The 456,373-nt window shown below is 66.6% G+C and carries 407 protein-coding genes and 3 pseudogenes (2 of these 410 cut by a window edge); 193 read left to right on the forward strand and 217 right to left on the reverse strand.

All coding sequences use genetic code 11. From position 1 onward, the window contains the following. Positions 1-512, reverse strand: the beginning of a protein-coding gene (locus ACP26O_RS21250) for a purine-nucleoside phosphorylase (RefSeq protein ID WP_011659661.1). 568 nt of this gene lie to the left of the window's left edge; only the first 512 of its 1,080 coding nucleotides appear in the window; its start codon is at positions 510-512; the stop codon falls past the left edge of the window. A gap of 410 nt (positions 513-922) precedes the next feature. Then, on the reverse strand, positions 923-1,987 hold the full coding sequence (gene selD, locus ACP26O_RS21255; RefSeq protein WP_175666454.1) for a selenide, water dikinase SelD: 1,065 nt from the start codon (positions 1,985-1,987) through the stop codon (positions 923-925). Between the two features lie 108 nt (positions 1,988-2,095). Here selD and ACP26O_RS21260 point away from each other — a divergent pair, with 108 nt between their 5' ends. Next, positions 2,096-2,932 carry a DMT family transporter gene (locus tag ACP26O_RS21260; RefSeq protein WP_175666453.1) on the forward strand — a complete coding sequence of 279 codons (837 nt, stop codon included), beginning with the start codon at positions 2,096-2,098 and terminating at the stop codon, positions 2,930-2,932. Between the two features lie 88 nt (positions 2,933-3,020). On the opposite strand, the gene ACP26O_RS21265 is transcribed toward ACP26O_RS21260, so the two are convergent. Further along, entirely contained in the window at positions 3,021-4,529 is a 1,509-nt protein-coding gene (locus ACP26O_RS21265) for a PLP-dependent aminotransferase family protein (RefSeq protein WP_175666452.1), read from the reverse strand. A gap of 119 nt (positions 4,530-4,648) precedes the next feature. On the opposite strand from ACP26O_RS21265, the gene ACP26O_RS21270 reads away from it, so the two are divergent. The 3 genes from ACP26O_RS21270 (at position 4,649) to ACP26O_RS21280 (ending at position 8,787) form a co-directional block, all read left to right on the forward strand. Further along, the gene (locus ACP26O_RS21270) at positions 4,649-5,938 is read left to right on the forward strand and encodes a 4-aminobutyrate--2-oxoglutarate transaminase (protein ID WP_175666451.1); all 1,290 of its coding nucleotides are present in this window, start codon (positions 4,649-4,651) and stop codon (positions 5,936-5,938) included. Positions 5,939-6,027: 89 nt separating this feature from the next. After that, the gene (gene gabD, locus ACP26O_RS21275) at positions 6,028-7,497 is read left to right on the forward strand and encodes an NADP-dependent succinate-semialdehyde dehydrogenase (protein ID WP_011659667.1); all 1,470 of its coding nucleotides are present in this window, start codon (positions 6,028-6,030) and stop codon (positions 7,495-7,497) included. 357 nt (positions 7,498-7,854) lie between these two features. After that, positions 7,855-8,787: a hypothetical protein gene (locus ACP26O_RS21280; RefSeq protein WP_175666450.1), complete on the forward strand. Its 933-nt coding sequence runs from the start codon at positions 7,855-7,857 to the stop codon at positions 8,785-8,787. Between the two features lie 48 nt (positions 8,788-8,835). Here ACP26O_RS21280 and ACP26O_RS21285 read toward each other — a convergent pair whose 3' ends face one another. Both ACP26O_RS21285 and ACP26O_RS21290 read right to left on the reverse strand, forming a co-directional pair. After that, complete coding sequence (locus tag ACP26O_RS21285; RefSeq protein WP_175666449.1) at positions 8,836-10,380, reverse strand: methyl-accepting chemotaxis protein; 1,545 nt, start codon at positions 10,378-10,380, stop codon at positions 8,836-8,838. Positions 10,381-10,653: 273 nt separating this feature from the next. Then, entirely contained in the window at positions 10,654-12,198 is a 1,545-nt protein-coding gene (locus ACP26O_RS21290; protein ID WP_175666448.1) for a methyl-accepting chemotaxis protein, read from the reverse strand. Between the two features lie 417 nt (positions 12,199-12,615). Between ACP26O_RS21290 and ACP26O_RS21295 the strand changes: the two genes are divergently transcribed. After that, on the forward strand, positions 12,616-13,095 hold the full coding sequence (locus ACP26O_RS21295; RefSeq protein ID WP_425101600.1) for a DUF523 domain-containing protein: 480 nt from the start codon (positions 12,616-12,618) through the stop codon (positions 13,093-13,095). Positions 13,096-13,194: 99 nt separating this feature from the next. Here the strand turns inward: ACP26O_RS21295 and pcaF are convergent, their stop codons facing one another. After that, positions 13,195-14,397: a 3-oxoadipyl-CoA thiolase gene (gene pcaF / locus ACP26O_RS21300; RefSeq protein ID WP_175666446.1), complete on the reverse strand. Its 1,203-nt coding sequence runs from the start codon at positions 14,395-14,397 to the stop codon at positions 13,195-13,197. A gap of 227 nt (positions 14,398-14,624) precedes the next feature. On the opposite strand from pcaF, the gene ACP26O_RS21305 reads away from it, so the two are divergent. After that, positions 14,625-15,413 (forward strand): IclR family transcriptional regulator, encoded by a 789-nt coding sequence (locus tag ACP26O_RS21305; RefSeq protein WP_165753879.1) that lies wholly within the window; start codon positions 14,625-14,627, stop codon positions 15,411-15,413. A gap of 338 nt (positions 15,414-15,751) precedes the next feature. Here the strand turns inward: ACP26O_RS21305 and ACP26O_RS21310 are convergent, their stop codons facing one another. The 8 genes from ACP26O_RS21310 to ACP26O_RS21345 form a co-directional block, all read right to left on the reverse strand. Beyond that, positions 15,752-15,820 carry a hypothetical protein gene (locus ACP26O_RS21310; RefSeq protein WP_175666486.1) on the reverse strand — a complete coding sequence of 23 codons (69 nt, stop codon included), beginning with the start codon at positions 15,818-15,820 and terminating at the stop codon, positions 15,752-15,754. Positions 15,821-15,945: 125 nt separating this feature from the next. Next, positions 15,946-17,277 carry an MFS transporter gene (locus ACP26O_RS21315; protein WP_175666445.1) on the reverse strand — a complete coding sequence of 444 codons (1,332 nt, stop codon included), beginning with the start codon at positions 17,275-17,277 and terminating at the stop codon, positions 15,946-15,948. Positions 17,278-17,340: 63 nt separating this feature from the next. Next, positions 17,341-18,531, reverse strand: a complete 1,191-nt coding sequence (locus ACP26O_RS21320) for a M20 aminoacylase family protein (RefSeq protein ID WP_175666444.1) — start codon at positions 18,529-18,531, stop codon at positions 17,341-17,343. A 593-nt stretch (positions 18,532-19,124) separates the two neighbouring features. Then, positions 19,125-21,461 carry a WD40/YVTN/BNR-like repeat-containing protein gene (locus ACP26O_RS21325; RefSeq protein WP_175666443.1) on the reverse strand — a complete coding sequence of 779 codons (2,337 nt, stop codon included), beginning with the start codon at positions 21,459-21,461 and terminating at the stop codon, positions 19,125-19,127. 58 nt (positions 21,462-21,519) lie between these two features. Next, positions 21,520-23,793, reverse strand: coding sequence for a LamG-like jellyroll fold domain-containing protein (locus ACP26O_RS21330; RefSeq protein WP_175666442.1), 2,274 nt, complete (start codon positions 23,791-23,793; stop codon positions 21,520-21,522). A 543-nt stretch (positions 23,794-24,336) separates the two neighbouring features. Beyond that, positions 24,337-25,407, reverse strand: coding sequence for an alkene reductase (locus ACP26O_RS21335; protein ID WP_175666441.1), 1,071 nt, complete (start codon positions 25,405-25,407; stop codon positions 24,337-24,339). 55 nt (positions 25,408-25,462) lie between these two features. Beyond that, positions 25,463-26,038: an isochorismatase family protein gene (locus ACP26O_RS21340; RefSeq protein WP_175666440.1), complete on the reverse strand. Its 576-nt coding sequence runs from the start codon at positions 26,036-26,038 to the stop codon at positions 25,463-25,465. A 30-nt stretch (positions 26,039-26,068) separates the two neighbouring features. Then, positions 26,069-26,902 (reverse strand): pirin family protein, encoded by an 834-nt coding sequence (locus tag ACP26O_RS21345; RefSeq protein WP_175666485.1) that lies wholly within the window; start codon positions 26,900-26,902, stop codon positions 26,069-26,071. Positions 26,903-27,143: 241 nt separating this feature from the next. On the opposite strand from ACP26O_RS21345, the gene ACP26O_RS21350 reads away from it, so the two are divergent. The 5 genes from ACP26O_RS21350 to ACP26O_RS21370 all read left to right on the forward strand — a co-directional run bounded on the left by ACP26O_RS21350 (position 27,144) and on the right by ACP26O_RS21370 (position 34,315). Further along, the gene (locus ACP26O_RS21350; protein ID WP_126226130.1) at positions 27,144-28,025 is read left to right on the forward strand and encodes a LysR family transcriptional regulator; all 882 of its coding nucleotides are present in this window, start codon (positions 27,144-27,146) and stop codon (positions 28,023-28,025) included. A gap of 705 nt (positions 28,026-28,730) precedes the next feature. Continuing rightward, positions 28,731-30,347: a tryptophan halogenase family protein gene (locus tag ACP26O_RS21355; protein ID WP_175666439.1), complete on the forward strand. Its 1,617-nt coding sequence runs from the start codon at positions 28,731-28,733 to the stop codon at positions 30,345-30,347. Continuing rightward, the gene (locus tag ACP26O_RS21360) at positions 30,347-31,432 is read left to right on the forward strand and encodes a monodechloroaminopyrrolnitrin synthase PrnB family protein (protein WP_175666438.1); all 1,086 of its coding nucleotides are present in this window, start codon (positions 30,347-30,349) and stop codon (positions 31,430-31,432) included. Before ACP26O_RS21355 ends, ACP26O_RS21360 begins: the two co-directional genes overlap by 1 nt. A 44-nt stretch (positions 31,433-31,476) precedes the next feature. Beyond that, positions 31,477-33,177, forward strand: coding sequence for an NAD(P)/FAD-dependent oxidoreductase (locus ACP26O_RS21365; protein ID WP_175666437.1), 1,701 nt, complete (start codon positions 31,477-31,479; stop codon positions 33,175-33,177). Between the two features lie 25 nt (positions 33,178-33,202). Beyond that, positions 33,203-34,315 carry a Rieske 2Fe-2S domain-containing protein gene (locus tag ACP26O_RS21370; protein ID WP_175666436.1) on the forward strand — a complete coding sequence of 371 codons (1,113 nt, stop codon included), beginning with the start codon at positions 33,203-33,205 and terminating at the stop codon, positions 34,313-34,315. A 103-nt stretch (positions 34,316-34,418) separates the two neighbouring features. On the opposite strand, the gene ACP26O_RS21375 is transcribed toward ACP26O_RS21370, so the two are convergent. From ACP26O_RS21375 to ACP26O_RS21405, 7 genes are all read right to left on the reverse strand, one after another. Continuing rightward, the gene (locus tag ACP26O_RS21375) at positions 34,419-35,420 is read right to left on the reverse strand and encodes an NADP-dependent oxidoreductase (protein ID WP_175666435.1); all 1,002 of its coding nucleotides are present in this window, start codon (positions 35,418-35,420) and stop codon (positions 34,419-34,421) included. A 41-nt stretch (positions 35,421-35,461) separates the two neighbouring features. Then, entirely contained in the window at positions 35,462-36,325 is an 864-nt protein-coding gene (locus ACP26O_RS21380; protein ID WP_175666434.1) for an alpha/beta fold hydrolase, read from the reverse strand. A 247-nt stretch (positions 36,326-36,572) separates the two neighbouring features. Next, positions 36,573-37,823, reverse strand: a complete 1,251-nt coding sequence (locus tag ACP26O_RS21385) for an NADH:flavin oxidoreductase/NADH oxidase family protein (RefSeq protein WP_175666433.1) — start codon at positions 37,821-37,823, stop codon at positions 36,573-36,575. A gap of 6 nt (positions 37,824-37,829) precedes the next feature. Then, positions 37,830-38,228: a helicase gene (locus ACP26O_RS21390; RefSeq protein ID WP_175666432.1), complete on the reverse strand. Its 399-nt coding sequence runs from the start codon at positions 38,226-38,228 to the stop codon at positions 37,830-37,832. Positions 38,229-38,282: 54 nt separating this feature from the next. Beyond that, entirely contained in the window at positions 38,283-39,128 is an 846-nt protein-coding gene (locus tag ACP26O_RS21395; protein WP_175666431.1) for an alpha/beta fold hydrolase, read from the reverse strand. A 40-nt stretch (positions 39,129-39,168) separates the two neighbouring features. Then, complete coding sequence (locus tag ACP26O_RS21400; RefSeq protein ID WP_175666430.1) at positions 39,169-39,957, reverse strand: SDR family NAD(P)-dependent oxidoreductase; 789 nt, start codon at positions 39,955-39,957, stop codon at positions 39,169-39,171. Between the two features lie 57 nt (positions 39,958-40,014). Then, entirely contained in the window at positions 40,015-41,097 is a 1,083-nt protein-coding gene (locus ACP26O_RS21405) for an alkene reductase (RefSeq protein WP_175666429.1), read from the reverse strand. Between the two features lie 132 nt (positions 41,098-41,229). On the opposite strand from ACP26O_RS21405, the gene ACP26O_RS21410 reads away from it, so the two are divergent. Next, positions 41,230-41,859: a TetR/AcrR family transcriptional regulator gene (locus ACP26O_RS21410; RefSeq protein ID WP_175666428.1), complete on the forward strand. Its 630-nt coding sequence runs from the start codon at positions 41,230-41,232 to the stop codon at positions 41,857-41,859. A gap of 54 nt (positions 41,860-41,913) precedes the next feature. Here ACP26O_RS21410 and ACP26O_RS21415 read toward each other — a convergent pair whose 3' ends face one another. Continuing rightward, entirely contained in the window at positions 41,914-42,639 is a 726-nt protein-coding gene (locus ACP26O_RS21415) for a TetR/AcrR family transcriptional regulator (protein WP_175666427.1), read from the reverse strand. A 415-nt stretch (positions 42,640-43,054) separates the two neighbouring features. On the opposite strand from ACP26O_RS21415, the gene ACP26O_RS21420 reads away from it, so the two are divergent. Beyond that, entirely contained in the window at positions 43,055-44,188 is a 1,134-nt protein-coding gene (locus ACP26O_RS21420) for an efflux RND transporter periplasmic adaptor subunit (protein WP_175666484.1), read from the forward strand. Then, complete coding sequence (locus tag ACP26O_RS21425) at positions 44,185-47,346, forward strand: efflux RND transporter permease subunit (protein WP_175666426.1); 3,162 nt, start codon at positions 44,185-44,187, stop codon at positions 47,344-47,346. The genes ACP26O_RS21420 and ACP26O_RS21425 overlap by 4 nt, the downstream gene beginning before the upstream one ends. A 13-nt stretch (positions 47,347-47,359) precedes the next feature. Here the strand turns inward: ACP26O_RS21425 and ACP26O_RS21430 are convergent, their stop codons facing one another. Beyond that, the gene (locus tag ACP26O_RS21430) at positions 47,360-48,412 is read right to left on the reverse strand and encodes an RNA-guided endonuclease InsQ/TnpB family protein (protein ID WP_426283603.1); all 1,053 of its coding nucleotides are present in this window, start codon (positions 48,410-48,412) and stop codon (positions 47,360-47,362) included. Between the two features lie 92 nt (positions 48,413-48,504). Here ACP26O_RS21430 and ACP26O_RS21435 point away from each other — a divergent pair, with 92 nt between their 5' ends. From ACP26O_RS21435 to ACP26O_RS21455, 5 genes are all read left to right on the forward strand, one after another. Next, positions 48,505-49,971 carry an efflux transporter outer membrane subunit gene (locus ACP26O_RS21435; RefSeq protein WP_175664484.1) on the forward strand — a complete coding sequence of 489 codons (1,467 nt, stop codon included), beginning with the start codon at positions 48,505-48,507 and terminating at the stop codon, positions 49,969-49,971. Between the two features lie 136 nt (positions 49,972-50,107). Beyond that, a complete protein-coding gene (locus ACP26O_RS21440) occupies positions 50,108-51,490 on the forward strand; it encodes a paraquat-inducible protein A (RefSeq protein ID WP_175664196.1) in 1,383 nt (460 codons plus the stop codon). A 40-nt stretch (positions 51,491-51,530) separates the two neighbouring features. Then, positions 51,531-53,126: an intermembrane transport protein PqiB gene (locus ACP26O_RS21445; protein WP_175664197.1), complete on the forward strand. Its 1,596-nt coding sequence runs from the start codon at positions 51,531-51,533 to the stop codon at positions 53,124-53,126. Continuing rightward, positions 53,123-53,824 (forward strand): PqiC family protein, encoded by a 702-nt coding sequence (locus ACP26O_RS21450; RefSeq protein WP_175664198.1) that lies wholly within the window; start codon positions 53,123-53,125, stop codon positions 53,822-53,824. Before ACP26O_RS21445 ends, ACP26O_RS21450 begins: the two co-directional genes overlap by 4 nt. 204 nt (positions 53,825-54,028) lie before the next feature. After that, complete coding sequence (locus tag ACP26O_RS21455; RefSeq protein WP_175664199.1) at positions 54,029-54,556, forward strand: TetR/AcrR family transcriptional regulator; 528 nt, start codon at positions 54,029-54,031, stop codon at positions 54,554-54,556. A 128-nt stretch (positions 54,557-54,684) separates the two neighbouring features. Here the strand turns inward: ACP26O_RS21455 and ACP26O_RS21460 are convergent, their stop codons facing one another. Beyond that, the gene (locus ACP26O_RS21460; protein ID WP_175660080.1) at positions 54,685-55,458 is read right to left on the reverse strand and encodes a TetR/AcrR family transcriptional regulator; all 774 of its coding nucleotides are present in this window, start codon (positions 55,456-55,458) and stop codon (positions 54,685-54,687) included. Positions 55,459-55,597: 139 nt separating this feature from the next. Between ACP26O_RS21460 and ACP26O_RS21465 the strand changes: the two genes are divergently transcribed. The 7 genes from ACP26O_RS21465 to ACP26O_RS21495 all read left to right on the forward strand — a co-directional run bounded on the left by ACP26O_RS21465 (position 55,598) and on the right by ACP26O_RS21495 (position 64,751). Further along, positions 55,598-55,921, forward strand: coding sequence for a hypothetical protein (locus ACP26O_RS21465; protein ID WP_244098988.1), 324 nt, complete (start codon positions 55,598-55,600; stop codon positions 55,919-55,921). A gap of 12 nt (positions 55,922-55,933) precedes the next feature. Beyond that, the gene (locus ACP26O_RS21470) at positions 55,934-57,004 is read left to right on the forward strand and encodes a VOC family protein (protein ID WP_175664200.1); all 1,071 of its coding nucleotides are present in this window, start codon (positions 55,934-55,936) and stop codon (positions 57,002-57,004) included. A gap of 36 nt (positions 57,005-57,040) precedes the next feature. After that, positions 57,041-57,997, forward strand: a complete 957-nt coding sequence (locus ACP26O_RS21475; RefSeq protein WP_175664201.1) for a fumarylacetoacetate hydrolase family protein — start codon at positions 57,041-57,043, stop codon at positions 57,995-57,997. Beyond that, the gene (locus ACP26O_RS21480; protein ID WP_175664202.1) at positions 57,994-59,964 is read left to right on the forward strand and encodes an acyl-CoA synthetase; all 1,971 of its coding nucleotides are present in this window, start codon (positions 57,994-57,996) and stop codon (positions 59,962-59,964) included. Before ACP26O_RS21475 ends, ACP26O_RS21480 begins: the two co-directional genes overlap by 4 nt. Positions 59,965-60,103: 139 nt before the next feature. Further along, a complete protein-coding gene (locus ACP26O_RS21485) occupies positions 60,104-60,841 on the forward strand; it encodes an OmpW/AlkL family protein (protein ID WP_175664203.1) in 738 nt (245 codons plus the stop codon). A gap of 54 nt (positions 60,842-60,895) precedes the next feature. Beyond that, positions 60,896-63,874 (forward strand): molybdopterin-dependent oxidoreductase, encoded by a 2,979-nt coding sequence (locus tag ACP26O_RS21490; RefSeq protein ID WP_175664204.1) that lies wholly within the window; start codon positions 60,896-60,898, stop codon positions 63,872-63,874. A gap of 10 nt (positions 63,875-63,884) precedes the next feature. Next, the gene (locus ACP26O_RS21495) at positions 63,885-64,751 is read left to right on the forward strand and encodes a 4Fe-4S dicluster domain-containing protein (protein WP_175664205.1); all 867 of its coding nucleotides are present in this window, start codon (positions 63,885-63,887) and stop codon (positions 64,749-64,751) included. Between the two features lie 92 nt (positions 64,752-64,843). Here ACP26O_RS21495 and ACP26O_RS21500 read toward each other — a convergent pair whose 3' ends face one another. Further along, positions 64,844-65,764, reverse strand: a complete 921-nt coding sequence (locus tag ACP26O_RS21500; protein WP_175664486.1) for a LysR substrate-binding domain-containing protein — start codon at positions 65,762-65,764, stop codon at positions 64,844-64,846. Positions 65,765-65,874: 110 nt separating this feature from the next. Between ACP26O_RS21500 and ACP26O_RS21505 the strand changes: the two genes are divergently transcribed. Then, complete coding sequence (locus ACP26O_RS21505) at positions 65,875-66,612, forward strand: SDR family oxidoreductase (protein WP_166721295.1); 738 nt, start codon at positions 65,875-65,877, stop codon at positions 66,610-66,612. Positions 66,613-66,669: 57 nt separating this feature from the next. Next, positions 66,670-67,752 (forward strand): alkene reductase, encoded by a 1,083-nt coding sequence (locus tag ACP26O_RS21510; protein WP_175664206.1) that lies wholly within the window; start codon positions 66,670-66,672, stop codon positions 67,750-67,752. An 83-nt stretch (positions 67,753-67,835) separates the two neighbouring features. Here the strand turns inward: ACP26O_RS21510 and ACP26O_RS21515 are convergent, their stop codons facing one another. After that, a complete protein-coding gene (locus ACP26O_RS21515; RefSeq protein ID WP_175664207.1) occupies positions 67,836-68,021 on the reverse strand; it encodes a hypothetical protein in 186 nt (61 codons plus the stop codon). Between the two features lie 93 nt (positions 68,022-68,114). Between ACP26O_RS21515 and ACP26O_RS21520 the strand changes: the two genes are divergently transcribed. From ACP26O_RS21520 to ACP26O_RS21535, 4 genes are all read left to right on the forward strand, one after another. Then, the gene (locus ACP26O_RS21520; protein ID WP_175664208.1) at positions 68,115-68,951 is read left to right on the forward strand and encodes an alpha/beta fold hydrolase; all 837 of its coding nucleotides are present in this window, start codon (positions 68,115-68,117) and stop codon (positions 68,949-68,951) included. Positions 68,952-69,191: 240 nt separating this feature from the next. Further along, on the forward strand, positions 69,192-69,830 hold the full coding sequence (locus tag ACP26O_RS21525) for a TetR/AcrR family transcriptional regulator (protein ID WP_175656692.1): 639 nt from the start codon (positions 69,192-69,194) through the stop codon (positions 69,828-69,830). Between the two features lie 45 nt (positions 69,831-69,875). Continuing rightward, positions 69,876-70,859: an MDR family oxidoreductase gene (locus ACP26O_RS21530; RefSeq protein ID WP_175664209.1), complete on the forward strand. Its 984-nt coding sequence runs from the start codon at positions 69,876-69,878 to the stop codon at positions 70,857-70,859. A 79-nt stretch (positions 70,860-70,938) separates the two neighbouring features. After that, the gene (locus ACP26O_RS21535; protein WP_175664210.1) at positions 70,939-71,517 is read left to right on the forward strand and encodes a peroxidase-related enzyme; all 579 of its coding nucleotides are present in this window, start codon (positions 70,939-70,941) and stop codon (positions 71,515-71,517) included. Between the two features lie 120 nt (positions 71,518-71,637). Here ACP26O_RS21535 and ACP26O_RS21540 read toward each other — a convergent pair whose 3' ends face one another. Both ACP26O_RS21540 and ACP26O_RS21545 read right to left on the reverse strand, forming a co-directional pair. Continuing rightward, positions 71,638-72,519 carry an SDR family NAD(P)-dependent oxidoreductase gene (locus tag ACP26O_RS21540; protein ID WP_175664211.1) on the reverse strand — a complete coding sequence of 294 codons (882 nt, stop codon included), beginning with the start codon at positions 72,517-72,519 and terminating at the stop codon, positions 71,638-71,640. A 173-nt stretch (positions 72,520-72,692) separates the two neighbouring features. Then, positions 72,693-73,271 carry a TetR/AcrR family transcriptional regulator gene (locus ACP26O_RS21545; protein ID WP_175664212.1) on the reverse strand — a complete coding sequence of 193 codons (579 nt, stop codon included), beginning with the start codon at positions 73,269-73,271 and terminating at the stop codon, positions 72,693-72,695. 308 nt (positions 73,272-73,579) lie between these two features. On the opposite strand from ACP26O_RS21545, the pseudogene ACP26O_RS21550 reads away from it, so the two are divergent. Continuing rightward, a pseudogene (locus ACP26O_RS21550) lies at positions 73,580-74,457 on the forward strand (glucose-6-phosphate dehydrogenase); the annotation flags it as partial. 309 nt (positions 74,458-74,766) lie between these two features. After that, on the forward strand, positions 74,767-74,961 hold the full coding sequence (locus tag ACP26O_RS21555) for a hypothetical protein (RefSeq protein ID WP_426356406.1): 195 nt from the start codon (positions 74,767-74,769) through the stop codon (positions 74,959-74,961). 121 nt (positions 74,962-75,082) lie between these two features. Here ACP26O_RS21555 and ACP26O_RS21560 read toward each other — a convergent pair whose 3' ends face one another. Then, positions 75,083-76,027, reverse strand: a complete 945-nt coding sequence (locus ACP26O_RS21560) for a LysR family transcriptional regulator (protein ID WP_175664213.1) — start codon at positions 76,025-76,027, stop codon at positions 75,083-75,085. 110 nt (positions 76,028-76,137) lie between these two features. Between ACP26O_RS21560 and ACP26O_RS21565 the strand changes: the two genes are divergently transcribed. The 7 genes from ACP26O_RS21565 (at position 76,138) to ACP26O_RS21595 (ending at position 82,556) form a co-directional block, all read left to right on the forward strand. Beyond that, positions 76,138-77,340, forward strand: coding sequence for an MFS transporter (locus ACP26O_RS21565; RefSeq protein ID WP_175664214.1), 1,203 nt, complete (start codon positions 76,138-76,140; stop codon positions 77,338-77,340). Positions 77,341-77,369: 29 nt separating this feature from the next. Further along, positions 77,370-77,693, forward strand: coding sequence for a MoaF-related domain-containing protein (locus tag ACP26O_RS21570; RefSeq protein ID WP_126226155.1), 324 nt, complete (start codon positions 77,370-77,372; stop codon positions 77,691-77,693). A gap of 15 nt (positions 77,694-77,708) precedes the next feature. Further along, positions 77,709-78,665, forward strand: a complete 957-nt coding sequence (locus ACP26O_RS21575; protein ID WP_175664215.1) for an LLM class oxidoreductase — start codon at positions 77,709-77,711, stop codon at positions 78,663-78,665. A 151-nt stretch (positions 78,666-78,816) separates the two neighbouring features. Next, the gene (gene dkgB, locus ACP26O_RS21580; RefSeq protein ID WP_175664216.1) at positions 78,817-79,623 is read left to right on the forward strand and encodes a 2,5-didehydrogluconate reductase DkgB; all 807 of its coding nucleotides are present in this window, start codon (positions 78,817-78,819) and stop codon (positions 79,621-79,623) included. A 65-nt stretch (positions 79,624-79,688) separates the two neighbouring features. Beyond that, positions 79,689-80,804, forward strand: coding sequence for an alkene reductase (locus tag ACP26O_RS21585; protein WP_175664217.1), 1,116 nt, complete (start codon positions 79,689-79,691; stop codon positions 80,802-80,804). A gap of 31 nt (positions 80,805-80,835) precedes the next feature. Continuing rightward, positions 80,836-81,840: an aldo/keto reductase gene (locus tag ACP26O_RS21590; RefSeq protein WP_175664218.1), complete on the forward strand. Its 1,005-nt coding sequence runs from the start codon at positions 80,836-80,838 to the stop codon at positions 81,838-81,840. A 179-nt stretch (positions 81,841-82,019) separates the two neighbouring features. Then, on the forward strand, positions 82,020-82,556 hold the full coding sequence (locus ACP26O_RS21595) for a DUF3455 domain-containing protein (protein WP_175664219.1): 537 nt from the start codon (positions 82,020-82,022) through the stop codon (positions 82,554-82,556). 106 nt (positions 82,557-82,662) lie between these two features. Here the strand turns inward: ACP26O_RS21595 and ACP26O_RS21600 are convergent, their stop codons facing one another. Continuing rightward, a complete protein-coding gene (locus ACP26O_RS21600) occupies positions 82,663-83,328 on the reverse strand; it encodes an O-methyltransferase (RefSeq protein WP_175664220.1) in 666 nt (221 codons plus the stop codon). A gap of 93 nt (positions 83,329-83,421) precedes the next feature. Between ACP26O_RS21600 and ACP26O_RS21605 the strand changes: the two genes are divergently transcribed. From ACP26O_RS21605 to ACP26O_RS21615, 3 genes are all read left to right on the forward strand, one after another. Continuing rightward, positions 83,422-84,054 (forward strand): TetR family transcriptional regulator, encoded by a 633-nt coding sequence (locus ACP26O_RS21605; RefSeq protein ID WP_244098990.1) that lies wholly within the window; start codon positions 83,422-83,424, stop codon positions 84,052-84,054. Positions 84,055-84,544: 490 nt separating this feature from the next. Next, positions 84,545-85,933, forward strand: coding sequence for an NCS2 family permease (locus ACP26O_RS21610; RefSeq protein ID WP_175664222.1), 1,389 nt, complete (start codon positions 84,545-84,547; stop codon positions 85,931-85,933). 239 nt (positions 85,934-86,172) lie between these two features. Next, positions 86,173-86,766, forward strand: coding sequence for a hypothetical protein (locus tag ACP26O_RS21615; RefSeq protein ID WP_175664223.1), 594 nt, complete (start codon positions 86,173-86,175; stop codon positions 86,764-86,766). A 10-nt stretch (positions 86,767-86,776) separates the two neighbouring features. Here ACP26O_RS21615 and ACP26O_RS21620 read toward each other — a convergent pair whose 3' ends face one another. Both ACP26O_RS21620 and ACP26O_RS21625 read right to left on the reverse strand, forming a co-directional pair. After that, positions 86,777-87,178 (reverse strand): CopD family protein, encoded by a 402-nt coding sequence (locus tag ACP26O_RS21620; protein WP_175664224.1) that lies wholly within the window; start codon positions 87,176-87,178, stop codon positions 86,777-86,779. Then, the gene (locus tag ACP26O_RS21625; RefSeq protein WP_175664225.1) at positions 87,175-87,483 is read right to left on the reverse strand and encodes a DUF3817 domain-containing protein; all 309 of its coding nucleotides are present in this window, start codon (positions 87,481-87,483) and stop codon (positions 87,175-87,177) included. The genes ACP26O_RS21620 and ACP26O_RS21625 overlap by 4 nt, the downstream gene beginning before the upstream one ends. A 109-nt stretch (positions 87,484-87,592) precedes the next feature. Between ACP26O_RS21625 and ACP26O_RS21630 the strand changes: the two genes are divergently transcribed. The 4 genes from ACP26O_RS21630 (at position 87,593) to ACP26O_RS21645 (ending at position 91,901) form a co-directional block, all read left to right on the forward strand. Continuing rightward, positions 87,593-88,540, forward strand: coding sequence for a GlxA family transcriptional regulator (locus tag ACP26O_RS21630; protein WP_175664226.1), 948 nt, complete (start codon positions 87,593-87,595; stop codon positions 88,538-88,540). Positions 88,541-88,597: 57 nt separating this feature from the next. Then, positions 88,598-89,518, forward strand: a complete 921-nt coding sequence (locus ACP26O_RS21635; RefSeq protein WP_175664227.1) for a LysR family transcriptional regulator — start codon at positions 88,598-88,600, stop codon at positions 89,516-89,518. A 226-nt stretch (positions 89,519-89,744) separates the two neighbouring features. Further along, positions 89,745-90,527 carry an ABC transporter substrate-binding protein gene (locus ACP26O_RS21640; protein WP_138849625.1) on the forward strand — a complete coding sequence of 261 codons (783 nt, stop codon included), beginning with the start codon at positions 89,745-89,747 and terminating at the stop codon, positions 90,525-90,527. A 258-nt stretch (positions 90,528-90,785) separates the two neighbouring features. Continuing rightward, positions 90,786-91,901 (forward strand): succinylglutamate desuccinylase/aspartoacylase family protein, encoded by a 1,116-nt coding sequence (locus ACP26O_RS21645; protein ID WP_175664228.1) that lies wholly within the window; start codon positions 90,786-90,788, stop codon positions 91,899-91,901. 146 nt (positions 91,902-92,047) lie between these two features. On the opposite strand, the pseudogene ACP26O_RS21650 reads toward ACP26O_RS21645, so the two are convergent. Continuing rightward, positions 92,048-92,853: pseudogene (locus ACP26O_RS21650) on the reverse strand (MetQ/NlpA family ABC transporter substrate-binding protein). A gap of 307 nt (positions 92,854-93,160) precedes the next feature. Between ACP26O_RS21650 and ACP26O_RS21655 the strand changes: the two are divergent. From ACP26O_RS21655 to ACP26O_RS21695, 9 genes are all read left to right on the forward strand, one after another. Beyond that, complete coding sequence (locus ACP26O_RS21655; RefSeq protein ID WP_175664229.1) at positions 93,161-94,315, forward strand: porin; 1,155 nt, start codon at positions 93,161-93,163, stop codon at positions 94,313-94,315. A gap of 208 nt (positions 94,316-94,523) precedes the next feature. Continuing rightward, entirely contained in the window at positions 94,524-94,784 is a 261-nt protein-coding gene (locus tag ACP26O_RS21660; RefSeq protein WP_006754283.1) for a DUF2866 domain-containing protein, read from the forward strand. A gap of 123 nt (positions 94,785-94,907) precedes the next feature. Beyond that, entirely contained in the window at positions 94,908-95,291 is a 384-nt protein-coding gene (locus ACP26O_RS21665; RefSeq protein WP_166721320.1) for a DUF6232 family protein, read from the forward strand. A gap of 71 nt (positions 95,292-95,362) precedes the next feature. Next, on the forward strand, positions 95,363-95,590 hold the full coding sequence (locus ACP26O_RS21670) for a hypothetical protein (RefSeq protein ID WP_006754285.1): 228 nt from the start codon (positions 95,363-95,365) through the stop codon (positions 95,588-95,590). Positions 95,591-95,823: 233 nt separating this feature from the next. Next, positions 95,824-98,106: a TonB-dependent hemoglobin/transferrin/lactoferrin family receptor gene (locus ACP26O_RS21675; protein ID WP_175664230.1), complete on the forward strand. Its 2,283-nt coding sequence runs from the start codon at positions 95,824-95,826 to the stop codon at positions 98,104-98,106. Between the two features lie 49 nt (positions 98,107-98,155). Then, positions 98,156-99,247, forward strand: coding sequence for a hemin-degrading factor (locus tag ACP26O_RS21680; protein WP_175664231.1), 1,092 nt, complete (start codon positions 98,156-98,158; stop codon positions 99,245-99,247). Continuing rightward, on the forward strand, positions 99,244-100,152 hold the full coding sequence (locus tag ACP26O_RS21685; RefSeq protein ID WP_175664232.1) for a heme/hemin ABC transporter substrate-binding protein: 909 nt from the start codon (positions 99,244-99,246) through the stop codon (positions 100,150-100,152). The genes ACP26O_RS21680 and ACP26O_RS21685 overlap by 4 nt, the downstream gene beginning before the upstream one ends. Positions 100,153-100,167: 15 nt before the next feature. Then, positions 100,168-101,265: a FecCD family ABC transporter permease gene (locus ACP26O_RS21690; RefSeq protein ID WP_175664233.1), complete on the forward strand. Its 1,098-nt coding sequence runs from the start codon at positions 100,168-100,170 to the stop codon at positions 101,263-101,265. 19 nt (positions 101,266-101,284) lie between these two features. Continuing rightward, complete coding sequence (locus ACP26O_RS21695) at positions 101,285-102,115, forward strand: heme ABC transporter ATP-binding protein (protein WP_175664234.1); 831 nt, start codon at positions 101,285-101,287, stop codon at positions 102,113-102,115. Between the two features lie 39 nt (positions 102,116-102,154). Here ACP26O_RS21695 and ACP26O_RS21700 read toward each other — a convergent pair whose 3' ends face one another. Together ACP26O_RS21700 and ACP26O_RS21705 are read right to left on the reverse strand one after the other, a co-directional pair. After that, entirely contained in the window at positions 102,155-102,766 is a 612-nt protein-coding gene (locus tag ACP26O_RS21700) for a trimeric intracellular cation channel family protein (RefSeq protein WP_175664235.1), read from the reverse strand. 8 nt (positions 102,767-102,774) lie between these two features. Then, positions 102,775-104,901: pseudogene (locus tag ACP26O_RS21705) on the reverse strand (penicillin-binding protein 1A). A gap of 215 nt (positions 104,902-105,116) precedes the next feature. Between ACP26O_RS21705 and ACP26O_RS21710 the strand changes: the two are divergent. Next, positions 105,117-105,911, forward strand: a complete 795-nt coding sequence (locus ACP26O_RS21710) for an aminoglycoside phosphotransferase family protein (protein ID WP_175664237.1) — start codon at positions 105,117-105,119, stop codon at positions 105,909-105,911. Between the two features lie 206 nt (positions 105,912-106,117). Here ACP26O_RS21710 and ACP26O_RS21715 read toward each other — a convergent pair whose 3' ends face one another. Continuing rightward, the gene (locus tag ACP26O_RS21715) at positions 106,118-106,873 is read right to left on the reverse strand and encodes a hypothetical protein (protein WP_175664238.1); all 756 of its coding nucleotides are present in this window, start codon (positions 106,871-106,873) and stop codon (positions 106,118-106,120) included. An 11-nt stretch (positions 106,874-106,884) separates the two neighbouring features. Next, positions 106,885-107,406 carry a GNAT family N-acetyltransferase gene (locus tag ACP26O_RS21720; protein ID WP_175664239.1) on the reverse strand — a complete coding sequence of 174 codons (522 nt, stop codon included), beginning with the start codon at positions 107,404-107,406 and terminating at the stop codon, positions 106,885-106,887. Positions 107,407-107,656: 250 nt separating this feature from the next. Between ACP26O_RS21720 and ACP26O_RS21725 the strand changes: the two genes are divergently transcribed. Beyond that, positions 107,657-108,235 (forward strand): transglutaminase-like domain-containing protein, encoded by a 579-nt coding sequence (locus ACP26O_RS21725; protein WP_175664240.1) that lies wholly within the window; start codon positions 107,657-107,659, stop codon positions 108,233-108,235. Between the two features lie 143 nt (positions 108,236-108,378). On the opposite strand, the gene ACP26O_RS21730 is transcribed toward ACP26O_RS21725, so the two are convergent. The 5 genes from ACP26O_RS21730 to ACP26O_RS21750 form a co-directional block, all read right to left on the reverse strand. After that, positions 108,379-109,215 (reverse strand): bifunctional allantoicase/(S)-ureidoglycine aminohydrolase, encoded by an 837-nt coding sequence (locus tag ACP26O_RS21730; protein ID WP_175664241.1) that lies wholly within the window; start codon positions 109,213-109,215, stop codon positions 108,379-108,381. Positions 109,216-109,880: 665 nt separating this feature from the next. Then, positions 109,881-110,318, reverse strand: a complete 438-nt coding sequence (locus ACP26O_RS21735; protein ID WP_011659738.1) for a hypothetical protein — start codon at positions 110,316-110,318, stop codon at positions 109,881-109,883. A 368-nt stretch (positions 110,319-110,686) separates the two neighbouring features. Further along, positions 110,687-111,346 carry a methyltransferase family protein gene (locus ACP26O_RS21740; RefSeq protein WP_175664242.1) on the reverse strand — a complete coding sequence of 220 codons (660 nt, stop codon included), beginning with the start codon at positions 111,344-111,346 and terminating at the stop codon, positions 110,687-110,689. A 172-nt stretch (positions 111,347-111,518) separates the two neighbouring features. Further along, positions 111,519-111,683, reverse strand: a complete 165-nt coding sequence (locus ACP26O_RS21745; protein WP_164714766.1) for a hypothetical protein — start codon at positions 111,681-111,683, stop codon at positions 111,519-111,521. Positions 111,684-111,916: 233 nt separating this feature from the next. Next, entirely contained in the window at positions 111,917-112,336 is a 420-nt protein-coding gene (locus tag ACP26O_RS21750) for an HIT family protein (RefSeq protein WP_006760790.1), read from the reverse strand. A gap of 255 nt (positions 112,337-112,591) precedes the next feature. On the opposite strand from ACP26O_RS21750, the gene ACP26O_RS21755 reads away from it, so the two are divergent. Then, positions 112,592-113,998: a serine hydrolase domain-containing protein gene (locus ACP26O_RS21755; protein ID WP_175664243.1), complete on the forward strand. Its 1,407-nt coding sequence runs from the start codon at positions 112,592-112,594 to the stop codon at positions 113,996-113,998. Positions 113,999-114,077: 79 nt separating this feature from the next. On the opposite strand, the gene ACP26O_RS21760 is transcribed toward ACP26O_RS21755, so the two are convergent. From ACP26O_RS21760 to ACP26O_RS21775, 4 genes are all read right to left on the reverse strand, one after another. Further along, positions 114,078-114,701 carry a glutathione S-transferase family protein gene (locus ACP26O_RS21760; RefSeq protein WP_175664244.1) on the reverse strand — a complete coding sequence of 208 codons (624 nt, stop codon included), beginning with the start codon at positions 114,699-114,701 and terminating at the stop codon, positions 114,078-114,080. 139 nt (positions 114,702-114,840) lie between these two features. After that, complete coding sequence (locus tag ACP26O_RS21765; RefSeq protein ID WP_006750625.1) at positions 114,841-115,311, reverse strand: DUF2269 family protein; 471 nt, start codon at positions 115,309-115,311, stop codon at positions 114,841-114,843. Further along, entirely contained in the window at positions 115,308-116,561 is a 1,254-nt protein-coding gene (locus ACP26O_RS21770; protein WP_175664245.1) for an SDR family oxidoreductase, read from the reverse strand. The genes ACP26O_RS21765 and ACP26O_RS21770 overlap by 4 nt, the downstream gene beginning before the upstream one ends. A gap of 141 nt (positions 116,562-116,702) precedes the next feature. Further along, the gene (locus ACP26O_RS21775) at positions 116,703-117,236 is read right to left on the reverse strand and encodes a GbsR/MarR family transcriptional regulator (RefSeq protein ID WP_006760784.1); all 534 of its coding nucleotides are present in this window, start codon (positions 117,234-117,236) and stop codon (positions 116,703-116,705) included. A 205-nt stretch (positions 117,237-117,441) separates the two neighbouring features. On the opposite strand from ACP26O_RS21775, the gene fabV reads away from it, so the two are divergent. Next, positions 117,442-118,644, forward strand: a complete 1,203-nt coding sequence (gene fabV / locus ACP26O_RS21780; protein ID WP_011659744.1) for an enoyl-ACP reductase FabV — start codon at positions 117,442-117,444, stop codon at positions 118,642-118,644. Positions 118,645-118,699: 55 nt separating this feature from the next. Here fabV and ACP26O_RS21785 read toward each other — a convergent pair whose 3' ends face one another. Continuing rightward, positions 118,700-119,404 (reverse strand): SDR family oxidoreductase, encoded by a 705-nt coding sequence (locus ACP26O_RS21785; RefSeq protein WP_175656731.1) that lies wholly within the window; start codon positions 119,402-119,404, stop codon positions 118,700-118,702. A gap of 296 nt (positions 119,405-119,700) precedes the next feature. Here ACP26O_RS21785 and ACP26O_RS21790 point away from each other — a divergent pair, with 296 nt between their 5' ends. Beyond that, positions 119,701-120,288, forward strand: a complete 588-nt coding sequence (locus ACP26O_RS21790) for a TetR/AcrR family transcriptional regulator (protein ID WP_175664246.1) — start codon at positions 119,701-119,703, stop codon at positions 120,286-120,288. A gap of 39 nt (positions 120,289-120,327) precedes the next feature. Here ACP26O_RS21790 and ACP26O_RS21795 read toward each other — a convergent pair whose 3' ends face one another. Then, positions 120,328-120,906 (reverse strand): hypothetical protein, encoded by a 579-nt coding sequence (locus tag ACP26O_RS21795; protein ID WP_175664247.1) that lies wholly within the window; start codon positions 120,904-120,906, stop codon positions 120,328-120,330. A 164-nt stretch (positions 120,907-121,070) separates the two neighbouring features. Next, positions 121,071-121,601, reverse strand: a complete 531-nt coding sequence (locus tag ACP26O_RS21800; RefSeq protein WP_175664248.1) for a GNAT family N-acetyltransferase — start codon at positions 121,599-121,601, stop codon at positions 121,071-121,073. Positions 121,602-121,802: 201 nt separating this feature from the next. Here ACP26O_RS21800 and ACP26O_RS21805 point away from each other — a divergent pair, with 201 nt between their 5' ends. Then, positions 121,803-122,288, forward strand: coding sequence for an SRPBCC family protein (locus ACP26O_RS21805; RefSeq protein WP_175664249.1), 486 nt, complete (start codon positions 121,803-121,805; stop codon positions 122,286-122,288). A 121-nt stretch (positions 122,289-122,409) separates the two neighbouring features. After that, positions 122,410-122,886, forward strand: a complete 477-nt coding sequence (locus ACP26O_RS21810; protein ID WP_011659750.1) for an SRPBCC family protein — start codon at positions 122,410-122,412, stop codon at positions 122,884-122,886. A 24-nt stretch (positions 122,887-122,910) separates the two neighbouring features. On the opposite strand, the gene ACP26O_RS21815 is transcribed toward ACP26O_RS21810, so the two are convergent. The 4 genes from ACP26O_RS21815 to ACP26O_RS21830 all read right to left on the reverse strand — a co-directional run bounded on the left by ACP26O_RS21815 (position 122,911) and on the right by ACP26O_RS21830 (position 127,721). Continuing rightward, on the reverse strand, positions 122,911-124,035 hold the full coding sequence (locus ACP26O_RS21815) for an amidohydrolase family protein (protein ID WP_175664250.1): 1,125 nt from the start codon (positions 124,033-124,035) through the stop codon (positions 122,911-122,913). Position 124,036: 1 nt separating this feature from the next. Next, on the reverse strand, positions 124,037-125,344 hold the full coding sequence (locus ACP26O_RS21820) for an MFS transporter (RefSeq protein ID WP_175664251.1): 1,308 nt from the start codon (positions 125,342-125,344) through the stop codon (positions 124,037-124,039). Between the two features lie 89 nt (positions 125,345-125,433). After that, entirely contained in the window at positions 125,434-126,738 is a 1,305-nt protein-coding gene (locus tag ACP26O_RS21825; protein ID WP_175664252.1) for a CaiB/BaiF CoA transferase family protein, read from the reverse strand. Next, complete coding sequence (locus tag ACP26O_RS21830; RefSeq protein WP_175664253.1) at positions 126,735-127,721, reverse strand: hydroxymethylglutaryl-CoA lyase; 987 nt, start codon at positions 127,719-127,721, stop codon at positions 126,735-126,737. Before ACP26O_RS21830 ends, ACP26O_RS21825 begins: the two co-directional genes overlap by 4 nt. 174 nt (positions 127,722-127,895) lie before the next feature. On the opposite strand from ACP26O_RS21830, the gene ACP26O_RS21835 reads away from it, so the two are divergent. Beyond that, on the forward strand, positions 127,896-128,717 hold the full coding sequence (locus ACP26O_RS21835) for an IclR family transcriptional regulator (RefSeq protein ID WP_175656739.1): 822 nt from the start codon (positions 127,896-127,898) through the stop codon (positions 128,715-128,717). Between the two features lie 146 nt (positions 128,718-128,863). Next, a complete protein-coding gene (locus tag ACP26O_RS21840; protein WP_165753954.1) occupies positions 128,864-129,502 on the forward strand; it encodes a 2-hydroxychromene-2-carboxylate isomerase in 639 nt (212 codons plus the stop codon). An 18-nt stretch (positions 129,503-129,520) separates the two neighbouring features. Here ACP26O_RS21840 and ACP26O_RS21845 read toward each other — a convergent pair whose 3' ends face one another. Beyond that, a complete protein-coding gene (locus tag ACP26O_RS21845) occupies positions 129,521-130,504 on the reverse strand; it encodes a LysR family transcriptional regulator (RefSeq protein WP_175664254.1) in 984 nt (327 codons plus the stop codon). 100 nt (positions 130,505-130,604) lie between these two features. On the opposite strand from ACP26O_RS21845, the gene ACP26O_RS21850 reads away from it, so the two are divergent. Both ACP26O_RS21850 and ACP26O_RS21855 read left to right on the forward strand, forming a co-directional pair. Continuing rightward, positions 130,605-131,837, forward strand: coding sequence for an MFS transporter (locus ACP26O_RS21850; RefSeq protein WP_175664255.1), 1,233 nt, complete (start codon positions 130,605-130,607; stop codon positions 131,835-131,837). 426 nt (positions 131,838-132,263) lie between these two features. Continuing rightward, positions 132,264-132,959, forward strand: a complete 696-nt coding sequence (locus ACP26O_RS21855; protein WP_105788157.1) for a phosphatase PAP2 family protein — start codon at positions 132,264-132,266, stop codon at positions 132,957-132,959. 136 nt (positions 132,960-133,095) lie between these two features. On the opposite strand, the gene ACP26O_RS21860 is transcribed toward ACP26O_RS21855, so the two are convergent. Together ACP26O_RS21860 and ACP26O_RS21865 are read right to left on the reverse strand one after the other, a co-directional pair. Then, positions 133,096-133,755, reverse strand: a complete 660-nt coding sequence (locus tag ACP26O_RS21860) for a glutathione S-transferase family protein (protein WP_175664256.1) — start codon at positions 133,753-133,755, stop codon at positions 133,096-133,098. Positions 133,756-133,881: 126 nt separating this feature from the next. Further along, positions 133,882-134,952 carry a rhodanese-like domain-containing protein gene (locus ACP26O_RS21865; RefSeq protein WP_175664257.1) on the reverse strand — a complete coding sequence of 357 codons (1,071 nt, stop codon included), beginning with the start codon at positions 134,950-134,952 and terminating at the stop codon, positions 133,882-133,884. Positions 134,953-135,205: 253 nt separating this feature from the next. Between ACP26O_RS21865 and ACP26O_RS21870 the strand changes: the two genes are divergently transcribed. Both ACP26O_RS21870 and ACP26O_RS21875 read left to right on the forward strand, forming a co-directional pair. Further along, positions 135,206-136,111: an HTH-type transcriptional regulator ArgP gene (locus ACP26O_RS21870; protein WP_126226202.1), complete on the forward strand. Its 906-nt coding sequence runs from the start codon at positions 135,206-135,208 to the stop codon at positions 136,109-136,111. Between the two features lie 159 nt (positions 136,112-136,270). Then, complete coding sequence (locus ACP26O_RS21875; protein ID WP_006750651.1) at positions 136,271-136,483, forward strand: DUF1059 domain-containing protein; 213 nt, start codon at positions 136,271-136,273, stop codon at positions 136,481-136,483. Positions 136,484-136,585: 102 nt separating this feature from the next. On the opposite strand, the gene ltaE is transcribed toward ACP26O_RS21875, so the two are convergent. Next, the gene (gene ltaE / locus ACP26O_RS21880) at positions 136,586-137,599 is read right to left on the reverse strand and encodes a low-specificity L-threonine aldolase (RefSeq protein ID WP_175664258.1); all 1,014 of its coding nucleotides are present in this window, start codon (positions 137,597-137,599) and stop codon (positions 136,586-136,588) included. Between the two features lie 385 nt (positions 137,600-137,984). Here ltaE and ACP26O_RS21885 point away from each other — a divergent pair, with 385 nt between their 5' ends. From ACP26O_RS21885 to ACP26O_RS21895, 3 genes are read left to right on the forward strand one after another with little or no spacing between them, the layout of a single operon-like run. Then, on the forward strand, positions 137,985-139,406 hold the full coding sequence (locus ACP26O_RS21885; RefSeq protein ID WP_175664259.1) for a cytochrome ubiquinol oxidase subunit I: 1,422 nt from the start codon (positions 137,985-137,987) through the stop codon (positions 139,404-139,406). A 29-nt stretch (positions 139,407-139,435) separates the two neighbouring features. After that, entirely contained in the window at positions 139,436-140,443 is a 1,008-nt protein-coding gene (gene cydB / locus ACP26O_RS21890) for a cytochrome d ubiquinol oxidase subunit II (protein WP_105830580.1), read from the forward strand. Next, positions 140,415-140,606, forward strand: a complete 192-nt coding sequence (locus ACP26O_RS21895) for a hypothetical protein (RefSeq protein WP_138849658.1) — start codon at positions 140,415-140,417, stop codon at positions 140,604-140,606. The genes cydB and ACP26O_RS21895 overlap by 29 nt, the downstream gene beginning before the upstream one ends. A gap of 123 nt (positions 140,607-140,729) precedes the next feature. Here ACP26O_RS21895 and ACP26O_RS21900 read toward each other — a convergent pair whose 3' ends face one another. Then, positions 140,730-140,915, reverse strand: a complete 186-nt coding sequence (locus ACP26O_RS21900) for a YqaE/Pmp3 family membrane protein (RefSeq protein ID WP_175664260.1) — start codon at positions 140,913-140,915, stop codon at positions 140,730-140,732. A gap of 163 nt (positions 140,916-141,078) precedes the next feature. After that, on the reverse strand, positions 141,079-142,755 hold the full coding sequence (locus ACP26O_RS21905; RefSeq protein WP_175664261.1) for an alkaline phosphatase family protein: 1,677 nt from the start codon (positions 142,753-142,755) through the stop codon (positions 141,079-141,081). Between the two features lie 262 nt (positions 142,756-143,017). Between ACP26O_RS21905 and ACP26O_RS21910 the strand changes: the two genes are divergently transcribed. Beyond that, on the forward strand, positions 143,018-143,239 hold the full coding sequence (locus tag ACP26O_RS21910) for a hypothetical protein (RefSeq protein ID WP_011659770.1): 222 nt from the start codon (positions 143,018-143,020) through the stop codon (positions 143,237-143,239). A gap of 68 nt (positions 143,240-143,307) precedes the next feature. Here ACP26O_RS21910 and ACP26O_RS21915 read toward each other — a convergent pair whose 3' ends face one another. Both ACP26O_RS21915 and ACP26O_RS21920 read right to left on the reverse strand, forming a co-directional pair. Then, positions 143,308-147,117: a DUF748 domain-containing protein gene (locus ACP26O_RS21915; protein WP_175664262.1), complete on the reverse strand. Its 3,810-nt coding sequence runs from the start codon at positions 147,115-147,117 to the stop codon at positions 143,308-143,310. Between the two features lie 151 nt (positions 147,118-147,268). Next, on the reverse strand, positions 147,269-148,708 hold the full coding sequence (locus ACP26O_RS21920) for a DUF1254 domain-containing protein (RefSeq protein ID WP_175664263.1): 1,440 nt from the start codon (positions 148,706-148,708) through the stop codon (positions 147,269-147,271). 381 nt (positions 148,709-149,089) lie between these two features. On the opposite strand from ACP26O_RS21920, the gene ACP26O_RS21925 reads away from it, so the two are divergent. Next, entirely contained in the window at positions 149,090-152,002 is a 2,913-nt protein-coding gene (locus ACP26O_RS21925; protein WP_175701274.1) for a heavy metal translocating P-type ATPase, read from the forward strand. Between the two features lie 54 nt (positions 152,003-152,056). On the opposite strand, the gene ACP26O_RS21930 is transcribed toward ACP26O_RS21925, so the two are convergent. The 6 genes from ACP26O_RS21930 to ACP26O_RS21955 form a co-directional block, all read right to left on the reverse strand. Continuing rightward, positions 152,057-152,293 carry a hypothetical protein gene (locus ACP26O_RS21930; RefSeq protein ID WP_175664265.1) on the reverse strand — a complete coding sequence of 79 codons (237 nt, stop codon included), beginning with the start codon at positions 152,291-152,293 and terminating at the stop codon, positions 152,057-152,059. 1 nt (position 152,294) lies between these two features. Further along, complete coding sequence (locus tag ACP26O_RS21935; RefSeq protein WP_175660006.1) at positions 152,295-152,780, reverse strand: tlde1 domain-containing protein; 486 nt, start codon at positions 152,778-152,780, stop codon at positions 152,295-152,297. A gap of 230 nt (positions 152,781-153,010) precedes the next feature. Then, positions 153,011-153,490, reverse strand: a complete 480-nt coding sequence (locus ACP26O_RS21940) for a GNAT family N-acetyltransferase (protein WP_126226208.1) — start codon at positions 153,488-153,490, stop codon at positions 153,011-153,013. A gap of 162 nt (positions 153,491-153,652) precedes the next feature. After that, on the reverse strand, positions 153,653-153,808 hold the full coding sequence (locus ACP26O_RS21945) for a hypothetical protein (RefSeq protein ID WP_006761860.1): 156 nt from the start codon (positions 153,806-153,808) through the stop codon (positions 153,653-153,655). A 173-nt stretch (positions 153,809-153,981) separates the two neighbouring features. Continuing rightward, positions 153,982-155,400, reverse strand: coding sequence for a flagellar hook-length control protein FliK (locus ACP26O_RS21950; protein WP_175701273.1), 1,419 nt, complete (start codon positions 155,398-155,400; stop codon positions 153,982-153,984). A 103-nt stretch (positions 155,401-155,503) separates the two neighbouring features. After that, positions 155,504-156,202 (reverse strand): MgtC/SapB family protein, encoded by a 699-nt coding sequence (locus ACP26O_RS21955; protein WP_175701272.1) that lies wholly within the window; start codon positions 156,200-156,202, stop codon positions 155,504-155,506. A gap of 111 nt (positions 156,203-156,313) precedes the next feature. On the opposite strand from ACP26O_RS21955, the gene ACP26O_RS21960 reads away from it, so the two are divergent. After that, positions 156,314-157,423 carry an AGE family epimerase/isomerase gene (locus ACP26O_RS21960; RefSeq protein WP_175664268.1) on the forward strand — a complete coding sequence of 370 codons (1,110 nt, stop codon included), beginning with the start codon at positions 156,314-156,316 and terminating at the stop codon, positions 157,421-157,423. Here the strand turns inward: ACP26O_RS21960 and ACP26O_RS21965 are convergent. Continuing rightward, positions 157,396-159,030: a methyl-accepting chemotaxis protein gene (locus ACP26O_RS21965; RefSeq protein WP_175664269.1), complete on the reverse strand. Its 1,635-nt coding sequence runs from the start codon at positions 159,028-159,030 to the stop codon at positions 157,396-157,398. The genes ACP26O_RS21960 and ACP26O_RS21965 overlap by 28 nt on opposite strands. A gap of 260 nt (positions 159,031-159,290) precedes the next feature. Here ACP26O_RS21965 and ACP26O_RS21970 point away from each other — a divergent pair, with 260 nt between their 5' ends. Beyond that, positions 159,291-159,734 carry a PaaI family thioesterase gene (locus ACP26O_RS21970; RefSeq protein ID WP_006757720.1) on the forward strand — a complete coding sequence of 148 codons (444 nt, stop codon included), beginning with the start codon at positions 159,291-159,293 and terminating at the stop codon, positions 159,732-159,734. Between the two features lie 122 nt (positions 159,735-159,856). Here ACP26O_RS21970 and ACP26O_RS21975 read toward each other — a convergent pair whose 3' ends face one another. The 3 genes from ACP26O_RS21975 to ACP26O_RS21985 form a co-directional block, all read right to left on the reverse strand. Then, complete coding sequence (locus tag ACP26O_RS21975; RefSeq protein ID WP_012367044.1) at positions 159,857-160,138, reverse strand: type II toxin-antitoxin system RelE family toxin; 282 nt, start codon at positions 160,136-160,138, stop codon at positions 159,857-159,859. Next, entirely contained in the window at positions 160,128-160,376 is a 249-nt protein-coding gene (locus ACP26O_RS21980) for a type II toxin-antitoxin system Phd/YefM family antitoxin (protein WP_175664270.1), read from the reverse strand. Before ACP26O_RS21980 ends, ACP26O_RS21975 begins: the two co-directional genes overlap by 11 nt. A gap of 143 nt (positions 160,377-160,519) precedes the next feature. Beyond that, positions 160,520-161,572 carry a CaiB/BaiF CoA transferase family protein gene (locus ACP26O_RS21985; RefSeq protein ID WP_175664271.1) on the reverse strand — a complete coding sequence of 351 codons (1,053 nt, stop codon included), beginning with the start codon at positions 161,570-161,572 and terminating at the stop codon, positions 160,520-160,522. A 214-nt stretch (positions 161,573-161,786) separates the two neighbouring features. Here ACP26O_RS21985 and ACP26O_RS21990 point away from each other — a divergent pair, with 214 nt between their 5' ends. Beyond that, a complete protein-coding gene (locus tag ACP26O_RS21990; RefSeq protein ID WP_175701271.1) occupies positions 161,787-162,521 on the forward strand; it encodes a hypothetical protein in 735 nt (244 codons plus the stop codon). 31 nt (positions 162,522-162,552) lie between these two features. Here ACP26O_RS21990 and prpF read toward each other — a convergent pair whose 3' ends face one another. The 4 genes from prpF to prpB all read right to left on the reverse strand — a co-directional run bounded on the left by prpF (position 162,553) and on the right by prpB (position 168,672). Beyond that, positions 162,553-163,743 (reverse strand): 2-methylaconitate cis-trans isomerase PrpF, encoded by a 1,191-nt coding sequence (gene prpF, locus ACP26O_RS21995; RefSeq protein WP_175664273.1) that lies wholly within the window; start codon positions 163,741-163,743, stop codon positions 162,553-162,555. A gap of 26 nt (positions 163,744-163,769) precedes the next feature. Further along, positions 163,770-166,364: a Fe/S-dependent 2-methylisocitrate dehydratase AcnD gene (acnD, locus tag ACP26O_RS22000; protein ID WP_175664487.1), complete on the reverse strand. Its 2,595-nt coding sequence runs from the start codon at positions 166,362-166,364 to the stop codon at positions 163,770-163,772. Between the two features lie 79 nt (positions 166,365-166,443). Next, positions 166,444-167,616 (reverse strand): bifunctional 2-methylcitrate synthase/citrate synthase, encoded by a 1,173-nt coding sequence (prpC, locus tag ACP26O_RS22005; protein WP_011659785.1) that lies wholly within the window; start codon positions 167,614-167,616, stop codon positions 166,444-166,446. Between the two features lie 162 nt (positions 167,617-167,778). Beyond that, on the reverse strand, positions 167,779-168,672 hold the full coding sequence (gene prpB, locus ACP26O_RS22010; RefSeq protein ID WP_012367050.1) for a methylisocitrate lyase: 894 nt from the start codon (positions 168,670-168,672) through the stop codon (positions 167,779-167,781). Between the two features lie 170 nt (positions 168,673-168,842). Between prpB and prpR the strand changes: the two genes are divergently transcribed. After that, positions 168,843-170,825 (forward strand): propionate catabolism operon regulatory protein PrpR, encoded by a 1,983-nt coding sequence (prpR, locus tag ACP26O_RS22015; protein WP_175664274.1) that lies wholly within the window; start codon positions 168,843-168,845, stop codon positions 170,823-170,825. A gap of 59 nt (positions 170,826-170,884) precedes the next feature. Here prpR and ACP26O_RS22020 read toward each other — a convergent pair whose 3' ends face one another. Further along, positions 170,885-171,532: a CGNR zinc finger domain-containing protein gene (locus tag ACP26O_RS22020; protein WP_175664488.1), complete on the reverse strand. Its 648-nt coding sequence runs from the start codon at positions 171,530-171,532 to the stop codon at positions 170,885-170,887. Between the two features lie 100 nt (positions 171,533-171,632). Between ACP26O_RS22020 and ACP26O_RS22025 the strand changes: the two genes are divergently transcribed. Continuing rightward, a complete protein-coding gene (locus ACP26O_RS22025) occupies positions 171,633-172,016 on the forward strand; it encodes a VOC family protein (protein ID WP_175664275.1) in 384 nt (127 codons plus the stop codon). Between the two features lie 195 nt (positions 172,017-172,211). Here ACP26O_RS22025 and ACP26O_RS22030 read toward each other — a convergent pair whose 3' ends face one another. Next, positions 172,212-173,060, reverse strand: a complete 849-nt coding sequence (locus ACP26O_RS22030) for an ureidoglycolate lyase (protein ID WP_175664276.1) — start codon at positions 173,058-173,060, stop codon at positions 172,212-172,214. Between the two features lie 661 nt (positions 173,061-173,721). Here ACP26O_RS22030 and ACP26O_RS22035 point away from each other — a divergent pair. Both ACP26O_RS22035 and ACP26O_RS22040 read left to right on the forward strand, forming a co-directional pair. Continuing rightward, on the forward strand, positions 173,722-174,543 hold the full coding sequence (locus tag ACP26O_RS22035) for an IclR family transcriptional regulator (RefSeq protein WP_175664489.1): 822 nt from the start codon (positions 173,722-173,724) through the stop codon (positions 174,541-174,543). Between the two features lie 88 nt (positions 174,544-174,631). Further along, entirely contained in the window at positions 174,632-175,183 is a 552-nt protein-coding gene (locus tag ACP26O_RS22040) for a hypothetical protein (RefSeq protein ID WP_011659792.1), read from the forward strand. Positions 175,184-175,875: 692 nt separating this feature from the next. Here ACP26O_RS22040 and ACP26O_RS22045 read toward each other — a convergent pair. The 5 genes from ACP26O_RS22045 to ACP26O_RS22065 all read right to left on the reverse strand — a co-directional run bounded on the left by ACP26O_RS22045 (position 175,876) and on the right by ACP26O_RS22065 (position 181,632). Continuing rightward, a complete protein-coding gene (locus tag ACP26O_RS22045) occupies positions 175,876-178,233 on the reverse strand; it encodes a GNAT family N-acetyltransferase (protein ID WP_175701270.1) in 2,358 nt (785 codons plus the stop codon). A 571-nt stretch (positions 178,234-178,804) separates the two neighbouring features. Next, the gene (locus tag ACP26O_RS22050; protein ID WP_175664278.1) at positions 178,805-179,101 is read right to left on the reverse strand and encodes an H-NS family nucleoid-associated regulatory protein; all 297 of its coding nucleotides are present in this window, start codon (positions 179,099-179,101) and stop codon (positions 178,805-178,807) included. A 103-nt stretch (positions 179,102-179,204) separates the two neighbouring features. Beyond that, positions 179,205-179,489: a hypothetical protein gene (locus ACP26O_RS22055; RefSeq protein WP_012367057.1), complete on the reverse strand. Its 285-nt coding sequence runs from the start codon at positions 179,487-179,489 to the stop codon at positions 179,205-179,207. 61 nt (positions 179,490-179,550) lie between these two features. Continuing rightward, a complete protein-coding gene (locus ACP26O_RS22060) occupies positions 179,551-180,078 on the reverse strand; it encodes a BON domain-containing protein (protein WP_175656764.1) in 528 nt (175 codons plus the stop codon). A 21-nt stretch (positions 180,079-180,099) separates the two neighbouring features. After that, positions 180,100-181,632: a sigma-54 interaction domain-containing protein gene (locus ACP26O_RS22065; RefSeq protein ID WP_175664279.1), complete on the reverse strand. Its 1,533-nt coding sequence runs from the start codon at positions 181,630-181,632 to the stop codon at positions 180,100-180,102. A 325-nt stretch (positions 181,633-181,957) separates the two neighbouring features. On the opposite strand from ACP26O_RS22065, the gene ACP26O_RS22070 reads away from it, so the two are divergent. After that, the gene (locus tag ACP26O_RS22070; protein ID WP_011659798.1) at positions 181,958-183,361 is read left to right on the forward strand and encodes a GntP family permease; all 1,404 of its coding nucleotides are present in this window, start codon (positions 181,958-181,960) and stop codon (positions 183,359-183,361) included. 508 nt (positions 183,362-183,869) lie between these two features. Beyond that, positions 183,870-184,121 (forward strand): DUF4148 domain-containing protein, encoded by a 252-nt coding sequence (locus ACP26O_RS22075; protein ID WP_175664280.1) that lies wholly within the window; start codon positions 183,870-183,872, stop codon positions 184,119-184,121. Positions 184,122-184,169: 48 nt separating this feature from the next. Here the strand turns inward: ACP26O_RS22075 and ACP26O_RS22080 are convergent, their stop codons facing one another. Both ACP26O_RS22080 and ACP26O_RS22085 read right to left on the reverse strand, forming a co-directional pair. Continuing rightward, the gene (locus tag ACP26O_RS22080) at positions 184,170-185,771 is read right to left on the reverse strand and encodes a thioredoxin family protein (RefSeq protein WP_175664281.1); all 1,602 of its coding nucleotides are present in this window, start codon (positions 185,769-185,771) and stop codon (positions 184,170-184,172) included. A 325-nt stretch (positions 185,772-186,096) separates the two neighbouring features. Next, the gene (locus ACP26O_RS22085) at positions 186,097-186,597 is read right to left on the reverse strand and encodes a GNAT family N-acetyltransferase (RefSeq protein ID WP_175664282.1); all 501 of its coding nucleotides are present in this window, start codon (positions 186,595-186,597) and stop codon (positions 186,097-186,099) included. A 534-nt stretch (positions 186,598-187,131) separates the two neighbouring features. Here ACP26O_RS22085 and ACP26O_RS22090 point away from each other — a divergent pair. The 3 genes from ACP26O_RS22090 (at position 187,132) to ACP26O_RS22100 (ending at position 191,116) form a co-directional block, all read left to right on the forward strand. After that, positions 187,132-189,453: a phosphocholine-specific phospholipase C gene (locus tag ACP26O_RS22090; protein WP_175664283.1), complete on the forward strand. Its 2,322-nt coding sequence runs from the start codon at positions 187,132-187,134 to the stop codon at positions 189,451-189,453. A gap of 237 nt (positions 189,454-189,690) precedes the next feature. Beyond that, positions 189,691-189,960, forward strand: coding sequence for a hypothetical protein (locus ACP26O_RS22095; protein ID WP_006753639.1), 270 nt, complete (start codon positions 189,691-189,693; stop codon positions 189,958-189,960). Positions 189,961-190,123: 163 nt separating this feature from the next. After that, positions 190,124-191,116 (forward strand): DedA family protein/thiosulfate sulfurtransferase GlpE, encoded by a 993-nt coding sequence (locus ACP26O_RS22100; protein ID WP_175664284.1) that lies wholly within the window; start codon positions 190,124-190,126, stop codon positions 191,114-191,116. 67 nt (positions 191,117-191,183) lie between these two features. On the opposite strand, the gene ACP26O_RS22105 is transcribed toward ACP26O_RS22100, so the two are convergent. From ACP26O_RS22105 to ACP26O_RS22135, 7 genes are all read right to left on the reverse strand, one after another. Next, a complete protein-coding gene (locus tag ACP26O_RS22105; protein WP_175659984.1) occupies positions 191,184-192,656 on the reverse strand; it encodes an OprD family outer membrane porin in 1,473 nt (490 codons plus the stop codon). 160 nt (positions 192,657-192,816) lie between these two features. Next, complete coding sequence (locus ACP26O_RS22110; RefSeq protein ID WP_175659983.1) at positions 192,817-193,839, reverse strand: ABC transporter ATP-binding protein; 1,023 nt, start codon at positions 193,837-193,839, stop codon at positions 192,817-192,819. After that, positions 193,836-194,828, reverse strand: coding sequence for an ABC transporter ATP-binding protein (locus ACP26O_RS22115; protein ID WP_011659806.1), 993 nt, complete (start codon positions 194,826-194,828; stop codon positions 193,836-193,838). The genes ACP26O_RS22110 and ACP26O_RS22115 overlap by 4 nt, the downstream gene beginning before the upstream one ends. A 1-nt stretch (position 194,829) precedes the next feature. Further along, on the reverse strand, positions 194,830-195,732 hold the full coding sequence (locus tag ACP26O_RS22120) for an ABC transporter permease (protein WP_175664285.1): 903 nt from the start codon (positions 195,730-195,732) through the stop codon (positions 194,830-194,832). Between the two features lie 13 nt (positions 195,733-195,745). Beyond that, complete coding sequence (locus ACP26O_RS22125) at positions 195,746-196,684, reverse strand: ABC transporter permease subunit (RefSeq protein WP_011659808.1); 939 nt, start codon at positions 196,682-196,684, stop codon at positions 195,746-195,748. 11 nt (positions 196,685-196,695) lie between these two features. Beyond that, positions 196,696-198,309 carry a peptide ABC transporter substrate-binding protein gene (locus ACP26O_RS22130; protein ID WP_105832593.1) on the reverse strand — a complete coding sequence of 538 codons (1,614 nt, stop codon included), beginning with the start codon at positions 198,307-198,309 and terminating at the stop codon, positions 196,696-196,698. A 177-nt stretch (positions 198,310-198,486) separates the two neighbouring features. Beyond that, entirely contained in the window at positions 198,487-199,065 is a 579-nt protein-coding gene (locus tag ACP26O_RS22135; protein WP_006753630.1) for a cupin domain-containing protein, read from the reverse strand. 497 nt (positions 199,066-199,562) lie between these two features. Here ACP26O_RS22135 and ACP26O_RS22140 point away from each other — a divergent pair, with 497 nt between their 5' ends. Together ACP26O_RS22140 and ACP26O_RS22145 are read left to right on the forward strand one after the other, a co-directional pair. Then, positions 199,563-201,086, forward strand: a complete 1,524-nt coding sequence (locus ACP26O_RS22140) for a peptide MFS transporter (RefSeq protein ID WP_011659810.1) — start codon at positions 199,563-199,565, stop codon at positions 201,084-201,086. 120 nt (positions 201,087-201,206) lie between these two features. Next, on the forward strand, positions 201,207-201,413 hold the full coding sequence (locus tag ACP26O_RS22145) for a hypothetical protein (protein ID WP_105832592.1): 207 nt from the start codon (positions 201,207-201,209) through the stop codon (positions 201,411-201,413). A 56-nt stretch (positions 201,414-201,469) separates the two neighbouring features. Here the strand turns inward: ACP26O_RS22145 and ACP26O_RS22150 are convergent, their stop codons facing one another. From ACP26O_RS22150 to ACP26O_RS22160, 3 genes are all read right to left on the reverse strand, one after another. Beyond that, positions 201,470-202,594, reverse strand: a complete 1,125-nt coding sequence (locus ACP26O_RS22150; protein WP_175659980.1) for an OpgC domain-containing protein — start codon at positions 202,592-202,594, stop codon at positions 201,470-201,472. A gap of 407 nt (positions 202,595-203,001) precedes the next feature. Further along, positions 203,002-203,901: an EamA family transporter RarD gene (rarD, locus tag ACP26O_RS22155; protein WP_012367073.1), complete on the reverse strand. Its 900-nt coding sequence runs from the start codon at positions 203,899-203,901 to the stop codon at positions 203,002-203,004. 12 nt (positions 203,902-203,913) lie between these two features. After that, positions 203,914-204,210 (reverse strand): acylphosphatase, encoded by a 297-nt coding sequence (locus ACP26O_RS22160; RefSeq protein ID WP_041491699.1) that lies wholly within the window; start codon positions 204,208-204,210, stop codon positions 203,914-203,916. 210 nt (positions 204,211-204,420) lie between these two features. Here ACP26O_RS22160 and hpnA point away from each other — a divergent pair, with 210 nt between their 5' ends. The 6 genes from hpnA (at position 204,421) to ACP26O_RS22190 (ending at position 213,509) form a co-directional block, all read left to right on the forward strand. Next, entirely contained in the window at positions 204,421-205,428 is a 1,008-nt protein-coding gene (gene hpnA / locus ACP26O_RS22165) for a hopanoid-associated sugar epimerase (protein WP_426356402.1), read from the forward strand. Positions 205,429-205,536: 108 nt separating this feature from the next. Further along, positions 205,537-206,934 carry a phage tail protein gene (locus tag ACP26O_RS22170; RefSeq protein WP_175664286.1) on the forward strand — a complete coding sequence of 466 codons (1,398 nt, stop codon included), beginning with the start codon at positions 205,537-205,539 and terminating at the stop codon, positions 206,932-206,934. A gap of 397 nt (positions 206,935-207,331) precedes the next feature. Continuing rightward, complete coding sequence (locus ACP26O_RS22175; RefSeq protein ID WP_175664287.1) at positions 207,332-209,992, forward strand: type VI secretion system Vgr family protein; 2,661 nt, start codon at positions 207,332-207,334, stop codon at positions 209,990-209,992. A gap of 22 nt (positions 209,993-210,014) precedes the next feature. Continuing rightward, the gene (locus ACP26O_RS22180; protein WP_175659976.1) at positions 210,015-211,943 is read left to right on the forward strand and encodes an esterase/lipase family protein; all 1,929 of its coding nucleotides are present in this window, start codon (positions 210,015-210,017) and stop codon (positions 211,941-211,943) included. After that, positions 211,940-213,229 carry a T6SS immunity protein Tli4 family protein gene (locus ACP26O_RS22185; RefSeq protein WP_175664288.1) on the forward strand — a complete coding sequence of 430 codons (1,290 nt, stop codon included), beginning with the start codon at positions 211,940-211,942 and terminating at the stop codon, positions 213,227-213,229. Before ACP26O_RS22180 ends, ACP26O_RS22185 begins: the two co-directional genes overlap by 4 nt. Positions 213,230-213,245: 16 nt before the next feature. Then, positions 213,246-213,509, forward strand: a complete 264-nt coding sequence (locus ACP26O_RS22190; protein ID WP_175659974.1) for a PAAR domain-containing protein — start codon at positions 213,246-213,248, stop codon at positions 213,507-213,509. A gap of 120 nt (positions 213,510-213,629) precedes the next feature. Here ACP26O_RS22190 and ACP26O_RS22195 read toward each other — a convergent pair whose 3' ends face one another. Continuing rightward, positions 213,630-214,817 (reverse strand): glycosyltransferase, encoded by a 1,188-nt coding sequence (locus ACP26O_RS22195; protein ID WP_175664289.1) that lies wholly within the window; start codon positions 214,815-214,817, stop codon positions 213,630-213,632. A 432-nt stretch (positions 214,818-215,249) separates the two neighbouring features. On the opposite strand from ACP26O_RS22195, the gene ispH reads away from it, so the two are divergent. Together ispH and hpnH are read left to right on the forward strand one after the other, a co-directional pair. Next, positions 215,250-216,191, forward strand: a complete 942-nt coding sequence (ispH, locus tag ACP26O_RS22200) for a 4-hydroxy-3-methylbut-2-enyl diphosphate reductase (protein WP_175664290.1) — start codon at positions 215,250-215,252, stop codon at positions 216,189-216,191. Positions 216,192-216,203: 12 nt separating this feature from the next. After that, positions 216,204-217,364, forward strand: a complete 1,161-nt coding sequence (gene hpnH, locus ACP26O_RS22205; RefSeq protein WP_011659819.1) for an adenosyl-hopene transferase HpnH — start codon at positions 216,204-216,206, stop codon at positions 217,362-217,364. A 157-nt stretch (positions 217,365-217,521) separates the two neighbouring features. Here hpnH and ACP26O_RS22210 read toward each other — a convergent pair whose 3' ends face one another. The 4 genes from ACP26O_RS22210 to ACP26O_RS22225 all read right to left on the reverse strand — a co-directional run bounded on the left by ACP26O_RS22210 (position 217,522) and on the right by ACP26O_RS22225 (position 219,041). Beyond that, the gene (locus tag ACP26O_RS22210) at positions 217,522-217,782 is read right to left on the reverse strand and encodes a hypothetical protein (RefSeq protein ID WP_006750234.1); all 261 of its coding nucleotides are present in this window, start codon (positions 217,780-217,782) and stop codon (positions 217,522-217,524) included. A 181-nt stretch (positions 217,783-217,963) separates the two neighbouring features. Beyond that, positions 217,964-218,443, reverse strand: a complete 480-nt coding sequence (locus ACP26O_RS22215; RefSeq protein WP_011659820.1) for a hypothetical protein — start codon at positions 218,441-218,443, stop codon at positions 217,964-217,966. Next, positions 218,440-218,652 carry a hypothetical protein gene (locus ACP26O_RS22220; protein ID WP_175664291.1) on the reverse strand — a complete coding sequence of 71 codons (213 nt, stop codon included), beginning with the start codon at positions 218,650-218,652 and terminating at the stop codon, positions 218,440-218,442. The genes ACP26O_RS22215 and ACP26O_RS22220 overlap by 4 nt, the downstream gene beginning before the upstream one ends. 14 nt (positions 218,653-218,666) lie before the next feature. Further along, positions 218,667-219,041 carry a hypothetical protein gene (locus ACP26O_RS22225; protein WP_175664292.1) on the reverse strand — a complete coding sequence of 125 codons (375 nt, stop codon included), beginning with the start codon at positions 219,039-219,041 and terminating at the stop codon, positions 218,667-218,669. A 492-nt stretch (positions 219,042-219,533) separates the two neighbouring features. Between ACP26O_RS22225 and ACP26O_RS22230 the strand changes: the two genes are divergently transcribed. Together ACP26O_RS22230 and ACP26O_RS22235 are read left to right on the forward strand one after the other, a co-directional pair. Next, positions 219,534-219,887, forward strand: coding sequence for a DOPA 4,5-dioxygenase family protein (locus ACP26O_RS22230; protein WP_175664293.1), 354 nt, complete (start codon positions 219,534-219,536; stop codon positions 219,885-219,887). 109 nt (positions 219,888-219,996) lie between these two features. After that, the gene (locus tag ACP26O_RS22235; RefSeq protein WP_175664294.1) at positions 219,997-220,428 is read left to right on the forward strand and encodes a nuclear transport factor 2 family protein; all 432 of its coding nucleotides are present in this window, start codon (positions 219,997-219,999) and stop codon (positions 220,426-220,428) included. A 27-nt stretch (positions 220,429-220,455) separates the two neighbouring features. On the opposite strand, the gene trhA is transcribed toward ACP26O_RS22235, so the two are convergent. The 5 genes from trhA to ACP26O_RS22260 form a co-directional block, all read right to left on the reverse strand. After that, positions 220,456-221,076: a PAQR family membrane homeostasis protein TrhA gene (gene trhA, locus ACP26O_RS22240; protein WP_006761278.1), complete on the reverse strand. Its 621-nt coding sequence runs from the start codon at positions 221,074-221,076 to the stop codon at positions 220,456-220,458. A gap of 215 nt (positions 221,077-221,291) precedes the next feature. Further along, a complete protein-coding gene (locus tag ACP26O_RS22245; RefSeq protein WP_006761279.1) occupies positions 221,292-221,498 on the reverse strand; it encodes a YbdD/YjiX family protein in 207 nt (68 codons plus the stop codon). Between the two features lie 12 nt (positions 221,499-221,510). Then, positions 221,511-223,589 carry a carbon starvation CstA family protein gene (locus ACP26O_RS22250; protein ID WP_175664295.1) on the reverse strand — a complete coding sequence of 693 codons (2,079 nt, stop codon included), beginning with the start codon at positions 223,587-223,589 and terminating at the stop codon, positions 221,511-221,513. Between the two features lie 298 nt (positions 223,590-223,887). Continuing rightward, positions 223,888-224,316: a PRC-barrel domain-containing protein gene (locus tag ACP26O_RS22255; protein WP_006750226.1), complete on the reverse strand. Its 429-nt coding sequence runs from the start codon at positions 224,314-224,316 to the stop codon at positions 223,888-223,890. Positions 224,317-224,747: 431 nt separating this feature from the next. Beyond that, positions 224,748-225,878 (reverse strand): 3-deoxy-7-phosphoheptulonate synthase, encoded by a 1,131-nt coding sequence (locus ACP26O_RS22260; RefSeq protein ID WP_012367089.1) that lies wholly within the window; start codon positions 225,876-225,878, stop codon positions 224,748-224,750. 262 nt (positions 225,879-226,140) lie between these two features. Here ACP26O_RS22260 and ACP26O_RS22265 point away from each other — a divergent pair, with 262 nt between their 5' ends. From ACP26O_RS22265 to ACP26O_RS22275, 3 genes are read left to right on the forward strand one after another with little or no spacing between them, the layout of a single operon-like run. Then, positions 226,141-226,695 (forward strand): hypothetical protein, encoded by a 555-nt coding sequence (locus tag ACP26O_RS22265; protein ID WP_175664296.1) that lies wholly within the window; start codon positions 226,141-226,143, stop codon positions 226,693-226,695. Further along, positions 226,695-227,147 (forward strand): hypothetical protein, encoded by a 453-nt coding sequence (locus ACP26O_RS22270; protein WP_241244795.1) that lies wholly within the window; start codon positions 226,695-226,697, stop codon positions 227,145-227,147. Before ACP26O_RS22265 ends, ACP26O_RS22270 begins: the two co-directional genes overlap by 1 nt. Beyond that, entirely contained in the window at positions 227,147-228,412 is a 1,266-nt protein-coding gene (locus tag ACP26O_RS22275) for a hypothetical protein (protein ID WP_175664297.1), read from the forward strand. Before ACP26O_RS22270 ends, ACP26O_RS22275 begins: the two co-directional genes overlap by 1 nt. Positions 228,413-228,455: 43 nt before the next feature. Here ACP26O_RS22275 and ACP26O_RS22280 read toward each other — a convergent pair whose 3' ends face one another. Continuing rightward, complete coding sequence (locus ACP26O_RS22280) at positions 228,456-229,166, reverse strand: YceH family protein (protein WP_175664298.1); 711 nt, start codon at positions 229,164-229,166, stop codon at positions 228,456-228,458. A 423-nt stretch (positions 229,167-229,589) separates the two neighbouring features. Here ACP26O_RS22280 and ACP26O_RS22285 point away from each other — a divergent pair, with 423 nt between their 5' ends. After that, a complete protein-coding gene (locus tag ACP26O_RS22285; protein WP_175664299.1) occupies positions 229,590-230,354 on the forward strand; it encodes an SDR family oxidoreductase in 765 nt (254 codons plus the stop codon). A gap of 17 nt (positions 230,355-230,371) precedes the next feature. On the opposite strand, the gene ACP26O_RS22290 is transcribed toward ACP26O_RS22285, so the two are convergent. The 3 genes from ACP26O_RS22290 to ACP26O_RS22300 are packed head-to-tail and all read right to left on the reverse strand — an operon-like array spanning position 230,372 to position 232,802. Continuing rightward, on the reverse strand, positions 230,372-231,076 hold the full coding sequence (locus ACP26O_RS22290) for an MOSC domain-containing protein (protein ID WP_175664300.1): 705 nt from the start codon (positions 231,074-231,076) through the stop codon (positions 230,372-230,374). Next, the gene (locus ACP26O_RS22295; protein WP_105832574.1) at positions 231,073-231,969 is read right to left on the reverse strand and encodes a dihydrodipicolinate synthase family protein; all 897 of its coding nucleotides are present in this window, start codon (positions 231,967-231,969) and stop codon (positions 231,073-231,075) included. The genes ACP26O_RS22290 and ACP26O_RS22295 overlap by 4 nt, the downstream gene beginning before the upstream one ends. A gap of 50 nt (positions 231,970-232,019) precedes the next feature. Beyond that, entirely contained in the window at positions 232,020-232,802 is a 783-nt protein-coding gene (locus ACP26O_RS22300; RefSeq protein ID WP_105832573.1) for an aldolase, read from the reverse strand. A 134-nt stretch (positions 232,803-232,936) separates the two neighbouring features. Here ACP26O_RS22300 and ACP26O_RS22305 point away from each other — a divergent pair, with 134 nt between their 5' ends. Both ACP26O_RS22305 and hutC read left to right on the forward strand, forming a co-directional pair. Next, positions 232,937-233,479, forward strand: a complete 543-nt coding sequence (locus ACP26O_RS22305; RefSeq protein ID WP_175656789.1) for a helix-turn-helix domain-containing protein — start codon at positions 232,937-232,939, stop codon at positions 233,477-233,479. Positions 233,480-233,510: 31 nt separating this feature from the next. Further along, positions 233,511-234,248, forward strand: a complete 738-nt coding sequence (gene hutC, locus ACP26O_RS22310) for a histidine utilization repressor (RefSeq protein WP_011659835.1) — start codon at positions 233,511-233,513, stop codon at positions 234,246-234,248. Positions 234,249-234,339: 91 nt separating this feature from the next. Here the strand turns inward: hutC and ACP26O_RS22315 are convergent, their stop codons facing one another. Then, positions 234,340-235,188: a phytanoyl-CoA dioxygenase family protein gene (locus ACP26O_RS22315; protein ID WP_175664301.1), complete on the reverse strand. Its 849-nt coding sequence runs from the start codon at positions 235,186-235,188 to the stop codon at positions 234,340-234,342. A gap of 48 nt (positions 235,189-235,236) precedes the next feature. Beyond that, the gene (locus tag ACP26O_RS22320) at positions 235,237-236,040 is read right to left on the reverse strand and encodes an ABC transporter substrate-binding protein (protein ID WP_105832570.1); all 804 of its coding nucleotides are present in this window, start codon (positions 236,038-236,040) and stop codon (positions 235,237-235,239) included. Positions 236,041-236,496: 456 nt separating this feature from the next. Between ACP26O_RS22320 and ACP26O_RS22325 the strand changes: the two genes are divergently transcribed. The 3 genes from ACP26O_RS22325 to ACP26O_RS22335 all read left to right on the forward strand — a co-directional run bounded on the left by ACP26O_RS22325 (position 236,497) and on the right by ACP26O_RS22335 (position 238,646). After that, a complete protein-coding gene (locus tag ACP26O_RS22325; protein ID WP_165754018.1) occupies positions 236,497-236,976 on the forward strand; it encodes a helix-turn-helix domain-containing protein in 480 nt (159 codons plus the stop codon). Continuing rightward, the gene (locus ACP26O_RS22330; protein WP_244098991.1) at positions 236,973-237,662 is read left to right on the forward strand and encodes a nucleotidyl transferase AbiEii/AbiGii toxin family protein; all 690 of its coding nucleotides are present in this window, start codon (positions 236,973-236,975) and stop codon (positions 237,660-237,662) included. The genes ACP26O_RS22325 and ACP26O_RS22330 overlap by 4 nt, the downstream gene beginning before the upstream one ends. Positions 237,663-237,779: 117 nt before the next feature. Beyond that, a complete protein-coding gene (locus ACP26O_RS22335; protein WP_175664303.1) occupies positions 237,780-238,646 on the forward strand; it encodes a LysR family transcriptional regulator in 867 nt (288 codons plus the stop codon). A 63-nt stretch (positions 238,647-238,709) separates the two neighbouring features. Here the strand turns inward: ACP26O_RS22335 and ACP26O_RS22340 are convergent, their stop codons facing one another. Both ACP26O_RS22340 and ACP26O_RS22345 read right to left on the reverse strand, forming a co-directional pair. Then, on the reverse strand, positions 238,710-239,198 hold the full coding sequence (locus ACP26O_RS22340; protein ID WP_006750209.1) for a nuclear transport factor 2 family protein: 489 nt from the start codon (positions 239,196-239,198) through the stop codon (positions 238,710-238,712). A gap of 64 nt (positions 239,199-239,262) precedes the next feature. Further along, positions 239,263-240,453 (reverse strand): amidohydrolase family protein, encoded by a 1,191-nt coding sequence (locus tag ACP26O_RS22345; protein WP_175664304.1) that lies wholly within the window; start codon positions 240,451-240,453, stop codon positions 239,263-239,265. Between the two features lie 277 nt (positions 240,454-240,730). On the opposite strand from ACP26O_RS22345, the gene ACP26O_RS22350 reads away from it, so the two are divergent. The 3 genes from ACP26O_RS22350 to ACP26O_RS22360 all read left to right on the forward strand — a co-directional run bounded on the left by ACP26O_RS22350 (position 240,731) and on the right by ACP26O_RS22360 (position 242,509). Then, positions 240,731-240,877, forward strand: a complete 147-nt coding sequence (locus ACP26O_RS22350; RefSeq protein ID WP_175664305.1) for a hypothetical protein — start codon at positions 240,731-240,733, stop codon at positions 240,875-240,877. 205 nt (positions 240,878-241,082) lie between these two features. Next, entirely contained in the window at positions 241,083-241,709 is a 627-nt protein-coding gene (locus ACP26O_RS22355; RefSeq protein WP_006750207.1) for a glycine zipper 2TM domain-containing protein, read from the forward strand. Between the two features lie 293 nt (positions 241,710-242,002). After that, positions 242,003-242,509 carry a GNAT family N-acetyltransferase gene (locus ACP26O_RS22360; RefSeq protein ID WP_175664306.1) on the forward strand — a complete coding sequence of 169 codons (507 nt, stop codon included), beginning with the start codon at positions 242,003-242,005 and terminating at the stop codon, positions 242,507-242,509. A 52-nt stretch (positions 242,510-242,561) separates the two neighbouring features. Here the strand turns inward: ACP26O_RS22360 and ACP26O_RS22365 are convergent, their stop codons facing one another. Next, complete coding sequence (locus ACP26O_RS22365) at positions 242,562-244,559, reverse strand: glycoside hydrolase family 28 protein (protein WP_175664307.1); 1,998 nt, start codon at positions 244,557-244,559, stop codon at positions 242,562-242,564. 324 nt (positions 244,560-244,883) lie between these two features. Between ACP26O_RS22365 and ACP26O_RS22370 the strand changes: the two genes are divergently transcribed. Continuing rightward, positions 244,884-246,242 (forward strand): aspartate aminotransferase family protein, encoded by a 1,359-nt coding sequence (locus ACP26O_RS22370; protein WP_175664308.1) that lies wholly within the window; start codon positions 244,884-244,886, stop codon positions 246,240-246,242. Positions 246,243-246,349: 107 nt separating this feature from the next. Here the strand turns inward: ACP26O_RS22370 and hydA are convergent, their stop codons facing one another. The 3 genes from hydA to ACP26O_RS22385 all read right to left on the reverse strand — a co-directional run bounded on the left by hydA (position 246,350) and on the right by ACP26O_RS22385 (position 249,866). After that, a complete protein-coding gene (gene hydA, locus ACP26O_RS22375; protein ID WP_175664309.1) occupies positions 246,350-247,765 on the reverse strand; it encodes a dihydropyrimidinase in 1,416 nt (471 codons plus the stop codon). Positions 247,766-247,775: 10 nt separating this feature from the next. Next, positions 247,776-248,504, reverse strand: coding sequence for a maleate cis-trans isomerase family protein (locus ACP26O_RS22380; protein ID WP_175664310.1), 729 nt, complete (start codon positions 248,502-248,504; stop codon positions 247,776-247,778). A gap of 63 nt (positions 248,505-248,567) precedes the next feature. Beyond that, a complete protein-coding gene (locus tag ACP26O_RS22385; RefSeq protein ID WP_126226261.1) occupies positions 248,568-249,866 on the reverse strand; it encodes an MFS transporter in 1,299 nt (432 codons plus the stop codon). A 172-nt stretch (positions 249,867-250,038) separates the two neighbouring features. On the opposite strand from ACP26O_RS22385, the gene ACP26O_RS22390 reads away from it, so the two are divergent. Further along, the gene (locus tag ACP26O_RS22390) at positions 250,039-250,752 is read left to right on the forward strand and encodes a GntR family transcriptional regulator (RefSeq protein ID WP_175664311.1); all 714 of its coding nucleotides are present in this window, start codon (positions 250,039-250,041) and stop codon (positions 250,750-250,752) included. 66 nt (positions 250,753-250,818) lie between these two features. Here the strand turns inward: ACP26O_RS22390 and ACP26O_RS22395 are convergent, their stop codons facing one another. After that, a complete protein-coding gene (locus ACP26O_RS22395) occupies positions 250,819-252,003 on the reverse strand; it encodes a M20 aminoacylase family protein (RefSeq protein ID WP_175664490.1) in 1,185 nt (394 codons plus the stop codon). Between the two features lie 38 nt (positions 252,004-252,041). Beyond that, complete coding sequence (locus tag ACP26O_RS22400; protein WP_175664312.1) at positions 252,042-253,286, reverse strand: diaminopropionate ammonia-lyase; 1,245 nt, start codon at positions 253,284-253,286, stop codon at positions 252,042-252,044. 181 nt (positions 253,287-253,467) lie between these two features. Between ACP26O_RS22400 and ACP26O_RS22405 the strand changes: the two genes are divergently transcribed. Next, positions 253,468-253,944 carry an Lrp/AsnC family transcriptional regulator gene (locus tag ACP26O_RS22405; protein WP_175664313.1) on the forward strand — a complete coding sequence of 159 codons (477 nt, stop codon included), beginning with the start codon at positions 253,468-253,470 and terminating at the stop codon, positions 253,942-253,944. Positions 253,945-253,946: 2 nt separating this feature from the next. Here the strand turns inward: ACP26O_RS22405 and ACP26O_RS22410 are convergent, their stop codons facing one another. The 16 genes from ACP26O_RS22410 to ACP26O_RS22485 all read right to left on the reverse strand — a co-directional run bounded on the left by ACP26O_RS22410 (position 253,947) and on the right by ACP26O_RS22485 (position 274,149). Next, positions 253,947-254,564: a 3'-5' exonuclease gene (locus tag ACP26O_RS22410; protein ID WP_011659850.1), complete on the reverse strand. Its 618-nt coding sequence runs from the start codon at positions 254,562-254,564 to the stop codon at positions 253,947-253,949. Between the two features lie 230 nt (positions 254,565-254,794). Beyond that, the gene (locus ACP26O_RS22415; RefSeq protein WP_175664314.1) at positions 254,795-256,516 is read right to left on the reverse strand and encodes a tannase/feruloyl esterase family alpha/beta hydrolase; all 1,722 of its coding nucleotides are present in this window, start codon (positions 256,514-256,516) and stop codon (positions 254,795-254,797) included. 28 nt (positions 256,517-256,544) lie between these two features. After that, the gene (locus tag ACP26O_RS22420; protein ID WP_011659852.1) at positions 256,545-257,693 is read right to left on the reverse strand and encodes a porin; all 1,149 of its coding nucleotides are present in this window, start codon (positions 257,691-257,693) and stop codon (positions 256,545-256,547) included. A gap of 63 nt (positions 257,694-257,756) precedes the next feature. After that, positions 257,757-258,962, reverse strand: a complete 1,206-nt coding sequence (mhpT, locus tag ACP26O_RS22425; RefSeq protein WP_011659853.1) for a 3-(3-hydroxy-phenyl)propionate transporter MhpT — start codon at positions 258,960-258,962, stop codon at positions 257,757-257,759. Positions 258,963-259,182: 220 nt separating this feature from the next. Then, on the reverse strand, positions 259,183-261,432 hold the full coding sequence (locus tag ACP26O_RS22430) for an aldehyde dehydrogenase family protein (protein ID WP_426356403.1): 2,250 nt from the start codon (positions 261,430-261,432) through the stop codon (positions 259,183-259,185). After that, the gene (locus tag ACP26O_RS22435) at positions 261,429-262,535 is read right to left on the reverse strand and encodes an aldehyde dehydrogenase family protein (protein WP_426356404.1); all 1,107 of its coding nucleotides are present in this window, start codon (positions 262,533-262,535) and stop codon (positions 261,429-261,431) included. Before ACP26O_RS22435 ends, ACP26O_RS22430 begins: the two co-directional genes overlap by 4 nt. Positions 262,536-262,582: 47 nt before the next feature. Continuing rightward, complete coding sequence (locus ACP26O_RS22440; protein WP_175664317.1) at positions 262,583-263,413, reverse strand: p-hydroxycinnamoyl CoA hydratase/lyase; 831 nt, start codon at positions 263,411-263,413, stop codon at positions 262,583-262,585. Positions 263,414-263,646: 233 nt separating this feature from the next. After that, entirely contained in the window at positions 263,647-264,150 is a 504-nt protein-coding gene (locus tag ACP26O_RS22445; RefSeq protein WP_175664318.1) for a MarR family winged helix-turn-helix transcriptional regulator, read from the reverse strand. A gap of 184 nt (positions 264,151-264,334) precedes the next feature. After that, entirely contained in the window at positions 264,335-265,234 is a 900-nt protein-coding gene (locus tag ACP26O_RS22450; RefSeq protein WP_175664319.1) for an SMP-30/gluconolactonase/LRE family protein, read from the reverse strand. 45 nt (positions 265,235-265,279) lie between these two features. After that, on the reverse strand, positions 265,280-266,299 hold the full coding sequence (gene araH, locus ACP26O_RS22455; RefSeq protein WP_043173039.1) for an L-arabinose ABC transporter permease AraH: 1,020 nt from the start codon (positions 266,297-266,299) through the stop codon (positions 265,280-265,282). Between the two features lie 35 nt (positions 266,300-266,334). Further along, entirely contained in the window at positions 266,335-267,894 is a 1,560-nt protein-coding gene (gene araG, locus ACP26O_RS22460; protein ID WP_175664320.1) for an L-arabinose ABC transporter ATP-binding protein AraG, read from the reverse strand. A gap of 20 nt (positions 267,895-267,914) precedes the next feature. Then, positions 267,915-268,919, reverse strand: a complete 1,005-nt coding sequence (locus ACP26O_RS22465; protein ID WP_011659861.1) for an arabinose ABC transporter substrate-binding protein — start codon at positions 268,917-268,919, stop codon at positions 267,915-267,917. An 81-nt stretch (positions 268,920-269,000) separates the two neighbouring features. Then, entirely contained in the window at positions 269,001-269,930 is a 930-nt protein-coding gene (locus ACP26O_RS22470; protein WP_175664321.1) for a Gfo/Idh/MocA family protein, read from the reverse strand. Positions 269,931-269,954: 24 nt separating this feature from the next. Next, positions 269,955-270,884, reverse strand: coding sequence for a dihydrodipicolinate synthase family protein (locus tag ACP26O_RS22475; RefSeq protein ID WP_175664322.1), 930 nt, complete (start codon positions 270,882-270,884; stop codon positions 269,955-269,957). Between the two features lie 52 nt (positions 270,885-270,936). Further along, positions 270,937-272,295: an MFS transporter gene (locus ACP26O_RS22480; RefSeq protein WP_426356405.1), complete on the reverse strand. Its 1,359-nt coding sequence runs from the start codon at positions 272,293-272,295 to the stop codon at positions 270,937-270,939. Positions 272,296-272,397: 102 nt separating this feature from the next. Further along, on the reverse strand, positions 272,398-274,149 hold the full coding sequence (locus tag ACP26O_RS22485) for an IlvD/Edd family dehydratase (RefSeq protein ID WP_011659865.1): 1,752 nt from the start codon (positions 274,147-274,149) through the stop codon (positions 272,398-272,400). A gap of 114 nt (positions 274,150-274,263) precedes the next feature. Here ACP26O_RS22485 and ACP26O_RS22490 point away from each other — a divergent pair, with 114 nt between their 5' ends. Further along, complete coding sequence (locus ACP26O_RS22490) at positions 274,264-275,214, forward strand: LysR substrate-binding domain-containing protein (RefSeq protein WP_126226271.1); 951 nt, start codon at positions 274,264-274,266, stop codon at positions 275,212-275,214. Position 275,215: 1 nt separating this feature from the next. On the opposite strand, the gene ACP26O_RS22495 is transcribed toward ACP26O_RS22490, so the two are convergent. Then, on the reverse strand, positions 275,216-275,692 hold the full coding sequence (locus ACP26O_RS22495) for an OsmC family protein (protein ID WP_175664324.1): 477 nt from the start codon (positions 275,690-275,692) through the stop codon (positions 275,216-275,218). Between the two features lie 92 nt (positions 275,693-275,784). On the opposite strand from ACP26O_RS22495, the gene ACP26O_RS22500 reads away from it, so the two are divergent. Both ACP26O_RS22500 and ACP26O_RS22505 read left to right on the forward strand, forming a co-directional pair. Further along, positions 275,785-276,426, forward strand: a complete 642-nt coding sequence (locus ACP26O_RS22500) for a GntR family transcriptional regulator (RefSeq protein WP_175664325.1) — start codon at positions 275,785-275,787, stop codon at positions 276,424-276,426. A gap of 251 nt (positions 276,427-276,677) precedes the next feature. Then, positions 276,678-278,783: a TonB-dependent siderophore receptor gene (locus tag ACP26O_RS22505; protein WP_175664326.1), complete on the forward strand. Its 2,106-nt coding sequence runs from the start codon at positions 276,678-276,680 to the stop codon at positions 278,781-278,783. A gap of 108 nt (positions 278,784-278,891) precedes the next feature. Here ACP26O_RS22505 and ACP26O_RS22510 read toward each other — a convergent pair whose 3' ends face one another. After that, positions 278,892-279,932 (reverse strand): LacI family DNA-binding transcriptional regulator, encoded by a 1,041-nt coding sequence (locus tag ACP26O_RS22510; RefSeq protein WP_175664327.1) that lies wholly within the window; start codon positions 279,930-279,932, stop codon positions 278,892-278,894. A gap of 190 nt (positions 279,933-280,122) precedes the next feature. Here ACP26O_RS22510 and ACP26O_RS22515 point away from each other — a divergent pair, with 190 nt between their 5' ends. From ACP26O_RS22515 to ACP26O_RS22535, 5 genes are all read left to right on the forward strand, one after another. After that, on the forward strand, positions 280,123-281,271 hold the full coding sequence (locus ACP26O_RS22515) for an ABC transporter ATP-binding protein (protein ID WP_175664328.1): 1,149 nt from the start codon (positions 280,123-280,125) through the stop codon (positions 281,269-281,271). Positions 281,272-281,279: 8 nt separating this feature from the next. After that, positions 281,280-283,271: a beta-galactosidase gene (locus ACP26O_RS22520; protein WP_175664329.1), complete on the forward strand. Its 1,992-nt coding sequence runs from the start codon at positions 281,280-281,282 to the stop codon at positions 283,269-283,271. A gap of 67 nt (positions 283,272-283,338) precedes the next feature. Then, positions 283,339-284,598, forward strand: a complete 1,260-nt coding sequence (locus ACP26O_RS22525; RefSeq protein ID WP_175664330.1) for an ABC transporter substrate-binding protein — start codon at positions 283,339-283,341, stop codon at positions 284,596-284,598. 60 nt (positions 284,599-284,658) lie between these two features. Then, complete coding sequence (locus ACP26O_RS22530; protein ID WP_175664331.1) at positions 284,659-285,603, forward strand: carbohydrate ABC transporter permease; 945 nt, start codon at positions 284,659-284,661, stop codon at positions 285,601-285,603. A 21-nt stretch (positions 285,604-285,624) separates the two neighbouring features. Beyond that, positions 285,625-286,476, forward strand: a complete 852-nt coding sequence (locus ACP26O_RS22535) for a carbohydrate ABC transporter permease (RefSeq protein WP_006753189.1) — start codon at positions 285,625-285,627, stop codon at positions 286,474-286,476. Between the two features lie 159 nt (positions 286,477-286,635). On the opposite strand, the gene glcC is transcribed toward ACP26O_RS22535, so the two are convergent. Beyond that, entirely contained in the window at positions 286,636-287,406 is a 771-nt protein-coding gene (gene glcC, locus ACP26O_RS22540) for a transcriptional regulator GlcC (RefSeq protein ID WP_012367137.1), read from the reverse strand. A 223-nt stretch (positions 287,407-287,629) separates the two neighbouring features. Between glcC and glcD the strand changes: the two genes are divergently transcribed. The 9 genes from glcD to ACP26O_RS22585 all read left to right on the forward strand — a co-directional run bounded on the left by glcD (position 287,630) and on the right by ACP26O_RS22585 (position 298,606). Beyond that, positions 287,630-289,129 carry a glycolate oxidase subunit GlcD gene (gene glcD, locus ACP26O_RS22545; RefSeq protein WP_175664332.1) on the forward strand — a complete coding sequence of 500 codons (1,500 nt, stop codon included), beginning with the start codon at positions 287,630-287,632 and terminating at the stop codon, positions 289,127-289,129. Beyond that, positions 289,129-290,211: a glycolate oxidase subunit GlcE gene (glcE, locus tag ACP26O_RS22550; RefSeq protein ID WP_175664333.1), complete on the forward strand. Its 1,083-nt coding sequence runs from the start codon at positions 289,129-289,131 to the stop codon at positions 290,209-290,211. The genes glcD and glcE overlap by 1 nt, the downstream gene beginning before the upstream one ends. Positions 290,212-290,235: 24 nt before the next feature. Next, complete coding sequence (gene glcF, locus ACP26O_RS22555; RefSeq protein ID WP_175664334.1) at positions 290,236-291,456, forward strand: glycolate oxidase subunit GlcF; 1,221 nt, start codon at positions 290,236-290,238, stop codon at positions 291,454-291,456. Between the two features lie 22 nt (positions 291,457-291,478). Beyond that, positions 291,479-291,883 carry a GlcG/HbpS family heme-binding protein gene (locus ACP26O_RS22560; protein WP_011659881.1) on the forward strand — a complete coding sequence of 135 codons (405 nt, stop codon included), beginning with the start codon at positions 291,479-291,481 and terminating at the stop codon, positions 291,881-291,883. A 36-nt stretch (positions 291,884-291,919) separates the two neighbouring features. Beyond that, a complete protein-coding gene (locus tag ACP26O_RS22565) occupies positions 291,920-294,094 on the forward strand; it encodes a malate synthase G (protein ID WP_175664335.1) in 2,175 nt (724 codons plus the stop codon). A 485-nt stretch (positions 294,095-294,579) separates the two neighbouring features. Continuing rightward, the gene (locus ACP26O_RS22570; RefSeq protein ID WP_175664336.1) at positions 294,580-296,142 is read left to right on the forward strand and encodes a sensor domain-containing diguanylate cyclase; all 1,563 of its coding nucleotides are present in this window, start codon (positions 294,580-294,582) and stop codon (positions 296,140-296,142) included. 143 nt (positions 296,143-296,285) lie between these two features. Then, positions 296,286-297,665 (forward strand): cache domain-containing protein, encoded by a 1,380-nt coding sequence (locus ACP26O_RS22575; protein ID WP_105832533.1) that lies wholly within the window; start codon positions 296,286-296,288, stop codon positions 297,663-297,665. Positions 297,666-297,696: 31 nt separating this feature from the next. After that, the gene (locus ACP26O_RS22580; protein ID WP_011659886.1) at positions 297,697-298,341 is read left to right on the forward strand and encodes a response regulator; all 645 of its coding nucleotides are present in this window, start codon (positions 297,697-297,699) and stop codon (positions 298,339-298,341) included. 10 nt (positions 298,342-298,351) lie between these two features. Beyond that, on the forward strand, positions 298,352-298,606 hold the full coding sequence (locus ACP26O_RS22585; RefSeq protein WP_175664337.1) for a hypothetical protein: 255 nt from the start codon (positions 298,352-298,354) through the stop codon (positions 298,604-298,606). 120 nt (positions 298,607-298,726) lie between these two features. Here the strand turns inward: ACP26O_RS22585 and ACP26O_RS22590 are convergent, their stop codons facing one another. After that, positions 298,727-299,323, reverse strand: coding sequence for an MlaC/ttg2D family ABC transporter substrate-binding protein (locus tag ACP26O_RS22590; protein ID WP_175664338.1), 597 nt, complete (start codon positions 299,321-299,323; stop codon positions 298,727-298,729). Positions 299,324-299,653: 330 nt separating this feature from the next. Between ACP26O_RS22590 and ACP26O_RS22595 the strand changes: the two genes are divergently transcribed. Both ACP26O_RS22595 and ACP26O_RS22600 read left to right on the forward strand, forming a co-directional pair. Continuing rightward, on the forward strand, positions 299,654-302,287 hold the full coding sequence (locus tag ACP26O_RS22595) for an MMPL family transporter (RefSeq protein ID WP_126226287.1): 2,634 nt from the start codon (positions 299,654-299,656) through the stop codon (positions 302,285-302,287). Continuing rightward, complete coding sequence (locus tag ACP26O_RS22600) at positions 302,280-303,284, forward strand: MlaA family lipoprotein (RefSeq protein ID WP_175664339.1); 1,005 nt, start codon at positions 302,280-302,282, stop codon at positions 303,282-303,284. Before ACP26O_RS22595 ends, ACP26O_RS22600 begins: the two co-directional genes overlap by 8 nt. Positions 303,285-303,396: 112 nt before the next feature. Here ACP26O_RS22600 and ACP26O_RS22605 read toward each other — a convergent pair whose 3' ends face one another. The 5 genes from ACP26O_RS22605 to ACP26O_RS22625 all read right to left on the reverse strand — a co-directional run bounded on the left by ACP26O_RS22605 (position 303,397) and on the right by ACP26O_RS22625 (position 308,796). Further along, entirely contained in the window at positions 303,397-304,104 is a 708-nt protein-coding gene (locus tag ACP26O_RS22605) for a phosphorylase (RefSeq protein WP_175664340.1), read from the reverse strand. A 3-nt stretch (positions 304,105-304,107) separates the two neighbouring features. Then, positions 304,108-306,081, reverse strand: coding sequence for a squalene--hopene cyclase (shc, locus tag ACP26O_RS22610; RefSeq protein WP_175664341.1), 1,974 nt, complete (start codon positions 306,079-306,081; stop codon positions 304,108-304,110). 15 nt (positions 306,082-306,096) lie between these two features. Beyond that, a complete protein-coding gene (gene hpnE / locus ACP26O_RS22615; protein WP_175664342.1) occupies positions 306,097-307,350 on the reverse strand; it encodes a hydroxysqualene dehydroxylase HpnE in 1,254 nt (417 codons plus the stop codon). 4 nt (positions 307,351-307,354) lie between these two features. Then, positions 307,355-308,203 (reverse strand): presqualene diphosphate synthase HpnD, encoded by an 849-nt coding sequence (hpnD, locus tag ACP26O_RS22620; RefSeq protein WP_175664343.1) that lies wholly within the window; start codon positions 308,201-308,203, stop codon positions 307,355-307,357. Between the two features lie 260 nt (positions 308,204-308,463). Then, a complete protein-coding gene (locus ACP26O_RS22625; protein ID WP_006751672.1) occupies positions 308,464-308,796 on the reverse strand; it encodes a hypothetical protein in 333 nt (110 codons plus the stop codon). Positions 308,797-309,014: 218 nt separating this feature from the next. Between ACP26O_RS22625 and ACP26O_RS22630 the strand changes: the two genes are divergently transcribed. Then, entirely contained in the window at positions 309,015-309,899 is an 885-nt protein-coding gene (locus ACP26O_RS22630; RefSeq protein ID WP_175664344.1) for an alpha/beta fold hydrolase, read from the forward strand. Between the two features lie 44 nt (positions 309,900-309,943). Here the strand turns inward: ACP26O_RS22630 and ACP26O_RS22635 are convergent, their stop codons facing one another. The 3 genes from ACP26O_RS22635 to ACP26O_RS22645 are packed head-to-tail and all read right to left on the reverse strand — an operon-like array spanning position 309,944 to position 311,902. Beyond that, complete coding sequence (locus ACP26O_RS22635; RefSeq protein ID WP_175664345.1) at positions 309,944-310,918, reverse strand: GGDEF domain-containing protein; 975 nt, start codon at positions 310,916-310,918, stop codon at positions 309,944-309,946. Further along, positions 310,915-311,541, reverse strand: a complete 627-nt coding sequence (locus ACP26O_RS22640) for a chemotaxis protein CheC (protein WP_006751669.1) — start codon at positions 311,539-311,541, stop codon at positions 310,915-310,917. The genes ACP26O_RS22635 and ACP26O_RS22640 overlap by 4 nt, the downstream gene beginning before the upstream one ends. After that, on the reverse strand, positions 311,534-311,902 hold the full coding sequence (locus ACP26O_RS22645; RefSeq protein ID WP_040138947.1) for a response regulator: 369 nt from the start codon (positions 311,900-311,902) through the stop codon (positions 311,534-311,536). The genes ACP26O_RS22640 and ACP26O_RS22645 overlap by 8 nt, the downstream gene beginning before the upstream one ends. A 467-nt stretch (positions 311,903-312,369) precedes the next feature. On the opposite strand from ACP26O_RS22645, the gene ACP26O_RS22650 reads away from it, so the two are divergent. After that, entirely contained in the window at positions 312,370-314,610 is a 2,241-nt protein-coding gene (locus tag ACP26O_RS22650; protein WP_175664346.1) for a hybrid sensor histidine kinase/response regulator, read from the forward strand. Positions 314,611-314,655: 45 nt separating this feature from the next. Here ACP26O_RS22650 and ACP26O_RS22655 read toward each other — a convergent pair whose 3' ends face one another. After that, positions 314,656-315,210 carry an NADPH-dependent FMN reductase gene (locus ACP26O_RS22655; RefSeq protein ID WP_011659898.1) on the reverse strand — a complete coding sequence of 185 codons (555 nt, stop codon included), beginning with the start codon at positions 315,208-315,210 and terminating at the stop codon, positions 314,656-314,658. A 365-nt stretch (positions 315,211-315,575) separates the two neighbouring features. Here ACP26O_RS22655 and ACP26O_RS22660 point away from each other — a divergent pair, with 365 nt between their 5' ends. Next, positions 315,576-316,172: an RNA polymerase factor sigma-70 gene (locus ACP26O_RS22660; RefSeq protein ID WP_175664347.1), complete on the forward strand. Its 597-nt coding sequence runs from the start codon at positions 315,576-315,578 to the stop codon at positions 316,170-316,172. Beyond that, positions 316,153-316,383, forward strand: coding sequence for a zf-HC2 domain-containing protein (locus tag ACP26O_RS22665; RefSeq protein WP_175664348.1), 231 nt, complete (start codon positions 316,153-316,155; stop codon positions 316,381-316,383). Before ACP26O_RS22660 ends, ACP26O_RS22665 begins: the two co-directional genes overlap by 20 nt. A 357-nt stretch (positions 316,384-316,740) precedes the next feature. Here ACP26O_RS22665 and arsC read toward each other — a convergent pair whose 3' ends face one another. Then, complete coding sequence (arsC, locus tag ACP26O_RS22670; RefSeq protein WP_175664491.1) at positions 316,741-317,097, reverse strand: arsenate reductase (glutaredoxin); 357 nt, start codon at positions 317,095-317,097, stop codon at positions 316,741-316,743. Positions 317,098-318,189: 1,092 nt separating this feature from the next. On the opposite strand from arsC, the gene parA reads away from it, so the two are divergent. Together parA and ACP26O_RS22680 are read left to right on the forward strand one after the other, a co-directional pair. After that, a complete protein-coding gene (parA, locus tag ACP26O_RS22675; protein WP_006751663.1) occupies positions 318,190-318,852 on the forward strand; it encodes a ParA family partition ATPase in 663 nt (220 codons plus the stop codon). 23 nt (positions 318,853-318,875) lie between these two features. After that, positions 318,876-319,937, forward strand: coding sequence for a ParB/RepB/Spo0J family partition protein (locus ACP26O_RS22680; protein WP_012365030.1), 1,062 nt, complete (start codon positions 318,876-318,878; stop codon positions 319,935-319,937). Between the two features lie 90 nt (positions 319,938-320,027). Here ACP26O_RS22680 and ACP26O_RS22685 read toward each other — a convergent pair whose 3' ends face one another. Then, positions 320,028-321,392 (reverse strand): replication initiation protein, encoded by a 1,365-nt coding sequence (locus ACP26O_RS22685; protein WP_012365031.1) that lies wholly within the window; start codon positions 321,390-321,392, stop codon positions 320,028-320,030. Between the two features lie 1,821 nt (positions 321,393-323,213). Here ACP26O_RS22685 and ACP26O_RS22690 point away from each other — a divergent pair. Continuing rightward, complete coding sequence (locus tag ACP26O_RS22690; protein WP_175664349.1) at positions 323,214-324,395, forward strand: DNA-binding protein; 1,182 nt, start codon at positions 323,214-323,216, stop codon at positions 324,393-324,395. Positions 324,396-324,535: 140 nt separating this feature from the next. On the opposite strand, the gene ACP26O_RS22695 is transcribed toward ACP26O_RS22690, so the two are convergent. From ACP26O_RS22695 to ACP26O_RS22705, 3 genes are all read right to left on the reverse strand, one after another. Further along, positions 324,536-325,549 (reverse strand): tyrosine-type recombinase/integrase, encoded by a 1,014-nt coding sequence (locus tag ACP26O_RS22695; RefSeq protein WP_011659905.1) that lies wholly within the window; start codon positions 325,547-325,549, stop codon positions 324,536-324,538. A gap of 102 nt (positions 325,550-325,651) precedes the next feature. After that, the gene (locus ACP26O_RS22700; RefSeq protein ID WP_012365035.1) at positions 325,652-326,029 is read right to left on the reverse strand and encodes a DUF2471 family protein; all 378 of its coding nucleotides are present in this window, start codon (positions 326,027-326,029) and stop codon (positions 325,652-325,654) included. Between the two features lie 127 nt (positions 326,030-326,156). Then, complete coding sequence (locus tag ACP26O_RS22705; protein ID WP_105832665.1) at positions 326,157-326,768, reverse strand: helix-turn-helix domain-containing protein; 612 nt, start codon at positions 326,766-326,768, stop codon at positions 326,157-326,159. A gap of 161 nt (positions 326,769-326,929) precedes the next feature. Between ACP26O_RS22705 and ACP26O_RS22710 the strand changes: the two genes are divergently transcribed. The 4 genes from ACP26O_RS22710 to ACP26O_RS22725 all read left to right on the forward strand — a co-directional run bounded on the left by ACP26O_RS22710 (position 326,930) and on the right by ACP26O_RS22725 (position 331,053). Continuing rightward, complete coding sequence (locus ACP26O_RS22710; protein ID WP_126226302.1) at positions 326,930-328,129, forward strand: glycine C-acetyltransferase; 1,200 nt, start codon at positions 326,930-326,932, stop codon at positions 328,127-328,129. Positions 328,130-328,142: 13 nt separating this feature from the next. Beyond that, positions 328,143-329,171 carry an L-threonine 3-dehydrogenase gene (tdh, locus tag ACP26O_RS22715; protein ID WP_006751655.1) on the forward strand — a complete coding sequence of 343 codons (1,029 nt, stop codon included), beginning with the start codon at positions 328,143-328,145 and terminating at the stop codon, positions 329,169-329,171. A gap of 732 nt (positions 329,172-329,903) precedes the next feature. After that, on the forward strand, positions 329,904-330,518 hold the full coding sequence (locus ACP26O_RS22720) for a TetR/AcrR family transcriptional regulator (protein ID WP_175664350.1): 615 nt from the start codon (positions 329,904-329,906) through the stop codon (positions 330,516-330,518). A gap of 55 nt (positions 330,519-330,573) precedes the next feature. After that, the gene (locus tag ACP26O_RS22725; RefSeq protein WP_126226303.1) at positions 330,574-331,053 is read left to right on the forward strand and encodes a DUF1348 family protein; all 480 of its coding nucleotides are present in this window, start codon (positions 330,574-330,576) and stop codon (positions 331,051-331,053) included. 498 nt (positions 331,054-331,551) lie between these two features. On the opposite strand, the gene ACP26O_RS22730 is transcribed toward ACP26O_RS22725, so the two are convergent. After that, positions 331,552-332,637: a tartrate dehydrogenase gene (locus tag ACP26O_RS22730; RefSeq protein ID WP_175664351.1), complete on the reverse strand. Its 1,086-nt coding sequence runs from the start codon at positions 332,635-332,637 to the stop codon at positions 331,552-331,554. Between the two features lie 117 nt (positions 332,638-332,754). Here ACP26O_RS22730 and ACP26O_RS22735 point away from each other — a divergent pair, with 117 nt between their 5' ends. Continuing rightward, positions 332,755-333,678 carry a LysR substrate-binding domain-containing protein gene (locus ACP26O_RS22735; protein ID WP_175664352.1) on the forward strand — a complete coding sequence of 308 codons (924 nt, stop codon included), beginning with the start codon at positions 332,755-332,757 and terminating at the stop codon, positions 333,676-333,678. A gap of 154 nt (positions 333,679-333,832) precedes the next feature. Here the strand turns inward: ACP26O_RS22735 and argC are convergent, their stop codons facing one another. Continuing rightward, positions 333,833-334,780 (reverse strand): N-acetyl-gamma-glutamyl-phosphate reductase, encoded by a 948-nt coding sequence (gene argC / locus ACP26O_RS22740; RefSeq protein ID WP_175664353.1) that lies wholly within the window; start codon positions 334,778-334,780, stop codon positions 333,833-333,835. 119 nt (positions 334,781-334,899) lie between these two features. Here argC and ACP26O_RS22745 point away from each other — a divergent pair, with 119 nt between their 5' ends. Further along, a complete protein-coding gene (locus ACP26O_RS22745) occupies positions 334,900-335,784 on the forward strand; it encodes a LysR family transcriptional regulator (RefSeq protein WP_175664354.1) in 885 nt (294 codons plus the stop codon). 156 nt (positions 335,785-335,940) lie between these two features. On the opposite strand, the gene ACP26O_RS22750 is transcribed toward ACP26O_RS22745, so the two are convergent. The 4 genes from ACP26O_RS22750 to ACP26O_RS22765 all read right to left on the reverse strand — a co-directional run bounded on the left by ACP26O_RS22750 (position 335,941) and on the right by ACP26O_RS22765 (position 339,391). Then, entirely contained in the window at positions 335,941-336,405 is a 465-nt protein-coding gene (locus tag ACP26O_RS22750) for a hypothetical protein (protein WP_126226308.1), read from the reverse strand. A 60-nt stretch (positions 336,406-336,465) separates the two neighbouring features. Continuing rightward, on the reverse strand, positions 336,466-337,683 hold the full coding sequence (locus ACP26O_RS22755) for a patatin-like phospholipase family protein (RefSeq protein WP_175664355.1): 1,218 nt from the start codon (positions 337,681-337,683) through the stop codon (positions 336,466-336,468). Between the two features lie 130 nt (positions 337,684-337,813). Beyond that, positions 337,814-338,599: a 3-hydroxybutyrate dehydrogenase gene (locus ACP26O_RS22760; protein WP_006480179.1), complete on the reverse strand. Its 786-nt coding sequence runs from the start codon at positions 338,597-338,599 to the stop codon at positions 337,814-337,816. A 51-nt stretch (positions 338,600-338,650) separates the two neighbouring features. Beyond that, positions 338,651-339,391, reverse strand: a complete 741-nt coding sequence (locus ACP26O_RS22765; RefSeq protein ID WP_011659919.1) for an acetoacetate decarboxylase — start codon at positions 339,389-339,391, stop codon at positions 338,651-338,653. A 444-nt stretch (positions 339,392-339,835) separates the two neighbouring features. On the opposite strand from ACP26O_RS22765, the gene ACP26O_RS22770 reads away from it, so the two are divergent. Continuing rightward, positions 339,836-340,417 carry an undecaprenyl-diphosphatase gene (locus ACP26O_RS22770; protein ID WP_175664356.1) on the forward strand — a complete coding sequence of 194 codons (582 nt, stop codon included), beginning with the start codon at positions 339,836-339,838 and terminating at the stop codon, positions 340,415-340,417. Between the two features lie 39 nt (positions 340,418-340,456). Here the strand turns inward: ACP26O_RS22770 and ACP26O_RS22775 are convergent, their stop codons facing one another. From ACP26O_RS22775 to ACP26O_RS22790, 4 genes are all read right to left on the reverse strand, one after another. Beyond that, the gene (locus ACP26O_RS22775; protein WP_175664492.1) at positions 340,457-340,681 is read right to left on the reverse strand and encodes a hypothetical protein; all 225 of its coding nucleotides are present in this window, start codon (positions 340,679-340,681) and stop codon (positions 340,457-340,459) included. 117 nt (positions 340,682-340,798) lie between these two features. After that, positions 340,799-341,623, reverse strand: coding sequence for a siderophore-interacting protein (locus tag ACP26O_RS22780; RefSeq protein ID WP_175664357.1), 825 nt, complete (start codon positions 341,621-341,623; stop codon positions 340,799-340,801). Positions 341,624-341,658: 35 nt separating this feature from the next. After that, positions 341,659-342,372, reverse strand: coding sequence for a PadR family transcriptional regulator (locus ACP26O_RS22785; protein ID WP_175664358.1), 714 nt, complete (start codon positions 342,370-342,372; stop codon positions 341,659-341,661). 57 nt (positions 342,373-342,429) lie between these two features. Beyond that, the gene (locus ACP26O_RS22790) at positions 342,430-342,603 is read right to left on the reverse strand and encodes a helix-turn-helix domain-containing protein (RefSeq protein WP_244098140.1); all 174 of its coding nucleotides are present in this window, start codon (positions 342,601-342,603) and stop codon (positions 342,430-342,432) included. Between the two features lie 8 nt (positions 342,604-342,611). Here ACP26O_RS22790 and ACP26O_RS22795 point away from each other — a divergent pair, with 8 nt between their 5' ends. The 7 genes from ACP26O_RS22795 (at position 342,612) to ACP26O_RS22825 (ending at position 353,187) form a co-directional block, all read left to right on the forward strand. Continuing rightward, on the forward strand, positions 342,612-344,177 hold the full coding sequence (locus tag ACP26O_RS22795) for a type VI lipase adapter Tla3 domain-containing protein (RefSeq protein WP_244098992.1): 1,566 nt from the start codon (positions 342,612-342,614) through the stop codon (positions 344,175-344,177). Positions 344,178-344,196: 19 nt separating this feature from the next. After that, a complete protein-coding gene (locus ACP26O_RS22800; protein WP_244098105.1) occupies positions 344,197-344,349 on the forward strand; it encodes a PAAR domain-containing protein in 153 nt (50 codons plus the stop codon). A 704-nt stretch (positions 344,350-345,053) separates the two neighbouring features. Further along, positions 345,054-346,055, forward strand: a complete 1,002-nt coding sequence (locus ACP26O_RS22805) for an FHA domain-containing protein (protein ID WP_175664359.1) — start codon at positions 345,054-345,056, stop codon at positions 346,053-346,055. Beyond that, positions 346,052-350,101, forward strand: coding sequence for a TOMM system kinase/cyclase fusion protein (locus ACP26O_RS22810; protein ID WP_175664360.1), 4,050 nt, complete (start codon positions 346,052-346,054; stop codon positions 350,099-350,101). The genes ACP26O_RS22805 and ACP26O_RS22810 overlap by 4 nt, the downstream gene beginning before the upstream one ends. Before the next feature lie 33 nt (positions 350,102-350,134). Then, positions 350,135-350,479, forward strand: coding sequence for a BMA_0021/BMA_0022 family TOMM bacteriocin (locus tag ACP26O_RS22815; RefSeq protein WP_175664361.1), 345 nt, complete (start codon positions 350,135-350,137; stop codon positions 350,477-350,479). Between the two features lie 16 nt (positions 350,480-350,495). Next, positions 350,496-350,858, forward strand: coding sequence for a BMA_0021/BMA_0022 family TOMM bacteriocin (locus ACP26O_RS22820; protein WP_175664362.1), 363 nt, complete (start codon positions 350,496-350,498; stop codon positions 350,856-350,858). Between the two features lie 91 nt (positions 350,859-350,949). Next, a complete protein-coding gene (locus ACP26O_RS22825; RefSeq protein ID WP_175664363.1) occupies positions 350,950-353,187 on the forward strand; it encodes a TOMM precursor leader peptide-binding protein in 2,238 nt (745 codons plus the stop codon). A gap of 90 nt (positions 353,188-353,277) precedes the next feature. Here the strand turns inward: ACP26O_RS22825 and ACP26O_RS22830 are convergent, their stop codons facing one another. The 6 genes from ACP26O_RS22830 to ACP26O_RS22855 all read right to left on the reverse strand — a co-directional run bounded on the left by ACP26O_RS22830 (position 353,278) and on the right by ACP26O_RS22855 (position 361,178). Then, positions 353,278-353,850 (reverse strand): AidA/PixA family protein, encoded by a 573-nt coding sequence (locus ACP26O_RS22830; protein WP_006749247.1) that lies wholly within the window; start codon positions 353,848-353,850, stop codon positions 353,278-353,280. A gap of 219 nt (positions 353,851-354,069) precedes the next feature. Further along, positions 354,070-354,624, reverse strand: a complete 555-nt coding sequence (locus ACP26O_RS22835) for an AidA/PixA family protein (protein ID WP_175664364.1) — start codon at positions 354,622-354,624, stop codon at positions 354,070-354,072. Between the two features lie 240 nt (positions 354,625-354,864). Further along, positions 354,865-356,034, reverse strand: coding sequence for an NAD(P)/FAD-dependent oxidoreductase (locus tag ACP26O_RS22840; RefSeq protein WP_175664365.1), 1,170 nt, complete (start codon positions 356,032-356,034; stop codon positions 354,865-354,867). A 33-nt stretch (positions 356,035-356,067) separates the two neighbouring features. Next, a complete protein-coding gene (locus ACP26O_RS22845) occupies positions 356,068-358,188 on the reverse strand; it encodes a LodA/GoxA family CTQ-dependent oxidase (RefSeq protein ID WP_175664366.1) in 2,121 nt (706 codons plus the stop codon). 82 nt (positions 358,189-358,270) lie between these two features. Then, a complete protein-coding gene (locus ACP26O_RS22850; RefSeq protein WP_146125746.1) occupies positions 358,271-359,548 on the reverse strand; it encodes a hypothetical protein in 1,278 nt (425 codons plus the stop codon). 679 nt (positions 359,549-360,227) lie between these two features. Next, positions 360,228-361,178 (reverse strand): helix-turn-helix domain-containing protein, encoded by a 951-nt coding sequence (locus ACP26O_RS22855; protein WP_175664367.1) that lies wholly within the window; start codon positions 361,176-361,178, stop codon positions 360,228-360,230. Positions 361,179-361,563: 385 nt separating this feature from the next. On the opposite strand from ACP26O_RS22855, the gene ACP26O_RS22860 reads away from it, so the two are divergent. Next, complete coding sequence (locus ACP26O_RS22860) at positions 361,564-363,162, forward strand: GMC family oxidoreductase (RefSeq protein ID WP_175664368.1); 1,599 nt, start codon at positions 361,564-361,566, stop codon at positions 363,160-363,162. 41 nt (positions 363,163-363,203) lie between these two features. After that, a complete protein-coding gene (locus tag ACP26O_RS22865) occupies positions 363,204-364,691 on the forward strand; it encodes an NAD-dependent phenylacetaldehyde dehydrogenase (RefSeq protein ID WP_175664369.1) in 1,488 nt (495 codons plus the stop codon). A 67-nt stretch (positions 364,692-364,758) separates the two neighbouring features. Here the strand turns inward: ACP26O_RS22865 and ACP26O_RS22870 are convergent, their stop codons facing one another. The 5 genes from ACP26O_RS22870 to ACP26O_RS22890 all read right to left on the reverse strand — a co-directional run bounded on the left by ACP26O_RS22870 (position 364,759) and on the right by ACP26O_RS22890 (position 369,727). Further along, a complete protein-coding gene (locus ACP26O_RS22870) occupies positions 364,759-365,850 on the reverse strand; it encodes a porin (RefSeq protein WP_175664370.1) in 1,092 nt (363 codons plus the stop codon). Between the two features lie 200 nt (positions 365,851-366,050). Beyond that, the gene (locus ACP26O_RS22875; protein ID WP_175664371.1) at positions 366,051-366,773 is read right to left on the reverse strand and encodes an SDR family NAD(P)-dependent oxidoreductase; all 723 of its coding nucleotides are present in this window, start codon (positions 366,771-366,773) and stop codon (positions 366,051-366,053) included. Continuing rightward, positions 366,751-367,872, reverse strand: coding sequence for a 2,3-butanediol dehydrogenase (locus tag ACP26O_RS22880; protein WP_175664372.1), 1,122 nt, complete (start codon positions 367,870-367,872; stop codon positions 366,751-366,753). The genes ACP26O_RS22875 and ACP26O_RS22880 overlap by 23 nt, the downstream gene beginning before the upstream one ends. Position 367,873: 1 nt before the next feature. Beyond that, a complete protein-coding gene (locus tag ACP26O_RS22885; RefSeq protein WP_175701266.1) occupies positions 367,874-369,175 on the reverse strand; it encodes an MFS transporter in 1,302 nt (433 codons plus the stop codon). A gap of 18 nt (positions 369,176-369,193) precedes the next feature. Further along, entirely contained in the window at positions 369,194-369,727 is a 534-nt protein-coding gene (locus ACP26O_RS22890) for a 2,4'-dihydroxyacetophenone dioxygenase family protein (protein WP_126226333.1), read from the reverse strand. A 187-nt stretch (positions 369,728-369,914) separates the two neighbouring features. Here ACP26O_RS22890 and ACP26O_RS22895 point away from each other — a divergent pair, with 187 nt between their 5' ends. Continuing rightward, entirely contained in the window at positions 369,915-370,880 is a 966-nt protein-coding gene (locus ACP26O_RS22895) for a helix-turn-helix domain-containing protein (RefSeq protein WP_426356327.1), read from the forward strand. Between the two features lie 217 nt (positions 370,881-371,097). Here the strand turns inward: ACP26O_RS22895 and ACP26O_RS22900 are convergent, their stop codons facing one another. Together ACP26O_RS22900 and ACP26O_RS22905 are read right to left on the reverse strand one after the other, a co-directional pair. Continuing rightward, positions 371,098-372,045 (reverse strand): aldo/keto reductase, encoded by a 948-nt coding sequence (locus ACP26O_RS22900; RefSeq protein ID WP_138849790.1) that lies wholly within the window; start codon positions 372,043-372,045, stop codon positions 371,098-371,100. Positions 372,046-372,419: 374 nt separating this feature from the next. Continuing rightward, positions 372,420-373,040, reverse strand: coding sequence for a LysE/ArgO family amino acid transporter (locus ACP26O_RS22905; protein WP_011659942.1), 621 nt, complete (start codon positions 373,038-373,040; stop codon positions 372,420-372,422). A 105-nt stretch (positions 373,041-373,145) separates the two neighbouring features. On the opposite strand from ACP26O_RS22905, the gene ACP26O_RS22910 reads away from it, so the two are divergent. Further along, positions 373,146-374,039, forward strand: a complete 894-nt coding sequence (locus tag ACP26O_RS22910) for a LysR family transcriptional regulator ArgP (RefSeq protein WP_011659943.1) — start codon at positions 373,146-373,148, stop codon at positions 374,037-374,039. 68 nt (positions 374,040-374,107) lie between these two features. On the opposite strand, the gene fnr is transcribed toward ACP26O_RS22910, so the two are convergent. The 3 genes from fnr to ACP26O_RS22925 all read right to left on the reverse strand — a co-directional run bounded on the left by fnr (position 374,108) and on the right by ACP26O_RS22925 (position 376,507). After that, positions 374,108-374,857 carry a fumarate/nitrate reduction transcriptional regulator Fnr gene (gene fnr, locus ACP26O_RS22915; protein WP_126226341.1) on the reverse strand — a complete coding sequence of 250 codons (750 nt, stop codon included), beginning with the start codon at positions 374,855-374,857 and terminating at the stop codon, positions 374,108-374,110. Positions 374,858-375,017: 160 nt separating this feature from the next. After that, entirely contained in the window at positions 375,018-375,488 is a 471-nt protein-coding gene (locus ACP26O_RS22920) for a universal stress protein (RefSeq protein WP_105833564.1), read from the reverse strand. Positions 375,489-376,096: 608 nt separating this feature from the next. After that, positions 376,097-376,507 (reverse strand): DUF3005 domain-containing protein, encoded by a 411-nt coding sequence (locus ACP26O_RS22925; protein ID WP_175664375.1) that lies wholly within the window; start codon positions 376,505-376,507, stop codon positions 376,097-376,099. 278 nt (positions 376,508-376,785) lie between these two features. Here ACP26O_RS22925 and ACP26O_RS22930 point away from each other — a divergent pair, with 278 nt between their 5' ends. Beyond that, entirely contained in the window at positions 376,786-377,019 is a 234-nt protein-coding gene (locus ACP26O_RS22930; protein ID WP_011659947.1) for a hypothetical protein, read from the forward strand. A gap of 144 nt (positions 377,020-377,163) precedes the next feature. Next, on the forward strand, positions 377,164-378,084 hold the full coding sequence (gene epsC, locus ACP26O_RS22935; protein ID WP_105833567.1) for a serine O-acetyltransferase EpsC: 921 nt from the start codon (positions 377,164-377,166) through the stop codon (positions 378,082-378,084). Between the two features lie 32 nt (positions 378,085-378,116). Here epsC and ACP26O_RS22940 read toward each other — a convergent pair whose 3' ends face one another. The 3 genes from ACP26O_RS22940 to ACP26O_RS22950 form a co-directional block, all read right to left on the reverse strand. Beyond that, a complete protein-coding gene (locus tag ACP26O_RS22940; RefSeq protein WP_006749274.1) occupies positions 378,117-378,920 on the reverse strand; it encodes an SDR family oxidoreductase in 804 nt (267 codons plus the stop codon). Continuing rightward, on the reverse strand, positions 378,920-379,549 hold the full coding sequence (folE, locus tag ACP26O_RS22945) for a GTP cyclohydrolase I FolE (RefSeq protein ID WP_006756649.1): 630 nt from the start codon (positions 379,547-379,549) through the stop codon (positions 378,920-378,922). Before folE ends, ACP26O_RS22940 begins: the two co-directional genes overlap by 1 nt. Positions 379,550-379,649: 100 nt before the next feature. Beyond that, positions 379,650-380,576, reverse strand: a complete 927-nt coding sequence (locus ACP26O_RS22950; protein ID WP_126226838.1) for a LysR family transcriptional regulator — start codon at positions 380,574-380,576, stop codon at positions 379,650-379,652. A gap of 116 nt (positions 380,577-380,692) precedes the next feature. Here ACP26O_RS22950 and pobA point away from each other — a divergent pair, with 116 nt between their 5' ends. From pobA to ACP26O_RS22985, 7 genes are all read left to right on the forward strand, one after another. Beyond that, entirely contained in the window at positions 380,693-381,925 is a 1,233-nt protein-coding gene (gene pobA, locus ACP26O_RS22955) for a 4-hydroxybenzoate 3-monooxygenase (RefSeq protein WP_175664376.1), read from the forward strand. 144 nt (positions 381,926-382,069) lie between these two features. Further along, positions 382,070-382,786, forward strand: coding sequence for a 3-oxoacid CoA-transferase subunit A (locus ACP26O_RS22960; protein WP_006756646.1), 717 nt, complete (start codon positions 382,070-382,072; stop codon positions 382,784-382,786). Between the two features lie 19 nt (positions 382,787-382,805). After that, a complete protein-coding gene (locus ACP26O_RS22965; RefSeq protein WP_006749279.1) occupies positions 382,806-383,462 on the forward strand; it encodes a CoA transferase subunit B in 657 nt (218 codons plus the stop codon). A gap of 88 nt (positions 383,463-383,550) precedes the next feature. After that, entirely contained in the window at positions 383,551-384,918 is a 1,368-nt protein-coding gene (locus ACP26O_RS22970; RefSeq protein WP_175664377.1) for a 3-carboxy-cis,cis-muconate cycloisomerase, read from the forward strand. A gap of 14 nt (positions 384,919-384,932) precedes the next feature. Further along, on the forward strand, positions 384,933-385,718 hold the full coding sequence (pcaD, locus tag ACP26O_RS22975) for a 3-oxoadipate enol-lactonase (RefSeq protein ID WP_012365078.1): 786 nt from the start codon (positions 384,933-384,935) through the stop codon (positions 385,716-385,718). 10 nt (positions 385,719-385,728) lie between these two features. Next, positions 385,729-386,115 (forward strand): 4-carboxymuconolactone decarboxylase, encoded by a 387-nt coding sequence (gene pcaC / locus ACP26O_RS22980; protein WP_006749282.1) that lies wholly within the window; start codon positions 385,729-385,731, stop codon positions 386,113-386,115. A gap of 211 nt (positions 386,116-386,326) precedes the next feature. Beyond that, complete coding sequence (locus tag ACP26O_RS22985; RefSeq protein ID WP_175664378.1) at positions 386,327-387,685, forward strand: MFS transporter; 1,359 nt, start codon at positions 386,327-386,329, stop codon at positions 387,683-387,685. A 123-nt stretch (positions 387,686-387,808) separates the two neighbouring features. Here the strand turns inward: ACP26O_RS22985 and ACP26O_RS22990 are convergent, their stop codons facing one another. The 9 genes from ACP26O_RS22990 to ACP26O_RS23030 all read right to left on the reverse strand — a co-directional run bounded on the left by ACP26O_RS22990 (position 387,809) and on the right by ACP26O_RS23030 (position 396,850). Next, positions 387,809-388,057, reverse strand: a complete 249-nt coding sequence (locus ACP26O_RS22990; RefSeq protein ID WP_006749284.1) for a hypothetical protein — start codon at positions 388,055-388,057, stop codon at positions 387,809-387,811. A 107-nt stretch (positions 388,058-388,164) separates the two neighbouring features. Next, complete coding sequence (locus tag ACP26O_RS22995; RefSeq protein ID WP_175664379.1) at positions 388,165-388,782, reverse strand: LysE family translocator; 618 nt, start codon at positions 388,780-388,782, stop codon at positions 388,165-388,167. 151 nt (positions 388,783-388,933) lie between these two features. Next, on the reverse strand, positions 388,934-389,494 hold the full coding sequence (locus ACP26O_RS23000; RefSeq protein ID WP_175664380.1) for a RidA family protein: 561 nt from the start codon (positions 389,492-389,494) through the stop codon (positions 388,934-388,936). Then, positions 389,491-390,723 (reverse strand): acyl-CoA dehydrogenase family protein, encoded by a 1,233-nt coding sequence (locus ACP26O_RS23005; protein WP_426356407.1) that lies wholly within the window; start codon positions 390,721-390,723, stop codon positions 389,491-389,493. The genes ACP26O_RS23000 and ACP26O_RS23005 overlap by 4 nt, the downstream gene beginning before the upstream one ends. Continuing rightward, a complete protein-coding gene (locus ACP26O_RS23010) occupies positions 390,723-391,862 on the reverse strand; it encodes a class I SAM-dependent methyltransferase (RefSeq protein WP_244098993.1) in 1,140 nt (379 codons plus the stop codon). The genes ACP26O_RS23005 and ACP26O_RS23010 overlap by 1 nt, the downstream gene beginning before the upstream one ends. Then, positions 391,757-393,280, reverse strand: a complete 1,524-nt coding sequence (locus ACP26O_RS23015) for a class I adenylate-forming enzyme family protein (protein WP_208446708.1) — start codon at positions 393,278-393,280, stop codon at positions 391,757-391,759. The genes ACP26O_RS23010 and ACP26O_RS23015 overlap by 106 nt, the downstream gene beginning before the upstream one ends. Further along, the gene (locus tag ACP26O_RS23020; RefSeq protein WP_175664381.1) at positions 393,270-394,490 is read right to left on the reverse strand and encodes an MFS transporter; all 1,221 of its coding nucleotides are present in this window, start codon (positions 394,488-394,490) and stop codon (positions 393,270-393,272) included. The genes ACP26O_RS23015 and ACP26O_RS23020 overlap by 11 nt, the downstream gene beginning before the upstream one ends. 106 nt (positions 394,491-394,596) lie before the next feature. Beyond that, positions 394,597-394,983: an ectoine synthase gene (locus ACP26O_RS23025; protein WP_072438009.1), complete on the reverse strand. Its 387-nt coding sequence runs from the start codon at positions 394,981-394,983 to the stop codon at positions 394,597-394,599. A 958-nt stretch (positions 394,984-395,941) separates the two neighbouring features. Next, positions 395,942-396,850, reverse strand: a complete 909-nt coding sequence (locus tag ACP26O_RS23030) for a LysR family transcriptional regulator (RefSeq protein WP_175664382.1) — start codon at positions 396,848-396,850, stop codon at positions 395,942-395,944. 121 nt (positions 396,851-396,971) lie between these two features. Here ACP26O_RS23030 and ACP26O_RS23035 point away from each other — a divergent pair, with 121 nt between their 5' ends. From ACP26O_RS23035 to ACP26O_RS23070, 8 genes are all read left to right on the forward strand, one after another. Further along, positions 396,972-397,685: a type 1 glutamine amidotransferase domain-containing protein gene (locus tag ACP26O_RS23035; RefSeq protein WP_175664383.1), complete on the forward strand. Its 714-nt coding sequence runs from the start codon at positions 396,972-396,974 to the stop codon at positions 397,683-397,685. Positions 397,686-397,706: 21 nt separating this feature from the next. Continuing rightward, on the forward strand, positions 397,707-398,549 hold the full coding sequence (locus ACP26O_RS23040; RefSeq protein WP_175664384.1) for a type 1 glutamine amidotransferase domain-containing protein: 843 nt from the start codon (positions 397,707-397,709) through the stop codon (positions 398,547-398,549). Positions 398,550-398,606: 57 nt separating this feature from the next. Then, positions 398,607-399,401, forward strand: a complete 795-nt coding sequence (locus tag ACP26O_RS23045) for an SDR family NAD(P)-dependent oxidoreductase (protein ID WP_126226357.1) — start codon at positions 398,607-398,609, stop codon at positions 399,399-399,401. A 14-nt stretch (positions 399,402-399,415) separates the two neighbouring features. Further along, on the forward strand, positions 399,416-399,706 hold the full coding sequence (locus ACP26O_RS23050; RefSeq protein WP_175664385.1) for a putative quinol monooxygenase: 291 nt from the start codon (positions 399,416-399,418) through the stop codon (positions 399,704-399,706). Positions 399,707-399,734: 28 nt separating this feature from the next. Then, the gene (locus tag ACP26O_RS23055) at positions 399,735-400,937 is read left to right on the forward strand and encodes an L-dopachrome tautomerase-related protein (protein WP_175664386.1); all 1,203 of its coding nucleotides are present in this window, start codon (positions 399,735-399,737) and stop codon (positions 400,935-400,937) included. A 426-nt stretch (positions 400,938-401,363) separates the two neighbouring features. Continuing rightward, the gene (locus ACP26O_RS23060; protein ID WP_175664387.1) at positions 401,364-401,915 is read left to right on the forward strand and encodes a DUF4142 domain-containing protein; all 552 of its coding nucleotides are present in this window, start codon (positions 401,364-401,366) and stop codon (positions 401,913-401,915) included. A 37-nt stretch (positions 401,916-401,952) separates the two neighbouring features. Further along, a complete protein-coding gene (locus ACP26O_RS23065; protein WP_175664388.1) occupies positions 401,953-402,267 on the forward strand; it encodes a cupredoxin domain-containing protein in 315 nt (104 codons plus the stop codon). After that, positions 402,264-402,968 (forward strand): RNA polymerase sigma factor, encoded by a 705-nt coding sequence (locus ACP26O_RS23070; RefSeq protein ID WP_175664389.1) that lies wholly within the window; start codon positions 402,264-402,266, stop codon positions 402,966-402,968. The genes ACP26O_RS23065 and ACP26O_RS23070 overlap by 4 nt, the downstream gene beginning before the upstream one ends. A gap of 23 nt (positions 402,969-402,991) precedes the next feature. On the opposite strand, the gene ACP26O_RS23075 is transcribed toward ACP26O_RS23070, so the two are convergent. From ACP26O_RS23075 to ACP26O_RS23090, 4 genes are all read right to left on the reverse strand, one after another. Beyond that, entirely contained in the window at positions 402,992-403,771 is a 780-nt protein-coding gene (locus ACP26O_RS23075; protein WP_126226363.1) for an alpha/beta hydrolase family protein, read from the reverse strand. Then, complete coding sequence (locus ACP26O_RS23080) at positions 403,768-404,922, reverse strand: DUF3182 family protein (protein WP_175664390.1); 1,155 nt, start codon at positions 404,920-404,922, stop codon at positions 403,768-403,770. The genes ACP26O_RS23075 and ACP26O_RS23080 overlap by 4 nt, the downstream gene beginning before the upstream one ends. A 186-nt stretch (positions 404,923-405,108) precedes the next feature. Further along, positions 405,109-406,287 (reverse strand): chromate transporter, encoded by a 1,179-nt coding sequence (locus ACP26O_RS23085; protein WP_175664391.1) that lies wholly within the window; start codon positions 406,285-406,287, stop codon positions 405,109-405,111. Continuing rightward, positions 406,284-407,261 (reverse strand): chromate resistance protein ChrB domain-containing protein, encoded by a 978-nt coding sequence (locus ACP26O_RS23090; protein ID WP_175660149.1) that lies wholly within the window; start codon positions 407,259-407,261, stop codon positions 406,284-406,286. Before ACP26O_RS23090 ends, ACP26O_RS23085 begins: the two co-directional genes overlap by 4 nt. 174 nt (positions 407,262-407,435) lie before the next feature. Here ACP26O_RS23090 and ACP26O_RS23095 point away from each other — a divergent pair, with 174 nt between their 5' ends. Genes ACP26O_RS23095 through ACP26O_RS23105 form a run of 3 tightly spaced genes read left to right on the forward strand, consistent with a single transcriptional unit; the run spans position 407,436 to position 409,188 of the window. Next, the gene (locus ACP26O_RS23095; protein ID WP_011659988.1) at positions 407,436-407,708 is read left to right on the forward strand and encodes a metal/formaldehyde-sensitive transcriptional repressor; all 273 of its coding nucleotides are present in this window, start codon (positions 407,436-407,438) and stop codon (positions 407,706-407,708) included. A gap of 11 nt (positions 407,709-407,719) precedes the next feature. Continuing rightward, positions 407,720-409,000, forward strand: a complete 1,281-nt coding sequence (dmeF, locus tag ACP26O_RS23100; protein WP_175659879.1) for a CDF family Co(II)/Ni(II) efflux transporter DmeF — start codon at positions 407,720-407,722, stop codon at positions 408,998-409,000. Between the two features lie 2 nt (positions 409,001-409,002). After that, positions 409,003-409,188 carry a DUF1289 domain-containing protein gene (locus ACP26O_RS23105; RefSeq protein ID WP_059508013.1) on the forward strand — a complete coding sequence of 62 codons (186 nt, stop codon included), beginning with the start codon at positions 409,003-409,005 and terminating at the stop codon, positions 409,186-409,188. 122 nt (positions 409,189-409,310) lie between these two features. Here the strand turns inward: ACP26O_RS23105 and ACP26O_RS23110 are convergent, their stop codons facing one another. Continuing rightward, entirely contained in the window at positions 409,311-411,458 is a 2,148-nt protein-coding gene (locus ACP26O_RS23110; protein WP_208446587.1) for a TonB-dependent receptor, read from the reverse strand. Positions 411,459-411,768: 310 nt separating this feature from the next. Between ACP26O_RS23110 and ACP26O_RS23115 the strand changes: the two genes are divergently transcribed. From ACP26O_RS23115 to ACP26O_RS23130, 4 genes are all read left to right on the forward strand, one after another. Continuing rightward, positions 411,769-412,974: an MFS transporter gene (locus ACP26O_RS23115; RefSeq protein WP_175664392.1), complete on the forward strand. Its 1,206-nt coding sequence runs from the start codon at positions 411,769-411,771 to the stop codon at positions 412,972-412,974. Between the two features lie 334 nt (positions 412,975-413,308). After that, the gene (locus ACP26O_RS23120) at positions 413,309-414,616 is read left to right on the forward strand and encodes a dicarboxylate/amino acid:cation symporter (RefSeq protein WP_175664393.1); all 1,308 of its coding nucleotides are present in this window, start codon (positions 413,309-413,311) and stop codon (positions 414,614-414,616) included. A gap of 436 nt (positions 414,617-415,052) precedes the next feature. Beyond that, the gene (locus ACP26O_RS23125; protein WP_175664394.1) at positions 415,053-416,987 is read left to right on the forward strand and encodes an SMP-30/gluconolactonase/LRE family protein; all 1,935 of its coding nucleotides are present in this window, start codon (positions 415,053-415,055) and stop codon (positions 416,985-416,987) included. 268 nt (positions 416,988-417,255) lie between these two features. Continuing rightward, complete coding sequence (locus tag ACP26O_RS23130; protein ID WP_175701265.1) at positions 417,256-420,141, forward strand: bifunctional YncE family protein/alkaline phosphatase family protein; 2,886 nt, start codon at positions 417,256-417,258, stop codon at positions 420,139-420,141. Between the two features lie 94 nt (positions 420,142-420,235). Here the strand turns inward: ACP26O_RS23130 and ACP26O_RS23135 are convergent, their stop codons facing one another. The 9 genes from ACP26O_RS23135 to ACP26O_RS23175 all read right to left on the reverse strand — a co-directional run bounded on the left by ACP26O_RS23135 (position 420,236) and on the right by ACP26O_RS23175 (position 429,509). Beyond that, positions 420,236-420,685, reverse strand: a complete 450-nt coding sequence (locus ACP26O_RS23135) for a GNAT family N-acetyltransferase (protein ID WP_175664396.1) — start codon at positions 420,683-420,685, stop codon at positions 420,236-420,238. A 65-nt stretch (positions 420,686-420,750) separates the two neighbouring features. Further along, entirely contained in the window at positions 420,751-421,707 is a 957-nt protein-coding gene (locus ACP26O_RS23140) for a hypothetical protein (RefSeq protein WP_175664397.1), read from the reverse strand. A gap of 202 nt (positions 421,708-421,909) precedes the next feature. Continuing rightward, a complete protein-coding gene (locus tag ACP26O_RS23145; RefSeq protein ID WP_175664398.1) occupies positions 421,910-422,932 on the reverse strand; it encodes a MerR family transcriptional regulator in 1,023 nt (340 codons plus the stop codon). 72 nt (positions 422,933-423,004) lie between these two features. Continuing rightward, a complete protein-coding gene (locus ACP26O_RS23150; protein ID WP_175664399.1) occupies positions 423,005-423,946 on the reverse strand; it encodes an amidohydrolase family protein in 942 nt (313 codons plus the stop codon). Further along, a complete protein-coding gene (locus ACP26O_RS23155) occupies positions 423,924-424,871 on the reverse strand; it encodes a YncE family protein (RefSeq protein WP_175664400.1) in 948 nt (315 codons plus the stop codon). Before ACP26O_RS23155 ends, ACP26O_RS23150 begins: the two co-directional genes overlap by 23 nt. 54 nt (positions 424,872-424,925) lie before the next feature. Then, positions 424,926-426,218: an MFS transporter gene (locus tag ACP26O_RS23160; RefSeq protein ID WP_012365122.1), complete on the reverse strand. Its 1,293-nt coding sequence runs from the start codon at positions 426,216-426,218 to the stop codon at positions 424,926-424,928. Positions 426,219-426,313: 95 nt separating this feature from the next. Continuing rightward, positions 426,314-427,231 (reverse strand): dihydrodipicolinate synthase family protein, encoded by a 918-nt coding sequence (locus ACP26O_RS23165; protein WP_426356328.1) that lies wholly within the window; start codon positions 427,229-427,231, stop codon positions 426,314-426,316. Between the two features lie 8 nt (positions 427,232-427,239). Next, positions 427,240-428,412, reverse strand: a complete 1,173-nt coding sequence (locus tag ACP26O_RS23170; protein WP_175664402.1) for an L-rhamnonate dehydratase — start codon at positions 428,410-428,412, stop codon at positions 427,240-427,242. Positions 428,413-428,462: 50 nt separating this feature from the next. Beyond that, complete coding sequence (locus ACP26O_RS23175) at positions 428,463-429,509, reverse strand: 4-hydroxythreonine-4-phosphate dehydrogenase PdxA (protein ID WP_175664403.1); 1,047 nt, start codon at positions 429,507-429,509, stop codon at positions 428,463-428,465. Between the two features lie 155 nt (positions 429,510-429,664). Here ACP26O_RS23175 and ACP26O_RS23180 point away from each other — a divergent pair, with 155 nt between their 5' ends. Beyond that, entirely contained in the window at positions 429,665-430,615 is a 951-nt protein-coding gene (locus tag ACP26O_RS23180) for a LysR family transcriptional regulator (RefSeq protein WP_175664404.1), read from the forward strand. 265 nt (positions 430,616-430,880) lie between these two features. Here the strand turns inward: ACP26O_RS23180 and ACP26O_RS23185 are convergent, their stop codons facing one another. Further along, a complete protein-coding gene (locus ACP26O_RS23185) occupies positions 430,881-432,173 on the reverse strand; it encodes an MFS transporter (RefSeq protein WP_175664405.1) in 1,293 nt (430 codons plus the stop codon). 408 nt (positions 432,174-432,581) lie between these two features. Then, positions 432,582-432,737, reverse strand: a complete 156-nt coding sequence (locus ACP26O_RS23190; protein ID WP_012365129.1) for a DUF3309 family protein — start codon at positions 432,735-432,737, stop codon at positions 432,582-432,584. Between the two features lie 204 nt (positions 432,738-432,941). Here ACP26O_RS23190 and ACP26O_RS23195 point away from each other — a divergent pair, with 204 nt between their 5' ends. The 6 genes from ACP26O_RS23195 to ACP26O_RS23220 all read left to right on the forward strand — a co-directional run bounded on the left by ACP26O_RS23195 (position 432,942) and on the right by ACP26O_RS23220 (position 438,794). After that, positions 432,942-433,616, forward strand: coding sequence for a histidine phosphatase family protein (locus tag ACP26O_RS23195; protein WP_175664406.1), 675 nt, complete (start codon positions 432,942-432,944; stop codon positions 433,614-433,616). 19 nt (positions 433,617-433,635) lie between these two features. Further along, a complete protein-coding gene (locus ACP26O_RS23200) occupies positions 433,636-434,667 on the forward strand; it encodes a phosphotransferase (protein ID WP_175664407.1) in 1,032 nt (343 codons plus the stop codon). Positions 434,668-434,717: 50 nt separating this feature from the next. Then, a complete protein-coding gene (locus tag ACP26O_RS23205) occupies positions 434,718-435,482 on the forward strand; it encodes an SDR family oxidoreductase (protein ID WP_126226383.1) in 765 nt (254 codons plus the stop codon). A 7-nt stretch (positions 435,483-435,489) separates the two neighbouring features. After that, the gene (locus tag ACP26O_RS23210; RefSeq protein ID WP_175664408.1) at positions 435,490-436,248 is read left to right on the forward strand and encodes an SDR family NAD(P)-dependent oxidoreductase; all 759 of its coding nucleotides are present in this window, start codon (positions 435,490-435,492) and stop codon (positions 436,246-436,248) included. Positions 436,249-436,281: 33 nt separating this feature from the next. Then, the gene (locus ACP26O_RS23215; protein ID WP_175664409.1) at positions 436,282-437,526 is read left to right on the forward strand and encodes an acyl-CoA dehydrogenase family protein; all 1,245 of its coding nucleotides are present in this window, start codon (positions 436,282-436,284) and stop codon (positions 437,524-437,526) included. 362 nt (positions 437,527-437,888) lie between these two features. Then, entirely contained in the window at positions 437,889-438,794 is a 906-nt protein-coding gene (locus ACP26O_RS23220; RefSeq protein WP_175664410.1) for a LysR family transcriptional regulator, read from the forward strand. Between the two features lie 37 nt (positions 438,795-438,831). Here ACP26O_RS23220 and ACP26O_RS23225 read toward each other — a convergent pair whose 3' ends face one another. From ACP26O_RS23225 to ACP26O_RS23245, 5 genes are all read right to left on the reverse strand, one after another. After that, entirely contained in the window at positions 438,832-439,950 is a 1,119-nt protein-coding gene (locus ACP26O_RS23225; RefSeq protein ID WP_175664411.1) for a J domain-containing protein, read from the reverse strand. Between the two features lie 260 nt (positions 439,951-440,210). Next, positions 440,211-442,577, reverse strand: a complete 2,367-nt coding sequence (locus tag ACP26O_RS23230) for a DNA polymerase II (protein WP_175664412.1) — start codon at positions 442,575-442,577, stop codon at positions 440,211-440,213. A gap of 87 nt (positions 442,578-442,664) precedes the next feature. Continuing rightward, positions 442,665-444,257: a PAS domain-containing hybrid sensor histidine kinase/response regulator gene (locus ACP26O_RS23235; protein WP_175664496.1), complete on the reverse strand. Its 1,593-nt coding sequence runs from the start codon at positions 444,255-444,257 to the stop codon at positions 442,665-442,667. Positions 444,258-444,429: 172 nt separating this feature from the next. Then, entirely contained in the window at positions 444,430-446,070 is a 1,641-nt protein-coding gene (locus ACP26O_RS23240; protein WP_175701263.1) for an EAL domain-containing protein, read from the reverse strand. A gap of 455 nt (positions 446,071-446,525) precedes the next feature. Continuing rightward, on the reverse strand, positions 446,526-446,831 hold the full coding sequence (locus tag ACP26O_RS23245; RefSeq protein ID WP_175664414.1) for a hypothetical protein: 306 nt from the start codon (positions 446,829-446,831) through the stop codon (positions 446,526-446,528). 303 nt (positions 446,832-447,134) lie between these two features. On the opposite strand from ACP26O_RS23245, the gene ACP26O_RS23250 reads away from it, so the two are divergent. Then, on the forward strand, positions 447,135-447,419 hold the full coding sequence (locus ACP26O_RS23250; RefSeq protein WP_175664415.1) for a transcriptional regulator: 285 nt from the start codon (positions 447,135-447,137) through the stop codon (positions 447,417-447,419). 4 nt (positions 447,420-447,423) lie between these two features. Here ACP26O_RS23250 and ACP26O_RS23255 read toward each other — a convergent pair whose 3' ends face one another. From ACP26O_RS23255 to ACP26O_RS23265, 3 genes are all read right to left on the reverse strand, one after another. Next, the gene (locus ACP26O_RS23255) at positions 447,424-449,046 is read right to left on the reverse strand and encodes a histidine-type phosphatase (protein WP_175664416.1); all 1,623 of its coding nucleotides are present in this window, start codon (positions 449,044-449,046) and stop codon (positions 447,424-447,426) included. 185 nt (positions 449,047-449,231) lie between these two features. After that, on the reverse strand, positions 449,232-449,666 hold the full coding sequence (locus ACP26O_RS23260) for a hypothetical protein (protein WP_011660023.1): 435 nt from the start codon (positions 449,664-449,666) through the stop codon (positions 449,232-449,234). A gap of 316 nt (positions 449,667-449,982) precedes the next feature. Further along, the gene (locus ACP26O_RS23265) at positions 449,983-451,341 is read right to left on the reverse strand and encodes an NAD(P)/FAD-dependent oxidoreductase (RefSeq protein ID WP_175664417.1); all 1,359 of its coding nucleotides are present in this window, start codon (positions 451,339-451,341) and stop codon (positions 449,983-449,985) included. Positions 451,342-451,441: 100 nt separating this feature from the next. Here ACP26O_RS23265 and ACP26O_RS23270 point away from each other — a divergent pair, with 100 nt between their 5' ends. Then, positions 451,442-452,395: a LysR family transcriptional regulator gene (locus ACP26O_RS23270; RefSeq protein WP_006749336.1), complete on the forward strand. Its 954-nt coding sequence runs from the start codon at positions 451,442-451,444 to the stop codon at positions 452,393-452,395. A gap of 39 nt (positions 452,396-452,434) precedes the next feature. Here ACP26O_RS23270 and ACP26O_RS23275 read toward each other — a convergent pair whose 3' ends face one another. After that, positions 452,435-452,632, reverse strand: a complete 198-nt coding sequence (locus ACP26O_RS23275) for a hypothetical protein (RefSeq protein WP_175664418.1) — start codon at positions 452,630-452,632, stop codon at positions 452,435-452,437. Between the two features lie 192 nt (positions 452,633-452,824). On the opposite strand from ACP26O_RS23275, the gene ACP26O_RS23280 reads away from it, so the two are divergent. Both ACP26O_RS23280 and ACP26O_RS23285 read left to right on the forward strand, forming a co-directional pair. Further along, positions 452,825-453,730, forward strand: coding sequence for an AraC family transcriptional regulator (locus ACP26O_RS23280; RefSeq protein ID WP_165752341.1), 906 nt, complete (start codon positions 452,825-452,827; stop codon positions 453,728-453,730). Positions 453,731-454,015: 285 nt separating this feature from the next. After that, the gene (locus ACP26O_RS23285) at positions 454,016-454,903 is read left to right on the forward strand and encodes an NAD(P)H-binding protein (RefSeq protein WP_175664419.1); all 888 of its coding nucleotides are present in this window, start codon (positions 454,016-454,018) and stop codon (positions 454,901-454,903) included. A gap of 34 nt (positions 454,904-454,937) precedes the next feature. On the opposite strand, the gene ACP26O_RS23290 is transcribed toward ACP26O_RS23285, so the two are convergent. Beyond that, positions 454,938-456,140, reverse strand: coding sequence for a benzoate/H(+) symporter BenE family transporter (locus tag ACP26O_RS23290; RefSeq protein ID WP_175664420.1), 1,203 nt, complete (start codon positions 456,138-456,140; stop codon positions 454,938-454,940). A gap of 223 nt (positions 456,141-456,363) precedes the next feature. Further along, a protein-coding gene (locus tag ACP26O_RS23295; RefSeq protein ID WP_175664421.1) for a fatty acid desaturase crosses the window boundary here: on the reverse strand, positions 456,364-456,373 show its final stretch. 1,016 nt of this gene lie beyond the right edge of the window; the window shows 10 of its 1,026 coding nt (coding positions 1,017-1,026); the start codon falls outside the window, past its right edge; its stop codon occupies positions 456,364-456,366.

Here is a 456,373-nt window from a genome sequence, read left to right on the forward strand (position 1 = left end):
CCGAGAAAGCCCGTGTTCCAGCCGGCCGGAATCTCGCGCGCATCGAGCTCCCACTGCAGGCTGAAATCGACCAGGTATTTCGACCATGCGGCGGAGCCGACCGTGCCTTGCGCGGGGTCGACGCCCGCGATGCCCGAGATCAGGAAATACGTGCGGCGCAGGTCGAAGCGCTGCGAGAACGTGAGCGCCATGATCGTCGCCGACGCGTTCGCATAGCCCATGCCGGTCGTGACCACGCACACGTCCTGCTTGTTGCAGTGGACATTCGGGTAGTCGGGCGACAGGCCGGGCACGGCGATGTCGCGCCACGGGCCGATGCGGTCGAGCCACGCCTGGCCCTCCGGACCGAACATCGTGATGATCATGACCTTGACCGGGCGGCCCTGTGCACCGGTTTCGGCGAATGCGGCGTTGCCCGCGTTGTTGCCGGGGTTGTCCTGCGCGATCGACGGCGCGGTCGCACAGGCCGCGAGCGAGAAGGCGGCGGCGGAAAGGATGGAGCGAGTCAGCATCGGCGTTCCTTGTTTCGGGATGTTGGGTGAGAACGGCTGTCGGAGACTGCGCGACGAGTATAGAACGCGCCTGAGCGATGCGGAACCCGACTACGAAACGGCGGGCGGTGCTGCGGTGCCGGTGCGATGCGCGTGCAACGCGCGAGCAACGCATGACGGCATGCGTCGGAATTCGCGCGCAATTGCGCTGCAATCGACGTCCGCTGCACGAAACAAACTCAGGAATACTATGCGGTTTATCGACACGCCGGCGGCCGTGTTTGCACAACCGCCACCCCTAGCAGCGCAACGGGCCCGACCGACAGCGCGATCGTCAGCCCGAACAGGAAATCGTTCACCGGTCCTCGATGCCTTCGACGGAAGGCATCGATTCTAGCCACGCCAAAATGATCCGCGGTGTGAATGCGGCGTCAGGCAACGTCGACGCGCGAAGGCCCGTCCACCATCTCGCCGATCACGGCCGCGCGGTCGAAACCGTCGGCGCGGAAGCAGGCGAGCACGTCATCCACCGCTTCCGGCGCACACGCGACCAGCAGCCCGCCCGACGTCTGCGGATCGGTCAGCAGCGCCTGCGCGACGGGCGGCAGCCCGTCGGCGAGCCGGACATCGGTGCCGTACGCGGCCCAGTTGCGCCCCGACGCACCGGTGAACACGCCGTCGGCGACGAACGCCTCGACGCCCGCGAGCCACGGCAGCGACGCGTAATGCACGCGGGCGGTGAGGTTCGCGCCGCGGGCGAGCTCGAGCGTGTGGCCAAGCAGCCCGAAGCCCGTGACGTCGGTCAGCGCGTGCACGCCCGGCAGCGCGGCGAGCTCGGCGCCCGGCCGGTTCAGCTTGGTGGTGGTGGCGACCATCTGCGCGTAGCCCGCGGCATCGAGCTGGTTCTTCTTCAGCGCGGCCGACAGCACGCCGACGCCGAGCGGCTTGCCGAGCACGAGCACGTCGCCCGCGCGCGCGGCCGCGTTGCGCTTCACGCGCGACGGATGCACGACGCCGATCGCCGCGAGTCCGTAGATCGGCTCGACCGAATCGATCGAATGGCCGCCCGCGACCGGAATGCCGGCCTCCGCGCACACCGATTCACCGCCGCGCAGGATCGCCGCGATCGTCTCGTGCGGCAGCACGTTGATCGGCATCCCGACCAGCGCGAGCGCGAGAATCGGCTTGCCGCCCATCGCGTACACGTCCGACAGCGCGTTGGTCGCCGCGATGCGGCCGAAGTCGAACGGATCGTCGACGATCGGCATGAAGAAGTCGGTCGTCGCGACGATCGCCTGCTCGTCGTTCAGCCGGTAGACGGCCGCGTCGTCGGAGGTCTCGGTGCCGACCAGCAGATCCGGAAACAGCGCCGGCGGCGTCGCCCGCTTCAGCAGCTCGGACAGCACGCCCGGCGCGATCTTGCAGCCGCAGCCGCCCCCGTGCGACAGGCTCGTGAGGCGCGGAACGGCGGGCTGGGTAAGGGTGGCTTCGGTCATCGTCGGCATCCGGTGAATAACAACGTTCCATTATCGACAATTCCGCGCGAGCGCGCCCGATACCCACATAATTGACGGCGCCCGCCGCTCCCGCCCCCATCTTCGTTCATGGATCACCTCTTCATCGGCCTCGTGCTGTGCTCCGCGCTGCTGCATGCGATCTGGAATGCGTTCCTGCACGTCAGCGAGGACCGGCTCGTGCAACTCGGCACGATGTCGCTGCCGTATCTCGCATTCGGCGCGGCGGGCGCCGCGCTGCTGCCCGCGCCGGCGCCCGCCGCGTGGCCGTACATCGCCGCGTCGGCCGCGCTCGAGGTCGCCTACTGTTTCACGCTCGCGCGTGCATACCGCCACGGCGAGTTCGGCCAGATCTATCCGATCGCGCGCGGGATCTCGCCGCTGCTCGTGTCGGTGCTCGCGCTGGCGGCGCTGCGCGAGCAGCCGACCCCGTTCGGCTTCGCGGGTATCGCGCTGGTGTCGTTCGGCATCATGTCGCTCGCGCTGCGGCGCGGCTTCAGGTTCTCCGGGGAAGGCGTGCCGTATGCGCTGCTCACCGGCGTGTTCATTGCCGCGTATTCGATCTGCGACGGCGTCGGCTCGCGCGTGTCCGGCAGCGCGCTCGGCTACATCGCGTGGGTGTACCTGCTGTGGAGCGTGCCGCAGCTCGTGCTGGTCTGCGCGCTGCGCGGCGGCCCGCGCGCGGTGCTCGGTTCGCGCACCGCGCTCACGCAGGGCGCGATCGCCGGCACGATCTCGCTCGCTGCGTACGGCATCGTGATCCTCGCGTACCGGCACCTGCCGGTCGCGACGGTGTCGGCGCTGCGCGAGACGAGCTCGATCTTCGCGGTCGCGATCGGCTGGTTCGTGATGCGCGAGCGGCCCGGCGCGCAGCGGCTCGCCGCATGCGCGCTGGTGGTCGCGGGCGCGGCGCTGATCCGGCTTTGAGCGAGCGCAGGCGCGCCGCGCAACGCATGCGCCGGCCGCGTCTCGACATCCTGCACCACACCGCGACAGTGCCGTCGCACCGCCCCCGTCAAGCCGGTGCAACGACCTCGCCGAACGCCCGCTCGTCGATCGCCTCGGCGAGCGTCGCGAACGCCGTCGCGATTTCGTCTTCCGGCACGCACGCATAGCCGAGCAGCAACCCCGACGCCGCGCGTTCGCGATCCGCGTAATAGCCGGACAGCGGCCGCACGACGATATTGCGTTCGAGCGCGGCCTGCGCGACCGCGCGATCGTCGACGCCATCGGGCAATTGCGTGACGAGATGCAGCCCGGCGTCGCTGCCGAGTGCGTGCAGCGTATCGCCGTAGCGGCGCGCGACCGCATCGAGCAGCACCTCGCGGCGCTGCCCGTACAGCGTGCGCATCTTGCGGATATGCGACACGAAGTGCCCTTCCGCGATGAACTCGGCGAGCACGGCCTGCTGCAGCAGCTGACCCTCGCGGTACAGCTCGGCGCTCGCGGTCGCGAAGCTTTCCGCGAGCGGCTCCGGCGCGACCAGATAGCCGACCCGCAGCCCCGGGAACAGCGTCTTGCCGAAACTGCCGACGTAGATCACCTGCCCGGCCGTATCGAGCCCCTGCAGCGACGCGAGCGGCCGGCTGCCATAGCGGAATTCGCTGTCGTAGTCGTCCTCGATGATCCAGCAGCCGTGCTGGCGCGCGTATTCGAGCAGCATCCGCCGCCGCGCGAGGCTCATCACCATCCCGAGCGGATACTGGTGCGACGGCGTGACGAGCATCAGCTTCGGCGGCTCGGCCAGATCGGCGGCCGATGGCGCGATCCCCTCGTCGTCGACCGGAATCGGCCGCGTGGTCAGCCCCGACACGTTCAGCACGCTGCGCACGCCCCAGTAGCACGGATCCTCGGTCCAGATGGCGTCGCCCGGATCGGTCAGCAGCCGCACCGCGAGGTCGATCGACTGGTGGATGCCGGTCGTGATCACGATCTGCTCGGGCGTGCAGCGCACCGAGCGCGACGTGCGCAGGTAGTCGGCCAGCGCCTCGCGCAACAGCGCGAGCCCGCCGCCCGGCGCGTAGGTCAGCAGGTCCGGGCGCAGGCGCCGCCAGTACTTGTTGTGCAGCCGCGTCCACACGCGCGCCGGAAAGCGCGACACATCGGGCACGCCCGGCATGAACGCGCCGCCCTGGCGCTTCGACACGCCCGCGCCTTCGACGAGCCGCGTGCCGCGCACGGACAGCCGCCGCGCCGACGATGGCACCACCGCCGGGCCCGCGGCCGGATCGGGCGGTGCGCCGACGATCTCGTCCGGCGCGCTGTCGGCGACGAAGGTGCCGCGCCCCGTGGCCGAGTTCACATAGCCTTCGAGCGCAAGCTGTTCGTAAACCTGCGTGACCGTGTTGCGGGCGATCCCGAGCTCGGCCGCGAGCAGCCGCGACGACGGCACGCGCGTGCCGGCCGGCAGTTCGCGCGACAGGATCGCCTGCTGCAGCAGCCGATGCAGCTGTCGGTAGATCGGCTGTTCGCCGCCACGCACGAGGCGCTGCGCCAGCCAGTCCGACAACACGCTTGCGCGCATGATTGGCTCCTGATTATTTATTGAAATGGCTCTGATTGTCAGAGCCAAATGTGATTATAGTCGCCTCCATGGGCTGCCAACGCGGCCGATTTTTATCCCACCGGACAGACATCAAGGAGATGACCGTGAAGAATGCCGACCTGCAGGCCCGCAAGAACGCCGCCACCCCGCGCGGCGTCGGCGTGATGTGTGATTTCTACGCAGCCCGCGCCGAGAATGCGGAGCTGTGGGATGTCGAAGGCCGCCGCTTCATCGATTTCGCCGCCGGCATCGCGGTGCTGAACACGGGCCATCGCCACCCGAAGATCGTCAAGGCGATCACGGAGCAACTGAACAGCTTCACGCACACCGCTTACCAGATCGTCCCGTACGCGTCGTACGTCGAGCTGGCCGAGAAGATCAACGAACGCGCGCCGGGCGACTTCCCGAAAAAGACGGCCTTCTTCACGACCGGCGCCGAAGCCGTCGAAAACGCGATCAAGATCGCACGCGCCGCGACCGGCCGTCCGGGTGTCATCGCGTTCTCGGGCGGCTTCCACGGCCGCACGATGATGGGCATGGCGCTGACCGGCAAGGTCGCCCCGTACAAGCTGAACTTCGGCCCGTTCCCGGGCGACGTGTTCCACGCCCCGTACCCGAACGCGCTGCACGGCGTGAGCACGGCCGACTCGATCAAGGCGATCGAGATGCTGTTCAAGGCCGACATCGATCCGAAGCGCGTCGCCGCGATCATCTTCGAACCGGTCCAGGGCGAAGGCGGTTTCTACGCGGCGCCGGCCGAGTTCGTGCGCGCGCTGCGCAAGATCTGTAACGAACACGGCATCCTGCTGATCGCCGACGAAGTGCAAACGGGCTTCGCCCGCACCGGCAAGCTGTTCGCGATGCAGCACTACGACGTGCTGGCCGATCTGATCACGATGGCGAAGAGCCTCGCGGGCGGCATGCCGCTGTCGGGCGTCGTCGGCCGTGCCGACGTGATGGATGCGGCGGCTCCCGGCGGCCTCGGCGGCACCTACGCGGGCAACCCGCTGGCGGTCGCATCGGCGCACGCGGTGCTCGAGATCATCGACGAAGAGAAACTGTGCGAGCGCGCGACGCAACTCGGCGACGTGCTGAAGGCGAAGCTGAATGCGCTGCAGGCCGACGTGCCGCAGATCGCCGACGTGCGCGGCCCGGGCGCGATGGTCGCGGTCGAGTTCCTGAAGCCGGGTTCGGGCGAGCCGGACGCCGACTTCACGAAGCGCGTGCAGGCGCGTGCGCTCGAGCGCGGGCTGCTGCTGCTCGTATGCGGCGTGTACTCGAACGTCGTGCGCTTCCTGTTCCCGCTGACCATTCCGCAGGCCGTGTTCGACGAAGCGCTCGTGATCCTCGAGGAAGTGCTGAAGGAGACGGTCGGCGTGCCGGCCTGAGCTCCCGCCCTCTTCAATTGATTGCGCCGCCGCCGTCTTCATGACGGCGGCGGCCGTTTCATCCGTCTTTTTCAAAGCAGGCTATTCATATGAGCACGGTTCAGGAAACCCTGGCACTGAAAGACCCGTCGCTGTTCCGCCAGCAGGCGTACGTCAACGGCGAATGGCAAGGCGCGGCGAACGGCGAGTCGTTCGAAGTCCGCAACCCGGCGACCGGCGGCCTGCTCGGCACCGTGCCGGCGATGGGCACGGCCGAGACGCGTCACGCGATCGACGCCGCGAACGCCGCATGGCCGGCGTGGCGCAAGAAGACCGCGAAGGAGCGCGCGGCGATCCTGCGCAAGTGGCACGACCTGATGATGGAAAACGCCGACGACCTCGCGCTGATCCTGACCACCGAGCAGGGCAAGTCGCTGGCCGAGGCGAAGGGCGAGATCGGCTACGCGGCATCGTTCCTCGAGTGGTTCGCGGAAGAAGGCAAGCGCGTGTACGGCGACACGATCCCGACGCCGGCGAGCGACAAGCGCATCGTCGTGACGAAGGAAGCGATCGGCGTGTGCGCGGCGATCACGCCGTGGAACTTCCCGGCGGCGATGATCACCCGCAAGGTCGGCCCGGCGCTCGCGGCAGGCTGCCCGATCGTCGTGAAGCCGGCCGAGGCGACGCCGTTCTCCGCGCTCGCGATGGCCGTGCTGGCCGAGCGCGCGGGCGTGCCGGCCGGCGTGTTCAGCGTCGTCACGGGCGACCCGAAGGCGATCGGCGGCGAGCTGACGTCGAACCCGATCGTGCGCAAGCTGTCGTTCACCGGCTCGACGCCGGTCGGCCGCCTGCTGATGGCGCAATGCGCGGCGACGGTCAAGAAGGTGTCGCTGGAGCTCGGCGGCAACGCGCCGTTCATCGTGTTCGACGATGCCGATCTCGATGCGGCCGTGCAGGGCGCGATCGCGTCGAAGTACCGCAACAGCGGCCAGACGTGCGTGTGCACGAACCGCTTCTACGTGCACGAAGCCGTGTACGACCAGTTCGCGCAGAAGCTCGCGGCGGCGGTCGGCCAGTTGAAGGTTGGGCGCGGCACGGAGCCGGGCGTCACACAGGGTCCGCTGATCAACGAAGCGGCCGTGCTGAAGGTCGAGGCGCACATCGAGGACGCACTCGCGAAGGGCGCGACCGTCGTGACGGGCGGCAAGCGCCATGCGCTCGGCCACGGCTTCTTCGAGCCGACCGTGCTGACGGGCGTCACGCCGGCGATGAAGGTCGCGAAGGAAGAGACGTTCGGGCCGCTCGCGCCGCTGTTCAAGTTCAGCAGCGACGACGAGGTGATCCGCCTCGCGAACGACACCGAGTTCGGCCTGGCCGCCTACTTCTTCAGTCGCGACATCGGCCGCGTGTGGAAGGTCGCCGAAGCGCTCGAATACGGGATGGTCGGCGTGAACACGGGCCTGATCTCGAACGAAGTCGCGCCGTTCGGCGGCGTCAAGCAGTCGGGCCTCGGCCGCGAAGGCTCGCACTACGGCATCGACGACTACGTCGTGATCAAGTACCTCTGCCTGGCTGTTTGATGGTTCGTGGCCTGTCGCGTTCGTGACAGGCCCTGACCGCCCGGCCGGAACCGGGCGGTCACGACGCGGGCCGGTACCCCTCTCCGCCGTGTCCGCGTCGCCTCCTTCCCGCGTGCGTTGTCGCCATGCTTCATGTGTGCGATATCAATCCCGCGTCGGCCGAACGTCATACCGTTCGGCAATTTCGTCCAAGTCCGATTTCTCGTTGCGCCGCCACCCGCTAGATTGAGCGTTCCACCCCGCTCCGGTTTGCCCGCGCATGAACACTTCTCCCGTCCGCCCGACCCGCGTCCTCTCCGCTCTGCGTCCTACCGCCCGCCCGGGCGTCGTCGTGACTTGCACGCACGGAGCCCGCGCATGATCGCGAGAGCGTCCGGTCCCGCGAGAAAGCCCGGCGGCACGAGCAATCACCAGCCGTTCAACATCGTCTACGACGGGCCCGCGCTCGGCGAGCACCGGATGGACGTGCGCGACCTCGCGCCGGTGCTGCTCGCGATCGCCGACCTGTTCTCATGTGCGAACAAGGAACTCAATGGCGAACACTCCGAGGTGCGTCTCGAAGTCAGGGGCAGCTTCAAGGCCGGCTCGTTCCACGCCGAACTGATCTTCGTGCAGTCGCTCGCGAGCCAGATCCGCGATCTGTTCGCGGGGCCGAGCGCCAATGCGTTCAGCAACGCGCTGGCGATCCTCGCTGCACTGGGGATCGTCGGAGGCGGCGGCCTCATCGGCCTCATCCGCACGCTGCGCGGACGCAAACCGCACCGCACCGAGCCGGACGGAACGAACGTCAGGATCTGGATCTCGGAGCACGAATGCTTCGTCGTCGATGAACCCATCGTCCGGCTGTATCGGAACCGGGCCATTCGCGTGAACCTGCAGAAAGTGCTGTCGCCACTCGAACGCGACGGCATCGACCGCTTCGGCATCGTGCGCGACGACACCGTCGAATTGTCGATCGAGCGCGACGAACTCGATACGTTCGCGAGCAGCGACGATCCCGGCGAAGTAGTCACCGACACGATCGCGCTCAAGATGCTGAAGCTCGAATCCGTCGTGTTCAAGGACGGCAACAAATGGCGCGTGCACGACGGCACGTCGGCGTTCTTTGCCGCACTGGACGACGAGCAGTTCATCGCGAAGGTCGATGCCGGCGAGCGCTTCGGCAAGGGCGACGTGCTGATCGTCGATCTGCGTCAAACGCAGATCATCACCGACGAAGGGCTTCGCAATGAATACCGGATCGTCAAGGTTCGCGAGCACCGTGCGCCGCTGCAACCGGCGCTGATTTGATTCCTGCCGTGGGGTGAGGTATGCGCGGGGTGCGCCCGCGCCCCGCTTTCACCGAAACACGTTCACCGCATCCACCAGCCGCGTCGCCTGCTGCTTGAGGCTTTCCGACGCCGCCGTGCTTTGCTCGACCAGCGCGGCGTTCTGCTGCGTGATGTTGTCCAGATGCACGACCGCCTGGTCGACCTGCGCGACGCCGGTGCTCTGCTCGGCCGTCGACGAACTGATTTCCGCGATCAGGTCCGACACGCGTTTCACCTGCGTGACGATGTCCTCCATCGTCTTGCCGGCGCCATCAACGATGCGTGCGCCGGATTCGACCCGGTCGACGCTCGCGCCAATCAGCGTCTTGATTTCCTTCGCCGCGTTCGCGCTGCGCTGCGCGAGCGCCCGCACCTCGCCCGCGACCACCGCGAAACCGCGTCCCTGATCGCCCGCGCGCGCCGCTTCGACCGCCGCGTTCAGCGCGAGAATGTTGGTCTGGAACGCGATCCCGTCGATCACGCCGATGATGTCGGAAATCTTGCGCGAACTCGCCGTGATGTCGTTCATCGTCGCGACGACTTCGCTCACCGCCTGCCCGCCGCGCTCGGCCGCGTCGCTCGCGGACACCGACAACTGGTTCGCCTGCAGCGCCGTCTCCGCATTGCTCGACACCGTGGCCGTCATCTCGGCCATCGATGCGGCCGTCTGCTGCACGCTGGTCGACGCCTGTTCGGTACGCGCGCTCAGGTCGTTGTTGCCCTGGGCGATCTCGTTGCTCGCGCGCTGCACGTTGTGCACCTGCTCGCTGACGTCGTCGACGAGCCAGCGGAACATCAGCCCGAGCTGGTTGATCGTGCGCAGCGTCATCCCGATCTCGTCGACGCGGTTCATCGCGACGCCGGTGCGGCTCTCGCCGGTCGCGACGCGCAACGCCTGATCGCGCAACTGCATCAGCGGTCGCGCGATCTGTGCGTCGAGCCACAGCCCGGCGGCCACCGACACGCCGGCCGTCGCCGCCGCAAACACGGCCAGCCCGCCACCGGTCAGCCCGCAGGCCCAGCCTGCACCGACGACGGCCGGCGCGAGCACGCACAGCGTCGAATGCAGCCGCGCCCGTACCGATATCGTCTGGAACAGCGACGCGACGCGCATCAGCCCGGTCCGGACGATCAAGCCCTTGTGGAAACGACGGTTGCCAGCCTTGCCTTCGCGGAACGCGCGATACAGCGCGTCGGCCGCCGCGATCTCGTCGCGCGACGCCTTCGTGCGCACCGACATGTAGCCCGTCGGCTGCCCGTTGCGCATCACCGGCACCGTATTCGAGCGCACCCAGTAATGATCGCCGTTCTTGCGGCGGTTCTTCACGAGTGCGGTCCACGGTTCACCGTTCTTCAGCGTCGCCCACATGTCGGCGAACGCCTCCTTCGGCATGTCCGGGTGCCGCACGACGTTGTGCGGCTGACCTTCGATCTCCTCGGGGGAAAATCCGCTGACCTGAATGAACGCGGCGTTCGCGTACTTGATGTAACTGTCCGCGTCGGTGGTCGACATCAGCGTCGCGTCGTCGGGAAATTCGAATTCGCGTTGCGTGACAGGCTGGTTATTGCGCATGGTGTGGAGTTCCGGGTTGCGGATCTTGCGTCCGCTTGTGGATGGGATCGAGACCGTACGCAGCGCGGTCGGCCCGCATGCGTTCGGTCACACTCCTGCGCTTTCGGCAAATCTGACGAAAACATTATGCCGGGCACGGGTAAATATGCATTAGATTTGCATCATCTTGATTCAGCCGAACACTTTGTTTATACGTGAATCAAAAAATCCATTTTTATCCGATACCCATTCGAATCTCGTCAAATCGGAAACCCGGAGATTCGCCGCCGACGATTACCGAAACACGTTCACCGCATCCACCAGCCGCGTCGCCTGCTGCTTGAGGCTTTCCGACGCCGCCGCGCTTTGCTCGACCAGCGCCGCGTTCTGCTGCGTGATGTTGTCCAGATGCACGACCGCCTGGTCGACCTGCGCGACGCCGGTGCTCTGCTCGGCCGTCGACGAGCTGATTTCCGCGATCAGGTCCGACACGCGCTTCACCTGCGTGACGATGTCCTCCATCGTCCTGCCCGCATCGTCGACCCGCCGGGCACCCGACTCGACCCGGTCGACGCTCGCGCCGATCAGCGTCTTGATTTCCTTCGCTGCGTTCGCGCTGCGCTGCGCGAGCGCCCGCACCTCGCCGGCGACCACCGCGAAACCGCGCCCCTGTTCGCCCGCGCGTGCCGCTTCGACCGCCGCGTTCAGCGCGAGGATGTTGGTCTGGAACGCGATCCCGTCGATCACGCCGATGATGTCGGCGATCTTGCGCGAGCTCTCGGTGATATCACGCATCGTCGTGACGACCTCGCTCACCGCCTGCCCGCCGCGCTCGGCCGCATCGCTCGCGGACACCGCGAAGCGGTTCGCCTGCAGCGCGGTCTCCGCATTGCTGTCGACGGTGGCCGTCATCTCGGCCATCGACGCGGCGGTCTCCTGCACGCTCGACGCGGCCTGTTCGGTGCGTGCGCTCAGGTCGTTGTTGCCCTGCGCGATCTCGTTGCTCGCGCGCTGCACGTTGTGCACCTGCTCGCTGACGTCGTCGACGAGCCAGCGGAACATCAGCCCGAGCTGGTTGATCGTGCGCAGCGTCATGCCGATCTCGTCGACGCGATTCATCCGCACGCCGCGCCGGCTTTCGCCGGTCGCGACGTTCAGCGCCTGGTCGTGCAGCTGCTTCAGCGGACGCACGATCTGCGCGTCGAGCCACAGCCCGGCGGCAACCGACACGCCGGCCGCCGCGGCCGCAAACACGGCCAGCCCGCCGCCATTCAACCCGCAGGCCCAGCCTGCGCCGACGACGGCCGGCGCCAGCACGCACAGCGCCGCATGAACGCGCGCGCGCACCGACATCGTTTGCGGCAGCGACGCGATGCGCAGCAGCCCGGTCCTGACGATCAAGCCCTTGTGGAAGCGGCGCTGGCCCGCCTTGCCTTCGCTGAACGCGCGATACAGCGGGTCGACGGCCGCGACCTCGTCGCGCGGCGCACGGGTGCGCACCGACATATAGCCGTGCGGCGCGCCGTTGCGCATCACGGGCACCGCGTTCGCGCGCACCCAGTAATGGTCGCCGTTCTTGCGGCGATTCTTCACGAGCGCGGTCCACGGTTCGCCGTTCTTCAGCGTCGCCCACATGTCGGCGAACGCCTCCTTCGGCATGTCCGGGTGCCGCACGACGTTGTGCGGCTGGCCGACGAGTTCGTCGGTCGAGAAGCCGCTCACGTGCGCGAACGTCGTGTTAGCGTACGTGATGATGCTGTCGGCATCGGTGGTCGACATCAGCGTGACGTCGTCGGGGAATTCGAATTCTTGTTGGGTGACAGGCTGGTTGTTGCGCATGCAGGGCTCCGAAAGGCGGATCCGGGCACAGGATCCGCGCGGCGCGAAAATCACGCTCAGTAGCCGAAAAACGGTTTATCGCTTCACGACGGTCTCCTCTAACTGTCGGCAATTTCCGGAAAAACCTTAATCCGCACACGCGTAAAATATCGAATTTGGCCTTCAGGATGATTTCGATCAAATAATCCCGTGATAAACACCCCCGGCGCTTTGCGGGATGCAATCCGATTGCGTTATGGGATAGCGTCAAACGACGCACCAATTCAGGTAATCGTTGCGCGCATCGAAACGATTCAGCCTGATCGGCTTCATTCAACCGGCATTCTCGAACGCGTATTCCCATTCGCCCGATACACACGGAGAACGACCTTGCAGAACCCGCCGCGGCCGCAGGCCACGCCGAAGATCCTCGTCAGCATGTGCGTGCTCGGTCACCCCGTCCGATACAACGGCTCGGCGAAGACCGCCGCGCACGAAACGCTCGCACGGTGGCAACGCGAAGGGCGTCTGGTGCCCGTGTGTCCGGAGCTCGCAGGGGGAATGAGCGTGCCGCGTCCGCCCGCCGAAATCGCGAACGGCGAATCGGGGCAACGCGTTCTGGCGGGTGCCGCGCGCATCGTCGACGTGCACGGTACCGACGTGACGGCGCAGTTCGTCGACGGTGCGCAAACCGCGCTCGCGCTGGCACGCGCGCACGATTGCCGCTTCGCGATCCTGGCGGACGGAAGTCCATCGTGCGGAAGCCGTTTCATTTACGACGGGAGTTTTGCGGGCCGGCGGCTTGCCGCTGACGGCGTGACGGCGGCGCTGCTGCGCCAGCATGGCGTGGAGGTATTCGCGGACACCGAGATCGACGCGCTCGCCGCGCGCCTCGCGCAACCATCGCCCGCTGAATGACGATGTGGCCGGCACGAAGATCGCGCGCGGCCACATCGTTCGAAAAGGAAACACGGTGAAGCGGCGTGCATGCCGCGCGCGCTTCACCGCATCACGCGATCACACGCGTTCGATCGCGATCGCGATGCCCTGGCCGACGCCGATGCACATCGTGCACAGCGCGAAGCGGCCGTTGGTGCGATGCAGCTGGTACATCGCGGTCGTGACCAGACGCGCGCCCGACGCGCCGAGCGGATGACCGAGCGCGATCGCGCCGCCGTTCGGGTTCACGCGAGGGTCGTCGTCGGCGACGCCGAGCATGCGCAGCACCGCGAGACCCTGCGACGCGAACGCTTCGTTCAGCTCGATCACGTCGAACTGGTCGATCGTCATCCCGAGCCGCGCGAGCAGTTTCTGCGTGGCCGGCGCGGGGCCGATGCCCATCACGCGCGGCGCGACGCCGGCCGTCGCGATGCCGAGCACGCGGGCGCGCGGCGTCAGGCCGAAGCGCTTCGCGGTAGCCTCGTTCGCGAGCAGTAGCGCCGCGGCGCCGTCGTTCACGCCCGACGCGTTGCCGGCCGTCACCGAGCCGTCCGGACGCACGACGCCCTTCAGTTTCGCGAGCGCTTCGAGCGACGTTTCGCGCGGATGCTCGTCACGCGAAAAGACGACCGGATCGCCCTTCTTCTGCGGAATCGTGACCGATACGATTTCCTCGGCGAGCGTGCCGTCCTGTTGCGCACGCGCAGCCTTCTGCTGGCTGCGCAGCGCGAACAGATCCTGATCGGCGCGGCTGATGTTGTAGTCGACCGCGACATTCTCGCCCGTCTCCGGCATCGAATCCACGCCATGCAGCTGTTTCATCAGCGGATTGACGAAACGCCAGCCGATCGTCGTGTCGTAGATGTCAGCCTGGCGCGCGAACGCGCTGGCGGCCTTGCCCATCACGAACGGCGCGCGCGTCATGCTTTCGACGCCGCCGGCCACCATCAGCGCGGCCTCGCCCGACTTGATCGCGCGCGCGGCCACGCCGACCGCGTCCATCCCGGAACCGCACAGGCGGTTGATCGTCGAACCCGGCACGCCCTCCGGCAGGCCCGCGAGCAGCGCGGACATGCGCGCGACGTTGCGGTTGTCCTCGCCGGCCTGGTTCGCGCAGCCGTAGATCACGTCGTCGATCGCCGTCCAGTCGACGTCGCGGTTGCGCTCGACGAGCGCCTTGAGCGGCGCCGCGCCGAGGTCGTCGGCGCGCACGCCGGACAGCGCGCCGCCGTAACGGCCGATCGGGGTACGAATCGCATCACACAGAAAAGCTTCGGTCATCAGTGTCTCCGGTCTCATGCAAAGCAGGGAAGTGAATGAAACGCGCCCCTTGCATTGCCCGCCGGGATGCGCTTAAATGTTCTCTATACGAACATAAGATCGTGTATCGAACGTTCAACGCATCATAGGGAGTGCGGGGACGACCTGTCAAGCGCCCGGTCGGCGGGGCGGTTGGCGTGTCAGGCCCCATGCGCTATCTTCTCGGCTGCACGACAATCCGACCGTTCATGACAACCGAAGACATCCAGACGAAACCCGGCGACTCCTATGTGCAGTCGTTCGCGCGCGGCCTCGCGGTGATCCGCGCGTTCGACGCCCAGCGCCCGGAGCAGACGCTCACCGAGGTCGCCTCGGCCACCGGGCTGACCCGCGCGGGCGCGCGCCGGATCCTGCTGACGCTGCAGACGCTCGGCTACGTCGAGGCCGACGGCCGGCTGTTCCGGCTCACGCCGAAGATCCTCGAGCTCGGCTTCGCGTACCTCACGTCGATGCCGTTCTGGAATCTCGCCGATCCGGTGATGGAGCAATTGTCCGCGCAGATCCACGAAAGCTGCTCGGCCGCCGTGCTCGACCGCACCGAGATCGTCTACGTGCTGCGCGTGCCGACCCGCAAGATCATGACGATCAACCTGTCGATCGGCAGCCGCCTGCCCGCGTACTGCACGTCGATGGGCCGCGTGCTGCTGTCCGCGCTCGACGACGCGGCGCTCGACGAAACGCTCGCGCAGAGCAACATCCGCGCGCACACGCCCCGCACGATCACCGACATCGGCGAGTTGAAGGCGACGATCGCGCAGGCGCGCCAGCAAGGCTGGGCCGTGGTCGACCAGGAACTGGAAGTGGGCCTGATGTCGATTTCCGCGCCGATCCGCAACCGGCGCGGGCAGGTGATCGCCGCGATGAACATCAGCGGCAACGCGCAGCGGCATACCGCGAAGCAGATGGTGAAGGAGTTTCTCGGGCCGCTGCAGCAGGCCGCGCAGACGGTGTCGGAGCTGGTCGCACGGCGCGGGTGAGTGGGCCTGGTGCGTGTGGGACGCTTCCCCCGAAGCCGGGGCGCCGCGGTGGGCTGCCTCGATTGTCGTGTCGCGATACGACGATGCACGCGTAAAAAGACGGGCGGCATGCGCCGCCCGCTCAACTCTCTGACTCTATTGCAACGTCCTTCTCACGGAGGGCGGAGCGAACTCCGCACCCACCAATTTAGTGACGCGGCAAAGCCCGGTCAATTTGACTAGAACGAAATTGCACGGCCCCTTTCGGTCAGCGTGCCGGCCGGCCGCTCACGCGCTTAGCAACATCCCCTTGCGCACCGGCACCACCCCGGTCATGCGGCCGAGCGGCGCGCCGGCCGTCACGAAGCGGATCGCGCGCCGCATGTAGAACACGCCGTCGGTGCTGCTCGATACCGTCGTGATCGCATCGGTCAGCGGATCGACGATGTCGAACAGCGGGTCGCCCGCGCGAATCGTCGCGCCGATCGCCGACCAGCGAACGCGAAACCCTCGCCCTCCGGCTGGCCCCGCTCACCGCCCGCGGCGCGGCACCTCAGTCCATCGACTCGCGCGCGGTCTCGCGCAGCATCGCGACCGCGATCAGCGACAGCACCACGCAAGCGGCCACATAGCCGGCCGGCGCGAGCTTGCTGCCGGTCGTCTTCACGAGCCAGGTCGCGACCAGCTGCGCGGTGCCGCCGAAAATCGTCACCGCGAGCGCATATGCGATCGAGATCCCCGTCGCGCGCACATGGCGCGGCAGCGATTCGCACATCAGCGCCATTTCGGATGCCGACCCGAGCGAATAGAACAGCAGCATCAGCGCGGTCAGCGGCAGGATCACCGACAGCGTCGGATGATGGTTCATCAGCCAGAACGCCGGGAACAGCAGCAGGACGAGCACGCCGCGCCCGACGAAGATCGGCATGCGCCGGCTGCCGAGACGGTCCGACAGCCAGCCGAACAGCGGACACGTCACCAGCATCACGCAGCCCGACGCGACGCCGACGAACATCGACAGCTTCATCGGCAGCCCGAGCGTATGGATCGCGTAAGTCGGCATGTAGAAGGTCAGGATGTAGGTCGACACCGTGCCGCCCATCACCGTCAGCATCAACAGCAGCACCGTGCGCGTGTGCCGCGAGAACAGCTCGCGCAGCACGCCGCGTTCGATGCCGTGATGGCTGTCGCCGGGCGCATCGTCCGCGAGCCGGCGGCGCAGGTACATACCGACCGGGGCGATCAGCACGCCCACGAAGAACGGCAGGCGCCAGCCCCAGCCCTCGAGCGCATCCTTCGTCAGCGTGTTCGACAGCAGCGCCGCGAAGCCCGAACCCATCAGCGCGGCGCCGCCCTGCGTCGCGAGCTGCCAGCTCGCGCGGAACGCACGGTGCGACGTGCCGCCCTGCTCGATCAGCGTGGATGTCGCGGCGCCGAATTCTCCGCCCTGCGAGAAGCCCTGCATCAGCCGCGCGCAGACGACCAGCAGCGGCGCGGCCACGCCGGCCTGTGCGTAGGTCGGCGCGATCGCGATCAGGCCGGTGCCGAGCGCCATCAGCATGATCGTCAGGTTCAGCGCGGCCTTGCGGCCGCGGCGGTCCGCATAGACGCCGAGCACGACGCTGCCGAGCGGCCGCGTGAAGAAGCCGGCGGCAAACGTCGCGACCGACAGCAGCAGCGACGTGGTCGGATCGCTCGACGGAAAGAACAGCTTGCCGATCAGTACTGCGAAAAAGCCGTACACGGTGAAATCGAAGAACTCCAGCCAGTTGCCGATCACGGCCGCCGCGATCGCGCCGCGCTTCGTGACGGCCGGTGCGCCGCGCGTATCGGTTCCGGCGGCGCCCGTCGACGCGGGGTGCAGCGCGAGATGGTCTTTCTGCATCGTTCGTCTCTCCTCTCAATGCGGCCGGAAGCGCCGGCCGGTCGTCGCCCGCCGCCGCTGGGATTACTGCCCGAGGTAACGCTCCACGAGGCGCGTCCAGAACGCCGCGCCGATCGGCAGATTGCGATCGTTGAAGTCGTACTGCGGGTTGTGCACCATGCAGCCGTCTTCCCCTTCGCCGTTGCCGAGCCGCACGAACGAGCCCGGCCGCTGCTGCAGCATGAACGCGAAATCCTCGCTGCCCATCAGCAGGTCGGCCTGCTCGACGACGTGCGCGTCGCCGACCAGCTCGCGCGCGACCTGCGCGGCGAAATCCGTTTCGGCATCCGAGTTGACGACGACCGGATAGCCTTCGATGTACTCGACGTGTGCAGTCGCGCCGTAGCTCGCGGCCTGCGATTCGGCGAGCTCGACGATGCGGCGCTTCAGCAGCGCGCGCACTTCCGGGCTGAACGAACGCACGCTGAGCTCGAGGCGCGCGCCGTTCGGAATCACGTTGTTCGCGGTGCCGGCGTGCATCGAGCCGACCGTGACGACCGCCGGCTGCGACGGGTCGACGTTGCGCGCGACGATCGTCTGCAGCGCCATCACGATGCTCGCCGCGACGACCACCGGGTCGACCGTCAGGTGCGGCCGCGCCGCGTGGCCGCCGACGCCCTCGATCGAGATGATCGCCTTGTCGCCGGCCGACATGAACGGGCCGCGCCGCGTGAGGAACACGCCGGGCGCCGCGCCCGGATGGTTGTGCATGCCGAACACCGCGTCGCACGGAAAACGCTCGAACAGGCCGTCGTCGATCATCTTCTTCGCGCCGCTATCGACGCCGTGCTCTTCGGCCGGCTGGAAATAGAGGTGCACGGTGCCGGAGAAGTTGCGCGTCTTCGCGAGGTGCTGCGCGGCGCCGAGCAGCATCGTCGTGTGGCCGTCGTGACCGCATGCGTGCATCTTGCCGTGCGTGCCGCTTGCATAAGGCAGGCCGGTTGCCTCGAGGATCGGCAGCGCATCCATGTCCGCGCGGATGCCGATGCTGCGCGTGCCGTCGCCGACCCGCAGCGTGCCGACCACACCCGTCTGCCCGACCCCGCGCGTCACCTGCCAGCCCCATTGCTCGAGCTTGTCCGCGACGAGCGCGGCCGTCTCGTGCTCCTCGTATGCGAGTTCCGGGTGATGGTGAATGTGATGGCGGATCTCGCGCAGCCCGCCGGCGGCGGGCATCAGATCCTCGATTTCGGTGAATCGGACGTCGGTGGTCATCGAGCGGCTCCTGCTGATCGTCAGCGTGTCAGCCGCACGCGGAGGATTGCGTGCGGGAAAGCGAGCCACTATAGCGAGCCGATATCAGCTCAATAAGATGCGGAATTTTTCACCGCGATAAGATTTTTTAATCAGGGTTAATACGGATGCGGGGCGCTACTTGTAGCCTTCGATTAGATGTGGTTACGGGCGCTGGGAGAATCGCTGGGCTGCCCGCTTGCAGATAGCGCCAGATCCGGTCATGCGTTCGCCTGGCGAAATCCATGCGCGGCAGTTCGAATTATTCGAACCGCCCCGTGTCGAATGACGTCGCTCGTCGCGGCGACTCAGAAGGTACACGTCGCGAATTAAAGCGGGCACTGACCATAGCCTTGCGAAGACCAGTGTCAACTCCCGAGCAGCGCCGGCAGCCTCTATCGCGCGTTGTACGAAACAAGAGTTTGAGCAGGCGATCGTACCGTAGTGGTAAAAGATCAACTCAAAGTCTTTGTCGGCCATAGGTGCCCACCTTCCCAATCGGTGGACACCCATGCTCCTTGGTCAAAGCGCCGTGACGTAGACGTCGAGAATGGACCCCTTACGGTCGATCAACCTCAATTGCTATAGATCAGACCGCGAGCGGCGCCGTTGACGTAAATCCTGCCATACGTGTTCCAGTCGCCGGCCATCACGCCGGAGTCGCCGAATTGGTGCGTGTCATCGTTGAAGCGCGCCCACGTTGCACCACCGTCGTCGGAATGGTAAATGCCCCAGACGCCGTTCAATGTGCCTTCCACGTAGACCGCGGCCGAGTACGACGAACCGGTCGGTGCCCCGCCCAAGGCGATCACGGTGGCGCCCGGTGTGTCGTTGGTCGACGCAAAGACGCTGAGCTTCGTCCAGGTTGCCCCCGAGTCCACCGAGTGGTACACGGCCGTGCCGTCGGCCAGCCAGAGGTCACCCTCGGCGTTCGGATTGACCGCCATCGACGTATCCCGCCACGAATTCCAGGCCAGGTTCGCGTTCACGGAGCCCTGGCTCAGCGCGAACGTGTGGCCGCCGTCGTTCGAGACGTAGATCTTGCCGCGCTGCCAGCTCCACGGTGCGCCGCCGGAGTCGTAAGCATAGACCTTGTTCGGGTTCTTGCGGTCCGCGGCCAGGCGGTAGGCACGCTGGAAGCCGTTCCATGTGGCACTGAACGCCGGCAGGTTGGTCGCCGTCCAGCTGGCGCCATTGTTTGTCGTGTACGACGGCACCGAGTCCGGCGGTGCCCAGGTCACGTTGTTGCGGGACGGGACGACCAGGTTGCCCACGTTGCTCTGGCTTGCCGCTGCGCCGTTGGGCAGCGACGCGAACGTCGACCAGCTATTGCCGCTGTCGCCGGACCAGAAGCCCTTGGTGGCATGGCCGTTGGCGTTGTCGACGCCCGCGGCGGCGATGTACGTCGGATCGGACCACGACATATCGGCCGAATTGCCGCTGCTCCACGTGTTCAACGGGCCTTTCGTCGGCCTCGTCGAGAGGTCCGTATTGACCCACGTGCCGATGTCGCCGGCGCTGTTGATGAAGTTATACGACGCGCCGGGCGGCGCCGTGACGAGCGCCAGCGTCACGGTTTCCTCGAGGTTGTCGACCTTGGGGCTCCAGGTTGGCGTGGGCGACGAGGCGTTCATGGTTTCGCAGATGCCGCCGCCGTGGACGTGCATGACGTGATCGCGATTGGCGGGGTCGATGGTGACGCCCTCGACCCATCCGGCGCAGCCACCCGAGGCAGTGCCGGTGTGCGGCATGCCGGCCTCGATTTCGCGCCACGTACTGCCGCCGTCGTCGGATAGCTGGATGGTCTTGCTGGTGTCGCTCCAGCCGGTCATGCCCAGTGCGATGCGGGCGGACGAGCCCAGACCTGAAACGGACAGGCCGCCAAAGCCGTTGCTGTTGGAGCTGTTGAGCAGCGTCCAGTTGCTGTTGTTGCTTCCGCCGAACTTGTAGAGATAGCTCGGTCCGCCGATGCCCTGGCCGACGCCCGCGTTGAATACCACGTAGAAGTTGCCGTCGGACGTGCGCACGACGTGCGGGATGTAGTAGCCGGACACCGTCGGCGGGACGGGCACCAGCGTCCACGAGAAGCCGCCGTTGGTGGACTTGTACAGGGTCGACGTCAGGCCCGCCGCGTTGGCGTAATCCGGGGCGACGGTGGCCCACATGATCCAGGTCGGCTGGCCGCCGCCCGTGCCCGACGTGTCGAAGATGACCTGCTCGACGCCCAGCGGGGAGCCGCCGCCGCTGATCGTAGTGGAGGACAGGCCCGTGACCTGCGTCCAGGTGCGGCCGGAATCGGCACTCTTCCACAGGCCGGCCGTGCGCGATCCGTAGAACAGCGTCGAGGGATTGTTGGGGTCGACCTGCAGGCGCTCGCCCGTGGCCCGGCCGTTGTCGTTGCCGCCCACCGGGAACGGCAGGTCGTAGTGCGTCCAGGTGTTGCCACGGTCACTCGAGATGTAGATGCGGCCGTTGTGACCCTGCGTCACGGTAATGCCGGTCATCATGTAGACGAGCTGATCGTTGTTCGGGTCGAGCGCGAGGCTTTCGACGCCGTGGAAATCGCCCTCGCCTGCACCGAAACCGATGCCGTCGGTGATAGGCGTCCACGTCGAGTTAGTCGCGTTCCAGCGGTACGCGCCGCCAACGTCGGTGCGTGCGTACAACAGGCTCGCGTTGGCTGGATGGTAGATGAGGCCGGTGACATAGCCGCCCCCGCCCCACTTGACACTGGTCCAACTGGCCGCCGGCAGGTTGCTGCCGCTGCCATTTCCGCCGATCTGGCCGCGATTGGCGGCTACATTGGCACTCATGTTGGTCACGCCTGTCGCGCTATCGGATCCGCCGCCACAGCCCCATAACGCACACGCCATCGCCGCAGCGGCAAGCCATCGTTGAGAAAACGCGGTCATCGAAGAAATCCTTAAAGGAAGAGGTCCATCGCAGGGCCCGCCATCGGGCCCTGCGCAATCAATTCGCCATGAGCGCTGCGATCTGCGCAGCGCTGAGCGCACCGCGATAGATGCGGAAATCGTCGATCAGGCCGTGGAACGTGGCGTCGGCACTGTATTGCGATTTGCCCAGCCAGTTCTGCGTGGTACTGCCCAAGCGGAACGGCGCCTGGAACATCGCCGTGTTGGTACTGACGGGCGTGCCGTCCACGTATATCGTGCCGGTCGAACCCGATAGCGTGACGGCCACATGCACCCATCGCTTGCTCGGCAGCTCGGTGGGGGCATCGATGATCTGTTCCGGAGGGCCGTCACCGGGGCCGTTGGCCGTCATGGCGAAGCGCATGCCGGTCCAACCGTTGCGCAACTGTGCGCGCGGCGTGAACATCATGTAGCGGTGGAAGCCCGTGCCGAAGTCGAACAGGCGTGCCCACGTTTGCGAGCCGTTCCAGAACACCCAGCTGGCGATGGTGAAGTCCGACACATCGGCCAGCAGATCGTCGGGCAACGCCACATACGCGCCAGAACCGTTGAGCGAGACCGCGTTGCCGCTGTGCCCCACTGCCCACGTTGCGCCGTTGAGCGTGCCATTGCGCCCGTTGCCCGAGCTATCGGCGGCCGTGATGCCGCCGCCTTCATCGAAGGTGAGGTGCGCAAGCAGCTGCTGCGTCGTGATCACTTTCACTTCGTTGGAGGGCGCCGATTCGCCCGCAATCGTTTGCGCTGTCACGACATAAAAATACGTGCCGGCACCGGCTGGCATATCGGTATAGGTCAGCAGATCGGTGATACCGCTCCGGATGGTGCTGTACGGTCCGCCGGCAATGGTGGCGCGCTTGACGTTGTAGCTGACCGCGTTGCCGCTGCCCCACCACGACAGCACCACCTTGCCCGCGTTGGCGTAGCCGGTCAGGCCGGTCGGTGTTGCGGCAGGAGTGCCGGGGTCGAGCGTGCAGGTGAGCGTGCCGTAGCCAAGCTGGTCGAAGCCGCCACTGTTGGGGCCATAGTTGCCGCCGCCGCCTTCCGGTGCCACAAGCTCGGCAGCGCGCTGGGTGTAAGGCGCCGCCAGACCTTTGCGGTTGATGTAATGGTTGGCCACCAGCGCCCAGCAGGGCCGCCCCAGGGCGTCGCCTTGCCCGCCGGCGGCGAACTGCGTCTGGATGACGCCGGCGCTGTTCTGGTACGTGGCGAAAGGCACCGTGTAGAACGCGCCGCCTGCCTGCTTCAGGTTGGCCTTGGCCACGTATTCCGCGCCCGCCAGGAAGCGATTGTTGTCATAGCCGTACAGGTCGATGCCCTGATTCCACGCCATCTCGCAAATGGCGCCCGTCAATGCAATGCCGAGCGTGCTGTGGCCCTGGTCCCGGCCGGCTTCCTGCCATTGCCCGAGGTTGCCGGGGTGCATGTAGTACACGGCTTGCCGGATACAGCCGTTACTGCCACCGGTCTTGAAATGAGTGATGGCCTCGTTGACGAGTTCGGCATCGTCGCACAGCACGCCGATGGCCAGGACGCACGCGATGTTGGCCAGGCCCCAGTTGGCCCAGTAGTGCGTGTCCATCGCGGTGTCGATACGGGTCAGGAAAGCATGGCTGACTGGGTAGAAGACATTGCGCATCATCGCCTGGAATGCAGCGAGGCCGGCCGGACTCCAGCCGCTGTAGCCGCGCATGATTTCGGCTGCGTTGGCGAATTCGTAGCCGTAGATGCCGGCGGCGAGCGCCACGTCACTGCCGCCAAGCGTCGCCAGCGTCGAGGCCCATTGGTCCAGATACTCCACGGCTTTGTCGGCGTAGCGTTTGTCGTCCGACACCTTCCAGCGCAGCGCGTCGCCGTAGGCGGCGGCGATGTCGTTGTAGAGGGCGCCGTAGTTCTGACCATGCGTGGGATCATTGCCGCGATAGATGCCGACCTGCGGGTTCGGCTTGTTCGTCAGGCGCGTGTGACCGTTGGCGACCAGCACGTTCCAGCTATCGATCCACGGGGAAGCGTGCGCGCCGACTTTAGCGCGCATGCGTTCGAAATCCGCCTCGGTATGCAGCAAACCGGGATGCGTGAAGGCGCGGGTTTGGGCAGTGCCTGCCGACGTCGCCCCTGCGTCGATACCGTCCGAAGCTGGAGCAACTCCGGACGCCTGGCCGGTGCCGTTTGCCGATGTACGCTCACCGCCTGTAACCGCGTTGCTTCCGTCGCCGCCGCATCCGGCCAGAAGCGTTGCACCGAGCCCCATCACGAAATGGCGTCGTGCAATATTTTCGATGTCGCCGAGTGGGACGATTTCCTCGGATAGCATCGTCGATGCTCCGTTGTCTCGCATGTCTGGATCCCCAGTTTTTTAGCTATAGTCGAAGCGACAAAAATGTACGAACTGTTCCGTATTCATCAGGAACGCGTAGCATTCTATCCAGTGCGACAGGGATTCAATCAAGCGAAAAAAAACAAATTCACCAATGACACGCAATTGTCACATCGGTGATGCAGGGATTGAGGAATGCGCGAAGCGGCTGGGCAACGCCGTAGAACAAAGCAAAGTTGAGCTTGGGCAGGATCTGTTGTCCGTATCCCTTTGAAAGTCGAGCATATCCACGGTGAGGATATGCTTCCTTGAGAATTGCTTTCGCTTGATGTCTTGCATTGCTTTGAGGAAGCGGCGGCCGCGCGAGCCGTCGAAAGAATCGGGACGTTCGTGGCGAAGGTGTATCGCGACGCGGCCATGAGAGCTCTCGACCTGGCCAAGAGCCCTGAGCTGCCCCACCCTCGGAAGTATCCAGCTCTGCCAGCAGGACGCTGGTAGAACTGGATGGGCCAGCAATTCGGCAATCCGCCTGCGCGGCTATTACATCTGCGTGCCTTGCATCGACGGGTAGTCGATGTAGCCTTCGGCGCCGCCAGCGTAGAAGGTATTACGGTCACCCGTGTTCAGCGGCGCGTTCGTCTTGAGGCGCTCCAGGAAGTCCGGATTAGCCAGAATGGCCTGGCCATAGGCCTCGATGTCCGCCAGACCGGCCTTGACGTCCGAGCCGATCTGCTCGCGCGGCCGGCTGGGGCGGTTGACGATCAGCACCGTCCTCCACAGCGCCCGGATATCGGCCAGGAGCGGCTCGTTTCCCACGTGCAGAAGGTGGAGATAGGCCAACCCCAGTTTGTCCAGCTCGCGCACCAGATAGCGGTACAGGTCGGGACCTTCGGTGCCCTCGTCAATGCCGTTCATGGGAACGCCCGGCGACAGGCGGATGCCGGTGCGACCCGGTCCGATTTCCTCGGCGATGGCCTTGGCGACTTCGATGGCGAATCGGGCACGGTTCTCGATCGATCCACCGTAGGCATCCGTCCGGGTGTTCGCGCTCGGTGCGATGAACTGGTGGATGAGATAGCCATTGGCACCGTGGATCTCGACGCCATCGGCCCCAGCCTCGACCGCGCGGCGTGCGGCGATGCGGAAGTCGTTGACGGTCGCGGCGATCTCGTCAACGCTCAATGCACGTGGCTCCGGGATGTCGACCATGCCATTCAGCGTGAACATCTGGGAGCCTGGGGCAATTCGCGACGGCGCCACCGGCTGGCGATGGTGGGGGGTGTTGTCAGGGTGCGAAACACGCCCGACGTGCATCAACTGAATGAACAGACGGCTACCTTTGGCGTGCACAGCAGAAGCAACGCCGCGCCAGCCCGCTACATGTGCATCGGTGTAGATGCCGGGGGTGGCCAGATAACCCTGACCATCATCCGACGGCTGCGTACCTTCGCTGATCAACAGACCGACGCTGGCGCGCTGGGCATAGTACTCGGCCGCCAGGTCGCCCGGCGTGCCGTCCGGCTTGGCGCGACTGCGCGTCATGGGCGCCATCGCGAAGCGGTTGGATAGTTCGATTGCGCCCAGTTCAACAGGCTGCCAGATATGTGTCATTTTTCGTTCCTCTGTATGTTCCGAATCGAGCACTCCGGGTGCCGGAGCGAATGCGTTAGCCGATATTCAATGCCTGAACCAGTTGGCCACCTTCAGGCGTGCTCCAACTGCCGGCCAGTTCGGCGATGAGCTGGTTGGTGCTCGTCAAGGTGACGCCTGCACGCTCCATGCGGCGCAATGCAATGTCGTCGGCAATCTTGCTGGGCGAGCCACCTGCGTCGGCGACCACCTGCACCTCGTGGCCTTGTCCAACGAGGGTCAGCGCCGGATACACCGTGCAGACGTCGTTGGTGACGCCTGCCAGGATGAACTTCGTACGGCCGGTCGCCTTGACGGCAGCAGCGAACGCTTCGTCATCCATAGCATTGACGATGCCCGCGCGCTTGATGCGAGCAGCGAATTCGCTCGGAAGGATGGCTTCGAGCTCGCTCAGCAGCGGGCCTTGGGCCGCCTCTTCCATGCTGGAAGTCAGCACCGTCGGAATGTTGAGGATCTTGGCAGCCTTGGCGAGAATGATGGCATTCCTCTTCATTTCATCGAAGGATGTGGAAGTCACCCAGCCCATGGTGCCGACTTGGTGGTCGATGAGGAGCAACGCTGCGCTCGCACCGGTGAGTCGTTGGAAAGTCACGATGTTCTCCTGGAGAAATTGACGTGCGGATTAAAGGTGGTGTGCAGGCACGATGGGGGAATCCAACGTGCCGAATTCACCGCGCTGGTAGGCGGCTATCGCGGATGCCAGCGCTGCACTCGAAGCCATGGCCATCGGGCCTTGCCAATGCACCGGCTGGCGTAATGGCGGTCCGCTGAAGAGCACGGCTTTTGCGTTACCTCGTGTCGCCGAAAGGACGATTTCGTGTCCTGTCTTCTGCGCAGGAAACGCCGGCACGGCGAATTGCTCGCGCTCGAAAAGCTGCCCGTTGATCGCCAGGTCTCCGTGGATCGGCATCACGAATGCAGCATGTCCCGCGGGAACAGGCACGCAGAGTTCAGCGCCATCGTGCAGGGTGATATCGAGCAAGGTCAGCTCGGTCGGCGTTTCCAATGGCGACTTGGCACTACTGAAGGTTCCCAGAGGTACCCGCACCTTGGCGCCAGACGCATGGATCACCGGCACGTCGGAAGGCGCCAGGCTCAACGCGAACGGCGCGCCGTTCTGCCGCGCCTCGGGCAGGTTCACGAAGATCTGCAGGGTATGGACCGTCTTGCCTGTCTCGACGGGGAACTCTTCGTGCACCACGCCCCGGCCGGCGGCTGTCCAGTGCAGCCCCCCAGGCTGGATCACATTGTGATTGCCGAGTGAATCACGATTGTCGATGCCGGTTTCAGAATCGAGGAACAGATAGGACACCGCAGAAAATCCGGCATGCGGATGGGCGGGAAACTGAGGGGCGCTGATCCACGCGTGGTCCACGCCCAGAACCGGGTCGATCGGCTCGCCGTTGCCGCCCTCCGCGCGCAACGAATAGGCGCGGAAGTGGCTGCTCAGATTCATCGGTCGCAGGCGGGAAATCACCGGAGAGACGACAACAGGTTTCGCTCGCGCCGACGCCGTCACACCGCGCTCGTCGAGCAAGTCGCCTGGCCGGCCATCGGCCGGGGGTCGAATCGCATCGGGGGTAATTGATTGGCTCATGGTCAGGTCCGCTGAATCACAAGGCCCCATCATGAACCGGCTCGTTTACGGGATAAACCACCTCCAGTAGAATTCATTGCTCCAATATTGGAGCAATGGTATGACCCATCTGGATGACATGGCGCTGTTCGTGGAGGTCGTGAAGGCCAAAGGGTTTCGGGGCGCAGCCGATGCGTTGGGCATGCCCAATTCAACCTTGTCCCGCCGTATAGGTACCCTGGAAAAGGCGATTGGATTGCGGCTGCTGCATCGCACGACACGCAAGGTTGAACCGACGGAAGCCGGGCTGCTGTACTACGAACGCAGCAAGCGCATCGTCGAGGAGGCCAGGCTCGTTCATGAGCAACTGGGAGAAATGCTTGCCCAGCCCAGCGGGCTGTTGCGCGCGTCGTTCCCTGAAGGCTTCGCCAACATCTTCCTGGCGCCGTTGGTGGCCGAGTTTGCCCGGCGCTATCCCGGCATACGCTTCGAGTTTGATTTATCCCCGCGCTTGGCAGATCTGGTGAGCGACCCGGTTGATGTCGCCATTCGCATGGGCGAGCCCGCCAACTCCAACTTGATCGCGCGCCAGCTTGCGCGATTGCCGCGACATCTCTACGCCTCACCTCGCTATCTCGATATGTTGGGCGAACCTCGGCATCCCGACGAGCTTGTCCAGCATGAATGTTTGCGGCTGCGCGGATCAAAGTCCGATATCTGGACCGTGCAAAACAGAGATGAAACGGTGGACGTCGCTGTTGGAGGCCGGTTTCTGCTCAACAGCGTCGGCATGATCCAACGCCTGGCAGCCCTGGACATGGGGATTGCCATATTGGCGGAGAGCATCGTTACCGATGACGTAGCCCAGGGGCGGTTACGTCGTGTGTTGCCACAGTGGGAGGCCACCCCGGTACCCGTCTATGCATTGACCGAAACCCGTCTTTTGCCGGCGAAGACCCAGCGGTTCATCGACTTCCTGCGAGAGCATCTCTCAAGCATCTGACGCATCCACATTGATCAGCGTGACGGTCGGACGATGACTGAATCGCTCAGGTGCGCGCCCACGCGGCGGCATTTCCGGGCTCTCCGAATTTTTCTACCTTTAGAACCCGGACTATTTCTTGGGTCAGGGCCAATTGGCACCTTTGTTTCGCAAATAGCGACGCCATTATTCCTCCGTCAATCAAGTCGTTCATTTCGCATTTTTATACAATAAATTCGTTGGCGCACACACCTCCAACGAAAAAGTAAATTTCTCGTTTTTAAAAAATTAAATCGTTTGTTATCGGATACTCCGCCGATATTGAGTATTTCTCTGGATTAACCGAGATTGATATGAAATTTTGCGAGACGTGCCATCGCGAAGACTGCTAAGGTGCGTCGGTGCGGCTGCGCGCATGGTCCGGCGAGCCTCGACAAGCCCTTGCGCGGTGTGCCGCCGCTGCAATGGGCGCCTTGCATTATTCGATTGTGCTTCTCTATTTTCATTGATAGCGGAACAGCCTCAGACGAAAGTCTGGGACTGCGGCCAATGATGTCCGGATTTTGCGCGGAAGAGGCATCCCTTGCCGCGATTTCACCACGCCTTCCCGGTGTCATTTATCACGATGAATCAGACACGTTATGACGCGTTACCGGACGAGTTGCGCGTTCAACTCGACAAGGCGTCACTATCCATTGAGGTTTTAAATCCTATGGGAAAGGTGGCATGAGCAATCCGATCAAGAATATCGTTATCGTGGGCGGCGGCACCGCGGGGTGGATGACCGCCTCGTACCTCGTCCGGGCGCTGCAGCAGCAGGCGAACATTACGCTCATCGAGTCCGCGGCGATCCCGCGGATCGGCGTGGGCGAGGCGACCATCCCGAGTTTGCAGAAGGTGTTTTTCGACTTCCTCGGGATACCGGAGCGGGAGTGGATGCCCCAGGTGAACGGCGCGTTCAAGGCCGCCATCAAGTTCGTGAACTGGAGGAAGTCCCCCGACCCCTCGCGCGACGATCACTTCTACCATTTGTTCGGCAACGTGCCGAACTGCGACGGCGTGCCGCTTACCCACTACTGGCTGCGCAAGCGCGAACAGGGCTTCCAGCAGCCGATGGAGTACGCGTGCTACCCGCAGCCCGGCGCGCTCGACGGCAAGTTGGCACCGTGCCTGGCCGACGGCACGCGCCAGATGTCCCACGCGTGGCACTTCGACGCGCATCTGGTAGCCGACTTCCTGAAGCGCTGGGCCGTCGAACGCGGGGTGAAGCGCGTGGTCGACGAAGTCGTGGATGTTCACCTGAACGAGCGCGGCTACATCTCCAGCCTCTCCACCAAGGAGGGACGCACGCTGGAGGCGGACCTGTTCATCGACTGCTCCGGCATGCGGGGGCTCCTGATCAATCAGGCCCTGAAGGAGCCCTTCATCGACATGTCCGACCACCTGCTGTGCGACAGCGCGGTCGCCAGCGCCGTGCCCCACGACGACACGCGCGACGGGATCGAGCCGTACACCTCGGCAATCGCCATGAACTCGGGGTGGACCTGGAAGATTCCGATGCTCGGCCGGTTCGGCAGCGGCTACGTCTTCTCGAGCAAGTTCACGTCGCGCGACCAGGCCACCGCCGACTTCCTCAACCTCTGGGGCCTCTCGGACAATCAGCCGCTCAACCAGATCAAGTTCCGGGTCGGGCGCAACAGGCGGGCGTGGGTCAACAACTGCGTGTCGATCGGGTTGTCGTCGTGCTTTCTGGAGCCGCTGGAATCGACGGGCATCTACTTCATCTACGCGGCGCTTTACCAGCTCGTGAAGCACTTCCCCGACACGTCGTTCGACCCGCGGTTGAGCGACGCCTTCAACGCCGAGATCGTCTACATGTTCGACGACTGCCGGGATTTCGTGCAGGCGCACTACTTCACCACGTCGCGCGACGACACGCCGTTCTGGCTCGCGAACCGGCACGACCTGCGGCTTTCGGACGCGATCAAGGAGAAGGTTCAGCGCTACAAGGCGGGGCTACCGCTGACCACCACGTCGTTCGACGATTCGATGTACTACGAAACCTTCGACTACGAATTCAAGAACTTCTGGTTGAACGGCAACTACTACTGCATCTTTGCCGGCTTGGGGCTACTGCCCGACCGGTCGCTGCCCCTGTTGCAGCACCGACCGGAGTCGATCGAGAAGGCCGAGGCGATGTTCGCCAGCATCCGGCGCGAGGCCGAGCGTCTGCGCACGAGCCTGCCGACGAACTACGACTACCTGCGCTCGTTGCGCGACGGCGACGCGGGGCTGTCTCGCAGCCAGCGCGGGTCGACGCTCGCGACGCAGGAAATCCTGTAGTGGAGCGCACCCTGGACCGGGTAGGCGCATTCGCGGCCACGCACGCCGCGGTGGCGGCCTGCGATCCGTTGCAGGCGCGCGCGCTCGTTCTGCGGCTGCCGGGCCTGAACCGTAAAAAGGACGTGCCCGGCATCGTCGGCCTGCTGCGCGAGTTTCTCCCGACGCGCGGCGTGCCCGCCAGCTGGGGCTTCGTCGAAGCCGCCGCCGCGATGCGGGACATCGGGTTCTTCCTCGGGTCGCTCAAGCGGCACGGACACGAGCCCGCGGACGCGGTGCCCGGGCTCGAGCCGGTGCTGCTCGACCTGGCGCGCGCGACCGACCTGCCGCCGCGCGAGACGCTCCTGCATGTGACGGTCTGGAACCCCGCGGCGGCCGACGCGCAGCGCAGCTACACCGGCCTCCCCGACGAAGCGCACCTGCTCGAGAGCGTGCGCATCTCGATGGCGGCGCTCGAGGCGGCCATCGCGGTGACCGTCGAGCTGTCCGACGTGTCCCTGCGCTCGCCCGCGTTCGCGCAAGGCTGCGACGAGCTCGCAGCGTATCTGCAGAAAATGGTCGAATCGATCGTGTACGCGTACCGCTTCATCTCGCTGCAGGTCTTCTACGACGAGCTGCGGCCCTACTACGAACCGATTCGAATCGGAGGCCAGAGCTACCTCGGCCCCGGTGCCGTGGAAATGCCCCTCTTCGTGCTGGAGCACGTGCTGTGGGGCTCGCAATCGGACCACCAGGCCTATCGAGAATTCAAGGAGACGTACCTGCCCTACGTGCTTCCCGCGTTCCGTGCGGTCTACGCGCGGTTCGCCGGCGAGCCGGCGCTCCTCGACCGCGCGCTCGGCGAGGCGCATGCGATCGGCACGCGGAGCGAACCCGTTCGGGCCGGGCTGGCGGCCCTCGACCGGGTCTTCGAGGTCCTGCTGCGCTTCCGGGCGCCTCACGTCAAATTGGCCGAGCGGGCGTATGAAGTCGGGCGAAGCGGCCCAAGCATCGGCAGCGGCGGGTACGCGCCCAGCATGCTCGGCGATCTGCTCACGCTCACGCGCGCCGCGCGGTCCCGCATCCGCGCCGCGCTCGACGCATCCTGACGCACGCGGCCATGTGTTCCATCTCACAAGGAGAGTTTGCCCCCATGACTCAGATGAGCCCCGCGAACGGGCGCGATAGCAACCACTTCGACGTGATCATCCTTGGCTCGGGCATGTCCGGCACCCAGATGGGCGCCATCCTGGCCAAACAACAGTTTCGGGTGCTGATCATCGAGGAGTCGTCGCACCCGCGGTTCACGATCGGCGAATCGTCGATCCCCGAGACGTCTCTGATGAACCGCATCATCGCCGATCGCTACGGCATTCCGGAGCTCGACCACATCACGTCGTTCTACTCGACGCAGCGTTACGTCGCGTCGAGCACGGGCATCAAGCGCAACTTCGGCTTCGTGTTCCACAAGCCCGGCCAGGAGCACGACCCGAAGGAGTTCACGCAGTGCGTGATTCCCGAGCTGCCGTGGGGTCCGGAGAGCCATTATTACCGGCAAGACGTCGACGCCTACCTGTTGCAAGCCGCCATCAAATACGGCTGCACGGTCCGCCAGAGGACGAGCGTGACCGAATATCACGCGGACAAGGACGGCGTCGCGGTGACCACCGCCCAGGGCGACCGGTTCACCGGCCGGTACATGATCGACTGCGGCGGGCCGCGCGCGCCGCTCGCGACCAAATTCGGGCTCCGCGAAGAACCGTGTCGCTTCAAGACGCACTCGCGCAGCCTCTACACGCACATGCTCGGCGTCAAGCCGTTCGACGACATCTTCAAGGTCAAGGGGCAGCGCTGGCGCTGGCACGAAGGAACCCTGCACCACATGTTCGACGGCGGCTGGCTCTGGGTGATTCCGTTCAACAACCACCCGCGCTCGACCAACAACCTGGTGAGCGTCGGCCTGCAGCTCGACCCGCGCGTCTACCCGAAAACGGACATCTCCGCGCAGCAGGAATTCGACGAGTTCCTCGCGCGGTTCCCGAGCATCGGCGCGCAGTTCCGCGACGCCGTGCCGGTGCGCGACTGGGTCAGGACCGACCGTCTGCAATTCTCGTCGAGCGCCTGCGTCGGCGACCGCTACTGCCTGATGCTGCACGCGAACGGGTTCATCGACCCGCTCTTCTCCCGCGGGCTCGAGAACACCGCGGTGACGATCCACGCGCTCGCGGCGCGCCTCATCAAGGCGCTGCGCGACGACGACTTCTCCCCCGAGCGCTTCGAGTACATCGAGCGCCTGCAGCAGAAGCTGTTGGACCACAACGACGACTTCGTCAGCTGCTGCTACACGGCGTTCAAGGACTTCCGGCTGTGGGACGCGTTCCACCGGCTATGGGCGGTCGGCACGATCCTCGGGCAGTTCCGGCTCGTGCAAGCCCACGCGAGGTTCCGCGCGTCGCGCGACGAAGGCGACCTCGATCACCTCGACAACGACCCGCCGTACCTCGGGTATCTGTGCGCAGACATGGAGGAGTACTACCAGTTGTTCAACGACGCCAAAGCCGAGGTCGAGGCCGTGAGCGCCGGGCGCAAGCCGGCCGAGGAAGCCGCGGCGCGAATTCACGCCCTCATCGACGAACGGGAGTTCGCCAAACCGATGTTCGGCTTCGGGTACTGCATCACGGGGGACAAGCCGCAGCTCAACAACTCGAAGTACAGCCTGCTGCCGGCGATGAAGCTGATGTACTGGACGCAAACCAGCGCGCCAGCGGAGGTGAAAAAGTACTTCGACTACAACCCGATGTTCGCGCTGCTCAGGGCGTACATCACGACCCGCATCGGCCTGGCGCTGAAGTAATCCACCGACGACCTCACAAAACACGATGGACGACATTCAATTCGATCAACCGAGCGTCAAGGAGCCTCCCCAGGCAGCGTACGACGCGACCACGCGCGTGGCGGCGAGCTGGTACGTCGCGATGCGCTCGGACGCCCTCAAGGACAAGCCGACGGAGTTGACGCTGTTCGGCCGTCCGTGCGTGGCGTGGCGCGGCACGACGGGGCGGGCCGTGGTGATGGACCGCCACTGCGCGCACCTCGGCGCGAACCTGGCCGACGGGCAGATCAAGGACGGGTGCATCCAGTGCCCGTTTCACCACTGGCGCTACGACGAGCAGGGCCAGTGCGTTCACATCCCCGGCCACAGCGAGGCGGTGAGCCGGCTGGAGCCCGTCCCGCGCGGCGCGCGCCAGCCGACGTTGGTCACCGCCGAGCGATACGGCTACGTGTGGGTCTGGTACGGTTCGCCGCAGCCGCTGCACCCGTTGCCCGAAATCGCCGCGGCCGACGTCGACAACAGCGACTTCATGCACGTGCACTTCGCGTTCGAGACGACGACGGCGGTGTTGCGAATCGTAGAAAACTTCTACGACGCGCAGCACGCGACTCCCGTGCACGCGCTCCCGATTTCGGCCTTCGAGCTCAAGCTCTTCGACGATTGGCGCCCGTGGCCAGAGGTCGAGTCGCTGGCCCGGGCGGGCGCGTGGTTCGGCGCCGGGATCGACTTCACCGTGAACCGGTACTTCGGGCCCCTCGGCATGCTGTCGCGCGCGCTCGGCATGGACATGTCGCAGATGAACCTGCACTTCGATGGCTATCCCGGCGGGTGCGTCATGACGGTCGCGCTGGACGGCGACGTCAAATACAAGCTGCTGCAGTGCGTGACGCCGGTGAGCGACGGCAAGAACATCATGCACATGCTCATCTCGATCAAGAAGGTGGGCGGCATCCTGCGCCGCGCGACCGACTTCGTGCTGTTCGGGCTGCAGACCAAGCAGGCCGCGGGGTACGACGTCAAGATCTGGAACGGGATGAAGCCGGACGGCGGCGGCGCGTACAGCAAGTACGACAAGCTCGTGCTCAAGTACCGCGCGTTCTACCGGGGCTGGGTCGACCGTGTCGCGGAGCCAGCCACTCGACCGGGCCGCCGCGAGTGAGCGGCGATGCGTGAGTCAGTCGTTGGCGCTGGCCACGCTTCACCACCGATGAACGCCGAGACATGCGCCATTCGAGGCCTTGGACGGCGTTCCTCGCGTTCCTTCACTTGATCCTGACGACGACCTTGCCCTTGGCGCGTCCTTGGGCCAGGTATTCCAGTGCATCCTTTGCTTGTTCAAACGGAAATACCTTGTCGATCACGGGATGGATACGTTCGGATTCGAGCAGTTTGCCAATCTCGGCGAGTTGAGCACCGTCGGGGCGTACGAAGAGAAATGAGTAGGCGACGCCTCGCTTTCTCGCAAGACGCATGATCTTGCGGCTCATCAGGCTGAATACGAACTGCAGGACGAAGTTCAGCCCGCGAGCACGGGCGAACGCTGCGTCCAGCGGCCCGATAAGAGAGACGATCTTCCCGCCCGGCTTCAGGATTCCTACCGACTTTTCAACCGCGTCGCCCCTGATCGTGCCAAGCACCACATCGTAGTCGCGCAGTACTTTCTCGAACGCTTGCTTCTTGTAGTCGATTACTTCGTCCGCGCCCAGGCTTGTCACCAACGGGATATTGCCCGTGCTGGTATTGGTCCCCACCTTGGCGCCGAAATATTTGGTCAGCTGGATCGCAAACGTTCCAATACCGCCGGACCCCGCGGGAATGAACACCTTCTGACCCGCCTGAAGATTGGCACGCTCCTTCAGTGCTTGCCATGAAGTGAGCCCGACCATTGGGACCGAAGCGGCCTGCACGAAGTCCAGATTGACCGGTTTCGGCGCTGCAGCGCTCTCCGGTACCACGGCAAATTCGGCGATAGATCCTCTTCCAAGGTCGAACAGACTTGCAAAGACGGCGTCGCCTTTCTTGAAGCGAGTGACGCGGCTGCCGACATCGATCACGATACCGGCCAGATCGCTACCCATGATCGCGGGCAACTGGAACTTCACGACGGGTTTGAACATGCCCGTTGGAATCATGTTGTCGATCGGGTTCACCCCCGCGGCGTGAACCTCGACCAGCAGTTCGTCGGGCCCGAGCGTGGGGCGCGGCACTTCGGCGAACCCGATCTCGGGCGATTTGCCATAGCGTTTGAATGTGAGTGCTTTCATGTTGCGCTTGCTCCGATACTGCGTTGTATTCGCGAGAAACTTCATTGCGACAGAAATTCCAGTGCCGTGGGTACGAAGTTGGCGTAATGCTGGAAGATTCCGCCGTGGCCGGCGTCCTGATAAATGACGAGCTGCGCCTGCGGTATGCGCCGGGCCATATCGTGGCTGAGCGCGGTGGGCACCATGATGTCGTTATCCCCATTGGCGATCAGGACAGGCATGGGCAGACTGGCGAGATCCTGGGGCGCCTGCTGGCCCCACGCCTTGATCGCCTTGAGTTGACGAAGGAAGGCGCGAGGTGTCGGCCCCTTGTCGCGGCCAGCCTTACGTTCCTTCAACCGTTTCAAGAAGGCGCTTGCCGCCTGCTGGCCGTTGGTTGTGGACGTGAAGAACAGATACGCCTTCGGATCGCGCAGCGTGAGCAGGCCTTTGAGCATGAGTGGCGTGGACACGGCACCCACATGATCGATACCGTGACCGCCGGCGGGGCCCGTGCCAGTAAGAATGAGCTTGCGCACCAGGCCTGGCGCCTTGAGCGCCACGTCCTGCGCGACGAAGCCGCCCAGCGAGAAGCCGAGCAGATCCACTTGATCGAAACCCATCGCATGAATCAGCGCAATGGTGTCGCGCGCCATCTCGTCGACGGTCACGGGCGCGATGCCACCGGACAAGCCAATGCCTCGATAGTCGATCGCGATGACGCGATGTTTTTGCGCCAAGCCATCGACGATGCGCGGATCGAAGTTGTCCAGCACGGCGCCCCAATGGTTCAGCAAAATTAAAGGAATGCCGCCGTGCGGACCCAGTTCACGGTAAGCGAAGCGGGTTCCAGCCGCGTTGACGAACTTGTTCGGTGCCCGCGCATACGACGTCGTCGATTGGGTGTCCGCGTTGATGCTCTTCATCATTCACTCCTGGGTGCTGCTTTCATATGTCGAGCATCATGCTGACCGGGAAAAAGGTGGGACTTCAATCCCCGCCGCAAACCGATGCTCAAGTGTGGCCTCAAGCATCGATTCGGACAACGACTCTTCGTCGACTGCGCGCGCCAGCGTCGACGATGCGCTCGTGCGTGGCTTCCGTGGATCAGGTGGTGGATCGTTTCATCTGACGTTCATCAGCAATCAGTTTCTGATCGCAAGCGCGCGGCGCTCAAATGCGCGCCCGTAGACGCCGCGTGCGAAACGTTCCCCAGCCGCTGCTGAAAGCAGACTTCAGGAATGCCGCAAGCCCGCCCTCGTCGGGGCGCGGTTCTCTACCCCTCGCAATGCGCTTGAGCTGGCGCGTGTACCACAGTACCTCCATGATTCCGAGGCGATCGACAGCCTTGAGGCCGGTACTGATCGGTTGCACCTGCCGCAGGCTGTCGCGCCCTTGAAGCAAGGCGGCGGGTGCATCGGGATCGATCGCGAGCAGCCGCGCCAGGCCCACCACATCCAGCGCGCTGGAGTGCAGCGCCGCGTTCATGCCGGCGGCGGTGCGAAAACCACCGGTCACCATGAGCGGCACGTTGACTGCCGCGCGCACCTTGTGGGCAAAATCAAGGAAGTAGGCTTCCCGGGCCGCGGTGGATGCCTTCTTCGGTTCTTGCATCGCTCCGCTCATGGCAGGCGCCTCATAGGTACCGCCGGAAATCTCGATCAGGTCGATCCCCGCATCGCTCAACGCGCGGATTGTCTCGATCGATTCTTCTTCCGTAAAGCCACCGCGCTGGAAGTCGGCCGAATTGAGCTTGATTCCCACCGGGAAGTCCGGGCCGACTTGCCGGCGGATTTCCGCATAGACGGCCAATACGAAGCGGCGCCGCTTCTCGGGACTGCCGCCCCATTCGTCGCTGCGGCGGTTGTGGTGCGGAGAAAGAAATTGGCTGATCAGATAACCATGGGCTCCGTGGATCTCTACGCCACTGAACCCGGCCTTCTTGCAAATGGCCGCGCTGCGCCCGAAGCGTTCGATGATGTCTTGAATCTCGGACGGGGTCGCTTCGCGCGGTGTCTCGAAGAATGCCGCCATGTCCTCGCGGAAAGGAACCGCGGAGGGCGCCAGGTTGAAGGCGTTCAAACCCTTGGTCGATTGCTTGCCAGGATGGTTGAGCTGCACCCAGATCGACGCCCCTTGCGCGGTGGCAGCCTCCGCCCACTGGCGCAGCACGGGCAAGTCTGCGTCGTCTTCGATCACGACATTCCCGGGCTCGCCCAACGCGCGGCGGTCGATCATCACGTTCCCCGTCATGATCAGTCCGAGCCCCGACGCAGCCCAGCGTCGGTACAACTGCACCAGCTCGGGTGTCGGGCGATTATCGTAGGTGCCCAGGGTCTCGCTCATGGCGGCCTTGGCGAGCCGGTTGCGCAGCACGCTGCCATTGGGCAGGCGCAGCGGCTGGTTCAGCAGATCGGGTTTCATGGCAACTCAGAAGACGGTGCGGTCGTAAGGCGAGACGATTTTCGGAGGCTGCAGGAACGCCGTCAGGCCCTGGAACCACAACACTTCCCGGAAGTCGCCACTGATGATCAGGTCTTTACTGCCCACCCCCCTGAGGAAAGCCGCCTGGGCATCCTTGGCCGACAGAATCTCGAAGCCTTTGGCGGCACTCGTAAAGGTGAGCGTGAATCGAGGCGTCGCTGCCAGTCCCGCATACGATCGGACGGTGCCATCTTTGATCACAAAGTAGCGCCCGGCACCCGAAACCGTACGAATCTGGCATACCAGGTTCCTGGACGCGACGTAGCGCGCGGCGTTGGCGTCGCGCCTGATCTTGCGTGTCAGCAGCTGGGCGAATGCCCACAACAGGAACTTGAACTTCAGCATTTCGGCATCCTTTTGACCTGAGAAAAGTGCGTTCGAACCATGACGAGCGTCGCGTCACTCGCTCAGGAACTGAACTGCGTGACCCAGGAAGCGTTGCGGGTACTGAAACTGCGCGGCGTGGCCGGCATCCGGGTAAATGAACAACTGCGCATTTGGCAGGTTGCGCGCCATGTAGAAGGAGTTAACCGTCGGGACCATCACGTCGTTCACGCCATTCAAGATGAACGTAGGCTGCCGGATGCCGCGCAGATACGCGAAAGGATCGTCTTCCGAGAGCCTCGGCATATACAGCACGTTGGCCTCGATCTGTGCGATCGAGACCTCCGGCGAGGATGGCGGATCCTGGTCGGCTCGCATATGGCGCCGCTCCCAGAACGCCCTTGCCGCCTGCTCGGCTTCTGCTGATCGTCCGAAGAACAGGTAGAGAAAGTCTTCGAACACCGGGACCGGATTGATCGCGGTGGTCAACACGCGCTGCTCCATTTCCGGATTCCCCCCGCGCGGCCCGGTGCCCAGCAGCATCAGCTTGCGCACGAGCTCGCGATGGCGCCAGGTCAGGTCGAGCGCCTGAAACCCGCCCAGCGAAAAACCCAGAACGTCGATTTGCTGCAAGCCGAGTGCGCGAACGAAGGCCGCTGCGTCATCGGCCATGTCCTCGATGCGCGTTCGTGGTTGTCCGCCGGAGGAAGCGACGCCGCGACCGTTGTAGAGAATGACTTCGCGGCTTTGGGCAAGCCCATCCGTCATCAGCGGATCCCAGTTGTCCATCCCGCCGCGGAAGTGCTGCAGGAACAGTAACGGCGGCTGCGAAGAATCCGCGTTACCCCAGCGGCGGTAGGCGAATCGAGTACCGTTGACATCCACGAAGCGCGTGGGCGTAGTGATATGGGTGTCGGTCATCGTGGTATCCATCGTTCCGCCGTTTGGTGCAATTGAATGGTCAGGCGCGGAGCTGATAACGCTCGGCCGCGTGTGCTTGTCGAATGTCCGACAACAGTCCCTGGCGAGCGCCATCCAGCGCGTCCCACCGCCCGGCTACGTGCAGCGGCGGGATCGTGACCAGTTCGCGACGGTCGAACCCGATCAGTGCCGCGTCGACCAACTCCCCCACTTCCATCACCTCGGGCAGCGTGTTCACGTCGACCCCGGCGCGCTCCCAGATCTCCGTGCGCGTCGCCGCCGGCAGGACGGCTTGCACGTAGACGCCCTTGGGCGACAGCTCGAGATTCATGCCCTGCGACAGGAACAGCACGAATGCCTTGGTCGCGCCGTAGATCGACATGCCGAACTCGGGCGCGAAACCCACCACCGAGCCAATGTTGACGATCGAGCCGTTACCGGACTGCACGAAGCGTGGCGCGACCGCGGCTGCAAGCCTCGTCAGCGCCGTCGTGTTGAGCGTGATCAGGCGTGCGATGCTTTCAGGGGTTTGCTGCAGGAAGCCGCCCGACTGAGCCACGCCGGCATTGTTGATCAGAATTCCTATTCGATCGTCATCGCGCAGACGAGCCTCGAGCGCGGACAGATCGGCAGACTGGGTCAGGTCGGCCTGCAGCACTTCCACGGCCACACCGCTTTCCTCACGCAGGCGCGCTGCCAGGGCATCGAGTCGCGCCTTGTCACGGGCGACAAGGACGAGGTCATGGCCACGCCGCGCGAAGCGCTCGGCGTAGGTGGCACCGATGCCGCTGGAGGCGCCGGTGATGAGGACGGTCGGAAGCGAGGTCATGGGTACTTTCCTTTGCAAGGGTTCGTCTGGCGGAGACTCAATCAAGGGCGCGAAGCCTTAGCCGGAAATCGTCGGGTAATCGATGTAGCCCACCGCGCCGCCGCCATAGAGCGTCGCCGGGTTGAGTTGCGTCAGGGGCGCGCCATGCTTCAGGCGTTCGACCAGGTCCGGGTTGCTGATAAACGGACGGCCGAACGCGAACAAGTCGGCTCTGCCCTCATTGAGTTGAGTGGTGGCGAATTCCACGTCGTAGCCGTTGTTGGCCAGATAGGTCTGCTTGAAACGGCGGCGCAGCGCGTCGTAGTCGAACGCGGCGACATCGCGTGGGCCGCCGGTCGCACCTTCGACCACGTGCAGATAGACGATGCGCTGCGCGTTGAGCTGTTCGGCGATGTAGTCGTACTGCGCTTGCGGATCGCTGCAGGAAATGCCGTTTGCCGGCGAAACCGGCGAGATGCGCACGCCGGTGCGCTCTACGCCGATTTCCTTGACCACCGCGGCGACGACTTCCAGCAACAGCCGCGCACGGTTCTCGATCGAGCCGCCGTAGTCGTCGGTGCGCTGATTGGCTCCGTCCTTGATGAACTGCTCCAGCAGATATCCGTTCGCGCCGTGAATTTCCACGCCGTCGAAACCGGCGGCAATCGCATTGGCCGCAGCCTGTCGAAAGTCGTTCACGATGCCCGGCAGCTCGGCGAGTTCCAGCGCGCGCGGCTCGGACACGTCGATAAAGCCGTTGTTGACGAAGGTTTTCGTCTCGGCGCGGATCGCGGAAGGCGCGACCGGCGCTGTACCGCCAGGTTGCAAGTCAGTGTGCGAGACGCGGCCCACATGCCAGAGCTGCACGAAGATGCGTCCACCCTTCGCATGGACGGCGTCCGTGACCTTGCGCCAGCCAGCGATCTGCTCGGGCGTGTACAGGCCGGGCGTGTCCTGATAGCCCTGGGCCTGGGCCGAAACCTGAGTGGCCTCGGTGATGATCAGGCCGGCCGACGCGCGCTGGGCGTAGTAGGTCGCGGCAAGCTCGCTGGGCACCAGCCCGGCGCCGGCACGGTTGCGGGTCAGCGGTGCCATGACGATGCGATTGGTGAGCGTCAGGTCACCGAGGGCGTACGGCTCGAAAAGCGTTTTCTCTGACATGTCGTTCCAGCGTCGGGTGGTGGGAATGGCTTAATGATGACGACCATAATCTAACGTGTCAAGACTTTGATGACGACCAACATCAATGTATAGTCAGGCCATCAGACAGGAACGCGCCCACGGAGAGGAAAAGTGAAAGTCACCAAGGCACAGGCCCAGGCCAACCGGGCCCACGTTGTCGAAACAGCGTCGACGCTATTCAGGGAGCGCGGTTTTGATGGGGTCGGAGTTGCTGATCTGATGAGCGCAGCGGGGTTCACCCACGGCGGCTTCTACAAGCACTTCCGCTCGAAGGCCGATCTGATGGCGGAATCGGCGGCCTGCGGCATGGCGCAGACCGTTGCGCTGTCGGCCGGGGTGGACGCAGCGGAGTTCGTGCGACAGTATCTCGCGCGCGAGCACCGCGACGCGCGCGCAACCGGCTGCACGATGGCGGCGCTGGGTGGGGATGCCGCGCGTCAACCCGAAGCGGTCCGGGCCACCTTCGCGGACGGCATCGAAAGACTGCTGGCGGCGTTAGTCCAGGAACGTGATCCGTCAGACGGTGCAGACGCGGCGGAGGCCCGAGCCGACTGCCTCGACATCATGGCGCATGCGGTCGGCGCCGTTGTGTTGTCGCGCGCGTGCCCGGATGATTCGCCACTGGCCGACGAAATCCTGACGGTATGCCGTGACAAGATTCTCGCGACACTGGGCTCGTCGGCGACAGCGCGCGAACCGGGTCGCAATCAGGGGAACGACAGCTCCGCCCAGTCGAAGTGACGCCGGGCGGCGGTGGTCGCCTGGAAGGCGGTCGACGACGATCGCCGCCCCCTCTCAATCCCCAGCCGTTACAGTGAAATCGCCGAGCGGTAGCGGGCGATTCGCGATGGCGTGCGCCTCGGCGCGCGCAATGCCAAGCGTCTGCAGCACGACCGCGGCGGTCCGTTCCGGGAAATCGCCGGCGCCGGCCGCCCGTCTCCGCGCCCCGCCCTCGACCGTCCCGGCGATGTGAAGCTGCGCGGCGATTGCCGCGAGAATCGTCCCTGTCGACGCCAGCACGCTGACGAACGGATCGCCGACGACGAAGCGGCGCGCCGCGATGCCGCGCGCGCTGTCCCGCCGCAAGCGCTGCCCAAGCCCGCGGTCGAGCGCGCGTACCGAAAGACCTTCGAGCATCAGGAACCGGCCCCACATCCACTCCCGATGCGCTTGCATCAGCGTATGGCGCACGCAGACCGACACGACCTCCGCCGGATCTGACAAACCGCCGGTCACGCGCTCGAGCCGATCCGCGAAATCGTCGAACACCCACTCGATCAACGCGGCAAAGAGTCCGTCTTTCGATGCGAAGTGGTTGTAGAACGAGCCGAACCCGACGTCGGCCGCCTCGGTGATCTCGCTGATCGCCACGTTATCCATCCCCTTTTCCGCCATCAGCATGAACGCCGCCCGCAGCAGACGCATGCGGGTCGCCTGCTTGCGCCGCGCGCCCCGCGGCACCCGATGCTCGGTCGCGACGGCGGCCCCGATGGGCCGCGGCGGCTCGGACGTTTGATCCATCACAGCGTCTCCCCCCTTCGAAATTTCTTGCATTCCGCAATATTAGATTAATGACTCATACTTGACAATGTTATCAGTTATGAGTCTAATCTCGGAAATCGCTGCGCCGAGCGTGTCTGCCGGAGGGGTCCTCGACGGGCGGTAACGGCCAGCACGGGCATTCGATGCCCGTGCGGTAGCCCGCCCCACCGCTCCGTGCGGCGGGCGCAGGCTGCGTGATCTAGCGTGCCGGCATCGGACGCTGCCACGCAAACATCGGAGTACTGATTTAACACGTGAATGCGCCGTCGGCAGCGAAGCCGGCTCGCGCCCCGCCCCAGTCGGCCGGCCCGCCGAGGTCGCCGGATTTTTTAGTTGGCCCTTCATTCGTCTTGGAAACATCGTGAAATCACCAGGTCTTGATGCGCGCACTTCGATGCGCCGGCTCCTGACACGCATCGCGCCGCCGGTTCAGCGGGCGCCGATCGCGCTCGCATGCTGTGCAATTCTTCTGACGGCTTGTCATTCGCATGAGGCCCCCGCGCCCGAACCGCGGTCGGTGGTCGCGCTGCCGGCTCATGCAGACAGCGGCGCATCGCAGCGCGTGCTGCCGGCGCAGGTCCAGGCGCGCTATTCGACCGCGCTGTCGTTCCGGGTCGGCGGCAAGATCGTCGAGCGGCGCGTGCGCATCGGCGACACCGTCAAGGCCGGACAGACGCTCGCGGCCCTGGATCCCGCCGATCTGCACAACACGCTGCTCAATGCCCGCGCGCAGCTCGACGCCGCCGAGCATCGGGTCGTCTACGCGAAGCAGCAGCTGGAGCGCGACCGCGCGCAGGCACAGGCGGCGCTGATCGCCCCGGCGCAGCTCGAGACAACGCAGGATGCCTACACGTCGGCGGTCGCGCAGCGCGATGCCGCCCTCGCACAGATGGCGCTCGCCGGAGATCACCTGCGCTATGCGACGCTCGTCGCGGATCACGACGGCGTCGTGACGTCCGAGGATGCCGATACCGGGCAGAACGTCGAGGCCGGGCAGGCGGTGTTTCATCTGGACTGGAGCGGCGAGCTCGACATCGTGTGCGACGCGTCGGAGCGCGACCTGCGCGATCTCGCGATCGGCCGCGGCGCGCGCGTCAGCCTGACGGCGCTGCCGGGCAAAGTGTTCGAAGCGCGCGTGCGCGAGGTCGCGGCCGCCGCGGATCCGCAAAGCCGCACGTGGCGGGTAAAGCTGACGCTGATCGCGCCGAGCCCGGACGTGCGCTCGGGGATGACGGCCAACGTCGCGTTCGACGGCAGCACCGACGCCGCCGCGGACCATACGATCACGCTGCCGGCCACCGCGCTCTTTCACCGCGGCGAAGCGCCGGCGGTCTGGGTCGTCCGCAAGGGCAGCGACACGCTGGAACTGCGCACGGTGTCGATCGGACGCTACGACGAACGTACGGTGTCCATCACGTCGGGGCTCGCGAGCGACGAGCGCGTCGTGATGCAAGGTGTCCATACCGTCACCGCCGGCGAACGCGTGCGCGTCGTGCCGCCGCTGCATCCGGAGGACTTCCCGTCATGAACGCCCCCGAACAGCATCTGCCGGACGACGCGCGAACCGACGCCGGCCAGGCCGACGACCGTCGCTTCAATCTGTCCTCCTGGGCGCTCAAGCATCAGCAACTGGTGATCTTCCTGATCGGCCTTGCGACGATCTTCGGCGTGATCGGCTATACGCGCCTCGCGCAGTCCGAGGATCCGCCATTCACGTTCCGCACGATGGTGATCCAGACCTACTGGCCGGGCGCCACCGCCCGAGAAGTCCAGGAGCAGGTCACCGACCGGATCGGCCGCCAGCTTCAGGCCGCGCCGTACGTCGACAACATCAAGAGCTACTCTCGCCCCGGCGAGTCGATGATCTTCTTCGCGATGAAGGATTCGGCGCCCGTCAATCAGGTGCCGGAAACCTGGTATCAGGTGCGCAAGAAGGTCGGCGACATCCGCGCGACGCTGCCGAAGGGCACGGTCGGCCCGTTCTTCAACGACGAATTCGGCGACGTCTATACGAACATTTATGCGCTCGAAGGCGACGGCTACTCGCCGGCGCAATTGCACGATTACGCGGACAAGCTGCGCGCGGTGCTGCTGCGCGTGCCCGGCGTCGCAAAGGTCGACTACTTCGGCGACCCCGATCAGCACGTGTTCGTCGAGATCTCGAACGCGCAGCTGACCCGGCTCGCGATCACGCCGCAACAGCTCGCGCAGGCGATCGACGCGCAGAATGCCGTCGCGCCGGTCGGCACGATCACGACGGCGGACGATCGCGTGTTCGTGCGTCCCACCGGCGCGTTCAAGGACATGCAGGCGCTCGCGGACATGCCGATCACCGTGAACAATCGCACGTTCCGGCTCGGCGACGTCGCCAAGATCACCCGCGGCTACGACGATCCGCCCGTCACGCAGATGCGGTCGAACGGCCACGCCGTGCTCGGCATCGGCGTGACGATGCAAAAGGGCGGCGACGTGATCGATCTCGGCAAGGCGCTCGACGCCAGGACCGCCGAACTCCAGGCAGGCCTGCCGGCCGGCGTGAAGCTGAGCGCGGTGTCGAGCATGCCGCACGCGGTGAAACACTCGGTGGACGACTTCGTCGAGGCGGTGGGCGAAGCCGTCGCCATCGTGCTCGTGGTCAGCCTCGTGTCGCTGGGCTTGCGCACCGGGATGGTGGTCGTCATCACGATTCCGATCGTGCTGGCCGTGACCGCGCTGTGCATGCACGTGTTCGGCATCGGGCTCGACAAGGTGTCGCTGGGCACGCTGGTGCTTGCGCTCGGGCTGCTGGTGGACGACGCGATCATCGCCGTCGAAATGATGGCGGTGAAGCTCGAGCAAGGCTGGACGCGAACGCGTGCGGCGGCGTTCGCCTACACGAGCACGGCGTTCCCGATGCTCACGGGAACGCTCGTGACGGTATCGGGCTTCCTGCCGATCGCGCTCGCGAAGTCGAGCACCGGCGAATACACGCGCTCGATCTTCGAGGTGTCGGCCATTTCACTGATCGTGTCGTGGTTTGCCGCCGTCGTGCTGGTGCCGCTGCTCGGCTACCACATGCTGCCCGAGCTCAAGCATCACGACGGGCATGCGCACGGGCAGGACGTGTACGACACGGGCTTCTACCGGCGCCTGTCCGGCTGGATCTCGGCCTGCATCGAACGCCGCTGGGTCGTGCTCGGCGTGACCGCGGTGCTGTTCGCGATCGCGATGGCCGCCTTCACGCGCGTGCCGCAGCAGTTCTTCCCGAACTCGGAGCGCCCCGAACTGCTGGTCGACTTGCGCTTGCCGGAAGGCGCGTCGTTCGACGCGACGCTGCGCGAGGCCACGCGGCTCGAGAAGACGCTCGCTGGCCGCCCCGAAATCGATCACGTCGTCGACTTCGTCGGCACCGGCGCGCCGCGCTTCTATCTGCCGCTCGATCAACAGCTTCAGCAGCCGAACTTCGCACAGTTCGTCATCACGGCGAAGGACGTCGAAGCACGCGACCGGCTGTCGCACTGGCTCGAGTCGACGCTCGCAATCCGTTTCCCGACCGTGCGCACGCGTGTGGCGCGGCTTGAAAACGGGCCGCCGGTCGGCTTCCCGATCAAGTTCCGCGTGAGCGGCGACGACATCGCGACCGCGCGCGCCATCGCCGAGAAGGTGGCCGACAAGGTGCGCGCCGACCCGCGCACGCGCAACGTGCAGTTCGACTGGGACGAGCCGGCCGAGCGCTCGGTGTCGTTCGAAATCGATCAGCTCAAGGCGCGCCAGCTCGGCGTGACGTCGGAAGACGTGTCGGGCTTCCTCGCGATGACGCTGTCGGGCTACACGGTCACGCAATATCGCGAGCGCGACAAGCTGATCAACGTCGACCTGCGCGCGCCGAAGAGCGAGCGCGTCGACCCGTCGAAGCTCGCCGGCATCGCGATTCCGACGCCGCACGGCCCGGTGCCGCTCGGCGCGATCGGCCACGTGCGCGACACGCTCGAATACGGCGTGATCTGGGAACGCGACCGCCAGCCGACGATCACCGTGCAGGCCGACGTGCGCGGCGACGCAGCGAGCATCGGCGTCACGCGCGACATCGACGGTGCGCTGGCGACGCTGCGCGCGACGCTCCCCACCGGCTACCGGATCGACATCGGCGGCGCGGCGGAGGAAAGCATGAAGGGCCAGACGTCCATCAACGCCCAGATGCCGCTGATGATCATCGCGGTGCTGACGCTGCTGATGATTCAGCTCAAGCGCTTCTCGCGCACCTTCATCGTCGTGCTGACCGCGCCGCTCGGGCTGATCGGCGTGGTCGCCGCGCTGCTGCTGTTCGGCAAGCCGTTCGGCTTCGTCGCGCTGCTCGGCGTGATCGCGATGTTCGGGATCATCATGCGCAACTCCGTGATCCTGGTCGATCAGATCGACCAGGACATCGCAGCCGGACAGCCGCGCTTCACGGCGATCGTCAGCGCGACGGTGCGGCGCTTCCGGCCGATCATGCTGACCGCCGCCGCCGCCGTGCTCGCCCTGATCCCGCTGCTGCGCTCGGGCTTCTTCGGCCCGATGGCAACGGCGCTGATGGGCGGCATCACGGTCGCGACGGGACTGACCATCTTCTTCCTGCCCGCCCTTTATGCGACGTGCTTCAAGGTGCGAGGCGACGAACGCGAGTCGACCGCCACGGCCGTCGCGTCCCCGGAGACATGTCATTGACGTCCTCACCCGCCTAAAGGCAGGTGATTCCCACACCTGGCGATGCACGTCCGCATCGGAGAATGTTCAGCGCAGCGTTGATATCACGATCATGCTCGACACCACAGTCACTGCAGGCCCACTCTCTTACTCGCAGTCCCGCGATACCTTTCGGCCGCGTCGTGCTGTCTTTCGACCCGCACGCCGAACAGGACTGGGTGGAACCGCTTTCGTCCACTTCCTCGAACGTGGCTCCGTGCGCGATCGCTTTGTAGCGGAGCTTGTTTCGGAAGGAAGACCAGGATGCGTCGTAGACGCTTTTCGCCATCCTGGTTCTGGCGAGCTTCGCGGCCGACACGTTGCCGACCGCGATGTAATCGAAGCGCCGCACCACATCGAGCGCGAGCTTGTGCTGGAAATCGGCACGGGCGTTCGCGACCTTGGCATGCAGCTGCGCGATATGTCGCTTGTGCTTGCGCGCCCGCTGGGCCTTCGCCAGCTTATCCGCCGCACGGCGGCCGAATTGGTCGTTGGGCAGTTTCTCGCCGGTCGAAAGTGTGGCGAAGTCTTTCAGGCCGAGATCGATGCCGACGCCGGAACGGATCGGGCGAGCCTGAACATCGGGTGCCTCGATCACGATGTTGAGAAACCAGTTGCCGCGCGCATCCTGTGCGAAGTTGGTCCCATCCTTGATCTTGCCTTCGGGAAGCGCCCGGCTGTTGAACACGCGAAGCGTGTTGCCGGCGAAACGGAACGCGTCACCCTCACGCTTCAGGTCACGGCCCTTCAGCGGCACCCAGCCCAGCGATTTCCTGCCGCGATAGCGCAGGTAGGGCCGACGGTGCTGACTGCGCGACTTCGCATATTGCTCGCACGTCGCGTTGATCGTGCCGGAGTGGATGCCGAGCGCCTTGCTGCTCCCCGTCGTCAGCACGTTCAGATCGAATCCCGTCGGCCACTTCTTGCTCCACTTGAGCGCGTGCTTCTGCGTGTCATTGCAGAAGTTCCAGACGTAGTTCACCGCACGGCTCTGCTTGTTGAGCAGTCCGTTGAGCGACTTCACCCGGTAGCGGTAGACAAGAATCATGCCGGTGATCCTAACCCGTGGAAGAAGCTGCCTGTCAACAGCACTCCTTTCCTTCCCGCCATCAATGGCGGGGTTTCTCGGAGCAAATTCTGATGAAACTTACCCGTATGACCGCGGCGCTCGCCGCGAGCGCGGCGCTCGGCCTGTCCGGCTGCGCGATGGCCCCGAGCAGCACGCCGCCCGCGATGCCGTCGCCGGCTCACTACGGCGAGACGCCGCAGCCGCCGCGGACCGCCGAAGCGGCGGGCGTCGCGCAGCAATTCGACGTCGGCGCCGCACCGGTTCCGCAGTGGTGGCGGCTCTATCGCTCCGGCGCGCTCGACGCGCTGGTCGACGAGGGGCTGAGCGCGAATCCGACGCTTGCCGCGACCGAAAAGACGCTCGCCGCCGCGCAGCAGGAACTGCGCGCGCAGGTCGGCGCATCGACGCTGCCGTCGCTCGACGCGAATGCGCAGGTGGCCCGCACCCGCACGCCGGACATCTCCGGCACGGGCGCGCAGACCCTGCGCTACAACGTGTTCGTCGGTCAGTTGCAGGCGCATTACACGTTCGATCTGTTCGGCGCCACGCGCTATGCGAACGCGGCAAGCGCCGCGCGCGTCGACGTGCGCGCTTGCGAGCTCGAGGCGGCGCGGCGCGCGCTGGCAGCCAACATCGTCGGCACCGCCATCTCCGCTGCGGCGCTCGACCGACAGATCCTGCTGACCGAGCGGCTCGTCACCATCGCGGCATCGTCCGCGCACGACGATGCGCAGCGCTACGCGCTCGGCGCGATCTCGCATGCGCAGGCGCTGGCGTCGACGCAGAACGCGGCATCGCTCGCCGCGACGCTGCCCGCGCTACGCCAGCAGCGCGCGACAACCGTTCACGCGCTCGCGATCCTGCTCGGCCGCACGCCCGACGCCGTGCCGCCGATCCCCGCGTTCGACAGCCTGTCGCTGCCGGAGCACGTGCCGGTCGTCGTGCCGTCCGACCTGCTGAAGGCGCGCCCCGACATCCGCGCGGCCGAAGCCGCGGTAAAAGCCGCCGCGGCGGATGCGGGCGAAGCGACCGCGCAGCTGTTCCCGAGTTTGTCACTCACGGCGACGTTGGGACGCGGCGGCTTCAGCTGGCCGGCGCTGCTGTCGGGGGCGGGCGGGCTGTGGGCAGTCGGCGCAGGCCTGTCGCAGCCGCTCTTCCATGGCGGCGCGCTGCTGGCCCATCGGCGTGCGACGCTCGATTCGTACGACGCGGCGGTGCTGCAGTACAAGTCGGCGGTGCTGTCCGCGTTCGGTGACGTCGCGGATTCGCTCGCCGCACTCGACAACGATGCGCAGACGCTCGCCGCGAACGAAATCGCGGCACGGGCAGCGGGCGCGGCCTTCGACGAAACGGCGCAGCGCCGCACACTGGGCGCCGTTCCGGTGTCCGCGCAGCAGGCGAGCGAGCGGCAATATCTGACCGCGGAGCTCGACGCGGTCCGTGCCGCGAGCCGGCGAATGACCGATACGGCGGCACTGCTGCAGGCAATGGGCGAGTTGCCGCCCGACGCCCGCACGGCAGTCGCGGCCCGGCAATAACGGCTGCTTGCGTCGACGGGTCGGCTGCGCGTGCCGCCGGCCCGGACCTCGGCGCCCGACGCCCGGCGCCGGACGCCCGACGCACCGCGAGTACCGCGGCGCCGAGCACTCCTTTACTCCGCATGATCGATTCCCGATGAAACCCGAAAACCTGGTCGCCTGCCACGAATGCGACCTGCTGTTTTGGCGGCCGCCGCGCCTGCGCGCGCTGGCTGCGCACTGCCCGAGGTGCCGTGCCCGCGTGGGCGGCAGCGCGCACGGCCGTCCGGCGCTGGACCGGCGGTGCGCGATCGCGCTCGCCGCGCTGTTCACGTTGTTCATCGCGCAGGCCTTTCCCATCGTCGCGCTCGACGCAGCCGGCATCGCATCGCACGCGACGCTGGCCGACGCGGTGGCCGCGTTGCGCTTGCACGGGCAACCGGTCGTGGCGGCGATCGTGTTCTGCACGACGATGTTGTTCCCGCTGCTGGAAATCGCCGCGTGGCTGTACGTGCTCGTGCCGTTGCGCGCGGGCCGTGTACCGCCCTGCTTCGCGCCGGTCCTGCGCAACATGCAGCGGCTGCGCCCGTGGAGCATGGTCGAGGTGTTCCTGCTCGGCATTCTGGTCACGATCGTCAAGATGACGAGCGTCGCGCACGTGATACCGGGCCCCGCGCTGTTTGCGTTCGGCGCCCTCACCGTGATGCTCGGCGTGCTCGCGTCGTTCGACCCGGGCGGCCTGTGGGAAGCGCGCGACGAAATCATCGCGCTGCGCGACGGCGGTATACCTGCCGCGGCGTCGCGGCGGCGGCGCACGCCGCGACGCGCTGCACCGGTGGCGCCCGACACAGCGGACGCAATGGACGCTATGAACGCGACCAGCGCGACCGGGCACGGCCGGACGGCAAGCGTCACGGCCCGCGCCGCGGGGCTGCTCGCATGTCATACCTGCGGACGCGTGCAGCCGCCGCATACCGAGGCCGCCGACGCGCGCTGCACGCGCTGCGGTTCGACGCTGCACGAACGCCGCCCGCGCAGCGCCGCACGCACGGGCGCGCTCGTGATCGCGGCCGCGCTGCTCTACATTCCGGCGAACCTGCTGCCCATCATGCACGCGACCTCGTTCGGCCGCGCCGAGGACGACACCATTCTCGCCGGCGTCGCGTACTTCTGGACGTCCGGCGACTGGCCGCTCGCCGTCGTCGTGTTCGTCGCGAGCGTGCTCGTGCCGATGCTCAAGCTCGCGATTCTCGCGTTGCAGGCCATCGCCGCGCATCGCGGCACGCCATGGCGCCCGCTGGAACGCACGCGGCTCCATCGACTGGTGGAACGCGTGGGCCGCTGGTCGATGCTCGACGTGTTCGTCGTCGCGCTGACGATCGCGCTCGTGCATTTCGGGTCGTTCGCCGAGATCACGCCCGGCCCCGGCGCGCTGGCGTTCGGCGCCGTGGTCGTACTCACCATGTGCGCGTCAATACAGTTCGATCCGCGACTCATCTGGGACGGCGTGCAGCGCTCCGCCGCCCGCCCTCGATCCTGAACGAGCGCAAGCCCGTCGCAACTCTACGACCATTCACAAGATGCTTCCCCTCGATTTGCCTGAACCCGAGATCCGGCCGCGCAGCCGCTGGATCCCGTCCCTCGTCTGGATCGTTCCGCTCGTGTGCGCGCTGATCGGGCTGTCGCTCGTGTACCGCAGCGTTGCCGCGACCGGCCCGACGATCACCGTCACGTTCGCGAACGCAGAAGGCCTCGAAGCCGGAAAGACCAAGGTCCGTTACAAGGACGTCGATATTGGCTCGGTGCAGGCCATCACGCTCACGCCCGACTTCAAGCGCGTGGTCGTGCGCATCCAGCTCACCAAGGAAGCCGCGCGGTTCGCGAACCGCGATACGCGATTCTGGGTCGTTCGGCCGCGTGTCGGCGCCACCGGAATCTCCGGGCTCGGCACGCTGCTGTCCGGCGCGTACATCGGCGCGGACCTCGGCCGCTCGCCGCATGAGCAGATCGACTTCGCCGGCCTCGAGACGCCGCCCGCCGTCACCGCGGACCAGCAGGGCCGCCGCTACCTGCTGCACGGCGATTCGCTCGGCTCGATCGACATCGGCTCGCCGGTGTTCTACCGGCACCTGCAGGTCGGCCAGGTGGTCGGCTTCTCGCTCGACAAGGATGGCACGGGCGTCGACGTGCAGGCGTTCGTGAAGGCGCCGTACGACAAATACGTCGGCACCAACACGCGCTGGTGGCACGCAAGCGGCGTGGATTTGCGGCTCGATTCGAACGGCCTGAAGCTGAACACGCAGTCGCTCGCGACGGTGGTCGTCGGCGGTCTCGCGTTTCAGTCGCCGCCCGAGCAAGCCGATGCACCGCCGGCGGCCGACAACGCGTCGTTCCGGCTCGCGCCGGACCAAGCCGAGGCGATGCGCGACCCCGACGGCACGCCGCTGATGGTCGTCATGCGTTTCGACCAGTCGCTGCGCGGACTGTCCGTCGGCGCGCCGGTCGATTTGCGCGGCATCGCGCTCGGTCAGGTCACGAACATCGGGATCGAATACAACGAGCACTCGCGCACGTTCAGCATGAAGGTCACGATGGCGCTGTATCCATCGAGACTGAGCCGGCACAGCGACACCGCGCTGCCTGCCCCCGATACGGCCGGCGGCCACGACCTCCTCGAGCACCTGGTGCTGCAGGGGCTGCGCGGGCAGCTGCGCACCGGCAGCCTGCTCACGGGCCAGTTGTACGTGGCGCTCGACATGTTCCCGAAGGCGCCGCGCGCGAGCGTGGACGTCCACCGTACGCCGGTCGAGCTGCCGACCGTTCCGAACACCCTCGACGAACTGCAGGTTCAGCTCGCCGACATCGCACGGAAGCTCGACAAGGTTCCGTTCGACCAGATCGGCAACAGTCTGAACGGTGCGCTCGAGCATGCGAACCAGCTGTTCGGACACCTCGACGAGCAGGTCGTGCCGCAGGCGCGCGACACGCTGGCGGCGGCGCAGCGCACGTTCGACGCCGCGCAGGCGACGCTGCGGCAGGATTCGCCGATGCAATCGGACGTTCATGACGCGATGCAATCGCTCACGCATACGCTCCAGTCGCTCAATACGCTGGCCGACTATCTCGAGCGGCATCCGGAAGCGCTGCTCTTCGGCAAGAAAGGAGAACCGAAATGACGCCGCATTCGTTTCGCACGATCCGGATGCCGATCCGCATCGCAACGTGCGTCGTACTGGCCGTGCTCAGCGCCTGTGCGTCGCCGCCCGTACGGTTCCATACGCTTGGAATGGCGGATGGCGCGGGCGGCGACACCGGCGCGTCGCGTCCCGCATGGCTGATCGACATGCAGAGCGTGTACGTCGCGGCGCCGGCGGACGGCAACCGGCTCGCGGTGCAGCGCGGCCCCGAACGGGTCGACATTCTGGAACAGGAGCGCTGGGTTTCGCCGCTCGGCGACGAGATGCGCGGCGGACTGTCGACGCGCGTCACGTCCCGGCTGAACACGATCGACGTTCACCGCGTCGCGCATCCGGAGGGCACGCCGGTTTATCGGGTCGCCGTGGACGTCCAGCGTGTCGAATCGTGGCCGGCGTCGCACGTGCTGCTCGATGCGACATGGACCGTGGACGCCGGCTCCGGACAGCCGGCATTGACGTGCCGCAGCATCGTTCGGGCCGGTGCGTCGGCGGGCTACGACGCGCTCGTCGACGCGCATCGCCATGCGCTTGACACGCTCGCGCTCGGCATCGCCGCGGGCATTCGCGCGGCGGCCACGCACGCGCCGCCGCCGGCCGGATGCCGCGCGGGAACACTCGACCGACGGATCGCGCCACCCGTCGCCGAGCGCGGCGCGCCGGATCCGCTCGACGATTGAATCGGACCGCGAACACGCGCCCGGTCGGATCGGGTTGGGTGATCGGCCTCGCGCCGGTGCGCTGCACGATCTAGCGACATCGTCAGGCGAAATCATCCCGACGAACAACGAATCGGCGCTGCGCCGTTCCCGCGTCGATCCAGCGTTTCGCGCGGCGCGGTGTGGCGCCGCTTCGATCATTTCCACCTGCATGGACAATCCACGATGAAACCCGCCCGACTCACGCGCGAGCAACGCAGGCTCGACACCCGCGAACGGCTCATCGCTACCGCTCGCGCGCTATTCATCGCGAAAGGCTTTGCCGATACGAGCGTCGAACATATCGCCGAGGGCGCCGGGTACACGCGCGGCGCGTTCTATGCGCACTTCGAACACAAGCGCGAGCTGTTGATCGAGATCCTTCGCCGCGACCATGATCGAATGATCACGAAGGTTCGGCTGGCGGCGCCGGAGAGCGGCGGCGCCTGCAGCGCAGCCGACTACGCGGACATTGCCGCCGGCTGGGAATGTTTCCCGCTGTGGGTCGAGGTTCATCTGTACGCGCTGCGCGATGCCGCGTTTCGGCACATCGTCGACTGTCTGCACACCGAACCGGCTGCGCTACCGGAGACGGCCAGCGGCGCGGCGGGCGCCACGAATCGAATGCCATCCGCGACCGGCTGGGCGGCCGCGCTCGGCGTCGCGCTGCTGAGCGTCAGCGCGCGGGATGCCCGGCGCGATGATTCAACGTAGCGTAAGAAAAGCCACCCGGCCGGGATTCGCCAACGATCCGCCACATCCCGGCCCAAGCAGCTTCTGCCGTGTCGCCGCTCATCCGCAATTGACCCACCCGGGGCCTGGCAGCGGGCGACGGCGCTACATCACTGCGCCGTCTCGGCCGCTTCCACGACCGGCAGCGGCCGGCTTGCGATCTTCTCGGCTTCCGCGCGCTTGAGCCCCAGCGTATGCAGCAGCGTCGCTGCCGTGCGTTCCGGGAAATGCTCTCCGCTGAAGCCGAGCTCCTTCAGCACACCGGCCGCCGGCGCGCCCGGCGCGACGAAGTTGAGTTCGGCCGCAATGGCGGTCAGCACCGTACCGCCAACCGAAAGAAAGCCGATGAACGGGTCGGCGACCACGAAGCGTTTTTCGGCGATGCCGCGCTCGATGTCCCGTAGCAGGCGCTGGCCCAGGCCGAGCGTCAGGACCCGCGCCGAAAAACCCTCGCGTATCAGGAAGTGTCCCCACACCGGCTCGCGCCGTGCGCGTATCAGCGTATGCCGTACCGACACGGAAACGATTTCCGCCGGATCGGACAAGCCGCTGGCCACGCGATCGAGCGAATCCGCGAATTCCTCGAATACCGATTCCACGAGGGTCGCGTAAATCGCCTCCTTCGATTCGAAGTGGTTGTAGAACGAGCCGAAGCCGACGTCCGCGGCCTCGGTGATTTCGTTGATGGCGACGCCTTCCATGCCCTTTTGCGCCATCAGCCTGAGCGCGGCGTCCAGCAGGCGGGCACGGGTCTCGCGCTTGCGTCGCGCGCCGCGCGGCTCGCGTTCTTCGGCGACCGCGACCGCGGATTTGGCTGGTTCCGGCGCGTTGGCGGCTTCCGGAGCGGAGCGCTTCGGTGTCCGGCGATTCGGTGTATTCGGCATGACGTTTCCGATCCTTGTTCGTGCGCCCAAGTATAGATTCAAATGTCTACATTGACAAAGTTATCATTCATGACTTTAATGTCATAAAAGGCGGCTGGACGAGGCCGCGAGAACCGATCGACAAACGAATGGAGAAACGGTGGAGACACATCTGCACACGGGCGCCAGCGCGTCCAGCCACATCAATTCGCGCTCCTCGCCGGTAGGCGCGTTGCCGGCGACGCTCGAAGGACCGATCGAAGAATCCGGGCCAGTCGGCACCGCAACGTGCCATGTGCGGGCCAGTCATGGCACCCGCGACGACGACGCGCATCGCCCCCATCTGAAATCGACGATCGACGTCGCGACATTCACGGGCCGGCCAGACTTGTCGTGCAACGGTGCGATTGCCCGCCTGCCGTTGCGCGGACAGCCCCTCGATGCGACGGCGCCCGCCTTCGCGATTGCCGTTCGACCTGCCTGACTGCCATCCGCCATGAAACTGACCACCACCCAGCCGGCCCGACACCCCCACCCCACGACGAAGGCATCGGCGCTCGCCTATCTGATCTTCGATCGTCCGGACCTCGGCGAGGCCGAGCACTTTCTGAACGACTTCGGTCTTCGAACGGTGCGGCGGGACGACACGCAATTGCTGCTGCGCGGAACGGGCACCGCACACTTCTGTTATGTCGTTCGCCACGCACCGAAGGCGCGCTTCGTCGGCTTCGGATTGCGGGTCGACAGCCGCGCCGATCTGGACGCGCTCGCCAGCGTCCCCGGCGCGTCGAAGGTCGAGGCATCGGATTGGCCCGGCGGCGGCCAGCGGGTGCGCCTCACCGATCCGTCAGGTTTTCGGGTCGACGCGATTGCGGGCCAGACACGCGCCGACACGCTGCCGCATCGCGCTGCGCTCCCGTTCAACTCGGTCGACGCGCCCGTGCGAATCAACGACACGCAGCGGCCGCCGGCGAGCACCCCTGAAGTCATTCGGCTCGGGCACGTCGTGCTCGAGCTTGCCGACTTCCAGGAAACCTGCGCGTGGTACACGCAGCATTTCGGGTTCATCCCCAGCGATGTCCAGGTGCTGCCGGACGGCTCCCCGGCGGTCGCATTCATGCGGCTCGATCTGGGCGACAGGCCGGCCGATCACCATACGCTCGCGCTCGCCCAGGGGTTCCTGCCGACGTATAGCCATAGCGCGTACGAACTGGTCGATGCCGATGCCGTCGGCATGGGCCAGCGCATGCTCCGCGACAGCGGGTGGACGCATGCGTGGGGCATCGGCCGACACATTCTCGGCAGCCAGATCTTCGACTACTGGCAGGACCCTTGGGGCGACAAGCACGAACACTATTGCGACGGCGACTTGTTCACGGCTAACGAGCCGACGGGCGTGCACGCGGTCAGCCGCGAAGCGATGGCGCAGTGGGGCCCGACGATGCCGCGCAGCTTCACGAAACCCCGGTTCACGCCGTCGAGTCTCGCGGCGCTGCTTCGCAACCTGCGCCGCAGTCCCGATCTGACGCTGCGCAAGCTGCTGACCTTGGCGAAGCTGTTCGCCTGACCCCGACCGCCCATTCGACTCACGAGAGATCCATCCATGTCACTGCTTGTCCTGCACTTCCGGCACAACGGCCGCGCCCAATGGGGGGTGGCCGCCAACGGCGCCGTCACGCCGATTCCCGGCGACTTCGAAACCACCGCGAGCTTTCTCGCGGCGAATCCGGTCGAACGACTCACCGCGCTCGACGGAGCGACGATTCCCGAGACCGAGGTGGAGTGGCTGCCGCCGGTGACAGCCAACCAGCAATTCGTTTGCCAGGGCGCGAATTATCGTCAGCACATGATCGAATCGGGCATGGATCCGGACGCGAAAAAGTTCAACATGATCTTCACGAAGGCGACGAGTTGCATCGTCGCCGCCGACTCACCGGTGGTGAAACCGCGACACGTCCGGTTTCTCGACTACGAAATCGAGCTCGGCCTCATCCTCAAACGCGACATCACGTCCCACCGGCAGATCACGGACGAGAACCTGCACGACTACGTCGCCGGCACCGTGATCGTCAACGACTATTCCGCGCGCGATGTCCAGATCCCGCAGATGCAGTTCTACAAGGGCAAGAGTTTCCGGACGTTTGGCCCGGTCGGCCCCTATCTGTGCCTGCTCGAGCGGCGTGACTTCCCGAAGCTGAAGGCGCTCGACCTGACGTTGACCGTCAACGGCGCGGTGCGTCAGCGGGACTCGACCTCGAACCTCGTCTATGGTCCGGCGGAAACGTTGACCGAGTTGTCGGGCGTGCACGACCTTCGCGCCGGCGACCTGCTCGCGACCGGCACACCGGCCGGCTGCGCACTCAGCATCCCGTCGCCGCTCAAGCAGCGGGCCGTGGCGCTCTTTCCCGAATCCTTCAAGTGGAAGATGTTCATGAAGGTGCAGGCGGGACGCGCGCAGTACCTGAAGGCCGGAGATATCGTCGAAGCCCGGATCGCGAGCCGCGACGGAACGATCGATCTGGGCGTGCAGCGTAACAAGATCGTGGACGAAGCAGCATGAACGGCATCGCGACCCGGTACGACGTGCTGGCGATCGAAGCGCAGGGCCTTCCGCCGGATCTCCCTGCCAGCACCTACGAGATGATTTGCGCCGGCGCGGCCATCGATCCGTCCGCCCCCGCGCTGTCCTTTTTTCTGACCGCCGACGCGCATCGCGACGCCGAGCGCTGGACCTATCGCGAGCTGGTTCGTGACATCACGCGCACGGCCAACCTGTTCACGCGCCTCGGCGTGCGCTCGAGCTCGGTGATCGCCTATGTGCTGCCCAATCTTCCCGAAACGCATTTCGTGCTCTGGGGCGGGCAGGCGGCCGGCATCGTATGTGCGATCAATCCGTTGCTCGAAGGCGAAGCGATCGGCAATCTGCTCAAATCGGCCGGCGCCAGCGTACTCGTGACGCTCGCGCCATTTCCCGGCACCGATCTCTGGCAGAAAGTCGCGGCGATCCTTCACCAGGTCGAGTCGCTGCGGCATCTCGTGCTGGTCGATCCGGCCGATCGTGTGCGGGGCACCGCGCAAGCAGCGGCCCGCATGCTCCAGCGTGACGCGTGCCATACGCTGCACGGCGACGATGGTTTGCGCGACGCGGTGCCCGCGCCTATCCAGATCCACGACTTCGGGACGGAAATGGCGCGGGAATCCGGTACGGCGCTCGACAACGTGCGCCGCATTCAACCGGGCGACATGTCGTCGTTCTTCTGTACCGGGGGCACCACGGGGTTGCCGAAAATCGCGATGCGCAGCCACGGCAATGAAGTGGCGAATGCATGGAGCGCCGGCCGGTTCTTCGGCGACAGCATCGGCCCCGGCAAAACGACCTTCTGCGGATTGCCGCTCTTTCACGTCAATGCCGCGATGGTGACCGGCCTGCTGCCTTTTTCCCGCGGCGCCCATGTCGTGCTCGGCACACCGCAAGGCTACCGAGGTGACGGTGTCGTCAAACGCTTCTGGGAAATCGTCGAACATCATCACATCAATTTCTTCAGCGGCGTCCCGACACTTTACGCGTCGCTGCTCGACATTCCTGTCGACGGTCACGCTATCGACTCGCTCGAATACGGCCTGTGCGGTGCGGCGCCGATGCCGGTCGGCGTCTTCAGGGCCTTCCAGGAAAAAACCGGCATCCGGATTCTCGAAGGCTACGGTCTGACCGAGGGAACCTGCGTGAGCAGCGTCAACCCGCCGACCGGCGAGCGCCGGCTGGGATCGATCGGGCTTCGCATCCCCTTCCAGGCGATGAAAGCCGTCGTCGTGGACGACGCGGGACGGTATCTACGCGATTGCGCGGTGAACGAAGAGGGGCTGCTCGTCATCTCCGGGCCGAACGTTTTCAACGGCTACCTGCGTGCCGATCAGAACAGCGCGCTGTGGCTCGATCTCGGCGACGGCAAGCGCTGGCTCAACACCGGCGACCTCGGCCGCTGCGACGTCGACGGTTACTTTTGGCTGACCGGCCGCAAGAAGGAACTGATCATTCGCGGCGGGCACAACATCGACCCTGCGGCGATCGAGGAGCCGCTTCATCGACATCCGGCGGTCCAGCTCGCCGCGGCAATCGGGCGTCCCGATGCGCATGCCGGTGAGCTGCCGGTCGCGTATGTGCAGCTCAAGCCGGGGATGAGCGCGACCGAGCACGATCTGACGGCGTTCATGCAACAGGAGATCGCTGAGCGCGCCGCACTGCCCAAGCACGTCCGAATCGTAGACGCTATCCCGCTCACGGGCGTCGGCAAGATCTTCAAACCGGAACTCAAGCGCCGCGAGACGCGTGACGCGCTGCGCGCGGCATTGGCCCAGGGCGGCGCCCCCGGTGCATCGATCGACGTCACGACCGAGCAATCGGGCGGAATGTCTGTGTCGGTCGAGCTGAGCGACCCCGGGCTCGAGCCTGCGGCACGCGTGGTGCTGGGGCGTTTTCCGTTTGCGTTCTCGATCTCGATCGCCGCGCAGCCAACACGGTCATCCTGACCCACAGCGACAGATCCGCGGCGATGGAGGCGCGCGGCTAGCCTGGATCGCACCAACTTCGGAAGCAGATCGCCGCATTCAATCAGGTATCCAAATTATTTGTTATTCATGAGACGGATCGAGACAGAGGAGACACAAGATGAATTTCAGGCGAACGACGCGTTTCGCAGGCATGGCGGTTTGTATCGGCTCGGCTTTTCTTGGCGACGATGCGCAGGCCCAGTCGGCCGGAAGCATCACGACATCGGTAGGATGGCTACACATCGCCCCTCAGGGCAACGCAACGCCCCTGGTCGTGCAAAGTGTCGGCGGCGTCACGGTGAATCACGAACTGACCGGTAGCAGCGCCCATGCCAGTTCGACGGATACGCTCGGCATTACCAACGAGTACTACGTCACCGACAACTTCGGCGTCGCGATGCTTTTTGGCATGCCGCTGAAGGTCAATCTGATTGGCGACGGGACGTTGCAGAAGTACGGCACGCTCGGCACGACAAGGCCGATGCCGCCGGCGATCGAACTTCGATACCACCTGTTTTCTGCCACATCGAAATTCCGGCCGTTCCTGGGCATTGGCGCGAACTATACGTGGTTCACCCAGGTTCGAGCCACCAACAGCCGGTTCGTCTCCGACAGCTTCGGGCCGGGCGGCTCGGCGCGCGCGACGCTCAGCGCTTCGTGGAACCCCGTGTTCGAGATCGGGGCGAATTACGCGGTGACCAGACACTGGTCTGTCGGAACCTCCGTCGGCTACATGCCGGTGAAGACCCACCTCACGTTATACGGACAGACCGCGACCGGGACGCAGATCGTTTCCAAATCGACGCTCCGGCTCAATCCCGTCAGCGTTTTCCTGAACGTCGCCTATACGTTCTGACGAGCACGCCCGGATGCCAGCCCCCCGCATCAAAGCAACACATAGGATCGAACGATGAAACGACAGGTTCTCAAGACCATTCTGTTTGCATTGCCCAAGGTTCTGGACCTGACGGCGCGCCGCTTCCCCGCCTACCGGGAACGTCTCAAGGAGCGCAATCTCGTCGCGTGGATCGGGCTCATGGATCAAAGCATGGGTCGCGTCATCGAGTTCAGGAATGGCCGCATTCGGTCGCGCGCCGGCAAGCACCCGCAGCCCGACGTGCGCATGGCCTTCAAGGATGTCGCCACCGCCCTGAAGTTTCTTTCCCCCAGCCCGGACCAGGGCGAAATCATCCACGCCGCCAAGAACTTCAAGGTCGTCGCGGAGGGCGAGGACGAACTGCTGGTCTGGCTCATGCAAACCCTGAGCATGATGCGCACCGTCGGTCTGCCGATGGGCACGCCCATGCGCGACGGCACCCGACGCTACACCACCTGTACCAATGGCGGGCCGCTGTTCGTCTACGTCAAGGATGGCCGCATCGTCCGCGTGACCCCCATCGAGCTGGACGATACGGATGCGTCAAGCTGGGTGATCGACGCACGTGGACGCCGCTTCAGCCCGCCACGGCGTGGCTTGGTCGCGCCGCACGCGTTGACCCTCAAGTCGCTGGTCTACTCCGACAAGCGCATCCTTCACCCGATGAAACGGGTCGACTTCGACCCCGACGGCGAGCGCAATCCGCAGAACCGCGGCAAGTCCGGCTATGTGCGTATCAGCTGGGACGAGGCCCTGGACATCGTCGCCAAGGAGATCAACCGGCAGAAGCGCGTTCACGGCCCCGGTTCCATCACGTTCCCGATGTCGTCTCACCATCAGTGGGGCAACGTGGGCTACTACCTCAGCGCGCTGACGCGCTTCGCCAACCTGATCGGCTTCACGCGGGTCGCCGCGAATCCGGACAGCTGGGAAGGCTGGTACTGGGGCGCCATGCATCATTTCGGCAACTCGATGCGCGTCGGCGTGCCCTCCGGCTATGGCGGCCTCGAGGACGCTCTTAAGGAAGCCGAAATGATCGTCTTCTGGTCCTGCGACCCCGAAAGTACCAACGGCGCCTACGCGGGATTCGAGGGAACACCACGCCGTCTGTGGGCCAAGGAGCTCGGTATCGAGTTCGTTCATATCGACCCGCACTGCAATCCGACCGCGCAGCTGCTGGGCGGCCGCTGGATCCCGGTGCGGCCGCAAACCGATGCCGCGCTGGCTACCGCGATCATGTACGTATGGGCCGTGGAGGGCCTGTACGACAAGGATTACGTCGCGGCGCGCACGACCGGTTTCGACGATTGGAAAGCCTACCTTCTGGGCGAAACCGACGGTACGCCCAAGACGCCCGAGTGGCAGGAGAGCGAGACCGGCGTGCCGGCCAAGGACGTCCGCGCGCTGGCGCGCCTGTGGGGAAACAAAAAGGTTCATCTCGCCGTCGGGATGACTGGCGCGGGATTCGGTGGCGCGGGCCGCGGGGCGACCGGCGCGCAATGGGCGCGCTGCATGATCATGATGATGGCCATGCAGGGCTGGGGCAAGCCGGGGGTGAATTTCGGCTGCCTCGAAATCGGCGTCCCGCATGATCTCCAGTTCTACTTCCCCGGCTACGCGGACGGCGGCATTTCAGGCGACCTGGCGTGGACCGCCAACGCGGTGGACAACTACCAGCGCATGCCGCACATCCTCACCATGAATCCGGTCAAGCAGATGGTGCCGCGACAGCAACTGCCCGATGCGATTCTCAACGGTCATGCCACCGGTTATCTGTGGGACGGCATGTCCCAGGAAGCGCAGTTCGCGCCGTTCACCTACCCGATGCCCGGCTATTCGCCGATCCACATGATCTATCGCTATGGCGGATCGTCGTTCAGTACCGTGACGAATTCCGGACGCTGGACCGAGGCCTACCGGCACTCGAGTATCGAGTTCGTGGTCAATCAGTCGATCTGGATGGAAGGCGAGGCACAGTTCGCCGACATCATCCTGCCCGCGTGCACGTCGCTGGAGCGTTGGGACATCGGGGAATGGGCGAATTCGGGCGGCTACGCGCACCACGGCTACGGCACGGTCAACCATCGCATGCTGACGATGCAGCACAAGTGCATCGAGCCTTTGGGCGAGTCCCGCTCCGACTACGACATCTTCACCGCCATCCTGATCCGGTTGGGCCTGGGTGGCATCTTCACCGAAGGCTGCAGCGATCTCGATTGGGTCAAGCGCGTGTTCGACTCGTCGGATCTGCCCGGTCACATTTCGTGGCGCGAATTCTGCCGCAAGGGCTATTTCGTCGTGCCGCCCGAAAAGCCCGAGCTTCGCCATCCCGTGGACATGCGTTGGTATGCGGAAGACCGAAGGAAGGACCTGCCGGAACCCCATCCGCTGCCGTCGCAGTTCTCGGAAAAGTTCGGCAAGGGCCTGCAAACGCCAAGCGGCAAGCTGGAGTTCGTGCCCGAGTTGCTGAAGCGGCACACGGCGGACAATCCCGAGCGGCCGCCGCTCAACCGATATATCCCCTCCTGGGAGGGTCTGCGCTCGGACCTGGCCCGGCGCTATCCGCTGCAATTGATCGCCACCCACAGCCGCTACAGCTTTCATACCCATTGTGACGGCAAGAACTCCGCGGTGAACGGCATCGACGATCATCGCGCGCTGATCGCGGGGCACCGCTTCTGGCTGCTGAGGCTCAATCCGGCCGACGCCGCCGCTCGACGCATTGCCCATCGCGATCTCGTCAAGGTGCACAACGATCGCGGCGCCGTGATCTGTGCGGCCGATGTCTCGCCGCTCGTGAACGCCGGCGTGGTGAAGTCCTACGAGGCGAGCGCCGAATTTCAGTTGATCGAAATCGACGGCGAGCAAGTCGAGATTGGCGGTTGCATGAACATGCTCACCCCTGACCGGCCGCAGACCGCCGGCACCAGCAGCATGAGCCCGAATTCCTGCCTGGTGCAGGTCGAGAAATGGCGCGGTGCCGAAGCGTTCATGCTCGGTCGCGCAGCGTGAGGAGTTTCAAATGAGCAAGTGGAACCTGATTATCAAGGTCGGGCGTTGCGAGAACTGCCAGAACTGCGTGATCGCCGCGCGGGACGAACACGTCGGCAACGACTTTCCCGGCTACGCCGCGCCGGCCTCGGCCAACGCCGAGAGCCCGATCCGCATCCTGCGTCGCGTACAGGGCGCCGCGCATATGGTCCAGACCACTTATTTACCGGTCTTGTGCAATCACTGCGACGACGCGCCCTGCATGCGTGCCGGCGGCGGCGCCGTTCGCAAGCGTGCCGACGGCATCGTCATCATCGATCCGGACAAGGCACGAGGCCGCAAGGACATCGTCAAGGCCTGCCCTTACAAGGCAATCGTCTGGAACGAAGCGTTGCAACTGCCGCAGATCTGGATCTTCGATGCGCATTTGCTCGACCAGGGTTGGCCGCGCCCGCGTTGTCAGCAGTCGTGCCCCACTGATGTCTTCGAGACGGTCAAGCTCGATGATGCGGCGATGGCCGAGAAGGCCCGGCGGGAGGGACTCAAGGTATTGCGACCCGACCTGAGCACGAAGCCCCGCGTGTGGTACAGCGGCCTCGAGCGCTGGGAAACGTGCTTCGTCGGCGGAAGTATCAGTGTCCAGGCAGGAGACGCGGTCGAGTGCGTCACGGACGCGGTCGTCGCGTTGTACTACGCTAATCTGCAGGTCGCCGAAACGGTGTCGGACGGTTTCGGCGATTTCCGCTTCGATGGCCTCGCCAAGGGCAGCGGCTCCTACAAAGTCAAAATCCGGCATGCGCTCGGCACCGCGTGGCGCGAGTGCGAATTGGGCGAGAGCGTGTACCTCGGAGAAATCAGGCTCAGTCGGTCGAAAAGCGCCGTGGCGATCGAGTGCTGATGATCCGGGGAAGGCTGAACGCTGCGGGGCTCGCACTGATTTCCGGCACGCCGCCTTCCCGCGGCGAGCCCCCGAACATCATCGGACAAGCGTCACTTGTCGGCCGCATACGAAGCAAACACCTTCGTCAGGTGTGCGACGAATGCTTTGACATTCGGGCTGCTGCGCCGGCTCTCCGGCCACAGCGCCGTGATCGTGGAGCGCGGTTCGACGAACTCGGTGAGGACCTGCACCAGCTCCCCGCGCTTGACGTAGGACGCGGCCACATAGGCCGGTGTAATACCGACGCCTCCGCCCGCGACCATCACGGCGGCGACGGCATCGCTGGTATCGACAACGATGCCGGCGTCCGGTATCAGGTCGAGCGATCCGTCACCGGTGACAAAATTCCAGCGAAAGACCTGTCCTGAACTCTGGAAGCGGAAATTCACGCAATCGTGATCCACGAGGTCGTCGGGGTGTTTGGGGACACCGCGCCTCGCCAGATAGTCCGGGGACGCGTACGCGCCGATATGGTGAGGGGAAAGCTGGCGCGAGATCAGACGAGAACCGCTTAGATCTCCTACTCGAATGGCCACATCGACGCCTTCACCGACCAGATCGACGAAATGATCGCCCAGCCGCAGGTCGATGGACAGCTTAGGGAAACGCTTCCGAAACGCAGGTAGCGCAGGCGCGATCAGATGAATCCCGATCGGGAGCGGTGCGGTCACCTTCAGGATGCCGGCCGGCTCGGATCGCGCCGAGACCGCGGCCTGCTCGATGGCCTCCATTTCCGCAAGCAGGCGCAACGTGCGTTCATGCAGCTCGCGCCCCTCCTGGGTCAGCGTCAACGATCGGGTGGTCCGGTTGAACAGTTTCAGCTCGAAGTGCTGCTCGAGACGCTGGATGCTCTTGCTCACGGCCGACGGTGTGACGCCAAGCGCCCGAGCGGCGGCCGAATAACTCCCTAACGACGCCGCGCGGCTGAATGCAATGAGGCCCGTCAGGCGGTCCAGGCTGATTTGTTCCATGGCGGAATGATTGAAGAGAGTTTGGCGCTGATTATCAATATCAATTGGCAAGTATAGAGTGCTGTCCAAGACGCCGCACTGGGTTGCGTCAGCCGACAGGACCTACTTTCATGACTACCGATTTCGCTGCCCGTTCACTCGATAACAAGTCCGTCCTCATCATTGGCGGAACCTCCGGCATTGGCCTTTCCGCGGCCAAACAAGCGAAGGCCGCCGGGGCGAACGTCACCGTGATCGGCTTCAACGCGGAGGGCGCTGAACGCGTCGCCGCCGAGCATGGTTTTGCGGGTTGGCGCGCCGCCGACGTGACCAAGCCGGAGACCCTCACCGCGGCGCTGGCCGACATCGCACACGTCGACCATCTCGTCCTCCTCGCCGGGACCTTCGTGGCAGGCAAGGTGCTGGAAGCGGATGTCGACTATCTGCGTCGTGCGTTCGACGAACGTGTGTGGGCAGCCGTGCACACGTTGCGCACGCTGGGTGATCGCCTGGCCGCCGATGGCTCGATCACGTTCATTTCGGGTGTGCTGGCCGACCGGCCCAATGCCTACGGCACGGCCATTCTTGCGTCGGCGTCCGCCGCGATGGAAGCGCTGGCCCGGGGTTTGGTGCTTGAACTGGCGCCGCGCCGCGTCAACACCGTCTCGCCCGGCACCACCGACACGCCGCTGCTTGCCCGCACGCTCGGCGACGGTCGCGACGCGTACGTGAACGCATTGAAAGAAAAATTGCCGCTGCATCGTTTGGGAACCGCCGACGAAGTGGGCGCCGCGGTGGTGTTCCTGATGAGCAACGGTTTCATGAACGGCGAGACGATCCACATCGACGGCGGCGCCCGTCTCGTGTGATGTGGCCTGCAAGGCTTCCGGTATTTCCACGCTGACAAGGAACAAGAAGGAGGTTTGGTGCCTACGCTGTTTGATCCCATTCGACTGGGCGCGATCGAAGCGCCCAACCGTATCCTGATGGCGCCCATGACACGTGCCCGGGGAACACGCGAGCACGTACCCACCGCGATGATGGCCGACTATTACAGTCAACGCGCATCCGCAGGTCTCATCATCTCGGAGGCCATTGGCATTTCCCGGCAGGGGCTGGGCTGGCCCTACGCGACCGGCCTGTGGACGCCTGCCCAGGTTGCCGGCTGGCGAAAAGTGACCGACGCCGTGCACGAAGCGGGCGGCCGCATCATTGCCCAGCTGTGGCACATGGGCCGCGTGGTGCATCCGAGCTTTCTCGATGGCGCGCAGCCTGTGTCGTCGTCCATGACGACGGCACCGGGCCATGCCCATACTTATGAAGGAAAGCAGTCCTACGCGCCGGCGCGCGCACTGGCGACACACGAAATTCCCGCCGTGATCGAACAGTTCGCCGCCGCTGCACATAACGCACTGCAGGCCGGCTTCGACGGCGTGCAGTTGCATGCGTCGAACGGTTATCTGATCGATCAATTCCTGCGAGACAGCGCCAACTTCCGCGACGACGCGTATGGCGGCTCGATCTCCAATCGGCTCCGGCTTCTGATCGAGGTAACCGAGGCTGTCGCGGAGGTCGTGGGCGCCGATCGCACCAGCGTTCGCCTGTCTCCCAACGGCGAAACCCTCGGCGTGCGTGATAGCGATCCGGTGCCGCTGTTCATCGCGGCCGCCGAGGCGCTATCCACGGTCGGGATCGCGTTCCTGGAACTGCGTGAACCGCCACTGAACGGCAGTTTCGGCGTCGGCTATCTCGATCCGCTCGCGGCGCGGATCCGCCCGGCTTTCAAAGGACCGCTGGTGCTCAACTCGGATTTCGACGCGGCCCGAGCCCAGGCTGAACTCGACGCCGGCATTGGCGATGCCGTTGCTTTCGGGCGCCCTTTCATCTCGAATCCGGATTACCCGCGCCGTCTAGCCAATTCGATTCCGCTTGCGTCGGACGACCCGACAACGTGGTTCACGCAAGGCGCGGACGGTTACGTCGATTACCCGGGCGCGACGTCGGCTTGACGACACGCTGCGTGACGGGGCTCAAGAGCGAACGGCGCCATCGGAAACGACGCACTGGTCGATCCGGCCGCGTTCGTTGACGGTCACTCGCGGACGCGGAATCTCATGCTCACGGTGGTATCCGCGGCGATCGTGCCGCGCATGTCGACATTCACCTCGTCGGTATCACCGTGCGAAAGCCGTGGCCTTGGTCGCATTTTTTTGACGCCACCCATCGCGAAGCCGAGCTGCCGTGCGCGCCCATCACGCGAGCTTCTTTTCGTCTGCATCCCGCATTGCCGACACAACGACCGCTCTAGGTTGCGACGGCTCCATTCGCAGCAACCGTTACTTCCCTGCAACCGTACGAAAGGAAAACCATCATGTCATTCGTTACCACGCAAGACGGCGTCCAGATTTTTTACAAGGACTGGGGCCCGAAAGACGCGCAGCCGATCGTCTTCCATCACGGCTGGCCGCTTTCGTCGGATGACTGGGATGCCCAGATGTTGTTTTTCCTGTCGAACGGGTATCGCGTCATTGCCCACGACCGGCGCGGACATGGGCGCTCCGCGCAAGTCGCCGAAGGTCACGACATGAACCATTACGCGGCCGATGCGCTCGCCGTGGTCGAAGCGCTGGATCTTCGGGATGCAGTCCATATCGGTCACTCCACCGGCGGCGGCGAAGCCGCCCGCTATGTCGCGAGGCACGGCGAGCCGGCCGGGCGTGTCGCCAAAGTGATACTGGTCAGCGCGGTGACCCCGCTGATGCTGAAGACGCAGGCCAACCCGGACGGCGTGCCGATCGAGGTATTCGACGGGTTGCGGGCCGGCACGGCGGCCAATCGCGCTCAGTTCTTTCTCGATGTGCCGAGCGGCCCGTTTTACGGATTCAATCGAGCCGGCGCGAAGATCGATCAAGGCGTGATTCGGAACTGGTGGCGCCAGGCGATGATGGGCAGCGCCAACGCGCATTTCGAGGGCATCAAGGCGTTCTCCGAGACGGACCAGACCGACGATCTCAAGGCGATCAGCGTGCCGACGGTTGTGCTGCATGGCGAAGACGACCAGATCGTCCCGTATGAGAATGCTGCGCTGAAGGCAATCAAACTGCTCAAAAACGGCACGTTGAAGACCTATCCGGGCTACGGCCACGGCATGCTGACCGTCAATGCCGATGTGCTCAATGCGGATCTGCTGGCCTTCGTGAAGGCTTGAAGATTCTCGTATCGATTCGTTATCCGACGTTTCAGCGTGACGATCATGACGAGGCCGAGGAAGCGCATTCCCGATAACGGGTCGCTTCCCGGTTAACGATGACTGACAGCCATGCCTTCGTGAAAGCGGTCGGCTACCCGACCCGTGGCCTGGTGACATCCCGCCGACGATCCGGCACGTCGTCGGTCGTGCAATAGAGCGAGCCCTTGATTTTTGAGACGAACGGTCTATTATTCGCCCATGGACGTTCGAACTGATCCGCCTCGCCGCCGCGGCAGGCCACCGAAGCAGCACGAAGACCTCGTCGCGACGCGCGACATGCTGTTGCGCACCGGGCTGGAAGTGCTCACCGAGAAGGGCTTTTCGGCCACCGGGCTCGACGAGATCCTCGGGCGCGCCGGCGTGCCCAAGGGCTCGTTCTATCACTACTTCGACAGCAAGGAGGCGTTCGGCCTCGAACTGATCGATCGCTACGCGGACTTCTTCGCCCGCAAGCTGGACCGTCATTTCAGCCAGCCCGAGCCATCGCCGCTGGCACGCGTGCGCGCGTTCGTCGACGATGCACGCGACGGCATGGCGCGCCATGCATACAACCGCGGCTGCCTGATCGGCAACCTCGGCCAGGAAATGGGCGCACTGCCGGAGAGTTTCCGTGCGCGTCTGCGCGCGACGTTCGAGGACTGGCAACGCCGGCTGGCCGCGTGCCTCACCGCCGCCCAGCAAGCCGGCGAGCTCGCCGAGTCGGCAGACCCCGCCGAGCTGGCCGCGTGCTTCTGGATCGGCTGGGAAGGCGCCGTGCTGCGCGCGAAGCTCGAACGCAGCGACGCGCCGCTTGCGCTGTTCGCGCAGTTTTTCTTCAATGGATTGCCTCGCCGCTGAATTTTTTTGCCATTAACTAGACGATCGGTCTAAAAAGGAGGACGCATGTTCCAGGGCATCGTGATCGACAAGGACGACACCGGCCAGCACGCGCGGCTGCAAACGCTGGACGACGCGCAGTTGCCCGCGGGCAACGTGACGATCCGGGTCGGTTATTCGACGTTGAACTACAAGGACGGGCTGGCGATCACCGGCAAGAGCCCGGTGGTCCGCAAATTCCCGATGGTGCCGGGCATCGATCTGGTCGGCGAGGTCGAGCACAGCACGCATCCGGATTACCGCGCGGGCGATCGTGTCGTGCTCAACGGCTGGGGCGTCGGCGAAACGCACTGGGGCGGCCTGGCCCAGAAGGCACGCGTCGACGGCGACTGGCTGGTGCCGCTGCCGCCCGCGTTTTCGCCGCAACAGGCGATGGCCATCGGCACGGCGGGCTACACCGCGATGCTGTGCGTGATGGCGCTGGAACGGCATGGCGTGCGCCCGGACGATGGCGAGATCGTCGTGACCGGCGCGGCAGGTGGCGTCGGCAGCGTCGCCATCGCCCTGCTCGCGCGGCTCGGCTATCGCGTCGTCGCCGTGACCGGCCGCCCGGCCGATGCCGACTACCTGCGGCAGCTCGGCGCGGCGGAGATCCTCGACCGATCGCAATTCGGCGCACCGGGCAAGCCGCTCGGCAAGGAACGCTGGGCCGGCGCGGTCGACGTCGCGGGCAGTCACGTGCTCGCCAACGTGTGCGCGACCACGCGCTATCGTGGCGTGGTGACGGCCTGCGGCCTCGCCGCCGGCATGGACTTTCCCGCCACCGTCGCGCCGTTCATCCTGCGCGGCGTGACGCTCGTCGGCATCGACAGCGTGATGTGCCCGCGCGCCGAGCGGCTGGAGGCATGGCGCCGGCTCGCGTCCGATCTCGATGTCGAGAAGCTGGGCGCGATCGGTCATCAGGTCGGCCTGGGCAACGGCATACCGCTTGCCGAAGAACTGATCGCCGGCAAGATACGCGGCCGCATCGTCGTGGACGTCAACGCATGACGCCGGCAACCCGTCGTTTCATGTCCGGCCGGCGGCTCGCGCGTCGCGTTCGCCCGTGCCACTTCATCCAGGAGACCTCATGACCGCTGCCAACCCCGCGCCCGTCAGCCGCTTTCCGGTGCCGGCGCTCGACGACCTGCCCGACGATATTCGCGCACGGATCGCGGCCGTCCAGGAAAAGTCGGGCTTCATCCCGAACGTATTCCTCACGCTCGCGCATCGCCCGGACGAGTTTCGCGCGTTCATGGCGTACCACGACGCGCTGATGGACAAGCCGGGCAACCTCACCAAGGCCGAACGGGAAATGATCGTCGTGGCCACCAGCGCCGTGAACCAGTGCCAGTACTGCGTGATCGCGCACGGCGCGATCCTGCGCATTCGCGCGAAGGATCCGCTGATCGCCGACCAGGTCGCGACCAACTACCGCAAGGCCGACATCACCGTCCGGCAGAAGGCGATGCTCGACTTCGCGATGAAGGTGTCGCAGACCGCGCACTTAGTAGGAGAAGCGGACTTCGACACGCTGAAGTCGCATGGCTTCACCGAAGAGGACGTCTGGGACATCGCGGCGATCTCGGCGTTCTTCGGGATGTCGAATCGCATCGCGAACGTGACGAACATGCGGCCCAACGCGGAGTTCTACGCGCTGGGGCGCTGAGCACGCGCGCCGGCCTCGGTCGGCGCGATCCGCCGAGCCGGACGCTGGAACAGCGCGACACCGGAGACGGATGTCGCGGCTCCGACCTGCCGGCTCACGGCAAGCGCGAGCAGGGGCGGATTAGCCCTCGCTCCACTCCTTCAACGCCTTCAACCCGTCCGGCAGCGGCGCGTCCGGGAACACCGTCGACAACGTCGCGTCCCGCCACCGTGCCGCCTCCTCCGCGCGCTGCGTTTCCGCCTGCTCGCACACGAACAGCGCATCGCTGCCGAGCAGCAGCCGCATCGGCACGTCGTCGCGACGCGACAGCTCGACGATCAGCGCCGCGATCCGTGCGGGATCGCCGACCTCGTGGCCGCCATACGAACCGAGCAGTTCGAGAATCTTCCCGACCGACGGCTGGTAGTCGGGCAGCAGGCCGTCGACGGCGCGCTTCGCCTGCGCGGCCCATTCGGTGCGCATCCCGCCCGGCTCGAGCGTGCACACGCGCACGCCGAACGGCGCGACTTCCTTCGACAGCACGTCGCTGAACCCGCCGACCGCCCACTTCGCGGCCTGATATGCGGACAGGCCGGCCGTCGCCGTGCGCCCGCCGACCGACGACACCTGGAAGATGTGGCCCGCGCGTTGCGCCCGCATCGTCGGCAGCACCGCACGCGTCAGGTTGACCACGCCGAACAGGTTCGTTTCGATCTGGTCGCGGAAGTCGTCGGCGCCCATCTGCTCGAACGGCGCCGTATGACCGTAGCCCGCGTTGTTCACCAGCACGTCGATGCGTCCGAACGCGTCGCGGGCGGCGGCCACCGCATGCGCGGCCGCCGCTGCGTCGGTCACGTCGAGCTCGATTGGCAGCAGCCGGTCGCCGTACCGCGCTTCCAGATCGGCGAGCCGCGCCGGATCGCGCGCGCCGGCCACCAGCCGGTCGCCCGCCGCCAGCACCGCTTCCGAGATTGCACGTCCCAGGCCGCGTGCGGCCCCTGTCACCAGCCAGACTTTCGACATTTCCATTTCTCCGTAAAGTTGAAACCGCAAAAATGAATGATTACTCACTCATTAATATGGGCGCTGAAACGGTCGTTTTGACCGTGCATCGCCCTGCCTGAAAACCGCCTTCCATTCGTCGCGGCGACGCCCGAACCGAACGTGCCGCCCCTCATCTCTACAACTCGCCGCTATCACACCGCGTGCAACACGGCCCACAGCGCGCGAAACCCGGCTTCCCGGTACGCATCGGCCCGCGCGGGATCGCGTGCGATCGACTCCATCGCCGTTTCCGCGATCGACGTGAACAGCGCCGTGCAGAACGCATGCGCGTCGTCGGCGTCGAGCCCGCCCGCGGCGGCACTCTGCGCGCGCAGCAGCGCGGTGATCGCGCCGAAGCCTTCAGTGCCGGCCGCGCGATGCGCGTCGTCGATGCGGCCGCTCACGTCGAGCTGCCGCAGCGCGCGCTGCCCGTGCGGATCCGCGACGCCCCACGACACATAGCTGTTCCACACATGCCGCATGGCCTGCTCGGCCGGCGCGTGCTCCGGAAACCCGGTGATCATCGCGTCGCGCAGGTCGGCCTTCAGGCTCAGGTACAGCGCGTTCAGCAGCGCATCCTTGGTCTCGAAATAGGTGAACACCGTGCCTTCCGCGACGCCGGCGAGCCGCGCGATGCGCGCGGTGGTCGCACTCGCGCCGTCCTCCGCAAGCGCCCGGGCGGCCGCGGCGAGGATGGCGTCGTGCTTGTCGGGACTGCGCGGTCGGGCCACGTTCGATTCCTTAAATGAGTGAGCGCTCAATCATAATCGCGCCGACCACGGGACGGCAAGCCCTGTTACATAAGGGGGAACCCATCCGCAATCGGTCAAAAGCGTGCACTATTAGCGTTTCCACGTACTGGCGCGCCAACGCACCGGCGGCCGGCGCTTCGACGTTCGTTCCACGCTCACCCGTTTCAGACCGCGATCCACTCATGACGAATCAGCCCAACCAGACCGAAGCCGACCAGCCCGTCGACATGATCATCTTCGGCGGCGGCGGCGACCTGGCCGCCCGCAAGCTGTTGCCCGCGCTCTACATGGCGCACCTGCACTGCAACCTGCCGCCGCAGACGCGCATCATCGCGGTCGGCCGGCGCGACTGGGGCATCGACGGCTACCGCAAGTTCATGGACGAGCAGTCGCGCCCGTTCATCGACGAGAAGGCGTTCGACGCCGACGCGTGGGCCCGTTTCCTCGACCTGTTCAAGTACGTGCTGATCGACGTGAACGCGCCGGAAGACTATGCGCGCCTCGCCGAAGCGGCGCGCCCCGACGCGATCCACGTGTTCTACCTGTCGACGTCGCCGGAGCTGTTCACGACGATCTGCGACAACCTGTCGGCCGCGCACCTCGTCGATGCGCGCTCGCGCGTCGTGCTCGAAAAGCCGCTCGGCCACGATCTCGCGTCGGCGCAGGCGATCAACGATGCGGTCGGCCGGCATTTCGCGGAATCGCAGATCTACCGGATCGACCATTACCTCGGCAAGGAAACCGTGCAGAACCTGATGGTGCTGCGCTTCGGCAACCCGATCTTCGGGCCGCTGTGGCAGGCGCCGAGCATCCGCAGCGTGCAGATCACGGTGGCGGAGACGGTCGGCGTCGGCAGCCGCGCGGGCTTCTACGACCATACCGGCGCGCTGCGCGACATGGTGCAGAACCACCTGCTGCAACTGCTGTGCATCGTCGCGATGGAGCCGCCGGTGTCGCTCGATTCGGACGCGGTGCGCGACGAGAAGCTGAAGGTGCTGCGCTCGCTGCGGCCGATGGCGCTGTCGGACGTCGCGCGCGATACCGTGCGCGGCCAGTACACGGCCGGCGTGATCAAGGGCGCGCCGGTCCCGGCCTACGCGACCAAGACAACGTGCCGGCGGACAGCCACGCGGAAACCTTCGTCGCGCTGCGCGCGCACATCAACAACTGGCGCTGGGCGAACGTGCCGTTCTTCCTGCGCACCGGCAAGCGTCTCAGCGCCGATCGCGTCGGGAGATCGTCATCAAGTTCCGGCGGACATGCCGTTCTCGATCATCCCGACCGGCCCGCGCCACTACAGCAACCGCCTCGTGATCCAGCTGCAGCCGGAAGAATCGATCCAGCTGCAGATGCTCGCGAAGGAGCCGGGCAGCGGGATGAAGATGGTGCCCCGCGAGCGTGCACCTCGACCTGCAGCGTTCGACCAGTTCTCAAGGAACGGCGCGCGGAAGCCTACGAGCGGCTGCTGATCGACGTGATCCGCGGGCGTCTCACGCACTTCATGCGCCGCGACGAGCTCGAGGCCGCGTGGTCGTGGGTCGAGCCGATCCTCAACGGCTGGAAGCAGCTGGGCGACCGTCCGCGCCTCTACACGGCAGGCACGTTCGGGCCGGCGGCCTCGTCGGCGCTGCTGGCGCGCGACAACATGTCGTGGTCCGAGGAAGCCTGACCATGGCATGACGGCAGGCCCGCGGCGCAAGCGCCGCGCGGCACGCCGGATCACACGGGGCGCCCGATCGGGTGCCCGCAGCCAGCCCCCCATCGCCCGCCACCCTTCCAGCGCTGCGCCGTTACAGCGGCTCCAGCCACGCGGCCTTGCGCCGCGCCGGCGCCCCGCTGCTGCCGCTATCGCCGCCCAGCACCTCGATCATGTAATCGACGAACGACGCGATCCGCGACGAAATCGCGGTGTTCCGGTAATACACCGCGTTGATCGGCTGTTCGACGTCGAGCGTCTGCCGCGCGAGCACCTGCACGAGCCGCCCGGCCTCGCGATCCTGCGCGGTCATGAAATCCGACAGGCACACGACGCCCGCGCCCTCCAGCGCGAGCTGCCGCAGCGTCTCGCCGCTCGACGACCAGATGCCGGGCTCGATGCGGCACGGCTCGCCGTCCGCACCGAGGATCGGCCAGACGTTCAGCGATTCGGGCTGCGTGAAGCCGAGCAGTGTGTGCCGATCGAGATCCTCGACCTTGCGCGGCTGGCCGTGCGCTTCGAGGTATGCGGGGCTCGCGAGGATGCGCAGCCGGCTGTTGCCGATGCGCCGGCTGTGCAGCGTCGAATCCTTGAGCCGGCCGATGCGGATCGCGACGTCGGTGCGCCGCTCCAGCAGGTCGATGATCCCCTCGTTGCTGTTCAGCTCCAGCTCGACCTTCGGGAACCGTTCGCGGTAGCCGTGCACGAGCGGCACGATCACGTGCAGCATGAACGGCGTCGCGGCATCGACGCGCAAGCGCCCCGACGGCATCTCGCGCCGCGCGAGCATCTGCTCCTCGGCGTTCTCGACCGATTCGATGATTGCGCGCGCATCCTGCAGGAACGCGCGCCCTTCCTCGGTCAATTCGAGCCGGCGCGTGGTCCGGCGCAGCAGCGTGGTCTTCAGCTTCTCCTCGAGCCGAGCGAGCGTGCGGCTCGTGGCCGACACGGTGAGGTCGAGCTGCTGCGCGGCGGCGGTGATCGAACCGGAGTCGACCACGGCGGCAAAGGCCTGGAGTTCGTCGAGCGTGATCTTCATTGCTGGATTCTTGATTCAAAATCAAAACAATTTGGTTTATAGACCCATTTTTCCGCAAAAGTAAAGACGGCACACTGCGCTCCATCGTCACCGGACCCTGGAGCACCGTCATGCCACTCGCCCTACTTGCGCTGACCATCAGCGCATTCGCCATCGGCACCACCGAATTCGTGATCGTCGGGCTGATCCCGACGATCGGCGCCGACCTCGGCGTCAGCCTGCCGTCGGCCGGCCTGCTCGTCAGCCTCTATGCACTGAGCGTCGCGATCGGCGCGCCGCTCCTCACCGCGCTCACCGGCCGCGTGCCGCGCAAGACGCTGCTCGCCGCGCTGATGGCGCTGTTCACCGTCGGCAACCTCGTGGCCTGGCAGGCGCCGGGCTACGAATCGCTGATCGTCGCGCGCGTGCTCACCGGCCTCGCCCACGGCGTGTTCTTCTCGGTCGGCTCGATCATCGCCACCACGCTCGTGCCAAAGGACAAGGCCGCCAGCGCGATCGCGACGATGTTCAGCGGGATGACCGTCGCGTTCGTCGCCGGCATTCCGCTCGGCACCTTCATCGGCCAGCACTTCGGCTGGCGCGCGACGTTCCTGGTCGTCGCGCTGTTCGGTCTCGTCGCGTTCGTCGGCGCGGTCGCGTTCGTGCCGCGCGGCCTCCCGCGCACGCCGCCGGCGCCGCTCTCCCGCCAGTTCCGCGTGCTCGCCCAGCCGCGCCTGCTGCTCGTCTATGCGATGACGGCGGTCGGCTACGGCGGCTCGCTGATCGCGTTCACCTACATGGCGCCGCTGCTCGAACAGATCGCCGGCTTCACGCCGTCGCAGGTCAGTCTGGTGCTGGTCGGCTACGGCGTGTCGGTTGCGTTCGGCAACGTGTGGGGCGGCAAGCTCGCGGACGCCGTCGGCCCTGTCAAGGCGCTCAAGCGGATCTTCCTGTTGCTCGCGATCGTGCTGCTCGCGCTGACCTTCACGGTGCATGTGAAGTGGCTCGCGGTGCTGACGATGCTCGCATGGGGCGCCGTCGCATTCGGCAACGTGCCGGGCCTGCAGGTGTACGTCGTCAAGCAGGCGCGCCACTTCGCGCCGGACGCCACCGACGTCGCGTCGGGCTTCAACATCGCCGCGTTCAACCTCGGCGTCGCGGGCGGCTCGTCGCTCGGCGGCCTGATCGTCGCGAACGTCGGCCTCGGCCATACGCCGTGGATCGCCGCCGTCGTCACGCTCGGCGCCTTCGCGCTGACCGTATTGAGCGGCCGCCTCGACCGCGGCCAGGGCCTGCCCGAGCGCACGGCCGAACCCGTCGAACTTGCCCATTGAACGTCACTTTCCCGCAGGAGCGCATCAGCATGAACGCATCGACCCAACGTCCGCCGTTCGCCGGCAGGACTTTCGAAGTCCGTTACGACGGCCTCACAGCGCTGAACGCGTATGACGAGGACGGCCTCCACATGCGCTACGAGATCACCGAAGGCCCGTACGCCGGCGCGAAGGGCGAAGTCGCGTACACGTGGCGGCACGTCGCCGGCGAGACCTACGCGATCTCGTGGCAGGAAGCCGACCGCGCAACCGTCGTGCACCTCGACGATTTCGCCGCCGGCACGTCGCACGCGTTCTTCACCGCGGCTTCGCTCGATTTCTACCGGCTCGAAGGCAGCCTGCGCGCGCGCTGAACGGAGCACCCGACCATGTCCACTTCACTCGACAAGCTCGCCAGCGGCGGCTTCAGCATCGGCATCGAACTGCCGCTCGACAACGACTGGTCGCTGGCGGGCGCCGCGAAGCGCCAGCATGACGGCCGCCGCCCCGGCGTGCCCGACCTGACACTTCATGCGACGCTCGCGCGACTGGCCGACACGCTCGGCTTCCGCGCGCTCTGGGTGCGCGACGTGCCGGTGTACGACCCGTCGTTCGGCGATGCCGCGCAAGTGTTCGAGACCTTCTCGTATCTCGGCTACCTCGCCGGCATCACCCGCGACATCCTGCTCGGCACGGCAGCCGTCGTGCTGCCGCTGCGCGAACCGCTGCTGACGTTGAAATCGGCCGCGACGATCCAGGAGCTGAGCGACGGACGCCTGCTGCTCGGCGTCGCGAGCGGCGACCGGCCGGTCGAATATCCGCTGTTCGGCCGCGACTTCGCGTCACGCGGCGCGAATTTCCGCGACCAGATCGCGCTGCTGCGCGACGGCGCGCGCGGGCACCTGCCGCCGGGCCTGGACGTGTTGCCGGCCGCGCGTTCGCCGGTGCCGCTGCTCGTCGCGGGCCTCGCGCAGCAGACGCCCGCATGGATCGGCGAACACATGGACGGCTGCCTCGCCTATCCGGGCACGCCGGCCGATCACCTGCAACGCGCCGCGAACTGGCGCGCGGTGGCCGGCGACAAGCCGTACGTGAGCTTCATCCACCTCGACCTCGCGGAAGATCCGCACGAACCGCTTCAGCGACACCGCTTCGGCGCGCGCGCCGGGCGCGTCGCGCTTACCGAAGAGCTCGCGGCGATGCGCGACGCGGGCGTGCGGCACATCGGCCTGCATTTGCGCCGCAATCGCCGGCCGCTCGACGAGACGATGGCCGAGATTGCCGCGGACGTGCTGCCGGCGTTCCATCCGGCTAGGGCTAGCAACCCGCACACGTGCGTCGCATGAGGCCGGCCACGGCCCATCGCGCGTCCCGGCCAGCGCCCGATCCTTGAATTTGAATCAAATATTTTTGACCTCTGAAGGCGTTTATCTCATCAGTCCCGAACGCCAGAATGACTTCCATACCGAACTCGTTCCACTTTCCCAGGAGCCCACGATGAGCAACGTTCCCGCATTCGGCCTCGGCACCTTCCGCCTGCAAGGCCAGGTCGTCATCGACTCGGTCCGCAATGGCCTCGACGTCGGCTACCGCGCGATCGACACCGCGCAGATCTACGGCAACGAAGCCGAAATCGGCGAAGCGATCGCCGCCTCGGGCGTGCGCCGCGAGGACCTGTTCCTCACGACCAAGATCTGGGTCGACAACTACGCGCCGGAAAAACTGGCGGCCAGCCTCGAGGAAAGCCTGCGCAAGCTGCGCACCGACACCGTCGACCTGACGCTGATCCACTGGCCGGCGCCGGGCAACGGCGTGTCGATCCAGGCGTTCATGACCGCGCTCGCCGACGCGAAGGCGAAGGGCCTCACGCGCCAGATCGGCATCTCGAACTTCAACATCGAACTGACGAAGGAAGCGATCGCGGCCGTCGGCAAGGATGCGATCGCGACGAACCAGATCGAACTGAGCCCGTACCTGCAGAACCGCAAGCTGGTCGAGTTCCTGAACGGCGAAGGGATCCACGTGACGTCGTACATGACGCTCGCCTACGGCAAGGTGCTCGGCGACCCGGTGATCGGCGCGATCGCGCAACGTCACGACGCGACGCCAGCGCAAGTCGCGCTCGCGTGGGCGCTGCAGCTCGGCTACTCGGTGATTCCGTCGTCGACGAAGCGCGAGAACCTCGCGAGCAACCTGCTCGCGCAGACGCTGCGCCTGACCGACGAAGACATGGCGCAGATCGCCGCGCTCGAGCGCAACGGCCGCGAAGTCGACCCGGCCGGCCTCGCGCCGAAGTGGGACTGAACGCGCCGCACTCGTAATCGACCCGTCCGCGGCCAGCCGGCCGCGGCACCCGACAGGACCTGACCATGACCCACGACCCGCTTTTTCAACCGCTGCAATTCGGCGCGCTGACGCTGCCGAACCGTATCGTGATGCCGCCGATGACGCGTTCGCGCGCGAGCCAGCCCGGCGACGAAGCCAACGAACTGATGGCCGCGTATTACGCGCAGCGCGCGAGCGCCGGCCTGATCGTCAGCGAAGGCACCTACATCGCGCCGCTCGGCAAGGGCTACGCGTGGACACCCGGCATCCACACGCCGTCGCAGGTCGCCGGCTGGCGCCGGGTGACGGACGCCGTGCACGCCGCGCACGGCCGCATTTTCGCGCAGCTGTGGCATGTCGGCCGGCTCAGCCATACGAGCCTGCTCGGTGGCAAGCAACCGGTGTCGTCGTCGCCGATCCAGGCGAAAGGCGTGAACGTGTTCATCGCCGGCGAGGACGGCAGCACGCCGGGCTTCGTGCAAGCGTCCGAGCCGCGCGCGCTGTCCGTCGACGAGATCCACGAGATCGTCGATCAATACCGCGCCGCCGCCCGCAACGCGATCGAGGCCGGCTTCGACGGCGTCGAGCTGCACGGCGCGAACGGCTATCTCGTGAACCAGTTCATCGACTCGAACGCGAACACGCGCACCGACGCGTACGGCGGCTCGCTGGAAAACCGGCTGCGCTTCCTGCGCGAAGTCGTGCAGGCGCTGATCGAAGGCACCGGCGACGCGTCGCGCGTCGGCATCCGCCTCGCACCGCTGACCACGCTGAACGGCTGCGTCGATGACGATCCGGAAACGACCTACCTCGCCGCCGCGAAGCTGCTCGGCGAACTCGGCATCGGCTACCTGCACATCGCGGAAGCCGACTGGGACGACGCGCCGCTGATGCCGGTCGAATTCAAGCGGCAACTGCGCGCCGTGTTCCCGGGCGTGCTGATCTACGCCGGCGCGTACACGGCCGAACGCGCCCGCGAAGCGATCGCCGCCGGCTGGGCCGACCTGATCGCATTCGGCCGCCCGTTCGTCGCGAACCCCGACCTGCCCGAGCGCCTGCGCACCGGCGCCGCGCTCGCGCAGCACGATCGCAACACGCTGTTCGGCGGCGGTGCGAAAGGCCTGACCGACTATCCGACGCTCGCGCAGGCCGCGGCCTGAGCGGGCGGGTGCAACGACTCCGAGACTGCTCATGAGAATCACGCTTCCTTCCCGCCTGGGTTTCGGCACCGCGCCGCTGGGCAACATGTACCGGGACATCCCGCACGAAGAAGCGCTGGCCACCGTCGATGCGGCGTGGCGTGGCGGCATCCGCTACTTCGACGCCGCACCGCTGTATGGCGCCGGCCTCGCCGAGCTGCGTCTCGGTGAAGCGCTCGCCGGACGGCCGCGCGACGAATATGCGCTCGGCACCAAGGTCGGCCGGCTCGTCCTCGACGAACACGAGGACGCGTCGCAACGCGATCTCGGCGAAAAAGGCGGCCTGTTTCGTCACGGCCTGCCGAACCGGATCGTCTACGACTACACCGCCGACGGCACGCTGCGCTCGATCGAGGCCAGCCTCGCACGGCTGCGCACCGACCGGCTCGACACCGTTTGGATTCACGATCCGGCCGTCGATTTTCACGGCGACGCATGGCGCGACGTGTTCGACGTCGCGATGTCGGGCGCGGCGAAGGCGCTCACGCGGCTGCGCGACGAGAAGGTCATCAAGGGCTGGGGGCTCGGCGTGAACCGCGTCGAGCCGTGCGAACTCGCACTCGAGCGTTCGGATCCGGACGGCTTCCTGCTCGCCGGGCGCTATACGCTGCTCGATCACGCGGGCGCGCTCGAACGGCTGATGCCGGAAAGCGCCGCGCGCGGGCTCGGGATCATCGTCGGCGGCCCGTACAACTCGGGCGTGCTGGCGGGCGGCACGCATTTCGAGTACCAGCCGGCCACGCAGGCGATGCTCGAGCGCGTCGCGCGCATCCGCGGGCTCTGCGAACGGTTCGGTGTCGACGTTCGCGCGGTGGCCTTGCAGTTCTCGCTCGCCCATCCAGCCGTCGCGGCGGCGATCCCCGGCGCGAGCCGGCCCGAGCGCATCGACGAGAACCTGCGTCTCGCGGCGGCGCCGATCCCGGCCGCACTGTGGGCGGCGCTGAAGGCCGAACGCCTGATCGCCGAGCATGCACCGACGCCGGCCGGCGCGGATTGATGCGGTCTGAAGCGGCGGACGTAGCCGCTGCGGCGCGCGGCCGTGGCGTTCGCGCGCCGGCAATCGCGGCGGCTATCGTCGCGATTGACATTTCCGAATTGCAGCCTGCGCAATCGGCGTCTAGCGTTTACGGGTTCGACTCCGCACGATCGTCACCCGACCTGAAAGGACGCGCCGCCATGCCCAGCCCCTCCCCGACACGCGACATGTTGCTGGCCTTCGCGGCCGGTCTTTCATTCGCGGCCTGCGCCGCGCCGGCCTACGCCGACGATGCAACCGGCCTCGCACCGCCCGGCCCCGCGACACCCGTGCTGTCGACGACCGCGACCGGCGTGCAGATCTACGCGTGCGAATACGATGCCGACCACCGGCTCGCGTGGGCATTCCAGCGCCCGGAAGCGATGCTGTTCGATGCGGGCGGCACGCTCGTCGTGCGGCACGGCGCGGGGCCGTCATGGGAAGCGCTCGATGGCAGCCGCATCACCGGCAAGAAGCTCGCGGAAGCGCCGAGCGCGCGCGCCGGCAGCGTTCCTCAATTGCTGCTCGCCGCGACGCCGGCCGCAACGGGCACGAAGGCCGCGACCGGCACGCTCGCCGGCGTGCGCTTCGTGCAACGGCTCGACACCGCGGGTGGCACGCCGCCGGAGCCCGCGTGCTCGACCGAGCATGCGGTCGGCCGCTTTCCGTATTTCGCGCGCTACGTGTTCCTGAAGTAACGCACGACGGCGGCCGCCCGAAGCCAGGGCGCCGCCGCCACATCCACTTGATCAGTTATCCTGCATTTTTAAGCTATCGCTGCGGCTGCCGCGCGATGCCTCAGCTTCAGCGAATCCGCATCGACAGTTCGACATCGCCGCCGAACGGCACCGACAGATAGCCGTTCTGCGGCGCACGCACGTAGGCGAGGTAGTCGGGGCTGTATTCGGCATTGTCCGCGACGACGAACGCGCCGGCCCGCAGCCGCGGCTCGACCCGTTCGAGAATCTCCGGATACAACGCCTTCGCGCCGTCGAGCAGCAGCAAATCGACCGTATCCGGCAGATCGCTGGCCAGCGTGCGCAACGCATCGCCTTCCCGAATCTCCACCAGATCGGCCAGCCTCGCCGCCGCCAGATTGGCGCGCGCCCGCGCGACCTTCGACGCTTCGAACTCGCTCGTGATCACCCGGCCGCCGCCGTTGTCGCGCAGCGCGGCCGCGAGGTGCAACGTCGAGATGCCGAACGACGTGCCGAACTCGACGATCGAACGTGCGCCGCAGCCGCGCGCGAGTATGTACAGCAGCGTGCCCGTCTCGCGCGACACCGCGAGCGGATAGTCCTTCAGGCGTGCATAGAAGTCGGCGTAATCGGTCTTGCTGCGCATCAGTCGCATTTGCTCGTCGTGCGACACGTTGGCGAAGTCCGGGTTCGAGGCGGGCGACGAGGCTTCGGCTTCGTCGAACAGGCGCGCGAGCAGCGACGCCAACGGGTCGTGAATCAGGGTGGTCATGCGAATCTCCGAAGTCAGGTTGAGGGCGTCAGTACGCCCGACTAGAATATGACGAATCATTCAGGTTTTACTATTCGCATTGGCAGACCCGTCATGACCGACCGCCGCAACGCCCCGATCGCCTCGCGCAAACAGCCCAAGCAGGCCCGCTCGACCCGTCTCGTCGACGACGTGCTGCAGGCCGCTATTCAGGTTTTGGCGACCGAAGGCGCGCAGCGCTTCACGATGGCGCGCGTCGCCGAGCGCGCCGGCGTGAGTGTCGGCTCGCTGTACCAGTACTTCCCGAACAAGGCGGCCGTGCTGTTCCGGCTCCAGCACGACGAATGGCGGCAGACGTCCGAAATGCTGTGCGGGATGCTGCAGGACACGCGCAAGACGCCGCCCGAGCGGCTGCGCACTGCCGTCCACGCGTTCATCCGTTCGGAATGCGACGAGGCGTCGATGCGCATCGCACTCGACGACGCCGCGCCCCTCTATCGCGACGCCCCCGAGGCGCGGGAAGTGAAGGCCGAGGGCAACCGGGTCTTCAGCGCGTTCATGCGCGAAATGCTGCCCGACGTGCCCCACGCCACGCATGCGCTCGCGTGCGAGCTGGTCATGACGACGCTCACCACGGGCGGCAAGGCGTTCTCCGAAACGGAACGCACGCCTGCGGAAATCGACGCCTATTCGAACGCGATGGCCGACATGTTCTGTGTGTACCTCGCGCATCTCGCGCAGCGTTGACGGACAAGGCGCCAGGCGCCTGCGCGGCGCCGGCATCATCCGGATGCGGGTTGCGCGCGGCCGCTTTTAGGCGTCCGCCCGGCGTCGACGAAAGACATCCGTAAGCCTCGACGCATCACCCTGCCCGCCGCCCCCGCCTTCAAATAATCGCCTTAACGGATTCGAACTAGGCGTATACACGCGTTCCGCGACGACGAAGCCCCGTTGCACGCCGATATAAGCGCTGCGACATGCGCTGCATGCTCTTCCCCCAATGGGACGTGATGGACCGTTCGCCTAACCTTCGCTACGGCAAAGCGCACGTGACGGGGTCGCCCCCACCACGCGTCGTACGACGCGACACGCTCGCGCTCGCTTCGAAGCGCGTACGACGACACGGCTCACGCGTCATGCGTCCCCACGACGTTGCCGACAATTTCAACCAGATACGAGACACCCTGACGACGGTCCGCTACAGGCCGTTTCAGCATGCTGATAAAGGAGCAAGCTCATGAGTGATACCCCGGTGCAGCCGACGGTCGGCGTCGGTGCGGAACAACCTGACTTCGGCACCAAGGGAGCCATCGACCGGTACTTCGACATTTCGTCGCGCGGCAGCACGCAGCGTCGCGAAATCGTCGCGGGCGTGACCACCTTCCTCGCGATGGTCTATTCCGTGTTCGTCGTGCCCGGGATGTTCGGCAAGGCCGGCTTCGACACCAGCGCGGTATTCGTCGCGGTCTGTCTCACCACCGCCTTCGGTTCGCTGCTGATGGGCCTGTGGGCGAAGCTGCCGATCGCGATCGGCTGCGCGATTTCGCTGACGGCGTTTACCGCGTTCGGTCTCGTGCTCGGCAAGGGCCTGCCGCCCACCGTCGCGCTCGGCGCCGTGTTCCTGATGGGCCTCGTGTTCACGGGCATCTCGGTCACCGGCGTGCGTTCGTGGATCCTGCGCAACCTGCCCGCAGGCGTCGCGCACGGCACCGGGATCGGCATCGGCCTGTTCCTGCTGCTGATCGCGTCGAACGACGTCGGCCTCGTGATCAAGAACCCGGGCGCCGGCCTGCCGGTCTCCCTCGGCCAGATCACCGCGTTCCCGGTGATCATGTCGGTCGTCGGCCTCGCCGCGATCTTCGGGCTCGAGAAGCGCCGCGTGCCGGGCGGCATCCTGCTCGTCGTGGTCGCGATCTCGCTGATCGGCCTCGTGTTCGACCCGGCCGTGAAATACCGCGGCGTCTTCGCGCTGCCGTCGCTGAGCGCGCCGGGCCACGCATCGCTGATCGGCGCGATGGACATCAAGGGCGCGCTGTCGATGGCCGTGCTGCCGAGCGTGCTGGCGCTTGTGATGACCGCCGTGTTCGACGCGACCGGCACGATCCGCGCGGTCGCCGGCCAGGCGGGCCAGCTCGACGAGAACGGCCGCATCATCAACGGCGGCCGCGCGCTGACCGCCGATTCGATCAGCTCGATCTTCTCGGGTTTCCTCGGCGGTGCGCCGGCCGCGGCCTACATTGAGTCGAGCGTGGGCGTGGCCGCCGGCGCGAAGACGGGCCTCGCGGCCGCGGTGGTCGGGCTGCTGTTCCTGGTCGTGATGTTCTTCTCGCCGCTCGCGGGCCTCGTGCCGTCGTACGCCACCGCACCCGCGCTGATGTACGTCGGCCTGCTGATGCTCGGCAGCGTGAGCAAGCTGCACATGGACGACATGGTCGACGCGATGTCGGGCCTCGTGTGCGCGGTGTTCATCGTGCTGACCGCGAACATCGTGACGGGCATCATGCTCGGCTTCTCGACCCTCGTGATCGGCCGTATCGCCAGCGGCGAATTCCGCAAGCTCAACGTCGGCACCGTGCTCATCGCGGCCGTGCTCGTCACGTTCTACCTCGGCGGCTGGGCGATCTGAGCGCGGCTCATGCGCGACGCCGCTTGCGAAAAGGGCGGCGCGCAGCGGGACGACATCGTCTCGTCCCACCATCGTCGTTGATGGTCTCCCGGCCTGGAAGCGCAAGTTTCCGGGCTTTTTTTGCGGATGCGCCACGGAGCTCCGGCGCCCAGCTCGGCCGGCACGGGGGCGGCATGCGTCGTGTCCCTTCACGAATCCGCACGCGGTGCTACGATCGCGCTTTGTCCTCCGGAACCTTCATGAATCCGTTCGGCATCGTCTCCGAATCAGACACGCGGACCGCGGCGCACAAGCCGCCGTTCATCCCGTCGTTCGGCTTCGTCGAGGTTCATGAATCGCGGCCGATCGACGCGCCGCCGTCGCGCATCATCGACGCCGTGGCCACGCTCGACATGCGTGCCGATCCGGTGATCGACGCGCTGCTCACCGTGCGCGAAACCCCGGCGGCCCTCGCCCGCACGCTGCGCAATCGCCAGCCACAAGCCGCGCGCGAGCGCTTCGGCTTCGACTCCTTCACGCTGCTGCATCGCGACGACACGTCGCTGTCGCTCGGCCTCGTCGGGCGCTTCTGGCACCCGACGCCCGACGTGCGAACGATCGCCGACGCCGCTGCCTTCGTGCGACACGACGATCCGCACGACGCCAAGCTGGTGCTGCGCTTCGAGGTGATCGGACTGCGCTCCGGCATGCGCCTGCTGCGCACCGAAACCTTCGTGCATTGTCCGAGCGCGCGCACGCGGCTGCTGTTCCTGCCGTACTGGCTCGCGATCCGGCTGGGGAGCGGCTGGATCCGCCGACGCACGCTGGCGGCGGTCGAGATGGCGCTCGCGTAGACCCGACGCGTCAGAACGGCTTGATCACGACCAGCCCGACGACGATCCCCGCGGCCGCCACGACCGCGCCCGCCGCCTGCCCGAGCCATGGCGCGGGCACGACGACGAGATCGTCGCGCTCCATGCGCCGCAGCGTGCCGGCCAGAATCCCGTGCAGCGCCGACAGCGCGGTGACGACGACCAGTTTCACCGACAGCCACGCGGCGCCGAACCAGTGACCGTTCAGCGCGATCGCGATCCCCGTGATCCAGACGAGCGCGAGCGCGGGCGCCGTCACCGTACGATCCCAGCGCCGCACCGCACGATGCACGGCCAGGTTGGCGATACGAACGCCGACGGACAGCATCAGCAGCCCGCCTACGAACGTGACGACGGCGGCGACATGCACGGCCTTCAGCACCAGGTAGATCATTGCGCATGCCTCCTGCGCGCGATCCAGCCGGCGCTCGCCAGCCCCGCGAACGGCACGACGGCCGACAGCACGAGCCGCGCGACCTCGCCCTTGCTCCACAGACCGCTCGACGCGGTGCCGACGACCGCCCACACGTACATCGCGAACGCGATGCCGTGAACCGGGCCCATGACCGATACCGCGACCGGATACCCGGCCAGATGCTTGAGCGGCACGGCCACGCACACCAGCACGACGAGCGTGGTCGCTTCCAGCAACGACAGGTATCGCAGGTTGCGCAACGCGTTGCGATCGTCTTGTTTCATCGACAGGCCCTCCAGGTTGGTCCGCCGCGATTGTCGCGCGTGGCGCGGGTTCGAGCCATTGGCTAGAATGACATCTTTCAACGGATTCTGGCCACGGGCCGCGAACGCCATGCATACGCTCGCCGTTCTCGCTTTGCCCGATGTCGTCCCGTTCGATCTGGGCGTGGCGTGCGACACGTTCGCGCGCGTGCGCTCGCCCGACGTCGCGCATGCATACCGCGTGCGCGTGTGCAGCGAGCATCCGCGCGTCGCGGGCGAGCTGTTCGAACTGCGCCCGCCGTTTCGTCTCGATGCGCTTGCCGATGCCGACACGATCGTCGTCCCCGGCACGTCCGCGCCGCTCGCGCCCACGTCGCGCCGCGCGATCGCGGCGCTTCGCGCGGCCGCCGCGCGCGGTTGCCGGATTGCGTCGATCTGCAGCGGCGCGTTCGTGCTCGCGGAAGCCGGGCTGCTCGACGGCCTGCGCGCGACGACGCACTGGCTCGCGGCTGCCGAACTCGCACGCCGCTACCCGAACGTCGAGGTCGACCCGAACGTGCTGTTCGTCGACAACGGGCAGATCCTGACGTCGGCAGGCGCCGCGGCCGGCCTCGATCTGTGCCTGCACATGATCCAGGCCGACTACGGCGCGGCGGTCGCCGTCGATGCCGCGCGCTGCGCGGTGGCGCCGCGCGTGCGCGAAGGCGGGCAGGCGCAGTTCATCGCGCCCGAATGGCCGGCCGGCAGCGACGGGCTGCAGGGCCTGATGGACTGGCTGCAGGCGAACCTGCGCAAGCCGCTGACGCTCGACGCGATGGCCCGCCACGCATCGACGAGCGTGCGTACGCTGACGCGGCGCTTTCAGGCGCACACGGGCACGTCGCCGCGGCAATGGCTGCAGACCGCACGCGTCAGGCACGCGCAGCAGTTGCTGGAGATGACGGAGCTGTCGATCGAGCACGTGGCGACGGAAGCCGGGTTCGGTTCGGTCACCGCGTTTCGCGAGCGGTTCGCCCGCATCGTCGGCACGTCGCCGCAGCGCTATCGGCAGGCGTTCCGCGCGCGCGCCGGCGCGTGACGTTCATCAGGAACGCGACCTGACGCCGCCCCCTTTCGCGCCAACCGGACCCGCTCGATGACCCGCATCCGCAACCACCTGAACACCGCGCAGCTCCACGCGTTCGTCTCCGCCGCGCATCACAAGAGCCTGCGCGCCGCCGCGCGCGAGCTCGGCGTCACGCAGCCCGCGATCACGCATACGATCCGCGAACTCGAAACGGCGCTGAACGCGGAACTGCTCGTGCGCAGCGTGCGCGGTGTCGAGCTGACCGCGTGCGGCCATGCGCTGCTGCCGCGCGCCGAGCAATTGCTCGGCGACATGCGTCGCACCGTCGAGGCCGTCGAGCAGGTGAAAGGGGAAATGTCCGGGCGCGTCGCGGTCGGCACGATGCCGTCGATCGCGCTGACCGCGCTGCCGCACGCGGTCACCGCCTTCCGCCGGTCGATGCCGAACGTCAGCCTGCATCTCGAGGAAGTGACGGTGCCCGACGCGCTCGCGCAGCTGCGCAACGGCACGCTCGACATCGCTGCGATGCACCATGTGCCCGCGCTCGACCGCGATTTCACGCAGGTGCCGCTGTTGTCGACCGAATTCACCGTCGTGATGCGCGAAGGCCACCCGCTCGCCCGCGCGCGCCGGTTAGAGGAATTGCTCGACGCCGAGTGGATCGTCACGGTCGGCGCCGAGCAGCTCCCGCACAGCGTGATGAGCGCGATGTTCGACGCGCGCGGGCTGCCGCTGCCCAAGCGCCTGCTGCGCTCGCCGATGTCGTTCGCGGTGACGCTCGGGCTGGTCGCGCGCTCCGACGTGATCGGCTGTTTCACGCGCCCGCTGGCCGCGATGGTGGCGCCGCTCGGCATCCGCACGGCCGAACTCGACGAAAGCATGCCGCGCTTCGACCTGTCGATCATCGCGCGCCGCGACCTACTGCCGACGCCCGCCGTCTCGGAATTCGTCAGTTGCCTGCGGCGCGCGGTCAACGAAACGCTCGGCTGAACCGTTCCTAGGTCTGAAACGGTCGCGCGCCGCATGCGCGGGCGTCGGGTCCGGTATCGGGGCTTGTCCTAGGCGCCCTCCGGGTATTTTGTCTTGATAATCTTGCGCACGTCGCGCGCCCGCATCGGGCAGGCGAAACGGACAGTCCGATGCGAAACCGCGCCGGACCGAAGGCTTACGGCGCGGCACAACCGCGCACCCATCGAACAAAACGAGGAGTGACCGAGTGAAAAAGATTCTTGCGGCTGTGACCGTGGCCGTGCTCGCCGTTTCGGCCGGCACCGCGTACGCGAAGGACTGGACGACCGTGCGCTTCGGCGTCGACGCAAGCTACCCGCCTTTCGAATCGAAAGACGCGAGCGGCAAGGTGGTCGGTTTCGACGTCGATCTCGGCAACGAGATCTGCCGCCGCATGAACGCGAAGTGCGTGTGGATCGAAAACGACTTCGACGGGATGATCCCGGCACTGAAGGCACGCAAGTTCGACGGCGTCCTGTCGTCGATGTCGATGACGCCGGCGCGCCAGGAACAGATCGCGTTCTCCGAGAAGCTGTTCAACACGCCGACGCGCCTCGTCGCGAAGAAGGGCTCGGGCCTGATGCCGACCGCCGAATCGCTGAAGGGCAAGTCGGTCGGCGTCGAGCAGGGCACGATCCAGGAAACCTATGCGAAGACGTACTGGGCCGCGAAGGGCGTGAAGGTCGTGCCTTATCAGAACCAGGACCAGGTCTACGCCGACCTGATCGCGGGCCGTCTGGACGGCGCGCTGCAGGATGCGGTGCAGGCCGAGATCGGCTTCCTGAAGACGCCGCGCGGCGCGAACTTCGATTTCGCCGGCAAGGACATCGACGATCCGAAGACGCTCGGCAACGGCGCGGGCATCGGCCTGCGCAAGGAAGACACCGACCTGAAGGCGAAGATCGACAGCGCGATCACCGGCATGCGCAAGGACGGCACGTACCAGAAGATCGCGAAGAAGTACTTCGATTTCGACGTGTACGGCAAGTAATACCGCGTAACAGCGCGCTTCTCATCCGCGCAGACGGGCTCCGCAAGGAGCCCGTTTTTTTTGCGCGCGTGCGACCAAACGCTGCGGACGACGCATGCGCGCAGCCCCGCCGGGCCGTTATTTTTTACGCGCCAACCCGATGATTCGCAAAGGGAAACGACGCGACGCGCGCGTGGTTTGATAGGTTCGCGGAAGGCAACGTACAATCGATCTTCCACGCATACGGATCACTCGCGGCTGCGCCGCCCTCCCCTCATCATGCAAACGCAGACCCATCCGCTCATTTCCCCCGCCGTCGGCACCGAACGCCAGATCACGAGCTTCCACTACGGCCCGCGCGGCGGCAAGAAGGTCTACATCCAGTCGTCGCTGCACGCGGACGAACTGCCCGGCATGCTGGTCGCCGCGCTGCTGCGCCGCAAGATCGCCGCGCTCGAGACGGCCGGCAAGCTGCGCGGCGAAGTGGTCATCGTCCCGGTGCCGAACCCGATCGGCCTGTCGCAGCACGTGTTCGGCGATCATCTCGGCCGCTTCGAGCTGGGCTCGATGCAGAACTTCAACCGCAATTTCTACGATCTCGCGGCGCTCGTGCTGCCGCGCATCGAAGGCCGCCTGACGAACGACGCGCAGCGCAACCTCGCCGCGGTACGCGCCGCGATGCGCGAGGCGCTCGACGAGCAGAAGCCGCGCACCGAGCTGGACTCGCAGCGCCTCGCGCTGCAGAAGCTGTCGTTCGACGCCGACATCGTGCTCGACCTGCATTGCGACAGCGACGCGGTGCTGCACCTCTATACGAACCCCGATCTGTGGGAAGACGTCGAGCCGCTGGCGCGCTACCTGGATGCGCAGGCGTCGCTGCTCGCGCTGAATTCGGTCGGCAATCCGTTCGACGAGATCCACAGCTTCTGCTGGTCGGATCTGCGCAACCGTTTCGGCGATCGTTTCCCGATCCCGAACGGCGCGATTTCCGTCACGGTCGAACTGCGCGGCGAGCGTGACGTGTCGTACGAATTCGCCGAGAAGGACGCGCAGGCGATCGTCGAATACCTGACGGAACGCGGCGTCATCGACGGCACGCCCGCGCCGCTGCCGCCGCTGTCGCATCCGGCCACGCCGCTCGCGGGCACCGATCCGCTCGTGGCGCCGGTGTCGGGCGTGATCGTGTTCCGCACGCCGGTCGGCGCGTGGATCGAGGCCGGCCAGGAAGTGGCCGACATCGTCGATCCGCTGACCGATCGCGTGGTCACGCTGAAGAGCAGCGTGTCGGGCGTGCTGTACGCGCGCCAGATCGTGCGCTTCGCGACGGCCGGGATGGAAGTCGCGCGCATCGCCGGCGCGACGCCGATCCGCACCGGGTCGCTGCTGTCGGCCTGAACGGCTGGGGCGGCCCGGGCCGCGAGCCCGCGCGCCGCCTCGCAGTACGCGCCAACGACATCGCCCGCTTGCGCGGGCGATGTGCTTTTCGGCCTGGCCGGAGGCCCGGGCGCACCAGCCGGGCCGCGGCTGGCTTGCGTCGGCGTTCAGAACGACGCCACCATCGAGCCCTTGAACTTCTTCTTGATGAATTCGCGCACTTCCTCCGACTGGTACGCCTTGACCAGCTTCTTCACCCACGGCTTGTCCTTGTCCTGCGCGCGCACCGCGATCAGGTTCGCGTACGGCCCGCGCAGATCCTCGATCGCGATCGCGTCCTTCGTCGGCTGAGGTTGGCCTTCACCGCGTAGTCGGTGTTGATCGACGCGGCGTCGAGGTCGGGCAGCGCGCGCGGCAGTTGCGCGGCGTCGAGCTCGACGATCCTGATCTTCTTCGGATTCTCCGCGACGTCGAGCGGCGTCGCGTTCACGCCGTTCGTGCCGGCGCCCGCCTTCAGCTTGATCACCCCGTATTTCTGCAGCAGCAGCAGCGCGCGGTTGCCGTTCGACGGATCGTTCTGGATCCCGACCTTCGCGCCGGCCGGCAAGTCCTTCAGCGACTTGAGCTTCTTCGAATAGAAGCCCATCGGCGCCGTGTAGGTCAGCCCGACATTGACGATCCGGTAGCCGCGCTGCTTGATCTGGCTGTCGAGAAACGGCTGGTGCTGGAAGCCGTTCGCATCGAGGTCGCCCGCGTCGAGCGCAGCGTTCGGCTGCACGTAATCGTTGAATTCGATGACCTTGATCGCGAGGCCCTCGCGTGCGGCGACTTTCGTCACCTCGGTCCAGATCTGCGCGTCGGGGCCGCTCATCGTGCCGATCTTCAGCGTCTGCGGATCGGCGTGCGCGCCGGGCGCGGCAAAGGCCAGCGCCGCGGCAAGCGCGCCGAGGCCGGTCAGGATCGAACGTCGCATGGTGTCCTCTTGTCCCGTGTCGTTGTTGAAGCGCGCATCGTGGCACGGGGCCGGAACAGCACCAACCAAGCTTATTTCATGTGCATATTCCGGATCCCGATGGAATCTCAGGCGGAATCGGTATAACTCCCTGCTGTACAACCGGGCAGAATCCAGTGTCGCATCGGCGCCACACATTGGTCATATGACAGTCGCTGTCATATTCATTACGTGGCCCGCCGATAAAGTTGCCGCCGGTCCGTGAAAGCGCCCGCAGAGAGCGCCGGAACCGCAACTGGACACGCCATTCATTCGCTCGGAGAATCCTTTGAACAAGAAACTGTTGACCATCGCCATCCTCGCAGCAACGGCCGGCACGGCACACGCGCAAAGCAGCGTGACCCTGTACGGCGTGATCGACGCCGGTATCAGCTACGTGAACCACAGCAAGACCGCGAACGGCGGCAGCGGCAAGCTGTTCAAGTACGACGACGGCGTGGCCCAGGGCAGCCGTTGGGGCCTGCGCGGCACCGAAGATCTCGGTGGCGGCCTGAAGGCGATCTTCGTGCTCGAAAACGGCTTCAACAGCGGCAACGGCTCGATCGGCCAGGGTGGCGCGATCTTCGGCCGCCAGGCTTACGTTGGCCTGAGCCAGTCGCAATTCGGTACGGTCACGCTCGGCCGTCAGTACTCGTTCTCGACCGACATCCTCGGTTCGAACTACTCGACGGGCGGCAACACGGTCGCGGGCAACTACGCGTACCACGTGAACGACGTCGACCAGCTCACGTCGAGCCGCATCAACAACTCGGTGAAGTTCCAGAGCGCAAACTACGCCGGCTTCACGTTCGGCGCGTTGTACGGCTTCTCGAACTCGACCGACTTCGCTGGCGCAGCGGGCACGGGCACCACGAACACGGGCGGCTCGTCGCGTGCATACAGCTTCGGCGTGAACTACGCGAACGGCCCGTTCGCCCTCGGCGCGGCCTACACGGACATTCGCTTCCCGAGCCAGTCGTCGCCGGCATTCTCGACGACGATCGCGAACATCAGCACGGGTAACATCCGCGACCTGCGCACGTACGGCGTCGGCGGCCGCTACATCTTCGGCCCGGCAACGGCATGGGCGCTGTGGACGCGCACGCAGTTCACCCCGGTCGCAGCCGGCGCATCGGGCACGTTCTACAACGCATACGAAGCTGGCGTGAAGTACGCGTTCACGCCGGCCCTGTCGGCAGCAGCGGGCTACACGTACACGAACGCCACGCAAAACGGCGGCTCGGCACACTGGAACCAGGGCAACCTGGGCCTGGACTACGCGCTCAGCAAGCGTACGGACGTGTACGGCCTGGTCGTCTACCAGAAGGCGTCGGGCAACAACGTGCAAGCGCAGATCGGCTCGAGCACGAGCTACTTCAACACGTCGGGCACGGGTTCGTCGAACCAGCTGGCCGCTCGCGTCGGTATCCGTCACAAGTTCTAAAGCATCCGCTTAACTCGCGGATCACGACGGCAAGAAGCGCCCCGCTCCAGGCGGGGCGCTTTTTTATGGGCTTTTAAGTTTCGCTTAATTCTGGGCTGAGAGGATGCTTCCACCCCCCCTGTTGGCCGCCTGAGCATCGGCGGCTTTTTTTTTGAGAACCGCTACGGCACCGCCATCAACTGCCCACAAGACAGGATCGGAGGCCAAGATGATCGAAGATACCGTTTACAGCCATCTGCACGCGCTTCTGACGCGCCAGCATTCGCTACCGGTCCAGAGCTGCCGCGTGTCGGTGGAAATGCAGCGCCCGTGGGGCCGCCCGTACCGGCTCGTCGAATGGACGATGCATCTCGACGCGCCCGCGCGGCGCCAGATCGTGCCGGCCGAATCGACCGACGAAGAGATCGCCGAGGTCGTCGCGTCGCACGTGCCGGGCCGCCTGTACGGCGACGGCCGCCTGCAGTTCTGATTCCCTCCTGAGCACGTCGCTGCCCGCGTCGCAACCGGCCCGCACGCATCGTGCGGCACTCGGTCTCGTTTGACGCGGCAACGAAGTCTGCTACGCTGCGCGTTTTCGTCCACGCAACACACGATGGAAAACGCATTCAACGAACGCGGCGTGACGATCACGCGCAACGGCCTGTCGGCCGCGGGCCAAGTCTTTCCGCTGCGTGACATCCGCAACGTCGACGTCGTCAAGATCCCCAAGAATCGCCTCGTGCCCTGGCTGATCTCGCTGATCGGCGTGGCCGCCGCCATCGCCGGCGGCATCGGCGGATCGAGCGGCGCGCTGGTCGTCGGCGTGATGCTCGCCGTCGTCGGCTATCTCGCCTGGACCACGCAGGACATCACGTACCGGCTGATGGTCGAGATGCCCGACGGCAAGCGCGAAGCGCTGTCGAGCGTCGACGCCGAGTTCGTCGAGCGCGTCGCGCAGATCGTGCGCGACGCACGCGCCGCGACGGCCGCCGGCTGATTTCCGCTGCGCGCGCCCACCACCTACTATGAAATGAGCGGCACGCCGCCGCATCGTTCGAGGAGGTGGGCATGAACCCCCAATCGCTGTCCGGCATGCTGCGCGCGCAGGAGTTGCTGCTCGTCTCGATGATTCGCACGCTGCCGCCCGACACACGCCGCGCCCTCGTCGACCTCTACGCCGAACAGCTGGCGTTCGCCGAACAAACCGGCTTCGAAGGCCACGGCGATCGCGCGACGCACGATGCGTTCATTGCGCATGCGCGCAACCTGCTGATTCGCATCGAAGCGCTGGCCTAGCGTCCGCCTTTCCCGAATTCATCCCCGCGCGGCTCGCCCGACCCGCGCCGACGGCGCGTGTCCGCACTCGCCGTTTTCCGTTCTTGTATTGATAATGATTCTCATTTACACTGACAGAATCATTCGTTCCGTTCAATTCGCCGTTCGCCGCCTGTCGCGCGCGAACGGGCCAGCCAGGTGAACCCGTCACCCAGCCAGCCTTCGGGCTCGTTATCGTCAATGGGAGACCACCTGTGCATTGCTATCCGCTGGCGCGGCGGCCGATTTGTGCCGCGCTGTTCGGCGTGTTCGGCCTGTCCGCCGCCCCCGCTTACGCCGATTCCGCCGATTCGTCGCCGCAAGGCGCCAACCCGCCACCTGTCGCCCGCGTCGCCGCATCCACGCGCGGCGATGCGGCGCTGCTCGACCCCGTCACCGTCACGGCCACCCGTACCGCCACCGCCGCGAGCCGCACGGCCGCATCCGTGTCGGTGATCACCGACGACGATCTCGAGGAACAACAGGCCACCAACATCAAGGACGCGCTGCGCTACGAGCCGGGCGTCACGGTGCGCCGCACCGCGTATCGCCCCGGCAGCGCCGCGCTCGGCGGCGGCCGCGACGGCGATTCGAGCATCAACATCCGCGGCCTCGAAGGCAATCGCGTGCTGCTGATGGAAGACGGTATCCGCCTGCCGAACGCGTTCTCGTTCGGGCCGCTCGAAGCCGGGCGCGGCGACTACTCCGATCTCGACACGCTCAAGCGCATCGAGATCCTGCGCGGGCCCGCATCGGCGCTGTACGGCAGCGACGGGCTGACCGGCGCGGTGAACTTCATCACGAAGGATCCGCGCGACCTGTTGTCGATCTACGGCAAGCCCACCTACTTCTCGTTCCGGCCGAGCTACGACTCGGCCGATCGCAGCGTCGGCGCGACGGTGTCGGCCGCGGGCGGCAACGACCGCGTGCAGGGGATGATCATCGCCGACGGACGGCGCGGCCACGAAGTCGATACGCGCGGCAGCAACAATTCGGCGAGCACGCTGCGCACGACGTCGAACCCGCAGGACGTCTATTCGGAATCGCTGCTCGGCAAACTCGTGCTGACGCCCACCACGCGCGACACGATCAAGTTCACCGCCGAGACGGTGCAGCGGCGCGTGAGCACCGACGTGCTGTCCGCGATCAACCGGCCGACCACGCTCGGCCTCTCGACGAACGACCGGCTCGAGCGCAACCGCTTCAGCGTCGACTACGACTTCCGCGACGATGCGTTGCGCTGGTTCCAGACCGCGCACATGCAGTTCTACTACCAGGACGCGAAGCAGGATCAATACGCGTTCGAGACGCGCGGCAGGCAGCCTTCGCGCTCCCGCGACAACGAGTACCAGGAGCGCACGTTCGGCGGCTCCGCGTTCGCCGAAAGCGGCTTCGCGACCGGCCCGCTCGCGCACAAGTTGCTGTACGGCGTCGACGGCAGCCTGTCGCGCGTGACGAACCTGCGCGACGGCACGGTGCCGGGCGTCGGCGAGGCGTTCCCGAACAAGGCGTTTCCCGATACCGACTACACGCTGTTCGGCGCGTTCGTGCAGGACCAGATCGGTTACGGCCGCCTGCTCGTCACGCCGGGGCTGCGCTTCGACACGTACCGGCTGAGCGCGTCGCAGAACGATCCGCTGTTCACCGGCACCGCGGTGTCGACGAGCGCGAACGAAGTGTCGCCGCGCGTCGCGGTGCTCTACGAGATCACGCCCGCGCTGATTCCGTATGCGCAATACGCGCACGGCTTCCGCGCGCCGACACCCGACCAGGTGAACAGCAGCTTCTCGAACCCGGTGTACGGCTACACGTCGATCGGCAATCCGAACCTGAAGCCGGAGACCAGCGACACGTTCGAAGCGGGCCTGCGCGGCAAGGCCGGCACCGGCTACGGCATCGTGCGCTACAGCGCGGCCGCGTTCACCGGCCGCTACCGCAACTTCATCTCGCGCACGACGATCGCGGGCAGCGGCCGGCCGGTCGACCCGTTCGTGTTCCAGTACGTGAACTTCGCCGACGCGCGCATCCACGGCTTCGAAGGCCGCGCCGAATGGGTGATGCCCAACGGCCTCACGCTGAAGACGGCGATGGCGTTCACGAAGGGCTCGACGCAGAACAACGGCGCGGCCAGTCAGCCGCTCGATACGGTCACCCCGTTCTCGGCCGTGTTCGGTGTGCGCTACGAACCGGGCGAGCGCTGGTTCGTGCAGACCGACCTGCTGTTCCAGGCCGCGAAGCGCGACAAGGACATCCCGGCAGATGCGTGCCCGGGAGCCAGAACGTCGTGCTTCGCGCCGCCGTCGTCGTTCGTCGTCGACCTGCGCGGCGGCTACCGCTTCAACAAGCACGTGAGCGCGACGATCGGCATTCGCAACCTGTTCGACCGCAAGTACTGGAACTGGTCGGACGTGCGCGGCCTCGCGTCTGACGCGCAGGTGCTCGACGCGTACACGTCGTCCGGGCGCACCGTCGCCGTCAGCATGAAGGTGGATTTCTGAAGCGCGCCACCGCGCGTTCCTGCCCAACCGTTACTTGAAGGAGTCCGACATGATGCATTCCGCCCTTCCCGGTCACCCGGCCACGCCGGCCCGCGCGGTCGCCGCGTTGCGCGACGCGTTCGTCAAGCTCAAGACCGAGCGCCAGCTGCGCAACCGCGACGTCGCACAGGCGCTCGGCGTTAGCGAAGGCGAGGCGCTCGCCGCGTTCGTCGGCGAGCACGTGGTGCGGCTCGACGCGCGTTTTCCGGCGATGTTCGAGGAAATGCCGCGCCTCGGCCGCGTGATGGCGCTCACGCGCAACGACACGGCCGTCCACGAGAAGGACGGCGAATATGCGCAGATGAGCCACGACGGCCCGGTCGGCCTCGCGCTCGGCGACATCGACCTGCGCATCTTCTACCGACACTGGGCGTCGGCGTTCGCGGTGCGCGACCAGACCGCGCACGGTCCGCTGAAGAGCCTGCAGTTCTTCGACGCGCAAGGTCATGCGATCCACAAGGTCTACCTGCGCGCGCACAGCGATCACGCGGCGTACGACGCGTTCGTCGAACGCTGGCGCGCGGCGACGCAGGAGCCGGGGCTCGACGTCGTGCCCGCCGCGCCGAAAACGCCCGAGCGCGCCGACACCGAGATCGACGTCGCGGGTTTTCGCGCGGCGTGGGACGCGATGACCGACACGCACCAGTTCTTCGGCATCACGCAGCGCTTCGGCGTGAGCCGCATGCAGGCGCTGCGTCTCGCCGATCCGCACTACGCGTATCCGGTCGAAACGGAGCGCGCGCTGCGTCATGTGCTCGAACGGGCCGCGCTGAGCGGTCAGCCGATCATGGTGTTCGTCGGCAACGCGGGAATGATCCAGATCCACACGGGCCCCATCGCGAACGTGCGCGAGGTCGGCGCGTGGATCAACGTGCTCGACCCGAGCTTCAACCTGCACGTGCGCGAGCGGCTAATCGCCGCCGCCTGGGTCGTGAAGAAGCCGACGAGCGATGGCATCGTCACGTCGCTCGAGTTGTTCGACCGGCAGGGCGATCACGTCGCGCTGCTGTTCGGCGAGCGCAAGCCCGGCAAGGTCGAACGCGACGACTGGCGCACGCTCGTCGCGACGCTGCCGTCGGCGGCGCGCGGGGACGCGCGGTGAGCGCGCGAGCCTTCTCGCCGCGACGTCGCGTCGTGCTCGCGAGCGCGGTTGCCGGCGCGCTCGCGGGCGCGCTGCCCGGCCGCGCGCTGCCGCAGGCCGCGCAGAAGCGCGTCGTCGTGATCGGCGGCGCGCTCGCGGAAGCCGCGTTCGCGCTCGGCGGCGCCGACGCGCGCGGCTACCGGCTCGTCGGCGCCGACACGACCTGCACGTACCCGGACGCCGCAAAGCGCCTGCCGAAGGTCGGCTACCAGCGCGCGCTATCGGCCGAGGGACTGCTGTCGCTGCGCCCCGACCTCGTGCTCGCGTCGGCGGAAGCCGGCCCGCCCACCGCGATCGCGCAGGTGAAAAGCGCCGGCGTCGCGGTGACGACGTTCGACGAGCGCCACGACGTCGACTCGGTACGCGCGAAGATCACCGGCGTCGCGCAGGCGCTCGACGTGCGCGATGCGGGCAGCGCGCTGCTGCAACGCTTCGACCGCGACTGGCAGGCTGCGCGCGACGCAGTCGCCGCGCGCGTGCCCGGCGGCGCGCAGCCGCCGCGCGTGCTGTTCGTGCTGAACCATACCGGCAACCAGGCACTCGCCGCCGGTCAGCGCACGGCCGCCGACGCGATGATCCGCTACGCGGGCGCGCGCAATGCCATGCAGGGCTTCGATCACTACAAGCCGCTGACGAGCGAAGCGCTCGCCGCCGCCGCACCCGACGTCGTGCTGATCTCCGACGAAGGGCTCGCGGCCGTCGGCGGCCGCGCCGCGCTGCTTGCCGCGCCCGGTTTCGGCGCGACGCCGGCCGGCCGCGCGCAGCGCGTCGTGTCGCTCGATGCGCTGTTCCTGCTCGGCTTCGGCCCACGCCTGCCGCTCGCCGTCACGACCCTGCACCGACGCCTGTCGGATGCGCTCGCCTGATTCCGGATCGTCCCGATGCCCGTTCATGCTTCGCCTTTCCCCGCGCGGTCACCCACCTCGCCCACCTCGCGCTCCGGCGCCGCGAGCATCGGCACGTCGCGCCGCTTCGCGCCGTTCGCGCTGGCCGCGCTCGCTTGTCTGGTGTGCGCGATGTCCGTCGTCGCGCTGTGCGTCGGCGCCTATCGCATTCCGCTCGCGCAAGCATGGGCCGCGCTGACCGGCGATCCGGCCGCGCAGCAGGCGCGCGCGGTGCTGTTCGACATCCGCGCGCCGCGTGTCGTGCTCGCGCTGCTGGTCGGCGGCGGCTTCGGTGCAGCCGGCGCCGCGATGCAGGCGCTGTTCCGCAATCCGCTCGCCGATCCGGGCCTCGTCGGCGTGTCGAGCGGCGCGGCGCTCGGCGCGACGACGACGATCGTCCTGGGCCCCGCGCTGTTCGCCGCGCACGCGAGCGCCGCCGTGCTGCCCGTCGCGGCGTTCGCGGGCGCGCTTGCCGTCGCGGCGCTCGTCTACCGGCTCGCCGCGTCGCGCGGCCGGCTCGCGCTGCCGCTGCTACTGCTCGCCGGCATCGCGATCAACGCGCTGGTCGGCGCGGCGATCGGGCTGCTCACGTTCGTCGCCGACGATGCGCAGCTGCGCTCGCTGACGTTCTGGAGCCTCGGCAGCCTCGGCGGCGCGCAATGGTCCGCGCTGGCGGCCGTCGCGCCGTGCGTCGCAATCGGCTGCGTGCTGCTCGCGCGCGAACGCGATGCGCTGAATGCGCTGCAGCTCGGCGAAACCGAAGCGCTGCATCTCGGGGTACCCGTGCAGCGGCTGAAACGGCGCGTGCTCGTCGCGGTCGCGCTCGCGGTCGGCGCACTCGTGTCGTGCGCGGGCATCATCGGCTTCATCGGGCTCGTCGCGCCGCATTGCGTGCGCCTCGCGTGCGGCCCCGACCAGCGCGTCGTGCTGCCCGGCGCCGCACTGCTCGGCGCGCTGCTGACGCTCGCCGCCGATCTTGCCGCACGCACGATTGCCGCGCCCGCCGAAATTCCGCTCGGCGTGCTGACCGCGCTGCTCGGCGCGCCGTTCTTCCTCGTGCTGCTGTGGAAGAACCGCGGTGCGCTCGGCGGGTAATCCTTTCTTCACGACGATCATGCTGACCGCCCACCACCTCGCCGTCGCCCGCCGACACAACGTCATTCTGCGCGACCTGTCGCTGTCGATCGAACCCGGCCGCGTGACCGCGCTGCTCGGCCGCAACGGCGCGGGCAAGAGCACGCTGCTGAAAACTTTCGCCGGCGAACTGACCGGCAGCGTCGCGCCGAACGGCGTGCGCGTGACGGGCGACATCACGCTCAACGGCGAACCGCTAGCGCGCATCGACACGTCGCGGCTCGCGTGCCTGCGCGCGGTGCTGCCGCAGGCCGCGCAGCCGGCGTTTCCGTTCAGCGTCGATGAGATCGTGCTGCTCGGCCGGTATCCGCATGCGCGGCGTGGCGGTGCGCGGCATGTGATTGCACACCGCGATCGCGACATTGCGTGGCAGGCGCTCGAACGCGCGGACGCCGATGCGCTCGTTGGTCGCGACGTGACGACCTTGTCCGGAGGCGAACTTGCCCGCGTGCAGTTCGCGCGCGTGCTCGCGCAGCTGTGGCCGGACGATGACGCGATGGAAGCCGGGCCGCGGTACCTGCTGCTTGACGAACCAACCGCTGCGCTCGATCTCGCGCATCAGCACCGGCTGCTCGGTACCGTGCGCGCCGTTGCGCGCGAATGGCGGCTCGGCGTGCTCGCGATCGTGCATGATCCGAATCTCGCGGCGCGGCACGCGGATACGATCGCGCTGCTCGCCCACGGGACGATCGTCGCGCATGGCGCACCGCGCGACGTGATGACACCCGCCCATATCGCGCAGTGCTACGGATTCGCGGTGAAGATGGTGGAAACCGGGGACGGGTCGCCGCCCGTCATGGTGCCGGCGTAAAGCCGCTGCGTGCCGTGCGATCGCTGGCCGTCCTGTCACTCAATGCCCGACGTCCGCCGCGCCGAACGTCCGCATCTTCCATCCGAGCCGCACGGCAAGCATCCGCATCGTGAATCCGGCCGCCAGCGCGACCATCGTCGCGAACCCGGCGTCGATGCCGAGATACTGCATCCCGACATACAGCGTCCCCGTGAAGAACGCGACGCTCGCATACAGCTCCTCGCGCAAAATCAGCGGCATCTCGTTGCACAGCAGGTCGCGCAACATCCCGCCGCACACGCCGGTGATCACGCCGGCCAGCACGACGATGATCGGCGCGGTGCCCGTCGATGCGCCGACGTCGCAGCCGATGATCGTGAACGCCGCAAGGCCGATCGCATCGACGGTGACGAACAGCGCCTTCATGCGCGCGACGTGCCGCGCGGCCCACGACGCGACGGTCGCCGCGGCGAGCGTGATCACGAGGTACTCGGGACGCGCGATCCAGCCGAGCGGATAGTGGCCGAGCAGCACGTCGCGCACGGTGCCGCCGCCGAGCGCGGTCACCGCGCCGACGAGCGCGAGCCCGAAGCGGTCCATCCCGCGCCGCATTCCCATCAGCGCGCCCGACATCGCTTCCGCGACGATCGCAATCAGATAAAGCGTATGCATCGCGCGCCTCAGTCCTCGGTACGGAACAGGTCGAGCACGCGTTCGCGCTCGGCCGCATCGACGGCCGCGGGCATCGGCTCGTCGCGCTTGTCGTGTGCGTCCGGCGCGTCCGTCGCATCAGATGCCGGCGCGCCGCCGCACGCGAAGCGGCTGCGAATGTACGGCGGTACGTCGGCGGTGCAGGTGCCGCGCGTGTATTCGGCGTACACGAAATCGCCGTCGACGAGCGCGAGGTCCTGCGGCGGCGTTGCGTCGACCGGCGTGCGTCCGGCAACCGCCGTCTTCATGTAGTCGAGCCAGACCGGCAGCGCGAGCGTCGCGCCGGTCGCGCGCCCCATCGGCCGCGGGGTGTCATAGCCGAGCCATGCGACCGCGACGATGCCCGACGAATAGCCCGCGAACCACACGTCCTTCGAGCCGTTCGACGTGCCGGTCTTGCCGGCCGCGTCGTCGCGGCGCAACGCGAGCGCGCCGCGCGCGGTACCGGCCCGCACGACGTCGCGCAGCATGCTGTCCATCACGAACGCATTGCGTGCCGACACGACGCGCGTGCCGTCCGGCACCGGCGCATCGTACAGCGCGCCGCCGTGACGCTGCTTCACCGACAGGATCAGCCGCGGCACCATCCGCCTCCCGCCGTTCGCGAACACGCCGTACGCGCTCGCGAGTTCGAGCGGCGTCACGGCACCCGCGCCGAGCGCGAGCGGCAGCGACGCCGGATTGCGCTGCGCGTCGAAACCAAAGCCCACCGCGTGCTGCTGCACGTAGCGTGCGTCGGCGGCCTGCATCAGGCTGACCGCGACGAGGTTCTTCGAGCGCACGAGCCCGCGCCGCACCGGGATGAAGCCCTCGTAGCGATTGCCGTAATTGCGCGGACGCCACGGCCGCGCGCCGGTTTCCGCATGCGTGAGCGTGCGCTGCGTATCGTCGACCAGCACGCCCGGGAAATAGCCCTTCTCCAGCGCCGCCGAATAGACGAACGGCTTGAAACTCGACCCCGGCTGCCGATACGCCTGCAATGCGTGATCGAACACGTTGGCGTTGAAATCCGCGCCGCCGACGAGCGCCAGCATGTCGCCGGTGGCCGCATCGAGCGACACGAGCGCGCCCTCGAGCCCGTTGCGCGCATCGCCCTTCGCGCGTGGCTGCCGGCTCAGCGTGCGGTCGAGCGCGGCTTCGGCCGCGCGCTGGTCGCGCATCGAAATCGTCGTCGTCACGTCGAGGCCCAGCGTGTAGGCGTCGTCATGGAATCGCTCGACCATCATCCGGCGCGCGCGCTCGGCGACGTACGGCGCGGCGATGATCCCCGGCGGCGGCGTGGTCGCGAGCGCGATCGGCGCGTCGACGGCCGCGCGATACGCCGCATCGTCGAGCTCGCCGAGCGCATGCATGCGGCCGAGCACGTAGTTGCGCCGCGCGGTCGCGCGCGCCGGATTGACGACCGGGTTGAACGCGGACGGCGCCTTCGGCAACCCGGCGAGCACCGCCGCTTCGCGCGAGCGTGATGTCCTTCAGGTCTTGCCGAAATAGACGTTCGCGGCCGCCGCGAAACCGTACGCGCGCTCGCCGAGATAGATCTGGTTCATGTACAGCTCGAGCAGCTTGTCCTTGCCGTATTCGCGCTCGAGCTTGATCGCCATCAGAATCTCGTAGATCTTGCGCCTGTAGGTCTTTTCGCTCGACAGGTAGAAGTTGCGCGCGACCTGCATCGTGATCGTGCTGCCGCCCTGCCCCGGCTGCCCCGTCACGACGTTCGCGAACGTTGCGCGCGCGAGGCCGCCGACATCGATCGCGCCGTGCTGATAGAACTTCGCGTCCTCGGCCGCGAGCAGCGCGTGCCGCATCAACGGCGGAATGCGTTCGAGCGGCACGAACTCGCGGCGCTCGACGCCGTATTCGGCCAGCAGCTCGCCGTCACGCGAGAAAATGCGCAGCGGCAGCGCGGGACGGTAGTCGGCCAGATGTTCGACGGACGGCAGTTGCGTCCAGATGCGGTCGATCGTCCATGCGCCGATGCCCGCGCATGCGAGCGTCAGGCCGAGCAGCGCGCCTGCGAGGATGCGCCATGCACGGCGGCGCGGCGACGCGGGAGGCTGCGCCGATGGCGGCGGAGGGTTGGCGGTGTGGTCGGTCATGCGGGCTCCTTCTTCGATGCGGCGAGCGCGGGCGCTCGAGTGGCGCCCGTCGGTCACGGAAGGCGCGCATTGTCGAAGGGATGCCGGAATACCGGAACATTCTTTAGCCAAAGTTTGGCTGGCTAAATTTTATTAAGGAAAGGATGCGCATGGCCGGCGAGGGCGCCGGTCGAACCCCGCTGCGGATGAGCCGGTTCGCCTGTACCATCGTCCGCATGTTCGATACGTACCTGCGCCTGTGGGACCTCGTTCCCGACGGCGGCCCAATCCTGACCGCGAGCGGCGGCGTGCTACCCGTCGTGTGGCACACGCGGCCCGCGATGCTGAAAGTCGCCACCTGCGACGAGGAGCGCCGCGGCAATGCGCTGATGACCTGGTGGAACGGGGACGGCGCCGCACGCGTGTGGCTGCACGACAGCGACGCGGTGCTGCTCGAGCGCGCGCAGCCGGCGCCGACGCTCGCCGGCCTGTCCGCCGCGGGTCACGACGACGATGCGATCCGGATCGCATGCGCTGCCGTCGCGCGGCTGCATGCGCATCGCGCACCGGCGCCGCCCGCGCTCGTGCCGCTGCACGACTGGTTCTACGCGCTGCTGTCGCACGACACGGACGACGAAGTGCTGCGCCGTTCAGCCGCGACGGCGCATCGGCTGCTGGCCGTGCAATCCACCGACGAAGTCGTGCTGCACGGCGACATCCATCACGGCAACGTGCTGCACTTCGGCGATCGCGGCTGGCTCGCGATCGACCCGAAGGGCTTGCGCGGCGACCGCGCGTTCGACTACGCGAACCTGTTCTGCAATCCCACGCACGACATCGCGGTCGATCCCGCGCGCTTCGCGCGGCGCGTCATGCTCGTCGCTGAAGTGACGCGGATCGACCGGCGCCGGCTGCTGCAATGGATCCTCGCATGGGCAGGCTTGTCGGCAGTCTGGATGATGGAAGATGCGCTGCCGGCGGATACGCGGGTGGAGGTCGGGAGGCTGGCGGTGGCTGTGCTCGACCGATAGCGATACGCATCGGCCATGAGAATGGGTTCAGCGGGAATTTCGGGCGAACGGGCGAAGATTGACGGCTCGCGCCGAGCTAACCTTATCACCTCATGAGTCGTAAACAGCGTGCACGGACGACGCTTGTTCAATGGCGGCAAGCAGCTGCCTTGCCACTCGCCAACGCATTTCCAGTACGCCTGAGGATATCTCGACTTCTTCGTGAGTTAGGCCGAACCAAAGGCACCTTCGCCCGATGCTCTCTGCATTTGCAGACGCTCGGCAAACACCGCTGAGGCGGTGTCGATAATCTCCTGATAGTAATGTTTGATTGGTCGTGGAGCGTTGTGATCCCACGCATCGGGATGGAATGTTCGGAAGCACTCGATGCCGTTCGACCGGAAGTGCCAAAGAGCCTTTGGCTCAATCTTTACGCGCACACGATCCGGAAGCACCGCTTTCAAAGCGCGATCATAACTGTGGCCGCAACCGAAGATGATCAGATCTGGCTTCAGTAGTTCGATTTCAAACCTGACAGCCGCCACCGAAAAGTTGAACAAATGTGCAGAATGCGCGATCGACGTCCGAGAGTAGCCATGCCTCGGCCGGTGCCAGTCCATCTTCATCAGATTGTTCCAGCAAACGGCTGCTTGATCGCCTCCAGTGAACGCATCGGCAAATCGCTTCCGCTGCCTTAGAAACTCGCTGTTGCCAGTGCCACGGAGCTGCTGATCCTCATAACGAGCTTTCGCGACATCAATGCCGTCTGGACGTTCGTAGAATGCTCCTAGCTTGTCGAACCACCCGTTGGTTTCCTTTCCGATGAACATCACGCGGACGGGGGCGTCGAGGTAGGCCTGAGAAACGCTAAGGAGAAACGGCGCCGACAGCTCGAGAAAGTACGGAACGAAGGCGGGCTTGGCTTCGATGAGCGCCTCGGCATAGTAAGAATCCAAGGCCGCTTGAACTTTGTGCTTGAGCATGGTTCACCAAGTCAGCGACGGTAAATAAACTCTAGATCGGTCGATTCACCGACCTTGAAATCGTACGTGCCGACACGCTTGAAGCCCGCCTTCTCGTAGAAGTCGATGGCCTTCGTGTTACCGGACCACACGCCAAGCCATACCGGACCGGGGCGTTCCACCGCCAGATAATCGAGCGCGGAGTCAAACAATGCTCGTCCGACGCCAGTGCCTTGAGTACTCCGCCGAAGGTAGATTTGATGTATTTCCCCCGAACCGTCGGCGACTTCCGAGTGCGGAAGCTTACACGGCCCCACCTGTGCGTAACCAACCAGTCGGCCGTCGTCGCTTTCGACTACCCACGTTCGATGCTGGGGATTATTGAGTTGGTCAGCGACCGTTTCCACCGAGTAACTATTGGTCTCGTACGCAGCAAGATCGCTCGGCGGGTAGCTGATGCCATATCCATCGTGAAGAAAGGTTTCGCGAAACGTGTCGCGCTTCAACTCGGCAAGCGGAATTGCATCGGCAAACGTCGCAATGCGGATTAACATTGAGGATCTCGCAGTTCAGTGATCGGCCGATAGTTTATCTTGAGCAACTCTTGGTGCAGTCCGGACGACCATTGGACTCAGCAATCAATACCGCGAATTTCCCGACCACGACAGCGTAGTGCAGATCGTCAATCTGCACTGACTACCGATGACGCAGCGGGCAGTTCCGGCACCGTAGGTCGGAGGCTTTCGACTGCCGCCTGACCACTAGACTCATAATGCAGTAGCCCCCTTAGATCAAGAGAACAGCATGCAGCGCTATTTGATCCCCAGCAAGTACATCGATTTCGAAGACACTGAAGTCAAGTCGAGCGCTGAAGCTTTGGCGCGCAGCGCCACTTCAGAACACGACCTGGTGCGCCGCTGCTTCGAGTTCGTCCGAGATGAGATCCGTCACAGCTCTGATTTCAAGCTCAATCCGGTCACTTGCAAAGCCTCGGATGTGGTTCGGCACAGAACAGGTTACTGCTACGCGAAGAGTCATCTTTTGGCCGCGCTGTTGCGAGCCAATGCCATTCCTGCCGGCTTGTGCTACCAGAGATTGTCCGTTGGCGGCAGCGGAGCACCATACTGTTTGCACGGATTGAACGCCGTCTACCTTCAAGATTTCGGCTGGTATCGCCTCGATGCTCGCGGAAACAAGCCGGGAGTGAACGCACAATTCTGCCCGCCGGCAGAAGCCCTGGCATTTCCCACCCGGGAACCGCAAGAACGGAATTTGCCAGAGCTCTGGGCTGAACCGCTGCCGGTCGTAGTCGAGGCGCTGGAGCGCTATAAAAGCTACGACCAAGTACTTGCCAATCTGCCTGACATTGAACTCGTGATCTAGTCGTACGGTAGGCGTCCGGTTTTCGCTGAGTTTTTTGTCTCCTTCGGCTCGACAAGCCACCTCCCCAGAAATCCACAAACACCCGAAACAAAAAAACCCGCCGACTTCCACCGGCGGGCTTTCCTATCCAACTTACGCGACGTTCACCGCCCCGGATTCAGCGTCAGGCTCATGTGACGGTTCACATCCTTGTACAGCAGATATCGGAACCGCCCAGGCCCACCCGAATAGCACGCCTGCGGGCAGAACGCGCGCAGCCACATGAAGTCGCCCGCTTCCACCTCGACCCAGTCCTGGTTCAGGCGATAGACGGCCTTGCCTTCGAGCACGTACAGGCCGTGCTCCATCACGTGCGTCTCGGCGAATGGAATCACGCCGCCCGGCTCGAACGTCACGATGTTCACGTGCATGTCGTGACGCATGTCGCTCATGTCGACGAAGCGCGTCGTCACCCATGCGCCGTTGGTGCCCGGCATCGGGATCGGCTCGACGTCCTGCTCGTTGGTCACGAACGCGTCGGGCAGCGCAATGCCGTCGACGGCCTGGTAATGCTTGCGCACCCAGTGGAAACGCACGGCGGCATCGCTGACGTTGTGCAGCGTCCAGTCGGCGCCCGGCGGAATGAACGCGTAGCCGCCCGGCTTCAGCGTGTGCTTGGTGCCCTGCAACGTCAGCTCGGCCTCGCCTTCGACGACGAACAGCACGGCTTCGGCATTCTTGTCCTGCTCGGGCTTGTCGCTGCCGCCGCCCGGGTTCACTTCGACGATGTACTGCGAGAAGGTTTCGGCGAAACCCGACAGCGGACGCGCGATCACCCACAGGCGCGTGTTCGTCCAGAACGGCAGCCAGCTCGTGACGATGTCGCGCATCACTCCCTTCGGAATGACAGCGTACGCCTCGGTGAACATCGCGCGATCGGTCAGCAGATCGGTCTGCGGCGGGTGGCCGCCATGCGGCGCGTAATACGTTGTCTTAGACATAAAGCATCCAGGCAATGGGTTGGTCCGGCCCCGGGTCGCAACGGCCAAGCGCGGCACGCGCGTGGGGCACGCATGCGGCGGCGGGACATCGTTGCCGGGGTGGCTTGAAAGCGCGGGCGCCTTCGTTCGGTCGGCCAGGCTTCGCGACGGCTCCGCCCGGTTCAGCGGGCGGGGCGACCCATGCTTGTGGGTCCGGCGGCCGGGCCACGGACACTCGCGGTCATGCGGCGGGGCACGGGGGACGGCACGGTTCGATTCCCTACGCGAGCAGCGTTGACGATAGCGAAGTCGATTCCGATCGACCAATTAAATGTTGCGATGACATCCATTCGATTTCGCACTACCCGCCCGCGCCCGCGAGGGCCGGTGCACGCGTGTCGCGGACGTTCGGTGCGTCAGGGAAATCCTGATCACGGACGAGCCGAGCCCGAGCGATTGCATGTCAATGCAACTGGCGATGTCGTCTATCAGCGGGAAAGGTACAGCGGGAGGGAATGTGCCAACCCGTCGAGCGGGGCCGGGCATGAACTGCGGAAGGAAATGAAGTCGCCGGTCTTGCCGGCGACGGCGGCCCGGCTGAGGCCGCCGGGCCGAATGTCGAATGGGGTGCCGACGCGTCGGGCGTGCCGGTGCGCAAGTCGCGCACCGTGCCGCGCCCGCGGCGATCAGTCCCAGTCGCGGTGGTGGCGATGCTTGCGGTGGCGATAGCCGCGATCGCCGTGGTCGCGCTCGTACGAGCTGCGCGACATGTTGCCGCCCAGCGCCGCGCCTGCGCCACCGCCAACGGCCGCGCCCAGCAGGCCGCCCGTGCGGCCGCCCATTGCGTTGCCGGCTGCGGTACCCGCGCCGCCGCCGAGGGCGCCGCCGATGATTGCGCCGGTGCGCTCGCGACGGTTCGACGTCACTGCGCCGCCTGCGCCGCCGCCGATCGCGCCGCCGATGACGGAGCCGGTGCTGCCACCGACCGCGCCGCCGACCGCTGCGCCGGCAACCCCGCCGAGCGCGCCGCCAAGGGCATTGTTCAGGTCACCGGCCATTGCCGGCAATGCGGTCGCGCCGGTCAGCACGGCGACGACGAGAGTGGGGGCAATTTTCTTCCACATTCCCGTATTCTTCCTTGTTCGCAATCTGGTTATTGAAGGTCCGCTCGATACGACGATCTGAATCGATCGACGTGGAAACCAGCATTGTGCCGAATCCCGGACCAATTCATTTCAATGAGCTTGCGGCGAAGAATAGCACCGGTCGAGCCCCGTTGCAGTCGACATTCTCGTAACAAGTTGTTTACCGAAACAGGACTCGGAAAGGCTTGCCGAAATCGCCGCCAAGGCCCGCCGGTAAAGGCTCGGGCAACGGGCGACCGGTCGCGGGGACGGTACGGGAAGCGTCGACGGCGGGCGTTCGGACACAGGTGGCAACACATCGGCGAGTGCGGCGAGGCGCCAGTCGGCTTTCCGATGGCGAACGAGGGTCAATACACGCCCGGAAGCAGCCGCCACGTATGCGCGCAGTACGCGTCGTATTCGGCGCCGAACTGCGCGCGCAGCAGCGCTTCCTCGGAACGGATGCGCGCGACGAGCGGCACCATCGTCAGCGCGACGAGCAGCAGCCCGACGCCCGATCGGAACGCGAACGCCCAGCCGAGCGCATTCACGATCAGGCCGAGATAGCTCGGATTTCGGATCCTGCGATAGATGCCGTCCGTGACCAGCGTGTGGCCCGGCTGGATCGCGACCAGCCCGCTGAAGCGCTTGCCGAGCACGAACACGGGCCAGAGGCGCAGCACGCCGCCGGCGACATACAGCACGACGCCGATCCACCGCACCGTATCGCCGCCGAAGGTCCACACGTCGAGCCGGTCGGTCAGCGCGGGCAGATAGGCGAGCAGAAACCCGCTGGCCGCGAAGGCCGGAAGCACCCAGCGGTTGTCGCGGTCCTCGCGTTCGCCGGCGTTCAGGTTGCCTTCGGTCAACAACGCGGCGGCGGCCAGCGCGAGCGTCGCGACGGCGATGACGATCAGTTGCGGATGAGAAAAGAACGCGGCGAACCCGCCGATGCCGAGCACGGCGAGCCCGAGGTACACGAGCGCGGACACGCTCGACACGATTGCGACCTTGCGCGTAACGGCCATGGCTGCCTCGCCGGGGTGGGTTTTCCTGTGAAGTATAGGAACCCGGGCGGCCGATGCGCACGCGCGCCGTCATGCGGCGCGCGGAGCGTTGTTGCGAGAAGCGGCGGCGCGGCGTCGACGACGCGGCCGTCGACGTGATCGACGTGCGGGGCAGCCCGCGCCCGCCGGCTGGTCAGCGAATGCGGAAGTGGCCGCCGATCCCGACGCTGACGGGCGGTGCGTAGTACGCGGGCGCATAGCCGTAGTAGACCGGCGCGGGTGCGTAGCCGTAAGGCGGCGCGACGTAGCAGCCGGACAGGCCGGCGATCAGCGCAAACGTGATGAGAACTTTGTACATGGCTCGATTCCCGGCGAAGAGGACACATTGCATCTCGCGACGGCCGGCACGACGGGGCGGCCCAGCCTTCCTGTCGCTCGATGCGGTAATGCGCGGGAGTCTAGCGCCGGGGCCGGGGGAACGAGTTTCGCGACCGGTTACACGTGTTACGTCGCGTGACCGCTGAAACAGGTGCGGGCGGCGCGACGGCCCACGGGCACTGGCGCCGCCCCGCATGACGAGCCCGGCACGCGTTACACGAAACGTTCACGGATGCGCTGCGCGACCGATTCGAGCGCGGCCGCGTCGGCGATGTCGCGCGCATGCAGCCGCAGCTCGACGCCTTCCCAGCGCGGGATCACGTGGAAATGCACGTGCGGGACCGTCTGGCCCGCCGCCGCGCCGTTGAACTGGCCGATGAACACGCCGTCCGGCCCGAGCGCCGCGCGCACGGCCGCCGCGACGCGCTGCGTCATCCGGATGCCGGCCGCGGCCGCATCGCCGGACAGCTCGAAGATCTGCGCGGCCGGCTCCTTCGGGATCACGAGCACGTGACCGTCGGCCTGCGGCATGAGATCCATGATCGCGAGGGTTGCGTCGTCTTCGGCGACCTTCACGCACGGCAGTTCGCCGCGCAGGATCCGGGCGAATGGGTTGTTGTTGTCGTAGGACATGGCGTTTTCCGATTGTTCGATGGGCGGTTTGACTGGGAACGATGCCGGACGATTATCGGCCGACGGCCGGTCGGATTTCAACTTGCCGGTACGAACCCGCGCGATCGACACACGCGATTCGCACACGCCGGCCAGCATATCGCCCGAGCGACGCCGCCCCCGGCGTCGTCACTCCCCCGCGATTGCCACCACTTGCCCGAACCTGCGACACTGCCGGATCGTTGCCGGCCGGCACGCCACCGAGGACGCTCGCGCATGACGATCCCCTTCAAATCGCTGGTTCTGCGCGGCGTCGCAATCGCGCTCGTCGCCGCGCTCGGCTACACCGGCTACATGCTGTCGCGGCTCGCTCCGATCGCGACGGGCTATGCCGCGAAGGCGCTGTGTTCCGGCGTGTTCGTGTCTGGCCGTCCGGCCGCGTCGGTGATCGACGTCGACATCATGGCCGGCGTGCATCCGCTGCTGAAACTGGTGCGCCCGTCGCTCGATCCCGAGCATCATCGCGCGGTCGCGACGTTCGCCGGTTTCGCACGACGCGAGGCGGAGTTCCGGCCCGGGCTCGGCTGCACGCTCGCGCTCGGGCCGTCGCGCGGCGTGCTGCCGGCCGCGCTGCCGCCCGTCGCCGACCCACCACGATCCACAAACGATGCGGCGCCGCCCGCACCGCCCGCCGGCATCGACACACGCAAGCTGCACATCGCGCTCGACCGCGCGTTCGACGAACCCGATCCGGCGCGGCCGCGGCGCACCCGTGCGGTCGTCGTGATGTGGCGCGGCCACGTGATCGCCGAACGCTACGCACCCGGCTTCACGGCCGACACGCCGCTGCCCGGCTGGTCGATGACGAAGACCGTGACGGCCGCGCTGGCCGGCGTGCTGGTCGCGCAGCACAAGCTGTCGGCGGATGCGTCGGCGCTGCTGCCCGAATGGCGCGGCAGCGGCGATGCGCGCGCGGCGATCACGCTCGACGAGCTGCTGCGGATGACGAGCGGCCTGGAATTCAACGAAGACTACGACGACCCGCTGTCCGACGTCGCCGTGATGCTGTTCACGCAGCCCGACACCGCGCGCTTCGCGTCGGCCAAGCCGCTCGCCGCGCAGCCCGGCACGCAGTGGTACTACTCGAGCGGCACGAGCGCGATCGTCGCGCGCGTGATGCGCGAAGCGCTGGGCGGCACCGAGGCCGACTACCTCGCGTTTCCGCGCCGTGCGCTGTTCGAGCCGCTCGGGATGCGCAGCGCCGTGTTCGAGCCCGATGCGGCCGGCACGCTCGGCAGCCCGTCTTATCTGTATGCGAGTGCACACGACTGGGCGCGCTTCGGGCAGCTTCTGCTGCAGGACGGGGTGTGGAACGGGCAGCGGCTGCTGCCGGAAGGCTGGGTGCGCTACCTGACGCGAGCGACGCCGCAATCGACGCACCAGGAATTCGGCGCGCATCTTTGGGTGAAGGTGCCGGAGCCGTTCAACGATCGCGATCCGCATGCGAGCGCGATGCTCGCCGACGCGTTTCATGCGGTCGGTCACGAAGGCCAGTTCGTGAGCGTGGTGCCGAGCCGCGAGCTGGTGGTCGTGCGGCTCGGGTTGTCGCGGCCGGAATCGGCGTGGAACCACGAGGCGTTTCTCGCGCGCGTGCTCGACGCCGTGCCGGCATCCGGCTCGTGACGTGACGTGACGTGACGTGCCGCGGCGCGGCGGCAGCAGTCGCACCACCCCGCCCGCTCCGCGCGCGACTTGGGACGCGTTACGGGTTCGCGCTGCCCGCGTACTGCTTGAAGCCCTCGCGCGTCGCCAGACGCTCGATATAGCGCTTCGCCGCCGGGAAGTCCGGATGCTCGAACGGCGTGCCGAACCAGCGGTTCACCGACAGGCCGATCGGAATGTCGGCGAGCGTGAAGTGGTCGCCGGCCACGAACGCGCCGGTCGCTTCGAGCTGCGCGTTCAGCACCTGCATATGTTTCGTCCAGCCCGCGATCGACTGCGCGATCGCCGCCGGGTCCTGGTGCTCGGGCGACTTGCGCACGAGGCCGAGGAATGCGCCGACCCACGAACGGTTCAGGTCCGAGCCCTGCCAGTCGATCCACTGATCGACCCGCGCGCGCGCCTGCGGCTCGGCCGGATAGAGCGCGTCACCACCGTAGCGGTTCGCGAGATAGCGGATGATCGTGTTCGACTCCCACAGCACGAAGCCGTCGTCCTTGATGACGGGCACGAGGCCGTTCGGATTCAGCGCGAGATAGGTCGGGTCGTTGGTCGTGCGAAAGCCCGCGCCCCAGTCTTCCTGCTCGAACGGCAGGTTGAGTTCGGTGCACAGCCACAGCACCTTGCGCACGTTGATGGACGGAATCTTGCCGAGGATGTGCAGCATGCAGGCTCCTTGTGAGGTCGAATGCGGAGCGTCCGGGATGCCCGAAACGGCCCGAACGCGCTCCCGTCGAATTTATACACGAGCGCGCGTAAATCGACAGGACCGCACGCGAGATCGGCATTAGCGGCCCGCCGCCCGCCTACATCGGCTTGAGCACCATCAGGAAATAGACCGTCAGCATCGCGAAGAACGCCGGATAGCCGAGCAGTTCCCAGCGCTTCGCATAGCGCCAGTAGCGCGCCGGCAGCGTGGCCTCGCCGTTCGCATGCGCGAGGTTCGCCAACGCGGCCAGCTCGATCTGCAGCCACACGACCGGCAGCCAGCACGCGCCCGCGATCGCATACAGCACGATAGACGCGACGAGCCACGGCGTATGCCACGGCCAGCCGGCCGTATGCGCGAGCCACAGCCCGGACGCCGGCTGGAAGATCACGGCCGGTGTCGTGAACCACCAGTCCGCGCGCACCACGAGCCGCGACACGGCCGCGATCGCGGGCACCGACCGCGTGCGATTCGCGAAGAACAGGTAAAACGCCGTGCCGAAGCCCGTGCCGACCATCAGCACTGAGGACAGGATGTGAAGCGCCTTGATGACGAGATAGGTATTCATGGTCGTTCTTCTTCTGAAAACAGGATCAACAGGATCGCGAGAATCGGCACGTTCTTGATCACCGGGCCGAACGGTTCGGCCAGCAGCCCGGGCATCGTGACCGCGATGACGGCCGAATACGCGACGATCAGCGCGGCTTGCGCGGCCCAAAGGCGGCGCGACGGCGCGGCGACGGTCGCCACCCCGAACGCGAAGTCCAGCGCGCAGGCGGCGTAGAGGGCGATCAGCGCGGGCAGCCCGGTGAGATGTGCGCGGGCGAGCATCGCAAGGCTGTCGCTCTGCGGGTGGACGAACGCGCTCACGATGGCCGTCCAGATCCAGACGATCGCAAGCGCGCCGAGCAGCAGCGGCCGCCGCCACATCGCGAGCGCATCGCGGCGCAGCGCGAGCGCGTCCGCGCCGATGAAACTGCGCAGGCCGCGCGGCGGCCGGCCGAGCACGGCCGCCAACGCCGCGGGATCGCCGGTGTTGCCGCCGCGCAGCATCGTCCACGTATCGCGGGTCAGCATCGCGCCCGGCAGCGTGCCGACCAGCGCGGCCGCCGCCCCGACCAGCGGGCCCGGCAGCGCAATGCGGGCTGCCGGCGGGAAGCCCAGCGCGGCGCGATAGCCGCTCAGCATCTCGCGGTATTCGACTTCATCAGCGCCGACCGCGTCGATGACCGAATGGCCGGCCGCCGGCGAAACGACGAGCCGCGCGACGAGTTCGGCGAGATCGTCGACGTGCACGGGGCGCAGCCGTTGATGGCCGCCCGCCGGCAACGCGTGCACGGGCAGGCTCGCGAGCATCCGGAAGAACCGTGCCGACGTGCCGGCCGCGCCGTAGACGAGCGCGGGCCGCACGATCCGGTAATCGAGCGGCAGCGTCTGCAGGAAGGTGTCGGCTGCGTACTTGCTGGCGAAATACGGTGTGTCGCCGCGCTCAACGCCCAACGCCGAGATCTGGATCACGCGCCGCACGCGGGCACGGGCGCATGCCGTGAAGAGCGCGCAGGGCGCCGCGCGATGCACGGTGTCGAGCGTCGCATCGCGCCGGTCGGCGAGGATCCCGACCGCATTGATCACGACGTCGACGCCCGCCAGCCGTGCCAGCCACGCGTCGGGATCGATGTCCGTCGCGAAGTCGATCGCGACATCGTGCGGGCCCACCGCATGCCGCACGCCGCGCAGCACGCGATGGCCGCCGGCTTCCAGCCGCGTGCACAACGCCCGCCCGATGAACCCGTTCGCGCCGCAGACGAGGATGTTCATGTCGCACTCCGTGGTGCGGCATGCCGGCGGATCGACAGCAGGGCCTCGTTCATTTTCATCCTCTATTTACTGTTGTTTCTGTAATTACAGAAACAACACCTTCAAAAAAAGCGGGCTGTGCGCCCGCACTTCCGATACCGCTTACTTCGACGACTTGCGCCTGACCGTCTGGCTGATCTTCGCGCCGATCCCGAGCGCCTTCATCAGCGTGTCGGGCTTGAGCCGCAGCATCTCGTCCGACCAGGTGGTGAGCGTCTCGACGAACTGCAGCGTGTCGCGGATGCGCTGTTCGGTCTCGCGGCTTTCGTCGGCGATCTCGGGGCTCGTCAGGCAATCGCGCAGCACCGTGAGCGTCGGTTCGATCTCGCGCTGTCGCCGCCCTTCGACGATCAGCTTGAACAGTTCCCAGATGTCGGTCGACGTCTCGAAATGGTCGCGGCGATCGCCCAGCACGTGCACGACCTTCGCGAGCCGCCACGCCTGCAGCTCCTTCAGGCTCGTGCTGACGTTGGAGCGCGCGACGTTGAGCGTCTCGGCGATCTCGTCGGCGGCCACCGGCCGCCCGGCCAGGTACAGCAGCGCGTGAATCTGCGAAACGGTGCGGTTGACGCCCCATCGCGAGCCCATTTCGCCCCAGTGGAGAATGAATCGTTCGGCAATCGGTGTGAGTTCCATGTCGGGAAATTTAGTTTTTTCAGTTATTTCTGTCAAGAGAGAAATAAGCGGCGGCGACGCGAACCGCCATGCTGGTGGCTCGACCGTCAAGCGATTGCGACTGCCGTCACCGCCCGCCTTTCCCGCCGTGGCCGCCCGCTTCCATTACAATGCGCGGGATTTTTCCGATTTCAGGCCGTCCGCGCCTTTCTGACTAGAGGTTCCCATGATCATCAAACCGCGCGTGCGTGGCTTCATCTGCGTGACGACTCATCCGGTCGGCTGCGAAGCCAACGTCAAGGAACAGATCGACTACGTGACTTCGCATGGCCCGATCGCCAACGGCCCGAAGAAGGTGCTCGTGATCGGCGCGTCGACCGGCTACGGCCTCGCCGCCCGGATCTCGGCCGCGTTCGGCTCGGGCGCGGACACGCTGGGCGTGTTCTTCGAGCGCGCCGGCAGCGAAACGAAGCCGGGCACCGCCGGCTGGTACAACAGCGCCGCGTTCGAGAAATTCGCCGCCGAAAAGGGGCTGTATGCGCGCAGCATCAACGGCGACGCATTCTCCGACAAGGTGAAGCAGGTCACGATCGACACCATCAAGCAGGATCTCGGCAAGGTCGACCTGGTCGTCTACAGCCTCGCGGCGCCGCGCCGCACGCATCCGAAGACGGGCGAAACGATCAGCTCGACGCTGAAGCCGGTCGGCAAGGCGGTCACGTTCCGCGGCCTCGACACCGACAAGGAAGTGATCCGCGAAGTCTCGCTCGAGCCGGCGACGCAGGAAGAGATCGACGGCACCGTCGCCGTGATGGGCGGCGAGGACTGGCAGATGTGGATCGACGCACTCGATGAGGCCGGCGTGCTGGCCGACGGCGCGAAGACGACCGCGTTCACGTATCTCGGCGAACAGATCACGCACGACATCTACTGGAACGGCTCGATCGGCGAAGCGAAGAAGGATCTCGACAAGAAGGTGCTGTCGATCCGCGACAAGCTGGCCGCGCACGGCGGCGATGCGCGCGTGTCGGTGCTGAAGGCCGTCGTCACGCAGGCGAGCTCGGCGATTCCGATGATGCCGCTCTACCTGTCGCTGCTGTTCAAGGTGATGAAGGAACAGGGCACGCACGAAGGCTGCATCGAGCAGGTGTACGGGCTCCTGAAGGACAGCCTGTACGGCGCGACGCCGCACGTCGACGAAGAAGGCCGTCTGCGCGCTGACTACAAGGAGCTCGATCCGCAAGTGCAGGGCAAGGTCGTCGCGATGTGGGACAAGGTCACGAACGAGAACCTGTACGAGATGACCGACTTCGCCGGCTACAAGACCGAATTCCTGCGGCTGTTCGGCTTCGAGATCGCCGGCGTCGACTACGACGCGGACGTGAACCCGGACGTGAAGATCCCCGGCATCATCGACACCACGGTCTGACGACCGCGCCCGCCGCGCGCATCGGCGCACGGCGGGCTGTCTTTTACAGGCGACGTCAGACCGGCGTCGCCTCGTCCAGATAAACACCGGCCGACAGCGTGGCCTTCACCTGCCGCGTGAAGTCGTCGGTGGCCACCTCCTCCGCTCCAGATTCGATCGCGTCGTATGCCTGGCGCACGACGTCGGCCGGCGTCGCCTTCGGCACGTCGAGGCCGCGTGTCAGGTCCGTATCGATGAAGCCGGCATGCAGCCCCACCACCTGCGTGCGCTGTTCGCGCAGCGAATGCCGCAGCCCGTTGGTCACCGCCCACGCAGCCGACTTCGACACGCCGTAGCCCGACAGGATCGGCCGGTTCACCCAGCTCGCGACGGACAGCACGTTCAGGATCGCGCCGCCGCCGTGGCCGGCGAGCGTGGCCGCGAATGCGCGCGACATCGCCAGCATCCCGAACACGTTGGTTTCGAGATGATCGCGCAGCGCGTCGACCGCGCCGTCGTCGGTCAGGCTGCCGAGCCGCGCGATGCCCGCGTTGTTGATCAGCAGCGTGACGTCGCGCGCGGCGTCGGCCGCCGCGGCGACCGCCGCCGGATCGGTCACGTCGAGCTTCACGGGCACCACGCCCGGCAGCGTCACGCTGGCCGGATCGCGTGCGCCCGCATAGACCTTCCGCGCCCCGCGTTCGAGCGCCTGCTTCGCGAATTCGAGCCCAAGCCCGCGGTTCGCGCCCGTGACGAAAACGACTGCACCTTCGATCTTCATGACCCTTCCTTTCATCGTGTGAATGAAACCATGCCGCCATCGCGTACCGAGCCGTTGCGCCGCCGGTACCGGAGCGCAGGCTCGCTGCCCACGCCCGCTGCACCCCAGACCCGGACCGACCTTCATCCCTGCCGCGCGAGTCGCCTTCGCTTCCTTTGCGAAGTCGGCTACACTGGATGTCAATGTCGATCACCATTGTCTTTGCGATGCATTGTGTCAGCGCACGCTCACCACGTCAATGGTGATCACCATTGTGTTTTTCAATCGACGTAATGGCTGGAATGAGGGAGGGATCGATGGGCGTCTCGAGACAACAGGCTGCCGACAACCGCAACGCGATCGTCGCGGCCGCCGAGCGGCTGTTCCGGGTGCGCGGTGTCGACGCGGTCGGTTTGACGGAACTGATGAAGGAAGCCGGTTTCACGCAGGGCGGCTTCTACAACCACTTCAAATCGAAGGATGCGCTGGTCGCCGCGGTGATGGAAAAGGCCATGCAGGACGGCGCGGATTCGCCGCGCGCCGGCAGCGTCGCGCAACAGGTGACGTCGTACCTGTCGACCGCGCATCGCGACAATGTCGAAGCCGGCTGCCCGCTGTCCGGCTTCGCGGGCGACGCGCCACGCCTGACCGACGCGGCACGCGCCTGCTACGCACACGGCGTCGCCGGCTATCTCGACCGGCTGGAACGGATGGTGGCAGCCGAAGGCGCGGCCGCGGCGGACACGCGCCGCGACGCGATCGCGGTGTTCAGCCAGATGGTCGGCGCGCTCGTGCTGTCGCGCGCCGTCGCCGGCACCGATCCGGCGCTGGCCGATGAAATCCTCGACGCGGGGCGGCGCGCGCTCGCCGGCCAGTCCGACGATCCGGCCGTGCCGGCCGCGTAGCGGCACGGCGGCACGACGGGGGCAAGCCGCGCGTGATCGCTATTCCACGGCCCGTACGGCGTCCCACAGCGGCTGCCGGCCCAGCGCGGCATGCCACGTAGCGAAGCGCGTGCGCCACGACTCGAACGGTTCCGTCAGCGGATGACGCGGATCATCGCTGAGCGCATACGCCATCCCTTCAATCAGCCAGCGCGGCTTGGTCGCGACCGCGAGGTTGCCGAGCATTTCGGCCTGACGGTGGTGGATCAATTCGTGCGCGAGGAAGTAGGTCTGCCAGCCGCGCGGCGCGATGACCACGCCGAAATCTCCAAGAGTGAGCGCCGCGCGTTCGCCGAGGCCGAACTTGTCCGCACATTCGCGCGTCGAGCAGAACACGACGCGCGGTGCGTCGCGAAACGGGCCCACGGCCGCCGCCGCGCGCGCGTAACCGTCGCGATAGAGCTGCTGCGCGGCGTCGAACTGCGCGGCATCGTCCGTGCAGATGTCCGCGCTCGGACATGACACGCCGGGAAGCAGCGCGGGCGCGACGACGCGCAGCGGCTTGACGAGCGCGTAGGCAGCGATCGGCAGCGCGACGAGCAGGCCCGTGAGGGTGAAGGCGACGTATGAGCGTTTCATCGAGGCGACGACTCCGTGAGTGTGCTGGTGGATTTTCCTGCACGAATATATCGGAGCCGCGACGCCGGCGGCCGGCTTTTCTGTTCCCCCGGCTTCCGGTTCACGGCCGCGCGCCGCCGCGCGCGTGTCGATCGCGAACTGCACCGCGATCGCATCCCGCCCCGTTACGCGAGCTGCTTGTGAAAATACGTCGTCGCGCACAACGCGCCGTCGGGCATCAGCGCATAGTTCGGCACGACGCCGACGCGCTGCCAGCCGGCCCGCTCGTACAAGCGCTCGGCATCGCCGCCCGTCACGGTGTCGAGCACGAGCACGGTCTTGCCGGCGTCGCGCGCGGCTTCGTCGGCGGCCGCCATCAACCGCGCGGCGATACCCTGCCGGCGTGCATGCGGAGACACCAGCATCTTCGCGACGTCCGCGCGATGCGGCTGGTTCTCCGGCTGCGCGGTCACGAGCTGCACGGTGCCGACGATCCGGCCGGCGGCATCCTCGGCGACGAGCAGGATGCGCTCGCCGTTCGCGACGCCGTCGGCGACGCGCGTCCAGAACGCGACGGCCGTAGAACGCTCGATCGGCAACATAAAGCTGACGGACGCGCCGCCTTCGACGCAATCGATCAGCACGTCGGCGAGCGCGTCGACGCAGGCACGCGCTTCGCTCGCATCGACGCGGCGGACGGTAACGGATTCGGTCATACCCTCTCCGGCAATCAGGCGCGCGGCACGCGTTCTGCGGCTTGCGCCCCGGATCCAAAGGAACGCCGGCAGCCCGATGCAACGCCGGCCGGTGCCCGGCAACACGGCGCGGATGGGCGCGTGTTACCGCCCCATCATGCTAAGCGATGCAAATTCCCGTTGCATCCCCTATGCTTAGCCGCCAACAGGAGGAGCAAGCGCATGTCAACCAGCCCCGTCGACCCCGCCGAAACCCATGACCTCGTCATCACCCGCACGCTGCGCGCGCCGCGCCAGGCGCTCTGGCGCGCGTGGACCGACCCCGAACTGCTGAAGGAGTGGTGGTGCCCGAAACCGTGGACCACCGAAGTGCGCGCGTTCGACCTGCGCCCGGGCGGCGCCTTCCACACGTTCATGCGCGGCCCCGACGGCGGCACGAGCGACAACCCCGGCTGCTTCCTCGAAATCGTGCCTCAAGCGCGGATCGCGTTCACGTCGATGCTCGCCGGCGGCTGGCGGCCGCAGGTGCCGTGGCTGGGCTTCACGGCCATCATCACGATGGCCGACGACGCCGCCGGCTGCCGCTACGACGCGCGCGTGATGCATCCCGACGCGGCGACGCGCGAGCGCCACGAGGCACTCGGGTTCTTCGAAGGCTGGAACATCTGCATCACGCAGCTCGACGAATTCGCGGCCGCGCTGCGCTGAATGCGGGTGAGCGTACGGTCCGATTGCATGCCGTCGCGCGCGCGCCTAGGATTCCTGAAGGAAGCAAGACGACACGCCGGCATCCGGCGTGCACCGTCGCGCGCATTCCGCGGGAGGCGACATGCTGCACATGCACACGCATTCGACCCGGGTCAGCCGGCACCTGAACGCACCGCGCGGGCGCGTCTACCGCGCGCTGCTCGACCCGCACGCGGTCGAACAATGGAAGGTGCCCGACGGCATGACATGCCGCGTCCACGCCTATGACGCCCGCGAAGGCGGCGCGCTGCGCGTGTCGCTGAGCTACGACGAACCATCGGACAGCCCCGGCAAGACCACCGCGCACACCGACACCTATCACGGCCGCTTCGTGACGCTCGTGCCCGACGAGCGGATCGTCGAAATCGATGTGTTCGAAACCGACGATCCGATGCTGCGCGGCGCCATGACGATCACGATCACGCTGTCCGACGAAGCAGGCGGTACGCGCGTCGAGGCGGTGCACGACGGTGTGCCGCCCGGTGTGCCGGTCACCGACAACGAAGCCGGCTGGCGCATGGCGCTCGCCAGGCTCGCGGCGCTGGTGGAGACGGGCTGAGCAAGGCGGCGCGCGCGATACGCGTCAGCCGAGCCGGTAGACGTGCGAAACGGTCCCACGGAACAGCGCGTCGCGCTCGTTCGGGCTCGCGTGCGCGGTCAGCCGCTTGAACGCGTTCCAGCCGTTCACGTAGGAATACGAACCCTTGTCGACCGGGAAATTGCTCTCGAACATGCAGCGCTCGGCGCCGAACGCTTCGATGCAGGTAAGCATCCACGGCTTCCAGGCATCCGCGAGCTGTTCGGACGACGGCGGCCGCGCACCCTTGTCGAAATCGAAACCGTTGATCCGCATCCCGAGGCCGCCCACCTTCACGAATACGTTCGGCAACCGCGCGAGTTCGCGCATCGACGCCGACCAGCGCTGGAAGACTTCCGGCCGCTTGTCCGCGTAGCTCGCGATCCGCACGACGCCGCCGCAGTGATTGATGATGACCCGCGTATCGGGATTCGCCTTCGCCAGATCGAACAGCTCGGGCAATTGAGGAAAGAACAGCCACGCGTCGTACGACAGCCCGAGCGGCGCGAGCTGCGCGACGCCGGCCCGGTACGCGGGATCGAGCAGCAACCCGCGCGGCACCGCCGACAACGGGTTCGCGAGCGACGGATCGGCATCCCATGTGCTCAGATGTCGAACGCCGCGAAAGCGTCCGCGCCCCGCGTCGAGATGCGCGTCGAGCACGTCGCGCACGCGCGCGCCGAGCCGCAGGTCCGCATGCCCGACGATGCCTTTCGCGACGGCAGGGCCGCCGTGCTGAAGCGGCTCGGTCACGCCGGCGATGTAAGCCGTCTCGCCCACGGGCTTCAATTCGGCCGGCCCCGCATCGCGATAGCGCGTCAGCGCCTGCATGTAGACGGATGCCTGGATGTTGTGGCCCGAGCGCGCATCCTGCAGATAGTCGTCGAGCATATAGATCCAGCCCGGCCGCTCGTAGAAGTGGTGATGCGCATCGACGATCGGCAGATCCGGCTCGAGTGCGGGTTCGAGCGCGGACGCGAGCCAGTCGTTTCGTACCGCGAGATAGTTGCCTTGCGTCGTCATGCGGGAAGCTCCGTTGTCAGCCGGCGTGCGCGTATCGGCCCATGCAGGGACGGCGAGCGATGCGGCGGCCGCGCCGAGCAGCCGGCGTCGTTTGATCGAAAGGGTCATGTCATTCGCTCCGGTCGAACGCGTACAGCGACAGCGTCAGCAGCGTCGTGATCGCCAGGACGATCGCGAGGCCAAGCATCCCGGCCGTGAAGGTGCCGAAGCTGTCCTTCAGGTAGCCGACGAGATACGGGCCCGCGAATCCGCCGAGCGCGCCGATCGAATTGATCAGCGCCAGGCCGCCGGCCGCCGCCTGGCCCGACAGGAAGCGCGAAGGCAGCGTATAGAAGATCGTGCGCCCGGCAATCGTGCCGATCAGCGCGAGCGTGATGCCGACGAGCGCGGGCCCGAGCGTCAGGAAATGGGTCGACACGCCGAGCGCCACCGCGCCGATGCACAACCCGATCGCGAGGTTCGCAATCGGTGCGCCGCGCCGATCCACCCGCTTCGCCCACCACAGCAGCGCAACCGTCGCGAAGAAGTACGGCAGAGCGGACAGCCAGCCGGTCTGCATCGTCGACATCCCGTGCGCCTTCAGCATTTGCGGCAGCCAGATGCCGATTCCGTACGAGCCCATCGTGAAGCCGAACGAGATCAGCGCGAGCAGGTACACGCGCACGTCTCGCAGCGCGACGCCGAAGCCCTTCTTGCGGCCGGCGGCGGCGCCTTCGCGCTCGAACGCGCGCTGCAGCGCGCTACGCTCGTCGTCCGACAGCCACGCAGCCGTGGCCGGCGAGTCGGACAGGCGCTTCAGGACGAGAAAGCCGAGCGCGCACGCGGGCAGCCCTTCGACGATGAACATCCACTTCCAGCCGGCCAGGCCGAGCGCGCCGTCGAGCTGCAGCAGCCACGTCGACAGCGGACCGCCGATCAGCGACGACAGCGGTGTCGACACGGTGAACCACGCGAGCACGCGCGTGCGGTAGCTCGCGGGAAACCACACGGCGAGGAAGAAGATCACGCCGGGGAAAAAGCCGGCCTCGCCGATGCCGAGCAGCAGCCGGATCGCATAGAAGCTGGTTGGCCCTGTCGCGAGTGCAGTCGCCGCCGCCATGAGCCCCCACGTGATCATGATGCGTGCGAGCCAGCGCCGCGCACCGAAGCGGTACAGCGCGAGGTTGCTCGGCACTTCGAACAGGCAATAGCCCGCGAACATGATCCCCGCGCCCCAGCCGAACTGCGTCGCGGTCAGGCCGAGATCGCGGTTCATCGTCAGCGCCGCGAACCCGACGCTCGTGCGGTCGAGATAGTTGAAGAAGTACGCGAGCGCGAGCAGCGGAATGAAGCGCCATGCTGCCTTGCGCACGGCCCGTTGCTCGATCGACGCGTCGGTCTCGCGATCGGCGGCCAGCGCCGGGGAAGCGGATGTCATGGTTGTCTCCGTGGATGCGGCGGTCCGCGCCCGCGCGAGCGCGGCCGGGATGCCTTTTGTTGGTTCGATGGATTGCAGCGGCGCTAGCGCTACGCGCTCGCCGCTTCGTTCGGCGAAGGCGTATCGCTTGGTACGTCCGGTACGCCCGGCGGCAGCCCGTTCGCACCGTGCCCGTGCCGCCCCGCGACGACGCCCGCGTCGATCAGCGTGCGTGCCTCGTCCGGCGTATAACCCAGCTCGCCGAGCAGCGCGCACGTGTCCTGGCCGAGCGCGGGCGGCGCCGAGCGCAGCCGCAGGCGCTCCCCGCCAAGCGTGAGCGGCAGCAGCGCGGTGCGCGTGTCGACCGGCCGGCCGGCGCTGCTCGCGTCGGCCGGCAGCGTCACGGCTTCGAGGCCCCCGGTCGCGAGCAGATGCGGATCGTCGAACAGGTCCTGCGGCTTCGTGATCGGCGCATACGGCAGGCCGATCGATTCGAAGATCGCGCCGATCTCCGCGGCCGAATGCGCGGCGAGCCGCGCACGCAGTTCGGGCAGCAGCCACTCGCGGGCCTGCACGCGGAGATTGTTCGTCGCAAGGCGCGCATCGTCCTTCAGCGCGGCCAGGCCGAACGCGTCGCAGAACAGCGCCCACTGCGTGTCCGACACGACCGCGAGAAAGATCTGCTCGCCGTCCCGCACCGAAAACACGTCGTAGACCGCCCATGCGGAAATCCGGCTCGGCATCGGCGACGCGGCCTGCCCCGTCACCGCGAACTGCATCATGTGCTGCGCGACGAGGAACACGTTGTTCTCGAACAGCGAGCTCTGCACCTGCTGGCCGCACCCGGTGCGTTCGCGCTGCGCGAGCGCGGCCATTGCGCCGATCGCGCCGAACATCCCGCCCATGATGTCGTTGACGCTCGAGCCCGCACGCAACGGCCGGCCTTCGGGGCCGGTCATGTACGCGAGGCCGCCCATCATCTGCACGACTTCGTCGAGCGCGGTGCGATGTTCGTACGGCCCCGGCAGGAAGCCCTTGTGCGACACGTACACCAGGCGGGGATTCAGCGACGACAGCGCGGCATGTCCGAGGCCGAGCCGGTCCATCGTGCCGCTCTTGAAGTTCTCGCTGAACACATCCGCCGTCGCGACGAGCCGCCGCACGATCTCGAGCCCGCGCGGATCCTTCACGTCGACCGCCAGGCTCTTCTTGTTGCGGTTGAACATCCCGAAGAAGCCCGCGCCGGAACCGCGCAGCGCACGCGTGCTGTCACCCGCGATCGGTTCGATCTTGATGACTTCCGCACCGAGATCGCCGAGCAGCATCCCGCAGGTCGGGCCCATGACCATGTGCGTCATCTCGATCACGCGCACGCCTTCGTACGGCAGCGCCGAAGCTGGTTGACGATCGTTCATTGCGCGACTCCCGTCAGGCATCCTTCTGGCTGGGTCGCGCTCGGCGCGCGGCCGTCCGCATACCAGAACCCCTTCGGCAGCCCTGCGTCCGGCACGTGGCCGTACAGCGCCTCGGCAGGCAGTGCCGCGTGCAGGATCGCGCGCGCGGCGAGCAGCGCGTCCACGTCGACGCCCGTGTCGTACCCCATCGACTCCAGCAGGAACACGAGATCCTCGGTGACGATGTTGCCGGTCGCGCCCGGCGCATACGGGCAGCCGCCCAGGCCGCCCTGGCTCGCGTCGAGCGTCGTCACGCCGGCGTCGAGCGCCGCGACGACGTTGGCGAGCCCCTGCCCGCGCGTGTTGTGGAAGTGCGCGCCGCCGGCCTTGTCGCCGACTTCGCGCCGCAGGCGCATGAACAGCCGGCGCACCTGCGCCGGGTTCGCGTAGCCGCTCGTATCGGAGAGCCCGATCTCGTCGACGCCGCATTCGGCCATCGCGGCCGCCATCGCGATCGTCTCGTCGTCGGAGACCGCGCCGGCGAGCGTGCAACCGAACGCCACCGAGACGCCCGCCTCGATCTGCACCGACGGAAACCGCGCATCGCGCAGCGCGACGATCGTGCGCACCTCGTCGATCATCTGCGCCGGCGTCTTGCGGATGTTCGCCAGCGAGTGCGCTTCGGTCACCGATACCGGCAACGTCAGCTTGTGGACGCCCGCCTCGAACGCGCTTCCGGCGCCGCGCAGGTTCGGCGCAAGCGCGGCGACGTGCAGCCCGGGAATCGCCAGCGCGTGCGCGACGACTTCCCGGACGTCGGCCATCTGCGGCAACAGCCTCGCGGGCACAAACGATCCGACCTCGATTTCGCGCAGGCCGGCCGCGGCGAGCGCGGTGATCCAGCGCAACTTGTCGGCCGTCGGCATCACGGCCTTGATGCTCTGCAGGCCGTCACGCGGGCCGACCTCGCTCACCAGCACCTGCGGATATTCGGAAACACTCATTCGACACCTCAAAGTTCTATCTAAAAGAACATCGTTCTGTTTGACGGAACTTTAGAGGCGCGCCGAATCGGCTGTAAGCGGGGTATACCCGGGAAAATGCAATTTTTTGGAACTTGAGTTCTGCCAGACAGAACGCTATAGTCGATCGACCGTCACCCAAAGGAACAGCAAGCCGTGCCCCCCACCTCGACTCCCGCAGACCCCACCGGCGACGCGCCTGATGCGTCGGCCGAAGCCTCCAGCGGCGTCGCCGTCCTCGATCGCGCGTTCGCGATCCTCCATGCGTTCGGCCCCACCGACGACCGGCTGTCGCTCGCGGAACTGTCGCGCCGCACCGGGCTGTACAAGAGCACGATCCTGCGCCTGCTCGCCGCGCTCGAGCACGGCGGCTTCGTGCGCAAGCTCGACGACGGCCAGTACGCGGTCGGACACGAGCCGTTGCGGCTGGCCGCGCTGTATCAACGCTCGTTCCGGGTCGGTCCGGTCGTCGAACCGTTGCTCGAGACGCTGAGCCGCGAACTCGGTGAAACGGCATCGTTCTACGTGCGGCATGGCGACATGCGCTCGGTGCTCTATCGCGTCGAACCCGCGCGTACGGTGCGTGTGTCGATCCGGGTCGGCGAGGAGTTTCCGGTTCGGCAGGGGGCGTCCGGGAAAGTGCTGCTCGCGTTCACCGACCCGCACGATGCACAGTGGAACGATGTGCGCGAACAGCTGTGGGCCGCGTCGTACGGCGAGCGCGACCCGGAGACGGCGTCGGCGTCCGTGCCGGTATTCGGTGCGGCCGGCGATTGCGTCGGCGCGCTGACGGTGTCCGGTCCGAAATCGCGGCTTGCCGCCGCGCCGGCCATGGCCGCGGCGCTCGCGATGTTGTTGCCGCTCGCGCAGAAGGCGACCGTCGCGCTCGGCGGCGCAGGCGCGCGCTACGACGCGCAAACCGTGCGCGACAGTCTCGCGCGGTTCGCGGCGGCGGCGCACGACACCGCGCAGCCGTAGCCGCAGCTGTAGCGGGCCACGCGCGTGCGGCGCCGCGACTGCGCAAACGGCGGCCGCATGCGACACTGGCCGCCCACCCATGCACCGCGTCGCCCTTCGGCGCGGGACACGCAACTGCCGTCCGGACACGTACAAGGGCCCCAACCATGAACGCCGCGCGCACCGCCACCTGGTATTTCGATTTCGTTTCGCCGTTCGCGTATCTGCAGCAGGAACGGTTCGACCAACTGCCGCCTGCCGCCGCATACGAGCCGAAGCCGATCGTGCTCGGCGCGCTGCTCGCGCACTGGGGCCAGAAAGCGCCGGCCGAGATTGCGGCGAAGCGCATCTTCACCTATCGCCACGCGCAATACCGCGCGGACAAGCTCGGCATCCCGTTCCGGATGCCGCCCGCGCATCCGTTCAACCCGATCCGGCCGCTGCGGCTCGCGATCGCGATGGGCAACTCGCCCGATGCGATTCGGCGGATCTTCCGGCACATCTGGCGCGACGGCCAGGACGTGTCGACGCCGGAGGGCTTCGCCGCGCTGTGCGAGGCGGTCGGCTTTCCCGAAGGCGTGACGGCCGTCGACGCGCAACCGGTGAAGGACGCGCTGCGCGCGAACACCGACCAGGCGATCGCACATGGCGTGTTCGGCGTGCCGACCTTCGAACTCGACGGCGATCTGTTCTGGGGCGAGGATGCGACCGACATGTTCGTCGACTGCGCGACGTCCCGCGCATGGCTCGACTCGCCCGAAGTACGCCGCATCAGCGCGCTGCCCGAAGGCATCCGGCGCGGCTGACGGCACGCGCGACGGCGCCTACCCGTCGCGCCCTTCGACGAGCAGCGGCACGGCCTCGCGCATCATCGAGACGAAGCGCACGAGCCGCGACGGATAGAACTGCGCGTGCGGGTAGGTCATGTAGACCGGCAACGGCGCGGCGTACCAGTCGGGCGCGAGATGCACGAGCTCGCCGCGCGCGAGATGGTCCGCCAACATCCAGGACGAACCGACGCACGCGCCGACCCCGAGCAGCGCCGCGCTGCGTAGCGCGTAGAGGTTCGCGGTCGTGATGCGCGGGCGCATCGCGATGCGGCGCGTGTCGCCCGTGACGGTGTGCGTCAGCGTCAACTCGGTCCGGTAATACGTGCGCAGCGCGAGCCACGGCAACGCGGCGAGCGCGTCGGGATCCGCGGGCACGTCGGCGCCGTTCAGCACGGACGGCGCGGCCACCACGAAGCGCGGCACCTTGCTCAGCCGGATCGCGACGACGGATGGATCGGTCGGCTCGCCGACCTGGATCGCGCAGTCGATTCCGCTGCCGACAAAATCGCGCACCTCGTCCTGCAGCAGCCATTCCACCGAGACGCGCGGGTAGTCGCGCAGGAACCGCGCGAGCGGCTCGACGAAGCGCTCCTGCCCGAACGCATGCGGGACCGCGACCCGCAGCAGGCCGTCGGGCTCCTCCTGCGCGCCGCGCAGGTCGGCCTCGAACGCCGCCCAGTTCGTCAGCAGCTCCTTCGCGCGCGTGAAGCAGCGCTCGCCGTCGACGGTCAGCCGCATCGCATGGGTCGTCCGCTGCAGCAGCCGCATCCCGAGCGAGCGTTCGAGCGCCTGCAGCCGCCGGCTGATGGTCGGCTGCGTCGTGTGGAGCTGCGCGGCGGCGGCCGACAGGCTGCCGGCCTCGACTATGCGCACGAAGGTTTCCATCAGCTCGAAACGATAGCCGGCGCCGTCGACGGGCACGACCTGAATGCGCTCAGACCCGCCTGTGGCGGGCAAATCGGGGATTTTGTCGGTCATTCGTCAAGCGTATAACAAATCTGCGCCCGACGGCACTACCGTGACCGGCCGCCGGCCGGCACACTCGCGTCCATTCGATAGCCAAACAAGGATGTACGCGATGTCCACTCCGACCCGTCTCGACGCCGCGCCCCGCGTGGCGCATGCACCGGCCCCCGCGGCCGCTTCCTCGCTGCTCGATCGCCGGCTCGTGCTGCTGCTGGCCGCGGCCGCCGGTCTCGGCGTCGCGCCGCTCTACTATGCGCAGCCGATGCTTGCCGCGCTGGGGCCCGATCTCGGCGCGTCGGCGCGCGCGATCGGCTTCGTGCCGACGCTCACGCAGCTCGGCTATGCGCTCGGCATCCTGCTGCTCGCGCCGCTCGGCGACCGCTTCGACCGCCGCCGCGTGATCGTCACGAAAGCCGCCGCGCTGGTCGTCGCGCTGCTGCTCGCGGCGGTCGCGCCGTCGCTCGGGCTGCTGCTGGCCGCGAGCTTCGCGATCGGCCTGACCGCGACGATGGCGCAGGACGTCGTGCCGGCCGCCGCGACGCTCGCGCACGACGCGCATCGCGGCCGCATCGTCGGCACGGTGATGACGGGGTTGCTGCTCGGCATCCTGCTGTCGCGCGTCGTCGCCGGTTTCGTCGCGGAAACGGCCGGCTGGCGCGCGATGTTCGCGCTCGCCGCCGCCAGCGTCGCCGCCATCGGCATCGTGGCCGCACGCGGGCTGCCGCGCTTCGAGCCCACCACGAAGCTGTCGTACCGCGCGCTGATCGGGTCGCTCGGCGAACTGTGGCGCCGTCATCCCGCGCTGCGCCGCGCCGCGCTCGCACAAGGGCTGCTGGCCGTCGGGTTCAGCGCGTTCTGGTCGACGCTCGCAGTGATGCTCCACGGCGCGCCGTTCCATCTCGGCAGCGCAGCCGCCGGCGCATTCGGCCTGGCGGGCGCCGCCGGTGCGCTGGCCGCGCCCGTGGCCGGCCGCCTGGCCGATCACCATGGTCCCGAGCGTGTCACGCGGCTCGGCATTGGGATCGCGACCGTGTCGTTCGCCGCGATGGCCGCCGCGCCGCTGCTCACGCCGCATGCGCAACTGGCGCTGCTCGCCGCCGCGACGATCGGCTTCGATCTCGGCGTGCAGGCCACGCTGATCGCGCACCAGGCAATCGTCTACCGAATCGACCCGGCGTCGCGCAGCCGTCTCAACGCGGTGCTGTTCGTCGGCATGTTCATCGGGATGGCGACGGGCGCCGCGCTCGGCAGTTCGTTGCTCGCGCAACTGGGCTGGAATGCGGTGATCGTGCTGGCCGTGGCGACGTCGCTGGCTGCGCTGGCCGTGCGGGTGTGGCGCCGGTAATTCGCGACGTCAGGAATGCGGGGCGGACAGGCCACAGGGCTTGCCCGCCTTTTCTTTTATTTTCTTTCGGTGCTGCGCGGCCGGGCACCGGGCGGTAGATCCGCGATGGACGCGGAACGCTTTCGGTCATCCGGCGCAAAGTCTGCGACGGCTCATCAAATTATCCAGTTCAACCGATTATTTTTCGCCGGCGCGGAGGGGTGCACGCGCAACCGTCAGATGATTCTGCATCACCGCGCCGCACGGCCCGCTCCAATCCGGCCCCACCCGGAATTCGCGTTTTCTCAGGGGATTCCCGGTATTTTTTCCCATTTTCTTTGAAATTACCGATGACATACTTGCCCCCCGTTGCGCTCCGGTGCGAGCGCGCTTCCTGATCCTGTCGGCCGCGCGTCATGTGTCGTGCGTCCGCCGGGGTCGCAGAACATGAACAATTTCGACACCACGATCCAGACCTTCCTCACCCACATTACGTTCGGACCGCTGATGAACCACGCGATCCGCGTGATCGCCGGCCTCTATACGTTCAAGGGCTTCGTGCTCATCCCCGTGCTGTGCTGGCTATGGTTCCAGCCGGGCCCCGAGCGCGAACGGCAACGCGAGCTGGTCATCGCGACCGTCGCGAGCGGGCTCGTCGCGCTCGCGTTCGGCCGATTGCTCGCGAAGGCCCTGCCGTTCCGCGTGCGGCCGATCTACAACCCCGACCTGCACCTGCACTTCCCGTCCGAGGAACTGCGCGCGGCCACGCTGCAGGCATGGAGCTCGTTTCCGAGCGATCACGCGATGCTGTGGATGGCGATCGCAACGGGGATCTTCATCATCGCGCGCCGCGTCGGCGTGCTTGCGCTGCTGTATGCGGTCGTGTTCATCTGCGTGCCGCGTGCGTATCTCGGCTTTCACTACCCGACCGACCTGATCGCCGGCGCGGCGATCGGCATCGCGATCGCGTGGCTGCTGACGCGCGACGCGATTCGATCGCGCTTCGCACCGCAGGTGCTGGAGGCGATCCGGCGCTTCCCCGCGCCGGCCTATACGCTCGCGTTCCTGCTGTGCTTCGAGCTCATCACGCAGTTCGACGAACTGCTGACGCTCGCGCAGTCGGTCAAGCACACGACGATGTAACGGGACGGCGCCGCAATGCATCCGCTGCTGTCGTCACGACGCCCGGGCACGCGCTGCCGGCCCTGTGCGGCGACATCGCGTCGTGCGCATGCCGCCGCCCGCATCGCCTTCGCCGCGGCGATCGCCGCCGCGAACGTCAGTCGCGATCGGGTGCGCCGAGCGGGAAGAACGCGCGGTACGGCCGCGCTTCGTCGACTGCACGCGCGAACGACGGCCGCGCCAGCAGCCGCTTGCGATACGCGATCACGTTCGCGAACGACGGATCGATCCGGTGCGTCCAGTCCGCATAGAACAGGAACGGCGCCGCGCCGCAGTCGGCGAGGCTGAAGCGGTCGCCGGCCGCCCATTCGCGATCGGCCATCGTTCGATCCAGCCACGCGTACGACGTTTCGAGCATCGCACGCGCATCGGCGACACCCCGCGCATCGCGCTCGTGCTCCGGTCGCAGCGCATCGTGCACGACCTTCTGCTGCGGCGTCGATACATAGTTGTCGAAGAAACGATCCATCGTCCGCACTTCCAGCGCCGCGCGCCGGTCGTCGGGCACCAGCCGCGCGGGGCCCGGATGGTAGAGGTCGAGGTACTCGATGATGATCGTCGCCTCGATCACGAGGCGGCCCGCGTCCACGAGCACGGGGAACCGTTTCAGCGGCCACAGCGCAGCCAGTTCCTGCATCGGCTTCGGATCGTCGTGCGCGAGCACGCGATAGTCGAACGGCGTGCCGTTCTCGTACAGCGCGGTCAGCACCTTCTGGCAGTATGACGAAAACGGATGGGCGTAAAGCGTCGGTGTCATCGCGGGGTCTCTCAGGGTGTCGGCGCCGCGTCATGCGGCGCCATGTGATCGGATAACTGGACGACGAACGGCGCCACGCCGATTCGACACGATCCGAATATTTTTTTGTTGTGCGGCTTCGCGCCGCTACGACCGGCCGTCCATCACGACGCGGCCTTCGCCCCGCCAGCGCAGCATCCCGCCGCCGAGGTTCGCGACGGCGTCGAACCCGGCCTTCAGCAGAATCACCGTCGCCTGCGCGGAGCGGCCGCCGGCGCGGCACACGGTCACGATCGGCCGGTCGCGCGCGAGCTCGCCGGTGCGCGCGGCCAGTTCGCCGAGCGGGATCGGTGTCGCGCCGGGCAGGTGGCCGAGCGGGCCGGTGAATTCGTCGGGCTCGCGCACGTCGACGACCTGCACCGCCGGCAAGTGATCCTCGAGCCACTGCGGATCGATTTCCCAGAAACCGGCGAACGTATAGACGAGCGGCGCCCAGTCGGGTGCCGCATGCGTATCGGGCGCGTTCGCGGCGACGCCGCACTGCAGGTTCGCGGGCACCGCGATGTCGATCTGGCGCGGATGAGCGAGCCCGAGGTTGCGCATGTAGCCGGCGAAATCGTCTTCGCTGAGATCGCCGCCGAGGCGCGGATTGAAGCGCCGCTCCTCGCCGACGCTCGTCACCGTCAGCCCGCGATAATCGTGCGCGGGATACAGCAGGCAGGCGGCCGGCAGCGTGAAGAGCCGGCCGTGCACCGCGCGATACAGCGCGCGCGGGTCGCCCTGCTGGAAGTCGGTGCGGCCGGTGCCGCGAATCAGCAGGCAGTCGCCGGTGAACGCCATCGATTCGTCGTCGAGCACGAGGCTGATGCAGCCGCTCGTATGGCCCGGCGTCGCGCGCACGGTCAGGTAGCGCGCGCCGAATGCGCAGCGGTCCCCATCGTTCAGGTAGCGGTCGGCGCCCTGCGCGCCGCTCGCGGCCGAAATCGCGATCGTGCTGCCGGTGCGCTGCTTCAGCAGCCACGCGCCCGTCACGTGATCGGCGTGCACGTGGGTGTCGACGGTCGCGACGAGCCGCAGTCCGAGTTCGTCGAGCAGCGCCGCATCGCGGCGCACCTGCTCGAACACGGGATCGATCAGCAGCGCTTCGCGCGACGCGGGATCGGCGAGCAGATACGTGTAGGTCGACGATTGCGGATCGAAAAGTTGCCGGAAGATCATTGGGAAGTTGCTCCGTCGGCTGGGGTGTGTCGGTTGTGCGGGTGGCTTGGATGGTGCGGATCGTACGGATGGTGCAAGCCGGCTCGCATGCGTCGCCGGCGCGCGGGGCGCGCGTTCCTACAGCGTAGTTCAAAACACACGTGGCGCCGGCATCGTTGCACACGGCGGGACGTTACGCCGCGCCCGGAGCGTCGCGGGCACTGCCTTACACTGTCGCCTGTTCTCGTCTTACGTTCACAGGAATTGCGTCGATATGTCTCTGACGATCGATCCCAAGCAAGCCGCCGCGCTGCTCGCCGTCGCCGACACCGGCAGCTTCGAGCAAGCCGCCGTGCGCCTGCACGTGACCGCATCCGCCGTCACGCAGCGGGTCCGCGCGCTGGAGGCGAGTCTCGGCACGCCGCTCGTGCTGCGCACGCGGCCGTGCCGCCCCACGGTGGCCGGGCAGCGCGTGCTGCAGCATCTGCGCCGCGTCGCGCTGCTGCAGGCCGACCTGCAAAGCACGCTCGCGACCGAGCGCGAATCACCGATCTCGGTCACGATCGCGCTGAACTCCGACAGCCTCGGCACGTGGTTCCTCCCCGCGCTGACTTCGGTGCTCGCGGGCGAGCGCATCCTGTTCGAACTGATCGTCGAGGACCAGGACCACACGTTCGCGCTGCTCGAAAGCGGGATGGCCGTCGGCTGCGTGACGACCGAGCCGAAACCGATGCGCGGCTGCGTCGCGACGCCGCTCGGCACGATGCGCTACCGGCTGCTCGCAGCGGCTGCGTTCGCGGGGCGCTGGTTTCCGCGCGGCCTGAACCGCACGAGCGCGCGCGATGCGCCGGTCGTCGCGTATTCGCGGCGCGACACGCTGCAGTCCGCGTTCCTGAAGGAGAAGTTCGGGTTGCCCGAAGGCGCGTATCCGTGCCATTACGTGCCGGGCACGCACGCGCATTTCGCGGCGGTGCGGCACGGGCTCGGCTACGCGATGGTGCCGGAGCCGCTGCTCGGCGGCGCACCGCTCGATGCACAAGGGCTCGTCGATCTCGCGCCCATGCATCCGACCGACGTGACGCTGTACTGGCACGCGTGGACGGTGCAGTCGCCGACGATGGCGTCGCTGTCCGCACGGGTGGTCGAAGCGGCGCGCCGGCTGCTCGCGCCGCTGCCGTGACGAGCCGGTAATCGACGCCGTCGGCGCGGCACGTGGTGCGGTATACACGGCGGCGAGGAACCGCGCGGCGGCGCCTATACTTTTTGCATCGGCCTCGCGAACGCGCCGCGCGGCCGATCAGGCCAATCCGGCCGCCCGCTTTCCCGTGAGGAGAACATCATGTCCCGCCGCTATATCGATTGCCGCGACTTTCCCAGCGCGATGAACTGCTCGGTCGCGATTTCCGCCGACTCCGACAACGAACTGCTCGAGGCCGCCGTCCAACATGCGGTCTCGGTGCACCAGCACGCCGACAGCCCCGAACTGCGTACGCAGTTGAAAGCGCTGTTCCGCGACGGCACGCCGCCCGTCGATGCGCCCCGGCAAGCGTAATCCGCCGGCACGACACATTCGACGGACAGCTAGCAACGTCACCCTTCCCCCTGCTTCGCGCCACATCGCGCCGGCGCTCCCCGCCGGCCGGCGCATTCCGCTTTACGCGCGACGCTGCGCGAAATACGCGCCAACCGCGTCGATGAAGGTATCGATGTCCGCGCGCGACACATCGCAGTGCGTGACGAAACGCGACGCGTACAGCATCTGCGTGAGGATCCCTCGCGCCTTGAGCCACGCCTCGAGCGGCGCGCAATCGGCTTCCGGAAATTGCGCGAACACCATGTTCGTCGCATGCGACAGCACCTTCACTTGCTCGATGCGCGCGAGCCCCGCCGCGAGATGCGCGGCGTTCGCGTGATCGTCGGCCAGCCGTTCGACGTTGTGCTCGAGCGCATACAGGCAGGCCGCCGCGAGGATGCCCGACTGCCGCATCCCGCCACCGAGCACCTTGCGCCAGCGCTGCGCGCGCTCGACCAGCGCGCGACTGCCGACCAGCACCGAACCGACCGGCGCGCCGAGCCCTTTCGAGAAGCAGATCGACACGGTATCGAACGGTGCGCACAGTTCGGCGATCGGACGACCCGATGCGACGGCGGCATTGCACACGCGCGCACCGTCGAGGTGCGCGGCCAGCCCGCGGCTGCGCGCGAACGCGACGGCTTCCTGGACATAGCCTTCCGGCAACACGAGGCCGCCGATCGTGTTTTCGAGCGCGAGCAGGCGCGTGCGGGCGAAGTGATTGTCGAGCGGCTTGATCGCCGCGGCGATCTTCGCGAGCGGGAGCGTGCCGTCGGGCGCGTTCTCGATCGGCTGTGGCTGGATGCTGCCGAGCACGGCCGCGCCGCCGCCTTCGTACTTGTAGGTGTGTGCGAGCTGGCCGACGATGTATTCGTCGCCGCGTTCGCAATGGGCCATCAGCGCGGCAAGATTGCTCTGCGTGCCGCTCGGGAAGAACAGGCCGGCTTCCTTGCCGGCCCGCTCGGCCGTGACGGCCTGCAGGCGCAGCACGGTCGGGTCGTCGCCCCATACGTCGTCGCCTACTTCGGCGGCAGTCATCGCGGCCAGCATCGCCTGGCTCGGACGTGTCACGGTATCGCTGCGTAAATCGATCATTGTCGTGCCCTGAGTGAACGCGGACCGGAACCGATGCGCCCGGCCCTGCCGAAACGAGACTCAGAGTGTACGCAATTCACCCAGCGGCTGCCGACGGCAAGCGCACCGCGATCCCGCATGCACGCAGTCGTTCCGATGATGCGACGCGCCATATTGACGCACGTGCGGCAGACCGCCACGCCGCGGCGTCCCACGGGACGAACGACCTTCTTGATACGAATCAACGATTTATGCCGGATTCGCGCGCGGCGGGCTGGACATCTGCGACGAGTTGGCGCATTTCGCGGCGCAACATCGCGATCCATACTCCAGCCAACCCCGACGCCGGTTCGGCCGGGGTCCGCCGGCACCCGCCGGCGGGTATCGTCAGCCTCGGTCAACTGGTATGGACTCCGCTCTTTCGGCCCTCGATCTGGCCCGCCTGCAATTCGCGTTCACCGTCTCCTTTCACATCGTCTTTCCGGCGCTGAGCATCGGCCTCGCCAGCTTCATCGCCGTGCTCGAATATCGCTGGCTCAGGACCGGCAAGCAGTACTACAAGACACTCTGCCTGTTCTGGTCGAAGATCTTCGCGGTCGCGTTCGGGATGGGCGTCGTCTCCGGCGTCGTCATGAGCTATCAGTTCGGCACCAACTGGTCGGGCTTCTCGAGCTTCGCCGGCGCCGTCACCGGCCCGCTGCTGATGTACGAGGTCATGACCGCGTTCTTCCTCGAAGCCGGCTTCCTCGGCATCATGCTGTTCGGCTGGAATCGCGTGAGCCCGCGCGCGCACTTCGGCGCGACGCTGATGGTCGCGATCGGCACGCTGATCTCGACGTTCTGGATCCTCGCGTCGAACAGCTGGATGCAGACGCCGCAGGGCTTCGAGATCGTCGACGGCCGCGTCGTGCCGACCGACTGGTTCGCGATCATCTTCAACCCGTCGTTCCCGTACCGCCTGTTCCACATGGCGATCGCCGCGTTCATCGTCGCCGCGCTGGTCGTCGCCGCGACGGGCGCATGGCACCTGCTGAAGGGCCGCCGCGACAAGGGCGTGAAGAAGATGTTCTCGATGGCGCTGTGGCTGCTGCTGGTGCTCGCGCCGCTGCAGGCCGTGATCGGCGACCAGCACGGCATCAACACGCTGAAGCACCAGCCCGCGAAGATCGCCGCGATCGAAGGGCTGTGGGAAACCGAACAGGGCGGCACCGCGCTCAACCTGTTCGGCATTCCGGACATGAAAGCCGAAACGACCCGCTACGCGGTAAAGGTGCCGCACCTCGGCAGCCTGATCCTCACGCACAGCTGGGACGGCGAGATCCGCGGGCTGAAGGATTTCCCGCCTGAAGACCGCCCGAATTCGACGGTCGTGTTCTGGAGCTTCCGGATCATGGTCGGCCTGGGCTTCGCGATGATCGGCCTCGCCGTGCTCGCGTGGCTGCTGCGCCGCCGCGGCACCCTGTATGAATCGAAGTGGTTCCAGCGCTTCGCGCTCGTGATGGGCCCGACCGGTTTCGTGTCGCTGCTCGCGGGCTGGGTGACGACCGAAGCCGGCCGCCAGCCGTGGGTCGTGTATGGCGTGATGCGCACCGCGAAGGCCGTGTCGCCGCTGTCGGTGCAGCAGGTCAGCCTGTCGATGATGACGTTCGTGATCGTGTACTTCCTCGTGTTCGGCACCGGCGTGTACTACATGCTGAAGCTGATGAAGGCCGGCCCCGCGCTGCCCGATGCCCCGCATGACGCGGATCACGACAGGCCCGACACGCGCCTCGATCACACCGCGCGCCGGCCGATGTCGGCTGTCGACGAGCTGATCGAGACCGTCTGAGCCCACCCCTTTCGCAAACGAGAAAACCTATGGACGTCACCGTAATCTGGGCCGCGATCATCGCGTTGGGGCTCTTCATGTACGTCGTGCTCGACGGCTTCGACCTCGGCATCGGCATCGTCTTCCCGTTCTTCCCGGACGAGAAGGAGCGCGACCTGATGATGAACACCGTCGCGCCCGTGTGGGACGGCAACGAGACGTGGCTCGTGCTCGGCGGCGCCGGGCTGTTCGCGGTGTTTCCGATCGTCTATTCGACGGTGCTGTCGGCGCTGTACCTGCCGCTGATCTTCATGCTGGTGTGCCTGATCTTCCGCGGCGTGTCGTTCGAGATCCGCGCGAAGGCGCGGCGCACGAAGCAGCTGTGGGATCTTGCGTTCATCGGCGGCTCGGCCGGCGCCACGCTGTTCCAGGGGATCGCGCTCGGCGCGTTCCTGCAGGGCATCAACGTGAAGGACGGCGTGTTCGCGGGCGACGCATTCGACTGGCTCACGCCGTTCAGCCTGCTGACGGGTCTCGGCCTGATCGTCACGTACGCGCTGCTCGGCTGCTGCTGGCTCGTCGCGAAAACGGAGGGCGATCTGCAACGGCGCCTGCATCGCGTCGTGTGGCCGCTCACCGTCGTGCTGCTCGGCTTCATCGCCGTTATCAGCCTGTGGACGCCGCTGCAGGATCCGGCCATCGCGCAGCGCTGGTTCGATTCGGGGCTGTTCTGGCGACTGCTGCCGGTGCCGTTCCTGGTCGCCGGGTGCGCGGTGTGGATGCGTCGCGCGGTGCGCGCGCGGCACGACATGACGCCGTTCATGCTCGCGCTGGCGCTCGTGCTGCTCGGCTATGTCGGCCTGCTCGTCACGATGTTCCCGTATGCGATTCCTCAGACGATGACGATCTGGGAAGCGGCGGCGCCGCGTTCGAGCCAGACCTTCACGCTGGTCGGCGCAGCGGTTATCCTCCCGATCATCATCGCCTACACGACGATGGGTTATTGGGTATTCCGAGGCAAGGTGCGCCATGAAGACCAGCATTACTACCACCACTGATTCCGCCGCTCATTCCGCCGCGCGGCAGCCCGACGCGCCGCGTCCGCGGATGCGCGGCTGGATGTGGTTCGTCGTTCTGTGGGCGGGCGGCGTGATCGGCGCCGTCACGCTCGGCTATGCGTTCAAGATCTTCATGAACCTGACGCTGTTTGCGGTGAAGTAGGCCCGGCGGCCGCTTCGATCGAACGATGATCGAGGCGGCCGTTTTCATTTTGTCGGCCGATTTGCCGACCCGTCCGATTTCGCAGCGTCCGCCCGGCATGCGGCGCCGCGGCCCTCCCCCGGCCTACCGCCGCCCGCCCAACGCCGCCTCAATCTTGCGGTCGGTCTTGTACTGGCTCAACGCATACACCGACCAGATCGCGGCGGGCAGCCAGCCGATGATCGTGATCTGCAGCAGCAGACAGATGATCCCGGCGATCGGGCGGCCGATCGTGAAGAACTGGAACCACGGCAACAGCAGGGCAAGCAAAGGCGCATCGGGAATCTCCGGGGGACGTCGTTGAAAGTTCAGGCGCAGACAATATGACGGGCCGCGCGCCCCATTTCAAGTCCGAACCGGCACACGCCTGCCGACGCAGCGGGCGATCGGTGTAGCGCCGGACGCCGCCCGCCGGCGCATCCGGCATGCGGCATCAACGCCCGATGCCCAGCCCCGGCAATACGTGCGTGTTCTCCGCCACAACCGCATTCAGCAGACGCGGCTCAGCGCCGAGCAGCCCGAGGATCGTCGGCGCGACCTGCTTCGTCCCGACCAGATCGCTCACGGTGCGCGCGCGATGGAGGCCCGGATACGACACGAGCAGGCCGAGGTGGCTGTCGTCCGGCGCGTTGCCGCCGTGCTCCTCGTCCTTCTTCGTGCTCGACGTGTAGATCACGCCCGGATTCGGCTGGACGATGATGTCCGGCGTACGGCCGTTGGCCGGATCGCCGAAGCGCTCGGCCAGCGCCGCGCCGTACAGGATGTAGGCCTGCGAGCCGTCCGCGCAGATCCCCGGCGCGTTGCAGCCCAGGTTCGCCTTCAGCGTCTGCACGACGGCCGTGCGCTGGCCGCGGTCGCGCAGCCAGATCAGGCCGACGTCGTCGGTCTGCACCAGGCCTGTGCCGACCAGTCCCGAACCGTCGTTCAGGTTGCCCGTCGTCGTGTTGTTCTGGCCGAAGTTGCCGTTCGGGTCGATGTAGTTGTTCGCTTCGAGCAGCTTCGTCAGCGTGTCGCCGTTCTTCACGAGCTTGGTGTGATCGGTCGGCGACTGGCCGTGCTTCGCCGTGACGATCACCGCCGTCGACGAATACAGGTTGGCCTGCTTCAGCGCCGCGACGATATGGCCGATCGAGTTATCGACGTACGTGATGGCGTTCGCGACCTGCCCGTTCGGCGTGAAGTTCGCATCGAGGTAGCCACCGCCCTTCGTCACCGCCGCCTTCTGCGCGACGCTCAGCGTCTGGAAGTCGGCGCCGAACAGCGTGGGCACCGGCGCGCTCTTGGTGCCCGTCGAGTCACGGCCGTTGATCTGGTTGATCAGCGCCTGCACGTGCAGGTTATCGAATTGCGCGGTATGCGAATAGACGTCCGTATAGGCCGTTTGTGTCGCCGGATCGATCGAGTTGATCTCGGTGCGCATCAGATCGTCGACGCCCTTGCCCGACGGGCCGTTCACCCAGTCGTAGCCCCACGCATGCTTGTCGGCCCACGCGGTGTACGCGTTCGGCACGCCGGCCTTCACGGCTTCGAACACCGTGTTGGTCTTCACGTAGTTGTGCGGGTACACCGGCACGCACTTGCCGTCGACCTTCGCATTCGGGATCGCCTGCGGGTTGAACGCGCCGCCGCCGTCGAGGTGCACGAGCGCGCCGCCGTTGAATGCATCGATGCCGGTCGTCTCGTCGAACACGACGTTCCAGCCCTGCTTGCCCGAGCAGGTCGTGTCGCCCGGCGCGTACAGGTTGCGGTCGTACGACACGTCGTAGAACAGGCCGGCCGTCTTCGGCGAGCCGCCCGTCACGAGCGCCGCGAGGCCCGGGAACGAGTCCGACAGGCCCGGCGTATACGCGTTCGTGTACGTGACGCCGCTTTGCGCGAGCACCGCGATGTTCGGGCACGTATTCGCGCCGACGCAGCGCGCGAGATCCTGCTCGTGCAGGCCGTCGACGCTGATCAGCAGCACGTGCTTCACGACACGGCGCGCGTGGCCGCCGTTCTCGCCCTGGCTGTTGCCGTCCTGCTGCGCCGCGTAGGCGCCCGCGCTTGCGAGCGCCAGCGCGCCCGCCGCCATCACCGCCATGTTTCGTTGTTTAGCGAACCTGGAAATCATCACCCCACCTCATCGATTGACGTTGAACCGCATGACTTGCCGACAAGCGCGCCAAATATCGGCGCGTCGTGCGGCGGTCGCATGAAGCGGGGCTTTCTGTTCTCTATCAAACGTAACCAATCGCAATTGACATCGCGCAGTCGCAATGCGGTGCGTGCCCGGGCGTGGCGGGTTGTGGCCGGTTCCGACCGTATTTTTTTCCCGGTTGGCGCACGACTATTGGCGTGCGATAAAGGGTTTTCCCCTAGCCCGGAGCACGCGTATGTCGACCCTGGAAGCTCTCCGGTTCGTGCTGGACGATGCACGTACCCCCGAAATCATTCGCCACCACGTCGTAGACGCGCTGCAGTACGCGCTGCGCAACTACGGACAGGTGTTCACCGCGAAGGAAATCGAATGGCTCGCGCAATGGGACGATGCCCGCCTGCCGCTGGCCGCGAAGAAGGAACTGGACAAGCGCGAACCGGCGATCGCCGCGCGCTGACGGGAAGCGCGCCGCCGCGCCCGATTGCCGGTCGGACGCGGCGGCGGCGGATGAGGGAATGACGCGGGTTACTGCAGGCCGAAGTCGACGCGCGTCGTCGCGCCCTTGTCCTCGATGCCCTTTGCATCGAGCTTCGACGCCACGACGAACATCCGGCTCGAATCGATCTTGCCGTCGAGATACTGGCGCACGGCCTGCGCGCGCTGCTGCGCGAGCGCACGCAGCGCGTTGTCGTCGGCCGGCGCATGATCGGCCAGCGCCTGCTTCATGTCCGCCTCGGGCAGCGTCTTTTGCAGGCCGACCAGGTTGCGCGGCTTCTTGAAGTCGGCGGCCTTGTACGCACGCGTCAGGTACTTCTCGTACTCGGCCGGGTCGACCTTCACCGACATCGGATCGACGCTCTCGCCCTGGCCGATCACGTCCTTCAGCTTCTGCTGGCGCACCAGCCGGTCGACGTACGCGTCGCGCAGCCCCGGCGTGTCCTTCGCCGGATCGACGCGGCCGATCAGGTCGAGGCGGATCGACGGCTTCTCGGTCAGCATCTTCACGACGGTGTCGAGCTTCTTCTGCTGCGCGTCGGTCAGCTGGTACGAGCCCGGCGCGAACTCGACGTAGCCGAGATCCTCGCCGCTGCCGCCGAACGCATTCGCGAGCAGCGAGAACGGCGACGTGACGGCCTTCGCGATCAGGTTCAGCACCGCGCGCCAGATCAGCCCGCCGACGCTGAATTCCGGATTCGACAGCGAACCCGACACCGGCAGGTTCACGTCGATCTGGCCGCGCGTGTTCTTCAGCAGCGAGATCGCGAGCTTCACCGGCAGCTTCGTCGCCGTGTCGTTGTCGACGTGGTCGCCGAACGTGAGCTGGTCGATGAAGATGTGGTTGTTCGCCTGCAGCTGGTCGTTCGCGAGCTGGTAGTGCAGATCGACGTTGAGCTTGCCCTTCGTGATCGGATAGCCCGCGTACTTCGCGGAATACGGCGTCAGGTTGGTCAGCTCGATGTCATGCGCGGTCGCCGTCAGGTCCAGCGCCGGCTTCTCGATCAGCGGATTCACCGAACCCTTGATCGAGATCGGCCCGTTGCCCTCGAGGTTCGCGGCGACGTCGACCGGTGCGGACGTCGTCGAATCCGTGCCGAACGCGCCGACGGTGCCCTTGATCGCGACGAGGTGCGCCGTGTAGTTCGGCTTGATGAAGTTGTCCGTGTACGTGACGCGGCCGTTCTGCAGCAGCAGCTCGCCGAAATGCATCCGCACCGGGTTCTGCGGCGGCGGCGCGGCCTTCACGACGACCGTCGCCGACGCGGCGGCCGGCGCGGACGCCTGCTGTGCGACTGCGGCCGATGCGGCCGGTGCGGCGGCCGGCGACGTCGCGCCCGGCGACAGCGGCACGGGCTCGCCCTTGCTCGCATCGCGCGTGAGCGACTGCGCGGGGCCCGTCTCCTTCGCGACGACGTCCTTCAGGTTCAGCCGCCCCTGCGCATCGAGCAGCACGCGACCGTAGAAGTTCGTGAACGTCACGCGCGCGGCGTCGACGTCGGTGCCCTTCTCGTCGTGGTTCACCTTCAGGTTCGACAGCGCGAGCGAGCGCCAGCCCGCGAACGGATCGGACGTCGCCTTGTCGAGCATCCGCACGTCGACCAGCGCGGCATCGCCGCGATAGGTCGCGCGCGGCGTGTCCTTCACCTGCGCGAACGTCAGGTTGCCTTGCGCGTTGAGCAGCGCGCTCGCGATGGTCGCGTTCAGCACGCTGCCGAAGTACGGCTCGAACGCGGCCGCGTCGAGGCGGTTGCCGTTGATCTTCAGGCCGAGCTTCAGCGGCTGCGCGGTCACGTCGCCCGACACGTTGAGCGTGCCGTTGCGGTTCAGCGTCGCCTTCAGCTGCACCGGCAGCGGCTTCGTCATGTCGTCGCTGATCTTCTGCACCGACAGGTCGAGCGGCTTGATCGCGAGCTTCACCGGGCGCGGCGTCGACAGGTCCGTGAAGTTCGCGGCGGAGTCCTTCACGTTCAGCGCGTCGATCCGGTAATGCCACGACGGCGCGGCCGCCTCGGCCTTGCGCGCGACCGTGCGCTTGGGCACCGCCGCCTGCGCGGGCTCGGCCAGCGCCGCGAGATCGATCTTGCCGTCCTTCAGGCGTTTCACGTCGAGCGCGAGCCCGGTCGCGTCGACGCTCGCGATTTCCGCGGTGCGCGTGGCGACATCGACCTTCGCGATCTTCGCGCTCGCGTCGGGCAGCACGATCGCGGGCGCCTTCGCGTCCGGCGTCGCGAGCTTCAGCGACTTCAGGCTCACGGTGCTGTCGGCGATCTGCGCATCGAGCGGCGTCTTGCCCCAGTCGGCCTTCGCGTTGACGGTCGCGCCGAGCGTGCCGTCGAGCACGCGCGCACGGGTCGCCTCGCCGAGATACGGCTGCAGCGCCGGCAGCGCGAGCGCGTCGACGGTCAGCTTCGTGTCGGCCTGCTTCGCCGCGACGCTGAACGCGCCCTCGGCCTTCACGTCGCCGCCGTGCGACAGCGACGTCGACAGCGTGTACTTCGCCGGCGTCTTGCCCTGCAGCGTGAAGCCGTCGAGCGTCGCGGCGAGCTTCGTCAGCGACATCGCGGTCGGCGTCGCCGGCACGCGGTCGTCGACGTTGATCGTGCCGCCATCGATCGCGAAATGACGGATCGTCAGGTCGAGGGGCGGTGCTTCCTTCGCGGCGGTTTCGGCCTTCGCACCGCTCGCGCCGCTCGCAGCGGCGGTGGCGGTGGCCGTCGATGCGGCGGCGCCCGACGCGGCCGGCTTGCCCGCGGCAGCCTTCGGCGCGGCGGCCGGCTGGCCGGCGAGCTTCTCGACGTTCAACACGCCCTGCTTGTCGCGCGCCAGGTCGACGACCGGCTGGTCGAGCCGGATCTCGTCGAAATGCAGCACGTTGCGCAGCGGCTCGAGGCGGGCGGCCGCCACATGCACGCCGCGCGCGGCGAACAGCGGCTCGGACGCGAGGCCGGTAACCTTCGCGTCGTTCAGGTCGACGGTGCCCGACACGCGCAGCGTGGGCGTGTCGCCGCTCATCACGAAGTTCAGCGTGAGGTCGCTGCTCAACAGGCCGCTCGTGACGATCACCGGCAGCTTCGCCGGCGCGTACGAAATCAGCTTCGGCACGTCGAGCCGGTCGAACTTCAGCGCGACTTCCGACTCGCGCGACTGCGCGAACGGCTTCGTCTTGCCGTCGATCGCGATCGGGCTGCCGTCGAACCGCGCGCGCAGCTTCGGCTGCACGAAGATGTCGGTCTTCGACGCCAGCGTTGCGATGAACGGAATGCCGAGCGTCCAGTTGTCGACCACGTGCTTTTCGTTCAGCAGGCGGTCGTCGAAGTCGATCCGGCCGCCGTTGACCTGGATGTTCGACACCGAGAACTGCGTCGGCTTGCTTTCGGGCTTGGACGGCTTCGAGAACTTCTCGATCAGGTCGGTGAAGTTGAAGCGCTGCGCGTCGTAGCGGACGATATGGAAGCGCGGCGAGTCGACGCGCACTTCGTTGACGATCGGCGCGCCGCGAAACAGCGACGACCACGACGGCCGCACGACGAGCTTGTCGATGTCGATGAAGCCGCCCTGGCCGCCGCGCTCGCCGACGTGCACGCCGTCGGCTTCGAGATTCAGCGTGTACGGGTTCAGCGCGATGCGCTGGATCGTGGACGGCCGGTCGAGCTGCTGGCTCAGTTGCTGTTCGGCGATGTGGCGGATCAGCGGCGGCGCCGCGAAGAATCCGAGCAGTCCGAACAAAACGATGAAGATCAGCACGCCAAGGCCGATACGCCGGGCCCGGCGCGAGCGTGCAACGCCGCCGAGGGTTTGAAGGGTCGAGGGTACGGTTTCTTTCTCTGCGCTTGCCATGCTTGAATATCTCGGAAATGGATGCCGGCCGCACCGGAAAACCGGCACGGCCGCGCACGCAATCCCGAAAGTATAGGCTCAGGTGGTAATGGAACGGCGTTCGGGTGCGAGCGCCGCGCCCGCGGATCGGACAGCGGCGGCGCCTATCCGTTCATTTCCGGACGACGGCGGGCGGCATCCACGAGCCGTCGGTCGCTTGCGGCTTCGGCGCGTAGAGGCGCAACGCAAGCGCGAAATCGGTGCGCGGCGCCGGCAGCCAGTTGGCCGCATGGGCGCCGCCCGACGACGCCGACACGACCACGTCGATCGAGCCGTCGTGATTGCGGCGCAGCCGGTCGCGGTCGCCGAGCGAGCGGCGCGCCGAGCCGACGTCGGGCAGCGCGCCGTTGGTGGAGTACGGGGTCAGCGTCCAGAACCCGCGCACCGGCGGCAGCGCGCCCGGCGCGAAGTGCAGCACGTAGCGGTTCGCGCCGTTCAGCGGATGGCCGTCGCTGTCGACGCGCACGAGCGCGAGCGTCTCGTCGTCACGCGTCGCGGTGCCGAACTGCGTGTAGGCCGCGTATGCGCGCAGCGCGTAGTCCTGGCCGTACTTGCCGGCCGCGTCGCCGATCCAGCTCCAGCCGTTCGCGTTCAGCAGGTTCGGCGGCGGCGCCGCGAGCCGCGCGCGCGCTTCGGCGACGCCGGCCGTCGCGGCGCTCAGGCGATCGCCCGTCCACAGCACCGGATAGCCGGCCGACACGCCGATGTCGTTCAGGAGTTCCTGCGCGTGCGCGTCGTCGGCGGGTGCCGGGTTGTCCTGCAGCACCTGCGCGAAACGCGTGAAGAACGCCTTCGGGTCGAGCGCGGCGACCTGCTCGGCCGGCGTGCCGCCGCTCGCCGTTTCCGACGGCGCGCTGCCCGCATGGACCGCGACCGACGCGCCGCGCGTGCTGCCCGTATAGACGGACAGCGGCACCACGCGGATCGCCCGCTGCAGTTTCTTCACGTTCGTGAGGTCGCGCCCGCCGCTCGTCTGCAGCCGCACTTCAAGCCACGCGTTGGCCGACGGCACGTCGATACGCAATGCGCCCTTCGGCAGCGTGCCCTGCCAGTCCTTCGCGGCAAAGGCAATCGTTTGCGATCGCGCGGCGCCACGCGCGCCCCGCGCCGCGACGCTCGACGACGACCACAGCACGTTCGTCCACATGTCGAGCGCGCGGGCATCCCAGTAGCGGCCGCGGGTGTCGGGCAGCGTAACGATCACCGGCTCGGCGCCGACGTCGAGCCAGCCGGTCGAGTCGAGCGTGTCGACGCCCGGCAGCGGCGGGTTGAGCGCGCCGACGGGCGGCAGCGCCTGCGCGTGACGCAGCGTGTTGAGCGGCGCCTGGCCCGGCTGCGCACCGTCGCCGCCTGTCGCGGCTTCCTTCGCGACGTCCATCAGCACGAGCGGATACGCATATATATAGGAATCGGCTACTTCGGCGCGCATCCAGCCGGTTTTCCGCTGGATCGCGTCCGGTTGCGACGCGCAGCCCGCCAGCAGCGCCGCCAGGACCAGCGACGCGCCTGCCGCGCGCCGCAGCGAAATTGATTCTCGTAGGTTTTCAATCATTGTGTACTGGCCGAATATCGTTCTTGTCAGTCAACGCCTTGTTCGACCCACGATCGGCGAAAGCAAGGCACCCCAGCCTGCCCGGTCGCCGCTTCGCTAGGCGGGCGCTGATGTCAGGCCGGTATCATAGCGCCTAAGGGCATCCCCCAATATGCCGAATAACGGGCGGAGCGGTAGTTGCGGCTTCGATAGTCCCCAGGCGGCGTCCGGACGCAATGCATTGGCTGCCGCGGGGCTCCGGCAGATAAGGGTGACGGATCGGCAGCTCCGGGCCGGTACACACGTCCGTGCGTTGCATCGTCGCCCCCTTGACCTTCCCATCATGGGAATGTTGATACTGAGGTCATTCGCGGCACGAACCGCGCTTTTGGGGAATCCGACATGACTGAACCACTCGCGTCCGCGGGCTTGCAAATGATCGAACTGGCCGTCGACGGCATGCATTGCGGCGGCTGCACGGGCCGCGTGCAGCGTGCGCTCGCCGCCGTGCCGGGAGTCGTCGAGGCCGCGGTCGATCTCGACGCGCAGGCGGCGACGATCACCGCGCAGGATGCGGTCGAGCCCGCGCAGCTCGTCGATGCGGTCAGCGCGGCGGGCTATCGCGCGACCGTGCGCGAAGCGGCGTTCGAAACCGTCGCTGCCGCGCAGGCGGAGCACGCGCCGCGCGCCGAAGCGCTGCCCGCCACGCCGGCGGGGCTGCCCGCGGCAGGAGCAGGAGCTGGAGCTGGAACTGGAACTGGAACTGGAGCTGAGGCTGGGGCTGGGGCTGGGGCTGGGGCTGGGGCTGGGGCTGGGGCTGGGGCTGGGGCTGGGGCCACGATCGAACTGGAGATCGACGGCATGACCTGCGCGTCGTGCGTGTCGCGCGTCGAAAAGGCGCTGGCGAAGGTGCCGGGCGTCACGCGTGCGTCGGTCAACCTCGCGACTGAGCGCGCGACCATCGACGCGGCACCGGACGTTTCCGCGTCGCGACTGGCCGAAGCCGTACAGCAGGCCGGCTACGGCGCGACAGCAGTCACGGCGACGCCGCCGGCCGCTTCCCGCGATCTCGAATTCGAATTCGACATCGGCGGCATGACCTGCGCATCCTGCGCCGGCCGCGTCGAAAAGGCGCTGGCCGCGGTGCCGGGCGTCGCGCGCGCGTCGGTCAATCTCGCGACCGAGCGCGCATCGGTGCATGGCGCCGGCGCGCTCGACGCCGCCGCGCTGATCGGGGCGGTCACGACGGCCGGCTACCGCGCATCGCTCGCCGCCGCGCCGGACGCCGGCGCTGTAGTCGAAGTTCCCTCCAGCGACGCGGCACAGGCCCCCGAGGCCCGCAAGCGCCGCGAAGCGATCCGCGAACGCAATCTGGTGATCGGCTCGGCCGTGCTGAGCGCACCGCTCATCGTGCCGATGCTCGTCGCGCCGTTCGGCATCGACGCGATGCTGCCCGGCTGGCTGCAGCTCGTGCTCGCGTCGATCGTCCAGTTCGGCTTCGGCGCGCGCTTCTACCGCGCCGCCTGGCACGCGGTGAAGGCGCGCACGGGCAACATGGACCTGCTCGTTGCGCTCGGCACATCGGCCGCGTTCGGCCTGAGCCTGTGGATGCTGGTGCGCGACCCCGTCGACCCGGGCCACCTGTATTTCGAGGCATCGGCCGTCATCGTCACGCTGGTGCGCTTCGGCAAATGGCTCGAAGCCCGCGCGAAACGCCAGACGACCGAGGCGATCCGCGCGCTGAACGCGCTGCGTCCCGACCGCGCGCGCGTCGTCGAGCACGGCGTCGAACGCGACGTGCCGCTCGCGCAGGTGCGCGTCGGCACGACCGTCAGCATCCGTCCCGGCGAGCGCGTGCCCGTCGACGGGCGAATCGTGTCGGGCCGCTCGCACGTCGACGAATCGCTGATCACCGGCGAAAGCCTGCCGGTGCCGAAGGACGACGGCGATCCGGTCACCGCCGGCTCGATCAACGGCGAAGGCGCGCTCGTCGTCGCAACCACCGCGATCGGCGCGGAGACGACGCTCGCGCGCATCATCCGCCTCGTCGAATCCGCGCAGGCGGAAAAGGCGCCGATCCAGCGGCTCGTCGATCGCGTGAGCGAAGTGTTCGTGCCGGCGATCCTCGGCATCGCCGTGCTGACGCTGATCGGCTGGCTGATCGCCGGCGCCGGCACCGAAACGGCGATCCTCAACGCGGTCGCGGTGCTCGTCATCGCTTGCCCGTGCGCGCTCGGTCTCGCGACGCCCGCGGCGATCATGGCCGGCACCGGCGTCGCGGCGCGCCACGGCGTGCTGATCAAGGACGCGCAGGCGCTGGAGCTCGCGCAGCGCACGACCGTGATCGCGTTCGACAAGACCGGCACGCTGACCGAGGGCAAGCCGTCCGTGACCGCGTTCGACGCGGTCAGCATCCCACGTGAGCAAGCGCTCGCTCTCGCGGCCGCGGTCCAGCGGCAAAGCGATCATCCGCTCGCACGCGCCGTGGTCGCCGCGCACGAAGCGGACGTCGTGGCCCGCGGCGGCGACGCAGGCTCGGCCGATATCGTCGCGGCCGATGCGCGCGCGGTGGCCGGACGCGGCGTTCAAGCGCACGTCGACGGGCAGCTTCTCGCGCTCGGCAGCACCCGCTGGCGCGATGACCTCGGCATCGTCGTGCCGCCGGAACTCGACGCGCGTGCCGCGGAGCTCGAACACGCGGGCAACACGATTTCGTGGCTGATGCGCGCCGATGCGCCGCGCGCGTTGCTCGCGCTGATCGCGTTCGGCGACACCGTGAAGCCCGGCGCGCGCGACGCGATCGCCGCACTGTCGGCGCGCGGCGTCGCGAGCGTACTCGTGACGGGCGACAACCGCGGCAGCGCGGCGGCCGTCGCGGCATCGATCGGGATCGGCGAAGTGCATGCGCAGGTGCTGCCCGACGACAAGGCGCGTGTGGTGGCCGAACTGAAGCGCACGCACGGCGGGGTCGTCGCGATGGTCGGCGACGGGATCAACGACGCGCCCGCGCTCGCCGCGGCCGACGTCGGCATCGCGATGGCGACCGGCACCGATGTCGCGATGCACACGGCCGGCATCACGCTGATGCGCGGCGATCCCGCGCTCGTCGCCGATGCGATCGACATCTCGAAGCGGACGTACCGGAAGATCCAGCAGAACCTGTTCTGGGCGTTCGTCTACAACCTGATCGGCGTGCCGCTCGCGGCACTCGGCTGGCTGAACCCGGTGATCGCCGGGGCGGCGATGGCGTTCTCCAGCGTCAGCGTCGTGACGAACGCGTTGCTGCTGCGGAGATGGAAAGGACGGGCAAGGTAACGAGAGGAGGCGCGAACACGGGCGGAACGGCAGTCTGCCCGCTGTTTGGAGGTTTCATCGACTTCGACGGATCCACAAGCAATACGCACCGATCGCGACCAACATCGCTCCGTCGATGACACCGAGAAACGGAAGCGGGCTCGTCCATTTGTCCATATTGGTCGTGCGGGAGTAGTAGGGTGGACCGTCGCCGTATGCCTCGTTCAGATTGATCGCGTTGAACGCCACAACGAACAGAATTGACATCAGCAGTGCCGCACTGATCACTATCCGCAACAGGCATTTTCGCATGTCAGTATTGAACCGTCAGTGGAACATAACACTCGGGCATGCCCTTCGTTGCGGCTTCGATCTCGCGAACGAAATTTTCCATTCCCGAATGGAGATTGATGCATCCGGCGGAACCGGCATGCGTGCCCCCGTGGATAAAGAATCCGCCTCGACCGAACGTCCGGGTCCCGGGCATGACGTGGATAGTCAGTCGATAATCCCCCCACGCCGCGCGCGAAGCAAGGTTGTACCAACGATTCTTCCACATTTGGGAAGGCTGAATCCAGTATCGACCTGATGGTATAGGGCCAACATTTTCCATCTGGTGGCGAGCGCTCGAATAATCGAAACTGCCGCGATTATCGGGACGGCCGGAAACTGCAGGATAGACGCCCGTTGTATTCCCCGTCATGACCAAAAAACGCCCATCGAATCGGAGCGAAATGGAAGCGCGTGCGCAAGCGGGTACGGTCGGAATACCGCGTTCGGCAGCATACCTGTTCTCCATCGTTCGTTATCCTCGTTTATTGACGATTTGAGTACGCCAGTACTTATCGGCCACCCATCATAAAAGGACAACGCTGGATTTCAGTCGCAGCACGGAATGACGCACACCGTTTTCAATGTGTTAAATCGGGCTGACGGGCCACTCCAGAGCGCCTCGCGACTCGGGCGCGCTCCCATGTGAAAACATGTCGAACCGCAAACAGTGAACGTCCGATACTCGAATCTTCGCGGCTAGCCCGGCACGACCGGCTTGATCAGCGTCGTCGTGATCGGCGCGAAACCGCACGCCCGATAGAGCGCTCGTGCGGCCGTGTTGTGATTGAACACCGACAGCCCGATTTCGGTGACGCCGTGACGGCGTGCCTCGGCCTCGAGTGCATCGAGCGTGCGCGTGGCCCAGCCCTGGCGACGCCGGGACGGGACGATGTCGAGGTCGTAGATGAACAGCGTGCGGTTTGGCCCTTCGGGCACGATCGCGTACCAGAGGTCGCCGACCGTGTCGCCCGTGGCGGCGTCGATCAGCTGGACGAGGGTCTGGCCGGAGGTGAGCAGGCCGTCGGGCAGCAGCGTATCGAAGCAGGCGCGGGCGCGGCCCGCCGCGTCTTCGCTCGCGTTCTGCCCGGAGGACACGAGATCGCGCGCGTAGCCGTCGATGGCGCGCGTGCGGTATGCGTGGAATTCGCCGGCCGTCATTGGCCGCATCTGCAACATGGCCCGGGTGTCGCGAAGGAAGTCTGACTTCCAGTGTAGCGGGACGGTCGCACCGGCGCGCGATGCGGCGGTGAAAAACGGCAATGGCGGCGAGCGCCGCGCCGGATCGGCGAATCAGCGAATCAGCGAATCAGCGAATCAGCGAATCAGCGAATCAGCGAATCAGCGACGGTACACAACGATCGGCGCGAAGTTCGCACGACGCATGCGATCGGCTTCGGCGCTACGCGCAGCGTACGAGTATTCCGCGTCGAGCGGCAGGTGCGGGGAGACGAACAGATCGTCGATCTTTTGCAGCAGGGCAAGAATGAAGCTCATGTGAGACTCCTGAGATAGATCTAGGGTTTTCCCTTAGATGGACTCCATTCTAAGGGTTTTCCCTGAATTCTGCCAGCTCACCGCATCAGTTTGCCGCACCCGCGCCACCCGTCGACGGACGCGCCCCACCGCCCGCCCCGTCGGGCGGAGGGTTATAGGTAGGGTCGGAAGATTTAGTGCGTTCGACGCGCGCGCTTCGCGGCCGCCGCCTCACGGTTTGCGTTGCGCTGAAGCCGGTCGACCTGCGACAGCATGGCCTCGTGGTGTTCCGCGAGTGTCATCAGCGTTGCCTGCTGCGTCGACAGATCGGCGGCCAGCCGGTCGATCCGCTGTTGCCGGGCTTCCAGGTCCTGCTTCAGGTGCGCGATCTGCCGCGTTTGCAGCACCAGCGCGACGAGCCCAGCGAGCACGACGACCGCCAAGGCCAGCAGCAGCCGGTTGACGCGGCGCATCTCACGATCGGCCGCCTGCTTCAAGCCGGCCGTCTCGGCCTGCAGCGTGGCAAGCCGGTCCGACAGCGGGCGCAGATGGGTGTCGGGATCGAAGTCCGGCGCACCCGGTTGCGCGCGATCCGCCGACGGCTTCGTCACGAACGACGCTGCGGACGCCACCGGCGGCACGACCGGCGAGGCCGGCGCTGCGGTTGCTCGCGCAGCGTCGCGGGGACTTGCGGGACTTGCGGGACTTGCGGGACTTGCGGGAATCGCGGCAACTGCGGCAACTGCGGCAACTGCGGGCTCGGCCAGTTCGGCCGCCGCCTGCGGTTCAGCAGCAGAAGGCTCGGCGTGCGCCGGCATCGATTCCAGCTCCGCGCCGACCGCCGCCGCTTCGCGCGCGCCGAGCACCGCTGCGGTGTCGCGTCTGCCGGCGGCCGAACGTCGCCTGCCGCCGGATGCGCGGCGCCCCTTCGTGATCTCGCCGGGCGTCCGCGCTGCTTCATCGTGCGTGACCGGCGCAGCGGCACCTTCCGCCTCGCCGTCCGCTTTCACGGGACGGTCGGCGAGCACCGCGTCGAGCGCACCGTCCAACGCCGCGGCATTCGCCGTCGCACGATCCGCGTTCGTCCCGGCCGCGTCGCCAGCTTTGGGCACGCTGCCTTTCTTCACCTGGCCGTCGCCGCGCGCCGGCTCACCGGCCGCCGCCACGGCGACGCCATCGGCGGGCCACGCATCGACGCGCTTCGTTGCGTCGGCATCGGCCGCGCGCGCGGCATCCGCATCCGCATCCGCATCCGCATCCGCATCCGCATCCGCATCCGCATCCGCATCCGCAGCGTGACCGTGCGTGGCAAATCCGTCCAGCATCGCCTGGCGACCGGCGTCCTCGCCGGCCGCAGCAGCGTCCGTGTCGACATCCGCCATCGCGTCATCGCGCGCGGCGACCGGCGCACGCGCCGCCGGCTCGAGCACCGGATCGCCGAACAGGTCGAGCGTGTGATCGTCCCGCGGCGCATCGCCGCCCGCCGCGTGACCGGACCGCGCGGTGGCCTTCGCGGCTGTGTCTGCCGCGGCCGCGACGGAGCGCGGGCGCGAACGGGCCGACGAGCGGTCGGAGCGGGAACGGGAGCGAGGCAGGGAAACGGATTCGGTCATGGAGTCGGATTACAAGCCCGCGAACGCGGAATCGGAGGTCGAACGGAATCAGCGACGGCCATTGTCGCATGACCGATCGCCGATCCGGCCGATCGGATGCCGTCTATTCGTCGCCCGACAACCCGTTGCCTTCGTCGAATCGCGTCACGCACGACAGCGCGCGCAGCTTGTCGCAGATCGCGCGGTATTCGAGATCCGACACGCGGCCGAGCGCGATGCGCACCTCGTCGTGGTCGCCGGTGTCGTCGGCGCGCTGCACGATGAATTGCTTCACGCGCGCGCTGTCGGGCCCGAGCGCCGCGTGCAGCGAATCGAACGTCAGCGCGCCGCTTACGACCGTCACCGTGAACTGGCGGCGCTGCCGCACGGTGAAGTAGCGCCGCTCCAGCGGCTTGATGCCGGCCAGGATGATCAGGATGATGATCGTCGCGGAGATCGACGCGACGTACAGGCCGCCGCCCACCGCCAGGCCGATCGCGGCGACCGACCACAGGCTCGCGGCCGTCGTCAGCCCGCGCACGATCTCGCCGCGCAGCAGAATCGAGCCCGCGCCGAGGAAACCGATGCCCGACACGACCTGCGCGGCGATCCGCGACGGGTCGAGCACGATGTGGTCGCTGGTGCCGAGCACATCGGCGAAACCGAACGCCGACACGATCATGATGAGCGTCGAGCCGACACAGACGAGCATGTGCGTGCGCAGGCCAGCCGCCCACGAAAGGCGCTCACGCTCGAAGCCGATGACGCTGCCGAGCGCCGCCGCGAGAACCAGCCGCATCACGAGTTCCAGGTTGCCGAGCATCCGATTTATCTCCTTTTTTGGGGGCGGCCGCGCGGAATGGTTTATCCTTGGGCCCGGCCGCGCCGCTCCGGGCCGCGCCGACTCGATTCGATCCAAGCGCTCAATCCCGCCATGTCCGTTCCCGATTCCGCTTCCGCCCAGACCGCCCGATTGCGCGACCATTTTGCGCACGTCATCTTGCCGATCTGGCAGGGTTCAGGGTTCGACCACACGTTGCGGCTGCCGTTCGAGGCCGTCGATCCGGCCACCCATGCGCCGCTGCCCGCCACCCGTTATCGCGCAATGGCATGTGCGCGGCAACTGTTCGTGTTCGCGCAGGCAGGCAACACCGCGCACGCGGCCACGCTGTTCGACTCGCTGTGCAGCCGTTTCCGCGACCCGCGCCACGGCGGCTGGTTCTACAGCGTCGACGCGCAAGGCGCGCCGCTCGACACGACCAAGGACCTCTATACGCACGCGTTCGTCGTGTTCGCATGCGCCGCATGGCATGCGGCGTCGGGCGACGCCGCGGCGCGCACGGTCGCCGAGGACACCGCCGCCTTGATCCAGGACCGCTTCGCGCCGCAGCCGGGCGACGCGCTGCTCGACGCCGCGCGCCACGCCGATTTCTCGTCGTCGGGCGGCGGCGCGCTGCAGAACCCGCTGATGCACCTGACCGAAGCATGGCTCGCGGCCGCCGGTGCGTTCGGCGACGCAGCGTTCGACGATGCGCTCGCGCGCACCGCGCAGGCCGTCGAGCGCACGTTCGTCGATCCGGCGACCGGCTGCGTCGCCGAGCTGCCGCTCGGGGCGCCCGACAACCGCTTCGAGCCCGGCCATCAGTTCGAATGGTTCTATCTGGTCGACGCGGCCGGCGCTCGGCTCGCGCAGACCGGGCTTCCCGACGCACTCGCGCGCGCGTTCGCGTTCGCCGAGCAGCACGGCATCGATCCGCAGACGGGCGCCGTGTGCGCGGCCGTCGATGCGCAAGGCGCATGCATCGACGGCACGCAGCGAATCTGGGCGCAGACCGAATACCTGCGCGCGCTCGCGACGCACGGCGGCACGCCGGCCTCCGCGCCGCTCGCGCGGCAGATCGAGCGCTTCGCCGCGCGCTTCCTGCATCCGCGCGGCTGGTTCGAGTGCAAGACGGCCGACGGGCAGGTGTCGCGCGCCGACATGCCGTCGACGACGCCCTACCACCTCGCGACCGCTTACGCGGCGCTGCCCGCCGCTTCGTAACCGGCGTCGGCAAACGACGGCGCGCGCTGTTCGCGAACCTCGCGAACCCCGCGAGTCGCGCGCGCGTCGCCCAGCTCGAACACCGACACCGCCTGCATCAGGTGCGCGGTCTGCTCGTTCAGCGACGCGGCCGCCGCCGCGACTTCCTCCACCAGTGCCGCGTTTTGCTGCGTCAACTGGTCCATCTGCGTGACGGCCTGGTTCACCTGCTCGATGCCGACGCTCTGCTCGACCGACGCGGCCGTAATCTCCGACATCGTCTGCACGACGCGCGTGATCGACGCCGATACCGTCCGCATCGCGTCGCCGGCACGCTCGACGAGTTCCGAGCCGCCGTCGATCTGCGCGACCGACTCCTCGATCAGCGCCTTGATCTCCTTCGCCGATTGCGCGCTGCGCTGCGCGAGCGAGCGCACTTCGCCCGCGACCACCGCGAAGCCGCGGCCCTGCTCGCCCGCGCGCGCTGCCTCGACCGCCGCGTTCAGCGCGAGGATGTTGGTCTGGAACGCGATGCCGTCGATCACCGAAATGATCTCCGCGATCCGCCCGGAGCTCTGCGCGATGCCGCGCATCCGGTCGATCACGCTGTTGACCACGCCGCCGCCGTGGCGCGTCGCGTCGAGCGCCGCGTCGGCCAGTGCGCTGGCCGCACGCGCGCTGTCGGTGTTCTGGCGCACGGTCGCGGTCAGTTCCTCCATGCTCGCGGCGGTTTCCTCGAGCGACGCGGCCTGCGTGCCCGTGCGCGCGGACAGGTCCGCGTTGCCGCCGGCGATCTCGCCCGCGCCGAGGTGGATCGCGTCGGACGCTTGACGCACGGTGCGCACGGTGTCCGCGATGCTCGCCTGCATCGCGGCGAGGCCGCGCAGCATCCGGGCGATCTCGAACACGCCCGCCGGCCGCACGGCTTCGTCGAGCCGGCCCTGCGCGATCCGCTCGAAATGGCGGCCGGCTTCGTCCAGCGGCGCGACCACCGCGCGCCGCGCGCCCGCGTAAATGGCCGCGCTCGCCGCAAGCATCGCCACCAGCAACACGATGCCGACCCACTTGAACCACTGCATCCCGCTGTCGATCGTGTCGAGCGCGGCGCGGCTCGACGCGCCGCCGTAGTCGACGAAGCGGTGCAGTTCGGCGAGATACGCGTCCTGGAAGCGTTGCGTCGGCTGGTCGAGGAACGCCTGGATGTTGTCGGCGTCGAGGAACTGCACGAGTTCGCCCAACGCGCCGCGCAGCGCGCGATAGCGCTCGGCGAGCGCCGCAACGTGCGCGCGGTTCGTTGCGTCGATGGCCTGCGCGGCCGTCAGCGCGGCGAACGCCTTGTCCGCTTCCGCGAGTGAAGCGCTTGCATGGCGGATGATCTCGTCGGGTTTCGGGCCGCCGCGCACCATTCGCGTGCCGGCACGCGACAGGTTCACGCGCGCGTCGAGCAGGCGCTCGCTCGCCTGACTGGCCGCACCGACCTGCGCGATCGCGACGTTCGACAGATCGTCGACGCCGCTGCGCGTCGACGCGAGCGCCCAGAAGCCGAGCGCCTCGATGGCGACGAGAAAGAGGCAAAACACGGTCAACACGCCGAGCAGACCCGACGCGAGCTTGATTTTTCCGAACATGGGGGGAGATTCCTGGAGAGCCGACGATGGAGCAATGCCCCGGCATTAGCGGCATTTCTTCGTCGGACTTTAGGCTCCCGGCCCGGCGATCTCCGTCCTTCCCGCCGAATCGCCGGCAAACGAGCATGACTCGCGCGCTCGACGCAATAATCGCGGCGCATCGCGCCGGTAATTGCAAGAAACGTGGACGAATTTCCTTGCTTATCCGCAGCCCCCTTCCTAGAGTTCAGCGCAAGCGGACACGGATTGCGAGGAAGTCGATGACGGACATCACGGACCACGCGCGCGGCGCATTGCGCGCGCAACCGTTCAGCATGCTGCTGCGCACGGAGCTGATGCATATCGGCGACAACGAGGTGTCGCTGTGCCTGCCCGTGCGGGACGAACTGCGCCAACAGCACGGCTTCGTGCACGGCGGCGTGATCGGCTATCTCGCCGACAACGCGCTGACGTTCGCCGGCGCGCTCGTGCTCGGCCCGCGCGTGATCACCGCCGAATACAAGATCAACTACCTGCGGCCGGCCGTGAACGGCACGCTCGTCGCGCGCGCGAAGGTTGTCTACGCGGGCCGGCACCAGGCGACCTGCCAGTGTCATGTGTTCGTCATCGACGGCGATCACGAGCGGCTCGTCGCGATCGCGCAGGGGACGATCAACCGCGTCGGCGACGGCAAGATGCCGGATTCGCCGGAGGAAACGGCGTAAGTTGCTTTGTACCCAAAGGCCGGCGGATTGCCTGCCGGCGCCTTGTCGATCGCACGTCCGGACACCGGCGATGCGACGTGGCCCGCAAACCGCGGCAGCACACGCGTCGCGCGTCGTCCGGCCTACCGCTTCATCGCGGCAAGATAGACGGCATCGCGGTCACGGCGACCGACTGCGACAACCAGTACGATCACTTCCGTATCGCGCACTTCGTAGACGAGTCGGTAGCCGACGCTGCGCAGCTTGATCTTGTAGCGATCCGGATGGCCATGCAGCTTGGCCGACGCAATGCGGGGATTCTCGAGGCGCTCGGCGAGTCGGGATTTGAACTGGTCGCGGATGGTGCGATCGAGCTTCTTCCACTCCTTCAACGCAGGTTCGAGAAAGGCAAGCTCAAAGGTCATTCAGCTTGACCTTGACGACCTTGTCCTTCGCACGCGTATTGGCAAGCGCGTTGTCTTCTATATCTTCGAGACGTTCGACCATCGCTTCCCACGTCTTCGCCGGGATGCAATAGAACGCGGGCTCGTTGTGATTCAGAATCGCAACCGGAAAGCCCTCGCCCGCCGCGACAGTTCCCATCGGATTGCGCTTCAGTTCCGAAATGCTCGCCGTAACATTGGCCAGAATGGTGTGAGGCATATCGGCTCCTTCGTCGATCGAGGCCCGATTTTACTCTATTTAGCACCAAATTTGATGCCATATTTGGCACCCACCGAATTGGCTGTCCTGTGGCGCAAGCGCGTATCGCGAGTAGCGCTTTCGAATCGGCGAGCCGGCGCCACCTATTCCGCGTCGTCGTCACTCAACGGCAAAAATCGCGGCGCCACGCGCGCCCGGACGTTGCCGTCCCCGTCGACACGATAAATCCCGCGCGCCGCATTGTGCGGGTGCTCCACCGCTTCGGCCACGCTCAGCACTGGCGCAAAGCATGCGTCGCTGCCTTCGAGCAGCGCGCGCCAGTGCGCGGACGGCTGCTGCGCGAATACCTCGGCAAAACGCGCCTTCAGCGCCGGCCAGCGCGCGCGGTCGTACTGCGACGCCGGATCGACGTCGGCCAGCCCGAGGCGCTCGACCAGCAACGCGTAGAACGGCGGCTCGAGCGCGCCGATCGTCACGCATTCGCCGTCCGCGCAGCGATATACGTCGTAGAACGGCGCGTCGTGGAAGAGGCTCGGCTGCACGCCGTCGAGTTGCCCGTTCGCGCGCGCCCACAGCGCGAGCGAGCCGAGCATCGACACGATGTCGACGATCGCGCCGTCGACCACCCGCCCCGGACCGCCGCCTCGCACGTCGAACAGCGCGCAGACGATCCCGAACGCGAGTCCGAGCGCGCCGCCCGCATCGCCGACGACGGTCGGCGGCACGCCGGGGCGGCCGTCGCGCGGCGCGGACAGCGACAGCAGCCCCGTCAGCGCGACGTAGTTCAGGTCGTGCCCAGCGGCCGTCGCGAGCGGGCCGTCCTGGCCCCAGCCCGTCATCCGTCCGTACACGAGCTTCGGATTGCGGCGGGCACAAGCGTCGGGCCCGAGGCCGAGACGCTCCATCACGCCCGGTCGCAGCCCCTCGATCAGCGCATCGGCCTGCGCGATCAGCGCGAGCGCCGCATCGCGGCCGTCCGATGTTTTCAGATCGAGCTCGACGACCGTCTTGCCTTCGCGCAGCAGGTCGCCGTCGCGGCCCTGCAACGCGTCCGGCGCGCTCGTGCGGCCGGCCGGACGCGCGATCAGCGTGATGCGCGCGCCCATTCCAGCGAGCATCCAGCCCGCGAGCGGGCCGGGGCCGAGACCTTCGAATTCGACGATATGGACGGCAGAAAGAGGCAACTGGATCGACATACGGGGCTCCATGCACAGAGGCAAACCGGGTCGGGGGATGTAGCGGCGATATGCGACCCACTTTCGCTCGTTGACGTTCCGCCACGGTTCTGTCCACAAGGGATCATTGCCACAGCGTGCACAAGTTCATCAATGCATTGACCATACCGCCCCGGCGCATCGATTATCGATATTTCGCACTACGATTCCGTCCAACCTGATCCGAGGAAAATGCATGACCATCGCCAATAGCGCGTTCTTCAAAATCCTGAAAATGCTCGACGGAATGACGCAATTGCCACCGCAAGCAATGCAGACTGCGTTCGACAAATGGGTGACATTTATCGCAGCCGTATGCAGATGGACCGGAGTGGTGCTATTTGCGATCCTGCTGGGCTTCGTCGGGTGGGTCAAATTTATTCACCCCATTCAAGGTGGCTGGCTCACGTTGGCTCTTTTCATTGGTATCGCCACGACGATCTTTGCGCTGGTGTCACTCGTTGTTGACGTCATTCCCGCTGCGGTGATGCTCGTCCGCTTCAAACACAATTCCCTGAAACGATTGATTTTGGAAATCGAGCATGACTCCACGCACGCAAGAAAGCTGTTGATCTTCGATCGGCAATTGCTCGAAAGAACCGACGCATGGCTGTCCATCCGAATTGCACGAATCAAGGATCGGCTCGGTTTCTTTCTGGGCGGCGCCGATAAGGTTGCCATTCTCGCACTCGGCAGCATGGGATGGGCAACGCTCAACACGCTCAAGAGCCTGCAAAACACCTGGCAGCAGAACGCGTTTCTCTATGGCGCTGCCTTTCTCGGTGGCCTCGCAATCGGCGGAGTCATGTTGAACGTGATCGTCCAACGATACACCTATCAGCGGGACCTGCTGGCGCTGGCTCTCGACCTGATCGACCAGCAAGACGAACTGGACCGCCGGCGCCGACAACAGCGCGGCGGCCATGCCTAACGGTGCTGACGCCGTGGCGCACTGACATATGTCAGAACGCATCACCCGGCACCCTCACCCAGCCTTCCATCAGCACACGCGCGCTGCGGCTCATGATCGCCTTCGTGACGGTCCACTCGCCGTTCTCGAGCTGCGCTTCCGCGCCGACGCGCAGCGTGCCCGACGGATGCCCGAAGCGCACCGCGTTGCGCGCACCGCCGCCCGCCGCGAGATTCACCAGCGTGCCGGGAATCGCCGCGGCCGTGCCGATCGCGACCGCCGCCGTGCCCATCATCGCGTGGTGCAGCTTGCCCATCGACATCGCCCGCACCAGCAGGTCGACGTCGCCCGCATTCACGCGCTTGCCGCTCGACGCGACATAGTCGGCCGGCTTCGCGACGAACGCGACCTTCGGCGTGTGCTGGCGCGTCGCGATCTCGTCGAGCGTGTCGATCAGGCCCATGCGCAGCGCGCCGTGCGCACGGATCGTCTCGAACTTCTCGAGCGCCTTCGGGTCGCCGTTGATCGCGTCCTGCAGCTCCGTGCCCGTATAGCCGATCGCTTCGGCCTCGACGAAGATGGTCGGAATCCCCGCGTTGATCATCGTCGCCTTCAGCGTGCCGATGCCCGGCACGGCCAGGTCGTCGACGAGGTTGCCGGTCGGGAACATCGAGCCGCCCGCGCCTTCTTCCTCGGCGGCCGGGTTCATGAACTCGAGCTGCACTTCGGCGGCCGGAAACGTGACGCCGTCCAGCTCGAAGTCGCCCGTCTCCTGAACCGCGCCGTTCGTGATCGGCACGTGCGCCACGATCGTCTTGCCGATGTTCGCCTGCCAGATCCGCACGGTCGCGACGCCGTCGCGCAGCACGCGCGATGCATCGACGAGGCCGCCGCTGATCGCGAACGGCCCGACCGCCGCCGACAGGTTGCCGCAGTTGCCGGTCCAGTCGACGAACGCCTTGTCGATCGCGACCTGCCCGAACAGATAGTCGACGTCGTGACCGGGCCGCGTGCTCTTCGACACGATCACCGTCTTGCTGGTGGACGACGTCGCGCCGCCCATCCCGTCGATCTGCTTGCCGTACGGATCGGGGCTGCCGATCACGCGCAGCAGCAGCGCGTCGCGCGCGGCGCCCGGCGTCTGCGCGGCATCCGGCAGGTCCTGCAGCCGGAAGAACACGCCCTTGCTGGTACCGCCGCGGATGTAGGTCGCCGGAATCCTGATTTGCGGAATGTGAGCCATGTTTGCGTTATCCCTGTGTGATCCGGTCAAGCCGCCTGCGACGATTCGAGGAAGTCCTGCGCGAAACGCTGCAGCACGCCGCCCGCGTCATAGATCGACACTTCCTCGGCCGTATCGAGCCGGCACGTCACCGGCACCTCGACACGCTCGCCGCTCTTGCGGTGAATCACGAGCGTGAGATCGGCGCGCGGCGTACGCTTGCCGATCACGTCGAAGGTCTCGGTGCCGTCGATGCCGAGCGTGGTGCGGTTCGTGCCCGGCTTGAACTCGAGCGGCAGCACGCCCATCCCGATCAGGTTGGTGCGGTGGATCCGCTCGAACCCTTCGGCGACGATCACCTCGACGCCCGCGAGCCGCACGCCCTTCGCGGCCCAGTCGCGCGACGAGCCTTGGCCATAGTCGGCGCCGGCGATCACGATCAGCGGCTGCTTGCGGTTCATGTATGTCTCGATCGCCTCCCACATGCGCATGACCTTGCCTTCCGGCTCGACGCGCGTGAGCGAGCCCTTCTTCACCGCGCCGTCGACCACCGCCATCTCGTTGATCAGCGTCGGGTTCGCGAAGGTCGCGCGCTGCGCGGTCAGGTGGTCTCCCCGGTGCGTCGCGTACGAGTTGAAGTCTTCTTCCGGCAGGCCCATCTTCGCGAGGTATTCGCCAGCCGCGCTGTCCAGCAGGATCGCGTTCGACGGCGACAGGTGGTCGGTCGTGATGTTGTCGCCGAGCACCGCGAGCGGACGCATGCCCTTGAGCGTGCGTTCGCCGGCCAACGCGCCTTCCCAGTACGGCGGGCGACGGATATACGTGCTCTGCGCGCGCCAGTCGTACAGCGGCGCCGCACGCTCGCCCGCATCGGCCGTGCGCGCGAACATCGGTTCGTAGACCTTGCGGAACTGCTCGGGTTTCACGCTCGACGCGACGATCGCATCGATCTCCTCGTCGGTCGGCCAGATGTCCTTCAGCGTGACGGGCTTGCCGTCCTGGTCGTGGCCCAGCACGTCCTTCTCGATGTCGAAGCGGATCGTGCCGGCGATCGCATACGCGACGACGAGCGGCGGCGACGCGAGGAACGCCTGCTTCGCGTACGGGTGGATGCGGCCGTCGAAGTTGCGGTTGCCGGACAGCACGGCGGTCGCGTACAGGTCGCGATCGACGATCTCCTGCTGGATCTTCGGATCGAGCGCGCCCGACATCCCGTTGCAGGTCGTGCACGCGAACGCGACGATGCCGAAGCCGAGCTTTTCCAGCTCCGGCAGCAGGTTCGCTTCTTCCAGATACAGCTCGACCGCCTTCGAGCCCGGTGCGAGCGAGCTCTTCACCCACGGCTTGCGCGTGAGGCCCTTCGCGTTCGCGTTGCGTGCGAGCAGCGCCGCGGCGATCACGTTGCGCGGGTTGCTGGTGTTCGTGCAACTCGTGATCGCGGCGATGATCACCGCGCCGTCGGGCATCTCGCCCGGCTTTTCTTCCCACTGGCCGGCGATCCCGCGGGCGGCGAGATCGGACGTCGGCAGCCGCTTGTGCGGGTTCGACGGGCCGGCCATGTTGCGCACCACGCTCGACAGATCGAACGTCAGCGTGCGCTCGTATTGCACGTTGCCCAGCGTATCGGCCCACAGGCCCGCCGCCTTCGCGTAGGTCTCGACGAGCTTCACCTGCTCGTCGCTGCGGCCGGTGAGGCGCAGGTAGTCGGTCGTCTGGCCGTCGATGAAGAACATCGCGGCCGTCGCGCCATATTCGGGCGCCATGTTCGAGATCGTCGCGCGGTCGCCGAGCGTGAGGCTCGCGGCGCCTTCGCCACGGAATTCCAGATACGCGCCGACCACCTTTTCCTTGCGCAGGAACTCGGTCAGCGCGAGCACGACGTCGGTCGCGGTGATGCCGGGCTGGCGCTTGCCGGTCAGCTCGACGCCGACGATGTCGGGCAGGCGCATCCACGATGCGCGACCGAGCATCACGTTTTCCGCCTCCAGGCCGCCGACGCCGATCGCGATCACGCCGAGCGCATCGACGTGCGGCGTGTGGCTGTCGGTGCCGACGCAGGTGTCCGGGAACGCTACGCCGTCCTGCGCCTGGATCACCGGCGACATTTTCTCGAGGTTGATCTGGTGCATGATGCCGTTGCCCGGCGGGATCACGTCGACGTTCTCGAACGCCTTCTTCGTCCACTCGATGAAGTGGAAGCGATCCTCGTTGCGGCGATCCTCGATCGCGCGGTTCTTCGCGAACGCGTCCGGATCGAAGCCGCCGCACTCGACGGCGAGCGAGTGGTCGACGATCAGCTGCACGGGCACGACCGGGTTCACCTTCGCGGGGTCGCCACCGCCGTCGGCGATCGCGTCGCGCAGGCCGGCGAGATCGACGAGCGCCGTCTGCCCGAGGATGTCGTGGCACACCACGCGCGCCGGGAACCACGGGAAATCGCGGTCGCGCTTGCGCTCGATGATCTGCTTCAGCGAATCGGCAAGGATCGCCGGATCGCAGCGGCGCACGAGGTTTTCGGCGAGCACGCGCGACGTGTACGGCAGCGTGTCGTAGGCGCCGGGCGCGATCGCTTCGACCGCGGCACGCGCGTCGAAATAGTCCAGCGACGTGCCGGGCAGGGGTTTGCGGTAGGCAGTATTCATCATGTGGGGCGGGAAATCGGGGTATGACGTCCGGCGCGCGCCGGCGCCCGTCTCGCGGGGCCGGCGCGCGGCTGGCGGATCAGCGCTTCTCGATCGGCACGAACTGCAGGTCTTCCGGCCCCGTGTAGTTCGCGCTCGGACGGATGATCTTGTTGTCGACGCGCTGCTCGATGATGTGCGCGCTCCAGCCGGACGTGCGCGAGATCACGAACAGCGGCGTGAACATCGCGGTCGGCACACCCATCATGTGATACGACACGGCGCTGAACCAGTCGAGGTTCGGGAACATCTTCTTCGCGTCCCACATCACCGATTCGAGGCGCTCGGCGATGCTGTACAGCTTTAGGTCGCCCGCTTCCTTCGACAGCTTGTGCGCGACGCCCTTGATCACCTTGTTGCGCGGATCGGAGATCGTGTAGACCGGGTGGCCGAAGCCGATCACGACTTCCTTGTTCTCGACGCGGCGGCGGATGTCGGCTTCGGCATCGTCCGGCGAGCTGTAGCGGCTCTGGATTTCGTACGCGACTTCGTTCGCGCCGCCGTGCTTCGGCCCGCGCAGCGCGCCGATCGCGCCGGTGATCGCCGAGTAGATGTCCGAGCCCGTGCCCGCGATCACGCGGCCGGTGAACGTCGATGCGTTGAACTCGTGCTCCGCGTACAGGATCAGCGACGTGTGCATCGCGTCGACCCACGACTTCGACGGCGTCTTGCCGTGCAGCAGGTGCAGGAAGTGGCCGCCGATCGAATCGTCGTCGGTTTCCGTCTCGATGCGCTTGCCGTTGTGCGAGAAGTGATACCAGTACAGCAGCATCGAGCCGAGCGACGCCATCAGGCGGTCGGCGATGTCGCGCGCGCCCGGCAGGTTGTGGTCTTCCTTCTCCGGCAGCACGGTGCCGAGCACCGACACGCCGGTACGCATCACGTCCATCGGGTGGGCCGATGCCGGGATCTGCTCGAGCACGGCCTTCAGCGCGTTCGGCAGGCCGCGCATCGCGCGCAGCCGGGTCTTGTACGCGGCCAGTTCGGTCATGTTCGGCAGCGTGCCGTGCACGAGCAGGTGCGCGATTTCCTCGAACTCGCACGACTCGGCGACGTCGAGAATGTCGTAGCCGCGGTAGTGCAGGTCGTTGCCGGTCTTGCCGACCGTGCACAGCGCCGTGTTGCCGGCCGTCACGCCCGACAGCGCCACCGACTTCTTCGGCTTGAATGCGCCTGCGGCGGCCGGTGCTGCTGCGTCTTTCGTCTCGCTCATGTTTCCGTTCTCCAATAGGTATCTGGGTAGCTGTCGACCGCACTTGGCGCTTTAGCGCTTAGTGCGGTCCCATGCAAAGCGGTCGACCGCACTTGCACTTCAGCGCTTGGTGCGGTCGCGTGCAAAGCGTTCCGGGAACCGTGTCCCGGTGCGCGGGCCGCGTTACTTCTTGCCCTGCGCGAACAGTTCGTCGAGCTTGCGCTCGTATTCGTGATAGCCGAGGAAGTCGTACAGCTCCGCGCGGGTCTGCATGGTCGGCACGGCGGCCTTCTGCGTGCCGTCGCGGCGCAGCGTCTCGTAGAAGTTCAGCGCGGCCTTGTTCATCGCGCGATACGCGCCGCAGCAGTACAGCGCGATGTCGACGTTCGCCTCGCGCAGCTCGTCGACCGTGAACAGCGGCGTCGAGCCGAATTCGGTCAGGTTCGCGAGGATCGGCACCTTCACGGCTGCCTTGAAGCGGCGGTAATCGTCGAGCGTCTTCATCGCTTCCGGGAAGATCATGTCGGCGCCGGCTTCCACGTAGGCAATCGCGCGCTCGATCGCGGCGTCGATCCCTTCGGCGGCGGCCGCGTCGGTGCGGGCCATGATCACGAACTGGTCGTCGGTGCGTGCATCGACCGCGGCCTTCACGCGATCGACCATTTCCTCGAGCGGCACGACTTCCTTGCCCGGACGATGGCCGCAGCGCTTCTGGCCGACCTGGTCTTCGAGGTGAACCGCCGCGACACCGGCATTGATGAACGAGCGGACCGTGCGCGCGATGTTGAACGCGCCGCCCCAGCCCGTATCGATGTCGACGAGCAGCGGCAGGTCGGTCGCGTTGGTGATCCGGGTCGCGTCGATCAGCACGTCTTCCATCGTGCTGATGCCGAGATCGGGGATCCCGAGCGAATTCGCGGCGACGCCGCCACCCGACAGGTAGACGGCCTTGAAGCCGACGGCCTGCGCCATCTTGGCTGCGTACGCGGTGATCGCGCCGACCACCTGCAGCGGCTGCTCGGCCGCGACTGCCGCGCGGAATTTCGCGCCGGCGCTCTGAAGATGCGTGTTGCTCATGAACGGCCTCCTGAAGGAATGACCATTAACAGCAAGGACCGGGCCAGCTCGCAAAATCCCGCTAACTCACTGATTCTTAAGCAACCGGCACGAGTGGTGAATCGCCCGATGATTTCAATTCGGCAATTTCATGTTTCAAAAATGAAATCGCACGCGCATAATCGGTCGCCATGGACCTCTCCTCGACCAAGCCCGTCGGCCCGGCCGACCGCACGGTGCGCCCGCGCATCTGGGCGATGGGCATCAGCCGTCTGCGCGACCTGTTTCGCGAGATCGCCGGCGAATTCGACGAACGCGCCGACGTGCGCATCGTCACGCGGGCCTACGAAGACGCGCTAAGCGCGATCGCGGAAGCCGGCACCGCGCGGCCCGACGTGATCGTCGCGGCCGGCTCGAACGGCGGCTTCCTGAAAACGCGCGCGCAGGTGCCGGTCGTGGTCGTGTCGCCGACCGGCTTCGACGTGATGCAGGCGCTCGCGCGCGCACGGCGCGACGCATCGCGGATCGCACTCGTCAGCGCCGGCGAGACGCCGCCGGAGGTGCGCCGCTTCGTCGCCGCCTACGGCCTCGACGTGCAGTTTGCGTCATATCAGTCCGCGCAGGAAGCGGAAGCCTGCGTGCACGACCTGCACGACCGCGGCATCGAGACGATCGTCGGCCCCGGCCTCGTCACCGATCTCGCGGCGAGTGCCGGCATGGGCGCCGTGTTCCTGTATTCGCACGCGTCGGTGCGCAAGGCGGTCGAAACGGCGCTCGAAGTCGCGTACGCGACGCACGCCGAGGCGTTTCGCCGTCAGCGCCTCGACAACCTGTTGCAGCACCTGCGCGACGGCGTGGTCGCGCTCGACGCGCGCGGTCACGTCGAGGCGATCAACGAGCGGCTCGCGTCGGCGCTCGGGGTCGAACCGGCGGCGGCCGTCGGCCGCGCGCTCGTCGACCTGCGGCCCGAACTGCGCACGCTGCGCGGCGAGGATGGCGACGCGCTCGCGACGGTGCGCGGCGTGCGCTACGTCGTGCATCGCGGGCCGCTCGTCGATCGCGGCGTCACGTCGGGCAGCGTGCTGACCTTCCAGGAATCGCGCGCGGTCGAACGGCTCGACCGCGCGCTGCGTTCGCAGCCGAACACGCAGCAGTTCGCGGCGCGCTACGCACTCGACGACGTGGTCGGCGCGTCCGCGCCGATGGCGCGCGTGCGCGACCTCGTGCGCCGCTACGCGAAATCCGACGCGACCGTGCTCGTGCTCGGCGAGAGCGGCACCGGCAAGGAGATGATCGCGCAGAGCCTGCACGCGCTTTCCGTGCGGCGCAGCTATCCGTTCGTCGCGATCAACTGCGGCGCGTTTCCGGAAGCGCTGCTCGAGAGCGAGCTGTTCGGTTACGAGGAAGGCGCGTTCACTGGCGCGCGGCGCGGCGGCAAGACCGGGCTGTTCGAGGCCGCGCACCGCGGCACGCTGTTTCTCGACGAGATCGGCGAGATGCCGCCGTCGCTGCAAAGCCGGCTGCTGCGCGTGCTGCAGGAGCGCGAAGTGATCCGCCTCGGTTCGACCGAGCCGATCCGCATCGACGTGCGCGTGATCGCCGCGACGCACCGGCCGCTGCTCGCGGCCGTCGAAGCCGGCACGTTCCGCGCGGATTTGTATTACCGGCTCAACATCCTGAACATCGGCCTGCCGCCGCTGCGCGAGCGCGCGACCGATATTCCGGCGCTCGCGGCCACGCTGCTCGTGCAGGCCGCGCGGCGCGAGCCGCGGCTGGCCGAACGCGTGCGCGAGGTCGGCGATGCGATGCGCGTGCTCGGCGCGACGCAGGCGACGCTCGCCCGCTACCGCTGGCCCGGCAACGTGCGGGAGTTGCAGAACGTGGTCGAGCGGATCGCGGTGGAACTGGCCGAGGAAGTCGACGAGCAGGATCCGGGCGCCGCGTGCGCCGTGCTCGCGCCCGACGCGCTGCAGGCGATCGCGCCGGAGTTGTTCGCGACCCCGCCCGACGCGGCCGATGCCGACGACGCGCAGACGCTGCAAGTACGCCGCCGCCGCGCGGAAGCCGACGAGATCCGCGCGGTGCTCGACGCATGCGGCGGCGACCGCGATCGCGCGTGCGCGATGCTGGGCATCAGCAAGACGACGCTGTGGCGGAAGCTTTCGGCGAAGTAGGTTCGGGCGGGATGTGCGGATTGCGCGTCGCGGCATGACGCGCTGGACCCGCGCCGCCGTCAATCGGCCTTGTGATAGTGGCGGTATGCCTTCGCGCGATTGCCGCACGACGACATCGAGCACCAGCGGCGGCTGCCGTTCTTGCTGTCGTCGATAAACAGCCACTGGCAGGCGTCGTTCGCACAACGCTTGACCTTCGCCAGCCGCGCGCTGCCCAGCAGGTCGGTCGCCGACCACAGCACCGGGCTCAACAGCCCTCCGAGCGTCGCGCCCGCACCCCCGATTCGCCACGCATAGCCGCCGTCGATCCGCGCGAGCGCGACGCGCGGCGCCGCTTCCGCCAGAAAACCGTCCAGCAGCGCGAGATCGGCTGCGTGGGGTTCGCGCTGCTCCGCTTGCGCGAGAAAGAGCCGGTACAGCGCCTCGCGCAAAGCGAGCGCGCGCGAGAGCATTGCCGGCTCGTCATCCTGTTTCTCTTCTCCTGCACGACATGCGTCGGCCAGGCCAGCCGGCACGCCCGCCTGCTCGCGGCACCACACGAACAGGTCGTCCAGCGTGCCGAAGGTTTCGGTCGGCGCGTCGGCGCCGCGCCAGTACAGCGTGTTCGCGAAATCGATGCTCAATGTGTCGGACGGCGCCGGAATCAGGCAGTCCGTCGTGACGGAAGGTTGCGTCTTGTTCATGCCGCGATCGTATCTAACCACCATGCCGGTTGACAAGCGCGGGGACGCTTTCTAACATAACCAGCATGGTGGTTACAAACAGCTTTGCCGCACCGATGTCCCCCTTCAGTTCAAGGAGCCAAAGATGATCGATCACCTTTCGTTCGGCGTTTCCCACATCGACCGCAGCCGCGCGTTCTACGACAGCACGCTCGGCGCGCTCGGCTACAAGCGGCTGTATAGCGACGACGGAGCCCTTGGCTACGGCGCCACCGAACCGGTGTTGTGGTTGCAGCACGCGGCGCGCCCCGTCGTCGCCGATCCCGAGTCGGGGCTGCACGTGTCGTTCCGCGCAGCGTCGCCGGTGGAAGTCGATGCGTTCTACTGGGCCGCGCTCGAGCACGGCGGGCACGACAACGGCGGGCCGGGCAAACGCGAACGCTACGGCCCCGGCTATTACGCGGCGTTCGTCGTCGATCCCGACGGGTATCGGCTCGAAGCCCATTGCGAGCTGGACAACGTCGTCTGAGCCGCTTCGTACGGACGCGGATGAACGACAAGGGCCCGATTCCGCATTGCGCGGAATCGGGCCCTTGTCTTTGCTGCATCGGTGTTCAGTTTGCGACAGTCGCCGCTGGCGACTAAACGATGCGATCGGACCGCGCGGCGGGTGGCGAGGCGTGGCGGCCGGTTGCACCGCCCTGCGACGCGCGCGAGCGAGCGCTTACTGCGCGTTGCGCGTGCTCTGCAGCTGCTCGCCGAGCCCGTCGATCCCGAGACGCACCGTCTGGCCGGCCTTCAGGAACACCGGCGACGGCTTGATCCCCATCCCGACGCCCGGCGGCGTACCGGTCGTGATCACGTCGCCCGGTTGCAGCGTCATGCAGGTCGACAGGTAGGCGACCAGCTGCGCGACGGTGAACACCATCGTGCGCGTATTGCCGTTCTGATAGCGGTGGCCGTCGACCTCGAGCCACAGGGCGAGGCGCTGCGGATCGGGCACCTCGTCGCGCGTGACGAGCCACGGGCCGATCGGGCCGAACGTGTCGAAGCCCTTGCCCTTGTCCCACTGGCCGCCCCGCTCGATCTGCCATTCGCGCTCGGACACGTCGTTGACGACGCAGTAGCCGGCGACGTAATCAAGCGCGCGCGCTTCGTCGACGTCCTTGCACGTCGTGCCGATCACGACACCGAGCTCGACTTCCCAGTCCGTCTTCACGGAGCCCTTCGGAATGTCGATGCCGTCGTTCGGACCGCAGATCGAACTCGTCCACTTGCCGAATACCACCGGCTCCTTCGGCACCGGCATGCCGGCTTCGGCCGCGTGATCGGCATAGTTCAGACCAATGCCGATGAACTTGCCGACGCGCCCGACGCACGCGCCGATGCGCGGCTCGCCGGACACGAGCGGCAGCGTGGCCGGGTCGATCGCGCGCAGGCGCGCGAGACCGGCGTCGGACAGCGCGTCGCCGGCCAGATCCGGCACGTGCGCGGACAGGTCGCGAATCCGGCCGTCCGAGTCGAGAATACCGGGCTTTTCCTGGCCGGACGGGCCATAGCGAAGCAGTTTCATCGTGCTCAACCTCTGTTGTCGAATGGGACAGGATACCGGCCGACGCAGCCGCGTGCGGCCACGCGCCGGACTGAATGTCGATCGTCGATGACGCGCGTCGGCGCCGTATCCGGCACGCCATTCGACACGCGAGGCTCGCGCGGGCGCAGCGATCGCGGCGCCGCACCGAAGTGCGACGCGCATCGAACGGGCGGCCGCCGGTCTGCGCATCGGCGACGACGGCCCGGTATCCGCGGCATGTGCCGGCCTGAGCCGGCCGGCTTCACGCGCGGCCGCGCCGTCGCTGGCCCGCCGCTCTTTGTACCATCGGCGGCGCGCCGTGAAATGGCGCGCGACGGATACCGACTATTGGTGCGGCTGCGGGTGTTGCGTCGCAGCATCCCGGGGCGTGAGTGAAGAACGGCAGGGTGTCGAACGGCGCCGTGCGTTGTCGTCGGGGCACGAATACACAATATTCGTTGCGACCCTGTCATCGAAAAGCGTGGTTGATCCGTTCTTGTTCGGTAACGATCGGTAAAAAGACGCTGCATTGCACACTAAAAGTTTGTTGTTAAGCTCGCGGACGGCCGTCAGTACCGCATGCGGGCTTCTCGAATCCGCGTGCAACGCCGGCCAGCGTGCGTCGCCCTCCGATTGGCAACTCCCGGACTTCCTACTCATGATGCAAACGACCAATGATCCGCTCCCCGGCAGCGACGCACGGGAGTCGATGGGTGCAGCCGACCGCTATCGCGCGCCCGCGCTCGACAAGGGTCTCGACATCCTCGAACTCCTGTCGGAACAAAAGGAAGGACTCACGCGCACCGAAATCACGAAGGAGCTCGGACGCAACGCGAGCGAGATCTACCGGATGCTCGAACGTCTCGTTGCGCGCCGCTATGTGATGCGCTCGAGCGGCGGCGACCGCTACACGCTCAGCCTGAAACTGTTCGCGCTCGCGCACCGGCATCCGCCGATGAACCGGCTGATCGCCGAAGCGTTACCGCTGATGCAGCGCTTCGCCGATGCCGCCGAGCAGTCGTGCCACCTGAGCGTCTACGATCGCGGCAACCTGCTCGTGATCGCGCAGGTCGACGGCCCCGGCGCGTGGGGCGTGTCGGTGCGGCTCGGCTCGCGCGTCGGGCTCGCCGACACGGCATCGGGGCGGGTGATGCTGTCGTTCCAGGGTTCAGAGCAGCGTGCGCACATGCTGGCCGAGCATCGCAAGGTCAAGGGCGAAACGCCGATCAACGAACAGGAACTCGCCCACGCGTGCCAGTCGATCCGGCAGGCCGGCTATGTGCGCCAGGACAGCCGCCAGGCGTACGGCGTCACCGACCTCAGCGCGCCGATCCTCGGCCCGTCCGGCCAGGCGATCGCGGTGCTGACCTGCCCGTACATGCGCCGGATCGACGCGCACACGACGCCGTCCGTCGATGTCGCCGTTGCAGGGCTGCGCGATACGGCCGGTCAGTTGTCGATGTGCCGCGTGGAAATCGGCTGAACGTGCGAGCGCCGCGCGCCCGGCGCTACGCTAGAATAGCGGCCCTCTCAAAAACTACGGCGGCCGGTTGTCACGGCCGTCGTGTCCGATGGATGTCATGGCCAAACTTCTGAACGATCAAGAATTCCAGCGTTTCTCCGAACTTCAGCAGAAGCAGGCGAGCTTCACGATCACCGCCGAGGAAGCGGACGAGCTGCGCGACATCGTCGCGCGCGCCCAGAAGAAGCGCGACGATCGTGCCGCAGCGATGCTGGCGATCGAGAACTACATCGAGCAGTTCGGCATCACGCCCGACGAACTCTTCTCGCCCGAGCAGATCGGCGACGCCGCGCGCACCTACGGCCTGATCACGGCCACCAAGAAGGAACGCACGCTGCCGCCGTCGATCACGTTCAACGGCAAGCCGTACCAATGGACCAAGACGCTTCCGGACGACGTGCGCGGCGCGCTGTTCGACGCGTTTACGTCCGGCGAATCGGTCAAGCGCTTCATCGCGATGCCGAAGGACACCGCGCGTTGCGCACTGACCATCGCCCGCCTCGAGCGCGAAACCGGTGGCGTTTATGCGGACGCGCACCTCGAAGAACTCGCGATTTCGCGTGACCAGGTGAACGACGCGGCGTCGAAACTCGCCGCGTAAACGCTGTCGCGGGCACGGTTCATGCGTGCGCGCACCGACGCGGACGCCGGCAAAGGCCGGCGCCGCGCCTGGCGGAGCACTGCGTCCGTAGGCTCCCGAAAAGTCTCACCGAAGCGTCCCGTAAGCGCTCACCCGAACATCCCGTAAAAGCTCACCCAACGCTCCCGGAGAGGCTCACCGGCCCCTCCCGAACGTCCTCACCGACGCCTCCCGCAGACGCTCACCGCCCTTTCCCGGAAAGGCTCACCGGCGCTTCCTGCAAGGGCTCACCGGCCGTTCCCGGGAAGGCTCACCGAGTGCTCCCGTATCGGCTCACCCACCCGTTCCCGGAAAAGCTCCCTCGCGGCTCCCGAAAAATCTCACCTTTGTTTTGATTCCGACGCTACGGGTGCGAATGCGGGTGTCAGCACGCCGCGCTACGCCACCCGAATCGGCGAAATGCGAAGGCGATCGACGCGCGCCGCTCGCCCCGCCCGCCGCGGATGCTCCGACTCGACGCTAGCGCGTTCCCCCACCGGCGCGGAGCGTCGCATCGCTTCGCGGATTCGATCGAACACGCCGAATGGTCTGCATTGCGAACCGTGAAGAATTCCCGCAACGGCGGCCATGCGTCACGCCACAACGCGACATCATGCGTTCCGCGTCGACGACGCACGCTATCGCCGCACGTTCGCGCACCGTCGCCCACGCGACTACGATTGCAGCTTCATCCTGAACCCGACCACGCCGGGTTCCTCCGTCGTCGACACCGCGAAGCCGCATGACTTCGCCAGCGAAATCATCGCGGTGTTCTCGCGCAGCGCCTCGCCGATCATCCATGCGGTGCCGCGCGATCGCGCGTAGTCGATGATGCGGGTCATCATCAGCCGCCCGAGGCCCTTGCCCTTCTGATCGGGCCGCACGGCAATCGCGAACTCGGCCGTCTCGTTGTCGGGATCGGCGACCGCGCGCGCCACCGCGAGCGTGTGCGACCGACCCGACACGTCGGTAAACGACACGATGAAAGCCATCTCACGGTCGTAGTCGATCTGCGTCATGCGCGCGACTTGCGAATGATCGAAGCTGCGCACCGCACCGAAGAACCGCATTCGCAAATCGTCCGGTGTCATCGCGCCGAGCAACTCGTTGTGCGCCTCCTCGTCTTCCGGACGGATCGGACGAATCGTCACGGTCTCGCCGCGCCATTCGAGCGTCTGCTCGAGATGACGCGGATACGGCATGATCGCGAGCCGGCTGCGCCCCGCCGCCAGCGTGAGGCGCGGCGCGATGATGTATGCGCGGTCGGACAGCACGCGCAGCGTGATCGACATCGCGACGACCTCGCGCACGTCGCAAACAACCTGCGACAGCGCCGTCAGCGCATCGAGCGTGGGTTCGACGGGCGCACGGCGCGCGTAGGGCGAGCGCTCCATCACCGCGCGGGCGAGCACCGTATTCAGCGGCGGCAGCCCGTACACGATGAATGGCGCCGATACGCCGTCCGCCGGCGGCACGGCATAGCGGAACACCGGACCGAAGTTCGAATCGTCGTACATGTCGACCGTGATGTCGACGACTCGGGCGGCCGCCGACGCGTCGGCCGGCTCACCGTGCATCCCGAAATGAGCGAGCCAGCGCAGCGCGGCTTCGCCGGCCAGTTCATGCTCGCCGGCGTCGACCATCTGGCGGGCCTCGGCCTGCGCGGACGCGACGCACTCGAGCGGCTGCAGCGGCGTGCCCTCGGGCGTCTGCATCAGCAACTGCCGCCCGAGGTTGTAGTCGACCAGCCGCGCGTACGCGCGCGCAAGCCGCTGAGGCGTGGTGTACACCGGGATCCCGTTCGCGTGTAGGGCGTCGCGCGTCGCTGCGTCAACTGCCCCGAAGAAGCACGCGAGGATGCCGCGATATGCGTATTGCCGCGATTCGATCAGCGTGCGCGCGACCGCCTCGGCCGGCGCGCTGTGGGACGTCGAATGCACGACGAACAGCGCGCCCGTTTGCGGAAACGGCGCGAGCGCCTTGACGGCAGCGCCGAAATGCTCGGGACGCGCATCGTCGCCGAGCGTCAGCGGATTGCCGGGCCCGGCGAGATGCGGCAGCGCGGCCGCTACCGCCGACGTTGCCGCCGCCGGCCAGTCGGCCAGCACGTCGCGCACCTCCGCGACCGCATCGCCCGCAAGCTTCGCGACGCCCGCGTCGCTCGTCACGAGCGTCGCCGCGCCCCGCGCGGTGACGCGACCGACGCCGAGCGTCTCGATCTCGTCGAGCAGATCGTCGAGCGCATCGACGCGCACCATCCCCGCACGCTGGAACGCCGCCGTGTAAAGCGCATCGCCGGGATCGGCGCGCCCGGTGCGCAGCGCGAGCACCGGCTTGTTGCGCGCCGCCGCGCGCGCTGCCGACATGAACTTGCGCGCGGCACATACGGTATCGAGCTCGAGCAGGATCGCGCGCGTGCCAGGATCGCTGGCAAGGTAGTCGAGCACATCGCCCGCGTCGACGTCGGCCTCGCTGCCCAGCGCGACGACATGCGAAAAGCCGAGGCCTCGCGCATCGGCCCAGCCCAGTACCGCGTTCGTCAGCGCGTTCGATTGCGACACCCAGGCGACGCCGCCCGATCGCGCCGTATAGGCCGGCGCGCCGAAATGCGCATGCCGCGCGGGCGACAGCACGCCGAGACTGCCGGGCCCGACGATACGGAGCACGAACGGCTTCGCGGCCTTGAGCGTGCGATCGAGTGCCGTGCGATCGGCGTCGGTGCGCGCTTCGCCGACGATCACCGCGACGCGCGTGCCGAGTTCGCCGAGCTTGCGCACGATGCCGGCCCACGTGGCAGGCGGCGTGCAGATCACGGCGACCGAGGGCGGCGCGGGCAGGCGGTCGACATCGGCCACCACCGCATGCCCGTTCAGCTCGTGGTACTTCGGATTGACGGGCCACACGGGCCCGTCGAACGCACCATCGAGCACGCGCGCCCACACCATCGCACCGATACTGCCGGCGCGCGACGATGCACCGACGACGGCGACGGACCTGGGCTGGAACAACGCATCGAGATGGCGGACGGTCACATCGGCTCCCTGCGGTAACGAAAGACGATTCGACCGGCACACGGAACAGATAGCCACGTGCCGGCCGACGCGAACTCCAAGCATAGGCGAACCCGATGCGGCTGCCTATATGCCGAACGGCCGACTGTGCGATGCGCATCAATGCCCGCAACATGAGCCGGTAACCGACGCCTTCGCACGACGCAACGAGCGACGGCGACACGATGCGGTCATCCGGTCGCCGCTTCAAAGGTGAGGATTTACAGGAGCCATGGTGAGCAAGTTCGGGAATAGCACGGCGCAGCGTGTCATTACGCGTGAGGTGAAGGCAATCGGCCGTAGGTCAGCACCGCGAAGATCGAGCACGCCACTGCGCGCATGCCGCGTCATTGCGCGGTTGTTTACGGGAAATCGTGGCGATATCCGCGCGAATCGCAGCGAATTTGCAAAAAGGTATCCGTTAATCGCACGACATTGCCGTTCGATTCGCGGCCCCGAATCGCATTGCGGCGACCCAAAAACAAAACGGTGCGACGGCCGCATGGCCGTTCGCACCGTCAGTCAGCGCACGAAAGGTGAGGATTTTCGGGAGTCAGTCCTTGATCAGGAAACGCGCGCGGTTCTTGCCGAGCCATGCCGGCGCACGCCCGCGGCCGCTCCACGTTTCGCCCGTCTTCGGGTTCAGGTACTTCGGCGGCAACGGACGCTTCGGCTTCGCGGCAGAGGCGGCGCCCATCGGAAGAAAACCGAGCTCCTCCGCCGTAATGTCGAACTCCTCGATTTTCGCCCGAATGGCGGCAATCGCATCGGCAATCGCCTTTTCGCGTTCCTTGTCGATCTTTTGCTGAAGTTTTTCGAGCTGCGCAGTCAGTTGCCTGTAGGTCGCCATATGGATGGGACTCCGTGAGTGTTATTCATGAAAAATAGCCGACTCCAAGCGAATAGAAAAGCGCTTCACCCGATCATGATTTCCTCAGCCGGTCGTGACGGGATCAATAACCGCTTTTCTTCTTGCATGCGAAGAGAAGATTTCGCACGGCGTCATCGGTCGATCGCTGGATGACATCGAATTCTCCATTGCAGAGGGCTCGCGCGTTGTCCGTGCAATTGCTCCAGTCGCCGCCGGTGCACTGCACCTGCGTAGTGGGGCGTCCGTCCGAAGTAAACAGTGGCGCCCCGCCGCCGCACCCGCCCAGCCCCGCAACAAGGGCCAACAATCCGGCCCGACACCAATGCGTTCGAGGCCACCGACAGACCGCCGCAAGCATGTGTTTCATTGTTGTTTCCGTCAACCTATTTTTGAATGTCGCGAGTATGCCATGCACTGTCGCACCGCGTTCAGTCAGGTGTCCGCTCGGGGCGTCCGCGCGTCTTGTACGGCACGGCCCGGCGCGGATCGTCGGTGATGCGAACGAATACCTGCTCGACGTCGGGAAGCGCGCCAAGTTCGCGCGCGAGCGCCTGCCGATCGAATGCCGGATCGGCACACCCTTCGACGTAAATGAAGCGCCGCTGCACGGTGATCCACAGGCTCGTGCCATGCAGACGATCGGTGCCCGCGAAATGCGCTTTGGCCGCCGCGGCGATCGGCGCGTCATACATATAGGAATTCGGTTTCGTGCAGCGGTGGGCGAGCCAGCAGGTGGTCCCGCGCTCGACCCGGTAGTGCGCGTCGTCTTCCATCTCGGCGCGCGTCATCCACGGGCCGAGCGGCAGCGGGCATTCGGCGAAATCCCGCGACAGCACGACGAATGGATCGTTGTACCAGTTGCGCCGTGCCGCGGGTGCATCCGCGTCACTCGACTGCGCGAACGAGGACGTCGCCGCCAGTACGGCCAGCCATCCGGCGATGCCGATTCGCTTCATGGTTGTCTCCTGTCGGACACTTCACCGGTGCCGTTCCTCATGTCCGCGCGCATCCGCCGCCGCTTGCCATCGGTCGATGCCCAGCGCCGCCAGTTTCTTGTAGAGCGTCGCCCGACCGATGCCGATGCGCGCGGCCGCTTCCACCACCTTGCCGTCGCAAGCGGCCAGCGCATCGATCAGGAACTGGCGCTCCCACGCGGCCAATGCATCGGTATACGAAACGACCGGCGCACCGGGCGAAGCCGATGCGTCGCCGGCATCGCGGCCGGCCGGCGACGGCGCGACCCGCGCGCCCGCCGGCACGCTGTCGGGCGCCACGCGCACCGGCCCGAGGAACGGCGCGAGCGCACGCGCGTCGATCACCGAGCGATCCGACAGCATCAGCGCACGCTCGAGCGTGTTGCGCAGCTCGCGCACATTGCCCGGCCACGGGTACGCGCACAGCACCCGCAGCGCATCGTCGGTCAGTTCGCAGTGTGCGGCGCGGCCGTGCTGCGCGGCCAGTTCCTCCAGCGTCGCGTAGACGAGCGCCGCGATGTCGGACGCCCGCTCGCGCAGCGGCGGCGCGTGAATCGTTAACACGTTGAGCCGGTAATATAGATCCGCGCGAAAGCGGCCGGCCTCGACCAGCGCGGGCAGGTCGGCCGACGTGGCGGCGATGATCCGTACATCCGCACGCACGATCCGGTTCGAACCGACCGGCTCGAACTCCTTGTCCTGCAATACGCGCAGCAGCTTGCCCTGCAGCGGCAGCGGCATGTCGCCGATCTCGTCGAGAAACAGCGTGCCGCGATCGGCCAGCTCGAACTTGCCGACGCGCCCCTTGCGATCGGCGCCGGTATACGCACCCGGCGCCGCGCCGAAGAATTCGGTTTCGAGCAGCGTGTCGGGAATCGCCGCGACGTTGACGGTCACGAGCGGCTGGAGCGCGCGCGCCGACGCCGCGTGGATCGCATGCGCGAGCAGTTCCTTGCCGGTGCCCGTCTCGCCGAGCAGCAGCACCGGCGAATCGACCTGCGCCGCGCGCCGCGCCTGCCGTTTGGTTTCGAGGCTCGCGGCGCTCGTGCCGACGAAGCTCGCGAACGTGTATTTCGCTCGGCGCGCCTGCGCGAGCGACCGCTGCGTCGCGATCAGCTGCTGCTGAAGCTGCGCGTAGCGGGAAAAGATCGGCGTGAGCGTCTTCAACTGGTCGAACAGCGCGAAGCCGATCGCGCCGACCGTCTCGCCCGCCTCGTTCTTCAACGGCAGGCGCGTGACGACGAGCGGCTCGCGGCCCGTCTCCATGATGTCGAGCAGGATCGGCTGTCCGCTCGACACGACCTCGCGCATCAGGCTGTTCGGAATCACCGCCTCGCAGTCGAGGCCGACCGCCTGCTGGGGATCGGCGAATCCAAAACGCGCCGCATAACGCTCGTTCATCCACACGACGCGCGCGTCGCGATCGACGACCACCGTGCCCGCGCTCGAATCCTCGAACGTACGAAACAGCGACTCGGCGGCGCGCCGCAGCACGTCGCCGTAATTGACGGGCAGGCGGACCCAGTCGTTCATCATCGTGTCGTCGTCTCCGCATATCCTTGGCCGGATGTCTCCGGAACGGGACGAAGTATCTCATTTCAGAGATACGCCGGAATGCCTTGTCAGGGAAAGCCCTTGCCGATTCGCGGGCCTGTCCGGATGGCCAATTCGTCTCCGGATGGAGACGTTTTATGTAGAATCTTCAGACATTGGCCGGCGCGGGCCCGCCAGCCTCCGCCGGACCCATGTCCGGCGGCGCAATCCGGCCGATGGCACGAAACCTGCACGAACCGTCCCGGTCCGCGGCGCGTCCCGCGATCGAACAACAACCAAAGCCATTCCAAGCAATTAGGAGACTCCCTTGTCTTTCGTGATCGTCCTCGCCGCGCTGGCGTTCCTGATGTTCGCCGCGTATCGCGGCTACAGCGTGATCCTGTTCGCGCCGATCGCCGCGCTCGGCGCGGTCCTGCTGACCGACCCCGCGGCCGTCGCACCGGTCTTCTCCGGCATCTTCATGGAGAAGATGGTCGGCTTCGTCAAACTCTATTTCCCGGTGTTCATGCTCGGCGCCGTGTTCGGCAAGGTGATCGAACTGTCCGGTTTCTCCGAGTCGATCGTCCATGCGGCGATCCGCTACATCGGCCGCTCGCGTGCGAACGCGGTGATCGTCGCGGTGTGCGCGCTGCTCACCTATGGCGGCGTGTCGCTGTTCGTCGTGGTGTTCGCGGTGTATCCGTTCGCGGCCGAACTCTATCGCCAGAGCAACATTCCGAAACGGTTGATGCCCGGCGCGATCGCGCTCGGCGCGTTCTCGTTCACGATGGACTCGCTGCCCGGCACGCCGCAGATCCAGAACATCATCCCGACCACGTTCTTCAAGACGACTGCCTGGGCCGCGCCCGTGCTCGGCACGATCGGCTCGCTGTTCATCGTCGTCGTCGGCCTCACGTACCTGGAATGGCGCCGCCGTTCGGCGATGGCGAAGGGTGAAGGCTACGGCACGTCGCTCGTCAACGAACCGGAACGCGTCGAAGCGAAGTCCCTCCCGCATCCGGCGCTGGCGATCCTGCCGCTGATCCTCGTGGGCGTGTCGAACTTCGCGTTCACGAAGCTGATCCCGCAGTGGTACGGCGCCGCGTCGTACACGGTCGCGCCGGACGTGCTGCCCGGCGTGCACGCGCCGGTCACGACGTCGATCAAGACGGTCGTCGCGATCTGGTCGGTCGAGGCCGCGCTGCTGCTTGGCATCGTGCTGGTCATCCTGACCGCGTTCAAGCGCGTGAGCGGCCGCTTCGCGGACGGCTCGAAGGCCGCCGTCGCCGGCGCACTGCTCGCCGCGATGAACACCGCGTCGGAATACGGTTTCGGCGGCGTGATCGCCGCATTGCCGGGCTTCCTCGTCGTCAGCGATGCGCTGAAGAGCATTCCGAACCCGCTCGTGAACGCGGCCGTATCGGTCAGCTCGCTCGCCGGCATCACCGGTTCGGCGTCGGGCGGCATGAGCATCGCGCTTGCCGCGATGTCGGACCTGTTCATCAAGGGCGCGCAGGCGGCCAACATTCCGCTGGACGTGCTGCACCGGGTCGTCGCGATGGCCAGCGGCGGCATGGACACGCTGCCGCACAACGGCGCGGTCATCACGCTGCTCGCGGTCACGGGCCTCACGCACCGTCAGTCGTATCGCGACATCTTCGCGGTCACCATCATCAAGACGCTCGCGGTGTTCTTCGTGATCGCCGTGTACTACACGACGGGCCTCGTGTAACGCTGTGCATTGGGCGGCGTTCCGCACGCCGCTGCCCCTCGGTCGGCCGCATCGACGCGGCCGACGCTCCTTTCCCCCGCACCTTCTCGATCGCCCTCCTTCGCCGCAACAGGCAGCGCAGCGCGATGTCCATCGCGTGGCACCTTCCCGGTAGGTCCGCATGCAAACCGGGCGAACCGCCCCGGATCCGCCTCCGCCGATCCGCTCCCCGCCCGACCGGAACCGCCCAACGCCACGCCGCGGCATGGCCCGGACGGCTCGCACGCCTCAGCACCCGCCACGCGCCACGCGCCGCCATCCGCCATCCGCCATCCGCCATCCGCCATCCGCCATCCGCCATCCGCCATCCGCCACTCCTGCTCCCACTCCCATTGTTACCAGCAGCAGAACACTGCGTTGGGAGCGATCGCATTTTTCCCGCGCGTGGCCGGGCCTACACTGTTTTCAACCGCAGCCGCTTCGTCGAACGAAGGCCGGCCGCCCAGTCGGAAACATGGAGGTCTCGATCATGAAGCGCCTGATTCAAGCAGTTGCCATCGCCCTGGCCGTATCGGCCCCGCTCGCCGCGCACGCGCAGTCGAACCCGCCGCTCACGCGTGCGCAGGTCCACGCCGAAGTGAAAGCGCTCAAGCAAGCCGGCTTCCAGCCGAGCGACTGGTTCTATCCGGCCAGCATCGTTTCCGCCGAAGCGAAGATCGCCCGTGAGCAGAGTGCCGGGTATGGCAGCGATCGCGGCGCGTCGTCGGAGTCGAGCCAGTAATCGCGGCCTCCGCTCCCCCAGCCCGCCCGACCGCACCCGTTTCCACCGTTACGCCTTCACCGGCTGAATCAATTTCGCGCATGCCGCTGCCTGCGGGTCGCCCGCCGGCAGCTTCGCGCATACCCCATCGAACTGCTTCACCACCGACCTGACCGACGCATCGTGCGCGCCGCCGCCGCGCCAGCGGTTCAGTTGCGTGACGACCTTGGTCAGCGCCCGCAGGTTCGCCCCATAAAACGCATCGCGTGTCTTCCCGGCCTGCGCGAGCACGCTCGCGGCGATCGCCTCGATCCGCGCCGAATCGTCCGGCGCCAGCGCGACCGCATTCGCGAAGTAGGTCGCGCCCCAGCGCAGTTTCGTCGCCGGTCCGCTCGCCGAGTCGTACGCCTTCCGGTACCAGTCGAGCGCCGCGGCCTTGTCGCCGCGCGCCTTCGCATTCGCGGCCAGTCCGGACATGAAGTAGTACGGCGTCGCCGAACGCGGCAACTCTGCCTTCAGCAAGATATCTGATTCGTCGTACAGCCCTGCGTCGGTCAACGTGTCCGCCCCTTCGCTGACGAGCGCCTGCCGCTCGTACGGATTCGCGGCGCCCTGCACCGATGCCGCGATCTGCTTGCGTGCGGCATCGACCAGCGCCGGCGCCGGTGCGGGGAGCGGCGCGCCGTCGTGCGCGTCGCCGCGCGCGAGCAGCACGCGGCCGTGCAGCGCCATCAGGCGGTCGATCGACGACAGCGTCGTGTCGGTCGACAGCCGCGCAAGCGCCGCGTCGTATGCGCCGCGCAGCTTCGCGCGCTGCGCGGCATCGCCGCCGAGGTAGGCGACCACGCGCGCCGGCGCCGCGACGAGCACATCCGAATCGGCCCGCGCCAGCGCCGGCTCGCGCAGCACCGCGCGCAGCGCATCGGCGAGCGCGGCCTTGTCGAGCGCGCCGGCCTGCGCGGGATCGTCCGAGGACGCGACCACCGCCGACTTCAGCGCGAATCGCGCGGCGTCCGCCTTCGCGCCGGCTGCACGCGCACGCTGCGACAGCGTCTGCAGCGTCACCGCGACCCGATCGGGCGGCACCGGCAACGCGCCATCGGTGTCCCATGAATAGTCGGCGAGCAGATGCCATTCGTCCGGCGTCAGCGACGCACCGTTGTTCAGCGCGGTCGCGAGCGTCTGCCGCACCGGGTGCGCGGCCGTCATCCCGAGCGACAGCGCCTGCATGTAGCGATCGAGATCGGCTTCGCCCGGCAGCCGCGTCACTTCGGTGCCGTCCGGGCGGAACAGGATCATCGTCGGATAGCCGTGCACCTTGAAGCGCTCGCCGAGCTTCTGCGCGCTTTCGGTATCGCCGTCCAGATATACCGGCACGAAGAACGACGAGCGGGTCTTGAACGCCTGCTGGCTGAAGATCGTCGACTTCACCTGGTTGCACGACGGGCACCACACCGCTCCCCAGTACAACAGCAGCGGCTTGCCGGTGCGCTTCGCCAGCGCGAACGCGGCATCGACGTCGCCCTGCTGCCACGCGATGCCGGGCGGCAGATGCGCGCCGTCGCCCGACGGACTCGCCACGGGAGCGCCCTGCGGCGCGGGGTTGGCGAACGCCGCACCGGCGGCGGCGAACAGGCAGGCGGCAGTCAGGTTGCGGAGAACGGTTTTCATCGAGACGGGTTCCGTTGAAAGAGACGGTTGCGGGAAGCGGCGTCGCGCGACGGTCGGAGGCGGCACGTCAGCGGCGGCCGGCCCATGCGTGCGAAGCGGCGAGGCGAAAACACGGCGAAACGACGAAGGGCGTCGACGGATGGCGCTGCGCATGCCGGACCCGGCCGCGCGCGTCGTGCAGGCATCGACGCAAAAAGCCGCGACCGGCAAATCGCTCGACGATACGATTCACACGGCCGGTTGAAAACGAACGAATTCTCGAATGGATATGACATGGGGCATCGCCGTGGGCGCAACGATGCACCGCGCTGCGTGCACGCTTCCATCACTGCCGCCCCTTGATCCGCGCCATCTGATACACCGACGCATACGCGCCGTCGCGCAGCGCGTAGTCCGGCGCCTCTCCCTCGATCCGGAAACCATGCTTTTCATACAGCGCGATGGCCGCCGGGTTGTCGACGAATACGGTCAATTCAAGCCGCGTGACGTTGAGCCAGTTTTCGGCGAGTTCGATGGCGGCGGCCAGCAGCCGGCCGCCGATGCCGCGACCATGATGCGACGCATCGACCATCATCCCGAGCGACGCCGCATGACGCCGGCGCGGGTTCTGCTCCGGATGCAGCGCGAGATGGCCGACCACCGCGCCGTCGAGTTCGGCGACGAGGCTCACGCCCTGTTCGTGCAGGCGTTCGAGTCGCCGCTGCCATTTCTCGTGCGACGGAAACGGTTGCTGGAGCGTGTTCATGTACACCGCGGGGTGCGCGACGATTTGCCGGATCGCGTCGACGTCGTGCGTCTCGCTGTGCCGGATCGTGATATCGGTCATGACTGGGTAGAGTCGAAAGTATCGGGCCGGGGCACGTTGCCGCGCGAACGCAACAACGCATCGAGCTTATCCGATTTCACACGAATGAAACATGGTCGCAGCGCAACTGCGATTCCGTTGCACGCACAACCACACCACCTCGCTACGACCTAACAAAATCGGTAATTTATGACCACCCTCTCCCACGGAAGTCGGTAATTTAAGACCATGCCGGCATCTTCGCGGCGCCGTCACCGATTAGTTGCGCTCGCAACATCACCGCCATCGGAATCGCACGTCATCGCGTGTCATCCGCGCATCACGTCGACGTCATCTGCGCTCCCTAGACTGGGCGCCGCCCCGCCCGGCACTCGCCGGGCACGCGTGGGCCGAGATCCTGCCCCGCGCATCACGAGCGTGCGGTGCGCAGGATCGCGACAACGGCCAACGCGCCGACACGCACACGCATCGCCAGCCGTCCCGGAAGGGGGGGACGACGCACGGGCGCAACAGACGAAGTCACGAACGCTCCCATCATCACAGGATCAGAACGCCATGACGTCACGCCGCAAATTTCTTCAGCAAACCGCGACTTCCGGCCTCGCCGCCGCCGCGCTCTCCGCGTTTCCGCCGAGCATCCGCCGCGCGCTCGCGATTCCCGCGTTTCACGAAACGGGGACCATCAAGGACGTCAAGCACGTCGTGCTCCTGATGATGGAGAACCGCGGGTTCGACGGCTACTTCGGCACCTTCAAGGGCGTGCGCGGTTACGGCGACCGCTTCGCGGTGCCGTCGCCGAACGGCCGCGACGTATTCCACCAGACCTACACGAAAGCGACGCCCGCCGCGACCATCACGCCGTACCACCTCGACGCGAGCCAGGGCAACGCACAGCGCGCGGGCGGCACGCCGCACACGTGGGCCGACTCGCAGGCCGCGTGGGACCATGGCCGGATGAACCGCTGGCCCGACGCGAAAACACCGCTGTCGATGGGCTATTACGACGCGGCCGAAGTACCGTTCCAGCGCGCGCTCGCCGACGCGTTCACGCTGTGCGACCACTACCACTGCGGGATGCACACGGGCACGATCGCGAACCGGCTGTTCTACTGGAGCGGCACCAACGGCCCGAACGGCATCAACCCGGCCGACGGCAGCCGCGTGAAGCTCGCCGCGCTGAACAACCAGTTCAACGGCGGCAACGACATCGGCCCGTCGAGCCAGGGCTGGACGTGGACGACCTACGCGGACCGGCTGCAGCAGGCCGGCGTGAACTGGAAGGTCTACCAGAGCCTGATCGACAACTTCGGCTGCAACGAGATGATGAGCTTCCGCCACTGGCGCGCGGCCATCGAGCAGATGCCGGCCGCACGCCGCCCCGCGTACGTCGCGTCGACGGACATCACGCAGCCGGTGACGGCGGCCGGCGCGTTCTACGATCCGGCGATCGACGATCCGTTGAGCCCGCTCGCGAAGGGTTTCGGCAACACGATGCCGCATGGCTTCCTCGAAACGTTCCGTGACGACATCCGCAACGGCACGCTGCCCGAGGTGTCGTGGATCATCCCGCCTTCCGTGTACAGCGAACATCCTGGGCCGTCGAGCCCCGCGCAGGGCGCGTGGTACGTGCAGGCGGTGCTCGACGCGCTGACCGCGAACCCGGAGGTGTGGAGCAAGACCGTGCTGCTGATCAACTACGACGAGAACGACGGTTTCTTCGACCACATGCCGTCGCCGGCCGTGCCGTCGCGCAACGCGGACGGCTCGCTCGCGGGCGGCCATACGCTCGCGGCCGCCGACGTCGCCGTCGAGTATCACGACTTCGCGCCGGCCACGTCGAGCCAGCCCGCGGCCGACGGCCGTCCGTACGGGCCGGGCCCGCGCGTGCCGATGTGGGTCGTGTCGCCGTGGAGCCGCGGCGGCTGGGTCAATTCGCAGGTGTTCGACCATACGTCGACGCTGCTTTTCCTCGAGAAGCGCTTCGGCGTGGTCGAGCCGCAGATCAGCGCGTATCGCCGCGCGGTGTGCGGCGACCTGACGAGCGCGCTCAACTTCCGCACGCCGAACAACGAACCGCTGCCGACGCTCGCGGGCCGCACGACGAAAAGTCAGGTCGACGCACTGAGCGCCGCGCAGCAGGCGGCGCCGAAGATCACGCCGCCGGCCACGCCGTCGCTGCCCGCGCAGGCCACCGGCGTGCGCCCGTCGCGTGCGCTGCCGTACGAGCTGCATGCGAGCGCGCAGGTCGATGCCGGCAAGGGCATCGTCACGCTGAAGTTCGCGAACACCGGCCGCGCGGCGGCGGTGTTCCACGTCTACGACAAGCTGCACCTCGACCGCGTGCCGCGCCGCTACGTCGTCGAGCCGGGCAAGGCGCTGCGCGGCGACTGGGCGGCGCTGGCCGACGACAGCGGCAAATATGACCTGTGGGTGCTCGGCCCGAACGGCTATCACCGCCGCTTCACCGGCGACCTGGCCCGGCTGGCCGGCGGGCGGGCGCCGCACCCGGAGATCCGGGTCGGCTATGCGGGCGCGAGCGGCAATCTGCATCTGCGGCTGCGCAACGACGGCGGCAGCCCCGTGCGCTTCACGGTGAAGTCGAACGAGGTGTACGGCGCGCTGTCCGGCCGCGGCGCGAACGACGATCGCGGCCACGGCAACGAGAACGACAACCGCGCCGGCACGACATGGACCGTCACGGTGCACGCCGGCAGCCAGTCGGAACTGCACTGGAAGCTCGACTCGACCGGCCACTGGTACGACTTCGTCGTCACCGCCGACAGCGACGCGAGCTTCTCGCGCCGCGTGGCCGGCCGCGTCGAAACGGGCCGCCACTCGGTCAGCGACCCGGCGATGGGGCTCGCCGACCGCTTCTGACGGCAGCCGCGCCCGCCCGGCCCGATCCCGGCCGGGCGGCGGGCGCGGCGCCCCCCGATCCGGCTGAAACGCCCGCCCGGCGGGGCTCAAACATCAGAAGGATGGGTGGTACAACCCTCTTTTCGCGCCCACGAAAATGCTCCGTGTTGCGGCCCGTTCGCGTTAAACTTCGTCAAGCTGCATTCAACAACGACATCTTCGCCAATCTGGCACACACACGACACGAGGATAGGTTCGATGCGCACTACCGGCTCATCCGGGGCAATGACCCTGCTCACCGAACACGACCCGGCCGACGGCCGCGAACTCCGCTCGCTCAGGCTCGAATCGACCAGCGACGGCAAGAGCGTGCTGCTGATCGAGATCGACGAACGCAAGCCCGGCATTCACCGCGAGGTCCGCTACGAGATCACGCCGGCCGAACTGATCGCGGCGATCCGCTCGCACGGCGCCGAGTTGCCCGGCGAAAACCACGGCGCCGCGTCGCTCGCCCGCACTCCTTCCTGAAGTCCGACGGTGAGCCGCGTGCAACGCATCGGCTCACCGTTCTGCCCGCATCTCCCTGCCGCCGTCAGGCGCTTTCCGTCATTCCCCGACGCACGGTTGAAAATGGCCGATAATCGGCCCATCTGTGTAGTCTCCCCACGCGCTTCCTTTTCGGCCAGCCGTCATGCTCCGTGACCTCGTCGCCCAATACGGGCCGCTTCTCGTGTTCGCCAACGTACTCGCGGCGGCCATCGGCCTGCCCGTGCCGGCGATGCCGACGCTCGTGCTGTTCGGCGCGATGGCCGCGATGCATCCGGCGATGATCGGCTCGCAGCTCGTGACGGTGCTCGCGCTGTCGGTGCTCGGCGCGCTGATCGGCGACACCGTGTGGTACGTCGCCGGGCGGCGCTACGGCGGTACGACGCTGAAGACGATCTGCCGGCTGTCGCTGTCGCGCGATACCTGCGTGAAGAAGACCGAACGTTTCTTCGGCCGCTACGGCGTGCGCGTGCTCGCGGTCGCCCGCTTCATCCCCGGGCTGTCGCTCGTATCGGTGCCGATGGCCGGCGCGCTCGGCACGCGCTATCGCACGTTCGCCGGCTACGATGCGCTCGGCGCCGCGCTGTGGACGATCGTCGGGCTCGTCGCGGGGCTCGTGTTCTACCGGCAGATCGACTGGCTGTTCGCCGGCGCGAGCCGGCTCGGCCGCGCGGTGCTGCTGGTGATCGTCGCGCTGCTCGCGATCTATGCGGCCGTGCGCTGGATGCGCCGCCGCGCGCTGATCCGTCAGCTCGCGAGCGCGCGGATCGGGGTCGACGAGCTCGACCGCCTGCTGGGCGACGCGTCGGCGCCCGTGGTGCTCGACGTGCGTTCGCCCGAGCATCGCAAGCTCGACCCGTTCACGATTCCCGGCGCGCAGTTCGCGGACGAGCGGCGCATCGACGACATCGTCTCGCGCTATCCGCTCACGCAGAAGTTCGTCGTGTATTGCTCGTGCCCGAACGAAGTGACGGCCGCGCTGATGGCCAAGCGCCTGCTCGACGCAGGCTTCACCGATGCGCTGCCGCTGCGCGGCGGCCTCGATGCCTGGCGCGACACCGGCCGCCAGCTCACGTCGCTGGTGGAAGAGATGCCCGCCGCGAACGATCCGGTGGCGGGTTTGCACAAGCCGGCCTGATCGAACTGACGGCAGGCCGGCCGCGCAAGACGGGAAATACCGCGGGGGACGTTGCATCCCCCTTCGATCAGAACGCGTGCAGCGGCACGTTCACGACCAGGCGATACTCGCGGTTCGTCGCGTCCGAGTAGTGCGCGGAACCGTTGTGCCACATCGCGATGAACGTGACCTTCGTATCCTTCAGCTTGCCGCTCTGGAACGTGTACGACGGGATGAAGCCGAACTCGTGGTGACGGCCCTGCACCGGCGCGCCGTTGGCCCAGTAGATGCTCGACTTGCTCGGATCGTTCGCCGCCCCCGCGCTGCCGTCCGCACCCCAGCCCGTCACGCCCCAGACCATCGCCTTGAAGCCCGGCAGGCCCGCTTCCTTGCCGTAGAACGTGTAACGCAGCTGCAGCGACTTTTCGTGCGGCGCGTTGTAGTCGACGTCCATCGAGTTGGTCAGGAAGATACCGTTGGTTTCGTTCAGGTAGTCGAAGAACTGATCGCCGAGCACCTGCTGGAAGCCGAGCAGCAGCTCGTGCGGGCCGTGCTGCGCGGCCAGCGACAGGCTGTATGCGTTGTTGTCGATCTTGCCCTGCAGCGCGTCGCCGGTGTCGTGCGTCGAGTAGACGTTGCCGAAGCCCGTCCACTTGATTGTCTGCGTGCTGCCGATGCTGTGCTTCACCGACGCGTAGTACTGGTGCCACACGTCGTCGGCCTGGTTCGCGTACAGCGCGACTTCGCCGTTCGGCGAGTAGTCCCACGTGCCGCCGACGTACGTCAGGCGGTTGATGCGCGTGCCGCCGTATTGCGTGGTGAGGTTGGTGAGCGTCGTGTGACCGCGTGCGTCGGTCTTCGTGAAGCTGCCGGCCTCGAGCATCACGTTCTTGAATTCGTTGCTGACGATCGTCGCGCCGAGGAACGTCGGCGGCAGCGCGCGGTTGTCGTGCTGCTCCATGAACGGGTTGTCGACGGCTTGCAGACCGTACTTGACCACCGTGTTCGAAATGCGCGCCTTGATGTCGTAGATGCCCGGGTAGGCCCACGCGAGCTGGTTGCCGCCACCGCCGCCCTTCGCGATGTGCACCATGCTGCCGGCGCCCTGGCCGCCGTCGAGCTTCAGCGCCGCATACAGCGACGCGTCGAAACCGATCCCGATCAAGCCCGTCGTAAAGCCCGACTCGAAGTTCGCCATCGCGCCCTGGACCCACGCGTGGCGGTGCGGGCCGCCCTTGCTGTCGAGCACGTCCGAATAGTTGCGGAACAGGAAGTCGAGATGGCTGTCGGCAATGAAGCCCTTCGACTTCGACTGGGCCGACGGCTCGTCCGGCGGCGTGACGGCCTGGGTCGCTTCGGCGTTGATCACGGCGTTCGGGGTCGTTGCCTGCGCAACGGTCGAGCTCGCGCCGGCGGACGGCGCAGCCTGCGCGACCGTCAGCGGTGCGGGGGCTGCGTCGTCGGCGTGCGCGACGCCGGTCAGCGACACGCCCGCGAGCGCCGGCAAGCCCCATGCAAGCAGCATCTTCGATGCCGTCCCGATCGTCTTTTGCTTTTTCATCGTCATTCTCGTCTTGTGTTGATGTCGTCCACGCCGGTTGCGATCCGCTTCCAGCCCCCCGGCGAGCCCGGTTAAGGACGCGCCTTTACCCGCGGCGCGAAGGTCGTTCGCGCCGCACCCTACCCCTGTTGACCTGCCTGGTTATGTTTGCTGCGTCACTTCATGCCGCCACGCCCGCCCGGATGCACGCGACACGCGCCGCCGAGCCGTGCCGCACTTCCGGCAGCGGCACGTCCTGCGCGCACGCGTCGATCGCGACCGGGCAGCGCGTGCGAAACGCGCAGCCGGACGGCGGGTTGAGCGGCGACGGCATCTCGCCCGCCAGCAGCATCGGACGGCGAGCACGCTCGCGCGCCGGCTCCGGCGTCGGCGCCGCATCGAGCAGCGCCTTCGTGTACGGGTGCTGCGGCACGCCATACACGTCATGCCGCGTGCCGAACTCCATCACGCGGCCGAGATACATCACGAGCACGCGCTGGCTGATGGCCTTCACCACCGCCAGATCGTGCGCGACGAACAGATAGGACAACGACAGGTCGCGCTGCAGATCGCGCAGCAGGTTCACGATCTGCGCCTGTATCGACACGTCGAGCGCCGAGACGGGTTCGTCGCAGATCACGAGCTTCGGCTCGCTGATCAGCGCACGCGCGATACCGACGCGCTGGCACTGCCCGCCGGAAAATTCGTGGGGATAGCGCAGCAGGTGATGCGCATTCAGGCCGACGCGCTCGAGCATCGTGATCACGCGGCGGCGCACTTCGGTGCGGCCGAGGCCCGCGTGGTGCGTGACGAGCGGCTCCGCGACGATCTGCTCGATCGTCATGCGCGGATCGAGCGACGCGAGCGGATCCTGGAAGATCATCTGGACTTCGCGGCGCATCGCGGTGCCGCGCAGGTGATCGGGCGCGACGGCATCGCCGCGCCAGCGCACCGTGCCGGCCGTCATCGGCACGAGGCCGATCAGCGCGCGCGCGAGCGTCGACTTCCCGCAGCCCGACTCGCCGACGAGCCCGACCGTTTCGCCGCGCTTCACGTCGAACGACACGCCGTCGACTGCGCGCAGCGTGCCCTTCGGCGACCACGGATAGCCGCCGAGCGGCACGCGGAAATGCACCTTCAGATCCTCGACGGACAGCAGCGTGTCGCCCGTCGCGCCGGCATTGCGGCGTGCTTCGACGCTCATCGCAGACCTCCCGTCAGATCGGCCAGCGGCCGGTGGCACGCGCGCACCGCGCCCGCCGCGCCATAGGTTTCGAGCACGGGGCGCGCCGCACCGCAGCGCTCCTCCGCATACGTGCAGCGTTTCGCGAACGCGCACCCGGCCGGCGCGGTGCCGGGCATCGGCGGATTGCCGGGAATCGCGACGAGCGGCGCATCGTCCGCGTCGGTCAGGCGCGGCAGCGCGTTGAGCAGGCCGATCGTGTACGGATGCGACGGCGCCGCGAAGATCGAATCGGCCGGTGCGTATTCGACGGTGCGGCCCGCATACATGACCATCACGTCGTCCGCGAGGCCCGCGACCACGCCCATGTCGTGCGTGATCAGCACGATCGCGGTGCCGCGCTCGCGGTTCAGTTCGCGCAGCAGGTCGATGATCTGCGCCTGCACGGTCACGTCGAGCGCGGTGGTCGGCTCGTCGGCGATCAGGATTTCCGGCTCGGACAGCAGCGCCATCGCGATCATCACGCGCTGCCGCATGCCGCCGGAGAACTCGTGCGGATACATGCGGATGCGGCGTGCCGCATCGGGAATGCGCACCGACTCGAGCGCCTCGATCGCGCGCCGGGTCGCGTCCTTGCGCGACAGCTTGCGATGCAGCTGCAGCGTCTCGGTCATCTGCCGCTCGATCGTCAGGAACGGATTGAGCGACGTCATCGGATCCTGAAAGATCATCGCGATGCGGTCGCCGCGCACCGCGTTCAGCGCGCGCGTATCCATCTCGAGCAGGTTGTCGCCGCGATAGCGCGCGGTGCCCGTCGTCGTGCCGTTGCCGGCCAGCAGGCCGAGCAGCGCCATCACGGTCTGGCTCTTGCCCGAGCCCGATTCGCCGACGATGCCGAGCGTCTTGCCGGCCTCGAGCGAGAACGACACGCCGCTCACGGCGTCGACGGGCGGTGCATCCTTGCGCGTGAAGCGCACGCCGAGGTTGTCGACTTCAAGTAGTGAGGCCATCTCAGCGATCCTTCGGGTCGAGCGCGTCACGCAGGCCGTCGCCAACGAAGTTCACGCAGTAAAGCGTCACGCACAGCATGACGGCCGGTGCCAGCAGGAGCCACGGCATCGATTCCAGTTTCTGCGCGCCGTCCTGGATCAGCACGCCCCAGCTCGTCATCGGTTCCTGCACGCCGAGGCCGAGGAACGACAGCACCGATTCGGTCAGCACGATGTTCGGCACCGAGACCGTCGCGTACACGACGACCACGCCGAGCAGGTTCGGCACGATGTGGCGCCGCACGATCGATGCCGGCGACACGCCGATCGCGCGCGCCGCATCGACGAACTCTCGGTTGCGCAGCGACAGCGTCTGGCCGCGCACGACGCGCGCCATGTCGATCCACGAGAACGCGCTGATGGTCAGCACGACCAGCATGAACGAGCGGCCGAACAGGGTCATCATCAGGATCGCGATCAGCAGGTACGGGATCGCGTACATCATGTCGACGATGCGCATCATCACGGAGTCGACCCGGCCGCCCGCGAAGCCGGCGGTCGCGCCCCACGCGACGCCGAACAGGCCGGACACCAGCGTGCCGAGCAGGCCGACCTCGATCGACACGCGCCCGCCGATCAGCGTGCGCACGAGCAGGTCGCGGCCGAGTTCGTCGGTGCCGAACCAGTGCTGGTTGGCAAACGTCGGCGGCAGGCTGATCGACGCCCAGTCGCTCGCCGCGGGATCGGCCGCGAGCAGCCACGGGCCGGCGAAGCACGCGAGCGTGATCAGCGCGAGCAGCACGAGGCTGAACAGGGCCGCGCGGTTGTGAAGGAAGCGCGCGAACGCGAGCGCGAGCGGCGAGCGCGAACGCGGCGGCGAGTCGGTCTGCACGGGCAGACTGACGACGGGAGTAGTCGGGGTCATCGCAGTGCCTCGCTCAATAACGGATGCGCGGATCGAGCCACGCGTACGCGAGGTCGACCAGCAGGTTGAACAGCACTGCAAACACGGTCGTCAGCACGACGAGGCCGAGCACCAGCGTGTAGTCGCGGTTGATCGCGCCGTTCACGACGAGCTGCCCGAGCCCCGGCAGCGCAAACACCGATTCGGTGACGACGGCCGCCGTGATCGACGTGATGCAGACCGTGCCGAACAGCGACACGACCGGCATCAGCGCGGGCTTGAGCGCGTGGCGCAGCACGATCGTCGAGCCCGGCAGGCCCTTCGCGCGCGCGGTGCGGATGTAGTTGCTCGACAGCGTCTCGATCATCGAGCCGCGCATCACGCGCGCGAGCAGCGACACGTTGATGAAGGTCAGCAGCACGATCGGCAGCAGCCGGTACTGCCAGCCGCCGTCGCCCCAGCCGCCCGCCGGCAGCCAGCCGTTGCCGGCCGACGTCTTCAGCAGGATCGCGAAGATCCACACCAGCACCGGGCCGAGCACGAACGGCGGCACGACGTTGCCGAAGTTGCCGAGCAGCATCACGAAGCGGTCGATCACGCTGTCGCGGCGCACGGCAGCGACGGTACCGAGCAGCACCCCGAACACGATCGAGACCGGGATCGACACGCCGCCCACGCCGAGACTCACGGGCAGCGCCTTCTTCACGAGATCGTTCACCGACCAGTCGACGTAGCGGAACGACGGGCCGAGATCGCCGCGCAGCAGCGAGCCGAGATACAGCAGGTACTGCTTCCACAGCGGCTCGTCGAGGTGATACTTCGCGTTCAGGTTCGCGAGCGTCGCCACGGACAGCTGCTTCTCCGTATCGAACGGGCCGCCGGGCGTGAAATGCAGCAGCAGGTAGCAGACGGTGATGACCGCGAGAATCGTCGGCACCGCCCACAACGTGCGTCTCAATGCGTAGGCCAGCATGATCGCTCCGCTCAGTGCTTGATCAGGTACATGTCCTGCGACGCACGCATGTCGATCACGTTCTTCAGCGAGTAGCCGCCCACGTAGGGCTTCACGAGACGGTCGGCCGAGTACTGGAACAGCGGCACCATCGGCGTGTCGTTCATCGCCGTGTCGTGCGCCTGCGTGAGCAGCGCGGTGCGCGCCTTGTCGTCGAGCTTCTGGTTGCCTTCGTCGACGAGCGAGTCCATCTGCTTGTTGCAGTAGCCGACGGTGTTCTGCGAACTGCCGCAGCGGATCAGGTCGAAGAAGGTCATCGCGTCGTTGTAGTCGGCGAACCAGCCGTCGCGCGCGATCTGCACCTTGCCGTCATGCCGTTCCTTCATCAGCACCTTGAACTCGACGTTCTCGAGCTTCGTGTTGATGCCGAGCTTCGTGCGCCATTCCGATGCGGTGAACAGCGCGACCTTCTTGTGCAGGTCGTTGGTGTTGTACGTGAGCGTGAACGACAGCGGCTTCGCGTCCGAGTAGCCGGCCTGCTTGAGCAGGTCCTTCGCGGTCGCCACACGCTTGGCCATCGGCCACGACGCCCATTCCGGCGTGAACGGCTGCGCGCCCTTCGTGCCGTTCGGCATCAGGCCGTACATCGGCTTCTCGCCGGCCTGCGTGAGCTTCGACGTCAGCACGTCGCGATCGATCACCATCGACAGCGCCTGGCGCACGCGCTTGTCCTTGAGCGCCGCGTCGCTGTTGTTCAGGTAGTAGTAGTAGGTCGCGAGCTGCAGGCCCGGGCGCAGCTCGCCGCCGAACTGCTTGCTGACCTGCTGGAAGATGCCCGACGGGATCGAGTAGCTGTAGTCGATCTGGCCGGCCTGGTACATGCGCATCGCGGTTTCGTCGCTTTCGATCGGCAGGTACGTGACCTTGTTGATCACGACCTTCGACGCGTTCCAGTACTTCGCATCCTTGGTCGCCACGATGCGGTTGTTCGGCTGCCAGTCGACGAGCTGGTATGCGCCGTTGCTGACGATGTTGCCGGGGCGCGTCCATGCGTCGCCGAACTTCGCGACGGTGTCCTTGTTCACCGGTGCGAGCGGCGCCATCGCGGTCAGCTCGGGGAAGAACGCGACGGGCACGTCGGTCGTCACTTCCAGCGTGTACGGGTCGACGGCGCGCACGCCGAGCGTCGTCGGCGCGGCCTTGCCGGCGATGATGTCCTTCGAGTTCTTGATGAACTCGACGAGGATCGTGTACTTCGAGCCCGTCTTCGGATCGACGAGACGCTGCCACGAATAGACGAAATCGGCGGCCGTCACCGGCTGGCCGTTGCTCCACTTCGCATCGTGGCGCAGCTTGAAGATCCACGTCTGCGGCGTCTTGCGCTCCCACGACTGCGCGACGCCCGGCACGACCTGGCCGGCCGCGTCGATGCGGGCGAGCCCTTCGAACAGATCGAGGCCGATCGTGTTGCCCGTCCACGATTCGATGTGCGCCGGGTCGAGCGACTCGACTTCGGCGGGCACCTGGCGCGTCAGGTCCTGTTGAGGAGCGAGCGCGACGTTCGACGGAACGGTCACGGCGTGAGCGGCGGGCGTCGTCAGGGCGAGCGCGGCCAGCACGGCCGACATGGCATGCAAGGATTTCATCGTGGCGGTCTTGAGAAGGTTGTTCGGTGAGCGTCGCGCGGCGAATGCCGCGGTTACGCTTGAGACGCTGACGGGTGCAGCGATTGGGGAGGCCCGTGGTTCTCGTATTGCATCTTAGTATTCCTTACGTTTCTTTCGACAGGCATTCCGTCTCTGAAACGAAGGAATACCTGTGCGTTAGAACAGCCTCGGTGTACCGACCCAGACCACCACCGACTCGATCTTCGCGGTGTTGACCCAGCTGTGCGGGACCGTCGACTGATAGTGCGAGCTGTCGCCGGCCTGCAGGACGAACGTCTTGCCTTCCAGCGTCAGCGACACTTCCCCTTCAATCACATACAGGAATTCTTCTCCTGCATGCGTCGTTACTTCCGACCGCTTCTGCCCCGGCGGCAACCGCACGAGGATCGCCTCGAGCTGACGCCCTTCGGACACGTTCGTCAGCCTCGCGAACAAATTCGCCGAATCGGCGAATCCGAAGAAGCGCAACTGCTCGCCTCTGCAGACCGAGCGTTCCTCGCTCGGTGTGTCCACGAAGTACTGCACCGTCACGCCGAGCGCCTGTGCGATACCGGCCAGCGACGTCAGCGACGGCGACGCGAGCCCGCGCTCGACTTGAGACAGAAACGGCTTCGAAATACCCGCGGCGGTAGCGGTGTCGTCGAGCGTGCGCTTGAGTCGTTGGCGCAACGCGCGAATCTTGCTGCCCAGAGCGGCAGCGTCTGCCGATCGCGAGTTTTCAGTGGGGGAAACCATAGCAGGCCGAAAAGTGGTCGTCAAAAAATGTTTGATGGAAAGTAACTAAGTTAAATCGAGATGCCTTAATCTTCAGGTTCGCACACGTCTTCGGTGTCGAGCCCGGTGCACTAAACAGGGCACGAAGCGTGCGAAACGACGCGCTATCTTGCCAGACTCGCCGGCTTCACAGGCAAGCTGCAAGCGGCTCTCCGGGAATTTGCGGAGAACGGGCGCAGAGCTTACAAGTAAATGACGAGACAAATGTTCCTGAAAGCTGCTGCCATATTGGGAGTTTCCCTGAGTGGCGCGGACCCGACGCACCGGACCGGCAAACGTTACCATTCGCGCGCCGGTCGGGGCCGCGCACCGCCTTATTCGGCGGTGTCCGACCCCGGCCCGGGCTAACCGCCCGACTGCTCCATCGCCGACGCAAAGCCTACCCGGCCACCGTGCTCCGGCGCCAGTTCGACCCCAAGGCGACGCGCGATCCGCGCCGTCCGTTTGAAACGAGATTGATGATGCACGCACCTGTTTCACAAACCCGATCGTTTACGACGGTCTTCCTCATCGAAATGTGGGAGCGCTTCGGCTACTACGGCATGGCCGCGCTTCTGGTCCTCTTCATGGTCGACCGGCTCGGTTTCACCGACAGCCATGCGAACCTGACCTGGGGCGCGTTTACCGCACTCGTCTACGCGTCGCCGTCGATCGGCGGCTGGATCGGCGACAAGGTGCTCGGCGCCCGTCGCACGATGATCATCGGCGCGGCCGTGCTGTGCGCCGGCTACCTGATGCTGGCGGTGCCGAACGACGCGCTGGCGTACATGTACGCATCGCTCGGCGTGATCGTCGTCGGCAACGGCCTGTTCAAGGCCAACGCGGCGAACCTCGTGCGTCGGATCTACGAAGGCGACGACGCGCGCATCGACAGCGCATTCACGATCTACTACATGGCGGTCAACATCGGCTCGACCGTGTCGATGCTCGCGACGCCGTGGATCAAGGATCACTGGGGCTGGCACACCGCGTTCGCGGTCTGCTGCGGCGGCATGCTGCTCGCGATCCTGAACTTCATGCTGATGCACCGCACGCTCGCGCACATCGGCTCGCAGCCCGACGACGAACCGATCCGCTGGAAGCGCCTCGGCGGCGTGGCCGCAGGCGGCGTCGCGCTCGCGCTGATCACGCTGTACGTGCTGCAGCACAAGCAGCTCGCGGTCGCGAGCGTGTGGACGGCCGCGTTCGCGATTCTGGCGATCTTCGCGTACATGATCGCGAAGTCGGAGCGTTCGGAGCGGGCCGGCCTGATCGCGGCGCTGGTGCTAATCGGCCAGGTGATCCTGTTCTTCATCTTCTACGTGCAGATGTCGACGTCGCTGACGCTGTTCGCGCTGCGCAACGTCGATCCGCGCTTCATCCTGTTCGGCACGACGCTGTTCACGTGGAGCGCCGCGCAATTCCAGGCACTGAACCCGATCTGGATCATGATGCTGAGCCCGCTGCTCGTGTGGATCTACAACGCGTTCTCGAAGAGCGGCCGTGACCTGCCGGTCGCGGCGAAATACGCATTCGGCTTCGGCGCGGTGGCGGCCGGCTACCTGGTGTTCACGATCAGCGGCCGCTACGCGGTCGATGGTCGCGTGTCGTCGTGGTTCATGGTGTGGGGCTACGGCCTCTACTCGCTCGGCGAACTGCTGGTGAGCGGCCTCGGCCTCGCGATGATCGCCCGCTACGTGCCGGCGCGCATGAGCGGCTTCATGATGGGCGCGTATTTCGTCGCGACGGGTGTGTCGCAGTATCTGGGCAGCGTCGTCGCGAACTTCGCGCAGATGCCGTCGCACGACCTGCCGGCCACCGAATCGCTGCCGCTCTATCTTTCGCTGTTCGAGAAGCTCGGCTGGCTCGCCGCGATTGGCATGCTGCTGGCGCTGCTCCTGCTGCCGATGATGAACCGCCTGTCGCGCCAGCATCAGCGCTGCGCGGACGAGCGCCGCGAGGAAGAAGCGGTGCAGGCGCAGGCGATGGCCTCGGCTCAGTAAGTACTATCCCTCGGCGTGCGGCATGCACGCCACATTCTCCCGCCAGCACGGCCAGCACGTCCTACACTGGTTGCAACGGCGCAACCGTTCCATCGCGGCGCGCACTGGCGGGAGAACATCATGAAAAGCAAAACGACTCGGCTCTTGAGGATACTGTCGGACATCCGGCACGCGCAGCGCTGCACCGCCCTGCGCGCCGCCCGGGCCGCGGCCGAAGCCGACGCGGTGCTCGCGCAGGAGGACGATCCGAAGTCCGACGAACGCGACGACGCCGAATCCGACGACGCGACGGCGGCCCCCCGCTCTCGCATCGGCTCACCTCACTGAGCGTACCGACGCCGCGCGGGCCGCTTGCGTTCCGCCTGCGCGCGCTCCCGCGCCGCTCATGCGGCCGCGCCGCGCCAGCGCGCGAACCACGATCCCGATCCGGCCACCGCCATCATCAGCCCCACCGCGCACGCGTCGGCCGCGAGGCCCACGCCGATATGCCGCAGCTCGGCGCCGTTCGCGACCGGATGCAGCAGCGAATCGATGACGAGCGAGATCGCCGCGCCCGCGACGAAGCAGATCAGGCCGCGCCGGCCGACCGCGACGACGGGCTGCACGGCGTGCGCAATGCGCGCGATCCAGCCGTAGCGCACGCAGTCGGCCATCAGCCACGCGAGAGCCACGAAGCTCACGATGCGCGGCAGCGCGAGATCGCGCTTGAGCACGCCTTCCGGCACCGGCAGCCCCGAGAACAGCTTGTAGCTCGCGCAGCCGAGCACGATCGCACACGCGACGCCGGTCGCCGCGGCACTCCAGCGCCCGAGCGCGACGTGCCGATAGAACGGCTGGCTGCGCGCGAGCACGCCGCCGACGAACATCAGCTGCCACGCGAACGGGTTGAAGCTCCAGCGGAACGCATCGGTGTCCAGCAGTTCGGGGCCGAGCCAGCCGGCCGCGAGCCACGACGCCGCGCTGAACGCGACGAGCAGCCACGGGTGGCGACGCGCGAACGGCACGACGACCGGCGACGCGAGCGCGAACAGCACGTACATCGGCAGCACCGACGCGAGATACGGCTGGCGCTGGAACGTGAGCAGCTCGGCCGCGCCCGTGAGCGGCGACGCGAGCATCACGCTGACGTCGTCGAGCGCGAGGTTCGGCGCGTCGATCCCGTAATGGTCGAGCACGGCGGACGCGACGAGCATCAGCGTCGACGTCGCGAGAAACGCGCGATAGATCTGCATCGCGCGGTGCACGAACCGCCGCTGCGCGGCGCGCGCACCGTGCCGGTCGGCGATCGCGCCGTAGGCGCTCGCGGTCGCGAAGCCGCCGAGGAACACGAACACCTCGGCCGCGTCGCACAGCGCGAACGCATGGAGCGTCACGCGCGACAGCACGCTCGCACTGATGTGATCGACGACGATCATCAGCAGCACGATCCCGCGGAAGAAATCGACTTCGATCAAGCGGCCGCCGCGCGCCGGCGCAGCCGCGGCGGCGGGCGGCATGCTCAGCGACATGGCCGCACCTGCGCGAGAACGGCGCGGCACGCACCGGTGGAGAATTCGGAAGGGAGAAGGCGCAGCCGATCAGCGGCGATACGCGTATGCTCGCATCGCGCCAGCCCGGCCGGCCCGGCACGGAGATGACCGTTCATGGAAAAGCCGCATACGAAGAGAAGACGGTCAGATCAGTCTAGTGTCCGCTGGGGGATACCCTAAGTAACAAAATGCAACGGAATCTTCTGTTCGATTACACGGGTGACGGCGGTGATACGAAGCTGGCGACGCGGTCAGCGTGACGTCAGTGCGTCGCCAGTTCGACGCCAGGATCGCGGGAATTCGACGCGACGAACGCGCAACGCGCAGCCCGTTTCCGCGCGGCCGTCGTGCGGCGGCAGATGACGCCGAGCGACGCTGACCGACGCTCAGCGACGCGCGGGCAGGCGCCGCATCAGCATCGCGCTGTGCCACGCGGTCAGCGCGACGGCGACCCAGATCGGCCCGTACGTGGCGAGTTGCGCGACGCTCAGCGTCTCGCCGAGCAGCAGCAGCGACACCGCGACGAGCAGCACGGGCTCGACGTAGCCGAGGATGCCGAACAGCGCCATCGGCAGCATCCGGCTCGCCTTCAGGTAGCTCGCGAGCGCGAGCGTGCTGAGCACGCCGAGCCCCGGCAGCAGCGCGGCCCACAGCAGCGGATGGCCGGCGACCGGCGTCGCGCTCGTCGATACCATCGCGAGCGCGAACGGACACAGCAGCACGATCTCGACCGCGAACGCGGCCAGCGAATCGGCGTTGATCCGGCGGCGCAGCACGAAATACGGCGGATAGCCGAGCGCGACGACGAGCGTCGGCCACGCGAACGCGCGCGTCGCCCATACTTCGTGCGCGACGCCGAGCGCCGCGAAGGCGACCGCCGCCCATTGCAGCGGATCGAGCCGTTCGTGATAGTAGAAGCGGCCGACGAGCACCATCGTCAGCGGCAGCAGGAAATAGCCGAGCGACACTTCGAGCATGCGCCCGTGCAGCGGCGCCCACAGGAACAGCCACAGCTGCAGGCCGAGCAGCGCGGCGCTGACCGGCAGCGCGATCAGCAGGCGCCAGTCGCGCACGCTGCGTCGGACCAGCTCGACGAGCGCGGGCCAGCGGCCGCGCAGCGCGATCAGCGCGAGCGCGCCCGGTGCGGTCCACACGATGCGCCACGCGAAGATGTCGAGCCCCGTGAGCGGCGCGAGCAGTTTCGCGTAAGCGGACATCAGCGCGAACAGCGTCGACGCCAGCACCGACAGCACGATGCCGCGCCCGGCCTCCGGATACCCCGTCATATTGTTTTCGCCTTACTGCTGCTGGAAGCGATCGAAGCGCCTTTCGATCAGACGTTCCTCGAACGTGACCTCGGTCACGCGTGCGGCCGGTGGCCCGTGGCGCAGCCACGCGAGCATCCGGTCGATCTGCGCGCCGGGGCCCTGGATCATCGCCTCGACGCTGCCGTCCTCGAGATTCGCGACCCAGCCGCGCAGCTTCAGCGCATGCGCCTCGCGCACCGTCGCGTGACGGAAGCCGACGCCCTGCACGACGCCGCGCACCCGCACGTAGTAGGTCTCGATCCGTTCGTCCAGTTCATTACGGCTCATCGCGTCGCCCTCCTGTTGCATTCAAGCCCGGCATTGTAGTCGCGTCGGCCGCTTCCTACACGCGCCCGGCAGGCCGGCCATCGGCCGCCGCCCGGTGTGGCCGCGCAGTACGGCCGCCCGCGCGGCGCTCGCGTCGCCGGGCGCGCCGACCACGTACAATCTCGCCGACGCACAACCGCCGCGCCGCCCGCGCGGCCCTGAAGGAAACGCATGACTGATACCACCCGCGATCTCGTTCTCGTCACCGGCGCGTCCGGTTTCGTCGGCTCGGCCGTCGCGCGCATCGCGCAGCAGAAAGGCTATGCGGTGCGCGTGCTGGTGCGCCCGACCAGCCCGCGCACGAACGTCGCGGATCTCGACGCCGAGATCGTCACCGGCGACATGCGCGACGAGGCTTCGATGCGCGCCGCGCTGCGCGGCGTGCGCTACCTGCTGCACGTCGCGGCCGACTATCGGCTGTGGGCGCCGGATCCGGACGAGATCGAGCGCGCGAACCTCGAAGGCGCGGTCGCGACGATGCGCGCGGCGCGTGCCGAAGGCGTCGAGCGGATCGTCTACACGAGCAGCGTCGCGACGCTGAAGGTCACGAGCGCCGGCGATCCGTCCGACGAAAACCGGCCGCTGACCGCCGAGCAGGCGATCGGCGTGTACAAGCGCAGCAAGGTGCTGGCCGAGCGCGCGGTCGAGCGGATGATCGCCGACGAAGGGCTGCCGGCCGTGATCGTCAACCCGTCGACGCCGATCGGCCCGCGCGACGTGAAGCCGACGCCGACGGGCCGCATCATCGTCGAGGCCGCGCTCGGCAAGATTCCCGCGTTCGTCGATACCGGCCTGAACCTCGTGCACGTCGACGACGTCGCGCACGGCCACTTCCTCGCGCTCGAGCGCGGCCGGATCGGCGAGCGCTACATCCTCGGCGGCGAGAACCTGCCGCTGCAGCAGATGCTGGCCGACATCGCGCAGATGACGGGCCGCAAGGCGCCGACCATCGCGCTGCCGCGCTGGCCGCTCTACCCGCTCGCGCTCGGCGCGGAGGCCGTCGCGAAGTTCACGAAGAAGGAGCCGTTCGTGACCGTCGACGGGCTGCGGATGTCGAAGAACAAGATGTATTTCACGTCCGCGAAGGCCGAGCACGAGCTCGGCTACCGCGCGCGTCCGTACCGCGAAGGGCTGCGCGACGCGCTCGACTGGTTCGGCTCGGCGGGCTACCTGAAATAGCACAACGCGGCGTGCTTCACGCCGCTTTGCGCACTTTGTTACACGTCGCCGACGGACCGGCACCGGCGCAGCGGTTAAAATCGCGGGTCTTACGCAGAGAAGACACGCATGAACCTGAACGATCAGATCGATTCGCTCAACGCGGGCGTCGATCAGCTGCTCCACGATCACCACGCCGCGCAGCAGGCGGCACGCAGCGCGGAAGCGTTCGCGCGCGCCGCCGCGGCGGAAGCCCAGGCCGCCGCCGAGCGTCACGCCGCGGCGGAGACCGAAGCACTGGCCGCCGCGCAGCGCCACACGGCCGCCGCCGCCGACGCCACAGCCGCGCAGCAGCGCCACGCCGATGCCACCGCCGCGGCCGAAGCCGCCGCTCAACGCCACAACGAAGCCGCCGCGCAGGCCGAAGCCGCCGTCCAGCGGCACACCGAAGCGACCGCGCTGACCGAAGCGCTCGCGCAGCGTCACGCGGATGCGGAAGCCGCGTCGCAGCGCCATGCGGCCGCGATCGCCGAAGCCGAGGCGGCCGCGCAACGTCATCACGCCGCCGCGACCGAAGCGGAAGCCGCCGCGCAGCGTCATGCCGCCGCCACCGCGGAGGCCGCGGCCGCCGCGAAACGCCACGCGGATGCGACCGCCGAGGCCGAGGCCGCGACGCAACGTCACGCGGCCGCGATCGCCGAGGCGGAAGCGCTCGCGCAGCGTCACATGCAAGCGATCGCCGAAGCGGAAGCCGCCGCGCAGCGCCACGCCGATGCGACCGCCGAAGCGCAAGCCATCACGCAACGCCATACCGAAGCCATCGCGCACGCCGACGCGGCCGCGCAACGCCACGCGCAGGCCACTGCCGAAGCCGAGGCCGTCGCGCAACGCCACAGCGAAGCGATCGCGCAGGCCGAAGCGGCCGCCGAGCGTCACGCGAAGGCGATCGCCGACGCGGAAGCGCTCGTCGAAGCTGTTGTGAAGGACGCGGCGACGAACCCGGCGGCGTCCGACAACGCGATGGCCGTTGCGGCCGTCGCGGCCGAAGTCGTCGAGCCGGTTGTCGAACCCGCTGCCGCGCCAGTTGCCGCCGATGAAGGCGCTGCGGCGCCGGCCGATGCGAGCACCGCCGTCGTCGCGACGAACGGCGCCGCCGGCGCGATCGAAGTCGCCCCTATCGAAGCCGCGGACACGCCCGCGGACAAGCCGACGCTGCACGTCGCTCGCCCGTCGCAGAACGAACTGACGCTGACCGTCAACGGCCAGTCGATCACGCTGCACCCGGAGCAACTGGGCCAGCTGATCGAGGAACTCGCGCATGCGCGCGCGTCGATGCAGCCGGAACCGCCGCCCGGCATCCCGGCCGGCTGGCGCTTCGTGACGACGAAGAACCCGATGATGGCCGTGCAGAAGCAGTCGAACGGCGACCGCCTGCTGGTCGCGCGCCACACCGGCTACGGCTGGGTGCCGTTCACGTTCTCGCCGGACGTCGTGATCCAGATGTACATGATGCTGACGCAGCGGTAAGCGGGCGCACCACCACCGCAAAAGAAACAGCCCGATCGGTTCACACCGATTGATCTATACCCCGAGGGGTCGAATTTTCCGTTCGTCCCCCGGGGTATTTTTTATGACGCTGACCCACTTGAGGATTCAAGGGCTGTGTGCGCTGTCACATATTCAAATCTCTGATTGGCTCACAACTAGTCGCGAAATATCTGTCAAGGCTGACAGGTTTTTGGATCGCTTGATTGACAGCAGCAAAAGTAGTTCGTAAGGTTTAATTTTTTGTGGCGCGCCGACTGGCTTTTACAATCTTTCGGATATGTACCGTGCATGACTGGAAGATTGAAACGCCGATCGACAAGCGGGGGTAAGCTGCACGGCACGGGTAATCGTCGAGACCTGAGAGCACAAAATAACAATGAATCCAACAGAACTTATCCGCGCCGTCACGGCGCAGTTTCCGAACTTTGAACGGCTGCTATCCGGCTTCACACAATCGCGCCGGTTGCTGCAAGTGCAGTTCGCCCCATCGATGGGCCTGCCGGGCAATGCCGTCTTGCCACATCAACTCACTTCAAGCGAAGGTATTTGCGAGCCGCTCAGGTTCACCCTGCAAGCGCTATCCAGCGATATTTCAATGCCACTGAAGGCATTCATCGGTGCGCCCGTGGCGTTCCAGGTAGGCGACGTCGCAGGTACTGAACGAACCATTTGTGCAATCGTTTGCGAAGCGCGTCAATTGGCCGCCGATGGCGGTTTCGTGCTTTACGAATTCGTGTGTACCGACGCGCTTTCATTGCTTGATCGACGGGTAACCTGGCGTGTATTTCGCGATGCATCGGTTGTCGACATTTCACACGCGATCATTCAAGAGCATACGACTGGCAATCAGGTCATCGGTGCAGCGTTTCGACTCGATACAAGTGCGCTCGGCACCTATCCAAGTCGTGGGTTCACGATGCAGGCGAAGGAAAGTGACCTCGCATTCATGACTCGCTTGTGGCGTCGCGAAGGCATTAGCTGGTACTTCACGCACGCAATCGAGAATGGCGCACCTGTTCACACATTGAATCTTGTCGACAGAACGGACGCATGGAAGGCAAATCCGGCCGGCCTTGTTCGCTTCAATCGTGCGGACGCGACGGAACCGGACGACACGATTTTCGCGTGGGAGGCGTACAGAGAACTTGCCCCCGGTGCCGTGTATGCGGCATCACATGATTATCAAACCGCCGGTGTCAAACAACTTGACGCCACGACTTCACAGGACCAAGGCGAACACGGTAAAGCCCTTGCCGCGACGCTAACCCAATATTGGTACGACTCGCCGCACGTCGCGGAAAATGCCGACCACTACGAACAGGTTATGCAGCGTCGCCAGCTTGCGCTCTCGCAAGGTGCAAAGCACTTTGCCGGTCAAAGTGTCGTTCGCGCATTCGTGGGTGGCTCAGGCACCGTCTTTTCGATGGCTGGCCATCCGGAGATCGACAAGCATTCCGCCGAAGACCGTCGCTTCGTGTTGACGCATGTGGAGACGCAGGTGCGAAACAGTCTTCTCCCGAATTCCCCCGGGAAAGGCAGGTTCGCAATCGAAGAGGATAGTCCGGTCCTCAATCGCTTCGAGTGTGTTCGAGCATCGACGCATATCGTTCCGAAGTGGGACGCGTCCTGCGTTCCGGCCGTCGGTCCAATCAGTGCACGCGTGGTCGGAAACGGTGAAGTTGATGTGGACGAACAAGGGCGGATATGCGTGCAATTCCTGTTTGCCCGGCGAGACGACCATCCCGATAGCGGCGCAAGCGGCACACCACGCGACTCCGCGCGTGTGCGCGTCGCGCAACCGTGGGCGGATGCGCAATCCGGGACAGCGTTCTGGCCCCGGGTCGGTTCCGAGGTTCTCGTTCTATTCATGCAGAACGATCCGGATAAGCCGATCGTAGTCGCAAATATGTTCGACGCGCGACATGCGCCCGTGCAGTTCGCCAGCGCAGGCGATTTGCCCGACAACGCGCCGCTATACGGCATTCGGTCGAAGGAAATCGGCGGTCCTGGCTATGGCGAACTGCAATTTGATGACACGACCGCACAGACCAAGACCAAACTCTCCTCAGAACACGGCAAAACTCAACTGAATCAGGGCTGGATCGGCCATCCTCGCAACAAGGGTGTATCGGAAAAGCGCGGCGAGGGTTTCGAACTTCGCACCGATCTGGCGGGCGCAATTCGTGCCGCACGCGGGATGCTCCTTTCAACAGATGCCCGCAACAATGCAAGCGGACGCGTGCTGGATCGGGCTGAATTGACCGGTCAATTGGAACTCGCGTTATCTATCGCGAAGAGGCTGAGCGAACTGTCGTCGACGCATGACGCCTACGAAACGGATACAGGTCCGCAAGAGAAGTTGACGAAAAGCATTCGTGAGTGGACAGACGACGGCGGAGCGGCAGCGATCGGCGTTACTGCGCCGGACGGTATCGCGATGTCCAGCCCGGCAAACGTTCTTGCTGTCGCAGGCGGGAATGTTGAATCGGTAGCAGCTCAGGATGCGAACATCAGCGCCGGTCGGCGCATTCTGATGCGCGCCGCGCAGGGGCTATCGGCATTCGCCAAAGCCGGGATGAAGCTTATGGTGGGATCGGGCGACCTGACCATTCAGGCGCACCAAGGCAAGGGTGAGATCGGCACGTCCGAGCGTTTGCATATTTACTCGCTGGAAAAGCTGATTCTGGAAGCACCGGAACTGGAACTGCGAACAAACGGCGCAGTGATAAAAATTTCGAACGGGAAGATCGTCCAATCGTCGACAGGTGAGCATCGGATTGAATCGAGCGGCTTTCAGGCAGTGACGGGCGGCGGCGGTACGGCCGACCTACCGAACATGCCGACTTCGTCAATGAAGACGGACGAACGGTTTAAGGTGGTCGGCCCAGACGGCAAGCCGCATGTTGGGCTCGCGCACGAGGTTCTGGATGATGCCGGTGGCATTCGCGATCAGGGAAAGCTAGGGGCCGATGGCACGCACTCGCAGCTCGCGAACGATAGCGAAATTCGGCCGGTTACATTCCGGCCGGTTGACTGAACACAGAAAAATATCAATAGAAATGGCTACCGCTGAAACTGCAAACGAGAATTCCGAGTGTGGAGTAAAGCAAGCGTATCGTCGCATTCCGCTTCGGTTCGATGTGAACGGCAACCCGTACTTTGATAGCGTTATGAGTCCGGAATCGTTCAAAGTATGTGCGCTCGGTAAACTACCGCCGCGGCACGTCATTCCTGTGATTTTCGTGCCGGGTATCATGGGAACGAATCTCTGCGGCAACAAGAACGCGACCAAGCCTGGCGAACCCGCATGGAGTCCGCCTAACGGCAAGATGGCGGGGCTAGGCGAATGGTTCCGGCGACTGCATCAAAGCGCCGCGGCCAGACAAATGCAGATTGGCCCTGAGCGAGTCGAAGTGGACCGCAGCGGAAAGGTAAATATTCCACGATATTTGTTCTCGTTGACGAATGACGAGGCGAAGCGACGCGGATGGGGAGAAATTCACTTCGATAGTTACGGCGGGATTCTTGCTGAACTTGAATATGCGTTGAACGAACCGTTCGTCGAACCCGAACTGCCTTCCGATGCCCAAAAGCCGAAGGACGTTTGGCAAGTAGCTCAGACACTAGAGCGAATCGTAAAGAATCAGAAGGTCGACGTTCGCAAGGAGTGGAACCCGCAGGGTGTGACAATCGAGCCGCTTGCGTCGGATGAATTCTCTCGAGTGTCGCAGTACTACTATCCGGTATGGGTATGTGGTTACAACTGGCTTGCTTCAAACGACGCATCTGCGGATCAACTCATCAAACGTATCGACGAAGCCATCGAGTATTACAAGAAAGGTTCCTATTGGATTTCTACCGGCAAAGTCATCATCGTCACACACTCAATGGGCGGACTTGTTGCGCGCCGTGCTGCGCAAAAACTGAGCGGCCGCGGAAGCACAACGTCGAGCGACGACAGGCGAGTCGGAGGAACAGAAAAATCGGACGACGCGAACGAAACGCAAGTCAAACCGCTGGACTCCGGGGGAGCGACGGACGGATCAGCTAGCGGCACGACAAGCAACGCAGGACCGGATACTGTGTTAGGTGTCGTCCATGGAGTGCAACCGGTGGGCGGCGCGCCTGTTGTGTATCGGCGCTTCCGCGCGGGTACTGAAGTGAACGGGACGTTCAATATCGAAGGTGCGCTGGTGGCGGAAATCATGGGATGGAGCGCAGCCGATATTGTGTGCGTGATGGGAAATTCGTCCGGTCCGCTGGAACTCTTGCCGACCAAGCACTTCGCGCCAGGATGGCTAAAGTTTACACGGTATGCCAACGGGAAAAAAACCGAAGCAATGCCCGCGCTTCCGCTATCGAATCCGTATGCAGAAATTTACTCCACTACAGTGAAAGACGTTTGGTGGGGAATGGTTAATGAATCACTCATTAATCCAGCCGGCCTGAACAATGACGTCGGCTCCAAAGATATCAATCGTTACTCCAAGGCCATCGGAAAAGCAGAGGATTTTCACGATGCCTTGCAACTGTATTGCCATCCGGTTACCTATGCATATTATGGCGCAGACAAAAAACAGGTTTCTTTCGGAAGCGTCACCTGGTCCACCAAAGACGAAGTCGGCTCCGAATTTGAATGGCAACTCCCCACACTAAAAACCAACGACTTCGATTTATTTGGAAAATCCACGTTGAAGGTAGCCCAACAAAAAGCGATTTTTAAGTTGGAAAATGCACCACCGCCACCTAAAAATGATCAGATCAGCGATACCACATTTTCCGGAGACGGAACGGTCCCATTCGACTCCGGGAATTTGATTGTCGAAAGTGGTTCTCAGCCCGTCACATTTCGCATGTCTGGCTTCGATCATCAAATGTCGTACAACAACGAACCCGTGCGCGAGTGTGTGTTATGGTGCATCGCGAAGATCGTACAACTCGCGCCACCAGTCCAGCAAACTGGCGCGTCTACTCAAGGAAGCGCATGAAGGTACAACGACTAATTGCATTGACCCTCACATTTTTGTCTATGACTTGTATGGCTGGCGAACCGAACATGAATGACTCGAAGACATACTGTGTTGGCCGATTCCTTGTCGATGTTCCGGCAAACATGGAACTATATGCGCAGATGGGCGAATATATGTTTGGCCCCGTTCAAACAAATACGCGATACCCAAATATCGCAGCCTTCCAAAAAAGAATGCAGGAACGGGAAGCCGGCCTTAAAAGACCGGAGGGTAAAAGTGATCTTGCATTTGATCGCGCGATCGACTTGCGTACCAACGGGGTGGTATTTCTTAAATCAACCACTCTCTATGGGCGAAAGATTGAAGGATTTGAAGCTTACAAATGGATTAATGGACGGACATTCTTCATTGACGCAGACGGATTTGACACGGACAAATACGCAGCGCTAACCGAGAAGCTGCAAAGTAAATTCTTGCCAAGTCTTCGCGCCCGCACTCCGAATGAAATTCCTACACAAGCGGGGTTTTGCCTGAGAGACGGCTTTTTCGCAGATGATGGGAAGACATCTCAACACGAAATTGCGTCGATTACGTTCAAATTACCGAGTGCACCGGGACTGCTCATTCATGTAACAACGATGACCGCGAAGCCGGATGCAAAATCGTTGCTGCAGCGCGTCGATAGTGGCGTAGTGCCGGGCGCACTGCAATCTCTTGTGTCAGGAATTCGCACATTGCGGCGCGGCGAGCACGATGTGAATGGCCGCAAGGGTGAGGAAGGCCTATGGTCGCTCCCCACCGACGCAGGTTTCCGCGCCTATCAGTTTCATTGGGAAGCGCAAGGGGAACACTTGGAGCCACTGAAACCTACGCTTTCGGTTGAATTGACGACGCGCGAGGATCAACGCCCTGGTTTGACGGAAGAACAAGCAACCAAGCTATTCGAGTCGATTGTGAACTCAGTACGGCTACGCCCAACATCCGGTGGAGGCCAAGTAAGTACAGCAGGGACGCCGCCGGTTCCCTTAAACAGCATCGTGCAGACTGGGGCGGCCTGTCCCCGCAGCGGCTGGTGGACGTGTCCTGAAGCGAATGGGCTTTCCGTGGTCGGCGGTAGCCGTCAATACTTCGAACTCGGAGCGGTCATGCCATCGATCGAAATATTGAATCAACCAGGCATTCTGGACCGTGTGTTGGGTCGGGAGTCAAAGCACAGCGTGCCGACAACGTGGACGCTGGTTGCAGTTGACGACGTTGCGCCGCCGGGCGCGGTGGATGAGGGCAACGCTGCCCCGCAAGGGTGACGGAGAGCGACGACCGATGCGTAACGTTATTCGAGTAGGTGACGCGACCGACCATGGTGGACAAGTCCAGGGCGGCGCATCAAATTTTGACGTAGACGGCAAAGCAGTCGCCCGAATGGGCGATCCCTGTATCTGCCCGATTGAAGGGCATCAAGTCTGCGTAATCGCGGAAGGCGACCCGAACTTCGTGGTTGAGGGTCGCCCGGTAGCGTTCGATGGGCACAAGACGACATGCGGCGCAACGCTGCGCTCCAGCATGTCGGAATTCGGTATCACCTGATCGCTCATTGGTGTTCGACGTAGCGCAACAGAAAGCAGACAGCCCGATCGGTCCACACCGATCGGGCTGTCTGCTTTCCGAGGCCTGGAAGTCAGCCGGCACACGCCGGCATCATTCAGTTCAACGCTCCACCGGCGCCTGCACCCGCGCCTTCCACTGGCCGCCCTTGCCGCGCCAGTAGCGCCACGCGGACGCGAACGTCGCACCGACGTAGAACAGCGCGACCAGCGGCAACGCGGGCGCCCACAGCGGCGAGCGCCGGTAGTAGCGCAGCATCGGCGCATACGCGGTGCACATCGACGCCCACGCGAGCCACGCCGGCCACGCGCGCGCGCCGTAGACCAGCGCGGCGACGGGCGGCACGAGGTAGATGATCGTCATCCCGAGCAGCGTGCCGGCGAGCAGCAGCGGCGAATAATGAAGCTGCGTGAACGCGGTGCGCGCGATCATGTTCCAGATGTCGCGCCAGCTGTCGTACGGACGCAGCGACACGCTGCGCTCGGCCAGATCGAGCCGGATCGGATGCCGGCCGCTGCCGCGATGCTTGATCTGCGCGGCGAGGCTGCAGTCGTCGATCAGCGCGCCGCGGATCGATTCGATGCCGCCCGCCTCCTCGAGCGCGCTGCGCTTGACCAGCATGCAGCCGCCCGCGGCGCCGGCCGTCCGGTTGCGCGGATTGTTGATCCACGAGAACGGATAGAGCTTCGCGAAGAAGAACACGAACGCCGGAATCAGCGCCTTCTCCCAGAACGAATCGCAGCGCAACCGCACCATCAGCGACACGAGGTCGCGCTGTTCGGCCTGCGCGCGCGTGACGAGTTGGGCGACGGCGTCGGGCGGATGGCCGATGTCGGCATCCGTCAGCAGCAGGTAGTCGGCCGGCAGCCCGAGCGTGCGCACCGCCGCGATGCCCTGCGACTGCGCCCATACCTTGCCCGACCAGCCGGACGGCAGCGGCTTCGCGGCCAGCACCGTCAGGCGCTCGGCGCGGTTGATCGCGAGCGCGGCCGCGCGGGCCACGTCGGCGGTGCCGTCGTCGCTGTGGTCGTCGACGATGATCAAATGAAAATCGCCCGGGTAGTCCTGCTCGAGCAACGACGTCGCCGCCTGGGCGATCACGTCGACCTCGTTGCGCGCCGGCACGACCGCGACGACGGCCGGCCAGCCGGCCTCGGCCGCCGCGCCGCGCGCCTGCGGCGGCAACGCCCGCGCGGGCCGCGCGCGCCAGAAACCGCCGCGCGCGACGAGCAGCACGATCCAGATCAGCAGCGACAGGCCGGACACCAGGAAGGTAATCGCCAGCATCATCGGCAAGCCTCCTGCCGCACACCAGCGCGAACGGCGCGGCCGCCCGCGGCGCACGATCGGTCGAGCATATTGAGGGTCGGAGTCAAAACGCCCATGACCGCACCGGCGGCAGGGCAATACGCGTAAGAATCGACGGTCATCGAATGGCCTTGAAATGAGCGCGACGCCGGGCAACCGAACCGGCTGCCCGCGAAACCGCGCAGTTTACCGGGTTCCGCGCGCGCCAGCGCCGACGCGGCTCTGCTGTGGATGCAACACGCTAGATACAGCACCAGAGCACGGACGGCCCGATAGGGTTAAAATGCGCGATTAATTCGGGGTTCCGGGGCCTGGCCTGGCCGGTTCGTTCCTGCCTTCATAACATCAAGCCGGGGCGAGCGAGCCGTGCCAGCTCCTCGAACCCCGGCGTCTGTCGTCGGAGTTCGCTCATATATGCGAGTCATCCTTGCCCAGCCCCGCGGCTTCTGTGCGGGGGTTGTCCGCGCAATCGAAATCGTCGATCGCGCGCTGCAACAGCACGGCGCGCCGGTCTATGTGCGTCATGAGATCGTGCATAACCGGCATGTCGTCGAAAATCTGCGTAATAAAGGGGCACGATTCGTTGAGGAACTCGACGAGGTGCCGCACGGCGCCGTGGCGATCTTCAGCGCGCACGGTGTCGCCCAGACGGTCGAACGCGACGCCGAAACGCGCGGGCTCGACGTGCTGGACGCCACCTGCCCGCTCGTCACGAAAGTGCACGTGCAGGGCCGCCAGTACGTCGCGGCGGGCCGCCGGCTGATCCTGATCGGCCACGCGGGCCATCCGGAAGTCGAAGGCACGATCGGCCAGATTCCGGCCGAGGTGATCCTCGTGCAGAGCGAGGCGGAAGTCGATACGCTGACGCTGCCGATCGATACGCCGGTCGCGTACGTCACGCAGACCACCCTGTCGGTCGACGACACGCGCGGCATCATCGAAGCGCTGCAGCGCCGGTTCACCGACATCGTCGGCCCGGACACGCGCGACATCTGCTACGCGACGCAGAACCGCCAGGCCGCCGTGCGCGAACTGAGCGGCCAGGTCGATGTGCTGCTGGTCGTCGGTGCGACGAACAGCTCGAACTCGAACCGCCTGCGCGAGATCGGCACCGAAAGCGGCGTGCCGAGCTATCTCGTCGCCGACGGCTCGGAAGTGAAGCCCGAATGGTTCGCGGGCGTGCAGACGGTCGGCCTGACCGCCGGCGCGTCGGCACCCGAGGAAATGGTTGAGGATGTAATCGGCGCGCTGCGCGCGCTGGGGCCCGTCGATGTCACGACGATGGCGGGCCGTGAAGAAAAAGTCGAATTCAAGTTGCCGGCGAAGCTTACGCAAGCTGTCGCCCGCGAAGTTTAAGGAGGACATCTCTTGTCTATTCCGCTGCTCCAGCAAGTCCGCGTCGGCGCATACATCATGCGCCAACACCTGTCCGGCAACAAACGCTATCCGCTCGCGCTGATGCTCGAGCCGCTGTTCCGCTGCAACCTCGCGTGCAACGGCTGCGGCAAGATCGACTATCCGGACCCGATCCTGAACCAGCGCCTGTCCGTCGAGGAATGCCTGGGAGCCGTCGACGAGTGCGGCGCGCCCATCGTGTCGATCGCCGGCGGCGAGCCGCTGCTCCACAAGGAGATGCCGGAGATCGTCAAGGGCATCATGAAGCGCAAGAAATTCGTGTACCTGTGCACGAACGCGCTCCTGATGGAAAAGAAGATGGACGACTACGAGCCGAATCCGTATTTCGTCTGGTCGGTCCACCTCGACGGCGACAAGGAGATGCACGACCATTCCGTGTCGCAGGAAGGCGTGTACGACAAGGCGGTCGCGGCCATCAAGGAAGCGAAGCGCCGCGGCTTCCGCGTGAACATCAACTGCACGCTGTTCAACGATGCGATCCCCGAGCGCGTCGCGAAGTTCTTCGACACGCTCGAGCCGATCGGCGTCGACGGCATCACCGTGTCGCCGGGCTACGCATACGAACGCGCGCCGGATCAGCAGCACTTCCTGAACCGCGACAAGACGAAGAACCTGTTCCGCGAGATCCTGAAGCGCGGCGAAGGCGGCAAGCGCTGGTCGTTCAGCCAGTCGTCGCTGTTCCTCGACTTCCTGGCCGGCAACCAGACGTACAAGTGCACGCCGTGGGGCAACCCCGCGCGCACCGTGTTCGGCTGGCAGAAGCCGTGCTATCTGGTCGGCGAAGGTTACGTGAAGACCTTCAAGGAACTGATGGAAGACACGAACTGGGACAACTACGGCGTCGGCAACTACGAGAAGTGCGCGGACTGCATGGTCCACTGCGGCTTCGAAGCCACGGCCGTGATGGACACGATCTCGCATCCGCTCAAGGCGCTGCGCGTGAGCAAGAAGGGCATCAAGACCGACGGCCCGTTCGCACCGGACATCTCGATCGCGAAGCAGCGTCCGGCCGAGTACGTGTTCTCGCGCCACGTCGAGATCAAGCTCGACGAAATCCAGCGCGCCGGCAAGGGCAAGCTGCAGAAGCCGGCGAAGTCGGCAACGGCGGCTTAAGCGCGTGTTGCCACGCGGAGGCTCGCGCCTCCGCGCAGGCGGGCGGCAAGAATGCGCCACGGAGTTCGCTCCGTGGCGCTTTTGTTTTGTCGGGCCTCTTCAACGGACCCGCCGCGCATCCGCGCACGCATGACAATGCGCACGCCGCTCGCCCAGACTAGTGTCGCGACTCCGCCGCCGCGATCAGCTGCCAGGCGGTCGGGCCGGGATCGAGCAGCGGATCGGACGGCGGATCGAGATCGTGCTGATGGGTTTCCTCGGACGGCAGCGTCTGCCATTTCGCAATGCCGATCTCGTCGCCGCACACGGTGCATCGATAGATGCCCGCGATCTTCACTTCGCTGCCCGGCGGCAGGTTCTCGCTGAATGCGCGGCCGATTCCGCACGTGAAATAGCCGCCGATCCTGTATAGCGCCATCGCTCCTCCTGACTGAAACGAATGCGTTCGCGCCGACACGCACGATCGTCGCAAACGCGAGGATGGATCGTCATCGACCGAACCCGTTCGGCTCCTGTCGTGACATTAGACGGCGAGAGTCAGCCCCCGTGAATGGGACTCGTACGAAACACGGCCCGGGCGTCGGTCGCGTGGCCGCCGCTCAATGCAGAACGGCCGGCTCCCGCATCTTCGCCGCCGCGTGCGCGACCAGCGCCGGCTGTTCGGCCGACGCAAACGTGCAGACGTGATTCCACAGCTCGGCGAGCCGATGTCGCGTGAGCGTCGCGACACACGCGTCGTTCGCGGCGAGCACGCGCTCGAGCACCGCGCATTCGTCGTCGTGCAGCGTCCATGCGCCGCTTTGCGCGGCGCGCGCCACGCTCGCGTCGAGCACGCGCTCCGCCTCGACGCAGAGGTCGATGCTCGCGTCGGGGGATACCGCATCGTCGAGCGCGAGGAACACCAGATAGACGCTCGTGCGCAGCCGCATCAGCAACGTTTCGCTGCCGTGCTCGCCGCGCAGTGCGACGAGCGCCATGTGGCATTTCAGCGAAATGTCGCGCACATGCGCGGGCGGCAGCGGCAGCAGCCACTCGCGCGTCAACGGCGGGCGGCGACGGCCCTTCCGGACGGCCTTCATGATTCGTCCTCGCTTGCGGCAACGTCGTCCGCATCGAATGCCGGCCACGCGGTGCGGCACGCGACGCCACCGCGGCTTGCGTCGCGATTGCCGTTCGCGCGGCGCCGCGCGCCGTACACGTCGTCCCGCCGCCGCGTCGCGCACGCCGCCGGCAGCCGGCGGATCAGCGACGCGCGCAACGAAGCGGGGAGTCGGTTCGCGCATGCCATGCTCGTCTCCCGCATCAGAAGGTGTTCTCGCCCTTCAGGTAGTACGCGGTCTTCACGAAGAACGCCTTCACCGGATGGCCGGTCTGCGCGTCGCGCGCCGCACGCTGTTCCATCGCCGCCTTCTCCTCCTGCGAGCGGTCGGGCAACGGGTTGTGCACGCGCTCGAGCGCACGCTGCATCGCGAGCGGATAGTTCTGGTTGCCGGCTGCCGTCGCACGATAGCCGGCGCGCGCCATCTGCATCAGCTGCACGTCGGTCTCGGCACGCGCCGCCTTCCAGTTCAACGGCGCGGCGTTCTGCCACTCGGTGTCGACGGACTGCGCGAAGCTCGCGACGGGCAGCATGGCAAGCGCGCCGGACAGAACGGCAAGGGAAACAAGGGATCGCATCATGGCCTCCAGATGGTTGTTTGCGCATCGATCTCGATGATCGATGCGGTGTAGTCATCGTATGCCGCGAGGCCGTGCGCTTGAATAGCCGATTCCGCAATTGATATTTTCGGCACCGGCAGCCGGGGCGCGATCCGCGCATTCGCGACTGCCGCCTGTGCGGAATTTCTTTATTTCATTCAACTACCTGATCGCGTTTTCGCAGACGATTCGAAGCAGCACGTGAATCGCCTTTGCAGTTTTCGAAATGACATATTTCCGCCGGGATTTCTGCCGAAGCTTGGCCCGGCAAGGCTTTCGGCGCGATGCGGCATGCATGGATGCACGTGAGAAAAATCCTATCGAACGAGCCGGTTTCGCTGACGCGCGGCAAATCCTCCGCGCCGATTTACCGTTCTGAGACAAGACGTGTCCGACGAGTAAGCGCGATAATTGCGCATCGGCCGTATGTCACGGCTCTCATGCCTTCCCCATTCTTTACTCGAGTCCGCCATGTCCGCCATCGACACCACCGCCATCGACAGTTGGCACGCACACGTCTACTTCGACGCCGCGAGTCGCGACGCGGCCTGGGCGTTTCGCCTCGTCGTCGAAGAACGGTTCGGCGCGATCATCGAGCTCGGCCGCTTTCACGAACGCCTCGTCGGCCCGCATCCTGCGTGGTCGTATCAGATCGCGTTCGACGCCACGCGGTTCGACACCATCGTGCCGTGGCTCGTGCTGAATCACGGCGCGCTCGACATCTTCCTGCATCCGAACACGAACGACGAACTGCGCGACCACCGCGACAGCGCGGTGTGGATCGGCCAATCGCACGAACTGAATCTCGGCGCGTTGGGGGGCTGAGGGGCTGACGGGCGGCGCGCGCGACATCCACGTTTCGGTTCGCGCTGAAACGTCCGGCGGCGTTGCATCAATACAGTGGTTCCGTTATCCACGCTTGCCGGAACCCGCCATGACCCACGCCGACACCGATGCGCAACGCATCCATCGAGACTGGCACGCCGCCGTCGTCGCACGCGACCTCGACGCGCTGATGTCGCTGTACGCGGACGACGCGATCCTCGAAACGCCGCTGATCGTCGTCACGCTGCCCGATCGAGGCACGGGCGTGCTGCACGGCAAGGCCGCGATCGGGGAGTTCTTCGCGACGGGCCTGCGCAATCCGGGCAACAAGCTCGGACGCTGGCACCGCACGAGCACGTTGTTCTCGAACGGGCGGCAACTCATATGGGAATATCCGCGCGAAACGCCGGAAGGCGATCAGGTCGATCTCGTCGAGGTGATGGATCTGCGCGACGGGCTGATCGCGCATCACCGCGTCTACTGGGGATGGGTCGGGTTCAAGGCGCTGCGCGGCGCAGCACAAGCGGCCGGACGCGAATGACGCGCACGGTGCCGTCCACGCTCACGCTCACGCAACGTACATCGCGACACTGACAAACTGGCACAGGCTGCCGGCCAGCACGAACAGATGCCAGATACCGTGCCCGTGGCGGATGCGCTCGTCGTTGATGAAGAAGTAGATACCCGCGCTGTAGATGACGCCCCCGGCCACGAGCCAGGCGGTTCCCACCGGCGGCAACGCATGGATCAGCGGGCGGATCGCGACGAGCGCGAGCCAGCCCATCAGCACGTACAGCACCATCGACACGATGCGCGTGCGCCGTCCGAGCGTGAGCTCCTGCGCGATCCCGAATGCGGCGAGCCCCCAGCTCACGCCGAACAGCGACCAGCCCCACGGGCCGCGCAGCGTGACGAGCGCGAAGGGCGTGTAGCTGCCCGCGATCAGCAGATAAATGGCCGAATGGTCGCACTTCTGCAGGATCGCCTTGAGCCGCGGGTTGCGCACGCTGTGGTACAACGTCGAGATCGCGTACAGCAGGATCAGCATCGCGCCGTACACGCTGAAGCTCACGATCTTGTAGGGATCGCGATCGAGCGCGCCCATCGTCACCAGCGCGACCAGCCCTGCCACCGACAACACCGCGCCGACGAGATGGGAAATGCTGTTGAAACGCTCACCGACATGCACGACGGATTCTCCTGCGCGGATTCATCGGAAAAAGCAAAAGCCCTATGATACCGGCGCGCCGAGCGAGCCATGCTGAAGCCGGTCAAACGCGGCGGCGACGGCAGCGCCCGCGCGCGTCGCCCGGCTCCCAAAAGAAAAAAGCGCCGCGAATATCTTCGCGGCGCTTCCTGGTCCGTCACCGGACCGCCCTGCCGGGCGGCTTCACCGGCCCGGGTTCAGCAACACTTCCCCGCCCCCGACCCGTACCGCGCATTCTGACGCTCGCGGAAGAATTCCTCGTACGTCATCGGCTCGCGGTCCGGATGGGTTTCGCGCATGTGCGCGACGTAGGTGTCGTAGTCGGGCAGGCCGACCATCAGCCGCAACGCCTGTCCGAGGTAACGCCCCGCGCTGCGGAGGTCGCCGCCGAGATCGCTGAACATCGCGGCCTCCCGTTATCGGCCGCTGCCGAGCGCCTGCGCGGCCGGCATCGGCTCGTACGGCGTCTCGCGCACGGTCGGCTTCGACTCGCGGCGCGCGCGCAGCACGGCGAGCAGGCCGTACACCGCGATCGCCACGACGACGAAGATGAACAGGCCCGCCAGCGCCGCATCGATGTAGTCGTTGAAGATGATCCGCTGCATCTGCGCGATCGACTTCGCCGGCGCGAGCACCTTGCCTTCGTCCACCGCGGCCTGCAGCTTCGCGGCGTGCGCGAGGAAGCTGACCTTCGGATTCGAATCGAAAATCTTCTGCCAGCCGGCCATCAGCGTGCAGATCAGCAACCACGCGGTCGGCACGATCGTCACCCACGCGTAGCGCTCGCGCTTCATCTTGAACAGCACGACGGTGCCGAGCACCAGCGCGATCGCGGCGAGCATCTGGTTCGAGATGCCGAACAGCGGCCACAGCGTGTTGATGCCGCCGAGCGGATCGACCACGCCCTGATACAGGAAGTAGCCCCACGCGGCCACGCACAGCGCGGTGGCGACCAGGTTCGCGGGCAGCGACTCGGTGCGCTTGAGCGCCGGATGGAACGTGCCGAGCAGGTCCTGCAGCATGAAGCGGCCCGCGCGCGTGCCGGCGTCGACAGCCGTCAGGATGAACAGCGCCTCGAACAGGATCGCGAAGTGATACCAGAACGCCATCATCGCTTCGCCGCCGATCACCTGGTGCAGGATGTGCGCCATGCCGACAGCCAGCGTCGGTGCGCCGCCCGCGCGCGCGATGATCGTCGTCTCGCCGACAGCCTTCGCGGTCTGCGTCAGCATGTCGGGCGTCAGCACGAAGCCCCATTGCGTGACGGTGTTCGCGACGGCTTCCGGCGTCGAGCCGAGCACGGCCGCCGGCGCGTTCATCGCGAAGTAGATGCCCGGCTCGATCACGCACGCGGCGACGAGCGCCATGATCGCGACGAACGATTCCATCAGCATCGCTCCGTAACCGATGAAGCGCGCGTTGGATTCGTTGTCGATCAGCTTCGGCGTCGTGCCCGACGAGATCAGCGCGTGGAAACCCGACACCGCGCCGCACGCGATCGTGATGAACAGGAACGGGAACAGGTTGCCCGACCACACCGGGCCCGTGCCGTCGACGAACTTCGTCAGCGCGGGCATCTTCAGTTCCGGTGCGACGACCAGGATGCCGATCGCGAGGCCGAGGATCGTGCCGATCTTCAGGAACGTCGACAGGTAGTCGCGCGGCGCGAGCAGCAGCCACACCGGCAGCACCGATGCGACGAAGCCGTAGCCGATCAGGATCCACGTGAGCTGCGTGCCGTTGAACGTGAACCACGCGGCGAGCGTCGCCGAATCGTGCACGTGCTGGCCGAACGCGATCGATGCCATCAGCAGCACGAAGCCGATGATCGACACTTCGCCGATGCGGCCCGGACGGATGTAGCGCGTGTAGATGCCCATGAACAGCGCGATCGGAATCGTCGCGGCGACGGTGAACGTGCCCCACGGCGAATTCGTCAGCGCCTTCACGACGATCAGCGCGAGCACCGCGAGGATGATCACCATGATCAGGAACGCGCCGAACAGCGCGATCACGCCGGGCACCGTGCCGAGCTCCATCTTGACGAGATCGCCGAGCGAGCGGCCGTCGCGGCGCGTCGAGATGAACAGCACGATGAAGTCCTGCACCGCGCCGGCGAACACGACGCCGGCCAGGATCCACAGCATGCCGGGCGTGTAGCCCATCTGCGCGGCGAGCACGGGGCCGACGAGCGGCCCGGCGCCGGCGATCGCGGCGAAGTGATGGCCGAACAGCACGTACTTGTTGGTCGGTACGTAGTCGAGGCCGTCGTTGTATTTGACCGCCGGCGTCATCCGCAGCCCGTCGAGCTGCATGACCTTGCTGGCGATGAAGCGGCTGTAGAAGCGATATGCGATCAGATACACGCAGACTGCGGCGATCACGATCCATAGCGCGCTGACGCGTTCGCCGTGCGCAAGTGCGATCGTCCCGAACGCGAATGCGCCGAGCAGCGCGACCGCGATCCAGAGTAGGGTACTGGAAGCCCGATTCATGGCGTCTCCTGGTCTCCAATGTGTTTTTGAGTGGATGCGGCGTGGGGCCGAACCCGCGTGACGTCGATGCGTCGTGCCGCGTCTCGAGAAAGTCGCGGCAGTGGGCCGTAGTATTCCGCGCGATGGGGGCGGCTTACAAGCGCACAACTACGTATGCGGGGCTACGTAGAATTACGTAGACAGTGGGGGACTGGGGGCGCGGTGGTGCTGGATCGCCGCGCGGCGTGGCGCGACGTGGCAATCGGCCGGCCCCGCACATCGCGTGCCGGGCCGGGCCGCATGCATCAATGCTTGTCGATCAATGCTTGTCGTCGACCTTCTTCGGCTTCGGCGCCGACGGCACCTTCGCGTACTGGAACGCCGGCGTGGCCTTCAGCGCATCCTTCGTCGCGCCCGGCAGGTAGATGTTGCCGTTGCGCACGTCGAGCGACCCGATCGGCACCGCGACGTCATGCGCGGCCACGCCGAGGAAGCCGCCGGCCGACACGATCGCCGCCGACACCGAGCCGTCCGGCGCGACGATCAGGTCGCGCACCGTGCCGACTTTCTGGTTCGCGTCGTTGTACACGACCTTGCCCAGCACGCTCTTCTTCACGCTCCAGCCTTCGAGCAGCGCCTGCGATTGCTCGACGGTCACGCTGAGCGGCTGCGCGCCGGCGATCTGCGCGTGCGCGCTGACGCTCGATGCGAGGACGGTTGCTGCGATGAGGGTCTTGTAGAACTTCATGTAATTTGCACTCCGGTTCGGTTGTTGTTGATTCCGGGAGCGAAGCGACGCGGGCGCAATGGCTGATCGGTGAGCACCCCGCGGATGGCCGCCCCGCGGATGGCCGCCCCGCGCTTCGTCGGTCGCGTGGCGGTCGGCCGCGCCGCCACTGCGTGTGTGCATGACGGACCGGCATGGCCGGGCCGCGGCGTGCAGCACGGCGTTCATGGTAGCGACATTCGCCGGATCGTGCGTCCAGCGTGCAACGCGGCAGGCGGAGCGAGCCGGAGCCAGATCAATGACCATGCGGATAGTTGGTGCGCGCGGCGCGGAAAAGCGACGCCGCGGCCTGGCGATCAGCAGAACATGGCAAACAGTCAACAGATCTTCACCGCTGCATCGAACTACGCGACGGGCGCCCCCCCGCCGCACTGCCCCGCTGCCACGCCGCGTCACGCGTTGCGCGAATACACGCGGCGGTGCCGCACCGCCTCGGCCAGCACGTCGAGCACCGGCTCGGTCTGCGACCAGCTCAGGCACGCATCGGTGATCGACACGCCGTACTGCAACGGCACGCCCGGCTTCAGATCCTGGCGCCCGGCCTCGAGATGGCTCTCCACCATCACGCCGACGATCCGGTGCTCGCCCTGCCCCAACTGTCGCGCGAGATCCTGTGCGACGTCGATCTGCCGCTCATGCGACTTGTTCGAGTTCGCATGCGAGCAATCGACCATCACCTGCTCGCGCAACCCGCTCTTGCGCAGCACCGCGCAGCTCGCCTCGACGTGCTCGGCGTCGTAGTTCGGCCCGTTCTTGCCGCCGCGCAGGATCACGTGCGCATCGTCGTTGCCGCGCGTCTCGAAGATCGCGGCCATCCCCATCTTCGTCATCCCCATGAACGCGTGGCTCGCGCGCGCGGCGACGATCGCGTCCGACGCCACCTGCACGCCGCCGTCGGTGCCGTTCTTGAAGCCGATCGGGCAGCTCAGCCCCGACGCGAGCTGGCGATGGCTCTGGCTCTCGGTCGTGCGCGCGCCGATCGCGCCCCACGCGATCAGGTCGGCAATGTATTGCGGGCTCAGCAGATCGAGGAATTCGGTCGACGCCGGCAGGCCCAGCGCGTTGATGTCGAGCAGCAGCTGCCGCGCGGCGCGCAGCCCTTCGTTGATGCGGAAACTGCCGTCCAGGCGCGGATCGTTGATGTACCCCTTCCAGCCGACCGTCGTGCGCGGCTTCTCGAAGTACACGCGCATCGTGATCAGCAGGTCGTCCTTCAGCGCATCGGCGGCGGCCTTCAGGCGGCGTGCGTAGTCGAGCGCCTGGTCGTGGTCGTGAATCGAGCACGGGCCGACGACGAGCAGCAGCCGGTCGTCGCGACCGTGCAGGATGTCGCCGATCGCGCGGCGCGTGTCCTCGACGAGCGTCTGCGTGGCGGCCGGCACCGGCAGCTCGTCCTGCAGCAGCGCCGGGGAAATCAGCGGACGCACGGCGCCGATGCGGACGTCGTCGATGCGCGTGGTGTCCTGCGTCGCGTCGGCGCTGCCTACCTCGCGATCGTGGGAAGGATTGTCGAGGTTCTGCATGAGAATTCTCCGGGGGACGTCTGGAATGATTGGCAGCCTCGATTATGGCACTCGCGCAAGACGGCACGGCGCTCGCGCAGAACTTCCGCACGAGCGTGCGCAAGGCGACGCGAGCCGGCCGTTCGGCCGAGTGGTCGCATGCCACCGAAGTACCGTACGATCGTGGCTGTCCCCTGCCGATGCGGGCCCTCGTTCGACGCCGGCGGCACGACGCACCATCCGTCCGTGATTGATCGTTCGCAACCTGACCCGACCCGCCAAGATGACCGTATCCGAACTGCTCAGCGCCATCCGCCAGCCCTACGCCGACCTGCTCGCGCAAGCGGCGGCGCAACCGGTGGCCGTCGTCGAACCGGCCTACCGGAAAGCCGACGGCACGCTCGCCACCGAAGGCCCGCTCGCGCTGCCGTGCCGCGCCGATCTCGTTCACACCGGAGGCGAATCGGCCGGCCAGTCGGCGACGGTCGACTCGAATGCGCAACTGGATTTCGAACCGTTCGCGTTCGAACTCGACACGGCGGCCGTGTCGATCCAGCCATTCGTGTGGGACTGGGTGACGGTCGAAGCCGATGGTTTCGACGAAGCCGCGGCCACCGACGCGTTCAAGGGATGGTTCTTCGCGTGGTTCGACACCGACGATGCACGCGCGCCGGCCGAGGACGGCCTGCACGGCGTCGTTCACTATCTGTCGGAGCCGGTGCGCACGGAGCACGGATGGCGGGTCAACGCGGATCTCGGTTCGGCGCCTGGCGCGGCCGTCGAGGACTTGCTGTTCCGGCTCGTCGATGCGGGCGCCACGCGGATCGTGCTCGGTTGATGCCGCACTTCACCCTTCGTCGGATCATGATGAAAAAAACCCTTATCGCCCTACTGCTCTTCGCGTCACTGCCCGCGTTCGCCAAGGTTTCCACCGACGTGTACTGCTTCAAATCGGACGGCGACAAACCCGTACGCTTCGAGATGCGCACCTACTACGACGACGCCGTCGATTGGTCGGGCGGCATGGTCCGCTATGCGAAAGCGAAAACGGCGCTGCCGCTGGTGGTCGAGCACGTCGATGAGGAAGTGCTCGTCGAAGGCCGCCCGCATCAGTTCACGACGACCTGGGTCGAAATGGTGGACGGCAGGATCAATGGGCGGTACGAGATGATGTCGCAGGGTGCGATGATCTATTCGATGACCTATACCAGCGCGCGCACCGGCAAGCGAACCGCGTTCAGCAGGGCACTGGACGTCGACGCGTCCGAGCAAACCGGGTGCCGCTGGTGATGCGCGCACTGATCCGGATTGTGCTGGCGCTGATCGCGCTGCGCGCGGTGGCAGCCGACGCCGCGCCGCGCGTCGTCTATCGCGGCGTGCTGCAAGGCGCCGGCGAGGTCGTGATGGAACTCGACCGCCGGCCGGCGGCGGACGGCACGATCTCCGGCCGCTATTTCTATACGCAGTACGGTGTCGACATTCCGCTGCAAGGCCAGCCCGCGCAGCTCGTCGAGCCGCTCGAGCGCACCGCGTTGCCGGACGAGGTGCGCGACATGACGCGAAACAGCGGCGGCGCCGATTTCGCCCATCCAGCGGCAACCTGGCGCGGCACGCGGGACAACGATGGCTATCGCGGCCAGTGGACCGACGCGCGTACCGGCAAAACGCGGAACTTCACGCTGCGACGCATCGCCGAATACGATCCCGATGCGGTTGCGCCCGGCTCCGTCGAAGCCCTCTCCGATCGTATCGCCGGCGGCGTCGGCAGCGGCATCGCAAGCGGCGCGGCCATCGACATGCGGCAGGCGCCGTATGCGACGCTGAAGCTCGCCGGGCACGCACAGCCGGCCGGCCGCGAAATCGGCGACGGCACCGTCGCATACCGGATGTGGCGCGATCCGCGCACGAAACTCATGTATCCGCGTCTGAGCCGCCACCCCGATTCGGGGGTCATGGCACGGGTCAACCGCTTGCTCGAGCAGCAGCACTGGCGGATGAATCTCGCCGCGCTCGAATGCGCGTCGACGCGCTATACCGACGACGGGCCGGCCGCCGGCTCGCTCGGCGGCTTCGACGACGAACAGGTAACGGTCACGTGGCTGTCACCTGCGGCGCTCGGCATCGTGGAATCGGGCAGTACGTACTGCGGCGGCGCCCATCCGAACAATCACTACGATCCGGTCACCTTCGACCTGCTGCGCGGTACGTACCTCGACTGGAATCGCATGATCGATGCCGCTGCGCCGGCCAAGGACGATGAATCGGCAACGAGCGCCGCGCTGGTGAAGTTCATTGCGCGGCTGCGCGACGCAGCCGCACCGGGAAAACAGCCGACGAGCGACGACGGCGATTCGCTGTCGTGCGCCGACGTGTTCCCGCAGTATCTGGCATTCGAACTCGATGCTCCCGGCAAGCTGTCGTTCGTCGTATCCGGAATCGGCCACGCGGCGGGCGCGTGTCTGGGGCCGCAGCTCGACGCGCCGTTTGCCGCGCTCGCGCCGATCCTCAGACCGGGCGGTGCGCGTTACCTCGTCCCGGGCGTCAAGCTGAAGTAATGCGGCGCGGCGCAGGCGCCGCCGTCATCGCATCGGGAGGCGATCAGCCCGCGTCGCCCGGCGCGTCGACGTCGATCCCGAGTTCGGTCGCCATCCGCTGAACGAGCGCGTTCAGCCGCGCCACTTCATCCGCAAGCCGCTTCTGCTCGGCCTTCAGCGCCTCGAACTCGGACGGCGGAACGGAATCCGTGCCGCCACCGGTGTCCGCACCGGCGAAGTCGGCGACGTTCACCTCGCCGCACATCAGGTGCATCCAGCGGTTCTCACGCGCACCGGCCGCACGCGGCAGCCGGATCACGAGCGGCTGCGCACGCGCGGCGAGCTCGTCGAGGAACGCCTCGACCGACGAGATGTCCGCGAAGCCGTGCAGGCGCGCGCTGTTCAGGCGCAGTTCGGCGGCCGTCTGCGGGCCGCGCAGCAGAAGGATCGTCAGCAGCGCGATCGCCTGGCTCGGGATGCCGAGCACGCGATTCATGTTGTGCTCGAAACGCGGCACGCGGCTGCTGCTGCCCTCCATCACGAGGCTCAGGTGCTTGAGGCTGTCGAGCGCGGTCGTGACTTCGTCCTCGCTGACGTTCATCACCGGCGAGCGTGCGGTTTTCTGGTTGCAGCCCGCGGTCAGCGCATTCAGCGACAGCGGATAGGTGTCCGGCACCGTATGCTGCTTCTCGACGAGCACCCCGAGAATGCGGGCCTCGAGGGGCGTGAGTTCGCGCAAGGCGCGTGGCGTGGGCATATCCGGCGTGGTGTTCATGGATGGCGTCGCAGCGTGCAGCAGGTGAAGGGAAACGTCGCGGCCCGTCCGGCGTCGCGAACGGGCGAGCCATATGATAGCTCGCGGCGTGGGGCCCGGCGCCAATTGCCGCCGCGCCGCGCGCACTTGCCGCAGACGGCTTTCGTCCAACGTATCGAGCGGGCGGCAGCGGCGGCGCGCGACGATGCGTGCATTCGGCGCCGCGCATTCACGCTGCGTGGCCGCGGCGGGCGTCGCCGCGCGTTTGCGCGTGGTGCAAGCCGGCGCTACGATACGCGTTCAGCCGGAGAGGCGGCGCCGCACGCGGTCGCCTTCGCACGCCACGCCGGCACCGTGCATCGCCCGTCCCGCACGCCGGGTTGCCGCGCATGCGCGTCACTCGCCACTCGTCAACACGGTTCAACCGTTCACTCGTTCACCACCATGACCGCATCCTCTTCAGCGCCGAACGTGCGCGCCATCGTCACCGGACACACGCGCGGCCTCGGCGCGTCGCTCGCGGAACAGCTGCTGCAGGAAGGCATCGCCGTGCTCGGCGTGTCGCGCAGCCGTCATCCGTCGCTCGCCGCGCAGGCCGGCGAGCGGTTCGCCGAAATCGAACTCGACCTGTCGGATACGTCGGCCGTCGCGGCGTGGCTGGCCGGCGACACGCTGCGCAGCTTCGTCGACGGCGCGTCGATCGTGCTGCTCTTCAACAACGCGGGCATAGTCGATCCGATCGGGCCGCTCGACGCGCAGGACCCGGCGCTCGTCGCACGCGCCGTCGGACTGAATGTCGCGGCGCCGCTGATGCTGTCGGCCGCGCTCGTGCAGGCGGTATCGGCGCCGACCGAATGCCGGATCCTGCACGTGTCGAGCGGCGCCGCGCGCAACGCATACGCGGGCTGGAGCGTCTATTGCGCGACCAAGGCCGCGCTCGATCATCACGCACGCGCCGTCGCGCTCGACGCGAACCGCGCGGTGCGGATCTGCAGCGTCGCGCCGGGCGTCGTCGATACGGGGATGCAGGCGACGATCCGCTCGACCAGCGAAGAGAATTTCCCGATGCGCGAGAAATTCGATGAGTTGAAGGCGAGCGGCGCGCTGTCGACGCCCGAGGCCGCCGCGCGGCACCTGATCGGCCATGCGCTGAGCGACGCGTTCGGCGCCGAGCCGACGGCCGACGTGCGAAGCCTGCCGGCCGGCTAAACCACACACGCGGCGCGTCAGCCTTCGAGCCGCTTCGTCCAGTCTTCCACCTGCCGCTCCGTCCGGCGCTTGTCGAGCATCTTGCGCCAGCCGGGCGGCAATACCGGCACACCGCACAGCGCATCGAGCGCGGCCATGTCGAGCGTGCGCCGGTACAGCACATCGAGCACCGTCGACAGCGGCCATTGCGGATACCGCCGCTCGTGCAGCGCCAGCACATCACCCGGCGCCACCCAGCCTTCGTCCAGCACACGGTAGTACCAGCCGGTCCGGCCGCTTTGCTGCACGAGCGCCGCCATGCGCGGATGGTCGAAACGCGCATTGAGCTTCCAGCACGGCTGCCGCGACTGCGACACCTCCAGCACGGCGCCGCCCAGCGTGAATACGTCGCCGAGACACACGTCGTGCTCGGTCACGCCGTGCGTCGACAGGTTCTCGCCAAAGGCGCCCGGCCGCCCGAGCACGTCACGCGCCCCGATCTGCTCGGACCACCACGGATAGTGATCGTACGCATAGTGATGGACCGCCTTGTCGGGCCCGCCGTGATGCCGCGCGTCGGCCTGCCCGTCGCCCGCGAAGCCGAGCGCGCCGAGCCACAGACGCGCGTCGACCGGCTGCTTGTCGATCGCACTCAGGTGCGGCGTGCCGGCCAGCGGGCGACTCGTGCCGACCCGCACCGCGGCGATGGCGACCGCGATCGCCGGCCGCGCGTCGCCGCTCATGCCGGCACACCGTCCGGCAGTGCCGCGAGCAGGCGTTCGAGCTCGCGCGTGCGCACGTCGCCGAGCGGCAGCAACGGCCGCCTCGGCTCGCCCGCGTCGAAGCCGCGCAGCCGCAGCCCGGCCTTCACGGTCACCGGCAGGCCGCCGTCGACGATGAACCGCAGCAGCGGCAACTGCGCGTGAAAAACCGTCCTGGCGCGCGCCAGGTCGCCTGCACGCATCGCGTCGACCAGCGCAATCGGCAACGCGGCATTCAGGTTCGGCGCGGCCGTGCACCATCCGGCCGCGCCCGCGGCCAGCGCGGCAAGCGCCATCGGATTGCTGCCGTTGTAGAACGGGATCGTCCCGTCGCTCAACTGTGCGAGCCGGTGCATCCGCCCGATGTCGCCGGTGCTCTCCTTGACCATCGTCACGTTGTCGACGGTCCGGCAGATCGTCGCGATCAGGTCGGGCGACATGTCGACGCCGCTCGTCGCGGGGTTGTTGTACAGCATGATCGGGATGCCGATGGCGTCGCCGATCGCGCGGTAATGCGCGACGATCTCGTCGTTGCCGAGCTTCCAGTACGACACGGGCAGCACCATCACGGCGTCGGCGCCGGCCTGCTCGGCGATGCGCGCGCGGCGCACTGCACCGGCCGTCGTGAGATCGGAGATGCCGACGACGGTCGGCACGCGCCGGCGCACCGCGCGAATCGACGCGGTGGCGACCGCCTCCCATTCGGCGTCGGACAGGTACGCGCTCTCGCCGGTACTGCCCAGCGGCGCGATCGCGTGGACGCCATCGGCGATCAGGCGCTCGATCAGCGCATCGAGCGCCGGCAGGTCGATGGCGCCGTCGGCGGAGAACGGCGTAACCGGGTAGGCGATGATGCCTTGCAGCAGGATGGACACGATATGGATTCCTCAGTGATGGATGGACGAGACGGAAGCAATGCCCGCGCTCATGCAATACAGTCCGGATGCGTGCGCAATGCGCGCCGCGCGTAGTAGTCGAACGTCACGGCATCGCGCTTCGGCTTCGAAATCCAGTCGTGCGCTTCCCGCGCGAGCGCCGGCGGCACCGGCTTGATCTCGCCGGCCGACATCGCCAGCAGTTGCAGCTTCGCGGCCCGCTCGATCAGCAGCGCGAGGATGCAGGCTTCCTCGATCGTCCTGCCGACCACGAGCTGGCCGTGATGCGACAGCAGGATCGCACGCTTGTCGCCGAGCGCCTTCGAAATGATCTCGCCTTCCTCGTTGCCGACCGGCACGCCGGGCCAGTCCTTCAGGAACGCGCAATCGTCGTACAGCGGGCAGGTGTCCATGTGCGACACGACGAGCGGCTGCTCGAGCATCGACAGCGCCGCGACATGCGCCGGGTGCGTATGGATGATGCAGTTCACGTCCGGGCGCTCGCGATAGATCCACGTATGGAACCGGTTGGCCGGGTTCGGAATGCCTTCGCCGTCGACGACGTCGAGATCCTCGTTCACGCGCAGCAGGTTCGCGGCCGAGATCTCGTCGAAGCCGAGCCCCAGCCGCTGCGTGTAGTACGTGCCGGCGTCGCCCGCGCGGCAGGTGATCTGCCCGGCCAGGCCCGAATCGTGACCGGCGTCGAACAGGATCCGGCACGTGAGCGCGAGCTTTTGCCGCGCGGACCAGCCGCTGTCGCCCACCTCGTTCTCGAGACGCCGCTCCGCCAGCGCGACCAGCGCCTCCTTCGTCAAATTCAGCGTTTCCGCCATGTTCACCTCCTGAATGGATCGGATCTGCCGCGCCGCTCGCGGCCGTGTCTGTGGACACATAAGACACACGATACACCACAGGACACTTTGTGTCATGCGTTACAATCGATTTTTCGAAGGACACCTGGCGCCCCATGACGATTCGCCTGAAGCTGCTCAGAAAACAGAAGGGCTGGACGCTCGATGTGCTGGCCGACGAGACCGGCCTGACCAAGAGCTACCTGTCGAAAGTCGAGCGCGGCCTGAGCGTGCCGTCGATCGCGGTCGCGCTGAAGCTGTCGAAGGCGCTGAACATCGACGTCGAGCAGCTGTTCTCGGAAAGCCACAACCGCGAGCTGATCACGGTCACGCGCGCTGGCGAGCGCACGGCGATGGGTGCGGCGGCCGACAGCCACGCGCATCGCTTCGAAAGCATCGCGGCCGGCGTCGCGCCGAAGAAGATGCTGCCGTTCGTCGTGCATCCGCCGCACGACTTCGTCGCGTCGACGTTCCGCGAGCACGAAGGCGAGGAATTCCTGTTCGTGCACAAGGGGCGCGTCGAAATCGAATTCCCGAACGAGACGGTGCAACTCAAGACCGGCGATTCAGTCTATTTCAACGCACTCATCCCGCACCGCACGCGCAGCCTCGGCGCCGCGCAGGCGGAGATCCTGGTCATCGTCAGTCACGACGACTAGCCTCGTCACTTCTTCGCGCAAGGATCTTCCGATGGTCACAAAGGCCACCGCACCGTTCCAGCAGATCAAGACGCTCGTTCGCCAGAAAGTCGACGCGAGCGAGTGGCGCCCGGGCGACCGCATTCCGTCCGAACTCGATCTCGCCGCACAATTCGGCGTCGCGCGCATGACGGTGAACCGCGCGCTGCGCGAGCTGACCGAGGAAGGCGTGCTCAAGCGCATCGCGGGCGTCGGCACTTTCGTCGCCGAAGTGAAGCCGCAGTCGAACCTGCTGATGATCGCGCACATCCGCGACGAGATCCGCGCGCGCGGACACGAATATCGCTGCCGCGTGCTCAGCCAGTCGCGCGAGCCCGCGTCGTTCGACGTCGCGGCCGCGTTCGGGCTGGCAGTCAACACGCCGGTCTTTCACGTGGTGTGCGTGCACGAGGAAAACGGCCGCCCGATCCAGCTCGAGGATCGCTACGTGAATCCGGCCGCCGCGCCCGAATTCATCGATCAGGACTTCCAGGCCGAGCCGCCGTCCGAATACCTGTTCAACAACGTGTCGCACTACGAACTGGAGATCGAGCACGTCGTCGACGCGGCGCTGCCGACGAGCGAACAGGCGCGGCTGCTCGACATGCGCGCCGACGAGCCGTGTCTCACCCTCACCCGCCGCACCTGGACGAACGGGCTGCCCGTCACGTTCGTGCACTTCCTGCATCCGGGCAACCGCTACCGGCTCGGCTCGCGCTTCAAGCCGGGCGCCGGACGGCACCAGACCTGAATCGGCTTCGGCACCCGAAAACGACCACGCGCGGCGGCCGCTTCATCGCGAAACGGCCGCCGCCCGTGTGACGGCGCTCGATATTCGCCGCTCAGATTGCTCCGACCTGCCCCGCGTCGCGCGTCCACACGACCGGAAACAGCGGATGCTCGAGCGGCGCGCCGTCCGGCAGTTCATCGGCCAGCCCGGGGAAATCGGGCGACGTCTTCCAGCGGCGCGGCGCGTGACGGATGTCGTCGCCGACGAAGCGGATCGAGAACGCGCGCCGGCGGTTCTGCGTACCGCCCGACGCATGCAGCGTCAGCATCCGGAAGCACACCATGTCGCCGGGCTCGAGCGCCCAGTGGCGAATCGGGAATGCCGAGCGGTCGGCTTCGATGTCGGGCAGGTCGGCGAGGCTGCCTTCTGGGAACCACTTCGCCTCCTTGTCCATGAACGTGCGCGGCATCAGCCACGGCCCCTGATGCGAACCCGCGACGAATTCCAGCGTCGATTCGAGCGGCACCGGGTCGACCGGAATCCACATGCTGACGTTGTCGTCGCCTTCGATGTTGTAGTACGGCTGGTCCTGGTGCCACGGCGTGCGCTGCCGCGTGCCGGGCTCCTTCACGAGCAGATGGTCGTGATGCAGGCGAACAGTCTTCGTGCCCATCAGCGCGGCGGCCACCGACGGCGCGGGCGATCGCACGATGAAGTCGCGGTACGCATCGTTGTGCCGCCAGTTGCAGAAGTCCTCGAAGAACCAGCCCGGATCGTCGGGCCGGCTCGCGACCTTCGCACGCTCGCTCGGCTGCGCGAGGTTCGCGTCGATGCCGGCGCGCAGCGCGGCCACTTCGTGGGGCGAGAAGATGCCCTTGATGCACACCGCGCCTTCGTCGCGGAAGGCGGCGATCAGTTCGGGCGTCACGGCTTTCGCGACGCGGTCCTGGATACTCGTCATGGCTTGCCTGTCGATTGAATGAAGCACGGGATCATGGGGGGCATGCGGTCACGGCGCGGCGGTCAACTGCTGCTTCGCGCCGTAGATGTCGAAGTCGAAGTATTTCGCGGCGATCTTCTGGTACGTGCCGTTCGCGCGGATCGCGGCGATCGCGTCGTTCAGCCGCTTCTTCATGTCGGCATCGCCCTTGCGCACGCCCATCGCGACGCCGTAGCCGGTGATGCGCACGTCGGTCACGTCGGGACCTGCGAACGCGTAGCCCTTGCCGCGCGGCGTCTTCAGGAACGAATAGCCGGCCTGCGTCTTGTCCTGGAAGGTCGCGTCGAGACGGCCGTTCACCAGATCCTGATACACCTGGTCCTGGTTCTGGTACGACACGATCGTCACGCCCTTCGTCGCCCATTCGGCCTTCGCGTACGCCTCCTGCGTGGTGCCCTGATCGATCCCGACGCGCTTGCCGGCGAGCGACGCCGCGGTCGGCAGCAGCTTCGAGCCGGCCGGCGCGACGAGCGCGCCCGGCGACGCGTACAGCTTGTTCGAGAAGTCGATCTGCTTGAGCCGCTCGTCGGTGGCCGTCATCGCGGACATGATCACGTCGAACTTGCGCGCGCGCAGCGCCGGAATCATCCCGTCGAAGCCCTGCTCGACCCACACGCACTTCGCGCGCAGCTGCTCGCAAATCGCATCGCGCAGGTCGATGTCGAAGCCGGCGAGCGAGCCGTCGGGCTGCTTCGCCTCGAACGGCGGATAGGTGGGATCGATGCCCCAGCGGATCGTCGCCGTGTCCTGCGCGAACGAGACGAGCGGCGCGAACGCCAGCGCGGAAACGACGAGCTTTGCAGTGCGGTTCATGGTGTGTCCTTGTGGTCTCGACGTGGCGAGCGAGCGCCGGGCGTCCGTTGGGGAGCGTCGTTGCCGGCAGGCCCGGCGCGGTGCGCGAAAGACTGGGACTTCGATGAAACTGCGATGCAGTCTAGACCGCTCAATTTTTGAGCGCAAGCGAGAGGAGCGGGTTGGAGGAGGCTGGAGGGTGAGATCGGGACGAAGAGCGGGATTGATGGCCCGAAGCCGCGGGATTTTCCCGGAATTTCGAGTGTTTACCCGTGATGTTGGGTCGCCACAGAACGAGTTTTTGCGGATATCCGCCGGAGGAAAATGTCTATACAGCACGGTCTATCGACACATTTTTCCACCCGCGCCGCCCATGCACCCTATACCGCACCAGCAACCATGAGTGGCGATGAGCCTCGTCGAGATGTAAGATATACTTTACATTCGCGGGCGATGAAGCTGCGTGGGGAGGTCAACATGCAACTCTATGAAATCGGTCAGGCCGTTGCAAAACGGAGGGCCGAACTCGACCTCACACAGGCCCAGCTTGCGAAACTTGCCGGATTGTCTCGCCTCACGGTGAACCAGCTTGAAACCGGCAAGATCAAGGATCTTGGCGTGAACAAGCTGATCCCGCTGCTCGGTGTGCTCGGCATCGAACTCCAGGCACAGCCAAGGCCGGCCCAAAGCGGTCTCTACAAGGCAGTTGTGAGCTCAAACGTCAGCTATAGAGGTGAATTGACCGAGCGACTGCTGGCCGACGCATTGACCACGGGACAGATTCCCGCAGGATATGAATCGCAGATCTCCGTGATCCTCGACGAGGTGCCGTTGCCGGTGGTGGTGAAGGCCGCCGAAGAAGCTGCCGCACGCTCCGGCACGCCGCTTCGCGCCATCTGGAAGAACCTTGCCGCATGGTCGAAGGATCTTCATCTGTACCGGGAGGTATGGGCATGATTGCACCAGACGCTTTGCCCGACGGCCCGTGGCAAGGCCTGTTCCGTCACGCGCTGAAGCTCATCGACGAGATACGGAAGCACGGCACGTCCCGTCCGTTCTGGACCTTCGGCGGCGGCACCGTCCTCATGCTGCGTCACGGACATCGTGTCAGCAAGGACATCGACATCTTCGTACCCGACCCGCAGTATCTCGGGTACGTGAACCCGCGCATCAGCGACGCCGCATCCGACATCACGAGCGAATACGAGGAACATGCCGGTTTCGTGAAACTGGTGTTGCCCGACGGCGAGATCGACTTCGTGGTTTCCCGCAACCTGATGTCCCCCGGTTATGACGAATGGACGCTGATGGACCACGTCGTCAAGGTCGAGACTTCAGCGGAAATCGTGGCCAAGAAAATGTGGCATCGCGGAGATCGGCCCACCGCGCGGGACCTGTTCGATCTCTGTCTGGTCATCGAGCGGGAACCGGAGAGCTTGATGGAGGCAAGCGCATTTCTCGTTCGTCATCGCGATACCTTCCTGAGTCTGCTCGACGAGCGCCGTGCATTCGTGCAGTCGCGTTTCGACGATATCCGGACACTCGGCTATACGCCGTCGTTCGACTACTGCGTGAATCTGGCCAGCGAGTTCCTCCGACAGCTTCCCGCCACCAGTACCGCCCGCAAATCACCCCCGCGCTGACCCTGCCTCCAGCAGCCCCATGTCCGGCGAACCCACGATTGCCCGCGGTCTCCGGCCATGCTAAAAGTCCTCGCACGCATTTGGAAATGAAATGCTCGACTCCAGAAAAGTGCAGAAATGAATCGACCTTTGTTCGACCTCGACCTGTTGCGCGCACTCGTGATGGTCGCCGATTGCGGCAGCTTCACGACCGCGTCCGCGCGCCTGCATTCGACGCAGTCGACGGTCAGCCAGAAGGTGCGGCGGCTCGAGGAGATCGCCGGGCATCGCCTGCTCGACCGCGGCACGCGCGACGTGCGGCCGACCGACGCCGGCGTGACGGTGCTCAGCTACGCGCGGCGCATGATCGCGCTGAACGACGAGATGCTGGAAGCGCTGTCGGGCGCGACCGTCGCGCTCACGATCCGGCTCGGCGTGCCCGACGATTTCGCGGCGGGCCGCACGACCCATGCGCTCGCCGCGTTCAAGCGCGATCATCCGCAGGTGAAACTCGAAGTGACGTGCGGGCTGAGCCGCGACATCTGCGCGGCCTACGATCGCGGCGAGCTCGATCTCGTGCTGATCAAGCAGCGGCGCGACAGCCGCGAGGCGGTGGTGCGCTGGCCGGAGAAGCTGCGCTGGATCGACAGCGCGCGGCATCCGACGATCGAGCTCGACCCGGTGCCGCTCGTCGTGTTTCCGCCGCGCGGGCTCTATCGCGACGACATGATCAAGGCGATCGAGGAACGCGGCCGCCGGTGGCGGATCAGCTTCACGACGTCGAGCCTGAGCGGTATCCAGGCGGCCGTCGCGGACGGGCTCGGCATCAGCGTGCTGCCCGCGCGCGCGGTGACCGACGAACACGTGGTGCTGACCGACGAGCGCGGCGGCTTCGCGCCGATCGAGAACATGGACATCGCGATCCTGCATCGTCCGACGGCCGATCCGATGGTCAGCGAACTGACGAAAGCGCTCGCGGCGATGCTCGAACACGAGCCGGAATAAACGCAGCCGTCGCGATGCGGATCGGCTGCGACGGAGTACCGGCGTAACCGGGAAGCCCGCCCGTCAGAACATCGTGTTCCCGTTCGCCGCATGCTCCGGCACCGGCTGGTTCACGTCCCAGTGCTCGACGATCTTGCCGTGCTCCAGCCGGAAGATGTCCATGATCGCGCTGCCGCGCGTGCCGGGCTCGCGCACCGCATGCACGTGCAGGATCACGTAGTCGCCGTCGACGAACGCGCGCTTGATCTCGCTGTGCGACTGCGGATATTTGTCGCGCAGGAACGCGACGAACTTGCGGAAACCGTCACGCCCGTCGGCCGCGTTCGGGTTGTGCTGCACGTATTGATCGCCGACATACGCGAGCGCGGCATCGGCATCCTTCTCGTTCAGGCCTTTCTCGTAGAACGCCAGCACCGTGCGGCGATTCGCTTCCTGCTGCGCTTGATCCGGCCCGGCCGCCGCCGCATGCGCGGCCGTCACCGCGAACGTCGCCGCAGCTATCCAGCGCGTCCATCGTGCGGCCCGTGCCGCCATCGTGCGTGTGCGTCGCATCGTCGTCTCCCGCGGGATCAGGCTGAAAGAGCCCGATCATACCCGGCGCGATGCGGCTTCGCGCTCAGACCAGCACGCCGTCGCGCGCGACGATCCGCCCCGACGACACGACGAGGCGGCGCGTCGGCCGCGCGACGACGGCCTCGGCGAAGGTCAGCGCATCGACGAGCACGACATCCGCACGCTTGCCGGCCTCCAGCCCGTAGTCGGCGAAGCCGCAACCGCGCGCCGCGCTGTGCGTCACGCAGTCGAGTGCGACTTCGAGCGCGTCGTCGCGGCGGAAATCGTTGCGCATACCGATCAGCATCGCGCGTTCGAGCATGTCGGGCGAACCGTACGGCGTCCACGTATCGCGCACGCCGTCGTTGCCGCCGACGACGGTCACGCCGGCCGCGCGGCACGCGACGACCGACGGCACCGGCACCGCGGCCGGCGCGGTCGTGACGATCGCGACGCCGAGTTCGGCCATCCGCGCGAGCAGCGCGTCGCGCTCGCGGTCGCGGTCGGCAACGTCGCCGAGGCAGAAGCCGTGGCTGATCGTGACCTTGCCCTGCATGCCGAGCGCGGCGGTGCGCTGCAGGATCAGGTCGAGCGAGTACGCGCCCATCGACCCGCGTTCGTGCAAGTGCAGATCGAGCCCGCGGCCGTGGCGCTCGGCGATGCCGAACAGCACGTCCACCGCTTCGACCGGATCGCCTTCGATCGCGCACGGGTCGAGGCCGCCGAGCAGGTCGGCCCCCGCGCCGAGCGCGTCGGACAGCAGCGCGGCGGTGCCGGGCCGCTTGAGCACGCCCGACTGCGGAAACGCGACGATCTGGATGTCCACCTGGCCGCGCAGCGTGTCGCGCGTCGCGAGCACGCCGCGTAGATGCCGCAGCCCGGCGTCGGTGTCGACGTCGACGTGCGTGCGCATCCGCGTCGTGCCGGCCGCGAGGAACGCGCGCGCCAGCGCGAGCGACGCGGCGCCCGCATCGTGACCGCTCGTCGCGCGGTAGTGGCGCTCGTTCTCGATGCGGTCGACGAGGCGCGGCCCCACCGCGTTGCGATACCACGGCATGCCCCAGTGGGTCTTGTCGAGATGCGTGTGGCCTTCGACGAGGCCGGGCAGTGCGAGCGCGTGCGCACCGTCCTCGATCGCGCAGCCCGCGGGCGCGTCGAGCGACGGACCGACGCGCGCGATGCGCTCGCCTTCGATCAGGATGTCGAGCGCTTCGTCGGCGTGCGTGCGGACGTTGCGGATCAGCAGGTTCGTCATGTCGGTTCCGGTGTGGTCGGTCGGTGCGGGACCGTCACGATGCACGCACCGTGACGGCGGTCAGGTCGTTGTCGCGTGAAACGCAGCGCCGGCGCGGACGGGGGAAGGAACCGCGGGCGGCGCGGCGCGAACGGTCGCAGGGAATGCGGTCACGATATCGGACGAGGTTGCCCGCGGCCAATTAAATGTCGCGATGCAGCGCATTCGATTTCGCGATGCGCGGTGCGCATGCCCGGCTGACGGGGCGCGACGATGGGGCGGGATCGCGGTGGAAGCGGTGGAAGCTGTCGCAGTTGCCGCAGTTGCCGCAGTTGCCGAAGCTGTCGAAGCGGTGGAAGCGGTGGAAGCGATGGAAGCTGTCGAAGCGGCGGAAGCGACGGAAACAGAGGAAAAGCCGACCGTCGCACATCGCGCCATGTCATAGGAATAGCGGAGCCCGGAGGCCGCATCGCGCCGTCCCGGGCGCCCACGTCAACGCCGCGCCGTGCCGTGGAGTTGCCCGGCAACAGACTTTACACGTTGTTACCCGGCCGCACCGGACGCGCATCCACCCATTACTTATACTCACGGCGAGTTCGCCACCCGTCCCGGAATTCGTCGGCGAACACGTTGCCGATGCAGGAATCATCATGATGCGCATGCCTTCCACCAAGACCGTTCTGTTCGCCTCGCTCGTCGCCGTGGCGGCGCTTCCGCTGACCGCCTGCGTCGCACCCGGCTACTACGGTGCGCAACCCGGCTATCCGCAGCAGCAATATGCGACGCCCGGCTACGCACAGCCCGCGTATTCGCAGCCCGGCTACGTACAACCGCAGCAGCCGGCTTATCCGAACCAAGCGCCGCAGTACGACCAATACGGCAACCCGCAGCCTTACGGCGGCCAGTACGGCAACGGCTACGGCGCGCAATACGGCACGCAATACGGCACGGTCGCGAACATCCAGCCGGTCAGCGGCTCGGTCGGCACGTCGGGCGTGGCCGGCACCGTCGTCGGTGCGCTGGTCGGCGGCGTGCTGGGCAACCAGTTCGGCCGCGGCCACGGCCGCGAGGCGGCGACCGTGATCGGCGCGCTGGGCGGCGCCGTCGCCGGCAACCAGATCGGCCAGCAGATGGGCGCGGCCCAACCGCCGAGCAGCTACCGGATCGACGTGCGGATCAGCGATGGCTCGACGCGCTCGTTCGACGTGCAGTCGCCCGGCGACCTGCGCCCGGGCGATCGCGTGCAGATCAACGGCAATCAGCTGTCGCGTTATTGATCCAAACCGCATGCGCCTGACCTGATCGGGCGCATCGTGCGCATCAGGCGCATCAGGCGCATCAGGCGGATCGCGCTCACTCGACGCCGCGCGCCGCCGCGCCGCTACGACGCGCGCGCTTCCCTTCATCTCCTTCCTTCTGTCAGCGCAGCACGCTTGCCGCGCTGACACGTCACCGTCAGCTTCCGCACATCGCCGATACTCGCGCGAGCCACCCGTTTGCGCTTAGCATTGTCGATGCCCTGCCGCGCATCGCGCAGCAGATTCCGACACCCCAACAAGAACCGCATCCGATGATCACGATCCGCCTGCTCGACGCCGCCGATGCGGCGCAGTTCCAGTCCGTGCGCCTACGCGCAATCGACACGTCGCCGACCTCGTTCCTGCCGACCCGCGACGAAGAAGCCGGCATCACGGTCGACGAATTCGCGACGCGCATCACGCCGAGCGGCGTGCAGGCCGTGTTCGGCGCATTCGACGGCGCAACGCTCGTCGGCATCACAGGCGTGCGCCGCGATGCGCGGGCGAAGGTCGCGCACAAGGCGCTGATCTGGGGCGTGTTCGTCGATCCCGCGTATCGCGGGCGCGGCATCGCGCAATCGCTGCTCGATAGCGCGACCGCGCATGCGGCGCAAGCGTGGCAATGCAGACAACTGATGCTGTGCGTCAACGAGGTCAACGGCACCGCCGAACGCTTGTACGCGTCGCAAGGGTTCGTCCGCTTCGGCACGGAACCGCGCGCGCTGTTCATCGACGGCCGCTTCTACGACGAGCACCACATGGTCAAGACGCTGGCGTAACGCGCTCGCGTGCCTTGACCGGCCGCACGCGAACGCTTGCACGCGCGTTACCTCACCGCGTATCGGTGACCGTCATGTTGACGGCCTGCCCGGCGATCGTCACGTTCGTCAGCGTCATCGCGCTCACGTTGAACGCGTAGATCGGCCCCGGCGACGTGACGGTCGGCGTGCCCGACGCGACCGGCGTGCCGAAGTCGCAGTTGCTAATCGTCACGCCGGAGATCGGCTGCACGGCCGGCGTCGGCGGCGTGCCGTTGTAGTCGAACGCGACCGGCCCCTGCGCGACGATCGCCTGGAAGCACGACGCGGTCACGCCGTTCAGCGTCACGTTGCTCGCCTTCACGTCGGAGATCGTCACGTTCTGCACGACCGGCGGCCGCGTGCGCACGGCGTCGTTCGCGGGCTGGTAGTCGCAGTCGAACGTGACGACGCCGCCCTGCGCGGCCGACGGATTACCGGCCGCCGGCGTCGCCACGCCGAGCGGCACGCTCGCGTTGACCGGGCTGCCCGCGAGCAACGCGCTGCCGTAGCCGCCGCCCTTCAGCGTCACGCCGTTCGGCAGCGTGACACCCTTCACGTGGAAGTCCTTCACGTAGCCGCCCCGGTTCATGTTCGTCTTCACGCGAATCGCGATGTTCAGCGGGTTGGTCTGCCAGTTCGCGTTCAGCATCGACAGGTTGGTCGCATAGATCTGCTCGACGCCGCCGCCCATCTCGCTGCCGAGCGTGATGCCGCCGTGCCCGCTGTTCATCGTGCAGTCGCGGATCAGGTGCCGCTTCGCGGGCCCGTATTCCGTGTCGCGGTCCTTGCCCGACTTGATCGCGATGCAGTCGTCGCCGGTGTTGAACGTGCAGCCTTCGCACAGCACGTCGGTGCACGCATCCGGATCGAAGCCGTCGTTGTTCGGGCCGATGCTGTTCGTCGTCACGCCGCGCATCACGACATTGCGGCTCGCGGTCGGATGGTGCTGCCAGAACGGCGTGTTCTGCGTCTGGTAGTGCTCCATCAGCACGTTGGTGCAGCCGATGAATTCGACCATGCACGGCCGCAGGTAGTGACCGAGGCCGAAGATGCGCTTCTCGACCGGCACGCCGGCCTCGGACAGCGCGGGCAGGTAGTTCTGATCCTGCTGCCACGGCGTGACGGGCGACGTGAGCAGCGCATAGAGCGCGTCGGGGATCGCGGGCGCGACGATCCGCAGGTCGACGTTGTTCGGATTCGCGGCATTCTGGGCCGGCACCGTCGCGCCCGCACCGTATGCACCCGACGAGCCCTTGTAGGTCCACCAGCACACGCTGCTGCTGCCCGAGCCGGAGAACGGCGTCATTGCCTGGCCGTTCAGCACCGACGTCGGCCCTTCGCCGGTCAGCGCGATGTTCGTCGCGTTGCGCGCATAGACGGGGGCGCCGTAGTTCAGGCAGTCGTTCGCCTGCCAGCGGCTGTAGTACAGGCGGCCATTCGCGCCGCAGTCGACCGGGCCGTCCTTTGCGTAGTCGGCCGGGTTCGGGCTGAAGTAGATCGTGCAGTTCGCGCTCAGGTGGAAATTGACGTTGCTCTGCAGCACGATCGGCCCCGCGCAGTACCAGTTGCCCGGCGGCACGACCACGCGGCCGCCGCCTGCGCGCACACACGCGTCGATCGCCGCGAGAAACGCCGGACGCGAGTCGAACGCGCCGGGCGCGGTCGTCAGTTCGGAACCGGGGCTGACCGGAGATTTCGCCGCCGGGTACGGCGACGTCTGCGCGATGGTCGCGCACGCGCGTGCGCCGTAGTGCGTGACGTCGAAGTCGTGCCGGCGGAACGCGAGGCGCGACACATGCGCGAGCGATGCCGCGATGCGCGCCGCCGCACCGTGCTCGCCCCAGATCAGGTCGACCGCCGCATTGGGCGACGTGCCGGCCGCCGCAAACGCGCGGGTGGCCGCGAGTGGTCCACTGACCACGGCGCCGCCGGCGAGCGCGCCGGTCCAGCCGATGAAGTCGCGACGCGATACCCGCCGCGGCGCGGGCGATCGGACAGACGAAGACGAACGGCGACGGTTTGCGGCCATGAGCACTCCTTCAATGGTTGGGGGATCGATGCGCCGGACGGCGGATCGCTATTCATACGTCGTCGTACTACATCGCGCAGTCTAGACGCGATCGAAGCGGCGGATGAATCTGTCGTTTACCCTGTTTCTACCGGCTTAACGTCGGATATGTGAGCGCACACTCACTTCGTGATTCTTACGCGGAGATATATGTTGTCGTATCTTTATGCGCAAAAACTCGATGTCCGACAGCAACGCGGTCGAGCCGAATCGACCGCGCGCATGGAATATGACAAGCTCGCGGAGGCCTCGCCGCCGCATTCCCACCAGTCACAGGAGCCTCAATTGCAGACCCGACACGGAGTCGACCTCATCCGCGCCCGCGCGCTGTTCGATCGCGAGCGCCGTGCATTCACCGAAGCCATGCCGATCTCCCGCGCGTTGTCCGCGGAAGCCGCCGAGCATCTGCTGTTCGGCGTGCCGTTGCACTGGATGCAGGACTGGTCGACCCCGTTCTCGCTGGTCGTGAAGGAAGCGCGCGGCGCGACCTTCACCGACGTCGACGGTCATCGCTACGCGGACTTCTGCCTCGGCGACACCGGCGCGATGTTCGGCCATGCGCCCGAGCCGGTCGCGCGCGCGCTCGCCGAACAGGCGACCCGCGGCTACACGACGATGCTGCCGAGCGAGGACGCCGCCTGGGTGTCGCGCGAACTCGCGCGCCGCTTCCGGCTGCCGGTCTGGCAGTTCGCATTGAGCGCGAGCGACGCGAACCGCTTCGTGCTGCGCTGGGCGCGCGCGGCCACCGGCCGCAACACGATCGTCGTGTTCAACGGCTGCTATCACGGGACCGTCGACGACGTGTTCGTCGATCTCGTCGACGGCCGCCCGATGCAGCGCGACAGCCTGCTCGGACAGTCCTACGACCTGCTCGCGAACACGCGCGTTGTCGAGTTCAACGATCTCGACGCGCTCGAAGCAGCGCTGAAGGATGGTGATGTCGCATGCGTGCTCGCCGAGCCCGCGATGACGAACATCGGGATGGTGCTGCCGGAGCCGGGCTTCTGGGACGCGGCGCGCGCGCTGACGCGTCGCTACGGCACGTTGCTCGTGATCGACGAAACGCACACGATCAGCAGCGGCCCGGGCGGCTACGCGGCCGCGCAGGGCCTCGACGCGGACGCGCTGGTGGTCGGCAAGCCGATCGCCGGCGGCGTGCCGTGCGCGGTGTACGGTTTCAGCGCCGATTTCGCGGAACGCGCGAAAGCGGCGAAGCTGAACGCGCCGCCCGGCCATTCCGGGATCGGTACGACGCTCACCGCGAACATGCTCGCGATGCGAGCGATGCGCGCGACGCTCGCCGAAGTCGCGACCGACGCCGCGTATGCGCACATGTTCGAACTGGCCGCACGACTCGCCACCGGGCTCGAACAGGCGATTGCGAAACACGGGCTGCCGTGGTGCGTGACACGCATCGGCGCGCGCACCGAGTTCCAGTTCACGCCCACGCCGCCGCGCAACGGCACGATCGCGGGCGAACAGCTCGACAGCGAGCTCGAGCACATCGTGCATCTGTACCTGTTGAACCGCGGCGTACTGATCACGCCGTTCCACAACATGATGCTCGTGTGTCCGCAGACGACGGCCGACGACGTCGACATGCTCGTCGCGCAGTTCGACGCGTGTCTGGGCGAGCTGGCGTGATGTGACGAGCGGCGCGTCGGGCTCGCCGGCATGCGCGAGCCCGACGCCAGCGCGCCCGTTCGTCGCACAGCGCCCGCGTGGGAAACGTCACATCACCTGCCGTGACATCAGTCGAGACACGGTTTGCCCGCCGGCAGGAATTGCCCGCGCCCCGGCTCCGCCGCGAGCAGCCGGCCGTCCTCCACGAGCAGCTCGCCCCGCGACAGGCAATGACGCGGCCAGCCCGTCACCTCGATCCCTTCATAAGGCGTGTAGTCGACCGCATGATGAAGCGACGCATTCGCGATCCGCACGCGCTTGTCCGGATCCCATACGACGATATCCGCATCGGCGCCGACCGCGATCGTCCCCTTGCGCGGATACAGCCCGTACAGCTTCGCAGGCCGCAGCGACGTCAGCTCGACGAACTGGTGCAGCGATAGCCGCCCCTGGGGCACGCCGTCGAACAGCAGCGGCAAGCGCGTCTCGAGCCCCGGAATTCCATTCGGAATATGGTCGAACGAAACGGCATGGCCGCCCGGATGCTTGCCGCACGGATCGTCATAGTTGAACGGCGCATGGTCCGAGGAAAACACCGAGAACACGCCCTGCTTCAGCGCCTTCCACACGGCCTGCTGGTTCGCCGGGTCGCGCGGCGGCGGACTGCACACGCACTTTGCGCCTTCGTAGCCGTCGTGACCGCCGTGACCGAGATCGTCGGCCGTCAGGTACAGGTACTGCGGGCAGGTTTCCGCCAGGATCGGCAACCCGCGCGACTGCCCCCAGCGGATCTGCTCGATCGCTTCCGCACCCGACACGTGCACGATCAGGATCGGCACGTCGACGAGTTCCGCGAACGCGATCGCGCGATGCGTCGCCTCGCGCTCGACCACGGCCGGCCGCGCATGCGCATGGAAATGCGGCGCGACGTGGCCGTCGCCGAGCAGCCGCTCGGTCAGCCAGCCGATGCAGTCCGAGTTCTCCGCATGCACCATCACGAGCGCGCCGTGCTCGCGCGCGACCGACAGCACGTCGAGCATCTGCCGGTCGTTCAGCTTCAGGTCGTCGTAGGTCATGTACACCTTGAACGACGTATAGCCGTTCGCGATCAGCCGCGGCAGCTCCTCGGCCAGCACATGCGGCGTCGGATCGGCGACGATCAGGTGAAAGCCGTAGTCGATCAGCGCGCGCCCTTGCGCGCGCCGGTGATAGTCGTCGACGGCCGCCTGCAGCGACTGCCCCTTCGCCTGCGCGGCGAACGGAACCACGGTGGTGGTGCCGCCGCATAGCGCGGAGCGCGTGCCGGTCAGGAAGTCGTCGGCCATCTTCAGCCCGTCGGGCATCGGCTGGTCGAGATGACAGTGCGCATCGACGCCGCCCGGCATCACGAGCATCCCGCTCGCATCGAGCTCGCGCGGCGCGCGCGGCAGCCCGTGGCCGAGCATGGCCACGCGCCCCGCGCGGATGCCGATGTCGCACGAGAACCGGTCCGCCGCCGTCACGACGTCCGCGTGACGGATTACGAAATCGAGATCGTTCGACATGACGCGCGCCTCAGATCACGTCGCTGAAGAGACGCCCCCAGCCCTTCACTTGCCGCGTGTCGTAGTCGGCCAGCTGCAGCGACTTCCACACGACGGTCGAGATCGTGTCGTAGATCGGGATGCCCGTCTCTTCCTCGAGCGCGGGCACCAGGTGCGCGGCGTTCAGGTTCGTGCAGAAGATCGAGATCGCGCGCGGGCCGGCCTTCGCGACTTCGCGCACCATTGCGCCGATCTGGTCGCCCGTCACTTCGGAGAACGAGAAATTGACCTTCAGGTTCAGGTGACGCTCGGCAATGCAGTTCAGGCCCGAGCGCCGATAGTTGTCGACGATCTTCGTCTGCACGTCGTCGAGATACGGCGTGACGAGGCCGAACTCGTGCGCGCGGGTCTTCTTCAGGATCTCGTTGAGTGCGAGCACCGAGGTCGTGGCCGGAATGCCGGTCGCTGCAGTGATGCGCTCGCACAGCCGCTCGTCGGCCTCGAAGCCGAGCCAGCCGGACGACGTGCCGTTCCATGCGATCACGTCGACCTTCGCATCGGCGAGCAGCATCGCGGCCTGGATGATCTTGTCGTCGTCGAACTGGCCGAGCGCCTGGCCCGTCAGCGAGATCTCGGTGACCGGAAAGCGTGCGAAGTGCGCGGACACGCCCGGCAGCCCGGCGACCATCGCGCTCGTCAGCGGCTCGAGCGACGTGTTGGAAGAAGGCGTGAGCATGCCGAGCAGGGTACGTTTCTTCATGATGAGGTTCTCTCTACCAGTGAATGCAATCAATGCGGTGAAAAGGGTCGGTCAAGGGGTCGGTCAGACCGGGAGCTTGTTTTCGTAGTCGATCGCGCTGGAGCACACGAGCAGGCCGACGCCGGCCGCCGCGAACACCATCAGCGCAAGGAAGTAGGAACCGGTGAACTGCACGATCGCGCCGACGAGGATCGGCACGGTGACGCCGCCGAGGTTGCCGCCGAGGTTCATGAGGCCGCCGAGGAAGCCGATCTTGTTGCGCGTGCCGAGCGACGACGGGATGCACCAGTACAGGCCGCACCAGCGCAGGAAGAACAGCGTCGACGACAGCAGCGCGACGCACACCACCGGGCTCTTCACATAGGCGACGGAAAAGATCGACACCGTCGCGATCACCGCGGCGATGCCGAACAGGGTGCGCATCACGACGTTCGGGCGGCCGCCCGCGGCTTTCCACTTGTCGGCGATCCAGCCGCCGAGCAGCTCGCCGATGAAGCCGCAGAAAAAGATGATGAAAGTCGAGCCGCCCATCTGCTTGATGTCGAAGCCGTGCACCTTGTGCAGGTAGTTCGGCATCCACGTGAGCAGCCCGTAGAACACGCTGTTGAAGCACATCCAGCCGAAGAACATGCACCACACCGAGCGGTACTTGAAGAAGTCGCGCGAGCGGCCCGACGCACCGGCCGGCTCGGACGCGAGGTCGCTCGCGTGCGACGCCTCGATGTAGTCGGCTTCGAGGTCGTTGACGCCCGGATGCTCGCGCGGCGTATTGCGGATGTAGTACCACGCGAGGAAACCGGCGAGCACCGTGCCGACGCCGGCCACCGCGAACGCGAGCCGCCACGAGCCGAGCAGCGCGATCAGGCCGGCGATCAGCACCGCGCCCAGGGCCGCGCCGAGCGGCGCGCCGCCGTCGAGCAGCGTGGCGCCGCGGCCGCGTTCGGTCTGCGTCATCCAGATCGCGTTGAGCTTGCCGCCGGCCGGGTAGATCGGCGCTTCGGACGCGCCGAGGCCGAGGCGGGTGAGCAGGAGCGACGGTGCGTTGGTGCACAGCGCGGCGATCGCCTGGAAGAAGCCCCAGAACACGGTCGCCATCGCGATCACGATGCGCGGCTTGAACCGGTCGGCCAGCATCCCGCCCGGGATCTGCATCACCGCATAGGTCCAGAAAAACGAACTGAGGATCAGACCCTCCATCGCCGGCCCGATGTGGAACTCCTGCGAGATGTAAGGCATGGCGACGGACAGCGACGCGCGATCGACGTAGTTGATCGCGATGAGGCTCAGCATGACGACGAATATCTTCCAGCGGACGGCGGACTTGCCGACCGTCATGGCAGCGACACCGGAGGTTGAAGACATGGACGGACTCCAGGGATGAACGAGGATGATCAGGACGTCGCGCAACGTTGAACCAAGTATAGGATTAGAAATTTATAATTACAGTTATCGTAAACGATTGGTTTTATTGAATTTGTTTTGTCACTACGATGGTGCAGGGTAAGCCCCGATATCGTGATAAGCTCGCACCATCATGAGCCAGACACCCCGCAATCCCCTCCTTCTGCGCACCCGCGGCATGGCCGCGGAGATCGCCGCGCGCCTGCGCGTGATGATCGACGAGGGCGAATTGCCGCCCGGCGCGCGCATCGACGAAAAAGAGCTGAGCCTCGCATTCGACGTGTCGAAGACGCCGCTGCGCGAGGCGCTGAAGGTGCTCGTCGCGGAAGGCGCCGTCACGCATCGCCAGTACATCGGCTATCGCGTCGCGTCGATCGACGTCGACGATCTCATGTCGACGTTCGAGCTGCTGCACGGGCTCGAGGCGATGGCGGGAGAGTTGCTGCACAAGCGCATCGGCGCGTCCGCGCTCGCCGCGCTGCAGGCGAAGCACCGGCGCATGGTCGAGTGCCACGAGGCCGGCAAGCGGGTCGAATATTTCCGGCTGAACCAGCAGATCCATCAGATGATCATCGACGCGGCGGGCAACCCGGTGCTGTCGGGCATCTATGCGTCGCTGATGTCGAAGGTGCACCGCGCGCGCGGCGCCGCGAACGCCGACACGCTGCGCTGGGCCGAATCGCTGAACGAGCACGAGGAGATCATGGCCGCGCTCGCCGATCCCGACCATGCGGTGCTGCCGCAGGTGCTGCGCCGCCATTCGGAGAACACCGCGCGCGAAGTGCTGGCGATCCTCGATCGCACCGGCACGGCCGACACGCCGGGCAAGCGGGCGGCCCGCGCGTAGCCGCCTGCTGAACGAACGCACGAACGCACGACCGAACCGGCCGCGTAGCGGCCCGCCAGCGCCCCGCTACGCAGCCTTCAACGCGCGCCGCGCCACTTCCGCGAAATAGCGCGCGCCGACCGACAAAATCTCGTCGTTGAAATCGTACGTCGCGTTGTGCAGCGGCACGCCGCCGTGCCCGGCCGCCTCGCCGTTACCGATGAACACGAAGTTGCCCGGCACCGCCTGCAAGAACGCGCCGAAGTCTTCCGAGATCATCATCGGCTGCACGTTTGCGTTCACCGCGTCGGCGCCCGCGACCTGCGCGGCGGCTTGCACGGCCGTGTCGACCCATTCCGGAGAATTCACCGTCGGCGCGAACTCGTGCGTGTACTCGAACGTGCAGGTCGCGCCGTGCGTGCGGCAGATGCCGTCGCTGATCTCGCGCATCCGCGTTTCCAGCAGCGCCTGCACGTCGCGCGAATAGCTGCGCGTGTCGCCCTTGATCGTCACCGTCGACGGAATCACGTTGCGCAGCCCGTCGGTGATGAACTCCGTGCACGAGATCACGGCCGGCTGGCCCGGATCGAGATTGCGCGACACGATCGTCTGCAGCGCGAGCACGATCTGCGCGCCGATCATGATCGGATCGATGCCCATGTGCGGGCGCGCCGCATGCGTGCCGCGCCCGTCGATCCGGATCACGAAGTTGTCCTCGCTCGCCATGATGCCGCCCGCGCGCGTCGAGAACGTGCCGGCGCGCATGCCCGGCATGTTGTGCGCACCGAAGATCGCGTCCACCGGAAAGCGCTCGAACAGGCCGTCGGCCATCATCGCCTTCGCGCCGCGCCCATGTTCCTCGGCCGGCTGGAAAATGAAGCGCACCGTGCCGTCGAAGCCCCGGCGCTCGGCCAGCAGCCGCGCGGCGCCGAGCACCATCGACATGTGGCCGTCGTGCCCGCACGCGTGCATCTTGCCCGGCGTGCGCGACGCATGTTCGCGGCCCGGCGCGTGCTCGGCGATGTTCAGCGCGTCCATGTCCGCGCGGATGCCGATCGCGCGCGTGCCGGTGCCGACCGTCAGGTTCGCGACGACGCCCGTGCCACCGATCCCGCGATGCACGTCGAGCCCGAGCGTCGTCAGGATCCGTGCGACGTAGTCCGACGTGTTCACTTCCTCGAAACCCGTCTCCGGATGCTGGTGCAGATGCCGGCGCCAGGACTTCAGCTGCCCCTGCAGCGTGCTTTCTTCGATTGCGTCGATTGCGTCCATCGTGGTTGCCTCGTCGATCGTCATGTCGTCCGGTTCGCTCAGGCCATCGCGGCCGCGTGGTTCAGCCAGTCGCGCTGGCGCGCGAGCACCGCGTCGACCGTATCGCCGACGCACTGCCGGTAGACGGACGGCGCGGTCGCGCCTTCCGTGTTGATCGCCAGCACGCGCGAATGCGCATCGAGCCCCACCTGACGCGCCAGCGCCGGGTCGCGCATCAGCACGGTCAGCCCCGCGATGCCCGCCGCGCCCGACTCGCCGGACACGAACGGCACGTCGCGCGCGCTGCCGGCTGCCAGCGCGCGCATCGCCCGGACCGCGTCGTCGTCGTCGATCAGCATGAAGTGGTCGATGCTCGGCTCGAGGAAATCCCACGCGAGCGGCGACGCCTCGCCGCACGCGAGCCCGGCCATCACCGAGTCGACGCTGCCGGTCGTCTTCGTCGCGCGCCCGGCGAGCGCGCTCTGGTACAGGCAATCGGCCTGGCGCGGCTCGACGACGATGAAATGCGGGCGCCGCGCGCCGGCGTGCTCCCAAAGATAGCTCGCGACGCCCGCCGCGAGACCGCCGACACCGCCCTGCAGGAAGACGTGCGTGAACGGCCGGCCGCCATCGTCGTGATCGTCCGCCGGCTGCTGGGCGAGCGCTTCGGCCGCGATCACGCCGTAGCCCTGCATCACGTCGCGCGGAATCGCTTCGTAGCCGTCGTACGACGTATCCGACACCACGTGCCAGCCGTTCTCGTGCGCAAGCTGCGCGGCGTGCACGACCGATTCGTCGTAGTTGCCGGCGATCCGCACGATCCGCGCGCCGTGCGCGGCGATCGCGTGCTCGCGCTCCGCGTCGACGTGCGCGTGCAGCACGATCACGCAGCGGCAACCGATCGCGCGCGCGGCGGCGGCCAGCGCGCGGCCGTGATTGCCGTCGGTCGCGCTGATCACTGTGAGGTCGGCGAGCGACGCCGCGTAGCGGCCCGTGACGAGCCCTTGCGGATCGAGTTCGTCGCGCGGCCGAAGCCGCTTCACGAGCCGCATCAGCGCGATAGGTGCGCCGAGCGCCTTGAAGCTGCCGAGCGGCGAGCGGCACGCCTCGTCCTTCACGCTGACGCTCGCGACGCCGAGCCGCGCGGCGAGATCCGGCAGCATGCGCAACGGCGTGCGCGCGGCGCCGACGAGCGGCCAGTGCGACAGCCATGCGCCGCTCTCGTCGGCCGCCGCGATGTTCATGACGCGGCGCAGCGTATCGGGATAGTCGGTGCGCAACGCGCGGGGGTTGGCGATCAGCATGGCGGGAAGGGCTCCGGAAAAGGGCCGCGCGGGCGGCCCGTCGGTGGGTGCGGTGCGGGCGCATACGGGTTGCGCTCGCCGTCGGTCCGAAAAATAATATTGCGCGAGCCGGTCAAAAAAATCGCCAAATTGACGGGTCGGACGCAAAAATTTCTCATTCTTTCGAGGTTGCCGCGCCATCATGCCCACCCCACTCGATGCGTTCGATCGCAAGCTGCTGATGGAAGTCCAGCGCGACGCGCACACGCCGCAGAACGAACTCGGCGCCCGCGTGAACCTGTCGACCGCCGCCGTGAACCGCCGCCTGCGGCGGCTCGCGGACGACGGCGTGATCGAGCGCTACACGGCGGTGGTTGCGCCGGACAAGGTCGATCATCCGCTGACGATCGTCGTGAACGTGGAGGTCGAGAGCGAGCAGATCGACCTACTCGACGCGATGAAGCGGACCTTCGAGCGCTGCCCGCAGATCCAGCAGTGCTACTACGTGACCGGGGAATGGGATTTCGTGCTGATCCTGGCCGTGCGCAACATGGATCAGTACAACGCGCTCACGCGCGAGCTGTTCTTCGCGAACAACAACGTGAAGCGGTTCAAGACGCTGGTGAGCATGAGCCGCGTGAAGGTCGGGCTCGAAGTGCCGGTGGACCTCGACGAGTGACGTCAGCGCCCGTCGGCGGCCAATGACCCGAAAAACGTCGCGACCTTGGCCTTGCTCGTCGTCTGCAAGCGCGACATGAGCCCGTGATCGATGTGCCGCAGGCCGTAAGTCGCGCCGATGTCGCGCTGCAACCGGCACCACAGATGGCTCGCGATCTCCGCGTCGACCATCGCCCGGTGAGCGCGGCCCGTCTGCGGCAAGCGCAGCATGTCCGCCAGGCTCGACAGGCGGTGACTCCGCGCGTGCGGATAGATGCGCCGCGCGACGAGCATCGTGCACGCAAACGCATGCTCGGCCGCCATGCCGAGCATCCCGAGCTCGGCCTGCCAGAACCGCTTGTCGAAGCCGGCGTTGTGCGCGACCACCGGATGGTTTCCGACGAACGCGGCGGCTTCCTTCATGACCTGCGACACCGGCGGCGCCGACGCAATCATTTCGTTGGTGATCCCGGTGAGCGCGACGACGTCGGACGGAATGCGGCGTCCCGCGTTCATCAGGCTCTGGTAACGGTCGACGATCTCGCCGTCGCGCAGAAGGATCACGGCGATCTCGGTCGCCCTGTCGCCCAGGTTCGGAGAAAGCCCGGTGGTTTCGAAGTCCAGTACCGCTACGGTTTGCATGGTTGAATCGGAGGAAAGATACCTGGCGAGGAACGTCGGTCAAGACGCGTCGCGCCGACAAGAAAGCGCCATAGTATCCCGGGACGCCGCCTGCGGCGGCAAACGCCCGCGTCACGCGCGGCTCACCGCCGCTTTTTCCATGCGCACCGGCGCGCTCGCCATTGCCGCTGCGGAGCCACCGCGGATGTGCCGATCCACGCCCCCATCGGCACATCCGCACACCCGCTACGTCAGCGACAACTGAAGCTCGCCGCCGAATTCACGTCGCCCGAGCCGTTGTAGCGCGCGACCTGCGGATACGGGCACAGCGGACGCGTGCGTGCAGCCCCCCAAGAAGTCGGCACGTCCGCATTCGGCACCGCGTTCGTCGCGTCGCGCGCGGTGGCAACGATCGCGGCGGGCGCCTGCCCCTGCTCGACCCACGCCACGAGCGGCGTCAGCATGTCGAACTGGTCGGCCGTCGGCCCGCCCGCGCAGTGGTTCATCCCCGGCACCGGATAGAAGCGCGCGAAGCTCGACGCATCGCCGCCGTTTGCCTGGGCGACCTGCGCATACCAGTCGCGCGTATCGTTGAACGAGAACACCGGATCGCCGGTGCCGTGATAGACGAGCAGCTTCGCGCCGCGCGACTTCAGCGCGGACAGGTTGGTCTCGTCGGGCGGCGTCATGAACGACCACGACGATTGCGTGTACACGCCATTCGTCGCGAAGATCGCCGGCGCGTCGTTGTCCATGTCGAAGCCGAGCGCGAAGCCGGCGAGGTTCGCGAGCGTCGCGGCGGTTTTCGGCGGCGTCATGAACGTGAACGCCATCGCGGCCGGGTCGAGCGTGATCGAATTCGACTGCTTCCAGCCGGCCCAGCCGGGGGCGGCCACACCCGGATCGTACGGAAAGCTCGCGTAGAGCGCCGTGCCCGCGCTGTTGCGCGCCCCCGCGAACACGTTCTCGAGCGCACTCTTCTGCGCGGTCGTCAGGCAGGATCCGGTGCGCGTGCCGTTCGCGCAGGCCGGAATGTCCGTCTCGACGCTGAAGTGCGCCTGACACGCGGCGACGTCCTGCACCATGCCGTCCGTCGCGCCGTCGAGCGCATCGCACTTGTCGAGAATCTTCGCGCCGACGAACTGGCGCTCCGCGTCGTTGAAGCCGCTGCGGATGTCGGGCAGCCCGTTCGAGCCGGTGGCCGACGCGATCTTCGCGAACTGCTGCGCGCCGTACATCTCGCCGATCGCCGCCTTCGGCAGGTGAAAGCCCGGGTCACCGGCGATGATCCCGTCGTAGTCGCCCGGGTTGCGCACGGCCGTGACCATCGCGTGACGGCCGCCGTTCGAGCAGCCGCCGAAATAGCTGCGGTCGGGCGCCTTGCCGTACGCGAGCCGGATCACCTGCTTGGCCATCGGCGTCAGCGCATCGACCGCGCCGTAGCCGTAATCGAGCCGCGCCTGCGGATCGAGGCCGAACAGCGGGTTCTGCGCGGCGCTGTGCCCGGAATCCGAGCTGATCACCGCGAAGCCCTGGTTCAGCGCGTCGGTCAGCGGCCCGCCGCCGCCGATCTCGCCGGTCGCGGTCACGACGTTGCCGTCGAGCCCGCCGTTCGCCTGGTAGAAGAAGCGGCCGTTCCACGCCTTCGGCAAGCGCATCTGGAAGCCGATCGCGTAGGTGTTGCCGTCCACCGCGCTCACGCGCTCGTTCATCTTCCCGGCGATCACGCAGTGCTCGGCGATCGACTTGCCGGCCACCGTCAGCGCGCCGGCGGCCGCGGTCGTCACCGACGTGAACGACGTGTTCGCATACGCGAGCTTCGCGGCGAGCGCGTCGCAGGTCTGCGTCATCGCGGCCGGCGTCGCGGCGCTCAGATGCGTCGGCGCGGAGCTGACCGAATCGTCGCCGCCGCAACCGGCGAGCATGGCCGCCGACAGCGGCGCGATACAGAGGAATGCAGATTTTCTCTTCACGATATCTCCCGTTCGTCAGGCTGCCAGATCAGAACATGTGCCGGACGCCGACCATCGCGCCGAGCTGCCCCATCCCCTGGCCGGGCGTCGTGCCGGCCCCGCCGCCGCTGACCGCGTAGCGCGCATGCGCGCTGTTCCACAGATACGACGATTGCGCGTAGACGGCCGTGCGCTTGGTCAGCAGATAGGTCGCGCGCAGCGTGGCCATCGTCGCGCGCGTGTCGTGCGCGCTGTTGACGATCCGGTAGCCTTCGCCGTCGACGACGAAGTCGGGCTTGATCGCATACGACGCGCCGAGGAAGAACAGGTCCGAATGCGCGCCGGCCGCGGCCGGCGAGCCGGTCGACACGCGCCGCCCGATCCAGCCCGCGCCGATGCGCGCGCCCGCCGCCTGCGCGTAGGCGCTCACGTGTGTGCGTGCATCCTTGCCGCCGCTGCTGGTGAAGGCGACCGGCGCGACGCCGTCGAAGAAGTTCGCGGCGGCGCCCGTGCCGCCGCGCTGCTCCTCGTACGACGCCGCCGCCCCGAAATACGCGCTGTCGTACTTGAGCATCACCGACCAGTTGCGGCATTGCACCGCGTCGCCCGGCACCTGCCCCGCGCACGTGCCCTGCCCCGGCGAGTTGCCGGTGCCCGCGCCGTCGCGGCCGAACGAATACGCGGCGCCGAGCGTCACGCCGCGATACGTGCCGACGTAGGTCACCGCGTTGTCGGCGCGGCCGTTCGGCACGTACGCGTCGAGCGAGCCGAGCCCGTAGATGTCGGGGCCGATGATGTCCGCGCCCTGCAGCGCGAGATAGGTCATCGTGTACTGGCGGCCGAACGCGAGCGTGCCGAAGCCGCTCTTCAGCCCGACGAACGCCTGCCGCCCGAACAGTCGCCCGCCCTGCCCGAGATCGCCGCCGCGCACGTTGAAGCCGCTTTCGAGCGTGAACACCGCCTGGTAGCCGCCGCCGAGATCCTCGGTGCCGCGCAGGCCCCAGCGTGACGGCAGCTCGCCCGTCACGCCCGGCATGCGCACCACGTGGTCGCCGGCCGCGTTCGCGTGCGACACGAATTCGACGCCCGTGTCGATGATTCCGTACAGCGTCACGCTCGACTGCGCGTGCGCGCCGGGCGCGGCGAGCGCGCAGCAGGCGCCGGCGGCCAGCAGGCCGTTCCTGGTTTTCGTGTTCATTGCGTTTGTCTCCAGACCTTGAGTAGGCGCGCTCTGACGGCGCGCATCGAAAAACCGTGAAAGTCAGTCGCCGGCTTGCGGGCGGCGAATCAGCACCAGCGCGGCAACGGCCGCGACGAGCGTGACGGGGATGCTCGCGCCGATCACGACCGGCGCGCTGCGGCCGGCGGCCAGCAGCGTCGCGGCCGCGAGCGGCCCGACGACGGAACCGAGCCGCCCGACGGCCACCGCCGCGCCGACGCCCGTGCCGCGCATCGCGGTCGGGTAATAGATCGCCGCGAGCGCGTACAGCACCGACTGCCCGCCGACCACGAACATCCCGGCGGCAAACGCGGCCGCCGCGAGCGACGCGAAGCCGGGCGCGGCCGAGAGCGCGGCAAGCGACAGCACGATCCCGACATACATGCCGCCGACCACGCGCGACGCGCGCATCCGGTCGAGCGCCGCGCCGATGCCGAGCGCGCCGAGTCCCGCGCCGACGTTGAACGCGATCTGCACGAGGCCGACATGCGCACGGTCGAGCCCGCGCGCGGCCATCAGCGACGGCAGCCAGTTCAGCAGGAAGTAGAGGACGATCAGCGTGCAGAAGTAGCTGATCCACAGCGCGAACGTCGACGTCGTGCGGCCGTCGCCGAACAGCGTGTGCGCGACGCTGGTGCGCGCGGCCGGCGTGCCGGCGACGTCGAGATACGCGCGCGATTCCGGCAGGCACCACGCGAGCAGCGGCACGAGCAGCAGCGGCCCGGCGCCGCCGACGTAGAAGATGTGCCGCCATTCGGTGTCGCCGGCGAGCAGCACGCCGATCAGCGACGCGATCACGCCGCCGAACGGAATGCCGCAGTACATCGTCGCCACCGCGCTGCTGCGCAAGCGCGGCTCGACCGCTTCGGACGACAGCGCGATCAGGTTCGGCATCGCGCCGCCGAGGCCGATGCCGGTCAGCACGCGCACGACGACGAGCATCCAGAAGCTCGACACCTGCGCGGTCGCGATCGACAGCAGCCCGAACAGCACGGCCGATGCGATCAGCACGCGCTTGCGGCCGATCCGGTCGGCGAGCCGCCCGCCGAGCATCGCGCCCGGCAGCAGCCCGAAGGTGCCCGCGCTGAACGCGATGCCCATCTGCGACACGGTCAGCCCGAATTCATGCGCCATGCGCGGCGCGGCGACACCGACCGACTGCAGGTCGAGCCCTTCGAGGAGTGCGACCGCGAAACACAGCGCGAGCGTGGTCGCGACCGTGGATTTTTCGGCAACGTAAGTGTTCATCCTGTCTCCAATCCCATGTCTTGTAGTCGGTCGGCCCTGCAACGGCCGCCGCGCGCCGCCGCCGGCCAGGGGCGGATCGGCGCGCGAGGTGTCGTCCGAACGACCGCCTTTATCAGGCAGCCTGATTCGCTGGCCGCAAGAATGCCTGCCGGTGTCGTGGCCGGCCGGTCGTTATGCCTGCTTGGTCCTGCTTGCTCCTGCTAATGCCTGCTCGTGCTGCCTACGCGTAAATCACGTCGGGATCGCGCCGCGCCGGGTCGTACAGCGCGTCGATCGTCGCCGCGCGATGCTGCTGCACGGCCGCCTGGTTCAGCGACCCCTTGTCGGTCACTTCGCCGAGATCGAGCGACGGCGGCGTGTCGATCAGCCGGATGCGCGCGACGAACGTCGAACCGCCGCTGGCATGCCGGTTCAGCGCGGCAAGCCACGTCGTGAACGCCGCGCGTACGGCCGGTGCGCGCAGCACGTCGGACACCGGCGCGTCGGCGGCGAGCCCCGCCAGTGCGCGGCACGCGTCGACGCGCGGAAACACGAGCAGCCCGATGTCGTCGCGATTGATTCCGGTGACGACCACGTCCTGCACGTACGGCGCGCCGCTCGACACCGCGTTCGCGCGCAACGGCCCGACGCTGACGAAGGTGCCGCTGCTCAGCTTGAAGTCCTCGGTCAGCCGCCCGTCGAACTGCAGCCCGAGTTCCGGCCGCTGCGGATCGGCAAAGACCCCCGCGTCGCCGCTGCGGTAATACCCTTCGTCGTCGAACACGTCGCGCGGATCGACGTCCGCGTGCCAGTAGCCGCGCATTACGTTCGGCCCCTTGAAACGCAATTCGAGCTTGCCGCCGCACGGCACCAGCTTCGCGTCGCAGCCGGGCGCGGGCAGCCCGATATAGCCGGCGCGCATCAGCGGCCCCGTCGTGAACAGGCACGACGGCGACGCCTCCGTCATCCCGAGGCCGGCCATGATCCGGATGCGCTCGCCGCAATGCGCGTAGGTCACGCGGTCGAGCCGGTCCCATGCGGCCTGCGACAGCCCCGCGCCGCCGAAGAAATACAGCTTCACGCGCGAGAAGAACGTGTCGCGCAGCGTGGCATCACGTTCGAGCGCGACGGTCAGCTCTTCCCAGCCCTTCGGCACGTTGAAGTAGATCGTCGGCGCGATCTCGCGCAGGTTGCGCACGGTTTCGTCGAAGCGGCCCGGCATCGGGCGACCGTCGTCGATGTACAACGTGCCGCCGTTGTACAGCGCGATGCCGAGGTTGTGACTGCCGCCGAACGTGTGATTCCACGGCAGCCAGTCGACCAGCACCGGCGGCTCGCGCGTGAGTTCGGGCATCGTCTGGCGCAGCATCTGCTGGTTGCTGCACAGCATCCGGTGCGTGGTCGGCACCGCCTTCGGCTGCTTCGTCGAACCGGACGTGAACAGGATCTTCGCCAAATGATCGGGGCCGACCGCCGCGTGGATCGCGTCGATCGTGCGCGGTGCCGTCGCGAGCAAGCGCGAGAGCGGCACCGTGCGGCCCTTTCCGTGCGCGCCGGCGTCGTCGTCGCGTGCGACGATCAGCGCCGCATCGGCCGGCAACGTGGCGTCGAGCGCACGCATGAACGGCGCGCGTTCGGCGACGAAGACCGCACCCGGGCGCAGCACGCCGAGCGTGTGGCGCAGCTTGCCGTAGTCGGTCGACACGAGCGAATACGCGGGCGAGATCGGCGCATACGGCACGCCGGCCAGCATCGCCGCGAACATCAGTTGCAGATGCTCGAGATCGTTGCCGGACAGCACCGCGAGCGGACGCTCGGCCGACAGCCCGAGATCGACGAGGCCCTGGCCGAGCGCGCGTGCGCGCTCCAGCATCTGCGCGTAGGTGATCTCGATCCAGCGGCCATCGGCGCCGCGCCGCGCGGCCAGCACGCGGTCGGGGTGCGCTTGCGCGCCGCGCACGAGGCAGTCGGTCAGGCGCGTTGGGTAGTCGCCGAGCGGTTCGCGCGAACGCAGATACCACGTGCCGTTTTCCGCGCGGCGAATCTCGGCCGCACCCACGGCGACGGCCGCCGCGCGATAGCGCACGCCGCCCGTGTCGCTCACCTGCCCGCTCGCGGGCTTCGATGCATTCATCGTGGCCTCGCTCATATGGGGTAATGCCGCGGCGTGGTCTGCACGGTGATCCAGCGCAGCTCGGTGAACTCGGCGATGCCGGCCGCTGCCGAAACGCCCGAAGCCGCTGTCCTTCACGCCGCCGAACGGCATCTGCGCCTCGTCGTGCACGGTCGGCCCGTTGATGTGGCAGATCCCCGACTCGATCCGTCGCGCGAGCGTCATCGCCCGTGCGATATCGCGGCTGAACACGCTTGCCGACAACCCGAACTCGCTGTCGTTCGCGAGCGCGACCGCTTCGTCGTCGTTGTCCGCGCGCAGGATCGCGACCACCGGCGCGAACGATTCCTCGCGATAGAGCCGCATGTCGCGCGTCACGCGATCGAGAGCGTCGCCGGCAACAGCGTCGCGCCGTCGATCCGGCAGCCGAGCGGCAAGCGCGCGCCGTGCGCACGGGCATCCTCGACGAGCGACGCCGCGCGCGCGGCGGCCGCCGCGTCGACCATCGTGCCGAGCGGATGGCCGGCCAGCGGATCGCCGGCGACCAGCGTGCGCGCCTTCGCGGCCAGCCGTTCGACGAGCGCATCGGCGATCGGTCGCGCGGCAATCACGCGCTCCGTCGACATGCAGATCTGCCCCTGGTTGAAGAACGCGCCGAATGCGATCGCGTCGACGGCTGCGTCGACATCCGCATCGTCGAGCACGAGCACCGGCGCCTTGCCGCCGAGTTCGAGCAGCACGGGTTTCAGGTGCGCGGCCGCGTGGCGCGCGATGATGCGCCCGACGTGCGTCGACCCGGTGAAGTTGATCCGCTTCACATGCGGATGCGCGATCAGCCGCTCGACGAGTTCCGGCGCATCGGCCGCCGCGTGCGTGATCACGTTGACGACGCCCGCGCCGAGCCCGGCGTCGTCCAGCACCGCGCCGATCAGCGCGTGCACGCCCGGGCACGCTTCGGACGCCTTCAGCACGACCGTGTTGCCGCACGCAAGCGGCATCGCCAGCGCGCGCGTGCCGAGGATCACCGGCGCATTCCACGGCGCGATGCCGAGCACCACGCCGCACGGCACGCGCATCGCGAGCGCGAGATTGCCGGGCACGTCGGACGGGATCACGTCGCCGTCGATCTGGGTGGTCATCGACGCGGCCTCGCGCAGCATGTTCGCCGCGAGCGTCACGTTGAAGCCGAGCCAGCCGGGCGTCGCGCCGGTCTCGGCGACGCCGGTCGCGATGAATTCGTCGATGCGCGCGTCCATCAGGTCGGCCGCCTTCAGCAGCCGGCGGCGCCGCTCCGTCGGCGCGAGCGCCGCCCAGGCGGGAAACGCGCGGTGCGCGGCGTCGATCGCCGCGTCGGCGTCGGCCAGGCCGGCCGCCGGCGCGCGCGACGCAAGCGCGCCCGTCGCGGGGTTGAATCGGTCGAAGGTTCGCCCGTCGCGGGCGGTGCACCACTCGCCCCCGATCAGCATCCGTCTGTCGGTCATGTCGTCTCCTGCCTTGCCTGTCTCTTGCGGTTGCGTCGGCGGTGCTATCAGCGCTTGTATGCCTGCAGGCCCGGCTTGATCGCCTTGTCGTCGAGGAACTGCTTCAGCCCCTGCTCGCGGCCGCGCTCCGGGTCGCGCAACTGCGCCTGGTCGAGCTTCGCATACAGATAATCCTCGCACTGCTCCCACGTGAGTTCGCGCGAACGCTTGAAGCCATGCTTCGCCGCGCGCAGCACGACCGGGTTCTTGTCCATCAGCCGCGCGGCGAGCGCGATCGTCGCGTCGCGCAGCCCGGCCAGCGGCACGCTGCTGTTCACGAGGCCCATTTCCGCCGCCTCGACGCCGGTGAACGTGTCGCCGGTCATGATGTAGTGCAGCGCGCGGCGATGCCCGACGGTGTCGGCCATCGCCTTGCTGACGAGGTTGCCCGGCGGGATGCCCCAGTTGATCTCCGACAGCCCGAACACCGCTTCGTCCGCCGCGATCGCGAGGTCGCACGCGACGAGCGGCGAGAACCCGCCGCCGAAGCACCAGCCGTTCACCATCGCGATCGTCGGCTTGTTGTACATCCGCAGACGGCGCCACTGCCATTCCGATGCGTCGCGCCGCACCTTTTCCTGCAGCGCGTCGGAGCCGCCGTCGATCTCGCGGAAATATTCCTTCAGATCCATGCCGGCCGTCCATGCGCTGCCCGCGCCGGTCAGCACCAGCACCTTCGCCTCGTCGTCGAACTCGATCGCGTCGAGGACCTGCAGCATCTCCTGGTTCAGCGTCGGGCTCATCGCGTTGCGCTTGTCCGGACGGTTCAGCGTCACCCACGCGATGCCGGCCTCCACGTTCACTTCAACGGTCTGCCAGCGGTTGTCGTACTTGCTCATGTCTGTTCCTGTCGTTCGTTCCTGTGCGATTCGGTGCGCAGCATTCCTGCTGCGGACGGCTTCATTTAATATCAGGCTACCTGATATTGCAAGCGGCACGAGCGCCGGTGTAAACCCGGAGCGCAAAGCGGGAGAAGCGACGGAATCGGGGAACGGTCAGGCGACCGGCAACGCGAACGCGGGCCGCGCGGCCCGCGCCGTGAAGGTTCGAAAAGGGGGCGAAAAGGGGTCGGTCAGCCGCGCAGGTTGCGCGAGAACAGTTCGAGCGCGCGCTGCACGTGCGCGGCGTCGTCGGCGGAGATGTCGCCGAGCATGCGCGTCTCGAGCGGGCGCAGCACGGCTTCACATTCACGCAGCATCGCCGCGCCTTCGTCGGTCAGCGTCAGCAGGATGATGCGGCCGTGCGACGGGTCGGCTTCGCGCGTGACGAAGCCGCGGGCGGCCATCACGCTCATCACCTCGTTCGCCGATTGCGGCGTGATCCATGAGCGCTCGGCCAGTTGCGCATTCGACGATGCGCCGCGCGCCTCCAGCACCGACAGCGCCGTGTATTGGGCAAGCGTGATGCCAAGCGGTGCGAGCGCGTCGGTCATATGCCGGCGCAGCAGCCGGTCGAGACCGCCGATCACGTAGGTCAGGCGCTGCGGCGCGCGCGCCTTCGGCTTGTCGCCCGTCGCGCGGGCGGCGTTCTTCGCGGTGTTCTTCGGGGACGCGGGCTTGGTCGGTGCGGAACTCATGGTGCGGGCGGGATGGAATTGCGGGCCATCTTACCAGCACGTCGACGGGGCGAGCGGGGTGTTCGGGGAAGTCGGACGGCCAGTCGGACAGCCGCCGCGCGCTCATGCATGCACGGCAGGCCGCGAACGTGTCAGCGAAGCCCGCTGCGTCAGCGGCATCCCATGAACGGGATCCAATACGCGATCAGCCGCGCGGCGCGCCCATGAATCGCGCAGTCGGCAACCCCGCATGGCGCGTCTGCGCGACGAACACGCCGCCGGCATCGGCGTCGCTCGCCAGCGCGTCGTCGCTCAACCCAACACGCGCACTCGTCACGTACAACCGGCCTTCGCCGTCGAGCGTCACGCAGCTCGGCTGCGCGGTCGGCACCGCGATGCGTTCCGTCTCGACGCCGTCCGCGGCGTAGCGCACCACCCGCCGGCCGCCCCACTGCGCGTTCCACAGGCCGCCGTCGCGGTCCATCGTCGAGCCGTCCGGGTCGCCGTCCGCATCGGTCAGCCGCACGAACGGCCGCACGCCGGCCACACCCGCGCGGCCGTAATCGCACACGAGGATTTCACGCACGAGCGAATCGCAGAAGTACATCTTCGAGCCGTCCGGCGAGAACGCGATGCTGTTCGCGATCGCGGCCGGCGGCAACGCGAGCCGTTCGAGCGTGAGGTCGGCATTGAGCCGGTAAAACCCGCCGACCGCGCGCGGCGGGTCGCCGCCTTCGTCCTTCATCCCGAACACGAACGCGCCGGACGGATCGCAGCGCCCGTCGTTCAGGCGCGTCGGCAATTCGGGCTCGACGTCGACGATCCGCGTGAACGCGCCGCTGCGCAGGTCGAAGAACGCGAGTTGCGTCGCGAGCCCGACGAGCAGCACGTCCGGATCGTGCGTCAGCGCGAAGCACGCAAGCCGTTCGGGCATCGGCCACTGCGTGAGGTCCGAACCGTCCGCGCGGCAGCGCCACAGTTGCGCGCCTTCGATATCCACCCAATACAGCGCGTGCGTCTTGTCGCACCACGTCGCGCCTTCGCCGAGCATGTTGCGGGTGTCCGCCAGCCGCGTCGCCGACGCGGCCGGATCAATCTGTTGCATTCCGTCTCCCGATACTTGTTGCATGCGCAGGCAGCCACGCATTCGTCAGATCTTCATCGCGCGCCGCTGGTTGCGACGATACTGGTCGAACAGCACCGCGAGCAACAGAATTCCGCCGCGTATCAGATATTGGTAAAAGGTCGGCACGTTCAACAGGCTCATCGCGTCCTGCACGGAGCCCATGATCAGCACGCCGACCAGCACGCCGGAGATCGTCGCGACGCCGCCCGTCAGCGACACGCCGCCGAGCACGCACGCTGAGATCACGCCGAGCTCGAGGCCGACCGACGTCTTCGGGTCGCCGAGGCTCATCCGCGACGCGAGCATCACGCCGGCGAAGCCGGTCACGAGCCCCTGCAGCACGAACACCGCAATCTTGATGCGCATCACCGGCAGCCCCGCGAGCAGCGCGGCCTCGCCGTTGCCGCCGACGGCCAGCACGTTCTTGCCGAACACCGTCTTGCGCAGCAGGAAGCCGAACACGACGAAGCCAATGATGTTGCTCCAGATCGGATACGAGATGCCGAGGAACGATCCGGCGCCGAGCTCGAAAAAGCGTTCCTCGGAGATCATCACCGCGTCGCCGTTGGACGTGATGAACGCGAGCCCGCGCACGACTTCCATCATCGCGAGCGTGACGATCAGCGAATTGATCCGCCAGCGCGCGATCAGCACGCCGTTCACGAGCCCGACCGCGCCGCCCGCGAGGATGCCGGCCACGGTGCCGAACACGACGCTGTGCGTCGCGGTGATCAGCGTCGACGCGACGACGCCCGAGAACGCGACGATCGACGCGACCGACAGGTCGACTTCGCCGAGCGCGAGCACGAACATCATCGTCACCGCGATCGAACCGATCAGCGTGACCGACAGCAAGAGGCCCTGGATGTTGCGCGGCGTGAGGAAGTCCGGCACGGTCAGCGACAGCGTCGCGAACAGCACGAGAAACACCATCACGATGCCGGAGCGGTTGATCAATTGCCACACGCCGCCGCGCGCTCGCGCGGGCGCGGCCGTGGCATCCGGGGACGGGGAAGTGCGTTGGGGTTGCATTGCCTGGCTCATATCAGTTCAGTTGCTTTCCGGTTGACTGCACGGCGCTAACGCGGCAGCGCGAGCTTGATCAGCGCGTCGGGCGTCGCCTGCGCCTTCGCCACTTCGCCCGCGATCCGTCCTTCCTTCATGACGATGATCCGGTCCGACACGCCGATCACCTCGGCCAGGTCACTCGACACGAGGATCACCGTGCGGCCCGCTTCCGCGAGTTCGTAGAACAGGTTGTAGATTTCCGCGCGCGCGCCGACGTCGATGCCGCGCGTCGGCTCGTCCATCAGGAACACATCGATGCGCTCGGCCAGCCAGCGCGCGAGCACGACCTTCTGCTGGTTGCCGCCCGACAGCGCGCCGATCGGCGTGTCGCCGTCGGGGGTCTTGATCGCGAGCCGCTCGATGTAGCGTTGCGCGAGGTCGCGTTCGCGCCGCGCGTCGAGCAGCACGCGCGCCGGGCTGAAATGACGGCGCGCGCTGATGTTCAGGTTATCGGCCACCGACGCGATCGCGACGATGCCTTCCTGCTTGCGATCCTCCGGGCACAGCGCGATGCCGGCGCGCACCGCGTGGCGCGGGCTCGAAAACGCGACGCGCTTGCCGCCGAGCTCGACGTGGCCGCCGCTCGGGCGCGTCGCGCCGTACAGCAGCTTCATCAGCTCCGAGCGGCCCGCGCCGACGAGCCCGAAGAAGCCGACGATCTCGCCGCGGCGCGCGGCGAACGACACCGGCTCGGACAAGCCGGGCCCGGTCAGCCCCTTCGCCTCGATCATCACGTCGCCGGCCGCGCGCGGCCGGTAGCCGTACACGTCCTCGATCGAGCGGCCGACCATGCAGCCGATCAGCTGGTCGCGATCGAGGTCGGCGACCGATTCGAACGTCTCGATCCGGCGGCCGTCGCGGAACACCGTCACGCGGTCGCACAGCGCATCGACTTCCTCCATCCGGTGCGTGACGTAGATGATCGCGCGCCCTTCCGCGCGCAGCGAACGGATGATGCGGAACAGCTGCGTCGTCTCGCGCGCGGACAGCGAACTCGTCGGTTCGTCGAACGCGATCACGCGCGCGTCGCGCATCAGCGCCTTGCCGATCTCGATCATCTGGCGCTGGCCGATCGACAAATACTTCACCGGGATGTCCGGATCGATGTGCTCGCCGAGGCGCTCCAGCGCATCGAGCGCACGCACCGCGAGCGCGCGCTCGTCGACCACGCCGAGCCGGCTCGGCAGCTGCCCGAGCATCAGGTTCTCCGCGACCGTCAGCTCCGGCACCAGATGCAGCTCCTGGTAGATGATCGCGATGCCGGCCTCGAGCGCGGCGCGCGTCGACGCGAAGCGCTGCACCGTGCCGTTCAACGTCAGCGTGCCGGCCTGCGGCTGGTTCACGCCCGACAGCACTTTCAACAGCGTCGACTTGCCCGCGCCGTTCTCGCCCATCAGCCCGTGCACTTCGCCCGCGCGCACCGACAGCGACACGGCATCGAGCGCGCGCACGCCCGGGAATGTCACCGTGATCCCGTCGAGCGCGAGCAGCGCGCCGCCGGGCGGCGCGGCGGCGCCGTGCGTGACCGTGTCATCGTTGCCGGACACGGCCGTGATCGTCTGCATCGTCATCGCGTCGTCGCCTCGCACGCTCAGATGCCGAGCTCGGTGCGCACGGCCTGCCAGTTCGCGCGCGTCATCAGCTTGCCGCTCGTCTGCGTGTCGGCCGGCGGCGTCTTGCCGTTGCGGATCCAGTCGACGAGGTTCTGCGTGCTGTCCTTGCCGTGGTTCGTCGAGCTGACCGCGATCGTCCCGTAGAAGCCGGTCGGCTCCTTCTTCTGGAATTCGGCGAACGCCTCGCCCGCGCCGTTGATGCCGACGCCGATCACGTCGGCCGCCGGGATGTGCAGCTGTTCGGTCGCGCGCACCGCGCCGAGCACGGTTTCCTCGTTCAGCGCGTAGACCACCCACTTCTTCACGTTCGGATGGCGCGCGAGCACGGGCGCCGCGGCGCTGAAGCCGCCTTCGTCGTCGGTCGTCTTCTGCGGCGCGTCGAAGATGTTCTCCTTGCGGAAGCCGTTCGCGAGCAGCGCCTGCGTCGCGCCGTCGGTGCGCAGCTTCGCGGTCGGCAGCTCGTAGTTGGTGATGCGCAGCGCGCCGACTTCCTCAGGCTTCCAGCCGCGCCGCTTCATCTCGTCGGCGATCGCCTGGCCGACCTGGTTGCCGATCTTGATCGCCGACATGCCGAGATGCGGCACGTTCGACAGCGGCTTGCCGGTCGAGTCGACGAGCTGGTCGTCGACGGTCACGAACTTCATGTTGTAGCGCTTCGCGCGCGCGGCGATCGCCGGCCCGAGGCGCACGTCGGGCGCGCAGATCACGAAGCCCTGCGCGCCTTGCGAGCCGAGGTTGTCGATCGCGGCGAGCACCTTCTCGCCGTCCGGCGTGCCGATCTTCACGACCGAGAAGTTCTCCTTCTGGCCGAGCGAGGCGGCCGCGTTCTGCTCGTTGATGAACCATGCCTGCTCGGGCATCTTCACCAGGAAGCCGATCTTCAGCGGCGCGTCGGCGTGCGCGGCGCCCTGCATCCCGAGCGGCGCGAGGCAAAGCGCGGCCAACAGTGCGCGCAGGGTGTGTCGGCGAGTCGTGCGGTTCATGCGGTGTCTCCTTGTATTGGCTTGGGTCTTCAACATCCGTCGTACACGGTCGCGCTCGCGATGAGGCGCGCCGGCACGTTTTCAGCGGCCGAACGCGTCGGTGCCGACGCGCCGCCCGAACAGGAATGCGTCGGCGACGAGCCGCAACGGCCGTACGTCGACGTCGCTTTCGCCGCGCGCGATCAGCGCGCGGAAGTGAGCATACAGCGCCGGATACTCGCGCTGCGGGCCGATCTCGACCGGCTCGCCGGCGATCGACAGTTGCGCGCCGCCGCGGCTGATCGCGAGCACGCCGTCCGACGTGTCGACCGCGATCTCCCATTGCTCGACGGGGCCGTGCCGCCAGTCGAATTCCGCGTGCACGGGCACGCCGTCCGTATCGGCGCAATCGAGTTCGGCCGCGATCGGCGTCTGCACGTCGCTCGGCACGTAGAGCGTCGCTTCGCGCAGCACGAGCTCGCGCGGCAGGATCCGCGTGACGATCGACAGCGCGTTGATGCCGGGATCGAACACGCCGAGGCCGCCCGGCTCCCAGATCCACTGCTGCCCCGGATGCCAGCGCCGCACGTCTTCCTTCCAGCGCACCTGCACCGCGCGGATCATGCGCGTCGCGAGCCACGCGCGCGCCGGTTCCACCGCGCTCGCGCAGCGCGAATGCCAGGTCGCGAACAGCGTGAGGCCGCGTTCGCGCGCGAGCGCGTCCAGCGCGGCCACTTCGCCGAGCGTCGCGCCCGGCGGTTTCTCGAGCATCACGTGCTTGCCGGCTTCGAGCGCCGCGCGTGCCTGCGCGTAGCGCACCTGCGGCGGCGCGCACAGCGACACCGCCTCGAGCCCGGGCTCGGCGGCCAGCAGCGCACCCAGTTCCGGATAATTGCGCACGCCGCTGACTTCCGCGTGACGGCTCGCGCAGGCGGTCAGCGCGAAGCCCGGTTCGGCGGCGATCGCGGGCAAATGCTGGTCACGCGCGATCTTGCCGATCCCGATCACGCCCAGCGAAATCACGTTGCTCATCTGCGTTCCTCCTTCGCTACTCGGTTAGTGCGCCCAGCGCAGCACGAGCGGATCGAGCCGGCGCGCGATCGCGAGCAGCTCCGCGCGCGTGTCCGGATGCAGCTCCGGCATCGGATGCCGCGGCCGCTCGCACGCGATCACACCGCCTTCGCGCATCAGCGCCTTCGCGGTGAGAATGCCGGACTGGCGGTTCTCGTGATTGATCAGCGGCAGCCACGCCTGATAGCGCGCGTATGCGTCGTCCTGCCGCCCTTCGCGCCACGCTTCGAGGATCGGCCGGATGCCGTCCGGATACGCGCCGCCCGTCATCGCGCCGGTCGCGCCGGCATGCAGGTCGGCGAGCAGCGTGATCGCCTCCTCGCCGTCCCACGGCCCTTCGATCGCGTCGCCGCCGAGCCGGATCAGCTCGCGCAGCTTGTTCGCGGCGCCGGGCGTCTCGATCTTGAAGTACGCGACCTGCTCGATCTCGCGCGCCATCCGCGCAAGCAACGGCGCGGACAGCGCGGTGCCGCTCGCGGGCGCATCCTGGATCATGATCGGGATGTCGATCGCATCCGACACGCGCGCAAAGAAGTCGACGATCTGCGCTTCGGGCACGCGGAACGTCGCGCCGTGATACGGCGGCATCGTCATCACCATCGCCGCGCCGAGCTGCTGCGCGCGCAGGCTGCGCGCCGCGCACACCTGCGTGCTGTAGTGCGACGTCGTGACGATCACCGGCACGCGGCCGGCGACGTGTTCGAGGATCGTGCGCGTGAGCACGTCGCGTTCGTCGTCGGTGATCGCGAATTGCTCGGAGAAGTTCGCGAGGATGCACAGCCCGTCCGAGCCCGCATCGATCATGAAATCGACCGCGCGCTTCTGGCTCGCGAGGTCGAGCTCGCCGGTCTGGGAAAACGTCGTCGGGACGACGGGGAAGATGCCGCGATAGCGCGGTGTGCTGCTCGATGTCATGGTTCGGGTCCTGCGTCGGTCGAATCGGCGTTCAGCCGGAAAAACAAGGCGTTCAGGATTCGCGGGCGAATGCGCGCGCGGCCGGCTCGGGCGCGCGCAGCGCGGCCCGGACCACGAACGTCATCAGCACCGCGAACAACAGCGTCGCCGCGAGAAAGTACAGGCCGGCCGCGAGACTGCCGGTCGATGCCTTGATCAGGCCGATGCCGTACGGCCCGAAGTAGCCGCCGAGATTCGCGAGCGAATTGATCGCGGCGATGCCGACCGCCGCACTCGTGCCGGTCAGGAATTCGCCGGGCAGCGCCCACACGACGGCCTGGATCGAATAGAGCGAGAACGCGGTGAGGCAGATGAACGCGAACTGCAGCGCGGGCTGCTCCACCCATGCGCTCGCGGCCATCGTCGCGGCGGCCGCCGCCGACACGACGACGATGTGCCAGTAGCGCTCGCGCTTGCGGTCCGAATGGCGCGGCACGACCAGCAGGCCGACCACCGCGAACAGATACGGTACCGCGGACAGCAGCCCGGTCGCCGCATCGTCAGCGCCGAATGCGTGGATGATCGTCGGCAGCCAGAGCGACAGCCCGTAGATGCACAGCGGAAACGGCAGGAACAGCGCGGCGAGCAGCAGCACGCGGCGGTCGCGCAGTGCGGCGAGCGGATTGCCGTGCGAAGCGGGTCGATACGTGTCGCGGTCGGCGGCGAGCTGCCGCGCGATCCAGCGGCGCTGGTCGTCGTTCAGCCAGCGCGCATGCGCGGGCGACTCGGGCAACAACCGCAGCGTCGGCCATGCGAGCAGCACGGCCGGCAAGCCGCTGACGACGAACAACGTCTGCCAGTCCGACAGGCCGAACCAACCGTGCGTCGACAGCAGCCACCCGGCGAGCGGGCCCGTCACGATGCCGGCGAGCGGCTGCGCGAGCACGAGCAGGCCGATCACGCGGGCACGGTCGCGCATCGGGAACCATTGCGTGAGGAAGTAGAGGATGCCGGGATAGAGGCCGGCTTCGGCCGCGCCGAGCAGGAAGCGCAGCACGTAGAAACTGGCCGGCCCCTGCACGAGCGCCATCGCGATCGTGATCACGCCCCACGTCGCGAGGATGCGCGCGAACCACACGCGTGCGCCGAAGCGTCCGAGCGCGAGATTGCTCGGCACTTCGCACAGGAAGTAGCCGATGAAGAACAGTCCGGCGCCGAGCCCGTAGGCGGCGTCGCCGAGGCCGATCGCCGCGTTCATGTGCAGCTTCGCGAAGCCGACGACCGTACGGTCGACGTAGGCGACCACGTAGATCAGCGCGAGGAACGGCACCAGCTTGCGCGTGAGCAGGCGGGTCAGTTGCCGTTCGTCGACGGCTGCCGGCGAATCGGACTGTTCCGCCATCGCGTGGGCGGGCGTGTACTGCGTCGTCATCTTGTCTCCTGTAGCCCACGTTGGCGCTTTAGCGCTTGCGGGGGTCCCATGCTTCGCGGTCGGCCTCGGTTGGCGTCTTGGCGCTTGCGGAGGCCGTTTGTCTCAATGCGAATGGCTCGGCACGTCCGCGCCGCGCATGCCGACCAGGAAGTCGAGGTCGCACCCCTCGTCGGCCTGCAGCACGTGATCGATATACAGCCGCGCGTAGCCGCCCTTGCCCAATTGCGCGGCCACGCCCGGCGCCGCGGTCGGATCGACGTCCGACAGGCGGCGCTGCAGTTCGTCGTCCGGAATGTCCAGGTGCAGCGTGCCGGCCTCGCAGTCGAGCTCGATCCAGTCGCCGTTGCGCACGGCGGCCAGCGGCCCGCCCGCGGCCGCTTCCGGCGCGACGTGCAGCACCACCGTGCCGTACGCGGTGCCGCTCATCCGCGCGTCCGAGATCCGCACCATGTCCTTCACGCCCTGGCGCAGCAGCTTCGGCGGCAGCCCCATGTTGCCGACCTCCGCCATCCCCGGATAACCGCGCGGCCCGCAGTTCTTCAGCACCATCACCGAACTCGCATCGACGTCGAGCGCTTCGTCGTTGATCGTCGCCTTGTAGTGCTCGAGATTCTCGAACACCACCGCGCGGCCGCGATGCTTCAGCAGCTCGGGGCTCGCCGCCGACGGCTTCAGCACCGCGCCGCGCGGCGCGAGATTGCCGCGCAGGATGCAGATCCCGCCGTCCGCGATCAGCGGCCGGTCGAGCGGGCGGATCACCTCGTCGTCGTAGTTCGGCGCTTCGCGCACGTTGTCCCACAGCGACTTGCCGTTGACGGTCAGCGCGTCGGGGTGCGGCAGCAGCCCGCCTTCGCCGAGCCGGCGCAGCACGGCCGGCAGGCCGCCCGCGTAATAGAACTCCTCCATCAGGAAGCGCCCGGACGGCATCAGGTCGACGATCGTCGGCGTGTCGCGGCCGATGCGCATCCAGTCCTCGAGCTCGAGCGGCACGCCGATGCGGCCCGCGATCGCCTTCAGGTGGATCACCGCATTGGTCGAGCCGCCGATCGCCGCGTTCGCGCGGATCGCGTTCTCGAACGCCGCGCGCGTCAGCACCTTCGACAGCACGAGCCCTTCGAGCGCCATCTCGACGATCCGGATGCCGGACATGTGCGCGAGCACGTAGCGGCGCGAATCGACGGCCGGAATCGCCGCGTTGTGCGGCAGCGCCACGCCGAGCGCCTCGGCCATGCACGCCATCGTCGACGCGGTGCCCATCGTGTTGCAGGTGCCGGCCGAGCGCGACATGCCGGCTTCGGCCGACAGGAAGTGATGCAGGTCGATCTCGCCCGCCTTCAGCGATTCGTGCAGTTGCCAGACGGCGGTACCCGAACCGATGTTCTTGCCCTCGAGCTTGCCGTTCAGCATCGGGCCGCCCGACACGACGATCGCCGGCACGTCGCAGCTCGCCGCGCCCATCAGCAGCGCGGGGGTCGTCTTGTCGCAGCCGGCGAGCAGCACGACCGCGTCGATCGGATTGCCGCGGATCGCTTCCTCGACGTCCATCGACGCCAGGTTGCGCGTGAGCATCGCCGACGGCCGCAGGTTCGATTCACCGTTCGAGAACACCGGGAACTCGACCGGGAACCCGCCCGCCTCGAAGATCCCGCGCTTCACGTGCTCGGCGAGCTTGCGGAAGTGCGCATTGCACGGCGTCAGTTCGGACCACGTGTTGCAGATGCCGATGATCGGCCGACCGTCGAACTCATGATCGGGGATGCCCTGGTTCTTCATCCAGCTTCGGTACATGAAGCCGTTCTTGTCGTTCGTGCCGAACCATTGGGTGGAGCGCAGCCTGGGTTTTGTTGCCGACATCGTCAGTCCTGTGGTGACGGGATACCGGCGCAGTCTAGGCAGAATTTTGATAACTCGCTAATGACGTTTTAGGCGATTACGATATCGATTCCGATATCGATATAAACCCGTACCATGCTCGAAGCCAGCCCGTGGGGAAACCGCAGCCGCCTGAAGACGCGCCAGCTCCTGCTGGTCGTCGCGCTCGCCGACGAAGGCAGCATTCACCGCGCGGCGGCCGCGCTGAACATGACGCAGCCGGCCGCGTCGAAGCTGCTGCGCGAGCTCGAGGAATCGATCGGCGCGGTGCTGTTCGAGCGCCTGCCGCGCGGGATGCGGCCGACGTTGTACGGCGACGCGCTGATCCGCCACGCGCGCGCCGCGCTCGGCAGCCTCGACCAGGCGCGCGAGGAGCTGGCCGCGCTGAAGGCCGGCCATCTCGGGCATGTGGCGGTGGGCGCGATCACGTCGCCGGGCTTGCGGCTCGTACCGCCGGCCGTCGCCGCGGTGAAGGGCACGCATGCGAACGTGCGTGTGTCCGTCGCGATCGACACGAGCAATGTGCTGCTCGAACACCTCGCGCAGGACAAGCTCGACATCGTCCTCGGCCGGCTGTCAGCCGAACACGACAAGCTGCACCTGCGCTACGAGCCGCTGACCGGCGAGCCGGTCGCGGCGGTCGTGCGGCCCGGCCATCCGCTGCTCGCGCAGGCGCCGCTGTCGCTCGCCGACGTGCAGCGTGCCGCGTGGGTCATGCCGCCGGCCGGCAGCGTGCTGCGCCACCGCTTCGAGCTCGTGTTCCAGCGCGCGAGCCTCGCGCCGCCCGCGAACGTCGTCGAGACGGCCGCGCTGCTGTTCATCACGCAGTTGATCGAGCAGAGCGACATGATCGCGGTGCTCGCGGAGGACGTCGCGCTGTACTACGCGCGACATGGCATCGTGTCGGTGCTGCCGCTGGAGATGGATTGCCGGATGGACGATTTCGGGATCATCACGCGCACCGACCGGCTGCATTCGCCGGCCGTCGCGGTGATGGCCGACGCGATTCGCGCGGCCGCGCGGGAGGTGTACGGGGTCGCGTTGTAAGTCACACCATCGCGAACTCGATCACCGGTTCGCACCGGATCGGGAAGTTCACGGAGTTCGCGATATAGCACTTCGCATGCGCATCGTGATGCAGCCGCTCGGCCAGCTCGCGATCGTCGCCCGCGCGGATCGTCACGCGCGGGTGCAGCACGATTTCGGTGAAGCGCCCGTGCTCGGGGCTGTCGAGCATCGTCCCTTCGGCGTCGTCGACATACGCGAGCACGCGGATGCCGGCTTCCGAGCAAAGATGCAGATACCACAGCTTGTGGCACGCCGATGCCGACGCGAGCAGCAGATCCTCCGGATTCCAGCGCGCCGCATCGCCGCGAAACGCCGCGTCCGACGAGCCCGGAATGTCCGGCTTCGAGCCGGCGCTGATCACATGATCGCGGCCATATTCGCGATACCCCGACGTGCCGGTTCCCCGGTTGCCGGTCCACTCGACTGCCACGCGGTACTTGTGTTCGCCATGCGCCATCTCGCTCTCCTCTGCACTCGGATGTGAGGCCGCCATTGTGTCACCGCAATGCGATTTGGTATACCATTATTCCAAAATGAGGACTCAAGGGCATGGAAGCCAGACTCGATTCCACGGCGGACGCCGTGGCCGCATCGCTGCGGGAAATGATCATCAACGGCGAGTTGCAGGCCGGCGAGCGGCTCGTCGAGCGCGACCTCGCCGAGCACTTCGGGATCAGCCGGATTCCGATGCGCGAGGCGATCCAGCGCCTGGAGCGCGAAGGGCTGCTGGACCTTTTCCGCAATCGCGGCGCGGTCGTTCGGATGCTCGCCGCGTCCGACGTGCAGGAAATCTACGACATGCGCGTGCTGCTCGAAGGCGACGCCATCTACCGGAGCGTGAAGCGGCTCGACGACGAAACGCTGGCGCGCGCCGAACTCGTGCATCGCTTGCTCGGCGAATCGAGCGTGGCGCGCCGCCAGGGCGAGCTGAACCGTGAATTCCATGTGCTGCTGTATTCGTGCTGCGGCAACGCGCGCCAGTTGAAGGCGATCGCGGAACTGCGCAGCCAGGTCGAACGGTACGAGCGCCTGCAGGCCACGCTGCTCGCCGACACACCTTCGTTCCAGGTCGAGCACGACGCAATCCTCCAAGCCTGCCGCGAGCGCAATGCCCGCGGCGCCCGTGCGATGACGGTCGCGCATCTCGATTCGGCGCGACGCATCGTGATGCGGCTCGTCGAAGGCAGCTGAGGCCGGCCGGCGGCCGAGCACGCTCTCGCGCATTTTCGGCAGCCGCCACACCACGCGGCAAGGCACCGGATCGGCCTCGTCGGCCGGACACTGTCACTCCCCCGCCCCCCCACGCAACAAGGTCAACTTACGATTGCAAATACATCTCATTTGCATTAGATTTCGGCGCGCAAATGAACTGTTTGGAACACGGATGCCGGCGCGAGACGGCCCGCGGTGCCCGAACGCGGACCAATCTCTGAAGGACGGGTATGAGCAGGAAGAACTGGGCGGCCGCACCGATGGCCATCGTCGTCGGCACGGCCGGCCTGAGCGCCGCCGAGGCTCAGGAACTGTCGCTGCCCGCGATCGAAGTCTCCGGGCAGCGCACGACCGCACCGTTTCGCGCGCCCGAATCGACGAGCGCGACGCGCACCGAGACGGACGTGATGGAGATTCCGTTCGCGGTCAGCAGCGTCGACAAGAAACTGATCCAGACAGTCGCCGCCACACGCGGCGAAGACCTGTACGACTGGGTCGCCGGCGTCGCGCGGCAAAACAACTTCGGCGGGCTGTGGGACAACTACGCGGTGCGCGGCTTCGCCGGCGACGGCAACACGTCCGGCACCGACTACCTCGTCAACGGCTTCTCGTGGAATCGCGGCATCAGCGTGCCGCGCGACACCGCCACGCTCGAGCGCATGGAAGTCCTCAAGGGGCCCGCGTCCGCGCTGTACGGCCGCGGCGACCCCGGCGGGCTCATCAGCTACACGACGAAGCAGCCGCAGTTCGCGCGCGCGAACACGATCGGCGTGTCGGCCGGCAGCTACGGCGCGCTGCGCGAGACGCTCGATTCGACCGGCCCCGTCACGAAGTCGCTCGCGTACCGCTTCATCGCGATGAACGAGGACAACGGCAGCTTCCGCGATACCGTGTCGAGCAAGCGCTACCTGTTCGCGCCGTCGTTCACGTGGGACATCGGCGCGGACACGACGCTCCACTACGAATTCGAGACCTCCCGCCAGCGCGCGCCGCTCGATCGCGGCGTGGTCGCGGTCAACGGGCAACTCGGAGCGGTGCCGGCGTCGAGGTTCATGGGCGAGCCGCGCGACGGCGACTACGATGTGCGCAACTCGGGCCACCAGTTCACGCTCGAGCATCGCTTCAATGCCGACTGGTCGGTCAACGCCGGCTTCGCGCAACGCGACACCGACCTGTCCGGCCGCTCGTCCGAAGCATTCGCGCTGCAGCCGGACGGGCGTACGCTATGGCGCCGCTACCGGCAGGTCGCGTTTCACTCGAACGACGTGCAAGGGCGCGTCGAGGTGGCCGGCAAGGCCCGCACCGCCGGCATCGGCCATACGTTCGTGATGGGCGTCGACGCGTATCGCTTCAACTACGACCAGTTCGTGTCGCGCTCGACGCCGACGGCCGCGGCGCCATATGCGATCGACATCTTCGATCCGGTCTACGGCCAGCCGGCGCCCATGCCGCGCACCGCGACGAACTTGCTCGAGCGCGACGACGGCCAGGGCCTGTACGCGCAGGACACGCTCGCGTTCGGGCCGCACTGGAAAGTGCTCGCCGGGTTGCGCTGGGACCGCTTTCACCAGTCGGTCGAGAACCGCCTGAAGGGCGTGACGACGACCCAGCTGCAAACGGCGCTGAGCCCGCGGCTCGGCATCGTGTACGAGGCCAGCCCCGCGCTGTCGCTCTACGCGAACACCGCATATTCGTTCCGGCCGAACAACGGCGCCGACGTGAACGGCCGCGCGTTCGATCCGGAGAAGGGGCACGGCTATGAGGCCGGCGTGAAATGGGCCGGCACGCGCTGGCTCGCGACCGTCGCCGCGTTCTACGTGAACAAGCGCAACGTGCTGAGCGCCGATCCGGCAAATGCCGGGTTCTCGCGTGCGGCCGGCGAAGTACGCAGCCGCGGCGTCGAATTCGAATGGAACGGCGAACTCGGCCACGGCGTGCGCGGCATCGTCAACCTCGCGTACGTCGATGCGCAGGTCACGCACGACAACGTGCTGACGCCGGGCGCACGCCTCGTCGACATTCCGCGGCTGAGCGGGAGCGCGCTGCTGATGTACGAAACCGCGCTGCCGCTCGTCGACAAGGCCGGCGCGGGCGCGGGCGTGATCTATGTTGGGCGCCGTGCGGGCAATACCGCGAACACGCAGGATGGCTTCGACCTGCCCGCTTATGCGACCGTGCAGCTCAACGGCTACGTGCAGGTCAACAAGCATCTGCGCGCGTCGGTCGTGCTGAACAACCTGTTCAATCGCACGTACTACGTCAGCTCGTACAACAACCTGTGGGTCACGCCGGGCGCGCCGCGCAGCCTGTTCGCGTCGCTCGCGTACTCGTTCTAGAACGGCTGGTCGACGGGCATCGCGCAGCGGACGCAAATCGTGCGTGTGGTGCGTGGAAAGCCACCCGGGCATGTCCGCCCATTGCCGCAAGGTGCGCGTCGACCCTCGCTACATAGCCGAGCGCCGCCCCGACACCGCCGCCGTCGTCCCGCGCACCACCAAGCGCGGCAACGACGCGATCCGCACGCGCGACGCATCGTCGATCCGACCGCCCGCCTCGCGCAGCGCGTTGAGCAGTTCGACCGCGAGCCCGGCGGCCTCGGCGGTCGGGATCGCGACGGTTGTCAACGTGGGACGCGTGTCGCTCGCCAGATGAATATCGGTAATGCCGACGATCGACAGGTCGTCGGGCACGCGCCGGCCGCGATCGGCCGCCGCGTGCAGCGCGCCGATCGCGGGCAGGTCGTTGGTCGCGACCAGCGCGGTCAGCCCGGGATGCGCATCGAGCAGCCGGCCCGCCGCGCGCACGCCGCCTTCGATCGAATCGGAATCGGGCCCGGCCGCGACGATCGACGCGTCGAGCCCCGCTTCGCGCATCACATCGACGAAGCCGTCATAGCGCGCCGCCTGCACGCCGCTCGCCGACCCGCCGACGATCACGCCGATCGTCCGGTGGCCGAGTTCGAGCAGATGCCGCGTCGCGATCCGTCCGGCTTCGCGGAAATCCACCGCCACGCACGGCAACCCTTCAGGCGGCGCATCGGGCCGCTCCCACAGACACAGCACGACCGGTACGCCGCGCCGCGCGACGTCGGCCAGATCCGGCAAGTGCAGGTTCGCGTTGGTCACGAGAATGCCTTCGGAAATCGTGCCGGCGATCTGGTCGAGATACGCTCGCCCCTGCAATGGGTCTTCGTTCGTATTGCAGACGATCAGGAACTGCCCGTTGCGACGCACCGCGCGCTCGACCGCGAGCGCGAACTCCGGATAGAACGGGTTCGCGATGCTCGATACCATCAGCGCGACCGTCGGCGCGCGCCCTTCCGCGAGTGCCCGCGCCGCGAGATGCGGCCGGTACCCGAGCGCCTGCACGGCTTCGAGCACGCGCGCGCGGGTGGCGTCGCCAACCCGGCCGCGGTTGCGCAGCACGTTCGAGACCGTCGCGGCCGTCACGCCGGCGCGGCGGGCCACTTCATCGAGTGTCGCCATGACTTGCTCACTATATGAGACGTTGATCCAGTATTTGCTTCGCTCACCGAAGCGGCGCACTATCGCCGCACACCCTGCCGCCCGACCGACGGGCGCGACTCGGCCGCGATCGCTATCGGCTCTTTTTTTGATCGCGATGGTTAAGCGCTTAAGCACTGACGAGAGCGCATTAGAACATGGAGCGGAGACAATGGCGAGCATCTCGATGCGACGCGTGCAGAAAGCCTATGGCGAGCACGCGCCGGTCATTCGTGACGTCGATCTGGAGATCGGCGCGCACGAGTTCTGCGTGTTCCTCGGCCCGTCCGGCTGCGGCAAGTCGACCCTGCTGCGGATGATCGCGGGCCTCGAGGACCTGAGCGACGGCGAGCTGTCGATCGACGGCCGCCGCGTCGACGACGTGCCGGCCGCCGAGCGCGGCGTCGCGATGGTGTTCCAGAGCTACGCGCTGTTTCCGCACATGACGGTCTACGAGAACATGGCGTTCGGGCTGAAGCTCGCGCGCGTGCCGAAGGCCGAGATCGACCGGAAGGTGCGCGACGCCGCGCGGATCCTGCAGCTCGATACGCTGCTCGAGCGCAAGCCGAAGGCGCTGTCCGGCGGCCAGCGGCAGCGCGTCGCGATCGGCCGCGCGATCGTGCGCGAGCCCGGCGTGTTCCTGTTCGACGAACCGCTGTCGAACCTCGACGCGGCGCTGCGCGGCCAGACGCGCATCGAAATCGCGAAGCTGCACCGGCAGTTCGAACGCGCGAGCGTCGTCTATGTGACGCACGACCAGACCGAAGCGATGACGCTCGCCGACAAGATCGTGCTGCTGCACGCCGGCGCCGACACCGCGCAGCACGGCAGCATCGCGCAGATCGGCGCGCCGCTCGACCTCTATCACCATCCCGCCAGCCGCTTCGTCGCCGGCTTCATCGGCTCGCCGCGGATGAACTTCCTGCCGGCCGTCGTCACCGCCTGCAACGCGCGGCACACGACCGTCACCGTCGTGCCGTCCGGCGAGACCTTCACGCTGCCGCGCGACGGCGCCGCGCTCGCGCCGGGCGCGACCGTCACGCTCGGCATCCGCCCCGAACACCTGACGCTCGGCACTGCGCCCGACGCGACGACGCTCGCGCGCGACGTCGCGCTCGTCGAACGCCTCGGCGAGCAGACCTACGTGCACCTCGACCAGCCCGGCGGCACGCCGCTGATCGCGAAAGTGCCCGGCGACGCGCCGCTGCGCATCGGCGAGCGCGTGCACGTGCAGGCGCCGGCCGCGGCCTGTCACCTCTTCACCGAAGACGGCCGCGCGGTGCCCGCGCGCGCCGACATTCCCGTCCACCACTACGCATAAGGATCGGCATGCGCCTCGGAGTCTGTTACTACCCGGAACACTGGCCGGAATCGATGTGGGCCGACGACGCCCGCCGGATGACGGCGCTCGGCATCGCGCAGGTGCGGATCGCCGAATTCGCGTGGAGCCGCATCGAGCCGTCGCCGGGCGAATACGACTGGGGCTGGCTCGACCGAGCGGTCGACGTGCTCGGCGCGGCCGGCCTCGAGATCGTGATGTGCACGCCGACCGCGACGCCGCCGAAATGGCTCGTCGACCGTCACCCCGACATCCTCGCGATCGGCGCGGACGGCCGGCCGCGCGGGTTCGGTTCGCGCCGCCACTACGACTTCTCGTCGCCGACCTATCTGGAAGCCTCGCGGCGCATCTGCACGGCGGTCGCCGAACGCTACGGTCGCCACCCGGCCGTCCGCTACTGGCAGACCGACAACGAGCTCGGCTGCCACCAGACGGTGGTCAGCTATTCGCCGGCCGCGCTCGTGCGCTTTCGCGAATGGCTGAAGGCGCGCTACGGCACGATCGACGCGCTGAACCGCGCGTGGGGCACCGTGTTCTGGAGCATGGAGTACCGGCATTTCGACGAAGTCGACGCGCCGATCGGCACCGTGACCGAAGCGCATCCGTCGCATCGCCTCGACTACCGGCGCTTCGCGTCCGACGAGGTCGCGCGCTATCACCGGATGCAGGTCGACGTGATCCGCGCGCATTCGCCGGGCCGGCCCGTCGCGCACAACTTCATGCAGCTGTTCACCGAGTTCGATCATTACGAAGTGGCGCGCGACCTCGACATCGCGACGTGGGACAGCTACCCGCTCGGCGCGCTCGAGGAGCAATGGTTCGCGCCCGAGCTGAAGGCGCGCTGGCTGCGCACCGGCCATCCGGATTTCGCGTCGTTCAATCACGATCTCTATCGCGGGATGTCGAAGCTGCCGTTCTGGGTGATGGAGCAGCAGCCGGGGCCCGTGAACTGGGCGCAATGGAACCCCGCGCCGCTGCCGGGCATGGTGCGCCTGTGGAGCTGGGAAGCGTTCGCGCACGGCGCCGGCTGCGTGTCGTACTTCCGCTGGCGGCAGGCGCCGTTCGCGCAGGAGCAGATGCATGCGGGCCTGCACACGCCGGACGACCAGCTCGACGAAGGCGGCCGCGAAGCGCAGCGCGTCGCGCACGAAATCGCGGCCGTGCTCGACGCCGGCGCCGATGCCGACGCGAACGGCGCGGTGCGCGCCCCCGTCGCGCTGGTGTTCGACTATGAAGCGAAGTGGCTGTTCGAAGTGCAGCCGCAGGGCGCCGATTTCCACTACCCGCGCTGCGCGTTCGAGTACTACTCGGCGCTGCGTTCGCTCGGCCTCGACGTCGACGTGATCTCCGCGCATGCGCCGCTCGACGGCTACCGGCTCGTCGTCGTGCCGCCGCTGCCGATCGTGCCGGACGACTTCGCGGCACGGCTCGCCGCATCGGGCGCGCATGCGGTGTTCGGCCCGCGCACCGGTTCGAAGACGGCCGACCTGCAGATTCCGCCGACGCTGCCGCCCGGCCCGCTCGCGTCGATCCTGCCGCTGCGCGTGTGGCGCGTCGAGTCGCTGCGGCCGAACGTGACCGAGCCGATCGACGGCACGTTGCGCGACGGCTCGGCGTTCACCGGCGACGCACGCCGCTGGCGCGACCTCGTCGAGCTGCACGACGACGCACCCAGCGTCGTGCGTGCGCGCTTCGCCGACGGTCATCCGGCCTGCGTGTCGCACGGCGCGCTGCACTACTGGGCCGCGCTGTTCGACGACGCGACCACCGCGCGCCTGTTCGCCGACGTCGCGGCCGAAGCCGGCCTGACACCGTCGCCGCTCGGCGACGGCGTGCGCGTGAGCCGACGCGGCGGCCTGACTTACGTATTCAACTATGGCGGCACGCCGCACACGCTCGATGGGGTGCCGCCGTCCGCGTTCGTGGTCGGCGCCGCGGAGATCGAGCCGCAAGGCGTCGCCGTGTATCGAAGCCGTTCGTAGCAACCGCCCCCGGCGCCGCGACGCGCCGGTCACGCACAACGACAGACACACAGGACTGGAGACACACATGACACATCGCCCCCTTCGCGTCGCCGCCCGGCTTGCGACCGCCGCCGTCATCGCGTTCGCTTCGCTCGGCGCCGCGGCGCCGGCCGGCGCGGGCACGCTGACGATCAACATCGCGTTCAAGGGCGCCAGCCAGCGCGCGGTCTGGCAGTCGACGATCGAGGCCTTCCACAAGGCCCATCCCGACATCGACGTGAAGCCCACCTTCGTCGACGAGGAAGCGTACAAGGTGCAGCTCCCTGCGTGGCTCACGACCGTTGCGCCCGACGTGGTCAACTGGCATGCGGGCGAGCGCATGGCGTACTACGCGAAGCGCGGGCTGTTCGAGGACCTGAGCGGCGACTGGGCGAAGAACGGCTGGGACGCGATGTACGCGTCGACGCGCAGCGCATCGTCGTACAACGGCAAGCAGTACGCGGCGCCGACCGTCTATTACTCGTGGGGGCTGTTCTACCGCAAGGACCTGTTCCGCAAGGTCGGCATCGCCGACGAGCCGAAGACCTGGGACCAGTTTCTCGACGCGTGCAAGAAGCTGAAGGCGGCCGGCATCACGCCGATCGCGATCGGCGGCCGCGACGCGTGGACGCTCGCCGGCTGGTTCGACTATCTCGACCTGCGCCTGAACGGCAACGCGTTCCACCAGCAGCTGATGGCCGGCGACGTGCCGTACACCGACCCGCGCGTGAAGAAGGTCTACACGACATGGAAGTCGCTGATCGACTCGGGCTACTTCATCGACAACGCGCTGTCCTACGATCTCGACGGCGTGCAGCCGTTCCTGTTCCAGGGCAAGGCCGCGATGATGCTGATGGGCACCTTCATCGCGGCCGGCTTTCCGCCGAACGTGAAGCAGGAAATGGGTTATTACCGCTTCCCGATCATCGACGCGAAGGTGCCGACCGCCGAGGACGGCCCGGTCGAATCGCTGCACATCCCGACCAAGGCGAAGAACAAGGCCGACGCGCATACGTTCCTCGCGTTCGTCGAAACGCCCGAGATGGGGGCGAAGCTCGCGGAAGGGCTCGGCTCGCTGTCGGCCAACAGCAAGTCGCCGGAGCCGGCCGATCCGATTTCGCGGATCGGCTTCCGGATCCTCGCCGACACCAAGGGCGGCGTCGCGCAGTTCTACGACCGCGACATGACCAAGGAGATGGCCGACGAAGGGATGAAGGGGATGCAGCAGTTCCTCGCGAATCCCGCGCAGCTCGATACCGTGCTCGCGCAGCTCGAACAGACCCGCAAGCGGATCTACAAGAAGTAACCGCGTGACCCATGCGGCGGCCGCGTGTGCGTGCCGCCGTGTCCGCCCAGGAGGCTTGCCGTGTCCCGTCCGATCACGTCCACCCCGCCCGCCGGCGCCACGCCGCCGCGTGGTGCATCCGCCGCCACCGCGTTGCGCGTGCGCCGCCCGTCGCCCGCGGTGCGGCGGCAACAGCGCGCCGCGTGGCTCTTTCTCGCGCCCGCGTGCGCGATGGTTGCCGTCTATGTGATCTGGCCGATCCTGTCGACGCTGTGGCTGAGCCTCTGCAACTGGGACGGGATGACCGAGCGCACGTTCGTCGGTCTCGCGAACTACGTCGAGCTGCTGCACGCGCCGACCTTCTACACCGCGCTGCGCAACAACGTGATCTGGCTTGCGCTGTTCATGCTCGCGCCGCCGCTCGGCCTCGCGCTCGCGCTGTACCTGAACCAGGCGGTGGCCGGCATCCGGCTCGTGAAGTCGTTGTTCTTCGCGCCGTTCGTGCTGTCCGGCGTGGTGGTCGGGCTGATCTTCTCGTGGTTCTACGATCCGACCTTCGGGCTGCTCGCGCTGATCGCCGGACACGGGATCCCGGTGCTCGGCGATGCGCGCTATGCGACCGTCGGCATCGTGTTCGCCGCGCTGTGGCCGCAAACCGCGTACTGCATGATCCTGTACCTGACCGGCCTCACGTCGGTCAATCCGGAGCAGATCGAAGCGGCGCGGATGGAAGGCGCGCGCGGCTTCGCGCTGCTGTGGCACGTCGTGCTGCCGCAGTTGCGCCCGACCACGTTCATGGCGATCGTCGTCACGGTGATCGGCGCGCTGCGCAGCTTCGACCTGATTTCGGTGATGACAGGCGGCGGCCCGTTCGAGAGCTCGACCGTGCTCGCGTATTACATGTACGACCAGGCGATCAAGTACTACCGGCTCGGCTATTCCGCGTCGATCGCGGTCGTGCTGTTCGCGATCATGCTCGTCTACATCGTGTTCCAGTTGCGCCGCATGCTGCGCAACGAGCAGTGACCTACCGGGAGTGCATTCCTCATGTTTCCGACACCCGTTGCCCACTGGAAGCCCGTCTCGCGCCGGCTGTACAAGCTGTCGCTGCCCGTCGCGCTCGTGATCTGGCTGCTGCCGATGATCGCTGTGTTCGTCACGTCGGTGCGCTCGACCGAGGAGCTGGTCGAAGGTCACTACTGGGGCTGGCCGCGGCACTTCTCGATGATCAGCAACTATCGCGACGCGCTGACCACGTCGCCGATGCTGCATTACTTCTGGAACAGCGTGCAGATCACGGTGCCGTCGGTGATCGGGTCGATCGCGCTGGCGGCGATGGCGGGCTTTGCACTCGCGACCTACAAGTTTCGCGGGAGTACCGCGCTGTTCGGGACGTTCGTCGCGGGGAATTTCGTGCCGGTGCAGGTGTTGATGATTCCGGTGCGGGATCTTTCGCTGCGGCTCGGTGTGTTCAATACCGTCGAGGCGCTGATCCTGTTTCATGTCGCGTTTCAGACGGGGTTCTGCACGCTGTTCCTGCGTAACTTCATCAAGCAGTTGCCGTTCGAATTGATCGAGGCGGCGCGGATTGAAGGGGCGGGCGAATGGACGGTGTTCTGGCGGATCGTGTTGCCGCTGATCCGGCCTGCGTTGGCCGCGCTCGCGATTCTCGTGTTCACGTTCGTGTGGAACGACTACTTCTGGGCGCTGTGCCTCACGCAAGGCGATGAGGCCGCGCCGATTACGGCGGGCGTCGCGGCGTTGAAGGGGCAATGGACGACGTCGTGGAATCTCGTGTCGGCCGGGTCGATTCTTGCCGCGTTGCCGTCGGTCGCGATGTTCTTCGCGATGCAGAAGCATTTTGTCGCGGGGCTGACGTTCGGGGCGACGAAAGGGTGAGCCGGCGCTAATCGCTGATTGCAGATTCTGATCTCCTCCTCTTTCATCGAGAGGTTGCCCGCTTCGGCGGGCTTTTTTTTGGTTCCGCCGGGTTTGACGGTGCGGTGAATAGAGCAGCTATTCTCCGCAGAATTTGCGGTGAATATTGAATCGCGCGGCTCAAGTCCACCCCTCGAGCCGCAACGTCGACCGCACGAGCCGCTGCTCCTCCTCCTCGATCTCGCGCAGATAGTCGACGCACTGCCGGATATGCTCGCTCGCGGCCTTGCGGGCTTGATCAGGCAGCCGCCCTGTCACCGCGTTATAAAGCCGCGCGTGCTGTCGATCGATCTGCTTCTTCAGCGGCTCGCGGTGATAGAGGTTGTTCACCGACGCAAACACCGAACTGAGCAGCAGGTCGGTCAGCGACTGCAGCGTATTCACAAGCACCGGATTGTGTGACGCCTCGCAGATCGCGAGATGGAACGCATGATCGAGCTTCGCCCGCGCGGCCGGATCGAGATCCTGCGCATCGGCCGCCGTCATCTCCTCATAGCGACGCTTGATCAGGATGAAATCGGCCGGCGTACCGCGCAGCGCAGCAAGCCGCGCGGCTTCGGTCTCGAGCATCCCGCGCACCTCGAACAGGTCGTACAGCGTGCGCGGCTGCGAGCCGAGCAGATGCATCATCGGCGAGACTTCGCGCTGCGGGGTCAGGCTCGCGACGAACGAACCCTTGCCGTGCGTCGTGTCGATGATCCCGCGCGCACGCAGCAGCTTCATCCCTTCGCGCACGGCCGTGCGCGACACGCCGAGCTTCTCGGTCAGCCGCCGCTCGGACGGCAGCGCCTGTCCGGCCTTCAGCACGCCGTCGACGATCAGCTGCTCGATCCGCTCGGCGACGACATCGGCGACATTGCGCGCCGGCGCTTGTCGAACTTGCGTTTCCATACTGGTATGACCACTTCGGGGGGATATCGCCGATTTTCTCACAAACCCTTGCGCCAATTGAGTTTCCCGTCATCGCAAACCCCACGCTCCAGGCCCATTTCGAAAAACTGGTACGACCACGTTCGCGACGTCTGGACACGCACCGGCCGCCCGCCAAGAATGCCGTTCATCCGGCGCGCCGCGCATCTCGCGGCCGCCTGCATGGTGGAGACGGAGACACACGATGAGTTTCATCTACGACGAACGGATCGACGGCCCGCTGGCGACTGTCGACCGCGACACGCTCGTCGCCGCGCTCGCTGCGGCGGCGCCCGGCCTCGACGTGCTGCACGAGCGCGAGGCGCTGAAGCCGTTCGAATGCGACGGCCTCGCCGCGTACCGCACGGTGCCGCTCGCGGTCGTGCTGCCCGACACGGTCGAGCAGGTGCGCGCGGTGCTGCGCGTCGCGGCCGCGCACGGCGTGCCGGTCGTCGCGCGCGGCGCGGGCACCGGTCTGTCGGGCGGCGCGATGCCGCTCGAAAAAGGCATCCTGCTCGTGATGGCGAAGTTCAACCGGATTCTCGAAATCGACGCCGATGCCGGCATCGCGCGCGTGCAGCCCGGCGTGCGCAACCTCGCGATCTCGCAGGCCGCCGCACCCTACGACCTCTACTACGCGCCGGACCCGTCGTCGCAGATCGCCTGCTCGATCGGCGGCAACGTCGCCGAAAACGCGGGCGGCGTGCACTGCCTGAAATACGGGCTGACGGTGCACAACATCCTGAAGGTCGAGATCCTGACGATCGACGGCGACTTGCTGACACTCGGCGCCGACGCGCTCGACGCCCCCGGCTTCGATCTCCTCGCGCTGTTCACCGGCTCCGAAGGCATGCTCGGCATCGTCACCGAAGTGACGGTGAAGCTGCTGCCGAAACCGCCGAGCGTGAAGGTGCTGATGGCGAGCTTCGACGACGTCGCCGAAGCCGGCGCGGCGGTCGCGCGGATCATCGGCGCGGGCGTGATCCCCGGCGGGCTCGAGATGATGGACAACCTCGCGATCCGCGCCGCCGAGGACTTCATCCACGCCGGCTATCCGGTCGATGCGCAGGCGATCCTGCTGTGCGAACTCGACGGCGCGGCGACCGATGTCGAAGAGGACGCCGAACGCGTCGCCGCGCTGCTGCGCGACGCCGGCGCGTCGGAGATCCGCGTCGCACGCGACGAGGCCGAGCGGCAGCGGTTCTGGGCCGGCCGCAAGAACGCGTTTCCGGCGGTCGGCCGCATGTCGCCCGACTACTACTGCATGGACGGCACGATCCCGCGCCGCGAGTTGCCGCGCGTGCTCGAAGGGATCGCCGCGTTGTCCGCGCAATACGCGCTGCCGGTCGCGAACGTGTTCCATGCGGGCGACGGCAACATGCATCCGCTGATCCTGTTCGACGCGAATCGTCCCGGCGAACTCGACCGCGCGGAAGCGCTCGGCGGCAAGATCCTCGAGCTGTGCGTCGCGGTGGGCGGCAGCATCACCGGCGAACACGGCGTCGGGCGCGAGAAGATCAACCAGATGTGCGTGCAGTTCAACGCCGACGAAATCACGTTCTTCCACGCGGTGAAGGCCGCGTTCGATCCGCGCGGCCTGCTCAATCCCGGCAAGAACATCCCGACGCTGCACCGTTGCGCGGAATTCGGCGCGATGCACGTCCATCACGGCAAGCTGCCGTTTCCCGAACTGGAGCGCTTCTGATGCGACGCGAACGCGAACCCGAATCGATCGACGACAGCGCGGCGCTCGTCGCGCAGGTCGACGCCGCGATCCACGATCGCCAGCCGCTGCTCATCCGCGGCGCGGGCACGAAATCCTTTCTCGGCCGCGCCGTCGAAGGCCGCACGCTCGACGTGCGCACGCACCGCGGCATCGTCGCGTACGACCCGACCGAACTCGTGATCACCGCGCGCGCGGGCACGCCGCTCGCCGAACTCGACGCGATGCTCGACGCGGCCGGCCAGATGCTGCCGTGCGAGCCGCCCACGTTCGGCGGCGCGGCCACGGTCGGCGGGATGTTCTCGGCCGCGCTGTCGGGGCCGCGCCGCCCGTGGGCCGGTGCGGTGCGCGATTTCGTGCTCGGCTGCCGCGTGATCACCGGCCACGCGAAGCACTTGCGCTTCGGCGGCGAGGTGATGAAGAACGTCGCGGGCTACGACGTATCGCGGCTGCTCGCGGGCAGCTTCGGCTGCCTCGGCGTCGTGACGGAAGTGTCACTGAAGGTGCTGCCGAAGCCGCGCGCGAGCCGCGATCTCGCGTTGCCGCTCACGGCAGCCGAAGCCGTGCGGCGCGTGGCCGGATGGCGTCGCGCGGGGCTGCCGCTGGCGGGCGCCTGCCATGCGGACGGCGTGCTGCGCGTGCGGCTCGAAGGCGGCGAGGGCTCGGTGAAGGCCGCGCGCGGCACGATCGGCGGCGAGAACCTAGACGATCGCGCCGACGGCTTCTGGGCCCGGCTGCGCGACCTGTCGCTGCCGTTCTTCGACGATCCGCGCCCGCTGTGGCGCGTGTCGGTGCCGGCCGCCGCGCCGCTCGATGCGCTGCCCGGCGCGCTGCTGGTCGACTGGGGCGGCGCGCAGCGCTGGCTGAAGAGCGACGCCGCGCCGGCCGACGTGCAGCGATTCGCCGCGCAGCAGCGCGGCCATGCGAGCTGCTTCACGCCCGGCGCGACGCACGAGCCGTTCCAGCCGCTGCCGGCCGCGCTGCTGCGCGTGCACCGGCAGCTGAAGGCGCAACTCGATCCGCATGCGATCTTCAATCCCGGCCGCCTGTACGCGGACCTCTGACGCCCACCCGACTGCGAACCGCCGATGCAAACCAATCTCAGCGAAGCAAGCAAGGCCCTCGACCGGGCCGACGAAGCGGAAGCGATCCTGCGCGCGTGCGTGCACTGCGGCTTCTGCAACGCGACCTGCCCGACCTATCAGGTGCTCGGCAACGAGCTCGACGGGCCGCGCGGACGCATCTACCTGATCAAGCAAATGCTCGAAGGCGAGCCGTGCGGCGAGCGCACGCAGCAGCATCTCGACCGCTGCCTGACCTGCCGCAACTGCGAAACGACCTGCCCGTCCGGCGTGCGCTATCACACGCTGCTCGACATCGGCCGCGCGGAAGCCGAGAAGCGTGCGCGGCGTCCGGCGCGCGAGCGCCTGCTGCGCGCCGGCCTGCGTCACGTCGTACCGCGGCCGGCGACGTTCGCCGCGCTGCTGAAGGCCGGCCGCGCGCTGCGCCCGCTGCTGCCCGGCACGCTGCAGGACAAGATCCCGGCCACCGTGCCGGCGGCCGCGCCGCGCCCGCCGGACCGCCATGCACGACGCGTGCTGATGCTCGAAGGCTGCGTGCAGCCTTCGTTGTCGCCGAACACCAACGCGGCCGCGGCCCGCGTGCTCGACCGGCTCGGCATCAGCGTGACGCCGGCCCGCGAAGCCGGCTGCTGCGGCGCGACCGAATATCACCTGAACGCGCAGGACGCCGGGCTCGCACGCGCACGCCGCAACATCGATGCGTGGTGGCCCGCGATCGAGGCTGGCGCCGAAGCGATCGTGCTGACGGCGAGCGGCTGCGGTGCGTTCGTGAAGGAATACGGCGACCTGCTGCGCTCCGACCCTGAGTATGCGGACAAAGCGCGGCGCGTGAGCGCACTCGCGCGCGACCTCGCGGAAGTGATCGCGGCCGAGCCGCTCGACGCGCTGGCCGATGCAACGCCGCGCCGCGTCGCGGTGCACTGCCCATGCACGCTGCAGCACGCGCAGCGGCTCGGCGGCGCGGTGGAAAGCATCCTGCGGCGGCTCGGCTTCGATCTGACGAATGTCGCCGATGGCCACCTGTGCTGCGGGTCGGCCGGCACCTATTCGCTGACGCAGCCCGAACTCGCGACCCAACTGCGCGACAACAAGCTCGACGCGCTCGAAGCCGCGCGGCCGGACCTGATTGTCACGGCCAACATCGGCTGCCAGACTCACCTGAACGGCGCGGGCCGTACGTCCGTGCGCCACTGGATCGAGCTCGTCGACAACCGATTGGTCAACTGACCGCTGATTCCGGAGGACTTCCATGCAAACGAAACCCGAACTCGAACTCGCCGACGTCGAGCGCATGCTCGCCGCCGCCCGCGCGGAAGCGGAGCACCACGGCTGGGCCGTGTCGATCGCCATCGTCGACGACGGCGGCCACCTGCTCGCGTTCGCGCGTCTCGATGGCGCATCGCCGGCCAGCAGCTACATCGCGCACGACAAGGCGCGCGCGGCGGCGCTCGGCCGGCGCGAGACGAAAGCGTATGAGGATATGATCAACGGTGGCCGCACCGCGTTTCTGAGCGTGCCGCTGACGGGCTTGCTCGAAGGCGGCGTGCCGGTCATGGTGGACGGCCGCATTGCGGGCGCGATCGGTGTGTCTGGCGTAAAGTCCGAACAGGACGCCCAGATCGCCCGCGCCGGCACACAAAGCGTCGCGGCCTGATCCGCGCGCGTTTTTCATTCCCCGGGAGGAATCACGATGATCGACCAAGCAGGACTGCAAGTCGCGCCAGCGCTGAGCCAGTTCATTGAAAACGAAGCACTGCCGGGCACCGGTATCGACAAGGCCGCGTTCTGGAGCGGTTTCTCGGCGCTGGTGCACGACCTCGCGCCGCGCAACCGCGAGTTGCTCGCGGAACGCGACCGCCTCCAGCACGAACTCGACACGTGGCATCGCGCGCATCCCGGCCCGGTGCGCGACCATGCCGCGTTTCGCGCGTTCCTCGAACAAATCGGCTACCTCGTGCCGGTCCCGTCGAACGTCGCGGCAGCCACCGCGAACGTCGACAGCGAGATCGCGACGCAGGCCGGCCCGCAGCTCGTCGTGCCGCTGTCGAACGCGCGCTATGCGCTGAACGCCGCGAACGCACGCTGGGGCAGCCTGTACGACGCGCTGTACGGCACCGATGCGCTGCCCGAGGACGGCGGCGCCGAACGCACGTCGGCCTACAACCCGACACGCGGCCAGCGCGTGATCGACTACGCGCGCAACGTGCTCGACAACGCGGCGCCGCTCGCGAGCGGCTCGCACCGCGACGCGCTGCGCTACCGCGTGGAGGACGGCCAGCTCGCCGTCGAGACCGGCAAGGGCGTCGTGCACCTCGCGCAGCCGGCGCAATTCGTCGGCTACCAGGGCGCGGCGGGCGCGCCGTCCGCGATCCTGCTGAAAAACAACGGCCTGCACATCGAGATCCAGATCGACGCGTCGACCCCCATCGGTCGCGCCGATCTCGCGAACGTGAAGGACGTCGTGCTCGAAGCCGCGGTCAGCACGATCATCGACTGCGAGGATTCGGTCGCGGCGGTCGACGCCGAAGACAAGGTCCAGCTGTATCGCAACTGGCTCGGGCTGATGCAGGGCACGCTGGTCGAGGAAGTCGCGAAGGGCGGCAAGAGCTTCACGCGCCGCCTGAACGCCGATCGCGAATACACGACGCCGGCCGGCGGCACGCTGTCGCTGCACGGCCGCTCGCTGCTGTTCGTGCGCAACGTCGGCCACCTGATGACCAACGGCGCGGTGCTCGACCGCGACGGCAACGAGATTCCGGAAGGGATTCTCGACGGCGTCGTCACGACGCTGTGCGCGCTGCACGACCTGAAGGCCAAGCGCAATTCGCGCACGGGCTCGATCTACATCGTAAAGCCGAAGATGCACGGCCCCGTCGAAGTCGCGTTCGCCGACACGCTGTTCGCGCGCATCGAGGATCTGTACGGCCTGCCGCGCAACACGCTGAAGATGGGCATCATGGACGAGGAGCGCCGCACCAGCGTGAACCTCGCCGCATGTATCGCGGCGGCCGCCGCGCGCGTCGCGTTCATCAACACCGGCTTCCTCGACCGCACCGGCGACGAGATGCACACCGCGATGGAAGCGGGCCCGATGATCCGCAAGGGCGAGATGAAGTCGTCGGCGTGGATCACCGCATACGAGCGCAACAACGTGCTCGCGGGCCTGTCGGCCGGCTTGCGCGGCCGCGCGCAGATCGGCAAGGGCATGTGGGCGATGCCGGACCTGATGCACGCGATGCTCGAGCAGAAGATCGCGCATCCGCGCGCCGGCGCGAACACCGCGTGGGTGCCGTCGCCGACCGCCGCGACGCTGCACGCGCTGCACTACCACCAGGTCGACGTGCAGGCCGTCCAGCAGGAGCTGGAGAAGACGTCCTACGCGAGCGAACGCGACGCGCTGCTCGAAGGGCTGTTGACCGTGCCGGTCGTCGAGCGCGCCGCCTGGAGCGAAAGCGAGATCCTGAGCGAGGTCGAGAACAACGCGCAGGGCATCCTCGGCTACGTCGTGCGCTGGGTCGAACAGGGCGTCGGCTGCTCGAAGGTGCCCGACATCCACGACGTCGGGCTGATGGAAGACCGCGCGACGCTGCGCATCTCGAGCCAGCACATCGCGAACTGGCTGCGCCACGGCGTGATCACCGAGGCGTTCGTGCTCGACGTGTTCAAGCGGATGGCGCGCGTCGTCGACCAGCAGAACGCGGACGACCCGAACTACCGCCCGATGGCGCCCAACTACGACCAGTCGACGGCATTCAAGGCCGCGTGCGCGCTGGCGCTGCAGGGCACGTCGCAGCCGAGCGGTTATACCGAGCCGCTGCTGCATCGGTTCCGGCTCGCGTTCAAGGCGCAACAGCACGGCGCCTGAACGTTCGCATGCGGGCTTTCCCGCATGCGGTTTCACGAAACGGGCGGCCATCTCGGCCGCCCGTTTTCGTATGCGGATTCACGCGGACGCTGAAAACGGATAATCGATCCGTATCGCCCGACTTCAGCGCCGAGCCTTTACTGCAACGCTTGCGCGCACGATCGTGCAAGCGTCGGCCGGCGCGATAATTTGATCCGGATCAAGGGCCTGCAACATTTTTCGCGCTCGATAATGCCCGCGCTATACTCGGACCATTGCGCGCCGCGATTCGTCGGATCGTCGAATCGCAGCCGATCTATCTCGCCGGTGCGCCGGTAATCCGGCGGCTTATCCGGCCGCGATGATCGATGATCGCGCCCGCGTTTCCTGTCGGTCGGGCGGAATGCGTATCGGGGGCCGCGTAACGGATCGCCGCCGGCCAATCAATACGAACACAATCGCATCGGCCCGCCGCCCGGCGGCGATGCCCCCTCGATCCACGGACCATGGCAGAAACCGACTACGCAATGCCCAGCGAATCCGGCCGGACGAGCCGTGTCGCCGCTCATCTGCGCCGGCTCCTGCTGCCGCACCTGATCTTCTATTCGGGGCTGCTGCTCGGTCTGCTCCTGCTACTGCTATGCGGAATCGTGCTGTACGAGGCACGCATCGACGCGCGCGACCGTGCGCGCATCACGCAGCAGAACATCGCGTTGATGGCGTCGTGGGACATCGAGCGCAACATCGAGTTCTTTGCGCTGTCACTGCAGGCTGTCGTCGAAGGCGAGAACGATCCGGCGGTCGGCGCGCTGCCGATGCCGCTGCGCCGCCAGGTGCTGTTCGATCGCGCGACCACGGCCAAGTATCTCGGCGGCATCTATGTGCTCGACGCGAACGGCGACATTGCGGTCGACGGCAAGAGCGACGTGCCGCGCAAGGCCAATTTCGGCAACGAACGGTATTTCACCGTGCATCGCGACCATCCGGACGTCGGCCTGTACGTCAGCGACCCGTACCATTCGCGGCTGCGCGCCGGCTCGCCGAGCATCGCGCTCAGCCGGCGCATCACGCGGCCCGACGGGTCGTTCGGCGGCGTCGCCGTGATATCGATCCGGCTCGAATATTTCCAGAACCTGTTCTCGCGCCTCGCGCTCGGCGATCGCGGGTCGATGGCGCTGATCAATACGTCCGGCCTGATGCTCGCGCGCCAGCCGTACGAACCGGCGATCGTCGGCCGCAACATCAGCAAGGCCAGCACGTTCCGGCACTTCATGACCGCCAGCGAAGGCAGCTTCGCCGACACCGCGTCGATCGACGGCGTGCGCCGCCTGTACGTGTTCCGGCACCTCGAGAACCTGCCGCTGATCATCATGGTCGCGCGCTCGGAAGCCGACACCTACGCCGCGTGGTACGACCGCGCGATCCCGATCGGCTCGGCGATGGCCGTGCTCGCGCTCGGCTTCGTCGGCCTGTCGCTGCTGCTCGACGTGCAGTTGCGCAAGCGTCACCGCGCGGAAACCGAACTGCAGGCGCTCGCGCGCACCGACGGCCTCACCGGCCTCGACAACCGCCGGATGCTCGACGTCACGCTCGCACGCGAATGGCGCCGCGCGGCGCGTTCGCAGCACGCGCTGTCGCTGCTGTTCGTCGACGTCGACCACTTCAAGCGCTACAACGACTCGCAGGGCCACCAGGCCGGCGACGACGCGCTCGCCGCGGTCGCCCGCTGCATCGCCGGCTGCCTGCGCCGTCCGGCCGACTATGCGGCCCGGTACGGCGGCGAGGAGTTCGTCGTCGTGCTGCCCAATGTCGACACGAACGGCGCCGTGACGATCGCCGAATCGATCCGCACCGGCATCCTCGATCTCGGCATCCGGCACGACACGGGCGTGTCCGGCCGCCTGACCGCGAGCATCGGCGTGACGACCTGCTATCCGGAACGCGACGACAGCATCCAGGCCGCGCTGAAGCTCGCCGACGACGCGCTGTACCGCGCGAAGGAATCCGGGCGCAATCAGGTCGTCGTACTGACGTCCTCGTCCGTCGAACGCATGCCGCGGCGCGCCTGAGCGCGGCGTCGGCCCGGCCAGGTGCGGCCCTGCGGTCCTCCACACCGCCGCCTGCGGGCAAAATCGCCGACAATGTCGGCTCGCCGCGCCGCCGCGCGACACACGCGGCCGCCGGCCCGCGTCCGCGTCTGCTTCGCACCACCATGAGACTCAAGGCAAAGATTTTCCTTCTGGCCATCGTGCCGTTCCTGCTCGCGATCGCCGGCATCGGCTTCGGCGTGCGCCAGCAGGCGACGTCGCTCGCGCGTACGCAGCACGCGACGATCCAGGCCGCCTACCTGTCGAGCAAGGAAGTCGAGCTGAAGCATTACGTCGAGCTCGCGACGAGCGCGATCATGCCGCTGTACGACGCGAGCGGCCGCAATGCGCGCGACGAGGGCCTACTGCGCACACAGGCGCTCGCAATGCTGCAGAAGATGGATTTCGGCCCCGACGGCTATTTCTTCGTATACGACCTGCACGGCAATTCGCTGATGCATCCGCGCGAGCCCGAGCGCGTCGGCCACAACTTCTGGTCGATGCGCGACCCGCAAGGCGCGCTGACGATCCAGCAGCTGATCGGCGCCGCGTCGCACGGCGGCGGCTACGTGCGCTACGCGTGGCAGCGGCCGTCGACCGGCAAGGTCGCGCCGAAGCTCGGCTACGTCGTCGCGCTCGAACGCTGGGGCTGGATGGTCGGCACCGGCATCTATCTCGACGACGTCGACAACGCGCTGCAACGCATCGACGCGCGGGCGTCCGCGAACATCGAGCGCACGATGAGCTGGCTCACCGCGATCGCGCTGACCGGCGCCGCAGTGATCGCCGTCTGCGCGCTGGTGCTGAACGTCAGCGAATCGCGCAGCGCCGATGCGAAGCTCAAGCAGCTCGCGCAGCGCGTCGTCGAATCGCAGGAGCAGGAGCGCGAGCGGCTGTCGCGCGAGCTGCATGACGGGATCAGCCAGATGATGGTGTCCGCGAAGCTGATGCTCGAGTCCGCGCTCGCGCGGTTCGAGCGCGGCGCGACGCGCATGCCCGAAGCCGAGCAGGCGCTCGCGACGGGGGTCGGACGGCTCGGCGACACGCTGCGCGAAGTGCGGCGCATCTCGCATGCGCTGCGCCCGGCGATGCTCGACGATCTCGGTCTCGCGGCCGCGCTCGAGCAGCTCGTGCGCGAACTCGGCGCCGAGAGCGGCATCGACATCGGCTATACGCAGGTCGCGCACAGCGGCGCGCGGCCGTTGCCCGCACCGGTCAATACGGCGCTGTTCCGGATTGCACAGGAAGCGCTCAGCAACATCGTGCATCATGCGCAGGCGTCGCGCGCGGCCGTCACCCTCGACGTCGGCGCGCATGCCGTCAGGCTGACCATCGCCGACAACGGCTGCGGCTTCGACGCCGAGCGGACCCAGACCGATGCGCGCCGCGGCATCGGGCTGCGCAACATGCGCGAGCGCCTCGACGCGCTCGGCGGCACGCTGACGATCACGTCGCAGGTCGGCCACACCGTCGTGGCCGCGCGCGTGCCGCTGCGCGCCGCCTGACGAGCACCACCATAACCGGAGACCTTTGCCCATGAGCGCCCCCGACACTGACCGGCCCGCCGCCCGACTGCTGCTCGTCGACGATCACCCGCTGGTGCGCGACGGCCTGCGGATGCGGCTCGAGGCGGCCGACCTGTCCGTGGTCGGCGAAGCCGGCAACGCCGACGAAGCGCTCGCGCTCGCCGCGTCGCTCGAGCCCGATCTCGCGCTGATGGACGTCGGCATGAACGGGATGAACGGCATCACGCTCGCCGGCGTGTTCCACGAGCGCTTTCCGGGGATTCGCGTGCTGATGCTGTCGATGCACGACAACATCGAGTACGTGACGCAGGCCGTGCGCGCCGGCGCGAGCGGCTACCTGCTGAAGGATTCGCCGGCGAGCGAGATCGTCCGCGCGATCGGCGCGGTGCTGGCCGGGCAGACGTTCTTCAGCGAAGGGCTCGCCGCGCGGATGATCCAGGCGAGCGCGACCGCGTCGCCGCTCGACCGCTTGACGCCGCGCGAGCGCGACATCCTCGACGCGCTGGCCGAGGGGCTGTCGAGCAAGCAGATCGCGCAGCAGACGGGGTTGTCGGTGCGCACGGTGGAGACCCATCGGCTGAATCTGAAGCGCAAGCTCGAGATCGAGGGGCAGGCGGAGCTGATCAAGTTCGCGGTCGAGCATCGGCGGCGGTAGGGCAGCAGTAATGACACTCGCACGCTACGGCCTCAACATCTTGGCCACCCTCATTCTCGGCACACTGCTCGCACGCTGGTTCGTCCACCTCCCGATCGAGACGCCCATTCCCGCGGCAATCGAAGCGGCGATGGCATTTTTCGGGGTCGACACCATTGCGCATGCCGACGACGTCGAGGGGATCGGGCTCTTGCTCGTCCTGGCCGTCTGTCTCGCCGTGGCCGGCTTGGTCGTTTGGGGCATCAACCGGGTAGTTCGGCGCTAGGGAAACGTCGAGGCCGACGGACACCGCTCAATGTGCAAACGCCCCGGTCGCATTCGCGACCGGGGCGTCGTGGTTTCAGCGTCGCATTTCAATCGCGGCTCGCGCCGCGACCGTCGACCGTCAGTTCGTCCGCGAGTTGTGCTTCTGCAGATACGCGATCAGGCCGTCGATGCCGCCCGTTACGAGCTGGCTCTTGAACTGCCCCTGGTAGACCTGGATCAGCCACGCGCCCGACATGTCGATGTCGTAGATCTTCCAGTCGCTGCCGACCTTGCCGAGCCGGTAGCCGACCGACTGGCTGTCGCCCGGCGTCGTGACCGTCGACTGCACCAGCGCATCGGCACCCGACGCGCCGCCTGGCTTGAACGAGAACTTCGCGTCCTGGTTGCCGAGCTGCGCGAGCGACGCGGCATAGGTGCGCGTCATCAGCACCCTGAACTGCTTGTAGAGTTCCTGCTGCTGTTGCGGCGTCGCCTGCTTCCAGGCATCGCCGACCGCGATGCGCGTCGTGCGCTCGAAGTTCGTCACCGGCAGGAAGCGCTGCTCGACGACTTGCGTGATTTTCGCCATGTCGCCGCCGCGTGCAGCCGGATCGGCCTTCATCGCGTTGACGGTGCCCTCGACCGCATTGCGGACGATGTCGACCGGCGCGCTCTGCGCGAAAGCGGAAACCGACACGGCGGCGGCCGCGACGAAAGCAAACAGATGACGTTTCATACGGATATCGCACTCGATGAGAAAAAACGGGCCGGCGGATTGCATCGATTGCATCGGCCGGTGGGTCGAAGTATAGCGGCCCGAACGCCCGCCTGCCGCCCGGTGACCGACTGTTACCTTTGAGCCCCTTTTGTCACAGGACCGCCGCCGCGGCACGATTCGGGCCGATTATGTAAATATCCGCTTACCAATGGTCCGATCATTCGCGCCGATTCCCTCGCCGCGGAGCAAATATCCTTCCCGCCCCTTCATGCTGCAACGTTGCGACCGACGTCACGCGGCGCCGGTATACTCGTTGCTTTGCCCTTGCCAGCCCCTTCCCACCGCCACATGGTGACATCTCTCATCGTCCGACTCGTCGCATTGTCGGTACGCCGCCCCGTCTGGGTCGTCGTGCTGTCGCTCGTCATTGCCGTCTTCAGCGGCGTCTATGTCGCGCAGCACTTCAAGATCAACACGGACATCAGCAAACTGGTCGACGCGGAACCGCAGTGGGCCGCGCTCAGCAAGGCCGTCGACAAGGCCTTCCCGCAACGCAACGGCACGATCCTCGCGGTGGTCGAGGCGCCGGCCCCCGAATTCGCGACGGCCGCCGCGCACACGCTCACCGAAGCGCTGCAGAAGCAGGCCGACGCCGGCCGGATCGGTCAGGTCGCCGAACCCGGCGGCGGGCCGTTCTTCGAGCACAACGGGCTGCTGTTCCTGTCGTCGCAGGAAGTGTCGGACACCACGTCGCAGCTCGCGAGCGCGCGTCCGCTCGTCAATGAACTCGCGAAGAACCCGAGCCTGACCGGCCTCGCGACCACGCTGTCCACCACGCTCGGCCAGCCGCTCCTCACCGGCCAGGTGAAGCTGCCCGCGATGGCGAAGCTGCTCGCACGCAGCGCCGCGACGGTCGACGACGTGCTCGCCGGCAAGCCGGCCGCGTTCTCGTGGCGCGGGCTGGTCGACAGCGATGCCGCGCGCCAGCCCGCCCGCGCGTTCGTCACCGTACAGCCGGTCGTGAACTACGGCGCGCTGAAGGCCGGTGCGGAAACGACCCAGGTGATCCGCGACACCGCGCAAGCGCTCGGCCTCGAGCAACGCTACGGCGCGGTCGTGCGCCTGACCGGCGAACAGCCGCTCGCCGACGACGAATTCGCGTCTGTGGAAGACGGCGCCGCGCTCAATGGCGCACTCACGCTGCTCGCCGTGCTCGTGATCCTGTGGCTCGCGCTGCGCTCGAAGCGGATGATCGGCTCGGTGCTCGTCACGCTGTTCGTCGGCCTCGTCGTGACGGCCGCGCTCGGCCTCGCGATGGTCGGTTCACTGAACATGATTTCGGTCGCGTTCATGGTGCTGTTCGTCGGCCTCGGCGTCGACTTCTCGATCCAGTACGGCGTGAAGTACCGCGAGGAACGCTTCCGCGATGAACGCATCGATCACGCGCTGATCGGCGCCGCGCACTCGATGGGCATGCCGCTCGCGCTCGCCACCACGGCGGTCGCCGCGAGCTTCTTCTCGTTCATTCCCACCGCCTATCGCGGCGTGTCCGAGCTCGGCCTGATCGCGGGCGTCGGGATGTTCGTCGCGCTGCTGACCACGCTCACGCTGCTGCCCGCGCTGCTGCGCCTGTTCGCGCCGCCGGGCGAATCGAAGACGCCGGGCTTTCCGTGGCTCGCACCGGTCGACGATTTCCTCGATCGCCATCGCAAGCCGATCCTGATCGGCACACTCGCGGTCGTGATCGGCGCGCTGCCGCTGCTCGCGTTCCTGCACTTCGACTTCAACCCGCTGCACCTGAAGGATCCGCACAGCGAATCGATGGCGACGCTGCTCGCGCTGAAGGATTCGCCCGAAGCGGCCGTCAACGACGTCACGCTGCTCGCGCCGTCGCTCGCCGAGGCCGACGCGGCCGCGAAGCGCCTCGACGCGCTGCCGGAAGTCGGCCGCACGACGACGCTCACGACCTTCGTCCCGGCCGACCAGCCGGCCAAGCGCGCGGCGATCGCCGCGGCCGCGAGCGAACTGCTGCCCGCGCTGACGCAGCCGGCCGCGCCGAAAGCGACCGACGCGCAGCGCGTCGCCGCGCTCAAGCGCGTGTCCGACCTGCTGGGCTACGCGGCGGAAGATCACCCGGGCCCGGGCGCGGCCGCCGCCCAGCATCTGTCGGCATCGCTCGCGAAGCTCGCCGCCGCCGACAGCGCGACGCGCGACCGCGCCGAACACGCGTTCTCCGACACGCTGCGCATCGCGCTGAACCAGCTCGCGACGCTGCTGCAGCCGCAGGACGTCACGCGCGAAACGTTGCCGCCGCCGATCGTGCGCGACTGGGTCGCGCCGGACGGCCATGCGCTCGTGCAGATCTCGCCGAAGGTGCCGAAGGGCGTCGACCCGAACGACGACACGATGCTGCGCCGCTTCGCGAAGGCGGTGAAGGCCGCGGAGCCGGGCGCGACCGGCGGCCCGATCTCGATCCTGCATTCGGCCGACACGATCATCAACGCGTTCCTGCACGCGGCGCTGTGGTCGATCATCTCGATCACGATCCTGCTGTGGGTCACGCTGCGCCGCTTCGGCGACGTGCTGCGCACGCTGGTGCCGCTGCTCGTGTCGGGCCTCGTGACGCTCGAGATGTGCGTGCTGCTCGGCATGTCGCTGAACTTCGCAAACATCATCGCGCTGCCGCTGATGCTCGGCGTCGGCGTCGCGTTCAAGGTGTACTTCGTGATGGCGTGGCGCGCCGGGCAGACGGGCCTGCTGCACTCGAGCCTCACGCACGCGGTGCTGTTCAGCGCCGCGACGACGGCAACCGCCTTCGGCAGCCTGTGGCTGTCGCATCATCCGGGCACGTCGAGCATGGGCAAGCTGCTCGCGCTGGCGTTGACCTGCACCCTGATCGGCGCCGTGGTGTTTCAGCCCGTCCTGATGGGCAAACCGCGCGTCAAACGCGCCCAGAACCAATCGCAAGGAAACAATGAATAAGGTGCGAATCATTGCGGCGACCGTCGCTGCCAGCGCGGTGCTGAGCGGCTGCGCGACCGGCCCGAACCGCAACCCCAACGACCCGCTCGAGCCGATGAACCGGGCGATGTACAAGTTCAACGACACGGTCGACACGAACATCGCCGTGCCGATCGCGAAGGGTTACCAGAAGATCACGCCGACGCCGATGCGCACGGCGATCAGCAACTTCTTCTCGAACCTCGGCGATCTCGGCAACATGGCGAACAACCTGCTGCAGTTGCGCATCACCGATGCGACGCAGGATCTGATGCGCGTGGCGATGAACTCGGTGTTCGGCGTCGCCGGCCTGATCGACATCGCGACGCCGGCCGGGCTGCCGAAGCATCACCAGGATTTCGGGCTGACGATGGCGCGCTGGGGCATGCCGTCCGGCCCGTACCTCGTGCTGCCCGTGTTCGGGCCGAGCACGATCCGCGACGGCGTCGGCCGCGCGGTGGACGTCCGCTTCAACCTGCTGAACTACATCGAGCCGGCCGCGCGCAATCCGATGTACATCGCGCAGTTCATCAGCGCGCGTTCGGATCTGCTCGGTGCGACCGACCTGCTGAAGCAGGCGGCGCTCGATCCGTACTCGTTCGTCCGCGACGCGTATCTGCAGCAGCGCAAGTCGCTGACGTATCGCGGCCAGTCGGCCTCGGCCACGCCGCCGAACTACGCCGAGCCGGGCGAGGCGGGCGCGGTGCCGGCGGCCGCTCCGGCCATGCCGGGCTTGCCGAACTACGAGGATCCGGGTGAGGCGGGCGGTGCGTCGGGCGCGGCGCCGAACAACGCGCCGGCCGCGCCGGGGTTGCCGCAGTACGACGATCCGGGTGCCGACGGTGCGATGCCTGCGAGCGCGCCTGCCGCGGCACCGGCGGCTGCATCCGCTGGTGCGACGACGGCGCCGGCCGCCAACGGCGCCCCGATCGCGCCGGCGATGCCGACGCTGCCCGCGAGCAGCCCGGCCGCGCAGTAACGCGACACGGAATCCGCCGGAAAGCCGAAGAGCGCTGCATCATGCAGCGCTCTTTTTTTATGCCTACGTGGACGAAAAAAGAAGGAGGAAGAGGAGAAGCGGCGAACGCCGCTCAGACGATCCGCATCGCGCCCGCACGCTCGAATGCGTGCCGCGCCTGGATCAGCGTCGTGCGCGCCGCGCGCGCGTCCCCCGCGACCTGCAGCAGCGGGCCGAGCTGCGACGGCTGCTTCAGCAGTTCGCGCAGAATCGGCAGGATCGCGGTGCTGCCGTCGTCGCGCAGGCCGGCCGTCGCCGCGCGCGGCAGCGTGCGCCACGCCGGGTCGACGATCGCGCGGCACACCGCGAACGGCACGCCGCGCGACGCCGCGAAGGCCGCGGCGATATGCGATTCCATGTCGACGGCGAGCGCGCCCTTCGTGCGATGCAGCGAGGTCTTTTCCTGTTCGCTGACCACCGGCGCGCTAACCGCCGCCATCGTGCCGCGCGTGACGCGCGCCCACACCGGCGTGTCGTGCAGCGCGGCGACGAGCCGCGCGCTCCAGGCCGGATCGGTCTGCACGCGGCCGAACGGCCCGTCGATCGCGTCCGCGATCACGAGCGCGCCGGGCGCGAGGTCGGGCGCGAGCCCGCCCGCCGTGCCGAAGCTCACGATGCCCGCGCAACCGCGCGCGGTCGCCTCGGCCAGCGCGCGCTCGAGCCGGTCGGCGCGCGCGGCGAACACGGCCTCGACGCCATGACCGCGCGCGATGCGCGCCTCGAACGCCATCCCCGTGACGGCGATGACGGGCAACGTGCCGTTATGCTGCGTCGGCGCCACGCGTTACAGCCCGAACGTCACGCGCGTGGCGTTGTTGCGCTTCAGGTTGCGATAGCGCGCGAGCGCCCACAGCGGGAAGAACTTGCGATAGCCGTGGTAGCGCAGGTAGAACACGCGCGGGAAGCCCGTCGCCGTGAAGCGCGTCTCGTCCCACAGCCCATGTTCCTTCTGCTCGGCGATCAGGTACTCGATGCCGCGCGCGACGGCCGGGTTGTTCACCTCGCCGGCCGCCATCAGGCCGAGCAGCGCCCAGGCCGTTTGCGACGCGGTGCTCGGCGCCTGCTCGAAACCGCGGTAGTTCAGCTTGTAGCTGTCGCCGTCCTCGCCCCAGCCGCCGTCCTTGTTCTGGATCGACAGCAGCCACTGCGCGCCGCGCTTCACGCGCGGATCGTCCGGCGTCAGACCCGCGGCGTTCAACGCGCACAGGGCCGTCCACGTGCCGTACACGTAGTTCATCCCCCAGCGGCCGTACCAGCTGCCGTCCGGCTCCTGCTCCTTCAGCATGTAGTCGAGCGCGCGGCGCGCCGGCTCGCTGTTCAGCGGCGTCTCGCCGAGCTGCGCCAGCATCGACAGGCAGCGGCCCGACACGTCGGCCGTCGGCGGATCGAGCAGCGCGCCGTGATCCGAGAACGGAATGTTGTTCAGGTAGTACTGCGTGTTTTCCGGTTCGAACGCGCCCCAGCCGCCGTCGCTGCTCTGCATCCCGACGACCCATTCGCGCGCACGCGCGATCGAATCGCGAAACGCGTCGTCATGCTTGAGTTTCTGCACGCGATCCATCGCCACCGCGACCACCGCGGTATCGTCGACGTCCGGGTAGTGCGGGTTCGCGTACTGGAACGCCCAGCCGCCGGGTCGCACGTGCGGGCGGCGCGAGATCCAGTCGCCGCGCACGTCGAGGATCTGCAGCGGGCGCAGCCATTCGAGGCCGCGGATCACGGCCTCCTCGGCGCGCGCGTCGCCGGTCTCGAGCAGCGCATGCGCGGCGAGCGACGTGTCCCACACCGGCGACAGGCACGGCTGGCAATACGCTTCGTCCTCCTGCACGACGAGCAGCTTCTCGATCGACTTGCGCGCGATCGCGCGGTTCGGATGATCTTCCGCATAGCCGAGCACGTCGTACATCATCACCGCGTTGGCCATCGCCGGATAGATCGCGCCGAGGCCGTCCTCGCCGTTCAGGCGCTCGTCGACGAACGACACGGCCTGACGGATCGCGCGTTCGCGCGTGTAGTTCGGGAACAGGCCGTCGGCCGCGCGCAGCGCATGGTCGACCACGCGGAAGAACGCGAACCAGCCGGGGCTCTGGTGGCCCTGGCGCGGCAGCAGCCCGGCGTTGACGGGCGGGTCGACGAACAGCTCGTCGATGCGCACGCCGCGCGGGTTCTTCGCGATCGGACGCTTCGCGTTCAGCACCAGCAGCGGCACGATCACGGTGCGCGCCCAGTACGACACCTTCGACAGGTGGAACGGGAACCACTGCGGCAGCAGCATGATCTCGACCGGCATCATCGGCACCGCGCGCCACGGAATCGCACCGTACAGCGCGAGCTGGATCCGCGTGAACACGTTCGACATCTCGGCGCCGCCCATCGCGTGGATCGCACGGCGCGCGCGCTGCATGTGTTCGGCGTTCTCGTCGTCGCCGATCACCTTCAGCGCGAAATACGCCTTCACGCTCGCGCTGATGTTCGGCGCGCCGTCGGTGAACAGCGGCCAGCCGCCATCGGCCTGCTGGACGCGGCGCAGATAGCGGCCGATCTTCTGTTCGAGCTCGAGGTTCGGCGTCTCGCCGAGATAGTGGACGAGCAGCACGTATTCGGCGGGAATCGTCGAGTCGGCCTCGAGTTCGTAGACCCAGTGTCCGTCCGCGTTCTGCGCGGCCAGCAGCGCGTCGGTCGCGCTGGCGACGGCGGCGTCGAGCCCGGCCGGCACGGTGCCGGCGGACAGGGTAGCCATTTCGGTGAGATCGTTCATCGGTCCCTCTGTTACTTACTGTGTCTGGAGCACGTCCGCGGCCAGTTGGCCGGAACGGATCGCGCCCTCGATCGTGGCGGGCAAGCCGGTGGCAATCCAGTCGCCCGCCAGCACGAGATTGGTCCAGCGCGTACGCGCGGCCGGACGTTTCATTTCCTGCGACGGCACCGCCGCAAAGCCCGCGCGGGGCTCGACGACGAGCTGCCACGCGGGAATCGTTTCCGGGTTCGCGCCGCTCACGCGCGCGACGTCTTCCCAGATGCGCCGCGCGAGCGCGTCGCGCGGCATGTCGAGCCAGCGGCCCGCGTCGCGGATCGTCGCCGCGAGCATGCCGCCGCCGGCACGCACCGCGTCGACCACACCGTTGACGACGGTCGTCTGCGGCGTGCCGCCGGCCGGTGCGTCGACCGCGAAGTATGCGGTCACGACCGCGCTGAACGTGTCGGGCGCGGTGAGATCCGGGACGAGCGGCTGCGCGACCTCGGGCGGCACGGCGAGCACGACCGCGTCGCCCGGGGCGAGATCCACGCGCTCGCCGCCGACCGTGACCGCATCGACCGCATTGCCGTGCGCGCCGAATTCGAACGCGTCGAGCCGCGAGTTCAGCCGGATCTGCGCGCCGCCGTGCTGCAGCATCCGCAACGCCGGTTCGACGAACGCGCTGCCGAGCCCGTGGCGTGCGACGAGCGGCCGGCAGCCCGGGCCGCCCGCGGCAAACGTGCCGCACAGCACCGCGCGCGCGAGTTCGGCACTCGCGTGGCGCGGCTCGACGTTCAGCACCCCGAGGAAATAGGGGCGCAGCCAACGATCCCACAGCACGCCGTCGCATCGCATCGTCTGTGCGAGCGAGCGGCCGGTGCGCGCGAACGCGAGCGGGGCCAGCGCGAGGTAGTCGAGCGGCGTGGTGCCCGGCGCGCGCGACGCGGCGTCGAACAGCCACGACGGCCAGCGCCCGTTGCCGAAGCGCAGCGTCCAGCGCTGCTGCGACGCGACGTCGGCCACCGCACATTCAGGCAGCGCGGGCCCAGTGAGCTGATCGGCCGCCCCGATCGCACGCAGGTAGTGCTGCGTCGCCGGCTGCCCCGCGAAAACCTGATGCAGCCCACTGTCGAGCGTCGTGTTCAGTGTCCCGTCGAACCACGAGCGGCAGCGGCCGCCCGCGTGCGCATGCGCGTCGTGCAGCACGATGCGCCGCCCGCGACGTTGCAGCTCGACGGCGGCCGACAGGCCCGCGAGTCCTGCACCGATCACGTGGACGGTTCTGGGCATCGGCTCAGAACAACGCGTAACGCGCGGCGATCATCAGCATGCGCGCCTTCGGCTTGCGCAGCGGCGCGCGCGGAGCCGCGAAGCCGCGCGCGATCGCGGCCTCCAGAATGCAGCGATACGCGCCCGACATGATGCGCGGCGCCTTCACCTGCGCACGCGTGCAGGTATCCATCACGGCGTCCGCCGCGCGGAAATGCTCGAGCGCGCGCTCGACGAGCGTCGCGCAGACGCGCGGCAGCGCCGGGTCGCGCACGATCGTCGCCGGATCGGTGATCGCGATGCCTTCGCGCGCGAGCAGCTCGCGCGGCAGGTAGCAGCGGTTGATCGCCGCGTCGTCGTCGATGTCGCGCAGGATATTCGTCAGCTGCAACGCGCGGCCGAGGTGGTGCGACAGCGTGATGCCTTGCGCTTCGGGAATCCCGAAAATCCTCACCGACAGACGGCCGGCCGCGCTCGCCACGCGATCGCAGAACAGGTCGAGCGTCGGTTCGTCCGGCGCGCAGATGTCTTCGGCGGCGTCCATCGCCATTCCGTCGATCATCGCGTGGAAATCCTCGCGCTTCAGGTCGAACGCGCGAATCTCGCGTTCGAGCGCGACCAGATGGCGCGGCGGCTGGCCGGCGAAGCACGCGTCGATGTCCGCGCGCCAGCGATCGAGGCCCGCGTTGCGCTCGGCGCGCGGCAGGTCGCTGTCGGCGATGTCGTCGACCGCGCGGCAGAACGCGTAGACCTGGAACATCGCGTCGCGCTGCACCGCCGGCAGGATGCGCATCGCCAAATAGAAAGAACTGCCCGATGTGACGGCAGCGGCGTCGGTTTCTTGTTCGTCCACGACGAGATTGGAAACGGCCAAGACGAGCTCCACGGAGACGCCCACGCGGGGCGATTGAAGAAGCCATGCCCGGCTGGGTTGGTCAGGGCGTCAAATGCGTGCGAGATATGCGAACGATCGACGCAGACAGGCACAAATTACCGGCCGGAAGCCGGAATTGGGCGAAAGTATAGCAATCTTTGAAGTTCGATGGCGGACCCGTGCCGCGCCTGGCGGGCCGCGCAAAGGCCGGCGGGAGCTGGTGCGGCCGGCCCCGGCGGGGAATGGCGTCGCGCCGCGCGTCAGCCGTAGACGATGTCGCGCTGCAGATCGAGGGCGATGAGCCCCATTTCGCGGGTCAGCTGCAGCACCGAGCGGCGTTCGAGCCGCGAGCCCATGAAGCTCGTCACGCAGCCGTCGGGCTCCGCCGTGAACTGGAACGACGCGCCGCCGGTGCCGAACCACGCGCCCGGTACGTCGGGTGACTCGTGCCAGTCGAGCTGGTCGAACACGCGGGTGATTCCGGCGCGCACCGCGTCGCTCGGGCCGATCGGCGGCGCGATCTCGCCGAGGTCGTCGAGGGAATAGGGGCCGGGCTTGTCAGGCCGCCGGTAGAAAAGGTAGTCGACGTTCATGGGGCGCCATCGGAAGCAAAGTGTCAAATTAGCGCGCTTCGGCGCAAAATCAAATCAGATCAGGACGAAATGTGGCCTGTAGGAGACAAAAGGGCTTCGTCGCGGCAACCGGTGCGGGTATGCGCACAGTCGGCCCGCGCGTGCCGGCTTGAACGCGCGCCGTTTCGGCCACGCACCTTCGTCTAAGATGAACATCTTTCTCGAAAAAGACGGACACCATGGAGACGAACGTAACCGCCGCCGCGCCCTCCGACCATCCCGTTTTCGTGCTGGTGCACGGCGCGTGGCACGGTGCGTGGTGCTATGCGCACGTCGCGGCCGCGCTGGCCGAGCGCGGCTACCTGTCGATCGCGCGCGATCTGCCCGCACACGGCATCAACGCCCGCTTTCCCGCATCGTATCTCGAACGGCCGCTCGACAAGGACGCTTTCGGCGCCGAGCCGTCGCCGGTCGCGAATACCACGCTCGACGATTACGCGACGCAGGTGATGGAGGCCGTCGACGACGCGTACGCGCTCGGCCATGGCAAGGTCGTGCTGGTCGGCCACAGCATGGGTGGCCTCGCGATCACGGCCGCGGCGGAACGCGCGCCGGAGAAGATTGCGAAGATCGTCTATCTCGCCGCGTTCATGCCCGCGTCGGGCGTGCCGGGCCTCGACTACGTGCGCGCGCCAGAAAACAAGGGCGAAATGCTGGCGCCGCTGATGCTCGCGAGCCCGCGCGTTGCCGGCGCGCTGCGGATCGATCCGCGCAGCGGCGATGCCGCGTATCGCGCGCTGGCCAAGCGCGCGCTGTACGACGACGCGGCGCAGGCCGACTTCGAGGCGATGGCAAACCTGATGACCTGCGACGTGCCGGCCGCGCCGTTCGCGACCGCGATCCCGACGACCGCCGCGCGCTGGGGGGCGATCGACCGTCACTACATCAAGTGCCTGGCGGATCGCGTGATCCTGCCCGCGCTGCAGCAGCGCTTCATCGACGAAGCCGACGCGTTCGTGCCCGGCAACCCGACGCACGTGCACCAGCTCGACAGCAGCCATTCGCCGTTCGTGTCGCAGCCGGGCGTGCTGGCGAGCGTGCTCGTGGATATCGCGAAAAGCTGAACGACGCACGGCGACGGCACGGCGCCGCAACGGTCACGCAGCGCTCACGCGTACGCGATCGACCGGTCGCGCCCGAGCCGCTTCGCGCGATAGAGCGCGGTGTCGGCCTCGTTGACGAGCACGTCGGGCGCCGTCACGCCCGGCGTCGCGCACGCACCGCCGACGCTCGCCGTCACCGGCACGCTGACGCCTTCCGCGTCGACCGGCGTGCGGCCGATCGCGTCGCGCACCTTGTCGGCCACCCGCATCGCCTCGTCGAGATTCGTGCACGGCAGCAGCAGCGCGAATTCCTCGCCGCCGAAGCGGCCGAACGTATCCTGGGAGCGCACGATCGACGCGACGCGGCGCGCCGTCTCGCGCAATACCGCATCGCCGGCCGCATGCCCGAACCGGTCGTTGATCGTCTTGAAGTGATCGAGGTCGAACAGCAGCATCGACAGGTCGCCGCCGTAGCGCTGCCAGCGCGCGAACTCGTCGCCGAGCCGCGCTTCGAAGAAGCGCCGGTTCGCGATGCCGGTGAGGCCGTCGCGATTCGCATGCTCGCGCAGCTTCGCGACCGCTTCCTCGCGCTCGCGCTGCATCACGCTCACGTGCGTGACATCCGAGATCGTCACGCACACGGCCTCGACCTCGCGGCCGCGCGTGAGCGGCATGAACGTGCAGTCCTGCTGCATGTAGTCGACGCCGCCGGTGATCGGCCGGTCGTGCTCGAAGCGAAACAGGTAGGGCCGCTGCTCCCACGAGCTGAACGCGAAGCTGCCGAGCTGGAACACGCTCTCCAGTTTGCGTTCGAGCCACGCGCGCGGCAGCTCCGGAAAGCAGTCGAATAGGTTGCGGCCGATCACGTCGGCGGCCGGGATGCCGCTGTGGTCCTGCATGAAGCGATTCCACATCAGCACGGTCATCGAGCGGTCGAGCACGAACAGGCCGAAGCCCACCCGTTCGATCACGAGATCGCTCAGCGATGCCGCGGTGGCGGTGGTGGTGGGGCGGGTAGTAGTAATAGTAGTAGCGGTCATAGCGCGGACAGCAACGCGTCGAGCGAGTCGCCCATCAGCCGGATCGAATCCTCGGCCATCAGCATCACGAAATGTGCGCGGAACGCGTGATCCTCGAGTCCGAAATTCACTTCGAGCAGCAGCGCGACGCTCCATGCGAGCACGTTCGGCTGGAACACGTCGTCGAACGACACGTTCGCGCCGAGCAGCCCCGGCGGGAAGAACACAGGCTTGCGGCCGAGTTCGTCGAGGATCGACGACACGCACGCGCTCATCAGCACGTTCGCGACATCGAACACGACCTCGTCCTGCGTCGCCATGCCGGCATACACGCCGTCGCCGAACGTGCGGTCCATCAGCGACATGAGCCGCGCGACACCCGCGCTGCGGCACAGCACGATCGCCTCGCCCTTGATGTCGGAACGGAAGCCCTGGCGCACGGCCGTCACGTTCTCGCGGATGCCCGTCATCTCGCGCAGCGCGTCGCCCGCATCGGCGGCCTTCACGACGCGCACGCGCGGTACCGACAATTCGATGAAATGTCCGAGCAGCAGCGCGAGCCGTGCGGCGGCGCGGCCCATCGCGAGGTTGGCGATCTCCTGCAACGCGTCGCGTTGCTCCGCCGTGAACACCGATTCAGGCATACAACCCATACTCCTTGAGAATGGGCAGCAATGCCTCCGACGTCACGGGCTTGGCAACGAATGCGATCGCGCCCAACTCGCGCACGCGTGCTTGCGCCTGCGGCTGAATATCGGCGGATACCACGATCACGAACGTGTTCAGATCTTCGTGGCGCAGTGTCTCCAGCACCTGATAGCCGTTCATGTCGGGCATCGTCAGGTCCAGAAACATCACGGAAGCTTTGCCGTCACGATAGAGCGCCAGCGCCTCGCGACCATTCGCCGCATACGCGACATCGACGTCCCAGTCTCCGGGCAGTGCCTTTGTCAGAAGTTTGCGAGCGAGCAAAGAGTCGTCGGCGATCACGATCGGCAAAGGCATGGCAGCGAAGCAGTATTCGGAATGGTCTCTCTCGCGTTAACGACCGCGCGGCGCGCTTCTTGAGGCGCCATGCAATCAAGCGCTGGCAGCCACCGTGCGGACGCGCGCGGGCGCCGCGGCACGATGCACGCGACACACCGCGCCGCAAACGCCGGCGGGCGCATATATCTGTCATAGGGAAAGCAAGGCGCGATTCTCTGAGTAAACCGGAGGCGGTGCAACTCGCCATATTCACCATTTCGAACAAAATCGATCCCATCGCCCGGCATTCCGAAAACAGCCGCGATCATTTTCGAGATAAGCACGCAAAATTTTTCTTTGTGTACGTTTGCGCTGCCGGATTCATAGCGTTTTCAAACTTTCGATTTACCCCTGTCGGAATCACCAGGTTGCCCCGCTGCGCCGGGTACGGCGGGTGGGCGCAACTCGTTTATGATTGAACACCGCAGCTTGACCCGCTTTCTTCAATGACGTCCAAACGTCCCGCCGACTCCCATCCGCCCGCCTCCACGCCTGCCGACGACTGGCAGGATGGCGGCAGCTATTCGGCCGGCGCGCCCGAGCACGATTTCGCGGTGCGGCGCGTCACGCTGATCGTGCTGCTGGTCGCCGCGATCGTGCTGCCGTGCATCTATGTATCGGTCATGGCGTACAACGACCTGAAGGCACGCGAAGCCGCGGCGAGCGACGTGACGATGCGCACCGTGCGCGTCGCCGAGGAGCACGCGCTGAAGGTGTTCGACCTGACCGAGACGCTCGATGCGCGCATCGTCGACCTCGTGCAGGACATGGACGATGCCAGCGTGCGCCGCCAGGAATCCGACATCCACGAAGCGCTGAACACGATCGGCGGCGGCTATCCGCAGGTGGCTGCGGTGTCGATCTTCGGCGCGAGCGGCATGTTGCTCGCGAACAGCCTCTACTATCCGGCGCCCTATGCGTCGATCGCGAACCGCGACGACTTCGCCGGCATTCGCGACGGCAAGGTCATCGAACATATCTCGCGGCTGATGATGGGGCCGCTCAAGCTCGAGAACATCCCCGTGTTCAACACGGGCGTCGCGCGACGGCATAGCGACGGTTCGTTCGCCGGGATGGTGTCGATCGCGCTGAAATCGTCGTACTTCAATTCGTTCTACCGCGAGCTCCTCGGCGGCGCGGCCACGCCGATGACGATGGCGCTCGCGCGCTCCGACGGCGCGGTGATTGCGTCGTATCCGCCGCCGCCGTCGCTCGCGCACACCGATCTCACCACCACGTTCGGCAACGAACGCAACGATCCGCGCGCGGGCATCGTGCGCGTGCGCCACGACGGCGCCAGCGAGATCGTCGCGTACCGCCAGGTCGGCAGCTATCCCGTGTACGTGACCTGCGCGTACCGCACGTCGGCGATCCGGCGCGAATGGTACGAACACTTGAGCGTGCTGGTCATCTCGATGTTCGCGCCGTCGATCGCGCTGTGGTCGGTGATCTGGCTGTCGCTGAAGCGGCTGAAGGCGGAAGAGGAGGCCTGGGATCGCTGGCAGGCGGAAGCGTCGATGCGGCGCTCGATCGAATCGGCGTACCGGCAGTCGCGCAAGATGCAGGCGCTCGGCAACCTGGTCGGCAGCGTCGCGCACGATTTCAACAACCTGCTGATGATCATCTCGAGCAACGTGCAGATCGCGCGGCGGCGCGGCGTCCAGCATCTCGACAAGGAACTCGGCGCGATCGAACGCGCGCTGAAGAACGGCCAGTCGCTCACGCGCCAGCTGCTCGGCGTCGCGCGCAAGCAGCCGCTGCACAACGAGACGATCGACATCGGCCAATGGGTCGGCACGTGCCGCGAACTGCTGAAGACGTCGCTCGGGTCGAAGTCGTCGCTGGTCGTCGCGATCGAGCCCGGTGTGTGGCCGATCCGGGTCGATGTCGCGGAGCTCGAACTCGCGGTGATCAATCTCGCCGTCAACGCGCGCGACGCGATGACGATCGGCGGCCGCTTCACGGTCGGCGCGCGCAACGTGACGCTGCGCCGCGAGGACGGCTTTCCGCTGACCGGCGACTTCGTGCAGATCTCGCTCGACGATACGGGCTCGGGCATGGCGCCCGAGGTGCTCGCGCGCGCGTTCGAGCCGCTGTTCACGACGAAGGCGCAGGGGATGGGAACGGGGCTCGGGCTGCCGCAGGTGTTCGCGTTCTGCGAACGCTCGGGCGGCCTCGCGACGATCGACAGCGCGGTCGGCGCCGGCACGTCGGTGCGCCTCTACCTGCCGCGCGCACGCGTCGAGGACATCGTCGCGCGGCCGCCGGCCGTCGCGCACGACACGAGCGCGCTCGCGGGCCTGCACGTGCTGCTGGTCGAAGACAACAGCGAAGTCGCGGCCGGCACCGAAGCGCTGCTCACGCTGCTCGGGCACCGCGTCACCTATGCGCCCACCGCCGACGACGCGTTGCGCCTGATCGAAGGCGCGGCCGCGAACGACGCGTTCGACCTGGTCATCTCGGATATCCACATGCCGGGCCGCCTGAACGGCATCGATCTCGCCGAAGCGATCGACAAGCGACCGGGGAAGCTGCCCGTGATCCTGGTCACGGGTTACGCGGAGGAACTCGACCGCACGCGCACCGTCAACGTGCGCGTGCTGTCGAAGCCGTTCGACATCGCGCTGCTCGACGAGATCCTGCTCGGCATCCGCGAAGCGCGCGATGCGCGGCACACCAACACCTGACCCGCGGCACGCGGGCCGGTGCCGGCAGCGCGAAGGGTACGGCGATCAGGCGGACTTCAGCATGCGCACCCAGTCGACGTAGCGGTCGACGAAGCCCTGCAGGAACTTGCGGGTGTCCTCGCTGACGATCTGGCCTTGGTCGTCGATGCGCGCCGGGTCATGCTTGATGAACATTTCCGGCTGCGCGAGCGTCTTCACGTCGAGATACGCGAGCACGTTGCGCAGGTGCTGCTGCGCGAGCGCGGTGCCGGTCGCACCCGGCGACGTGCCGAGCACGGCGCCCGGCTTGCCGGACCACGAGTTGTGCCCCCACGGGCGCGAGCCCCAGTCGATCGCGTTCTTCAGCACGCCCGGAATCGAGCGGTTGTACTCGGGCGTGACGAACAGCAGCGCGTCGGCCGCTTCGATCGACGCCTTGAAGCGCTTCGCGACGTCCGGAAGATCCGCGTCGTAGTCCTGGCTATACAGCGGCAGTTCGCCGATCTCGACGAACTCGAACGAGAAATCGGCGGGCGCGAGCGAGATCACGGCGTGCGCGAGCGCGCGATTCCAGGAACCGCGACGCAGACTGCCGACGACGACGGCAACACGATAGGACATGGTTTTCTCCTTCCGGTGAGTGAAGAATCGGATCGATTGATTCGAAACAGGCGACAAAGGTCTGTTTATAGGCAAGCCAGCCCGCGAACCGTCCCACGGGGCCGACCGCCCGACTTTCCACAAGGTTTTCCACAGAAATTGTGGATAACTCGACCGTTATGGTCTGATGTTACAAACCGCCCGCATCGCGATTTCGCGCCACGCGACGCAAGGTTCCGGCAAGCATAGCGCAGCGCGTCGGCCGGCTTCATGAAATCGTGACGGAACATGCGTTGCAGCGCGGCGTCGCGCCCAGTAAGCTGCTCGCAGCGCGCCGCCCGGTGGCGCACGCGATTGCTTCCGCTTCGTAAGGCTCCCGACCTGCCATGCCGCCCGCGTACGACGATCCTCCCTATCTCACGCAACTGCGGCGCGACCTGCTGCGCTTCGCGCGACTCCAGCTACGCGATGCCGATGCGGCCGAGGATGCCGTGCAGGAAGCGCTGACCGCCGCGTGGTCGCACGCGGGCGAGTTCGCGGGACGGTCCGCGCACAAGACCTGGGTGTTCGGGATCCTGCGCAACAAGCTGATCGACATCCTGCGCGCTCGGCAGCGGACGGTGAGCCTGTCCGCGCTCGATGCCGAGCTCGACGGCGAATCCGCGCTCGATCGCGAGTTGTTCAAGGAAAACGGGCATTGGGCCGCGCATACGAAGCCGCGGCCGTGGCCGCGCCCCGAGACGCTATTGCAGCAACAGCAGTTCTGGACGCTGTTCCAGGTCTGTCTCGATCACCTGCCGGAACACATCGGGCGCGTGTTCATGATGCGCGAGTTCCTCGATGTCGCGATCAACGACATCTGCACTGAACTGACTTTGACGACGAACCATTGCAGCGTGCTGCTGTATCGGGCGCGCACGCGCCTGCGCACCTGCCTCAGCGAAAAAGGACTGACGACCGAAGATGCTGCCGGGGAAATGTAGGGACGTGACGCGACTGCTGTCGGATGCGCTCGACCGGTCATTGACGCTGCATGAGCGGCTGCAGGTGGGCGTGCATCTGCCGGCTTGCAGTGGATGCCGGGCGTATCGCGGGCAGATTGCGGTGCTGCGGGCGGCGGCGCAGGCGGCGGGGGGGCGGAATGGGGCGGCGGATGATCGGGATGCTTCGTCGGCGGGGGACGGGCAGGGGTGAGTTGGCGGGGGCTGTGTCGTTCGCGGTCATGCGTTGCGGCCGCCGCGGGGGATGTTCTTGTCGACGTTGATGGGTTGACGCGGGAGGTCGCTCGGGTCGCTCGGGTCGCTCGGGGCGCTCGGGGCGCTCGGGGCGCTCGGGGCGCTCGGGGCGCTCGGGGCGCTCGGGGCGCTCGCGGTCATCGAGTGCGGTGGCGGTGGCGGCGATGCGCGCGAGGTCGGCGCCTGTGTGTAATTCGGCGAGGAGATCCGCGACGCTAGGTGATTGTCGCTGCGAGCTGCGGCACGAGAATTCGGTCGGTCAATCCGGCACGCTCGCGCCGGATTGATGCAATAAGAAAAATACGCCGAACAACAATTACTCGAACAGCATCCGCACCGACTCGGGCGGCCGGCCGATGGCTGCCTTGCCTCGATACACGACGATCGGACGCTGCAGCAGAATCGGATGCGCGGCAATCGCTTCGTAGGCCTCCGCATCGGTCAGACTCTCGCGGGTCAAATCCAGCGTCTTGTACGGCTCCTCTCCATCGCGAAGCATGTCGCGCACCGGGCAACCAAGCTGACGATGCAGCGTCTCCAGTTCCTCGACCGTCGGCGGCGTCTTCAGATACTCGACGACATTCACCGGCGTGCCAGTGGTGTTCAGCGCCTCGACCAGCGCGAGCGTCTCGCGGGACTTCGAGCAGCGGGGGTTGTGATAGATCGTGATCATCATTCAGGCCAGGATGAGAGAGGCCCGTATTGTAGCCAGTCTGGTTGGGGGCGTTTTTCGTGCGGTGCCGGCGCGCGTGAGGATGGGGGAGTTGAATGCTCGGATGACGTGTGGCGCAGCACGTCGGTAGTGCCGTGGAGCCCGTGGAGCCCGTGGAGCCCGTGGAGCCCGTGGAGCCCGTGATGCCCGTGATGCCCGTGATGCCCGTGATGCCCGTGATGCCCGTGATGCCCGTGATGCCCGTGATGCCCGTGATGCCCGTGGAGCCCGTGGAGCCCGTGATGCCCGTGATGCGTTTATGCGCATAAAGTGCATGGCGCGGAGCGATACGTGAGCCGTCTTCACGGGCAAATAGCGCGGGGGAATTGCACAACGCATCGCTATGGCGTACGCGGCCTACGACCCGGAGGACCGCTGTCCGGTTTATCTGTCGCTCGGTTTATGCGCATAAAGCCGTCGCTTCCCGGAGTGGGGCAGTCGACTGATATCGCAGCCGGCTCATGCAAAGCGATGCGTCGAGTGATCAGCGAGACTGATACTCGATGGTGTTTGGGGTTGATCGTCGTGGGGGCGCCCTTTACGCGCACGGTAGCCAACGTGCGACCGCTAATGGCCGCAGTTCCCCTCGATGGTTTATGCGCATAAAGGCCGGGGGCAATCAATGCGGTGTGGCTGCACACGACGCGTATCCCGTCACCCTGAGCGGCGAGAGTTCATCGTTCGGGCTCACGCTGAAAGCGAGGATCCGAATCGTAGATGCTCTCCAGTGCCACAGAAGTTTATGCGCACAAACTCCGCCGCCGTCTCGGCAGCGCCTTCCCTCGACAATCGGAAGGGCAGGCCCTGATACATCTCAACGATCAGCATCTCGAACGCGCTCCCGAGACGTCGACCTGCGTGAAGCTTGCTCCACCACTCATCATCGCGGCCCGGCAATCTCACTTCTAACCACGGCCGCCATCTGGCATCTCCCCTCGTTTATGCGCATAAACCGATAGCCCGAATGGCCAATGCGTAGTTTGTGAACGACAATTTCATTGAAATATAAATATCGTCCTGTAGAATTCCAACGACCAAAAACAGGAGTGGAAATTGGCCGCGGAAATCATTGCAGTCACTCAACAAAAAGGTGGCGTCGGCAAAAGCACGATTGCCATGCATCTCGGCGCGGCATTCCATGAGAAAGGGAAGCGTGTCCTCGTCATCGACGCCGACGGTCAAAACACACTGATTCACTGGTCGAGCGCATCGGGTGACAGCGACGCCGGCATCCCTTTCCCGGTCGTCAACCTCGCTGAAGCCGGCGGCCAAATCCATCGCGAGATCAAGAAGTTCATCAACGACTACGACATCATCGTCGTCGATTGCCCGCCGTCGATCACCGAGAAGGTCTCCGGCGTCGTGCTCCTGGCCGCATCGATCGCCGTGATTCCGACTTCGTCGTCGCCGGCCGACTACTGGTCGAGCGTCGGGCTGGTCAAGCTGATCCAGCAGGCGCAAGTGATGAACGAAGATCTCCGTGCCGTCTTCCTGCTGAACAAGACCGAAGAGAAGCGCATGCTGACGCGCGAACTCAAGCGCGCGCTCGAGGAACTCGGCTTCCCGTTGTTGAAGACGCAAATCCCTACCCGGGAAGCGTACAAGCAAGCGATGGCGCTCGGTCAGACCGTGCTGCAGATGAACGACCGCGGCGCCAAGCTGGCCGCCGCGGAAATCCGCGCATGTGCCGACGAAATCGTCGCCATGCTGCCCTGACTTTATGCGCATAAAGGAGTCACATGAAGCCCTCCCAATTTGCAAAAGGATTCCAAGCGCGCCCGGATATCACGACGAGCGAGAAGCGCACGGCGCTTGATCGGCTCAATGCCATCGACGGCATCGTCAAGTCCGACACGGCCACGCCGGCCCCGACGAAGTCCGCCAAGAAGGACATCACGCCGCCACCGGCTATGGAAGTCCTACTTGATCCGTCGGTCGACGAATCGCCGCAATATCGCGCGTGGCGCCTCGAGAATCGCTATGCGCCCGGCCAGGTGATCGAGCTGCCGCTGAAGGCAATCAAGCATAGCCCGTTCAACCCGCGGCACTTCTATCTGAAGTCGTCGATTGCCGAGCTCGCGGTCAACCTCGCGAAGCAGGGGCAGCAGCAGGCGATCCACGTGATTCCGGACTACGACAATCCGGGTACGTATTTCGTCAGCGACGGCGGCCGTCGCGTGCGCGCGCTGAAGGAAGCGAACAAGGAGTCGGTGAAGGCGATCGTGATCGACGTGCCGATCGGGATCCAGAGCTACAAGCTCGGCTACGACCTGAACGTGCAACGCGATTCGCAGACGGTGTTCGACAACGCCGTCGTGTGGCGCCGCTTCCTCGACGACAAGCACTTCCAGAGTCAGAAGGAACTGTCCGAACATCTCGGCCTCGACGAGTCGACGGTCGCGGTTGCGCTGTCGATCGGCAAGCTGCCGGAAACCGTGATGCAGGAGATGGTCGCGCGCCCCGATCGCTTCGGTTCGAACATGGCGTATCAGGTCGGCCGATATCACAATGCGCGCGGTACCGAGGCGACGCTGCGGCTGATCAACAAGATCGTGTCCGACGATCTCAGCACGCGTCAGGTATCGGACATCGTCAAGGGCCGCGTCGCGGCGCAGGAGACGCCGAAGCCGGCGGGCCGCCAGCGCTATGCGCAGCGTCTCGAGATCAAGCTTGGCGGCAAGTCGGTCGGCGACCTGAAGTCGTATGGCGAAGACCGCATCGAACTGCGCCTACGCGGCCTCCCGAAGGACAAGCGCGACGCGATCCTCGAGCAGCTCGAGCGGATGCTGTTGTCGGAGTGATGGAAACGGCCGGCAGGGCCTGGCGATGCGCCGGGCCCGCCGGTTGGGCGGGTGGCCGGCGGCGGCCCGTCAGAGGGGCCTGAACGGGCCTCAGGCGGCCCGCGATTGATTCAGGGTGAACGACAGCAGGTCGCCGTCGGTCGGCTCGCCCCAGGTCTTCTGGGCCAGCCAGTCGAAAAACGCCGTCTCGGCGAGCTTCGAATCGAGACCGCGCTTGCGCCAGTCGTCACGCAGGTGCGAGCCCATCGTCGGCAACACTTCCGACTCGAACGACTCGCGCGCCACTTCGCGCTCCGCGTCGCCCTGCTCCTCGTACAGCACCTTCGCTTCCTTGCGGCGGAACGCCGAGAATTCGCTCAACAGGCGCGCCTTCAGATCATCCGGCTGCGCCGCGACGGCCTTCGCGGCGGGCATGCCGGACGGCAGCGTGTCGACGGACTCGACCGGCGGCGCATAACCCTTCTTCAGCGCATCCTTGAACAACGCGGGCGCACTGCGCACCGGCGGCAGCGTCGTGCTGCGCATCCGCTGTTCGGTCATCTGCAGCGCCGCGCGAATCCGGTTTTCCTCGCTGTCCGCGTAGAGCGTCTGCGCTTCCTTGAGCGGAATCCCGAGCTTCACCATCCGGTCGACCAGTGTGCTGTCGAACACGTTCGGATGCTCGTCGAGCGCGAGCATCGGCTGCTTGCGCTCGGTCACGCGGAACTGGATCTCCGCGACCCGCCGCCCTTCACGATGCTCGATCAGCTCGACGAAGATGTTGGTGACCGCATTGACCTCGGCGATCGCCGGACGCAGATAGTCGCGCTTGAAGTACTTGTACTCGCGCTTCGCCTCGTCGCCGGCCTCCGTATCGGGGGTGCCCGACAGGATCGGCCGCCACCATTCCCACGGCTCGCGCATCGTCAGGTGGCTCGGGTTCGTCAGGTAGCGCACGCAGATCTCGTAGAGCGCGAGACCGGCGCTGCTGCGCAGCTGGCTCTGGAACTGCAGGCTCAGACGCGCGTACTGGACCGGGTCGAGCAGCTTCTTCTTGATCTTCGGTGCGAACGAGAATTCGACCCACACGCGGCGGGTGGCCGGATCCTCGAGAATTTCGGCATCGGCGATCAGCGTCGAGATCCCCCACTTGCGGCCCGGCTTCTGGCTCGACGTCCCCGTGCTCCATTCGACCTGGACCGACACCATGCGGCGCAGGTGTTCCTTCACCAGTGCGGTGTCGTTCGAATCGAAGGCGGAGTTGGCGACGATATCCGACAGCAGCGCGCGGTAGGTGTCGCCCGAGTCGTCGGCCTGCTGCGCGACGGCGAGCAGGACGTTGAACAGCTTGCGGGTCAGGAGGGTGATCTTGCCGCTTTTCGGCTGAATTGCGATCGCCTCGACGGCCTTACGCAATTCGGCTGAACTGGCACTCACCACATCCACATCGGTTTTCTTGGCGCGCTTCGTGGCCATGCGTCGGGTCGGAGGGAGAAGTTTCACGGAAGGATAGCGCCTGTGGTGATGTGCGTCCAGAACGACATGCTCACCATAGCCGGTGAAGTGCGCGTACAAACCGGCCCTCACCCCAACCCTCTCCCGAAAACCCTCACCGGTCCGGATTTACAGCGTTTCGAACTCGTCCAGACGTGTCGCGGGATGCGCGGATTCACAGATTTTTGCCTGTGCTCGACACGTGCGAAACTTGCTCCCGTATCGGCTCACCTTTCGATTTGTCGTAATTTTACGACTGCGCTTCCGGGTCCTCGTCACAGGGTCGCTACTGGGTCTCACGGCCGCGCTCGGATGGGCCCGCACCGGCCTGTATGCATGTACAGGCGTGGCTGACCGGGAGACCGCGATTTCCTCCGTGATCCGGAAATCCGTGCCAAAAAGGCGCTCTGCCGCGTCGATCCCAGCCGTTTCGCAGGCCCGGGCGCGCATTGTACAGCGCACAGAAACCGTTCGGTCCCGAAAATTCTCACCTCACCGGCTCGGAATTCTGTGAACGGGATGCCGAGGAATCCCCGACACACGTGGGATCAGCCGCCAGGACCTCCCGAAAAGCCTCACCTTATTGAAAAAAGCGGCGCTCCAACGGATGCGAAAGCCGCTCCCGAAAAACCTCACCGTAACCGCCGCGGTATCAAAAATGTCAATGGCATCCGATACTTATGTGCGGCAAGCGTTCGGGTGGGCCCGGCGATCATCCCCCGAAAAACCTCACCTTTCCGGCATCCGGCCCAATGCGACAGCTGCCTGTCGGCTCCTGAAAATTCTCACCTGTGCCAAAAAGTGGCACAGCGAAAATCAGATTTCGATCAGTCCGGGCGGGCTTTTCAGCGAATTTTCCCTGGGATGACCCCTGAAAAGCCTCACCTTTGACTAATTTTTAGGCAAATGCAGCTCCCGAAAATACTCACCATATGGCGCATGGCAGCCCTGTGATTGATGCCCCGAAAAAGCTCACCTCAAGGGATCCGGCCAGGAAAACCCGGGTTTCGCTCCCGAAAAACCTCACCTTTGGGGCTTCACAGTTCCCACAGGGCACCTTTGCGGTGCAAAATGACGCTCGTTTCCCGGAAACACTCACAGCAAAACCCTGTGGCGTCCCGTGAAACCTCACCTTTCACGAAAACTGCCCAAAAGATGGGCAGAATGAGGGCGCGAAGAAGGTCCTGCAAATTCTCACCTGTGTCTGCACAGGCAGAAAACTGTGTGCTCAGGAACAGCGCGGGTTCCGCGGCTGTGTGGCCCCGAAAAACCTCACCTTTGGGAAATCTCGTGTTTCACTGTGATCCCGAATCCGCTCACGACCTTTCCTGCATCGGCTCACGCAGCTCCCCGAACCCCATCACTTCAGCTCCCGCAGAACATCACCTTGGCTCCCGTAAAACTTCACCTTGTCGGCCGGAAAACCTTGCTACATAAGGCTGTGCCGTGGCGTTAACGTTTTTAACTAAGGGTTCAAGGGTGTTTACTTCTAATACTCTCAAGACATCGGTCGTCGAGTTTTCCACAGAGACCCCAAACCCTGAACACCGACAGGCTACGATGACGCTCGGCATGTGAAACAAATGCACTTTTTCGGGGTCTGCTCCAAAACGCTTTCCATACAAGGACTTGGCTCGCTTTCTTCGCTTTGTTTCACGGAATTGGAGAGCTGCTTCGACCGAATCGGCTCACAGCCCCGGTTTCTGTGCACAGCGACGTAAATTCGCCACGGTCGATCAAAACAAGTATCAAAAAATACGTATTTCGTTATGATCGCAACATCTCAATGTCTGTGAGCCTGTCATGACGCTGGATGAAATGCGTGAAGCCATTCGGGAAGAACTGGAATCGCTGCGCGCGAGCGGCGCACGCCGCCAGGAGTTGTCGCTGCATGCATGCAAGCGCCTGTTCTTCGATCTCGGCATCCGGCCGTCGGCCGCCAACGTCCGCGATCTGACCCAGACCGGCAGTGCCAGCGACATTCCGAAGGACATCGACCATTTCTGGGAACGGATCCGTACCGCATCGAAAGTCCGGCTCGACGGCGCGGCGATTCCGAAAGCGGTCGAGGAAAAGGCCGGCGCATTGCTCGGCGCACTATATGAAGAAGCATTAAAGGCGGCGAGGGAAAGTCTCGACGTCGACCGCGAACAGATTCGCGCCGGCGTGAGCGATGCGGAACAGCGGCTGCGCGACGCAGCTGTTCGCCAGGAAACACTCGAAGGCGCGCTGACGCGCAGTGAAACCCGCAACGACCAGCTGCAGGCGCGCGTGACCGAGCTCGAAGTGCAGCTGGCCTCGCAATCGACGCACGGTTCGGCAAATGAAGCGACGTTGCTCACCACGATCGCCCGCCTCGAAAAGGAACTGGCCGCGATGGCCGCCCGTGTCGACGCCGAGCAAACGCAGAACGCCGCGCTGCGCGATCGCATCGATACGCTGCAAGCGGAATTGCAGCAGCGCACCGAACACTATGCGCAGCAGATCAAGGATGCGGTGGCCGAAGCCGAGCGTCGCGTCAAACCGATGCTGGTCGAGCTGGACTCGTTGCGCAGCATGGCGGCGACCTACCAGAGCGGTTTGCGCGACGTGCAGCGCAAGGAATTCGATTTCCTTCAGCAATTGAGTTCGGCCAAGGCGCGTGCGGACCGGCTCGAGGAACAGTTGCGCAGCCAGGGCGATGAACTGGAACGCGCGACGCGCGACGCGAATAGGCTGCGCGCGAGCCAAGGGATGAATCCGGAAATCGCCGCGCTGATCCGGCGCCTGGCCGATGCGGGACAACTGGATGCGGACGCGTATGCCGCGATCGGTACGTCGCTGGACCACGAAGTTCCGGTGCCGAGCCAGTGCCCGCGTTGCGACGGTGAACCGGAACTGGCCCAAGGCGATGACGGGTTCGAAGTTTCGTGCCCCGAATGCGAACATGCGTCGGGGCCGTGGCCTTCCCGATTCGAAGCGATCGCGCGTTTTGCACGCGACTGACGCATCAGCCGGCACAGCGATCGCGCAGGTGAGGTAATCCGGGACGCGTGAGGTGAGGTTTTTCGGGAGCTGTGAAACGGTGAGGCTACGCCGCACAAGGCTGCTCACGGATCATGTCGCGTGAGCAGCCGTGCTTGGCATCAGTGAGTTTCGTCGGGGACGAGCGCGTCACCGTTGGCGAGACCGTCGCGCCAGTTTTTCCATGCGCGATGCAGGCGGTTCGACGAGATCGGCCGCATGAAGCCGAGCCATTTGCCGACCCGCTCGGGCGGCACGTCGTGTTCGAACAGTTCGGCCGCATACGTGTTGCGCAGCGTTTGCGGGCTCGCGCGCGCGCTGCGCGACGACGTGAGCCCCGCCGATTCGACGATCGCATCGATCGCGCGCAGCATCGTCGCCTTGTGCATCGGCCGTCCGGTGTGCGACGCCGGAAACACGAGTTCGCCGGGAATCTCCTGACGCTTGCGCTCCACGAGCCACGCCTCGAGCAACGCGATCGCGAACGACGCCAGATGGGTTTCGCGTGCGAAATCCGGATGCGTCGACGGGATCTGCAGCGACGTTCCGCTCGTGTTGATGCAACTAATGGTAAGCGCACGCGCTTCGCCGGTTTTCACGCCGGCGCCGAGAAACGCAGCGACGAGCGCGCGATCGCGCCGCTCTTTCCAGTAGGCGGAGCCCGATACGCCGATCGGCGAAAACAGGTAGGCCAGCAACTTCGCGCGTTCGGCTGGCGTCAGGAAACCGGTCGGCTCGTTGTCGCGTGCCTGGCGCCAGTTCGCTTCGCCATCCTGAGCAATGAAGCGGGCCGGGTTGGTGGACGCGAGCTCGGTGCGCCGGATGTGATCGAGCACGCGCTCGATCAGCCGCAGATAGCGCATGCGCTGCGTTTTCCGGATAGGCAGCTCGCCGACGAAGTTCGCGATCGATGCGGTATCGACCGTCGCCAGGTTTTTCTGGTGTGCACGCAGCCACGTGAGAAACGCACCCCATTGGGCGCGATAGACGTCGGCTGACGAACGGCGGTAGTCCTGCATGGCAAGCCACGCGTCGAATGCGGTTTCGGGCGACACGATCCAGTCGGATGCGCCGCGGTCGAACAGATCCTTTTCTTCCGGGCGTGCCGGGGTGTCGGAGGGCGTGGGAAGGGACATGTTATTTATTCCGTTAGTTGCGTATATGGTAGCCCTTTGCGCAACATCGCGGGCAGCAGGATGCGAGAGCCGGCCGCCGTGTCGGACGATCCGGGCGGGGCGTTAGTCACCCCATGCCTTGGACGGACGTTGAACGCGCTCGCGGTGCGCGGCTTCCTGCGACCGCGCCGCGGCTTCATACGCGAGGACCGCGAACGAGAACACGGCGGGCAGCGCATTCGATCGGCCGAAGTCGATCGGATCGTCCGTTTCGGGAAAGGTCATGTCCGACGGCCGTTCGAACAGTTGACGCATGCCGGCGTCGTGCCGGCTGGCAAAGCCGAGATCGGCGAGCGCCTCGGCTTCGATGGCGTGCAGCAGACGCCACGACAGCGGGACGCGCTGACGGATGTAGCGCTCGGCTATATGGCGGACGATCAGTTCGAGGTCGTGCGCGGCAGCCTTGAAGCTGAGCGCGGCCAAATCTTGTTCTTCTGTCATCGCAGGCTCCTGTCGACCGGAGCGGCGCCTCGGTGCGCCGACCCGGCCATGCATGGCGGAATGTCCCTATACTGTACAAACATACAGTATTTTCCGCAACTGGCCGTTCGGCCAGCTATCCGCATTTTCAGCGATGGATCACGATCAGTAATGCGCGCGCTTCGGCCTTGCCGGGGTTGCGGATCGCATGCGGCGTGTCGGCCGCGTAGCGGGCGGTGTCGCCCGCCTTCAGGCGCCGGCTCGCGGTCGCGGCTTCGATTTCCATCGCGCCGTGCAGCACGGTGAGGTGCTCGCGCGTGCCGGGTTCGTGCGCGTTCGATACGAGCGCGCCGCCACCCGGCAGCGTCAGTTCGTACCACTCGAACTTGCCGGCCAGGTCGATCGGGCCCCATACGCGCAACTGATAGCGGCCGTCGTGACCGGCGAGCGTCGGAATGTCGTGCGGGCCGTCCACGCGGATCGTCTCCGCCGCCTTCGGTTGCGAGAACAGTTCGTCGAGCGTGATGCCGAGCGCATTGGTGAGCCGCCACGCAACCGCGATCGTCGGATTGGCCTTGTCGCGCTCGATCTCGGAGAGCATCGACTTCGATACGCCGGCCGCGCGCGACAGGTCGTCGAGCGTCAGCTTGCGCTCGTTGCGCAGGCGCTGGATTTGCTCGCCGACCCGCGGCGGCGTCACGCCCGACGGTTGCGGTGCGGCGGCGGCAGGCGTGCGCCGCGACGCGGAGGAACTTGCCATTTGGTTTCCGTTCGCTTAGAGTTGTTCGGTATTTCGAATTCTAGTTCGGAATATTGGATAAATGCGGTCAACCGAACGACCGACTATAACAGTAGCAGGCCGTTGCGCCGCCGCCACGAGCGGGGCGCTGCGGAATGCGAATCCCTGTCAGGAGCTTTGCGATGCGTGATGCCTTTCTCGCCCAGGTGCGCGGGACGCTCGACCAGATCCGCGCGGACGGTTTTTACAAGACCGAGCGCGAGATCGCGAGTCCCCAGGCGGCGGCCGTGCGGCTGGCCGGCGGTGCCGGCGTGCTGAATTTCTGCGCGAACAACTATCTGGGCCTGGCGAACGATCCGCGCCTGATCGCCGCGGCGCAGGCCGGTCTCGAGCAGGACGGCTTCGGCATGGCATCGGTGCGCTTCATCTGCGGCACGCAAACCGTGCACAAGCAGCTCGAAAGCGCGCTGGCGTCGTTTCTCGGCACCGAGGACAGCATCCTCTATTCGAGCTGCTTCGATGCGAACGGCGGCCTGTTCGAGACGCTGCTCGACGAGAACGACGCGGTGATCAGCGACGAGCTGAACCACGCGAGCATCATCGACGGCATCCGCCTCTGCAAGGCGAAGCGTTTCCGCTACAAGAACAACGACCTGTCGGACCTCGAGGCGAAGCTCAAGGAAGCCGACGCCGCGGGCGCGCGCCACAAGCTGATCGCGACCGATGGCGTGTTCTCGATGGACGGCATCATTGCCGACCTGAAAGGCATCTGCGACCTCGCCGATCGTTATGGCGCACTCGTGATGGTCGACGATTCGCACGCCGTTGGCTTCATCGGCGCGCATGGCCGCGGCACGCCCGAGCACTGCGGCGTCGACGGGCGCGTCGACATCATCACCGGCACGCTCGGCAAGGCGCTGGGCGGCGCATCGGGCGGCTATGTCGCCGCGCGTCGCGAGGTGATCGAGCTGCTGCGCCAGCGTTCGCGGCCGTACCTGTTCTCGAACACGCTGACGCCGAGCATCGCCGCGGCATCGCTGAAGGTGCTGGAGCTGCTCGGCAGCGACGAAGGCGCGAAGTTGCGCGAACGCGTGCGCGAGAACGGCGTGCGATTCCGCGAGCAGATGACCGCCGCGGGCTTCACGCTCGTGCCGGGCGCGCATCCGATCATCCCGGTGATGCTCGGCGACGCGCAGCTCGCGACGAACATGGCCGACAAGTTGCTCGCCGAAGGCGTCTACGTGATCGGCTTCTCGTTCCCGGTCGTGCCGCGCGGCCGCGCGCGCATCCGCACGCAGATGAGCGCCGCGCATACCCCCGAACAGATCGATCAGACGGTCGCCGCGTTCGTGCGCGTCGGCAAGTCGCTCGGCATCATCTGACGGAGGCGCGACCATGAAAGCACTGGCAAAGCTCGAACGCGGCCCCGGCCTCACGCTCACGCGCGTGAAGCGCCCCGAAGTCGGACACAACGACGTGCTGATCAAGATTCACCGCACGGCGATCTGCGGCACCGACATCCATATCTGGAAGTGGGACGACTGGGCGCAGAAAACGATTCCCGTGCCGATGCATGTCGGCCATGAATACGTCGGCGAGATCGTCGAGATGGGGCAGGAAGTGCGCGGCTTCGCGATCGGCGATCGCGTGTCCGGCGAAGGCCACATCACGTGCGGCTTCTGCCGCAACTGTCGTGCGGGGCGGCGGCATCTGTGCCGCAACACCGTCGGCGTCGGGGTGAACCGCGAGGGCGCGTTCGCCGAGTATCTGGCGATTCCCGCGTTCAACGCGTTCAAGATCCCGCCCGAGATTTCCGACGATCTCGCGTCGATCTTCGATCCGTTCGGCAACGCGACGCACACGGCGCTGTCGTTCAATCTCGTCGGCGAGGACGTGCTGATCACCGGCGCGGGCCCGATCGGCGTGATGGCCGCCGCGATCGCGAAGCATGTCGGCGCGCGCAACGTCGTGATCACCGACATCAACGACTATCGGCTCGAGCTCGCGCGCAAGATGGGTGCGACGCGCGCGGTGAACGTGTCACGCGAGTCGCTGCGCGACGTGATGGCCGACCTGCACATGACGGAAGGCTTCGACGTCGGCCTCGAGATGTCGGGCGTGCCGAGCGCGTTCACCAGCATGCTCGAGGCGATGAATCACGGCGGCAAGGTCGCGCTGCTCGGCATTCCGCCCGCGCAGACGGCGATCGACTGGAACCAGGTGATCTTCAAGGGGCTCGAGATCAAGGGCATCTACGGTCGCGAGATGTTCGAGACCTGGTACAAGATGGTCGCGATGCTGCAAAGCGGCCTCGATCTGTCGCCGATCATCACGCATCGCTTTGCGGCCGACGATTACGAGAAAGGCTTCGCCGCGATGCTGTCCGGTGAAAGCGGCAAGGTGATTCTCGACTGGACGGTCTGAGTGCCGAGGGGGCAGCGCGGCGCGTTTGCCGACTGCCCCGCGCGTGCCGACACGAGCGTTTGTCGGGCCGATCGGCTTCGACGAACGCGTAAGGTGAGATTATTCGGGAGCTGTGCGCGCGTGCCGAATGGCGGCTCGATCGCGCTTTGATGGCGCGTTTGGGCGCGCAATGCAGCGGTTGCGCGTTGCGCAACGCCTGCTGGCACACCCCTTCTCGTTTGCGGAACGACGGCGATCACGCTGCGATTCCGCCGGATGCATCGGTGACATGCAATCGCGCATGCACCTCACCCATCAAGCCCCCGCGCACCAGTCCATTCTTTGTCGCGTCGCCCGACGCGTGTTTTTCTTCCCGCCCTTCCGCTTTCTCTTGCCGTGCTTGAGTAGCGAGCCCTCTCCGCATCATCCGCTGACGGCGGCTTTGCTCTGTTCCCGCGGCGGCACATTGGCAGCACCTCACCGCACAGCGCAATCACGCTGCAGCCTCGATGCGTGAGGCGATCAATGACGTGCGAACTCACCCTTCAGCAGCCGATCGACATCGATCGGTGTGCTGCCCGCTATTCGATCCCTTCACCGTTCGACCATCGCGGTTCGAACGGCAGGCTCGACGCGACGACCGACCGCCAGCCGCCAGCCGCGATCGGAACCACGCGGCGTTCACCCCTCCCACCGCCAGGGCCATTCCACACGGTTGTTGACGAGGGAGAACGATCGTTCTACCGTAAATCCATGAACACACATGATGACCTCTCCGGCGAACCGGCCGTTCGCGACCGGCTGCTCGACGCGGCCGAAGCGCTGATCTACTTGGGCGGCATCCACGCCACGGGTGTCGATGCGATCGTGAAGCGGTCCGGCGCAGCGCGAAAGAGCTTCTATTCGCATTTCGAATCGAAGGAGGCGCTGGTCGTCGCCGCGCTCGAGCGCCGTGACGAACGCTGGATGCGCTGGTTCGTCGATGCAACGCTCTCGCGCGGCAAGTCGCCGCGCGCGCACTTGCTCGGCATGTTCGATGTGCTGCGCGACTGGTTTGCGCAACCCGATTTTCACGGCTGCGCGTTCCTGAACGCATCCGGCGAGATTGCCGACGCCGACGATCCGGTGCGCGTGGTCGCGCGTATGCACAAGGCGCGGCTGCTGGCGTTCGTGGGCGAGCGGTTCGGCGCGTATGCCGACGACGCCGGGATCGAGCGTCGCGGACTGGCCCGCGTCGCGCGTCAGTGGCTGGTGCTGATCGACGGCGCGATCGGCGTGGCGCTCGTCAGCGGCGATGCGACCGCCGCGCGCGATGCGCGCGCAACGGCAGAACTCTTGCTCGATACGGTGTCTCGAGCGTCGAAGTAGTGCGTCCCAAGCGGCTGCGTTCGTGCGCAGCCAGAACCTTGAACAGGAGCATTCCATGTCCGCTTCTCCGGAAGTTCGTCCCCCCGTTCCGCCGTTCACGCTCGACACGGCGCGCCAGAAAGTGCGCGCCGCCGAAGATGCGTGGAACACGCGCGACCCGCAGCGCGTCTCGCTCGCCTATACGCCGCAGAGCCAGTGGCGCAATCGCGCGGAGTTCGTGACCGGCCGTGACGAGATCGTCGGTCTGCTGCAGCGGAAATGGACGCGCGAGCTCGACTACCGATTGATCAAGGAGCTGTGGGCGTTCGGGGGAAATCGCATCGCGGTGCGATTCGCATACGAATGGCATGACGACGCGGGCAACTGGTTCCGCTCATACGGGAACGAGAACTGGGAGTTTGACGAAAACGGATTGATGGCGCATCGCCACGCGAGCATCAACGACCTGCCGATTCGAGAAGCGGATCGCCTGTACCACTGGCCGCTCGGCCGCCGTCCGGACGATCATCCCGGCCTGTCCGATCTCGGGCTGTGACGCGGCACGATGACGACGCGTGGACGTGCTCGATCACGCAGCGAGAACGTCCACGCATACTCAAAGGTGAGGAAATACGGGAGCCGCTTGTTGAGGTGAGTGTTTACGGGAGATGGAGCATTCTGTGCGGAACGGTGTGACTCTTCACGCTCTGCATCTCACCGATCAATCGTCTCAGGAAACGGCGCGAATGCGCCGATGGAAGTAACGCGCGCGCATCAACGTGCGTGATCGGTTGCCGAGCGCACGCGAACCGCACGTGATTCGAACGCGGTATCCACGGCATCTTCGCAAAATGCACCGTGAGATTGAACCAGTGTGCATCGATGCGCGATGCAACTCACCGATTTGAAATCAACAACGACACACACGCACGCGCGTACGCATGAATGCAAACGCGCACATCGAAATAGACAAAGGTGCGCGGCAGTCAGTCGTGTTGCTCACCCTCGAACACGACATCCATCGACCACCTCGCGCACCCTTCACATCGTTCCGTCAGCCGGCGATGCGCGCCGCGATCGCCTCGCCGACTTCCTGCGTTCCGGCCTGGCCGCCCAGATCGCGCGTGCGCGGCCCGGCGCGCAGCACGTCCTCGATCGCCGCGACGATCGCGTCGTGCGCTTCGCGCTCGCGCCCGGCGCCGTTACCGACGAAGTCGAGCATCAGCGCCGCCGACCAGATCATGGCAATCGGGTTCGCGATGTACTGGCCCGTGATGTCCGGCGCGGAGCCGTGCACCGGTTCGAACAATGACGGAAAGGTGCGATCGGGGTTGAGGTTCGCCGACGGCGCGATGCCGATCGTGCCCGTACAGGCCGGCCCGAGGTCGGAAAGGATGTCGCCGAACAGGTTCGACGCGACGACGACGTCGAAGCGGTCGGGCTGCAGCACGAAGCGCGCACACAGGATGTCGATGTGCTGCTTGTCCACGGCGATCTCGGGATAACGCTCACCCATTTCGGCTGCACGCGCGTCCCACCACGGCATGCTGATCGCGATGCCGTTGCTCTTCGTCGCGACGGTCAGCCGCTTCGCGCGGCGCTGGGCGAGCTCGAACGCGAACTTCAGCACGCGCTCGGTGCCGTGGCGCGTGAAGATCGACTGCTGCATGACCACTTCGCGCTCGGTGCCTTCGAACATCGTGCCGCCGACGGACGAATATTCGCCCTCGGTGTTCTCGCGCACGATCATGAAATCGATGTCGCCCGCCTTGCGGCCGGCCAGCGGCGACGGGACGCCGTCGAACAGGCGCGCGGGCCTCAGGTTGATGTACTGGTCGAACTCGCGGCGGAACTTCAGCAGCGAACCCCAGAGCGAAATGTGATCGGGCACCGTCGCGGGCCAGCCGACCGCGCCGAACAGGATCGCGTCCATGCCCGACAGCTGCGCCTTCCAGTCGTCCGGCATCATCTTGCCGTGCTGCGCGTAGTAATCGCAGCTTGCCCATTCGATCTGCTCGAACTGGAAGCGGATGCCGAAGCGCGCAGTCACGGCGTCGAGCGCGCGCAGGCCCTCGGGCATCACTTCACGGCCGATGCCGTCACCGGGGATGACGGCAATCCTGTACGTCCTGTCGCTCATGCAAGCCTCCTTGGCTGGTCGGGCCGCCGGCAGCGTGCGCGGCGGAACATGACGCCATTTTATTTATTTCCAATCAGATTAGAATCACGTGAAAGGTTAATCGACTTTACACGAATCGTGAACAAATCGCCGAATCTCGACGACCTGCGCGTATTCAGCCTGGTCGTCCGCCTGACGAGCTTCAGCGCGGCCGCCGAGCAGCTCGCGGTGTCGCCCGCGTATGTGAGCAAGCGCATCGCGCTGCTCGAGGCGCAGCTGGGCACGCGCCTGCTGCATCGCTCGACGCGCCGCGTGACGGTCACGGAAGCCGGCGAGCGCGTGTTCGCGCGTGCCGAGAAGATTCTCGACGACGTCGATCATCTCGTCGAGGATGTGTCGACCACGCGCACGGTGCCGCGCGGCACGCTGCGCATCTCGAGCAGCTTCGGCTTCGGCCGCCATGTCGTCGCGCCGGCGCTGCTCGACTTCTCCGCGCGCTATCCGCAGCTCAACGTGCGGCTCGATCTGTTCGACCGGCTCGTCGACGTCGCGGGCGAAGGCTACGACCTCGACGTGCGTATCGGCGACGAGATCGCCGATCACCTGATCGCGCGCCGCCTCGCCACCAACCATCGCGTGCTGTGCGCGTCGCCCGACTATCTCGCTCGGCGCGGCACGCCGCGCACGCTCGCGGATCTCACGTCGCACGACTGTCTCGCAATCAAGGAGCGCGACCATCCGTTCGGCGTCTGGCGGTTGAACGTGCGTGGGGAAACGGCAACGGTGAAGGTCGGCGGCGCGCTGTCGACGAACCACGGCGAGGTGGCCGTGCAGTGGGCGCTGGCCGGACGCGGGATCGTGCTGCGTTCGATCTGGGAAGCGGCGCCGCTGATCGAGCGCGGCGAGCTCTGTCGCGTGCTGCCGGACGCGATTCAGCCGGCGAACATCTGGGCCGTGTATCCGGAACGCGTCGCGGCGTCGGCGAAAGTGCGCGTGTGCGTCGATTTTCTGGTGGAGGCGCTCGCCGGGTTGAATGCCGCGGCGAGCGACGATGCGGGCTGAAATCGGCCAAAGGTGAGCTTTTACGGGGGCATGTGCAGCGCATCGGCAAGCGTCTGTTTACGGCATGCAGGCGCGTCGCGAGCCGCTGTGTCCATACCGGCACATCGGTGATCGCGATGCGTCGGCCCGACCGACGATGGTGCCCGCGCGCGGCTTATGCCGCTTTCATCACGCTCGCCACACCGAGCATCAAGTCGAGATTCTGCACGGCCGCGCCGGACGCCCCTTTGCCGAGATTGTCGAACACGGCGGCCAGCAGCACCTGACCGTGCTCGGCATTGACGAACACGCTGAGCCGCAGGTCGTTCGACCCGTTCAGCGCTTGCGGGTCGAGATGCGTGATCGCGCGCGTGTCGGCGAGCGGCGTGACCTCGACGTGGCGCGCGCCGGCGTAATGGTGCGCGAGGCACGCGTGCAGCGCCTCACCGGTCACGCCGGCCGGGAGCAGGCGCAGCTCGAGCGGCACGGTCAGCACGATGCCCTGCCGATAGGCGCCGTAAGCCGGCACGAACAGCGGACGATGCGCGAGCCCGGCATGCAGCTGGATCTCGGGCACATGCTTGTGCGCGAGCGCGAGGCCGTAGACCTGAAGCGGTTGCGCGCGTGCGGCGCCGTTCGATTCGAACGCGTCGACGGCGGCCCGCCCGCCGCCCGAGTAACCGGATACCGCGTGGATGCTCACCGGGTAATCGCGCGGCAGCAGGCCCGCCTGTTGCAGCGGCCGAAGGAGACCGACCGCGCCGGTCGGATAGCAGCCCGGATTGGTGACGCGCCGCGCGTGCGCGATTGTCTGCGCGTGTCCATCGACCATCTCGGGAAAACCGTAGACCCAATCCGGTTCGGTGCGATGGGCCGAACTCGCGTCGATCACGCGTACCGCCGGATTCCGGATGAAGCCGACCGCTTCGCGCGCCGCGGCGTCGGGCAGGCACAGAATCGCGATATCGGATGCGTTGATGGCTTCGGCGCGTCGTGCGGGGTCCTTGCGTTCGGCATCCGGCAGCGTGACGAGCCGCAGGTCGGTGCGATCCCGCAGGCGCTCGTGGATCTGCAATCCGGTCGTACCTCGGTCGCCGTCGATGTAGACAATGGGGAGGCTCATGATGGTCGCGTTCCTCGTTTCGGGCATCGGGAAAGCCGTATCGTCCACCGAACGCCTAGAATAGGAAAAGTTGAATTTACTGATTGCGGGATTCAGTTTTCCTGAACGAGAGGAGGCGCATGCGCGAGATCAGTCTGGACCGATTGCGTACGCTGGTCGCGATCGCCGACCAGGGATCCTTCGTGGCCGCCGCGCAACTGCTTCATCTGGCGCCGCCGACGGTCAGTCTTCATGTCGCCGAACTCGAAAGCCGCATCGGCGCGCCGTTGCTGTCGCGCACGCGCGGCAACGTGCGGCCGTCGACCATCGGTGCGGTGCTGGTGGAGCGGGCGCGGCGTCTGCTGGCCGAGGTCGAGTCGACACTCGACGACGTGGAGCGGCAAGTGCAGGGGCTGACCGGTCGCGTGCGCCTCGGCGCATCGACCGGCGCGATCGCCCATCTGTTGCCGCAGGCGGTGGCGCGGTTGCGCGAGCGGCATCCGGATATCGACGTGCAGATCGCGGTGCTCACGTCGCAAGACACGCTGGCGCGCATCGCGCAGGGCACGCTCGACGTCGGGCTGGTCGCGCTGCCGCAGCCGGCGGTCGCTGGGCTGTCGATCCGCGCGTGGCGGCGCGATCCGGTGCTGGCCTTCCTGCCCGCGGACTGGCGGCTTCCGGCGCGTGTGACGCCGGCCTATCTGGCCACGCGTCCGCTGATTCTCAACGACGCGACCACCCGCCTGTCGCGGCTCACGACGGAATGGTTCGCGCTCGGTGGCCACCGGCCCGAGCCGCGCATCGAACTCAACTACAACGATGCGATCAAGAGCCTGGTCGCCGCGGGTTACGGCGCGACGCTGCTGCCGCACGAGGCGGGCGCCCCGCCGCCCGACGCACGCGTCGTCATGCGGCCGCTGCGGCCGGCGTTGTGGCGTGAACTGGGTATCGCGCATCGGGTCGGCCCGGTCGAGCGCTCGACACAGCACGTGCTCGACGCGTTGTGGGCGCTCGGCGCGCGATAGGGAATCGCGCCGCCGGTCAGGACGCATGCCGCGGTGGCGACTCGAACGGACGCGGCATGCGCGAGGTCGAACGCTTCAGCCGGTCGCCCGGTGTGGCCGCATGCGGGCCGGCTGGTGCCAACGCCAGCACCAGCACCAGCACCCGGCGCAGCCCCGTTACAGCCGGTTGTCCCTCGCGAGCATCAGCACGCGCGCCCAGCGCCGCGCATCGCGCTTGTCCATCATCGGCAGCTTCCATTCGCCGCGCACCGCGTCGCGCACGCGCACGACCAGATGCCAGCGGCCGTCGATCGGCGCGGCCTCGCAGCCGTCGAGCTGCGACAGCGTATAGCGGCCGTCCGCGCCGTCTTGCGACAGCCACAGCAGCCCCTGCGACGCGGACACGCGCACCTCGCCCCATGCGCGATGCACGATGTGGGTCCAGCCTTGTTCTTTCGTGTTCGGCGCGATGTCGCGGCGGCGTTTGATCCACCACGCGATCAGCGCGATCAGGATGGCGCCGGCGAGCACGGCGGCCGCGATCGCGACCGGCTGGCCGAACTGCGCGGCGATGACGTGAAACAGGTGAACCGCGCCCCATCCAATGGCGATGAGCGCGAACAGCGCAATGAAAATCGGCATGTCGAATCGGAAAAGAGGACGGACCGGCGCACGCAGCGCGCCGGTCCGCCGCACACGGCATCACCGGCGGCGGTGAATGTCGTGCGTGACGAAGCCCGCGTCGTTGACGGGCAGCGCGAGGCCGTCCTTCACCGCGAGCGTCTTGCGGATGTCGTCGAGACCGGCGGACCAGTGGTCACGCATCGTCGACAGACCGAACTGATAGTCCTTGTAGTGGTGCTCGTACGCCTTCTGCTGATAGATCAGGTGCTGGATGTTGTACTTCTTCCCGCTCGACATCGCTTCAGCCTCGACGCACCACGGGTCGTTCTTGCGCTGCTCTTCCGGCACCTGCTCGAGCACGTGGCGCAGCACGTTGCGATAGCGCTGTTCGCGCTGCAGCGTGTCGGTGACGAAGCGCGTGCGGCTCGAATACTGCACGTCCTTCGTGCGTTCCGCGACATCGGCCATCGTGCGCGGCAGCGGCCCGCGTGCGCTCCACAGATCGACCTGGAACGCGAGCGTGTCGCGGCGCGGGCGCGCGCGCAGCACTTCCATCAGCGGCGTGTTCGACACGACGCCGCCGTCCCAGTAGTACTCGCCGTCGATCTCGACGGGCGGGAACGCGGGCGGCAGCGCGCCGGATGCCATGAAGTGCTCGGGCGTGAGGCGAATGCGCGAGTTGTCGAAGTACACGAAGTTGCCGGTGCCGACGTTGACCGCGCCGACCGACACGCGCGTTTCGCCCGAGTTGATCCGGTCGAAATCGCACAGCTTCAGCAGCGTCGCGCGCAGCGCCGACGTGTCGTACCAGCTGATCTTTTCCGGATGATCGGACACGCCCGGCATCGGCGGCGGGAAACGCGGCACGAAGAAGCCCTGCTGGCCCTGCATCATCGCGCTCGCGGCCTGCGACGCGGTGAAGAACGTGCGGATCTGGTCGATGCTGTTGAACAGGGCGAATTCGAACGCGGCCGGCATCGCGGGAAAGAACGCCGGCTGGCAGATCGTTTCCCAGAATTCGCGCAGCCGCTCGACGCGATGTTCGGGCGCATTGCCGGCGATCAGCGCGGTGTTCAGCGCGCCGATCGAGATGCCTGCGATCCAGTCGAGCGGAACGTTCGCTTCGTGCAGCCCTTCGAACACGCCGGCCTGATACGCGCCGAGCGCGCCGCCGCCTTGCAGGACGAGCGCGATCGTTTCGTACGGCAGCGACCGCGCAGCGGCCGGTGCGCCGGCCTCGTGTTGCAGGTCCGCCGCATCGACGGCCTGCTTTTCTGTACGCGCGTGCGGTTTCATCAGTTGCTCCGAGAAATGCCGCCGTGGATGGCGGACACGGAAGGCGTGACGTCGATCGACGGCACGCCATCGTGAGTCTTGAGAATGGGCGGTGGTGCGGGAATCGCCTCCCGTCGGGGAGGCGAAGACATTACTGCATGAACCAGCCGTGGCTGACGATGAACGACTGCCCCGTGAGCGCGGCGCTCGGGAACGCCGACAGGAACAGCACCGTCTGCGCGACGTCCTGCACCGTCGTGAACACGCCGTCGACCGTATTGCCGAGCATCACCTTCTTGATCACTTCCTCTTCGCTGATGCCGAGCTCCTTCGCCTGCTCCGGAATCTGCTTGTCGACCAGCGGCGTGCGCACGAAGCCCGGACACACGACGTGCGAGCGCACGTTGTGCTTCGCGCCTTCCTTCGCCAGCACGCGCGCGAGGCCGAGCAGGCCGTGCTTGGCCGTCACGTAGGCCGACTTCAGCGGCGACGCTTCGTGCGAGTGCACCGAACCCATGTAGATCACGACGCCGCCGCGATCATCCTTGTACATGTGCTTGAGCGCGGCCTTCGTCGTCAGGAACGCGCCGTCGACGTGGATAGCCTGCATCTTCTTCCAGTCGGAGAACGAATAGTTCTCGATCGGATTGACGATCTGGATGCCGGCGTTCGACACGAGGATGTCGACCGAGCCGAACGCTTCGGCGACCTTGTCGATGCCGCTGTTCACGGCATCCTCGTTGGTCACGTCCATCGCGACGCCGATCGCCTTGCCGCCTGCCTTGTTGATCTCGTCGGCAACCGCGTTCGCGCCGTCCTGGTTCAGGTCGGCGATCGCGACGGCCGCGCCTGCCTTGGCGAGCTCCAGTGCGATTTCCTTGCCGATGCCGCTTGCGGCGCCCGTGACGACTGCGGTTTTGCCATTCAGGTTGCTCATTTCGAATTCCCGTGGTGAAAGGATTGACAGGGAGAAAGGACTGCGGACGTGTTATTGAGCCAGGTAATCGTAGACGACTTCGCCGAGGCCGAGCGTCAAATCCGCGACGATGTGGCGCGCTTCGACGATCTCGAGCACCGGCAGGTCGGCCACCGGCGCAAGTGCGTGCGGTGCCAGCTCGAGCGACGCGGGGCCCGTCCATGCGCCCTTCATCTTGATGTCCTGCATGTAGTAGCGCACCAGTTCGCACACGCGGGCGGTGCCGTCGACGTGCGGGATGATCTTCAACAGGAAGTTCGGGCCGGCGAGGCGTTTCGCCTGCTCTTCGATGTCGAGGTCCTTGTGCTTGTAGCCCATCGTGCCGGTCGCGACGCGCACCTTGCCGTAGTCGAGCGTGCCCAGGATGTGATCGGTGTTCACGTGCAGCGTGGGCGACGCGAGCTTCTTCGGGAAGCCCCACAGCTCACGGCCGCCGGCGATCGGCGGGTGATCGTCGAGATACATCGCGAGCGTGTAGCCGCCGGCCTGGCCGTTGTATTCGACCGGAATCACCTGGCCGCTTTCGGTATAGTCGCCGAAGCCGGTCGAATCGGCCATGCGAATGAATTCGTAATGGACGAGCGGCTCGGTGATCTGCAGCGGCTCGGGGACAATCTCACGCAGGCGGTCAGGATCGGTGCGATACGTGATGATCAGAAACTCACGATCGACGAAACGGTACGGCCCCATCGGGAAAGCGGGGCTCGTCAACGGCATCGCAAACGCTTTCGATCGGACATCGCTGATTTTCATGCGGACTCCTTGTTGTTGATCGCTTCGTGGATGATTGGTCGTAATCGTATGCCTGTGCGTCGCCGTTGTGCGATGCCGCATATGGAATTAATTGTTGCCGATTTCGATTCATTTGCCGCCTAAATATTGAGACAAGCGGCACAAACAGCGCGGATGGCGGCCGGTGACTCGATATTCATACGCATCAATGAAGCCACGATGCGAAAAAGGTGAGGTTTTACGGGATGGTTGGTGAGCTTCTACGGGAGACGGTCGCGCGGAGATGTGACAATTGTGTGAACTTGTGTTGCAGCGCGAGCTCTAAGTGCGTTCGCGCGCGGCGCACTGGCCGGGCCTCCTTACCCGGCCCGACGCATTAAGCAACGCTTAAGCGGGTGCGCCCTAGCATCGTTCGCCTCCGACCGGCACTCCCGGTCCATCATTACGCCCCACGCAACCGCATTCATGCAGAACCTCAATCTCACCCTGTTTTCCGCCATCAATGCCGGCGCCGCGCCGCACCCTGGCGTGGCCCGTCTCGCGATCTTCGCCGCCGACTGGCTCGTCTATGCGCTGCCTGCGATGCTGCTGCTCACCTGGATCTTCGGCGAGCGCCCGACGCGGCGCCAGGCGATCGAAGCCGGTGTCGGCACCTGCGTGGCGCTGGCGCTCGCTCAGGTCCTCGGGCATTTCTGGTTCTCGCCGCGGCCGTTCATGGCCGGCGTCGGCACGCAACTGATTCCGCATGTGCCGGATAGCTCGTTTCCGAGCGATCACATGACGTTCGCGTGGAGTCTCGCCGTCGGCATGATGCTCGGCGGCAGCACGCGGCTGACCGGGTTCGTGATGGCCGCGATGGCCGTCGCGATTGCATGGGGTCGCGTGTATGCGGGCGTGCACTGGCCGTTCGACATGGCCGGCGGCGTGCTGGTCGGCACGGCCGGCGCGCTGACCGCGCACCTGTATGGGCAACGCGTGGTCGAGCTGCTCGAACGGATCGGAGACGTGGTGCATGCGGTGATGATGGGGCGCGAGCGCGCGCCCTGAGCGGGAGAATCAAGCGGGAGAAGTGCGGGCCGGGCGCCGTCAACCGGGCGTCTTGGCCGATTCGGTCGCTGCCGACGTGCTGCCGTCTGCTTCATGCAGTTCGGGCGTTTCGCCCGGGTGCTGGGCGGCGTCGCGTTCGAGAGAGTTTTCCTTCAGGATCGCGCACATCGCGACGAACAGCGCGAGCACGACGGCCGCCAGGCCGCAATAGCCGGCGATCTTCAGGTTGCGAAGGAAAGGCGAAGCGTGGCTTTCTCTTGTCATGAGCGGGCGCTCCTGGGGGCTGCGGCGGCTGTCGCCCGACAGCGGCGTCGCAGACATAGATATATACCAGCCGCCCCGCCGATGCCAAGCCCGCCGATGCGCGGGCGCCCGTTCGCGTCAGTCTTCCAGCGTTTCGTGCACGGCCGCCGCGCCGCGCTTCCAGTACGCCGCCGCGCGGATGCGCGACTTGTCGATGCCGCGCTCGCCGGTCAGGTGCAGGCGCACCGCGCGCATCGACTGCGCTTCACCCGCCGCCCAGACATAACCATCGCCGGAGGACGGCAGCGGCAGCTCGCGCACCGCAGTCAGCAGCGCGTCGCCGTCCGCTGCGTCGGCTTCGGCGCGAAAGCGCCAGATTTCATGCACGTCGGCGCGCGTATCGAACGCGATCTGCGCGGTGCGATCCGCGACTTCCAGCACGACCGCCGCCCGGGCGCCGGCCGGCAATTGCTCGAGACGCCGTGCGATCGCCGGCAGCGCCGTATCGTCGCCGATCAGCAGATGCCAGTCGAAATCGATCGGGACCACGAACGAACCGCGCGGGCCGCCGATGCCGAGCCATTGGCCGACGCGAGCCTGCGCCGCCCACTGCGATGCGGGGCCCGGATGGTTCAGCACGAATTCGAGATCGAGTTCGCAGGCGGCGCGGTCGAAGCGGCGCGGCGTGAAGTCGCGCGCGACCGGCTTCGGTTCGCCCTCGGGAAACTCGGGGCCGTTCGCGCCGAGCGTCGGCATCGCGGGCCGCTCGGCGCCGGGCGGCGGGAAAAACACCTTCACGTGGTCGTCGAACGACGACGATTCGAAATCAGCGAGGTCGGGGCCGCCGAGCGTGACGCGCAGCAGATGCGGCGTCACCGCGTGCACGCGCACGACCTGCAGCAGGCGAAACTTGAGGGTATGGCGCACGCGGGTCACGGTGCGCTCGGATGTGTTCTGAATCAATCCGTTCTCCTTAGGTTTTGACGGGGCGGCGCGGATTACGCGCCGGTGCCGCCTTCGATTTCGGCCGTCGCGCGGCGCATGATCGCCGCAATGCGCCGTTGTTCGTCGGCGTCGGCAGCGCTCTTGTGCAGCAGCGCCCGCTTGAGCGCGAGACGCGCTTCGACGAACTCCGGAAGCCAGCCGGGCTGTGCATCGTCCGGTGCGTCGGTGGCCGCCGATTCGCCGGCGAACGCGCGGCGCATGAATTCCATCTTGCGCGCGAGGTGCGTGAGGCGCGCGAACAGCGTGTCGACGCGTTCGCGCTGCGCGTCGAGATGCGCGCGGCCGGCATCGGTCAGCGCATAGCGCTTGCGATTGCCTTCGGCCTGCGACGCGACGAAGCCGACTTCCTCGAGATACGTGAGCGCCGGATACACCATGCCGGGGCTCGGGCTGTAGAAGCCGTTCGAGCGCGTGTCGAGCGCCTTGATCAGCTCGTAGCCGTGGCTCGGCTGCTCGGCGACGAGGGCGAGCAGCAGCAACTGGAGATCGTCGGAGCTGAACTGGCGGCCGCGCGGCATGCCGTCGTCGCCGAAATCGCCAAAGCCGCCGCGTCCGCCACGGCCACCGAATGGGCCGCCGCCGCCAAACGGGTCGTGGCTGCGGCGATGGCGGCCGATCGCGTGCCAGAGGCCGGCGAACCAGTCAGGGCCGGCATGCGCACCATGACCGTCGCATCGGGCATGGCCGCGGGAGGGGTTGTGTCGCATGATCGTGTCCTATATGTCGAAAAACATATCTAAAGATATATATCGAAAGATAGGGTGTCAAGGCGAATTATTGGGGCGGGTAGAGCACGCTCCGGGCGGAGACACTCTTGCAGAAGGTGCCCGCGTGAACCACTCACGAGCCACATTTACGACGTTCGCCAACCGTTCTAAGGTGTCCCTCTCCGGCGCTTGGATCCCAGAACGCCATTGGCTTACTGTTGCAGGTGACACTCCGACCAATGACAATCCTGACTCTCTTATGGATTGCAGTCTTTGAATTTGTTGTTAGAAGGGAGGGATTTTTGGGAGGGAATATTGCAATGTATCGACGCTTGTCGCTGTTGATCTTGCCGCCGCTATTGTTGGCGGCAGGCGTCGGCATCGCCTATGGTGCCTCGTTGCGTAGAGACTCGCCGCCTCGAGACACGCCGGCTGCTGCTCGTCCCTCCAACGCAAATGAAGCTGTCGTTGCAGGGGACGGATACCGGGACGCACGGTTCACATTGGAGATACGACGCTTTGGCGTCGCCGTTGACCGGTTTCGCCAGCGTGCGCTATTGATGCGGCTGGACGAGGCAGGGCCCAACGGAACGTTGCTTCTGCAAGATCCCAAACAATATCCGTGGTCGAGTAGTGATCGAAGCTTTGCGGGACATAAGCGCGAGAACAACGTTTTCGGCTATACGTTGCGCGGATGGGTCGATTATTGGCCGATTCCCGTGATAGTGGCCGGGCCGCCGCGAAACGAGAGTGATCCGGATGCGGACCGCATGGCAACCCACATCAGCAGTGCGGATAACGGGGCGGGGATTGGTAATACCCTTTATACGAGACTCGATGAAATACACACCGCGCACGGGGACGATGTTGTCTCTAGAGCGTTTGATATTTTTGACCGCGAGCCGGACTTGCCGGCAGTGGTGTTGCTGGTTGAGGATGGAATCAACACGCGATCCTATTTGGGTACTCTGGGCGCCGATTACCTGGGTTTGTCCACAAAAGATGGAAACTTCGTACCAAAGAATCCGGACAGTTACGTTGCGTTGCTCGTGACGAGAAAGGATCGCGTTGACCGACTGATTCGTCCATATCTGGTGGACGCACCAGAGGCAATCGACAACACCCAGACTCAATATGACGTGATCAAGCTGTGGAATTATTTCTGGCAGCTTCAGAAGGCCTACTGGAAGAAGGGTGCAAAGGAGATGCCGGTGGATTATTGGCAGACGAAGCTCCCCGAGTTCTCGAATACCGCGTCGCTGAAGATGCCGGACGGCTTCAAGCCGAACCCGTGGGTGCCAGTTCCTTGGACCACCTGGCAGTTGAAGGAATACGACAGATGGCCGGTCCTGGCAAATCTGCATCGGCCGGTGCGAGTCGATTTGAGCAACGGGCACGGGACGCCGTTGAAGAAGGGCGAGCGAATCGAAAAGATCCGCGCCGGCTGGCAGCAGGCAGTAGGCACGCTTGCGCCCGGCGAGCAGCCGGGACGGATGTTCTACGACACCGGCACCTCGACCGCCAATCTCGCGTTGCTGGTGCAGTCGCTGCACGACAACCCGCAGCATGTCGATATTGACGATCCGAAAGACGCATTCGACATGCAACGCCGTATCGGCGGCGACACCGGAACGAGCTCGATCTGGGTCCAGACCGCGCTGGCGCTGATGATGGGCTATGGCGACGGCAAGACGAGCGCATTGATCAACCTGCGGGATCCGCTGCATGCCACGATCGTCATGCTGGCGCCGCCGGACGCCGCGTCGCGGCAGGCGCATCCGCAGACGTTCAGCTGGGATTTCTGACGGACCGGATCGACACGTTATGGGTCAAAAGCGATACATCATCGAAGGCGATGTGCACAGCCACGGCGGACGCGTTGTGTCCGGGGCGCCGAACTCGCGAATCAACGGGCGCGCGATTGCACGCTTGCACGACAGCGCGCGCAGCACCGCGGCCGGCAAGGCTAAGCGATAGGCGATGTACGTATAGACACGCGATCGACGCGTGTCGAGCGGCGTGATCTGGTTGATGATCACGGCCGTTCGCCGCGGTGCGGCATCGGAGCCGGTGTTGCGATCATTCAATTAATCGACCGTGACGCCAGCGCTTGCCGCTGATCTCCCGAAACATTCCGAGTGGTGCGACAGGATTTATGAATAAATTAATCAATATCAATTATAAAAAACACCGGCAACCATTGTTTAAATTTCAGAAATTATTTAATTTAATTATCGCCCGATCAAACAAATTGTCCGCGATAGCAAAGGTCGTCGAATCCACCTCGTAATTCAATGACGTCATACCGTTGCAGCGCTTGTCCCGACGGTCATTTGCGCGACGATGAAGAATTTCGACCCTTTATTTGCGACCCTGAAAATTCGTCGAAATGTGAACCATTGCAATATAAAGCCCACGCGCCGGGTATTCCGGTTGCGATGCGTGATTTAATTTGGCAGGATTTTCATCAGGTTGTCCGGCTTTAAAACAACAAATCGCTCGACCATTCAATTTACCGAAATAACGCGCGGCGCGCCGGGCAACGATTGGAAAGGAAGCTGACCAGGTAAAGAGGCGGCGAACGGCCTGCACCGTTCGCGATCATTGAATCAATCGCTTGTCTGGTGGCGTCGATGCGTCACGCGAGCGGGCGATCCGGGCGAATCCGACACGGGGCAGCCATGGCGATACTCAAGAATGATTCTTCCGGAGAAGCATGCCTGCTCCGCGCGTATCACGTGTTCGGCCGCGACGACGCGCGCTGCGACACGGTCATCCGGGATGGCTCGGTGTCGCGTGTCCATGCCCATATCCGCTGGGTCGGCGGGCTCTGGGAGCTCCACGATCACAGCAGCAACGGCACGTCGGTATCGGGCGTGGTGTTGCGCGACGGCGAGCACGCGGTGCTGCAGCGAGGCGACGTGATCCGCTTCGGCAGGGCTGGCATTGCACCCTGGCGTGTCGATACGCTCGACGATCCGGCCGATACGCTATGGCCGATACGAGGCGCCGCGGCCCCGATCGTGCTCGCACCGCGCCAGATCCTGCCGGCCCCGGCCGCGCAGCCGGTCACGATCGTCCGTTCGCCGGCCGGCGAATGGCTGTGCGACGACACGTTGCCGCCGCGCGCGCTCCACGACGGCGATGAAGTGTCGACCGGCGACTTCGCGTGGCGCCTCGCACTCGTGCGCCACGGCTCGACGGTGATGCTCGCCGCACCCGCCGATCCGGCCGCGCCGACGCAATTGCTCGAATTCTTCGTCAGCCGGAACGAGGAGCATGTGCACATGCTGCTGCATGTCCGCGGCGGCGTGGTCGACCTGGGCGAGCGCGCCCATCACTACAGCCTCGTCACGCTCGCCCGCGCACGCGCGGCCGACATGCAGGCCGGCTACGACGCCGCCACGCAAGGATGGATCGAACTCGACCGGCTGGCACGCATGCTCGGCACCGATACGTCCCATGTCAACGTGCAGATTCACCGCGCGCGGAGCCAGTTCGCGGCCTTGCCCGGGCTGGGCACGCGCCAGCTCGTCGAGCGCCGGCGCGGCAGCGTCCGTTTCGGCGATTTTGCATTCCGCGTCATGCGCGGCGACCACCTCGAATGCCAGTCGGTGCCGGCCGTCGGGCCGCGTATCGGCGTGCAGCGTGCGGCGCCGGCCCCGGTTGTCCATTGCCCGTGAACGCGCGAGAACCGGCCGTATTGCCGACCGCATCTCGTCCGCCGACCGGGCCGGACGCCGCTGCGCCGCGCGAGCATGCCGCGCCATTCGCGGCGCTTGCCGGCAAATGGCATTACCGGCTCGGCGCGCTGCTCGGCGAAGGCGGCAACGGCGTGGTGTTTCGCGCGATCTGCGACGAGACGGGGCAAGATGTCGCGATCAAGCTGATGCGGGACGATGCCGCGCTCAGCGCGGCGGAGCGTGCGCACCGGCGTGCGCGCTTCCGGCGCGAGACGAGCCTGTGCGAGGCGCTGCGGCATTCGAACATCGTGGCCCTGCTGGACCAGGGGGAAGCGCCCGACGGGCGCCTGTTCGCGGTATTCGAACTGGTGCAGGGCAGGACCGTGCGCGACCGGCTCGCGGCGCAAGGGCCGCTGTCGGCCGTCGACACGGGGCGGCTGATGACGGAGGTGCTCGACGCGCTCGCGGCGGCCCATCGGCGCGGCATCGTACATCGGGATCTGAAGCCGCAGAACATCGTGATCACGATGGCCGATGACGGGCCGCACGCGAAGCTCCTCGATTTCGGCATCGGTGCGTTGCTGCCCGGTACGGAAGACATCTCGCGCGACACCGCGACGCTGGCGACCGAGGTGCTCGGCTCGCCGCCCTATTGCGCGCCGGAGCAATTGCGCAACGAGCCGCCGACACCCGCAAGCGATCTTTATGCGTGGGGCCTGATCGTGATCGAATGCCTGACGGGCGATGTCGTCATGCAAGGCGCGAGCGTGGCCGACATCCTCTATCAGCAGCTGAGCCCCGTGGATGTCGCGCTCCCGCCATCGATCGCGTCGCATCCGCTCGGCGCGGTACTGCGCCATGCACTGAACAAGAATCCGCAGCAGCGCGCCGCGTCGGCCGACGCGCTCGCGGTGCAGTTTCGCGCGCTCAACTTCGCCGCGCTCGTCGGCCAGTTCGATGCCGGTCGCGCGGGCCGGTCGATGCCTCCGCGCCCGCTTGCACCGCATGGCGAGACGATCGCCGCGCTCGGCGAGTTCCGACAGATCACCACGCTGTGCTGTTGCGTGACGATCGCCGGAGAGGGGCGGCAACGCCATGCCGGCACCGAGCACGGCAATGCGCTGGACAGCTACGAGGAACAGTGGCTGACGAAGTGCGCCGATATCGCGGTCGGTTACGGCGCGCACGCAGGCGGACGGCTCGGCGACACGCTGCTGTTCCATTTCGGCCTGCAAGGCGATATCGACCGACCCGAGCGCCGCGCGGTGCGTGCGGCGCTCGACATCGTGCGGGTAGCCGGGCGCGCGCGGCTGCCGGTGCCGGCGGCGGCCGGCGGCCGCGTTGCCGGGGCAGGAGACAGCTGGCGGGTCGAAGTGGCGGCCGCGATTCACGTCGGCCAGGCGCTCGCGCATGCGTCGCACATGTCGGGCGGCTCGACGCCCGCCGCGGCGTCGCGGCTGCTGCGGCTGGCCGGGCCCGGACAGATTCTGATCAGCGACGATGCGCGGCTCGCGCTCGAACGGCATGCCGATTTCCGGCCGACCGCGTTGCGGCTGGCGCGGGCGGGCCTCGTGCCGCAGCCGGTTCACGAGTTGCTCGGCGAGCGGCACGCCGATACGCCGTTCGATTCGCTCGACGCCGGCATGCGTGCGCCGATGGTCGGCCGCGCGCGCGAGCTCGACGCGCTGCTGCACGCGTGGCGGGAAACGCAAGAGCGCCATCGTCGCGCGATGCGCGGCGAGCCGGCGCCGCACGGTGTGCCGCGGCTCGTCGTCGGCGAGGCTGGGCTCGGCAAGTCGCGGCTCGTGCACGCGCTGTGCGAGGCGGTCCGGGACCGGGGCCACGCGTTCGCGCATTGCGGGTGCCTGCCCGAGCGGGAGAACCACGCGCTGTTTCCGGTCCTGCGGTTCATCGGCGCGCATTGGCATATCGATGCCGACAGCCCGCCCGCCACCGCGCTCGCGGCGATCGACGCGATGATCGCGCCGCTCGATTGCGATCATGCAGCCGCCCGGCTCGCGCTCGCGACCTGGCTGGGGCTGCCCTGCGACGCGAAGGGGCTCCTGTGGTCGAGCGTGCGCGAGCAGCACGCGTTGTTCGATGTCCTCGAGCAACTGATCGTGTCGCTCGGCAACGGCGCGCCGGTCTTGCTCGTGATCGAGGACGTTCAATGGATCGATCGCTCGACCGAGGACTTTCTCGCGTATCTGCAGCGCTCGCCGCGCGCGGCGGCCCTGTGCATCGTGCTCACGTCGCGCCCCGACAAGCTCGCGCGCTGGCGCGGCGCGACCGACCGCGTGGTGCTGCGCCGCCTGCCGCGCGACGACGCGCAGCGCCTGCTGTCGGCGCATCTGGGCGAGGGCGCGTTCGATCCGGCGTGGCTCGACCAGCTTGCCGATCGCACGGCGGGTATCCCGCTGTTTATCGAGGCCGTCGCGCGCGAGTTGACGATGAGCGGCGCGGACGGCTCGCCCGCGGCCCCGGGGGCAACCGACCCTTATCCGCTTCCGCTCAGTCTGGGCGGCATGCTCGGTCTTGCATTCGACCGGATCGACGGCGCGCGCGACACCGCGCAGCTCGCCGCGACCATCGGGCTCGCGGTGGATGCGCAACTGCTCGCCGACGCATCGCCGCACGATCGCGGCACGCTCGACGCGCATTTGCGGCTGCTGCTCGAAGAGCGGATCGTGTATGCGCAGCATCGGCGCGATCGCGTGTTCTATTCGTTCCGCCATGCGCTGATTCGCGATGCCGCGTATGAATCGATGCCGCCGGCGGTGCGGCGCGGCAATCACGCGCGCGTCGGCCGTGCGCTGGTCGCGCAAGCCGATCGCGGCGCCGGTGCGCATGCGTTCGGCGTCGCCGGGCACTTCGCGCGCGCAGGCGCTTGGGCGGAGGCGGTCGCCCACGGCATCGATGCGGCGCGCCGCGCGCTCGAACGTTCGCGGTACGACGACGCGATCCGCTACGGGCAGACCGTGTTCGAATGGCTCGGCACGGCAGACTACGCGCAGCGCGAGCATGACAGTGCGCGCCTTCGCGCCACGTTGACGCACGCGACGATGGCGCGCTTCGGCTGGGCGGATCCGCAGGTGCGCGAGCATGCGGAGCAGTTGCTGCGGCAAATGCAGACGCTCGACGATCCGGAACTCGAGATCAGCGCGTTATGGACGCTGTCGACCTACTACCACGTCGCGGGCGATCGTCCCACCGTGCGCGGGATCGGCCTGCGGCTCGACGCGCTCGCGACCGAGCGCGGCGATGCCGGCGTTCAGGTCGCGGCGGACGCGATGCGCGGCATGAGCCTGTGGGTCGACGGCCACTATGCGCGCGCCCGCGCCGCGTTCGACGCGGTGCTGGCCGGCTATGACGTGCGCCGAGACGCGGGCCACCGGCGCATCCTGGGGCTCGATACGCGCGCATGGACGATGGCATCGCTCGCGAGCGTGCGCTGGTGCATGGACGACGACCCGCAGGCCTCGCTCGCGATGGCGCGCGAAGCCGTGTATTGCGCGACCTGCCTCGACCATCTGCCGACGCTCGGCGTCACGATGCTGTACCTCGCACGCACGTATCAGCTCGCGGGCGATCGCGACGCGGCGCGATCGTTGTCGGCAGCGCTGCTTCGCCTGTCGGAGGCGCACCGGCTGCGCGCGGTCGGGCACTACGCCGCGATCATTCATGCGTGGACGCAGGAGGATCGCGCGGGCGTCGTCGCGCATCTCGATGCGCAGCGGCAGTCGGGCGGCCTGCTCGGGCTGACCTACTACGCGTCGCTGCTTGCCGAGCTGGATGCCGCGCGCGGCGACTACGACGCCGCGCTCGCGCAGATCCGGCAATGCCTCGCATGGTGCGAGTCGACCGGGGAACGGTATTACGAAGCCCAGCTGTTGCTGAAGGAGTGCGAGTATCTGCGCCGGGCCGATCCGCGTTGCGGCGGCGTGGCCGCGCTGGACGCGTGCCGGCGCGCAGTCGAAATTGCAACGACGGCGGGCATGGGCCGCATCGCCAGGCTCGCCGAAGCCACGTTGCAGTCGTTGCCGTAAGCAGTTCCATTCGTCATTCAGGAGAACAGACCGATGAGCAAGGATCTTCGATTACCGACGTACGATCAGTTTCTCGAATACCGCGCGACCGTCATCCGGGCAATCGCGCTCGCATGGTATTCCCCGGCATTTCTCGACGAACTCGAGAACGATCCGGTCCACGCATTGCGCGAGCATTTCGACTATCACTTTCCATTCAAGCTCGACCTGAAGGTGCAGATCAAATCGTCGGCGTGGACGCCGACCGTCAACGGCGACTGGACGGCCGGCCACAAAAACAAGCTCACGCTGTATTTGCCGCCCGCGCCGGCGGACGAGGCGCAATTTGCGCAGGCGCTGGCCGCGTACAACGCGAACCACATCACCATCATGGAATGACCTCGGGGAAACCGACATGGCAAAGGACAACGCTAATCCGACGCTCGAATCGATGCTGGAGTTTCAGAAGGTCTATCTGCGTGCGATCGCGCTTTCATGGCGGGACCCGGAGTTCAAGCGCGAACTGCTGGACAAGCCGCTGGATACGCTCGCGAAATACTTCGGTTACCAGTGTCCGTGGATCCTCGACATCGAGATCGAGAAGACGCACGGCGATCATGGCTGGACGAGCGACGGGAAAGGCGGCGGGAGCTGGAACCTGCCGCGCAACGTGATGACGGTCGGCATACCGGAGCAACCGACGAACCTGGACGAAGAGGCCGTCGCGCTCGCGGCCTACTGCGACTCCGGGCCGAGCTACCTGTTCACCTGCTGCTGACCTGGCGCGGCCGAGCCGCGCCCCATCGCGCGACCCGGGCCGGTCGCCCGGGTCGCGCGATGTTTGTTGATCCTCCGCACGGAATCCGACGATGCTTGATGACCTTTCGCGCGTGTTGCGCTTCAAGCCGCATTTGCTCGTGCTCGATGCGGGGCCCGAGACCCTGTTCGTCGTCGACGAATTCAAGCGCGCAATGCTGTCGGGCGCGATCTTCGTGCGGATCGCCGCCTGCTTGCGTGCGCGCATGACGACCGGCGAGATCGTGACGACGCTTGCCGGCACGTTCGGCGAATGGGACGTGCTCGCGCGGCTCGACCACCTGGTGCGCCGCGGTTACGTGCGCGCCGATCCGCCGCACGACGACGACGCGGCGCGCGGCTTCTTTGAGCGCGCCGGGCTCGACGGGGACGCGGCTTGCGCGCGCGTCGTTCAACTGCGCGTCGCGGTCGAGGCGTTCGGCGCCGACGATGCGGCGCTCAGGCGCGCGCTCGACACGGCCGGCATCGATATCGTGCCGGAGGCCGACCTGACCGTCGCGATCGCCGATACGCACGACCGCGACGATCTCGCCGCGTGCGCCGCGCGCGTGACGGCGCGCGGCGGGGCATTGCTCCTTGTGGCGGCCGGCGGCATGCAGACGCTGATCGGGCCATTGCTGGCCGGCGGCGGCGCGCTGGCCGATGCGCCGTGCATCGAATGCGTGCGCTACTGGATTCGCATCAACCGGCCGGTCGAGGCGCTGCTTGCGCGCCATCACGGCAGCGCGGCAACGCGTCTGCCGCCGGCCGCGTCGCGTGCCGGCGCCGCTGCCGCCGCGGCGCTCGTGGCGGCGACGGTCGAGCAGATCGCGGTCAACCGCACGATAGCGGAACGTTCGCAAACGCATCTCGTGGCGCAGCGCGTCGATACGTTGACCGCCGAACGGCACCGCATGATCAGGCGTCCGCAATGCCCGTGCTGCGGCAATCCCGCATGGATGCGCGAGCAGGCGGCGCGTGCGCCGCGTCTCGCCGATCATGCGCCGTTGACGCGCGCCGACGGCGGATACCGTACCGCCGATCCGCAACAGGTGTTCGAGCGTCACGCGCATCTGATCTCGCCGGTCAGCGGCGCGATTGCTTATCTGCATCCGATGCCGAAGCGGCACGCGGGGCTGCGCAAGGTCTATGCGTCGGGCTTTCTGGTGTGCCCGGCGGCTGTGCCGGGCAGCAACCGGTTCGACAGGATCTGCTCCGGCAAGGGCCGCACCGACGAGCAAGCCCGCGTGAGCGCGCTATGCGAAGCGCTCGAACGATACAGCAGCGTGTATCAGGGCGACGAGGCGAGGTTGACCGGCAGCATGGAAAGCCTGCTCGCCGATCCGGCTTGCGACGCCGAGCCCATCCACGTGAACGAGCTTCAGCAGTTCAGCGAACGGCAATTCGATGCGCGCGACGCGATCAACGCATTGACCCGCGATGTCCGCAAGCAGGTGCCGCCGCGCTTCACGTCGCGCGACGTGATCGACTGGACGCCTGCATGGTCGCTCGTGAGCGGCAGGCGCCGCCTCGTGCCGCTGAGCTACTGCTATGCGGAAACACCGGACAGTGCGCAGGCGCCGGCCGCGTGCGTGCACAACCCCAACGGCTGCGCGGCGGGTTCGAGCATCGACGAAGCGATTCTGCAAGGCATGCTCGAGTTGATCGAGCGCGATGCGGTCGCGATCTGGTGGTACAACCGGCTTGCACGCCCCGGCATCGATCTCGCGAGTTTCGACGACCCGTATTTCGATGCGCTCGTGCGTGAATACGCGACGCTCGGGTGGCGTTTGTGGGCACTCGACATCACCACCGATCTCGCGGTGCCGACCGTAGCCGCGCTCGCGGAAAATCCGCAAGACGGGCGCTTCTCGATCGGTTTCGGCTGCCATCCGGACGGCCGGATCGCGGTGCAGCGGGCACTGACCGAAGTCAACCAGTTGCTCGATGTCGCCGCGGATGCGCCGCATCCGTGGGACCGCGACAAGCTCCCGGCCACCGGATTTCTGTATCCGGCGGCGGGCGCGCGCGCGACGACGCGTTCGACGTGGCAACCGATCGAGGCCGCGTCGCTACCGGCAGCGCTCGCGCATTGCATCGGGCGCATTGCGGCGGCCGGCATGGACGTGCTCGTCGTCGACAAGACGCGGCCCGATATCGGCTTGTCCGTGGTGCAGGTCATCGCGCCGGGGCTGTGTCATTTCTGGCCGCGGTTCGGCGCGCGACGGTTGTATTCGGTGCCGGTCGAACGGGGTTGGCGTGCGCAGCCTTGCGACGAGATGGAGCTGAATCCGGCGCTGCTGTTTCTGTGAATTGATCGGTTGTCCGCCGGCGGCGCCGGGAGCCGGCCGGCGCCTGGTTCCGGGCGCGACGTCGGTCGTGTCGGAGGCGCCGGCTGGAGCTCACCGGCTGTTGATGGAGATGTACGGATCCCACGTGACGTAGCCCTTCAGCTGCGCGTGCCGGTCGTAAATGGCGACGACGAACGTGTAGGTTTCGTCGCCGGGACTGAGCACGGTGGCTTGCGCGTAGTAGTCCGCGCGCAGTTCTTCCTTCACCTGGTTGTTTCCGGGCCAGCCCGATGCGGGGTAAGGCTCGGCGACGTTGGCGGTGATGTACGAGACCTCGCCCAGCCGATTGGTGCCGATCGCCTTGAAGCTATACAGGAAGCACTTGTAGTCCGCCGTGTCGGTCAGCGACACGGTGCGCCAGCGAATCACGTCGTTGACGTTCGCCAAGATCCGCAAATTGCTGCCGCCCTCGCCTTGGTTCGTGCCCGGCTTCGGGCCCTGGCCGTAGCCGTACGCCGCATTCGCCAGCGTGGTAATCATGTAGACGGTATCGGGATTGTTCCCGAGGGACGTCGCCGCACTCGGATTCGAACTGAGCGCGTTGTTGTTCTTTCTCAGGATTTCCTCGACGTCGAACGCGGTCAGGACATCGATGATGCTATAGGTACTCAGAATTTCAGGCATGGCAGTTCCTTCAAGCGTGAGAGTTGAAAAACGGTGTGTCACGTAGCGGCCCTTCCGGCTTTTCGAGCCGCCTGGATGCAGCATGGTTGAACGGTCGGATAGCTAACGTTCTGAAATTGCCGGGCACGAGCGGCGGGCCGGTTGAGCTTGCCCACCGAAAGCTGCCAGGCACCCTGGTCCGGCTCCGGCCTTCGCGGCATTCAAGGCGCCCGTTCGCGGTCAGTAGCGGATCGTGATGGACGGGTCCCACTGGAAGTAGCCCACCAGCTCGCCGCGGTGCTGGTACACGGCGACGACGAACGTATAGGTCGCCGTGCCCGGGCGTTGCGCGGTGGCGTGCCAGTAGAAATCCGAGCCCGGCCGTTCCTTCACGCCGTTGTTCGGCCAGCCCGGTGCGGGATCGGGTTCGCTGGGGTGGGTATGTTCGAACTTCGGGGTGGACAGCGGCGGGTCATCCGGAGTCGTGATGCTGATGAACTTGAACGTGTGAATGAAGCACTTGTAGTCCGCCACGTCGGTCAGCGAAATCGTCCGCCACCGGACGACGTCGTTGACCTCGACCCGCATGCTCAGATGGCTCCCGGCCTGGCCGGAAATGACATTCCGGTCCGTGGTGATCATGTAGACCTCGTCGTAGCCGTTGGACGGCAACAGGGTCGGTTTTGTCGGATCCTTGCTGAGTTGATTACCCGGCCTTTGATAGCCCAGGATTTTTTCCACGTCGAACGCGGTCAGGACGTCGACGATGTTGTAGCTACTCAAGATTTGAGACATTGCAACTCCTTTCACACTTTATCGTTGGCGAAACACGCTGCTAAGTGACGACGCTTGTGGCGCCTGCACCTCTTCCATCCTGCGAAGCGGTGCCCGTCGAGAAATCGGGCGCGTGGAAGCGTATCGACAGAGTACGAAGGTTTGGTCTGCGAATCGATTACAGGTGGTTACAGTGTGCGTGTGACTCAGCGTGCGGTGCGTGACGGTGCCGACGCCGGGCGACGGTGTCGCGGCCGCACGTCATCCGAGGTTTGACGACTCAGTGCACTGCCGCCAGAAATCCGCGGCCGGCCACCGCTGTTCGAGGCTGTAGAAGTGATGCCGCATCTGCAGGTAGTGCCGGTATTGCGCTTGCACCATCCGCGAGAACGCGTCCAGCGCATCAGGATCGCCGCCCATCCGTTTCCGGATCGCCTCCGCCGCGGCGACGCCATGCGATAGCGACTTGATGATGCCTTGAGCCGTGATCGGATCGTAGGCCGCCGCCGCATCGCCGATTGCCAGCCAGTGATCGCCGTACAGCCGGTCGAGATGATGGGACGGCGCGGGATGCGCTTTCAGGCGCAGATCCTGCAGATCCTGCAGATCCAGGCCCAGGTCGCATACGAGCTGCCAGGTGCGCCGTGCGGCCCGCAGCATGCGATGCCAGGGCTCCGGCTGATGCAGCCGCATCGTCCGGACTGCCTGCGCATGCGTGGCGAACATGACGACGACCGTATTGCCGGGCACGGATGCGAGATACCACCAGCCATGCTCGACCGCCTCGAGGTGAGTCAGCATCGAAGCCGGCGCGCCGTCGTCCGGCCGCACAAGCCTTGCCGCAATGCAGATCAGCGGATTCGAATCGAGCCGTGTCGCGCCGCGCTGCCGGGCAAATACCGAGCGTGCGCCGCTGGCGTCCACGACGAAATCCGCCTGGACCCGCGACGCGACATGTGTCGCGCGTCCCAGGCTCAACGTGTACCCGGACGGGTCGCCCGGCCCGGATGCCAGAAGCGCGTGCCCGGTCAGCAATTCCGCACCCGCGGCGCGCGCTTGCGATGCAAGGAAGGCGTCGAACCTGCGCCGGTCGAGATGCCAGCCATGCCCGTGCGGGCTCAGCACGGAATCGTTATAGCCGCGCTTGTCGCTGCCCCAGTACGAGCAACTGCCGTAGCAGGGCTCGTGCGCCTGCGCGACGAAGGCTTCGTCGATGCCGAGGCGCCGGAACAGTATCCGGCTCTCCGGCGGAATGCTCTCGCCGATCCGTGCGTCGGCATAGGTACCGGCTTCGACGACCAGGACGTCGGTGATGCCGGCCCTTGCCAACGCCAGCGCGCAACTGCTGCCCGCCGGCCCGCCGCCGATCACCGCGACCCGGTAGCGGGCCAAGCCGGGCGCGGGCGGATCCGGTCGTTCGACGGTCGGCATCTGCGTGGCTCGTTCGGCGCGCATCTCGCGACCTCAGCCGTTATCGGGCGGCAGGAGCGGATCGGTCACGGTGTTGGGCCATGGTTGAACGAGGTTGCTGTAGTCGCGCTTGAAGAGGCTTTGCACTTCGAGATAGTAGTTCGGTGGATAACTGCTGTCGTACCGGTCGATCGCCACCCCCTGGATGACGAAGCCGATCTTGTCCCAGTTAAGCAGGAAGTCGGGGCGATTCTGATAGCGCCCGACATTCATCGGCGGCGAGTTGAATTCGCGGGTCGAATCCTGCTGAATGGCGGCCGTGCCTTCCCCGCGTAACGAGTAACGCTGCACGGGCAACTCGCCGTTGTTTGCGACCAGGTCGTCGTAGGTATAGACGGCCACCGGTCGCTGCGCGGGCCAGGACCAGTACAAGGTGGTGTTTACGCCGCTATAGACGTTGCTGCCGTCCGGATCGATCTCGCCGCCCGGATTGGGCGAGGGCAGGTGCGTCGCACAGGAGTTGTAGTCGGTGTGCCACGGAATCGACATGAACTTGCACAGGTCGCCTGGTTCCACCTTGGCGTCGCGCCGCGGGAAATAACCGACGCCGAGGAACGGATGGTTTGCGCTGACCGTCGTGTAGTCGAGCTGGCGCATGTTGATGCGGAAAGGGCCGACCACCGGCCCGACCGCGTGATCGGCGGACCAGCTCGGGTTGTACAGGTTGGGATCGCGGACGATGAACGTCAGGTCAATGCCGGGGCTGAGACGCCCGCCGAGGCAGTTCGAGAGCACGATCCTGTCGAGCGCCTCGCCGGGGCCGTACGACGCCGGCGTCGCTTGCTCGGACATGCCGTTCGCCCATTGCTGGAGGAAAAAGTACTGTGCGTCGGTCAGGGTAAGGAAGCTGCTCTGGTTGTCGCCCAGCGCGAGCGGCATCAGCGGCGAGCCGACCGCCGACGACGGCGAATCCGGATGCGGACTCCGAATGAACGACATGATGTTGAAGGGCGGCTTGGCGGCCGTCAGCTTGTCGATATTTTCGTGGCTCTTCATTGCCTTCGCCGGCAAATTGGTATTCCACATCTGCAAGGACGCCGCGCGCAGGATCGGAAGGATGTGCTCGTCGAACGACGGCCGGAAGTCCTGCCGGTAAACGAGGCGGTCGTGGATGTCGGGGCGCAGCTGGAATGTCTCGATCCAGGTGGTCAGAATCTCGTCCCACAGCGTAACGGCGTTTCTCGTCTGCGGCGCGTATGACGGATCGGTCGAGACCACCCACGCGCTGCTGTCGGCGGCGCGCACGCTGCCGTCGCTGAAAACGATCCACGCGGTCACCGGGCCGTCGCCGGTATCGTCGAGCCAGTTGTCGTTGTCGACATCCTGCACCAGGGGGGCGTCGGCGGTCGCGCGGCCGTCGGCGTCGAACCCGCACGCAAGGCCGGATGCGCCCAGCACGAGCAGGCGCCCGTTCGGCTCCGTGGTCATCGCGCCGAGCGTGGTGATCGGCGTGCATCCCGATGCGGGCGGCAAGCTCGCCACGTTCGACGCGGGAAACGACATCGGATAACGCGGCACGTCGACCACGTCGCCGGAAGACGCGCCATAGCTTGCCCGCGTGTTCTTGTCGAACGCGACGGTTCCGCCCACCGATGCCTTGATCGCGCGCGGGCCCGCATCGATGACGAGCTTTTGCAGTCGCGTCGTGTTCGAAGGATCGGACGTCGACGCGAAACCCGCGTTGCGGATCGGCGGATGCTTGTCGTTCTCGTAGGCGGGCAGTCCCGCGGGCGTCGACTCCAGCACCCAGCAGTTGGCCTTCTTGTTGGCGAGGTGCACGGTCCACACGATGTCCTTCACGACCTTGCCGTCCACCGACGAGCCGATCACGACTTCGGTGCCCGACCCGGACGGATAGCGGTTCAACGCCGCGTCGTCGTACTGATAGATCCTGAAGCGAGCGGCTTGCCGCTTGAGGCGCCCTTGGGCATCGCGCAGGTCGCTGCTGGTGATCGGCGTATTTTCCGTGCCCGGCTTGATCGGCAGCCCTCCCGTGAGGGCTTGCCCGGCAATCGGCATGCCGGCCGAGGTCTCCGGCGCAATGTAGTACTCCGGGCTGCTACCGACACGCGCGAATCCGATAGCGGGATGGATGCGTAACTTCGTGTTTGACATGACGGGCCTCTGGAAGCTCGATGGCGGTCGTGCAGGACGTCGCCGTCCTGCACGGATGGACTGAAGTGGAGCCGTGCCGGCGCTATCGCTGGATCTGCGGGTTGTTCATGTACTTGCGCAGCAGGATGTGGCTGGTGCTGATTTCCTTGCCCGGCAGCGTCAGTGTCAGGTCGTTGGTGTCGGTGACGGCCATCGAGTTGTGACAGCTGAAGCATTGATTCTTCGAAACCTGGTTCTGCGTGAAGGTCTCGATGACCGAGTTGGACAGTTTCGACGCGCCGCGGATGGCGACGGAGTCGAAATTCGGGCTCCAGTCGGGGTGGAACGCCTCTACCGGATCCTTGATCCAGACCGCGCCCACTTCCCTGTAGTACTGCCAGACGGAATTGCGCTTCGCCAGGCGGGCCAGGATGTCGCTATTGAGTTGCTCGATGTTGGGCTGGTTTATGTCGTCTGCCCCGCCGTACTGGTATTGCCGGCACACCTGCGTGATCGGGCTCAGTATCTGGGTCTGCTCGTCGATCGTCAGCCGAGACGCATTGTTGACGTTGCAATCCGCGGCCTTGGTGCCTGCCTTGTAGAACGTGAACGACTTGTCGGAGACGGGTTGGGAGGGTCGCTGATCGGTTTTGAAGTCAGGCGCATTGTCGACGTGCTCGAACGTCGACCAGATTGCTTCCGGATGCCCCTGGACGACCCACGCGATATGGAATCCGACCAGCGCGACCTTCACGGTGGCGGTTGTCGGTTGCGGCGGGATGCCGACGGAATTGCCGATCTTCGAGAGCAGCTGGATCTTCGCAGTGGTCGTATAGAAGCGGCTCGTGTCTTCATTCGCTCCGACGATTTTCCACGCTGCCTTGAGCGACAGCGCGCCGGTCGTGAATTCCAGCTTGGGCGGCGCGTTCTTCATGCCCGCACGCGTGTACAGCCGATTGGAGATCGCGAAGTTGCGATAAATGGAATTGATGTACATGTTCGTGTAGACCGCACGGCCGTTCTGGTCGACCACGATGCCGAGCGAATCCGCCTGTTGCACGCCGTCGAGCACGTGCTCGGTGGGTGTCGCCACGCCCGGGTCGATTGCCGCATCGGAATACAGGCTGGTGAAGCGCGGCGCGCCATTGAAACTGTCGGTGAGCCACAGGAACGCATGCCAGGAGAACCGGTGGAAGTTGCAGTTCTCGTTCTTTGGGTCGTTTTTATCCTGGAACTGGGGATTGAGGTAATCCGGCTCGGTGACGCCGGCGGACGTAAACCACTTGTCGAATGCCGTGCACGTTTGTGCCGCCGCGGTCTGACTGAAACCGGCGCAGCAGCTCATCAAGGCGATCGCCACGCAAGTGCCAAGGCTTTTCATTCGTTTCTCCGCTCGTTCAATGGTCAGTGAGGCAAGACGCCGGATACGGTTCGACGCGTCGTGCTGTCGCACTGCGCGGCGTTGCAACGCGAATCGACCGGTTCGCTTCATCGATGGTGGAAATGGCGTGCAGGCGCTTTGTTACGGATCGCGAATGTCGCCGAGTCTGGGCATTCCGCTTCATGACGCATGCGTTGCTTCGCAAGCGTTGCACCGCCTGCCGGACTGCGCGGTGTCGCGGTCGTTCGAGCGGGCCGTTCCCGTTCGAATACAAGGCTAGATGGGCGAGGGGTATCGAATCAATTACACGTCATTACACGTCGCGTGATGCTGGCGGCGCGTGCATGTGAATGCTGCATCCGGTGCACGGATGTTCGACACGCTGCGCTGTTTCGCAGGCTGGACAGACAAGCCCAAAAGCCGGCAGATTCCCACCGGCTGCTTCATGGGGCGCCCGATGGTCAACTACACCGTCGCAGTGCCGCGATACGGGACATGAGGGGAGCAGAGGCGCGGTAGTCGCCGTCGAGCGAGATGAAAGCAGTGCGCGGCGCCTTCGTCGTCGGGCGATCCGGATTCGAGAAAATATTGGGCTCGTGGGGGCTGCGAAAAGGCTTGCAGCAAGCAGGACGCTGCGATCCGCCCGACACGTCAGCGCAATCGCACCATACGGATTACATCACTCGCTCGAAGCACTCCGATACGCATCCCGATACACCCCCGGACTACACCCGAACCGTGCCTTGAACGCGCGCCCGAAATGCGTGATGTCCGAAAACCCGCACGCGATCGCGAGTTCCAGCAGCGTGCGATTGGTATCGGCCGGATCCTCCAGCGCGCGGCGGCTCGCCTGCAGCCGATACTCCTGGATCAGGCTCTGCGGTGTCCGCGCGGATGCGGCCAGCGCGCTATACAGCGTACGCCGCGACACGTTCAGCGCGCTCGCCAGCTTGTCCGGCGACAAGTCGGGATCGCTGTAGTGGTGCGACAGGTAGATTTCCGCGTTCATGCGCAGCGCAGCGCTGCGCGCATCCGTGCCGGTCAGCGAATCGCTCGCCTCGCGTCGAATCACCGAATCGAGCAGCATCAGCGTCGACTGCTCGAAACCGAACAGGCTTTCCGGATCGTTCGGCACCTGCCCGTCCATCAGGTAATGGATCGATTGAAGGGCCAATTGTGCATTGCCGACGGTTCGGCGTACCTGCACGCCCGCACGCTCGACGAACCAGCGCCACATCGTGCCGCTTCTCGGCGGCGTCAGCGCGGCGACAAAGCGTGACGCGTTTGCCGACTCGATCATGTACGGCTGCGTTGCATCGTAGATCACCCATTCGCCCGGATTGACGATCGACGTCGCGTTGCGCTGCGTGACGCGGCTTTGTCCGGCGATCTGGAACAGGATCTTGTAGCAATCGCTGTCGGCGCGCGACGCGAGCGAGCGGTCGCGATCGACGCGGATCGCGGTGGTGTCGACCTCCGCCATCCGCAGGCCGCCCACCGTCGCGACCCGCACCGACATCCGGAACTGCGAGCCGGTGTCGTGAAAGACCAGCGGCAGGAAGCTGTCCGCGATCAGGTCGCGCAGATTCGTGCTGCTGTTGCTGGCGTCGACGACGAGTTCGTGTGCCATTGCCGGAAGAGGGAGAGGGCCGGGGAACGCGTCAAGGTTAATGCAATCGGCCGGGACGCGCGTTCAGACGCCGCCATTGTCGGCAGCGCTGCCACGCGGCGTCAATCGTGGTTTCTCCACGTTCTCCCGTGCCGCCGGCGCGCAACGGCATCGATCTGCACGCTGAAGCCAAAAGTGTGCACGCAACGCCGAACGGCGCCCGCGGTGCATCCCTAGAATCGGAAAGCGGTCGGCAAGCTGTCCTGTCGAATCGCACGGGCTGGCTCGCGCCATGAAAAACAACCACCGATTTCAAGGAGATGCCGCCGAAGGCCGGGCGACAGACGCATGCGGCGGCAGCGCGCGCCGGTGAACGTCGCGCGCACGACAGCGGGCGCATACCAGGATGTCCGATAGAACTTTCGATTACATCGTCATTGGCGCCGGCTCGGCGGGCTGCACGATCGCGACCCATCTCGTCGAGCGCGGCCTGGGCACCGTGCTGCTGCTGGAAGCGGGCGGCCACGACAAGGATCTGTTCATCCACATGCCGGGCGGGCTGGCGAAGGCGATTCCGCGCTACACGTGGCCGTATGCGGCCGAGCCGTCGGACGACGTGAAGGGCCGCTCGATCGCGGTGCCGCAGGGGCGCGTGCTTGGCGGCTCCAGCTCGGTCAACGGAATGCTGTACGTGCGCGGGCACCGCAACGACTACGACCGCTGGGAGACCGAATTCGGCTGCAAGGGCTGGGGCGCGGACGACATGCTGCGCTACTTCGCGAAGGCCGAGAACAACGAATCGCTGACGGCGCCCTATCACGGTAACAACGGGCATTTGCAGGTCACGGAGATCCGCTATCGCCATCCGCTGTCGCAGGCGTTCGTGCGGGCGGGCCAGCAGATGGGGCTCGACTACCTGGTCGACTACAACGGCGAGCGGCAGCAGGGCGTCGGGTTCTATCAGGCGACGATCTTCAACGGTGAGCGCGGCTCCACGGCGGCGACCTACCTGAGCGCGATCCGCAACCGTCCGGAACTCAGCCTCGAAGTCGATGCGCTGGTCGAGCGCGTGGAAATCGAAGGCGGCCGCGCGACCGGCGTCACGTATCGGCAGGGCAACCGTCGCGTGACGGCGCGCGCCCGGGCCGAAATCATCGTGTCGGCCGGCGCGATCGGCTCGCCGAAGATCCTGCAATTGTCCGGCATCGGGCCGCAAAAGGTGCTCGAGGACGCCGGCGTGCAGGTCAGGCACGTGCTGCCGGTGGGCGAGAACTTCCACGATCACATGCACATGTCGGTCAATGCGACGATCCGCACGCCGGTGTCGCTCTACGGTCAGGACAAGGGATGGCGCGCGCTGAAGCACGGCATCCAGTGGAAGTGGTTCCGCTCGGGGATCCTGACGTCGCCGGTGCTCGAAGGGTTCGCGTTCGTCGATACCTGCGGGCAGGGGCAGCCGGACGTCCAGTTCCATTTCCTGCCGACGATCGACTCGTTCGACGATCCGATCGGCGTGACGGCAGGTCGCACGCACGGCATCACGATCAAGACCGGCCATCTGCAACCGTATTCGCGCGGCCGCGTGACGATCCGCTCGTCGAACCCGCAGGAGCTGCCGCGCATCGACGGCCACTATCTGGCCGACCGCCGCGACGTCGACGGCCAGATCCGGGCGGCGAAGCTCGCGCTGAAGATCCTGCGCCAGCCGGCGCTCGCGGCGCACGTCGACGAGATCTTCTCGCCGGACTGCCCGCCCGACGACGACGCGGCGATCGAGGACTGGGTGCGCGGCGCGGCGAAGACGGTCTATCACCCGGTCGGCACCTGTCGGATGGGCACGGATGCGGCGTCGTCCGTCGTCGATCCGCAACTGCGCGTGCACGGTATCGCGGGGCTGCGCGTGGCCGACAGCTCGACGATGCCGAGCATCCCGAGCGGCAACACGAACGCGCCGACCATCGCACTCGCCGAAAAGGCGTCGGACCTGATCGCCAACGCGGCCTGATCGGGCCTTTCACACTCAATGGGATTTCCGGAGGAATACAGATGGCACTGGTTCGGATGCTGGACGAAGTCAGCGCGTTTCTCGCGCGCGAACATGGTCATTACATCGACGGCCGCGCGGTAGCCGGCCGCGGCGAACGGATCGACGTGCGCGATCCGGCCACGCGCGCGGTGATCGGCTCGGTCGCGCAGGCGACCGATGACGACGTCGAAGCCGCGCTCGCGTCGTCACATCGCGCGTTTCGCGGCGAGTGGGCCAACCTGACGCCGGCCGATCGCGAGCGCATCCTGCTGCGCTTCGCGGACCTGATCGAAGCCCATGGCGAAGAGATCGCGCAGATCGAAACCGCGCAGTCGGGCAAGCTGATCGCGCTGTCGCGCGTGATCGAGGTCGGCTGGTCTGCACGCTGGCTGCGCTATTACGCGGGCTGGGCCACGAAGATCGCGGGCGAAACGCTCGCCCCGTCGTTTCCCAGCATGAACGGCGAGCGCTACACGTCGTTCACGCTGCGCGAGCCGCTGGGCGTCGTGTTCGGGATCATTCCGTGGAATTTCCCGGTGATGATCCCCGTGTGGAAATTCGGCGCGGCGCTCGCGACCGGCAACACGGTGCTCATCAAGTCGTCGGAGTTCACGCCGCTCACGATGCTGCGCATCGCCGAGCTGGCGACCGAAGCCGGCTTGCCCGCCGGCACGCTCAACGTGATCAACGGCACCGGCCAGGTCGGCGCGAAGGTGATCGGCGATCCGCGCGTGGCGAAGGTATCGTTCACGGGTTCGGTGCCGACCGGTCGCATCATCGGCGAGCAAGCCGTCAACGCGAACTTCACGCGCTTCACGCTCGAGCTGGGCGGCAAGAACGCGGCGGCATTCCTGGCCGATACACCGGTCGACAAGATTCTCGATGGCATCGTCGAAGCGGGGTTCCTGCATAGCGGGCAAGTGTGCGCATCGGCCGAACGCTTCTTCGTGCATCGTTCGAAGTTCGACGAGGTGGTCGAGAAGATGAAGGCGCGCCTGGACGGCTTCCAGCCGGCCGATCCAATGGACGACGCCGGGATGATCGGCCCCGTCTGCAACGAACCGCAGTTCCGCAAGTGCGTCGACGCGTTCGACCTTGCACGCTCGGAAGGCGACACGATCGTCACGGGCGGCGGCGCGTACGCGCGCGACGGCTTCTACGTGAAGCCGACGATCGTGCTGCCGCGTTCGCTGGAATCGGCTTCGTACCGCAAGGAGATCTTCGGGCCGGTCGGCGCGTTTGTGCCGTTCGACGACGAGGAAGAGTTGATCGCGATGATGAACGACACGCCGTTCGGGCTGACCGCGAGCCTGTGGACGAACGATCTGTCGAAGGCGCTGCGCTACGTGCCGCGCATCGAAGCCGGCACGGTGTGGGTGAACATGCATACGCTGGTCGACCCGGCCGTTCCGTTCGGCGGCGCGAAGGGGTCCGGCATCGGCCGCGAGTATGGTTCGTCGTTCATCGACGCCTATACCGAGCCGAAAGCGGTGACCATTCGCTTCTGACGAAGCCGCCCCGCGCAACCCGCCCGGGCAGGACCGGGCGGGCGTTTCAGTCACAAGCGGCTGCCGCTCAGAACCGCGTACTGAACCCGATCCGCGCGACCGACTGCAGCGCGCCGCTCGACGCGCCGTTCGCGTCCATCACGCCGTTGATCTGCGCGTGGCTGCCGTGGCTCGCGCGCTGATGCACGCCCGCGACGTACACCATTGTGCGTTTCGACAGCCAGTACTGGACGGCGGCCAGGAGCTGGTGCGCATGCGCGTTATCGAGCGTATCGTTGCCCTTCATGTACGTGTAGCTCGCGCCGATCACCCAGACCGGCGACGGATGCCAGGCGGCGCCGGCTTCTGCCGACCACGCGCCCGCACCATTCCACGCGTTGTGCACGGTCGTGAAAAGCGCCTTCGCCGTCACCGTGCCGAGCGTGTAGTGCGCGCCCGCGCCCCAGTTGCGCACGGTGGTGGCCGGGTGCCTATCCGCCGCGCCGTACTTCTGGTTCGTATAGGCCGCGCCCGCGCCGAACGGGCCGTTGTCGTAGCTCGCACCGACGCTGACCGTGTTATTCGCGCCGACCGACCCCGCGACGTTCCCGAAGCCGTACAGCGCGCCGAAGGTCAGGCCCGCGATCGACGCGCACGTGTACTTGACCGAATTCGCGACGCGATTGCTGCCCGCGACGCGGTCCCAGTCGAATGCGCCGGTCGGGTTGTTCGGCAGCGCGAGCGTGTCGAACGGCCCGTTGCGAAAGCCGTACAGCCCGACGAGATCCTGCGCGATCTCGTTGCCGCTCGCGGCCAGCGAATCGACCATGAACTCGTACTGGTTGCCGAGCGTCAGCGTGCCATAGCGATCGTTCTGCAGCCCGACATAGGCCGTGCGCGCGAACAACCCGCCGCCGATCATCGAGCCGTTCGCGAGCGAGAATTGATTGACGAGCCGGAAGATCGCGCGCGTGCCGGCGCCGAGATCCTCCTTGCCTTCGAAGCCGAGCAGGTTCGGGAAGAATATGTTGTCGTCGAATTTCGCGTTGCCATGGCCGCCTTCGTTGCTGACATAGCTGATGCCGGCATCCAGCAGCCCGAACATCGTCACGCTGCTCTGCGCGAAGGCCGCGGCGGGGATCGTGCAGGCCGCGAGGGCCAGCAGGGTCTTTTTCGTCATCTCCAAATGCTCCTCACATGTTTCCGGTCTTGCCGGAATATTTTTGATTGGACTACTGATTGATATGAAGGTAGTGAATCGTTCGGCTGCCGATCCGGTCGTGCTGGGAACGAGAACGGAAACGCGATCGAATCGGAACCGGAACGCGCACGCGGGCACCGGCGCGTGGCGCATGCGCCGATGCCCGCGTGCGCCGGCCGCTATACCGTCGAATACCCGCCGTCCACCGGCACGATCGCGCCGGTGACGAAGGACGCGCCGGGCGAGCACAGGAACAGGATCACTTCCGCGACCTCGTCGGCCGTGCCCCAGCGCGCGAGCGGCGTGCGCTCGAGAATCCGCCGCGACGCGTGCGTGTCGGCCATCAGCGCGCTGCTGAGCGGCGTGTCGATCCAGCCGGGCGCCACCGCGTTCACGCGGATGCCGCGCTCGGCCCACGCCTGCGCGAGCGAGCGCGTGAGCTGCGCGATGCCGCCCTTGCTCGCGCTGTAGGCGGGCCGGTCCTTGCTGCCGAAGTACGTGTACATCGACGCGACATTGACGATGCTGCCGCCGCTCACCGACAGCGCCGGCAGCGCGGCGTCGGATGCCCGCATCACCGACGTCAGGTTCACGTTCAGCACGAGCTCGAACTGGTCCAGCCTGTACTCGTCGGCGTGCCGGCTGATGCCGACGCCATTGACGAGCGCATCGACGCGCGGCAGCGTGCGGATCCTGCGCGTCAACGCTTCGCCGTCGGTCACGTCGAGTTCCACGCAGCGGATGCCCGGATGCACCGGCGCATGCGGGCCGGCGGCCTCGAGCCCGAGCGCGACGACCGACGCGCCCGCTTCCGCGAAACGCCACGCGGTGCGCGCGCCGATGCCCGACGTGCCGCCCGTCACGACGACGGTCTTGCCGTCAAACGACCAGGGGCGGCTCATGCTCGATGCTCCCGACGGTGTGAAGACGGCGCGCATGACGGCGCGGCGGCGCAACCAGGATCTTGATCTGAGCGCGATCGGCGAGCAGCGCATCGAAGCCGTCGGCGACGGCGTCTTCGAGCGCGACCGTGCGCGTGACGATCGACGTGAGATCGAGCGCGCCCGACCCGATCAGCCGCAGCAGGTCTTCGTACACGTGCCGGTAGCCGACGCTCGCCGTGAAGGTCAGCTCGTCGTTGACCGCGCGGAACGCATCGAAACCCGCATGCGGCATCAGGCCGACCATCACGAGGCGGCCGCCCTTGCGCAGCCCCTGCATCGCGGCCTCGAACGTGGCCGGCAGGCCGGCCGCCTCGAAGCTTACGTCGACACCGAGGCCGCCCGCCGCTTCGCGGATCGCGTCGCGCAGCACCGGCGCGTCGAGCGAGCGTGCGTCGAACGCGTGCGTCGCGCCGAAGCGCGCGGCCGCCGCGAGCCGCTCGGGCGACACGTCGACCGCGACGATGGTCGTCGCGCCCTGCAGCTTCGCGAGCATGATCAGCAGCAGGCCGATCGGCCCGAGCCCGAACACCGCGCAGGTGTCGCCGAGCCGCAGCTCGCCGCGCCGCAGCGCATGCAGCGCGACGGCCGCCGGTTCCATCACCGCGGCCTGTTCGAGACTGACGTCGTCGGGAAGCCGATACAGCATGTAGGCCGGTACGACCGCGAAGTCGGCCATCCCGCCGTCGCCCATCAGGCCGGCGAAGCCCATCGATACGCACAGGTTGTACGAGCCGGAGCGGCAGTACGCGCACTGGTGGCAGTGATACTCGGGCTCGACCGCGACGCGGTCGCCCGGGGTCAGCGTCGTCACGCCCGTGCCGACTTCGACGACGGTGCCGCAGAATTCGTGACCGAGCGTCAGCGGGGCGGTGCGGCCGGACAGCGGATGCGGCGTGTCGACGGGAATCGCATGCGGGCCGTCCGCATATTCGTGCAGGTCGCTGCCGCAGATGCCGCAATACGCGACCGCGATGCGGACCTCGCCGGGCCCGGCGCGCGGCGTGTCGAGATCGACCACGCGGAGGTCGCGCGGGCCGTGCCATTGAAGTGCACGCATGTCAGCGTCCTCCGAGGTTCTGGGTATCGAGACGGGTGGTGGCGCCGGCGAGCGCGCGCTTGCGCAGCACGGCGGGCGCGGTTTCGACGAGGCCGAACGACAGCACGCACGCGAGAATCGCGCCGGCGGCCGACGTCCACATCGCGAACTGCAGGCCGTACCTGTCGGCCGTGAAGCCCGCGACGGTCGGCGCGATGAAGCCGCCGATCAACTCGCCCGCGCCCATGATCAGGCCGAGCGCGCTGGCGATCGCGCGGGGCGGCACGGTTTCGGCCGGGATCGTCGCCATGAACAGCGTGAAGCAGCCGAGGCCCGTGTACGTGGCGAACACGAGTGTGCCGAGCGCCCAGACCGAGCCGACATGGATCATCACGATCGGGCACCCGGCCGCGACCAGCGCGAACGCGATCATCGTCGGCTTGCGGCCGATGCGATCGGAGATCGCCGGCACCGCGAAGCCCCAGAACACCCACGCGGCGCCGAGGCAGGTCATCACAATGCCCATGTCGGCCGGCGACAGATGGCGGCTTTCCACGAGGAAGACCGGCGCGAACGAGATGATCACGACGAACCACGTGAGGAAGCAGCAGCTGATCAGCACGCAAAGCAGGATGTTGCGTTCCTTCAGCAGCGCCCAGCGGTTGATCGCCGCGCCGCTCGCGGCCGGCGCGCCGGCGCCGACGGCCTGTGCATGCCGGACGCCGCCGGGCGGCACTTCACGCACCCAGCGCCAGATGCAGAACGCGATCAGGAAGCCCGGAATGCACGAGACGTAGAACGCCTCGCGCCAGCCGTAGGCGGTCGCGATGCCGATCACGACCGGCGGGCCGATCATCGCGCCGAGCAGGCCGGCGGCCGAGCCCTGCAGCAGACCCATGTTCAATCCGCGACGGCTCGGCGTCGAACTCTCGATCATCAGCGATTGCGACAGCGGCAGCACGGGCCCTTCTGCGATGCCCATCAGCGCGCGGAACGCGATCAGGCTCGCGAAGCCGCCGACGAGCCCCGACAGCGCCGAGCACGCGGAGAAGCCGAGCACCGCGGCGATCAGCAGCGGCTTGCGCGTGCCGCGCGCATCGGACCAAGCGCCGGTCGCGGCACCCGACAGCGCCCACGTGAGCGCGAGCGCGGACGACACCATGCCGAGCTGCGTATTCGACAGATGCAGCTCGGCCGACATGAACGGGAACAGGAACGACAGCGCGAGGCGGTCGAAGAACACGAAGCCGAACGTCATGAACAGGATCAGCAGCAGCCTGTTCTCATACGTCCATGCCGGTTTGGAGGAAGGATGGGATGTCATGAGCGGCCTCGTCGCGCGTCAGCGAAACAGCTTCTCGACCGCTTGTGCGCCGAGGCCGACCTTCTCGTAATGGGCCTTGCACATCGCGATGTACGAATGCACGTCGAAGTAGCCGTCGGGGTTGCCTTCGTCGTCGAGCCAGATCAGCGGGCCCTTGACGATGAAGAACGCGCGCATCGGTTCCGGATGGTCGAACGCGACGAGCGTATGGCCTTCGCCGGGCGTTTCGTACACGAAATCGCCGCGCGTCGCGGTCCATTCGTGCTCCAGGTATCCCCACTTGCCCGACAGCGTGTAAGCGAACACCTCGTGCGGGTGATAGTGGCGGTTCACGAGCCCCGCTTCCTTCGCCATCAGGATGTCGCACCATTTATTCTGCGACGGCGAGATCCATAGCGGCCGCGATGAAACCGTTTCGGTGAACGGAACGTAAAGGCGCTCGTCGTCGCTGGCCGCGTTCGGGATGTAGGCTTCCGGCAGCGCATCGGGCTTGAACGGATTGGCAATCGGCGCGATGTTTTGCCAGAATTCGGATACGGCTTTGTCGACCACGGTGTGTCTCCTTGTCGTTGGATGTCGTGGGTTCGACTTTAGCCAGCCGGTGCGCGGCGCTCTTGACTGGGCTGGACGAATTGCTTGATCGGGCCGGACATCGCGCCGCACCGCACTGCACCAATAACGCTACGCACCATCCCCCAATCCGTGCCGCTCCGCACGACAGGCGATTCCAGGAGGCGACGTGACGAATTCGACCGTTCTTTCATGCACGCGAGGCTCGACGGCCGACGTGCCGGCGCGCGACCGGATGGCGTACTGGGATGCGTTCAACGCCGCGACGCTGGTCGGCCTGCGCTGCTCGTCGCTGTCGCCGGCGGGGCTCGAGGTCGAGAAAACCGATCTCGCGCTGCCGGGGCTCGGCGTCGCCGACATCAGCGGCCGCGATCACGTGATCGAGCGCAGCCCCGCGCTGGTGCGTCAACTGCCGAAGGAGTCGCTGTTCGCGTGCCAGATCCTGAGCGGTCGCGCGTATTTCATCCAGCGCGACCGTTGCCTGCTCGCGGAAGCCGGCGATGTCGTCGTGTACGACACGCGCGTGCCCTATCTGTTCGGATTCCTGACGCCGATGCGGCAGCTGCTGGTCGACATTCCGATCACCACGTTCGACGACCTCTTCGACGCGGAGCTGGCGGCGCTGCCGCTGCGGATCGCGCCGAAACCGGGCGCGGGCGCGATGCTCGGCGCGACGCTGCGCGCGAGCGTCGAGCGGTTCATGCGGGATCCGGTCGAGGAGGACTCAGCCCGCTTCGTCGAACATACGCGCACGCTGGTCGCGGAGCTCATCGACGCGGAAGTGAACGGCGCGGGCGCATCGCGCGCGTCGCTGTCGTACCTGCTGACCGCGAAGCAATACATCGCGATGCATCTCGGCGATCCGGAGCTCGGGCCGCAGGCGGTCGCCGATGCGGTCGGGCTGTCGTTGCGGCACCTGAGCCGGCTTTTTGCTGGCGAAGGCGACTCGATCACGCAGCACATCTGGTCCGAGCGGCTGTCGCATGCGCATCGCGAACTGGTCGATGCGCGCCTGCGCAAGACGAGCATCGGCGAGATCGCGTTTCGCTGGGGGTTCTCGAGCCAGGCGCACTTCAGCCGCGCGATTCGCGAACGCTACGGTGCGTCGCCGATGGCGCTGCGTAACGCTTGTTGAAATAGCGGAACCGGGGTTGAAGCGGCGCGTGGTTCACGCGCCGTTTGCGTTTTCATTGTGTTTTCGTCGTGGCGGGGGGCGCTGGCGTGTTCGTGTCGCCGGTTGCCTGCTGCCCGACACGATGCGCGGCATCGCCGACGGATAGCAGATCCGCAATCCGCCGAACCGTTGAACCGCGAACTCCGCGGTGCAGGCCGCCGCCCGGCCGCAAACGCCCTCACACCGCGCTGGCCTCGTCGATCTTGCGGATATCTTCGTCATCGAGCTTCACGCGGATCGCTTCGCCGAGCAGCGCGAGCTGCGACAGCGACGTCGCGCTCGCGATCGGCGCGGTGATCGTCGGCCGGGCGATTTGCCACGCGAGCGCGATCGCGGCCGGTTGCGTGCCGTGCTTCGCCGACACGTCGTCGAGCGCCGCGAGAATGCGCAGGCCGCGCGCATCGAGATAGCCGGCGACGCGATCGCCGCGCACGCTCTTCTTCAGGTCGGCTTCGCTGCGGTACTTGCCCGACAGGAAGCCGCTCGCGAGTGCGTAGTAGTTGACGACGCCGAGTTTCAGGTCGCGCACGACCGGTTCGAGATCGCGCTCGTATTCGGCCCGGTCGATCAGGTTGTATTCCGGCTGGATCACCTGGTAAGCCGGCAGGCCGTCGCGCTTGCTGATGTCGGCGGCTTCGCGCAGGCGCGCGCCGCTGTAGTTCGACGCGCCGATGATGCGCACCTTGCCCGCGTCGATCAGCGTCTGGTAGGCGGCGAGCGTTTCCTCGAGCGGGGCCGTGTCGGCGAGATCGCGGTGCGAGAAATACAGGTCGATGTAGTCGGTCTGCAGGCGACGCAGCGAATCGTCGGCGGCCTTCAGGATGTTGTCCTTCGACAGGCCCGCGCGCGCCTCGAGCAGGCCGACCTTGGTCGCGATCACGACCTGATCGCGCTTGCCGGAACGCTTGAGCCACTTGCCGATGATCGTTTCCGATTCGCCGCCGCTGTTGCCGGGCGCCCAGGCCGAATAGACGTCGGCCGTGTCGATGAAGTTGATGCCGGTGTCGGCCAGCGCGTCGAGCAGCGCAAACGATGCGTTCTCGTCGACGGTCCAGCCGAAGACGTTGCCGCCGAAGGCGAGCGGGGAAACCTGGATGTCCGACGTGCCGAGGGTGCGTAGTGCCATGTTGCTCTCCTGATGCTGCGGGGTGAACGGGATTGAACGGCGGGACCGGTCGAGTTGAATGCGACGGGATGGCGGAGGGGCGACGCGCTTTCGCCGTTGTCGCGGGATGCTCGAATATTCTCGCGCATCGACCGGGATCGTGCAGCGATCACGCGGCCGCGGTGACGGAGGACTTGCGGCGGATGACGGACGAATCGTCCGCTATGTGCACCATCCGTGCGACTGCGTTCGATCGGGAACCGAATTTTGCCGTGGTTGGGCGCGGCAGCGGACGGTCGAGAGGCGGGTGGAAACCGGCGTTCTGTGACGCAGCATCGGAGCGGAACGAAACACGGGCGGCTAGTGGCCGCCCGCGATCGGTCAATCATCAAGCGTCACCGCAACTGCACGGCCGCGAGAAACAGCACCATGCTGCCGATCGCGCCATCCAGCACGCGCCACGCAACGGCCTTGCGAAACCACGGCGCGAGCAGTCGCGCCCCGTATCCGAGCCCGAGGAACCACACGACGCTGACCGCCATCGCACCGATCGCGAACGCGAGGCGCGCGCCTTCCGGCTCGCGCGCACCGGCCGTGCCGATCAGCAGGAACGTATCGAGATACACGTGCGGGTTGAGCCACGTGAACGCGAGCGTCATCAGCACGATCGCGACCGTGCTCTGCGGCGGCGGCGCGACGGCGTCGCCACGCACGTCGAGCGTTTCGTGTCCCGGCTTGAACGCCCGGCGCAGCGCGTTGAAGCCGAACCATGCGAGATACGCGAGGCCGACGTACAGCACCACGTGGACGAAGGTCGGATAGCGTTCGACGAGCACCGACGCGCCGCCGACGCCCGCGCCGATCAGGATCATGTCGGACAGCGCGCACAGCAGCACGATCTTGCCGACATGCGAGCGCATGATGCCTTGCCGGAGCACGAATGCATTCTGCGCGCCGATGGTGACGATGAGCGACCCGCACAGGGCGGCGCCGTGGGAAAAAGCGATCCAGTTCATGATGGAGAAGGTGAAGCGGTAGACGGGGGAATCGGTTAGCGCTAGTCTGCGGTCAGCCGAAACATAAGAGAAGCTAATTCACCTAATGCTGATTAAGGAAATCTAATGCTCGACTATGCGTTGCTCGACGCCCTGGCGGCGGTGATCCGGCACGGTTCGTTCGAACGGGCGGCCAAGGAGCTGAACGTCACGCCGTCGGCGGTATCGCAGCGCGTGAAGCTCCTGGAGGAGCGCGTCGGCAGCGTGCTCGTCAAGCGCGGGCAGCCATGCGTCGCGACGACGTCCGGCGCGCTTCTATGCCGGCATACGGAACGCGTGCAGTTGCTCGAGGCCGAACTGGGCGGCCGGATGCCCGCGTTGCCGGGCCAGATCGCGAGCGCGTGGCCGACATTGCGCGTGGCCGTCAACGACGACAGCGTCGCGACCTGGTTCATCGACGCGGTCGGGCCCTTCTGTACCGAGCGCGAGACCTTGCTCGACCTCGTGATCGACGACCAGGACCATACGGCCGCGCGCATTCGCGACGGCAGCGTGCAGGGCGCGGTGACCGCGCAGGCCGAGCCCATCCAGGGATGCCGGTCGACGCGGCTCGGGCGCATCCGCTATCGCGCGGTGTGTTCGCCGGCGTTTTACGACCGCTATTTCGGCGCCGGCATCACGCGCGATGCGCTGCGCCGCGCGCCGTGCGTGATGTTCAATCCGAAAGATGGCCTGCAGGCGCGCTTCATCCGGCGCGTGACGCGTGCGGATCTCGATCCGCCGCAACACTGGATCCCGCACGTCGCGGGCTACTTGCGCGCATGCGAAACGGGGCTCGGATGGGGAATGTGCCCGGACCGGATGGTCGATCGCCAGCTGGCGGCGGGCGAACTGGTCGACATGTCGCGCGGGCGGACCGTCGATATCGAGCTGTACTGGCAGAGCTGGCGCCTGTCGATCGGCTGGCTCGACGACTTCAGCGCGGCGCTCAAGACGCGTGCCGCGCTGTTTCTCGACTGATCGAAGCGGGAGAGGTAAGAGAGCCGCGAGAAGCGGGCGGCGGCGCGCAGGTCGCGCGCCGCGCGGGGTCAGACGTGATGAAGGCCGTCGAAATCGACGATCTGCACGAGGCGGCCCTGCATTTCGATCAGGCCGCGCTTCTGGAACTTCGACAGCGTGCGGCTGACCGTTTCGAGAGTCATGCCGAGATAGCTGCCGATGTCTTCGCGCGTCATCCGCAGGTTGAATTCCGACGGCGAATAGCCGCGCTTCAGGTAGCGTGCCGACACGTCGAGCAGGAACGCGGCCACGCGCTCTTCCGCGTTCAGCGAACCGAGCAGCATGGTTTGCGACGTTTCGCGCACGATCTGCTCGCTCATCAGCTTGTGCATGCGCAGCTGCATCGTGCCGGCCTCCGAGCACAGCGACTTGAGCGCGCTGTACGGAATCACGCAGACCGAGCTGTCTTCCAGCGCGACCGCGGTGCGCGGGTGGGTATCGTCGCAGATGCCGTCGAGGCCGAGCGCTTCGCCCGCGAGGTGCAGGCCGGTGACCTGTTCGCGGCCGTCGTGGCGCGTGGCGACGGTTTTCAGCGAACCCGAGCGCACCGCGTACAGGTTGTCGAACGTGTCGCCTTCGCGGAACAGCGCTTCGCCGCGCTTGACCGGGCGCGCCGCGCAGATGACCGATTCGAGGCGGCTGAGCGCTTCGGGTGCGAGACCCTGCGGCATGCACAGGTGCCGCATGGCGCACGACGAGCAGTGCGGGGCCTGGCGGGGAGCCGCCCGGCTGCCTGCATGGAACGGGGCCGCGGGGCGTGTGGCGACGGGCGTCAGCATGATCGTTTACTCCGGCGTTGAATCGACGAAATCATTGTCCCACCGCAAGTTGCCGCTGTCGGGTGACAAAACGTCGCGACCGCGCGCGCATGCCGCAGGCATCGTAGCGGCATGCTGGCACGGCATGCACGCTGCACGTGCGCGCTGCGTACGCTGCCGCTCAGAGATCCTGATCGGCGTCGGCATGCGCGGCGGCCGGGATCAGCAGCACGGGCAGCGTCGCGTGCCGCACGCACTGTTCGGCGATGCTGCCGAGCACGAGGCGACGGAACCCGCGGCGGCCGTGCGTGCCGAGTACCAGGAGATCGGCGCCGAACGCTTTCGCCCCATCGAGGATCAGCGTCGACACGTCGTTGATCGACGACGCCTCGCTCATCACCGTCGCGCCCTTCACGCCGGCCGCCTGCATCAGCTTCGTGAAATCCGCCGCGAGCGCATTGCCTTGCGCGACGAGCTGATCGCGCAGCACGGACGGGTCGTAGCCCGGCACGTTGTAGTAGATCGCGGCGTTCTCGACGACGTAGAATGGTTGCAGTTCGGCACCGTGCTCCTTCGCGAGCGCGAGCGCGGCATCGAACGCGTGGCGGGACGTGTCGCTGCCGTCGATGGCAACCAGAATGCGCTTGTACATAGTGTCTCCGAGTGGCGGGTTGGACGAAAGTCGGCCGAATGGCCGAGTGGGCCCTGCGTTGCTGCGAGGCAGAGTAAACCAACGGCAGGGACTCTGCAGCGACGTGCCGGTCGTCGCGATCGCGAGCCATGCGCGCGCTGCATGCCGCGTTTCGCGATGAGCGCGACGCGCGCGACGGATCGCGATGGGTGGCCGCGCGCAATGACAGCGCGCGCGCGTCGAGCGAATACCAGCTCGCCCCACCGGTCACGGCTGCCCGGCATCGTGCGACGGCGCGGCGCAGCGTGCGAGCGCGTCCGGCCCGCACGCCGGCGTCATCGACGTATGCCGACGACCACCTGACGAACCGCTAGCCTCGCCCTCCATTGGACCGCATCCGCGTCGCGACGGCGTGACTTCGATCAACGCCCGTGCATCGGCGTTGCTGAGGATTCGACGCCCGATATCGCGGAACTGAGAATGCCGAATCCCGCGCTGATATCGATACCACAGCCGATCCGAACGATCGCGCTATCGACGACACACCGACCGCAAAACCGGCACGCATCCGCCACCGACCCCGCCACGCCAACGGGCCCCTCGAACGACCGATTCAAACGCCGCGCGCGCTACTCCGGCACCGTCGTGATTTCGATCACCCGTTCTGGCCGGCGTCCGTGGCCGGGCCAGTACGCGCTGCCGTACATCCGATGAATCGGGCCGAACGGCTCGTCGGCTGCGCGCGACGGCGCGTCGAACCCCTTCTCGATCACCATATAGCCGGCACGCAGCGCGAACGCCGGATGATTGCCGCCGGGCCGGCTGTCGAAGCCGGCGAACCCGTCGGCGCCTTCGGGCACCGCGTTGACGAGCGACGCGTTGCTGCCCGTGATCTGGTCGGGCGAGAACGCGCCGCCGCTCGCGAGACGGGCAGCCTCGCGATTCTTGCCGTCGGTGTCGACGGTGCTGTCGTGCGTATCGTCGTTGTCGAGTTCGATGCTGCGCGGGTGCACGGCGCGCCCTTGAGCTGACGTTTCCATCGCGGCTCTCCTGGCGGCGAAGCGCTCGGGATCGAAGCAAGTCCCGTTCCGGGCAAGACGGGAAAACGGCGCGCGGGCGATCGCCGCGATCGCCGGGCGCGCGCTGATTTGTCATGATTTATTTCAGCTAGAACCGCCGTTTTCTACAGAGTATGATTCTTTTCCTGCGAAGCGGCGACAGGGGATGCAGTCTCGCCGCCTCTGCCCGCACGGGGACGTCGCAGCACCCTTAAAGACGGGTAGCGAACAACAAACAAGGGACTAGAGGTGGCGGATTCATGCAAGCGACTACTGCTTTCACGCACCGCGGTTATCTGTTGAATTGCGCGCCCGCGCGCGCCAGTGACGGGTCGTTCAAGCCCTACGTCGTGATCTCCCGATCGAGCGACGGGGAGCTCGTCGCCAACCGCTTTTTCCCGACCGAGCTCCAGTTCAACGACGAAGGCGACGCGATCGCGCACGCGCGCGACTGGGCCGTGCGCTGGATCGACGCGAGCAGCATCACGATCTGACGCGCGTCGCGCGGCGTCGGCATCCACGTTGGCCGTCCGGCCGATCCCCCGGCGTGCCGCTGCCGGACGAAAACGCGGTAATCTTGCGGAACCCGTTACTTTATTAGCGGCCGTGCGATCGAGCGCGGCTGCCTGCATTGGCATATGTCGACATCACCCGTCCGTCAGTGGGGCCTCGAGGAAATCGTCGCCGGCTTGCGCGAGTCGCGCGAGGAACTCCATCGCACACGTCATCCGCGCGGCATCCGCGAGCTGCCGTCGCGCGACGCGATCTGCAAGATTGTCACCGGCCTGCGCGCGTCGATGTTTCCGACGCACTACGGCGCGCCGGATCTGACCGACGAAAGCGTCGACTACTACGTCGGCCACACGCTCGAAAGCACGCTGCGGGTGCTGTCCGAGCAGGTTCGCCGCGCGCTGCCGTTCCTGCCCGAGCATGCGGACACGCCGTTCGCCGAGCTCGACGAGCGCGCATTCGAGATCGCGCGCGAGTTCGGCCGGCAGCTGCCGTCGATTCGCGCGCTGCTCGTCAGCGACATCCAGGCCGCGTATGCGGGCGATCCGGCCGCGCAGCACATCACCGAGATCCTGCTGTGCTATCCCGGCGTGCTCGCGATGATGCACCATCGGCTCGCGCATGCGTTGCACCAGCTTGGCGTGCCGCTGCTCGCGCGATTCATCAATGAAATCGCGCACTCGGCCACCGGCATCGACATTCACCCGGGCGCGCAGATCGGCCCGAGCTTCTTCATCGATCACGGCACCGGTGTGGTGATCGGCGAAACCGCGATCATCGGCGAGCGCGTGCGCGTGTATCAGGCCGTCACGCTCGGCGCGAAGAGCTTCCCGGCCGATGGCGAAGGCGCGCTGGTCAAGGGTAATGCGCGGCATCCGATCGTCGAGGACGACGTGGTGATCTACGCGGGCGCGACGATTCTCGGCCGCGTGACGATCGGGCGCGGCTCGGTGATCGGCGGCAATGTGTGGCTCACGCACAGCGTGCCGCCCGGCACGAGCGTCGCACAGGGCAAGGTCCGCGAAGGCGGCAGCGGCGAGAAGCCGTAACACGGCGCGCGAACGGCGCCGCTCGTCGGAGGTCAGTGCTTGCCGGCCGGCGAGCGATGCTTGTACAGCACGTCCTGGTCGACGCGGATGAGGTTCTGCCCCGCGTCGACGACGAAATCCACGCCGTTGTAGGCGCTGCCCGTCAGCAGCAGGATCGCGCTCGCGACGTCGTCGGGGCCGGCGATGCGCGCGAGCGGCGTCGACGCGCGGCTCGCGTGTTCGAAGTCGGCTTGCGTCTGGTCGTCGCTCGGCAGCATCAGCCCGGGGAACACCGCGTTCACGCGCAGCACCGGCGACGACGACAGCGCGAGCATCTGCGTGAGGTTGCCGAGCGCGGCCTTCGCGACCGTGTAGCTGAAATGGTCGCGATGGAAGTTTTCCTTGATCTTCTGGTCGACCACGTTCACGACGACGCCCTGCGTGCCGGCCGCGCGGGCCCGTTCGTAGAACGCGCGCGTGAGCAGGATCGGTGCGCGGCAGTTGACGGCCCATGCCTGGTCGAACGCCGCGAGGTCGAAGCTCGGAAAATGATCCTGCCAGAACACCGACGCGTTGTTGACCAGCACGTCGAGGCGGCCGAAGCGCGCATACACCTGGTCGATCAGCGCGGTGATCTGCGCGGCGTCCGACAGGTCGGCCTGCAGCGCGACCGAGTCGTGCCCGCGTTCGGCGATCGTGCGGGCCGCCGCATGCGCGGCATCGGCTGAGCGGTCGTAGTGAATCGCGGTGCGATAGCCGTGCGCGGAGAAATACTCGGCGAACGCGCGCCCGGCCCGGCGCGCGGCGCCGGTCACGAGTACGACCGGCGCATTCGCCGCTTGCTTCGTGGACTGCATTACGTATTCGTCAGGTTGACTGAAGAAGGATTCGCGACGATCGACAGGAATTCGCGCCGCGTCGACGGGTCGGTGCGGAACGTGCCGAGCATGCGCGACGTGACCATCTCGACCCCCGGCTTATGGATGCCGCGCGTCGAGATGCACTGGTGCGCGGCTTCGAGGATCACGCCGACACCTTTCGGCTGCAGCACGTCGAACAGCGTATCGGCGATCTGCACGGTCATTTTTTCCTGGATCTGCAGGCGCTTCGCGAACGCGTCGACGAGGCGCGCGAGCTTCGAGATGCCGACGACGCGATGGTTCGGCAGATACGCGACGTGCGCACGGCCGATGATCGGCACCATGTGGTGTTCGCAGTAGCTCTCGAAGCGGATGTCCTTCAGCACGATCATCTCGTCGTAGCCGTCGACTTCGCTGAACGTGCGCGCGAGGATCTCGCGCGGCTCCAGCGCATAGCCGGCGAAGAACTCCTCGTACGCGCGCACGACGCGTGCGGGCGTGTCGAGCAGGCCTTCGCGGGCGGGATCGTCACCGGCCCAGCGCAGCAGCACACGAACGGCTTCCTCGGCTTCTTTCCGGCTCGGGCGGGATGCGGCCGGCTCGGGTCGCGCGGTTTTTTTACCCATCTAGTCGCTCCATCGAATGCGGCCGCCTGCGGCGGCGCGAATATCCGGTCATTGTTTCATGCTTTCGCGGCGCGTGTGTGCGGGCGCCGCTCGCCTGGCTTCACTTCGGCCACTCGTCCTGCTCGTCGTTGAACAGCGACGCGACCACTCCACGCAGCCACGCGGTGCGCGGATCGTTGTGGAACTTGCGATGCCAGTGCTGCTTCAGGTCAAAGCGTGGCAGCGGCAGCGGCGGCTCGACCGGCACGATGAACGCGTGCTCGGCCGCGTACGCATAGCCGATCGCGTGCGGCACCGTCGCGATCAGGTCGGTGCGGCTGAGGATGAACGGCAGGCTCATGAAGTGCGGCGTCTCGAGCACCGCGCGCCGGTGCATGCGCTGCTTCGCGAGGTATTTCTCGAGCACCTCCTGGCTGCGTCCTTCGGCGCGCACGACCGCGTGCCCGCAACCGAGAAACTGCTCGACCGTGAACGGCGGCGCCTGTTCGAACGGATGGCCGCGTCGCATCAGGCAGACGAACCGGTGCGTGAACAGCCGCTGCTGGAAGAAGTTGTTGCCGTCGAGATCGGGGAAGTAGCCGACCGCCAGATCGATCGAGCCGGCTTCGAGGCCGCGACCGACTTCGTCGTGCGCGGGCGAGACCGAGCGCAGGTTCGCATGCGGCGCGCGCGTCGCGAACGCCTGCAGCAGCTTCGGCAGGAACACGATCTCGCCGACGTCCGACAGCGCGATCGAGAACGTATGCGTGCTCGCCGCCGGATCGAAGTCGTGCGGCGCGACGAGGCCGCGCTCGATCTGCGCGAGCGCGTCACGCGCGGCCGGCAGCAGCGCGAGCGCGCGCGGCGTCGGCTCCATTCCGCGCGACGTGCGCACGAACAGCGGATCGCCGAAATACTCGCGCAGGCGGCCGAGCGCCGTGCTCACGCGCGGCTGGCTCACGCCGAGCAGGTCGCCGGCGCGGCTGACGTTGCGCGTGTCATCGAGCGCGACGAGGTAGGGAATGAGGTTCAGATCGAGCGTGTCCATCGCCGGGCCAGTATCTAGAAAGCGTATACAACATATCTCCTGAATCGCGTTGCTGCATAGTCGGGAAAGCGCTCAAATGTGTTCGACGATTCGAATTAATGTTCAGGAGACGAACAATGCGCACCCAGGTCGCCATCATCGGCGCCGGTCCATCCGGCCTTTTGCTTTCCCATCTGCTGCGCCTGCAGGGCGTGGATACCATCCTCGTCGAAGCGCGTTCGCGCGAATATTGCGAGAACCGCATTCGTGCCGGCGTGCTGGAACAGGGCACCGTCGACACGCTGAACGAAGCCGGCCTCGGCGAGCGGATGCGCCGCGAAGGGCTCGAGCATCACGGCATCGAGCTGCTGTTCTCCGGCCAGCGCCATCGCATCGATTTGAGCGCGCTCACCGGCGGGCGCGCGATCACCGTCTACAGCCAGCACGAAGTCGTGCGCGATCTGATCGCGGCCGGCGATGCGCATGGCCACGCGATGCACTTTGAAGTCACCGACGTCGCGCTGCACGATGTCGAGAGCGAGCACCCGTTCGTCACGTTCAAGCACGCGGACGGCCGCGCGGACCGCATCGACTGCGACTACATCGCCGGCTGCGACGGCTTCCACGGCATCGCGCGCCAGACGATTCCCGCCGAGCGGCTGAACACGTTCGAGCGCGTGTATCCGTTCGCATGGCTCGGCATCCTCGCCGACGCGGCGCCGTCGCTCGACGAACTCGTCTACGCGCATCACGAGAACGGCTTCGCGCTGTTCTCGATGCGCTCGCCGACGGTCACGCGCCTCTACCTGCAGTGCAAGCCCGACGAAAACCTCGCCGAATGGTCCGATGCGCGGATCTGGGACGAACTGCACACGCGCTTTTCGAACGACACCGGCTGGACGCCGACCGAGGGCCGGATCACGCAGAAGAGCGTGACGCCGATGCGCAGCTTCGTGTCGGAGACGATGCAATACGGCCGCCTGTTCCTCGCCGGCGACGCCGCGCACATCGTGCCGCCGACCGGCGCGAAAGGGATGAACCTCGCGGTGGCCGACGTCCGCGCGCTGTCCCGCGCGCTCGGCGCCCGCTACCGCGACGGCGACGCGACGCCGCTCGAGCGTTATTCGGCGACCTGTCTCGAACGCGTGTGGCGCGCCGAACATTTCTCGTACTTCATGACGAACATGCTGCATGCGTCGCCGGACGACTCGCCGTTCGTCAATCGCCTGAAGTTTGCCGAACTGAAATACGTGACGCGCTCGCGGGCCGCCGCGCAGTCGCTGGCCGAAAACTACGTCGGCCTGCCGTTCGACGACCAGCCGACCCCCGAGGGATCCCGCCTTGACAACGCGCTGTGCGCGACTCTATGATCGGCCATCGTTCGCTAATCGAATCTAGGTTCGAATAGCGAACAAATGCCGAAGGTCGACAACGGCCTCCGGCGCGGCACGCGGCACGCGCGTGTCCCCTCGACAGGCCGCGCATCGTGCCGCGGGTTCGTATCAGGAAGAGACATGGTCAACAAGATTTTCGAATCGCTTCAATCGGCGGTCGCGGACGTCCACGACGGCGCGACCATCATGATCGGCGGCTTCGGCACGGCAGGCATGCCGTCCGAGCTGATCGACGCGCTGATCGAGCAGGGCGCGCGCGGCCTGACGATCGTCAACAACAACGCGGGCAATGGCGAGACGGGCCTCGCGGCGCTGCTCAAGGCGAAGCGGGTGCGCAAGATCATCTGCTCGTTCCCGCGCCAGAGCGACTCGCAGGTGTTCGACGCGTTGTACCGCGCGGGCGAGATCGAGCTCGAGCTCGTGCCGCAGGGCAACCTCGCGGAGCGGATCCGCGCGGCGGGCGCCGGCATCGGCGGCTTCTTCACGCCGACGGGCTTCGGCACGAAGCTCGCGGAAGGCAAGGAAACGCGCGTGATCGACGGCAAGTCGTATGTGTTCGAGACGCCGATCCACGCCGATTTCGCGCTGGTGAAGGCGTACAAGGGCGACCGCTGGGGCAATCTCGTGTATCGCAAGACCGCGCGCAACTTCGGGCCGATCATGGCGAGCGCCGCGAAGGTCGCGATCGTGCAGGTGTCGGAAGTCGTGCCGCTCGGCGGGCTGAACCCGGAACACATCGTGACGCCGGGCATTTTCGTGCAGCGTGTCGTCGAAGTGCCGCAGGCCGCACATGCGGCCGAGCTGGCTGCCGAACGTGCCGCATCCCAAGCCGCCTGACTGCCCCGAGGAATTCGAAATGAAACGACTGACCCGCGATGAAATGGCCAAGCGCGTCGCCCAGGACATCCCCGAAGGCGCTTACGTGAACCTCGGCATCGGCGTGCCGACGCTGGTGGCGAACCACCTCGATCCGAGCAAGGAGATCTTCCTGCACAGCGAGAACGGCCTGCTCGGCATGGGCCCGGCGCCCGCGCCCGGCGAGGAAGACGACGAGTTGATCAACGCCGGCAAGCAGCATGTGACGCTGCTCACCGGCGGCGCCTATTTCCACCACTCGGATTCGTTCGCGATGATGCGCGGCGGCCATCTCGACTACTGCGTACTCGGCGCGTTCCAGGTGTCGGCGAACGGCGATCTCGCGAACTGGCATACCGGCGCGCCCGATGCGATTCCGGCCGTCGGCGGCGCGATGGACCTCGCGATCGGCGCGAAGCAGGTGTTCGTGATGATGGAACATCTGACGAAACAGGGCGAGAGCAAGATCGTCGCGCAATGCTCGTATCCGGTCACCGGCGTGCAGTGCGTGAGCCGCATCTATACCGATCTCGCCGTGCTCGACGTGACGTCCGACGGCCTCGCGGTGAGCGAGATCTTCACCGACCTGTCGTTCGACGAACTGCAGAAGCTGACCGGCGTGCCGCTGATCGACGCGACGCGCAAGGCCGCGGCCTGAACGGCAAGCGTGCCGGCCCGCGCGATCCAGCGCACGCCGGCACGCTTGGGTAGACAATAGGCGCACGCCGTTTCCCCAATCTGACGCCATGCTCGAAGACAGCGCCCGCCTGACCTCCCTCATCTGCGGCACCGAGCCGCTCAACCGGATCTGGTCGCCCCGCGCGACGATCCAGCGGATGCTCGACGTCGAAGCCGCGCTCGCGCGCGCGCTCGCCGCGCAGCAGGTGATTCCCGCCACTGCGGTCGCGCCCATCGAACGCGCGTGCGATGCCGATCGGCTCGACGCCGACGCGCTCGCGCACGGCGCGGCGCTCGGCGGCAATCTCGCGATTCCGCTCGTCAAGCAGCTCACCGCGCAAGTGAAGGCCGACGACCCCGAGGCCGCGAAGTTCGTGCACTGGGGCGCGACGAGCCAGGACATCATCGATACCGCGACCGTGCTGCAGCTGCGCGACACGCTCGACGTGCTCGAGCCGCTGCTCGACGAAGCGTGCGCGTCGCTCGCGACGCTCGCGCGCACGCATCGTGCGACACCGATGATCGGCCGCACGTGGCTGCAGCAGGCGCTGCCGATCACGCTCGGCCTGAAATTCGCGCAATGGCTCGATGCGCTGCTGCGCCATCGCGCGCGCTTCGCCGAATTGCGCGAGCGCGCGCTCGTGCTGCAGTTCGGCGGCGCGGCCGGCACGCTGGCGAGCCTGCGCGAGCATGCGGCCGGCGTGAGCGCCGCGCTCGCGGCCGACCTGAAGCTCGCGCTGCCGGCCGTGCCGTGGCATACGCAGCGCGATCGCATCGCGGAAGCCGCGTCATGCTTCGGGATGCTGACCGGCACGCTCGGCAAGATTGCGCGTGACGTGTCGCTGCAGATGCAGACCGAAGTCGGCGAGCTCGGCGAACCGGCGGCCGCCGGCAAGGGCGGCTCGTCGACGATGCCGCACAAGCGCAACCCGGTCGGTTGCGCGGCCGTGCTGACGGCCGCGGTGCGCGCGCCGAACCTCGTCGCGACCGTGTTCGCGGGGATGGTCCAGGAGCACGAGCGCGCGCTCGGCGGCTGGCAGGCCGAATGGGACGCGCTGCCCGACCTCGCGCGCCTGACCGGCGGCGCGCTCGCGCAGATCGCGCAGATCGTCGCGGGCCTCGACGTGAACACCGAACGCCTCGCCGCGAACCTCGACCTGACGCACGGGCTGATCCTCGGCGAAGCCGTGATGCTCGCGCTCGGCGACCGGATCGGCCGGCTCGATGCGCACCATGTCGTCGAGCATGCGTCGAAGGAGGCCGTGCGCACCGGCGCGACGCTGTTCGACGTGCTCGCCGCCGATGCGACCGTATCGGCCCACCTGTCGCGCGACGCGCTCGCGCGGCTGCTCGATCCCGCACATTACGTCGGCGAGGCGCAGGCCTACGTCGACGCCGTGCTCGCGCTGCACGCCCAGCACGCGAGCCCGAAATAACCAGGAGAACACTGATGCCCTTCGCCACTGTCAACGGCGTGAAACTGCATTACCGGATCGACCGTGCCGCGCGCGACGACGCGCCGTGGCTCGTCTTCTCGAACTCGCTCGGCGCCGACCTGCAGATGTGGGCGCCGCAGATTCGCCCGCTCACGCAGCACTTCAACATCCTGCGCTACGACACGCGCGGCCACGGCCATTCCGATGCACCGGCCGGCTCGTACACGGTCGACCAACTCGCGGGCGACGTGATCGGCCTGCTCGACCACGTCGGCATCGATCGCGCGCACTTCTGCGGGATCTCGATGGGCGGCCTGACCGGTGCGGCGCTCGCCGCGCGCTTCCCGTCGCGCATCGTGCGCGCCGTGCTGGCGAACACCGCCGCGAAGATCGGTTCGCCGGAAGTATGGGCGCCGCGTGCGCAGAAGGCGCGTGCCGAAGGGATGGCCGCGCTCGCCGACGCCGTGCTGCCGCGCTGGTTCACTGACGCGTTCGTCGATCGCGAGCCGCGCCTGTTCGACGCGATCCGCGACACCTTCGTGCATACCGACAAGGACGGTTACGCGGCGAACTGCGACGCGCTGAACGCGGCCGACCTGCGCGAGGAAGTGAAGGGCATCGCGCTGCCGGTGCTCGTCGTGACCGGTGCGAAGGACATGTCGACGCCGCCCGACCAGGGCCGTGCGCTGGCTGCCGCGATTCCCGGCGCGCGCCACGTCGAATTCGACGCCGCGCATATTTCGAACATCGAGTGCACCGACGGTTTCAACCGCGCGCTGCTCGACTTCCTGACCGCGTGAGGCACCGACGATGGACGATCAGCAACGTTATGAAGCAGGGATGAAGGTGCGTCGCGCGGTGCTCGGCGACGCGCATGTCGACCGTTCGATCGAGAACCGCACCGAGGTGACCGACGAATTCCAGAACCTGATCACGCGCTATGCGTGGGGCGAGATCTGGACGCGCGACGGCCTGCCGCGCCATACGCGCAGCCTGCTGACCATCGCGATGATGGTCGCGCTGAACCGCGGCGAGGAACTCGCGCTGCACCTGCGCGCCGCGCGCAACAACGGCGTGACGCGCGACGAGATCAAGGAAGTGCTGCTGCAGACCGCGATCTACTGCGGCGTGCCGGCCGCGAACTCCGCGTTCCATCTCGCGGACAAGATCTTCAAGGAACAGGATGGGGCCGCCTAGGTGGGGCCGCCTAGGCGAGGCCGGCAGTGATCCGGTCGCACGGCCTGCCGATGCTGGCGAGCCGTGACGATCGACAAGCGCGCCGGCGGCGAATCGGTGCGTGAACGAAGGCAAGGCGCGGCCACGAGGCCGCGCTTGTTGCATATATCAATGTTGGATGGGACCGAAGCGACCGCTTAAGCATCAGTTTCGGCCGACAAGGAGACTAGCGATGAATCGCACAACCGTGGTCGATGTCCAGACCTTCATCAACGAGCAGCCGTTCGGCGGCTTTCAGTGGCTCGTATTCCTGATGTGTTTCGTGATCGTGCTGCTCGACGGCTTCGATACGGCCGCGATCGGCTTCATCGCGCCGTCGTTGCTCGGCGAATGGAACCTCACCAAACCCGATCTCGCGCCCGTGCTGAGCGCCGCGCTGTTCGGCCTCGCGTGCGGCGCGCTCGTGTCGGGCCCGTTGTCCGACCGTCTCGGGCGCCGCTCGCTGCTGCTCGGCTCGGTATTCCTGTTCGGCGTCGCGTGCCTGATGTCTGCGTTCTCGAACACGATCGGACACCTGACGATCCTGCGTTTCATCACCGGCGTCGGGCTCGGCGCCGCGATGCCGAACGCGGTCACCATGATGGGCGAGTTCTGCCCGGACAAGCGCCGCGCGACCGTGATCAACCTGATGTTCTGCGGCTTCCCGCTCGGCGCGGCGTTCGGCGGCTTTCTCGCCGCGTGGATGATTCCGCATTTCGGCTGGCGCAGCGTACTGGTGCTCGGCGGCGTGACGCCGCTGCTGCTCGGCGTGCTGTTGCTGCTGAAGATGCCGGAATCGGTGCGCTTCATGGTCGCGCACGGCCGGAGCGTCGACCGGATCCGCACGACGCTCGCCCGGATTTCGCGCGATGCGCTGAACGCCGGCTCGTTCGTGATGACCGAAACCGCGCCGCAGACGGGCAGCAAGGGGCTCGGCGTCGTGCTGTCGCGCTCGTACATCGTTGGTTCGGTGATGCTGTGGCTCGCGTACTTCATGGGCCTCGTGATCTTCTACGCGTCGATCAACTGGATGCCGATCCTGCTGAAGGACGCCGGCCTCACGCCGAAGAGCGCGACGCTGATCTCCGCGCTGTTCCCGCTCGGCGGTGTCGGCGCGGTGCTGTGCGGCGTGCTGATGGACCGCTTCAACGCGAACCGTGTGATCGCCGTGTGCTACGCGCTGACCGCAATCAGCGTGTATGCGATCGGGCAGGCGGCGGGGAATGTGGGGCTGCTCGTGCTGGTCGTGTTCATCGCCGGCGTGCTGATGAACACAGCGCAATCGTCGATGCCGGCGCTCGCCGCCGCGTTCTACCCGACCGAAGGGCGCGGCACGGGCGTGGCATGGATGCTCGGCGTCGGCCGCTTCGGCGGGATTGCCGGGTCGTTCCTCGTTGCGGAGCTGACGCGCCGACACTTTTCGTTCGCGGGCGTGTTCGGGACGATCGCGGTCGCGGGCCTGCTCGCATGCCTCGCGTTGCTGATCAAGCAGATGGCGCGGCCGCATGGCGTCACGCAGCCGGGCGGCAAGATCGAATCGCTCGGGCATTGAGCGCAATCGGGGCCGGGGCGATGCGCCGGCTCCGCGTGGGTTGCGGTGGGTCGGAAGACGGCCCACGCGTAACAGCAGACCGGGCCGCGTCAGCGGCCCGTTGATTTCACGGCCGCGGCGCCGTTACTCCTCCGCGTCGTGTTCCTTGACGAAGTTGCGCAGATACGCGCGCAGCGCGGCCTCCCGGCTGCGATGATCGGCGAGGTTCGCGGCGCCCATGTCTTCCTCTTCACCGAACATCGTCGGCGGCGCGCAGTAGATGCCGATCTCGATGTCTTCGCGCAGCACGCGGATCTCGTGCGTCAGCGGATGGTACTCGGCAATCCAGTGCATGCCCTCGATGTGCTCGCCGGCTTTCAGCATTGGCTTCACGGCAATCTCCATGCAGTGGCGGCGCAACCGCCGAAGCGGTTGCACGCGCCCGTACCAAAAGGGTACGCCTGCATGACGGGAAGCTCAACGGGTGCGCTGGTGCGCGTTTACTGCGGCAGCAGATGCGCGATGAGCGGATACAGCGACAGGATCAGCAGCACGGCCATCGTCACGTTGAAGATGCGCAACGCGCGGCGGTTCGACAGGAAGCGGCGCAGGCCGAGGCCGAACGCGGCCCACAGACAGATGCACGGAAAGCCGATCAGGATGAACACGACGGCCATCCACGCGGCGTTCATCCCGTAGTCGGCGGACAGGCGGATCGTCGTCGCGGCGGTCAGCACCATCATCCACGCTTTCGGATTGACCCACTGAAACGCGGCGGCTTCGAGGAGCGTCATCGGGCGCGGCTTGGCGCCTTGCGCCTTCACCTCGCCGGACGTGCCGATCCGCCATGCGAGGTACAGCAGGTAGGCGACGCTTGCGATTTCGAGGATCGTGTACAGGACCGGCATGCGGCGGAACGCTTCACCGAGACCGAAGCCGACGCACAGCATCAGGATCGCGACGCCGATGCTGATGCCGAACAGGTGCGGCATCGTGCGGCGGAAACCGAAGTTGACGCCGGAGGCGAGCAGCATCGTGTTGTTGGGGCCGGGCGTGATCGACGTGACGAGCGCGAACAGCATGCCGGCGGGCAGCGCGCTCAGGGCGAGGAATTCCATCGTGGATTCTCCATTCGTGTTCGAGGCTGGGATGGAGTCAGTTTAGCGACGGTTTTCTGTACAGTACCGGTACAGTTATGTTGACGGATGCCGGTACGGGGGAGGGGGAGGGGTGCGCGTCGCTGGTCTAACCGGCGCAATTTTTGGAATTTTACGTCTGCGCCTTACCCCTCGCCGTGAGGCCGCCTTCAGCGGAATCCTGCCAGACGAATGCAACCAGATCCACTTCGACCGCAGCGTATCGAGGCAGCCGGAATGCGCTGAGTGACGTTCTGGCGTGTACGCCCGCTTCGCCGAACACGGAATACACCACCTCCGATGCGCCATCGGCGACGGCACTGTGTTCGTCGAATGCAGGGTCGCTTTGCATGTAGACGCCGATGCGCGGAACTGCCCGAACCCGATCGAGAGTGCCGAGTGATCGTTGTAATAGCGCGATGCAGCGTGCGGCACAGAGCATCGCGCCGCGCCGACCGCTGTCCACCGACACTTCCGATCCGATCAAACCGCGAACGGTGATTTCACCGTTAAGCTTCGGAATTTGTCCACTGACGAAGATCTGGTTGTCACAGCGCATGAGCGGAGCGTACCGCCCGGCCGCACCGAAGTCCTCGTCTACGGCGAGTCCCAGCGCATCGGCAATTCCGCGGAATATCGCGTCCCGGTTCATGTCGATCGTCTCCGTTTCGTCGTCCGGCGCCGCGGTATTCATTGATACACCGGCGGGGAATCGCGGGAGGTGCCCGTCGAATGCGCGATCGCGTGGCCGCCATACGCAACAGCCGCCGCGTCCCAGCCGACGTCGATGTGCGATGCCATGACCTGCAGGTCGCGCCAGTGACGTTGTGCAGGATGGGCGTCGAATGCCACGGCGGTGCCCATGCTGCCGATCAGTCGTCGGATCGCGTCGACGCAAAGCTGCGCGATGAATGCGCGATCACGCCTGATGCGGACCGTCTCGGCGGGCGACACCGCGCGCCGCGCGATGCCGGCCGTGTGCAAGGTGCGGACCAGCGTGTCGTAGAGACGACCCGCGCAGGTGAGCTCCGCGTCGCTTTTCGCGATGTGCCCGCAAAGCATCGCGTCGCAGCTTCTACAGCGGCTGCGGAGCGTATCGATGCAGTGCCGGTACGCGCCCTGTGCGCAGCCTAGAATCGGTCCGATGATCCACGTCGTGCTGTACGGGATGAGCGCCACGTCGTACAGATACGCGCCGGGATGCAGGTCGGCGCCGGCGGGATGCGGGCCAAAATAGTTCGAACGAGCGAAGATCCACTCGTCCGATACGTACAGATTGTCGAATGCAATATCCCGGGAACCTGTCGCGCGCATGCCGGATACGTGCCATGTGTCGAGCGCACGGACGTCTTCGCGTCGAACCACGACCTTGAAGATCTCCTGGGCCTCCGGTGCGTCCGTCCCGCTGAGTCGTGCCGAGACGATCACCCAGGTTGCGTGATCGATGCCCGAGCTGTAGCGCCAGATGCCGTTCAACCGGAATCCGCTGCCGTCCCTGACGAACGTGCCGTTCTGAACCGTGGCCGTCGCGAACAGCTGTCGCGGCCCGTTCGCGAAGATGATGTCCTGACAGGCGGCGGGCAGGCGCGCCGCAGTCGTCACATGTCCGCCGACGACACTTAACATCCACGCCGTGGACGCGCACGCGGTGGCTGCGAGCCGCGCAGCTTCGACGAGTGTCGGAAAGTCCTGTTGCAATCCGCCGTAGCGGCGCGGTGTCAGCAGGTGGAGGAGCCCGGCGTCGTGCAGTTCGGCCATTGTCTCGGGCGACAGGCGCGCGAACTGATCGGCCGCCTGTGCGCGAGCCTGCCAGCGCGGGAGCAGTTGTTCGATGCGTCGGCCGATCAGTGTGCGCTCGAGTTCGAGCCCGTCCACGCATGACCGGATCGTATCCATTGACGGGAGGTCATCATGCAGCTGCATCACGTCGCGTCTCCTCGCGGCCCGGCCACTCTGCGCGGTACGGGGTGATCGAAGCAGAACACGGGCTCGATGCAGGGTTCGCCGAGCAGCGAGATGAATTCCTCGATCGATCGTGCGTCGTTGGAGGCGACGAACTCGTGAAAATTCGTCCCGTTCCAGAGCAGATAGACATGTTCGAACTGCTCGTGGATCGACGCGACGAGCGTATCGAACGTCACCTGTCCGTTTTGCATCTGCGAAAGCATCTGGTTGCGCTTCCAGTCGATTTCCTCGCGGCTGAAGTAATGACTCTTGTGCAGTTCGTCCTTGACGCTCTCGCGCTTGTCGTACTCGTCGAGCGAATCGCAGTTGAGCTTCTCGAGGAAGAAGATCAATCCGTTCGGCTTGAGCAGACGCGCGACATGACGAATCTGGTCCGCGCGATCCACGCCATAGAACTGAAATGCGGCAGTCTCGTAGATGTAGTCGAACGTGCCGGAGAAGCGGTCGAGGCGCGCATGCTCCCGGAACAGCCGAGGGGTGACGTGGGCGAATGCCTGCGGGTGGAACGTCGAGAAGTCGTGATTGGCGAACTGGTTGAACGCCGTTTCGTTGGCCGGATTGGGCGAGTTCGTGAAAGTGCGGATCAGGCCATTCGATCGTTTTGCCAGCGTTCTGCCGTTGGTGCCGTCGAAGGCATCGACTTCGTAAAACTCGAAGTGCTGATCCGCGTGCTGCCTGCGACGTTCGGAATACCGCGTGAGCGCGACGCCGACGCGCGACATTTCCTCCAGTATGGCTGGCACGCTGGCAAGAAAATGCGTGAACAGCGGCCCGGCTTCGGCGACCATCAGGTCGTGATACGCAAGCACGTCCGGATCGCGCAGCAAATGGCGGATGCGGCTCGCGACCGATTGCTTCGGCACCTGCGTCGCGCCCGTCGCAAGGCTGTGAAAATAACTTGCCATCCGGATCATCGGCGCGCTTTCCAGGTATTGCTCCGCGCCGTCCTCGATTCCGCTTGACGTCATGGTTGACCTCTTCGCATGTGGTATCAGTTCAAACCCTGGGCGGACACCTTGCCGCCGAACGTTCTTGGCAGCGCCCGCAGGAAGTCGATGCTTGCCGGAACCGCGGCGGAATCCAGATGGCGGCGACAATGATCGAGCAGCTCGATTGCATTGGCCGCAGATGTCGCGGCCGGAACGACATAGGCTTTGGGGACGCGTGCGCCGTCTGACCGGGAAACCGGTACGACGAGCGCTTCCGCAACGGATTCGTGGTCGAGCAATACCCGCTCGACGGCGCGCGGATTCACCGGCACGCCGTCTCGATCGAACAGGTCGCCCTTTCTGCATTGAAAGAACAGGAATCCGTCCTCGTCCATCGCGAACAGATCACCGGTCATGAACACGCGCGATTCACCGAAACATCCTTCGCGAATGACGCGGGCGGTATCGCTTTCGCGCCCCCAGTATTTCTCCATCAGCAGATCGCCGGCTACCGCGAGTTCACCGACCTCCCAGGGCCCGACCACGAGTGCATTGTCGTTGCCGACGAGGTAGGTTCTGATGCCCGGAATGGCTTTGCCGACCGAGCCGATACGTCGATCGAGTTCGGCGGGCGGCAGGTAGGCGATGCGTTTGCACTCGGTCGAACCGTAGTTGCAGTAGATCAGGACAGCCGGTAGCGCACGCCTGAGCAGGCGAATGTACTTGCCGGGAAACGCCTGTCCGCTGGTCGAGACATACCGCAGCGATTGCAGTCTCGAGGCAGGCAGGTCGCCCGATTCGCACAGACGGAAAAGCGCCGGCGGAAAGACGTGCAGGCCGGTTACGCCGTGTCGCTCGATGATGTCGACGATGGCGGCGGCCGAAGCGGGCAACGCCGTCTCGACCACGGCACGGCCCCCGAACAGCAGCGGCATGACCGTGTTGTAAAAGCCGTAGTCCGAGCTCAAGCCCGGGGAGAAACTGAGCACGATGTCGCGTTCGCTATTGGCGAGATAGCCGGAGACCGAGCGGAACGCGGCAATCATGATCCGGTGCGTGACGAGCACACCCTTCGAATCGCCCGTCGAGCCGGATGTGTAGAAGATCGTTGCTGCGTCATCCATGGAGGAATTGCCCGCTTCGGATGCGCCGTCGGCCGCGAAGCAGACGACATATTCCGACAGGTCGCCGCGGGTCGCGTCGATCGTGACCGCGCGATAACGGGACGCGATGCGGGGCGAGGTCGCTCGCGATGCCACGAGCGCGCTGGCGCCGCAATCCGCGATCTGCTGCTCCAGTTCGGCGGTGTCGATCGTGTGCCTGATGCATGCCAGTACGCATCCGGCCTTCAGGATGCCGAATGCGGCCGCCACCGCATGCACGGACATCTCCGAATAGATCGCGACGCGCGCGCCGGCGGGAATGCCGAGACGATGAAGCGTATCGGCTATCGTCAACATCACGTCCAGCAATTCGCCGTAGGTTGCCGAACGTCCGTCGACCACCAGTGCGACTTTGTCTCGCCGGCTGCTCGCGCTACGCTCGAAGTATTGCGGGAATCGTTCGATCATGGCATCAGCCTTCATGTGAGGACACCGAGGCCGACGAGGGGCGGTGGCCTTTTCGAATGCGGGGCGCGAGCGAGACCAGCAACCCGAGGCAACCCATGCACACGGACAGCACCATGATTACCGTGTCTGGTCCGAAACGCGTCGAGAACGCGCCTACCGCGACGCCCGCGAGCGGCTGTGTCATGTTGTTGAGGAGGATGACGACTCCCGTCGTCTTGCCGTAGTCGCGCGCGGGGATGATCTTCTGCCGCGTGCTCCGGATGTAGACGTTGAACATCTTGTCGAATCCGACGATCAGGAGGAAGCCGAAAACGTAACCCGCAATTCCCGGGCTGGCTGCCGCGATAACGCCGCCGATACAGATCGAACCGAAGCCGACGAGGCCGAGGACGCGCCTCGGGACATGCAACCTCGCCGTCATCAGCAGAATCGCGATCGTCACGCACGCGCCTGCCGTTTGCAGTCCTGCGTAATAGCGTCCGCTTTCGTGATGAAAGCCGGTGACCATCGCGGCGGATGTCGCGAGCGTGACGCCGATCACGAGGTTCTCCGCAGCGGCCAACATGATGACGGACTTGAGGCCAGGGAGACGGATGACGTGAGACAAGGCCGTCTTGATCGGCGTGAACCAGGTGCCGCGCGTGCCTTCCGGCATCACGAATTCGAACGCGCTGGCCTTTTGCCAATAGGCGAGCGCGACGTCGGCTGTGACAAACAGCACGGCCGCGGCCACCACGACGAATTCCCAGCGCCACCACGACAGCAGGATCGCCGCGAGCATGGGGCCGAGCACCAGACCAAGCTGGTCGGCCAATTGCGAATACGACAACACTTTTTCGAAGCGATGGCTGCTGAATATCTGCGGCAGCATCACCTCGCGCGCAACGATGCCCTGACTCGTCAGCATGCCGCACAACGCGGACAGCGCGATCAGCCATCCGATACCGCCGACGAGGTCGTAGGCGATGACGCCCGCGACGCATACTGCCGCGCGGAGAACCTGACTGACGCGCATCAGTTTCGTGGGCGAATACCGGTCGCAAAGCGCACCTAGAAACGGGAAGCACAGGTATCTCGGCAGTGTTTCGAGCGAAAACGCGATGCCCGACCAGGACACGCGTCCTGTCATCTGAAAGATGACCAGCGGCACGAGAAACAACAGAATCTGGTCGGCGAGACGGGCAAGGAAAAGCGAATGGAAAAAGGCTTGATGCTGGGCGCGCACGAACAGTCACCTTTCTTTTGCGCGGAGCACGCGATGCATGCGCGCTCCTGCGGACGTTGCCGGGAGGGCTGGTACCCCGGCCTCCCCGGAATGAGCGTATCGAGCGTCAGTAAGCGGACGCTTCTGCAGACCCCAGGTTATGCCGTTCGTGTCCCTTGAGCGGGGGATTGAAGACGCTGACAAGCACCAGATCCCCGTCTTTACCGCCGCGCAAGTAATGCTGATCGTGTCGATCGAGCACGTAGATGGTGCCCGGGCGGATCGGAAAGACGTTACCGTTCATGTCCTCGACCTCGCCTTCGCCTGCAATGCAATAGCAGGCTTCGAGATGGTTGCGGTATTGCAGGAGCGATTCTGTACCCGCACGCACCACCGTATGGCACACGCCGTAGCCCATGCCGTCCTTTTCCGTCAACAAGCGATGGCTTGTGCCGGAGCCCCATTCGACAAGCAGGCCATCCTTTTCGACGTCTCTCAGGTTCCTGACGAACATATTCGCACTCCTTTCTTTTTTGTAAGAAATTATTGTCCTGCTCTCAGCGGAAGCGAAGCCACGAAAAAGCAAGCCAGTGCCCGTAACAGAATGGCCGGCTAAATCATGTAGTTTTTCAACATTAACCGCTGATGGCGTGGCTGGTCAAGGGCGGAATATGGGGGAATTTCCGGTGATTATGTAAATCAACCTTGGAGGTGTTGGGGTGAGGCTAGACAGGCGCGATGTAGTTTATCTACATTTTTTGTGGGTTGCCTGGCTTGCCGACATAATCCGTGGCAGTGTTTCCCTGGCAGCGACACTGCCTCGCGATCGCGGTGGAGCGAACAAGCAGAGCGATCTCCGGTGCGTACCAAGACGTTCTCGTATGGGCACGGCCGGCCGAGGCCAACTCGGAGTTCCTCCAGCGATTGGCATCGAATGGAATACAAGGGCGCCGGTCGCCCCGAAATATTGAACCCATTTTTTAAATATATCGGACTGCCTCTCGGTAGATATGTGACGACGAGAAGTGTAGTCATGTTGGTATCCTTATAATTAGTGCGGTCCGAAAATGACGGCCCATGCTACTAGACGACTGTTGCCTCAAGTGTAATTTATTCGCACTGCTTGCAAATATACAAGGCTTCAGATACCCATGAATCCCGGCCGAACCATTTGCGCTGCCTGCATCATCGCGCAGCGAATCCGGCTTGCCATGTAAGCAAGCTTGGTTGGCAAGCGATGCGAGAGGACGCGCCATGAAGGCAACGGCGCAGAAATCTTTGGGTTCAAACGAAATCCCTGGCCGACCAGTATCTGCTTACAGTCGATGCTCCCGCGAAAGTCGACCGAACTGCGACGTATCCAGACGGGTACCGTCGCTTCTCGGCGAGCGCGCGGCCCCACGTCGCGCCGCGACGATCGGCGCGACACTCTCTGCCCACAGGAGTCTATCCCCAACCCTTCTGTTTTCCCTTCAATGATCGGCAGTAGACGCAACAATCATGTCGATCAAAGCCCGTGACGCCGCAGACAACCGCCGATGCGGCGCATAGATCACCGAAAACGGCCGTGTGCGGCCACGAAGATGAGACAGCACTTCGACGAGACTCCCGGCCCGCACGCGATCCTGAACAATGAAGTCGTAGGTCTGGCAGATGCCGGCGCCGCTCTGCGCCATCGAAACAACCCCGAGCACGTCGTCGGAGACCGCGACGTTCGACGGCGGGAGCCAATCGATGTCCTGCCCGCCGTCCCGGAACACCCAGGGCGCGATACGGCCGCTGCTGGGCAGCATGAAAGGCAAACAGAGATGGTGCGCCAGATCCGCCACGTTTTCCGGCATGCCCGCGCGCGCCACGTACTCCGGCGACGCGACAAGGCACAGCGCCGCGTCCTCGAGCTTGCGTGCGACCAGGCCGCTGTCCGGCAACTCACCTAGCCGGATCGCCAGGTCGAACCCTTCGGCCACCAGATCCACGTTCCGGTTCGCGATGTTCAACTCCATGCGAACCTCCGGGTGCTGCTGCGTGAACTGCCGCAGCAGCGGCGGCAGACGATAGTGTCCGTACGTCGTCGGTACGCTGAGGCGGACATGGCCTGTCAACGTGCCGCCGTGCCCCTGAATGGCACGCTCGGCGTCGTCGATCAGCAAGAACGCGGCCCGCGATTGCTCCAGATAGAGCCTGCCTTGCTCCGTCAGGCTCAACCGTCGAGTCGAACGGCGCAGCAATTGCACGCCCAGCCGGCTCTCCAGACGTGTAATGGCACGGCTGAGAACGGACGGTGTGCTGCCCAGCGCCACCGCGCCCGCTGTCATCGAGCCTTTTTCGATCACCGTGACGAATGCTTCCACGTCACCGAGATGGTCGAATCTTCGAACCATCTTGTCCTCCAAAGAACAGAAGATTTACTTTTAAGCCAGTTTATCTCCTTGAGTGGGCCAAATAAAGTGAGCGCATCGTGACTGCGTCGTCCGGTCACTCACTGAAATCAAGGAGCAAACCATGAATCGTGTCCCTCGCGACCGGCAGGGCCTGACCGTGCTGTTCGTACTCACGAGCCACGCGACGAAAGGCGCGACCGGCGAGCCGACCGGTTTTTACCTCGGCGAAGTGACGCATCCGCTGGCCGAACTCGACGCGGCCGGCATCCCGGTCGAATTCGCGTCGATTCAGGGCGGCGAGCCGCCCGTCGATGGTCTCGATCTGACGGATGAAGTCAACGCGCGCTACTGGAACGACAGTGCTTTCCGCGACGCGCTGCGCCACACGCAGCGACTGGGCGATGTCGACGCGTCGAAATACGCCGCTGTCTTCTTTGCGGGCGGCCACGGCGCGATGTGGGATTTTCCGGGCAATGCAGACGTGCAACAGGTGACGCGCGCGGTCTACGAGGCTGGCGGCGTGGTCGGAGCGGTATGTCACGGCCCCGCGGCGCTGGTCGATGTGACGCTCGGCGACGGTACTTATCTGGTCGCCGGCAAGAACCTCAGCGCATTCACGGATGAAGAGGAACGCGCGGTCCAGCTCGACCACGTCGTGCCTTTCCTGCTCGCGAGCACGTTGACGCAGCGAGGTGCGCATCACCATCCGGCACCGAGCTGGACGGCGAAGGTCGTCGTCGACGGGCGTCTCGTGACCGGCCAGAACCCGCAGTCGGCTGCCGGTGTGGGCGCGGCGATTCGCTACCTGTTGCTGAACCGATCCGAACAGGCCTGACATTCCCCGATGGAGAAAACCATGCATTCGATGCGCAAGCTCGCCGTAGCCGCGATGCTCGGCATTGCCGCGTCCAGCGCTCACGCCGCCAACGTGCTCGTGGTGTTGTCGGATTCCGATCACCTCGATCTGAAGGACGGCAAAGTGTTCGCGACGGGCTTCTACCTGAACGAACTGATGCAGCCCGTGAAGGCCCTGCTTGATGCAGGCCATCAGGTGACCTTCGCCACGCCCGAGGGCAAGGCGCCGACGATGGATGCCACGTCTGCCGACAAGATGTACTTCAACGGCGACGAAAAGGCGATGCGCGACTACCGGGCTTTGCTCGACAAGCTGCAGATCACGTCGCGTGCGCACTCTCCCGTGATCAGTCTGTCGCGGGTCGAGCAGATCGGTTACGGCCACTTCGATGCCGTCTATGTTCCCGGCGGTCATGCGCCGATGCAGGATCTTCTGACTAGCCCCGCGGTGGGCAGGCTGCTGGCCGATTTTCATGCGCGCGGCAAGACCACGGCGCTCGTTTGTCATGGGCCGATTGCGCTGCTGTCGACGCTGCCCGATGCACCGGGCTTTACACGGCAACTCGCCGCCGGGAAGGCCGGCGATGGCGCGCCGAAATGGATCTATGCCGGCTACCGAATGACGGTGATCAGCAACGCGGAAGAAGAGCAGGCCAAAGCACTGCTCGGCGGCGGCGCGATGAAGTTCTATCCGCAGACGGCGTTGCAACGCGCCGGTGGAATTTACAGCAGCAACGAGGTGCCCTTTACCGCTCACATGGTGACCGATCGCGAATTGATCACAGGTCAGAACCCGGCGTCCGCACTCGACGTCGCCGGCGAAATGCTGAAGCGGCTGAAGTAACGCCACGCAACGGACCGGCATCGCCGGTTCTTCGATGATGCAAAGGAGAAAGAACACATGGATCTGCAACTTCAAGGCAAAACCGCGATCGTCACGGGCGCTACCGCCGGCATCGGCATGGCTATCGCACGAACGTTGGTCGGCGAGGGCGTGTCGGTCACGATCACGGGGCGTCACCGCGACAAACTCGACGAAGCCGTCGCTCAAATTACCGCGGCAGTCCCGGAAGGCAGCGTACGCGGAATCGTTGCCGACGTGAGTGGCACGCGAGGCGTTGCCGAACTGATCGACGCGCAGCCGGATACGGATATTCTCGTGAACAATCTCGGCTACTACGAAGCCAAGCCGTTCGCGGAAATCACCGATGACGACTGGCTGCGAATGATCGACGTCAACGTGATGTCGGGGGTGCGGCTGTCGCGTCACTATTTCCCCCGCATGCTTGCGAAGAACTGGGGGCGTGTGATCTTCATGTCCAGCGAGGTCGGCGCGTTTACGCCGCCGGACATGGTGCATTACGGTGTCAGCAAATCGGCTCAGCTCGCGGTCTCGCGCGGCATGGCCGAACTGACGAAGGGCACAGGCGTGACCGTCAACAGTGTGCTGCCGTCCGCGACGCGCTCCGAAGGCATCGTCGCGTATTTGCGGCAGACCGCGCCGCGACCCGGCATGACCGATGCGGAAATCGAATCGCACTTCTTCGAGACCTATCGCCCGAGCTCGCTGATCGCCCGCATGATCGAAGCCGACGAGATCGCCGCCATGGTGGCATTGCTGGCCAGTCCGTTGGGCGCGGCGTCCAACGGCGCGGCGGTGCGCGTCGAAGGCGGCACCTTCCGGTCGATTCTCTGAACAGGTGCGTCGATATGTCCGCCCACGTCATCGTCGCACTCGTCGAAGCGAAGCAAGGTTATGAGGCGGTGCTGGTGCAAGCGCAGCGGGAACTTGTCGAAATGGCGCGCAACCAGTCCGGCTGTCTCAGCTACGAACTGCATGAATCGCTGGAGCAGCCTGGGACGGTGGTCTTCTTCGAACAGTGGGTTGACCGTGCATCCTGGGAGCAGCACATGCGTAGCCCGCTGATGGACGCATTCCGCGGGAGCGCCGGTCGGTGGATCGAAAACTTCCAGTTGCTGCATCTGCGCCAAATCGCATAACCCCATCCGACTCACTGAAATCCTCATCATGTTCAAGCGCTCGAATCGAGTTACGGCAATTGCGTTCGCCTTTGCCTTCATCAGTTACGCGGCTGCAGCGACTGCGGCGGCCGATACCCGGCTCGAGCGCTGGCGAAGCTATGCCGGAGTAAGTTGGGAGATTCCGAAAGGCGATGGGGATCCCGCTCCGTTCGCAGGCTCGGTCAATGCACCGATTGCCGGGCTTCATTTCGATGCACGCGGCGCCGCATACGTGAGTACGCCGCGCTTCGTCGCGGCATCGACGCCGGCGACGCTCAGCAGGCTGGATACGCGATCGACGACCGGCCCGGCGCGGCTGACGCCCTTTCCATCGATGGAAGGCAATGCGATATCGACCGCACCTGCCGAGCATTTGCGCAACGTGCTGGGCTTTTACGTCGACCGCACAAACGATTGGTTATGGGCGCTCGACATGGGGTTCGTTGCCGGCGAATCCGAAGCACCCGCGGGCGCCCAGAAAATCGTGGTGTTCGATCTGAAGTCGGGACGAATCGTGAAGCGCATCGGCCTCGACGGCGTGGCCGATCGTGCCGGCAGTTTCCTCAACGACATCGTGGTCGACGAACGCAGGCGCACTGCCTACGTTTCCGACAGTGGCTCGCGCAGTGCGCCCGATAACAAGGTGGGCTTGATTGTTGCAGACTTCGCTTCGGGTACCGCACGGCGTGTGCTGGACAGGCATCCGGATTTGCAGGTCGAAGCGGGGGTGAAGGTCGTTTCCCATGGCGCTGAAGTATGGCCGGGAAAGCCGCTGCTGATCGGTATCAACGGTATCGCGCTGTCGCCGGACGGCGCAACGCTGTACTGGACGGTGACGACGGGGACACGCGTACGTTCGGTTCCGACCGCCGTTCTGAGACGGCACGGTTCGACAGATGCGCAGATTGCCGCGGCGATTCGTGATCTTGGCGCCGTCGGCGGCAATACGGACGGAATGGTGACGGATTCGCGGGGCGCGCTCTACGTTACCGACGTCACGCATAACGGCATTGTGAAGTACGAACCGCGCACGAAGTCGATGTCGTTGATCGCATCCGACGATGGCGTGCATTGGCCGGATACGCCGGCGCTGCTGCCGAATGGCGATCTGGTCTTCACGGCTAGTGCGCTGAGTGATCATGTTGCGGGACGGGTCGCCAGCGGGCACGAGCGTTATGAGTTGTGGCGGATGTCGATTGGCGGCAAGTGATTGAAAATCGGCGTCGCGTCTGTATCGGTCGACAGACGGTTTATAGCCGATCGAGAATATGACCGCGTACGGGGTTGGCTCTTGGCATGAGCAACCTGAAATCGGGTTGCTCATACCGGCGGTCTGATTCGAGCCGTTCATCCTTCGTATCGAATCCGCGGCTGCTCATATCATGCGCTGCTCGGGTGCACTGGGGCCTCCCAGCACAGGGGCATGGAGAAATCTCCAATGCGCACTCGCGCGAGCATGCTCTGTCCCTCTCCGGACATATCGATCCCAGCTCACCTCATCTAGAGCGCCTACTTCCGCAACTCCCGTAGCCCCCCCGGAACGCAACCCACCCTCACGACGTCTATCACCACAGAGCCCTCCATCGTCGAGCGACCTGGATGAGCGTCCCGTTTCCATTCGACTGGAGAAATCGACATGGCACGCATACCCAAGCTATCCATCTTGGCGGCCCTCCTTTCCGCGCTGCCGCTCGCCGCCTCCGCGCAAGCAATCAAACTGACGGACCCTCAGATCGCGGCGATCGTCGTGACGGCCAACCAGGTCGACATCGATGCCGGCAAGCTCGCGGAAAACGTGACGCATACGAAACCGGTCAAGAACTTCGCCGCGTCGATGGTTACTGATCACACCAATGTGAACAAATCGGCGGTCGCGCTCGCGACCAAGCTGAACCTGAAACCGGAAGCCAACCCGACGAGCGACGCGTTGAAGAAGGAGGGCGATGACAACGTCACCGCGCTCAAGGCGCTCAAGGGGCACGCATTCGACAAGGCCTATGTCGATCACGAGGTGACCTATCATCAACAGGTGATCGATGCGATGGACAAGACGCTCATTCCATCGGCGAAGAACGACGAACTGAAGGCGCTGCTCGTGAAGGTGCGGCCGGCATTCGTCGCACACCTCGAGCATGCTCGCGCGTTGCAATCGACGCTCGGCGGCGGTAGTGAGAAGAAGGCCTACTAAGCCCGCGCGCTCGACGGCGCGGCGGCGCGATCGAACCATGTGCCGGATCGTCGTGGCGGCGGTGCTGGCGTTCGTAGCCGCGGACGTCGTCGCCGCCACGACGCACCGCATCACCATCGAAGGCATGCGTTTCAACCCGGCCAGCGTGACGGTCGCGCGCGGCGACACGATCGTCTGGGTCAACAAGGATCTCGTCGCGCACACGGCCACGGCAGCCGGCCTGTTCGATTCGCATGAAATCCGACCCGATGCTTCGTGGACGTATGTCGCGAATACACCGGGCCGCCACGCATATATCTGCACGTTTCATCCTACGATGAAAGCGACACTGACCGTGAAGCGCAAACCATGACGCACCATGCGGGCCATCCCGAATCGAAGCCGTTGCCGCTTGCGGAAGAAGACGACCGTACGCTCGCCGCACGCGTCGCGAGCGGCGAGCGCGCTGCGTTCGAACAGCTGATGCGTCGCTACAACCGGCGGCTCTACCGGCTTGCACGGGTGACGTTGCGCGACGATGCCGAAGCCGAGGATGCGCTGCAGGAGGCTTACCTCGCGGCATTCCGCGCAATTCCGCGTTTTCGCGGCGACGCGTCGCTGTCGACCTGGCTGTCGCGGCTCGTGCTCAACGAGTGCTTGACGCGTCAGCGCCGCGGCGCGCGGCGCGACACGATCGCGCCGATGGTCGGGCTGTCGACCATCGCCGACTTCGAGCGGGAAACCATGGATGCAGACCAGAACGAATCGCCGGATCGGGCGCTGATGCGGACCGAATTGCGCACCTTGCTTGAGCGCAAGCTCGATGCGTTGCCCGAAGCGTTTCGCATCGTGTTCGTGATGCGCTGCGTCGAGGAATTCAGCGTCGAGGAAACCGCCGAGTGCCTCGGCATACCCGAGGCGACGGTGCGCTCGCGGCATTTCCGGGCAAGGAGCATGCTGCGCGAGTCACTCGCCCGGGACATCGATCTGGCCGAGCGCGACGTGTTTTCGTTCGACGGGGAACGGTGCGATCGCATCGTGCACGGTGTGCTGGCGAAAAGCGCTTCGCGTTGATCTCGCCGAGGCCGACAGGCGCGCTATGCGTCCGTCGGGCCGGGTGCGGCGGATCCGCGCACACCCGCACGCTGACCCGTGATCATTTCGACCAGCCACTTCTCGACGAGGGCGGTGTACGCGCTCTGACTGGCAGCGTCCGAGAGCCCGTGATCGGCGCCTTCGAGAATCCGGTACGTCAGCGAATGCGCGGACAGGCATGCCTGCAGATAGCTGGCGATCGCCGTGTGCGGCACGATCTGATCGTGCTCCGATTCGACGAGCAATACGTCGCCGCGAAAGCGGGACGCCGCGCGCAGTGCGCGATTGTCGGAGGCCGGCACGATGCGTTTGCGATACGCGACGAGATCGTGCTCGACGTGCAGTGCCCGCTTCGGCGTATTCCAGCCGTCGTCGAGATAGAGCGCCGGTACGCGCAGGCCAAGCCAGCGTACGGGGCGCAGCTCGGTCAGGATGGTCGCGAGATAGCCGCCATAGCTGCTGCCGACGACGGCGATGGCATCGCGATCGATCAATGGGTGGTCAACCAGTGTGTCGTAAGCGGCGAGCAAATCGCGAAGATGGGTTTCGCGCGTCACGTTTTGCTGTTCCTCCAGCGTACGTCCATGCCCGGTCAGATCGAACGTCAGGCACACGCACCCGAGCGCCGCCGCCTGCCGCGCCCGCTCGAGATACTGCTCCTGGTTGCCGCCCCAGCCGTGCACGAACAGAACGCCCGCCACGGTGGTCTTCGGCGCGAGCACGGTACCGTCGAGGTAGCCGTTCTCGACCTTGATGCGCACACGATAATGCTCCGCTGTCATGTCTCGCTGCTCCTTCGGAAGGGATGACGATCGACCGTGTAGTACTTGGTGAGGGCGCCGGCGTGGGCATCGACACCGCGATAGACGATCTGCGCGCCGGCCGGTGTCGCCGGGTCGTCGCCGTAAATCTCGCGCGTCGCGGCGGCCACGGCGTCCACCTCCATGTCCGTCCTGAACATGCGCAACGCGCCGATTTCCGCGCCCGATGCGCCGCCGATCCGCCACGACTGCTCCAGTACGCCGCAGTGGCGCACGCCTTGTGCATCGGTGCCGAACGCGACATCGTAGTTGCGCCGCGACGCGAAAAAGCCCGCGTAATCGCGTTGCACGGCGGCGTCGAATGCGCACGCCTTCGCGATCGCCTCGCTGACCTCGGCCGTGACGTCGAGCCGCGCCAGCACGTCGAAGCCGCCGCGGACGACGACGAGGTCGGTGCCGCCATACACTTCATTGCCATGATTGTTGACGGTCAGATGCTGAACGCCCCAGTAGCTCGCCACCAGATCGTCCAGCGTGACCTGCCCGACGCTCAACGTCTCGATCGAATCGAGATGGCGCTCGATGACGATGCCGCCGGTGCGCAACGCCGCATCGCCGAATTCGTCAAGCTCCGCTTCCAGTTCGGCCATGTCGGCCACCAGTGTCTGCCCCGTTCCGCCGATTCCGCAGGGCCGCTTGAGCCGCACGCGGCCGTCCTGCCACAGGCGCTGCGCGGCATCGCACGCATCCTCGCGCGAAAACGCGGAATAACCCGGCAGCGTCAGCGCCGCGGCGTGTTCCGCGAATGCGGCGGACCAGCCGGGCGGCTTGGCGCGGGCGCCTTCGACCAGACGATGGGCAATCACCTTGGTCGCGACGAACGGAAACGGCACGACGCCACCGAACAGGTCCCGTACCGATCGGACCCCGAGTTCGCGTGCTTGCGATACGGTGAGCGTATCGTTCGGGATTACGTAACGGTTTGCAGGGTATCGTTCCGTCCGGCGGAACTCGCCCGCAAGCCGTGTTCCCTTTAGTGCGGCGATCTGCGCGCCGAGCTGGCGCAGCGTGTCGGCTACATGACCGACGTGTGGCGTCCCGTCGTCCCGGAAATGAATGAGGACGACCGGCAGTGCCGGCGTTACGCGAGCCGGTTGGACCCGTGGTTTCAAATCGCCCCCTTCGCGCCGGCAGCGCGATTGTCATGAATGCATCGTCGCGGGCGGTTTCGCCTGTCGAATCGGCCCGTGGAGGTGGTGTAGCAAGATTCATTCGCCTACGGTTCCGGGCTGCCGGAGCGGCCGGAAGATTGCGGGACGGTCAGCACGGCACGAGATCAGTGCCCCGCGCAGCGCGAATCAATGGTGCAGCAACGGATACGCCACGAGCCCGAAGAGCGCGGCCGCAATGACGATGACCGGCTCCTGCAGCTTCCTGAAGCGCCACAGCAGCAGCACGGTTGCGACGGCGATCAGTGCGGTCGGTACGTCGACGATCGAGCGTTTCGCGATCACGAGGACGGAGCCCGTGATCGCACCGACGGCTGCGGCGGTGATCCCGTCGACGAACGCCTTGACGTCCGGACGGTGCCCGTACTTCTTCATGTACGGCGCGGGAACGACGGTGAACAGATAGCAAGGCAGGAACGTGCCGAGCGCCGCGACGCACGCGCCGGGCAAGCCGGCGACGAGATATCCGATGAAGCCGACGGTGATCACGACCGGACCGGGCGTGATCATCGCGACGGCAACGGCATCCACGAACTGCCTGTCGTTCAGCCAGTGATGTTCGGTGACGACGCCGCCGTAGAGGAACGGCACGATCGCGAGCCCGGAGCCGAACACGAACGCGCCCGCCTTCGTGAAGAACGCGCCGATCTGCACGAGCTGCGGCAGGTCGATGCCGCTCAGTATTCCGCTGGCGGCCGGCAGGTTGGCGGCGGCTACCGCATGCAGCCCGCCCCGATGCAGCCACTTCGGTGGCGCGCGCCACAGCCAGCCGATCAACCCGGCAGCGATGAAGAGCCACGCGATCTCCGATTCGGTGACGAACGTGACGACAGTGAGCGTCAGGAAGATCGCCCACAGCAACTTGTCGTTGCCGACGGTTTTGGTCGTCAGCTTGTACGCGCTCATCGCGATGATGCCGACCACCGCGGCGCCGACGCCATAGAAAACCGCCTGCATCCACGACAGCCCGCCGAAGTGCGCGTACGCGAATCCGAGCGCGAGCACCATCAGGAACGACGGCAGCACGAATGCGAATCCGACGAGCGTCGCGCCACGGAGGCGATAGTGGACGAACCCGAGATAGATCGCGAGCTGCGCGGCCATCGGCCCTGGCGCAAGCTGGGCCAGCGTGAGTCCTTCCTTGTAGTCGGCTTCGGTGATCCAGCCGCGACGCTCGACCAGGTCGCGACGCATGTAGCCCGCGAGCGCGACCGGCCCGCCGAAACCGAACGTCCCGAGACGCAGCATGTAGGCAACCAGCTCGCCGAGCGAGTAGGTCGGTTCGGTCGCGGCGATGGCGGTGGTCATGACCTGGCTCCGTTCCCGTTCTTTCCGGTCGATGAAAAATGCGCGTACAGCGCGTCGAGCACGGCGCCCATGTGCTCGAGCAACTGGTCGTCGTTCTCCGCGCGCTGGTGCGTGCCGGCCATCACGGCCTCGAAGCCGATCGCTTCGGGCGCCGCGGGGCCGCCGACGTCGAGCGCATGCACGATCTCGCCGAGCCGCACGAGTGCCGCATTCGTGTCGAGCCCGAAACTCGCGAGCAGCACCTCGAACGTGACGCGCTCGCCGACATGGGTGAATGCGGCGCCGTCGAAATCGAAGCCCAGCGCGTCGGCGGGGCAATCCGCCGGCGACGCGAGCCAGATGAAGCGCGCGCGGGTGTCGATGAAGCGGCGGATCAGCCACGCGCTGGCGACACGATCGACCCACATGCGCTGACGCGTCGCCCAGGTTCGTCCCTGGTACTCGCCTATTGCCAGCAGGCGGACGGGGCGCTCGGCAGCGTGCGGCTCGCCCGGCGACAGCACGGTATCGACCAGCGCAACGAAATCCTGCAGCGCGACTTCGGCGCGGGTTGCTGCATCGTTCGGGAAGTAATCGATTGCGCGGATCATGTCGAAGTCCTTGCGCACGCGCCGCAGCAAGCGCGTGAGTTCCGTGGCGGACTGTCCGGCGAAGGTCTTGCGGGCTTCCGCGAGGGTCTGAATGAAGGCGGTGTAGTCGTCGCCTCGATCGAAGAGCGTCCGGAATTCCAGGTCCTGCGCCGCGTCGAGACTCGGCGCGCGCAACAGGTGGGCGGTGCCGCCGCTCTCGGCAATCGCGTCCGCGAGCTCGCGCAGTGCCGCTTCATGCTCGTCCGAGTGCGGGAGCAGATAGATGCCGTCGCGCAACACCGCGCAGCCCTTCGCCTTCAGGGAACGCCAGAACCGCATGCGCGCCGTCGCGTTCTGCGTCGGAAGCGTCAGGATGAGGAGCGACCATGTCGTGAGCGCATTCATGTAGAAAATGCTACTCAAGCGTTATCAGCTCTACAAGAAAACTTTGGCAAAGGCTGTCGCGGCGGGGCGGCGGGCAACCCCCTTCTTCGTCTGACGTTTGGCCGATATACCCCTCCCCCCTATATGGAAAGCAGATTTGAGATATAGTCCCCCCCGGTATATGAAGGGACTGCCATGAGCCACACCATCAAGGAAAAGCAAAAGCTGCTGAACCGTGTCCGCCGCATCAAGGGACAGGTCGAAGCGATCGAACGCGCGCTGGAGGACGAGCGCGGTTGCAACGAGATCCTGCGCCTCATCACGAGTGGTCGCGGCGCGATGAACGGCCTGCTCGCGGTCGTGCTGGAAGATCACATCCGCAGCCATCTGGTCGACGCCGAACATCACGCCGATGAAGGCAGCGCGACCGAACAGCTGATCGAAGTCGTTCACAGCTACTTCAAGTAATCGAGGCCGCAATGAACGACTTCAGGAACGACGCCTTCGGCGCAGGGCACGACCACATCTTTCTCGGCGCGGCGCACGAGCAGAACGAACGCAGGACCTGGATGGTCATCGCGTTGTGCGCGGCGATGATGGTGGCCGAGATCGTCGGCGGGTCGCTGTTCGGCTCGCTGGCGCTCATCGCAGACGGCCTGCACATGTCGACCCATGCGGGCGCGATGCTGATCGCCGCGCTCGCCTACACGTACGCTCGCAAGCATGCCAGCGACCCGCGCTTCGTGTTCGGCACGGGCAAGCTCGGCGATCTGGCGGGCTTCACGAGCGCGATCGTGCTCGCGATGATCGCGCTGCTGATCGGCTACGAGGCGGTTGCGCGCCTGCTCGCCCCGGTACCGATTCATTTCGGCGAGGCGATTCCGATCGCGGTTGCCGGCCTGCTCGTCAACGTCGCGAGCGTCTGGCTGCTGAGCGGCGATCATCATGGTCATAGCCACGGGCATGGTCATCACCATCACCACGGGCATGCGCACGACGCTCACGAACACGACGAGGACGCGCACCGGATCTTCGATCAGCAAGGTGTATTTGTCGTATCGGTGTTCGAGGATGGCGTCCCGCCGGTTTTCCGTATGGCCCCCGCGACGCACGATACTAAGCTCGTCGACGCGAGCGCCGTATCGGTGACGACGATCCGTCCTGACGGCACGCGGCAGACGTTCACGATGGAAAGCCGCGGCGCTTACCTGGAATCGACCGACGACATTCCCGAGCCGCATGAATTCAAGGCGATCGTCCGCTTGAACGGCCGCGAGCACGCATTGGCGTTCGAGGAGCACGACCATCGCGGGTCCACGGCGGCGGCGCGCGACCACAACATCCGTTCCGCGTATGTCCACGTGATCGCCGATGCGGCCGTGTCCGTGCTGACGATCGTCGGGCTGCTGCTCGCGCGCGCGTTCGGCTGGATGTGGATGGATCCGCTGGCCGGCATCATCGGCGCGCTGGTGATCGCGAACTGGTCGTACGGCCTGATGCGCGACACCGGCGGCATCCTGCTCGACATGAATTCGGACCGTCGTCTGACGGACAATGTGCGCGATGCAATCGAAGGCGTGGGCGACCGCGTCGGCGACCTGCATGTCTGGCGGCTCGGACCGGGGCACATGAGCGCGGTCGTGTCGGTGGCGACGGCGGACCCGCAGCGGGATGCACGCTTCTATCACGGCGTGCTCCAGCGTTTCAGGAACCTGTCGCATGTCACCGTCGAAGTGATGCCGGCGACGCGAGGGCAGTAGACATGGCGGTCAAATCCCCTTGCGTCGACGTGTGTTCGTTCGACGGCCGGACCGGCTACTGCGTGGCATGCCTGCGAACGCGCGACGAAGCGCGCGGCTGGAAGAAGATGACGGACCACCGGCGTCATCAGATCGTGAACGACCGCGCGCGGCGGCACGCGAAGCTGACGCGGGAAACAACCGACTGATTGCAGGCTTGCGCGGCCGGACAGCGACACGCCGCGCGTGTATGCGTTCATCTATTGCCGACGACGCACGCCGCGTGGGGCCGCCAGCCGGCCCGGCACGCGTCGTCGGCAACGCTCAGCTTTTACATCTCGTATCGCAACGTCGCCATGACGCTGCGCGGTGCCCCCGGCAGGTTGAGGTTCGCGTTCGAGCCGTGTGCCGAGACGATATAGCCCTTGTTGAACAGGTTGTAGAGGTTCAACTGGAGCGACATCGGGCCGCGCGCGTACCAGGCCATCATGTCGGCCGTCACGTAGCCCGGCAAGGTCACGGTGTTCTGCGGATCGGCCATCCGCGCGCCGACGAAGTTCAGGCCGCCGCCAACACCGAAACCGCTGCCGAGATTCTTGGTCAGCCACAGGTTGCCGGAGTGACGCGGCGTGAGCGTGGCCCGCTTGCCCTGCAATGCAGCGGTCGAGTTCGTGACGGTGGCATCCAGGTACGCGTAGCCTGCCAGCACGCGCCAGCCGTGGCTGAGCTCGGCTGCGCCGCTGAGTTCCACGCCGTCGGTCCGCTGCTCGCCGATCGGAATCAGCGCCGTGCCGGCCCCGTTGGTGATCTTGATGTTGCTGCGATCCAGCCGGAACACCGAGATCGTCGTGGTGGCCTTGCCGCCGAGCCAGTCGTACTTCGCACCGATCTCGGTATTGGTCGTGATTTCCGGCGCGAGCTCCGCATTGTTGGCCGCGAGCGAGAACGCCTCGCCTGACGGCTGGAACGAGCGGCTCCACGACACGTAGTACGACTGCGTGCGGGTCGGCTGCCAGACCAGGCCCAGGCGCGGGCTCCATGCGGTGTCGGTACGCGACAGGCCCGGCTGTTTGGGACGGCGGTCGAGCGTCTCCTGCTCGAAGCGGTCGTAGCGGATGCCGACCAGCGCCTTCCACTGATCGTTGAAGCTGATCAGATCCTGCGTGTAGAACCCGAGCGTCTTGAAGATGCCGAGGTTGTTGGCGGCCGGCGTGGTCGACGTATGCAGCGGCAGCGTCGGCAGCGCCGGCGCGAACAGGTCGAAATTCATCGGCTTGCCGTTCGCGCCGGTGACGGGGGCCGAATAATTGACGAGATCCTTGTTCTGCTGGCCGAATTCCATCCCGTACAGCAGCTCGTGCTTCATGCCGAACAGCGTGGCCTTTTGCGTGAGATCGGTCTGGTTGAACCAGCCGTGTTCCTCGCGATAGACGTTGCCGTGATTCAGCGTGAACGTCCGGTTCGCTTCGTTGACGCTGCCGACGAGCGTGTTGTTCCGGTCGAGCGAATAGTGATAGTAGCGAGTGGCATTGCGGATCGACCACTGTTCGTTGAACTCGTGCTTGATCGTCGCGGTGCTCGAATAGACACGCGATCGCGAATAGTCGACCTCGCCGGCGTTCGCCGCGCCGTAATAGGCGGAGGCCGGCACGTCGACCGGCCGTCCCTTGTAGGCCGGGATGCCGAAGTCCGTCACGCGGCGATCTTCGAGGTAGTCGGCCTGCAGCAACACTGTCGTCTTCGGCGCGATGCGGAACTCGAACGACGGCGCGACCGCCGTGCGATTCAGAAACTGCTGCGACCGATAGCTCTTGGCTTCCTCGTGCGCGCCGGTTATCCGGAACGCGGCCGCGCCGTTCGCGAGCACGCGGCCGACGTCGGCTTCGACCCGGCGATCGGCCCACGAACCGTAGCTGACACCCAGGTTGGTGACGTCGACTCCGGGCTTTTTCGTCACACGATTGATTAGTCCACCTGAAGAACCCCGGCCATAAAGAACGGCGGCAGGGCCCTTGACGACTTCTACGCGATCAACGTTCGACAGATCGCGGAAATAGAGCGCATCGTCGCGAATGCCGTCGACGAACTGGTCGGCAATCGCGGAGAAGCCGCGAATGGTGACCTGGTCGCGCTGACCGTCGCCGGTGGAAAACCCGACGCCCGCGACGTTCTTCAACACGTCTTGCAGGGAATTGGCGTGCTGATCACGCATCACTTCGGCCGTGACCACGTTCACCGTCTGCGGGATATCGCGCAGCGGCGCGTCGATCCGGGTGGCGCTGACTGCGTTGGTCGGGTTGTAGCCTTCTCCCGGGTCGCGGACCGCGCTCGCGTTCACCGAGACGGCCGGCAACATGTCGGTCGTCGCGCTCGTCGGCGCGGCGGTGTTTTCCTGCGCGAAGGCCGCGCCAACCATGATCGGCTGGCACGCAACGGCGGCCAGTACGGCGCGTCGTGCCGGGTGCAATACTCGTCTCATCTCCCAACCTGTCGTGTGCGTAATGATTCGTAATTTCGTAACGCGACGCATTATCATTTGAAAGGAATCGAAGGTCAACAAGTGTTGCAATGCCCTCGATTGTTGATTTGTCTGATGTTTATGCAGCGCGATGGGCTGGTCGTCACGCATTGCGTGTCGATCCAGTCGATATGTGCGTCGGTCTCGTCCAGAATGTGCTCGAGGATTTCCGCAGGACACGTGTTCCTGTACGGATTTCGCAGCAAGTAAGTACTCGCTGCGACAGGCAACCCCCCGGCGTACGGCGCCCCAACCTCGAGGTCGACCCGTCATGAGCGTTCCATCACCGATTGCCGGCAAGCGTGCGATTCCACGGACCGTGTGGGCGCTGGGCCTCGTCAGCCTGTTCATGGACCTGTCGTCCGAGCTGATCCATGCGCTGTTGCCGATCTATCTGGTGTCGACGATGGGGATGAGCGTCGTCGCGCTCGGCATCCTCGAAGGGGCGGCCGAGGCGACCGCGATGATCGTGAAGGTGTTCTCCGGCGCGATCAGCGACTGGCTCGGGCGCCGCAAGGGATTGCTGCTGCTCGGCTACGGCCTCGCGGCGTTCACCAAGCCATTGTTTCCGCTCGCGTCCACCCCGGCCGTGGTCGTGACGGCGCGCCTGCTCGATCGCGTCGGCAAGGGAATTCGCGGCGCGCCGCGGGACGCGCTGGTGGCCGACGTCGCACCGCCCGAAATCCGCGGCGCGTGCTTCGGCCTGCGGCAGTCGATGGATACCGTGGGCGCGTTTCTCGGCCCGATGCTTGCCATCGCGCTGATGTTGTTGTTCGCGGACCGCATCCGGACCGTGCTCTGGTTTGCCGTGGTGCCGGCTTTCATCGCGATCGCGCTGATCGTCTTCGGCGTGCGGGAGCCCGATCGGGCGGAATCGCAACGGCGCTTTCGCTCGCCGCTGCGCTGGCGCGCGCTGCGCGAGTTTCCGCGCAGCTACTGGTTCGTCGTCGCGGCCGGCGCGACCTTTACGCTCGCGCGTTTCAGCGAGGCGTTCCTGGTGCTGCGCGCGCAGCAGACCGGGCTCGACGCCGCCTGGATCCCGGCGGTGATGGTCGCGATGAGCGTCACCTATTCGCTGTCCGCCTGGCCGGTCGGCATCCTGTCGGACCGGCTGGATCGACGCGTGCTGCTCGCCGCCGGCATGGTGCTGCTGATCGCGGCCGACCTGCTGCTCGGCATCGGCACGTCGACGATCTCGATGTTCGTCGGCGTGGCCGTGTGGGGGCTGCACATGGGCTTTACGCAGGGCATCCTCGCCGCGATGGTGTCGGAAACCTCGCCGGCCACGCTGCGCGGCACCGCGTTCGGCGTATTCAATCTCGTGAGCGGCATCTGCATGCTGCTCGCGAGCAGCCTCGCCGGCGCGCTGTGGACGCATTTCGGCGCATCGACCACGTTTCTCGCGGGCGCCGCGCTGGTCGTGGTGCCGCTGTGCCTGTGCCGGTTCATGCCGCGGCCCGGCACGTCGGCGGCGTGATGCGTCGGATGGCGGTTGCGCGGATGTCCCGCGTACGGCCGAGCTGAGCGCCGGGCGCCACGGTGCGCCTGTCCCGAACCGGCGGCGTTGCGCGTCCCGCTGCGGCAGAACGCTCCGGCACCTACACCCTCCTTGCCCCGCCATCCTCCCTTTCAGAATTGAAAGATGGCCCGGCGTTTGCGATAGAATGCCCCCCCTGTTCGCCGTGGCCGTGCCCGCGGACGGGCTCCGGCACTCGAAACGGCGCACGCCGTGCTCGCGGAATTCCGTTCCCGTTTCGATGCCGGCGATCGACCTGCCGTTGGAAACACATGTTCCGTAATTTGGATTGCTAATGAAGAAGAAGCACAACATCACCCGGTACATCGTCATCGCGATGGCGCTGGGCATCGCCGTGGGCTACGCCTGTCATAGCGCGTTTCCCGACCCGAAAATGGCCAGGGAAGTCGCCGGCTACGTGTCGTTGCTGTCCGACGTGTTCCTGCGGCTGATCAAGATGATCATCGCGCCGCTGGTGTTCGCGACGCTGACGGTCGGCATCGCGCAGATGGGCGACAGCGGGTCGGTCGGCCGCGTGGGCGTGAAGGCGTTCGGCTGGTTCTTCATCGCGTCGTTCACGTCGCTGGTGCTCGGTCTCGTGACCGCGACGATCCTGAAGCCGGGCAGCCACCTGAGCCTGCCGCTGCCGGCCGCCGATGCGACGCTGAACCTGAAGACGGCCGCATTCACGCTGAAGGACTTCGTCGTCCACCTGGTGCCGAAGTCGATCGCCGAGGCGATGGCGAACAACGAGATCCTGCAGATCGTCGTGTTCTCGATCTTCTTCGGCACCGCGCTGTCCGCGCTCGGCGACGCCGGCAAGCGCCTGACCGGCGTGATCGACGATCTCGCGCAGGTCATGCTGAAGGTGACGGGCGCGGTGATGTGGTTCGCGCCGGTCGCCGTGTTTGCGGCGCTGGCATCGACGATCACGACGGAAGGGCTCGGCATCCTGCTCACGTTCGCGAAGTTCATGGCGAGCTTCTATCTGGCGCTGGCGCTGCTGTGGGGCGTGCTGACGCTCGCCGGCGTGACGTTCCTCGGCAAGCGCGCGTTCACGCTGATCCGCCTGATTCGCGAGCCGTTCCTGCTGTCGTTCGCGACGGCGAGCTCCGAAGCCGCGTATCCGAAGCTGCTCGACGCGCTCGACCGGTTCGGCGTGAATCGCAAGATCTCGAGCTTCGTGCTGCCGATCGGGTATTCGTTCAACCTCGACGGCTCGATGATGTACTGCACGTTCGCGGTGTTGTTCATCTCGCAGGTGTACGGGATCGACCTGCCGCTCGGCACGCAGATCACGATGCTGCTGATGCTGATGGTCACGTCGAAGGGGATGGCCGGTGTGCCGCGCGCATCGCTCGTCGTGATCGCGGCGACGCTCAGCCAGTTCCACCTGCCGGAAGCCGGGCTGCTGCTGATCATGGGTGTCGACATGTTCCTCGACATGGGGCGCTCGGCGACCAACGCCGTCGGCAACTCGATCGCGGCGGCCGTGGTCGCGAAGTGGGAGGGCCAGCTCGGCGATCCGCGCGACGACGCGGATGCGGGCGGCGGTGGCGAGATCAAGCAGGTGGAGGTGCGGGAGACGGCGACGTCCGCGTGATTTCCCTGATGTCGTAATGTGCGCCGGCCTGGATTCGACCTGAATTCGGGCCGGCGCGATACTCGCGGTCGGTCACTTCGTTACCCGCATCCGGCGATTTTTCCGATTCGCCGAAAAACCCTCCGTTATTTCAATACGTCGCATTCGAACCGGCGACGATATTTTGCAACGCGCAAGCCTGCCTTTCCCGATAGCGAACGTGCACGCGTAAGTGATCATTCACTCTCGCGCAATTGCGCACGCCTTCTGCGCGAGCGGTTCGCAATTTTTTTCGATTTATATAACGCTATTCTCGACGCTGCCGATTATCGAATGCACGCCCGATGTAATACCGACTGCACCGGATGATTTAGCGGAAGTATTTACGCATTGTCGATTTCAAACCATCCGGCTGCCCTTCGTGTGAATGATTCCAACATTCAGGAGAACCTCAGCCATGGTCGCCAGAAAATCGATTCGGGCCGTGCTGCTCGCCGCCGCGATCGCCGCGATCGCGCCTTACGGATATGCGGGTAATACCACCGACTGGCTGGCGAATACATATGGCACGCTCGCGGCGCACGTCGGCAACGTCGCGCGTTCGATGTGGGTCGCGCCCGAAGGCGTGATCTACACCGCGTCGATGTGGGACGAGGATGAGGGCGGCGTCGCGATCTACCAGAACGGCAAGAGCGTCGGCTCGATCGGCGCGCATTCCGAATTCCAGGGCAGCGCGATCACGGGCAACGCGACGTCGCTGTTCGTCGCGCTGCAGCCCGGCAGCACCTACGGCAGCGGCGCGGTCGGGCGCTACAACCGCGCGACGCACTTTCGCGACAAGCTCATTCAGGTCACCGCGGCGACGAACCAGCCGCGCATCGACGTCGTCACCGGGCTCGCGACGGCGGGCTCGCTGCTCTACGCGAGCGATTTTTACGGCAACCGCGTGCGGGTGTTCACGACCGACGGCGTCTGGCAGCGGGACATCGGCGTGTCCGCGCCGGGCGCGCTCGCGGTCGACGCGGCGGGCAACATCTGGGTCGCGCAGAAAAGCGCCGGCGCGGTCGTCGAATTCAGCCCGGCCGGTGCGCTGCTGAACACGATCCGGCTGGCTGCCGGGTCGCAGCCGTCGGCGCTCTATGTGGATGCGGCGGCAGGGGAGCTGCTGGTCGGCGACGAAGGCCCCGACATGAACATCAAGCGCTATACCGTATCGGGCCGGCCCGCGCTGGCCGGCACGTTCGGCGTGCGCGGCGGCTATCTCGACACGACGGCGGGCATCAAGGGGCAGGTCGGCGCGAAGCGCTTCACCCGGATCGTCGGCATCGGCAAGGACACGGGCGGCAACCTGTACGTGCTCAACAACCCGTGGGGCGGCAGCTGGGATCTCGGCCGCAACGGCGCGACCGACATTCACGCGTACAGCAGCACCGGCAGCCTGCGGTGGACGCTGCAGTCGCTCAACTTCGAAGGGATCGCGTCACCCGATCCGGTCACGGACGGCGCGCTGTTCTACAGCGGCACGCACATCTACGGCGGCACCGCGGGCGGCACCTTCGTCGCGAATACGGTCGATCCGTTCACGTATCCGTCGGACCCGCGCATCAACATGAACGACACGCAGCGCGACGAGCACTTCGGCCTGCTGACATCGGTCGGTGCGAACCGGATCCTCGTGGCAGCGGGACAGAATCCGCCGGTTTACTACTTCTTCCACTTCAACGCGGCCAACGGCTATGTCGCGATTCCCGACGGATCGATCCCGGGGCCCGCGTTCAACACGACCCTGCGCGTGTCGGCCGGCTTCAGCCTCGACAGCAAGGGCGGCGTATGGGCCGGCCTCGACAAGACCGGCGCCATTTATCACTATCCGCTGACCGGCTTCGATGCGAGCGGCAAGCCTTCGTGGGGGCCGGGCGTGCCGACGCCGGTGCCGGCCAGCATCCAGCCGCTGACGCGCGTCGTCTATCTCGCCGACAGCGACACGATGGTGCTCGCGCAGGGCGTGGTCGGCAGTACGGACTGGACGTCGATCGGCACGCGCATCGAGGTGTATCACGGCTGGAGCGCGGGCAACACGACGAAGCCGAATCCGGTGATCACGCTGCCGCACAGCGGCGCGAAGTCGATCGACGCGGCCGGCAATCACTTGTTCGTCGGCTACTGGTTCAGCAGCAGCGGGCCGCTGTGGCCGAACATCGACGCATTCAACCTCGACACCGGCAACCTCGACACGACGCTCGTCAATGCCAGCCCGGCGACCGTGGATACCAGCAGCGCGATCGATGCGATGTACAGCGTGCGCGCGTACCGCCGCTCGAACGGCGAGTACGTGGTGACGAAGAACAACGTGAAGGGGAACAGCATCACCGTTTATCGGTGGACACCTTGAGCGCGGCGCCTCGAATGCAACGATGACACCACGATGGCTGTCATCGAAACGTCTTCGCTGTAACCACATGTAATAGGTCGGCCCGCAATGGAGCCGGTCATCCGCTTGACACTGGGCGGCGCTGTAATTCCGGCACGTCGGCGATAGCCGACGCAACCCATTCGATCGCTTGGCACAGGCCCTCGCCACCGCGCGACACGGGCAGACAGGGCCAGGATCATGCCGGACACGTCAGACGATAATCGCCCCATTGTTCAAGAGGATTCCTATGAAACATAGCCAGGTCAAGCGCGTGCTCCGGCTCGGAGCCGTCATGTCGGCCGTGCTGCTTGCGTCGCAGGCGCACGCGGATGGGTTCAATGCAGCCGATGCCGCTCGCGTGCCGAGCGGTCAGTTCGTCACGCCGCTGGCCGTCCGTGGCGCGGTCCAGCAGTTCCTGAATCCCGGGTTGCCGGCCTATCCGCATTTCGTCGCGGGGGAGGCCGTGCGCTCGCAATTGAGCCCGGACGGCAAGACGCTGGCGATCATCACCGCCGGCCAGAACTCGCTGTACAAACCGGACGGTTCCGTCGACACCGCGAACTCGACGCAATACATCTTCCTGTACGACGTGGCGGGCGCGAACAAGACGCGCCCCGTGCTCAGGCAGGTGCTTCAGCAGACCAACGCGTTCGTCGGCCTGGCGTTCTCGCACGACGGGAGCACGCTCTACGCGACCGGCGGCAGCGACGATGCGGTCTACGTCTATGCGCAGCACGGCGGCACGTGGGCGCTGTCGACCACGATCGCGCTCGGCCACGGCGGCAAGGGCGTCGGCTTCCGCGTGCAGCCGAACGCGGCGGGACTCGCGCTATCGGCCGACGGCAAGACGCTGGTGGTCGCGAACAACTACAACGATTCGATCAGCGTGATCGATACCGCGACCAACAACGTGCGCTACGAGCACGACCTGCGCCCGTTCTTTGCGGGCAACGAAGGCCGCAGCGGCGACGCCGGCGGCACGTTCCCGTTCGCGGTCGTCGTGAAGGGCAACGGCGTCGCGTATGTGTCGTCGGATCGCGATCGAGAAATCGTCGCCGTCGACGTGTCGTCGCCGTCTCGCGGGCGGCTGGTCAAGCGCATCAAGCTGGACGGCAACGCGCTCGGCATGACGCTCGACGCGTCGCAATCGAGGCTGTTCGTCGCGCAGGACAACGCCGACCAGGTCGCGGTGATCGACACGAACACCAACGCGATCGTGACGCGGATCGACGCGCGCGCACCGGCCGGTGTGCTGGCGCACGGCCAGACGCACACGGGCGCGGCGACGTACGCGGTCACGCTGTCGCGCGACGGCCGAACGCTGTATGCGACCAACGCCGGCGCGAACGAAATCGCCGTCATTCCGCTCGTCGGCGAGCGCGCGTATCGCGTCACCGGCTTGATTCCGACCGCCTTCGAGCCGCACGACGTGACGTTCAGCGCGGACGGCACGTGGATGTACGTGGTGAACGGCAAGAGCACGACCGGTCCGAACCCGGACCACCTGGCCGGCGCGACCCCGGCGCAGGCCGCCGCGTCGCGCGCGTCGAACGAATACCAGTTTCAACTCGAGCGCGCGTCGCTCGTGAGCGCGCCGGTGCCCGCCGCCAACGAACTGCCGAAGCTGACGCAGCAGGCCGCGCGCAACAACTTCTATCGTCCGGAAGACAACGACCGGGATAACGAAGTGATGGGCTTTCTGCGCCGTCACATCAAGCACGTGATCTACGTCGTCAAGGAAAACCGCACGTTCGACCAGGTGCTCGGCGACATCGGCAATGGGGCCGACGGCGATCCGCGGCTCGCCCAGTTCGGCCGGAACATCACGCCGAACTTCCATCGGCTGGCGAGCCAGTTCGTGACGCTCGACAACTTCATGAACCCGGGCGACGGCAGCATGGACGGCTGGTCCTGGGCGCTTCAGGGGCGCGTCACCAACACCGAGACGATTACGCAGCAAATCAACTACGCGGCGGTCAATCGCGGCCTGTCGTACGAGAGCGAGGGCACGAACCGCAGCGTGCCGGTCAACTGGGAATCGGTGCAGCAGCGCGATGCGGCAGCCGGCCCGGCCGGCACGACGAACTACAGCAACGCGGCGGCCGGCCTGCCGGGCGGCGCGGCGAACCTGCTGCCCGGCACCGGCAACCATGCGTCGTCCGATGCGCCGTTCGGCCCCCAGCGCGGCTACATCTTCGACGCGGTGCTCGCAGGCGGCGGCACGGTCCGCAACTACGGATTCCTCGTCAATAACATCGGCAGTATCGGCACGGCCGCGAACCCGATCGTCGACCCGCGTGCGTCCGGCGTCGTCCAGGTCGCCGCACTGGATCCGCGGCTGGCGTCGATGACCGACGTGTACTTCCGCGGTTTCGACCAGACCTATCCGGACCAGTGGCGCCTGAACGAGTGGAAACGCGAGTTCGACCAGTATGTCGCGAGCGGCAACCTGCCGACGCTGTCGCTGGTGCGCCTGTCCCACGATCACATGGGCGCGTTCGGCACGGCGTTCGCCGGCGTGAATACGCCGGAAACGCAGCAGGCAGACAACGATCTGGCGGTCGGCCGGCTCGTCGAGGCCGTCGCGAAGAGTCCCTATGCGAGCGACACGCTGATCGTCGTGACCGAGGACGACGTGCAGGATGGTCCCGACCACGTGGATTCGCATCGCGGGCCGGCGTACATCGTCGGGCCGTACGTGAAGCAGGGCGCGGTGATCCGGACGCGCTACAGCCAGGTCAACGCGCTGCGGACCATCGAGGACGTGCTCGGTACGCAGCACATGAACCTGAATACCGCCTACCAGCGACCGATGAGCGACGTGTTCGACGTGCATGGCCCGGCGTCGTGGAGCTATACGGCCGTCGCGTCGACGGCGCTGAAGGGCACCGGGCTGCGGCTGGCCGAAGGGGCGGGCGAGACCCTGCTGCACTACGCGGCCGGGCCCGATGTCACGCCGACGCATGACGCGGCGTACTGGGCGACGGTGACGGCGAAGTTCGACTTCGACGATGCCGACGAGGTGCCGGCGGATCAGTTCAACCGGGTCTTGTGGAAAGGCATGATGGGCTCGAAGCCGTACCCGAAGCTGCGGGGCGTGACGCAGAAGGTGGCGAGCCGCGACGACGATTGATCGTCCGGGCGGTCGGTGTGGAAGGCGGCCCTCTCGGCGGGAGGGCCGTGTTTTTTGCGAAGCGTGCGGGGGCGGTCGACTGGGATGCTCGATCTCACGCGCGCCATATCAGATTCGCACTGTGTTCCGTTTCCGATGCGAGGCGAAAACCGAGGCGTTCGTAGAGTCGCCGTGCGGGATTGCCGTGCAGCACGCTGAGCGATACGGGCACGTGCGCACGTGCGGCTTCGACCAGCAACTCGCGCAGCACGGCTTCGCCGATGCGTTGCCCTTGCCGGGCCGGCAGGATCTGGATCTGGTGAACGTGCCATTCGTCGGCGGAGCGTGTCACCTTCAGCAATCCGATCGCGTTGACGCCGGCACCGGCGCTTTCGCAGACGATCATCGCGTCTTCGAAGTTCGCCGCGATGCGCCGGTGGTGCGCTGCATCGTCGGCAGGCGCGCCGACGCGTTGCAGATGCTCGGTCATCATGAGCCGGCGCAGCATCAGCAGAAAGGGCAGGTCGGACGAGGATGCGGGACGCAGGCGGATCGCCGGTTTCATGAGCGATGGGGATGCGCTCGGGGCTCGAGCTTCGACGCCGATGATTGCAGCAATCGCGACACAGGTCAAAGCCCCGGCAACTGAATCTGCCGCCCCGCCGGGCGATGCTCGAGGACATCCGTGACTTCGTATTCGGTTTTTGCTCCGTCCGAGGTTTGCCACTGCTGCATACGGACATTGCAGACGAGCACGTCACCCTTGCTGAAACTGATCTGGCTGTTGTTCACGCGCGACAGGAAGCCGGCATCCGTGATCGCCGCGTGAATCGTCGACGCGCCGTCGTACAGCCGCCACTTGTTGTCGTCCTTGAACGCGAGCGACACGATTGAGAACGCCATCTTTCGATGTTCGTCGAGAAGGAGCGCGTCGGTTTGTCCGGGCGCGTGAAACCACGCGATCTCATCGCGGGTGATCGTCTCGACTACCTCTGTGTCGGTGCCGGTCGCGAAAATCACGATGCCGTCGCGCGCAAGCGGCGCAAGCACGTGCTCAGTGGCCTGTCGAACGCCGACGTCGCGCAGCAGCGTGAGGACCGACAGGTCGATCTCGAGTTGCTCGCCGTCCACGTGCAGCGTCGCGGTGTGGTCCTGCATCTGCACCCGCTGGATCTCGCGCCCGCGCAACCACTTGAGTACAGCGAAGAGCCCCTTCCTCGCCTTCGGCGCGGCGATGCCGAGCGCGGTCAGGATCGTGACCGCGTTGGCAAGCGCCGTGCTTTCGTTGCCGCTCAGTAGGTCGCGCATGCGGCCGAGCAGCGAGGTCGCGAGCGTGAAGTCGATCCCGAAGCTGCCGGTCTTGAAGCTGCCGCGCACGTTCACGCGCGGCCGAACCTGATCGCCGCACAGTGCGCGTGTCGACGCCTCGAGCAAATCTCCGATCGCAAGCAGTGCGGGCGCGAGTTCGCGCACGTCCATTTCGGAAGATTCGAGTGCGGGCCCGTCGTAAGTGACGCGAAATCGGCTCATGGTGTCGAGGTGGCCGAATTCGGCCGGGCCGGTACGGTTTTCATGGCGTGCGGTCATGCGAAATGTCGGCTGGAGACGTGGACGATACAGGAATCGAATTCGTTCGGATGCCTTGCATGTTAAGCGCGATCGATCGGCTGCGCGCGACGTTGGCCATCAGGCCAGGGCGATCGTCCGACGTGTCCCGACAGTGCCCTGCAAGCATCGAACTTTTCCACTACTTTCCCGGTGACGACCGCCGACTCGTGCGTGCAGCGGGTTACGCCGCTTCCGGCCTGCGGGCGATCCGCTCGCGGATTTCGGGCGACGCCAGGCACATCGCCACGGCTTCGTAGCCGGGCGCACCACGGTAAGGCGCCACGCGGGAAGGCGGATGGTGATTCGCCGGACACAGGATGATCGCCTCATCGGGCCCGACCGCCGACAGATCGAGGATGGCCGACGAACGCGTCATCAGGAACAACGGACGCGCGTCGGCCGCGGTGCGTGCACGCAGCCACGCGATCAACGTCTGTTGCGTCGGCCGGTCGAGATTCTGTTCGATCAAATCGACGACCAATGCGCTCGGGCCCGGCGCTTCGAGGCATGCAAGCAGCGCGGTCAGGGCCGGCGATTGCGTCGCGCCGCCGTCGGCGAGCGACGCCAAAGCGCGCGCCACACGCGCGTGCCACGCCGGGTCGGCCTGCAGCGCCGCAGATGACGCAGCAGCGCCGTTTTCCAGCCGATCGAGTCCCACGAACACCGCGCCGGGCAGCGCCTCGGCCAGCCGCATCGCCAGTCGCGTCTTGCCGCTTCCCAGCGAGCCGATGATGTAGTTCAACGGGCGAATGTCGCGAAACTCGAACCACTCGCCACCCCACGGCCACGGCAGATTGAACGCGACACCGGCGCCGCGATCGTCCAGCAGCTGCGTCAGCTCCCCGTCGGACGGCATCCGGCCGCGCGCAAGGCCGGTGCGCATCGCACGCACTCGATCGAGCTTGTGGACGAGATCCTGAATGCCGAGGTCGAGCGCCGCTTCGTGAGCGGCCAGCGCGTCATCGAGACTGCGCGCGTCGCCACCGAGCACGCTCGAAACTTGCGCCAGGCTCAGGCCAAGCGCGCGCAGCGCGACGATGTCGGCCGCGCGTGCGAGGTCCTCGGGGCCGTACACCCGATAGCCCGCCGGCGTTCGCTCCGGCGCGACGAGGCCGTGCCGCTCATAGACCCGCAGCGCCTTCACCGAGACACCGAGCCGCGCGGCTGCCGCCGAAGCGCTCAAGCGAAGCGTGGACGTGCCCATTCGTCACCCCTGTCTGCCGTCGATTCGACACCGCCAGCATAAAGGCGACCCCAAGGGCCGGGTCAAGCGCGTTCACGCAATCCGGTACACGCACATCGCATTGTCATGCCAGATCGCCTGACGCGCCGCGTCGTCGAGGTCCGCCATCGCGCGGGCAAACGTACGCAGCAACGCCGGATACGTCACGCGCAACCCCGCCACCGGAAAATTGCTCGCAAACAGGCAGCGCTGCCAGCCGAATATCGCGATCGTGTCGCGGATGATCCGCGCGTTGTCCGCCTCGTTCCACATCGCGTCGCGCAAGCCGAGTTCCGAGATCTTCACGGTCACGCGCGGCGATGCGGCCAATGCTTCCATGCCGCTGCGCCACCGCGCGAGCCCAGCTTCCGAGCGATCCCACGGCAGCCCCGCGTGTTCGAGCACGACGTCGATATCGGGCGCATCGGCCAGCAGCGCGGCCGCGTCGCGGAGATGCCAGAACGGCACGCGCAGATCCCAGCCGAGGCCATACGCGGCGAGCCGCTCCAGCGCGGCCGGCCAGCGCGGATCGCGCAGCGTGCCCGGCCCGTCGACGGACACATCCGGCGCCGCGGCGGTGCGCGGCTTGAACCGCACGCCGCGCACGCGCGGCCACGCGGCCTGTTCGGCGAGCCGCTCGTGCGCATCGTCGGCCAGCAGGTCGACCCACGCGACGACGGCCGAAGGCAGCCCGTGCGCGGCCGCGACCTCGTGCAGCCAGCGCGTTTCCGCGAGCGCTTCGTCGCGCGCCCGTTCGGCCTCGACGTGCACGCTCGCGACGATCGGCGCGCGCTGTGCGGCATGCCGGTAGTCGTCCACGCCGAAGTCGCGGCACAGCGCCGCGTAGTCGCCGAACATGAAGCGCGCCGGGTCGTAGCATTCCTGCAGCCACGGATAGTGCGCACCCGCGCCGAGCTGCCACAGGTGGTGATGCGCGTCGACGATGGCCGCCGGCAGCGCGTCGCCGTGCCGCTCAGCGCGCGCCTGCGAGCACATACGACGCATCGGGTTCGCGCAGCGTCGGCCAGGCGCCGACGAACCGCCACGCATCGAGATCGAGCTCGCGCACGTAGTCGTCCTGGAACGACACGTACGCGACGCGCCGCGACGGATGGAACGACAGCGCGGTCGGGTTCGCGGGCAGCGCGACGCGTTCGATCTCCTCCAGCTGCCGCGTATCGAACACCGAGATCGACCGCTCGCCGGAATTCGTCAGCAGCAGCAGGTCGCGGCCGTCCGGCGCGCTGGTGCGGTAGATGCGGTTCGGATCGCTGCGCGTCTTCACGCGGCGGCCGCAGGTCATCGTGTCGGTGTCGATCTCGACGAGCGTGTCGTCGCCGCGATTCGCGACGAACAGCGTGCGCTCGTCGCCCGACAGCGCATTGCCTTCGGGACGCGGGCCGGGCATCACCGCGCGCGGCGCGACGGTCGCGTCGCGCGGATGGAACTGCGTGACCGTGTTCGACAGCAGATGCACGCCGTACGCGCGGCTTGCATCGCGCGTGAGCGTCACGAGGTGGGTCTTCACGCCGCCGGACGGCACGGCCATGTTCGGCACGCTCTGGCGGGTCGGTTCGTCGAACACGAGCAGCATGTCGTGCGCTTCGCTCATCGCGTACAGCCGGCCGTCACGATCGGTCGCCATCCCGTGCGGCCGGTAGTACGGCCACAGGTCGAGCATCCGCGTATGCATGCGCTCGACGAGGTCGATCTCGGCGATCCGGTGATCGCCTTCATGGCCGCGCGACCAGGCCGTCTCGATCCCGAAGATGCCGACGTACGCGAATCGTTCGTTCACATCGACGGTGAATTCGTGCGGGAAATTCGGCAGCACGAGATGCTTGAGCGCGGCTTTCGTCTCGAGGTCGTAGAAGCTGAAGGTATGGGCGCATTTCTGCACCAGCAACAGGATGTCGTTCATGGTGTGTCTCCGTTGTTTCGTTCGCATGACTGCGTGTTCGCGTGTCGGTGCGCGTCAGCCTTCGCAGCGCTTCGGCAGCGTCAGCGCGAGCAGGCCGGCCACCGCGAGCGTGACGGCGAGGCTGTACACGCCGGCCGCCGCGCTCACGTGCTGGGTCAGCACGCCGACCGCATACGGCCCGCAGAAGCCGCCGAGGTTGCCGAGCGCGTTGATCAGGCCGCGCGCGCTGCCGGCCGTCTCGACGCTGCACAGCTTCGGCGGAATCGCCCAGAACACGCCGGCGGCCGCCTGCAGGAAGAAGCCGCAACCGATCAGGAACGCGAACGACACGACCATCGATGCATGCGTGAGCACCGACAGCGCGAGGCACGCGGCGAAGCCGACGAGCGGCAGCAGCACGAACAGACGGCGCTTGCCGGTTCGGTCTGACAAATACGACGTGGCGAACATCCCGATCACCATCGCGACATACGGCAGCATCGCGAGCAGGCCGACCTTGCCCATCCCGCCGTGCGTGAGGTTCTTCAGCAGAGTCGGCAGCCACATCGTATAGCCGTAGATGCCGACCTGATAGCAGAAGTTGATCGCGATCAGCAGCCAGATCGTCGGGTTGCGCAGTATCGCGCCGAACGACGCGGCGGCCGGCGCGCCGGCGGCCTGCTTGCGCGCCTGTTCGTCGCGCAGCGCGTCGAGGATGTACGCCTTCTCGCGCGGCGACACCCAGCGCGCGGTTTGCGGGCCGTCATCGGCGAACATCATCCACGCGAACAGGCACAGCAGCGACAGCGCGCCGGCGCTGAAGAACAGGTGACGCCAATCGTACGCGGCGAGGATGAAGCCGGACAGCGGCGCGGTGATCATGCCGGCGAGCGGCACGAACATGATGACCATCGCGTTCGCGCGGCCGCGTTCGCGGTCGGGAAACCAGTGGCTGACCATCGTCAGCACGACGGGCAGCATCCCGCCCTCGGCCACGCCGAGCAGGAAGCGCAGCGTCAGCAACTGCCACGTGTGGGTGACGAGCCCGGTCAGCACCGACAGCACGGCCCAGCTCACGAGCGACCAGGCGATGAAGGTCTTGCCGCTGCCGAGCGCCGCGCGCCGGCCGCCGGGGATCTGCAGGAACAGGTAGCCGAAGAAGAAGATGCCGCCGGCGAGGCCGGCCATCGTCGCGTCCATGCCGAGATCGGCGTTCATCCCGCCCGGCATCGCGAACGCGATGTTCACGCGATCCATGTACGAAACGATGCAGGCGAGCAGCAGCGGCGGAATCACGCGCAGCCAGCGGCGGCGCGGAATGGCTTCGCCGGCTTCATAGGCCGGGGTGGCGGGGTTCAACAGGTTCATGGTGTCTCCGATCCATGTGACGAGCGGCGGCGGCCATCTGTCGGACCGCCGTCACGCCGATGCGCAACGTTGTTGCAGGGGCAACCGGTGTGTGGCTAGCGTCCCCAGCGCAGCACGAGCGGATCGAGCCGCCGCGCCACGTCGAGCAGGCCCGCGCGTACCTCGGGGTGCAGTTCGGGCCACGGCGTGCGCGGCTGGTCGCACGCGATCACGCCGCCTTCCTTCATCAGCGCCTTCGCGGTCAGGAAACCAGACTGGCGGTTCTCGTAGTTGATCAGCGGTAGCCAGCGCGCGTACTGCTCGCATGCTTCGTCGCGGCGTCCGGTGAAATACGCGTCGGTGATCCGGCGGATACCGTCCGGGTAGCCGCCCCCCGTCATCGCGCCGGTTGCGCCGGCATCGAGGTCGGCGAGCAGCGTGATGCCTTCCTCGCCGTCCCACGGCCCTTCGATCGCGTCGCCGCCGAGCGCGATCAGCTCGCGCAGCTTCGACGCGGCGCCAGCCGTCTCGATCTTGACGTACGACACGGCGTCGATCTCGCGCGCGAGCGTCGCGAGCAACGACGCAGGCAGGGCGACGCCGCTCGCGGGCGCGTCCTGGATCATCAGTGGAATGTCGATACCGTTGGCGACTTCGCGGAAGAACGCGCGCACCTGCGCTTCCGGCACGCGGAACGTCGCGCCGTGGTACGGCGGCATCACCATCACCATCGCGGCGCCGCACGCCTGTGCGTGGCGGTTGCGTTCCGCGCAGATGCGCGCGCTGAAATGCGACGTCGTGACGATCACCGGCACGCGGCCGGCGACGTGTTCGAGCGTCGTGCGCGTGATGAGCTCGCGTTCGTCGTCGCCGAGCGCGAACTGCTCCGAGTAGTTCGCGTGAATGCAGATGCCCTGCGAGCCGGCATCGATCATGAAGTCGAGGCAGCGGCGCTGGCCGTCGAGGTCGAGCGCGCCGTGCGCGTCGAAGATGGTCGGCGCGACCGGAAAGACGCCCTGGTAGCGTGCGTTCATGGCCGTGCTCACTCGACGATGTCGAACTGGTCGAGGAACTCGGTCTTCAGCGTGAGACCGAGGCCCGGCACGTCGTCGCGCAATTGCAGGAAGCCGTTCTCGGCCACCGGCTCGCCGTCGAAGATGTAATAGAACAGCTCGTTGCCCACTTCCACGTCGAACATCGGGAAGTATTCGCTCATCGGCGACGCGAGCGTGCTCATCGTCAGGTGATAGTTGTGCATCTGGCCCGCATGCGGAATCACCGGCACGCTGTACGCCTCGCACAGCGCATTGATCTTGTGCGCCATCGTGATCCCGCCGACGCGGTTCGTGTCGTACTGCACGACCGACACGGCCCTGCGGTCCAGCAACTGCTTGAAGCCGTACAGCGAGAACTCGTGCTCGCCGCCGGAGATCGGGATGCGCGTGAGCTGGTTCAGTTCGGCGTAGCCGTCGATGTCGTCGGCGATCACCGGTTCCTCGAGCCAGCGCGGCTGGTATTTCTCGAGCTTCGGCAGGATGCGCTTCGCGTACTCGAGATTCCAGCCCATGTAGCACTCGAGCATCAGGTCGTTGTCGTAGCCGATCACCTCGCGGATCGCCGCGACCGACTTCAGGTTCTCCGTCACGCCCTGCTGCCCGTGCGCGGGCCCGTAGCCGAAGCGCATCTTGAACGCGCGGAAGCCTTCCTTCATATAGCGCTGCGCCTCGTCCTGCATCTCTTTCAGGTCGGTGCGGTAGAGCTTCGAGTAATAGCAGGGGATCTTTTCCTTCGTGCGGCCGCCGAGCAGCTTGAACACGGGCTTGCCGACGCTCTTGCCGAGGATGTCCCAGATCGCGATGTCGACCGCCGAGATCGCCGCCATGCCGATGCCCTTGCGGCCCCACGCGTGGGTCGCGCGGTACATCCGCTGGTTCAGATACTCGTAGTCCCACGGGTCCTGGCCGATCACGAGCGGCGCGAGGTACTGGTCGATGATCGCTTTCGCGATGTGCGGCGCGAGCGCGACGTTGCCGAGGCCGACGATGCCGTCGTCGGTCTCGACTTCGACGACGGTCCACGCATGGAAGCGGAACGTGCTCATGGTTTCCTGCGGCGCGTACAGCAGGTCCATCGCGTTCGAGCAGAAGTTGCCCTGCGGCGGGACGGTCTTGCCTTTCCACTGGAATACGCGGGCGCGCACGGAGCGGATCTTCATGTTGGTGTCTCCTGGAATCGATGTTGTCGTGTGCAAGCGGCGCGCGAGCGTCACGCCGAAACGGCGGGCGTGCGGCGCGCGGCGCCCATCCGGCACGCGATCTGCAGCGCCTGCCAGGTCGCGCCGACGTCGGCCGTGCCGCGCCCCGCGATGTCGTACGCAGTGCCGTGCGCGGGCGTCGTGATCGGCACGGGCAGCCCGCCTTGCACGGTCACGCCGCGCGAGAAGCCGAGCAGCTTGATCGCGATCTGCCCCTGGTCGTGGTACATCGTGACGATCGCCTGGTAGTCGCCGGCCTGCGCCTTCAGGAAGATCGTGTCGGCGGGGAACGGGCCGTGGAACGGCGCGTCGGTCGGCCAGTCGCGCGACTGCAGCTTGCGCACCGCCGGCTCGATGATGTCGACTTCCTCGCGGCCGCAGCTGCCGCCGTCGCCGCCGTGCGGGTTGAACGCGGCGATCGCGACCTTCGGCGTCGCGACGCCGTTCGCGAGCAACGACCGGTAAATCAGTTCGGACGCCTGTTCGATGCGCTCGACGCTCAGTTGGGCCGCCGCTTCCTTCAGCGGAATATGCGACGAGATGCGCGCGGTCCACAGTTCGCCGAGCGTGTTGAATTCGCAGAAGTAGCCTGTCACGCCGAGCGCGGCCGCGAAGTGGTGCAGCTCGTCGTCGTGCCTGAGCCCGCCGAGCTTCATCGCGTACTTGTTCAGCGGCGCGAAGCAGATCGCGTCGATGTCGCCGGCGAGCGCGGCGTCGAGACACTGGTCGAGCACGGTCAGCGTCGAGCGGCCGCCGGCCGCGCCGGGCTGGCCGACCGTGACCTGCGCGGGATCGATCGTGTCGACCGCGACGAACGCGGCGCGCGCGGTGGATGGCCGGCCGCGCACGGCGGCGAGCGATTCGACGGGCTCGACCTCGACCGTCACGCCGGCGACGCGCTGGCCGGCTTCCCACAGCCAGCGGTCGCCGATCAGCACGAGGTTCGCGCGGCGCGTCGCGTCGGGCCGCGCGAGCAGTTTCGCGATCAGTTCGGCGCCGATGCCGGCGGGGTCGCCCAGCGTCAGCGCGACGACGGGCAGGGCAGCGGTGGTCGTCATCGGGCGTCTCCGTGACGGGCGGCGGTCGGTTGCGGGTTCATGCGGTGTCTCCGGTGGCGGCGCGTGGCCGTTGGTCTATGGGGTTCATGCTAGGTAGACGGAATGAGTCGGTAAATTGAAAACTCTTGATGAATCGATAACCTGGAGTAATCGAAATGGGCTCGATCGATCGACGAGACTCGACTCCCCAATTGCTGAACCGGCTGCGGATGCGGCAGATCGCGCTGCTGCTCGCGGTGGATGAATGCTCGACGCTGCACGCGGCCGCCGGGCAGCTGGGCCTCACGCAGCCGGCCGCGACGAAGATGCTGGCCGAGCTGGAAAGCGCGCTCGGCCAGCGGCTGTTCGACCGCGTCGGGCGCGGGCTCGTGCTGAACCCGGCCGGCGAGCGCGTGCTCGGCTATTTCCGCGGAATTCGCGGCAGCATGGAGGCGCTCAATCGCGAGTTGGGCGAGCTGCAGCTCGGCAGCGCGGGGCGGCTCGCGATCGGCAGCATCATGGCCGCGTCACCGGGGCGGCTCACCGAGGCGCTGGTGCGGTTGAAGGCGCGTTATCCGCTGCTCGCGATCGACATCGCGGTCGATACCAGCGACCGGCTGATGCCGCAGTTGCGCGAAGGCGTGCTCGAAGTGGTGATCGGACGCAACGTCGGCACCGATTGCGACTTCCGCGTGGTGGACGACGAGGCGCTCGCGATCATCGCGGGCCGCGACCATCCGCTTGCCGGCGCCGGGCCGATCGAATTCGACGCGCTGCTCGATTACACGTGGATCCTGCAGCCGGCCGGCAGCCCGGCGCGCGAGGTCGTCGAGCGCGAGTTCCGCGCGCGTCACCAGCCGATGCCTCGGGGCCTTGTCGAGACGGGATCGATCCTGACGACGATGAACCTCGTCGACCGTTCGCACATGCTCGGCGTGATTCCGCTGACGGTCGCGCAGCGCAACGCGGAGCACGGGCTCGTGGCGATCCTCGATTACGAGCTTGGCCAGAAGCTGCCGTCGTACGGGAGTCTCGTGCGCCGCGACCGGCCGCTGAGCATTCCCGCGCAGCAGTTTCTCGCGCTGTTCCACCGGGAAGGCGGGCCGGGCGATGACGGCGCCGCGTAACGGCGCGGTTTGCCAGCCGAGGCGGCCGAGCCAGCCGCGCCAGCCGAGGCGACCGAACCAGCCGAATCGGCCGAGCCAGCCAAGCACGCCGAACAAGCCGCGTCGGCCGAATCCGCCGAATCCGCCGAATCCGCCGAACCAGCCGAACCAGCCGAACCAGCCGAACCAGCCGAGGCACCACCATCGCGGAACGCAGTGAAGCGCGACGGCGACGCTGGCGACGCTGGCGAGACGGGGGAGGCAGGCGAACCCGAAGCGAACGGCTTCAGCGCGCCGACGGTGCAACCGGCGCTTCGGCGAGCGGCGGCGTCGCTTCCGACAACGCGCGATCCGGCCGGATCCGCAGCGCGGCGACGATGCCGATCAGCAGCATCGCGACCGACCCGACGAATGGCACCGTCCAGCTGCCGGTGTGATCGACGAGATAGCCGAACAGGATCGGCGACAGGATCCCCGCGATCGCCGAACCCGCGTTCATCATCCCGCTCGCGATGCCCGCGTGTTGCGGCGCGATGTCGCTCGGCACGGCCCAGATCGGCCCGATCGTCAGTTCGAGGCACAGGAACGACCCGGACAGGCACAGCGCGATGCCGGCCGTCGAATGCACGAACGCAAGCGGCAGCAGGCAGACGAGCGCGCCGGTAAAGCTCGTGACGATCACGCTCTGGCGCGACAGCGCGAGGTTGCCGGTCTTGCGATAGATGCGGTCGCACAGCCAGCCGCCGAGCGTGTCGCCGACCACGCCCGCGAAGAACACGCCTGACGCGAACAGCGCAGTCGATTTCAGGTTAAGGCCCTGGCCGTTCAGGAAGAAGGTCGGCAGCCACGTGAAGAACAGCCACGCGGTCCAGCCGTAGCAGAAGTACACGAAGATCGTCGGCGCCATCCGACGGAACAGCGGCCCCCACGGCGTCGGGCCGGATGGCGCTGCCCGGCGGGCGGTCGCAGCGGTGTGCGTGCGGCCGACGCCATTGCCGTCGCCTTCTGCGCGCGGGTACTCGCGGAAGCCGACGACCCACCACACGAGCCACACCAGCGTCACCGCGCCGATCACGAAGAATGCCGCGCGCCACGACAGCCACGTCATCAGCGCGGCGACGATCGGCGGCGTGACCGCGTTGCCGAGCCGCGAGAACGAATGCGTGAAGCCCTGCACGACGCCGCGCCGTTCGCGCGAGAACCAGTGCGTGATCGCGCGGGCCTGCGCGGGCAGCGTCGCGCCTTCGCCGATCCCGAGCAGCAGGCGCGCGGCGAACAGCAGCGCGAGGCTGTGCACGAGCCCGGTCATGAACGTCGACGCGACCCAGATCAGTCCGCAGCCAATCAATGTGATGCGCGCGCCGAAGCGGTCGGCGATCCACCCGCCGCCGATCTGGCAGATTGCATACGAATAGGCGAACGCGGAGAACGCGATGCCGAGCTCGGTATTCGACAGGCCGAGTTCAGCCTTGATCGCGCCGGCCGCGGTCGCGAGGTTCACGCGGTCGACGTAGAGGATGAACGAAAGCGCGCATAGCAGCCACAGCGTGTGGCGCCGTTGACGGTGATCGGTAGGCATGTGTCTCACTCCATTTTCGTGCGCGGCGTTGCAATGACGCAGCGTTCACGGGCGGGGCCAGCATCGCGCGCAGGAGGAGGCACCGTCTAATGAATCTTTTCGATCAATTGATAACCTGAGGCGTTCGGAATTGGCGGGCGCGGGTCGCGCGGGAGGACGATCCTCCCTGCTGATGCGCGACGTACGCGCGGCGTTGCTCGAGGGCGGCGGGAAACACGTTCTGCGGGATCGGAGCGGATCGGTGCGCGAGCAACGGACAGCGATGTCCCGCCCGCGTGGGTCGACGGCATCAGATGCCGCCCGCACGGGCTACAGAGGTGCCGATCATCGCTTGCCTTTGTAAAGAAGTGATGGCGGCGACAGGGGAAGGCGCGCGTGGGCGTTCAACCGGCACGCGCGCCTTCCCGCTCAAATCCGCCCCAGCAACACCAGTATCACGACGATGACGACGACCAGCCCGAGAGTGCCCGATGGCCAGTAGCCCCAGCTCCGGCTGTGGGGCCATGCAGGAAATGCTCCGATGAGCAGCAGAATCAGAACGATGATAAGGATCGTACCGAGCATCGCACCCTCCTGAGTGGTGATATGACGGTGCCTGCTGTCGCAATTCGCGTGCCGCGACACTGGGCAACTCGAAACTCTCTGAAAGCGCATTGTCTGAATCGGTGGAATTCATTCCATGAATACCAATCGATTCAGAAAATAAATTTCAAAAATGTAAGCGCGATCGCTATGCTGGGCCTTCGGTTCCATTCAGGCGGACATGCAATGGCTGAACTCTTTCTGGTACGGCACGGGCAGGCGTCGTTCGGCACGGACGACTACGACCGGCTGTCCGCTGCCGGCGAGCAGCAGGGCGTGTGGCTCGGCGAATACTTCGCCCGGCAGGGCCTGACGTTCGACCGCGTGATCTGCGGCACGATGAACCGGCATGCGCAGACGGTCGCCGCGATCCTGCGCGGGATGGGTCGCGAAGGCGCGCCGGTCGACCGCCATCCTGGGCTGAACGAATACGACTTCCACGGGCTGTTCGCGGCGGCGGCCAGCGACTATCCGGAGATCGCGAGGCTCGCGGCCGGCTCGATGAAGGAGTACTTTCGCGCGCTGCGACAGGTGCTGCATCTGTGGGCCGACGACAAGCTCGGCGACACCGCGCCCGAAACCTGGGCGCATTTCCAGCAACGCGTTTCCGACGCGCGCGCCGCGATCCGCCGCGGCGGCAGCCAGCGCGTGCTCGCGGTGAGCTCCGGCGGGCCGATCGCGGTGACGGTGCAGCAGGTGCTCGCCGCGCCGCCGTCGAGCGCGATCGCGCTGAACCTGCAGATCCGCAACAGCAGTCTTTCGCAGTTTTTCTTCAACGCCGAAGCGTTCCACCTGGCGTCGTTCAACGGCATCCCGCATCTCGAGGATCCCGAACGACATGCGTGGCGCACCTACGGCTGACCTACGAACGATCGCGACGATGACGAACCCTTCCCAGCCCCTCGACGTAGCCCGCCTCACGCGCTATCTGGAAGCGCACGTGCCGGGTTTCGAAGGTCCGCTCGACATGGAGAAGTTTGCCGGCGGCCAGTCGAACCCGACCTTCCTGCTGCATGCGAAGAGCGGCCGCTACGTGCTGCGCCGCCAGCCGCCCGGCGAACTGCTGAAATCCGCGCACGCGGTCGATCGCGAATTCCGCGTGCTCACCGCGCTGTCGGGCACCGCGGTGCCGGTCGCGCATCCGTATCACCTCTGCGAAGACCGCGACGTGATCGGCAGCCTGTTCTACGTGATGAGCTTCGAGGACGGCCGGATCTTCTGGGATCCTGCGCTGCCGGAACTGCCGAAGGCTGATCGGGCGATCTGCTACGACGCACTGCTGCGCACGATGGCCGCGCTGCACGACGTGGACGTCGACGCGGTGGGCCTCGCCGACTACGGCCGCCCCGGCAACTACTTCGAGCGCCAGATCGGCGTGTGGACGAAGCAGTATCGCGCGGCGGAAACCGAGCGCCTCGACGCGATGGAGACGCTGATCGACTGGCTGCCGAACGCGTGCCCGGAGGACGCGGGCCAGCCCGCGCTGGTGCACGGCGATTTTCGGATCGACAACCTGATGTTCGCGCGGGACGACTATCGCGTGCAGGCGGTGCTCGACTGGGAGCTGTCGACGCTCGGCAATCCGCTCGCCGATCTCGCGTACTTCTGCATGTGCCTGCGGCTGCCGTCGGGCGGCCAGGTGCGCGGGCTCGCGGGCCAGGATCGTGCCGAACTCGGCATTCCCGACGAAGCGGCGATCGTCGCGCGCTATTGCGAACTGCGCGGCCTCGCGCCGATCCGCGACTGGCACTTCTATCTGGCGTTCAGTTTCTTCCGGCTCGCGGCGATCGCGCAGGGCGTGAAGGCGCGTGCGCTGCAGGGCAACGCGTCGAGCGAGCAGGCGCTGCGCGTGGGCGCCATGACCGGACGGCTGGCCGAAATGGCCGTCGGCGTGATCGACGCGCACCGCTGACATCACCGAGCGGCGGCACGACAAATTACAACATGGAGGAGCACGGCAACATGGCAACGAATCTGTTCGACCTGACGGGCAAGATCGCGCTGGTGACGGGCGCGAGCCGCGGCATCGGCGAGGAAATCGCGAAGCTGCTCGCGGAGCAGGGCGCGCACGTGATCGTGTCGAGCCGCAAGCTCGACGACTGCCAGGCGGTCGCGGACGCGATCGTCGCGGCGGGCGGCCGCGCGGAAGCGCTGGCCTGCCACGTCGGGCGGCTGGAGGACATCGCCGCGACGTTCGAGACGATCCGCGGCAAGCACGGCCGGCTCGACATCCTCGTGAACAACGCGGCCGCGAACCCGTATTTCGGGCACATCCTCGATACCGATCTCGCCGCGTATGAAAAGACCGTCGACGTGAACATCCGCGGCTACTTCTTCATGTCGGTCGAGGCCGGCAAGCTGATGAAGGCGCAGGGCGGCGGCGCGATCGTCAACACCGCGTCGGTGAACGCGCTGCAGCCGGGCGACCGGCAGGGCATCTACTCGATCACGAAGGCGGCCGTCGTCAACATGACGAAGGCGTTCGCGAAGGAGTGCGGGCCGTTCGGCATCCGCGTGAACGCGCTGCTGCCGGGCCTCACGAAGACGAAGTTCGCGGGCGCGCTGTTCGCCGACAAGGACATCTACGAGAGCTGGATGGCGAAGATCCCGCTGCGCCGCCACGCGGAGCCGCGCGAGATGGCCGGCACCGTGCTGTATCTCGTGTCGGATGCGGCGAGCTACACGAACGGCGAATGCATCGTCGTCGACGGCGGCCTGACGATCTGAGCGCGCGATGAAACTCGACAGCTATGCGGGGCAGGCCGTGATGATCACCGGCGCCGCGAGCGGCTTCGGCGCGCTGCTCGCGAGCGAACTGGCCGCGATGGGCGCGCGGCTCGCGCTCGGCGATCTGAACGACGACGCGCTCGAACGCGTGGCCGCGCCGCTGCGCGCGGCCGGCGCCGACGTGATCGCGCAGCGTTGCGACGTGCGCGTCGAAGCTGACGTGGCAGCGCTGGTGCAGGCGGCCGCCGCGCGCTTCGGGCGGCTCGACGTCGGCATCAACAACGCGGGCATCGCACCGCCGATGAAGGCGCTGATCGACACCGACGAAGCCGATCTCGACCTGAGCTTCGCGGTGAACGCGAAGGGCGTGTTCTTCGGGATGAAGCACCAGATCCGCCAGATGCTCGCGCAGCGCGAAGGCGTGATCCTGAACGTCGCGTCGGTGGCCGGGCTCGGCGGCGCGCCGAAGCTGGCCGCGTACGCGGCGTCGAAGCATGCGGTGGTCGGGCTCACGAAGACGGCCGCGCTCGAATACGCGCGCCACGGCATCCGCGTGAACGCGGTGTGCCCGTTCTACAGCACGACGCCGATGGTTACCGACAGCGACATCGGCGACCGCCAGGACTTTCTCGCGCAGGGCTCACCGATGAAGCGGCTCGGCCGGCCCGACGAAATCGTCGCGACGATGCTGATGCTGTGCGCGAAGGAAAACACTTATCTGACCGGGCAGGCCGTCGCCGTCGACGGCGGCGTCTCGGCCTTCTGACCGAACCGAACACGTAATCTCGAGGAGTCGATCATGGACTTTGGCTACACCCCGAAAGTGGAAGCGCTGCGCGAACGCGTGCATGCGTTCATGGACGCGCACATCGTGCCGCGCATCCGCCAGTGGAACGACGAAGTGCACGCGGGCCAGTATCCCGTGTCGTTCATGGAGGAGCTGAAGGAACGCGCGAAGGCTGAAGGGCTGTGGAACCTGTTCCTGCCGCACCTGAAGGACGACGAGCCCGGCACGGGCCTGACGAACCTCGAATACGCGCCGCTCGCCGAGATCATGGGGCGCGTGAGCTGGGCGTCGGAAGTGTTCAACTGCAACGCGCCGGACACCGGCAACATGGAACTGCTGCACATGTTCGCGACGCCGGAGCAGCGCGAACAGTGGCTGCTGCCGCTGCTGCGCGGCGAGATCCGGTCGGCGTTCGCGATGACCGAGCCCGACGTGGCATCGTCGGATGCGACCAACATCACGACGCGTATCCGGCGCGACGGCGACGACTACGTGATCGACGGCCGCAAGTGGTTCATCACGAACGCCGCGCATCCGAACTGCAAGATCTTCATCGTGATGGGCAAGACCGATCCCGATGCCGAGTCGCACCAGCAGCAGAGCATGATCCTCGTGCCGCGCGACACGCCGGGCGTGACGATCGTGCGCAACATCACGGTGGTCAATCACCATGCGCCGGAAGGGCACTGCGAGATCACGTTCGACAACGTGCGCGTGCCGGCGCGCAACCTGCTCGGCGAGGAAGGCAGCGGCTTCGCGCTCGCGCAGGCGCGCCTCGGGCCGGGCCGCATTCACCACTGCATGCGTTCGATCGGCGCGGCCGAGCTGGCGCTGGAGCTGATGGTCGACCGCGCACAGTCGCGCGAGGCGTTCGGCAAGCCGCTGAATCGTCACGGCACGGTCGGCGAATGGATCGCGCGCTCGCGCATCGAGATCGATCAGGCGCGCCTGCTGGTGCTGAAGGCCGCGTGGATGATCGACAAGGTCGGCGCGAAGGCCGCACGCAAGGAAATCTCGATGATCAAGGCGCTCGTGCCGACCGTGTACACGGACGTATGCGACCGCGCGATGCAGGTGTTCGGCGCGATGGGCCTGAGCCCCGACACGCCGCTCGCCGACATGTGGACCTGGGGCCGCGCGCTGCGCTTCGCCGACGGCCCGGACGAGGTGCACCTGCAGGCGATCGCGCGGATGGAGATCAAGGAAGGCGTGCGCGGCTCGACCGAGCCGTACCTGACGCGGCCGCCGCGCGGCTGAGCGTCGCGCCGCGATGCGCGGGGCCGGCATGGACGAACAGATGGCGCACGCCGTAACATGGGGGCCTGTTCCCGCTCATAACGGGCTTGCGCTGGCCGTCAGAAGGGCCGAGCGCAAGGATTGCGACGAAGCGAATACTCGACGTATTCGCAAGGAGCATGACGCAGCGATCGGCCCTTCTGGCGGCCAGCCCCGCGAATGATTTTTTCCAAACAGGGGAACGCGCCTTGCCGGCCGTATTGCGGCGTCGATCGTCGCTTGTTTGGCATGGCCAAACGGCGCTCCTCTCTCCTTGCACTACGACCGGCAAGGCGCGTTCGCAAGCCCGTTATGAGCGGGAACAGGCCCCTGGAGACCCGGCGATGCGCCTTTCGAAGATTGATCTGAACCTGTTCGTCGTATTCGAGGCGATCTACAACAAGCGCAATCTGACGCGCGCGGCCGAGGTGCTGAACCTCACGCAGCCGGCCGTCAGCAACGCGCTCGCGCGGCTGCGCAAGACGCTGAACGATCCGCTGTTCGTCAGCACGCCGGCCGGGATGATGCCGACGCCGATGGCCGAGAACATCGTCGGCCGCGTGCGCGAGGCGCTGCAACTGCTCGATTCGAGCGCACACGAAGGCGACGTGTTCGATCCGGCCTCGTCCGAGCGCGTGTTCCGGCTCAGCATGAGCGACCTGACCGAAGCGCTGCTGCTGCCCGCGCTCGGCGAACTGCTGCAGACGCATGCACCCGGCATGCACGTGCGCAGCTACACGATGGATCGCCGCGAAGTCGCGACCGCGCTCGCGAACGGCTCGGTGGACATCGCGATCGACGCGCCGCTGATCGGCGATCCGCATCTGCACCAGGCGCTGCTCGTGCGCGACCGTTACGCGTGCATGATCCGCGACGATCACCCGTTCAAGGGCGACACGCTGACCATGGACGACTACCTGTCGATGGGGCACATCCACGTGTCGAGCCGCCGCAAGGGCAGCGGGCACGTCGACGCGGAGCTGACGCGGCTGGGGCTGCGCCGCAACATCCAGATGCGCGTGCAGCACTACATGGTCGCGCCGCTGATCGCGATGCGCGGCGATCTCGCGCTGACCGCGCCGCTGCGGCTGCTGCAGCGCTATCCGGCGCGGATTCTCGAACTGCCGTTCGAGATGCCCGGGCTTGAATACTTCTGCTACTGGCATCGCAGTGCCGATCAGGACCAGGGTAGTCAGTGGCTGCGGGAGCAGTTGATGACGCTGATGGGTGGGATGGGGAAGGTGCGGTGATACGTCGTGCGTTCGCCGGTGTGCGCCAGCTTGCCGCTTAAAACGACTCGTCATCGAAGCGCGACGACGCAGGCCTGCGCTTCATGTCCTTCAACCAGTCCCTGACCTTGTCCGGATCTTCGAACTCGCGCAGCGCCACGGTGAGATCCTGGTTGCCGCGCTGCATGCCGGCAATATCACGCGTGAGTATGCGCATCACGGTATCGGGCGCGACCTTGGTGGACGATGCGATGCCGTACGTGCGCCGGAAATCGTTCTCGACGTGCTGGATCTCCTGGTCGAGCTCGCGGATCTGCTCTTCCAGGATGCCGTTGTAGCGCGTGAGCCGCGCTTCGCTGAGCCCGTCGATCGCACGCCGGTCGATCTGCTCGATCTCCAGCTGCAGTTCCAGCAGCTGCAGCAAATTGCCCTTCGCATAAGCATGGTTGACCCGTTGCATCAGCACGGTCTTGCGTTCCTGTTCCCGCGGATCGGTTTCGCGATCGGGGTGCAGCGCGCTGGCGAGCTTGCGGTAGATCTCGCGGATCGATTTGCTCGATTCGGCCTGCTCGGCTTCGATCCGGGCTTGCGCGGCCGATTGCTTCGGCGCTTTCTTGCGCTTCGCGCGCTGGGCTTCGCGGGCTGCGTGAGCGGCCATGTCGCGCTCGAACTGAGCGTCGAGTTCAGCCTGCAGCCGCTCGGCGAGCTCGTCGGGGGACAGTGCGTCGAGATCCTCCGGCGATTGCGATTGCGGCTCGGAATCGGGCTCGGGATCGGGCTCAGCCGCCGCGTTGCCCACGTTCGCAGATCCGACATGCCGGTTGTAAATGACCTTCAGCGCCGCGTCGTCGCTGACCTGCATTAAATCGCGCGCCATATCGGCGATCAGGTCGGACAGCGTGCGTTGCTCGGCCTTGCTCAAGCCCTTCTGCAGGAACGCATCGTCGAGCAGGTGGATCAGCTTGATCCGCAGTGCCGTCGATTCCTGTTCGAGCGGCAACAGCGCGTCGACGAACTTCTTCTGAAACGCCGGCATCACGGCGTCCCAAGCGCCGAGACGCTCGCGCCGCTTCTCGATCTGCTTGACGAGCGTATTGAACGTTTTCTGGGCTTTCGACAGGCTGGCTGTCTCGTGACCGGGCGCGATGGCGACCGCGGCACCGCGACGTGCGGTCATGTGAGTATCCTCCGGCCGCGGCGGGACGCGCGGCAGGGCGGTATTTTAGCCGGATGGGCGTGGTGCCGCCGGCCTTCGGTGTTCCGATGCGTGGCCGCGAGCCGCGTGACCGCGCCAGGGCGAGCGGAAAAGGCGGGACGGCGCTGGGCCGGTTACGTGAGGACGGGGGGAGAACGGGGGCGCGACCGGTCATCCGGCCGGGCAGACGGTCGCGCGCATGCGCCGCAAAGACAGCGCCTGCCGTCCCCCCGCCTCCAATCTCAAAACAACTGCCCCTGCCCCGAAATCACGCGTTCGAAATCGTCGCGCAGGAACGGCAGGATCGCATCAGCGACCGGTTGCAACTGGCGGCTCACATAGAACGCGTAGTCGATCGGCGAGCGCATCGTCTCGAGCGGTTCCGGGCCGGCCGTCGTCATCACGTAGCTGATCCAGCCGCCGCGCTGGTACTGCAGCGGCCGGCCGCGCGCCTGGTTGAATTCGTCGGCGATCCGCGCCGCGCGCACATGCGGCGGCACGTTGCGCTGATATTCGCTCAACGGCCGGCGCACGCGCTTCCGATAGATCAGCTGCGCGTCGTATTCGCCGGCGAGCGTGCGGCGCACATAGTCGCGAATGAAGTCCTGGTACGGCTCGCGCTTGAACACGCGTCGGTAGAGCTCGCGCTGGAATAGCTGCGCGAGCGGCGTCCAGTCGGTGCGCACCGTTTCGAGCCCCTTGAACACGAGGTCATCGTCGCCGTTCGCCGTGACCGCGAGGCCCGCATAGCGCTTCTTGCTGCCTTCCTCCGCGCCGCGCACCGTCGGCATCAGGAAGCGGCGGTAATGCCGCTCGTATTGCAGTTCGAGCGCACTTTCCAGCCCGAAGCGATCGCGCAGGTGCGTTTGCCACCAGCGGTTCACCTGCTCGACGAGCGCGCGGCCCTTGGCGGCGGCCGCATCGTCGTCGTGCTCGCGCCCGAGCCACACGAAAGTCGAATCGGTGTCGCCGTAGATGACTTCGTAGCCCTGCGCTTCGATCAGCTCGCGCGTGCGATGCATGATCTCGTGGCCTCGCATCGTGATCGACGACGCGAGGCGCGGATCGAAGAACCGGCAGCCCGTCGAGCCGAGCACGCCGTAGAACGAATTCATGATGATCTTCAGCGCCTGCGACAGCGGCGCGTTGCGCTGGCGTTTCGCTTCGTCGCGGCCTTCGGACACGCGCCGCACGATGTCGGGCAGGCAATGCGCGGTACGCGAGAAGCGCGCGCCGAGAAAGCCCGGCACCGACGCGTCGTCGCTCGGATGCGCGAGCCCTTCGATCAGCCCGGCCGGGTCGATCAGGAACGTGCGGATGATCGACGGATAGAGGCTCTTGTAGTCGAACACGAGCACCGAATCGTACAGCCCGGGCCGCGAATCCATCACGAAGCCGCCGGGGCTGTTCTGCCCCGTCACGTCGCCGAGGTTCGGCGCGACGTAGCCGAGCCGGTGCATGCGCGGCAGGTACAGGTTCGTGAACGCGGCGACCGAGCCGCCGGTGCGATCGGCCGCAAGGCCCGTGACGCTCGCGCGCTCGAGCGCGAAGGACAGCAAGTCGGCCTTCTCGAAGATGCGCGTGACGAGTTCGCAGTCCTTCAGGTTGTAGTGCGCGAGCGCGGGCTTGTCGTGATCGAAGCGGCGCTGGATCTCGTCCATCCGCTGATACGGATTGTCGACGGCCTTGCCTTCTCCGAGCAGCGACTGCGACACGTATTCGAGGCTGAACGACGGGAACGACCACGTCGCCGATTTCAGCATGTCGATGCCGTCGAGGATCAGGCGGCCGGCCGCCCCCGCGAAGAAGTGGTCGGGCTGTTGACCATGCGCGCGCCACTCGAGCACGCTGCCGCCGCGCCCGAGCTTCAGCGGCACGCCGTATTGCTCCGCGTGCGCATGCAGGATGCGCAGGTCGAACTGTACGACGTTCCAGCCGATCACCGCGTCGGGATCGTGCGCGCCGAACCAGTCGTTGAGCCGCGCGAGCATCTCGGCCCGGTTGTCGCAGTAGTCGAGGTTGAAGTCGACGGCCGGCGCGTCACCGTTGGGCGGCCCGAGCATGTAGACCTGCCGCTGCCCGCAGCCTTCGAGCGCGATCGAATACAGCTCGCCGTGGATGCTCGTCTCGATGTCGAGCGACACGCAGCGCAGCGTTGGGCGATAGCCGGTCGCGGGTTTCAGTTCGCCGTCGGTCAGCGTGCCGTCGCGGCCGGCAGTGCCGCGAAACAGCACGGGCGCCGTGATGAAGCGCTCCATCGTGTAGCGATCGGGCGGCTGGATGTCGGCTTCGTAGACGTCGACGCCGGCCGCGGCCAAGCGCTTCTGGAGCCCGGCCAGGGTGCGGTAGCGGCGGCAATAGAGGCCGGCGACGGCGCGCTGGCGGAAGTCGCGCAGCGCGAGGGGGCGCAGTTCGGCATCACGTTCGCCGGCCAGCGCGCGTTCGGCGAGCGCCTGCTGCTCGGCCGGCACGAACGCGACGGCTTCCTGCGGGCGCAACCGCACGCGGCGCGGGCCGTGTTCGGTTGCCAGCCAGAACTCGATCTCGATGCCGGACGCTGTGTCCCGCCAGTGGCGGGTGAGGATGAAACCCTGCTCGAACTCCGTCAAAACGCTTGCTCGTATGGATGCCCAGGCGGCGGATTTTAGCCCCTCTCGCGGCTCCCGCGCGTCGCTCCGCGGTGGCCGTGCCGATCGTCACAGCCGGCCGCGGCGCCGCGCATCGTCCTCCACGCGCGCGAGCAGGCTGTCCAGCGCCTCGATCGGAATCGGCTTCGCGAAATGATCGTGGAAGCCGGCGTCCGTGGTGTCCTGTCGGTCCGACGACCGCACATGTCCGGACAGCGCGACATAGTACGAATCGGGCGCGGCGCCGGTCGAGCGCAACGCGTGGAGCAGCTCGAAGCCGCTGACGTCCGGCATGCTGAGGTCGATCAGCATCAGATGCGGCGCGAATTCGCGGGCGAGCGGCAGCGCATCGCGCGCGTGGTATGCGACGCGGGACGTGTGGCCCTTGATCTGCATCAGGATGGCGAGCGTGTCGGCCGATTCGCGGTTGTCGTCGACGATCAGGATGCGCAGCGCATGCGTGGAGGATGGCGCCGGCGCCTTTTGCACGTGCTCGACCGCACGATTCGATTCCGCGATCGGCAGCCGGACCGTAAACGTCGACCCCGCGCCGATCCCGGCGCTGTCGGCCGTGATGCTGCCACCATGCAGGTCGACGAATTTCTTGCTGATCGCGAGCCCAAGCCCGAGCCCGCCGGGTGCGTGGCGCTCCGCGGCATTCTCCTGCTCGAACGGGTCGAAGATCGATTCCTGCGCGCCGGGCACGATGCCGATCCCGTAGTCGACGATCTCGATCGCAACCACGTTCTGCTCGGTGCGCACGTGGAGCTCGATGCGCTCGCCGTTCGGCGAATACTTGGACGCATTGTCGAGCAGGTTGTACAGCACCTGGACGAGCCGGACATCGTCGCCGTGGACGATCACGGGTGCGGGCGGCAGCCGCACGATAATCCGCTGTCCGCGCGCGTCGACCTTCGGCTGGATGCCCTGCACGCTGCGGTACACGATATCGCGCACGTTCACCGGCGCTTTCTTCAGATCCACCTTGTCGGACTTGATGCGTCCGATGTCGAGCAGATCGTCGACGAGCCGCACGAGCTGTTCGATCTGGCGATCCGCGATGTCCTTGCATTGCGTGAGCGCCGGGCCCAGTTCGGACGCCGGCAGGCCCTGCAGGATGCCGATCGTGTGCCGCAGCGGCGCGAGCTGGTTGCGCAGCTCGTGCGCGAGCGTCGCGATGAAGACGTCCAGCCGCCGCGTGGCCGCTTCGAGTTCCTCCACGCGCTTGCGCTCGGTCATGTCGCGCGTGATCTTGATGAAGCCGCGCAACTGGTGCGACTCGTCGCGGACGGCCGTGATCGTCACGCTGGCCCAGAACCGCGAACCGTCCTTGCGTACGCGCCAGCTTTCGTCCTGGAAATGACCGTACGCGGCGGCGGCTTCGAGCGCGTGCGTCGGGCGGCCGGCCGCGATCGCATCGGCTGGATAGAAGCGCGAGAAATGGCTGCCGATGATTTCGTCCGTCCGGAAACCCTTGATGCGCTCGGCGCCCGCGTTCCATGTCGCGACGTTGCCGTGCGGGTCGAGCATGAACACCGCATAGTCGGTGATCGACGCGACGACCGTCTGGAAGCGGAACTCCGCATAGCGGTCGAGCAGCGGCTGCTCGTGCTGGGCCGGCGGTGGGTCCGAAGGGATGGGCTGCGGCTGGTCTGGCGTCATGATCGGAAAACTCGTTAAACCTGTCGATCGCGCTGCGAATTCCATTATGGTGCGATGGATTCATACCCGGTCACGCGGCGGTCAGCATCGCAGAGAGCATAGCCGTGAAACGGCGCCGGATCAAAGCGCCCGGCCGCGCCCGTGCCGCGCCGGCCTACACCTGAGCCGATACCTAAGCCGGCATCGGCGCGAAATCCCGCTTCAGGTCCGCCGGCCGCTGCGGCCGCTGATACAGGTAGCCCTGTGCATACTGAATCCCGACCGCATGCAGCGCGCGATGCTGCTCTTCCGTCTCCACGCCCTCGGCGATGATCTTCAGCTCGTAGTGATGCGCGACGGCCGCGATGCCTTCGATCAGCCTGGCATTGCCGGTCGTCAGCTGCGCGATGAACTGGCGATCGATCTTCACGTAGTCGAACGGAAAGCGCGACAGCATGTCGAGGTTGCTGTGATGCGTGCCGAAATCGTCGATCGCGAATCTCGCGCCCGTCGCGCGCAGCGCGGCAAACATCGCGGTGGTGCGCGCATTCTTTTCGAGCAGGATGCGCTCGGTCACTTCGAGCACCAGCGTGAACCCCGGCGGAAGCCCGCGGATCGCGTCTTCGACGACGGATACGAAGCGCGGGCGTTCGAGATCCTTCGGCGCGACGTTGATCGCGATGCGCAGCGGCATCGCCGGCGTGAGCGCGGTCAGTTCCGACACGGCCGTGCGCAGCACGAACTCGGTCACCTTCGGCAGGATCGAGCTCGATTCGACCTGCGGCACGAACACGGCCGGGCTGATGGGCCCCCATTTCGGATGGTGCCAGCGCAGCAGCGCCTCGACGCCGACGGTCCTGCGCGTTTCGACGTCGACGATCGGCTGGTACACCACGTGAAACTCGTTGCGCTTCAACGCGTTGCGCACAGCCTTCAGCAACAGCCGGCGCGGCGCCATCGCGAGCAGGTACGCGGCCGCGACGAGGCCGTTCACCAGCAGCGCGATCGTCACGCAAATCAGCCGATAGTGCCGTTCCACCTGCTGAACATAGGATTCCGACGACGTGACGGAAACCGTGAACGGCCACGCGCCCGAGGCGATCGTGCTGCCGGCCGACGGGGCCGCGTGGAACGCCGGCACGAACTCGCCATGCTGATCGAGACCGCCCGCGCCGTTGACCGACAGCATCGCGGTTTCCGCGCCGAAGCGCGCGCCGTGCGACAGCATGTCGGCCACATAGTCGCCTTCGATCAGATAAAGCACGCCCGAGGCGGGCGCGGTTGCACGAAACACCGCCAGCACCGGGACGCGATGCTGGAACGGGGTCTGCCGAAGCAGCGTGATGGCCGTCATCCCCGGTGGCGGGGCGTGCACATACGCGTCCAGCGACACGTCGATCGAGCCCAGCGCCGACGAGCACGTGACGCGACCGTCGTTGGCCAGCGCGACGGCGCGCAGATAGCGCAGGTGAGTGCCTACTTCGGCGAGGGTCCTGAAGACCGTCGCGCAGGGTCGCCCGACCAGCGCGGTCAATTCGGCCGGGTGTCGCGAGCGTACGCCGTCGAGGATGCGGTCGACCGAGATCACGATGTCGTTCGCGACGACGCGTTCGTGCTCGGCTACCGATTCGCGTGCGAGGCGTTCGGCCACGATGAGCGCCATCGCGAGCACGAGGATGCAGATGATCAGCGCAAGCGAGAAGACGATATGCGGCCACGCACCGCTGCGCTGGAATGCGGGTTTTGAGCCCGGCGGGGCTGATTCTCCGATCGCGCTTGTTGTTGTATGCATGGCAATGCAGGTCGAACCGGTCGATGGATGGGCGCGGAGCATTTGCCGTGCCTGGCCGGGGCAACGGGGCTCGCGCCGAGATCTGGACGCAAATCGATTCTATGCTTGCGGTACGCAAGCCAACGCATCGCGACGGAGTCACGGGATTCGACGCGCATCGCTATACATGCATTCATTATGTATAGATATCGACGTCGCGCACCGAAAAAAAACCCGGCCGCATCGGTGTGCGGCCGGGACAGAAGAACACCTTCTCTTGGCACGAGGATGGTGCGCGGCAAGTATATGACGCGATGCCCGATTGCGAAATATTGTTAGTCAACAAATGGTGTGGTTTTGTGATTGACTCTCAACGGGAAATATTCGCGCAACGCGGCGTCTCGGCGATCTCTCGGTAATTTGCAGCCAACGCCGTTCAACGCGCGCGATGCAGGGTTCTTCTTTCCGGATTGGGGAATACCCGAGCATGGCGGGCACGCCGTCGGCCCGGCCGCGCGTCAGAAGTCGTTGCGCATCTTGTGGAACAGGTCGCGCGGCGATTGGTGCGTGTCCACGGCGGTGAGGACGTCGGTCAGGAACCACGGTAGATTCAGTTGCGTGTCGGAATCGCTGACGCACACGCGAATCGGCGGGGCCTTCGAAGTGGCGCGGGAGCCGGGGGCCGTGCCGGCAGAGGCTGAGGTGGAGGACGGTACACAGTTTCTCGCTTGCTGCGGAAGCGGCGACGCGGTACTGCCGGCGAGCGCCGGCAAGCTGGCGGCGGCAAGCGCGATCAGGATGGCGAAAGGGGCGGCGCGTTTCATATGACTCTCCGGCGATGCACGTTCGACACCGTCGGCGAACCGGAGTTCGAGTCGCCGGCGGCCGATCAAACGTCAAGAATCGTTTGGATCACCGGCCGGATGCTTGCGATGTGGAATGCGCTCATTTATCGTGCCGCCACGACGGCGCCGGCAAGTTCGATACGGCGCGTCAAGCCAAGATCGCAAGGAGCATTCGTCATTACCGCATTCACTCGTCGCACGCATCTTCGTGCCTTTCTCGTGGCATCGATCGCCTGTCTCAATCTGTCGCAACCCGCAGCCGCTGCCTACACGGAATCGTGGATGAACGACCACGACGTCAAAGCGTACGCGCAGCAGCACGTCAAGCATGCGCCCGTCGCGTCGAGCAGTGCGGCGGCCATGAAGCCGGCGCGGCAAGCCGTTCGTTCGCCGTCGAAGGCGCCGGCCGCGGCGCATGCCGACGCGAAGCCCGCGTCGAAGCCACACGCGGCGCCCGCGAAGACCGGCAAGGTTCAACATGCGGCCAGCGCCGATCCGAAGGCGCACGCCGTCGCGAAACCGAAGGCCGCGCCGGCCGCACACACGATCGCAACGATCCAGCGTTGACGCGTCACTGATATCCGTAGCAGCGCTTCAATCCCGCGTAGTCATAGAAATGACTCGCCGGCGCGATCTTCGCGTCGTCGCATGCGGCCTGGAAATCCGTCTCGCGCTCGTTGTACAGCATCTTCACGATGAGCCGCGAGCCGTTGCGATACACGTCCCATTGCATGTTCGCGGCCATCGGCGACACCTGGTCGCCGCGCCACGGGTTGTTCGCATACGTGTAGGTCTGCGCCTGCGGCGTCGGCACGAACACGTTCTTCAAGTTCATGATCGACGCGAACGGAATCACGATTTCCGCATGCGTGAAGCGCAGTTTCGCGGCGCGCGTCAGGTCGCCGCGCGCGATCGCGTCGACCTCGTTGAAGAAGTCGTCCTGCAGCACCTTCGCCATCCGGTACGTGACCGGGTTTGCTTCCTGGATGCCGGGCCCCTTCTGGTAATAGTCCTCCGCGTCCTGCAGGTACGCGAGCGTCTGCGCCTGTTCCGCGCCCAGGTACTTCTCCATCGTGACGCCGCCCGTTTCGGCCGTCATCGCGGGCGCGACCTGCAGCAGGTTGTACAGCACGTTCACTGCATCGACGGCCGACGCGATCTTCGTCTTGCCGTCGCCCTTCAGCGTGTTGGTGAACTTGCCGTCCGACGACGTGAACGTATAGGTTCCCGTGTTCGCGAACGTGTAGCCGTCGCTGCCGAGCTTCGCGATGAAGGCCTGCGACACCAGCGCGGCGAGCACCGTCTGCGCGACTTCCCCGACCTGCGGCGCCGCCTTGATCGTCTTCAGCTTGTCGGCGACCGTCGCATCGCTCGAATAGGCCTGGTATGCCTGGCTCGCCTGATAGGTCGCGTAATACGGATCGGACGTATCGGTCACGAGATCGGTGGCCGGCTTCAGCGAATGGAAATACAGCAGGAACCGGTTGGTGCCGGCGGGCTGCGCAACCGGCGCGCTCGCGGGATAGCCGGACGGCGCGGCCGGCAGCGTGATCGCGGCGGCGAGTGCCGGCCGCGCGGCGACGAGCGCGGCGGAAAAGTAGGTCGAACTGTCGACCGCGCGGTCCTGCCCCGAGTTGACGACGACGATCTGCCGGCCGCCCGACGCGAACAGCGCCGGCAGTCGCTGCGCGAGCCGCGCGGCGAGCTGCTGGTGTTCGCGGATGCCGGTTTGCGTGAGATTGCCGTAGCCGGGCGTTGAAATCCCCTGCACGCCGTAGCCGAGCAGTGCATTGGCCTTCATCATCGCGTACGTATCGGCCTTCAGCTGAGCACCGAGCGCGGTCAGCGCGCCGTCGGCCTCGGCCTTGACCAGCATCGAATAGATCGCGCCGTCGTACTTGAAGCCTGACAGCCCGCGCGAGCCGTGCCGTGCGACGAGCTCGGTGTAGACCGGTGCGTAGCCGGCCGGCGGCGCTTCGTAGGTCGCCGCATCCTGCTGCAGACGATACGGCGTCTTCGTCTGGTAGTAGGTCGCGGGTTCCGGCGTGGGTTTCGGTTGCGGCGGCTGCGGCGCCGGCTGCGTGCCGCTGTTGTCCGCCGACGTGGCGGGCGTGCTGGACGTCTCTCCGCCGCACGCGGCGAGCAGCAGGCAGAGGAAGGCAACGGCGGAGGCGGTGCGGATCGGGCGTGTCATCGTGGCTTGAAACGGGCGGGACGACGCAGGAAGTGCGTCGTTCCATCTCCGGGCGGGATCGGTCGAGCCCGGAAGTGTTGCAAGCGACTTTGACAGCAGAATGTCAGGCTTCGGTCGGGCGATCGTCGGCATCGCGCCGGATTGCCGCCGGCCGGCGTGAGCCGGCCTGTGTGCAGGTGCTCAGTTCAGTGCACGCCTGCCGATGCGATCGATCGCACCGTGTCGGTGATGCGCACGCAACGCGACAGGCCGAACGTCTCGGCTTCGCGGCGTTCCGGTTCGCTGCTCGCGACCCCCACCGCGCGCTCGGGCGGCACGCCCAGCGCCTGCAGCGCGACGTCGAACGGATGCTGATTTGATACGGAATCCTGCTGATTGGCGTCGGTCACGACGACCGAGAAGCGGTCGAGGTTCGCACGGCCGAACTGGCCTTCGAACATGTCGCTGAGCCGGGCGGCCGGCAGCGTCGTGACGAGACCGAGCCGGTAACCATGCTCCGACGCGCTGTCGAGCCACTGGATGATCGCATCGCGCTGGTTGCGCGATTCGTGCGAATCCGGTGTCGCTTCGATCTGCGCGAAGGCGGCGTCGAGACGGGTGACGATGGCTTCGATGACCACGGTGATTCCTCTCCAGAGACGTGACGATCCGTTCGCGGACGGGAATGCCACACACCATAGCGTCGATCCGGAATAGGCGACCAATTAATATTTATGTCCGACTCATACGATTCGACTAATGAATGGGGGGGCAAGCCATAGCCGGCGCGGAAGGCGTCCGACGCAATGGGTTCCGCAAGATTTGCATCGTATCGATGGGCTTGAACGTGATGCACCAAAGGTGCGCGCACGATGACTGCACCGGGTGTGTACATCAGAGAAAACGGCGTATCGAGCCCGATACACCGTCTTGCGATGCCGCGTGCGAACCCGCTGATCAGTGCAGCTTGATCGACGGCTGGTTGCGGCTTTGCAGCCAGTGGCTCAGCGACTGGAACAGCGCGCGCTTCAGTCCGTACACGCTGAACAGGTGCTTGCGGTACAGGAACTTGTACAGCCCGATCGCGGCGAGCCCGTCGACGATCAGCGAGCGGGAACGCACGCCGAGGTCGCCCTGATACACGGCGCCGGCCTGGCCGAGCGACACGACGGTGCCCGCATCGCGGAACGTGAAGCCCGCGACCGGCTTGCCGGCGAGGCGCCGCGCGAGCGCTTCGCCGAGGTACACGGCCTGCTGGTGCGCGACCTGCGCGCGCGGCGGCAGGAAACCGCTTGCATCGGCCGACGGGCACGCGGCGCAGTCACCGAACGCATACACATGCGGATCGTCGGGCGTCTGCAGCGTATCGGTCACGATCACCTGGTTCGACCGGTTGAGCGCGATGTCGCCGAGTTCCCGCAGGATCGCGGGGCCCGCGACGCCGGCCGCCCAGATCGTGATGTCGCTCGCGAGCCGCTCGCCGGTCGCGGTGGTGACCGCATCCGCGCCGACTTCCGCGACGCGCGTATCCGTCAGCACGTCGACGTTCAGCGTGCGCAACTGCGCGTGCATCCGGGCCGACAGCCGTGCGTCGAGCGCCGGCAGGATGCGCGGGCCGCCTTCGATCAGGCGGATGTGCACGTCGCGCGCGGAAACGAGCGCCTTGAAGCGATACGTCGTCAGCTGCTGGATCGCGTGGCGCAGCGCCGCGGCCAGTTCGACGCCCGTCGCGCCCGCGCCGATCACATTGATGCAGATCGGTGCCGCGGGCCGCGCCGGCTGCTGCTCGGCCAGGTGGTTCGCCTTCGTGCACGCGGCGAGGAACTTGCGGCGGAAATCCTCGGCCTGGTCGAGGTTTTCGAGCGGCAACGCGTGGCGCGCGGCGCCCGGCACGTTGAAGAAGTTCGTCACGCTGCCGACGGCCAGCACGAGATCGTCGTAGCCGAGCGCGCGCTGCGGCAGGATCTCCGTGCCGTCCGCGTCCTGCACCGCGGCGATCGTCGCCGTGCGTGCCGCGCGGTCGACCCGATGCAGCGCGCCCTGCACGAAGCGAAAGCCGTGGCGCTTCGCCTGCGCCGCGTATTCGATCGTGTGCGAGGCCGGATCGCGATGGCCGGACGCGGCTTCGTGCAGCAGCGGCTTCCAGAAGTGCGTCGGATAGCGGTCGACGAGCACGATGTCGGCTTGCCCGCGGCGGCCCAACGTGTCGCCGAGGCGCGTGGCGAGCTGCAGGCCGCCGGCGCCGCCGCCGACGATCACGATGCGCGGCACGCGCGGGGCGCGATCCGTTGCAAGGGTAGGCGTGATGTTGTCCATGTTGTGGCTCCCGCTGATGACGATTCGGATGACATTGCTCAAGAACCGACGATATAGTTTCGAACCTACTATAACAATTCAATGTTTATAAGCGACTCATATGTATTCACTTATAGGAAAGACCGCGACGTTCCGGCAGCTGAAGGCGCTGGACATGATTGCGCGGCTCGGCAGCGTGTCGCGCGCGGCCGAGGAGCTGAACCTGACGCAGCCGGCCGTGTCGCTGCAGGTTCGCCTGCTCGAGCAGGCGGTGGGCGCCGCGCTGCTGCAACGGGTGGGACGCGGCGTGCAGCTCACCGCGGCCGGTGAAATCGTGTCGCGCTATGCGCGCGAGATCCTGCATCTGTGGAGCGAGGCCGGCGACGAAGTGGCCGCGCTGACGGGCGATCTCGGCGGCACGCTGCGGATCGGCGCGATCACGACGGCCGAGTACCTGATCCCGCCGCTGCTGGTGAAGTTCACCGCGACGCGCCCGCACGTGAAGACGTATTTCAAGGTCGGCAATCGCGACGACATCATCCGCATGCTCGCGACGCATGAAATCGATCTCGCGGTGATGGGCAGCGCGCCGAAGGAGCTGCGCACGCACGCGGTCGAGTTCGCGAAGCATCCGATGGTGTTCGTCGCCGCGCCCGGCCATCCGCTGATGCAGCGCAAGCGCGTCGCGCTGAAGGATCTCGAATCCGCGCACCTGCTCGTGCGCGAGCGCGGAGCAGGTACGCGCTCGACCGTCGAGAGCCTGTTCAAGACGTCCGGCTACCGCTTTCATGTGGGCTCCGAACTGTCGAGCAACGAGGCGATCAAGCAGATGGCTGAAGCGGGGCTCGGCATCGCGTTCCTGTCGTTGCACGCGTGTGCGCTCGAGCTGCGCACCGGGCTGCTCGGGCAACTGCCGTTTCCGGGCAATCCGATCGTGCGCGAGTGGTACGTGATCACGCTCGCCGACCGGCGGATCTCGCAGGTGACGGGGCTGTTTCGCGATTTCCTGATCAAGCAGGGCGCGCCGGTGATCGACGGCGCGACGGTCGCGTCGCACGAGCGGCGGCGCAAGTAGGCGGATGAAGTGAGCGCGTGGCGCCGTGCATGTCGACCGTCAGACGATCCCGAAGTCGTCGTTGCTGTCGGGAATCGACGCGAGCAGCCGTTCGAGCCGGTACCAGCCGATCATGCGCAGGCACCACGACGCGATAGCGATCGGATCGTGACGGGGCGCGGAGCGGGCAGGGCGGCGGGCGCCGCGGGACGGTGAAGCGGTGGTGAACGCCGCGCGTTGCGGGCAGTAATGGGGCATGACGGTCTCCGGAGGTGTCGGATGAGGCCATCGTAAGCGGTGCCGCGCGCGTCGGCGCGCACGCAAGGATTGGCTGGAGCAGAAACGGATGATCATTTTTCCGCGTGGCGCGGGAATGGCCGTGCAAGCCCGGCGAGCGGCCGGAAAACGCGTCACAATGCGCGTTCGACCCACGACTGGTGGAGCAGAACCATGAGCGATCCGATTCTCGCCGCGCCGACCGACAACGGTGTGCCGGTCAGCCTGCGCTCGAGCCGCGGGCGTGGCTGGCACGGCTTCGGCGCGTCGCTGCTGGAGATTCGCGCGGGCACGTACCGGATTCCGGCCGCCGAGCATCACCGCATCGGCGTGCATATCGGCTCGCCCGTGCGCGCGGATTGCGTGTGCGACGGTGCACGCGTGTCGCGCATCCAGGCGCATGGTGACGTCGACGTGATTCCCGCCGGCCTGCCGGGCGAATGGACCGACAGCGCCGACTGCCGGATCCTGCACATCGCGCTCAGCGATACGTTCGTGCGGCGCACGTTCGACCAGCTCGAGCTGAAGCCGTCGCAGGCGCAGATCCGCCGCCGGCTGCAGGTGCGCGATCCGCGGCTGCAGCACATCGCATGGGCGATGGCCGCCGAACTCGAAGCGGAAGACGCGTCGGACCCGCTCTATGCGGAGAGCTTGTGCACCGCACTCGTCGCGCGGCTGGCCGACAGCCAGCCGGCGTTCCGCGAGCACCGGCGTACGCTCGCGCCGAAGGCGGCGGCGCGCGTGATCGACTATGTCGAGGCCAACCTCGAGCGCCGCATGACGCTCGCCGAACTCGCGGCGCTCGTGTCGATCAGCGTGCCGCATTTCAAGGTGCTGTTTCGCGAGACGCTCGGGATGCCGGTGCATCAGTACGTGGTGCGGCGCCGGGTCGAGCGCGCGAAGGCGTTGTTGCTCGAAGGCCGGCTCGGCATCAGCCAGATCGCACTCGAAGCGGGTTTCGCGCATCAGAGCCACATGGCGCACTGGATGAACCGCGTGCTCGGTGCGACGCCGACGGAGATCGCGCGGTCGGGCGCGCGCGGCGGGTTGCGGCTCGCTTACGATGGCGAGGACCGTTGATCGACCGTCGCGCGAGACGGGTTCGCCGCGCGGACGCCGATCGGCGAGTCTACGCTCCGTCAGGCGTAGAACCGCTCCGGCTTGGCCGGCAATGCCCGGTTAGTCTCTAATCCAAGCCGATTGTCCAACGGTTTGTTGGAGAATTGCCGGGCCCTGCCATGCAGCGGACATCGTCGGCAATCGCCAAAACCGTCATCCGTTCCTGTCCGGGGCATCCGTCTGTGCGCGCCACGTTGGCCGCGCGTGCCGACAATCACCTCACCTTCATCCCCCAAGGAGCGGATCGTGTTCGTGATTTTCGGAGCATCAGGCAACGTCGGCTTGTCGACCGTGACGACCCTGCGTCAGGCAGGCCATCCCGTGCGCGCGGTGCTGCGCGACGCACGCTGGCGAGAACGCTTCGCGCAACTCGGCTGTGACGTGGCAATCGCCGACCTGACGGACGCTCGCGCGGTCGCCGCGGCGATCGACGGCGCGCAAGCCGTGCAGATGCTATGTCCGGTGCCCGTCGCCGACAGCGACCCGGCCTCGACGATGGCGCGGACGATCGACATCGTGACCGGTGCGCTCGTCGCGAATCCGCCGCCGGCGCTGCTCGCGCTGTCGGACTACGGCGCGGAGCGCGACGGCAACACGGGCATCACGCGGCTCTTTCATTATCTGGAGGAGCGGCTGAAAACGGTCCCGACGCAGCTCACGCTGCTGCGCTCGGCCGAACACCTGCAGAACTGGACACGCGTGTTGCCCGTTGCGCTCGGTACCGGCGTGCTGCCGAGCTTTCATCATCCGGTCGACAAGCTGTTCCCGACGGTCTGGGCGCCCGACGTGGGCGTCGCGGCGGCGCGGCTGCTGCTCGATCGAACCGAAGCCGGCAACGGGCCGCGTATCGTCAGCATCGAAGGGCCGCGGCGCGTGAGTGTGCGGGACATCGCGGATACGCTCGCCGCGGCGGCCGATCGCGAGATCGTCGCGCGCGAACTGCCGCGCGATGCATGGACCGCGACGCTGTTGCGCGCGGGGCTCAGCGAACGTCATGCACAACTGATCGTGGATCTGTACGACGTGCACAACGCGGGGCAGATCGATGTCGAGGCCGGTGTGTCGGAGCGGGTGTACGGCACGACGACACCGGCGGAGGCCTTCGCCGCGCTGGTGCGCGAACACGCGCGGTGAGCCATGCGGCGGCTGAAGCCGCGCGCGATGCGCGTTACGCCGGCCGCCGCACCCGGCTCAGCACCGCATACGCGATGGACCCGATCACGATCCCCCAGAACGCGGAACCGAGCCCGAGCCACGTCATCCCCGATGCGGTCGCGAGGAACGTGATCACCGACGCTTCGCGATGATCCTCGTCCTCGAAGATGCCGTGCACGTTCGCGCCGATCGCGCCGATCAGCGCGAGCCCCGCAAGGATCGCGACGAAGGCCTTCGGCAGCGCGAAGAACAGCGTGACGATCGTCCCCGCGAACAGCCCGCCGATCAGGTAGAACACGCCGTTCGCGAGGCCCGCGATATAGCGCCGGTCCGGATCCTCGTGCGAGTCCTTGCCGGTGCAGAGCGCCGCGGTGATCGCCGCGACGACGATCGTGATCCCGCCGAAGCACGCGACGACGAGCGACATCACGCTGGTCGCGGTGATGATCGGCCGGGCGCTCGTGTGATAGCCCGACACGCGCAGGATCGTCATCCCCGGCAGGAACTGGCCGGTGAGACTGACGACGACGAGCGGCAGCGCGAGGCTGAGCGTGGTGCCGAGCGTCCATTCGGGTGCGATGAAGATCGGCCGTGCGATGCTCGGCGACACGCTGCCGAGCTGCGTCATGCCGAGCAGCGTCGCGAGTGCCGCGCCCGTCAGCAGCACGAGCACGATGCTGTAGCGCGGCAGCAGGCGCTTGAAGATCACGTAGGCCGCGATCATTCCGAACCCGAGCACCGGCTGCGCGGTCGCGGCGGAGAACGCGTGCATGCCGAACGGCAGCAGGATGCCGGCCATCATCCCGCACGCGATGCCGCGCGGAATGTGGCGCACGAGCCGGTCGAAATAGCCGGTGATGCCGATCACGAGGATGATCAGCGCGGCCGTGATGTACGCGCCGACGGCCTGGTTCAGCGTCAGTTGCGGAAAGAGGCCGACGAGCAGCGCGGTGCCGGGCGCCGACCACGCGGTCACGACCGGCACCTTCAGCTTCCAGCTCGCGAACACCCCCGACACGCCCGCGCCGATCGAGATCGCCCAGACCCACGACGTCACCATCGCGTTGGACGCATGCGCGGCCTGCGACGCCTGAAAGAAGATCGCGAGCGGGCCCGCATAGGAAATCAGCACCGCGAGAAAGCCCGCGGTGATCGCGGAGACGGACCAGTCGTTGCCGATCGAGCGGATCGCGCCGGGCGAGGTGTTCGGTTGCATCGTCGTAGGGGAATGCGGCGCGCGGCCGGAAGGGCTGAGCCGGGGCGAATGATTGTTGGAACCCCCGGACGAGCCGTCATTCTGCGCATTGCCGATGGAATTGGCAATTCGCCGATGAGGAGCGATATTGTCGGCTTTTCGTAAGGAATGCGGCCCGGCCGGACGGCCTTGCGGATGCGCGGTCGATTCGGGCAGCGTCACGACGAAGCGGCCCGATCGAGCATCACGTACTG

The sequence above is a fragment of the Burkholderia sp. R-40 genome, from assembly GCF_049942845.1.
GTDB classification, from domain to species: domain Bacteria; phylum Pseudomonadota; class Gammaproteobacteria; order Burkholderiales; family Burkholderiaceae; genus Burkholderia; species Burkholderia ambifaria.

What these genes read in the sequence shown, in the direction of transcription:
- selD (WP_175666454.1), bottom strand. Translation starts at nt 1,987, where the DNA reads ATGACCGAAGCCACCCTTACCCAGCCCGCCGTTCCGCGCCTCACGAGC.
- ACP26O_RS21260 (WP_175666453.1), top strand. Translation starts at nt 2,096, where the DNA reads ATGGATCACCTCTTCATCGGCCTCGTGCTGTGCTCCGCGCTGCTGCAT.
- ACP26O_RS21265 (WP_175666452.1), bottom strand. Translation starts at nt 4,529, where the DNA reads ATGCGCGCAAGCGTGTTGTCGGACTGGCTGGCGCAGCGCCTCGTGCGT.
- ACP26O_RS21270 (WP_175666451.1), top strand. Translation starts at nt 4,649, where the DNA reads ATGACCGTGAAGAATGCCGACCTGCAGGCCCGCAAGAACGCCGCCACC.
- gabD (WP_011659667.1), top strand. Translation starts at nt 6,028, where the DNA reads ATGAGCACGGTTCAGGAAACCCTGGCACTGAAAGACCCGTCGCTGTTC.
- ACP26O_RS21280 (WP_175666450.1), top strand. Translation starts at nt 7,855, where the DNA reads ATGATCGCGAGAGCGTCCGGTCCCGCGAGAAAGCCCGGCGGCACGAGC.
- ACP26O_RS21285 (WP_175666449.1), bottom strand. Translation starts at nt 10,380, where the DNA reads ATGCGCAATAACCAGCCTGTCACGCAACGCGAATTCGAATTTCCCGAC.
- ACP26O_RS21290 (WP_175666448.1), bottom strand. Translation starts at nt 12,198, where the DNA reads ATGCGCAACAACCAGCCTGTCACCCAACAAGAATTCGAATTCCCCGAC.
- ACP26O_RS21295 (WP_425101600.1), top strand. Translation starts at nt 12,616, where the DNA reads ATGTGCGTGCTCGGTCACCCCGTCCGATACAACGGCTCGGCGAAGACC.
- pcaF (WP_175666446.1), bottom strand. Translation starts at nt 14,397, where the DNA reads ATGACCGAAGCTTTTCTGTGTGATGCGATTCGTACCCCGATCGGCCGT.
- ACP26O_RS21305 (WP_165753879.1), top strand. Translation starts at nt 14,625, where the DNA reads ATGACAACCGAAGACATCCAGACGAAACCCGGCGACTCCTATGTGCAG.
- ACP26O_RS21315 (WP_175666445.1), bottom strand. Translation starts at nt 17,277, where the DNA reads ATGCAGAAAGACCATCTCGCGCTGCACCCCGCGTCGACGGGCGCCGCC.
- ACP26O_RS21320 (WP_175666444.1), bottom strand. Translation starts at nt 18,531, where the DNA reads ATGACCACCGACGTCCGATTCACCGAAATCGAGGATCTGATGCCCGCC.
- ACP26O_RS21325 (WP_175666443.1), bottom strand. Translation starts at nt 21,461, where the DNA reads ATGACCGCGTTTTCTCAACGATGGCTTGCCGCTGCGGCGATGGCGTGT.
- ACP26O_RS21330 (WP_175666442.1), bottom strand. Translation starts at nt 23,793, where the DNA reads ATGCTATCCGAGGAAATCGTCCCACTCGGCGACATCGAAAATATTGCA.
- ACP26O_RS21335 (WP_175666441.1), bottom strand. Translation starts at nt 25,407, where the DNA reads ATGACACATATCTGGCAGCCTGTTGAACTGGGCGCAATCGAACTATCC.
- ACP26O_RS21345 (WP_175666485.1), bottom strand. Translation starts at nt 26,902, where the DNA reads ATGAATCTGAGCAGCCACTTCCGCGCCTATTCGTTGCGCGCGGAGGGC.
- ACP26O_RS21350 (WP_126226130.1), top strand. Translation starts at nt 27,144, where the DNA reads ATGACCCATCTGGATGACATGGCGCTGTTCGTGGAGGTCGTGAAGGCC.
- ACP26O_RS21355 (WP_175666439.1), top strand. Translation starts at nt 28,731, where the DNA reads ATGAGCAATCCGATCAAGAATATCGTTATCGTGGGCGGCGGCACCGCG.
- ACP26O_RS21365 (WP_175666437.1), top strand. Translation starts at nt 31,477, where the DNA reads ATGACTCAGATGAGCCCCGCGAACGGGCGCGATAGCAACCACTTCGAC.
- ACP26O_RS21370 (WP_175666436.1), top strand. Translation starts at nt 33,203, where the DNA reads ATGGACGACATTCAATTCGATCAACCGAGCGTCAAGGAGCCTCCCCAG.
- ACP26O_RS21375 (WP_175666435.1), bottom strand. Translation starts at nt 35,420, where the DNA reads ATGAAAGCACTCACATTCAAACGCTATGGCAAATCGCCCGAGATCGGG.
- ACP26O_RS21380 (WP_175666434.1), bottom strand. Translation starts at nt 36,325, where the DNA reads ATGAAGAGCATCAACGCGGACACCCAATCGACGACGTCGTATGCGCGG.
- ACP26O_RS21385 (WP_175666433.1), bottom strand. Translation starts at nt 37,823, where the DNA reads ATGAAACCCGATCTGCTGAACCAGCCGCTGCGCCTGCCCAATGGCAGC.
- ACP26O_RS21390 (WP_175666432.1), bottom strand. Translation starts at nt 38,228, where the DNA reads ATGCTGAAGTTCAAGTTCCTGTTGTGGGCATTCGCCCAGCTGCTGACA.
- ACP26O_RS21395 (WP_175666431.1), bottom strand. Translation starts at nt 39,128, where the DNA reads ATGACCGACACCCATATCACTACGCCCACGCGCTTCGTGGATGTCAAC.
- ACP26O_RS21400 (WP_175666430.1), bottom strand. Translation starts at nt 39,957, where the DNA reads ATGACCTCGCTTCCGACCGTCCTCATCACCGGCGCCTCCAGCGGCATC.
- ACP26O_RS21405 (WP_175666429.1), bottom strand. Translation starts at nt 41,097, where the DNA reads ATGTCAGAGAAAACGCTTTTCGAGCCGTACGCCCTCGGTGACCTGACG.
- ACP26O_RS21415 (WP_175666427.1), bottom strand. Translation starts at nt 42,639, where the DNA reads ATGGATCAAACGTCCGAGCCGCCGCGGCCCATCGGGGCCGCCGTCGCG.
- ACP26O_RS21420 (WP_175666484.1), top strand. Translation starts at nt 43,055, where the DNA reads ATGCGCCGGCTCCTGACACGCATCGCGCCGCCGGTTCAGCGGGCGCCG.
- ACP26O_RS21425 (WP_175666426.1), top strand. Translation starts at nt 44,185, where the DNA reads ATGAACGCCCCCGAACAGCATCTGCCGGACGACGCGCGAACCGACGCC.
- ACP26O_RS21430 (WP_426283603.1), bottom strand. Translation starts at nt 48,412, where the DNA reads ATGATTCTTGTCTACCGCTACCGGGTGAAGTCGCTCAACGGACTGCTC.
- ACP26O_RS21435 (WP_175664484.1), top strand. Translation starts at nt 48,505, where the DNA reads ATGAAACTTACCCGTATGACCGCGGCGCTCGCCGCGAGCGCGGCGCTC.
- ACP26O_RS21440 (WP_175664196.1), top strand. Translation starts at nt 50,108, where the DNA reads ATGAAACCCGAAAACCTGGTCGCCTGCCACGAATGCGACCTGCTGTTT.
- ACP26O_RS21445 (WP_175664197.1), top strand. Translation starts at nt 51,531, where the DNA reads ATGCTTCCCCTCGATTTGCCTGAACCCGAGATCCGGCCGCGCAGCCGC.
- ACP26O_RS21450 (WP_175664198.1), top strand. Translation starts at nt 53,123, where the DNA reads ATGACGCCGCATTCGTTTCGCACGATCCGGATGCCGATCCGCATCGCA.
- ACP26O_RS21455 (WP_175664199.1), top strand. Translation starts at nt 54,029, where the DNA reads ATGAAACCCGCCCGACTCACGCGCGAGCAACGCAGGCTCGACACCCGC.
- ACP26O_RS21460 (WP_175660080.1), bottom strand. Translation starts at nt 55,458, where the DNA reads ATGCCGAATACACCGAATCGCCGGACACCGAAGCGCTCCGCTCCGGAA.
- ACP26O_RS21470 (WP_175664200.1), top strand. Translation starts at nt 55,934, where the DNA reads ATGAAACTGACCACCACCCAGCCGGCCCGACACCCCCACCCCACGACG.
- ACP26O_RS21475 (WP_175664201.1), top strand. Translation starts at nt 57,041, where the DNA reads ATGTCACTGCTTGTCCTGCACTTCCGGCACAACGGCCGCGCCCAATGG.
- ACP26O_RS21480 (WP_175664202.1), top strand. Translation starts at nt 57,994, where the DNA reads ATGAACGGCATCGCGACCCGGTACGACGTGCTGGCGATCGAAGCGCAG.
- ACP26O_RS21485 (WP_175664203.1), top strand. Translation starts at nt 60,104, where the DNA reads ATGAATTTCAGGCGAACGACGCGTTTCGCAGGCATGGCGGTTTGTATC.
- ACP26O_RS21490 (WP_175664204.1), top strand. Translation starts at nt 60,896, where the DNA reads ATGAAACGACAGGTTCTCAAGACCATTCTGTTTGCATTGCCCAAGGTT.
- ACP26O_RS21495 (WP_175664205.1), top strand. Translation starts at nt 63,885, where the DNA reads ATGAGCAAGTGGAACCTGATTATCAAGGTCGGGCGTTGCGAGAACTGC.
- ACP26O_RS21500 (WP_175664486.1), bottom strand. Translation starts at nt 65,764, where the DNA reads ATGGAACAAATCAGCCTGGACCGCCTGACGGGCCTCATTGCATTCAGC.
- ACP26O_RS21505 (WP_166721295.1), top strand. Translation starts at nt 65,875, where the DNA reads ATGACTACCGATTTCGCTGCCCGTTCACTCGATAACAAGTCCGTCCTC.
- ACP26O_RS21515 (WP_175664207.1), bottom strand. Translation starts at nt 68,021, where the DNA reads ATGCAGACGAAAAGAAGCTCGCGTGATGGGCGCGCACGGCAGCTCGGC.
- ACP26O_RS21520 (WP_175664208.1), top strand. Translation starts at nt 68,115, where the DNA reads ATGTCATTCGTTACCACGCAAGACGGCGTCCAGATTTTTTACAAGGAC.
- ACP26O_RS21525 (WP_175656692.1), top strand. Translation starts at nt 69,192, where the DNA reads ATGGACGTTCGAACTGATCCGCCTCGCCGCCGCGGCAGGCCACCGAAG.
- ACP26O_RS21530 (WP_175664209.1), top strand. Translation starts at nt 69,876, where the DNA reads ATGTTCCAGGGCATCGTGATCGACAAGGACGACACCGGCCAGCACGCG.
- ACP26O_RS21535 (WP_175664210.1), top strand. Translation starts at nt 70,939, where the DNA reads ATGACCGCTGCCAACCCCGCGCCCGTCAGCCGCTTTCCGGTGCCGGCG.
- ACP26O_RS21540 (WP_175664211.1), bottom strand. Translation starts at nt 72,519, where the DNA reads ATGTCGAAAGTCTGGCTGGTGACAGGGGCCGCACGCGGCCTGGGACGT.
- ACP26O_RS21560 (WP_175664213.1), bottom strand. Translation starts at nt 76,027, where the DNA reads ATGAAGATCACGCTCGACGAACTCCAGGCCTTTGCCGCCGTGGTCGAC.
- ACP26O_RS21565 (WP_175664214.1), top strand. Translation starts at nt 76,138, where the DNA reads ATGCCACTCGCCCTACTTGCGCTGACCATCAGCGCATTCGCCATCGGC.
- ACP26O_RS21570 (WP_126226155.1), top strand. Translation starts at nt 77,370, where the DNA reads ATGAACGCATCGACCCAACGTCCGCCGTTCGCCGGCAGGACTTTCGAA.
- ACP26O_RS21575 (WP_175664215.1), top strand. Translation starts at nt 77,709, where the DNA reads ATGTCCACTTCACTCGACAAGCTCGCCAGCGGCGGCTTCAGCATCGGC.
- dkgB (WP_175664216.1), top strand. Translation starts at nt 78,817, where the DNA reads ATGAGCAACGTTCCCGCATTCGGCCTCGGCACCTTCCGCCTGCAAGGC.
- ACP26O_RS21585 (WP_175664217.1), top strand. Translation starts at nt 79,689, where the DNA reads ATGACCCACGACCCGCTTTTTCAACCGCTGCAATTCGGCGCGCTGACG.
- ACP26O_RS21590 (WP_175664218.1), top strand. Translation starts at nt 80,836, where the DNA reads ATGAGAATCACGCTTCCTTCCCGCCTGGGTTTCGGCACCGCGCCGCTG.
- ACP26O_RS21595 (WP_175664219.1), top strand. Translation starts at nt 82,020, where the DNA reads ATGCCCAGCCCCTCCCCGACACGCGACATGTTGCTGGCCTTCGCGGCC.
- ACP26O_RS21600 (WP_175664220.1), bottom strand. Translation starts at nt 83,328, where the DNA reads ATGACCACCCTGATTCACGACCCGTTGGCGTCGCTGCTCGCGCGCCTG.
- ACP26O_RS21605 (WP_244098990.1), top strand. Translation starts at nt 83,422, where the DNA reads ATGACCGACCGCCGCAACGCCCCGATCGCCTCGCGCAAACAGCCCAAG.
- ACP26O_RS21610 (WP_175664222.1), top strand. Translation starts at nt 84,545, where the DNA reads ATGAGTGATACCCCGGTGCAGCCGACGGTCGGCGTCGGTGCGGAACAA.
- ACP26O_RS21615 (WP_175664223.1), top strand. Translation starts at nt 86,173, where the DNA reads ATGAATCCGTTCGGCATCGTCTCCGAATCAGACACGCGGACCGCGGCG.
- ACP26O_RS21620 (WP_175664224.1), bottom strand. Translation starts at nt 87,178, where the DNA reads ATGATCTACCTGGTGCTGAAGGCCGTGCATGTCGCCGCCGTCGTCACG.
- ACP26O_RS21625 (WP_175664225.1), bottom strand. Translation starts at nt 87,483, where the DNA reads ATGAAACAAGACGATCGCAACGCGTTGCGCAACCTGCGATACCTGTCG.
- ACP26O_RS21630 (WP_175664226.1), top strand. Translation starts at nt 87,593, where the DNA reads ATGCATACGCTCGCCGTTCTCGCTTTGCCCGATGTCGTCCCGTTCGAT.
- ACP26O_RS21635 (WP_175664227.1), top strand. Translation starts at nt 88,598, where the DNA reads ATGACCCGCATCCGCAACCACCTGAACACCGCGCAGCTCCACGCGTTC.
- ACP26O_RS21645 (WP_175664228.1), top strand. Translation starts at nt 90,786, where the DNA reads ATGCAAACGCAGACCCATCCGCTCATTTCCCCCGCCGTCGGCACCGAA.
- ACP26O_RS21660 (WP_006754283.1), top strand. Translation starts at nt 94,524, where the DNA reads ATGATCGAAGATACCGTTTACAGCCATCTGCACGCGCTTCTGACGCGC.
- ACP26O_RS21665 (WP_166721320.1), top strand. Translation starts at nt 94,908, where the DNA reads ATGGAAAACGCATTCAACGAACGCGGCGTGACGATCACGCGCAACGGC.
- ACP26O_RS21670 (WP_006754285.1), top strand. Translation starts at nt 95,363, where the DNA reads ATGAACCCCCAATCGCTGTCCGGCATGCTGCGCGCGCAGGAGTTGCTG.
- ACP26O_RS21680 (WP_175664231.1), top strand. Translation starts at nt 98,156, where the DNA reads ATGATGCATTCCGCCCTTCCCGGTCACCCGGCCACGCCGGCCCGCGCG.
- ACP26O_RS21690 (WP_175664233.1), top strand. Translation starts at nt 100,168, where the DNA reads ATGCCCGTTCATGCTTCGCCTTTCCCCGCGCGGTCACCCACCTCGCCC.
- ACP26O_RS21695 (WP_175664234.1), top strand. Translation starts at nt 101,285, where the DNA reads ATGCTGACCGCCCACCACCTCGCCGTCGCCCGCCGACACAACGTCATT.
- ACP26O_RS21700 (WP_175664235.1), bottom strand. Translation starts at nt 102,766, where the DNA reads ATGCATACGCTTTATCTGATTGCGATCGTCGCGGAAGCGATGTCGGGC.
- ACP26O_RS21710 (WP_175664237.1), top strand. Translation starts at nt 105,117, where the DNA reads ATGTTCGATACGTACCTGCGCCTGTGGGACCTCGTTCCCGACGGCGGC.
- ACP26O_RS21715 (WP_175664238.1), bottom strand. Translation starts at nt 106,873, where the DNA reads ATGCTCAAGCACAAAGTTCAAGCGGCCTTGGATTCTTACTATGCCGAG.
- ACP26O_RS21720 (WP_175664239.1), bottom strand. Translation starts at nt 107,406, where the DNA reads ATGTTAATCCGCATTGCGACGTTTGCCGATGCAATTCCGCTTGCCGAG.
- ACP26O_RS21725 (WP_175664240.1), top strand. Translation starts at nt 107,657, where the DNA reads ATGCAGCGCTATTTGATCCCCAGCAAGTACATCGATTTCGAAGACACT.
- ACP26O_RS21730 (WP_175664241.1), bottom strand. Translation starts at nt 109,215, where the DNA reads ATGTCTAAGACAACGTATTACGCGCCGCATGGCGGCCACCCGCCGCAG.
- ACP26O_RS21735 (WP_011659738.1), bottom strand. Translation starts at nt 110,318, where the DNA reads ATGTGGAAGAAAATTGCCCCCACTCTCGTCGTCGCCGTGCTGACCGGC.
- ACP26O_RS21740 (WP_175664242.1), bottom strand. Translation starts at nt 111,346, where the DNA reads ATGGCCGTTACGCGCAAGGTCGCAATCGTGTCGAGCGTGTCCGCGCTC.
- ACP26O_RS21745 (WP_164714766.1), bottom strand. Translation starts at nt 111,683, where the DNA reads ATGTACAAAGTTCTCATCACGTTTGCGCTGATCGCCGGCCTGTCCGGC.
- ACP26O_RS21750 (WP_006760790.1), bottom strand. Translation starts at nt 112,336, where the DNA reads ATGTCCTACGACAACAACAACCCATTCGCCCGGATCCTGCGCGGCGAA.
- ACP26O_RS21755 (WP_175664243.1), top strand. Translation starts at nt 112,592, where the DNA reads ATGACGATCCCCTTCAAATCGCTGGTTCTGCGCGGCGTCGCAATCGCG.
- ACP26O_RS21760 (WP_175664244.1), bottom strand. Translation starts at nt 114,701, where the DNA reads ATGCTGCACATCCTCGGCAAGATTCCGTCCATCAACGTGCGCAAGGTG.
- ACP26O_RS21765 (WP_006750625.1), bottom strand. Translation starts at nt 115,311, where the DNA reads ATGAATACCTATCTCGTCATCAAGGCGCTTCACATCCTGTCCTCAGTG.
- ACP26O_RS21770 (WP_175664245.1), bottom strand. Translation starts at nt 116,561, where the DNA reads ATGAACATCCTCGTCTGCGGCGCGAACGGGTTCATCGGGCGGGCGTTG.
- ACP26O_RS21775 (WP_006760784.1), bottom strand. Translation starts at nt 117,236, where the DNA reads ATGGAACTCACACCGATTGCCGAACGATTCATTCTCCACTGGGGCGAA.
- fabV (WP_011659744.1), top strand. Translation starts at nt 117,442, where the DNA reads ATGATCATCAAACCGCGCGTGCGTGGCTTCATCTGCGTGACGACTCAT.
- ACP26O_RS21785 (WP_175656731.1), bottom strand. Translation starts at nt 119,404, where the DNA reads ATGAAGATCGAAGGTGCAGTCGTTTTCGTCACGGGCGCGAACCGCGGG.
- ACP26O_RS21790 (WP_175664246.1), top strand. Translation starts at nt 119,701, where the DNA reads ATGGGCGTCTCGAGACAACAGGCTGCCGACAACCGCAACGCGATCGTC.
- ACP26O_RS21795 (WP_175664247.1), bottom strand. Translation starts at nt 120,906, where the DNA reads ATGAAACGCTCATACGTCGCCTTCACCCTCACGGGCCTGCTCGTCGCG.
- ACP26O_RS21800 (WP_175664248.1), bottom strand. Translation starts at nt 121,601, where the DNA reads ATGACCGAATCCGTTACCGTCCGCCGCGTCGATGCGAGCGAAGCGCGT.
- ACP26O_RS21805 (WP_175664249.1), top strand. Translation starts at nt 121,803, where the DNA reads ATGTCAACCAGCCCCGTCGACCCCGCCGAAACCCATGACCTCGTCATC.
- ACP26O_RS21810 (WP_011659750.1), top strand. Translation starts at nt 122,410, where the DNA reads ATGCTGCACATGCACACGCATTCGACCCGGGTCAGCCGGCACCTGAAC.
- ACP26O_RS21815 (WP_175664250.1), bottom strand. Translation starts at nt 124,035, where the DNA reads ATGACCCTTTCGATCAAACGACGCCGGCTGCTCGGCGCGGCCGCCGCA.
- ACP26O_RS21820 (WP_175664251.1), bottom strand. Translation starts at nt 125,344, where the DNA reads ATGACATCCGCTTCCCCGGCGCTGGCCGCCGATCGCGAGACCGACGCG.
- ACP26O_RS21825 (WP_175664252.1), bottom strand. Translation starts at nt 126,738, where the DNA reads ATGAACGATCGTCAACCAGCTTCGGCGCTGCCGTACGAAGGCGTGCGC.
- ACP26O_RS21830 (WP_175664253.1), bottom strand. Translation starts at nt 127,721, where the DNA reads ATGAGTGTTTCCGAATATCCGCAGGTGCTGGTGAGCGAGGTCGGCCCG.
- ACP26O_RS21840 (WP_165753954.1), top strand. Translation starts at nt 128,864, where the DNA reads ATGAACGCCGCGCGCACCGCCACCTGGTATTTCGATTTCGTTTCGCCG.
- ACP26O_RS21845 (WP_175664254.1), bottom strand. Translation starts at nt 130,504, where the DNA reads ATGACCGACAAAATCCCCGATTTGCCCGCCACAGGCGGGTCTGAGCGC.
- ACP26O_RS21850 (WP_175664255.1), top strand. Translation starts at nt 130,605, where the DNA reads ATGTCCACTCCGACCCGTCTCGACGCCGCGCCCCGCGTGGCGCATGCA.
- ACP26O_RS21855 (WP_105788157.1), top strand. Translation starts at nt 132,264, where the DNA reads ATGAACAATTTCGACACCACGATCCAGACCTTCCTCACCCACATTACG.
- ACP26O_RS21860 (WP_175664256.1), bottom strand. Translation starts at nt 133,755, where the DNA reads ATGACACCGACGCTTTACGCCCATCCGTTTTCGTCATACTGCCAGAAG.
- ACP26O_RS21865 (WP_175664257.1), bottom strand. Translation starts at nt 134,952, where the DNA reads ATGATCTTCCGGCAACTTTTCGATCCGCAATCGTCGACCTACACGTAT.
- ACP26O_RS21870 (WP_126226202.1), top strand. Translation starts at nt 135,206, where the DNA reads ATGTCTCTGACGATCGATCCCAAGCAAGCCGCCGCGCTGCTCGCCGTC.
- ACP26O_RS21875 (WP_006750651.1), top strand. Translation starts at nt 136,271, where the DNA reads ATGTCCCGCCGCTATATCGATTGCCGCGACTTTCCCAGCGCGATGAAC.
- ltaE (WP_175664258.1), bottom strand. Translation starts at nt 137,599, where the DNA reads ATGATCGATTTACGCAGCGATACCGTGACACGTCCGAGCCAGGCGATG.
- ACP26O_RS21885 (WP_175664259.1), top strand. Translation starts at nt 137,985, where the DNA reads ATGGACTCCGCTCTTTCGGCCCTCGATCTGGCCCGCCTGCAATTCGCG.
- cydB (WP_105830580.1), top strand. Translation starts at nt 139,436, where the DNA reads ATGGACGTCACCGTAATCTGGGCCGCGATCATCGCGTTGGGGCTCTTC.
- ACP26O_RS21895 (WP_138849658.1), top strand. Translation starts at nt 140,415, where the DNA reads ATGAAGACCAGCATTACTACCACCACTGATTCCGCCGCTCATTCCGCC.
- ACP26O_RS21905 (WP_175664261.1), bottom strand. Translation starts at nt 142,755, where the DNA reads ATGATTTCCAGGTTCGCTAAACAACGAAACATGGCGGTGATGGCGGCG.
- ACP26O_RS21910 (WP_011659770.1), top strand. Translation starts at nt 143,018, where the DNA reads ATGTCGACCCTGGAAGCTCTCCGGTTCGTGCTGGACGATGCACGTACC.
- ACP26O_RS21915 (WP_175664262.1), bottom strand. Translation starts at nt 147,117, where the DNA reads ATGGCAAGCGCAGAGAAAGAAACCGTACCCTCGACCCTTCAAACCCTC.
- ACP26O_RS21920 (WP_175664263.1), bottom strand. Translation starts at nt 148,708, where the DNA reads ATGATTGAAAACCTACGAGAATCAATTTCGCTGCGGCGCGCGGCAGGC.
- ACP26O_RS21925 (WP_175701274.1), top strand. Translation starts at nt 149,090, where the DNA reads ATGACTGAACCACTCGCGTCCGCGGGCTTGCAAATGATCGAACTGGCC.
- ACP26O_RS21930 (WP_175664265.1), bottom strand. Translation starts at nt 152,293, where the DNA reads ATGCGAAAATGCCTGTTGCGGATAGTGATCAGTGCGGCACTGCTGATG.
- ACP26O_RS21935 (WP_175660006.1), bottom strand. Translation starts at nt 152,780, where the DNA reads ATGGAGAACAGGTATGCTGCCGAACGCGGTATTCCGACCGTACCCGCT.
- ACP26O_RS21940 (WP_126226208.1), bottom strand. Translation starts at nt 153,490, where the DNA reads ATGTTGCAGATGCGGCCAATGACGGCCGGCGAATTCCACGCATACCGC.
- ACP26O_RS21945 (WP_006761860.1), bottom strand. Translation starts at nt 153,808, where the DNA reads ATGAGCTTCATTCTTGCCCTGCTGCAAAAGATCGACGATCTGTTCGTC.
- ACP26O_RS21950 (WP_175701273.1), bottom strand. Translation starts at nt 155,400, where the DNA reads ATGACCGAATCCGTTTCCCTGCCTCGCTCCCGTTCCCGCTCCGACCGC.
- ACP26O_RS21955 (WP_175701272.1), bottom strand. Translation starts at nt 156,202, where the DNA reads ATGCTCGGCAACCTGGAACTCGTGATGCGGCTGGTTCTCGCGGCGGCG.
- ACP26O_RS21960 (WP_175664268.1), top strand. Translation starts at nt 156,314, where the DNA reads ATGTCCGTTCCCGATTCCGCTTCCGCCCAGACCGCCCGATTGCGCGAC.
- ACP26O_RS21965 (WP_175664269.1), bottom strand. Translation starts at nt 159,030, where the DNA reads ATGTTCGGAAAAATCAAGCTCGCGTCGGGTCTGCTCGGCGTGTTGACC.
- ACP26O_RS21970 (WP_006757720.1), top strand. Translation starts at nt 159,291, where the DNA reads ATGACGGACATCACGGACCACGCGCGCGGCGCATTGCGCGCGCAACCG.
- ACP26O_RS21975 (WP_012367044.1), bottom strand. Translation starts at nt 160,138, where the DNA reads ATGACCTTTGAGCTTGCCTTTCTCGAACCTGCGTTGAAGGAGTGGAAG.
- ACP26O_RS21980 (WP_175664270.1), bottom strand. Translation starts at nt 160,376, where the DNA reads ATGCCTCACACCATTCTGGCCAATGTTACGGCGAGCATTTCGGAACTG.
- ACP26O_RS21985 (WP_175664271.1), bottom strand. Translation starts at nt 161,572, where the DNA reads ATGTCGATCCAGTTGCCTCTTTCTGCCGTCCATATCGTCGAATTCGAA.
- ACP26O_RS21990 (WP_175701271.1), top strand. Translation starts at nt 161,787, where the DNA reads ATGACCATCGCCAATAGCGCGTTCTTCAAAATCCTGAAAATGCTCGAC.
- prpF (WP_175664273.1), bottom strand. Translation starts at nt 163,743, where the DNA reads ATGGCTCACATTCCGCAAATCAGGATTCCGGCGACCTACATCCGCGGC.
- acnD (WP_175664487.1), bottom strand. Translation starts at nt 166,364, where the DNA reads ATGAATACTGCCTACCGCAAACCCCTGCCCGGCACGTCGCTGGACTAT.
- prpC (WP_011659785.1), bottom strand. Translation starts at nt 167,616, where the DNA reads ATGAGCGAGACGAAAGACGCAGCAGCACCGGCCGCCGCAGGCGCATTC.
- prpB (WP_012367050.1), bottom strand. Translation starts at nt 168,672, where the DNA reads ATGAGCAACACGCATCTTCAGAGCGCCGGCGCGAAATTCCGCGCGGCA.
- prpR (WP_175664274.1), top strand. Translation starts at nt 168,843, where the DNA reads ATGGACCTCTCCTCGACCAAGCCCGTCGGCCCGGCCGACCGCACGGTG.
- ACP26O_RS22020 (WP_175664488.1), bottom strand. Translation starts at nt 171,532, where the DNA reads ATGGTGGTTAGATACGATCGCGGCATGAACAAGACGCAACCTTCCGTC.
- ACP26O_RS22025 (WP_175664275.1), top strand. Translation starts at nt 171,633, where the DNA reads ATGATCGATCACCTTTCGTTCGGCGTTTCCCACATCGACCGCAGCCGC.
- ACP26O_RS22030 (WP_175664276.1), bottom strand. Translation starts at nt 173,060, where the DNA reads ATGAAACTGCTTCGCTATGGCCCGTCCGGCCAGGAAAAGCCCGGTATT.
- ACP26O_RS22035 (WP_175664489.1), top strand. Translation starts at nt 173,722, where the DNA reads ATGCAAACGACCAATGATCCGCTCCCCGGCAGCGACGCACGGGAGTCG.
- ACP26O_RS22040 (WP_011659792.1), top strand. Translation starts at nt 174,632, where the DNA reads ATGGATGTCATGGCCAAACTTCTGAACGATCAAGAATTCCAGCGTTTC.
- ACP26O_RS22050 (WP_175664278.1), bottom strand. Translation starts at nt 179,101, where the DNA reads ATGGCGACCTACAGGCAACTGACTGCGCAGCTCGAAAAACTTCAGCAA.
- ACP26O_RS22055 (WP_012367057.1), bottom strand. Translation starts at nt 179,489, where the DNA reads ATGAAACACATGCTTGCGGCGGTCTGTCGGTGGCCTCGAACGCATTGG.
- ACP26O_RS22060 (WP_175656764.1), bottom strand. Translation starts at nt 180,078, where the DNA reads ATGAAGCGAATCGGCATCGCCGGATGGCTGGCCGTACTGGCGGCGACG.
- ACP26O_RS22065 (WP_175664279.1), bottom strand. Translation starts at nt 181,632, where the DNA reads ATGATGAACGACTGGGTCCGCCTGCCCGTCAATTACGGCGACGTGCTG.
- ACP26O_RS22075 (WP_175664280.1), top strand. Translation starts at nt 183,870, where the DNA reads ATGAAGCGCCTGATTCAAGCAGTTGCCATCGCCCTGGCCGTATCGGCC.
- ACP26O_RS22080 (WP_175664281.1), bottom strand. Translation starts at nt 185,771, where the DNA reads ATGAAAACCGTTCTCCGCAACCTGACTGCCGCCTGCCTGTTCGCCGCC.
- ACP26O_RS22085 (WP_175664282.1), bottom strand. Translation starts at nt 186,597, where the DNA reads ATGACCGATATCACGATCCGGCACAGCGAGACGCACGACGTCGACGCG.
- ACP26O_RS22090 (WP_175664283.1), top strand. Translation starts at nt 187,132, where the DNA reads ATGACGTCACGCCGCAAATTTCTTCAGCAAACCGCGACTTCCGGCCTC.
- ACP26O_RS22095 (WP_006753639.1), top strand. Translation starts at nt 189,691, where the DNA reads ATGCGCACTACCGGCTCATCCGGGGCAATGACCCTGCTCACCGAACAC.
- ACP26O_RS22100 (WP_175664284.1), top strand. Translation starts at nt 190,124, where the DNA reads ATGCTCCGTGACCTCGTCGCCCAATACGGGCCGCTTCTCGTGTTCGCC.
- ACP26O_RS22105 (WP_175659984.1), bottom strand. Translation starts at nt 192,656, where the DNA reads ATGAAAAAGCAAAAGACGATCGGGACGGCATCGAAGATGCTGCTTGCA.
- ACP26O_RS22110 (WP_175659983.1), bottom strand. Translation starts at nt 193,839, where the DNA reads ATGAGCGTCGAAGCACGCCGCAATGCCGGCGCGACGGGCGACACGCTG.
- ACP26O_RS22115 (WP_011659806.1), bottom strand. Translation starts at nt 194,828, where the DNA reads ATGGCCTCACTACTTGAAGTCGACAACCTCGGCGTGCGCTTCACGCGC.
- ACP26O_RS22120 (WP_175664285.1), bottom strand. Translation starts at nt 195,732, where the DNA reads ATGACCCCGACTACTCCCGTCGTCAGTCTGCCCGTGCAGACCGACTCG.
- ACP26O_RS22125 (WP_011659808.1), bottom strand. Translation starts at nt 196,684, where the DNA reads ATGCTGGCCTACGCATTGAGACGCACGTTGTGGGCGGTGCCGACGATT.
- ACP26O_RS22130 (WP_105832593.1), bottom strand. Translation starts at nt 198,309, where the DNA reads ATGAAATCCTTGCATGCCATGTCGGCCGTGCTGGCCGCGCTCGCCCTG.
- ACP26O_RS22135 (WP_006753630.1), bottom strand. Translation starts at nt 199,065, where the DNA reads ATGGTTTCCCCCACTGAAAACTCGCGATCGGCAGACGCTGCCGCTCTG.
- ACP26O_RS22140 (WP_011659810.1), top strand. Translation starts at nt 199,563, where the DNA reads ATGATGCACGCACCTGTTTCACAAACCCGATCGTTTACGACGGTCTTC.
- ACP26O_RS22145 (WP_105832592.1), top strand. Translation starts at nt 201,207, where the DNA reads ATGAAAAGCAAAACGACTCGGCTCTTGAGGATACTGTCGGACATCCGG.
- ACP26O_RS22150 (WP_175659980.1), bottom strand. Translation starts at nt 202,594, where the DNA reads ATGTCGCTGAGCATGCCGCCCGCCGCCGCGGCTGCGCCGGCGCGCGGC.
- rarD (WP_012367073.1), bottom strand. Translation starts at nt 203,901, where the DNA reads ATGACGGGGTATCCGGAGGCCGGGCGCGGCATCGTGCTGTCGGTGCTG.
- ACP26O_RS22160 (WP_041491699.1), bottom strand. Translation starts at nt 204,210, where the DNA reads ATGAGCCGTAATGAACTGGACGAACGGATCGAGACCTACTACGTGCGG.
- hpnA (WP_426356402.1), top strand. Translation starts at nt 204,421, where the DNA reads ATGACTGATACCACCCGCGATCTCGTTCTCGTCACCGGCGCGTCCGGT.
- ACP26O_RS22170 (WP_175664286.1), top strand. Translation starts at nt 205,537, where the DNA reads ATGAACCTGAACGATCAGATCGATTCGCTCAACGCGGGCGTCGATCAG.
- ACP26O_RS22175 (WP_175664287.1), top strand. Translation starts at nt 207,332, where the DNA reads ATGAATCCAACAGAACTTATCCGCGCCGTCACGGCGCAGTTTCCGAAC.
- ACP26O_RS22180 (WP_175659976.1), top strand. Translation starts at nt 210,015, where the DNA reads ATGGCTACCGCTGAAACTGCAAACGAGAATTCCGAGTGTGGAGTAAAG.
- ACP26O_RS22185 (WP_175664288.1), top strand. Translation starts at nt 211,940, where the DNA reads ATGAAGGTACAACGACTAATTGCATTGACCCTCACATTTTTGTCTATG.
- ACP26O_RS22190 (WP_175659974.1), top strand. Translation starts at nt 213,246, where the DNA reads ATGCGTAACGTTATTCGAGTAGGTGACGCGACCGACCATGGTGGACAA.
- ACP26O_RS22195 (WP_175664289.1), bottom strand. Translation starts at nt 214,817, where the DNA reads ATGATGCTGGCGATTACCTTCCTGGTGTCCGGCCTGTCGCTGCTGATC.
- ispH (WP_175664290.1), top strand. Translation starts at nt 215,250, where the DNA reads ATGCGAGTCATCCTTGCCCAGCCCCGCGGCTTCTGTGCGGGGGTTGTC.
- ACP26O_RS22210 (WP_006750234.1), bottom strand. Translation starts at nt 217,782, where the DNA reads ATGGCGCTATACAGGATCGGCGGCTATTTCACGTGCGGAATCGGCCGC.
- ACP26O_RS22215 (WP_011659820.1), bottom strand. Translation starts at nt 218,443, where the DNA reads ATGAAGGCCGTCCGGAAGGGCCGTCGCCGCCCGCCGTTGACGCGCGAG.
- ACP26O_RS22220 (WP_175664291.1), bottom strand. Translation starts at nt 218,652, where the DNA reads ATGGCATGCGCGAACCGACTCCCCGCTTCGTTGCGCGCGTCGCTGATC.
- ACP26O_RS22225 (WP_175664292.1), bottom strand. Translation starts at nt 219,041, where the DNA reads ATGCGATCCCTTGTTTCCCTTGCCGTTCTGTCCGGCGCGCTTGCCATG.
- ACP26O_RS22230 (WP_175664293.1), top strand. Translation starts at nt 219,534, where the DNA reads ATGTCCGCCATCGACACCACCGCCATCGACAGTTGGCACGCACACGTC.
- ACP26O_RS22235 (WP_175664294.1), top strand. Translation starts at nt 219,997, where the DNA reads ATGACCCACGCCGACACCGATGCGCAACGCATCCATCGAGACTGGCAC.
- ACP26O_RS22245 (WP_006761279.1), bottom strand. Translation starts at nt 221,498, where the DNA reads ATGTTCAGCGATCTCGGCGGCGACCTCCGCAGCGCGGGGCGTTACCTC.
- ACP26O_RS22250 (WP_175664295.1), bottom strand. Translation starts at nt 223,589, where the DNA reads ATGAATCGGGCTTCCAGTACCCTACTCTGGATCGCGGTCGCGCTGCTC.
- ACP26O_RS22255 (WP_006750226.1), bottom strand. Translation starts at nt 224,316, where the DNA reads ATGAAGTTCTACAAGACCCTCATCGCAGCAACCGTCCTCGCATCGAGC.
- ACP26O_RS22260 (WP_012367089.1), bottom strand. Translation starts at nt 225,878, where the DNA reads ATGCAGAACCTCGACAATCCTTCCCACGATCGCGAGGTAGGCAGCGCC.
- ACP26O_RS22265 (WP_175664296.1), top strand. Translation starts at nt 226,141, where the DNA reads ATGACCGTATCCGAACTGCTCAGCGCCATCCGCCAGCCCTACGCCGAC.
- ACP26O_RS22270 (WP_241244795.1), top strand. Translation starts at nt 226,695, where the DNA reads ATGCCGCACTTCACCCTTCGTCGGATCATGATGAAAAAAACCCTTATC.
- ACP26O_RS22275 (WP_175664297.1), top strand. Translation starts at nt 227,147, where the DNA reads ATGCGCGCACTGATCCGGATTGTGCTGGCGCTGATCGCGCTGCGCGCG.
- ACP26O_RS22280 (WP_175664298.1), bottom strand. Translation starts at nt 229,166, where the DNA reads ATGAACACCACGCCGGATATGCCCACGCCACGCGCCTTGCGCGAACTC.
- ACP26O_RS22285 (WP_175664299.1), top strand. Translation starts at nt 229,590, where the DNA reads ATGACCGCATCCTCTTCAGCGCCGAACGTGCGCGCCATCGTCACCGGA.
- ACP26O_RS22290 (WP_175664300.1), bottom strand. Translation starts at nt 231,076, where the DNA reads ATGAGCGGCGACGCGCGGCCGGCGATCGCGGTCGCCATCGCCGCGGTG.
- ACP26O_RS22300 (WP_105832573.1), bottom strand. Translation starts at nt 232,802, where the DNA reads ATGGCGGAAACGCTGAATTTGACGAAGGAGGCGCTGGTCGCGCTGGCG.
- ACP26O_RS22305 (WP_175656789.1), top strand. Translation starts at nt 232,937, where the DNA reads ATGACGATTCGCCTGAAGCTGCTCAGAAAACAGAAGGGCTGGACGCTC.
- hutC (WP_011659835.1), top strand. Translation starts at nt 233,511, where the DNA reads ATGGTCACAAAGGCCACCGCACCGTTCCAGCAGATCAAGACGCTCGTT.
- ACP26O_RS22315 (WP_175664301.1), bottom strand. Translation starts at nt 235,188, where the DNA reads ATGACGAGTATCCAGGACCGCGTCGCGAAAGCCGTGACGCCCGAACTG.
- ACP26O_RS22320 (WP_105832570.1), bottom strand. Translation starts at nt 236,040, where the DNA reads ATGAACCGCACTGCAAAGCTCGTCGTTTCCGCGCTGGCGTTCGCGCCG.
- ACP26O_RS22325 (WP_165754018.1), top strand. Translation starts at nt 236,497, where the DNA reads ATGCAACTCTATGAAATCGGTCAGGCCGTTGCAAAACGGAGGGCCGAA.
- ACP26O_RS22330 (WP_244098991.1), top strand. Translation starts at nt 236,973, where the DNA reads ATGATTGCACCAGACGCTTTGCCCGACGGCCCGTGGCAAGGCCTGTTC.
- ACP26O_RS22335 (WP_175664303.1), top strand. Translation starts at nt 237,780, where the DNA reads ATGAATCGACCTTTGTTCGACCTCGACCTGTTGCGCGCACTCGTGATG.
- ACP26O_RS22340 (WP_006750209.1), bottom strand. Translation starts at nt 239,198, where the DNA reads ATGCGACGCACACGCACGATGGCGGCACGGGCCGCACGATGGACGCGC.
- ACP26O_RS22345 (WP_175664304.1), bottom strand. Translation starts at nt 240,453, where the DNA reads ATGACGAACCTGCTGATCCGCAACGTCCGCACGCACGCCGACGAAGCG.
- ACP26O_RS22355 (WP_006750207.1), top strand. Translation starts at nt 241,083, where the DNA reads ATGATGCGCATGCCTTCCACCAAGACCGTTCTGTTCGCCTCGCTCGTC.
- ACP26O_RS22360 (WP_175664306.1), top strand. Translation starts at nt 242,003, where the DNA reads ATGATCACGATCCGCCTGCTCGACGCCGCCGATGCGGCGCAGTTCCAG.
- ACP26O_RS22365 (WP_175664307.1), bottom strand. Translation starts at nt 244,559, where the DNA reads ATGGCCGCAAACCGTCGCCGTTCGTCTTCGTCTGTCCGATCGCCCGCG.
- hydA (WP_175664309.1), bottom strand. Translation starts at nt 247,765, where the DNA reads ATGTCGAACGATCTCGATTTCGTAATCCGTCACGCGGACGTCGTGACG.
- ACP26O_RS22380 (WP_175664310.1), bottom strand. Translation starts at nt 248,504, where the DNA reads ATGAAGAAACGTACCCTGCTCGGCATGCTCACGCCTTCTTCCAACACG.
- ACP26O_RS22385 (WP_126226261.1), bottom strand. Translation starts at nt 249,866, where the DNA reads ATGTCTTCAACCTCCGGTGTCGCTGCCATGACGGTCGGCAAGTCCGCC.
- ACP26O_RS22390 (WP_175664311.1), top strand. Translation starts at nt 250,039, where the DNA reads ATGAGCCAGACACCCCGCAATCCCCTCCTTCTGCGCACCCGCGGCATG.
- ACP26O_RS22395 (WP_175664490.1), bottom strand. Translation starts at nt 252,003, where the DNA reads ATGGACGCAATCGACGCAATCGAAGAAAGCACGCTGCAGGGGCAGCTG.
- ACP26O_RS22400 (WP_175664312.1), bottom strand. Translation starts at nt 253,286, where the DNA reads ATGCTGATCGCCAACCCCCGCGCGTTGCGCACCGACTATCCCGATACG.
- ACP26O_RS22405 (WP_175664313.1), top strand. Translation starts at nt 253,468, where the DNA reads ATGCCCACCCCACTCGATGCGTTCGATCGCAAGCTGCTGATGGAAGTC.
- ACP26O_RS22410 (WP_011659850.1), bottom strand. Translation starts at nt 254,564, where the DNA reads ATGCAAACCGTAGCGGTACTGGACTTCGAAACCACCGGGCTTTCTCCG.
- ACP26O_RS22420 (WP_011659852.1), bottom strand. Translation starts at nt 257,693, where the DNA reads ATGAACACGAAAACCAGGAACGGCCTGCTGGCCGCCGGCGCCTGCTGC.
- mhpT (WP_011659853.1), bottom strand. Translation starts at nt 258,962, where the DNA reads ATGAACACTTACGTTGCCGAAAAATCCACGGTCGCGACCACGCTCGCG.
- ACP26O_RS22435 (WP_426356404.1), bottom strand. Translation starts at nt 262,535, where the DNA reads ATGACCGACAGACGGATGCTGATCGGGGGCGAGTGGTGCACCGCCCGC.
- ACP26O_RS22440 (WP_175664317.1), bottom strand. Translation starts at nt 263,413, where the DNA reads ATGAGCAAGTACGACAACCGCTGGCAGACCGTTGAAGTGAACGTGGAG.
- ACP26O_RS22445 (WP_175664318.1), bottom strand. Translation starts at nt 264,150, where the DNA reads ATGAGTTCCGCACCGACCAAGCCCGCGTCCCCGAAGAACACCGCGAAG.
- ACP26O_RS22450 (WP_175664319.1), bottom strand. Translation starts at nt 265,234, where the DNA reads ATGCAACAGATTGATCCGGCCGCGTCGGCGACGCGGCTGGCGGACACC.
- araH (WP_043173039.1), bottom strand. Translation starts at nt 266,299, where the DNA reads ATGAGCCAGGCAATGCAACCCCAACGCACTTCCCCGTCCCCGGATGCC.
- araG (WP_175664320.1), bottom strand. Translation starts at nt 267,894, where the DNA reads ATGACGATGCAGACGATCACGGCCGTGTCCGGCAACGATGACACGGTC.
- ACP26O_RS22465 (WP_011659861.1), bottom strand. Translation starts at nt 268,919, where the DNA reads ATGAACCGCACGACTCGCCGACACACCCTGCGCGCACTGTTGGCCGCG.
- ACP26O_RS22470 (WP_175664321.1), bottom strand. Translation starts at nt 269,930, where the DNA reads ATGAGCAACGTGATTTCGCTGGGCGTGATCGGGATCGGCAAGATCGCG.
- ACP26O_RS22475 (WP_175664322.1), bottom strand. Translation starts at nt 270,884, where the DNA reads ATGACATCGAGCAGCACACCGCGCTATCGCGGCATCTTCCCCGTCGTC.
- ACP26O_RS22480 (WP_426356405.1), bottom strand. Translation starts at nt 272,295, where the DNA reads ATGACGACGCAGTACACGCCCGCCCACGCGATGGCGGAACAGTCCGAT.
- ACP26O_RS22485 (WP_011659865.1), bottom strand. Translation starts at nt 274,149, where the DNA reads ATGTCGGCAACAAAACCCAGGCTGCGCTCCACCCAATGGTTCGGCACG.
- ACP26O_RS22490 (WP_126226271.1), top strand. Translation starts at nt 274,264, where the DNA reads ATGCTCGAAGCCAGCCCGTGGGGAAACCGCAGCCGCCTGAAGACGCGC.
- ACP26O_RS22495 (WP_175664324.1), bottom strand. Translation starts at nt 275,692, where the DNA reads ATGGCGCATGGCGAACACAAGTACCGCGTGGCAGTCGAGTGGACCGGC.
- ACP26O_RS22500 (WP_175664325.1), top strand. Translation starts at nt 275,785, where the DNA reads ATGGAAGCCAGACTCGATTCCACGGCGGACGCCGTGGCCGCATCGCTG.
- ACP26O_RS22505 (WP_175664326.1), top strand. Translation starts at nt 276,678, where the DNA reads ATGAGCAGGAAGAACTGGGCGGCCGCACCGATGGCCATCGTCGTCGGC.
- ACP26O_RS22510 (WP_175664327.1), bottom strand. Translation starts at nt 279,932, where the DNA reads ATGGCGACACTCGATGAAGTGGCCCGCCGCGCCGGCGTGACGGCCGCG.
- ACP26O_RS22515 (WP_175664328.1), top strand. Translation starts at nt 280,123, where the DNA reads ATGGCGAGCATCTCGATGCGACGCGTGCAGAAAGCCTATGGCGAGCAC.
- ACP26O_RS22520 (WP_175664329.1), top strand. Translation starts at nt 281,280, where the DNA reads ATGCGCCTCGGAGTCTGTTACTACCCGGAACACTGGCCGGAATCGATG.
- ACP26O_RS22525 (WP_175664330.1), top strand. Translation starts at nt 283,339, where the DNA reads ATGACACATCGCCCCCTTCGCGTCGCCGCCCGGCTTGCGACCGCCGCC.
- ACP26O_RS22535 (WP_006753189.1), top strand. Translation starts at nt 285,625, where the DNA reads ATGTTTCCGACACCCGTTGCCCACTGGAAGCCCGTCTCGCGCCGGCTG.
- glcC (WP_012367137.1), bottom strand. Translation starts at nt 287,406, where the DNA reads ATGGAAACGCAAGTTCGACAAGCGCCGGCGCGCAATGTCGCCGATGTC.
- glcD (WP_175664332.1), top strand. Translation starts at nt 287,630, where the DNA reads ATGAGTTTCATCTACGACGAACGGATCGACGGCCCGCTGGCGACTGTC.
- glcE (WP_175664333.1), top strand. Translation starts at nt 289,129, where the DNA reads ATGCGACGCGAACGCGAACCCGAATCGATCGACGACAGCGCGGCGCTC.
- glcF (WP_175664334.1), top strand. Translation starts at nt 290,236, where the DNA reads ATGCAAACCAATCTCAGCGAAGCAAGCAAGGCCCTCGACCGGGCCGAC.
- ACP26O_RS22560 (WP_011659881.1), top strand. Translation starts at nt 291,479, where the DNA reads ATGCAAACGAAACCCGAACTCGAACTCGCCGACGTCGAGCGCATGCTC.
- ACP26O_RS22565 (WP_175664335.1), top strand. Translation starts at nt 291,920, where the DNA reads ATGATCGACCAAGCAGGACTGCAAGTCGCGCCAGCGCTGAGCCAGTTC.
- ACP26O_RS22570 (WP_175664336.1), top strand. Translation starts at nt 294,580, where the DNA reads ATGGCAGAAACCGACTACGCAATGCCCAGCGAATCCGGCCGGACGAGC.
- ACP26O_RS22575 (WP_105832533.1), top strand. Translation starts at nt 296,286, where the DNA reads ATGAGACTCAAGGCAAAGATTTTCCTTCTGGCCATCGTGCCGTTCCTG.
- ACP26O_RS22580 (WP_011659886.1), top strand. Translation starts at nt 297,697, where the DNA reads ATGAGCGCCCCCGACACTGACCGGCCCGCCGCCCGACTGCTGCTCGTC.
- ACP26O_RS22585 (WP_175664337.1), top strand. Translation starts at nt 298,352, where the DNA reads ATGACACTCGCACGCTACGGCCTCAACATCTTGGCCACCCTCATTCTC.
- ACP26O_RS22590 (WP_175664338.1), bottom strand. Translation starts at nt 299,323, where the DNA reads ATGAAACGTCATCTGTTTGCTTTCGTCGCGGCCGCCGCCGTGTCGGTT.
- ACP26O_RS22595 (WP_126226287.1), top strand. Translation starts at nt 299,654, where the DNA reads ATGGTGACATCTCTCATCGTCCGACTCGTCGCATTGTCGGTACGCCGC.
- ACP26O_RS22600 (WP_175664339.1), top strand. Translation starts at nt 302,280, where the DNA reads ATGAATAAGGTGCGAATCATTGCGGCGACCGTCGCTGCCAGCGCGGTG.
- shc (WP_175664341.1), bottom strand. Translation starts at nt 306,081, where the DNA reads ATGAACGATCTCACCGAAATGGCTACCCTGTCCGCCGGCACCGTGCCG.
- hpnE (WP_175664342.1), bottom strand. Translation starts at nt 307,350, where the DNA reads ATGCCCAGAACCGTCCACGTGATCGGTGCAGGACTCGCGGGCCTGTCG.
- ACP26O_RS22625 (WP_006751672.1), bottom strand. Translation starts at nt 308,796, where the DNA reads ATGAACGTCGACTACCTTTTCTACCGGCGGCCTGACAAGCCCGGCCCC.
- ACP26O_RS22630 (WP_175664344.1), top strand. Translation starts at nt 309,015, where the DNA reads ATGGAGACGAACGTAACCGCCGCCGCGCCCTCCGACCATCCCGTTTTC.
- ACP26O_RS22635 (WP_175664345.1), bottom strand. Translation starts at nt 310,918, where the DNA reads ATGACCGCTACTACTATTACTACTACCCGCCCCACCACCACCGCCACC.
- ACP26O_RS22640 (WP_006751669.1), bottom strand. Translation starts at nt 311,541, where the DNA reads ATGCCTGAATCGGTGTTCACGGCGGAGCAACGCGACGCGTTGCAGGAG.
- ACP26O_RS22645 (WP_040138947.1), bottom strand. Translation starts at nt 311,902, where the DNA reads ATGCCTTTGCCGATCGTGATCGCCGACGACTCTTTGCTCGCTCGCAAA.
- ACP26O_RS22650 (WP_175664346.1), top strand. Translation starts at nt 312,370, where the DNA reads ATGACGTCCAAACGTCCCGCCGACTCCCATCCGCCCGCCTCCACGCCT.
- ACP26O_RS22655 (WP_011659898.1), bottom strand. Translation starts at nt 315,210, where the DNA reads ATGTCCTATCGTGTTGCCGTCGTCGTCGGCAGTCTGCGTCGCGGTTCC.
- ACP26O_RS22660 (WP_175664347.1), top strand. Translation starts at nt 315,576, where the DNA reads ATGCCGCCCGCGTACGACGATCCTCCCTATCTCACGCAACTGCGGCGC.
- ACP26O_RS22665 (WP_175664348.1), top strand. Translation starts at nt 316,153, where the DNA reads ATGCTGCCGGGGAAATGTAGGGACGTGACGCGACTGCTGTCGGATGCG.
- arsC (WP_175664491.1), bottom strand. Translation starts at nt 317,097, where the DNA reads ATGATCACGATCTATCACAACCCCCGCTGCTCGAAGTCCCGCGAGACG.
- ACP26O_RS22680 (WP_012365030.1), top strand. Translation starts at nt 318,876, where the DNA reads ATGAAGCCCTCCCAATTTGCAAAAGGATTCCAAGCGCGCCCGGATATC.
- ACP26O_RS22685 (WP_012365031.1), bottom strand. Translation starts at nt 321,392, where the DNA reads ATGGCCACGAAGCGCGCCAAGAAAACCGATGTGGATGTGGTGAGTGCC.
- ACP26O_RS22690 (WP_175664349.1), top strand. Translation starts at nt 323,214, where the DNA reads ATGACGCTGGATGAAATGCGTGAAGCCATTCGGGAAGAACTGGAATCG.
- ACP26O_RS22695 (WP_011659905.1), bottom strand. Translation starts at nt 325,549, where the DNA reads ATGTCCCTTCCCACGCCCTCCGACACCCCGGCACGCCCGGAAGAAAAG.
- ACP26O_RS22700 (WP_012365035.1), bottom strand. Translation starts at nt 326,029, where the DNA reads ATGACAGAAGAACAAGATTTGGCCGCGCTCAGCTTCAAGGCTGCCGCG.
- ACP26O_RS22705 (WP_105832665.1), bottom strand. Translation starts at nt 326,768, where the DNA reads ATGGCAAGTTCCTCCGCGTCGCGGCGCACGCCTGCCGCCGCCGCACCG.
- ACP26O_RS22710 (WP_126226302.1), top strand. Translation starts at nt 326,930, where the DNA reads ATGCGTGATGCCTTTCTCGCCCAGGTGCGCGGGACGCTCGACCAGATC.
- tdh (WP_006751655.1), top strand. Translation starts at nt 328,143, where the DNA reads ATGAAAGCACTGGCAAAGCTCGAACGCGGCCCCGGCCTCACGCTCACG.
- ACP26O_RS22720 (WP_175664350.1), top strand. Translation starts at nt 329,904, where the DNA reads ATGAACACACATGATGACCTCTCCGGCGAACCGGCCGTTCGCGACCGG.
- ACP26O_RS22725 (WP_126226303.1), top strand. Translation starts at nt 330,574, where the DNA reads ATGTCCGCTTCTCCGGAAGTTCGTCCCCCCGTTCCGCCGTTCACGCTC.
- ACP26O_RS22730 (WP_175664351.1), bottom strand. Translation starts at nt 332,637, where the DNA reads ATGAGCGACAGGACGTACAGGATTGCCGTCATCCCCGGTGACGGCATC.
- argC (WP_175664353.1), bottom strand. Translation starts at nt 334,780, where the DNA reads ATGAGCCTCCCCATTGTCTACATCGACGGCGACCGAGGTACGACCGGA.
- ACP26O_RS22745 (WP_175664354.1), top strand. Translation starts at nt 334,900, where the DNA reads ATGCGCGAGATCAGTCTGGACCGATTGCGTACGCTGGTCGCGATCGCC.
- ACP26O_RS22750 (WP_126226308.1), bottom strand. Translation starts at nt 336,405, where the DNA reads ATGCCGATTTTCATTGCGCTGTTCGCGCTCATCGCCATTGGATGGGGC.
- ACP26O_RS22755 (WP_175664355.1), bottom strand. Translation starts at nt 337,683, where the DNA reads ATGAAACCGCACGCGCGTACAGAAAAGCAGGCCGTCGATGCGGCGGAC.
- ACP26O_RS22760 (WP_006480179.1), bottom strand. Translation starts at nt 338,599, where the DNA reads ATGAGCAACCTGAATGGCAAAACCGCAGTCGTCACGGGCGCCGCAAGC.
- ACP26O_RS22765 (WP_011659919.1), bottom strand. Translation starts at nt 339,391, where the DNA reads ATGAAAATCAGCGATGTCCGATCGAAAGCGTTTGCGATGCCGTTGACG.
- ACP26O_RS22770 (WP_175664356.1), top strand. Translation starts at nt 339,836, where the DNA reads ATGCAGAACCTCAATCTCACCCTGTTTTCCGCCATCAATGCCGGCGCC.
- ACP26O_RS22775 (WP_175664492.1), bottom strand. Translation starts at nt 340,681, where the DNA reads ATGACAAGAGAAAGCCACGCTTCGCCTTTCCTTCGCAACCTGAAGATC.
- ACP26O_RS22785 (WP_175664358.1), bottom strand. Translation starts at nt 342,372, where the DNA reads ATGCGACACAACCCCTCCCGCGGCCATGCCCGATGCGACGGTCATGGT.
- ACP26O_RS22795 (WP_244098992.1), top strand. Translation starts at nt 342,612, where the DNA reads ATGACAATCCTGACTCTCTTATGGATTGCAGTCTTTGAATTTGTTGTT.
- ACP26O_RS22800 (WP_244098105.1), top strand. Translation starts at nt 344,197, where the DNA reads ATGGGTCAAAAGCGATACATCATCGAAGGCGATGTGCACAGCCACGGC.
- ACP26O_RS22805 (WP_175664359.1), top strand. Translation starts at nt 345,054, where the DNA reads ATGGCGATACTCAAGAATGATTCTTCCGGAGAAGCATGCCTGCTCCGC.
- ACP26O_RS22815 (WP_175664361.1), top strand. Translation starts at nt 350,135, where the DNA reads ATGAGCAAGGATCTTCGATTACCGACGTACGATCAGTTTCTCGAATAC.
- ACP26O_RS22820 (WP_175664362.1), top strand. Translation starts at nt 350,496, where the DNA reads ATGGCAAAGGACAACGCTAATCCGACGCTCGAATCGATGCTGGAGTTT.
- ACP26O_RS22825 (WP_175664363.1), top strand. Translation starts at nt 350,950, where the DNA reads ATGCTTGATGACCTTTCGCGCGTGTTGCGCTTCAAGCCGCATTTGCTC.
- ACP26O_RS22830 (WP_006749247.1), bottom strand. Translation starts at nt 353,850, where the DNA reads ATGCCTGAAATTCTGAGTACCTATAGCATCATCGATGTCCTGACCGCG.
- ACP26O_RS22835 (WP_175664364.1), bottom strand. Translation starts at nt 354,624, where the DNA reads ATGTCTCAAATCTTGAGTAGCTACAACATCGTCGACGTCCTGACCGCG.
- ACP26O_RS22840 (WP_175664365.1), bottom strand. Translation starts at nt 356,034, where the DNA reads ATGCCGACCGTCGAACGACCGGATCCGCCCGCGCCCGGCTTGGCCCGC.
- ACP26O_RS22845 (WP_175664366.1), bottom strand. Translation starts at nt 358,188, where the DNA reads ATGTCAAACACGAAGTTACGCATCCATCCCGCTATCGGATTCGCGCGT.
- ACP26O_RS22850 (WP_146125746.1), bottom strand. Translation starts at nt 359,548, where the DNA reads ATGAAAAGCCTTGGCACTTGCGTGGCGATCGCCTTGATGAGCTGCTGC.
- ACP26O_RS22855 (WP_175664367.1), bottom strand. Translation starts at nt 361,178, where the DNA reads ATGGCACACGAACTCGTCGTCGACGCCAGCAACAGCAGCACGAATCTG.
- ACP26O_RS22860 (WP_175664368.1), top strand. Translation starts at nt 361,564, where the DNA reads ATGTCCGATAGAACTTTCGATTACATCGTCATTGGCGCCGGCTCGGCG.
- ACP26O_RS22865 (WP_175664369.1), top strand. Translation starts at nt 363,204, where the DNA reads ATGGCACTGGTTCGGATGCTGGACGAAGTCAGCGCGTTTCTCGCGCGC.
- ACP26O_RS22870 (WP_175664370.1), bottom strand. Translation starts at nt 365,850, where the DNA reads ATGACGAAAAAGACCCTGCTGGCCCTCGCGGCCTGCACGATCCCCGCC.
- ACP26O_RS22875 (WP_175664371.1), bottom strand. Translation starts at nt 366,773, where the DNA reads ATGAGCCGCCCCTGGTCGTTTGACGGCAAGACCGTCGTCGTGACGGGC.
- ACP26O_RS22880 (WP_175664372.1), bottom strand. Translation starts at nt 367,872, where the DNA reads ATGCGTGCACTTCAATGGCACGGCCCGCGCGACCTCCGCGTGGTCGAT.
- ACP26O_RS22885 (WP_175701266.1), bottom strand. Translation starts at nt 369,175, where the DNA reads ATGACATCCCATCCTTCCTCCAAACCGGCATGGACGTATGAGAACAGG.
- ACP26O_RS22900 (WP_138849790.1), bottom strand. Translation starts at nt 372,045, where the DNA reads ATGGCACTACGCACCCTCGGCACGTCGGACATCCAGGTTTCCCCGCTC.
- ACP26O_RS22905 (WP_011659942.1), bottom strand. Translation starts at nt 373,040, where the DNA reads ATGAACTGGATCGCTTTTTCCCACGGCGCCGCCCTGTGCGGGTCGCTC.
- ACP26O_RS22910 (WP_011659943.1), top strand. Translation starts at nt 373,146, where the DNA reads ATGCTCGACTATGCGTTGCTCGACGCCCTGGCGGCGGTGATCCGGCAC.
- fnr (WP_126226341.1), bottom strand. Translation starts at nt 374,857, where the DNA reads ATGCTGACGCCCGTCGCCACACGCCCCGCGGCCCCGTTCCATGCAGGC.
- ACP26O_RS22920 (WP_105833564.1), bottom strand. Translation starts at nt 375,488, where the DNA reads ATGTACAAGCGCATTCTGGTTGCCATCGACGGCAGCGACACGTCCCGC.
- ACP26O_RS22925 (WP_175664375.1), bottom strand. Translation starts at nt 376,507, where the DNA reads ATGGAAACGTCAGCTCAAGGGCGCGCCGTGCACCCGCGCAGCATCGAA.
- ACP26O_RS22930 (WP_011659947.1), top strand. Translation starts at nt 376,786, where the DNA reads ATGCAAGCGACTACTGCTTTCACGCACCGCGGTTATCTGTTGAATTGC.
- epsC (WP_105833567.1), top strand. Translation starts at nt 377,164, where the DNA reads ATGTCGACATCACCCGTCCGTCAGTGGGGCCTCGAGGAAATCGTCGCC.
- ACP26O_RS22940 (WP_006749274.1), bottom strand. Translation starts at nt 378,920, where the DNA reads ATGCAGTCCACGAAGCAAGCGGCGAATGCGCCGGTCGTACTCGTGACC.
- folE (WP_006756649.1), bottom strand. Translation starts at nt 379,549, where the DNA reads ATGGGTAAAAAAACCGCGCGACCCGAGCCGGCCGCATCCCGCCCGAGC.
- ACP26O_RS22950 (WP_126226838.1), bottom strand. Translation starts at nt 380,576, where the DNA reads ATGGACACGCTCGATCTGAACCTCATTCCCTACCTCGTCGCGCTCGAT.
- pobA (WP_175664376.1), top strand. Translation starts at nt 380,693, where the DNA reads ATGCGCACCCAGGTCGCCATCATCGGCGCCGGTCCATCCGGCCTTTTG.
- ACP26O_RS22960 (WP_006756646.1), top strand. Translation starts at nt 382,070, where the DNA reads ATGGTCAACAAGATTTTCGAATCGCTTCAATCGGCGGTCGCGGACGTC.
- ACP26O_RS22965 (WP_006749279.1), top strand. Translation starts at nt 382,806, where the DNA reads ATGAAACGACTGACCCGCGATGAAATGGCCAAGCGCGTCGCCCAGGAC.
- ACP26O_RS22970 (WP_175664377.1), top strand. Translation starts at nt 383,551, where the DNA reads ATGCTCGAAGACAGCGCCCGCCTGACCTCCCTCATCTGCGGCACCGAG.
- pcaD (WP_012365078.1), top strand. Translation starts at nt 384,933, where the DNA reads ATGCCCTTCGCCACTGTCAACGGCGTGAAACTGCATTACCGGATCGAC.
- pcaC (WP_006749282.1), top strand. Translation starts at nt 385,729, where the DNA reads ATGGACGATCAGCAACGTTATGAAGCAGGGATGAAGGTGCGTCGCGCG.
- ACP26O_RS22985 (WP_175664378.1), top strand. Translation starts at nt 386,327, where the DNA reads ATGAATCGCACAACCGTGGTCGATGTCCAGACCTTCATCAACGAGCAG.
- ACP26O_RS22995 (WP_175664379.1), bottom strand. Translation starts at nt 388,782, where the DNA reads ATGGAATTCCTCGCCCTGAGCGCGCTGCCCGCCGGCATGCTGTTCGCG.
- ACP26O_RS23000 (WP_175664380.1), bottom strand. Translation starts at nt 389,494, where the DNA reads ATGAATACCGCGGCGCCGGACGACGAAACGGAGACGATCGACATGAAC.
- ACP26O_RS23005 (WP_426356407.1), bottom strand. Translation starts at nt 390,723, where the DNA reads ATGCAGCTGCATGATGACCTCCCGTCAATGGATACGATCCGGTCATGC.
- ACP26O_RS23015 (WP_208446708.1), bottom strand. Translation starts at nt 393,280, where the DNA reads ATGAAGGCTGATGCCATGATCGAACGATTCCCGCAATACTTCGAGCGT.
- ACP26O_RS23025 (WP_072438009.1), bottom strand. Translation starts at nt 394,983, where the DNA reads ATGTTCGTCAGGAACCTGAGAGACGTCGAAAAGGATGGCCTGCTTGTC.
- ACP26O_RS23030 (WP_175664382.1), bottom strand. Translation starts at nt 396,850, where the DNA reads ATGGTTCGAAGATTCGACCATCTCGGTGACGTGGAAGCATTCGTCACG.
- ACP26O_RS23035 (WP_175664383.1), top strand. Translation starts at nt 396,972, where the DNA reads ATGAATCGTGTCCCTCGCGACCGGCAGGGCCTGACCGTGCTGTTCGTA.
- ACP26O_RS23040 (WP_175664384.1), top strand. Translation starts at nt 397,707, where the DNA reads ATGCATTCGATGCGCAAGCTCGCCGTAGCCGCGATGCTCGGCATTGCC.
- ACP26O_RS23045 (WP_126226357.1), top strand. Translation starts at nt 398,607, where the DNA reads ATGGATCTGCAACTTCAAGGCAAAACCGCGATCGTCACGGGCGCTACC.
- ACP26O_RS23050 (WP_175664385.1), top strand. Translation starts at nt 399,416, where the DNA reads ATGTCCGCCCACGTCATCGTCGCACTCGTCGAAGCGAAGCAAGGTTAT.
- ACP26O_RS23055 (WP_175664386.1), top strand. Translation starts at nt 399,735, where the DNA reads ATGTTCAAGCGCTCGAATCGAGTTACGGCAATTGCGTTCGCCTTTGCC.
- ACP26O_RS23060 (WP_175664387.1), top strand. Translation starts at nt 401,364, where the DNA reads ATGGCACGCATACCCAAGCTATCCATCTTGGCGGCCCTCCTTTCCGCG.
- ACP26O_RS23065 (WP_175664388.1), top strand. Translation starts at nt 401,953, where the DNA reads ATGTGCCGGATCGTCGTGGCGGCGGTGCTGGCGTTCGTAGCCGCGGAC.
- ACP26O_RS23070 (WP_175664389.1), top strand. Translation starts at nt 402,264, where the DNA reads ATGACGCACCATGCGGGCCATCCCGAATCGAAGCCGTTGCCGCTTGCG.
- ACP26O_RS23075 (WP_126226363.1), bottom strand. Translation starts at nt 403,771, where the DNA reads ATGACAGCGGAGCATTATCGTGTGCGCATCAAGGTCGAGAACGGCTAC.
- ACP26O_RS23085 (WP_175664391.1), bottom strand. Translation starts at nt 406,287, where the DNA reads ATGACCACCGCCATCGCCGCGACCGAACCGACCTACTCGCTCGGCGAG.
- ACP26O_RS23090 (WP_175660149.1), bottom strand. Translation starts at nt 407,261, where the DNA reads ATGAATGCGCTCACGACATGGTCGCTCCTCATCCTGACGCTTCCGACG.
- ACP26O_RS23095 (WP_011659988.1), top strand. Translation starts at nt 407,436, where the DNA reads ATGAGCCACACCATCAAGGAAAAGCAAAAGCTGCTGAACCGTGTCCGC.
- dmeF (WP_175659879.1), top strand. Translation starts at nt 407,720, where the DNA reads ATGAACGACTTCAGGAACGACGCCTTCGGCGCAGGGCACGACCACATC.
- ACP26O_RS23105 (WP_059508013.1), top strand. Translation starts at nt 409,003, where the DNA reads ATGGCGGTCAAATCCCCTTGCGTCGACGTGTGTTCGTTCGACGGCCGG.
- ACP26O_RS23110 (WP_208446587.1), bottom strand. Translation starts at nt 411,458, where the DNA reads ATGAGACGAGTATTGCACCCGGCACGACGCGCCGTACTGGCCGCCGTT.
- ACP26O_RS23115 (WP_175664392.1), top strand. Translation starts at nt 411,769, where the DNA reads ATGAGCGTTCCATCACCGATTGCCGGCAAGCGTGCGATTCCACGGACC.
- ACP26O_RS23120 (WP_175664393.1), top strand. Translation starts at nt 413,309, where the DNA reads ATGAAGAAGAAGCACAACATCACCCGGTACATCGTCATCGCGATGGCG.
- ACP26O_RS23125 (WP_175664394.1), top strand. Translation starts at nt 415,053, where the DNA reads ATGGTCGCCAGAAAATCGATTCGGGCCGTGCTGCTCGCCGCCGCGATC.
- ACP26O_RS23130 (WP_175701265.1), top strand. Translation starts at nt 417,256, where the DNA reads ATGAAACATAGCCAGGTCAAGCGCGTGCTCCGGCTCGGAGCCGTCATG.
- ACP26O_RS23135 (WP_175664396.1), bottom strand. Translation starts at nt 420,685, where the DNA reads ATGAAACCGGCGATCCGCCTGCGTCCCGCATCCTCGTCCGACCTGCCC.
- ACP26O_RS23140 (WP_175664397.1), bottom strand. Translation starts at nt 421,707, where the DNA reads ATGACCGCACGCCATGAAAACCGTACCGGCCCGGCCGAATTCGGCCAC.
- ACP26O_RS23145 (WP_175664398.1), bottom strand. Translation starts at nt 422,932, where the DNA reads ATGGGCACGTCCACGCTTCGCTTGAGCGCTTCGGCGGCAGCCGCGCGG.
- ACP26O_RS23150 (WP_175664399.1), bottom strand. Translation starts at nt 423,946, where the DNA reads ATGTGCTCGCAGGCGCGCGCTGAGCGGCACGGCGACGCGCTGCCGGCG.
- ACP26O_RS23155 (WP_175664400.1), bottom strand. Translation starts at nt 424,871, where the DNA reads ATGAACGACATCCTGTTGCTGGTGCAGAAATGCGCCCATACCTTCAGC.
- ACP26O_RS23160 (WP_012365122.1), bottom strand. Translation starts at nt 426,218, where the DNA reads ATGAACCTGTTGAACCCCGCCACCCCGGCCTATGAAGCCGGCGAAGCC.
- ACP26O_RS23165 (WP_426356328.1), bottom strand. Translation starts at nt 427,231, where the DNA reads ATGAACGCACGCTACCAGGGCGTCTTTCCGGTCGCGCCGACCATCTTC.
- ACP26O_RS23170 (WP_175664402.1), bottom strand. Translation starts at nt 428,412, where the DNA reads ATGAAGATCCGCTCCGTGCGCGCCCGCGTATTCCAGTGGAAAGGCAAG.
- ACP26O_RS23175 (WP_175664403.1), bottom strand. Translation starts at nt 429,509, where the DNA reads ATGACGACCACCGCTGCCCTGCCCGTCGTCGCGCTGACGCTGGGCGAC.
- ACP26O_RS23180 (WP_175664404.1), top strand. Translation starts at nt 429,665, where the DNA reads ATGGGCTCGATCGATCGACGAGACTCGACTCCCCAATTGCTGAACCGG.
- ACP26O_RS23185 (WP_175664405.1), bottom strand. Translation starts at nt 432,173, where the DNA reads ATGCCTACCGATCACCGTCAACGGCGCCACACGCTGTGGCTGCTATGC.
- ACP26O_RS23190 (WP_012365129.1), bottom strand. Translation starts at nt 432,737, where the DNA reads ATGCTCGGTACGATCCTTATCATCGTTCTGATTCTGCTGCTCATCGGA.
- ACP26O_RS23195 (WP_175664406.1), top strand. Translation starts at nt 432,942, where the DNA reads ATGGCTGAACTCTTTCTGGTACGGCACGGGCAGGCGTCGTTCGGCACG.
- ACP26O_RS23200 (WP_175664407.1), top strand. Translation starts at nt 433,636, where the DNA reads ATGACGAACCCTTCCCAGCCCCTCGACGTAGCCCGCCTCACGCGCTAT.
- ACP26O_RS23205 (WP_126226383.1), top strand. Translation starts at nt 434,718, where the DNA reads ATGGCAACGAATCTGTTCGACCTGACGGGCAAGATCGCGCTGGTGACG.
- ACP26O_RS23210 (WP_175664408.1), top strand. Translation starts at nt 435,490, where the DNA reads ATGAAACTCGACAGCTATGCGGGGCAGGCCGTGATGATCACCGGCGCC.
- ACP26O_RS23215 (WP_175664409.1), top strand. Translation starts at nt 436,282, where the DNA reads ATGGACTTTGGCTACACCCCGAAAGTGGAAGCGCTGCGCGAACGCGTG.
- ACP26O_RS23220 (WP_175664410.1), top strand. Translation starts at nt 437,889, where the DNA reads ATGCGCCTTTCGAAGATTGATCTGAACCTGTTCGTCGTATTCGAGGCG.
- ACP26O_RS23225 (WP_175664411.1), bottom strand. Translation starts at nt 439,950, where the DNA reads ATGACCGCACGTCGCGGTGCCGCGGTCGCCATCGCGCCCGGTCACGAG.
- ACP26O_RS23235 (WP_175664496.1), bottom strand. Translation starts at nt 444,257, where the DNA reads ATGACGCCAGACCAGCCGCAGCCCATCCCTTCGGACCCACCGCCGGCC.
- ACP26O_RS23240 (WP_175701263.1), bottom strand. Translation starts at nt 446,070, where the DNA reads ATGCTCCGCGCCCATCCATCGACCGGTTCGACCTGCATTGCCATGCAT.
- ACP26O_RS23245 (WP_175664414.1), bottom strand. Translation starts at nt 446,831, where the DNA reads ATGAAACGCGCCGCCCCTTTCGCCATCCTGATCGCGCTTGCCGCCGCC.
- ACP26O_RS23250 (WP_175664415.1), top strand. Translation starts at nt 447,135, where the DNA reads ATGAACGACCACGACGTCAAAGCGTACGCGCAGCAGCACGTCAAGCAT.
- ACP26O_RS23255 (WP_175664416.1), bottom strand. Translation starts at nt 449,046, where the DNA reads ATGACACGCCCGATCCGCACCGCCTCCGCCGTTGCCTTCCTCTGCCTG.
- ACP26O_RS23265 (WP_175664417.1), bottom strand. Translation starts at nt 451,341, where the DNA reads ATGGACAACATCACGCCTACCCTTGCAACGGATCGCGCCCCGCGCGTG.
- ACP26O_RS23270 (WP_006749336.1), top strand. Translation starts at nt 451,442, where the DNA reads ATGTATTCACTTATAGGAAAGACCGCGACGTTCCGGCAGCTGAAGGCG.
- ACP26O_RS23275 (WP_175664418.1), bottom strand. Translation starts at nt 452,632, where the DNA reads ATGCCCCATTACTGCCCGCAACGCGCGGCGTTCACCACCGCTTCACCG.
- ACP26O_RS23280 (WP_165752341.1), top strand. Translation starts at nt 452,825, where the DNA reads ATGAGCGATCCGATTCTCGCCGCGCCGACCGACAACGGTGTGCCGGTC.
- ACP26O_RS23290 (WP_175664420.1), bottom strand. Translation starts at nt 456,140, where the DNA reads ATGCAACCGAACACCTCGCCCGGCGCGATCCGCTCGATCGGCAACGAC.